Here is a 457,451-nt window from a genome sequence, read left to right on the forward strand (position 1 = left end):
GTGTCACTTTCGCTTTGGCAGCAGTGTCTTGCCCGATTGCAGGATGAGTTACCAGCCACAGAATTCAGTATGTGGATCCGCCCGTTGCAGGCGGAGCTGAGCGATAACACGCTGGCTTTGTATGCGCCAAACCGTTTTGTGCTCGATTGGGTAAGAGACAAGTACCTTAATAACATCAATGGCCTGCTGAACGATTTTTGCGGGTCAGATGTCCCACAGCTGCGTTTTGAAGTGGGCACAAAGCCGGTCACCCAAACCGTTCGTGAAACCGTGAATGTGGCAGCGCCTGCTCAGGCCGCTCCTGCTCCGGCCCCTCGCGTCGCACCCGCTCGTCAGGGCTGGGATAATGTCCCTGCACCGGCTGAGCCAACCTACCGCTCTAACGTAAACGTCAAACACACGTTCGATAACTTCGTTGAAGGTAAGTCGAACCAGCTGGCGCGCGCGGCGGCCCGTCAGGTTGCCGATAACCCCGGCGGTGCTTACAACCCGCTGTTCCTGTATGGCGGCACGGGTCTCGGTAAAACGCACCTGCTGCACGCGGTGGGCAACGGCATTATGGCGCGCAAGCCCAACGCGAAAGTGGTGTATATGCACTCCGAGCGCTTCGTTCAGGACATGGTAAAAGCCCTGCAAAACAATGCGATCGAAGAGTTTAAACGCTACTACCGTTCCGTTGACGCGCTGCTGATCGATGACATCCAGTTCTTTGCCAATAAAGAACGATCGCAGGAAGAATTTTTCCACACCTTCAACGCCCTGCTGGAAGGCAATCAGCAGATCATTTTGACCTCGGATCGTTATCCTAAAGAGATCAACGGCGTTGAAGATCGTCTGAAATCCCGCTTCGGCTGGGGCCTGACCGTGGCGATCGAGCCACCGGAGCTGGAAACCCGCGTCGCGATCCTGATGAAGAAAGCCGATGAGAACGACATCCGCCTGCCGGGTGAAGTGGCGTTCTTCATCGCCAAGCGCCTGCGCTCCAACGTGCGTGAGCTGGAAGGGGCGCTGAACCGCGTTATTGCCAATGCCAACTTCACCGGTCGTGCGATCACCATCGATTTTGTGCGCGAAGCACTGCGCGATTTATTGGCATTGCAGGAAAAACTGGTCACCATCGACAATATTCAAAAGACGGTGGCTGAGTACTACAAGATCAAAGTGGCAGATTTACTGTCTAAACGTCGTTCCCGCTCGGTGGCGCGTCCGCGTCAGATGGCGATGGCGCTGGCAAAGGAGTTAACCAACCACAGTCTGCCGGAAATCGGCGATGCGTTTGGTGGCCGTGACCATACGACCGTGCTGCACGCTTGTCGCAAGATTGAGCAGTTACGCGAAGAAAGCCACGACATAAAAGAAGATTTTTCCAATCTAATCAGAACATTATCATCGTGACGCTATGAAATTTACCGTTGAACGTGAACATTTATTAAAACCGCTGCAACAGGTGAGTGGCCCATTAGGCGGCCGCCCAACGCTGCCTATTCTCGGAAACCTGCTGCTTCAGGTCGCGGACGGTACGCTGTCGCTGACCGGTACAGATCTGGAAATGGAAATGATCGCGCGCGTTACGTTGACGCAGCCGCACGACGCGGGCGCGACCACGGTTCCGGCACGTAAATTCTTTGATATTTGCCGCGGGTTGCCGGAAGGCGCTGAAATCGCCGTGCAGCTGGAGGGCGACCGCATGCTGGTGCGCTCTGGCCGCAGCCGTTTCTCCCTTTCCACGCTACCCGCTGCGGACTTCCCGAACCTGGACGACTGGCAGAGTGAAGTTGAATTCACTCTTCCGCAGGCGACGATGAAGCGTCTGATTGAAGCCACGCAGTTCTCCATGGCGCATCAGGACGTTCGTTACTACTTAAACGGCATGCTGTTCGAAACCGAAGGTGAAGAGCTGCGTACCGTGGCGACCGACGGCCACCGTCTGGCGGTCTGTTCCATGCCGATTGGCGACTCGCTGCCGAACCATTCGGTGATCGTGCCGCGTAAAGGCGTGATTGAACTGATGCGTATGCTCGACGGCGGTGACACGCCGCTGCGGGTGCAGATTGGCAGCAATAACATCCGTGCCCACGTGGGCGATTTTGTCTTCACTTCGAAGCTGGTTGATGGCCGTTTCCCGGATTATCGCCGCGTATTGCCGAAGAACCCGGACAAAACGCTGGAAGCGGGCTGCGATAGCCTCAAGCAGGCGTTTGCCCGCGCGGCCATTCTCTCGAACGAGAAATTCCGCGGCGTACGCCTGTACGTGAGTGAAAACCAGATCAAAATCACCGCCAACAACCCGGAGCAGGAAGAGGCAGAAGAGATTCTGGACGTCACCTACGCCGGGGCTGAGATGGAAATCGGCTTCAACGTCAGCTACGTGCTGGATGTGCTCAATGCACTGAAATGCGAGAATGTGCGTATTCTGCTGACCGACTCCGTTTCGAGCGTACAGATTGAAGATGCGGCCAGCCAAAGCGCGGCTTATGTTGTCATGCCAATGAGACTGTAATGTCGCTCACCCGTCTGTTGATCCGCGACTTTCGCAATATCGAAAGCGCGGATCTCGCTTTATCCCCCGGCTTTAACTTCCTGGTTGGCGCGAACGGCAGCGGCAAAACCAGCGTGCTGGAAGCCATCTATACGCTCGGCCATGGCCGGGCGTTTCGCAGTTTGCAGATTGGTCGCGTCATTCGCCACGAGCAGGAATCCTTTGTTCTGCACGGGCGTTTGCAGGGCGCAGAGCGGGAAACCGCCATCGGCCTGACCAAAGACAAGCTGGGCGACAGCAAGGTGCGCATCGACGGCACCGATGGCCACAAGGTGGCGGAGCTGGCGCTGCTGATGCCAATGCAGCTGATTACGCCCGAGGGGTTTACTTTACTCAACGGCGGCCCCAAATACAGAAGAGCGTTCCTCGACTGGGGATGCTTTCACAATGAAGCCGGTTTCTTTAACGCCTGGAGCAACCTGAAGCGTCTGCTTAAACAGCGTAACGCCGCGTTGCGCCAGGTCACGCGCTACGCCCAGCTGCGTCCGTGGGACATGGAACTCATCCCTCTTGCGGAACAGATCAGCCGCTGGCGTGCCGAATACAGCGCGGGTATCGCCGAAGATATGGCCGACACCTGCAAACAGTTTTTACCCGAGTTCTCTCTCACCTTCTCCTTCCAGCGTGGCTGGGAGAAAGAGACGGATTATGCCGAGGTGTTAGAGAGAAGCTTCGAGCGCGATCGGATGTTGACCTACACCGCGCACGGCCCGCACAAGGCGGATTTCCGCATTCGTGCCGACGGTGCGCCGGTGGAAGACACGCTGTCGCGCGGGCAGCTCAAGCTCCTGATGTGCGCGCTACGCCTGGCGCAGGGGGAGTTCCTCACCCGCGAGAGCGGACGACGCTGCCTGTACCTGATAGATGATTTTGCCTCGGAACTTGACGACGCGCGGCGCGGGCTGCTTGCCAGCCGCTTAAAAGCCACGCAGTCGCAGGTTTTCGTCAGCGCCATTAGCGCTGAACACGTTATGGACATGTCGGACGAAAATTCGAAGATGTTTACCGTGGAAAAGGGTAAAATAACGGATTAACCCAAGTTGAAATGAGCGAGAAACGTTGATGTCGAATTCTTATGACTCCTCCAGTATCAAAGTCCTGAAAGGGCTGGATGCGGTGCGTAAGCGCCCGGGTATGTATATCGGCGACACGGATGACGGCACCGGTCTGCACCACATGGTATTCGAGGTGGTAGATAACGCTATCGACGAAGCGCTCGCGGGTCACTGTAAAGACATCGTGGTCACCATCCATGCGGACAACTCCGTCTCCGTTACCGATGACGGCCGTGGCATCCCGACCGGTATTCACCCGGAAGAGGGCGTCTCTGCTGCGGAAGTGATCATGACCGTACTGCACGCAGGCGGTAAGTTCGACGATAACTCCTATAAGGTTTCAGGCGGCCTGCACGGCGTAGGCGTTTCCGTAGTAAACGCCCTGTCGCAAAAGCTGGAGCTGGTTATTCAGCGCGAAGGCAAAATTCACCGTCAGATCTATCAGCACGGCGTGCCTGAAGCCCCGCTGGCCGTTACCGGTGATACCGATAAAACCGGTACCATGGTGCGTTTCTGGCCGAGCCTTGAAACCTTCACCAACGTCACTGAATTCGAGTACGACATCCTGGCGAAGCGCCTGCGTGAACTGTCGTTCCTGAACTCCGGCGTCTCTATTCGCCTGCGCGACAAACGCGACAATAAAGAAGACCACTTCCACTACGAAGGCGGTATCAAGGCGTTTGTTGAGTATCTGAACAAGAACAAAACGCCAATTCACCCAAATATCTTCTATTTCTCCACCGAAAAAGACGGTATCGGCGTGGAAGTGGCGCTGCAGTGGAACGACGGTTTCCAGGAAAACATCTACTGCTTTACCAACAACATTCCACAGCGCGACGGCGGTACTCACCTTGCGGGCTTCCGTGCGGCGATGACCCGTACCCTGAACGCCTACATGGACAAAGAAGGCTACAGCAAAAAAGCGAAAGTCAGCGCCACCGGTGACGACGCCCGTGAAGGCCTGATTGCCGTGGTCTCCGTGAAGGTGCCGGATCCGAAGTTCTCCTCACAGACCAAAGACAAGCTGGTTTCTTCTGAGGTGAAATCGGCAGTTGAGCAGCAGATGAACGAACTGCTGAGCGAATACCTGCTGGAAAACCCGAACGATGCGAAAATCGTGGTGGGCAAAATTATCGATGCGGCACGTGCCCGTGAAGCGGCGCGTAAAGCCCGTGAAATGACCCGTCGTAAAGGCGCGCTGGACCTGGCAGGCCTGCCGGGCAAGCTGGCTGACTGTCAGGAACGCGACCCGGCACTGTCTGAACTGTACCTTGTGGAAGGGGACTCCGCGGGCGGTTCTGCGAAGCAGGGCCGTAACCGTAAGAACCAGGCGATCCTGCCGCTGAAGGGTAAAATCCTCAACGTTGAGAAAGCGCGCTTCGACAAGATGCTCTCTTCTCAGGAAGTGGCGACGCTCATCACCGCGCTCGGCTGCGGCATTGGCCGCGACGAGTACAACCCGGACAAGCTGCGCTATCACAGCATCATCATCATGACCGATGCGGACGTCGACGGCTCGCACATCCGTACGCTGCTGTTGACCTTCTTCTATCGTCAGATGCCTGAAATCGTTGAGCGTGGCCACGTCTACATTGCGCAGCCGCCGCTGTACAAAGTGAAGAAAGGCAAGCAGGAACAGTACATTAAAGATGACGACGCGATGGATCAGTACCAAATCGCGATCGCCCTTGATGGCGCGACCCTGCACGCGAACTCCAGCGCGCCAGCGCTGGCAGGCGAGCCGCTGGAGCGTCTGGTCTCCGAGTTCAACGCCACGCAGAAAATGATTGGCCGTATGGAACGCCGCTATCCAAAAGCGCTGCTGAAGGAGCTGGTCTATCAGCCAACCCTGACCGAAGCCGATCTGAGCAACGAGCAGGCCGTGACCCGCTGGGTGAATACCCTGGTGAGCGAGCTGAACGAGAAAGAGCAGCACGGCAGCCAGTGGAAGTTCGACGTTCAACAGAATGCGGCACAGCAGTTTGAGCCGATTGTTCGCGTGCGTACTCACGGCGTCGACACCGACTACCCGCTGGAGCACGAATTCGTGACCGGCCCGGAATACCGCCGTATCTGCACCCTCGGCGAGAAGCTGCGCGGCCTGATCGAAGACGATGCCTTCATCGAACGTGGCGAGCGTCGTCAGCCGGTAGCAAGCTTCGAGCAGGCGCTGGACTGGCTGGTGAAAGAATCCCGTCGCGGTCTGTCTATCCAGCGTTATAAAGGTCTGGGCGAAATGAACCCGGATCAGCTGTGGGAAACCACCATGGATCCGGAAAGCCGTCGCATGCTGCGCGTCACCGTTAAAGACGCGATTGCTGCCGACCAGCTGTTCACGACCCTGATGGGCGATGCGGTAGAACCACGTCGTGCGTTCATTGAAGAGAACGCGCTGAAAGCGGCGAATATCGATATTTAACAGTCGCTATCCCGCATGAAAACTGGCCGCGTTTTTAGCGCGGCTTTTTTATGGGCGCAGGAATGTCCAGCGACATCGCCGCCGGTAAACGGCTCGCCAGCGCATCTATGGCCATTCTTACCCTCAGGGGCAGGTACGGCGTCTGTTGCCAGACGGCATGGACGTCAAAATGGACATCCGGCGCCTGCTTAAAGAGCGGGACAAGCTTTCCCTGATGAATTTCTTTGATGGCCATCCAGCAGGGGAGCCAGGCAATGCCGTGCCCGGTCACCGCCGCGTCGCAGATGGCCTGCAAATCATCCATATTGAGTGATGACCGCGGCGTAAACGTGCGCGGCGTTCCGTCGCTGTCCATAAGCTGCCAGGATAGCACGCGGCCTGCGCGCAGATAGTTAATGGCCGCGTGCCGGGATAAATCATCCACAGCGTCTGGATGAGCTCTTTTTTGCAGATAGTCGGGCGAGGCGCACAGGACCATGCGGTGTTCTCCCAGCTTTCTGGCCACCAGCACGCTGCTGTCCTGCAGCGTGCCGTTACGTACCGCCATATCGAAGCCTTCCTCGACCAGATCCACCACGCGGTCGCTGAACGACATTTCAAGCTCAAGCCCAGGGTGTTCCTGCGCCAGTTCAATCAGCAGCGGCGCGACGCACTGGCGTCCAAACAGCACCGGCATGGCAACACGAAGCCGACCGTTGATCTGATGTTTCCCCGTTTCCAGCAGGGATTCCGCGCTCCTGATCTCCTCCAGCGCGCGCAGGCAGCGCTCGTAGAACAGGGCGCCGTTATCGGTGAGCCTCTGGCTGCGGGTGGTGCGCTGAAACAGCCGCACTCCCAGACGTTCCTCAAGTCGAGCAATGCTTTTACCCACCGCAGAGCGCGACAGGTGCAGGCGAACTGCGGCCTGCGCAAAGCTTCCTGCCTCCACGGCAGCGACAAAAACAGGAATATCTTTCAGTGTATCGGTCACGGTTTGTATCCATTCAGGCGTCAATGAAGAGAAAACTTATCGTCACTGGTGACGAGGAGTCAACGGTAGACTGTCATTACTGAAGCTTATCTGATGGCAGGAGGAAAAAATGACAGAGACAATGCAGCGCTGGTCAATGAACGCCCTCGGGCGCGAGAATCTCAAACTCATTCATGAATCGGTTTCACAGCCAGGCCCCGGTGAGGTTTGCGTGCGGGTAAATGCCGTTGCGCTCAACTATCGCGATAAAATGGTCATCGAAGGCACGATGCCGATTCCGCTTTCCTTCCCGTTCACCCCGGCGTCTGACATGGCGGGCGTGGTGGACAGCGTAGGTGAAGGTGTCACGCGTTTCAAACCCGGCGCTCGCGTCATTTCAACCTTCTTCCCGGAGTGGATCGACGGCAAGCCGCAGGCAGACGCGCGTGATTTGCCCTACAAAACGTCCGGCGGCTATTTCCAGGGCATGCTGGCCGAATATGTGGTTGTAAATGAAAACGCGCTGGTAGCCTCTCCGGAAACTCTGAATGACGCAGAGGCCAGCACGTTACCCTGCGCAGGGCTTACCGCCTGGTTCGCGCTGGTGGAGCGGGGTCAGCTCCGCGCCGGGCAATCGGTGCTGGTACAGGGGACGGGCGGCGTGGCGATTTTCGCCCTGCAAATTGCAAAAGCGCACGGCGCAGAGGTTATTGTCACGTCCGGGAGCGATGAAAAGCTGGCGCTCGCCAAAAAACTGGGCGCCAGTCAGGGCGTCAACCGCCTGAAAAGTGACTGGGCTGAAGAAGCATTGGCGCTGACTCAGGATCGCGGCATCGACCATATTATCGAAACCGTAGGTGGGGAAAACCTGAAGCATTCCCTGCGTGCCGTTGCCGTTCACGGGCGTATCTCAGTGATTGGCGTGCTGGCCGGGACTGACATTTCACTGCCTGCTGGCGAGCTGCTGCTGAAATCCCCCGTCATTCAAGGGATTGGCGTGGGACACCGCCGGGCGCTGGAGGATTTCGTCCGCGCTGTTGACGTCACGGGACTGAAGCCGGTGATTGAGCATCGCTACCGTTTTAACGAGCTTGAACAGGCCCTTGAACATCTGGATCGCGGCGCATTCGGTAAAATCGTTCTCACCCGCGAGTAAGTCGTCGTTCCCCGGTTAAGCGTAAAAGGGGTGTTTCTGTTGCGCAATGTAGCTCTATTTTTGTGTGCTTAATCGCGTTAGCATGAGGTAGCACTCATTTATCCCGGGGAACTCATGGCTATCAAACTCATTGCAATCGATATGGACGGCACGCTGCTGCTGCCAGACCACACTATCTCTCCTGCCGTTAAAAACGCGATCGCCGCCGCACGAGCGAAGGGCGTGAATGTGGTTCTGACCACGGGGCGTCCATATGCGGGCGTACACAGCTACCTGAAAGAGCTGCACATGAATCAGCCGGGCGATTACTGCATCACCTATAACGGCGCGCTGGTGCAGAAAGCCGCAGACGGCAGCACGGTTGCGCAAACTGCGCTGAGCTATGATGACTACCTGTTCCTCGAAAAACTGTCCCGTGAAGTGGGCTCCCACTTCCACGCGCTCGATCGCAATACGCTCTACACCGCCAACCGCGATATCAGCTACTACACGGTGCATGAATCCTACGTTGCGACCATTCCGCTGGTGTTCTGTGAAGCCGAGAAAATGGACCCGGCGACGCAGTTCCTGAAGGTGATGATGATTGACGAGCCGGAGATCCTGGATAAAGCCATCGCGCGCATTCCGGCGGAGGTAAAAGAGAAGTACACCGTGCTGAAAAGTGCGCCGTACTTCCTCGAAATCCTCGATAAACGCGTCAATAAGGGCACCGGCGTGAAATCACTTGCTGATGCGTTAGGGATTAAGCAGGAAGAAATCATGGCGCTCGGCGACCAGGAGAACGACATCGCGATGATTGAATTCGCGGGCGTTGGCGTGGCAATGGATAACGCCATTCCTTCGGTGAAAGAGGTGGCTGATTTCGTCACCAAATCCAACCTGGAAGACGGCGTTGCCTACGCGATCGAGAAGTTTGTGCTGCAGTAACGCTTATTTTCAATCATCAGCCCCGGTTATCAACCGGGGCTTTTTTTGCCCTGAATTTATCGAATTGTTCTTTTTGTGATCTTGATTGTAGTACAACATTAAATGATTGTACTACATTGTCACCACGACAAAGACGAATGGCCTCACGTTTGTACTGCAAAAGTGAGGCGAAATTCAGCGGTCGCGGTAAAGTAGTGATGGACATACAGAGCACAAGGACTCTCCATGACTCTCAATAAAACCGATCGCATCGTTATTACGCTGGGCACCCAGATTGTGGGCGGTAAATACGTTCCCGGTTCGCCGCTCCCCGCAGAGGCTGAACTGTGCGAGGAGTTTGAAACCTCGCGCAACATCATCCGGGAAGTGTTCCGCTCGCTGATGGCGAAGCGGCTGATTGAAATGAAGCGCTATCGCGGCGCGTTTGTTGCTCCGCGCAACCAGTGGAACTACCTCGATACCGACGTGCTGCAGTGGGTGCTGGAAAACGACTACGACCCGCGGCTTATCGGCGCGATGAGTGAAGTTCGAAACCTGGTGGAGCCGGCAATTGCGCGCTGGGCGGCGGAACGCGCGACCTCCGGTGATTTGGCCCAGATTGAATCGGCTTTAAACGACATGATCGCCAATAACCAGAACCGGGAGGCGTTCAACGAGGCGGACATTCGCTACCACGAAGCGGTGCTGCAGTCGGTGCATAACCCGGTATTACAGCAGCTTAGCGTGGCGATCAGCTCGCTACAGCGAGCGGTATTTGAACGTACCTGGATGGGTGATGAGGCCAACATGCCAAAAACGCTCCAGGAACATAAAGCGCTGTTCGATGCGATACGGCATCAGGACGGCGATGCGGCAGAGCAGGCGGCACTTACCATGATTGCCAGCTCGACACGAAGGCTGAAGGAAATCACATGACATCTCGCTACATCGCAATTGACTGGGGATCGACCAATCTGCGCGCCTGGCTTTATCAGGGCGAGCAGTGCCTGGAGAGCAGGCAATCAGAAGCAGGCGTGACGCGCCTGAACGGTAAATCCCCCGAGGCGGTGTTAGCAGAGGTCACACAAAACTGGCGCGACAGCGCCACGCCGGTGGTAATGGCGGGAATGGTGGGCAGTAACGTAGGCTGGAAAATTGCACCTTATCTGCCGGTTCCCGTCCATTTCTCCGCTATTGGCGAGCAGTTAACGTCCGTTGGCGACAATATTTGGATTATTCCCGGTTTGAGCGTCTCTCGCGACGATAACCACAACGTGATGCGCGGCGAAGAGACGCAGCTGCTTGGCGCGCGCGCTCTCTCTCCTTCTTCTGTCTACGTCATGCCCGGCACGCACTGTAAGTGGGTCCAGGCTGACGCTGAGCAAATCCACGATTTTCGCACCGTAATGACCGGCGAGCTGCACCATTTGCTGCTCAACCATTCGCTGGTCGGGGCCGGTTTACCTGAGCAGGAATCCTCGTCAGAGGCGTTTTCCGCCGGGCTTGAACGTGGGATCGCCTCCCCTGATGTGTTGCCGCAGCTTTTTGAGGTTCGCGCCTCGCACGTGCTGGGACTTCTCCCGCGCGAGCAGGTCAGCGAGTTTCTCTCCGGCCTGCTGATTGGCGCAGAGGTCGCCAGCATGCGTGAGTTCATCGCGCACGAGCAGGCCATTACGATTGTCGCAGGCGCATCGCTAATGTCGCGCTACGAACAGGCATTTCGCGCCGTTGGGCGTGATGTTTCGACGGTATCCGGCGACACGGCATTTCAGGCAGGAATAAGGAGCATCGCTCATGCAGTGGCAAACTGATCTTCCCCTTATCGCGATTTTGCGCGGCATCACGCCCGATGAGGCGTTAGACCACGTCGGCGCGGTTATCGACGCCGGATTCGACGCGGTAGAAATCCCGCTCAACTCGCCCGACTGGGAAAAAAGCATTCCGGCCGTGGTCGAGGTTTTCGGCGATAAGGCGCTGATTGGCGCAGGCACCGTGTTACAGCCTGAGCAGGTCGATCGGCTGGCAAAGATGGGCTGCAGGCTTATCGTCACGCCCAATATTCAGCCTGAGGTGATCCGCCGCGCGGTGGGTTACGGCATGACGGTCTGCCCGGGATGCGCCACCGCCACGGAAGCCTTTACTGCCCTTGATGCGGGCGCGCAGTCGCTCAAAATTTTCCCGTCATCGGCTTTTGGACCGGACTACATCAAGGCGTTGAAAGCGGTATTGCCCGCCAGCGTGCCGGTCTTTGCCGTGGGCGGCGTAACGCCAGAAAACCTGGGCCAGTGGATGAGCGCTGGCTGTGTGGGCGCAGGGTTGGGTAGCGATCTTTATCGTGCTGGACAGTCCGTGGAACGTACCGCACAGCAGGCGGCAGCATTTGTGAAAGCGTATCGAGAGGCAGTGAAATGAAAATAACCAAACTCACCACGTACCGTTTACCCCCGCGCTGGATGTTCCTGAAAATCGAAACCGATGAAGGGGTTGTAGGCTGGGGCGAACCGGTGATTGAAGGGCGCGCGCGCACCGTTGAAGCGGCAGTACACGAGCTGGGCGAATACCTGATTGGTCAGGATCCGGCGCGCATTAACGACCTGTGGCAGGTGATGTACCGCGCGGGATTTTACCGTGGCGGTCCGATCCTGATGAGCGCCATCGCCGGTATCGACCAGGCGCTGTGGGATATCAAGGGCAAAGTGCTGAATGCCCCGGTCTGGCAATTAATGGGCGGCCTGGTGCGTGACAAAATCAAAGCCTACAGCTGGGTGGGCGGCGACCGCCCTGCGGAAGTGATCGACGGCATCACGCAGTTGCGCAATATCGGCTTTGACACCTTCAAGCTCAACGGCTGCGAAGAGATGGGCGTTATCGACAATTCGCGTGCGGTAGACCGGGCGGTCAATACCGTGGCGCAAATTCGTGAAGCCTTCGGCAACGAGATTGAGTTTGGCCTGGATTTCCACGGCCGCGTCAGCGCGCCGATGGCCAAAGTGCTGATTAAAGAGCTTGAGCCGTATCGCCCGCTGTTTATCGAAGAGCCGGTGCTGGCCGAGCAGGCGGAGTACTATCCGAAGTTAGCTGAACAGACCCACATTCCTATCGCGGCGGGTGAACGTATGTTCTCGCGCTTCGAGTTTAAACGCGTACTTGAAGCGGGCGGCATAGCGATCCTACAGCCGGACCTTTCTCATGCGGGCGGCATCACCGAATGCTACAAAATTGCCGGGATGGCAGAAGCTTACGATGTGGCGCTGGCGCCGCACTGCCCGCTCGGCCCAATCGCGCTGGCGGCCTGCCTGCACGTCGACTTCGTCTCCCGCAATGCGGTGTTCCAGGAACAGAGCATGGGGATTCACTATAACAAGGGCGCGGAACTGCTCGATTTTGTGAAAAATAAAGAAGACTTCTGCATGGAAGGCGGTTTCTTTAAACCGCTTACGAAGCCGGGCCTTGGCGTGGAAATTGACGAAGCTAAAGTCATTGAGCTGAGTAAGAATGCGCCGGACTGGCGAAACCCGCTGTGGCGTCATGAGGACGGCAGCGTAGCGGAATGGTAATCGCCATCCCGTAGACCCGGTAAGCCTCCGGGCAAAAATCATACATACAAAAATATAACCCTCTGTAAATTACAGGGCATGGTGAGCGGCTTCGCTATGCCCAAAATCTGGAGACAGATTGCGATGGATATTCCAGTTACCGCTACAAAAATCGGGCGTCGCCGCTACCTGACGCTGATGATGATCTTTATTACCGTGGTCATTTGCTATGTCGACCGCGCCAACCTTGCCGTGGCATCGGCCCATATTCAGGAAGAGTTTGGCATCACCAAAGCGGAAATGGGCTACGTCTTCTCGGCGTTTGCCTGGCTGTATACGCTCTGTCAGATCCCCGGCGGCTGGTTTCTTGACCGCGTGGGTTCACGTCTGACCTACTTTATCGCCATATTAGGCTGGTCCGTGGCGACCCTATTCCAGGGCTTCGCCACCGGGCTGATGTCGCTGATTGGCCTGCGTGCCATCACCGGGGTTTTCGAAGCGCCCGCGTTTCCGACCAACAACCGTATGGTGACCAGCTGGTTCCCGGAACACGAGCGCGCGTCCGCCGTTGGTTTTTACACCTCTGGCCAGTTTGTCGGCCTGGCGTTTCTGACGCCGCTGCTGATCTGGATCCAGGAGCTGCTGAGCTGGCACTGGGTGTTCATCGTCACCGGCGGGATTGGCATTATCTGGTCGCTCATCTGGTTCAAGGTCTACCAGCCGCCGCGTCTGACCAAAAGTATCACCAGGGCCGAGCTGGACTACATCCGCGACGGTGGCGGTCTGGTGGATGGTGATGCGCCGGTGAAAAAAGAGGCGCGCCAGCCGCTGACCAAAGCGGACTGGAAGCTGGTCTTCCACCGTAAGCTGGTGGGCGTTTATCTGGGTCAGTTCGCGGTTACTTCTACGCTGTGGTTCTTCCTCACCTGGTTCCCGAACTACCTGACCCAGGAAAAGGGGATCGCGGCGCTGAAGGCGGGCTTTATGACCACCGTGCCGTTCCTCGCCGCATTTTTCGGCGTGCTGCTCTCCGGCTGGCTGGCCGATAAGCTGGTGAAAAAAGGATACTCACTGGGCATGGCGCGTAAAACGCCGATTATCTGCGGCTTGCTGATCTCAACCTGCATAATGGGTGCCAACTACACCAACGATCCGGTGTGGATTATGGCCCTGATGGCGGTGGCGTTCTTTGGTAACGGTTTCGCCTCTATCACCTGGTCGCTGGTGTCGTCCCTTGCGCCGATGCGGCTGATTGGCCTGACCGGCGGTGTGTTCAACTTTGTCGGCGGACTGGGCGGGATCACCGTACCGCTGGTCATCGGCTACCTGGCGCAGGACTACGGCTTCGGCCCGGCGCTGGTCTACATCTCTGCCGTGGCGCTGATCGGGGCACTCTCCTACATCCTGCTGGTGGGCGATGTGAAACGAGTAGGCTAATCCCTGCGGATGTTTTACCCTGATGCACTCACCGTGCATCAGGGTATCCTCATGAAACAAATCACCTTCGCTTCCCGCAACCACCAGCTGACCAACATCAATACCTGGACGCCGGATAGCCAGTGGCTGGTCTACGACGTGCGCCCGTCAGGCGCGTCATTTACCGGCGAAACCATTGAGCAGGTCAACGTCGTTACGGGTGAGGTGGAGGTGGTCTATCGCGCCACTGACGGCGCGCATGTCGGCGTGGTGACCGTTCATCCGGCACAGGACAAATACGTCTTTATCCACGGTCCGAAAAACCCGGATGCTGGCTGGCACTACGATTTTCATCATCGTCAGGGGGTGATTGTGCATCACGGTCAGGTGAGCAACCTGGACGCGATGGATATCACCGCGCCTTATACCGCAGGCGCGCTGCGCGGCGGCAGCCACGTGCACGTCTTCAGCCCGAACGGGCAGTTCGTCAGCTTCACCTATAACGACCATGTTTTACATGAGCGCGATCCGAAGCTCGATTTACGCAACGTCGGCGTGGCGGCACCGTTTGGCCCGGTGAACCCGCAGGGGAATCATCCACGTGAATATTCAGGCACGTTCTGGAGCGTGCTGGTCAGCCGCACAACACCCAACCCGCAGCCGGGCAGCGATGAAATCAACCGCGCCTACGAAGAGGGCTGGGTGGGCAACAACAGGCTGGCGTTTATCGGCGACACCCTCTCCGCGCAGGGCGAAAAAGTGCCTGAACTGTTTATTGTTAACCTGCCAGAAGGCGAGCAGGGCTGGAAACAAGCGGGCGATGCGCCGCTGCAGGGCACCCCAGACACCCTGCCAGCGCCGCCTGCCGGGGTGAAGCAGCGTCGTCTGACCTTTACCCACCAGAGGGCCTACCCGGGTCTGGTGAACGTGCCGCGTCACTGGGTGCGCAGTAACCCCCAGGGGACGCAGATCGCGTTTCTGATGCGGGATGATAACGGCATTGTGCAGCTGTGGCTGATCTCTCCTGAGGGCGGCGAACCGCGCCAGTTGACGCGCACCGGGAGCGGTATTCAGTCTGCGTTTAACTGGCACCCTTCCGGGAACATGCTGGGATTTGTGCTTGAAAACCGAATCGCCTGCTGTGACGCGAAGACTGGAGAAGTGACGTTTTTGACGTCCGATCACGGCAATCCGCCGTCTGCTGATGCGGTCGTGTTTTCCCCGGACGGGCGCTTTATTGCGTGGATGCAAGAGACGGGCGGTTTCCGTCAGCTTTGGGTAACGGAAACCGCGCAGGACTAGCGCGGCGGCATCTCAGCGGGCGGGATAACGGCGTTTGTCGCCAGATTTTCCTGCTCGCTTTTCTCTACCCGTGAGCGCACGGAATCGTCCTTACGGAATACATCCCACGGCAGCAGAAGCGTATCCGCCACTGCTGTAAAGGGCATATCCAGGATAACCAGGGATTTGGTGCCCCAGTTCGTATCGTCATCGGAGATCATCGCCGCGCTGGCGCGCGTCCCCGGATATGTTCCTTCTTTACCGCCGGTGTGAGACATCACGCTCGAACACCCGCAAAGTAAAACCACCCCGCTGAACGTCGTCAGCTTTATCAGAACATTTTTCATCATCACTCAGTCATCGTTAATGGCACTGCATAGACCTGCAACTCAGGGTTATAGCGAGCCTTATCCGAAATGAATAGCCCGATAACCCCGCACTGTGGCAGCCATCGCAATTTAACTCTTTGTGCTGTTGTCCCAGAGTCTATGCGACAACCAGCAAAGTGCAAAAAAATCTCGCCTAAATAGTCTTGAAAAGCCCGGTTCCAGACCCATTTTAAGAATGTGACCCGATAACGAACACGCCTGATGGGTGCTCGGGGGCGCAAAGGCCTGTCCATGGTGGAAGGCTACAATTTCTCGCTGATTTCAGGAGTATTATCTATGCGTAACTTCGATCTTTCTCCGCTATACCGTTCTGCAATTGGTTTTGACCGCCTGTTTAACCATTTAGAAAATAACCAAAGCCAGAGCAACGGCTACCCTCCATACAATGTTGAGCTGGTTGACGAAAACCACTACCGCATCGCCATTGCCGTCGCCGGTTTTGCAGAAAACGAGCTGGAAATCACCGCGCAGGAAAACTTGCTGGTGGTGAAAGGTTCCCATACGGCCGAGCAGAAAGAACGTACCTACCTTTACCAGGGCATCGCCGAGCGCAACTTTGAACGCAAGTTCCAGTTAGCCGAGAACATTCACGTTAAAGGCGCGAACCTGGTTAACGGCCTGCTGTTTATCGAACTGGAACGCGTGATTCCGGAAGAGAAAAAACCGCGCCGTATCGAAATTAACTAATTACGCGGGTCGCGCGAGCGGCCCACCCGGACCTGCTTGCCGTAACGGGAGCATATGCGAATCCATCAGGATTTGCAGGAACAACTGTGCACAAAATTAAACTGTGCCGAACTCGCTTCTCAGAAGGAGATTTAGTATGCGTAACTACGATTTATCCCCCCTGCTGCGTCAGTGGATTGGTTTTGACAAACTGGCTAATGCCCTGCAAAGCACCACCGAGCAACAGACATTTCCGCCGTACAACATTGAAAAAAGCGACGATAACCACTATCGCATCACCCTTGCGCTGGCCGGGTTCCGCCAGGAAGATCTGGATATCCAGCTTGAAGGCGCGCGCCTGACCGTGAAGGGTACGCCGGAAAAACAAGAGACCGAAACCCGGTGGCTGCATCAGGGTCTGGTTAATCAGCCGTTTAGCCTGAGCTTTACCCTGGCAGACCATATGGAAGTGTCCGGTGCGACGTTTACCAACGGGCTGCTGCATATCGATCTTATCCGTAACGTGCCGGAAGCCATCGCGCCGCAGCGTATCGCCATTAGCGAGCGGCCGGCGTTGAACAGCTAATCCGCTTTACTCACAGACTGCACAAAGCCCTGCTCCGGCAGGGCTTTTTTGTGCGCCATCGCCCATACAACCGCATCCGGCTCTGAGAAAATCCTTGTTATAACTAAGGTTATGCCAAGGATGTGGATCATGAGTGATATCGCGTTAACCGTCAGCGTGTTGGCCCTGGCCGCGGTTGTAGGGCTATGGATTGGCAATATCAAAATCCGTGGCGTCGGGTTTGGAATTGGCGGGGTGCTGTTTGGCGGCATTTTTGTCGGGCATTTTGCTGACAAGCTCGGGCTGGTTCTCAGCGCCGATATGCTCCACTTTATTCAGGAGTTCGGCCTGATCCTCTTCGTCTACACCATCGGGATTCAGGTAGGGCCGGGCTTTTTCGCTTCCCTGCGCGTCTCCGGGCTACGGCTCAATCTGTTTGCCCTCGGCATTGTGGTGATGGGCGGGCTGGTCACCGCGATCCTGCACAAAATCTTTGCTATCCCGCTGCCCGTGGTGCTGGGCATTTTTTCCGGGGCGGTTACCAACACGCCAGCGCTCGGAGCCGGGCAGCAAATCCTTCGCGATTTGGGCATTGAACCCGGCATTGTCGACCAAATGGGGATGAGCTACGCCATGGCCTATCCGTTTGGGATTTGCGGCATTCTGCTCTCCATGTGGCTGGTCCGCGTCCTGTTTCGCGTTAACGTCGACAAAGAGGCGAAGGATCACGAAACCACGCTCACCAATGGCCACATGCCGATCAAAACCATCAACATTCGCGTTGATAACCCCAACCTGAACAATATGGCGATTCAGGACGTACCGATCCTGAACAGCGCCAATATTATCTGTTCCCGCCTTAAGCGCGACGACGTGCTGATGGTGCCTGCGCCCGGCACGATGATCCAGCAGGGTGACCTGCTGCACCTGGTCGGCCAGCCGGGGGATTTAAACAACGCGCGGCTGGTGATTGGTCAGGAAGTGGATACCTCGCTTTCGACTCGCGGCACCGATATGCGCGTGGAGCGTGTTGTGGTGACCAACGAGCACGTTCTGGGCAAGAAAATACGCGATCTGCAGGTAAAAGAGCGCTACGACGTGGTCATCTCCCGCCTCAACCGTGCGGGCGTCGAACTGGTTGCCAGCCCGGAGGCCAGCCTGCAGTTCGGGGATATCCTCAACCTGGTCGGACGCCCGTCGTCCATCGATGCCGTGGCGGATATGGTAGGCAACGCCCAGCAAAAACTGCAGCAGGTGCAGATGCTGCCGGTGTTTATCGGCATCGGGCTTGGCGTGCTGCTCGGCTCTATTCCGCTGTACGTGCCGGGCTTCCCGGTGGCGCTCAAGCTCGGCCTGGCGGGCGGGCCGCTGATTATGGCGCTGATCCTCGGGCGTATCGGCTGTATCGGGAAGCTCTATTGGTTTATGCCGCCGAGCGCTAACCTGGCGCTGCGCGAGCTGGGCATCGTGCTGTTCCTGGCGGTTGTCGGGCTGAAGTCCGGCGGGGATTTTGTCGATACCCTGGTCAAGGGCGAAGGGATGAGCTGGGTCGGCTACGGCATCTTTATCACGGCGATCCCGCTGCTGACGGTGGCAATCCTGGCGCGGATGTTCGCCAAAATGAACTACCTGACGCTGTGCGGCATGCTGGCGGGCTCCATGACCGACCCGCCAGCGCTCGCTTTTGCCAACAACCTGCACGCCACCAGCGGCGCGGCCGCGCTCTCCTATGCCACCGTATACCCGCTGGTGATGTTCCTGCGCATCATCACCCCGCAGCTACTGGCGGTGCTGTTCTGGGGGATGGGCTAACAGCTCTTCCGGGTGGATGCGCCGCAGATGGTAGTCCACCTGGTAATCGCTGGTATTTCGGAACATCACGGAATAATTGAGGAACTCGCCGCTGTCGCTGTAGGAGAGAGAGGTAATTCGCAGCAGCGGCGTCTGTTCCGGCAGATTCATATAACCGGCCAGCTGTTTATCTGCCAGCACCGGCGTCAGGCTCTCGTAGTTGCCGCTGATGGTGATCCCGCACTCCTTCTCAATGTAATCAAACTTAGACCCCTCAAGATGCGCCAGCGACAGGTTGCGGAACAGCTTCACCGGCATAAAGCTATCTTCCAGCATCAGCGGCTTTCCGTCCACGTAGCGCACCCGCCGTGAAAAGTAGATCCGCTCATCCACCTGGATCCGCAGCTGGCTGGCGATGGCGGGCGGGGCGGGCATCACTTCGAACTGCAGCACCTTGCTCTGCACCTCTTTTCCCTGCTGACGCAGCACCTCCACCAGCCCGGTCAGGTTAGTGGTTTCGTGGTGAACGTCTTTGCGCGAGACAAACGTTCCGCTGCCGTGCCGGCGCTCAACCAGCCCCCAGCTCACCAGCAGATCCAGCGCCTTGCGGATGGTCATGCGCGCCACGCCAAACTCCTGCGCCAGCGCTTTTTCACCAGGCAGCGGGCTGCCGATGTTGTAGTCCGATGAATTCAGCCGCAGCCGCAACCTGTCAGCAATTGATTTGTAGATCACCAGTAGACCTCTCTGCCCTTATCAGGGCGTGGAATGCGTCCTGACATGTCCATATTTACCGCAAGAAGTAGACCTGACTGGTCAAAATAAAACCATGAATGCGATCACGAATCGCAGCGGCACGCCATGTTCGCGCATCAGTAAGTTCTTATGCTCACCTCAGGCCAGCACAAAACCATAAAGGCCTCTACCCCTACAGGTTGTTACGTGAGGATTTAAAAATGCTCAGTCAAATACAACGTTTTGGCGGTGCCATGTTTACCCCGGTGTTGCTGTTTCCGTTTGCCGGGATCGTGGTGGGAATCGCCATCATGCTTCGCAACCCGCTGTTTGTCGGCGAAGCCTTAACCGCCCCCGATCATCTTTTCGCGCAGATCGTTCACATCATTGAAGAGGGCGGCTGGGCGGTGTTTCGCAATATGCCGCTGATTTTTGCCGTCGGCCTGCCGATTGGGCTGGCGAAGCAGGCCCAGGGCCGCGCCTGCCTGGCGGTGCTGATTAGCTTCCTGACCTGGAACTACTTCATTAACGCGATGGGCATGACCTGGGGGCCTTTCTTTGGCGTCGACTTCTCCGCCGAACCGACGGCGGGAAGCGGGCTGGCGATGATTGCCGGGATCAAAACACTCGATACCAGCATCATCGGCGCCATCGTGATCTCAGGCATCGTCACCGCCATCCACAACCGCTATTTCGACAAGCCGCTGCCGGTCTTTCTGGGGATTTTCCAGGGCAGCTCGTTTGTCGTTATCCTCGCGTTCTTCGTGATGATCCCCTGTGCCTGGCTGACGCTGCTGGGCTGGCCGAAAGTGCAGATGGGCATCGAATCCCTGCAGGCGTTCCTGCGTTCTGCCGGTGCGCTGGGCGTGTGGGTGTATACCTTCCTGGAACGCATTCTGATCCCAACTGGCCTGCATCACTTCGTCTACGGTCCGTTCATCTTCGGCCCGGCGGCGGTGGAGGGCGGTATTCAGGTCTACTGGGCGCAGCATCTGCAGGAATTCAGCCAGAGCACCCTGCCGCTGAAGACCCTCTTCCCGGAAGGTGGCTTTGCACTGCACGGCAACTCAAAAGTGTTTGGCTCGGTCGGGATTGCCTTCGCTATCTGGTACACCGCGTCGCCAGAAAATCGCGTCAAGGTGGCGGGCCTGCTGGTTCCGGCCACGCTCACCGCCGTGCTGGTGGGCATTACCGAACCGCTTGAGTTCACCTTCCTGTTTATCTCGCCGCTGCTGTTCGCCGTGCACGCCGTGCTGGCGGCCACCATGGCGACGGTGATGTACGCCTTCGGCGTCGTGGGGAACATGGGCGGCGGCCTGCTGGACCAGTTCCTGCCGCAAAACTGGATCCCGATGTTCCATAACCACGCCTCGACGGTGTTCACCCAGATCGGCATTGGCGTCTGCTTCACCGGCATCTACTTCGTGATCTTCAAAACGCTGATTGAGCGTCTGAACCTGAAAACGCCGGGCCGGGAAGAGAGCGAAATCAAACTCTACAGCAAGGCCGACTATAAGGCGGCGCGCGGGCAAACCACCGCCCCGGCGGCGGCCAGCCAGCAGGTTGGGCAAGCCGCCGGATTCCTGCAGGCGCTCGGCGGCGCGGCCAACATCGAAAGCATCAACAACTGCGCCACCCGCCTGCGTATCGCGCTGGTGGATATGGCGAAAACCCAAAGCGACGACGTCTTCAAAGCCCTGGGCGCACACGGCGTAGTGCGACGCGGCAACGGCATTCAGGTGATTGTCGGCCTGCACGTTCCTCAGGTGCGCGACCAGCTGGAATCGCTGATGAAAACTCCTTTAACAAATGAACAAACCACCCTGACAGAGGCTATATCATGAAAAAATTCTCAGTTGTCATTGCAGGCGGCGGCAGCACCTTTACGCCTGGTATCGTCCTGATGCTGTTAGCCAACCGTGACCGTTTCCCGCTGCGCGCCCTGAAGTTCTATGACAACGATGGCGCGCGTCAGGAGACCATCGCCGAAGCGTGCAGAATCATCCTTAAGGAGCAGGCCCCGGAGATTGAATTCAGCTACACCACCGATCCAAAAGCGGCGTTTACCGATGTGGATTTCGTGATGGCACACATCCGCGTGGGCAAATACCCGATGCGCGAAAAAGATGAAAAAATCCCGCTGCGCCACGGCGTGCTGGGCCAGGAAACCTGCGGACCGGGCGGTATCTCTTACGGCATGCGCTCTATCGGCGGCGTGCTGGAGCTGGTGGATTATATGGAGCAGTACTCCCCGAACGCGTGGATGCTGAACTACTCCAACCCGGCGGCGATTGTCGCAGAAGCCACGCGCCGCCTGCGTCCGAACGCTAAAATCCTCAACATCTGCGATATGCCGATCGGCATTGAAGGGCGCATGGCGCAGATTGTCGGCCTGAAAGACCGCAAAGAGATGCGCGTGCGCTACTACGGCCTGAACCACTTCGGCTGGTGGACGTCGATTGAAGACCTGAACGGCACCGATCTGATGCCGAAGCTGCGCGAATACGTGGCGAAAAACGGCTATGTTCCGCCTTCGGAAGATGCGCATACCGAAGCGAGCTGGAACGATACCTTTGCCAAAGCTAAAGACGTGCAGGCGCTGGATCCGGACACCATGCCGAACACCTACCTGAAGTATTACCTATTCCCGGACTACGTGGTCGCGCATTCCAACCCGGAACGGACCCGCGCCAATGAAGTTATGGATCACCGTGAGAAGCATGTGTTTAGCGCCTGTCGGGCGATTATCGAAGCCGGCAACTCCGCCGCCGGTGAGCTGGAAATCGACGAACATGCGTCGTACATCGTCGATCTGGCGACTGCGATTGCCTTTAACACCCAGGAGCGGATGCTGCTGATAGTGCCAAACAACGGTGCCATCCATAACTTTGACGCCGACGCGATGGTGGAGATCCCGTGCCTGGTGGGCCATAACGGACCGGAGCCGCTTACGGTGGGCGATATTCCACACTTCCAGAAAGGGCTGATGAGCCAGCAGGTGGCGGTGGAAAAACTGGTGGTGGATGCCTGGGAGCAGCGCTCGTACCAGAAGCTCTGGCAGGCCATTACCCTGTCGAAAACCGTGCCGAGCGCCTCCGTCGCGAAAGCGATTCTGGATGACCTGATCGAGGCCAACAAAGAGTACTGGCCAGAGCTGCATTAATCGTCCTGACCGGCATCGCCCGATGCCGGTCTCCTTGTCCTTGTCGATTTACGCTATGCTGAAGCCTGCCCGTAGCACGACAAGGAACCTCCATGAAAATTTCCCGCCTCGGCGAAGCGCCGGACTACCGCTTCTCTCTGGCTAATGAACGCACGTTTTTAGCGTGGATCCGCACCGCACTGGGCTTTCTGGCCGCAGGTGTTGGCCTTGACCAGCTCGCCCCCGATTTTGCCACGCCGCTGATTCGTGAAGTGCTGGCGCTGCTGCTGTGCCTGTTCGCGGGCGTGCTGGCGATTTACGGCTACCTGCGATGGCTGCGCAATGAGAAGGCGATGCGCCTGAAGCAGGATCTGCCCTATACGCGCGGGTTGCTCATCATCAGCGTGATTCTGCTTGCGGTGGCGGGCGTGGTGATGGGGCTGGTGTTCTATGGCGTATAGCCGCAAAGCGCGGCGCGAAGCGGACCCCGGCCTGCAGCCGGAGCGGACGTCGCTGGCCTGGCTGCGCACGCTGCTGGGGTATGGCGCGCTGATTGCCCTGGCGATTAAGCACAACTGGCACCGAACCGGGGTGCCATTCTGGATCTCTATTATTGTGCTGGCGCTGGTGGCCATCATTTTATGGCGCTATACCCGCAGCCGTAATCTGATGGACGTGGCGCAGAACGACTTTGTCCAGCCGAAGGCGGTGAGGGATAAGTTCCTGATCGCCCTGGCTGTGCTGTCTCTGTCTTTACTCTTCGCAGTGACTCACATTCAGCAAATTGTGAGCTTTTAAAGCCCGGTGGCGGCTACGCCTTACCGGGCCTACGATTAATGGCCTTTTGCTAAATACTTCGCCATCTCGTCTTCCGGCACCATGCCGCCGCCGGTCGCCCACACCAGGTGGGTAACGCTGGCATCTGAAGGCACGCGCAGCGGCCCGGCCATCCCCGCCAGCGCGGACGGTTCCAGCCGAATGCCTTCCTCCTGCGCCAGCCAGCCGAGCATGTCGTACATGCTCTGATCGGAAAGCGTATAGAACCCGTCAAGCAGGCGCTCCATCGCGCGGCCCACGAAGCCGGACGCACGTCCTACCGCCAGCCCGTCCGCTGCCGTCACGTTATCAATGCCAAGGTCCTGTACGGCAATCTCGTCGTGCAGGCCGGTATAGACGCCCAGAAGCATGCACGGGGAGTGCGTGGGCTCCGCGAAGAAGCAATGGACGTTGTCACCAAAGGCCAGCTTCAGGCCAAACGCCACCCCACCGGGGCCGCCGCCGACGCCGCACGGCAGGTAGACGTACAGGGGGTGCTCGGCATCCACCACGCGGCCCTGTTCGGCAAACTGCGCCTTCAGCCGCTCGCCTGCCACCGCGTAGCCCAGGAACAGGGTGCGGGAGTTTTCATCGTCAATGAAGAAGCAGTTCGGATCGCTTTCCGCCGCTTTGCGTCCCTGCTCCACCGCCACGCCGTAATCCTGCTCATATTCCACGACGATGACGCCGTGGCTGCGCAGTTTGGCTTTTTTCCACTCGCGGGCGTCGGCGGACATATGTACCGTCACCTTAAAGCCGATGCGGGCGCTCATGATGCCGATAGACATCCCCAGGTTGCCGGTTGAGCCTACCGCAATGCTGTACTGGCTGAAGAAGTCCTTAAAGCGCGGCTCCAGCAGGATGCTGTAGTCGTCTTCAACGCTCAGCAACCCGGCGTCCAGCGCCAGTTTTTCCGCGTGGGTCAGCACCTCGTAGATGCCGCCGCGCGCTTTAATCGAGCCGGAGATCGGCAGATGGCTGTCTTTTTTCAGCAGCAGACTGCCGGGAATGGGTTTGCCGGACTCTTTCGCCAGCCGCGCCTGCATTGCCGGAATGGCGACCAGTTCGGATTCAATAATCCCGCCCGTTGCCGCCGTTTCCGGGAAGGCTTTCGCCAGATACGGCGCAAAGCGTTTCAGGCGAGCGTGCGCGTCGTCCACGTCGGCTTTGGTCAGCCCGACATGCGGCAATCCTTCCGCCAGCGTTGTGGTACGCGGGTTAATCCATGTGGTTTCTTTCAGGGCAATCAGATCCTCAACCAGAGGAAACTGTGCGGTTAAAGTGGTGATAGTTGCGTTTTCCATAATACGTCTCTTCGCGCTCAGATAATGAAGGAAAGCAGGAATGTGCCGCCAAGTGCAAGCACCGAGGCGATAAACGTCGCCGTCGTATAGAATTTGAAGGTCTCATTCAGGGTCGCGCCGCAGTATTGCTTCACCAGCCAGAAGAGAGAATCGGTCACGATCGTGCAGCCAATGGCGCCGGAACCGATGGCAATCGTGATGATCTCCGGGCTGACGTTCGGGTAGAGCGGCAGCATCGGCGCGACGATGGCCGTGGCGCCCATCATCGCGACCGTGGCGGAGCCTACGGCGGCATGCAGCACCAGCGCCACCAGCCAGGCGAGCAGGATAGGGTGCATGTGCAGGTTCGAGAGAATTTGCGCCAGCGAGTCCGCCAGTCCGCTGGTTTTCAGGATGGCGTTGAACGCGCCGCCCGCGCCGATAATCAGCAAAATGTTGGCGATAGAGCCAAAGCCGTGCTCCGTATGGGTCAGCATTGCGCCCATGCCCATGTGCTGGCGGATGCCCAGCAGGTAGTAAGCGACAAACACGGCGATAAACATCGCGGTGATCGGGTTGCCGATAAACTCCAGCAGCGTATACAGCGTGCCCTCTTTTGCCATATTCAGCTCGGCAATGGTTTTCACCAGCATCAGGGCAATTGGCAGCAGCACCGTGAACAGGGTAGCGCCCAGCGACGGCAGGGTGTGCTCTTCCCGCACCTTCAGGTCTGAAAATTCCGCCGGAACCGGCTTAAACGGCAGACGGTTGCCCAGCAGTTTCAGGAACAGCGGGCCGCCGACCAGCGAGGCCATCAGGCCCACCAGCAGACCGTAGACAATCACCGTCCCGACGTCCGCCCCTAATTTATTGGTCACAAACAGCGCGGCCGGATGCGGAGGCACCACGCAGTGCACCGCCATCAGCGCGGTACAGAGCGGAATGGCCAGCTTGAGCAGCGACGTGTGGGTCTTTTTGGCGATGGAAAACGCCAGCGGGATCAGCAGTACCACGCCCACTTCCACGAACAACGTAATGCCGCAGATCAGGCCCACCAGCACCATAATCACGTCTGCTGACAGCCAGCGGCAGCGCTGCAGCGTAATGCCAATGCGTTCCGCCGCGCCGGAGACTTCCATCATTTTGCCGAGAATGGTGCCCAGACCAATCACCGCCGCCAGGAAGCCCAGCGTACCGCCAATCCCGCTCTCAATGGCGTTCACCATATCCAGCGGGCTCATCCCCATCATCGCGCCAACGAAAAAGCTCGCCAGCAGTAGCGCGAGGAACGGGTGAAACTTCAGTTTTACGATGGTTAAAACAATCAACACAATGCTGACCAGCAGCGTTGCCACAACCCAGACCTGAGATTCCATATCTCACCTCACCCTTATGTCATCTGTGGGTATTGGACGAAAAAACGGCGGGGGCTGACAAACGATATAAATTGGCGTTCAGGTGAGCCAGATTGGATCAACTGAGTGACTACGCTCTAAAAAGTGCACTTAATTCGTATTAGGTTCACATAAATTCACCCTTGAGCGGTATGCTGAGCGCAGAAACCCCGCGTGAGAATTGTGATGACCGATGCAAATGAAGCCAGAAACCGGCTGTTAAACGGCTGGCAGCTGTCGAAAATGTATACCTTTGAAGTGGCTGCCCGGCATGAGTCCTTCGCCCTGGCGGCGGAGGAGCTGTCGCTCAGCCCCAGCGCGGTGAGCCACCGCATCAACCTGCTGGAAGAGGAGTTGGGTATTCAGCTGTTTGTCCGCTCGCACCGTAAAGTCGAGCTGACGCAGGAGGGAAAGCGCGTTTACTGGACGCTAAAATCGTCCCTCGACATCCTGAATCAGGAGATCCTGGATATCAAAAACCAGGCGCTCTCCGGCACGCTGACGGTCTACTCCCGCCCGTCGATTGCCCAGTGCTGGCTGGTACCCATGCTGGGCGACTTTACCCGCCGCTACCCGTCGATTTCACTCACCATCCTGACCGGCAATGATTACGTCAATATGCAGCGAACCGGCGTCGATCTGGCGCTCTATTTTGACGATACGCCGCCAAACCACCTTGCTCATCACTTCCTGATGGACGAGGAGATTCTGCCCGTCTGCTCACCGCAGTATGCCCGCGAGCATGAGCTGCTGAAAAACCCCGATAACCTCAGCCACTGCACGCTGTTGCACGACCGTCAGGCCTGGAGCAATGATTCCGGTACGGATGAGTGGCTGAGCTGGGTGCAGCACTTTGCGGTGAATATGCCGCCATCGTCGGGCATTGGTTTCGATCGTTCCGATTTAGCGGTTATTGCGGCCATCAACCACGTAGGCGTTGCGATGGGCAGAAAGCGGCTGGTGCAGAAACGGCTAGAACGGGGCGAGCTGATCGCCCCGTTTGGTGAAAAGACCCTCAAGTGTCATCAGCACTACTATATCTCGACGCTTTCTGGTCGTCAGTGGCCGAAAATAGATGCCTTTGTCGGCTGGCTGAGAGAGCTGGCAGGTTGAAGAATTATTACGCTTTCGCTCTACACCAAATGTGAAAAAGCGTGCTAAATACAGGTAATGCTTTCGATTTATCCAGGGTAAACCGTGCTAAAGCCTCTCATTGCTACCGCGTTACTGATCTCTTCCGGCTGGGCCATTGCCGCCGAGCCTCCGCTGACGGCTGCCCGTTATGCGCAGCAGCTGGGCGTCGGGATGGATGTGGACTGGGCGCGCACCGAGCGCGGCATACGCGAGTTCGACCCGCTGGTGGTTCGCGATTTTCGCGCAAAAGGCATTACCCACGTGCGCATTCGCGTGGCCGATGAGCCGACGGAAGCGCGGCTGATCCACCTGCGCAAGCTGGTGGAAGCCTGCGAGCAGTATGGCGTGATTCCGATTATTGCTTATCAGGCCGATGAATATAAAAACGACCCCAAAGCCGATAACGAGAAAGAGACGATCAACTGGTGGATTGCCGTGGCGCACTATTTCGGCCAGAGCTATCCGCTGCTGGGTTTTGACCTCATTTATGAGCCAGCCGACAAGCTTAACCACAACCTCGCGTCGTTAAACCGCGTGTATGAAAAAACCATTAAAGCGATCCACGACATCGACCCGCAGCGCATGATTTTCATTGCGCCGCGCCTGCGTGCCGCGCCGGAGGATTTATCCGGCCTGAAGCTGCCTGCGCACAGTCAAAACTACCTGCTGGCGGAGTGGCATATTTTCCCGTGGGGGCCGCTGAAAAATAGCGGTAAATACCCGTGGACGTCCGGCACGGCGGCGGAGAAGGCGGCTATCCGTAACCGCATCAGCACCGCGCTGCGCTGGCAGCAAAAAACCGGGCACGTCAGTTGGGTCGGGGGCTGGGGCGTGGGGGAGTCAAACCACCTCACGCCAACCGCTTCGCAAATGGCCTTCGCCACCTTTATGGCCTGCGAGCTGCAAAAGGCGAAAATCCCGTATGCGCTTAACGCGGATTTCCAGTTTTACGACGGGGAAGAGGGGGCCTGGCGGCCTGCGCCGGAGCCATTATTGCAGGCGATGATTGCGCCCGTCTGTGAAAAGCCCGGCGAGAAGCCGGGCCATCATGCGGTTAAACCGGCTGCTCGTGATGCGGAACGCGCGACGACAGCGGCAGCCAGCACAGTAAAATCAGCAGCCCCATTAGCGTCATCAGCAGGCCCAAACTAGCCTGCCCGGTCTGCGGCATCATGGCGGAGAGCCAGGCCAGCGCGCCGGAACCGATGTTCTGCAAACCGCCCACCAGCGCGCCCGCCGTGCCTGCGAGGAACGGGAACGGCTCCATCGCGCCGCTGGTGGCGAGCGGGAACAGCATTCCCGCGCCGAAGAAGAACAGCGCCGCCGGAATCAGCAGCGTCCAGACGGTCATCACGCCAAACAGCCCCGGGATCCACATCATCAGACCCGCCAGCAGGCAGCTGATCACGGCCTGCCACATCAGAGTTGAAAAGCGCTTGTTCTGACGCCCGGCAAACCAGGCGCCAAAGAACGCCGCCGGGATTGGCAGAATAAACAGAATGCTCACCACCATGCTGCTCAGGCCAAGACCCGCGCCCAGCAGCACGCCGGAGCAGGCTTCGAACACTGCAATACCCGCCAGGCCGCCGATCAGCATCAGCAGGTAGCAGGTAAACGCGCCGTTGCCGAACAGCGTCTTATAGCTTGTGAGAAGCTTCGTGCGCGGCGCGTCTTTTGGACGGGTTTCCGGCATCCAGCGCGCCATGCTGAAGGTGACAATTACGCAGAGCACCAGCAGAAAGGCGTAACAGGCGCGCCAGGACCACATTGTGTCCAGCAGGCCGCCAATCAGCGGAGCGAGAAGCGGGCTGACCAGAATGCCCATATTTAACAGGCTGTTGGCGTGGCGGAGCTGGGTGCCCTGATACATATCGCGCGGTAAGGTTCGCGCCATCACCCCGCCGACACCCGTCCCAACGCCCTGCAGTGCGCTGGCGGCAATCAGTACGGTCAGGCTGTGGGTGGTAATGGCAATCACCGTCGCTACCATGAAAATGCTCATGCCCACCAGGATCACCGGGCGACGCCCGACGCGGTCGGAGAGCGGGCCGTAGAAGAGCTGTGAAACGCCATAGGTCAGCAGGTAGGCTGCCATCACGCTCTGCACCGCGCCTTCACGGACGTTCAGTTCCTTTGCCATGTCGGCAATCGCCGGAATGTAGATGGTTTGCGCCATCTGACCGACGGCCACCAGTAACACCAGCATCAACAATAAGTTAACGTTCCTTTGCTTTTTCATGTCGCTGAATACTTTTGCCAAAAGAGAGAAATGAAGAATAAGTGACTACGCATTCCCATAAATGCGCGAGGAATCTACCACAGACAGATGACAATTTAAGCATTGTTGCGGTGAATGAAAAAAACCGGGAAAGGCAGGATTTGTAAACAAGAACGGCAACTAATGTTGCCAGCGATTTACGCCAGACGCAGCAGAATAGCGCCGACAGCAATACCCAGCGCTGCCGCGATGCGCAGGCCCGCAACCTTCTCTTTTAAAAGGACAAAGGCGATCAGCGCCCCGAAAAGAATCGAGGTTTCACGCAGCGCGGCGACCACCGCCAGCGGCGCCTGCGTCATCGCCCAGAGGGCCAGACCGTAAGAGCCCATGGTCCCCACTCCGCCGAGCAGCCCTTTTTTCCAGTGCAGGCGCAGGTAGCTGGACGCCTCGCGCCGACGCGCCACCATCGCCCAGCCCAGCAGGCAGAAGCCGTTCATAAAGAAGGTCCAGAGCGTGTAGCCCAGCGCGGTGTCCGACAGCCGCACGCCGGTGCCGTCCACCAGCGTATACCCGGCGATAAAACAGGCATTCAGCAGCGCCAGCCAGATCCCCCTGCGTGACTGCATGCGGCCATTCATCGCCATCGCCAGAATCGACAGGCAAATGACTCCGATACCGGACCAGGCGAGCCAGGAGAGATGGTCGCCGAGCGCCAGCACGCTGATCAGCGCCACCAGCAGCGGGGCGGTGCCGCGCATCAGCGGATAGGTCTGGCTCATGTCCGAGACCTGATAGGTTTTCGCCACCAGCACGGTGTAGACCACCTGTAAGGCGCAGGAGACGATCAAAAACGGCCAGCTTGCCGCAGAAGGCTGTGGTGAGAAGGGCAGTAAAATCAGGGCAATAATCGCGGCTGAGCCGCTAACGCCGATCGCAGAGTAGAGTTTATCCGTTCCGGCTTTAACGATAGCGTTCCAGCTGGCATGCAGCAGTGCGGCGAAAAGCAAAATGCAGAAAACGGTGATGGTCATGGCGTATTGGGTGATGAATTGTCACTCAACTGTAACATTCACATCCTGATGCCGCCAGCCGGTTACACCGCACAAAAAAGGCGGTGCGTCACCCGTGGTTCGTCTGAGACCAGCGTAAAACCGGCTCGATTGTAAAATCCGTACGCGCTGTCCGGCGCGTGAGTATTCAGAAAATCAAACCAGATGCTGGCATCCGCCATCACTACGGTTAAAAGCTGTTTTCCAATGCCCAGCCCGCGGCACTTCTCGCTGACGTAGAGATGGCGAATGCGTCCGGCACGCGGCTGCTGGCTGAACGGATCGCGGTTGAGGCCACACACGCCCACCAGCTTGCCGTTAAGAAACGCACCCAGCAGCTTTTCACCCGGCGCGTTAAAGCGGTTCTCACCCCGCAGCCAGTTCTCTTCCAGCCTGCGCAGCATGTTGAAATTCAGCGCGATACTTTCCGCCTTCAGGGCGATATACCCCGGCTCATCCGGTGTGACAGGCTCAATTAACAGACGCGACATAGCATTCCCTCGTTATTAAAGAGGGGCGGTTGCCCGCCCCTCTCAGGTGCGACTTGAACCTGAATTACCGAATGTATTTCAGGACAGCATCAAGCAGTTGCAGTACTGCAACAATGAGTTTGAGGATAAGTATCACCATATCCACTACGCTCATACGCGTCTCCTTTTGGTTAAAAGGAGCACGATGCTGGCGTACCTTTCCGCCGCCTGTTGCCAGCACCTGGATTGACGTAACACAGTGTGCTCACTTCAGGGGTTAAGGCACTGACGGCACCACCCGTTTCAGCCAGGACTTCGTTGCGCCGGTAAACTGCGGCCCCCTCGCTCACTGCGAACACCCTCAGTATAGATAAATACTGTATGCATGAACAGTATTTTTTGGACAAAAATCGAAAGGCGATCCATACTCAAAAACGTCAAAATCCGTGCCGGAATTGCGCGTTCGAGTTCGATCGCGTATACTTTTTCCGTTGACGTAACACAGTGTGTTCTGCGGCAACCAACCGCAAAACCCTGATAAAAACCTCGCTCCGGCGGGGTTTTTTGTTTTCAAATGTTAGTCAGAAAAACGATACGTGTTGACACATTGGCAATGCATGATATTGTTGCCATAATGGCAACGGACGCAGCAGGCATGCAGTATGCATTTAATTTCTATGAAGGCAATTATTGATGCGGTAAAACAGTTCCCGCAGCATAAGGAAGAGCTCCTTTTTTTAGGTCGCACTATCGAAAAGAGCCATTGCCCGACACCTGCTGTGCTGAAACAAATTTTTCCGACGCTGGATAACTTTAAATATCTGGATAAGCATTATGTGATTGATATTGCAAATAACAATCTCAGAGTAGTGGCTCTCATATTCTTTGAAAGCCAAAAGTTCTATGTGCGCCATGTTTTTACTCATAAGGAATATGACCGTTTTACGGAGAAACATCGCACTAAGGGGAAGAAATGATGATCGTCGCTGATGCAATGAAAGCAACGCATGCCCTTGTCGAGGCTGTCCCTTTACTGGGTGAACATCCGAATGAGAAAGATTATCAGGATGCACTTGAGCTGGTTGAGTATCTGCTCATGAATGAACCTGGTAGTCCTTTGCTGGATATCGTATGTGCAAGAATAAGTCGTTATGAAGCGAATCGACCCGAGATTGTCGCCTTGCGTCAGGAGATGGAATCTGTTCCAGTGGGAATTGCGGTTTTAAGAACCCTTATGGATCAGTACAAACTGACCATTTCAGATTTTCAGGATGAAATTGGCAGTAAATCAATGGTTTCAAGGGTATTGAATGGACAGCGTCAGCTGACGTTAAACCATATAAAAAAACTGGCGGTGCGCTTTGGGGTATCGCCTGCACTGTTTATTGAATGAAATAAAACGGTCGACAGCCCTTTATCACTCAACAAACGAAACGTGATCTCTGACGCATTTTTGCGCAGATGAAAATATTTCCATTGTCACGCCCGAAAACCTGTGTTTGTATAAATTCAATCAATGAATCCAAACACAGGTCCCCAATGACTTCATCCATCTTCACTTCGACCCTACTAAAAACTGCGCAACCAGCCGCAGTGGTCGTCGTGCGTGTGGTGGTGGTCGTCGGCAATGCGCCGTAGGGACTGGATCAACACACGAATCCAAAACCCCGCCGGCGCAAACCGGGCGGGGTTTTTCGTTTAGGACCCTCCCCGGAAAGTCGGCCCAGAAGAAAAGGACTGGAGCATGGCAAGTTCGGGCACAACATCCACAAAGACGCGTTTTACAGGCGCGCAGCTGATTGTTCATTTACTGGAACGACAGGGCATCACCACGGTTGCGGGTATCCCGGGTGGAACCGTGCTGCCGCTGTACGATGCGTTGAGCCAAAGCACGCAGATCCGCCACGTGCTGGCGCGTCACGAGCAGGGGGCAGGTTTTATTGCTCAGGGCATGGCGCGTACCCAGGGTAAACCGGCGGTCTGTATGGCCTGTAGCGGGCCGGGCGCCACTAACCTGGTGACCGCCATCGCCGACGCGCGTCTCGACTCCATTCCGCTGATCTGCATTACTGGCCAGGTGCCGTCCTCGATGATCGGTACCGATGCGTTTCAGGAAGTGGATACCTACGGCATCTCTATCCCCATCACCAAACATAACTATTTAGTTCGCGATATCAGCGAGCTGCCTCAGGTTATCAGCGATGCGTTCCGCATTGCGCAGTCTGGCCGCCCGGGCCCGGTGTGGATAGACATTCCTAAGGATGTCCAGACCGCAGAGATCGAGATCGACATCCTGCCGGAGCCGGGCGAGCGCGCCCCCGCGCCGGAATTCAGCGCTGAAAGCGTGCGCGACGCCGCCGCCATGATTAATGCAGCGAAACGCCCGGTGCTCTATCTGGGCGGCGGGGCGATTAACGCTGCGGATGAAATCCGCCAGTTTGCGGAAAAGGCCAACCTGCCGACCACCATGACCCTGATGGCGCTGGGTATGCTGCCTAAAGCGCATCCGTTGTCATTAGGTATGCTGGGCATGCACGGTGCGCGCAGCACCAACTACATCCTGCAAGAGGCGGATTTGCTGATTGTTATGGGCGCACGTTTTGATGACCGGGCGATTGGCAAAACCGAGGAGTTCTGCCCGAACGCCAAAATCATTCACGTGGATATCGACCGCGCCGAGCTGGGTAAAATCAAACAGCCGCACGTGGCGATTCAGGGCGACGTGGCCGAAGTGCTGGCGCAGCTGATCCCGCAGACGGACGCAACTGACCGGGCCGACTGGCGTCAGCTGGTGGCCGATCTGCAGCGCGAGTTCCCGGGCGCTATCCCAGCTGAGGGCGACCCACTGAGCCACTACGGGCTGATCAACGCCGTGGCCGCCTGCGTGGACGACAGCGCGATTATCACCACTGACGTGGGCCAGCACCAGATGTGGACCGCGCAGGCGTATCCGCTGAACCGTCCGCGCCAGTGGCTGACCTCCGGCGGCCTCGGCACCATGGGCTTCGGCCTGCCGGCGGCAGTAGGCGCGGCGCTCGCCAACCCGGACCGCAAGGTTATCTGCTTCTCCGGCGACGGCAGCCTGATGATGAACATTCAGGAGATGGCCACCGCGGCCGAAAACCAGTTAGACGTGAAAATTATTCTGATGAACAACGAGGCGCTGGGCCTGGTACACCAGCAGCAGAGCCTGTTCTACAAGCAGGGCGTGTTTGCGGCGACCTATCCGGGGATGATTAATTTTATGCAGATTGCCGCCGGCTTTGGCCTGCACACCTGCGATCTGAACGCGGAAGAAGACGCCCACGCGGCGCTGCAGGCGGCGATTTCTCGTCCCGGCCCGGCGCTGATCCACGTGCGTATCGACCCTGAACAAAAAGTGTATCCGATGGTGCCGCCGGGTGCGGCCAATACTGAGATGGTGGGGGAATAAACCATGCAGAAACAACATGATAACGTCATTCTGGAACTCACCGTCCGCAACCACCCTGGCGTTATGACCCACGTCTGCGGGCTGTTTGCCCGCCGGGCGTTTAACGTGGAAGGCATTCTCTGCCTGCCGATTCAGGGCAGCGAGCACAGCCGCATCTGGCTACTGGTCAACGACGATCAGCGTCTGGAGCAGATGATGGCGCAGATCGACAAGCTGGAAGACGTCACCAAAGTGGCGCGCAACCAGTCCGATCCCACCATGTTTAACAAAATTGCGGTGTTTTTCGAGTAAATCGCTTAAGGTAAGCGTCTTTCGCTCTTGTAGGCCGGATAAGCGCAGCGTCATCCGGCTTTTTCAGATCGCAGGAACACACATGACCACCATCGCTCTCATCGACGACCACCTTATCGTCCGCTCCGGCTTTGCCCAGCTTCTTAACCTCGAACCGGATTTTCAGGTCGTGGCCGAGTTTGGCTCCGGTCACGAGGCGCTGGCGGGCCTGCCGGGGCGCGGGGTGCAGGTCTGTATCTGTGACATCTCGATGCCGGATCTCTCCGGGCTGGAGCTGTTGAGCCAGCTGCCGAAAGGGATGGCGACGATCATGCTCTCGGTTCACGACAGCCCGGCGCTGGTCGAGCAGGCGCTCAACGCGGGGGCGCGCGGCTTCCTCTCCAAACGCTGTAGCCCGGACGAGCTGATCGCTGCCGTGCGCACCGTCTCCACCGGCGGCTGCTACCTGACGCCGGATATCGCTATCAAGCTGGCGGCCGGACGTCAGGATCCGCTCACCAGACGCGAGCGCCAGGTGGCGGAGAAGCTTGCCCAGGGCATGTCGGTGAAAGAGATTGCCGCCGAGCTGGATCTGTCGCCGAAAACCGTGCACGTCCACCGCGCCAACCTGATGGAAAAACTCAACGTCAGCAACGACGTCGAGCTGGCGCGCCGCATGTTCGACAGCTGGCAATGAGTCCCGTGTTTTCGCGGCTGATCGCCGTCGTCGCCAGCTTTTTTATCTTCTCCGCCGCGTGGTTTTGCCTGTGGAGCATCAGCCTGCACCTGGTGGAGCGCCCGGAGCTGGCGGTGCTGCTGTTTCCCTTCGGCCTGCGTCTGGGGCTAATGCTCCAGTGCCCGCGCGGCTACTGGCCCGTTTTGCTCGGCGCGGAGTGGCTGATGCTGATCTGGCTGGCGCAGGAGGTGGCCCTCGCGCATCTTCCCTTATTGATGACCGGAAGCCTGCTCACGCTTCTCCCCGTTGCCCTGATTTCCCGCTACCGCCACCAGCGCGACTGGCGCACGCTGCTGCGTCAGGGGGCGGCGCTGATTGCCGCCGCGCTGTTACAATCCCTGCCGTGGATCGGCGAGAAGGAGATGCTTAACGCCCTGCTTCTGACCCTGACCGGTGGTCTGACCCTCGCGCCGACCTGTCTGGTTTTCTGGCACTACCTCACAAGCACCGTCTGGCAGCCGCTCGGCCCCGCGCTGGTCTCCCAACCGGTGAACTGGCGCGCCCGACACCTCATCTGGTATTTGCTGCTGTTTATGGTGAGCCTGTGGCTGCAGCTTGGTCTGCCCGCCGAGCTTTCGCGCTTCACGCCGTTTTGCCTGGCGCTGCCGATCATCGCTCTGGCCTGGCACTACGGCTGGCAGGGGGCGCTGATCGCCACGCTGATGAACGCCATCGCGCTGATCGCCAGCCAGACCTGGCACGATCATCCGGTGGATCTGCTGCTCTCGCTGCTGGCCCAGAGCCTGACCGGACTGCTGCTCGGCGCGGGCATTCAGCGTTTGCGCGAGCTGAACCAGTCCCTGCAAGCCGAGCTGGCGCGCAACCGTCGTCTGGCGGAGCGTCTGCTGGAGACCGAGGAGAGCGTGCGTCAGGAGGTGGCTCGCGAGCTGCACGACGATATCGGCCAGACCATTACCGCCATCCGCACGCAGGCGGGCATTGTTCAGCGCCTGGCGGCGGATAACGCGGGCGTGAAGCAGGGCGGGGCGCATATCGAACAGCTTTCGCTGGGTGTCTATGACGCCGTTCGCCGCTTGCTGGGACGGCTACGTCCGCGCCAGCTTGATGACCTGTCGCTGGAGCAGGCGATACGCTCCCTGATGCGCGAGATGGAGCTGGAAAGCCGCGGCATTGTCAGCCATCTCGACTGGCGCATTGATGAATCATTGCTCAGCGAAGGCCAGCGCGTGACGCTGTTCCGCGTCTGTCAGGAGGGGCTGAACAACATCGTTAAACATGCCAATGCCAGCGCGGTGACGATCCATGGCTGGCAGCAGGACGAGCGCCTGATGCTGGTGATTGAAGACGACGGCTGCGGCCTGCCGCCGGGCTCCGGCCAGCAGGGCTTTGGCCTGGCGGGCATGCGCGAGCGCGTCAAGGCGCTGGGCGGCACGCTGACCCTCTCCTGCACCCACGGGACGCGCGTCAGCGTCAGTTTGCCGTTAAGGACGTATCATGTTTAAAACCCCAACCAGCGCGGCTCCGTTGCGCGACAAGGCGGAAATCGACGCCCGCTACCGCTACTGGCGTCGCCATATCCTGATCACCATCTGGCTCGGCTACGCGCTGTTCTACTTCACCCGCAAAAGCTTCAACGCCGCCGCGCCGGAAATCCTCGCCAGCGGCGTGATGACGCGCACCGATATCGGCCTGCTGGCGACGCTGTTTTACATCAGCTACGGGCTGTCGAAGTTCTTCTCCGGCATCGTCAGCGACCGCTCCAACGCGCGCTATTTCATGGGCGTTGGGCTGATCGCCACCGGCGTGGTGAACATCCTGTTTGGCTTTTCCACCTCGCTGTGGGCCTTTGCCCTGCTGTGGGCGCTGAACGCCTTTTTCCAGGGCTGGGGTGCGCCGGTCTGCGCCCGCCTGCTCACCGCCTGGTACTCGCGCAACGAGCGCGGCGGATGGTGGGCAATCTGGAACACCGCGCATAACGTCGGCGGGGCACTGATCCCGATGGTGGTGGGGGCTGCCGCGCTGCACTACGGCTGGCGCACGGGGATGATGATTGCCGGTGCCCTCGCGATTGTCGCCGGGCTGTTCCTCTGCTGGCGCTTGCGCGACAGGCCGCAAACCGTCGGCCTACCGGCGGTGGGCGACTGGCGGCACGACGAGATGGAGATCGCCCAGCAGCAGGAGGGCGCCGGGCTGTCCCGCCAGGAAATCCTCACCAAATACGTGCTGAAAAATCCGTACATCTGGCTGCTGTCCCTCTGCTACGTGCTGGTCTACGTGGTGCGCGCGGCGATCAACGACTGGGGTAACCTGTACATGTCCGAGACGCTCGGCGTGGACCTGGTGACCGCTAACTCTGCGGTGACGATGTTTGAGCTGGGCGGGTTTATCGGCGCGCTGGTGGCGGGCTGGGGCTCGGACAAGCTGTTCAACGGCAACCGCGGCCCGATGAATCTGATTTTTGCCGCCGGGATTTTACTCTCCGTCGGCTCGCTGTGGCTGATGCCGTTCGCCAGCTACGTGATGCAGGCGGCGTGCTTCTTCACCATCGGCTTTTTTGTCTTTGGCCCGCAGATGCTGATCGGCATGGCGGCGGCGGAGTGCTCGCACAAGGAGGCGGCAGGCGCGGCAACGGGCTTTGTCGGGCTGTTTGCCTACCTCGGCGCGTCGCTCTCCGGCTGGCCGCTGGCGCGGGTCATCGACGTCTGGCACTGGAGCGGGTTCTTCGCGGCGATCGCCATCGCGGCGGGCATCTCGGCCTTGCTGCTGCTGCCGTTTTTGCACGCCCAGGCGCCGCGCGAAGCGTGACGTGCCTCACCTTTTGTTGCCGAATGGCGCAAAACTAGGAAATTTTCCCGGTTTCACCTGGACGCTGTCTCAGGCATCTCTCCCGGCTGATTTTTACAATGCTGCAAAAATCAGCTCAGGAGTAAACCAACCATGCTGGCCTTCTTAAACCAGGTGCGCAAGCCGACCCTGGATCTGCCGCTCGACGTGCGGCGCAAGATGTGGTTCAAACCGTTCATGCAGTCTTATCTGGTGGTCTTCATCGGCTACCTGACCATGTACCTGATCCGCAAAAACTTTAACATCGCGCAGAACGACATGATCTCCACCTACGGGCTGAGCATGACGCAGCTGGGGATGATTGGCCTGGGCTTCTCCATCACCTACGGGGTGGGGAAAACGGTTGTGTCCTACTACGCGGACGGTAAAAACACCAAGCAGTTCCTGCCGTTTATGCTGATCCTCTCCGCCATCTGTATGCTCGGCTTCAGCGCCAGCATGGGCGCGGGCTCCGTCAGCCTGTTCCTGATGATTGCCTTCTACGCCCTGAGCGGTTTCTTCCAGAGCACCGGCGGGTCGTGCAGCTACTCCACCATCACCAAATGGACGCCGCGCCGCAAGCGGGGTTCGTACCTCGGCATGTGGAACATCTCCCACAACCTCGGCGGGGCGGGTGCGGCAGGCGTGGCGCTGTTTGGCGCGAACTATCTGTTCGACGGCCACGTGATCGGCATGTTTATCTTCCCGTCGATTATCGCCCTGATCGTCGGCTTTATCGGCCTGCGTTTCGGCAGCGACTCCCCGGAATCGTACGGCCTCGGCAAAGCCGAAGAGCTGTTCGGGGAGGAGATCAGCGAAGAGGACAAAGAGACCGAAGGGAACGAGATGTCCAAATGGCAGATCTTTGTTGAGTATGTGCTGAAAAACAAAGTGATCTGGCTGCTGTGCTTCTCAAACATCTTCCTGTACGTGGTGCGCATCGGCATCGACCAGTGGTCAACGGTGTACGCCTTCCAGGAGTTGAAGCTGTCGAAAGAGGTGGCGATTCAGGGCTTCACCCTGTTCGAAGTGGGCGCGCTGGTCGGCACGCTGCTGTGGGGCTGGCTCTCCGACCTCGCCAACGGCCGTCGCGCGCTGGTGGCCTGCGTCGCGCTGGCGCTGATTATCGCTACGCTCGGCATCTACCAGCACGCCAGCAACCAGTACGTTTACCTGGCGTCCCTGTTCGCGCTTGGCTTCCTGGTGTTTGGCCCTCAGTTGCTGATTGGCGTGGCGGCCGTAGGGTTCGTGCCGAAAAAAGCGATCGGCGCCGCCGATGGGATTAAAGGCACCTTCGCCTACCTGATCGGCGACAGCTTCGCCAAGCTGGGCCTGGGGATGATCGCCGACGGCACACCGATTTTCGGCCTCACCGGCTGGGCGGGCACCTTCGCGGCGCTGGATGCGGCAGCGATTGGCTGTATCGTCCTGATGGCGATGGTCGCGGTGCTGGAAGAACGTAAAATTCGCCGCGAGAATCGCGCGCAGAAATTAAAAGCGGCCTGAGTGTGCAGGTAACTTCTTTGCCCGGTGTGTGATGCCGGGCTTTTTTTATTTGCTCGTCCTACCTTTACCCCGCTTTACACACCCGATCCTCTCCATGCTCTACAGTGTTTTTTGCTGCCGCCATTCGTGCAGCCTTAGCCCCTTTTGCTAACGGAGAGCTTGCATGTTGACCCGACGATTGTCCTGCCTGGCGCTGCTGATGGCGCTGGCCTCCCCCGCAATGGCCGCGAATGCCCCCACCTACGGCGAGAAGCTGGAAGGTTTTGACTACGGCTGGCCGGTAAAACACTTTACCTTTACCTCGCAAAACCAGTCTCTGGATATGGCTTACCTGGACGTGAAGCCGGAACAACCCAATGGCCGCACCGCGGTGCTGATGCACGGTAAAAACTTCTGCGCCGGCACCTGGGACGGCACGATCCGCGCGCTGTCGGCCAGCGGGTATCGCGTGATCGCACCCGACCAGATCGGCTTCTGTAAATCCACCAAGCCAGAGCATTATCAGTACACCTTCCAGCAACTGGCGGATAACACCCACGCGCTGCTGAAAACGCTGGGCGTCGATCGCGTCACGGTTATTGGCCATTCGACCGGCGGCATGCTGGCGACCCGCTACGCGCTGATGTGGCCGCAGCAGGTAGAGCAACTGGTGATGGTGAACCCAATAGGGCTTGAAGACTGGAAAGCGCGCGGCGTGCCGCATATTACCGTCGACCAGTGGTACCAGCGCGAGCTGAAGGTCAGCGCCGACGGCATTCGCCAGTACGAGAAAAACACCTACTACGCCGGGGAGTGGAAGCCGGAATACGAGCGCTGGGTGACCATGCTTGCCGGGCTGAACAACGGGCCGGGCAAAGCGCGCGTGGCGTGGAACTCGGCGCTGCTCTACGACATGATCTACACCCAGCCGGTCATCTATGAATTTAGCGACCTGAAGATGCCGGTATTATTGATGATCGGCACGAAGGACAACACCGCCATCGGGAAAGACCTCGCCCCGCCGGAGGTCCGCAAGACGCTCGGGAACTATGCGGTGCTGGGGAAAGAGACGGCGAAGCGTATCCCGCACGCGACGCTGGTGGAGTTTAACGACATGGGCCACGCGCCGCAGATGCAGGATCCCGCACGCTTTCACGAGGCGCTGTTGAAGGGGCTTCAGGCGCGCTGACGGGTCTCCAGCAACAGCCCGCGCAGCCACGCCTGCGCGGGATTGCTTTCATCGCATTTATCCAGCTTTTTTCGGTTCACTATTCTGGCCGTACCCGCTGTCGACACGCTGCGTTTCCCGCTATGATGAGCGGCTAGTCTAAGGAGAACGCATGGTCTGGATAATGCTGGCAACGCTTGCCGTGGTGTTTGTGGTGGGATTTCGTGTCCTGACCTCAGACTCCCGCCGCGCCATCAAACGTTTAAGCGAACGGCTGGGGATTACCCCGATGCCGATCGAGTCGATGATTGACCAGTTCGGTAAAACACCGGGCAATGAATTTATCCGCTACCTTGAGCGGCCTGACGAGGCGCATCTGCAAAACGCCGCGCAGGTGCTGCTCATCTGGCAGGTCTGTATTGTCGACGGTAGCGAAGAGAATCTGCATACCTGGCACCGTATGCTGCGTAAAGCCCGCCTTGCTGCACCCATTACCGATGCGCAAATTCGTCTGGCACTTGGCTTTATGCGCGAAATGGAGCCCGATCCGCAGGAGCTGAACGCCTTCCAGCTACGCTATAACCAGCTATTTCTGCCGGAAGAAGGTGTGTTTTATCTGCATTAAGCCTTTTTGCCGCACAAGATATTCTGAGCGTTCAGGATCTCCTCTCTGTTTTCATTGAGGCGGGTTGCGGCATAGATATCAATATTTAATCTCTTTGCCTCATCGTCCGTTAGTTCGCGATAGCATAGCCCCTCCTGATTGAAGGTGCATTTTGACTGAGGCAGCAGCGCAAACCCTTTCCCTCTTGCGATACGGCTTAGCATCACGAGGGAATCATCCGGCTCTTTAATACGCTTCAGCGGCGTTTTCAGCGTGTCAAAGTAGCTTTCGCATTTGTCATAGAATGACGGATTAGCGCTTCTCGAAAACCAAAAAAGTGGAAGATCGCTAATGTCTTCCAGCGAGACTTTCTCTTTCAAACTGGCAGGATGTAAAGAAGGCATTGCGATGAGTAACGGTTCCTGGCAGACCCAGCGGTATTGAACAATGTCTTCATGACCCGTTCCTTTTTCCCCGGTCAGCACCAGATCCAGCATATTTTTAGACAAGCTTTGCAGCAGCTGTGCTGACGTCAGGTCGGGCGTTTCAACGTCATCTCCGGCGTTCATTTTTTGAAGCTGGGTATTTACAGGTTCAATATATTCAAAATTAAGCGTGCGCGTGAGACCGATGCGCAGATTCGTTTCTGAAGAGTGAGGGTCTTCTTTTAAGCTGCTGATGTCTTTGAGTATTTTTTCTGCCTGAACGACCAGCGCTCGGCCTGCTTCAGTGAGGCTAACGTCATGCGTACTGCGACTGAACAACTGACGTTTCAACACCGCTTCAAGGCATTTTATCTGACGCGTCAGAGGCGGTTGAGTCATGCGTAGACGTTCGGCAGCCTTACGAAAGTTCAGTTCATGTGCAACAGCGAGAAAGCATTGTAATTGTTTGATACTGGGCAGGTTATTGCTGATTAAATGTTCTGCTGTAGCCATACGTGGGTCCTAAATGCGAAAAGGTATTTCGTCTTTTTTCCATTTCGATATTACACGCTAAATGCTGGCAGCAAAACCCGTTTTAACAGTAATACAAAAAATATATTACAAATTTAACAATTCCAATAGTTTCCTGTATTGATAAATTTCTATCCGAATCCTCACTTAATCAATACTCGGAGTAATTATGTCGTCTAAATACGTACTGGTATCACGCTTCCCATTAAAAAACACTTTTTCTGAAAAAGAATTTACTTCCTTAAAAAGCAATGAAAACGTTCGCTACTATACCTGTGAAGAAAACGGCGTTAATGAATTGCTGGAATTACGCGCATTCAACGATATTAAAGAAATTGCATGGGTTGAAAGTGAAATGGAATCCATGTTCCATCGTTTCTCTGAAGTTCTTTCTGCCGATATCCGTCGCGAACTGCTTAAGTTTGTTGAATCCCCAATTGATAATAAAAATAGCTTGCCACAATCAAATTATATTCAACTCCGACACGTCGAAGTGCCTGCGCATAACTATCAGCAGTACCGTCAGTGGCGCGATGAAACCATTTTTAATGTTGTAAGAGATAACAAAGATAAGATTGAAAGTTTCGAAGCATTTCATTCACTGATCAGTGGCGTTCCGGGTGTAATGTTTATCTCCTCATTCAACGGTGATAAAGCAGAATATAAAGAAGCATTTACCAATGCGCGTTATCAGGAAATTATTCAACAGGCCGGCGATAACTTTATTACTGGCGGTAATGACGGCCTTTATACTCGTATCTATCGTGCTTGCTGTTGTTGAGGGACAATGAATGAACTGTAAAAAGTTGGTAGTTGTTGGCGATAAATTTAATGAATTTGCCAATGGTAAAGATGTACTGACTATATCTCAGCTAGAATTATTGACTCAAATCCCTGCGAATATCATTGATAAAGAACATGAAATTATTGTTGGGCAGGGCGTGCGCAAGGATTTTGCCGGAAAGGTAATTTCAAACCAGGCAAGAAATGCGATTCATGGTAATAAATTAAAAATGTGCTCTCTGGAAAAACTGGTTAGCGACAAAAAAAATGCTTATTGCCATAAAAGACTGGAACAGAATGTACTTATAGGACCTGCGGAACAAGCTGAGCATAACCACGATCTTTATGCGATGCCGCTGTTAATCGATGAGCGTTGCGAATTGATGGCGGATCATCAGACGGGGCAGCATATTCAGGGAATGCTCCTGGTTGAAGCCAGCCGACAGGCCTTTATCGGTGTCACCGAAGAATTTATTTACCAGCAGGAAAGTGGACGCTATTACGTCATTAATAGCATGGCAATCAATTTCGCCAGTTTCCTGTTCCCTTTACCGGCACTGGTCCACTTTGAATTTCTTGAAAAAGATATTAACGACCGCCGGGGGCGTTTCAAGGCTCAGGTTCGCGTCACTCAGCACCAAACGCTTTGCGCGACAATGGATGTCTCGTTCACCGTTTATCCTTCCGCCCTGATTACAGAGAAAGAGAAATCTCTGGCTGAGGTTGCCATGCAGGCGACCATTGTTGAGCAGCAAGGGGTGACTCAGGGGGTAACGCATGCCTGAATTACGTAGCCAGAAATACCGTCTGGCTGCGACCACGCAGGGGCCGCTTTACCCCCCTGCGGAGGTCATGGACGGGAAGGGTAATTTTGTCGTGGTGGGCATGGTGCCAGGGGATAACGGACTGCAGTGGCGAAGCGTCATTGTCTCTCCGGACAGCCCGCTTCCGGCATTTGGGGAAGTCGCACCCTATAACATTCTGTGCGATCTGGACAAGATGCCTCAGGACGCGTTGAAGGACATCATTCTTCATACTCTTCCTTTACCCATTCCGATGAACAACTATCGGATGGTTTTCGCACCAGAACAGCGGCCGCAGGCCAATAATGAAATAAGGCCTGGCCTGCCACTTCATGAAGGCTATATCGCGGATTATCGCAGCAGCGATGGAAAGCGAGAGATCGAGCCAGTGACCCTCGCTGCCTGGCTCGAGGCAGAGGGCACCTTTGAGGTCACATTGTCCGAAGATAAGAAACGAGCCCGGTTCACGTTTTCGTTCCGGAGCCTTGTTCCGGATAGCGTTTACACCGTGATGAGTCTCAGGGAAAACGATCTAGCCTCGGAGGATCCGAGCAGGCCAGGTCCGCTGGGAATACCCAACGTATTTATAACCGATAGCGAAGGTAATGCCGAATATTGGGCAGAGTTAACCGATCCTTTCCCGGCTCCGGCGAGGAAAGGAAACAGAATTATTAACGTAGTCGTACTTTATATGAGCTCGCGTCAGAGCTATGGCGGTGCAATTGGCTTTTATGGTCTTGGAGGCGATATCCATGCCCATTTAAAACTCAAAGGCCGTTCCTTCGATGAATTTACAACTATAGAGTGAGAAAAATATGCCATTTGTTCATGTTATGACCTGGCCTGCGAAAGATGAAAATCAAATCATCAGACTCCAGGAAGATATTACATTTGCCGTTCACAAAAACACGGGTGCGCCGCTGGATAAAATTTCCGTGGTGGTTTCTGAAATTGCGCCTTCCCGCTGGGCGGATGCAGGCGTGTCTGGTACGGATAGAGATTTTCCGGTTAAGAGTCGAAGAAAAAACTACGAGGAATAAAATTTGCGTAAACATGCCGCTTTTTTTGATGTTGATGAAACGCTTATAAATATTAAAAGCATGTTTGATTTCTATGATTTCTGGTGCAGGGAAAATAATCAAAACGATCGTCTTCAACGCTATATGTCTCGTTTTCTCACCGACGTGAAAAACGGCGTGCCAAGGGAAGCCCTGAACAGAGATTATTATCGTCAGTTTAAAGGTGTGTCTTGTCGTTATCTGGAAGAAATGGGTGAGAAGTGGTTCAGGCGTAAGCTGGAAAGCGAGTTTTTTATTGAGAGTGCTGTTTCAGCCCTTAAAAAACATCAGAACCAGAACATGTATACCGTATTTATATCGGGCTCTATGCTTCCGATTCTTTCACCCATTGCAAAATATCTTGGAGTAATGGAAGTACTCTGTGCGCCGGTGATAATAAATGACGCAGGTGAGTTGACGGGTGAAATCGGCCTGCCTCAAACAATTGGAACAGGTAAAAAAGACGCGCTTATCGCCTTTTGCGATGATAAAGAGATTAACCCCGTGGATTGTTATGCCTACGGCGACGATCTTTCGGATATTCCAATGCTGGAAGCCACTGGCCATCCCGTCTGTGTGGGAGAGCATTCCGCGCTTACCAGATATGCAACTGAAAAAAATTGGCACATTATTTAAATCCTTATTGAGGTAAGTAGTATGACTTCAGAACTCACTCCGCAGAATATGACGTTAAGGTCATGGCTTGCTTTATTCATTCTGGCAATTTCAACCTTTACTATTGTCACCACCGAACTGGCGCCAGTCGGATTATTAACGCCAATCGCAGAGGGGCTACAGTCTTCGGAATCTGCGGTGGGCATGACCGTGTCGCTTTATGCCTGGGTGGGGGCGTTGAGTGCGCTGTTTGCCTCCGTCTTTTTAGGGAATGTGGCCAAGAAGCGGCTTTTACTTGTGCTTACCGTGGTACTTCTGGTCTCTAACGTTATGGCTGCGACGGTAAACGTCTATAGCATGCTGCTTAGCGCCCGCGTACTGGGAGCGCTTGCTCACGGCGCATTCTGGGCGATGATCGGCGCAACGGCGGTGGCTATGGTCCCTGCCAGATATATAGGGGCGGCGACGTCAATCGTATTTGGTGGTGTTTCCGCAGCAAGCGTTTTTGGCGTACCGGTATCCAACTATATTGGTATTCACTTCGGCTGGCGGCAGGCATTTTGGCTGATGGCCGCGCTGAGCGTAATTGCCTTTGTGGGTATTAGCGTTCTTGTTCCCAGGATTACCAGCAAAAGCGCGCTCGGGCTGGATGCGCTTAAAGGCGTGCTGAAATCGTCAACATTATGGAAAATTTACTCAGCAACTTTGCTGGCTGTGACGGCTCACTTTGCTGCCTTTACGTACATTGAACCCTGGCTACACACGCAGAGTTTACTGTCCACCACCATTATTCCTGCTGTGCTTTTTGTTTACGGCATCGCGGGTCTGGCAGGTAATTTCCTGACCGGCGTGTTGATTGATAAGTATCTCAAGCTGACGGTCTCTTTGTCTGTACTGCTGATCTGTGCAGTGCTGCTGTTCCTGGGCCTGTCTGGTTCCTCGCTCTCTGCTGCGTTGATATTTACCAGTATGGTTGTCTGGGGTGTCGCCGTATCAGGAATATTTGTCGGTTTCCAGACGTGGGTTTTACGTATGGCAGAGGATAAAGCCTTCCCGGCCTCCGCAATCTACGTTTCATTTTTCAATACCGCCATTGGTATCGGTGCGTCAGTCGGTGCCTGGATGGTTTCATCATTTTCAATGCCGCTCCTGTATATCGTCGCCGGTACGGCCATCGGTCTGTCCGTTCTGCTTGTCGCGGTTATTCCGGCAACGTTAACCGCAAAACAATCCCGTATGGAGAAATCTTATGAGTCAAATTAATGACCGCACGCGCTATGGCAGAGAGATTATGGACCGTCTTGAAGCGGGGCTCGCGGATAAAGTCACCCGCCGCCTGAGCGAGCTGGACCCGGGGCTGCCCGCCCTGATTACCGACTATGCGTTCGGGGATGTGGTGGGTCGTCCGGGACTGGATCTCAAAACGCGCGAAATGTTGACCGTCGCCTCGCTTGTGACGCTGGGTAATGCCATGCCGCAGCTAGAACTGCATATGCGAGGCGCGCTCAATACCGGCGTGACGCCGGAAGAGCTGCTTGAAATTGTGATACAGATGGCGGTATATGCTGGCGTTCCCGCCTGCATGAATGGTCTTACTGCATACCGCGCGGCAATGGCCTCGACGGGCCATACTTTGCCAGGACTGAAGGGAAGTGACGCATGAGCGAGATTGTTATTATTGCAGCCCGCCGCACGGCGACGGGCGCATTTCAGGGCGCGCTTGCGGAGCATTCAGCCTCTGACCTGGGAAGCCGCATTATTCAGGCGCTCCTGAAAGAATCTGGCGTAGAAGCCAGTGATATCTCTCAGGTCATTATGGGTCAGGTACTTACTGCGGGATGCGGCCAGAACCCGGCCCGACAGTCGGCACTGAATGCTGGGTTGCCCGTAGATACGCAATGTCTGACGGTAAACAAAGTGTGCGGGTCCGGGCTTAAGGCGGTCCATCTTGGCATGCAGGCGCTGCAGACGGGGGAGGCTGAGTTTGTTATCGCCGGTGGTCAGGAGAGTATGTCCAACGCGCCGCATATCGCCACGACGTCGCGTAGCGGAACGCGGCTGGGTGATATTACTCTCAAAGATAGCCTGGTTTCTGACGGGCTCTGGGATGCCTTCAACGATTATCACATGGGTATCACTGCAGAGAATGTTGCGACGGAGTTTGGTATCAGCCGCGAAATGCAGGATGAATATGCCCTTGTCTCTCACCACAATGCGCTTGAAGCGCAGGCGCGTGGCATTTTTGAGCGTGAAATTGTCCCGGTTGAGTGGCAGACGCGAAAAGGTGAAACGATCAGCGTGGAGAGGGATGAAGGACCCCGTGCAACCAGTATCGAAAAATTGACGAAACTGAAGCCTGTCTTCCGAAAAGAGGGTACGGTGACGGCGGGAAATGCTTCATCGTTGAATGACGGTGCTGCGGCGGTCCTGCTTTGTACGCGTGAGACTGCCGAAGCACGTGGTTTGCCGGTTCTGGCATCGCTGGGCGTATTTTCCAATTCCGGTATCCAGCCGGCATTAATGGGTGCAGCCCCGATTCAGGCCATTGCCGACTGTCTTTCCCGCTCGGGATGGAAGCCTGAGGATGTCGATCATCTCGAATCCAACGAAGCGTTTGCCGCCCAGGCGCTGGCCGTGATTCAGCGGGCCGGGATTTCCCCGGATCGTATCAATCCATACGGCGGGGCAATCGCGCTTGGGCATGCGATAGGTGCATCCGGCTGCCGAATTTTGGTGACGCTGGTTCATTCCCTGATCCGTAATGATGCCAGGCGTGGCGTTGCCGCACTGTGCGTTGGCGGCGGGGAAGGCGTCGCGTTGAGCGTTTATCGCTAACGGCGTATCTGTAGATATAAAAAAAACCGGGGAAACCCGGTTTTTTATTTTCAAGATGCTGTATCAGGCATTCACGCCCTTCATACCCTCGGCAGAATAACGATCGCCTTTAATCGCTACCCGGCGATGAAGGTTGTTCAACGATTCGATATCGCTCTTCTCAAGCACAATATCGGCAGCGCGCGCGTTCTCGGCCAGATAGCTGACGTGCTTAGTACCCGGAATGGGAACCAGCCGATCGTATTGTGCTAACAGCCAGGCAAGTGCAATCTGACCTGCGGTACAGCCGTATTTTGTCGCCAGCGGGGTAATGGTATCGAGCAACTGGCGATTATGATCGAGACTGGACTGAACAAATCGTTCGTTATTCTTGCGGAAATCACCTTCTGCAAAATCGTTGTTGTTCAGATATTTTCCCGTCAGGAAGCCCCTGCCAAGAGGTGAGTAGGGCACCAGGCCGATACCTAGCGCTTTCACGACCGGCAAAATGTTTTCCTCGATGTCTCGTGTCCACAGAGAATATTCTGTTTGCAATGCGGTGACCGGATGCACCGCATGCGCCCGTTGCAGCGTTGAAGCCGACACTTCGCAAAGGCCGATGTGGTTGATCTTACCCTCTTTAACAAGGGTGCGCAGGCAATCCATACTCTCTTCGATCGGGGTTGCGTTACTCACCCTGTGAAGGTAGAAGAGGTCGATTCGCTCCACGCCAAGCCGCTTAAGGGATTCGTTACAGCAGCGGATGATATAGTCCGGCGTATTGTTGATGGTGCGGGCGTAGGAGTCGTCAGGAGAGCGATCGATGCCGCACTTCGTGGCGATTTTGAACTGGTCGCGAGTGTTTTTATCCAGCCCGGCAAGAAAGTGACCGATTAGCCTTTCATTATGGCCACGGCCATATAAATTTGCGGTATCAATAAACGTCACGTTCAGATCGATGAGGTTATGCAATACCTGCAGTGAGCCTTTGTCATCAGTCTGGCCATAAAATTCACTCAGACCCATGGCACCGTAGCCGATGGCACTGACGGTAAGATTTTGAGATAAAGTACGTGTTTTCATAGTTTCTCCTTTTCAGACGCTATGATTGTTTCACCTCAATTGTGGTTACTGAATTTTCATTTTCGTTATGCTGAAAAGGTATCAGTCACCGCCGATCTGCCTTCCGAATCATTAAAAACGACAAAAGTTGTCTAAACGTTAAATTCGTCACACTTTTGATGATAAACTGCGCGACTTTTCCGCACGTTTTTATCTTCAGGTGACGCCATGACAGAACATATCCAGCCCACAACCAGACCGCAGACCAAAGAGGTGTCGCGCCCCAACTGGTCGGCGGTTTTCTCCGTGGCGTTCTGCGTCGCCTGCCTGATTACCGTTGAGTTTCTACCGGTGAGCCTGCTGACGCCGATGGCGCAGGATCTGGGCATTTCCGAAGGCGTGGCGGGGCAGTCCGTTACCGTCACCGCCTTTGTGGCGATGTTCGCCAGCCTGTTTATCACCCAGGTCATTGGTACTATCGACCGCCGCAAAGTGGTCATTCTGTTCAGCGTGCTGCTGACGCTCTCCTGCCTGCTGGTCTCTTTCGCGGAAAGCTTCACCCTGCTGCTGCTCGGTCGCGCCTGTTTGGGGCTGGGATTAGGCGGCTTCTGGGCGATGTCGGCCTCGCTGACCATGCGCCTTGTGCCCGCGCGCACCGTGCCAAAAGCGCTGTCCGTTATCTTCGGCGCGGTCTCTATTGCGCTGGTGATTGCCGCGCCGCTGGGCAGCTTCCTCGGTGGGATTATCGGCTGGCGTAACGTCTTTAACGCGGCGGCGGTGATGGGTTTGCTCTGCATCATTTGGGTGTGGAAAGCGCTGCCGTCCCTGCCGGGTGAAGCGGCGCACCACAAACAGAACATGTTCGCGCTGCTCAAGCGCCCCGGCGTGCTGGCGGGGATGACTGCCATCTTTATGTCGTTTGCCGGGCAGTTTGCCTTTTTCACCTATATCCGCCCGGTGTATATGACCATGGCGGGCTTTGACGTGGACGGCCTGACGCTGGTGCTGCTGAGCTTCGGTATCGCCAGCTTTGTCGGCACGTCGCTGTCGTCGCAGTTCCTGAAACGCTCCCTGAAGGTGGCGCTGGCGGGGGCGCCGCTGGTGTTGGCGCTGAGCGCGGCGGTGCTGGTGCTGTGGGGCAGCGATAAGTGGGTCGCGTCGGCGATTGCGATTATCTGGGGCTTTGCCTTTGCGCTGGTGCCGGTGGGCTGGTCGACGTGGATCACCCGAACGCTGGCCGATCAGGCGGAAAAAGCCGGGTCGATTCAGGTGGCGGTGATCCAGCTGGCGAACACCTGCGGCGCGGCCATTGGCGGCGTGGCGCTCGACCATCTGGGGCTGACGTCACCACTGGTGATTTCCGGTACGCTGATGCTGCTGACGGCACTGCTGGTGGCAGGGAAGGTGAAGGCGCGTTGATTGATAAACAGTCACTACATCGATATACTTGTACCGTAACTTGTACAGGAGGAAATATGCAGGTTGTGACGTTTACCGAAGCACGAAGCCGACTCAAAGATGTGTTGGACGACGTGAATGACAATGTGGAGACAACCATCATCAGCCGCCGAAACGGGGGGGATGCGGTGGTTATGTCTCTGCAGCACTACAACTCAATGATGGAAACCATCCATCTGATGAGTTCGCCTGCCAACGCCAGTCGACTGATGGAGTCAATCGCACAGGCAAATACCGGAAAAACCACGCAGAGGGATCTGATAGATGACCAGGCTACTGATTTGGACTGATAACGGCTGGGATGATTACCTGTGGTGGCAGGAGCAGGATAAGAAAACGCTTCGCAGAATCAATAAATTGATTGAAGATGCGAAGCGTCAACCCTTCGATGGCCTGGGTAAGCCGGAACCGCTTAAAGGTAACCTTTCCGGATACTGGTCCCGCCGAATCAATGATACTGACCGTCTGGTTTACGGGGTGTCGGATAGCGCTCTTACTATTTTAATGTGCCGCTACCACTATTATTCGTAGATCACGCCGATGTCCTCATCCGTCTTCTCGAATCCATCGAGATCAACACCACCGACGACACAATCAATAGCGTTCCCAGCCAGTCCGGCAGGGTGAAGGCCACCCCCAGCAGGATCACCGACAGTAACGCGCTGCTCAACGGCTCGGCGCAGCTCAGAATGCTCGCCTTCGGCCCGCCGATCATCTGTGCGCCTTTCAGGTACAGGCTGAACGTCAGCGCGGTGCCAATCACCACCAGGTAGAAAAACGCCAGCAGCAGGCCGCCGTCAATCACGAAAGTGGTGCCGCGTCCGGCGTAGAACGGCGTCAGCATTAATCCGGCAATCAACATGCTCCAGCCGACAATCGGCAATGTGCCGTAGCGGGCAATCAGCGTTGACGGATAGGTGGTGTAAAACGCGGCGGCAAACGCCGAGGCGATGCCGAAGAACAGCGCGGCAGGGGAGATGGAGAGCGAGGTTGGGTCGCCGTGGGTCACCAGCAGGAAGGTGCCGATCAACGACGTAAAAATCGCTGACAGGACAAACACGCCGGGACGCGTTTTCCGCGCCAGGGCGAACCACGCCACAATGATGGTCGGCGACAGGAACTGGAGCACGGTCGCCGTAGCGGCGTTGGATTTTTCAATCGTCAGCAGGAAGGTGAGCTGCACGGTGAGCGCGCCGACCAGCGAGAAAAACAGCAGACTGAGGGCGTCTTTACGATGCTTGATGATCGAGAAAATCTTGTCGCCGTGAACGAAGGAGAGCGTCAGCAGGATCACGCCGGTAAACAGCAGGCGAACCATGGTCAGGTAAGGCGAAGAAATGTGGCTTTTCTCCATGATGTACTGCGCGCAAACTCCGGAACTGCCCCATAAAACGGCGGCGATCAGGACGTTCAGCATCCCTTTACGTGTGGAACCCATTTTCTCCCCTGCTATGTTGTCGTTAATTGGCCAACAGCATAGCATGGTTGTGTGCGGCCTGATGCCCTCACCCCGGCCCTCTCCCACGGGGAGAGGGGGAAAACCGTAGGCCGGGTAAGCGTAGCGCCACCCGGCATGTTGTTCACCTTAGAACCACGCCTCCCACATCGCGCCGACGTTGAAGTCGTCGAGCGTCTCGTCTTTGGTATTGTTCACGCGCGCGGTGCGTTCATTATCCACCTTGCCGCCGGTGACGTAGAAGCGCAGCATCGGACGGAACTCCGGCCCCATGGCGATAGACATGTTCTGCGACAGGGTCAGCTTCCAGCCCTTGTTATCGCCGCCGTTATCGTAGTCAACGTGCTGCCAGCCTGCTTCCAGCCAGGTGGAGTGAACGTCGTTCCACCAGTGCATCGGGCGCACGATGGCGTTGTAGTTCTTGCGGTTGTCGGTCTTATCGCGGCTGTTGTCGTAGTCGTGGAAGGCGAGGATGTACTCCACCTGCGTGGCCTGAGTGAATTTATACAGCCCTTCGAAGCTGGCGTAGACCGTGGTCAGATCTTCGGTTTTGTTGAACACGCTGTTATCCGCGTTATCGGAGTAGCGGGCGATCACCTTGTTCACACCGCTGTCGTTGGTGTGGCTCAGCACCACGCCGCCCTGCCAGGCGTTCAGGCGTTCGTCGCTTTCAACCGCTTTCGAATCAAAGCCGTAGTTGGCGTACAGCTCCATGTCGATCGGTCCGAGCTTCATGCCGTGGATTTTGGAGGTCGCGGCGTAGTTGCCCTTGTCGCCCGTGCCGGAACCGCCGGTACAGGTGATGCGCGACGGGTTCGCTTCATCTTCCATCACTTCCGGGCTACAGGATTCGACTGCCGCCACGGCAGCCACGTCAAACTGCACGCCGCCGATGTCAAAGTTCTTCACGCCCGCGCCCTGGCCGTCGTGGTTCATCCAGAAGTAATCGTTAATGCCCTGCTGCGGACGCTGGTGGAAGTCACGACCGGCCCAGAAGTAGGCATTTGGGTTGGAGGCCATAATGTTGGTCACCCCCGCGTAGGCTTTTTTCAGGTTAACCTCGTCGCCCCAGTGGTCGATCATCACGTTGATGTCCCAGATGGCGCCGTTGTCCCCTTTGAAGGCCTTGGAAAGCTGGAATTCCCCGCCGTTACCTTCGTTACCCAGACGACCAATCGCGGACGCGCCGTTGTAGGAGCCGTCCACCGCCACGTATTTCTGATCGGCGGCCTGGAAGTGCGCGCCGTAGCGGGCGTAGCCGGTGAATTTAATGCCGAACGGGATCGCCATATCCGGGGATTGCGCCGCGCTTTGCGGCTCGGTCACCACGTCCGCTTTTTTCGCAACCGCCGCATCCATTTTGGCCTGACGCTCGGCCAGAGCTTTATCTACCGCTTTCGCCACAATGGCGTCGATTTGCTCCTGGGTAAATTCTTGTGCGAGTACGGAAATTGGGCAAAGCGCGGCGATAACCGCCATGGTTAATGGAAGTTTTTTAATCGTATTCATGGTTATCTCAATATAGTTTAATTTTATTCAGACAATAACCATCCCGCTCCGATCTGACAGAGTATGTCGCTATCATCAGAACAAGTGGATCTCTATTTAGGGTACAGAGGTATTACATTAACTTTATTTCGCCATAGACTATCTCTGATATAAATGAATAATTTCTTCAGACAGTTCACGCGCTAATAAGGAATTCATTAAATGATCCTGCGCGTGCACCATGATTAACGTCATCGGCTGGCGGCCTTCGCCCGCATCCTGCTCGATCAGTTTGGTCTGCATCTTGTGCGCCTGGCGCGCGTAGCCGTCGGCTTCGTGCAGCAGGCTTTTGGCCTCGTCAAAGTTGCCCTGACGCGCCGCGTGCAGCGCTTCAAAGCACAGGCTGCGGGACTGTCCGGCGTTGACGATAATTTCCATTACGGCTTCTTCTAGTGCGATCATCATTATTACTCTTTTTCAAAACTATTATTTAAGGCGGTGGCGGCAAACCACTCTCCGCTTTTCTTAATGGTGCGCTGCTGCGTCTCTAAATCAAGCTGGATAAATCCGTAGCGGTTTTTATAGGCATTACACCACGACCAGTTATCAATAAATGTCCACATATGGTAGCCAAGGCAATTGCACCCTTCGCTAATACCTTTGTGCAGCCACGTTAAATGCTCAGAAATAAACTCGATGCGGTATTGATCGTTAATCTGGCCATTTTCAATAAAGCGCTGTTCATTTTCGACGCCCATGCCGTTTTCAGAAATAAAGCAGCGAGGGTTGCCGTAATTGTCGCGCAGGTTAACCAGAATATCGTAAATACCCGGCGCGTAGATTTCCCAGCCGCGGTAGGGATTCATCTTGCGGCCCGGCATTTCGTAGTTATCAAAGAACCACTCCGGCATAAACGGCGCCTGCGGGTTCACCGCGCTGTCGCGACACTTCACGCGACGCGGCTGATAGTAGTTCACGCCGAGCAGGTCGATTTTCCCTTCCGCAATCAGGAAGCCGTCTTCCGGCTTGCAGGCGGGCAACTGATCGTAGGATTTCAGCAACGCCACCAGGTCGGCCGGATACTCCCCGCGCAGTACCGGGTCAAGGAAGCTGCGGTTAAACATCAGGTCCGCGATGTGCGCCGCCTTCACGTCCGCCGGGTTCTGCGAGCGCGGGTAGGACGGCGTCAGGTTCAGCACGATGCCGATCTCACCCGCGTAATGTCCGGCGCGGTAAGCCTGAACCGCCTTCGCGTGGGCCAATACGGTGTGATACGCCACGGTGGCGGCCCGGCGGAAATCCACCACGTTGGGATAGTGGAAGTCGTACAGATAACCGCCCTCCACCGGGACGATGGGCTCGTTGAAGGTAAACCAGTGCAGCACGCGGTCGCCAAACAGCTCGAAGCAGATCTGCGCATAGCGGGCGTAAGCGTCCACCACGTCACGGTTTTCCCAGCCGCCGATTTCCTGCATTGCCATCGGCATGTCGAAATGGAACAGGGTGATAAACGGCGTGATGCCCTGTTCATTCAGCTCATCAATGACCTGATTGTAAAAATCGACCGCTTCCGGGTTCACTTCACCGATACCGTCGGGGATCAGGCGTGCCCAGCTAATCGAGGTACGAAAGCTGTTGTGGTTCAGCTGCTTTAACAGCTGAATGTCCGTTTTCCAGTTTTGATAAAACGTGGAGGTCTGCTGCGGCCCCACGCCGTTGTGAAAACGGTTCGGCTCGCGGGCAAACCAGTAATCCCATGTGGTTTCCCCCTCTCTTGCCCCTTCGGTCTGGAGAGCGGAGCTTGCGCTGCCCCACCAGAAGTTATCGGGAAATGCGTATTTCATGTCCTTTCCTCTTTGACTTAATTGCTTGCGGCTTCAGCGGTACCGACGGTTGCCTGGGCTTTCTGCTCTTCGTTTTTCATCAGCGTACGCTCATAGGCGCGCAGGAACGGCAGGTACATCAGCGCGGACATCACCATACAGACCAGGCACATTATCACCGGACTGAGCGCCCAGTTTGCCGCCCATGAGGCACCAATCGGCGCGGGGGTGGTCCACGGGGTTAATGACACCACCTGAGCCAGCCAGCCGAGCTTCGTTGCGCCGTACGCCAGGCAGGCATTGACCAGCGGAACAAACACGAACGGGATAAACAGCATCGGATTCATGATGATCGGCGCGCCGAACAGAATCGGCTCATTGATGTTAAAGAAGCTCGGCACAATGCCCATTTTGCCGATGGTGCGCAGGTGCGTGGCGCGGCTGCGCAGCAGCAGGAACGCCAGCGGCAGCGTGGAGCCTACGCCGCCAATCAGCAGGTAGTGATCCCAGAAGCCCTGCAGGTAAACGTGCGGCAGCGCCGCGCCTGCGGCGAGCGCCGCCTGGTTTGCGGAGAGGTTCGCCATCCAGAACGGGTTCATGATGCCGGTGACGATCAGCGAGCCGTGAATACCGGCAAACCAGAAGATCTGGCACAGCAGCACGGAGAGCAGTATCGCGGGCAGGGAGTCAGATGCGGATACCAGCGGCTCCAGCAGGTGCATGATCGCCTGCGGGATGATCATTCCGGTCTGCGCTTCAATGAACAGGTTCAGCGGGTGCAGCGTACCGATCACCACCATCACCGGGATCAGGATCTCAAACGAACGCGCCACGCCGGTGGGCACTTCCTTCGGCAGGCGGATGGTCACGTTGTTCTGCTTCAGCCACGCATAGACACGTGTGGCGTAAATCGCGGTGATAAGCGCGGTAAAGATGCCCTGACCGGAGAGATACTGAGTCGAGATTTTACCGTCGGCATACGGCGCGGCGACCAGCAGGAAGGCCATAAAGGCCAGCAGGCCGGACATCACCGGGTCGAGGTTAAACTGACGCCCCAGGCTCGCCCCGATCCCCACCGAAATGAAGAAGGTCATCACGCCCATGCTGAGGTTAAACGGCAGCATCAGCTGGTCGCGGTAGGTCTGGGAGAAATCCAGCCAGCCGCGGGCGAAGCTGTTGGTGGTATCAGCCGAGAACGGCGGGAAGATGAACACCAGCATAAACGAGCCGATGATCATAAACGGTAGCGCGGCGGTAAAGCCGTCGCGGATGGCAATCACATACTTTTGCTGACCCAGCTTTGCGGCCAGCGGGGTAATTGACTGCTCAATCACCGCGACCATGGATTGATATAACGAACTCATGTGAACACCTTTTAGTGTGCCGCTTCGATGAGCGACAGAGCATAGTCCAGTACTTTATCGCCACGCTGCATGCCGTAGTCCATCATGTCGATGGGCTGCACCGGAATGCCTTTCGTAGCCGCCTTGTCTGAGAGTGTCTGTAACATGTATTTCACTTGCGGTCCGAGAAGTACCACCTGGTATTGCGGAAACTGCGTATCAAATTCGGAAACACCGTACGCATCAATCTTCACCGGCAAACCACGTTCTTTCGCGACATCGACCATTTTGCTGACCAGCAGGCTGGTGGACATCCCGGCAGAGCAACACAGCATAATCTTGAACATCGACAACCATCCTCTAAATGTAAATAGTTATTGCGAGGATGATTGGACATGATACGGAAACCGGTTTCCATTTATAAAAGGCAGAACTGTGATAACCATCAAGATCCAATACTTATGAGGCTAATTAACCGGATGTGTGTCACATAATTTGGCTGTTTTGACATCATTTTGAGTGGAAACGGAAAATCGGTTTCCATGAAAAACGGAAACGGATATACTCCGTTCTGGCTATAATGTGAGCCGTAGCGGTTATGGAATTTGCAGGCGCGAGGTTAGCCTGCCAGGGGAAAGAGATGTCGACAATCAATGATGTATCACGTCTGGCCGGGGTGTCTAAAGCCACGGTATCGCGAGTGTTGAGTGGGTCACGTGGCGTTAAGGAAGCCAGCCGTCAGGCCGTGCTGAAGGCGGTGGATGAGCTGAACTACCGGCCTAACGTGATTGCCCAGTCGCTGCTGAGCCAGTCGACGGGCTGCATTGGGGTGATTTGCGCGCAGGAAAACATTAACCAGACCACCGGGTATCTTTACGCGCTGGAAAAACAGCTCAGCCAGCACCAAAAACACCTGCTGCTGCGCTTCGCCCATAGCAAAGCGGAAGTGATGAATGCTCTCGAAGAACTCTCCTGCGGCCTGTGTGACGACATTCTGGTGATTGGCGCCCGTTTCCCGCTGGACGTGGATATGGACAACGTCATTCTGGTGGACTGCATGGAGGCTGATAACTCCAACAGCATCCAGTTCGATCACGCCTTTGCCGCCGAAACCGCCTGTAACTATCTGACCAGCCAGGGGCGTCGCCAGATTGCGCTGATCCATCCCCACGGCAGCGGGTTTGCCGACCAGGTGCTGCTTGGCTATAAGCACGCGCTGGAGAAAAATTTCCTGCCCTTTAATCGCAACCTCGTCTTTATGGACGCAACTTCCTCGTCCGTTGCGCTTCAGGAATTACTCAACAACGCGTCCACGCTGAACTTCAACGCGCTGCTGGTGGCGGACGAGCAGGAAGCCCAGCGGGTGATCCCGCAGCTGCAGGCGTTTAATAAATCCGTACCGGACGACATTATGGTCTTTAGCCTGGCCGGATCGCTGCACCTGCCGGGTATTCCGGTGATCCCGGCGATTGAATATTCAATGGATGCCATGGCGGCGCGTATCGTAAGCTGGCTGACGGAGAAAACGCAGATGCTCGGGTCCTATGTTCTGCGCGGGGATCTCATCATTCCGGACGTGCGGAAGCGTTAAAACATTTTCCAGGCCGGGCAAGCGCAGCGCCACCCGGCGAGAACTCAATAATCTTCCAGACAATCCACCTGACCAACCGCAGCCCAGTAGGCGTCCAGGTTGTCGCGCTTCACGGCGGTGATGGCGTTTTTGATCAGCAGCTGATTGGCCTCGGACGACAAAATCATCTCCTGCCAGGCCTTATCGCTCTGCTTTTTCTGTGGCGTACAGGTTTTCTTAATATCTTTCAGGACCTGCTGCTTAATCTGCGCCTCTTTCGCCGGATCGTCCTTTTCCTGAGCATGGACAAACGCGGCGAAGAGCAGACAAACCAGCAGGCAGACCAGGTGCGCAGCTTTCATCAACAACCCCCTTTAGACGTCACAGGCTTCCCATGAAATATATCGTTACATTCAGTGTAGCGATTCCAGTCGAAAGTATGATTTTCTCTTTTCTGCGCATGAGAATCGCCCACCGATAAGGTTACTGGATCCCCCCGCCCAGCGACTGCCACAGCGTGATGCGGTTCTCCAGGTCGGTTTGCTGCAGCGCAATCAGCGATTCCTGCGCCGACCACAGCGACCGCTGTGCGGTCAGTACCGTCAGATAATCCCCCGCGCCCGCCTTATAGCTGCGCGTTGCCACATCCAGCGTTTTTTGCTCGGCCGCCACGTATTCTCGCTGGGCATCAAGCTGCTCGCTGAGCGTTTCACGGCGCGCCAGCGCGTCGGCCACGTCTTTAAACGCGCTCTGGATGGCTTTTTCGTAGGTCGCAATTAACCCTTTTTTCTCGGCTTCTGCATAACGCAGCTGCGCCAGATTGTTGCCACCGCTGAACAGCGGCAGGGTGATGGACGGCGCGAATGACCAGACCTTCATCCCGTGGCTGAACAGGGAGGAGAGCGAGTCGCTGCCGACGCCCGCGCTGGCGGTCAGTGAAATGGTCGGGAAGAAGTTGGCGCGCGCCGCGCCGATATTGGCGTTGGCGCTCAGCAGGTTATGCTCGGCTTCCTGAATGTCCGGGCGACGCAGCAGCGCGCTGGAGCTGACGCCCGCCGGGATCAGCGTGATGGCGTTATCGCTCAGGCTCTCCAGCGTGCCCGGAAGCAGGTTGTCCGGCACCGTGTCGCCCGCAAGCAGATTGAGGGCGTTTTTGTCCTGCATTACCTGCGTCTGGTAGCTCGCCACGCTGGCGCGCGCCTGCTGGTAAACCGCCATCGCTTCACTGACGTCCGTAGCCGCCGCGACGCCCACTTCCTGCTGGCGCTTCACAATCTTCAGCGAGTTTGCCGCGCTCTCCATTGTGGATTTCGCCAGCGCCAGGTTGCTGTTATCCGCCGCCAGCGTCACCCAGGCCGTGGTCAGCTCGCTAACCATCGTCAGGCGCGTGTTCTGCGCGGTGAACTCGCTGGCAAGCCAGGTTTCACGCGCTGCGCGGGAGAGGCTCTGGTTGCGGCCAAACAGATCCAGCTCGAAGCTGGAGACCGCGCCGTTGGCTTCGTCGCTTGTCGCAACACCGCTTGCCAGCGTGCGGCTGCGGGTGTGGCTCAGCTCGGCGTCCGCCGTCGGAAACAGGGACGAGCGCGTTTCACCGTACTGTGCGCGGGCGGCGTCGATATCCGCGATCGCTTTTTGCACGTCGCGGTTGCTGTTCAGCGCCATCGTCACCACGCTTTTCAGCCTCGCGTCGTTCATCACCTGCTGCCACTGGCTCACCACGGCGGTGGCTTCGCCGTGCGCGCCGGGCAGGGTCGCCGGGACGGGAGCGTCCGGGCGTTGATAGGTAGGGTCTAACGACACACACCCTGCGCTCAGCAGGGCTAACGCTAAAACAGTGACACGAAACATTATGACCTCCGGTTCGCGTGTTTACCGGAGAACAGACGTTTCACCAGTACAAAGAATAAAGGGACGAAGAAGATCGCCAGCAGCGTCGCGGCCAGCGTTCCGCCGATAATGCCAGTACCAATTGCCACGCGGCTGTTGGCACCGGCACCGGTTGCAACGGCCAGCGGCGTCACCCCTGCGATAAACGCCAGCGACGTCATGATGATGGGACGCAGACGCGTCTGGGCGGCACGCAGGGCGGCGCGCGTCAGGGAGTAACCTTCTGCAACTTTGGCTTCGGCAAACTCGACAATCAGGATGGCGTTCTTCGACGACAGGCCGATAGTGGTGAGCAGCGCCACCTGGAAGTAGACGTCATTGCTCAGGCCGCGCAGGGAGGCGGCAAGCGCCGCACCCAGCACCCCAAGCGGGATCACCAGGATGACCGAAATCGGCACCGACCAGCTTTCATACAGCGCCGCCAGACAAAGGAACACAACCAGGATCGAGAGGGCATAAAGGCTCATTGCCTGACCGCTCGCCAGTTTTTCCTGTAAGGACAAACCGCTCCACGCCCAGGTGCTGCCGGACGGCAGGCTGTTTGCCAGCTGCTCCATTTTGCTCATCGCCGTGCCGGAGCTCGCGCCGCTGGCGTTTTCGCCCTGTATCTCATACGCCGCCGAGCCGTTGTAGCGCACCAGGCTTTCCGGGCCATACTCCCAGCGCGTGGTGGCGAAGGCGGAGAACGGGGTCATGGTGCTGTCGCTGCCGCGCACATACCATTTGTTGAGATCGGACGGCACGGCGCGATAGTCGCTGTCGCCCTGGATGTAGACCTTTTTCACGCGGCCGCGATCGATAAAGTCGTTCACGTAGGTCCCGCCCCAGGCGCTGGAGAGGGTGTCGGTGACGTCGCTCAGGGACAGCCCCAGCGACACGGCCTTGTTGTTGTCGATATCCACCTGAAGCTGCGGCATCTGCGGCAGATCGTTGGCGCGCACGGCGTGCAGCGAGCTGTCCTGGTTGGCTTCGCCAATCAGCTGGTTACGCAGTTTCAGCAGCGCATCGCGGTCGGTGCCGCCGCTGGCCATCAGCTCAAAGGTAAAGCCGTTGCTCTGGCCTAAACCATCCACCGCCGGGGGCGTCATGGCGAAAATGGTGGCATCCCGAATGGTGCTCAGCTCCTGCGTGGCGCGCAGGGCAATGGCCTGAGCGGTGTTTTCCTCGCCTTTACGCTCTGACCAGTTTTTCAGGGAGACGAACGCCATCCCGGCGTTCTGACCGCTGCCGCTGAAGCTAAAGCCTTCAATGGTAAAGATCACGTTGGTATTGGCTTTCTCTTTGGTGAGGAACCACTCGCGCACCTGGCGGCTGACTTCGGCGGTACGTACCGTCGTCGCGCCGGCTGGCAGGGTGTACTGCACCATGATTTCGCCCTGGTCTTCCGTCGGCAGGAAGCTGCCCGGCAGCTTAAGCATGGCGAAGCCCATCGCGCCGCAGAGCAGGGCGTAGATCGCCAGCATGCCGCCGGAACGGCGCAGAGCGCGCAGCACCTTGTTCTGATAGCCGTGCTCGGTCCTGCTGTAGAAGCGGTTGAACGCGCCGAAGAAGCCCTTTTTGTGCGGCGCAGTGTGGCTCAGAATCGAGCCGCAGAGCGCGGGCGTCAGGGTCAACGCCACCACCACGGAGAGGAACATCGCCGAAATGATGGTGACCGAGAACTGACGGTAAATGACCCCGGTAGAGCCGCCGAAGAAGGCCATCGGCAGGAATACCGCAGAGAGCACCAGCGCAATGGCGATCAGCGCGCCGGAGATTTCGCCCATCGATTTCTCGGTGGCTTCCCGGGCGGGCAGCCCCTCGTCGCGCATAATACGCTCGACGTTTTCCACCACCACGATGGCGTCATCCACCAAAAGCCCAATCGCCAGCACCATCGCAAACAGCGTCAGGGTATTGATGGAGTAGCCGAACAGCGCCAGCACGCCGAAGGTACCCAGCAGAACGACAGGTACCGCCAACGCGGGGATCAGCGTCGCGCGGATGTTTTGCAGGAACAGGTACATCACCACCACCACGAGGACAATGGCTTCGAACAGGGTCTGAATCACGTCCTCAACGGAGATCTTGATGAACTCGGTGCTGTCCTTCGGGTAGGCCACGTCGTAGCCTTCCGGCATCGACTTTTTGAACTCGGCAATCTTGTCTTTCACCGCCGTCGCAGTGTTGAGCGCGTTCGCACCCGGTGAGAGCATGACTGCCATACCCGCCGCCGGGTGGCCGTTGAGCTTCGCAGTGGCGGTATAATCTTCGCTGCCCATCTCCACGCGGGCGACATCGCTGATGCGCACCACCGCGCCGTTGGACTGGCTCTTCACAATGATGTTTTTAAACTGATCCACCGTCTGCAGGCGCGACTGGGCGCGGACGGTGGCGGTCAGCTGCTGGGCGTTCGACGAGGGCAGCGCGCCGATTTTACCGGCGGAGACCTGCACGTTCTGCGCTTCAATCGCGCTCTGCACGTCGGACGGCATCAGCGAGTAGGACGCCAGCTTCGCCGGATCGAGCCAGATGCGCATCGCGTATTCCGCCCCGAACACCTGCAGGCTCCCGACGCCTTCCACGCGCGCCAGCGGATCCTGCATATTACTCACCAGCCAGTCGGCAATATCCGAGCTGCTGGCGGTGTCGGTTTTATCGTACACGCCCATGATCAGCAGGAAGTTGCTCTGGGATTTTTCGACGGTGATCCCGGACTGCTGCACCTCGGTGGGCAGGCGCGATTCCGCCTGCTGGACTTTGTTCTGCACCTGCACCTGAGCGGTGTCCGGGTCAGTGCCCTGCTCGAAGGTGACGGTAATGCTCACCGATCCGTCCGAGCTGCTGGTGGAGGTGAAGTAGAGCAGGTTATCCAGCCCGGTCAGCTGCTGCTCGATCACCTGCGTCACGCTGTTTTCCAGCGTTTGCGCGGAGGCACCGGTATAGGTGGCGGAGATTTTGATCGACGGCGGCGCAACGTCCGGGTACTGCGCGACCGGCAGCGTGCGGATGGCCAGCATCCCGGCGAGCATGATAAGAATAGCGATAACCCAGGCAAAGACCGGGCGACGCACGAAGAAACGGGAAAACATCAGGCGTTTCCTCCGTTGGCTTTCATCTCTTCGGCCTTCACTTCCTGCCCGGCGGTGACTTTGTCAGTACCTTCCACAATCAGCCTGTCGCCCGCCTTCAGCCCGCTCAGCACCAGCCATTTGTCGCCGTAGGTGTCCCCCGTTTCCAGCTGACGCTGCTCGACCTTGTTGCTGGCATTGACCACCAGAGCGGTAGCGGTGCCTTTGGCGTCACGGGTGATGCCCTGCTGCGGCGCGAGGATCGCGTCGCTCATGACGCCTTCATCCACCCTGGCGCGGACAAACATGCCCGGCAGGAGCTGATGCTGCGGGTTCGGGAAGACGGCGCGCAGCGTGACCGAGCCGGTTGATTCATCCACCGCCACTTCGGTTAACGCCAGGCGGCCTTTCTCGCTGTAGGTGCTGCCGTCTTCGAGGATTAACGACACGCTTAGCGTATCGCTATTGGTGGCAAGGGTTTGCTTGCGTAAACGCAGCAGATCGGCGCTGGAACGGGTTAAGTCGACGTACATGCTGTCCAGCCCGCGAATGGTGGCGAGCGCGGTATCCTGCTGGGCGGTGACCAGCGCGCCGGGGGTGACGGAGGAGATGCCGATGCGTCCGGCAATCGGCGCGGTGACGGTGGTCCAGTTGAGGTTAATGCGCGCGCTCTCCTGCGCGGCCTTCTTTGATTCAACGCTGGCCTTGTCCTGCCCGCAGGTGGACTTCGCGTCTTCTGCGTCCTGACGCGACACGCCGTCGTCTTTCACCAGCTGCGCATAGCGCTGGGCTTTCTGGCAGTCGGCCTGCACCAGCGCCTGGGCCTGTTTCAGCGCCGCGGCGGCTTCATCAAACGCCGCGCGGTAGCTGGAAGGGTCAATTTGATACAGCGCCTGTCCGGCCTTCACGGTATCGCCTTCGGTAAACAACCTCTTCTGAATAATGCCGCCCACCTGCGGGCGCACTTCGGCGCTCATGGCGGCGGTGGTGCGGCCCGTGAGCTCGCTGACGACGGAGACCGGCTGGCTCATGAGGGTGACAATCCCCACATCCGGAAGAGGATGCTGGGGAGCAGATGTTTGCGCATTATCGCACCCGGTCAGGAGGAGTAATGCCGCGATGGAGGTTGTTATGGTTTTCATAATCTTTTTCCAGGGTGAACGATGCCTGCCCTGTTAAAGGATCAACAGGGAGGGGGGCTATTTAAAGGCACAGCGATACCGCATCTCCGGCGTGGCCGGAAATGTTAAATTGGGAAATTACTTATTCCCGCTAATTATTCACATGCGATTACTTCGCAGAGAAAAGCATATTTAAAATATTCTGATAGATAGGCTCTAATTGTTCTGACGGTACTTTTAAAGGCGCGAGTCGACGGTAAATCGTGCCTTCGATCATCACCGCGGTAATTTCCACGCAGCAGCGAATATGTTCATCGCTCAGATGGGGAAATTGTTTTTTCAGGTGCGCACAGGCGTTGGTAAACATCCGGGCATCGGCTGCGATCATCATGGCCGCCACCTGCGGGTTACGGGTCGCCTCGGCAGACATTTCGAGCATCAACGCATCGTCGTCTTCGTTGAGCGTCTGACGCCAGGCGAGCGCCTGCGGCATCCCTTCCACCACCGTTTTGTCCTGCATCCCTTCGATGCGTGAGTCGATAATGCGGCGGATCATCTCTTCAATAATCGCGTCTTTGTTACTGAAATAACGGTAAATTTGCCCGACACTAAGCTTCGCCTCACTGGCAATTTGCGACATGCTGGCGGCGTGAAATCCGCTGGCGCGAAAGCAGCGACGCGCGGCGGTGATGATTTCGTCCTGACGTTGTTTTTGTCGTTCTTCCAGCTTTGTGCTCATCGTCGTCTACCGTGTAAAAGTGAGAATGATCGTTCTCAGTATACGTTTTGGGTGCGTATTGGAAAGGCTTTTTTTATTTAGTTATTGAATGAATGTTTCTGTATTAAAAAAATGGAGGAAATTAGGAGTTTTTATGAAGGTTAAGCTGTGAGATATTCAAATTGCGCGGAAAATAAGGAGAGAAATATGCACCTGAGCATTACTTATAATGTAACACCCGCAGAAAAAGAAGAGCTATTTGTGGGGTTAAGAGCCTATAACGGACAGTTTATCGATCTGACAAACTTTAGCGGCGACATTGGCGTTTATGTACGAGACGATAAAGGCGTCATGCTCGGCGGGCTCATTGGAGTGCGTAAAGGCGACTGGCTGAATATCGACTTTCTCTGGGTCAGCGACACCGTGCGGGGTACCGGCGTGGGCAGCCAGCTTATCAAAACGGCGGAAGAGGAAGCCAGACGCAAAGGCTGCAAGCATGCGCTGGTGGATACCGTCAGCTTCCAGGCGCGCCCGTTCTATGAAAAACAGGGGTACCAGCTGCAGATGTCTTTGCAGGATTATCCGTACCCGGGCATGCAGCGACATTACCTGGCGAAAGCCCTTTAAGCTCTGAATCCGTAGGCCGGGTAAGCGCAGCGTCACCCGGCCATACCCGCATATAACTTATCCTTCTTATTGATTCTTTTTCGTTTTTTATTTCACCGTCTCGTTGTCGATATAGTCACTACAACATTCAGCAAAAGGAACTTTCTCGTGAAACGTCGATTGGGTGCTCTGGTTCTCGCTGGCCTGCTGCTGGCAGGGTGCGATCAAAGTGGCAGCGATGCCAAACACATAAAAGTGGGCGTCATCAACGGCGCTGAACAGGACGTGGCGGAAGTCGCCAAAAAGGTGGCAAAAGAAAAATATGGCCTGGACGTGGAGCTGGTCGGATTCAGCGGCTCGCTGTTGCCTAACGATGCCACTAACCAGGGAGAGCTGGATGCCAACGTTTTCCAGCATCGCCCGTTCCTTGCAGAAGATAACAAGGCGCATGGCTACAAGCTGGTGGCCGTGGCGAACACCTTTGTTTTCCCGATGGCTGGCTATTCCCGCAAAATCAAATCCGTCTCTGACCTGAAGGACGGGGCGACTATCGCCATTCCAAACGATCCGACCAACCTTGGCCGCGCGCTGCTGCTGCTGCAAAAAGAGAAGCTCATCACCCTGAAGCCGGACACCGGGCTGCTGCCGACGGCGCTGGATATTACCGCCAACCCTAAGCAGCTGAAAATCATGGAACTGGAAGGGGCACAGCTGCCGCGCGTGCTGGATGACCCGAAAGTGGATGTCGCCATCATCAGCACTACCTATATTCAGCAAACAGGGCTATCGCCGGTGCATGACAGCGTCTTTATTGAAGATAAAAACTCGCCGTACGTGAACATCGTGGTGACGCGCGAAGACAACAAAGACGCGGAGAACGTGAAGGCGTTTATCCAGTCGTATCAGTCACCGGAAGTGGCGAAAGCGGCAGAGACGATCTTTAACGGCGGGGCGGTGCCAGGCTGGTAAAGGTGCCGGCAGAAAACGCGGTGATGAAAATGGCCCGATTCCATCGGTAATCGCCCTTTAACCCACAGCGCCAATTGTGACGGCTGGCTATCCTCCTTATCACACCAACCGGAGGATAGCCCATGAACATTACCCAAATTCGCAATGCCACCCTGCTGATTACCTACGCCGGAAAACGTCTTTTAATCGACCCGATGCTGGCCCCGAAAGGCGCTTATCCGGGCTTTCCCGGTACGGCGCATGCCGAACGCCGTAACCCGACGGTCGAACTCCCCGTCGACGTCAATACGCTGCTGGACGCTGACGCGGTGATCGTCACCCATACCCATGACGATCACTGGGATCGCACCGCGGCAGAGCTGATCGCCAAAGACAAACCGATCTACGTGCAAAACGATCGTGACGCCGCGCTGCTGCGCAGCCAGGGATTTACCAACCTGACGATCATGACCGACGAGACCACCTTCGGGAAGGTTCGGATTGCGAAAACGTACGGCGGCCAGCACGGGACCGACCGCGCTTACGCCGTGCCAGAACTGGCGGAGCGGCTGGGCGAGGCCTGTGGCGTGGTGCTGCGTCATCCTGATGAGAAGACGCTCTATCTTGCCGGGGATACCATCTGGCGCGAAGAGGTGGCAGCCGATCTGCAAAAACACCAGCCAGATGTTGTGGTACTGAACGCCGGTTATGCCCACGTCATCGGCTTTGGGCCCATTATTATGGGGCAGGAGGACGTGCTCAACGTTCATTTCCTGCTGCCGCAGGCTAAAATCGTCGCGAGCCACATGGAGGCGATTAACCACTGCCTGTTGACCCGCAGCGCGCTGCGTGAGTACGTCGAAGCCAACCAGGTGAGCGATGTGGTGAGCATTCCCCAGGATGGCGAAACCGTTATATTCTGAGTGCGTTAACGGGAAAGGAGAGACAGATGTCGCTAATCAACGTCGCGATTGTCGCGGTAGACGGGTTCAGCCCGTTCCACTACTCCGTTCCCTGCATTCTGTTTGGTGATTCGGTCTCCGGCGAAAAGCGCTTTAACGTGACGATCTGCGCCGAAACGCCGGGGTTTCTTACCTCAAAAGACGGGTTTGCCCTCAACGCCACGCAGGATTACACCGCCATCGGGCAGGCCGACATTGTTGTCGTTCCCTACTGGCAGCACGTCCTTGAACGGCCGCCTCAGGCGCTGCTCGACAGCCTGGTGTTGGCGAGAGACAACGGCGCGGAAATTGTCGGCCTGTGTCTGGGGTCGTTTGTGCTGGCCTGGGCGGGGATCCTCGACGGTAAACGGGCCGCCACCCACTGGGAGTTTGAACATCACTTCCAGTCGCTCTTTCCGAACGTCCAGCTGGATATCAATGCCCTCTACGTGGATGACGGCAATATCATCACCTCTGCCGGTACCGCGGCTGCGCTGGACTGCTGCCTGTACATCATTCGCCAGCGTTTTGGCAGCGTCGTCGCCAACCAGATTGCCCGTCGGATGATTGTACCGCCCCATCGCGAGGGCGGGCAGGCGCAGTTCATCGCCCAGCCGGTTCCGAAAGATACCCGTGACGCACGTATTAACTGCCTCATCGACTACCTGCAGCAGCACATCACCGAACCGCATAGCCTGGACTCGCTGGCGGAGGTGGTTTCGATGAGCCGCCGCACGCTGACCCGCCATTTTATTAAAGCCACGGGGATGAGCGTCGCCGACTGGCTTACCGCCGAACGCCTGCGGCGCAGCCAGATTTTGCTTGAAGCCGGAAATATGCCCGTTGAGAGCGTGGCGGAGCTGGTGGGATTTAATTCCGCCGTCACCTGGCGACAGCAGTTTAAGGCGCGCTTTGGGGTGAGCCCAGCGGAGTGGCGAAAGACGTTCCGTGTTCATCCGTCTTTATAATTCTGTCGCGATTGAATAAAAAGGCGTGGGGGACATTTTCGGGGTGACGGCTACGAACGCCCCTAACGAGCGCGCTTTAAACACCGTAATCTATTATTTTCTACTTTAGCGCCAGTGTCTTTTTAGCGTGGTCCTGTTTTTTTGCTGAAAATGCTGATGTATCAGACGGGTTACAAGACGCATCTCTTCCGGTTAAGATATTGCACGTTACTTTCCAGAAGAAAAGGTAGTGGCATGAACAATATTGAAACGCAGTTACTTGAATCAGGTTTCACCGTAAAAGAGTTAGCGTATCTGAACCGAAACATCAGTCGTTATGGTTCATCCTTGCTCGAGGTCGTGCTTGAGTTAGGTAAGCGATTTATCATGGTTCTGTGTATTACTGCGGCTGTGGCTCTGATTTTCCTGGCGCTTATTTTTTTCGCTGAACATTACAATCTTGTTTCCGGGGGCATCTCTCTTTTCATCGTGTTGGCGATTGTCTGGTTTTTTCAACCCCCGGTCATTACCTACAAAGCCTGGCGCTACAGAAAGAAATACATTAGTTCTGGCCAGACGCATTAGAAATTAAATCAAACGAGACTTTTGCAGAGACACCCCAGCCGACAATTTTCATAGTGAGCGCTGCGCGATTCATACCGTCGACCTTGCGGTAGAAATCCAGCGGGAGATACCGAAACAGACGCCATGATTCGGGTTTTCGGATGGCGCCAAATACCGTATAGACGCTTGCTGCCAGGCTTACGCTGTTGAAGACTCCCAGTGCTGATTCACGTTTAAATCCCATAAACTGAGCGATATCCATGACGCCATCTGCCAGCATACCTTCAGAATTTGGTTGATGTTGAAGCGTTCTGTTAATTTCTTTTGAAATAGCATTTGCACCATCCATAACCAGAATCGCTCCTGCAAGCGCACCCACTGGATTCATTGTCATCATTGCACCAACGCCTGCAACAATCTGTAACCCGGAAAGTACAACCTTTATCGACGAGATAAAGTAACCGATGACTTTGTTATTTTCTTTAACCAGTTCAATCTGAGCAAAAAGCTGAGCTGTACGTGAGCGAAGCATTCTGCTTTGATCAAGAAGACTTTCGTTCTCAGCCCGGATGTTTTTCAGGCATTCCATGCACTCATCATGACTTCTGGCCGCCCGGGTAGCGCTAAACTGTTGCATTACAAATTGCCGAATATCATCCATAAATTTAATTCGTGCGAGTCCGTCGCTGAGATGTTGCCCTCCGACAATATTCGCAGTATTGATAAGCTTTCGGGCTTCAAGGTTAATCATTGTTTCAGCCCATGCACGGGTGTTCTGACCAGGGAAAAGTGCAATATCCATTTTAATTTTATCATCTGATAACCAATGTTTACAGATTATCCAGCCAGCAGAAACTGACAACAATAAATTGGATAATGTATCGCGAGCCCTGAATTCGCTGAAGCATATACCTGCGGAAATCATCATCGTCGTTGATGGCGACCATGAGAGGGATGACTGGAGAAAAGTAATTAAGGAAACAAACACTTACCTTAGCCTCTCCACCCTCGTCTCCCCCTCCGCCATCGATAGCTGATACAGCGAAAACGATCTGTGCTTCTCAATCAGCTTCGCCAGCTCCGGCGAGTGGCTGGTGAGCCAGATCTGCGAGTAGCGGCTGGCCTCGGCGATTAAGCTCGCCAGGGCGGGCAGCATCTGTGGGTGCAGGCTGTTTTCCGGTTCGTTCAATGCGATAAATGCTGGCGGGCGCGGGCTTAACAGCGCCACCGCCAGGCACAGAAAGCGCAGGGTGCCGTCGGAGAACTCCGCCGGTTCCAGCGGCCTGCTCAGCCCCTCGCGCTGCATCATCATGCGAAAACGCCCACCGCTGTTGTCGCTGTAAAACACGCAGCCGGGGAAGGCCTGATCGAGAATGCGCATCAGCAGCAGCTCGTCGCCAATCTCCACGATAGTCTGAAACGCCGCCGCCAGGTTGGCGCCGTCGCTGGCCAGCACCGGGGAGCGAAAACCGACCTGCGGAGCGCGCATCGCCGAGCCGATTGATACAGAAAACTCATGATAAAAGCGCCAGTTACGCAGGGACTCGCGCATCTGCGACACTTCCGGGTAAAGGTGCGGTTCGCCAAGCTGCCCGAATACCGATTCGTTCTCGTACAGCGTGCCGCTGTGGGTCACTTTTTCATGATGCACGTTGTTCAGAAATACGGCCTGATTCCTGCGCTTCATCAGCTGTGACGACGGTCGACGGTGCTGGCCGCTCAGCCAGATGGACTCCTCCTTGATCACCGGGTCGAGCTGAAACTGTGAGGGATACGGCAGCTTCTCCACAAACCCGACCTGCAGTTCGTATTCGTAGGTCTCTGTTTCCACGGCCAGATTCATCCGCCGCAGTTGGTCGCTGCGGGTTTTGCCTGCCCAGAACACCTTCAGAATGCCGCCCTCGTTCGCCAGCGCCTGGGAAAACTGCCCTTGCGCGGCGCTGTGCATCAGGTGTATCGCCTTGTAAATATTGGATTTCCCGGTACCGTTCGGCCCGAAGACGATATTGAGCTGCTCCAGCTCCAGCGACATCTCGCGGATGGAGCGGTAGTTTTGAATGTGCAGGGTGTTGATCACAGGCAGGCCCCTTTTGCAGAATAAGCCTGTATATAATCACAGCCTTTAAGATGAAATGCAAAAAAGAGACGACAGTGAGGATGTCGTCTAAACGGGGTACTGCTTTGGGCCTCTATGGGTCAATGGGGCCTTCGCATTTTTTTCATCACTTGACTGCCAGACGCAGACCCAAATCATCAGGATAGGGATCAAAGTAGTTTTGCGTCATCAGATACCGGTCGGGGTATTCGGCCAGGTAGTGCTTCAGCAGTGTGATCGGCGCGAGGATAGGCAACTGTCCGTTGCGATAATGCAGGATCACATCGCGCAGCTCGCCGCGCTGGCGGGTGTTGAGCTGGTTACGAAAATAGCCCTGAATATGCATCAGCACGTTGGTGTGATTCTTCCGCGAGGCGGGTTTTTTCAGGATGGTCATCAGCTTTTCCCGGTACGCCACGAAGAAGGCGTCCAGATCTTCCCACTCGTGCAGCGAGGCAACGAACGGGCCAATCTCACGGTAGCCCGCCTGATGGTGGGCCAGCAGCTGAAGCTTATAGCGGCTGTGGAAGTCCAGCAGCGCGCGGCGCGTCAGGCCATTTTTACGCAGCGTGTTAAGTTCGTGCAGCGCAAAAACGCGCTCGACGAAGTTTTCCCGCAGCACCGGGTCGTGCAGGCGTCCGTCCTCTTCAACGGGCAGCCACGGCAAGGTTTCAAGGAGGGCGGCGGTGAACAGCCCGACCCCCTCCTTGCGGCCCCGGTTGCCGTTTTCATCGTACAGCCGCACGCGTTCCATTCCGCAGCTTGGGGATTTTGCACAGACAACAAAGCCTGCGAGGTCGCCGATTTTCGGCAAATAATCTGCCGCAAAGTCGGCCATTTTCTGCGTAACGTCTTCGTGAGGCGCGTGGCTGAAGCGCATCTGCGTTTCTCCGTCTGTCGTGACGATCAGACGCAGCGCCGGGCGAGGCGTCGGCAGGCCGATGGCCATCTCCGGGCAGACGGGCCTGAAATTCACCCACTGGGCCAGCTCATCCATGATGAAGCCCATGCGCTTATGTCCGCCGTCAAAGCGAACGGCGGATCCGGTCAAACATCCGCTAATACCGAGCACAGGTTTCGTTGTCATGGTGTAGTCCTCCCGTTCATATAACTAAAACTTACACAACATGACTAATTTGTCCAAGTATTCGCGGAACTATTTTTTATAATCCTTTAAAATCAATGCCTCTTAACTGCCCTTGTAGGTTGAGTAGCCGTACTGGCTAAGCAGAAGCGGGATGTGCAGCTTCTCGTTGGTGCGGGTCACGGTAAACAGCACCGGGATCTCCGGGAAGAAGGTGTCCAGCTTTTTGCCGTGGAAGTACTCTGCGGTTTTGAAGGTCACTTTATAGACGCCAGGCTGCATGTCCTGATCCTGCGGATAGAGCGATTTGATACGGCCATCCTGGTCGGTTTTGCCGCTGGCAACCTGAGTCCATTTGTCCTGCTGCTGCTTCTCCAGCGTAACGGTAACGTCTGATGGCGGCATTCCGGTTTGCTGGTCAAGAATGTGGACGCTTAGCGTGCCGGCAGGGGCGCTAAAGGCGGCAGGGGCAAAGGCCATCGAGGCCAGGATCAGCAGAGGGGCAGTTTTTTTCATGGTGTTTTCCTGTTGAGTTATTCGTCACAGGAAAACGTTAGCATCTGCGGCGTGGGAAAATATTCAACTTTTCGTGAAGATTCCCGCAGGAGAAAATTATCAGAGGATAATTACTTCAAGCGATACCTGCTGCTGCCACTGCTCCACCTGCTTTTTCCGCCCGGCGGTGAGCTTGCCGCTGGTGACCAGCAGCCATTTCCGCTCCGGGAAAATCTCCGGCGCCAGCGCGTCAGGGGGAACCGGCAGGATGTCGATGCGGTGGCCCTGCCCGGTGCGCGTTAGGGCTTCGAGCCAGATCTCGCACGGGTCGTTCAGGTGCCAGCCGCTGAGCAGAATATTGTCGCCCGGCGCTTTTTTATCGCCTTCGAGGCAAAACGAGGTGTAGGCGATGATGATGCCGTCGAGGATCGCGCGCAGGGTCATGGCGGCGGCGACGTTAGCCGAGACCTGGCTGCGCAGCGGACGCAGTACGTTCGCGACCAGTTCCGGCCTTGGGTACTCGCGTCCGGCGTCGTAAATCATCTGGCGCAGGGACTCGACTTTGCCGTCCTGCAGGCGTTGCAGCATGCTCTGCTGCAGCGTTTGCCAGTTGTTGGTCCGCCCCGGCGTCGGGCGCTCCAGCAGCGGTTTGACCTGGCCGATCGGGACGCCTTTTTTTACCCAGTCGAGGATTTTGAGCGCCTGCTGGACGTCCTCATCGCTGTACTGGCGGTGGCCGCCTTCCGTGCGCTGTGGCTTGAGTAAACCGTAGCGACGCTGCCACGCCCGCAGGGTGGTGGCGGTGATGCCGCTGAGTCTGGCGAATTCGCCGATTGAGTAAGCCATGTCCGTGTCCAGGGTGGAGGAATACTCTCAATATACTACGAATTTTCCCGAACGGGATGAAGCGCCGAAATGGTGCACTACACTTAACTTCCAACCGTGCAAATGAAAGGAATTCTCATGAAGCTATGGCCTGTTGTGACCGGTGTTGCGATTGCCCTGACGCTGGTCGCCTGTAAATCCCCCACGCCGCCGAAAGGCGTGCAGCCTATTACCCACTTTGACGCCAGCCGCTATCTCGGCAAATGGTACGAAGTCGCCCGTCTGGAAAACCGCTTTGAACGCGGTCTGGAACAGGTGACGGCGACCTACGGCGAGCGCAGCGACGGCGGCATCAGCGTGCTTAACCGGGGTTACGATCCGGTGAAAAACAAGTGGAATGAAAGTGAGGGGAAAGCGTACTTCACCGGCGAGCCGACCACCGCCGCGCTGAAGGTGTCGTTCTTCGGTCCGTTCTACGGCGGGTATAACGTAATCAAACTGGACGATAAGTACCAGTACGCGCTGGTCAGCGGCCCGAACCGCGACTACCTGTGGATCCTGTCACGCACGCCGACCATCCCGGATGCGGTAAAGCAGGATTACCTGAACACCGCGCGCAGTCTGGGCTTCAGGGTTGACCAGTTGGTATGGGTGAAGCAGTAAAAATCGTGCTTTCTTCCTGGGGCATTACTGGCTCGCCTGGATAGACTTCCGTTAAAAGCCCAACGGAGAAAGACGACATGAACGGGCGAGCGGAGCTGCCATCCCTGCGGGGAGCGTTACAGCAGCTACAGGATATTCACCTTGCGGCAGGCGTGCCGATGGAAAACGTCACCGTGGTGGTACCGAGGGATGGGGTGATGGTGAAAAGATCGCAAAGAGTGGATTGAAATAGTTCGGTTTTCTAATCATGATCCCCCCATGAAAATAGAAACCGCACTCCCCATACACTTTGAACGTCTGGTCGCGATCTGGGAATCTTCCGTCCGCGCCACCCATCACTTTTTACAAGAAAGCGATATTGCGGCGCTGCGCCCGTTATTGCTTAACGCCTATCTGCCTAACCTCAAGGTCGTGATTGCTCGCGATGACGCAGGCGTTATTCACGGCTTTTTGGGCGTGGAGGAAAACCGCATTGAAATGCTGTTTGTTGACGATGCGAGCCGGGGTAAGGGCGTTGGGAAATTGCTGCTAAAACACGCCATCGCCGAGTTTGGCGTAAACGAAGTGGACGTGAATGAGCAGAACCCGCAGGGCGTCGCGTTTTATCGCCATATGGGGTTTGAGCAGATCGGACGCTCGGAACTGGACGGGCAGGGGAATCCGTTTCCGTTGTTGCATATGAGGTTGGGTGGACAGGCTTAACTCCCCGTTCCTGTGGAAGAGGGAGTCTGCGAACTAGTTGCTGGTAATTTGCCCGATGATTACACCACGCACTTTTTCGTCATCGAAGGAATAAGAGACGGTATTACTCTGGATGAATCCATCCTGTACTGGCGTCTCATGATATAAAAGCATCGCTTTCTTTGTGGCGATCTCCTTATGACCGAACAGTTTAACTAAATTCCCGTGAGTAGCATTCAACAACGGAACATTAGCGACTGAGACTCTGACTGGTTCCGTTGTTTTTGCACACTCTTTATGAATCCCATCCCTGGCTATGGCTAGTGCCGTTAACAATCCTGCACCCATTTCGTTATCCGAGATGAACCAGTAATTCGTGCCATCGTCGTCATGGAGGCAGATCCAGCGCGCGGAACGGTCTTTCTCAACGGGTGAACCGGTGATGTCTGACAGGTGAGTAACCTCCATTTGTACGGTTTTCTTACCGATGGTAATAATGGGATAGAGGGGCACTTCTGTGGGTTCTTCTGGTGTTGTTCCATCATCCTGATAATACCTGGCTGCGAAGCCGGACATTTGGGCTGATGCTGCATTTTGAACAAGGAAAAGGAGTGCAGCCAAAATTAGCAGTACTTTCATTTTAGATACCCTAATACGTAGCACGGTTATTCCATTCGTCAGTGTAGAGAACGTTCCCGTCGCAATGCTTCCATGTAATCTTCTCGTACCTGAGTTGAATCTCTTCTAGATGCGTGCTCGTCAAGCCGGTGGGATGCAGCAGGGGTGATATTGAGGTGATCTTTACGTTCTCCATTATCATATTGAAATACTCACTCTCGATACCATGGTCAAGAATTCGATACATTTTCAAAACTGCTTTTTGGAATGTTCTTCCTTCACACATAGCACGGTACAAAACAGGCGTTGCAGCATCAAATTCCTTATGCAAGGTTAAGGGGGAATGAACTCTCGTGCCTGTCAAGCGACCAGTATTCGCGCTCTCAGGGATCCATACCTGATGGTTAACTGAACGGATTTCAAACGATCCTAATCTCGCTGGCAGTAATGATGGACCAACGATGGGCGAACCATTTTCATCAAACAACCACAGATGTGCGGGAATTGACATAATTTACTCCTGTTAAATAGTAATTATCTCTTTTTACGTAAAAGGATATAGAGGCCTACAATAACTACAATTGACCATATGGCATTCATTGCGATTTTTTCGGGTAGCCAGGTTACGGCAAATAGTGCAAATATTACGACGAATAAAAGGGGAGTTGCGCCTCTCAGGAAAAATATGAGTTGGCCTTTTAGCCAGTCTTTAATAGCTTTAATCATCCCTTTATCATCCTTGAAATCGCGTATGCAATGTCGCTGTCTGAAGCATAGGCTTGGTTAAGTATGGGGGACCTCATTATTATGGGCTCAATCAAGAAAAACATCATTTCAAGCTCTTCCTGATAAAGGAGATTGTAGTAATAAGCATTATAATTTTTTAGCTGGTTGGCGCTTCTGGATGCTTGCTCAACGATGCCATAAACTTTTAAACCAAGGACAGCATAAGTAGAAAACGATGTGATCTTTTCTTTCATCCAAATGTTGGTATGAACACTACTACAAATTGCAATAGTTGCTGAATATATAAAAGCCTGGCTGGAGAGCATCGATGATGAAATTGATAAACCTAAACGCATAAGATTTATTTGTATGTTATGTATTCTTTTTTCACTCTTGTTACTTAATAGGCTTTTAATATAAATATAAAGCATCTTATAGATAATGTCTCTGTGTTTTATTAACTGGACGATACCTGTCAAAAATCTTGAGTCTTCTTTGCGTAATCGTAAACATACATCCTGATAGTTTTCAGTAAAGCACGATAGCTGATAGCTTAATCGCGTTGCCCCATCATCTAACAGTTGCGCTTGCTTTAATACTTCATCTTTTACGCCTGTTAAGGCGTGATCTAACTTTAGTGCCAATATTTTATTCGCATCCATTGATGTTATTAATGAGTCGCTATAATACATATTGCACCTTTTAACAGTAAACATAGGTACAAGTTTCTATTAATATTATATTTCTGCTGTGATGCATATCGCAATAATTTATACGTAATGAAAAATTCAGATATTTTAATCTTCGCATTATATTTGTCGTGAATAATTGTTGGCTATTAATTTAGATATTATATGAGCGTGAGAATGAGGGCGTTAGATCCGTTGCATATTAGTTTAATAGCCGTATGGCCGCTAAAGGCGAAACTGGGAGCCATGAGCTGAGCGTAACTACGAGTGTAGCTTTGAGATTGTAGTGATCACTCAGTGGAAATCTGATGTCACCTTTCCGGGCCAACTATCCGGAATTTCCGGATAGTTGAATGCTGATCAATGTCGCCATCAGAAATTCTATTTATGAGATATTAGTTGATGGTTCGAACAGGGAGCTTAGATCGCTGCAAGCGCGTCCTCTATCTCAATGAGCGTTTATCCTGCAACCGCTTCCTGCTCGTTATACGCCACCAGAATGATACATCCTTTCATGACCTTTACAGTGACATGCTGTCCGGTATCAAACCCCGCCGCGCGCAGCTACTTGCCAGAAAGGATGATTTTCAGCGTCGATTTGTCGAAAACATTTGGGCAGTATCCCATAATCAACGAAGGCTCGGTTCCGGATTGGCCGGTGTCTGGATAGAATGTGAATCAGTTATAATCAACTCATTGATAGTTGGTATGGTAGACGCCCTTTAGTGCTCCAACACTGCTGGGCGTTGTCAGGAATTTATAATCCATGTGGTAGGTACCACATGCGGAAAAACTAACCGAAGTGGTACCTACCATGCAAGAGAAAAAGAAACCAAATTTTGACCGCACAAAGAGCACGATGAAAAACATCCGGTTCGAGGATGAGCTTTTGGGGCAGATTGAGAAGGCTGCGGGGAAAGGGAATTTTAGTAAGTGGGTTAAAGAAGCTTGTAGGCTTAGGCTTATGAATAAGTAGCTATCATGGTTTTTAATTTGGTGATGGTAATAAGGGAATAAATGATAAGTTATAGAACTATAATAAAAAACTTATCATTTATGATTATCCTGAAGTTTGCGATTAAAAAATGCTTAAAAAACTTTTAACCAAATCTACTCTTAAATTTTTGCGAACTAACTCGACGCTGCATTTTACCATTGCAGTTGGGGCATAGATGTTGTTTCTTTCCCTGGATTTTCCATGTGTAATATTTTTTCTTGAAATAAGTTTGGCAGATATCACACCGTCTGGGCTTGAATATGGTACAAATAATAGCCATTAGAATCACCGCACCAATAATCCATTCCATTACAGCTTCCCTTAAATATTTTTTGAATAAGTAAAAGGATAACACTCAATATTCAAATGAATAATTGATCAAGCTCACATAAGGTGGTTGCAATAAGCGGTTCTATTTACGAGTGACGTTTTTTATTATCGAGGTGAATGGCATTTTTGGCGGAAGATCACAGGAGTCGAACCTGCCCGGGAACGCTGGCGCCCCCAACTGGATTTGAAGTCCAGCCACCTCACCGGAGATGACGATCTTCCGCGCCTGCATTGCTACATGGAGGCGGGGCGCATTATAGCTACTTTCAGGCATTTACCACATACCCCACACCACTTTTTTCACCTCTCTTTTGACCTGCACCCCCCTGTTTCAGTTAATTCTTAAGAAAATCCTCAGGTTAGCCTTTCGTGCTCTCCAGTATTTACCGCGATCACAAAAAACAAGAAACGTAATCTGCTAACCAGAAAACGCAATACCCGCCGTTGAAACAATGGTTTAAAACCAATGCAACCGGTCTCAGCGCCCCCTACAGCGTGAAGGATAAAAAATATGAGCGAAGCATTGTCAGTAAAAGAGAAGATTGGCTATGGCATGGGTGACGCCGCCAGCCACATCATTTTTGATAACGTCATGCTTTATATGATGTTTTTCTACACCGATATTTTCGGCATTCCCGCCGGGTTTGTCGGCACCATGTTCCTGCTGGCCCGCGCGCTGGATGCAATCTCTGACCCGTGCATGGGGCTGATTGCCGACCGCACCCGCAGCCGCTGGGGCAAGTTCCGTCCGTGGATTTTGTTCGGTGCCATCCCGTTCGGCATCGTCTGCGTGCTGGCCTACACCACGCCGGACCTCAGCCTCAACGGCAAAATGGTTTACGCCGCCGTGACTTACACCCTGCTGACCCTGCTCTATACCGTGGTCAACATCCCGTACTGCGCGCTGGGCGGGGTAATCACCAGCGACCCGACGCAGCGTATCTCCCTTCAGTCCTGGCGCTTCGTGCTGGCGACGGCGGGTGGCATGCTCTCCACGGTGCTGATGATGCCGCTGGTGAAGCTGATTGGCGGAGAAGATAAGGCGTTCGGCTTCCAGGGCGGGATCGCCGTGCTGTCGGTGGTCGCGTTCCTGATGCTGGCATTCTGCTTCTTCACCACCAAAGAACGCATCCAGGTGCCGCCGAGCACCACCTCCATGCGGGAAGACCTGCGAGATATCTGGCAAAACGACCAGTGGCGCATCGTCGGCGTGCTGACCATCCTCAATATCCTCGCCGTCTGCGTGCGCGGCGGGGCGATGATGTACTACTGCACCTGGATCATGGGCTCGCCGGAGGTGTTCGTCGCATTTCTCACCACCTACTGCGTCGGCAATCTGATCGGCTCCGCGCTGGCGAAACCGCTCACCGACTGGAAGTGCAAGGTCAGCATCTTCTGGTGGACCAACGCCGCGCTGGCGGTGGTCAGCGTGGCGATGTTCTTCGTCCCGATGCACGCCACCGTGCTGATGTTCGTCTTTATCTTCGTTATCGGCGTGCTGCACCAACTGGTGACGCCAATCCAGTGGGTAATGATGTCCGATACCGTCGACTACGGCGAATGGACCAACGGCAAACGCCTGACCGGCATCAGCTTTGCGGGCACGCTGTTCGTGCTGAAGCTTGGTCTGGCGCTGGGCGGGGCGATGATCGGCTGGATGCTGGCAGGTGGCGGCTACGACGCGGCGGCCAAAACCCAGAACAGCGCGACCATCAGCATCATTATCGGCCTGTTTACCCTGGCCCCGGCGGTCTGCTACGTGCTGAGCGCCATTATCGCCAAACGCTACTACACGCTGAAAACCCCCTTCCTGACCAAAATCCTGGGCGAGCTGGCGCAGGGCGCGCGCCGCAATCAGCAGGATTTTGAAAACCTGCCGGTCAGTAAAGAATTGCAGAACTAAGAGGACGAAAGCATGAAAATCAGTGATGGAAACTGGCTTATTCAACCGGGTCTGAACGTGACGTATCCGGTTCAGGTGTTCGACGTGGAGCAGCAGGGCAATGACCTGGTGGTGTATGTTGCGCCGCGCGACGTGCGTGAGCGCACCTGGCAGCTCGACACGTTGATGTTCACGGTGCGTCTGTTTTCCCCGCAGGAAGGGATTGTCGGGGTGCGCATCGAGCACTTCCAGGGCGCGCTGAACAACGGCCCGCACTATCCGCTGAACGTTCTGAAAGACGTGAAGGTCGAGACTGAAAACAACGCCGAATTTGCCGAGCTGAAAAGCGGCAGCGTCTGCGTGCGCGTCACCAAAGGCGAGTTCTGGGCGCTGGATTTCCTGCGCAACGGCCAGCGCATTACCGGCAGCCAGCTGAAAAACAACGGCTACGTGCAGGACACTAACATCGACCGTAATTACGTGTTCGAGCGTCTGGATCTGGGCGTGGGGGAAACAGTCTACGGCCTGGGCGAGCGCTTTACCGCGCTGGTGCGCAACGGCCAGACGGTCGAAACCTGGAACCGCGACGGCGGCACCAGCACCGAGCAGTCCTACAAAAATATCCCGTTCTACCTGACCAACCGCGGCTACGGCGTGCTGGTGAATCACCCCGAGAACGTCTCGTTTGAAGTCGGCTCCGAAAAAGTCTCCAAAGTGCAGTTCAGCGTGGAAGGGGAGTATCTCGAGTACTTTGTGATCGACGGCCCGACGCCGAAAGAAGTGCTGAACCGCTATACCCGCTTCACCGGGCGTCCGGCGCTGCCGCCTGCATGGTCGTTCGGCCTGTGGCTCACCACCTCGTTCACCACTAACTACGACGAAGCGACGGTTAACAGCTTTATCGACGGCATGGCCGAACGCGACCTGCCGCTGCACGTCTTCCACTTCGACTGCTTCTGGATGAAGGCCTTCCAGTGGTGTGATTTTGAGTGGGACCCGGTGACCTTCCCGGACCCTGAGGGGATGATCCGCCGCCTGAAGGAGAAAGGGCTGAAGGTCTGCGTGTGGATCAACCCGTATATCGGCCAGAAATCCCCGATCTTCCGTGAGCTGAAAGAGAAGGGCTACCTGCTCAAGCGCCCGGACGGCTCTCTGTGGCAGTGGGACAAATGGCAGCCGGGGCTGGCGATTTACGACTTCACCAATCCGGACGCATGCCGGTGGTATGCCGACAAGCTTAAAGGCCTGGTGGATATCGGCGTTGACTGCTTCAAGACCGACTTCGGCGAGCGTATCCCGACGGACGTGCAGTGGTTCGACGGGTCCGATCCGCAGAAGATGCACAACCACTACGCCTACATTTATAACGAACTGGTGTGGAACGTGCTGAAAGAGACCGTCGGCGAAGAGGAGGCGGTGCTGTTTGCTCGCTCGGCGTCCGTCGGGGCGCAACAGTTCCCGGTACACTGGGGCGGCGACTGCTACGCCAACTACGAGTCGATGGCGGAAAGCCTGCGCGGTGGGCTGTCGATTGGCCTGTCCGGCTTCGGGTTCTGGAGCCACGATATCGGCGGGTTCGAAAACACCGCTCCGGCGCACGTCTATAAACGCTGGTGCGCGTTCGGGCTGTTCTCCAGCCACAGCCGTCTGCACGGCAGCAAATCCTACCGCGTGCCGTGGGCGTACGATGACGAGTCCTGCGACGTGGTGCGCCACTTCACGCAGCTGAAGTGTCAGCTGATGCCGTACCTGTACCGTCAGGCGGCGCTGGCCCGCGAGTTCGGCACGCCGATGCTGCGCGCGATGATGCTGGAGTTCCCGGACGATCCGGCGTGCGATTACCTCGACCGTCAGTACATGCTGGGGGATTCCATGATGGTGGCGCCGGTGTTCTCCGAGGCGGGGGATGTGCAGTTCTATCTGCCGGAAGGCCGCTGGACGCACCTGTGGCACAACGACGAAATCCATGGCAGCTGCTGGCATAAGCAGCAGCACGACTTTATGAGCCTGCCGGTCTACGTGCGCGACAACACCCTGCTGGCGCTGGGTAACAATAACCAGAAGCCGGACTACGCGTGGAACGAGGGGACGGCCTTCCAGCTGTTTAACCTGGAGGATGGCGCAGCGGCGGTGAGCGAAGTGCCTGCGCCGGACGGGTCTGTGGCATTTACGCTGAAGGCGTCACGTCGGGGCGACATTGTGACCTTTACCGGCGCGGGTGACGCGAAAAACTGGTCGGTGTGCTTGCGCAACGTGCAGAAGGTGAGTGGCGTGAAAGGCGGCTCGCACGCGGGCAGCGAGTGGGGTGTGGTGGTGAAAGCGGAGGGGGATGAGGTGGTGGTTCAGCTCTGAGGTGGAAAATGCCCGGTGGCTTCGCTTACCGGGCCTAAGGTAATTATGCGCTCTGATGCCCTCACCCTGACCCTCTCCCACAGGGAGAGGGAACAAACATCAAAAACTTTATTGCACAGGCGTTGCAACCACGCCGCCCGTCATCGTCTGCTCAACCTGCTGCTTATCCATATTTACCGCGCTCAGCTTCCCATTCACCGTCGGCTTCAGTGGGGCATTCGCCTGCACGCTGCCGCTGGCGGTCATCTGAATATTGCCGTCACCCGTAATCGGTAACGCAGGCCAGCCCCACTGCTGCAGCACGTTGAGCGGTACGCCGCGCCCGTTCAGGCTCACCGTGGTCTGCCGCTGCGGGAGTTGTGAAACGGTCGCCGTGGCTTCCAGAATACCTTTCTCGGTAAAGGCACTCAGGTCGCTAATGTTCACCGTGGCGGCGTTGGCATTCAGCGCCAGCGACGGACGGCGCACGTCGACGCGGTTAAAGGTCGCCGCCGCGCCGTTTAATGTTGCGCTGCCGCCCCAGAAGCCCCACTGGCGATCTTTCGCCAGCTGCAGGTTTGCGCCGTAGCCGTCCAGGGAGGTGATCTGCCACGGGAAGGCGGGATCGATGTCGATCACCAGGTTGCGGCTCAGGCCGAATTTTTGCAGCGTGACGCTGTTCATCCATTCCGGCAGCGGCTCCATCCACAGCGTTTTCCAGTTTTCAGGAAGGGTGTACTCCAGCCCGGCGATGGCAACATCGTCCAGAACCAGCGCTTTACCGTCGCGCAGCCAGTTGCCGGACGTGCGCACCATACCGCCCTCCCAGCGCGAGGTGAACTGACGCAGCGCTATGCCCTGCGGGGAAAACTCCGCATTCAGGATCGGGTCAAACAGATGCAGCGAGCCGAAGATAAACTCGCTGGCGTTCATGGACAGGCGACCTTCCTGGCTCTGCCAGTCGCCTTTGCTGAGAGTCAGGTTGCGCAGGCTTAAGTCGAGATCGGTCACCGCCCAGTCCGGGCCCTGCAGGCGGGCATCGGTGACCTCCAGACGGCCAATTTGCAGGGAGGGGATGGTAGCCAGCGGCGCGAAGAACGCTTTCAGCGTTTTGTCGCTCTGCAGGCGGATCTCGTTCAGGCGCATGGTGTCGATTATCCAGCTTCCGTCAGCGTTACGCAGGGCGGAGCCGGTGAGCGAGCCACGGGCCATATCGGCACCAATGGTGTTCAGCACCACCTCCTTGCCGTTCAACTGGCCGTCGATTAGCACGTTGGTGGCCGGTACGCCGTTCAGGGTCAGCGAGCCGGCGCTCATCTGAATCTTCGCGTTTTTACCCAGCACGTTCCCGGCTTCTGGCTGCCATGGGCTGACGCCGCCCGTGATCTTCTGTGCGCTCAGATCCCATTCAGTATTCGGGCTGTTAAAGGCCATGTTGTTCAGCTGCAGACGATCGGCCTGGAAGGGCAGCGGCGCTGTTTGAGGCGAGAGATTCAGCGTGCCGTCGAACAGGGTGATAGTGCCCATGTGCAGCGGAGCGGTGATCTGACGGCTGCTCAGGCCAATATCGACTTTTTTGGCAACTAATGTGGCGGGTTTACCGTCCCGCCCAAAGGTGACATTTTCCAGAATGAGGTGGGAAGGCGATGAAAAGCGGTGATTCATCTTGTCGAAACTGAGTTCGTAGTCGGTATTCACCGTAATCCAGCTGCTGACCTGTGCCGCGCCCCAGCGGGTCTGGAGCAAAATATAGAACGCCAGCAGCACAATAAGCAGGGCTACCAGAAGATAGACGAGTAGCTTTCCAATAAATTTCATGGTCTTCCATCCCGCGAAACGAACATAAGGGAGTTATGCACGATTTATGCGCAATGCTCAAGGCGGGAATGATGTAATTAGATGTCACGGCAGGCATTGACTGCCTGCCGTGAGGGAGATCAATTCTTCTCAGGCGGGAAAACGAGGTTCAGCACGATAGCGGTGATACCGCCCGCGGCAATGCCGGAAGAGAGCAGGTTTTTAACCCAGTCCGGCGCAAACTGCAGGATCAGCGGCTGCTGGGAAACACCCAGACCAACGGCCAGCGACAGCGCGATAATCATGATTGCGCGGCGGTTCAGCGGCTCGCGGGAGACGATACGCACGCCGGAGGCCGCGATAGTCCCAAACATCACCAGCGTTGCGCCGCCCAGCACCGGCTCAGGAATGTGCTGCACAAAGCCGCTCACCGCCGGGAACAGGCCGAGGACGATCAGCATCAGCGCCACCACGAAACCAACGTAGCGGCTGGCCACGCCGGTCAGCTGGATCACACCGTTGTTCTGGCCGAAGCAGGAGTTCGGGAAGGTGTTGAATACCGCAGAGACAAACGAGTTCAGGCCGTTCGCCAGCACGCCGCCTTTCAGACGCTTCATGTACAGCGGGCCGGAAACCGGCTGCTCAGAGACGTCGGAGGTAGCGGTGATATCACCGATGGTCTCCAGAGAAGTAATCATAAAGACCAGCATCAGCGGCAGGAGCAGACCCCAGTCTATGCCCAGGCCGTAATAAAGCGGCGTTGGGACGGTGATCAGCGCGCTGTTGGTCGGCGCGGTGTTCTCCGGCAGCATCCCCAGCGCCCACGCCAGCAGATAGCCCGCTGCCATGGCGATCACCAGCGAGGCCACGCGCAGGTAAGGGTTACGCTGACGGTTAAGCAAAATAATGATCGCCAGCACCACGCCCGCCAGCAGTAGGTTTTTCGGCGCGCCGAAGGTGTGGTCGCTCATTGCCGCGTAGCCGCCACCGATGGAGGTGAGGCCCACCTGAATCAGCGACAGGCCGATAATCATCACTACCACGCCGGAAACCAGCGGGGTGATCACACGGCGAGCCAGGTGCAGGACGCGGGAGATGACCATCTCCGTGCAGCTTGCCAGCATCAGGGTGCCGAACAGCGCCGCCATCATGGTCGGAACATCCGCACCGCCGGTTTTCAGCGCCGTACCGCCCATGATCAGCGGCGCCACGAAGTTAAAGCTGGTGCCCTGAATCGACAGTAGCCCAGACCCCACCGGGCCCCAGGCTTTAATTTGAATAATGGAGGCCACGCCGGAGGCGAACAGAGACATACTGATAATGTGCTGCGTGTCCTGCGCCGGTAAACCGAGCGCCTGGCAAATCAGCAGCGCCGGGGTGATCACCGCAACAAACATCGCCAGAAGATGCTGGCAGGCGGCAAAAAGCGTCTGCGGCAGCGGCGGTCGGTCTTCAAGGCGGTAAATCAGTTCGCTATTTTGCTTCTGCGCAATCGGTTGCGCATCTGGCGATTCTATGGTGTTAACGGACATCGGCGGCAATCCCACGGTGGAAAAGCGGGCATTTTATCTGACCACCTGGTTAAAGCAAACGATTGCCAGCAAAAAAAAGGAAGAAAATCTGCCGCTGTGAGCAGGTTTTTTACAACCTATCGGAAAAAAAAATTACACTTTTTGCGCCGGGGGCTCATGACGAGCGCAAACCGGCCCAGGATAACGCCGCGTGTGTATGGAATACGCGCATAACAGGAGCCTTTTATGATTCATCTCGATACGTTGTCGACCCTTGTTGCCGCAACGCTGGTTCTTCTGCTTGGTCGCAAGCTGGTCCACAGCGTTTCCTTTCTGAAAAAATACACTATCCCTGAACCCGTCGCCGGCGGTCTGCTGGTGGCGCTGGCCTTGCTGATACTGAAAAAAAGCATGGGCTGGGAAATTGATTTTGATATGTCCCTGAAAGACCCGCTAATGCTGGCTTTCTTTGCCACCATCGGCCTGAACGCTAATCTGGCAAGCCTGCGCTCGGGCGGTAAGGTGCTCGGCGTGTTTCTGATTGTGGTGGTGGGGCTGTTGCTGATGCAAAACGCGATTGGCATCGGTATGGCAACGCTGCTGGGGCTGGATCCGCTGATGGGGCTGCTGGCGGGGTCGATTACCCTTTCGGGCGGTCACGGCACCGGCGCGGCGTGGAGCAAGCTGTTCATCGAACGCTACGGTTTTGAAAACGCGACGGAAGTGGCGATGGCCTGCGCGACCTTTGGCCTGGTACTGGGTGGCCTGATTGGCGGCCCGGTAGCGCGTTATCTGGTGAAGCACTCCACCACGCCGAATGGCAGACCGGACGATGAAATGGTGCCGACCGCGTTTGAAAAACCGGACGTTGGCCGCAGCATCACCTCGCTGGTGATGATTGAAACCATCGCGATGATTGCCATCTGCCTGACCGTGGGCAAAGTGGTTGCGCAATGGCTGGCGGGTACCGCGTTTGAACTGCCGACGTTTGTCTGCGTGCTGTTTATCGGGGTGATCCTGAGCAACGGTCTGGCGCTGATGGGCTTCTATCGCGTGTTTGACCGTGCGGTATCGGTGCTTGGCAACGTCTGTCTGTCGCTGTTCCTGGCGATGGCGCTGATGAGCCTGAAGCTGTGGGAGCTGGCCTCGCTGGCGCTGCCGATGGTGGCGATTCTGGCGGTGCAGGCGCTGTTTATGGCGCTGTATGCCATGTTCGTGACCTGGCGCATGATGGGGAAAAACTATGATGCGGCGGTGCTGGCGGCCGGTCACTGCGGGTTTGGTCTGGGGGCTACCCCAACGGCTATCGCCAACATGCAGGCGATCACCGAACGGTTCGGGCCATCGCATATGGCGTTTCTGGTGGTCCCGATGGTCGGCGCATTCTTTATTGATATCGTCAACGCGCTGGTGATCAAGCTGTACCTGATGCTGCCGATATTTGCCTGAGATCAGGCGTTGGAATACCGTTCGGTTTCCGGCATCCAGCGCTCAATTAACGCTGCCGCCTGTTCGGGGTAGCGTTCATGAATATGGCGCGCAAGGCGCTGAACTTCGGGGATCATGGCCTGATCGCGCAGTAAATCCGCCACTTTGAATTCAGCATTTCCCGTCTGGCGCGTGCCCAGTAGTTCGCCCGGGCCGCGTATCTCCAGGTCTTTTTGCGCAATCACAAAGCCGTCGTTGCTGTCGCGCAGCACCTGCAGTCGCATCTGGGCGGTTTTTGAAAGCGGAGCTTTGTAAAGCAGCACGCAGTGAGACGCTACCGCGCCGCGGCCAACGCGCCCGCGCAGCTGGTGGAGCTGGGCAAGCCCCAGACGTTCCGGGTTTTCGATGATCATCAAACTGGAGTTGGGGACGTCAACGCCCACTTCGATGACCGTCGTCGCGACCAGCAAATGCAGTTCCCCCTGTTTGAAGGATTGCATCACCGCCTGCTTCTCGGCAGGCTTCATGCGGCCGTGAACCAGGCCAACGTTCAGCTCGGGCAGTGCCAGCCTGAGCTCTTCCCACGTCGCTTCGGCGGCCTGGGCTTCCAGCAGTTCCGACTCTTCAATCAGGGTACAGACCCAGTAGGCCTGGCGCCCTTCATGGGTGCAGGCGTTGCGCACGCGGTCAATGATGTCGCTGCGGCGCGTATCCGGTATGGCGACCGTCGTCACCGGCGTTCGGCCCGGCGGCAGTTCGTCGATGGTAGAGGTATCCAGATCGGCGTAGGCGGTCATCGCCAGGGTACGCGGGATCGGCGTGGCGGTCATGATCAGCTGGTGCGGGTGGAAGCCCTGCTGCAGCCCTTTTTCCCACAGCGCCAGACGCTGATGCACGCCGAAGCGGTGCTGCTCGTCGATAATCACCAGCGCGAGGCCGTTAAACTGCACCTGCTCCTGAAAGATAGCGTGTGTGCCGACAATCATCTGCACCTGGCCGCTGGCGATGGCTTCCTGCTGCGCAAGACGCGCTTTGCCTTTTTGCTTTCCGGCAAGCCAGCCCACTTCAATCCCGAGCGGTGCGAACCAGGCCCGGAAATTGTTGGCGTGCTGTTCAGCCAGCAGTTCGGTTGGTGCCATCAGCGCGACCTGTTTGCCGTGGGCAATCGCGCGTAACGCGGCCAGGGCGGCAACCAGCGTTTTACCTGAACCTACGTCGCCCTGCACCAGGCGCATCATCGGCACGTCGAGCGCCATGTCGCGCTCAATCTCGGCGGTGACGCGCGCCTGCGCGCCGGTGGGCTTAAAGGGCAGCGAGGCCAGCAGCTTATCTTTGAGCACATCATTCGGGCTTAACGGCTGAGCGTGGAAACGCTGCGCGCCGGCGCGCAGCGCCAGCATGCTCAGGTTATGCGCCAGTAATTCCTCAAGGATAAGACGCCGTTGGGCGGGGTGTTTACCGCTTTCTAAATCGCTGAGCTGCAGGGTTGGCGGCGGGCGGTGCAGGGTGCGCAGCGCCTCGGGCAGGCTCATCATCCCCTGAGCCAGTTCTGGCGGCAGCAGTTCGGTAATGGCACAGGTGTCCAGCAGTTCCAGCGCCTGATCGGTGAGCTTACGCAGCGTCGCCTGCTTGATGCCTTCGGTCGTCGGGTAAACCGGGGTGAGCGTCTCCTGCAGCTCCGGCGTGCTGAGATCGCCCTGCACGCGGTACTCCGGGTGGATCATCTCTGCGCCGTATTTCCCGCGTTTGGCTTCGCCATAGGCCAGCACTCTGCGGCCTGTCGCCAGGCTGTTTTTCATTGCAGCGCTGAAGTTGAAGAAACGCATGGTGAGGATGCCGGTGCCGTCGCTGATCTGACAGGTCATCATCCGGCGTCCGCCGAAAGTGATATTGCAGTTCAGGACTTCGCCTTCAACGGTGGCGTAAATGGCGGGAAGCAGATCGCCAATCTTGTAGAGCTGAGTGCGGTCTTCGTAACGCAGGGGGAGATGAAGCAGGAGATCCTGCACGGTGTGCAGGCCAATTTTTGCCAGCTTATTGCTTTGCGCCGCGCCCACGCCCGTCAGGCTGTTGAGCGGGATAGCATCCAGCAGGCGGCCTTTCATCGGTTACCCGGCGTACTGCATAGTGGCCCACCATTCGGCATCGGCTTCAATTTCGCCCTGCGCGTTGACGTGGGGGTAAGGCAATTTTTTCTGCTTCGCAACGCGTGCCAGCACCGGATAGCCACCTTCAAACAGCAGGCGCTGCTGTTCTTCTTCCGGCAGCATACTGTTGCTGCGCTCGTACATCCCGGCGTTCTGACGCTGGCGCTGCGCTTCATACAGAATGAGCGCGGACGCCACGGAGACGTTAAGGGACTGGACCATGCCGATCATCGGAATGATGATGTCCCGATCCGCCAGATCCAGCGCTTCCTGGGAGATCCCGGTTTTCTCCTGACCCATCAAAATGCAGGTCGGGCGGGTATAGTCGATTTCGCGGAAATCCACGGCCTTATCGGACAGGTTTGTCGCCAGGATCTGCATCCCGCGTCCTTTCAGATGCGATACGGCATCGCCAATCGTCTGGTGAGATTTGACGGATACCCAGCTGTTACTGCCTGCCGCAGCAGAGACCATGGTTCGCATCCGGTGACCCGGCCAGACGGCGTGCACTTCATGCACGCCGACGGCATCTGCGGTACGGACGATGGCAGAGACGTTATGAGGTTTATGCACCTGCTCCATGCAGACCGTCAGGTCAGGCTGGCGTCTGGCAAGCATTTCGCAGATACGGGCATAACGTTGTGAATTCATAAACCTAGTTTCGGTTTCGGGTGACTTTAATCACGTCCGGCATGACGCGGATCTTGCGCATAATGTTCGCCAGATGCACGCGGTCGCGAGCGGTCAGACGAATAAAGGCGCTATAGACGCGGCCGTCTTTTTCTTCCGTATTCAGGCTCTGAATGTTGGACGAGGCCGTGTTGATGGCTGCCGTCAGGTTCGCCAGGGCACCCTGGTGATTGAACATATCCACCTTAATTTCGGTGATAAATTCCTGCGCCGTCTCTTTATCCCACTCGACCGCCATAAACTTCTCGGCTTCTTTCTGGTAGCCGCGAATGTTACGACAGGATTCATGGTGGATAACCAGCCCTTTGCCCGGACTGACGTGCGCAATAATCGGGTCGCCAGGGATTGGACGGCAACATTTTGCGAAGGTGATCAGCACCCCGTCCGCGCCTTTGATCGGCAGATGAGCATGGCCGGATGCGCCTGGAGCAGATGGCGTCGCTTCGCCCTGCTGCAGGTTTTTCGCCACCACGACGCTCATCGCGTTACCCAGACCAATTTCCGCCAGCAGATCGTCCAGAGACGTGAGCTTCATACGGTCGAGTTCACGCTGAATATGCTCCGGTGGGATCTCAGCCAGCTTGCGGCTGCCGCCCAACGCGTGGTTGAGCAGACGACGCCCCAGGCTGACGGAGTCATCGCGCTTGAGGTTTTTCAACAGCTGACGAATTTTGGCACGCGCTTTGGAACTCACGACAAAGTTCAGCCAGGCCGCGTTCGGACGTGCGCCCGGCGCGGTAATAATTTCGACCGTCTGTCCGCTGGAGAGCGGCTGAGACAGCGGGTAAGGCTGTCTGTCGACGCGCGCGCCCACGCAGGCGTGCCCGATATCGGTATGCACGGCGTAGGCGAAGTCGACCGGCGTTGCGCCCGCAGGCAGTTCGACAATGCGGCCTTCTGGGGTGAAAACGTAAATCTCATCCGGGAAGAGATCGGATTTAACGCTCTCAATAAATTCGAACGAGCTACCCGCACTCTGCTGAAGCTCCAGCAGGCTCTGCATCCAGCGCTGGGCGCGGATTTGCGCGGTGGTGCTGCTTTCGCCACCGTGCTCTTTGTAAGCCCAGTGTGCGGCTACACCCATCTCTGCCATCTGGTCCATGTCTTCGGTGCGGATCTGCACTTCAACAGGCACGCCGTGCGGACCGATCATCGAGGTATGCAAAGATTGATAGCCGTTCGCTTTCGGAATGGCGATGTAATCTTTCATGCGCCCCGGGCGCGGTTTATAGAGGCTGTGCATCTGCCCCAGCACGCGGTAGCAGGTGTCAGAGTCGTGGACGATTACGCGGAACGCGTAGATATCCATGATCGAGTGAAAACGCTGCTCTTTGAGCACCATTTTGCAGTAGATGGAGTAAAGATGTTTTTCGCGACCGCTGACGCGGCACGGGATTCCCGCTTCCTGCAAACGCCCTTCAATTTCAGAGAGGATCTTTTGAATCATCTCTTTACGGTTACCGCGTGCGGCTTTCACCACCTCTTTAATCACGCGATAACGGTTCGGGTACAACGCTTCAAAGCCCAGCTCTTCCAGCTCGGTTTTGATGTGGTGGATACCTAAACGGTGCGCCAGCGGACTGTAAATTTCGAGGGTTTCACGGGCAATGCGGCGACGTTTATCCGGGCGAAGTGAGCCCAGCGTGCGCATGTTGTGGGTACGGTCAGCGAGTTTGATGAGAATGACGCGGATATCCTGCACCATCGCCATAATCATCTTGCGGAAGTTTTCGGCTTGCGCCTCTTTCTTGTCGCGGAATTTCAGCTTATCAAGCTTAGAGACCCCTTCCACCAGCTCGGCAACGCTTTTGCCAAACAGCTGTTCCATATCCTGGTAGGTGGCAGGGGTATCTTCGATCACGTCGTGCAGCAGGGCAGCCATCAGCGTTTCGTAGTCGAGTTTCATCTCGGCCAGAATACAGGCTACCGCAACCGGGTGCGTGATGTAGGGTTCACCGCTTGAACGTGTCTGGCCCTCGTGAGCGTCACGTGCAACGAGATACGCCTGCTGAAGACGCTTAATCTGGTCTTCAGGCAGGTAGATTTGAATCAGTTGATTCAGGCTTTCAAACAGATACAAGGGCGACCCGCAGGTTTAATTAACGACGACCTTCAGCAATGGCGGTTACGGCCTGCAGTTCTGCGGCTTCCTGCTCTTGCTGCTCCTGGCGCTCACGCACGTCGAGGATCTGGTTGTTGATCAGACCTTCTTCGATTTCGCGAAGTGCAATAACGGTGGTTTTATCGTTTTCTTCCGGTACCAGCGGATCTTTACCGCCCACCTGCATCTGACGAGCGCGACGCGCGGCGACCAGCACCAGGTCAAAACGGTTACCAATTTTCTCTACAGCGTCCTGAACAGTTACGCGTGCCATACTTAAAATGCTCCACAGGTGAAGAAATGACTGGGCATGATACTGAAAGTGGGTTCAGTCTGCCAACAGTTTGGTGATTAATGCGTCATGTCGCTGCTTCTGGCGGCTCATACGCAGTCGTTCTGCGCGAAGAATGGTTTTGAGATCGCTCAGCGCGGCATCAAAATCATCATTCACAATAAGGTAATCATATTCCGCGTAATGGCTCATTTCTGCAACTGCCTGTTCCATACGCTTTGCGATGACTTCTTCACTGTCCTGACCGCGGCCACGCAGGCGGCGATCCAGCTCATCCTTCGACGGCGGTAAAATAAAGATACTGCGCGAGTCAGGCATTTTCTTGCGAATTTGCTGTGCGCCCTGCCAGTCGATGTCGAGGAACACATTCACGCCCGTCGCCAGAACCTGCTCAATGGTTTCACGCGAGGTGCCGTAGTAGTTACCAAACACTTCTGCGTGTTCAAGAAACGCATCTCTGCCGATCATCGCTCTGAACTCGTCGTGATCCACAAAGAAATAGTGTTCACCGTGCACTTCACCCGGACGCGGCGCTCGCGTGGTGTGAGAAACAGAAACCTGTGTGTCGTACAACGGTTGGGTTTTTAACAGTGCCTGAATAAGGCTGGATTTACCCGCGCCGCTAGGGGCAGAAACAATATAAAGCGTGCCTTGAGCCATGAGAGTCTTTTGTATGTGTTAACGAAGAAGTCCTACATACGGGCTTATTATACACGTCGCCGCTGTGTGACGTAGCCTTTGTCACACTTTTTCCCCTGGATTATTGAATTTTGCGTACCGTTTTCAGGTTTTACCTGCGGTTTGCAGCAATAAAAATTAACGCTGGATAGCGCATCGCAACGTGAAAGGTTGCTATTAGCGTCGTTTCTCACGTCAGGTTATACCTCCTGCATTGCAAAGGAGGGATAGCGATGTGGCGGTGGATAAGCGGGTTAATGCTGTTGTGGTGTGGTTACGGGGCGGCGGTGTGCCCGGTGTGGTCACAGGCAAAAGCCGAAAAAGAGATTGCGTCATTAAGTGCACAAATCAAACGCTGGGATGAAGCTTACTGGAAGCTGGGGGTGAGCGAGGTCAGTGACGAAGTGTATGACCAGCTCAACGGCCGTTTAACCCAGTGGCAGCGCTGTTTCGGCAACGATTTTGCTGAGAGCGCCCTTCCTGCGCTGGAGGGAAACGTAAAACATCCTGTTGCCCATACGGGGGTACGTAAAGCAGCCAGCAAAGAAGCGCTGGGTCACTGGATGCACGGCCGGAAAAATCTCTGGATGCAGCCAAAAGTTGATGGCGTGGCGGTGACGCTGGTGTATCGCAACGGAAAGCTAGCGCGGGCCATCAGCCGTGGTAATGGGCTAAAAGGCGAGGACTGGACGGCCCGCGTGCGTTTGATCCCGTCCGTGCCCAAGGAGGTATCCGGCGCGCTTGCAAACAGCGTCTTACAGGGGGAGCTTTTCTGGCTACGCGAAAACCACGTCCAGCGGCAGATGGGCGGAATGAATGCTCGCGCAAAAGTGGCGGGCGCGATGATGCGACAAAAGGACAACGCGCTTTTGAGCCAGACAGGAATATTTATCTGGGCCTGGCCGGATGGACCGAAGGGAATGGAAAACAGGCTGTCTGAGCTGTCCAGCGCAGGCTTTTCCCTGACGGCGCGCTATACGTTGCCCGTACAAGCGGTTGATTCTGTTGAAAAACAGCGTTTGGCCTGGCAAAACACGGCATTGCCCTTTGCCACGGATGGCATAGTGGTTCGGTCTGCGGAGCCACCTACAGGGGAGAGTTGGCTGCCCGGCGAAGGCAACTGGATTATCGCGTGGAAATATTCGCCTGCGGCACAGGTGGCAGAGGTCAGGAATATTCTTTTTTCCGTGGGGCGCACGGGCAAAATTTCTGTCGTGGCGGCACTTGAGCCTGTGCAGTTGGACGATAAACGGGTGCAGCGCGTGAGTCTCGGTTCGGTTGGACGCTGGCAGAGGCTGGATATTGTCCCGGGCGATCAGATCCAGGTCAGCCTGGCAGGGCAGGGTATCCCCCGGTTTGATAAGGTGGTCTGGCGAGGGGCGGACAGACAAAAACCAGAGCCTCCGGCCTCGCGTTATCACTCCCTGAGTTGCTTTTATGCCTCGCCGGAGTGTATGGAACAGTTCTTTGCCCGGCTGACGTGGCTCAGTTCAAAGCAGGTATTCAACATTGAAGGATTAGGTGAGTCAGGCTGGCGCACACTCTGGCAGGCGCATCATTTTGAACATCTCTTTTCGTGGCTGCTATTAACGCAGGAGCAACTGCAGTCGACGCCGGGATTCTCTGCCGCACGCGGGCTGGCGCTCTGGCATCGCTTTAATCAGGTGCATGAGCAGCCTTTTATCCGCTGGATTATGGCGCTGGGTGTTCCGCTGCCACAGGCCTCGCTGAAGGCGTTGGAAGATGTGTCGTGGCAGAAGATGAGCGAACGCAGTGAAAAGGCCTGGCAGGCCTTGCCGGGTACGGGAGCGGAGACGGCGCGGCAAATCGTTGCCTGGCTGCACGCGCCAGAGATCGATGTGCTGGTCAGGTGGCTTGCTCAGCAGCACATCAATGGGTTCTGAGATCAGTGGGCGCTGTGCTTATAGTGAAACACGGGCAATCCGAGCTTCAGACGCAGCGCCAGCATGCGGGCCGTAAAGCCAAACAGCAGCGTGGAGATGACCACCACGTCGTGGTTTGAAACGTAATGCTGCAGGGCAATGTAGAGCACCGCTGCGGCGAAGGAGATGCCGGCATACAGCTCTTTTTGGAAGACCAGAGGAATGCGTTTGCAGAACATATCGCGCAGCACGCCGCCGAAAACGCCCGTCACCACGGCAGCAATGGTGGCGATAACCGGGCCTTCCCCCATATCGAGCGCGATTTGCGCGCCGATGATAGAAAAGACGATCAGCCCCAGTGCATCAAGCACTAGGAACAGGCGGCGCAGATGGGGCATAACGGGTGCCACTATGGTGGTTAATACGGCAGCCGTTGCGACAATAATCACATACTCAGGATGTTTCACCCAGCCGAGCGGGTAATGGCCAAGCAGGATATCGCGCACGGAACCGCCGCCCAGCGCGGTTGCAGTGGCAATAATGATCACGCCGAAGGTGTCCATCCGGCGACGCCCGGCGGCGAGAGCGCCAGTCATGGCTTCAGCGGTGATACCAATAAGATAAAGAATGTGAAGCAGCATATACCCTCCGGTGTGAACGCGGAAAGGTTAGCGATTTGTGCGCAAGATCACGATTGAGATTTTCTAAGGCGATTGGGTTTCACCTATAAAATTTAATCAATACATGTTGAATATCTTTGATACTTGGCTGCTGAATTTGAAAAGAGGCGGGAATTCGGATTAGAAATAATAATGGATGGCATCAGCCGACACCATCCAAAAAGCGATTACTCAATATTCTGGATCTGCTCGCGCATCTGCTCAATCAGAACCTTGAGTTCAATCGCTGAGTTGGTCACTTCAGCGTTGATAGACTTAGACGCCAAAGTGTTCGACTCGCGGTTGAACTCCTGCATCATAAAGTCCAGACGGCGGCCTACAGCTTCCTTCTTCTTCAGGATGTTGTAGGTCTCTTTAACGTGTGCTTCCAGACGGTCCAGCTCTTCAGCAACATCGATACGCTGCGCCATCAGCACCAGCTCTTGTTCCAGACGGGTGTTTTCCAGCTGAACTTCCGCTTCTTCCAGCTTGGCGACCAGACGCTCGCGCTGCCACTGCAGCACTTCCGGCATATGGGCGCGAACCTTCGCCACTTCAGCGCTGACACCTTCAAGGCGCTGCTCAATCATCGCTTTCAGCGCCTGACCTTCGGTTTCGCGGGCAACGATAAAGTCATCCAGCGTGCCGTCGAGGGCTGCCAGAATTTCTGCGGCAATCGCGTCCAGATCCTGCTCGCCGGCGGCCATGACGCCAGGCCAGCGCAGAATATCAACGGGGTTGATTTCGCCTTCATCGCTCTGCATTTTGACCCAGTTCGCCGCATTAACGAGCTGTTTCGCCAGTTTTTCGTTGAGGATCAGCTCGCCCTGTGCGCTGGCATCGGGCTCAAAGCGCAGGTTGCATTCCACTTTCCCGCGGGTCAGACGCGTACGGATACGCTCGCGCACTACAGGTTCAAGGCTGCGGAACTGTTCCGGCATACGGAAATATGTTTCCAGATAGCGCTGGTTTACCGAACGCATTTCCCAGGTAGCGCTACCCCAGCTACCCTTGATTTCACGCCGGGCGTAGGCGGTCATACTGCGGATCATAGACATTCCCGTTTTTAAAGGAGAGATGGGGGGATTATAGCTTTCGGGGGCTTCTCAGGATAGGAATAAGCGTCCTTTATCCGTATAATGCGCAGCCACATTCGTTTCAAGCCGGAGAATCCATCATGCGTCCATCAGGTCGTAGCGCCAATCAGGTGCGTCCCGTCACCCTGACCCGTAACTATACAAAACACGCTGAAGGCTCCGTGCTGGTTGAGTTTGGTGACACCAAAGTGCTTTGCACCGCGTCCATCGAAGAAGGTGTTCCGCGCTTTCTGAAAGGTCAGGGCCAGGGTTGGATCACCGCCGAGTACGGCATGCTGCCGCGCGCGACCCATACCCGTAACGCCCGTGAAGCGGCAAAGGGTAAGCAGGGTGGACGTACCATGGAAATCCAGCGCCTGATCGCACGTGCGCTGCGCGCCGCCGTTGACCTGAAAATCCTCGGTGAATTCACTATTACCCTGGACTGCGACGTGATTCAGGCAGATGGCGGCACGCGTACCGCGTCCATTACCGGTGCCTGTGTGGCGCTGGCCGATGCCCTGAACAAGCTGGTTGCAGCTGGTAAGCTGAAAACCAACCCTATGAAAGGGATGGTCGCGGCGGTTTCCGTGGGGATCGTTAATGGTGAAGCGCTTTGCGATCTGGAATATGTTGAAGATTCTGCCGCCGAGACGGACATGAACGTGGTGATGACCGAAGATGGTCGCATCATTGAGGTGCAGGGGACGGCGGAAGGTGAGCCGTTCACCCATGAAGAACTTCTCTCCCTGCTGGCGTTGGCCCGAGGGGGAATCGAATCCATTGTAACGACGCAAAAAGCGGCGTTAGAAAATTGATTTTAAAGGCGACCAATGAGTCGCTTTTTTTTTGCCTGTAAGACAGAAAAAACCAAAGGAGCGAATCCATGAAATCGTATCAGCGCCAGTTTATTGAGTTTGCGATTAATAAACAGGTACTTAAGTTTGGCGAATTTACGCTGAAATCCGGGCGTAAGAGCCCGTATTTCTTCAACGCCGGGCTGTTTAATACCGGGCGCGATCTGGCACTGTTAGGCCGCTTCTATGCCGAAGCGCTGGTGGATTCCGGGATTGATTTCGACCTGCTGTTTGGCCCGGCGTACAAGGGCATTCCGATTGCAACCACCACGGCGGTGGCGCTGGCGGAGCACCATGACCGTGATGTGCCGTACTGCTTTAACCGCAAAGAGGCCAAAACCCACGGTGAAGGCGGTAATCTTGTGGGCAGCGCGCTGCAGGGCCGCGTGATGCTGGTCGACGACGTGATTACCGCAGGCACCGCGATCCGTGAATCTATGGAGATTATCCAGGCCAACGGTGCGACGCTGGCTGGCGTGCTGATTTCTCTTGATCGTCAGGAGCGCGGTCGCGGCGATATCTCTGCTATCCAGGAAGTAGAGCGTGATTACAGCTGCAAAGTGACCTCTATCATTACTCTGAAAGACCTGATTGCGTATCTGGAAGAGAAGCCAGAGATGGCGGATCACCTGGCGGCGGTGCGGGCGTATCGCGAAGAGTTTGGCGTGTAATTAAAATGCCCGGCGGCGCTACGCTTACCGGGCCTGCGGTGCTACTGCAGCTGCGCTGCCACTAACGGCCAGCGGGCGTCAAAATCGTCCGTTGGTCGGTATTTGAATTCGCTGCGCACAAAGCGGGAGAGCATGCCTTCACAAAACGCCAGTATCTGGCTTGCCAGCAATGTCTCATCCGTATTGTATCCTTCGCCTTCACGCATTTTCTTCTCGCGCAGCACCTGGCGCAGCTGTGCTTCAATACGCTCAAAAAGCTGATTGATGCGGCCCTGCAGCCTGTCCTGCTCAAACATCAGCGCGTGGCCGGTCAGGATACGGGTTAAACCCGGATTGCGCTCCCCAAAGCCCAGAATTAACAGCATAATCAGACGAAGACGCGCGGTGGTATCTTTCTCATCTTTCAGAATCAGGTTAATGCGCGTGATCAGACTGTCTTCAATAAACTCGATCAGGCTGTCGAACATTTTTGTTTTGCTGGGGAAATGACGATACAGCGCCGCCTCAGACACGCCCACAGAGGCGGCCAGTTTGGCGGTAGTGATGCGTTGACTGCCATCGCTGGATTCAAGCATCAGAGCCAGAGATTGAAGTATTTCTTCGCGACGATTCCTTTTCGCGGTTTGTTTTTCTGCCATGTTACAAAATACCCCTGAAAATAAGCACTTGCCAGGCTGGCATCCACACAGCGACCGCAAACTGACGTTTGCGGTTTGTTATTGCGTTATGGCGCTGCGAGATACGTGTGTCGGGCGGTTATTTGCGCCCGGAATGGCCGAAGCCGCCTTCGCCACGGTCGGTGGCATCAAAGTCTGCCACCAGGTTAAATTCTGCCTGTACCACCGGTACAAAAACCATCTGCGCGATACGCTCGCCCGGTTCAATGGTGAAGCTGTCCTGACCACGGTTCCAGACGGACACCATCAGCTGACCCTGGTAGTCGGAGTCGATCAGGCCGACCAGGTTACCCAGCACTACGCCGTGCTTATGGCCCAGACCCGAGCGCGGCAGGATCACTGCCGCCAGAGACGGGTCTGCAATGTGGATCGCCAGGCCAGTCGGGATCAGGGTAGTGGCACCGGGAGCCAGTTCTACGGCGTCATCGAGACAGGCGCGCAGGTCAAGTCCGGCAGAGCCGGAGGTGGCATAGGTTGGCAGCGGGAATTGCTCGCCAACACGCGGGTCCAGAATCTTAACGTCGATTTTTTTCATCATAACGGGTAACGATCTCGTCCAGTAATTGTTGGCCCAGGAGTTCCTTGCGCTCAAGCGGTAAGATTTTATCTCCATCCTGCCAGAAAAGGTGCAGTGCGTTGCTGTCGCTATTAAATCCTTGCGTTGCCAGCGATACGTCGTTCGCGCAAATTAAATCGAGGTTTTTGCGGGTACGTTTTTGCCGGGCATATTCTTCCACATTATTCGTTTCTGCGGCAAATCCAACAACGTAAGGACGATGGCTTTTTAATGCGGCGACACCGGCAACAATGTCCGGGTTTTTCACCATTTTCAGTGTTAATTCATCGCCTTGCTTTTTGATTTTAGACTCGGCGATGGTCTCGGCGCGATAGTCTGCCACGGCCGCACAGCCGATAAAAATCTGCTGGCGTTGCGCATGAGCCTGCACGGCGGCTTCCATCTCCAGCGCGGTGGTAACATTAATACGCTGTACAAAAGGTGGCGTAGGTAGCGAGACCGGGCCGCTGACCAGCGTGACGTTAGCACCGCGTTTTGCCGCTGCGGCAGCAATCGCAAAGCCCATTTTACCGGAGCTGTGGTTGGTGATGTAACGCACCGGGTCCAGCGGTTCGCGCGTCGGGCCCGCGGTAATCATGATGTTGAGATGTTGCAGGTCGTTGACAGGTGAAAAATGGGCGGCGGCCATATCCACAATCGTCAACGGGTCGAGCATACGCCCCGGGCCAACGTCGCCGCAGGCCTGGCTGCCGCTGTCCGGGCCCCAGACAAGCAGGCCGCGCGAAGCCAGCGTCTCCAGATTATGCTGGGTGGCGGCATTGCGGTACATCTGCTGGTTCATGGCGGGCACAACGGCGACGCGCGCAGGCGTCGCGAGGCAAATGGTCGAAACCAGATCGTTCGCCATACCGGCCGCCACGCGGGCAATTAAATCTGCCGTGGCAGGGGCAAGAATCACCAGATCGGCCCATTTCCCAAGCTCAATATGCCCCATCGCGGCTTCGGCGGCCGGATCGAGCAGGCTGTCAGATACCGGGTATCCTGAAACCGCCTGCAGGCTCAGAGGGGTGATAAAGGCTTTACCGCCTTCGGTTATCGCGACCCGCACGTCCGCCCCGCGCTCGCGCAGACGACGCACCAGCTCCGGCGCTTTATAGGCAGCAATGCCGCCGCTCACGCCAAGAACGATTTTTTTACCGGCCAGGCTCATCATGATTCTTTCCTGTTGGGTTTCACCAGAGAGCGGGCATTTTACCACAATCCCAAATAGGGGGTGATGAAGTCCTTTATGCACTTTGCGAGGCGCTACGCAAGAACGAAACCTCAGCGTCGAGCCCCGGATTTGCCTGTGGCAGCATAATGGCAAACAGAAGGAGGCCGGGCATGGAAGAGACTGAACTGCTGCTACCGCGCGAAAAAATGCTGCGTCATGGCGTCGCGTTATTAAAAGACGAGGAGCTGCTGGCGCTCTTTTTACGTACAGGTACGAAGGGAAAAACGGTATTTACGCTGGCGAAAAATCTGATAGACCATTTTGGTTCACTACATGGTTTGCTGACAGCCGAACTGGAGGCGTTTACGCACGTAGAAGGCATTGGCGTCGCGAAGTATGCCCAGTTACGGGGTATTGCTGAACTTGCCCGGCGATTTTATAACGTACAGATGGAGGAGCAAGATCCGATCCTTACCCCTGACATGACCCGCGAATTTTTGCAAAGCCAGCTATCCGGTCTGGAGCGGGAGATCTTTATGGTGATCTTTCTCGACAACAGGAACCGGGTACTGAAGCACAGCCGCCTGTTTTCGGGTACACTGAGCCACGTTGAGGTACATCCGCGTGAAATTGTGCGTGAAGCGATAAAAGTGAATGCAGCGGGGGTGATCCTCGCGCATAATCACCCCTCTGGCTGTGCAGAACCGAGCAGAGCTGACAAAGAAATCACCGAACGCATTATCAAATGCTGTCAATTCATGGACATTCGTGTTCTGGACCATCTGATAATTGGCCGCGGAGAGTACATTTCTTTTGCAGAACATGGCTGGATTTAGGCTATTTCTCGCGATCCATCGGGATCTTTGTCTGTTCGGGACTTGAGCACACCGCCGAGTCAGCGTATACTACGCCACCTTTGAGAATCTCGGGTTTGGCATTTGGGCCTGGCAATCGAGAGTTCACTTAGAACTACGCGATGACCGGGCTGTAAAGCCTGACGAGGCGCCGATACCCCATACGAAGCTCGAGCTAATTTGATTTTTGGAGAATAGACATGTCCCGAGTCTGCCAAGTTACTGGCAAGCGTCCGGTGACCGGTAACAACCGTTCCCACGCACTGAACGCGACTAAACGCCGTTTCCTGCCGAACCTGCACTCTCACCGTTTCTGGGTTGAGAGCGAGAAGCGTTTTGTCACCCTGCGTGTATCTGCTAAAGGTATGCGTGTAATCGATAAGAAAGGCATCGATACAGTTCTGTCTGAACTGCGTGCCCGTGGCGAAAAGTACTAAGTACTTAAAGAGGAAATAAATCATGGCTAAAGGTATTCGCGAGAAAATCAAGCTGGTTTCTTCTGCTGGTACAGGTCACTTCTACACCACCACGAAGAACAAACGTACTAAGCCGGAAAAACTGGAACTGAAAAAATTCGATCCAGTTGTACGCCAGCACGTACTGTACAAAGAAGCTAAAATCAAATAATTTTAGCCTCCTTGTATTGAAAAACCCCGCAACTGCGGGGTTTTTTGCATTCTGCATCTCAACGGAGGAACCATGCCTGAATTACCTGAGGTAGAGACCAGCCGTCGCGGCATTGAGCCCCATCTGGTCGGCGCGACTATTCTTCATGCCGTCGTTCGCAATGGACGACTGCGCTGGCCGGTGTCCGATGAGATCCACGCGTTAAGCGACAAACCCGTCCTTAGCGTGCAGCGCCGCGCGAAATACCTGCTGCTGGAGCTGCCTGACGGCTGGATCATTATCCATCTTGGGATGTCCGGGAGCCTGCGCATCCTGACCGAAGAATTGCCTGCGGAAAAACACGATCACGTTGACCTGGTAATGAGCAACGGCAAAGTGCTCCGCTACACCGATCCGCGGCGCTTTGGCGCGTGGCTGTGGACGAAGGAGCTGGAAGGACACAACGTGCTGGCGCATTTGGGCCCTGAGCCGCTTTCAGACGCGTTTAATGCGGACTACCTGAAAGAGAAGTGCGCGAAGAAAAAGACCCCGATCAAGCCCTGGCTGATGGATAATAAGCTGGTGGTCGGCGTGGGGAATATTTACGCCAGTGAATCGCTGTTCGCGGCCGGGATCCATCCCGATCGGCTGGCCTCGTCGCTGTCCGCGCAGGAGTGTGAGCTGCTGGTTCGGGTCATTAAAGCAGTGCTGCTGCGCTCGATTGAGCAAGGCGGGACCACCCTGAAGGATTTTCTGCAGAGCGACGGTAAACCAGGCTATTTTGCCCAGGAGCTGCAGGTGTATGGCCGTAAGGGCGAGCCATGCAGGGCATGCGGGACGCCGATTATTGCCACGAAGCACGCCCAGCGCGCCACGTTCTACTGCCGCCAGTGTCAGAAATAGAACTACTTTAGCTTTTCCATCAGCGCCTGGTGGACGTTATCCGGCAGGAAATGGGTAACGTCCCCGTGATGGCGCGCCACCTCTTTTACCAGCGTTGACGAGATAAACGACCACTCTTTTGACGGCATCAGGAATACGCTTTCCAGTTCCGGCATCAGGTGGCGGTTCATGTGCGCCAGCTGCATCTCATACTCGAAGTCTGCCACCGCGCGCAGGCCACGAATCAGAATATTGGCCTGCTGGGCGCGGGCGAAGTTAGCCATCAGATCGCTGAACCCGACAACTTCAACATTCGGCAGGTGCGCAATCGCATCGGTGGCAAGCGCCACGCGCTCGTTGAGATCAAACATCGGTTTTTTGCTGGGGCTGGCGGCAATCGCCAGAATCACCTTGTCGAACATGCACGCTGCACGGGTAATGATATCAAGATGACCGTTAGTGATCGGATCGAAGGTACCCGGATAAATCGCTTTTGTGCTCATGGCTCACGTTTTCTCTGAGTAGCCGCGGCAGAGCGCCCACAGCTCGGTGTATTTGTTGAAAGTATACTGGGCATTCACTACCGCCAGTAACCAGCCCTGCTTACCATCCAGCACGCCGCCGCGCAGCAGCAGCGTTTTCAGAAACGCGCCCAGCGTGTGGGTGAAGATTCCTGTCAGCGAGGCCTTCTTGCCGCGCTGGTGGCGTTCCTGCGCCCATGCGGTGGCATAGTTGAGCTGCTTTTGCTGGAAGCTGGCGAAATCACGGCAGGTCAGATGCAGCAAATCACCCGTCAGGGGGATGACCTGGGCGCCGTCGCAGGCCAGTGACTCATGGACAAGGTTGTCGTTGTACTGAAAGCGCCCGCGCTCGTAGAGGCGCATTACGCGATCCGGATACCAGCCGCTGTGGCGCATGAAGCGGCCAAGGAAGTAGTTGCGACGCGCGATGCTGTATACGGCGCCAGGCTGGGGTGAGGAAAGCACCGCCTGAATGGCCTGCTGGAGTTCCGGGGTGACGCGCTCGTCGGTGTCGATCATCAGCACATAATCGCCCGTGGCGTGACCCTGCGCGCGCTGGCGCTGAATGCCGTAGCCCTGCCAGTCGGTATCGGTAAAGACTTTTGCGCCCGCAGCCCGGGCGATGTCCACCGTGTTGTCCGTGCTTCCGGAGTCGAGGATAACAATTTCGTCAGCCCAGGCGACGGAGGCCAGGCAGTCCGGAAGCAGGTCGGCGGCGTTTTTGGCGATCATGACGACCGACAGACGCGTAGACATTAGTGGCTCCGCTGAGGCAGATAAGGTTGCAGAAGCTGCAGCAGACGGGTGAGTGCGCCCTGGTTCTGGTGCAGCACTTCGACGGCGTGGCGACCGTACCACAGGCGGTAATCTTCGTCCGTCAGAAGGGTTGAAACCTCTTTGACCACCGAGTCCGCATCGGTCACGGTAATTAAACCATCGGCCTGCTGCAATTTAGCGCAGATATCTTTGAAGTTAAACGTGTGTGGACCCATCAACACAGGAATGGCGTGGGCTGCCGGCTCCAGCGGGTTATGGCCTCCGCGCTCCACCAGGCTGCCGCCAACAAAGGCGAGGTCAGCAATGCCGTAGAGCAGCATCAGTTCGCCCATCGTATCGCCAATCACCACCTGGGTACTGCCGGAAGGGATCTCTCCGCTGCTGCGCAGGGTGAAGCTGAAGCCGCCTTTCTGCACCATTTCGCGGGCATCTTTAAAACGTTCGGGGTGACGAGGCACCAGAATCAGCAGTAGGTCCGGGAAGGTTTCCAGCAGCTTACGGTGCGCCTGCAGGATAATCGCCTCTTCGCCCTCATGAGTACTGGTCGCTATCCAGACCTGGCGACGCGGAGCCCACTGGCGGCGCAGCGTGATGGCGCGGGCGGCCAGTTCAGGGGTAACGGAAATATCGAATTTCAGGCTGCCGGTCACGGCAAGCTGGTTGCGCTTCAGGCCCAGGGAGATAAAGCGCGCCGCGTCTTCTTCGTTCTGCGCGGCAATCAGCGTGATTTTGCTTAGCAGGCGGCGCATAAATTTGCCCAGCTTGCCGTAGCCTTTCGCCGAGCGCTCTGAAAGGCGCGCGTTGGCAATCACCAGCGGAATTTTACGGGCATGCAGAGCGGAAATCATGTTCGGCCACAGCTCGGTTTCCATCACGATCACCAGCTTCGGGCGAACGGTGTTCAGGAAACGATTCATAGCGCAGGGCAGATCGTAAGGGAGGTAGACGTGATGAACGTCTTTGCCAAACGCGGATAACGCGCGCTCTGAGCCGGTTGGCGTCATGGTGGTGACGGTAATCGGCAGAGACGGGTAGCGGTGGCGCAGAGCGCGAACCAGCGGGATCGCCGCCAGCGTTTCACCGACAGAAACGGAATGCAGCAAAATACCGTCCGGGGCGACTTTATTGCGGCAAAAGCCATAGCGTTCAGCCCAGCGTTTACGATACGCAGGCGCTTTACGGCTACGAAGCAACAGTCTCAGCCACACCAGTGGCTGAATGATATAGAGCAGGGCGGTATACAACAATTCCAAGCGATTATCCGTCTTTTTAGTTTCGGCGGGCAAATTCTAAGCATTTAAGCCAGGTAAAGCTATCTCTTATGCCAGATACCGTTTTAAACGGAAGTAGCGTCGGCCCAGGCGCCAGCGCAAACGCGGGCTTTTGGCACTTTTCCAGATAAGCTTCCAGATCCCGGTGTCGAAGAACTCTTTGATAATCATTGTTTTCTTTGTCTCATCCTTCATGTTGTCGAAGGTATGAATGATCCCCAGCCCCTCTTTGGCGATTTGCCAGTGGCAGGCGGGGATATTTTTCACTTTATCCGGGTAACGCTGGTTAATGGCATCAAGCATCTGCAGGATTTTCATGTAGTGGCGCGCGGAGCGGATCAGCGTGTCGTCATTATCCGGCGTATGCGATACCGAGGCAGAGTGAATGTAGTAGTCATAAAAGCGTTCACTGGTGTACTGAACGCGCTCTGCGGCAAGCAGCACCTCGGTAGTCCACGGGATATCCTGATGGCGCAGGCCGGGTTCGAAATGGAAACTGTGTTTACGAATAAAATCGTGGCGATAGATATTAAGCCAGGTCACGTGCAGGAACTTACGTGAATCCAGCGCCATCTTTAACCATGCCGGGCCCGTCATAACGCCCGTTGAGGCGAGTTTATCCTCGGGGAAGATAGGTCGAGACGGTTTCTTATCATTTTCCCAGACGTAGTTGCCGTTGCAGGTGGCGACATCCAGATCCTGCGTGACGGCCATATCCAGCAGACGCTGGTACATGCCAGGTTTGAAGACGTCATCAATATCCGGGAAAGAGAGATACTGACCGGTTGCAACGGCCAGGCCGGTATTCCGCGCAATGGAAACGCCCTGGTTTTGCTGTTCAATCACCTGCATCTGCGGCAGTTTTTCACGCCAGCTTTCGACGATCTGCATCGAGCGGTCAGTCGAGCCATCATTGACAATAATGACTTCCATGCTGTCGATGCGTTGATTCACAAGGCAGGTAAAGAACTGATCCAGAAAAGCTTCGCCGTTATAAACGGCAACCACCACGCTTAACAATGGCGCTGAATTTTGCATAAGAAACCTGATTATTTTTGATTGTCGACCAAAGCAATGTACTGCTGGCAAATGGCATTGATACCGAACGACGCAATCGTTGCATCGCCAACGACCGGCGGGGCGGTATAAATATCTACCAGGGTTTTTGCCAGTGACGCGTCATTTAGCTCTGCCAGCCCGCGCGCTAAGGCGCCGGTGAGAATTTCTGCGGGACCACCCGGACAATTGGTACTGACCGGTGGCGTCTGGCAGATAATGGATTCCACCAGCACATTACCAAAACCTTCGCAGTCAGAACTTAACACTAAGAGGCGTGCCCCTTTAATCCAGGGGTAGGGATTGGAGTCGAAGGGACGGAAAACCGTCTTGTCTTCAATACCCAGGTCGCGGGCAAGCTGTTTGAGCTTTTGAATTTTGGCTTCGGAACCATTGCCCATCATGACAAGCGTAGTGTCGAGCTGGCTCTGTGCGAACGCGCGTAAAAGACGGTCGTGGCGTTTGTGTTCATGGAAGCGGCCGACATGGATGATGTAATCCTTCCCTTGCATCTCGAAGGGGGCATCCGCCAGACGCTGAATTTCAGGGATATCAAAAGGATTGTGGATAACCGCTTTACGCCGGAGTTTCAGAGCCAGGGTCTCGGAAAGGTCTTTCAGCACGGCGCCTGAGACGGCGACAACGTTTCGGTTTTCGTAGGTATGACGAATTTTAAGATGCTTAAACCAGCGCGAAAGCCCGCTGCGATGGCGAAGATAGGAGAAAGAGAACATGCCATGCACGCAGAACCAGACTTTTTCACGCTCCAGCGCGCGGCAGTGCGCCACAATGCGGTCAGTTTTGTGCAGATGAGAGAACACAACGTCAAATTTTCCGCTGCGCTCAGCCCGCTCAATTGCCTGATCCAGCAGGCGGGCTCGGCGTGGGATCTCCGTCAACTTGCGCCACGGTTTTTTGCAGGTATCCTGGACCACCTGATAATCAATGCCTTCCGGGATGGCGTAATCACACACTTTCCGCAGAGAGAAAAGGGAGACCTGATGCCCCATTTCCGTTAATCCGCTGGAAAGTGTAAGAACTGTTTTTTCAGCTCCCCCACCGGGTAAACCATCAATAATCATTAGGATGCGCATTTTTAATCCAGTAATTTTTGATAAAGCGAAATAAGCTGACTTGACAGTTTTTCGGGGGTGGCGTCTTTTACCCGTTCACGTGCCGCTTGCCCCATCGTGTTATTTTTTCCCAGAGAAGGAGTGGCTGCAATTGCCTCCTTCAATGTGTTGATATCCAGGGCGTCACAATAAAATCCGTTCTGGCCTTGCTGAATAAATTCAGCGCCTCCGCAACTCTCTGAAGTAATGACGGGCAAGCCGCAGGCCATCGCTTCAAGAATGACGTTTGGAAAGGGATCATACAGCGTTGGCAACAGTAAACCATCGGATAGCTGATAAAAAGGCAGCGTTTCTTTCTGCATCCCCAGGAAACGGATTTGCCCTTCGCAGCCCAATGAACGGGCGAGGTCACGATAACGATGTTCTGCTTTATCCTGTCCAACCACAATCAGCCAGGCTGAAGTTCCTGCGATAGCGCGTATGGCGCTGGCCAATCCTTTTCGTTCAAAACCCGATCCTACAAAACAGAACACCACGGCATCGGCTGGCAAACCAAATTGCTGACGCAGCGCGGCACGCTGTGCTTCCTGGGCTGGAACGAAGCGGCTGGAATCAATTGAATTATAAATCACATGTATCTTTTTTGCGTCAATATCAAAGTCTTCAACGATTTCGCGTTTGATCATTTCCGCATTACAGATAACCGCTTTCAGCTCTGGCGCCTGGTACATTTCACGCTCGGCGTGCATCACGTAGCGGTGATAGCGGTCGACCATCAGCATTTTCGCGCGCCAGGCGGGCAGGATGCGCGCACGCTGTAGCAGCCAGCGGCGATGAACGCCATCGCCAGCGCGGTAGATATCACAGCCCGGAATCCGCTCGTGGCTTTGCACAATATCAAACTGCTGTTGCTGCCACAGCGCGCGGGCAGCATGGGCAAACCCGCGTTCGCGGCTAATTCGGCCCCATTTGCGCGGGTCGCAAATATGGATATGCCAGTCGTCCTGTCTCTCGCCCTGCCATTCACGCGTAATGACGTTGAGTTCAAGATTCTGATTGCTCAGCGCGGTGAGCGCACGTGAAACGAAGCGCTCCGCTCCGCCATCAGGGCGATACTTTTGGCGAACAATCGCCAGACGATGGTGTTTCATGACAAATATCTCCTTGCAGCGGAGACGACAGCATCAACAGGAATGGCGTCGAGATAGCGTTCTTTCGTTTTGGTATCAATAGCGTCGGGATCGGGAAGGGGACCGTAGTCGCCAGCCCAGATGACTTCACCGTTGACTTGCCATGGAGACCAAAACGTCAGTTTGGAAGGGCCAAACAGCGCCACGCAGGGCGTCTGCAGCGCGGCGGCCATATGCATCGGAACGGAGTCAACGCCAATAAAAAGACACGCGTGGTCGATGAGTGAGGCCAGCTGGCGCAACGTTAGCTGTCCCGCCAGCGAGACGACCCCCGTTTTCGGTGAGGCGGCGAGTATGCGATCTATCATCGCCAGCTCTTTTTTATCCGGCCCGGCCGTGAGTACAACGGTATGCCCATCCTGCTGCAGCGCGGTGATGGTTTGCGCCATTTTGCTTTCATCCCAGCATTTGAAGAACCAGCGTGATGTCGGCTGAATGACGATGTAGTTATCGCCCACTCCTTTTTGCACCAGCTGCTGGTGGGCGTGGTGCCAGTCTTCTGCACTGTAGGCCATGGTAACAGCTGGCTCAGGCGCGACCTGTAATGGTGACAGAATGGAGAGATTTTGTTCGACAGTGTGCAGGGATTTGTGATTTGCAACAGAGACTAAATCGCTATGACAGAAACGCCAGAATGGATTGTTGCGTTTGTTAAAGGCGAATCCGAGGCGAACCGGCGCACCGGTGAAACGGGTGACGATAGCGCTACGCCACTGATCGGCAAGATTTATCACCAGATTATAATGTTGCTTTCGTAACTCGCAGAGCAGCTGCCACTCCTTTTGAAGGTGCTTTAGCGTGCCCAGTTGCTTCCATTTACGATCGATTCCATAAATAGTGCCAATCGTCGGGTGCGCGGCGAGCATATCGCGCGTTTCTTCATACAACAGCACGTCAATTTGCGCTTGTGGCCATTTTTGACGTAATGAATCAATGACGGGGGTGGTCAATAACATATCGCCATGATGGCGGAGTTTGATCAGTAGAATGCGCAAATCAGGCGTGTCAGGTAAGTTATTCATCATCATCTTATCGGCGTTGTACTGTTGGCAATTCTAATAGACCTGGTAGCGACTTGCACTCTTTCTCCATAATCTCAGGAATTTCCCAGGGAGGCTTTACTCAGGCTTTGGTGAGTGCGTAACATAGCGCTAACTTCCCTGTCATGCGGACTCATTATGAAAAAACCAGCGTTTATCATCACGATTGATACTGAGGGCGATAATCTCTGGCAGAATCACCGCGTCATTAAAACGGAAAATGCGCGCTATCTGGCCCGGTTCCAGGCCCTTTGTGAGCGTTTTGGTTTTAAGCCCGTATGGCTGACAAACTACGAGATGGCAATCGAGCCCGTTTTCATTGAATTCGCCAGGGACGCGATCGCTCGCGGTCAGGGGGAGGTGGGAATGCACCTTCACGCATGGAATAGCCCACCTGAGCACGATCTCACGGGAGATGACTGGCGCTGGCAACCGTATCTGATTGAATTTTCAGACGAGGTGATGCGTGAGAAAGTGCTGTTCATGACCCGTCTGCTGGAAGAGACATTCCAGACCAAAATGCTGAGCCACCGCGCCGGGCGTTGGGCATTTGATAGCCGCTATGCAAAATTGCTCGTTGAACTGGGCTACCAGGTTGATTGCTCCGTGACGCCACGCGTGAACTGGCGCAATGCGAAAGGTGCTCCGCAGGGCAATGGTGGAACGGATTATCAGCATTTCCCCGACCACGCCTATTTTATGGATTTAGATACTATTTCCCGGGCGGGAAATAGCCCCTTACTCGAAGTGCCGATGAGCATTCAGTATAAACATCCGACCTGGTTGAACACGATCAAACAGGGATACGATCGGCTTCGCGGTAAATATCGCTCGCCTTCCGTGAACTGGCTACGACCGACCGGTGGCAATGCGTCGCAGATGATTCAGGTCGCGCAGCAATGCCTGTCGCAGGGACAGGATTATGTGGAGTTTATGCTTCACTCGTCTGAATTTATGCCAGGCGGAAGTCCGACCTTTAAAGATGAGGCGGCGATTGAAGGGTTATATCAGGATTTAGAAGCGCTTTTTAGCTGGCTATCCGATAAGACGGTGGGGATGACGCTGGCGGAGTTTTATCAATACAAGAAAAAATAATGCCCGGCTGGCGGGCATTATCTCTTAGTGATGTTGTCTGGTTTGCGAGAAGGGAGTACTCAATGCAAACAGAGTAACAAAGAATATTAGGGCTTCTGAGCTCAATAAAATGACGTCCGTCAGGCCATAGAGTAATAAGAGAAGCATCGTTGTCAGCAGCAGGCCATTTCGGTTTTTAAGCGCGTAAGCGATCATCGAAACGAAGAAAAAGAGTAATATCGCCAGACCCGGAAGCCCCTGCAGAGAGTATTTTTCGATAAATTCATTGTGCAGATGTATCCTGATATACTCGAGTGCGGATACGAGGTGCGGGTGCCCCTCTTGAACATAATGCTGTGACCATACCTCGCGATCTTCGATTGACTGTCCCAGTGGGTGGGCCAGACCGTTCTGAAGACCCACTGTCCACATGGAAAAACGCGCCCCGAGTGACGTGGCGTCGATGCCTTGTTGGTAGATTGCAAATTCCCTCTGCGTTTGATCTATCTTAGGCGAGATCAACGGTTTGTAGCTAACGATAATAATGCCCGCCACAACACATAAGAAAATCAGCATTGATTTAAGGTGAATTCTTCTGAAATGGTAAAGGGTCAGCACAATCGCCATAAGCAAATACAGCCCCATGGCAGCACGCGTCCCTGTCAAAAGAATAACGAACCAGGAAATTAATACGGTGAGACCCGCTACAACATACAATTTTCTGTTTTTCTGAAGATAAAGACTGTATATCAGCGCCAGCGACAGTACAGAGTATACATAGGCTGACACGGTCGCACGATTTATGGCCATCTCGATACGCCCCATTCCCTGGCAGGCCTGCCATAAGCCATATCCCGTGGCGAGGACAAACCCTGTACCTGCCGCGTACAGGAAGTACTTCTGGAAAGCGCTTTTATCGACGTAAGTTTTAAACCGATCAAGATAAAAAACGAGAATGCTCGCTAATATCAGTTTCTTACTGGCACCCAGATAATCGCTGTAAGCGTTTAAACCTTCGCTATGGTATTCGTACACCATATACCAGACAAGATTGAGTAGCCCAATCAGCAATATGGGGAGCGCGATTGAAAAGGGGCGCAGGGTGATTTTTTTATATTCGCAAGCTAAGCCGATAATGCTGGCATAAACCGCAATATAGAAAAATTCGCGTTGTTTACCTGAGCTCAGCAGCGCCAGTGCAAACGAAATGAGGCTCAAAATCAGCGTCAGCTGATAGAGCCGCAGTTTTACTTTTTCCATAATGCCTCAATGACCCTTTTTTTGTAGCTGAAACGTACATCTCTGGAGAAGAAAAAAGAGAAAGAATAAAGTGCGTTTACCCGCGCCTTAACCTGTTTGAGCTGCAGGTCGGTCAGATATTGTCGGTGATTACTGTAAATATCAAACCAGTGGCAATTAATAAGCTGCTTAAATGATTGCGGGAATGTATTTTCCATCTGTAGTGTACATTCAATCAGCGTGGCGATTTTGCTGGCGTCAAGACGGCTCGACAAACTGTCGCTGCGTTTGATGTAATAGTAGTGTCCCTGGCGCTGATAGAATATTTTGTGCGATTGCATCAGCATGCCGGGAAATACCGCGAAATCTTCATAGCAGACCATAGACGGGATCGGGTTGCTTGCATACAGCTTGCGGTGGATGAATTGCCCGATCAGATGCGCCTGAAAATCTTTGTGCTGCAGGAAACGCTTTATTGCATCATTTTGCGATAATGAGACGGGCGTGAATCCCTGCCAGGCGGAGGTGATTTTCCGCATATCGCGTATTTCCAGCAGGCGCGTCAGCAACATATCAGGACGCTCTGCTTTCAGGAAGGCGATGGCATCCCGGATGCTACCCGGCTTTAACAGATCGTCGCTATCAAGCATCGTGATGTAATCGCCTGACGCCAGCGAGACTGCGCTGTTTCGAACATGCCCTACGTTACGGTACTCAACGTATTGGCATTGCGCATGCGGAAGCTTTGGCAACCACGCCTCAATAATATCCTGCGTGGAATCGTTGGAACTGTCATTAATGATAATAACTTCTACATCATCGCCTGCATTCTCAATCGCGTTTTGCAGACTTTCCAGCGTGGCGTGAAGCGTGTTTTCGGCATTATGTGCGGCAATAATGATGCTGAGAAAAGCCATAGTAATTAGTTCCCCTGAGCATCAAAGGCAGATTTCGCTGTTGGTAGCCCGCAAATGAAATGTTTGAGTTCGTCCAGCGATTCATCTGTTACCGCGAAGAGTTCTTCCCGGCCTTGCGGGAAATAATAGCGAGTTTCAAAAACATACGAGCAAATATTATCATCGTTGCCAATCAGCAACACGTTGCCAAGCGGGCGCTGCTCGTAGTGACAGCACGGACCGAACAGTAAGACGACCGGCACGCCAACCGCATCGGCGATGTAGACATTCCCCGAGTCGGAGGCGATATAACAATCCATTTTAGAAATTGCCCACGGAAGCTCTTCAAGCGAGATCTTGCCAATCAGATTAATAAAGTTGGGCAGTTCACCGTAAGCGCGGGTGATGTCATCCATCCAGGACTGTTCATTTGGGGCGCCAAAGACATAAAACTCGCAGGGCAGGTCGGCGAGACGATCGGCAATTTGCTTCCAGATGACAGGCGGAACGGTTTTGGCTTTATTCCCGGCGGCGATACTGATGCCAATGCGGACCGCGCCGGGTTTATCAAGGATCGCCGGATAAGTCGCGGGTTTAAACAGTGGCTTTGTGGCGTGCTTTGGAGAGTCTTGCCAGGTCAGAGCGCGGTCGGCCAGCTTAAGATAGTCAGTGACTGTTAACGTTTTTCTACCGTGGTCAACCGTACCATCGGCCGTTGAATAGAAAATCCCGTGATACCACCTGCGCGTGTAAGTGCTTAAAAATTGCTTGTTTTTGGCGTTACAAACGGAGGCGAAAAAAAGATTCACGCTGTTAGGCTGCAGAAGGTAGACGTTGTCATAGCGGTTCATGATCCTGCAGGCGAAACAGAGCTTACGCCACAGGTTACGCTTATGCTGCTCAATAAAATAAATCTCTTCGACCGTCTCGTCGTGCTTCGCCAGCGCACCCACGCTGCGGCTGATGAGTACGTCGCTTTTTTGCAGCCAGGCCAGAAGAGGCGTTGCATTAACAAAATCACCGATTTTGGCTGTCTGAATGACCAGGTTTTTCCCTGTCTCTTTGCGCAACAGCTTCCGGATAAGCTTCACCGGAAAGAGTAAAATCAGCAGAAATACGTAACTCATGGGTTAAATATCCCTGTTGGAAAGCCAACGGCTGCCCTGTAAAAATGAAAAAATCGCATCTGCGCTGATATCCTTCGTTTGCTGAGTCGGGCTGACCATCTGATGCTGGTTTTTGCCATAGCCCCCGATCAGGCCGGGATCGGTCGGGCCAAAAAGGGTGATATTTGGGCGATCCAGCGCCGCGGTTAAATGGCTTAAACCCGTATCCACGGAAACAACGGCGTTAGCGCCTGCCAGCTCTGCGGCAACCTGCGCCAGCGTGAGTTTGGGTAACACCTCGACGTGGGAAAAGCCTGCTGCCAGACGCGCCGCACGCTGCCGCTCATGCTCAGCGCCCCACGGGAGTTTAATATGGATACCGGAGGGTTGCATTAGTTCAATCAGCCTTCGCCAGTGCGTTTCCGGCCAGTGCTTATCGTCGCGCGTTGTGGCATGCAGAAAGACAAGATAAGGCTGAGCACAGGGATCTGTATTGCGCAAAAAGTGCTGCGCAATGGCGTAGTCGCCCTGCGCTTCCGGTTTCGCATAGCCGAGGCTTTTCGCAAACAGCTCGCGGGTGCGTTCTACGGCGTGCTGCTGCTTTGCGATGTGGTGGCGGCGGTTATAGAACAGACTCGCCAGCGGTTCGCGGGCGGTGTGCCAGTCCATGCCGTGCTTTACGCCGTGCGCCAGACGCGTGACCAGCGCCGCGCTTTTCACCAGCCCTTGCGCGTCGATAATCGCGTCGTAACGCTGCGCCTGCACCGTTTCACGGAAGGCTTTACGCTCGGCTTTAATCGGCGCGGAGAACCACGCTTTGCGCCAGCGGCGAATCGCGACCGGGATCACGCGGTCAACCGCTTCATGCCAGGTGGGGATCTGCGCGAAGCCTTCTTCTACCACCCAGTCAAAACGGATGCCGGGGATGGCCCGCATCGCGTCCGTCAGCGACGGTAGCGTATGCAGCACATCGCCCATTGAGGAGGTTTTAACGATCAATACCCGCATCCGTTATCCTTCTTCGCTCAACAGCAGTTCGTTGAGCTCTTCGAGAACGCGCTCTGGGGTAATGTCGATCAGGCTCTGATGGTAACCTTCAGCGGCATCGCCTTTGCGTACCTTGTGGTAGCCGGTGATCAAACGGATTACGCGCGCTTTGTGCGACAGCGGCGGCGTGAAGTCCGGGCTGCTTGGGCCATACAGCGCAACCAGCGGACGATCCAGCGCGGCGGCGACGTGCATCAGGCCAGAGTCATTGCTGACCACGGCCTTACAGGCGGCAATCAGGATAACGGCCTGCTCAAGCTGCGTTTCTCCAGCCAGGTTGCGGCACCAGGCCTGCTGTTCATTACTGAGTGTGGCGAGAATTTCGTTGCCCGCCTCGTGATCCTTCGCCGAGCCAAACAGCACAATCTGGTAGCCTTCGTCGATCAGCTGTTTCGCCAGTTCGGCGTAGTGGTAGTGCGGCCAGCGTTTTGCCGGGCCAAATTCTGCGCCGGGGCAGAAGCCAATCAACGGGCGTTCAGACGAAAGACCAAACGCGCTGCAGGTCTGGGACTTCTCGCCGTCGTGCACCTGAAGCTGCGGCCACAGCAGCGGCTGCGGCAGGTCTTTCGCGCTGCGCATCACCCCTTTGTCGTAGGCCAGCGCCACGTAGCGCTCCACCATCAGCGGCCAGGCCGCTTTATCCAGCACCCGCGCGTCGTTCAGCAGACCGTAGCGCATTTCGCCGCGCCAGCCGGTACGGTGCGGAATGCCCGCAAAGAAAGGTACGAGGGCGGATTTAAAGGAGTTTGGCAGCACGTACGCACGGTCATAGCGCTTCTCGCGCAGGCTATGACCGAGCTTGCGGCGTTCGCCGATTTCCAGCGCCCCGTGGCCGAGCGGCATCGGGATCGCCTCGTTTACTTCCGGCATACGCGATAACAGCGGACGGCACCATGCGGGTGCCATCACGTCGATTATCGCCTGGGGATAACGCGCCTTGAGCGTGCGATAGAGACTTTGCGACATCATCATGTCGCCCACCCATGACGGGCCGATCACCAGAATCTTCATACTTATGCGTCGCGGTTCAGCCAGGCCATATATTCCGTTACGCCTTCGGCAACGGTCTTGAACGGCTTGTCATAACCCGCTGCGCGCAGGTTGGTCAGGTCGGCCTGCGTGAACGCCTGGTAACGGCCCTTCAGCTTGTCCGGGAACGGAATGTACTCGATGCTGCCTTTCTTATGATATGCCAGCGTCGCGTCTGCCACCGCCTGGAAGGATTCCGCGCGGCCCGTGCCCAGGTTGAAAATGCCGGAGACGCCGTTTTCCAGGAACCACAGGTTAACGGCCGCCACGTCGCCTACGTAGACGAAGTCACGCTTGAAGCCGTCGCTGCCTTCGAACAGTTTTGGACTTTCACCGTTATTCAGCTGGGTGTTCAGGTGGAACGCCACGCTCGCCATGCTGCCTTTGTGGCCTTCGCGCGGCCCGTAAACGTTGAAGTAGCGGAAGCCGACAATCTGCGAGTTCGCTTCCGGCAGGATCTGACGCACGTACTCGTCAAACAGGAACTTGGAGTAGCCGTAGACGTTCAGCGGCTGCTCGTATTCGCGGGATTCAATGAAGTCCGAGGTGCGCCCGCCGTAGGTTGCCGCGGAAGAGGCATACAGGAACGGAATTTCACGCTCCAGGCAGTAGTGCAGGATCTCTTTAGAGTACTGATAGTTGTTATCCATCATGTACTTGCCGTCCCACTCGGTGGTGGAAGAGCACGCACCTTCGTGGAAGATGGCTTCGATCTCGCCGAACTCTTCACCCGCCATAATCTGGATAAGGAAGTCTTCTTTATCCATGTAGTCAGCGATGTTCAGATCCACCAGGTTAACGAACTTGGTGCCGTCTTTCAGGTTGTCCACCACCAGAATGTCGGTGATGCCCTTATCATTGAGGGCCTTGATAATGTTGCTGCCGATAAAGCCCGCGCCGCCGGTAACGATGATCATAACTGTAACCTTTGAAGTGTTGAGCCCGGGGACAATCCCGGACGCTAATATTCATATCATATCATCACAATGCCCGGTCTTCAGCCATTCACCGATATGCAGCAGGGGTACACGTGATTTATGCTGCAAAAACGAGAAGAGATACGGCGTCATCTCGTCATGAACTATAGGTTTGGGTAATATGTGCCAAAATTTGCCGAGTCTGGAGAATTGCAATGCGTGGTGATTTTTACAAACAGTTAAACAGCGACCTCGACACCGCACGTGCGGAAGGGTTGTTCAAAGAAGAGCGTATTATCACGTCTGCCCAGCAGGCGGATATCACCGTTGCCGACGGCAGCCATGTGATCAACTTTTGCGCGAACAACTACTTAGGTCTTGCGAATCACCCTGAGCTGATTGCCGCCGCGAAAAACGGCATGGACACCCACGGCTTCGGCATGGCCTCCGTGCGCTTCATCTGCGGTACCCAGGATAGCCACAAGCAGCTTGAGCAAAAGCTGGCAAACTTCCTCGGAATGGAAGACGCGATTCTGTACTCCTCCTGCTTCGACGCCAACGGCGGTCTGTTTGAAACCCTGCTCGGCGCAGAAGATGCGATTATCTCCGACGCCCTGAACCACGCCTCCATCATCGACGGTGTTCGCCTGTGTAAAGCGAAGCGTTTCCGCTACGCCAACAACGACATGGTTGAGCTGGAAGCGCGGCTGAAAGAGGCCCGTGAAGCGGGGGCTCGCCACGTGCTGATCGCCACCGACGGCGTGTTCTCCATGGACGGCGTGATCGCCAACCTGAAGGGCGTGTGCGACCTGGCGGATAAATACGACGCGCTGGTGATGGTCGATGACTCCCACGCGGTCGGTTTTGTCGGTGAAAACGGCCGCGGCTCCCATGAATACTGTGACGTGATGGGCCGCGTGGACATCATCACCGGTACCCTGGGCAAAGCGCTCGGCGGCGCGTCCGGCGGTTATACCGCTGCGCGTAAAGAGGTGGTTGAGTGGCTGCGTCAGCGCTCCCGTCCGTACCTGTTCTCCAACTCCCTGGCACCGGCCATTGTGGCCGCCTCCATCAAAGTGCTGGAGATGGTTGAGTCCGGCGCCGAGCTGCGCGACCGCCTGTGGGCAAACGCCCGTCTGTTCCGCGAAAAAATGAGCGCCGCAGGGTTCACCCTGGCCGGCGCTGACCACGCGATCATTCCGGTGATGCTGGGCGACGCAGTTGTGGCGCAGCAGTTTGCCCGTGAGCTGCAGAAAGAAGGGATTTACGTCACCGGGTTCTTCTTCCCGGTGGTACCAAAAGGTCAGGCGCGTATCCGCACCCAGATGTCTGCGGCGCATTCGCCTGAACAAATTGAGCGTGCGGTGGAAGCCTTTACCCGCATCGGCAAACAGCTGGGCGTAATTGCCTGAGGACGTGTGATGAAAGCGTTATCCAAACTGAAAGCGGAAGAAGGGATTTGGATGACCGACGTGCCGGAGCCGGAAGTCGGTCATAACGATCTGCTGATCAAAATTCGTAAAACCGCCATCTGCGGTACTGACGTTCACATCTACAACTGGGATCAGTGGTCGCAAAAAACCATTCCTGTCCCAATGGTTGTCGGTCACGAATATGTTGGTGAAGTGGTCGGCATCGGCCAGGAAGTCAAAGGCTTTAGCATTGGCGATCGCGTCTCTGGTGAAGGCCATATTACCTGCGGTCACTGCCGTAACTGTCGCGGTGGCCGTACGCACCTGTGCCGCAACACCGTCGGCGTGGGCGTAAACCGTCCGGGCTGCTTCGCGGAATACCTGGTGATCCCGGCGTTTAACGCCTTCAAAATCCCGGACAATATCTCTGACGATTTGGCCTCTATCTTCGACCCGTTCGGCAACGCGGTACACACCGCGCTCTCCTTCGACCTGGTAGGTGAAGACGTGCTGGTTTCCGGCGCCGGCCCAATCGGCATTATGGCCGCAGCCGTGGCGAAGCACGTGGGCGCGCGTAACGTGGTGATCACCGACGTGAACGAATACCGTCTGTCGCTGGCGCGCAAAATGGGCGTCACCCGCGCAGTGGATGTCTCGAAAGAGAGCCTGACCGACGTGATGGAAGAGTTGGGTATGACCGAAGGCTTTGACGTAGGCCTGGAGATGTCCGGCGCGCCGCCGGCGTTCCGCACCATGCTGGACACCATGAACCACGGTGGCCGTATCGCGATGCTGGGCATTCCGCCGTCAGATATGTCCATCGACTGGAACAAAGTCATCTTCAAAGGGCTGTTCATCAAAGGCATCTATGGCCGCGAGATGTTCGAAACCTGGTACAAGATGGCAGCGCTGATCCAGTCCGGCCTGGATCTGTCCCCGATTATCACTCACCGTTTCTCCATCGATGAGTTCCAGCAGGGCTTCGACGCGATGCGTTCCGGCCAGTCAGGGAAAGTGATCCTGAGCTGGGATAAGTAAACAAAAAGGGGCCTCAGGCCCCTTTTTTACTGATTCTTTTTCTCTTCGTCCGTCAGGTAGCGCACCTTGCGGGTATAGTCCTGCCCTTTGAACAGCAATTTGTTATCCGGCGATTCCAGATACTTCTGCCATTCGGAAAGCGGGAAACCCCCGTGCGCGCCAATCACCTCTTTCGGCACAACGGCTTCCTGACCGCCGATCTTCTTGGAGACCGGCCAGTTCATCCAGTCGCCCAGGTTAACCGTTTTAACATCCAGCATGTCCAGCAGCGCAGCGAGCGGCAGCTGATCGGTCGGCGGCTGCGTGTCGTCCATCAGCTCCCAGGTATCCTGGAACAGCGTCAGCCACAGCGGGCAAATGCGACGCCAGGTCTTTTTGGTTGCGGCAAGAAACGCGCCGTTAACGTGATCGACCAGATACGGGCGCACCGTTTCTTTGTAATAGGCCGGCACTTTTTCTGCGGGGGCGCCGTCCAGCTTGGCAATCATTTTGCCCTGACGGAAGCTGGAGTAGATGTGCATATCGGCCATGTTGATCTGGGGCATCTTGAGCAGGTTGAGATCGGAGTCGATCATCAATACGCCTTCTCCGCGCGCCTGAAGCGGAGCGTTAAGCTTCACCAGACGGCTGAGGTAGATTTGCTTATAGCGGTACCCCTCTTCACGTTTTGGCAGCGTGAGGGTCACAACGCGGGTTTTTGGCGGCAGCTCGCCGAAAGCGGATTCAGGCTGATCGCTGACGATAACAATCTCGCTGACGTCGGTGGCGTAACGCTCTGCAAAGGTCGCTGATAATAACGCCTCTTCGACGAAATCCGCGCCCGTACAAGGGATCACGATGGAATCAACCGCAACGAGATCGCGCGTGACCGGAAGGGAAGCGTACGGAATGTTATGACGCCCGGTAATGTGGCGGTAGCGAGCATTCAGGAATTTAAACATGTTCTTCTCGTTTGGTTATTGCGCGCCAAGAACGGCCTCGACACCGTTAACATAGCTTTCAATGGCATACACGTTGCAGACATTCTGGTGCGCGGCTGCGGCGAGCCGGGCGCGCAGAGCAGGATCCTGCCAGATATTATCCAGATGTTGAGCAAGTTGCGACACATCGCTCCACGGGAACAGCAGCCCGGTCGACTCATGGTCGATCAATTCTGCCGTGCCGGTTACCTTTGAGCCAATCACCGGAATATTCAGCAGCATTGCCTCCAGCACGACGCGGGGCAAACCTTCGCTCTTCGAAGCCAGAATAAACGCGTCAAAGGTGGCGAGATAGTCAAAAGGCGTGTTCTGGAAACCGGTAAAAATGATGTGCTCAGCAATCCCCAGCGCGTCAGCCTGCGCCGTCAGCGCGCCGCGTTCAGCCCCTTCACCGACCAGCACCATCTTCCATTTTGCCTGCGGGTGCTTCTGGTTGAACTGGGCCAGCGCCTCCAGAGTATGGTGGTTGGACTTGCGAGGGATAAGCGACCCAATGCTGCCGAACACAAAGGTGTCGTCATCAATGTTCAGACGCTGGCGCATGGCGCGTCGGTCGGGTAAAGGCTGGTGGATGTCGATGGCGTTGTTGACCGTGGTACACAGCTCGGGCCGGACGCCATGCTGAAGAAGCACGCGTTCAACGCCGTGCGAGACGGCGATGATTTTTGTGGCGTGGGCATTCACCAGCTTCACCAGCGGCGGGGTCAGCACCGGTTCAATCCGGCAATGCTGAATTATCCGCGCATGCAGGTTCGCGCCCGCCAGATAACCCTCTTCGTTAGAGCCCGGCTGATTGTTCATGTACAGCGTATCGAAACCGCCTTCCCTGAAAATTGTCTCGATCTTGCTGACGTTGGGCCGGATGCGCCAGAGCGTATCAATATGTCGGGTAAATGCCTTGCGGGCGCTGCGCGAGAAAAATAGCAGGCTGCGGCCCAGCTCTTTCGCAACCTTCGCCCATCCGGGCTGCTTTTGCTGCGGAATGACAATTAACGGGATGCCAATGCCGTTCAACACCTGGCCGATGGTTTGTCCTTCGGCCCGGCTGTAATCACTGTAAAAACAACAGGTAATATCGAACTTCTCGCGGTTAATCCGCTTCAGAAGCTCGAGCATGCTGTTGGTGCCTCCTCCCCACTCTTTACCGGTATCGAGGAGCAGAATTTTGTGTCGCTGTGGCATCTTTCTACCTTAATCGCCTGTCACTGGGATTGGTTCGCTGAGACTTTTTTACCCCATCCCTGCCACTGGTGCTGGAAGTACTGCACCAGCGTACTCTGGCCCACGCTTTCGCTGATGACCGCAAAGAAGCGGGTTGCATGCACCGGCTCGAGCGGCTTTTTCAGCGCGCAGTTCTTCACGCCGCGGAACGGATTACGCGGCTGCGTTGCCGGAGGTTGAGCGCTTTCCGGACGAGACGTGTCAACCTGCGGTTCATTGAGCAGATCGCTCGGGCGTACCAGCGTGATATCGGCGGGTAAGGTCGGCAGCATTTGCTGCAAAACGCGAACGGTAGACGGATGCGGGTGCCCGATGGCAATCGCCGAACCGTTACGGCGCGCAAGCGCTACCGCGCGGTTGAACTGCACGCGGATATCCGCTTCGTTCTGGGAGTCGTCCAGGAAGACTTTGCGCTTGATGACCTTCACCCCCGTACCCTGAGCGGCACGCATCGCCTGGCTGTTGCCAATGGTCATGCTGTCGAGGAAATAGAGATTGTAACGCTCCAGCGCCTGCATCACTTTCAGCATACCGTACAGGCTGGAGGTCATCGCGCTACCCATATGGTTGTTCAGACCCACGGCATACGGCACCTTGTTGTAGGCGTCGCGGATGATGCGTTCGATCTCATCGCTGCTCATATCCGGGCGCAGGGTGTCTTTTTCCAGCGGCTGCTTGCTGAGCGGTGCCATCGGAAGATGGATGAGGACCTGGTGGCCGCTATTGTGCGCTTTGGTCGCCATTTCATGCGCGTGAGGCGCATTCGGCAGGACGGCGACGGAGATGGCTGATGGCATCGCCAGCACCTGATTTTCATAGTGTGGTCGATAACCGAAGTCATCAATCACGATGGCGAGTTTACCTGCATATACCGGTGCAGCCAGCGCCAGTGCGCTGACGACGGAGAGAACCATTCGACGAAATTGAAGCAAAACTTATCTTCCCAACCACGGCTGTGGATTGACCGCCTGACCCTGACGACGAATTTCGAAATAGAGTGACGGGCGGCCCTGACCGCCACTGCTGCCCACAAGGGCGATGGGTTGGCCGGCGCGCACCTGGGTGCCGACGCTGACCAGCGCGCTCTGGTTGTAGCCGTAAAGACTCATGTCGCCTTTACCATGCTCGACCACCACCACCAGCCCGTAACCCTGCAGCCAGTCGGCCAGGATCACGCGGCCATCGGCGATAGCTTTCACTTCGCTACCTTCAGACGCACCGATAACGATCCCTTTCCAACGTAGCTCACCCTGCAGCTGTTCGCCATAGCGATGCAGAATAGTGCCGCGAACGGGCCAGTAGGCCTGACCGCGCGGGGAACCCAGACCGCCGGTACGCGACATCAGGGAGCGTTCGCTTTCGCTTGGCTTGTAGGTGGTCCCTTTGCGGGAGGCTTCCTGCTGCTTGTCGCGAACCGCCTGCGCCTCGCGGGCCTCTTTTTCGGCGCGCGCCTTCGCTGCGGCTTCCGCACGGGCAATGCTGTTACGCAGTTTTGATTCGTTGGCGCGCATTTCGCTCAGCTGGCTCTGTCCTGCCTGAATGGAGGACTCAAGACCCGACAGCGTTTTCTTGCGTTCGTTACGGGCCTGCTCAAGTTTCGCCTGCTGCGCTTTTTGTTCGTAGAGCAACGTCTGCTGCTGGCTCTGCTTCTCTTCCAGCTCCGCTTTTTGGGTGGAAACCTCTTCACGCGTCTGCTTCAGCTGTGCAATGGTCTCCTGACGCGCCTGGTTCAGATATCCGAAATAGGCCTGCAGACGCTGGCCGCGCTGGCTCTCTTCACCGCTGAGGATCAGCTGGAGTCCGGTATGTTCACCCTGGCGGAATGCGGCATCCAGCTGTGCTGCGAGGTTGCGCTCCTGCGCATCACGCTGGCGCTCCAGTTTGGCAATCGACGCATTCATCTCGTCGATCTGTTTGTTCAACTGGGTGAGGGTGTTTTGCGTTTCACGGAGTTTACGTGCGGCAGCGGAGATGGCCTCTTCCTGCTGCTTAAGCTGGGCGAGAAGGGTGGCGCGCTGCTGTTGCTGCTGGCGTACCGCACGCTCTTTGGCGGCGATATCGGCCTGAATGGATTTCAGCTGGTCGCGGTCATCCGCGTGGGCGGATGCGGCGCACAGCAATACGCCAGCGCTGAGTGCGCTGGCGCAAAGCAGAGGTCTGACTGATAGCCTAAGCGGCTTCACGACCCATGTGATTGAAAAAATCGCCTTTCCCCTCATGGGGAGCGATTATTCCACGATGAACAGCGGCTTACCAGTCATCTCTTCAGGGATCGGCATACCCATCAGCGACAACATGGTTGGCGCGATGTCGGAAAGCTTACCGCCTTCTACTGCTTTCACTGATTTATCACCCACATAAATCAGCGGAACAGGGAGGTTGGTATGGGCGGTATGCGCCTGACCGGTTGCCGGGTCACGCATCTGCTCGGCGTTACCGTGGTCAGCGGTGATCAGCAGCTGGCCGCCAACGGACTCAACCGCTTTCGCAACCTGCTCAACGCAGTGGTCCAGCGCTTCAACCGCCTTCACTGCCGCTTCCATTACGCCGGTATGGCCGACCATGTCGCCGTTCGGGTAGTTACAGATGATGGTGTCGTACTTGCCGCTTTCGATGGCCGCGACCAGTTTTTCAGTCAATTCCGCAGAGCTCATCTCTGGCTGCAGATCGTAAGTCGCAACTTTCGGCGAGTTGATCAGAATGCGCTCTTCGCCTTTGAACGGCTCTTCAACGCCGCCGTTAAAGAAGAAGGTCACGTGCGCATACTTCTCAGTTTCGGAGATACGCAGCTGGGTTTTGTCGTTCTTCGCCATCCACTCACCGAAGGTGTTAGCCAGCGAGGCTGGTGGGTAAGCGCAAGGGGCGTTGATATCTGCCGCGTATTCGGTCAGCTGGATGAAGTCGATGTTCACCACTTTTTTACGGGCGAAACCGTCGAAGTCGCTGTTGACGAACGCACGGGTGATTTCGCGCGCGCGGTCAGCGCGGAAGTTCATGAAGATCAGCGCGTCGCCATCTTCCATTGCGGCATCGGCCTGGCCTTCGGCGCGAATCACGGACGCTTTTACGAATTCATCGTTTTCATCACGCGCATAAGCGGCTTCCAGCGCTTCAACCGCAGTCGGGAAATGGAATTCCCCTTTTGCCAGAGTCATCAGGTCATAGGCCTGTTCAACGCGATCCCAGCGGTTGTCGCGGTCCATAGCGTAGTAACGGCCAATGATGGAGGCCACGCGGCCTTTGCCCAGCGCAGCGAATTTGTCTTCGAAAGCTTTCAGGGACCCTTCTGCGCTGCGCGGTGGCGTGTCTCGACCGTCCAGGAAGGCGTGCAGGTAGATTTTTTCCGCACCGCGTTCAGCGGCCAGTTCAACCATCGCCATGATGTGATCTTCGTGGCTGTGCACGCCGCCTGCGGAGAGCAGACCCATGATGTGCACCGCTTTACCTGCCGCAACAGCTTTATCTACCGCACCGCAGAGAACCGGGTTAGCGAAGAAGGTGCGCTCTTTGATTTCGACGTCCAGACGGGTCAGATCCTGATACACGATACGACCCGCGCCGAGGTTAACGTGGCCAACTTCGGAGTTGCCCATCTGGCGATCCGGCAGGCCCACTTCCAGACCGGATGCGTCAATCAGGGTATGCGGACGTTTTGCCCACAGTGCATCCATGACCGGGGTTTTTGCGTTGAAAATAGCGTTATCCTGGCTATCTTCACGGTAGCCATAGCCATCCAGAATCACCAGTACCATAGGTTTTTTAGAAACCGACATTGCAACAACCTCATGCTCAAGAGTCAAAATTTGCGTAATTTTACTACAGCTGAATCGATCAAATAGCCGCAGAAGATCAAAGAAAACGCGGGGGCAAGATGCTGACCGGACCATTTTGAGGCATTTTTTTAGGTGGCATGCCGCAGAAAATGGATTAGGTTATGGTCGCTGGCTGTATTTGCCAGAACGCACAGGTATACTCCTGTCCTGGTTTTTTTATCACTTAGTCGGGAGTAGTTACCCTCCATGCAAGAAATTATGCAATTCGTTAGCCGCCATCCGGTACTGAGCATCGCGTGGATTGGCCTGCTGGCTGCTGTGCTGTTCACCACATTTAAGAGCCTGACGTCTAAGATTAAGGTTATCACCCGTGGTGAAGCGACGCGTCTGATTAACAAAGAAGATGCCGTCGTTGTCGATCTGCGTCAGCGTGACGATTTCCGTAAAGGTCACATTGCCGGCGCAATCAACCTGTTGCCAGCTGAAATCAAAGCCAACAACGTTGGTGAGCTTGAGAAACACAAAGCCCAGCCCATTATCGTTGTGGATGCGACCGGTATGCAGGCGCAGGAATCTGCCAGCGCGCTTTACAAAGCGGGCTTCGAAAACGTAACGGTACTGAAAGAAGGGATTTCCGGCTGGAGCGGGGAAAATCTTCCTTTGGTTCGCGGTAAATAAGGAGTTCAGTCATGGCCCATATTGAGATCTACACCAAAGCGACGTGCCCGTTCTGCCACCGTGCGAAAGCGCTGCTGAACAGCAAAGGCGTCACGTTCCAGGAACTGCCGATTGACGGTGACGCGATTAAACGCGAAGAGATGATCCAACGTAGTGGTCGTACGACGGTTCCACAGATTTTTATTGATGCGCAGCACATTGGCGGCTGTGATGACTTGTATGCGCTCGACGCCCGTAGTGGACTCGATCCGCTGCTGAGCTAAGAGACGTTAGGACAATTAAAAAGGGTATTTCCATGTCAGAACAAAACAACACCGAAATGACTTTCCAGATCCAGCGTATCTACACCAAGGATGTCTCTTTCGAAGCGCCAAATGCGCCGCACGTTTTCCAGAAAGACTGGCAGCCAGAGGTTAAACTTGATCTGGATACCGCATCCACCCAGCTGGCGGATGACGTGTATGAAGTCGTACTGCGTGTGACCGTGACCGCCTCTCTGGGCGAAGAAACTGCATTCCTGTGCGAAGTACAGCAGGGCGGTATCTTCTCCATCGGCGGCATCGAAGGCAACCAGATGGCGCATTGCCTGGGTGCATACTGCCCGAACATCCTGTTCCCGTATGCCCGTGAATGCATCACCAGCCTGGTTTCTCGCGGTACATTCCCGCAACTGAACCTTGCGCCAGTGAACTTTGATGCGCTGTTCATGAACTATCTGCAGCAGCAGGCTGGCGAAGGTGCCGAACAACATCAGGATGCCTGATGAGCACTGTTAATGCGTCAATGACTGTGATCGGTGCCGGCTCATACGGCACCGCTCTTGCCATCACGCTGGCAAGAAATGGTCACGACGTGGTCCTGTGGGGCCACGATCCAAAACATATCGCCACGCTGCAGCGCGACCGTTGCAATGTGGCGTTTCTCCCGGACGTTCCGTTCCCTGACACCCTGCACCTGGAAAGCGATCTTGCAACCGCGCTGGCGGCCAGCCGCAACATTTTGATTGTGGTGCCAAGCCATGTCTTTGGCGACGTGCTGAATCAGATCAAGCCGCTGATGCGCCCGGATGCGCGTATCGTCTGGGCGACCAAAGGGCTGGAAGCGGAAACCGGACGTCTGCTGCAGGACGTTGCCCGCGAAGCGCTGGGGGATGAGATCCCGCTGGCGGTCATCTCCGGGCCGACCTTTGCCAAAGAGCTGGCTGCGGGCCTGCCGACGGCGATCTCGCTGGCATCCACCGATCAGGCCTTCTCCGACGATCTCCAGCAATTGCTGCACTGCGGCAAGAGCTTCCGCGTCTACAGCAACCCCGATTTTATCGGCGTGCAGTTGGGTGGCGCGGTGAAGAACGTGATTGCCATCGGGGCCGGGATGTCTGACGGTATTGGCTTTGGCGCCAACGCGCGTACGGCGTTGATTACCCGCGGCTTAACCGAGATGTCCCGTCTGGGCGAAGCGCTGGGTGCCGATCCGGCCACCTTTATGGGGATGGCGGGTCTGGGGGATCTGGTGCTGACCTGTACCGATAACCAGTCGCGTAACCGCCGCTTTGGCATGATGCTCGGACAGGGCAGCGATGTAAAAAGCGCGCAAGAGAAGATTGGACAGGTGGTGGAAGGCTACCGCAATACCAAAGAAGTCCGCGAATTGGCGCACCGGTTTGGTGTCGAAATGCCAATAACCGAGGAAATTTATCAGGTATTGTATTGCGGAAAAAATGCGCGCGAGGCAGCATTGACCCTATTAGGTCGTGCGCGCAAGGACGAGCGCAGCAGTAACTAGTCGGAACCGTTGTCACCTGAATGACCCAGCCAGCGCAGAACTGGCTGGTCATTAACTATCGTCTGGAGTTAGCAATGCCGTGTGAAGAACTGGATATCGTCTGGAATAATATTAAAGCCGAAGCCCGCGCTTTGGCCGACTGTGAGCCTATGCTGGCCAGTTTCTATCACGCGACGCTACTCAAGCACGAAAACCTCGGCAGCGCCCTGAGCTATATGCTCGCCAATAAGCTGGCTTCCTCCATTATGCCTGCTATCGCCATTCGTGAGGTAGTGGAAGAGGCCTACGCCGCCGACCCGGAAATGATCGCCTCTGCCGCCTGTGATATCCAGGCCGTGCGCACCCGTGACCCGGCGGTCGATAAATACTCCACGCCGCTGCTGTACCTGAAAGGCTTCCACGCGCTGCAGGCGTACCGCATTGGCCACTGGCTGTGGAATGAAGGCCGCCGCGCGCTGGCGATCTTCCTGCAAAACCAGGTTTCCGTGACGTTTCAGGTTGATATTCACCCGGCTGCAAAGATTGGCCGCGGGATCATGCTCGACCACGCCACCGGGATCGTTGTCGGGGAAACGGCGGTGATTGAAGACGACGTCTCGATCCTGCAGTCGGTTACCCTGGGCGGTACCGGGAAAACCAGCGGCGATCGCCACCCGAAAATTCGTGAAGGGGTGATGATTGGCGCAGGCGCCAAAATCCTCGGCAATATCGAAGTCGGGCGCGGCGCGAAGATTGGCGCGGGGTCGGTTGTGCTCCAGCCCGTGCCGCCGCACACCACCGCCGCTGGCGTACCGGCGCGCATCGTTGGTAAGCCAGACAGCGATAAGCCGTCGATGGATATGGATCAGCACTTCAACGGCATTCACCATACCTTCGAGTATGGTGACGGCATTTAACTTCTGAGAATGGCGCCCGGGTAACCCAACTGGCGCCAGGCTTCATACACCACCACCGACACCGCGTTCGACAGATTCATGCTGCGGCTGTCCGGCATCATCGGAATACGGATTTTCTGCTCAGCGGGCAGGGCATCCAGGATCGTGGCCGGTAGACCGCGGGTTTCCGGGCCAAACATCAGATAGTCACCCTCCTGATAGCTTACGGCGCTGTGCGCTGGCGTGCCTTTGGTGGTAAGGGCGAACATGCGCTGCGGCTTCTCTGCTTCCAGAAACGCGGCGTAATCGTGATGGCGAACCACGGCGGTAAATTCATGGTAATCCAGCCCCGCGCGGCGCAGGCGTTTGTCGTCCCACGTAAAGCCCATCGGCTCGATGATGTGCAGACGAAAACCGGTGTTGGCGCACAGGCGGATGATATTGCCGGTGTTCGGCGGAATTTCTGGTTCGAATAAAACGATGTTAAGCATGCTGCCCCCTTAATTGCGGGGGCAGAATAGCAGAAAAGAGAGGAACTACGCGACGCCGGGTTCCTGCGAGCGGCTGTACAGCATTTTGTAGACGGTTGCCGCCGCGGCCACCAGAGCGGGCACGCTGAGGATCATTAAAATACTGTCTGCCTGCCACTGCATGGAAAGAAGCTGGGCGCTGGTCATGGTTCCCGCCACGCCGCCAAAGCGGCCGATGCCCTGCATCCAGGCGATGCCCGTCGCGCGGCACTCGGTAGGGTAAAAGGTGGCCGCGAGGGTTTGCATGCCCGACTGCGCGCCGTTCATCGCGATCCCCATCAGGAAAATCAGCCCGCCAAACAGGGCGATATGGTTATGCTCAAGGCCAAGCAAAAGAATCAGGCCCATCGTCAGCACAAAACCACCTGCGACCACCTTGTGCGCTTCCCAGCGGTCCATCATCCAGCCCGCGAGCAGAATGCCTGCGGTGCCGCCAAAGGTAAACAGCGAGGTGAGCCAGGCGGATTCCGCCAGGGCATAACCCATCCCCTGCATCAGCGTCGGCATCCAGCTAAGCAGGACGTAGTAAATCACCAGCCCCATAAAATAAGTCACCCACAGCATCAGGGTGCCGGGTAGCCAGGGCATGGAAAACAGCTGCCCCACGCTTCCTTTTTTAGACGCGGCTTTCTCTTCCGCCAGGAAAAAGCCCGTAACGCTCTCCAGCGTGCTGCGGCTGAACCGGCTGGCAATGCGGCGAACCTGCGCGACGTCTTTCCCGCGCTGCACCAGAAACTTCACCGATTCCGGCAGCAGCAGCGCCAGCAGCACGGTTAAAATCAGCGGCGCAATCGCGCCGGTCAGCAGCACGCTTCGCCAACCGTGGTGGGGAATAAGCCAGGAAGAGATCGCCCCGCCGCCCGCTGCACCCAGAGGGAAGCCGCAGTACATGGTATTAATCGCCATGGCGCGGCAGCGCTGGGGGGCGAACTCTGAGATCAGCGTGATGGCGTTTGGCATGGCGGCGCCGAGCCCGAGACCCGTCAGAAAGCGCCAGAGCGTCAGGGTATTCAGGCTTTGCGCCCAGGCCGTACCCAGGCTCGCCAGGCCGAAGAACAGGCACGAGAAGACCAGCACGCGCTTGCGTCCCATCCGGTCCGATACCGGACCTGCAATAAGGGCTCCCAGCGACAGCCCCAGCAGCGCCGCACTCAGCACCGGCCCCAAATCCTGCTTATGGATCCCCCATTCTGCCGACAGCGTAGGCGCGATGTAGCCCATCGCTGCCGTATCAAAACCATCGATCGCCAGAACCAGAAAGCCCAGCACGATAAGAAGCCAGTGAAACCCTGAAAAAGGACTCTCGTCGATCACCTGCTGAATATCCACCTTACCTGAATAGGTCATACGCTCCCCTCCGATGTGATGTTGTTTTTGTGTTCTTGTATTTGCTTGTCTATACAATTGCGAACGGGAGGGATGTGTCAAATTTTCTTATCCAGAATGTTACGCAGGTGTTATTTTCGACAAAAAAAAGCGCCCGAGGGGGAAATCGGACGCATGGAAAAGGTGGGGTAACGGGAGAGGATCAGGCCGCGTCGCCATGTGACAGCGGAGCCAGCGCCGCCGGCAGTTTACTCAGCTCCTGAACCAGCGAATCCTTGCTGATTTCACTGATCGACTTCGCGCCGGTCAGGGTCATCGCCACCTTCATCTCTTTCTCGATCAGGTTCAGCAGGTTTGCCACACCTGCCTGACCGGCCGTCGCCAGGGCGTAAAGATATGCGCGTCCCAGCAGCACGCTGTCGGCACCCAGCGCAATCATGCGCACTACGTCCAGCCCGTTGCGGATCCCGCTGTCGGCCAGTATCGCGATATCCCCTTTTACCGCATCGGCAATGGCCGGCAGGGCGCGGGCGGAAGAGAGCACGCCGTCGAGCTGACGTCCGCCGTGGTTAGAGACCACAATCCCGTCTGCACCAAAGCGTACCGCATCGCGGGCATCTTCCGGGTCGAGGATCCCTTTGATCACCATCGGGCCGTCCCAGAATTCGCGGATCCACTCCAGGTCTTTCCACGAGATCGACGGATCGAAGTTGTTCGCCAGCCAGCCGATGTAATCCTCCAGCCCGGTCGGTTTGCCAAGGTAGGCCGAGATATTCCCCAGATCGTGCGGACGGCCGTTCAGACCCACATCCCACGCCCACTGCGGATGCGTAACCGCCTGCCAGTAGCGGCGCATCGCGGCGTTCGGGCCGCTCATGCCGGAGTGGGCATCACGGTAGCGCGCGCCGGGGGTCGGCATATCAACGGTAAAGACCAGCGTGGAGCAGCCCGCCGCTTTAGCGCGCTCCAGGGCGTTACGCATAAAGCCGCGATCGCGCAGGACGTACAGCTGGAACCACATCGGGCGCTTGATGGTCGGGGCGACCTCTTCAATCGGACAGACCGAGACGGTAGACAGGGTAAACGGAATGCCTTTAGCATCTGCCGCGGCGGCGGCCTGCACTTCGCCCCGGCGGGCATACATGCCGCATAAGCCGACAGGTGCGAGCGCGACGGGCATGGAGAGCGTTTCGTTAAACAGCTTCGTCTCAAGGCTCAGGTCAGACATATTCTTCAGCACGCGCTGGCGCAGGGCCACTTCTGACAGATCCTCCACGTTGCGGCGCAGGGTGTATTCGGCATACGCCCCACCGTCGATGTAGTGGAACAGGAACGGCGGCAAAATGCGCTGCGCCGCGGCGCGGTAGTCACTGGCTGCTGAAATAATCATGCTTTGTTCTCCCTGGAAATATCACTTTCGCCAGGCAGACGGGTAATACGCGCCTGTCGGGCCTGGTCTTCATCAAATCGTTTAATGGTGGTGTGCACGAAGCCGAGATGCGCCATCATCGCCTTGCGCGCGGTTTCGGCATCGCCGGCCAGAATGGCGTTGAGCACCGCCTCGTGCTGTTCGGTCAGCTGGGCAAAGACCGGCGGGACCAGATACATGCGCTGGCGGCTCTGCTTCACGGAGGATTGCAGCAGGTCGAAGAATCCGCGCATGGTCTGGAGCAGCACCACGTTGTGCGACGCCTCGGCGATTGCCAGATGGAAACGCACGTCCGCCTGGGAGGCGATGTCCGGGTCGCTGCTTTGCGTGGCTTCGAAGCAGGCTTTGAGCTTCTCTTTGTCGGCTTCGGTTGCCCGCATCGCTGCGTGCCATGCGGTACTGGTTTCGATGGCGTGACGCGCTTCAAGGATGTCGAAGCTGTAGTCCGGGTCGTTTTCCAGCAGCGTCTTCAGCGGCTGAACGATGTTTTGCTCGGACCAGTCATCATGCTGCCAGCGCACAAAGGTGCCGCCGCCGCGACGGCTCACCAGTACGCCTTCGCTGACCAGCGTCGCCAGCGCCTCGCGCAATGAGTTACGCGATACGCCAAGCCGGGCGGCAAGCTGGCGCTCGGCGGGCAATTTCATGCCCGCTTCCAGTTGTTGTTCTTCAATCAGCGCCCGCACGCGAGAGGCAATCTCGTCGGACAGGCGTCTGGGCATCACTATCATGGGATCATCCAGGTTAAGACATAGGCCTGCAGGGTGGTGATCACGCCCACCATGCAGGTGAATATCAGGCTGTGTTTAACGGTAAAGCGGAACAGGTCCGACTCTTTGCCTACCAGTCCCACCGCGGCACAGGCAATGGCGATGGACTGCGGGGAGATCATTTTGCCGGTCACGCCGCCGGTGGTGTTCGCGGCGACCAGCAGCACGTCCGACACGCCAATCTGCTGCGCAGCCGTCGCCTGCAGGGCGGCAAACAGGGCGTTAGACGAGGTATCTGAACCCGTCAGGAACACCCCCAGCCAGCCGAGGAACGGCGAGAAGAAGGTGAACGCGTGTCCGGTGTGGGCCAGCGCTAACGCCAGCGTCGACGACAGGCCGGAGTAGTTCGAGATAAACGCGAACGCCAGCACCATGCCGATGGAGTAGATCGGCAGCAACAGCTCTTTAATCGTTGCCGCAAAAGTCTGTACCGCGGCGGCAGGCTTCATGCGCAGCCACACCACGGAAAGGAGTGCCGCAAACAGGATGGCCGTACCGGTGGCGGAGAACCAGTCAAACTTAAACACTGCCGCATACGGGGTGGCGGCGTGCACGACCGGCGGCATACGGGCAACCATCTTGTCGAGGAACGGCACGGAGATGTTAATCACCATGTCGTACAGCGCGCCGCCCGGGGCGAACAGCGCCTTAAACGGCGGTATGCTCCACAGCGTCACGGTAGCGGTCAGGAACAGGAACGGCGACCAGGCGCGGACGATCTGTCCTGCGGTATAGCCGGTGCGGGCGAGGGTCTGATCTACGTGTGATGCGCCCATGTCGGCAAAGCGGAAGATACGCACCGGCTGCCAGCGTTTCAGGAACAGCGTCAGACAGACCAGCGACACCAGGGAAGAGATGATGTCCGGCAGTTCCGGGCCAAGGAAGTTTGAGCTGAGATACTGGGCAATCGCGAACGAACCGCCCGCCACCATCACCGCAGGCCAGGTCTCCTTCACGCCGCGCCAGCCGTCCATAATCGCCATGATCCAGAACAGCACGATAATGGTCAGGAACGGCAGCTGGCGGCCCACCATCTGGCCGATCTCAAAGCTGTCCAGACCGGTCACCTGGCCCGCGACCAGAATCGGAATCCCCATCGCGCCAAACGCCACCGGTGCGGTGTTCACAATCAGGCACAGGCCAGCGGCGTACAGCGGGTTAAAGCCCAACCCGACCAGCAGCGCGGCGGTGATCGCCACCGGTGCGCCGAATCCTGCCGCGCCTTCAAGGAACGCCCCGAAGGAGAAGCCGACAATCAGCATCTGCAGACGCTGGTCAGGGGTGATGGAGAGAATCGACGAACGAATGATGTCGAACTGCCCGGTCTTTACCGAGATTTTATAGACAAAGACCGCGGCGATGATGATCCACGCAATCGGCCACAGGCCGTAGAAGAAACCGTAGACGACGGAGGCCAGCGCGCGGTCGACCGGCATTTTGTAGAAGAACAGCGCCACCAGCAGGGCGATGGCGACGGTGTACGTCGCGGCAAGGTAGCCCTTCAGCTTGAGCTTAATCAGCGCAAAGAAGAAGAACAGGATCGGTAGCGATGCGATCAGGCTCGACAGCCAGATATTGCCGGCCGGGTCGTAGTTTTGTTGCCAGAGGCTCATGCAGGTCTCCTGGGGACCAGACAGCCTGTGCTGCGGGTGAGTCTCCGCTCAACTCTGCGTCACAAACTGTGTAAGAGTGGTCCTGCCAATATTGTGTTGTAGGGTTAATGACAATGAATGGTTAACCAGATGTTATGGAGTGGCAATGGTTTTGTGAGCGCAAATAATGGAATTGTGAACCGGGGGAGGATTGATTGCGCTATTGGTTGGACCAATTCACGCGAAGGGGAAAAGAACAGGCCGGGTAAGCGCAGCGCCACCCGGCATGAAATCAGAATGCGGTCTTACAAAAACCCGTCATCTCTTTGAGGCCCATTTCGCGGCCAAGCTCGGTCATCGGGTGCACCACCACCAGACCACGGACGCTTTTCTTCAGCTTGCCCATGTCAGCCTGCTCTTTTTTGGTGATCGCGCGGCGGTGCGGCATGTTCATCAGCTTCTGCGCTTCTTTGCTCAACTTCTGGCCTTTCACTTCGCGCAGGCGCTCAATCTCCGCTTCCAGCTTCACGGACTCTTTTTCCAGTTCGGCATATTTCTCGGCGGAATCAACCAGAGACAGGCCAGCCATCTGGTGACGGATCAGATCCAGACGGTCGCTCAGGCGTTTAATTTCGTTCTTTTCGACTTCTTTCATGACAATTGACTCTAAATCGGGGGAATTACAGGGAAGGATACACCAATGTGAACGGGCTTACTTCTGAAACGCTTTTTTTAAGCTGATTTTAGAAATCAGCTCAGTCAGGGAGAGGACCATAGTGGAACGGACAACCTGTTGATAACGCAGCTTTTGCATAGCGTACAGCTCAGGGTCGCTGTTATCAAAATGAGGAGCAGGGGGCAGGGCGGCCACGCAGTGCAACTCGCCGAAGGGCCCCAGGATCTCATCATCGGTAAAAGTGTACTCATTACCGTCATGATTGAGCTCTTCGCGCAGCGCCATTAACAGTTCAGCGTCTTCATACTCCTGGCGGTTGAGCACGCCAAGACCATAAATCAGCTTCAGACGCACCGACAGATCGCCCAGCGGTCCGTCTCCGTCCAGTAACGGTTCTACAGCGTACTTTACCGCGTAGTCGTCTTTGCGAAACACCTGAAGCACCAGAATGTTCACCGCCTCGGTTAACAGCTCGACGGCGGCAATCAGGAAACTTCGTACGGTTTTGCCAGCATTCAGACGCTCAAGCACACGATTTTCAAAGGCCTGGGTTTGTTCCATTATTGCCTGCATATCTGACAATCTGTTATTCGGGCGCAGGCTTACCTGCGCCGGATTCTGAATCATTTGGTTGCGTTGTATGCGTTAACCGCCTCCGCAACCACGTCGCTGCTGGCGTCCAGACCGGAAATCTGCGCCAGCGCAGCCTGCGCGCCTTTGTCATCAATCAGCTGAGCCAGCTCAATCGCCTGCGGGTCCTGCTCGCTGCGGTAGTGCATCGCGGCAGCAATTCCTTTCACCAGGTTGGCGTGCGGCAGACCGTATTCCAGCGTGCCCAGCAGCGGCTTAATCAGGCGGTCGCCCGCGCTCAGCTTACGCAGAGGCTGACGGCCCACGCGCTCAACGTCATCTTTCAGATACGGGTTTTCAAAACGACCGAGGATTTTCTGGATGTATGCTGCGTGTTTATCAGCATCAAAACCGTAGCGTTTGATCAGCACCGCGCCGCTCTCTTCCATTGCCCCTTTCACCACCGCGCGGATCTGCTCATCGAGGATCGCGTCGCGAATGGTCTGATGACCGGCCAACTTTCCGAGGTACGCGGTTATAGCATGCCCGGTGTTCAGCGTGAAGAGTTTGCGTTCGACAAATGCCATCAGGTTATCAGTGAGTTCCATTCCCGGAATGGTCGGCAGCGCGCCCTTGAACTGAGTTTTATCGACGATCCACTCGCTGAAGGTTTCAACAGTGACTTCCAGCGGATCGTTGGTGGCGGATTCGGACGGCGGAACGATACGGTCTACAGCGGAATCCACAAACCCGACGTGCGCTTCAACCCAGGCTTTATCTTCCTCAGCCACGGCCGCCATAACGTGACCTTTCAGCTGCGTGGTGCCGCGCACCATGTTTTCACAGGCGATGATGTTCAGCGGTGTTTCAATGCCCTGTGCTTTACGCTTCTTCAGGCCTTTCGCGACCGCAGGAGCAATACGTTCAAGCACCACCGGACCCACGGCGGTGGTCACCAGATCAACGCTGGCGATCAGGTCAATCACGTCGTCGCCGATGCTGCTGACCGCGTTGACGCCAGAGACGGTTTCAACCTGTTCGTTTTCACCCACCACATGAACCTGATAGCTATGACGGGCATTCAGGGCATCCAGAACCACCTGATTCACATCGGCGAATGTCAGGGTAATGCCCGCGTCTGCCAGCAGTTTACCGATAAAGCCACGACCGATATTACCTGCGCCAAAATGTAATGCTTTCATAGTGTTAACCTTCATCAATGTTTTTACCCGAGAGGGCTGGGGTGAGGAACGTTTCCCCCTCACCCTAGCCCTCTCCCCGAAGGGGAGAGGGAAGAGGCGCTGCTATTTGTTGAGCAGGGCCAGAACTTCTTCAACGCTTTCAGTTTGTGCCAGGCGCTCGATGACGGACTCATCATCCAGCGCGTTGGTCAGGCTGGTAATCACCTGAATATGCTCGTTGTTGCGAGCGGCGATACCAATCACCAGACGGGCGATGTCGTCCTCTTCTTCACCGAAGCGCACGCCGTCAGGATACTGACAGAACACCACGCCGGTTTTCAGCACGCGGTCTTTCGCTTCAACCGTACCGTGCGGAACCGCGATGGATTCACCCAGGTAGGTTGGCGTCAGTTTTTCACGTTCCAGCATCGCGTCAACGTATTCTGGCTGAACGTAGCCGCCCTTCACCAGCTGTTCACCGGCAAAGCGAATCGCCTCTTCTTTGGTGCTCGCGGTACGGCCGAGGAAGATGTTCTCCGCGCCCAGCTTAAACAGGTGAGCGTTGCTCTCGTCAAAGCTGTCCTGCAGGCTGGTGCGCACTTTCACTTCGTTGTCTTCGTGGCGCTGCGCGGCAACCAGACGTTCGGTCAGGCTGGTGTACAGGCCGCTGTCCAGGAAGTTGGTCAGCGAGATGTGCTGTGCCTGCGGTACCTGACGCATAGCGCGCTCGGTCAGATCGCGGTGCGTGATGACCAGGTCAACGTCCGGCGGCAGGTTGTTAATCGCGCTGTTGGTTACGGAGATGTTGGTCAGGCCCGCATCCTGCACTTTCTTACGCAGCACGCCGGCACCCATTGCGCTGGAACCCATACCGGCGTCGCAGGCAACGATGATTTTACGCACGTGGCTCAGGTCGTTAGAAACATCGCCAGCCGCCAGTGGGGTCGCACCTTTGGATTCGGCTTTCATGTCGTGCATACGACGGGTTGCCGCTTCGATATCGTCGTCTTCTTTCACCTTGCTGGTTTTCAGCAGGATAGAAGAGACCACGAAGGAGACCGCCATCGCCGCACAGATCGCCGCGATGTTCGCGAAGTACGCGCCTTTCGGCGTCATCGCCAGCACCGCCAGGATAGAGCCTGGAGAAGCAGGGGAGACCAGACCGCCGCCCAGCACGCTCAGGGTGAACACACCAGTCATACCGCCGAGGATAACGGCCAGGATCAGACGTGGGTTCATCAGCACGTACGGGAAGTAAATTTCGTGGATACCGCCCAGGAAGTGGATGATAGCCGCGCCGCCAGCAGACTGCTTCGCGCTGCCGCGACCAAAGAACATGTACGCCAGCAGAACGCCCATACCCGGACCCGGGTTCGCTTCAATCAGGAAGAAGATGGACTTGCCGAGATCGTGAGACTGCTGAATACCCAGCGGCGAGAAGATACCGTGGTTAATGGCGTTGTTCAGGAACAGGATTTTCGCCGGTTCAACGAAGATAGACGCCAGCGGCAGCATGTCGTGCGCCACCATGAAGTTAACGCCCGCCGCCAGCAGTTTGGACAGCACTTCAACAGCCGGACCAATGCCGAGGAACGCCAGAATCGCGAGGATCATCCCGATGATGCCCGCAGAGAAGTTGTTCACCAGCATTTCGAAGCCGGACTTGATCTTGCCATCAACCCAGACGTCGAATTTCTTAATCGCCCAGCCGCCCAGAGGACCGGCAATCATCGCACCGAGGAACATCGGCATATCCGCACCGACGATCACGCCCATGGTTGTGATGGCACCCACGACGCCACCACGGTCACCGCCCACCAGACGACCACCGGTATAACCGATGAGCAGCGGCAGGAGATAGGTAATCATTGGGCCAACAAGTTTCGCCAGCGTTTCGTTAGGCAACCACCCTGTCGGAATGAACAATGCGGTGATAATACCCCACGCGATAAACGCGCCGATATTTGGCATCACCATGTTGCTGAGGAAACGACCAAAGCTTTGAACTTTGATCTTGAAATCGGATGACATAAAACACCCCTTCTTCTGTTTACGCTTAGGCTTGCGGCCCGAGGTTTATTGTTAATGAGGCGGCAGAGGTAGCCGGACCCTGTTCTGATGCTGTGAAATCTGGCACTGAATCGTTCAACTGTCCAGATAGCGGAATTTTGTGTGATGTATGTCACGTAAATGTAGGGGGTATGGCGTTGAATGAAGTGATCTGAGTCACAAAACAGGTGAGTGAAAAAAATACGATGGCGAAAAATAGAGCAAAAACCACCTCTTTATGTGATTGATATCACATTTTGTTTTTGCGGGTTTGTTTCTGGATTGTGACTGGTTTCACAAAATATTTTTATGCGGATTTCTCCGACTGCGATCGGCGTCAGGACGGCCTCGAGTAACACGGAAAGCTAATAAAACAGTTTTCATATGTAGTATGGCGGAAAGTTGAAACCTGAATGACGCTCATAATGTAAGGTTGAGTATATTATTATTCAGGATATATTTTGACACGCTTATAAACTTGCGTGGAGATATTATAAAAACCGATACTCCCCGGCTCTGAAATAATCAGTGTGCCTTTTAAATTTAAAAATAAATTAATTAGGCTGCGTGCTGTTTTATTAATGTAATGAGTTGACGTTGTTTAAGTGAGGAGACTATGTTTCTCAACTATTTCGCGCTGGGCGTGTTGATTTTTGTATTTCTGGTTCTTTTTTACGGAATCATCGCCATCCATGACATCCCCTATAATATGGCTAAAAAGCGTAATCATCCCCATGCCGATGCTATTCATACGGCAGGCTGGATCAGCCTGTTTACGCTCCATGCCATCTGGCCGTTCCTGTGGATTTGGGCCACGCTGTACCGCGAAGATCGCGGCTGGGGCATGCAGAACCACATTACTAAGCCTGATGAGGTTCCGGGGATGGATGCGCTGGCCAAACGCGTGGCCGAGTTAGAACACAAGCTGGCAGCGGTTCAGCCCTCTGATGATAAAAACACGCTGGAGCGCTAATCATGGATCTGTTGATTATTCTGACCTATGTGGCATTTGCCTGGGCAATCTTTAAAATATTCCGTATTCCGGTAAATCAGTGGACGCTTGCTACCGCGACGTTAGGCGGAGTGTTTATTGTTGCCGGACTCATTCTGCTAATGAACTATAACCATCCGTATACCTTTACGGCGCAAAAAGCGGTAATTTCCATTCCGATTACGCCGCAGGTCACGGGGGTGGTTACTGAAGTGACCGATAAAAATAACCAGCTCATTAAAAAAGGCGAAGTGTTATTTAAACTGGATCCGGGCCGCTATCAGGCGCGCGTCGACAGACTGAAGGCGGACCTGGTGACAGCGACGCACAATATCGACACTCTGAAAGCGCAGCTTTCGGAAGCGGTTGCCAATACGACACGCGTCTCCGCTGAGCGCGATCGACTATATAAAGATTATCAGCGCTACCTCAAAGGCAGCCAGGCGAAGGTGAATCCGTTCTCTGAAAGCGATATTGATAACGCGCGGCAGAACTATCTGGCGCAGGATGCCATGGTGAAAGGCTCCGTTGCTGAGCAGACGCAGATTCAAAGCCAGCTGGACAGCATGGTGAACGGCGAGCAGTCGCAGATTGCCTCGTTACGCGCCCAGCTTGCTGAAGCAAAATACAACCTCGATCAGACCGTGGTGCGCGCGCCGAGCAATGGCTATATCACCCAGGTGCTGATTCGTCCGGGAACCTATGCCGCCGCGCTGCCGCTGCGCCCGGTGATGGTCTTCATTCCTGAACAGAAGCGCCAGATTGTGGCCCAGTTCCGTCAGAACTCGCTGCTGCGTCTGAAGCCGGGCGATGAAGCGGAAGTGGTATTTAACGCGCTGCCGGGCCAGGTGTTCACCGGTAAGCTCACCAGCGTTCTGCCTGTGGTGCCGGGCGGGTCGTATCAGGCGCAGGGTGCCTTGCAGGCACTGACCGTTGCGCCGGGTACGGATGGGGTACAGGCGCTGATTGAACTGGAGCCTAACGCCGACGTCGATGCTTTGCCGGACGGTATTTATGCCCAGGTGGCGGTCTATTCGGATCATTTCGCCCACGTCTCGGTGATGCGTAAAGTGCTGCTGCGTATGACCAGCTGGATGCACTACCTCTATCTCGATCACTAATCCTTCCGGGGCGGGAATGCGACACGCATATCTGCCCTTTTTTCATCGCTTGATCCATACTGACTTTTTCCCGGCATCAAGGATCAGGCAATGAAACTCATCGGTAGCTACACCAGTCCCTTCGTGCGAAAAATCTCGATTCTCCTGCTGGAGAAAGGGATTGAATTTGAATTCGTTAATGAACAGCCCTACAACGCCAAAAACGGCGTCGCGCAGTATAACCCGCTGGGGAAAGTTCCGGCGCTGGTGACGGACGAGGGCGAATACTGGTTCGATTCCCCCATTATTGCGGAGTATATCGAGCTGCTGGGCATTGCCCCGGCAATGCTGCCGTCTGACCCTAAAGCGGCGCTGGCGGTGAAGCAAATTGAAGCCCTGGCCGACGGCATTATGGATGCAGCACTCACCTCCGTTCGCGAGCAGGCAAGGCCCGCCGCCCAGCAGTCAGAAAGCGAGCTGCTGCGCCAGCGGGAAAAAATCAGCCGCAGTCTGGATATGTGTGAAAAGCTTATCCGGGAGGGCAAGATCCACACCGACAGCCTGGACCTGGCAACCATCGCCATCGCCTGCGCCATCGGCTATCTCAACTTCCGCCGGGTGTCCCCTGGCTGGTGCGTTGACCGTCCGCTGCTGGTGAAACTCGCAGAAACGCTCTTTAGCCGCGAGAGCTTTGCCCGCACCGAACCGCCAAAGGCTTGACGCGGGTTATAACACTTCGGCGTCGGAGGCGGTACAATCCCTCCACATGTTAACTCCCTCTCCCGTCGGGAGGGGGGAAGATATTTACTCGCCAGGCGCTTTCATGACTACTCATCATTCGCTGTACAGCCAGATCCCCGCGACCGACCGACTTCTTCGCGAGCCCCGCATTCACGCTGCCGTTGAGCGCTTCGGCCATACCGCGACGGTGGAGATGTTACGTCTGCTTCAGGATGAAGCCCGAGGCCATATCCAGGCCGAAAACGCCTTGCCCGACTGGTGTGCTGCGTGGGAGCAGGAAGTTGAGTATCGGCTGGGTGAGAAGGCGCAAAGCGCGTTACGCCCGGTGGTCAACCTGACGGGGACCGTGTTGCACACCAACCTGGGACGCGCCCAGCAGGCGGAAGAGGCGGTGGCTGCGGTCGTGCAGGCCATGCGCTCGCCGGTGACGCTGGAGTACGATCTGGACGGCGCCGGGCGCGGGCATCGCGATCGCGCGCTGGCGGATCTGCTCTGCCAGCTAACCGGTGCGGAAGATGCCTGCATTGTGAATAACAACGCGGCGGCGGTGCTGCTGATGCTGGCGGCGACCGCGAGCGGCAGAGAGGTGGTGGTGTCCCGCGGCGAGCTGGTGGAGATTGGCGGGGCGTTTCGCATCCCGGACGTGATGCGCCAGGCGGGCTGCACGCTGCATGAAGTGGGTACGACTAACCGTACCCATGCGAAAGATTATCGCGCGGCGGTGAATGAAAACACCGCCCTGCTGATGAAGGTCCACACCAGCAATTATCATATTGAAGGCTTCACCAAAACGGTTGAAGAGGCCGAGCTGGCGGCGATTGGGCGCGAGCTGAATATTCCGGTGATTGCCGATCTCGGCAGCGGTTCGCTGGTGGATCTCAGCCAGTACGGGCTGCCTGAAGAGCCGATGCCGCAACAGATGATTGCCGCGGGCGTGAGCCTGGTCAGCTTTTCCGGCGACAAACTACTGGGCGGGCCGCAGGCCGGAATTATCGTCGGCAAGCGCGAGCTGATTGCGCAGCTGCAGCTGCACCCGCTCAAACGCGCCCTGCGCGCCGATAAAATGACGCTTGCCGCGCTGGAGGCGACGCTGCGGCTCTATCTCCATCCGGAAAAACTGGCTGACCGCCTGCCCACGCTGCGTCTGTTAAGCCGGGATGCCGCCTCGATTCGCGCTCAGGCCGAACTGCTGCTGCCGCGCGTTGCCCCGCACTACCCCGATTTTGACGTTCGCATTGAGCCCTGCCAGTCGCAAATTGGCAGCGGTTCGCTGCCGGTGGACAGGCTGCCGAGTCAAGCGCTCACTTTCACCCCGCGTGACGGGCGCGGTAGCCGCCTTGAGGCTCTGTCGTTGCGCTGGCGTGGCCTGCCGACGCCGGTTATCGGACGGATTTACGACGGCCGCATGTGGCTGGATCTGCGCTGCCTTGAAGATGAAGAGCGATTTCTGGAGATGTTGTTGAAATGATTATTGCCACCGCCGGTCACGTCGACCACGGAAAAACCACGTTACTGCAGGCAATTACCGGCATAAACGCCGATCGTCTGCCGGAAGAGAAAAAGCGCGGCATGACCATCGATCTTGGCTATGCCTACTGGCCCCAGCCCGATGGCCGCGTGCTGGGCTTTATTGATGTTCCGGGGCATGAAAAATTTCTTTCCAACATGCTGGCGGGCGTGGGGGGCATCGATCATGCCCTGCTTGTGGTGGCCTGCGATGACGGCGTGATGGCGCAAACCCGTGAGCATCTGGCGATCCTCCAGCTGACAGGCAACCCGCAGCTGACCGTGGCGCTGACGAAAGCCGATCGCGTTGACGACGCGCGCGTCAGCGAGGTGCGCGAAGCGGTGCAGGCGACCTTACGGGAATATGGTTTTGCCGATGCACCGCTTTTTGTCACCGTAGCGACAGAAGGGCGCGGTATCGGCGAACTTCGCTACCATTTGCAGCAGCTTTCGTCGCGAGACCACGCCAGCCATCACCGCTTCCGTCTGGCGATTGACCGGGCGTTTACCGTCAAAGGCGCGGGGCTGGTGGTCACCGGTACGGCGTTAAGCGGTGAAGTGAAGGTGGGCGATAGCCTCTGGCTGACGGGCGTTAATAAACCGATGCGCGTGCGCGGCTTACATGCGCAAAATCAGCCTGCGGAGCACGCCCACGCCGGGCAGCGGATCGCGCTCAACATTGCCGGGGATGCGGAAAAAGAGCAGCTTAACCGCGGCGACTGGCTGCTGGCCGACGCCCCGCCCGAGCCGTCTGAACGCGTCATCGTCTCCCTGCAGACAAACGTCCCGCTGACTCAATGGCAGCCGCTGCATATTCACCACGCGGCCAGCCATATCACCGGGCGCGTGTCCCTGCTGGAAAACGATCTTGCCGAACTGGTTTTTGATTCGCCGCTCTGGCTGGCGGATGACGACCGTCTGGTACTGCGGGACATTTCCGCACGGGAAACGCTGGCCGGGGCGCGGGTGGTGACGCTGAACCCGCCGCGACGCGGCAAGCGTAAGCCTGAATACCTGCAATGGCTGGCTGCGCTTGCGCAGGCTCAGGATGATAACGCCGCGCTGCGGGTGCATCTTGAGCGCGGGGCCGTGAGCCTGAGTGATTTTGCATGGGCACGCCAGCTGAGCGGCGAAGGGTTGCATCAGCTGACCCAACAGCCGGGCTTTATTCAGGCCGGCAACAGCCTGCTCGATGCGCCAGTTGCGGCAAACTGGCAGCGTAAGATCCTGAACACGCTCGCCACTTACCATGAACAGCATCAGGATGAACCCGGTCCTGGTCGTGAGCGCTTGCGACGCATGGCGCTGCCGATGGAAGACGATGCGCTGGTGCTGCTGCTGATTGAAAACATGCGCGAAAGCGGGGTGATTAAAAGCCATCACGGCTGGCTGCACCTGCCGGATCACAAAGCCGGGTTCACCGCAGAGCAGGAGGCAATCTGGCAAAAAGTGGCCTCGCTGTTTGGCGATGAACCCTGGTGGGTTCGCGATCTGGCGCGTGAAACGAATACCGACGAGCAGATGATGCGCCAGGTATTGCGCCATGCGGCGCAGCAGGGGCTGATAGTCGCGATCGTGAAAGATCGTTATTACCGTAACGATCGCATTGTGGCGTTTGCTAACCTGATCCGCGAACTGGATCAGGCGCGCGGCTCCACCTGCGCAGCCGATTTCCGCGACCGGCTGAACGTTGGCCGCAAGCTGGCGATCCAGATCCTGGAATATTTCAACCGCATCGGTTTTACGCGTCGCCGGGGTAATGACCATCTGCTTCGCGACGCGCAGCTGTTCCCCTGAGCGCTACGTGCGGCGGGAGAGTTTTTGTTTTGCCAGCCATACCGCGCCCAGCCTCCCCGCCTGGTTACCCAGCTCGCAGGGCAGAATGGGCACCTTGAGCGCCTCCCACTCTTCGAATCGCTGCAGGTTCTTATCGAGCAGGAGATAGATTTTCTCCTGCTCGCTTACCCCGCCGCCAATCAGCACTGCCTGTGGATCGAACATCGAGATTACGCTGTAAACGCCGCGCGAGAGGCAATGGGCCCACTCCTCAATGGCCTCACGCAGATGCACGTCGCTCTCCATGCGTTTAAACAGCTCCTCGCCGTCAGGCATCTCTTCTTCTGATACGGCCAGCGCGCGGCGGCAGGCTTTCATCAGGCCGCTGGCCGACGCCACGTCATGCATGGGTTCGCCGTTATTACCCACGGGCAGCACGCCAAATTCGCCGGCGCGGTAATGCGACCCGCGATAAAGATCGCCTTCCATTACAATCCCGCCACCGATGCCCGTGCCGATGGTGATGCAGACGAAATGCTCGTAGTCCTTACCCGCGCCCTGCCAGCGCTCGCCCAGCGCCGCACAGTTGGCGTCGTTTTCCACGGTGACGGGAAGGTCGGTCAGCCCGGCGAAGAGTTCGCACAGGTTTTCACCATCGAGATAATCGAGCGCGCCCGCTTTTGCCGCTTCGCCGCTGTGGTGGTTAATATGGCCGGGAAAGCTCACGCCGATACCGACGATGTCGTGTTCGTCCTGATACGCTTCAACTACCGCTTTCCACTTCTTTTTGAAGGTGTTTTTATCCTCAGGAGTATCGTACTCGTCCGTCGTCAGCTCCTTGCCATTTTCATCAATCACGCCGTGTTTGATGTGGGTTCCGCCTACGTCAAAACCGATAAACAGCTGCATCGCATTGTTCCTCATGAGCCCTTGAGCTGTTAAGTATGGCTCAGTGGCAGGAACGAAACGTAAAGTACGGTAATCCGTGATACGGCTCGTAAACCCGTCACCCACTGGCGAGAAAACCGCCAGCCGGGACTACCCTTGTTGTACACCAACAGCAAGGAGACGGTCATGACAAACAATCCTCCCTCTTCGCGAATCCAGCCCGGCGAGTATGGTTTTCCCCTCAAGCTGAAGCCCCGTTATGACAATTTTATCGGCGGCGACTGGGTGGCCCCCGTCGACGGCGAATACTATTCCAACCTGACGCCCGTTACCGGCCAGCCGCTGTGCGAGATTGCCAGCTCCGGCAAGCGGGATATCGATCTGGCGCTGGATGCGGCACACAAAGCGAAAGATAAATGGGGCCATACCTCCGTTCAGGAGCGCGCGGCCATTTTGTTCAAAATCGCCGACCGGATGGAGCAGAACCTGGAGCTGCTGGCGACGGCGGAAACCTGGGATAACGGCAAGCCGATCCGGGAAACGATGGCGGCAGACGTGCCGCTGGCTATCGACCACTTCCGCTATTTTGCCTCCTGTATTCGCGCGCAGGAGGGCGGAATAAGCGAGGTAGATAGCGACACCGTGGCGTACCACTTCCACGAGCCGCTGGGGGTCGTCGGGCAAATTATTCCGTGGAACTTCCCGCTGCTGATGGCGAGCTGGAAAATGGCACCCGCGCTGGCCGCCGGGAACTGCATTGTGCTTAAACCGGCGCGTTTAACCCCGCTCTCTGTCCTGCTGCTGATGGAAATTGTTGCCGATCTTCTGCCGCCGGGGGTGATTAACGTGGTGAACGGCGCGGGCGGTGAGATAGGGGAATATCTGGCCACTTCAAAACGGATCGCTAAAGTGGCGTTTACCGGGTCGACGGAAGTGGGCCAGCAGATTATGCAGTACGCCACGCAAAACATTATTCCGGTGACCCTGGAGCTGGGCGGGAAGTCCCCGAACATCTTCTTCGCGGACGTGATGGAGGAAGAGGACGCTTTCTTCGACAAGGCGCTGGAAGGGTTTGCGCTGTTTGCCTTTAACCAGGGCGAAGTCTGCACCTGCCCAAGCCGCGCGCTGGTGCAGGAGTCCATCTACGAGCGCTTTATGGAGCGGGCCATTCGCCGCGTCGAGTCTATCCGCAGCGGTAACCCGCTCGATAACGTTACGCAGATGGGGGCGCAGGTCTCGCATGGCCAGCTGGAGACTATCCTCAACTACATCGATATCGGCAAGAAGGAAGGGGCGGATATCCTGACCGGCGGTCGCCGTAAGGTGCTCGGCGGAGATCTGCAGGAAGGGTATTACCTTGAGCCGACGATCCTGTTCGGGCAGAACAACATGCGCGTCTTCCAGGAGGAGATCTTCGGACCGGTGCTGGCGGTGACTACCTTCAAAACGATGGAGGAGGCGCTGGAGATTGCCAACGACACGCCGTATGGCCTGGGGGCGGGAGTCTGGAGCCGTAACGGTAATCTGGCCTATAAAATGGGCAGGGGTATACAGGCGGGACGCGTATGGACCAACTGCTACCACGCCTATCCGGCTCACGCGGCATTTGGCGGGTATAAGCAGTCGGGCATCGGGCGTGAAACGCACAAGATGATGCTGGAGCATTACCAGCAGACGAAATGTCTGCTTGTCAGTTACTCCGATAAACCGCTGGGGCTATTCTAACCACCCAGTTCAGGCCGTCCATGGACGGCCTGAGCAATTTGCTGGCGCAGGCAGTTGAGGACACCATCCAGAACATATTGTACGCGCCAGGGCTGATATTCGCGCTTGCGGAAGATGGCGGTCAGATCGAGCCACCACTCTTCCTGATGCGGGAAACAGGGGACCAGCGTGCCTTGCGTTAATTCTTTCTTCAGGCTTTCTTTCGGCGCGAACACAATGCCAAGATTATTTCTTGCCAGCTCCAGGGCCGTCTGGGTATTGTCGCAAATATAGTTTCCGGTTACCCGATAATCATGCACATCATCACTGCCATGCATGCGAAAACGCCAGATGTTGGCGTCATCGACCAGCATGGAGTCGATCAGAATACAGGAGTGATTAATTAAATCTTCAGGTCCGGTTAAAGGATGTTTATTTAAATATTCCTGGGTTGCGAATGCAGTGACGGAATATTTTGTTAATACGCTGGCGACCAGACTTTCATCTTTTGGCTGAGCATAGGTAATTAAAATATCACAGTCATCCGGGAAGGACACACCTTCTGAATATTCGTTGCGGTCCAGGTTGTAGGTTTTCAGGGAAATACGAATGTCCCCGATGTCCTTTATCTGGTGGATCACGTGGCGCGCGAGATAGGTCACAATGCCCGTTGGGGCGTAAATTGTGACTTTTCCACGCTTTTCATGCTTATAATCGGCAATGAAATTAATGAGTTGTGTGTTTTTGTCCAGCGTGGCGTCGACATAAGGGAGTAATGCTTCACCGAACTGCGTCAGAGCGAGCTGGCGGGTCGTGCGCTCAAAAACCTTAAGCCCAACCCGCGTTTCAAAATCCGAGAGATATTTACTGACGTTGGCCTGCGCCATGCCCAGCAGGGCGGCGGCATCACCAATGCTGTGGGTGGCTGCGATGACGGAGATTATTTTTAACTCGCGTGGCTTTAGCTGTAATTTATTCATCATGCGCACCCATCTATATGGTTTTATATATAATATTATATAAACTGCAGCGTTGCACCGGCAAATTTGTAACCATTATTATTCGTCCCGCTTATTTGGCGTATAAATGGATTACTTCACATGACTATTAAATACAATTTACTGATTGCTGCCACGTTATTTGCAACCTCTTCTGCAATGGCCGGTGATTTTTCACTTGGCGCGGGGGCCGTATTTAATGAGTCTTCTTATAAAGGCTATAACGAAAATACCACCGCGGTGCCGTTAATTAGCTATGAGGGCGATCGTTTCTATGTTCGCCAGACCACGGGCGGATGGATCCTGTGGAAAGACGCAAAAAATGAACTCAGCCTGACCGCATCCTGGATGCCGCTGCATTTTGATCCGGATGATAACGACGACCACCAGATGAAGCAGCTTGATGAGCGTAAAGCCTCTGCGTTCCTCGGCGGTGCGTACTACCGCCACGAAAGCTGGGGTTCTCTGAAAGTGGCGGTCTCAGGCGATGCCACGGATGAAAGCGGCGGCGTGGTGGGCGAGATATCCTACTTCCGTCCAATCAGGATGGAGCGTTTGACCCTGACGCCTTCTGTCGGTGTTTTTTACAGCGACGAGAGCTATAACGACTACTACTACGGCGTATCCGGCAGCGAGTCACGCCGCTCAGGGCTGGATCAATACACCGCCGGCGACAGCTGGACGCCCTACGTTGGTCTGGCAGCTAAATATCAGTTAACCCAGAAGCTGTACCTCAACGCCAGCGCGGTCTACACCGTGTTGCCTGATGACGTGAAGAACAGCCCGATGATCGACCGCGATGATAGCTTCGCGCTAATGACCGGCCTGACCTGGCGCTTCTGATGCGGTAAAGCCGGGCGACGGCGTTGCCTTGCCCGGCCTACGATCTTGCCTGCATTTTTATCTGCAATACAACATATTCCTTTTTCATTTTTCGATGCTTCTTCCTGTTCCGCCAAAACACGGCTGCACTGATGTTCCTTATGCGCTAATGTGATTCGACCCGATAGTAATGGTGTGTATCATGTGTATAATCATGGAAGGACTGGGATGTGAAAAGTGCGGATGTCATTACCGTTCTGATCGGCCACGGCTGGAAATGTGTCAGAACGAAAGGAAGCCATCATCAGTTTCGCCATCCCGAACAGAAAGGGCTGGTTACTGTCCCACATCCTAAGAAGGATATTAAACCGGGCACGCTCGCGCAGATATGGCGGCAGGCGGGAATTAAACACTGATATCAGGAGTAGTTATGTTTTATCCGGCTTACATTCATTCTGACACCGACGGTAGCGCCAGCGGCTTTTTTCCTGACGTTCCAGGCTGTTTTTTTGCAGGTGATTCCCTGGACGACGCTTTTCAGGATGCACGTGAGGCGCTCACCGCGCACTTCGAAGCGCTGTTTAAAATGGATGAAGCATTGCCTCTTCCGGGGAATGTCGAAGTGCACCTTGAAAATCACCCTGACGACTTCACGGGCGGGCAATGGTTGCTGGTGGATATTAATATGAAGCAGTTTGACGGCAGAGCCGAGCGTATCAACATCACGATGCCTCGACGTTTGTTGGTAAAGATTGATTCCTTTGTTAGCGAGCATCCTCAGTTCGGTAATCGAAGCGCATTTCTGGCTGAGGCAGCACGTCGCGTGCTGCCATAGCGTTCAACCTCTCCCGTGGGTGAGGGCAACAGACCGCCGCTATTCAGCCTTCATCCACCCATACCCGCATTTCCCCTTCTCCCCGGTTAGCCCAGCTAAACCACGGAATAAAGGTCAACGTACGGGGCTGGCGCAGTACCGGCGAGCGGTCGTACTGCCACAGCGCATCCGTTTCCTTCATGTGACACCCAATCCCTTCTGTCTGTATCAGCATCTTATGCGCGAAAATGCCTTTGCCTTCATACACCCGGAACTCGCTATCTCGGGGCAGGGAGAGGTTATGCAGGTTGGCGCCGTTATCAGCTTCTTCCAGGCAGTAAACCAGCGGCCCGCGCTGTAGCGCGACTTTACCCGCCTGCTGGCGCACCTGGGGGTTACCGTACACGCGGCGGACCGGCATCGGTAGCGTCAGGGTCAGGGTGTCGCCTTCCTGCCAGCGGCGGTTGAGGTAGAGGTATCCGCGTGACGCTTCACCGGTCATGGCTTCGCCATTCAGCGAAACGGCAGGCTCCGCGCACCAGTCCGGCAGCCTGAGTGCCAGCGTGTGGGTGACCGGAACCGGCGAGGTGATTTCGATCTTCACCTGCTCCTGCCACGGATAGTTACCGCTAATGCGCAGCTGTAGGGTGTTATCGCCCACCGGAATGGCGACGTCGTTCCCCACGTACAGGTTTATCAGCAGCGCATCCGGGCGAACGGTATAAATGTAGTGCCCCAGCGAGGTCAGCACGCGGGCGATATTCGGCGGGCAGCAGGCGCAGCCGAACCAGCGCTGACGCACCGGCTTCACGTGGTCATAGATATGGTTAAAGGCCAGCGTTTTCGGATGCACTTCCAGTGGATTGACATAAAAGAAATGCTTACCGTCCAGCGCCATCCCGCCCAGCACCGTGTTGTACAGCGCGCGCTCCATCACGTCGGCGTAGTGGCCGTCTGCCTCCATCTCCAGCATCCGGCGGGCGAACATCATCAGGCCGATTGAGGCGCAGCTTTCGGCGTACACCGTATCGTTGGGCAGATCGTAATCGCTGCTGAACGCCTCGCCGCTGCTCTGCGAGCCAATCCCGCCGGTAATGTACAGCTGGCGCTGCGCCATGTTGTTCCACAGCCGCAGACAGTCCCGGCGTTTCCCCTCGTCGTTGCTCAGGCGCGCCAGATGCGCCATGCCCGCCATCAGGTAGACGAAACGCACGGCGTGGCCGATGGCCGTTTGCTGCTCGGCAAGCGGCTGATGCGCCTGGCTGTAGGCTTTGTCCTTGACCATCCACGCCGGGCCATAGGTATTCCAGTAAGATGTTTTGCCGCGCTTCTCGTATTCGCTATCGTAGAAGTGAGGCTGCGCGCCGCGTTCTTCGATAAAGTATTTCACCAGATTGAGATAGCGTGGCTCCTGCGTGACGTCGTACAGCCTCATCAGCGCCAGCTCGATTTCCGGGTGACCAGGGTAACCGTGTAGCTGTGTTTCTCCCGGGCCAAACACGCTGTCGATATGGTCCGCCAGCCTGCACACCACGTCCAGCAGGCGACGTTTTCCGGTTCCCTGGAAATACGCCACGCCCGCTTCAATCATATGCCCGGCGCAGTACAGCTCGTGGCATTCGGCCAGATTCGTCCAGCGTTCCTCGGGGGCTTTTACCGTGAAGTAGGTGTTGAGGTAGCCATCTTCACACTGCGCCGCCGCGACCAGCTCAATCACCTCGTCGGCGGTTTTTTCCAGTGCTGCATCCGGCTTCTGGCACAGCGACCACGCCACGGCTTCGAGCCATTTCGCCACGTCGCTGTCCTGAAATACCATCCCGTAAAACTCCCCCTGTTCCAGCCCGGCCGCGATGCGGAAGTTGGCGATGGCGTGGCTGGGTTCGGCCTCCGCCACGCGGTCGTTAAGCGCATCCCACTGGTAAGGGATCACCACGTCACGGACCAGCCGTTGATATTGCCCGAGAAACGGATCGTTGATTTTCAGCTGGTGCAGGTCGGGTTCCATTATGGACATAGCGTTCTCCTCAGGACGGTACGTGACGCTGGCGCAGGTCGGTGGAAATGCGCGACATCATTGGGTTATTAAGCCTGCACCAGCGGATAGCGACCGCCAGCAGCAGGTGGAAAAGGGCAGGCAGCAGCGTCTCCATGGCGGTGATGCCCTGCAGTGAGGCTGGCGTCTGGTTGCCCGCGCCTGGCTGATAGGCCACGGCAATAAACACCAGGCTGATAATCCCGGCGCTGGACGCCCACGCAAGCTTGATGAAAAACAGGTTGAAGGCGAAGTTCATGCCCGACGAACGCACGCCGGTTTTCCACTCGCCGTAGTCATCGGCAAAGGCCATTAGCGAGAAGTGCAGCGGCAGGGTGAAGCCCAGGATCACGCCGTTGCTTAAAATGACGATCAGCCATAGCGTCTGGTGCGCCGGACCACCCGGCAGAAACCACATGCCCACCGCAAGCGCAGCGAGCACCAGGTTGGTGTAGTAGTAGAGTTTGACGGTATCAATACGGCGCGACAGCGGGCTGACGATCACCGCGCCCAGAATAGCGGCAAAGGTCACCATGGTGAAAAACAGCGAGGTGTACGCCGTGCTGCCCTGAAGCACGTAGGTGATAAAGTACATATATCCACCGCCGCGAATGTTGAAGACGTTGATCAGCAGAAACGACATCAACAACATCAGCAGCAGCTGATCGTTTTTACGCAGGCCCGCCAGGTGCTCGCGCAGGGTGAATTTACCCATCAGCGCCAGCGGAACGCGTTCGCGAACCCAGAAGAAGCAGCACAAGAACATCACCACGGCGATAGCGCACAGCACGCCAACGCCCAGTTGATAACCCTTCGCGGTATCGCCCTGACCCAGCTCCGCTACCAGCCACGGCAGGCCAACGGAGACCAGAAAGCCCGCCACGCCGCACAGCACAAAGCGCCAGGACTGGCAGGCGATCACCTCGTTGTGGCGGGTGGTCATGGTGTTAATCAGCGCGCAGTAGGGCACGTTGATGGCGGTATAGCCCACGGATAACAACAAATAGGTGCCGAACGCCCAGGCGATTTTCACGCCCATGCTGGCTTCCGGAACGGTGAAGGTCATTACGCCGATAATGCCTATCGGGACGGCGACCCACAGCTGCCAGGGACGAAATCGGCCCCAGCGGCTCTGCGTGCGGTCAGCAATGACGCCCATCACCGGATCGGAAATGGCGTCAAACACGCGAAGGGCAATAAACAGCGTGCCCACCAGCGCAGGGGTGAGGCCAAATACATCGGTATAGAAAAAGGTCAGAAAGTTCATGATGAGGCAGGTAATCACCGTGCCGCCCGCATCGCCCAGGCCGTAGCCCATTTTCTCGCGGACGGACAGCCGGTCATCGACTTTCTGTTTTGCAGCGTCTGCGTCTGTAATCGGTGTGGAAGTCATGAAGTAACTCCTCGGAGATCGAATTTACTATCGTATTTATGCTGGGTACCTCTTTATTCTGCATCGAACGGGAAGGCCAACAAGGGAAGGGAAAAGTATAAAAAGGTGACGATTCCGACCTGATGATAAAAATGTGATTCCGATCGGACAGATATTTTAATATTGATTAATAATCAACGGGTAAGTCGAATATTAACGACAATAAAAGCGGAATGGTGAATATCCATGCTCGAATTATCCATAGCGCTTCCGGTTAAGGTTCAAAACGGCGGGCTATTTATCTCCCGCGGAGTGGGCCGGCACCCTGCGCGAAAATTAACATCGTGGGAGATTATTTTTGTCGAAAAAGGGACTTTAACGATCCAGGAAGAAAATCATGTTTTTGATGTCAATGCGGGAGAGAGTTTGTTGCTCTGGCCGCAGCGTCGGCATGTGGGCGTGGAGCATTTCCCGGCGGACCTGCGCTTTTACTGGCTGCATTTTGAGGTGGAGCCGCAAGATCCAACGTTACCCAACGCTGCTCCTCTGGCAATAGAACAACACTGCCGCGTAAGGGATGCGGAATATGTGATTGCGCTCTTTCGTCAATTCCTCAGCGAGCAGGAGAAATTACGGCGTAGCCTGGCGCTGGAGATGATTTTATTATTGATTTTACAGCAGGTGTCGAACTCTTCAGGATATGAAGACAGCGCAGATCAGGCCGGCGCGGCGATGGCATGGAAGGCAAAACAGCTTATTCGCACGCAGTTTCATTTACCGATATCCACCTCGCAGCTGGCAAAAGCGTTGCACTGTAATGCAGATTATCTCGGGCGCGTCTTTCGCCGGACTTTCCATTTAACCCTGACGGAGGCGATACATCGCCAGCGCGTCAGGGCGGCGGAAAAACTCCTGCTCAACGACGCTGCGTCATTAACCGAGGTCGCAGCGCGCTGCGGCTTTAACGACGTGGGATATTTCCGGCAGATATTCTCGAAGCATACCGGGTTAACCCCCGCCGTCTGGAAACGGCGGTACTGTAAGGAGCATATTAATTCCGGTTGATTACTGCCCGTAATAGGCGTTCGCCCCGTGCTTGCGCAGATAATGCTTGTCCAGCAGCGCCTGCTGCATAGCCGGTAACTGTGGTGCGAGCTGGCGTGAGAACAGGCCCATATAGGCGCACTCTTCCAGCACGACGGCATTGTGGACCGCATCGGCAGCGTCTTTGCCCCAGGCGAACGGGCCGTGGGAGTGAACCAGTACCGCCGGGACCTGCATTGGGCTGAGATCGCGCTCCTCGAAGGTTTTAATGATCACTTCGCCCGTCTGGTATTCGTATTCCCCGGCAATTTCTGCCGTGGTCATCAGCCGCGTGCAGGGGATCGCTCCGTAGAAATAGTCTGCGTGCGTCGTGCCCCAGGCGGGTAAATCCTGTCCCGCCTGCGACCAGATGGTGGCGTGGCGGGAATGGGTATGTACGATGCCGCCAATCTCCGGATAACGGCGATACAGTGCCAGATGGGTTGGTGTGTCAGAGGAGGGTTTTTTACTGCCTTCGACCACCAGGCCGGTGGCAATGTTCACCACCACCATATCCTCTGCCGTCATCACGTCGTACTCCACGCCGGACGGCTTGATGACCATCATGCCGCTTTCGCGATCTATTGCGCTGACGTTGCCCCAGGTAAAGGTCACCAGCTGGTGGGCTGGCAGCGCCAGGTTTGCCGCCAGTACCTCGGTTTTGAGTTGTTCTAACATGTCATGCCTCCTTCCTGCATACGGGCTTCAATCCAGCGGCGTGCCTGGATAATCTCCAGCACCGGCTCTTTGGCTTTTTCGGTCCACATTTCAATCAGAAACGCGCCGCGATAGTTCAGCTTATTCAACGTGTTAAACACGCCGACAAAATCGACGCAGCCATCGCCAAACGATACATCGCGGAACTGTCCGGGGCTTTGCGCGGTAACGGGTTGGGTATCTTTCAGGTGAATAGCCGCAATGCGGTCAATGCCCAGCGTCAGTTCGGCGGTAACGTCGTTACCCCACGCGCTCAGGTTGCCAACGTCCGGGTAAACGCTGAACCACGGCGAGGCGAGCATGCTGTCCCACTTTTTCCACTTGCTGATGGAATTCATAAATGCGGTATCCATGATCTCGACCGCCAGCATCACCTGTGCGGCGGCGGCCTGCTCGACGGCCCATGCCAGTCCTTCGGCAAAACGTTGTTGAGTACCTTCATCGTGCTCTTCGTAATAGACGTCATAACCCGCAAGCTGAATGGTGCGAATACCTAAGTCGCGTGCCAGCCTGATGGCTTTGGTCATGATCTCACGGGCGCGCTGGCGCACCGTTTCGTCGCGGCTGCCGAACGGGAAGCGACGGTGGGCAGACAAGCACATAGAAGGGATAGACACCCCGGTTTCCAGCATCGCTTCAACCAGAGAGGCGCGCTGCGTGGTACTCCACTCAAGGCGCGATAAACGCTCGTCGGTTTCATCAACCGACATCTCAACGAAATCGAATCCGCAGCTCTTCGCCAGGACCAGGCGTTCCGGCCAGGAGAGATCTTTCGGCAGCGCTTTTTCATAAATACCTAACGGATGCTGACGCATGGTTACGCTCCCCAGATATCGCGGATTTGCGAATGGAATGCCTGTGCCACCTGTGGCGGATTATCCGCGCCCGCCAGCGCGCGCCCGGCGATAAACGCTTTGACGTTGATTTGCTTAAACAGGGGGAGATCGGCAGGCGTGATGCCGCCGGTAATCGAAAGCTGTAAACCGATATCTGAGAGGGCTTTCATTCTGGCGAGATCCGCCTCGCCCCACTGCTGACCGCTGGCCTGCGCGTCTCTTCCCCGGTGGTATATCGCCTGTTTTACGCCGATACGTTGCCATGCGCGCGCGTCGTCCAGCGTCCAGTTACCAAAGAGCTCTATCTGGATTTCTCCCCCGCAGCGCAGTGCCACCTCGTGGCCTCGCTCAACGGTGGCCAGCGGAGCGGCGCAGATAATGGTCATCCAGTTCGCGCCCGCGCCAAACGCCTGTTCTGCCAGCGTCTCCCCGGCATCGGCCACTTTCCAGTCCGCCACGATAATTTTCTCCGGGCACTGTTTGCGCAGCGCGCGGACGGCGCTTAGTCCTTCGGTCAGACATAAAAGGGTACCGGCTTCGACGATATCGACGTGATCCACAAGCAGGGCAACATCGCGCTGCGCGGCCTGAAGTGAGGTGTGATCGAGCGCCAGCTGCAGTAATGGTCGGCTCATAGGTCGTGCTCCTTAACCTGGGCGTGATAGCCCTGTAATGCTGAAATCAGTAACTGATAGCGGTGATATTTGCGTTGATAGGCCGCATGGGCGTCCATGTCGGGTTCAATCACCCGGATGTCATGTTTAAGGGCGCGTTGCGCCGTGTGGAAATCTGGATAGATGCCTGTACCGACCAGTGCGGCCAGTGCGGCACCGGAACAGCCAGTCTCTTCTACCTGGGGTAATTGAATTGTCAGACCGCTGACGTCCGCAAGCATCTGCATCCACACGTCCGAATGGGCCGGGCCACCCGTGACGCGCAGTGCCTTCACCTCGGTAAAGCGCTCAAGCATGCGGTTAAGATGGGTCATGTGGCTGAATACCACGCCTTCGTAAACCGCCTGCAGCAGGTGCGCGCGGGCGTGTAGCGCCTGCATGCCGTAGAAACCGCTGGTCATCTCCAGACCCGCGTTGCTGCCGTAGAGGAAGGGCAGGAAAATCAGATCGCTTCCGGCTTTTGGCAGACCGGCGACGGCATGGTTGATTTCATCGAATGACATATCGCCCCACTGCGCGGTGAGCCACTCAAGATTGCCGGAGGAAGTCGGGCTGGCTTCGTGAACGATGTACTGTTGCGGATGAACGTAGCGGCCATAGACGTAGGGGAACGGCTCGCTGTCGCGGATGCCATGCGCAATCCCGCTGGTGACGGCCCAGGTGCCCATTACGGCATTCAACGTGTGTTCGTCGTGTAGCCCGGCGCAGATCGCGGTGGAAACCACGTCAAACAGTCCACCAACGACGGGCGTACCCGCCGCGAGACCGGTCAGGGCGGCTGCCTGAGCGGTGATTTCCCCGCAAATTTCTGCTGAACCGACAATCGGCGGCAGGGCGCCGTCAATTTCGCTGATACCGAGCCAGCGTGTGAGCTGTGGATCGTACTGGCCGGTATTCATATTGTAGAGATTGGACTCCGAAATGTTGCTCTCTTCGCAGGCTTTGGTGCCGGTGAGGCACCAGCGAAGATAATCGTGCGCCATCATCACGCAGCCAATTTTCTCGAAGCGCTGAGGCTCATTCTCTTTTACCCAGCGCAGAAGCGAGGCCGGATGCCCGGTCCACAGCGTCTGGCGCGTATGCGGATAGAGTTTTTCTGGAATGCCGTCCTGCTGCCAGCGTTGCACAATCTCCAGCGCCCGCCGGTCAGAAGAGAGCATGGCGTTGCCCAGGGGCCGATCCTGCTTATCGAGTAGAAACAGTCCTTTGCCCTGAGCAGAAATGCCGACGCCTTTGATCTGCTCTCCGTCTACGCCTGAACGTTTGAGCAGCGTGGCGACTGTAGCGTGGCAGTGCTGCCAGAGCTGGTGCATATCCCGCTCCGCATAGCCTGCGCGTGGGCTGAGCGTGGCCACTGAGCGACGTTCGATACACATTTCCTTTCCCTGGCGGTTGTATAACCCGGCTTTCAGATAAGTACCGCCACAATCGATACCCAGCCAGAAGGGCTCTTTTTCACTCATCTTCATCTCACTTATTCGCCGGGTGGCGCTTCGCTTACCCGGCCTACGGTTCGGTTTAGTGGGTTGGGTGAGGGCATCAGGCCGCACGTTTATGCGGATTCACCGTGGGATTGGGTTCTGCTCCGGCATCACATTTCGCTGGTAACAGCAGGGCCAGCAGCGCAGCCAGTGCCAGAGAAATCGCCAGGCAGTAAACTCCCGCGTCTTTGCTGTACAGCGTTATCAGTACGCCTACCGCATAAGGGCCGCAGAATCCGCCGAGGTTACCAAGCGCATTGATCACACCGCGCGCACCGCCTGCCATTTCGGCGCTAAACAGACGTGCAGGAATCGTCCAGAACACCCCAGCGGCGGACTGCAGGAAGAATCCACAGCCGACCAACGCGGCATAGGCCAGCCAGGTGTTTGCCTTCAGCGCCACGGAGAGGAACATGCAAAGTGCGAAGCCAATCAGCGGCAGGGAGACAAACAGCTTGCGCTTGCCGGTGCGGTCAGAAAGCGTAGAGAACAGGAACATCCCCGCAATGGCACCGATGTAAGGCAGAATGGCGAGCACCCCGACCTGGCCGATGCTGGTGTGCGTCAGCTCTTTCAGGATGGTGGGCAGCCAAAGGGTATAACCGTAAATCCCGGTCTGGTAGAAGAAGTTCAGGGCGATTAATTGCCACATGGTTTTATCGGAAAGCACGGCGCTCAATGAGGCATTTTTCACCTCTTTTCCGGCGATGGCCTGCTGTTCAGCGGCCAGCGTTTGCACCAGATAGTTTTTCTCGGCCTCTGAGATCCAGCGGGCTTCCTGCGGACGGTCGTAAACGGTGAACGCCCACAGCACCAGCACCACTATGGACATCAAACCTTCAATGATAAAAAGCCAGCGCCAGTCGAGCGCGGTGATAATCCAGCCAGAAAGTGGCGCGGTGATGATCCCGGCAATCGGCACGAACATGATCACAATCGCGTTGGCGCGGCCACGTTCGGCATCCGGGAACCAGTTGCTTATCATCGTTAGCACAACGGGCAGCATCCCGCCTTCCGCCACGCCGAGTAAGAAGCGCAGCACCAGCAACTGATACTGGTTGGTGACAATACCGGTCAGGACTGAGATGACTGCCCAGGCGACCAGGGACCAACCGATAAACTTCTTGCCGCTACCATGAACAGCAATCTTGCCGCCCGGAACCTGCAGGAACAGATAGCCGATAAAGAAGATCCCGCCTGCCAGGCCTGCCATGGTGGCGGAAATACCCAGTTCTTCATCCATACCTCCGGGCATCGCAAAGGCGATATTTACGCGGTCCATGTAAGAAATAATGCAGGCGATAAGAATAGGTGGAATGATTCTTAGCCAGCGCTGGCGCGGAATATCCGCATGTAGAGCATTCGTTGAAATATTCATAGTTAATGTCTCTGTGAATGTAATCGGAATATGTTTTTATTTTTATTGTGTCGCTTTATTCATAGCGCTAATGCCGTCACGCAAAATGGCGATGCGATGGCTGACATCAGCATTAGCATTTATTTCCAGTAATTTAATACCGGAGAATTTCAATGTTGCGGCGCTCGCCGCAGTAAAGAGTGATGTAGCCTGTTCAGTCGTCATTAAACTGTCGGCACAGAACGAAGAAAACGGCGCGTGCAGATCCTGCCACTCGCCATATTCGCCGCGTGTGGTGGTGCCAGAGAACATCAGCGCGCCCAATTTTCCGGCTTTACATGCGGCCTGAACGTGTTCAAGCGGAACGGTGGAATTACGGCCTTCAATGGCCGACCGTGCCCAGTTGATGCAGACGCTGATGTCGGTTCCGTTTACCACCTTCAGCACCTGTTCTAAGGGTAAAAACCCTTTACGCGGTGCAGGTCCGGTCATGGCATCGCAGTGTTCCAGCACCAGATCGCAGGACCAGTTCCAGCTCACAATTTCGCGGATTGAGCGGGAGAATGCCTCGGTGGCCTGTTCGACGGATGCATTCCCGGCCTGCGGCGCCGCCTGCATCTCCAGGGCTATGACTTTTCCCGGAAAACGCACATTTACAGCGTCAATTTTCTGGTGCAGATGCCGGTAAAATTCAACGCATGCTTTACGTTGTTCTTCGTCTGCTGATGCCAGACCAAATGCGCCGTTCGTGCCACGACGGCGCATGGTTTCCATCACCGCCGTGACCACGATTTGCCACTCGTCCGGCGTATGACGGAACAGCCACTCGTCACCGAAAGGATGAAGGTTTTCCAGGCAAGGTTGTTCCAGCCCGCGTATGTACGGTGTGTCGGAAAGTTCCCGCCAGAAGGATTGTTCTTCTTGTTCCCCTTTCTGGTGAAACGAGGGTGCGCAGGGGTACGCACCAATAATAAAACCGGTGTTGGTCATTTCGCGTTCCTGTATTCGTCAGAAAATTACAATAATTCGCTGATTGCCACTTTCACCACAATTTTACGAATTACCGTTTCCTTGTTTTTAATACAGGCAGGACGATGAACATCCTGCGGGAAAAATATGGCATAACTGCCAGGTACCATTTCTATAAACGACTCATTTTCGCTGTCGTGATAAAAAATAATATCTCGCTGTTCCAGTAATGATTCGCTTATTTTGTTATTGCCGGTATCAATAGCGATACCGATTTTCTCTTCACCCCAGGCCAGAAACTGAATATCCAGATAGCGGCGGTGCACTTCAGGACGGTTTTCGTGTTGATCCTTTGTGGTGAGGTCGAGCACCTGGGCAAAAATAGTGCGGCCTTCAATTTCCACCACGCCTGGCTCCAGGGTAGTGAAATCCGTGGTGCGCAGAAAATGAAGCGCTTTTTCAATCGCCAGCGGCAGGCGACACGGATTGGGCTGCGAAATATGTCCGAATATCATCATCCCCTCCCTACAGAGACTGGATTTTCGCCCATACGCTGTCGTCAATGGTTATGCCGTTGCGACGGTTCTCTTCCTGCAGACGCGTGAATTCATGTCCCGGCAAACGAACGGCAACATTCTCATCAGCGCGTTCGGCGGTAGTGATGAAGTCCATGATGCGTTGCAGTTTGGCATCGCGGGTTGGCCCGTCGATCAGGCGATCCACTTCAATAGCGATAAAGATCTGCGATACGCCATATTCGTCGCTGTTGTCCTGGGTCACTTCTGCGACGGAAGAGCCGTTAGAGAGCAGGGTAGCGATCATGTCGAGCACGATGGATAAGCCTGAACCTTTCCAGTAGCCCATCGGCAGAATACGGCGGTTTTTCTCAATCACGCCAGGCTCCCGGGTGAGATTGCCCTCGTCGTCAAAGCCGCCATCTACAGGCAACTCGCGCCCGGCCAGGCGGTTCACTTCCAGCATGCCGTAGGAGAACATCGACATCGACATGTCGACCATGGTGATGGGATTCGACGGGATGGCGACGATCAGTGGGTTTGTGCCGATGCAGCATTCTTTTGATCCCCACGCAGGCATTACTGCAATTGAGTTGGTCCAGCAAATTCCAATGTAACCTTTCTCAGCCGCCTGCCAGCCGTAACTGCCGCCGCGCATCCAGTGGTTGGCGTTACGCAGCGCCACCAGGCCGATACCGTGGTCGGATGCCAGTTCGGTGGCGCGATCCATCATCTTTTTCGCCGTCAGGTTGCCGATGGAGCGTCGGGCATCCCACTGTTCGATAGCACCCAATGAGGTCACCCGTTGTGGCTGGGCATCAGGGATGATGTCACCCGCATCCAGTTGCTGAATAAAACGCGGGAAGCGGTTTACGCCATGCGAGTAGACACCGGACTCGGTGGTGCGGGCAAACATCTCTGCGCAGGCATCGGCAGTCTCCACTTTTATGCCGCGATCGAGCAGAACCCGATTGAACGCCGCTTTCAACTCTTCGAAGGTCACTTTCATCCCTGTTCTCCTGTTTTTTAGGGGCAAGTGCGAACGCTTTTTTAGCGTTAAATTTCACTATGCGAAATCTGATTTCAAATATAGCGATCAATTTTTATCAGATCAACGACATTCACGTTTTTCAAAAAGCATTAAAATCAACTGGTTGTGTTTTTTCTGTTGAGATCGTGAACTAAACCACACTTTGCGCTACCATCAGGAGCGCGATAAAAAGGAGCGATTTGATGAGCATTAAAGAGAGCGAAATAACGCAGGAAAAAGAGAGGCCAGCGGGCAGCCAGAGCCTGTTTCGCGGCCTGATGCTGATTGAGATCCTCAGCAACTACCCGAACGGGTGTCCGCTTGCGCATTTATCGGAACTGGCAGGTTTGAATAAGAGCACCGTCCACCGGTTACTCCAGGGACTGCAGTCGTGCGGGTACGTTACACCGGCGCCAGCGGCGGGCAGCTATCGTTTGACCACTAAATTCATTGCTGTCGGGCAAAAGGCGCTTTCATCGCTCAACATTATTCACGTGGCGGCCCCGCATCTTGAGGCGCTGAATATTGCCACTGGCGAAACGGTGAACTTTTCCAGTCGGGAAGATGACCACGCGATCCTAATTTATAAGCTCGAGCCGACAACCGGCATGCTGCGTACGCGTGCTTACATTGGCCAGCATATGCCGCTCTATTGTTCTGCAATGGGCAAGATCTATATGGCCTTTGGTCATCAGGATTACGTGGCCAGCTACTGGCAAAGCCATCAGGAACAGATTCAACCGCTGACGCGCAATACCATCACTGAACTGAGTGCTATGTACGATGAGCTGGCGGAAATTCGCGATCGCAGCATGGCAATGGATAAAGAAGAGAACGAGCTGGGTGTCTCCTGTATCGCCGTGCCGGTGTTTGATATTCATGGTCGCGTGCCGTATGCGATCTCCATTTCGCTGTCGACGTCCCGCATGAAGCAGGTTGGCGAGAAAAACCTGCTCAAGCCTCTGCGCGAAACGGCAGAGGCGATATCAAAAGAGCTGGGTTTTAACGTGCGTGAGGGGTAGCGTGTTACTGGCTGCCTTCGTGCCACGCTTTTTCAATTTCTTCGGCGAGAATTTTGACGCCCGCTTCGATTTTTGCCGGATCGGGCACGTAGTTCATGCGCATGCACTGGTGCGTGTGCGGCCACGGCTTATCCAGACCCGGGAAGAAGTAATCGCCCGGCACCATCAGCACGCCACGCTTTTTCAGTCGCTGATAGAGCAGTTCTGTAGTGATCGGCAAATCCTTAAACCACAGCCACAGGAAAATCGCTCCTTCTGGTTTGTGGATCAGGCAGCGTTCTTCCGGTAAGTAGCGGCGAAGCGTCGCAATCGTCTCCTGAACGCGCTGGTAATAGAACGGTTTGATGACTTCATTAGACAGACGCAGCAGGTCGTTGCGCTTGATCATTTCGCACATCATCGCCGGGCCGATACCGCCTGGTGAAAGGCTGATAATGCCGTTCATATTGGTAATGGCGGTGATGATTTTCTCGTTGGCGATGATGATGCCGCAGCGGCTGCCCGGCAGACCCAGCTTGGAGAGGCTCATGCACAGGACAATGTTCGGGTTCCACAGCGGACGAGCTTCGCTGAAGATAATGCCCGGGAACGGCACGCCGTAGGCATTGTCGATCACCAGCGGGATGCCGTGCTGGTTCGCCAGGACATCCAGCTTCATCAGTTCGTCGTCGGTAATCACGTTGCCCGTTGGGTTCGTCGGGCGCGATACGCAGATCATCCCCGTCTCTTCACCAATATGCAGGTGTTCAAAATCGACGTGATATTTGAACTGGCCTTCCGGCAGCAGCTCGATGTTCGGGCGCGTGGAGACGAACAGATCCTCTTCCAGGCCGGAATCAGCATAGCCGATATACTCCGGTGCCAGCGGGAACAGCACCTTTTTGGTGGTGCCGTCGGCACGACGCCCTGCGAAGAGGTTAAACAAGTAGAAAAACGCGCTCTGGCTGCCGTTTGTTAGTGCAATATTCTGTGGTTCGATATCCCAGCCCAGCTCTTCACGCAGCATTTTGGCAAGGAGAGTCAGTAGCTCGGTTTTACCCTGCGGACCGTCGTAATTGCAGAGCGCATCGGTCGCTTTGCCGTTTTCCAGCATCTGCGCGAGCAGCGTCTGGAAATAGGTTGTCATCTCCGGAATTTGCGCCGGGTTTCCGCCGCCGAGCATGATGGCGCCCGGTGTGCGCAGCCCGTCGTTGAGGTCCTCCATCAGGCGAGTAATGCCTGAATGGCGGGTGAATTTGTCGCCAAAAAGTGAAAACGTCATAGCAGGTGTTCTATCGAGCTTATTTTGAAAGTGGGTAACCATAACGCTAGCACTGTGCTGGTGCAAATCGGGAGATGTGGTCGGATTTGTTGTTTTGTATGGCCGAGAGGGATTTGTGTAGTGAATAGTTCTGGTGGGTTTCACCCCTCACCCCCGGCTCACTCCCCATGCGGGGAGAGGGCCAGGGTGAGGGGGGGTATAATTATTGATTACCCGCCCATACCACCATCACCTTATCGTCCTTGTGCTCGCGTACGAAGCCGTACCCCTCTTTCAGCGACAGCGTGGTTTGCTTGCCTTCACCGATCGCCGGATGGCGGGCGCGGAACTGGCCCAGCGTTTGCCAGTGGGCGACGGTTAAGGCCTGCTTGCCCGTCACGTCCTGCCAGTTCATATCCGAGCGGGTACCCTGCAGCGGGTCAGACCCCGTCGGGCCAAACGGACGCTCGGATTCATCACCGTAATAGATTTGTACGCTGCCCGGTGCCAGCAGGAGCAGCTCCGCAGCGCGCTGGCCTCCTTCGAGGAACAGGCGTGTGTCATGGGAGGAGAGATAGCTCAGCACGTTGAAGCTTTGCAGCTTTTCCGCCATCTGCTGCCAGGTGAGATCCATATCGGCCAGGCAATCCACCGCTTTTGCCGCCTGCTCCTGATAATCAAAGTTGATCATCGCGTCGAAACCGTGGCGGTAATAGTCGCTTTGCATCACTCCGTGACCCCAGGACTCGCCGGTCATCCAGAACGGTGCGTTATCGAGCTTTTTGGCCGGGTTGGCCCCTTTCCACGCGGCCAGCGCCTGACTAGCCTGGTCCTTTAACTGTTGCCAAGCCGCAAGCTCGACGTGCTTCGCGGTATCCACCCGGAAACCGTCAATGCCGTAGTCGCGCACCCACTGGCTGAGCCAGTGGGTGAGATAGTCGCGCGGGGTATATCCCGGGATGGCTTTCGCGTGGGTATCGGGCTTGTGCTGATAAAAGTTGGGTAATCCGGAAGGGACGGTGGATTCCGTTTTCAGATCCGGTAGGAACGCCAGCGACATGGTTAAATCGTCGAAGCCGGGGTTGTCGTAATCACCAATGTCGGTGCGGATCCATTTCTTGCCCCACCATTTTTCCCATGCGGCTTTGTCGCTAAAGTTGATGTAATCGTTGAAGCTATGCCAGCTTTGGCCCGCGCCCGGCTTCCAGTCCGTCCAGCGGTCGCCCAGGGTCTTTTTCAGCTCATCACCCTGCAGATACAGCGCGCCAAACTGGTACTCCTGCATGTCCGCAAGCGTCGCGTAGCCCGCGTGGTTCATGACGATATCGAACAGGATGCGAATGCCGCGCCTGTGCGCTTCATCAACAAGATGGCGCAGATCATCCTCGGTGCCCATGTTGGCATCGAGCTTCGTCCAGTCCTGGGTGTAGTAGCCGTGATAGGCATAGTGTGGGAAGTCCCCTTTGGTGCCACCGCCTACCCAGCCGTGAATCTGCTCAAGCGGGGAACTTATCCAGAGCGCGTTCACCCCCAGCTGCTGTAAATAGTCGAGCCTGCTGGCGAGCCCTTTGAGATCGCCACCGTGGAAGGTGCCAATCTCCTGCATGCCGTCTTTGTGACGACCGTAGCTGTTGTCGTTGCCCGGGTCGCCATTCACAAAGCGGTCGGTTAGCACAAAATAGACGGTGGCGTTCTGCCAGCTAAACGGCGCTGGTTTGTCGGTTTCGGCGCGCTCAAGCAGCAGCAGGCCACCACTGCTGGCGGCTGGCTGCAGGGTTATGTTTCCGTTCTGCACCGTCGCGGTCTGTTTGCTGTAGAAATCACGCACCACGGTGCCTTCCGGGAAGGTATGGCTGACGTCCAGCGTCAGCGGTTTACCGTCCCACTTCGGGCACTGGCGGATAACGCTTGCAACCGGCTGTTCTGCGGTGCTCTGAATTGTAAGCAGCAGAGTTGGCGTGCCGGATCGGGTATCAATCCGCATCTGGTATTCACCGTCGCGGAAAAGGCGCCACTGCGGCGGAGACCCGTCGCAGGGCTTGAGCGACAGCATCTCATTGAGTTTTATCGCCTCCGAAGGCTGCCAGCACGTCTTGTCAAAACCCAGCGTCAGAGGACGCGTACCCTTCGTAAGCTTTGCCTGGCTGGTGAAAACACCGGTGCCTTCGGCGCGAAATGTGTTAAACCCCGGCGATGACCAGTCGGCATGTGCCAGAGCGGGTAACATCAGAAAAGCTAATGCGGTGCGTTTCATTCCATTTTCCTGTCGCGGCATTTTTGACCAGTGTGCCATCAGGTTGTGGTTAAAAACTCATCCCCCATCGCTTTCTGTCGGGAGGATCTGTGAGGATGAGTGATCCCGCGCGAAATGAGACAGTTATCTGCGATATCGCACACATTTTTTCAGGAATGATGTTTTTTATGAGCAAGTTTCAGGTGACATAGTTTCGGATTTGGACTATTTCTATACGTGCTCTTGAAGTCTATTTTTGATATGATTTGAGATTCCGCTCTCAAATTTGTGAAAAAAATAAGGTGTTGGGATGATTACATCCGACCAGGAGACCTAATGATATCGACTCCCATTCGACGATATGGGGCCGCGATACTCATGTTACTCACCACGACATTTTCGGGTGGGGTGCTTGCGAAGACGCACACGGATACAACGAGTAAGAAAGCCCACGTAATAAAGACGACAAGTAGTAAGGTTAGCAGTAAACAAGAGTATTCTCGCAATAGTGCAAAGAGTAGTTCACTTCCTGATTTGCGAAAATACCCTTCCGGAACACCAAGAAAAAAAGCGTTTCTCCGGACGGTAATGCCTTATATAACAAGTCAAAATGCCGCGATTACGGCGGATCGTAACTGGTTAATTTCAAAACAGTACGATAGCCGCTGGTCGCCGTCTGAACGCGCGCGTCTGAAAGACATCACGAAGCGCTACAAACTGAGCTGGAACGGTAACACGCGTCGCGTACCGTGGAATGCTCTCCTTGAGCGTGTGGACATTATCCCAGGCAGCATGGTAGCGACCATGGCAGCAGCCGAAAGCGGCTGGGGAACGTCTAAGCTTGCGCGTAATAACAACAACCTGTTCGGCATGAAATGTGCGAAAGGGCGTTGTAATAATGCGCCCGGCAAAGTGAAGGGCTATTCTCAGTTTGAATCAGTAAAAGATTCCGTGAATGCTTACGCGGTGAATCTTAATACGCACCCGGCCTACTCATCGTTCCGTAAATCACGCGCTCAGTTGCGTAAAGCGGATCAGGAAGTAACGGCCAGCGCAATGATTCACAAGCTAAAAGGGTATTCGACGAAGGGAAATAGCTATAACAACTATCTGTTCGCTATGTACCAGGATAACCAGCGCTTAATTGCCGCCCATATGTAATCTCAAAAAACGCCTTCCACTGGAAGGCGTTTCCTTTTCTATATCAGCACCTCGCTGTGGCGATCCCGGTACTCTTTCGGCGTGGTGTCATACTCTTTGCGAAACACCGAATAGAAATACTGCAGCGACGGATAGCCGCACATCTGCGAGATTTCGTTGATCGACAGTGACGTAGAGACAAGCAGGCTGCGGGCTTTCTCCAGCTTCTCCGCATGAATGACGGCATGAATGGTTTCGCCCACCTCTTCTTTGAACCGCTTCTCCAGATTCGAGCGGGAAATGCCCACCGAGTCCAGGACCTGATCGACCTTAATCCCTTTGCAGGCGTGGTTGCGGATATAGTGCATGGCCTGAATGACGGCCGGGTCGCTTAGGGAGCGATAATCGGTTGAGCGACGCTCAACGACGCGGACGGGGGGAACCAGCAGGCGCTGAAGCGGCAGAGCCTCTTTATCCAGCAGACGGTGCAACAGCTTTGCCGCCTGATAGCCCATCTGACGTGTGCCCTGAGCTACGGAGGAGAGCGCCACGCGGGACAGGTAGCGGGTCAGTTCTTCGTTATCAATGCCAATTACGCACAGTTTTTCGGGCACCGGGATATGCAAATGTTCGCAGACCTGCAGCACGTGTCGGGCCCGGGCGTCCGTCACGGCAATAATGCCGGTTTGCGGTGGCAGCGTTTGCAGCCAGTCCGCCAGGCGGTTTTGCGCGTGCTGCCAGTTTTCCGGTGCGGTTTCCAGCCCCTGATAGACCACGCCGCGGTACTTCTCCTGTGCGACCAGCTGGCAAAACGCATGTTCACGCTCCACGGCCCAGCGCTTGCCGCTGGTGGCGGGTAAACCATAAAACGCGAAGCGATGGACGCCTTTCTCCTTTAAATGGAGAAAGGCGGCCTCGACCAGGGCATGATTATCGGTGGCGATGTAGTGGACCGGCGGGTAGTGTTCGGGTGAATGATACGAGCCGCCGACGCCCACAATCGGCACGTCGACGTCGGTTAGCAGCTGCTCGATGATAGGATCGTCATAGTCGGCGATAACGCCATCACCCAGCCAGTCTTTGATGTTCTCCAGACGGGTGCGGAAATCTTCTTCAATAAAAATATCCCATTCGGATTGCGACGCCTGCAAATATTCACCCACGCCTTCTACCACCTGACGGTCGTAGGCTTTGTTGGCATTGAATAACAACGTAATGCGGTGACGCTTTTCAAACATGGCTCGCTTCCCAGTTAAGTCACAATGCGGTTATCAGGCTCGTCGCTTGGTGGCAGAGTCCATCCAGACTGCCAGTAAAAGAATGGCCCCCTTGACGATATACTGCCAAAACGTCGGGACGTCCATCATACTCATCCCGTTATCCAACGACGCCATGATAAATGCCCCCATGACCGCGCCCGCCACGCTACCGATACCGCCTGCGAGGCTGGTGCCACCGATGACGCAGGCAGCGATAGCATCCAGCTCGGCGATGTTACCGGCGGAAGGAGAGCCTGCCCCCAGACGCGAGCTGAGGATCAACCCGGCGATAGCGACCATCAGGCCGTTAATGGCGAAAACCGCCAGCTTGGTACGTTCGACGTTAATACCCGACAGGCGAGCAGCTTCAAGGTTGCCGCCGATGGCATAAATACGACGGCCAAACGCGGTGCGCGTCGCCATAAACATGCCGCCGAGCAGTAACAGCGCCAGCAGCAGTACCGGCGTCGGAACGCCGCGATAGTCGTTAAGAAGCCAGATGGCGCCCAGCACAATGACCGCCGTCAGCGCCTGACGTCCTACCACGGACGTTGACGCTGGCGACGCAAGACCCAGCGCCTGACGGCGCATACGTCCACGCCACTGCCACGCGACAAACGCCAGCAGTCCCACCACGCCGATAGTAAAGCCTATGCTGTCCGAGAGGTAACTCTGGCCAATTTGCGACATCGCCGCGCTGGTCGGGGAGACGGTCGTGCCGTTGGTGATACCGATCAAGATCCCGCGGAAGGCCAGCATTCCCGCCAGGGTGACGATAAACGATGGCACCTTCCGATAGGCAACCCACCAGCCGTTCCAGGCCCCTAAAACCAGCCCCAGTACCAGCGTCACCGCGACGGTTAGCGGCAGCGGCCAGCCGAGCCAGACGTCAAAAATGGCCGCCACGCCGCCGAGAAGACCCATCATCGACCCGACCGACAGGTCGATTTCCGCAGAGATGATCACGAACACCATGCCCACGGCCAGGATGCCGGTGATGGCGGTCTGGCGGAGCAGGTTTGAGACGTTACGCGCGCTTAAGTACGAGCCATCCGTCATCCACGTGAAGAACAGCATGATGACGATAATCGCCGCGATCATCACGAAAACCTGCAGGTTCAGCGCTTTTAGCCCCGCGAACGCGCCGGGCGTCGGAACAGCGACTTTGATATCAGACGGATTGCTTTTCGACATGACGTTCGCTCCTTAAAGCGGCTTCCATCACCTGCTCCTGCGTCAGGTTCTGGTTAATCAGGTTGGCTTTCAGTTTCCCCTCGTGCATGACCAGCACGCGGTCGCTCAGGCCGAGCACTTCGGGTAACTCAGACGAGATGACAATGACGGCAATCCCTTGCTGTACAAGCTGATTAATCAGTTTGTAGATTTCGTATTTGGCACCGATATCGATCCCGCGCGTCGGCTCATCAAGGATTAATATGCGTGGATTGAGGAGCAGACAGCGCGCCAGAATCGCCTTCTGCTGGTTACCGCCGCTCAGTCGGCCAATCGCCAGTTCCGGCGAGGAGGTTTTGACCTTCAGCCGGGCAAGTGACTGAAGGATGCACTGCTGCTCGGCGGCATCATCCAGGCTGCTCAGCGCGCCGGAGAACCGATCGAGTGCCGCAAGGGTGATGTTTTTACCCACCGCCATGACCGGTACGATGCCGTCTTTTTTGCGGTCTTCCGGCACCATGGCAATGCCGCGGGCAATCGCCTGCTGGCAGTTGTCGATTCTCACGGGCTGGCCGTCTATATATATCGTGCCCTCCCAGCGCCCTGGCCACACGCCAAACAGGCACTGCACGGCTTCGGTGCGCCCGGCACCGACGAGCCCAGCAATCCCAAGAATTTCGCCGCTGTGAAGGGAAAACGAAACGTTATTGACCCGCTTAATGTGGCGGTTAACGGGGTGCCACGCGGTCAGGTTTTCCACGCGCAGCACTTCATCGCCCTGACTGTGGGGCTCATTCGGGTAGAGCGCGGTCAGCTCGCGGCCCACCATCATGGTGATGATGTCATCTTCACTCATGCCCGCAGCTTCACGCGTGCCGATGTGTTGCCCGTCGCGGATCACACAGATGGTGTCCGAAATGGCTTTTACCTCGTTCAGCTTGTGCGAAATGTAGATGCAGGCGATACCGTGGTTTTGCAGATCGCGGATGATATTGAGCAGAACCGCAGTTTCCTGTTCGGTGAGCGACGCCGTTGGCTCATCGAGGATCAGCAACCTGACCTGTTTATTCAGCGCCTTCGCAATTTCGACCAGCTGCTGTTGCCCCAGCCCCAGATCGCCCACGCGGGTATCCGGTGAAATGTTGAGGCTCACCTGCGCCAGCAGCTTTTCACAGCGGAGCGTCATGGTGTCGTAATCCAGCACGCCGTGGCGGGAAATCTCGGCTCCGAGGAAGATGTTCTCCAGCACGGTGAGATGTTTCACCAGCGCCAGCTCCTGGTGGATGATGGCGATGCCTTTACGTTCGGTGTCGCGAATGTGCGTCGCCTGGATGACTTCACCGGCAAAGACAATTTCGCCTTCGTAACTGCCGTGCGGGTAGATCCCACACAGGACTTTCATCAGCGTTGATTTGCCCGAACCGTTCTCGCCACACAGCGAAACCACTTCGCCAGGGTTCAACCGGAGACTGACGTTGTCGACGGCTTTCACCGCGCCGAAGCGCTTGGTGATGCTTTTCATTTCAAGTAAATAAGGCATAACTGCTCCACATAACCCGAGGGAAGAACAGTACAACGTGATGCGCCCCCGCAGAGCAGGGGCAGCGCCGGATTACAGTTCGCTCTTCTTGTGGAAACCGTCTTTAATAACGGTGGCGTCAATGTTCTCTTTATTGACTTCAATTGGCGTGAGCAGGCGAGCCGGAACGTCTTTCAGGCCGTTATTCAGCGTTGCATCTGCTTTAGGTTGCTTACCGTTGCCCAGCTCAACGGCAATTTCCGCCGCCGTATTGGCAAGTTCGGTAATCGGTTTGTAGACCGTCATGGTCTGAGTACCTGCGATAATGCGTTTTACGCCCGCCAGGTCGGCATCCTGACCAGAAATCGCGACTTTACCGGCCAGTCCCTGGGCACTCAGAGCCTGAATAGCCCCGCCTGCTGTGGCATCGTTGGAGGCCACGACAGCATCAATTTTGTTGTTATTGGCCGTCAGCGCATTTTCCATAATCTTCAGGGCATTTTCTGGTAACCATCCGTCGGCCCACTGATCGCCGACCACCTTAATTTTGCCGCTGTCGATGTACGGCTTAAGGACCTTCATTTGCCCTTCGCGGAACAGTTTGGCGTTGTTATCCACCGGCGAACCGCCCATCAGGAAATAATTGCCTTGAGGCACTTTGTCGATCAGGCTTTGCGCCTGTAATTCGCCCACTTTTTCATTGTCGAAGGAAATATAATAATCAATATCGGCGTTATTAATCATGCGGTCATAAGCGAGAACTTTTATGCCTTCCTGCTTCGCTTCTTTCACCACGTTACTTAATACCTGGCCGTTATAAGGGATAATGACCAGAACATCGACTCCCCGGTTGATCATATTCTCGATCTGCGACATTTGCGTTTCTTCATTGCCGTTAGCCGACTGAACAAACACATTCGCACCGAGTGATTCCGCTTTTTTCACAAAAATATCGCGATCTTTTTGCCAGCGCTCCAGACGCAGGTCATCAATCGCCATACCAATTTTGACCTCCTTGGCATGTCCTGCAAAGCTTACAAGGAGGAGCGTAGTGCAGAGCGTTAGGGTCAGGTTCTTTATCTTCATAATTATTAGGCCTTTTTGTAGGGGTATGTGTTGCTGAGATAAAAGAAACATTCACTGCTGGGTCGCAGCAAATTTTTAACGCGGAAAGGCGGGCTGGCAATTACAGATTTTTATCTTCTCATTACGATATTTGGTTTATTTCTGAATTTATGACCGCGATCGGATTTTAAAATTCGTAACGCCTTAATTACATTTGATTCTGGAATGTGCGCCGAAAAATAGTTTGTCTGCGCATTATTTTGCGAGCCAGCGCACAGTTGTGCATTCTCTCAATAGCAGTGTGAAATAACGTAATTGAGCAACCCAAAATGTCTATTCACTATTACTCCTGAATCAACGACTCGCCGCATACCCTGATTATGGAGCTCAATATGCAAGCTTATTTCGACCAACTCGATCGCGTTCGTTACGAAGGCCCAAAAACGACCAATCCTTTAGCATTTCGTCACTACAATCCGGATGAGCTGGTGCTGGGTAAGCGCATGGAAGATCATCTGCGCTTTGCCGCCTGTTACTGGCATACCTTCTGCTGGAACGGCGCCGATATGTTCGGCGTGGGTTCCTTTGACCGTCCGTGGCAACAGCCGGGTGAGGCCATCGAGCTGGCGAAACGCAAAGCCGACGTGGCGTTTGAGTTCTTCCACAAGCTGAACGTACCGTACTACTGCTTCCATGATGTTGACGTATCGCCAGAAGGGGCGTCGCTGAAAGAGTACCTGAACAATTTTGCGCAGATGGTGGACGTGCTGGCAGAAAAACAGCAGCAAAGCGGCGTGAAGCTGCTCTGGGGTACGGCAAACTGCTTCACCAACCCACGCTACGGTGCGGGTGCGGCCACCAACCCGGATCCGGAAGTGTTTAGCTGGGCGGCTACGCAGGTGGTGACGGCAATGAACGCTACGCATCAGCTGGGCGGCGAAAACTATGTGCTGTGGGGCGGCCGTGAAGGCTATGAAACCCTGCTCAATACCGACCTGCGCCAGGAGCGCGAGCAGATTGGCCGCTTTATGCAGATGGTTGTCGACCATAAGCACAAAATCGGCTTCCGCGGCACGCTGCTGATCGAGCCTAAACCGCAGGAACCAACCAAGCATCAGTACGACTACGATGTCGCCACCGTGTATGGCTTCCTGAAGCAGTTTGGTCTGGAAAAAGAGATCAAAGTGAATATTGAGGCTAACCACGCTACCCTGGCGGGCCACTCATTCCACCACGAAATTGCCTCTGCGATTGCGCTGGGCATCTTCGGATCGGTAGATGCGAACCGCGGCGATCCGCAGCTGGGCTGGGATACCGACCAGTTCCCGAACAGCGTGGAAGAGAATGCGCTGGTGATGTACGAGATCGTCAAAGCGGGCGGTTTCACCACCGGCGGCCTCAACTTTGACGCCAAGGTGCGTCGCCAGAGCACCGACAAATACGATCTGTTCTACGGCCACATTGGCGCGATGGACACCATGGCGCTGGCGCTGAAAGTGGCGGCGCGTATGATTGAAGACGGCGAGCTGGATAAGCGCGTGGCGAAGCGCTACAGCGGCTGGAACAGTGAGCTGGGCCAGCAAATTTTGAAGGGTCAGTTATCGCTTGCGGACATCGCGAAGTACGCTGAACAACAGCAGCTGGCGCCGCAGCACCAGAGCGGGCATCAGGAATTGCTGGAAAACCTGGTTAATCACTACCTGTTCGATAAATAACAGCATCCAGGCCCGGTAAGCGGAAGCGCCACCGGGCATTTCTGTCAAAGGAGTCACCACAATGTATATCGGGATCGATCTTGGCACATCGGGTGTGAAAGCCATCCTGTTAAGCGAGCAGGGCGACGTGTTAGCAACGCAGACTGAAAAGCTGCAGGTTTCACGCCCGCATCCGCTGTGGTCGGAGCAGGACCCGGAGCAGTGGTGGCAGGCGACGGATCGCGCGATGAAAGCCTTAGGCGAGCAGCACAGCCTGCGCGACGTGAAAGCGCTGGGCATTGCCGGACAAATGCATGGTGCAACGTTGCTGGATAGCCAGCATCGCGTTCTGCGCCCGGCTATTCTCTGGAACGATGGCCGCTGTGCGGAAGAGTGCGCAATCCTTGAAGCGCGTGTGCCCACGTCCCGCGAGATTACGGGCAACCTGATGATGCCGGGCTTCACCGCACCAAAACTTTTGTGGGTACAGCGCCACGAGCCGGAGATTTTCCGTCAGGTGGCGAAAGTCCTGCTGCCAAAAGACTATCTGCGCTTTCGTATGACGGGCGATTTCGCCAGCGACATGTCCGATGCCGCCGGCACGATGTGGCTCGACGTGGCGAAACGCGACTGGAGCGAGGCGATGCTGGATGCCTGCCATCTGACCCGGGAACATATGCCCGCGCTGTTCGAAGGCTGTGAGGTGACGGGTACGCTGCTGCCAGACGTTGCGGAACGCTGGAATATGCCTGCCGTACCGGTGGTGGCCGGGGGCGGTGATAACGCGGCGGGTGCCGTGGGTGTCGGGATGGTTGAGGCGGGGCAGGCGATGCTGTCGCTGGGAACCTCTGGGGTCTATTTTGCCGTCAGCGACGGCTATCGCAGCAATCCCGAAAGCGCTGTGCACAGTTTCTGTCATGCGCTTCCGGGAAAATGGCATTTGATGTCGGTGATGCTGAGCGCGGCATCCTGCCTGGACTGGGCGGCGAAGCTTACCGGCATGGCGGACGTTCCGGCACTCATTGCGGCAGCGCAGCAAGCGGATGACGCGGCGAGTACCGTCTGGTTTTTACCCTATCTTTCTGGCGAGCGTACGCCGCACAACAACCCGGAAGCGAAAGGGGTATTCTTTGGCCTAACCCATCAGCACGGCCCGGCAGAGCTGGCGCGTGCGGTTCTGGAAGGTGTGGGGTATGCGCTGGCCGACGGAATGGATGTGGTGCACGACTGCGGCCTGAAACCGGCGAGCGTCACCCTGATTGGCGGCGGCGCGCGAAGCCCTTACTGGCGACAGATGCTGGCGGATATCAGCGGGTTGCAGCTGGATTTCCGCACGGGAGGGGATGTTGGCCCCGCGCTCGGCGCCGCGCGTCTGGCGCAGATCGCTATGAACCCGGACAAGCCGCTTTCGCAGCTGCTGTCGCAGCTTACGCTTGAACAGGCGCATGTGCCTGACGCGGCAGGACATGCTCGTTATGCAGAAAGGCGCGAGGTGTTCCGCAAAATCTATCAGCAGCTGCTGCCGCTGATGTCATAAACTCGCTTGTCCGACAGAGGCACGAGGATGTCCTTTTTTGGTCTGTGCGTGCCTCTCTTTCCTTGCCAGTATGGTGACACACCCACTGGCGAGGAGATTTATCATGTCACGCATTGCACTCATCAATATTGATACTCAGCAGTCCTTCCATCATCGCCCTTACTGGCAGGAGGGCGACATTCCTGCCTTTCAGCAGGCGATGCTGGGGCTGATTGAAGGCTGCCAGGCGCGCGGTATTCCAGTCGTTGATATTTTTCATGTGGATGAAGACGGCCCCTTCACGCTGCAAAGCGGCTATGTCAAACCGATGGCCTTTTTGCGTCATCAGCCGGATGTGGTTTTCCAGAAACACGTCCATAATGCCTTCACGGATACCGGGCTTGACCGCTGGCTGCGCGAGCGTGATATCAACCAGCTGATCATCTGCGGCATTCGCACGGAACAATGCTGTGAAACCACCGCTCGGGTAGCATCCGATCTGGGTTATGCTGTGACGTTTGTGAGCGAGGCAACGCTGACGTTTCCCATGACGTACAGGGGCATTACCCTGAGCGCAGCGGAAATTCGCCACCGTACCGAGACGGTACTGGCCGGGCGTTTTGCCGACATTAAAACGGTAGCGGAGACGCTGGAGTCACTGTAATGCGCATCGACGTCTGGTTCGTGATGTTACCCGGGGTACTGGCACTGGATATGTCAGGCCCGGCGGAGACCTTTGTGCTGGCTGGCGACGCGTTTCGTCTGCATTACATTGGGCCGCAACCGGACGTGCCGACGTCGATAGGCCTGACGATGGGCGGCATCCAGCCGTTGCCGGAAAGTCTGCCTCCAGGGAGTCTGCTGGTCCTGCCGGGGGTGAGCGACTCCCGCGCTCAGTTCTCAACGCCGCAGGCGCAGCAGATCCAGCACTGGCTAATGCGCCTGCAGCCGGTCATTCAGCGCCGGGATATCACGGTGATGTGCGTCTGTTCTGGTGCGCTGCTGGCGGCGAAATCGGGCCTGCTGAATAACAAACAGTGCACAACCCACCATGACGTTATCAGCCGTTTACGCACTGTGGCTCCCACGGCGACGATTAAAGAAAACCGCATCTTTGTACAGGACGAGAATATCTGGACCAGCGCGGGGATCACGTCGGGCATCGATCTGGCGCTGCATATGATTAACCGCCTGTGCGGTCCCGAAAAGGCGCTGGCCGTGGCGCGCGAGATGGTGGTCTGGTTCCGCCGTTCCGGTGACGATCCCCAGCTTTCACCGTGGCTGCGCTACCGCAATCATCTTCATCCGGCGATCCATCGGGCGCAGGATGCGCTCACCGCCGAGCCGCAAAAAACGTGGAGTTTGCCTGACATTGCCGCACTGGCGCACGTCAGCCCGCGCCATCTCACCCGGCTTTTCCAGACGCATTTAGGGATTAGCGTCCGCGATTATCTGGAGCAGCTGCGTCTGGCGGTGGCGGAGCAGTGGCTGATGCAGGGGCGCGGCGTGGAACAGGCCTCGCTGGCGGCAGGCTTCTCCTCCCCGCGCCAGTACCACCGCGCCCGGCAGCGCAGCGTTAGCTGACGAAGCGGCGAGTGTCGATTTTTTGCAGCAGCATCGACAGCAGCAGGCTGATAACCAGCGTAGCGGCAAAAATCCAGACGATATCCAGCACCGGCCAGTTTTTGAGCTCAACGCCCCTCGTTCGCAGGGCGTGGATCACCAGCGCGTGAAAACCGTAAATTCCCAGCGAGTGCCGCGAGATAAAGCCCAGCACGGGAAGGGGACGCGCATTCAGGGTGTTTTTAACGAGCGTGAGCAGCGATACGGCACAGATAAAGACCATCGGCCCGCAATACAGATACCAGGTATCGGCAAAATTGCCGCGCCACTGAAGCTCATGTAGCGTCCCGCGTGAAATCACCGCCACGCCGGCGATAAACAGCGCTCCGCAGAGCCAGTTCAGACCGCGCTTTTGCGTATCCATCATCCCGATGGCGCGCCCCAGCATGCCGTAAAGCACGTAGTAGAAGGTGTCGCCGTTGATATAGAGGTTTACCGGCAACCATTCGAAACCGTCGATTTTCTGCGAAACCGTGTTCGGGTTGGCGACGATGCCAATCACCACCATCAGGGCCAGAAGGATTTTCCCGCTGACGTTTTTCACCTGAATGAGCGGAGAGACCAGATAGATAACGATGATGGCGAAGAAGAACCACAGGTGGTAGAAAACCGGTTTTTGCAGCAAATATTTGAGGGATAACCCGGCGTTAATGGAGGTAAACAGGGTGATATAGAGCAGGGCAACGGCGCTGTAGAACCCCAGACAGGCCGCGATGCGGATGAAGTGCCTCGGCTGCGCGCTACGCTCGCCAAAAAAGAGAAAGCCGGAAATCATAAAAAACAGCGGCACGCTGACGCGCGACGCGGAGTTGAGGATATTGGCAATATCCCAGTTAACGGGGCTGATGCTGTGGGCATTCGTGACATACCAGGTCGTCGTGTGGATCATGACCACCATCAGACACGCTATTCCGCGCAGGTTATCAATCCAGTTAATTTTTGACGGCATCAGTTCCTCTTATTCCCTGTAAAGTGAGTGGGACTCCCATTGTCCAAAAGTCTTCGTTTGGAAAATTCTGAGTTTTATGCGCAGGCTTGCCGGGAGACCGCGAGATTCGCAGAATGGCAGACCTTAATCTATAAAAGTGTTGATACTAAAAATAACAGCCGCTGACCAGGACGGTAATAAAAATGATGATGAAGCGTGTGGCATCACTCTTTCTGCTATTCATGCTGGCAGGATGCAGTACGCCACAGGAAGTCCCCGTGCAAAAAGCGCAGCAGGGAAAAATAAGCCCGGAGCGTTCGCTGAATATGGAAGCGCTCTGTAAAGAGCGGGCCGCTCGGCGCTATAACTCGGACGTTCAGAAAATTAACGTTATCGGATTCGAGCGCTTTCAGGGCAGCTATGAGCTTAGAGGGTATACTGCGCGTAAAGAGGGCTTTGTCTGCTCGTTTGATGCGGACGGTCAGTTTTTACATCTCTCCATGCGCTAGCCTGCTCGCATAATCAACAACCAGACGCCGCCAGCGTTCTGGCCGGAAGGCTTATTTCCCAATTTTCCCTAAACAACCCCGTTTCGTACTGTATATCTTGCAGCCAGCGGGTATACTGGTCCCTTCCATTTAAAACCACACGTATCCAGCACGAAATACTATGCAAAAGTTTGATACCAAGACCTTCCAGGGCCTGATCCTGACCTTACAGGATTACTGGGCTCGTCAGGGCTGTACCATTGTTCAACCTTTGGACATGGAAGTCGGCGCCGGCACTTCACACCCGATGACCAGCCTGCGCGCGTTGGGGCCAGAGCCAATGGCGACCGCGTATGTGCAGCCTTCCCGTCGTCCGACCGATGGTCGTTACGGTGAAAACCCGAACCGTCTGCAGCATTACTATCAGTTCCAGGTGGTGATTAAGCCATCACCCGACAACATTCAGGAACTGTATCTCGGGTCGCTGAAAGAGCTGGGTATGGATCCAACCATCCACGACATCCGTTTCGTGGAAGACAACTGGGAAAACCCAACGCTGGGTGCCTGGGGTCTCGGTTGGGAAGTGTGGCTGAACGGCATGGAAGTGACCCAGTTCACCTACTTCCAGCAGGTCGGTGGTCTGGAATGTAAGCCGATCACCGGTGAAATCACCTACGGTCTGGAACGTCTGGCCATGTACATTCAGGGCGTAGACAGCGTTTACGACCTGGTCTGGAGCGACGGCCCGCTGGGTAAAACCACCTACGGTGACGTGTTCCATCAGAACGAAGTGGAGCAATCCACCTATAACTTCGAATACGCGGACGTGGATTTCCTGTTCACCTGCTTCGAGCAGTACGAGAAAGAGGCTCAGCAGCTGCTGGCGCTGGAAACTCCGCTGCCGCTGCCTGCCTACGAGCGTATTCTGAAGGCCGCCCACAGCTTCAACCTGCTGGACGCCCGCAAAGCCATCTCCGTGACTGAACGTCAGCGCTACATTCTGCGTATTCGTACCCTGACCAAAGCCGTTGCAGAAGCTTACTACGCGTCCCGTGAAGCCCTTGGCTTCCCGATGTGCAACCGAAACAAATAAGAGGCGGTCATGTCTGAGAAAACTTTCCTGGTGGAAATCGGCACCGAAGAGCTGCCACCAAAAGCCCTGCGCAGCCTGGCTGAATCTTTTGCTGCGAACGTGACCGCCGAGCTGGATAACGCTGGCCTGGCGCACGGTAAAATTGAGTGGTTTGCCGCGCCGCGTCGTCTGGCGCTGAAAGTGGCAAATCTGGCGGCGTCTCAGCCGGATCGTGAAGTCGAAAAACGTGGCCCGGCGATTGCCCAGGCGTTTGACGCGGAAGGCAAGCCAAGCAAGGCTGCCGAAGGCTGGGCGCGCGGCTGCGGCATCACCGTCGATCAGGCCGAGCGTCTGACCACCGATAAAGGCGAATGGCTGCTGTATCGTGCCCACGTGAAAGGCGAAAGCGCGGAAGCGCTGCTGCCAAACATGATCGCCACTTCTCTGGCGAAGCTGCCGATTCCTAAGCTGATGCGCTGGGGCGCGTCTGACGTACACTTCGTGCGTCCGGTACACACCGTGACCCTGCTGCTGGGCGACACCGTTATCCCGGCGACCATTCTGGGCGTGGCGTCCGATCGCGTGATCCGCGGCCACCGCTTTATGGGCGAGCCAGAGTTCACCATCGACAATGCCGACCAGTACCCGCAGATCCTGCTGGAACGCGGTAAAGTGATTGCCGACTACGAACAGCGTAAAGCCAAAATTAAAGCGGACGCGGAAGAAGCGGCGCGTAAGATTGGCGGTAATGCCGACCTGAGCGACAGCCTGCTGGAAGAGGTCACTTCTCTGGTGGAATGGCCGGTTGTGCTGACCGCAAAATTCGAAGAGAAATTCCTGGCCGTTCCGGCAGAAGCGCTGGTTTATACCATGAAGGGTGACCAGAAGTACTTCCCGGTTTACGCCAACGACGGCAAGCTGCTGCCAAACTTCATCTTCGTGGCGAACATCGAATCGAAAGATCCGAGCCAGATTATCTCCGGTAACGAGAAAGTGGTGCGCCCGCGTCTGGCGGATGCCGAGTTCTTCTTCAATACCGACCGTAAAAAGCGTCTGGAAGATAACCTGCCGCGCCTGCAGACCGTGCTGTTCCAGCAGCAGCTGGGTACGCTGCGCGACAAAACCGACCGTATCGCGGAGCTGTCCGGCTGGATCGCCCGTGAAATCGGTGCCGACGTTAACCACGCGACCCGCGCGGGCCTGCTCTCCAAATGCGACCTGATGACCAACATGGTGTTCGAATTCACCGACACCCAGGGCGTAATGGGCATGCACTACGCGCGTCACGATGGCGAAGCGGAAGACGTGGCCGTAGCTCTGAACGAGCAGTATCAGCCGCGCTTTGCGGGCGACGATCTGCCGTCCAACCCGGTTGCCTGCGCCGTGGCGATTGCCGATAAGATGGACACTCTGGCGGGTATCTTCGGCATCGGCCAGCATCCGAAAGGCGATAAAGACCCGTTTGCGCTGCGTCGTGCCGCGCTGGGCGTGCTGCGCATCATCGTTGAGAAGAACCTGAACCTTGATCTGCAGACCCTGACCGAAGAAGCGGTGCGTCTGTACGGCGACAAGCTGACCAACGCGAACGTTGTGGATGACGTGATCGACTTTATGCTCGGCCGTTTCCGCGCGTGGTATCAGGACGAAGGTTACACCGTCGACACCATTCAGGCGGTGCTGGCGCGTCGTCCAACCCGTCCGGCTGATTTCGATGCGCGTATGAAGGCGGTTTCCCACTTCCGTACGCTGGAAGCGGCATCTGCTCTGGCGGCGGCCAACAAGCGTGTATCCAACATCCTGGCGAAATCCGACGAGACGCTGAACGAGCGTGTAAACGCCGCGACGCTGAAAGAGCCGGAAGAGATCGCTCTGGCGATGCAGGTTGTGGTGCTGCGCGACAAGCTCGAGCCGTACTTCGCGGAAGGTCGTTACCAGGAAGCGCTGGTTGAGCTGGCGGAGCTGCGTGACGTGATCGACGCCTTCTTCGAGAAAGTGATGGTGAACGTAGAAGATAAAGAACTGCGTATTAACCGTCTCTCCATGCTCGAAAAACTGCGCGAGCTGTTCCTGCGCGTGGCGGATATTTCGCTGCTGCAGTAATGTGCCCGTTGTAACACATGCTAAAAACCCGCTTCGGCGGGTTTTTTTATGGGTCTTTTGTAGACCGGATAAGCGCAGCGCCATCCGGCAGGTTTAGCCGATCGCGATTGTGCCTTCGTCTGTCTGCAGCCAGCGCGGTGCCTTCAGCGTATCAGCAAAGTAGCTGACCAGCTCGCACAGCAAATCTTCCATCACGATTTCAGATTGTCGCGGCAGTGAGCCGTTCATCAGCATCTGCGTAAGCTCCTGACAGTAGCGCCCCAGCTGATCGCATTCGGGTTCGAAAGCCGGAACGCGTGACGGGAGTTCCTTCACGGTCAGGCTGGCTTTTAAAGCGTCCGGAACAGGTTCCAGAAGCGTGGGTTGCAGAAGATTCAGACAGGCATAAAGTCTGCCGTAAAGCGCCATTTTTGGGGCGGGTTCTTCGCAATCTACCAGTGCGTCGGTAAAACGTTCGCAGTTATCCGCCAGTTTGGTGAAGTCGGTGGCGTGGTTGAAGGGCAGGGTGAATAAAGAATGAGCTTGGGTTGGGGTAGTAGCCATATTGGCAGCCTCCGATAAGTGATAAAGCTTCCACCACCGGAAATGCTAACTTCGCTGGTGGTGGACTGAACAGAGTTAGCATTACCGGCCTTATCGGATACCGGCGCATCTTTCGATGCCCCTGCTCAGCCCACCATTGAGATGTAGCAAAGCATGCTGCACATAATGTGCCGCCGATAAGATAAGCCAGGATGCTAAACCCGGCACCTGATTTTGCAGGTGCAAAGAGAACTTACTGCTCATCAAAACAGGCGGCAATAGATTTGAGCTATGCCACTGAGGATATTACCATTTCTGGAAAGAGACTCGCAAAATTACCGCAATGAAAAGCATACTGCGGGCAGAGGTCTTACAGCGACGCTATGGTCCGGCTGTAAATCGCCGGGAGCCCGGGTAGCCAGGGTGGTGGCGATTGAGCCACCCTGGCACGTTCACGGGTATTGTCGTTACAGAGTAGCAAGGAACATAAAGTGAACGGAATGACCACCAGAGTCGTATGCTTCCCCTCACCTCAGCCCTCTCCCTCAAGGGAGAGGGGGCCGTCTGTGCAGGCAATATTTGGTGGGGATCCCTCAGCCCAAAGGAAGAGGGAGTATAAGTCGCCCAAAATTTAACCTTGAAATGGTCAACCCATTACCGCTATCCTTATCTCCGTTAAATTTCTCGCTCTGGAGCGCCCCCCAAAAATGAACAAACACGACTGATGAATTTCGATCCTTGCTAAACGCCACCGCGTGGGCAGGGGATGTTTTGATTTCATTCAGGAGTGCTTATGGCTCATTTTGCGCAGTCCCCTTCTTTTATTTTGCATCAGGTCACCTGTCAGTTTGCGACGGGCGATACCCTTTTTGGTCCGCTGAGTTTTTCTCTGGAGCCGTCTCTGTGCGCTCTGGTTGGCCGTAACGGTAGCGGGAAAACGCGTCTGCTGCGTCTGCTGGCGGGGCTTGATGAGCCTGCAAGCGGGCATATTGAACGTACCGGAACACATGTCTATGTGGCTCAGCAGCAGGACATTTTGCCGCACACGACGCTGGCTGAGCTGCTCGGGTACAAGGCCATCTTCGCGGCGCGAGCGCGTATCGACAGCGGCGATTACCAGCCTGACGATCTGGAAATGCTTGATGGATTCTGGGATTTAGCTGAACGTCTTGGCGAGGCGTTTGTCCGGGCGAAACTTCCGCCGTTTGATCCAGATAAGCCAGCCGGTGAGCTCAGCGGCGGCGAGCGTATTCGCGCGCTGCTGTGCGGGGCATTTACGGCTGAAGCGGATTTCCTGCTGCTGGACGAACCGACTAACCATCTGGATCGACAAGGACGGGCGTGGTTCTACGACCAGCTTGCCCGTTATCAGGGCGGCGTGCTCGTCGCCTCCCATGACCGTGAGCTGCTGGCGCAGGTGCCGCGTATTCTTGAGCTAAGCAGCGGCGGGCTGCGCAGCTACGGCGGGAATTATGCGGATTATCAAACCCAGCGCGATGCCGAACAGCAGGCGGCCCGCGCGGCGCTGGAACATGCGGCCACGGAGCGCAAACGCACCCGCGCACGTATGCAAAAAGAGCATGACGACAGCCAGCGGCGCTCGGCAAAAACATTACGCACCGTCGATACCCTGAATATCGCGTCGTTTGAACGCGTCAAATACAAAGGCGCGGCAAAGGAACGTATCGGCGCCTGGAAAAAACAGCACAGCGAGCATAATGAAGCCCTGAATGCCGCGGTAAACAAGGCGCGTGAGCGGGTTGAAGAAGATAACCCGGTGATGTTTACCCTGCCGGGGAGTCAGATCCCGGAAGGTAAACAGGTGCTGGTGCTGGAAGATCTGGTGCTGCCGCATGTGCCTGTTCCTCCGCTTAGCTGGCGGATGGACGGGCCAATGCGCGTGGCGCTAAAAGGTCCGAACGGCTGCGGGAAATCGACGCTGTTGAAAGCCATCCTCGGCGACATTAGTCCACGCTCAGGAACCTGCAAGGTGTCGGTCAGCTGTGCTTATCTCGATCAGCATCTTTCCCGGCTCGATCTGTCGCAGTCGGTCATGACGCACCTCAACCTGGGCAATACGCCCCTGGAAGAGGGTATGTTACGCACCCGTTTAGCCCAGCTTCAACTGGGGGCCGACAAAGTCTCGCTCCCGCTGGCGGAACTGAGCGGCGGTGAGCGTCTGAAGGCTGCGCTGGCCTGCGTGCTTTGGCGCGGGGAGGCCACGCAGCTCCTGTTGCTGGATGAACCGACCAACCATCTGGATCTGGCCTCAGTGCAGGCTATTGAAGCGGCGCTGGCTGGTTTCCCCGGCGCGCTGCTGGTGGTGTCACACGATGATGCGTTTTTAAAAGGGTTAACGCTGACGCACGAGATGGTGTGGGAAGAGACGGGCTGGCGTTTCGAGAGCCTTTAAACACAAGCCCCCGCAACGGCGGGGGCATTCAATCTTCACTACGCTATCTGTTTGCTGAGTGCAGGGTTGGCCTGAATCAGGCGCATCAGCTTTAACTCGGTTGGGGTGGGTTTCTCTCGTTTTGACTCCCACTCCAGCACCATAGCCACGCTGACACCCATCGCTCTGGCGAATTCTTCAGTTTTCAGTCCTGTCCCTTTGCGCAATTGCTCATATTCTGTAAAGGGATTGGATTTTTGTTGCAGGGTAATGGCCTGCGGTACATCTTTAAAAACGATCTGTTCCAGACTGCTCAGCAGCTCAAACTCAGGATCTTTATATTCCATTGAGAACTCCTCTTAAATCTCACATCGTGATCAAGAACATCAGAGAGCCAATTAAGAATAGTCCCTAATACAAACCAAGGATCGTCACGGCTGAGATTAATCGTGCGGTAACGATCGCTTTACGCGATTCAGCTATCTGGATAATTATGCTAATTCCCTGATTAACCATATGTCGGCTTCGCCAGGTATTTTTTTGTAAATAGTAAGAAATAAATCGGCAATAGTCGTTTTACATGAAAAGAGTATCTTGCAAGGCTGACCTGGACTATCCTTGTCAGCGTCGGGCACGCGTGTGCCGGTGTGCGCTTTTTTGGGTGAAAGGAGTAATAAAATGGCGACAGGAAAGTCCTGCTCTCGCTGGTTTGCGCCTATTGCGGCGTTGTTGATGGTTGTTAGCCTGAGTGGGTGTTTTGATAAAGAAGGCGATCAGCGCAAAGCGTTTATCGATTTTCTGCAGAATACAGTGATGCGCAGCGGCGAGCGGTTGCCGACGCTGACTGCGGATCAGAAAAAACAGTTTGGCCCCTTTGTGTCCGATTACGCCATTCTTTATGGGTATTCACAGCAGGTGAGCCAGGCGATGGACTCCGGTATCCGCCCGGTAGTGGATAGCGTGAACGCCATTCGTGTTCCCCAGGATTATATGACTCAGCGCGAGCCGCTGCGACAGTCCAACGGTGCGCTCGGCGTGCTGAGCCAGCAGCTGCAAAATGCGAAAATGCAGGCTGACGCGTCACGTTCTGCGCTGAAGCAGGGCGAGGATCTCAAACCGGTCTTCGATAAAGTGTATGAGAAAGTAGTGACGAAACCGTCTGAAGCGATACAACCGCTGATTCCGGCCGCGCAGGTCTTCACTCAGCAGCTGGTTCAGGTCGGGGATTTCATCTCGCAGCAGGGGACACAGGTGAGCTTTGTTGCCAACGGCATTCAGTTCCCAACCTCGCAGCAGGCAAGTCAGTACAATACGCTGATTGGGCCGCTGGCCGCCCAGCACCAGGCCTTTAGCCAGGCGTGGGGCGCAGCAGTCGCTGCTACAGAATAAACCGAAAAACCCCGCCTCAGGCGGGGTTTTTTTTCGGCATTCAGAAAATAACGCTTGTCATTCCTCTACCACATCGGTATAACTGTTCGCGTCGGTTTGTTACACAGACCTAAAGCAGTTTAGTAAAGCAGTCCAGATTGTTATCCATAGATACCCTTCGTAGTGACCCTTCCTTCATCGCTTAAAAATCTGTAACGCAATCCATCAAGCCGGAAGGCACAATATATTTGTTAATAAGGTAATTTCTATGTCTGCTAAAATGACTGGTCTGGTTAAATGGTTCAACGCTGATAAAGGTTTCGGCTTCATCACTCCTGACGATGGCTCTAAAGACGTGTTCGTACACTTCTCTGCTATCCAGAACGATGGCTACAAATCTCTGGACGAAGGTCAGAAAGTTTCCTTCACCATCGAAAGCGGCGCTAAAGGCCCAGCAGCTGGTAACGTTGTAAGCCTGTAAGCTTCCAACCCAGTAGCACAAAATTCAAAAACCCGCCTTCTGGCGGGTTTTTTCGTTTCTACTGTTGGATCTGCGGGTTAACGCAGTTCCTGTCTACTTTTCCGGCAAGCGCGGCTATCAGGTTATCTACTGCCGTCGCCGCCATATTGTAGCGCGTCTCGTGGGTAGCAGAGCCGATGTGTGGCAGGGCGACGACGTTTGGCATGCTCAGCAGCGGGGAATCCACCGGAAGCGGCTCCTGCTCAAACACGTCCAGACCCGCGGCGTGGATCTCGCCGCTTTGCAGCGCTTCAATCAGCGCCTGCTCATCCACCACCGGGCCGCGACCCGCGTTGATGAAGATGGCGGACTTCTTCATTTTTTCAAACGCGGATTTGCCAATCAGATGGCGCGTTTCATCCGTCAGCGGCAGGATCAGGCAAACAAAATCGGCTTCCTGCAGCAGCGTATCCAGCTCGCAGTAACGCGCGTTGAAGCGTTCTTCTGCTTCACTGTGATGACGGCGCGCGTTATACAGAATCGGCATGTTGAAGCCGAAATGCGCGCGCTGCGCCAGCGCCAGCCCGATACGCCCCATACCCACGATGCCCAGCGTTTTGCCATGCACATCCACGCCGAACCAGTCCGGCCCAATGCTTTTAGTCCATTCGCCGGCTTTCACACGCTCGGCCACTTCCACCACGCGACGGGCCGTGCTGAGCACCAGCGCCATCAGCGTATCTGCCACGGTTTCCGTCAGGGCATGCGGCGTGTGCATCAGCAGGATTTTACGGGCGTTCAGGGCATCCACGTCGAAATTGTCATAACCCACGGAAACGGTTGAGGTAGCACGAAGCTTCGGCATTTTCTCCAGCAGGGCGATATCCACTTTTTCGCTTGAACCCAGCAGGCCTTCGGCGTTGGCGAACGCATCGGCGTGCTGCGCCACGGTCTCCGGGCCCAGGTTCTTCACCTGCGTAACGGTGAAGTGTTCTTCCAGGCGTTTCTGCAGATCTTCCGGCAGAGCTTTATACAAAATGACGGACGGCTTCATGCTAATCTCCGTTGATTTTTAAGGATTCAGGCGTGGCGTGCGCCGACGAGGTGCTGTTGATTATTAGCAGGCTTAACAATCAGAGTAAGCCACACGGAGGCGAAAAGCGCTACCCCCATAAAGATGTACGACGCGGATGGGCTGCCGGTCACACCGTTCAGGTAGCCGACGAACCAGGATCCGCAGAACGACCCCAGCGCGCCCATACTGTTAATCAATGCCATTGCACCACCCGCAACGTTACGCGGCAGCATTTCCGGGATGATGGCAAAAAACGGACCGTACGGGGCGTACATGGCGGCACCGGCAATCACCAGCAGGGTATAAGAGGCCCAGAAGTGATTCGCGCCCACTGCCCACGAGCCGATGAAAGCGAAAGCGGCAATCAGCAGCAGCGGCCAGACGAACAGCTTGCGGTTTTGCAGCTTGTCCGACGCCCAGGAGACAACGATCATCGCGATGGTCGCGGCGAGATACGGTACGGAAGAGAGCCAGCCCACTTCCACCATGCCGAGGTTCTCGCCGCCGCTGCGGATAATCGACGGCAGCCACAGCACAAACCCGTACACGCCGATACTCCAGGTAAAGTACTGCGCGCAGAGCAGGATAACGTTGCGGGAGCGGAACGCTTCGCCGTAGTTGCGTACCGCCTTCAGCCCCTGCTGCTCTTTATCCAGCTGCGCCTGCAGCGCGGCTTTTTCATCTTCGGAAAGCCACTTCGCCTGGGCAGGCTTATCTTTTACCAGCACCCACCAGCAGAATGCCCAGATAATTGCGGGTACCCCTTCGATGATAAACATCTCGCGCCAGCCGAAGGACTGAATCAGGTAGCCGGAAACTACCGACATCCACAGTACGGTGACCGGGTTACCGAGGATCAGGAAGGTGTTCGCGCGTGAACGTTCAGATTTGGTAAACCAGTTGCTGATGTAAATCAGCATCGCCGGCATGACCGCTGCCTCAACGACGCCGAGAATAAAGCGAATGGCCGCCAGGGCAGGGATATTGTTCACCACGCCGGTCAGTGACGCGCAGGCGCCCCACAGGATCAGACAGATGAAGATCAGCTTACGCACGCTGCGGCGTTCCGCGTAAATTGCGCCGGGGATCTGGAAGAAGAAGTAGCCCAGGAAGAAAAGGGCACCCAGCAGGGATGAAATACCTTTGGTGATGCCGAGGTCTTCGGTGATCCCCGCTGCGGATGCGAAGCTGAAGTTGGCACGATCGAGGTACGCCAGGCTGTACGTGATAAACACGATTGGCATGATGTACCACCAGCGTTTTACTGCATTGGTCGAACTGTTCATAGGCTTGCCTCTGTTGTTGAGGTTGTTACCGCCGTTGTCTGTAGGGTACACGGTGGCTTAATTATTTGGTGTGGCATGCTGCCCTCACCCTGGCCCTCTCCCACAGGGAGAGGGAATTTAAACGCCGAGCTCTGCTCGCGTTGGCAATCCTTCGCTGTCGCCCTGCACCTGAATCGCCAGCGAGCCAATCTTATTGCCCCGCGCGACGGCCTGCTGCAGCGGTTTGCCTTCCAGCAGGGCGCTAATGACGCCTACGGCAAAGCCATCGCCCGCGCCGACGGTGTCGACAACGTTCTCAACCTTCACCGCCGCGACCGCGCCCTGTTCGCCGTCTGCCGTTTTGAACCATGCACCATCGGCACCGGTCTTCAGCACCACCGCTTTTACCCCTTGATTCAGATAGAAATCAGCAATGCCTTCCGGCGTATTTTCACCCGTCAAAATCATCCCCTCTTTCAGGCCCGGCAGAACCCAGTCCGCCTGGAACGCAAGGCGGTTCAGCTTCTCGACCATTTCCGCTTCGCTTTTCCACAGCACCGGGCGCAAATTCGGATCGAAAGAGATCGTTTTGCCCAGCGACTTCATGGTGGTTGCCGCATGGTCCAGCAGTTCATAGGAACTGTCAGAGAGCGCCGCCGCCACGCCGCTCAGGTGCAGATGGCGCGCGGAGGCAAAATAGCCGGCGTGGTAATCTTCCGTTGAGAGATGGCTTGCCGCCGAACCTTTGCGGAAATACTCCACGATGGGATCGGTTCCATTTTCGACCTTCGATTTAAGCTGAAAGCCGGTAGGAAAGCGTCCGTCCAGGGTGACGCCTGCGGCATCAATATTCTCTTTTTTCAGCGAGTCGAGAACGAAATGGCCAAAGCTGTCATCCCCCACGCGGCTGACCCAGCCGACGTTCAGACCGAGACGCGCCAGGCCAGTCGCGACGTTCAGCTCTGCGCCCGCTACGCGTTTGATAAAGTGCTCAACCGCGCTCAGTTCGCCCGTTTCGGTCGCGACAAACATCGCCATAGCCTCGCCGATCGTGATGGCATCCAGCGTTTTGTGCATGATTTACTCCTCGCGCAGCAGGTTGACGTAATGACGGGTAACGGCGGTTAAATCCGCCCCTTCCAGCGGGAACTCAATACCGCGCGGAGCATCTGCAGGCAGCTGGCCGAGCAGATCCAGCCAGCGCGCGTCTGCGCGGTCCGGCGCCACGGCGCGGAAGTTATCTTTATGCGGAACGGCGGCTTTAACGTGGATATAGCTCACCGCAGGGGCCAGGTGACGTGCGGCCTCTTCTGGGGAATCGCCGACCCACAGCCAGTTGCCCATGTCGAAGGTCAGCGTGACGGGCAACGCCATTTCCCGACAGGAGGCCTGGAAGCGCCGCATGGGCGCGAGCTGCCCGCAGTCGGTCTGATCGTTCTCCACAACAAGCGCCATACCGCTGGCATTCAGCAGGGCGCGCAGGGCGTCGAGAGGCTGTGTGTCGCTGAAATGGCCGAGGGAAACCTTCAGCCACAGGGCGTTAAGGGTGTTGGCCTCAGAGAGATAGCGGGGCAGGTCCGGGTTAAGGGTGCCGTCGGCCATCAACAGGGCGGCGGGCGCGGAGTAGCACGCCAGCAGACCCATTAGCTCGATGGATTCGCTCAGTGCAGGCAGCGCCAGCAGCTCTTCGCTGTTAAACAGTTCGCGGCGGATCTCCACGCCGTCTGCCCCTGCGCCTGCAATAACGGGGAGCATCGCCCGCTGACCGCCTGCCTGTCGCACCTGTTCCGCGCCATACGCGGCGGTGACCACCATGATTTTCCTGCCCATCTTCGGACTCCATCGCAACATATCAATACTATTACGCTAGATGGAACCGGTTCCAAAGAAAAGATCAGGATGTCGAATTTATGATCGCTATCACAAGGGGGAATTAACGGGCGGTGGAGCCGCGAACGATCAGCTCGCCGGAGAAGACCTGCTCGCGTACGGCATCGCGGGTGCCTTCAATACGACGAATCACTTGTTCTACAGCGGCATAGCCAATCTGCCAGGTGGGTTGTTTAAGGGTCGTAATACCTACGCCAGCCAGCTCCGCCCACTCCAGCTCATCAAAGCCCAGCAGACCGATATCGCTGCCCCAGTGCAGGCCAATGCGCTTGAGCGAGCGGGCGACCTGAAGCGTCAGCGCCCCGTTGGCGGAAATAACGGCTTTGCGCATCCCGCGATGGCGGGTATGGAACTGGCGCAGGGTGTTGTCGATCTGGTCGGCTTCGTGAAGCGGCGTTTCGGCATTTTCGGCGATCGCACCGGGATAACGCGCAAGCGTGGCGCGAAATGCCGCCAGGCGGTCGCGTCGGGTATTTACCATGCCCAGCGGTTCGCTCAGAAAAAGAATCGCTTCGAAGCCCTGTTCGATCAGGTGCTCGGTCGCGGTTGTGGCTGCCTGGGTGTTATCCAGCCCGACGACATCGCAGGCGAATTCCGGGATTTTACGGTCGATGAGGACCATTGGCAGGGAGGACTGCTGCAGGCGGTTCAGGCCCTCTTCACGCATGCCTACTGCGTTAACCACTATCCCTTCCACCTGGTAGCTGCGCAGCAGATCGAGGTAGTGCAGCTCCTGGTCGACTTCGTTGTTGGTATTACAGACCAGCGGCGTGAAGCCCTTCTCGCGGCAGGCGGCCTCGATACCGCTGAGGACGTTGACGGAGTAGGGGTTGGTGATATCGGCGATAATAAGGCCGATCAAGCGGGTGCGACCGCGTTTGAGCCCGCGCGCCATCAGGCTGGGACGATAGTCGAGATCGGCAATGGCCTGTTCAATACGCGCCAGCAATGCGTCGGACAGCAGGTGTTTCTCGCCGTTAAGGTAGCGCGAAATGCTGGTTTTACCGGTTTTGGCGGCTTTCGCCACGTCGCTGATGGTGGCCCGGGCTGGTTTGCTCATCGCTGATTTCCCTGAATTTAGTGAGAATACCTTAGCGGGAAAATCAACGATGGCAAGTGGTTCATGCCGGGGTGTGCGGTCTGTTGCCCTCACCCCGGCCCTCTCCCTCGGGGATTACTGAATCGGGCTCAACGTAATCTCTACGCGACGGTTTTGCGCTTTACCTTCCGCCGTGCTGTTGCTGGCGATAGGGTTGGCAGGGCCCATGCCGCTGGTGCGGATGCGGTTTGCTTCAACGCCCTGGGTTATCAGGGAGCTGGCCACGGAATCGGCACGCTGCTGAGACAGACGCATGTTCAGATCCTGGCTGCCGGTGCTGTCGGTGTAGCCAATCACATTCACGGCGGTCTTGTTGTACTCTTTCAGCACCATCGCCACGCCGGTCAGGGTGTTCGCGCCCGCGGGTTTCAGCGTGGCGCTGCTGCTGTCAAAGGTCACGTTGTTCGGCATGTTCAGGATGATGTTATCGCCGCTGCGGGTGACGCTCACGCCGGTTCCCTTCATTTTGTCGCGCAGTTTCGCTTCCTGCACGTCCATGTAATAACCGACGCCGCCGCCCAGCGCCGCGCCTGCCGCTGCGCCAATCAGCGCACCTTTGCCGCGGTCTTTCTTGGAGGAGGAGAGCGCCCCAACGCCTGCGCCGACCAGCGAGCCGATACCTGCACCGATGCCGGATTTACCCGCTTCGCGCTCACCGGTGTAAGGGTTGGTTGTGCAGCCAGAAACAGCCAGTGCACCGCTCACCAGAGCGGCAATAACGAGTACGCGTTTTTTCATCTTCTTTCCTTAATCCTTTTTATTCTTTGCCACGGCGAGCGTGGCAGTTGATTATGACGTCCAGATACGGAGAAAATTCCGGGTATAACTCTGAAATTTGTGACAAACCATAAACGGCCTCAACGAGAAGGCCGTAAACCTGCACGCAACCAGGAGCGCACGCTTGAGCACCTCAACAAAAACCATTCTGACCGCCGCCCACTGGGGGCCGATGCTGGTCGAAACCGATGGCGAAAATGTTCTGTCGTCCCGTGGGGCACTGCCAACACAACATCCCAATTCGTTACAGACCGTCGTACGCGATCAGGTGCACAGCAAAACGCGCGTGCGCTGGCCGATGGTGCGCAAAGGTTTTCTGGCCTCGCCGGATAAGCCGCAGGGGATCCGTGGTCAGGATGAGTTTGTTCGCGTGAGCTGGGACGATGCGCTGGCGCTGATCCATACGCAGCATAAGCGCATTCGCGACAGCTATGGCCCATCGTCCATTTTTGCCGGCTCCTATGGCTGGCGCTCGAACGGCGTGCTGCATAAGGCCTCGACCCTGCTGCAGCGCTACATGAGCCTGGCCGGGGGCTATACCGGTCATCTGGGAGACTATTCGACCGGCGCGGCGCAGGCGATCATGCCGTACGTCGTGGGAGGAAACGAAGTGTACCAGCAGCAGACCAGCTGGCCGCTGGTGCTGCAGCACACCGACGTGGTGGTGCTGTGGAGCGCCAACCCGCTGAACACGCTGAAAATTGCCTGGAATGCCAGCGACGAGCAGGGGATGGGGTATTTCGACGCGCTGCGCAAAAGCGGCAAACGCATCATCTGCATTGATCCGATGCGTTCTGAAACCATGGACTTCTTCGGCGACAGCGCCGAGTGGATTGCTCCGCATATGGGCACCGACGTGGCGATGATGCTGGGTATCGCCCATACGCTGGTGGAGAACGGCTGGCACGACCGCGATTTCCTCGCCCGGTGCACCTCCGGCTTCGACAAATTCGCCGACTACCTGACGGGCCAATCTGATGGGGTAGTGAAAACGGCAGAGTGGGCCGCGGAAATTTGTGGCGTTCCAGCCGCTAAAATCCGCGAACTGGCGGCACTGTTCCATAAAAATACCACGATGTTAATGTCCGGCTGGGGGATGCAGCGCCAGCAGTTCGGCGAGCAGAAACACTGGATGCTGGTGACGCTTGCCGCGATGCTAGGACAGATTGGTACGCCGGGCGGCGGTTTTGGTCTTTCCTATCACTTTGCGAACGGCGGTAACCCAACGCGTAAAGCGGCGGTGCTGGCGTCCCTGCAAGGCTCGGTGCAGGGCGGCGTGGATGCCGTGGATAAAATCCCGGTGGCGCGAATCGTTGAAGCCCTGGAAAACCCGGGCGGTTTTTATCAGCATAACGGTCTCGACCGCCACTTCCCGGACATTAAGTTTGTCTGGTGGGCGGGCGGGGCAAACTTCACGCACCATCAGGATACCAATCGCCTGATCCGCGCCTGGCAAAAGCCGGAGCTGGTAGTGATTTCCGAGTGCTTCTGGACCGCCTCGGCCAAACATGCCGATATCGTGCTGCCGGCGACCACGTCGTTTGAGCGTAACGATCTCACCATGACCGGCGATTACAGCAACCAGCATATGGTGCCGATGAAGCGCGTGGTGGCCCCGCGTGATGAAGCGCGTGATGATTTTGACGTGTTTGCTGAACTGAGCGAGCTCTGGGAAGCGGGCGGTCGCGAACGCTTTACCGAAGGGAAAAATGACCTGCAGTGGCTGGAGAGTTTCTACCAGATCGCCGGACAGCGCGGTGCGGCGCAGGGCGTGACGCTTCCGCCATTTGCTGAATTCTGGGAGGCGAACCAGATTCTCGAAATGCCGGAAAGCGAACAGAACGCCCGATTTGTCCGTTTCGCCGATTTCCGTCGCGACCCGGAAAACCATCCGCTGAAAACCGAGAGCGGCAAGATTGTGATCTACAGCGAGCGCATCGCCAGCTTTGGATATGTCGATTGTCCGCCACACCCTTCGTGGCTGGAGCCGGACGAGTGGCACGGCAACGCTCAGCCGGAGCAGCTGCAGGTGCTGTCTGCCCATCCGGCGCATCGTCTGCACAGTCAGCTTAACTACACCTCTCTGCGCGAGCAGTATGCGGTCGCCGGGCGGGAGCCAATTACGCTGAATACTTTAGACGCCAAAGCGCGTGGGATTGCGGACGGTGACGTGGTGCGCGTCTGGAACCAGCGTGGACAGGTGCTGGCAGGGGCGGTGGTCAGCGACGGGATTAAGCCAGGCGTGATCTGTATTCATCAGGGAGCCTGGCCCGACCTTGAGCCCACCGAAGGTGGGATCTGTAAAAACGGGGCGGTTAACGTGCTGACCAAAGATCTCCCCAGCTCGAAGCTGGGGAATGGTTGCGCAGGGAACACGGCGCTGGCCTGGGTCGAGAAATATGAGGGGCCCGAGCTTACCTTAACGGCGTTTGATCCGCCTGCCAGCTCATGATCCACGTCGGGTGCTGGGTATCATCCTGCCAGGCGCTGTCTTCAATGCGAAAGCCCTGAGCATGATAGAAATTCACCGCCCGGACGTTTTTCTGATACACCTCCAGGGTTAAGTGCGGGAAGCGCAGTTGAACATGGTTCAGCAGTGCGCGCCCGATGCCTTTTCCGATATACGCTGGCGTAACGAACAGCGCCCCCACAAACTGCGACTGTATGACGCTGATAAAACCGCGCGGCGTGCCGTTCTCCTCCCAGACCCAGGTTTCGGCGGCGGGAAGGTATTCATCCCGCACCAGCGCTTCGTTCGCTTTCCAGTAGGCGGCGTCGATAAACGGATGCGCCTCGGTGGTGCTCTCAAGCCACAGTCTCAGGAGCTGAGCGGTATTCTCACTGTGCCATTTGCGGATCATGGTTGCCCTCCGGGTGGCAGATGCAGCCCGTAATATGGTCATTGACCAGCCCGCAGGCTTGCATAAAGGAGTAACAGATGGTGGTGCCCACAAACTTGAAGCCGCGTTTTTTCAGCGCTTTCGACAGGGCATCCGAGGCAGGGGTCGAGGTTGGGATCTCTGCAAGCGTGGCGGCCCGCGTCACCTGCGGCTCGTTATCCACAAACGACCAGACAAATGCTGAGAAGGGTTCGCCGTTTTGCTCCATCGCCAGATAAGCCCGCGCGTTACCGATAATGGCCTGAATTTTACCGCGATGGCGGATGATACCGGGATTCAGAACCAGCCTTTCCACGTCGTCGTCGGTCATGGCGGCCACCGCAGCCGGATTGAACCGGTGGAAGGCATTGCGGTAGTTCTCACGCTTTTTCAGAACGGTGATCCACGACAGACCGGCCTGCTGGCCTTCAAGGCAAATCATTTCAAACAGTTTTTCACCGTCGGTTTCCGGTACGCCCCATTCCTTGTCGTGATAATCGATATAAAGCTGATCCTGGCTTACCCAACCGCAACGTTGCATAGGTCATCTCCCTTCCTGATACGATAAACGCAAAAATTTCAATCTGCCCGGCTTGACGAGTCTGCTAAAGAGACAATAGTTAATACAGGGCTATATGCCCCAATACCTCTTCGAACAATGACATATATCGCCGAACTCGGCTCTTTCTGGAGTCGCTTTGATGATGATAAAAAAAATCAGTGGTCGCCATGCTGCTTCTGGCCTGGTGGGCGTTTCAGCCTGCCTGCTTATATGTAACACCGCTTTTGCGTGGCAACAGGAATATATCGTTTCAGATGCACAAAGTAATACGACAGAACGCTATACATGGGACGCCGATCACCAACCTCGTTATGAAGATATTCTCGCGGAGCGTATTAACCATTCGCAGAATGCTGCGGGCTTTGCGCTGAACGACCCATCCGGTTCGGATGCGGAAACCGTTCTGAGCGTTGGCTGGAATTTTCCCGTGGCGGGGCATATTACAACCGGGCCGGTCATGGCGTGGCGCACAGAGGGCACTCCACCCTCAACGTTAAATACGTTTAGTGATACAACCACCGCGCAGTCGCTTACCGAACCCCTCTGGCATGCCAGCGTGAACTCGCTGGGGTGGCGTGTTGATACCCAGTACGGCGATTTACACCCCTGGGCGAAGATCAGCTACAACCAGCAGTCGGAAGAAGAATATTTGTATACCCTGGGCTTAAGCGCCAAATTTTAGGGTTGTTACTTTTTTAAACGCTGCGGTAACATATTTAATACAATAACGGCGAGGGTTGTGGTGATAGTGGTCACTCACCTTTAAACGTTTTCTTCTCCGGCAAGGTCGTTCATTCCCGCTTCCAGGCATTTCATTCCGTTTCTCCTGCATTTCATGCCGTTTTACCCCTGGCGTTTTGGGGTTTTGTTTATCGTGTCCTCAGCGAATTTCCTTAATTTCTCTTGCAGGATACTGCCATGAACACCTCAACCTATAACCGCACGCGTTGGCTGACGCTATTCGGCACCATCATTACCCAGTTCGCACTGGGTTCGGTTTATACCTGGAGTCTGTTTAACAGCGCCTTGTCTGATAAGCTCGGCGCGCCGATAAGCCAGGTGGCATTCTCCTTCGGCTTGCTGAGTCTTGGATTAGCGATTTCCTCTTCCGTGGCGGGCAAACTTCAGGAACGCTTCGGCGTGAAGCGCGTGACCATGGCCTCCGGCATTCTGCTGGGCCTGGGCTTTTTCCTGACGGCGCATTCCAGCAACCTGATGATGCTGTGGCTGAGCGCCGGCGTGCTGGTGGGGCTGGCGGACGGCGCAGGTTACCTGCTGACGCTGTCGAACTGCGTGAAGTGGTTCCCGGAGCGTAAAGGCTTAATCTCCGCGTTTGCTATCGGCTCCTATGGCCTGGGCAGCCTTGGCTTTAAATTTATCGACTCTCAACTGCTGGCGTCCGTTGGCCTCGAAAAAACGTTCATGATCTGGGGGGCTATTGTCCTGGTGATGATTCTGTTTGGCGCCACGCTGATGAAAGATGCCCCGCAGCAGGAAGTGAAAACCGTTAACGGCGTGGTGGAGAATGATTTCACCCTCGCGCAGTCCATGCGTAAACCGCAGTACTGGATGCTGGCGGTGATGTTCCTGACGGCCTGCATGAGCGGTCTGTATGTCATCGGTGTGGCGAAAGATATCGCGCAGGGGATGGTAAAACTGGATGCCGCGACGGCGGCGAATGCGGTGACGGTCATCTCCATTGCTAACCTCTCGGGTCGTCTGGTGCTCGGTATCCTGTCTGACAAAATCGCCCGCATCCGCGTGATTACGCTGGGGCAGGTCATCTCTCTGGTAGGCATGGCGGCGCTGCTGTTTGCACCGCTGAACGAGGCGACTTTCTTTGCGGCGATTGCCTGCGTCGCCTTTAACTTCGGCGGCACCATTACCGTTTTCCCGTCGCTGGTAAGCGAGTTCTTCGGCCTCAACAATCTGGCGAAAAACTACGGCGTCATTTATCTCGGCTTCGGTATCGGCAGTATCTGCGGGTCGCTGATTGCCTCGCTGTTCGGTGGCTTCTACGTGACCTTCTGCGTGATATTTGCCTTGCTGATTATCTCGCTGGCGCTGTCCACAACGATTCGTCAGCCACAGCGCGAAGTGTATAAAGAAGCGCATGCATGATTCGATGAAAAGGGGCCTCAGGGCCTCTTTTTTTATCTCAACATCACTTCCGGACTTGTTATTTTGTAAAAAATTTCCTCGATCACACTCTCTGCTGCCACTTTTCTTTCCCGCTGTGGTCTACTTATCGCGCTTGTAGACGTTTCTGATAACGGTTTCGCTCGCATCTACTTACTCTGTCAGCTTTCTCACTGAGATTCGGCGGGTCTTTATACCCCTTCCCCCAGGGTTGTTTGCATGAAATATATTAGGTCTCTTACCCAGCAAAGATTGTGTCTGATGCTGGCTGTCTATATCGGTTTGTTTCTGAATGGCGCGGTACTGTTCAGACGTGTGGAAGGTTATTTCGAACACCTCAGCGTAAGAAATGGAATTTTTGCCGTCATTGAAGTGTTTGGCTCTATCCTGGCAACCTTCTTCCTGTTACGCCTGCTCTCGCTTTTTGGCCGACGTACATGGCAAATTCTGGCCTCGCTGGTGGTGATTATCTCTGCCGCCGCAAGCTATTACATGACCTTCATGAACGTGGTCATTGGCTACGGTATCGTTGCCTCAGTGATGACCACGGACATCGACCTCTCGAAAGAGGTGGTGGGTCAAGGGTTCATCATATGGACGATTTTGACCTGCCTGATCCCGCTCTTCTTTATCTGGAGTAATACCTGCCGTTATACCCTGTTACGCCAGCTGCGTACCCGGGGACAGCGCATCCGCAACGTCGCCGTCGTTCTGCTGGCGGGCCTGCTGGTGTGGGCGCCGATTCGCCTGATGGAAAAACAGCAAAAACGGATCGAAAAAGCGACGGGCGTGGATATGCCGAGCTATGGCGGCGTGGTGGCTAACTCGTATCTGCCGTCCAACTGGCTGTCCGCGTTAGGTCTTTACGCCTGGGCACAGGCGGACGAATCCAGCGATGTAAAATCGCTGATTAACCCGACCAAAAAGTTCACCTACCAGGCGCCGGCTGACGGGCTGGATGATACTTACGTAGTCTTTGTCATCGGTGAAACGACGCGCTGGGATCATATGGGTATCCTCGGTTATGACCGCGATACCACGCCGAAACTGGCGCAGGAGAAGAATCTGGTGGCTTACCGCGGCTATTCCTGCGATACCGCCACGAAGCTCTCGTTGCGCTGTATGTTTGTGCGTGAAGGCGGGGCGAGCGATAACCCGCAGCGTACACTCAAAGAGCAAAACGTCTTTGCCGTGCTGAAGCAGCTTGGATTTAGCTCCGATCTGTTCGCCATGCAAAGTGAGATGTGGTTCTACACCAACACGCTGGCAGATAACATCGCGTATCGTGAGCAGATTGGTGCCGAGCCTCGCAACCGCGGGAAAAATGTGGACGACATGCTGCTGCTTGAGGAGATGTCCCAGTCTCTGAAGAATCACCCGCAGGGCAAACATCTCGTCATTCTGCATACCAAAGGGTCGCATTACAGTTATTACCAGCGTTACACGCGTGATTTCGCGAAATGGCAGCCTGAATGCGTAGGCATTAATAAAGACTGCAGCAAGCAGGAGCTGATCAACGCCTACGATAACTCCATTCTGTATGTGGATACCTTCCTGAGCCGCGTGATTGACCAGCTGCGTGATAAAAAAGCGATTGTTATCTACGCCGCAGACCACGGTGAGTCCATTAATGAGAAAGAGCACCTGCACGGTACGCCGCGCAAGCTGGCACCGCCGGAGCAGTTCCGCGTGCCGATGATCATGTGGATGTCGGATAAGTATCTTGAAAATCCGGAGAAAGCGAAGATGTTTGCTCAGCTTAAGAAAGAGGCGGAAATGAAGGTGCCGCGTCGTCACGTTGAGCTGTACGATACCATTATGGGTTGCCTCGGCTATACCTCACCGAATGGTGGGATTAACGAAAACAACAACTGGTGTAAACTCCCTGATAACACCGCAAAAGCCGCGCAGTAGCTGCTCTGGCGAGAATATCGCCAGTTGAATGGCTTTTTGAAAATAAGGGATTGACGGGGGCGCACCTCAGCAGTAAGATGCGCTCCGCATTCGGCGAGTAGCGCAGCTTGGTAGCGCAACTGGTTTGGGACCAGTGGGTCGGAGGTTCGAATCCTCTCTCGCCGACCACATTCTGAAAAGGGCTAACCGCAAGGTTAGCCCTTTTTGCATTAACGGCTTACTCATCCTGATTCAGTAAAATGCCCCTTATCCCCGCTTCTTACTGCCTGTTAACGATTTTGTGACATAATCCATTGTATTTTTTTATATATAGATTGATCTTTTTTCGCGTTGCTTATGGATAACCTCAGCATTTTTCGCTGTGCGTTTTAACGTTCGCGGTATTTAGTGCTCAGATAATCACCATTCTGCAAGAAAATTTACCCATTATGAATAAAAGTTAATCACTGATTGTTGCGAAATATGAAGATATTTGTGCTGCAAGTTGGCGAGTAGCATAAATTTCCCTGCTGAAAACTGGCGTTCAGGGTTTTTTTAATCTTTGTTTGCGGTTTCTCACACTCGGCGCAAATCCCCGTCACCTGTATTGACGTTTTCACATTCTGTTGACAGATTGTAGGGCATGAGGGGCATTTCAGGGACGATCTGCGCTGCAACTCAAACGCTCTTCTGAAAGGATTCTCCATCCCTTTAACGCCTTCGGGCACCTCCGACCGGACCGGGTAAAAAATAAATAAAGGTCTGGCGGCGTAACACAACAAAGCAAAACATCACATTGGAGCAGAATAATGAGTATTTCCTTGAAGAAGTCAGGGATGCTGAAGCTTGGTCTGAGCCTGGTGGCTATGACCGTGGCAGCAAGCGTACAGGCAAAAACCCTGGTTTACTGTTCTGAAGGCTCGCCGGAAGGCTTTAACCCACAGCTCTTTACCTCTGGTACGACTTACGACGCAAGCTCTGTACCGATCTATAACCGTCTGGTTGAATTCAAAACCGGCACCACGGAAGTGATTCCGGGTCTGGCCGAGAAGTGGGACATCAGCGAAGACGGCAAAACCTATACCTTCCACCTGCGCCAGGGCGTGAAGTGGCAGGACAGCAAAGAATTCAAACCAACGCGCGACTTTAACGCCGACGACGTTGTGTTCTCCTTCGACCGTCAGAAAAACGCCCAGAACCCGTACCACAAAGTGTCTGGCGGCAGCTACGAATACTTCGAAGGGATGGGTCTGCCTGACCTGATCGCCGAAGTGAAAAAAGTAGACGATAAAACCGTTCAGTTCGTGCTGACCCGTCCTGAAGCGCCATTCCTGGCTGACCTGGCCATGGACTTCGCCTCTATTCTCTCTAAAGAGTATGCGGACAATATGCTGAAAGCCGGCACGCCGGAAAAAGTGGACCTGAACCCAATCGGTACCGGCCCGTTCCAGCTGCTGCAGTACCAGAAAGACTCCCGTATTCTGTATAAAGCCTTCCCGGGCTACTGGGGCACCAAGCCGCAGATCGACCGTCTGGTCTTCTCCATCACGCCTGATGCATCCGTGCGTTACGCTAAACTGCAGAAAAACGAATGCCAGGTGATGCCGTACCCGAATCCGGCAGATATCGCGCGCATGAAGCAGGACAAAAACATCAACCTGATGGAGCAGGCGGGCCTGAACGTGGGCTATCTCTCCTTCAATACCGAGAAGAAACCGTTTGATGACGTGAAAGTACGTCAGGCGCTGACCTACGCGGTGAACAAAGAAGCGATCATCAAGGCCGTTTACCAGGGCGCGGGCGTTGCTGCCAAGAACCTGATCCCACCAACCATGTGGGGCTATAACGACGACGTTAAGGACTACAGTTACGATCCTGAGAAAGCGAAAGCGCTGCTGAAAGAAGCGGGCCAGGATAAAGGCTTTACCGTCGAGCTGTGGGCGATGCCGGTACAGCGTCCGTACAACCCGAACGCACGCCGTATGGCGGAAATGGTCCAGGCTGACTGGGCGAAAATTGGCGTTCAGGCCAAGATTGTGACCTACGAGTGGGGCGAGTATCTGAAGCGTGCCAAAGCGGGTGAGCACCAGGCGGTAATGATGGGCTGGACCGGTGACAACGGGGATCCGGACAACTTCTTCGCCACCCTGTTCAGCTGTGCGGCAGCGAAAGACGGCTCTAACTACTCTCGCTGGTGCTACAAGCCGTTTGAAGATCTGATCCAACCGGCGCGTGCGACCGACGATCACAACAAACGTATTGAACTGTACAAGCAAGCGCAGGTTGTAATGCACGATCAGGCCCCGGCGCTGATTGTTGCTCACTCCACCGTGTACGAGCCAGTGCGTAAAGAAGTGAAGGGCTACGTGGTTGATCCACTGGGCAAACACCACTTCGAAAACGTGTCGGTTGAATAATAAGTAGGGTGTTCTCCCTCTCCCTTTGGGAGAGGGCAGGGGTGAGGGTCGTGCATGCATCCCCTCACCCTAACCCTCTCCCAAAGGGAGAGGGAATTTACATTTGTGAGCAATACAGACGTCACGCCACTGGCCGTGCGTCATCAGAGAGAATACGGGTTATGTTGCAGTTCATCCTCCGACGTCTGGGACTTGTTATCCCGACGTTTATCGGTATCACCCTTCTCACTTTTGCCTTCGTCCATATGATCCCCGGCGACCCGGTAATGATTATGGCGGGCGAGCGTGGTATTTCCCCTGAACGTCATGCGCAGCTGCTGGCTGAACTCGGCCTCGATAAGCCGATGTGGCAGCAGTACCTCCACTATATCTGGGGCGTGATGCACGGTGACTTAGGGATTTCGTTAAAAAGCCGTCTTCCGGTGTGGGACGAGTTCGTGCCGCGTTTTAAAGCGACGCTGGAGCTTGGCATCTGCGCCATGATTTTCGCCACTGCGGTGGGTATTCCTGTTGGGGTACTGGCTGCCGTTAAGCGTGGCTCTATTTTCGACCATACCGCCGTGGGGCTGGCGCTGACCGGTTACTCCATGCCTATCTTCTGGTGGGGCATGATGCTGATCATGCTGGTCTCGGTGCAATTGAACCTGACGCCGGTCTCCGGACGCGTCAGCGATATGGTCTTCCTTGATGATACCAATCCGTTAACCGGCTTTATGCTGATCGACACGGCCATCTGGGGCGAGGAGGGCAACTTCATTGATGCCGTTGCGCACATGATCCTGCCTGCCATGGTGCTGGGCACCATTCCTCTGGCGGTGATCGTGCGTATGACCCGTTCCTCCATGCTGGAAGTGCTGGGTGAAGATTACATCCGTACCGCGCGCGCCAAAGGTTTAACCCGCATGCGCGTCATCATCGTCCACGCGCTGCGTAACGCCATGCTGCCGGTGGTGACCGTTATCGGCCTCCAGGTGGGTACGCTGCTGGCGGGGGCGATCCTGACGGAAACCATCTTCTCCTGGCCGGGCCTCGGACGCTGGCTGATTGATGCGCTGCAACGCCGTGACTATCCGGTGGTGCAGGGTGGGGTGCTGCTGGTCGCGACGATGATTATCCTCGTCAACCTGCTGGTCGATTTGCTGTACGGCGTGGTGAACCCGCGTATTCGTCATAAGAAGTAAGGGGCCATCATGTCACAGGTTTCTGAAAACAAAGCTGTTGCTGCACCGGTTCCAATGACGCCGCTGCAGGAGTTCTGGCACTACTTCAAGCGCAATAAAGGCGCGGTAGTCGGGCTGGTGTATGTCGCTATCATGATCCTGATTGCGGTGTTTGCGAACTTTCTGGCGCCGTATAACCCGGCGGATCAGTTCCGCGATGCGCTGCTGGCACCTCCTGCCTGGCAGGACGGCGGTAGTCTGGCGCACCTGCTGGGTACCGATGATGTGGGCCGCGATGTGCTGTCGCGTCTGATGTACGGCGCGCGTTTGTCGCTGCTGGTTGGCTGTCTGGTGGTGGTGCTCTCCCTGATTATGGGGATCATCCTCGGCCTGGTTGCCGGTTACTTCGGCGGCATCGTTGATAACATCATTATGCGTATCGTCGACATCATGCTGGCGCTGCCAAGCCTGCTGCTGGCTCTGGTGCTGGTGGCGATCTTCGGTCCGTCGATCGGTAACGCCGCCCTGGCGCTGACCTTCGTGGCGCTTCCTCACTATGTGCGATTAACACGCGCGGCGGTGCTGGTGGAGGTGAACCGCGACTACGTGACCGCCTCTCGCGTGGCGGGTGCCGGTGCGATGCGCCAGATGTTCGTTAATATCTTCCCTAACTGCCTTGCGCCGCTGATCGTTCAGGCGTCGCTCGGTTTCTCTAACGCCATTCTTGATATGGCCGCTCTTGGCTTCCTGGGCATGGGTGCGCAGCCGCCAACACCGGAGTGGGGCACTATGCTCTCCGACGTGTTGCAGTTCGCACAAAGCGCCTGGTGGGTTGTCACCTTCCCGGGTCTGGCAATCCTGCTGACGGTGCTGGCATTTAACCTGATGGGTGATGGCCTGCGTGATGCGCTTGATCCCAAACTGAAGCAGTAAGAGGCACGAGATGGCGTTATTAAATGTAGATAAATTATCGGTGCACTTCGGCGACGAAGGCACCCCGTTTCGCGCCGTGGACCGCATCAGCTACAGCGTCAATCAGGGCGAAGTGGTTGGTATCGTCGGGGAGTCCGGTTCCGGTAAGTCGGTGAGTTCACTGGCAATCATGGGGCTGATTGATTACCCGGGCCGCGTGATGGCGGAAAACCTGCAGTTCAACGGTCAGGACCTGAAGCGCATTTCTGAGAAACAGCGCCGCCAGCTGGTGGGCGCCGAAGTGGCGATGATCTTCCAGGACCCGATGACCAGCCTGAACCCGTGCTACACGGTCGGCTTCCAGATTATGGAAGCGATTAAGGTGCACCAGGGTGGTAACAAGAAAACCCGTCGCCAGCGCGCGATCGACCTGCTGAACCAGGTGGGTATTCCTGACCCGGCATCGCGGCTGGACGTATACCCGCACCAGCTTTCCGGTGGGATGAGCCAGCGCGTGATGATCGCCATGGCGATTGCCTGTCGACCAAAGCTGCTGATTGCGGATGAACCGACAACGGCGCTGGATGTGACCATCCAGGCGCAAATCATCGAGCTGCTGCTGGAGTTGCAGCAGAAAGAGAACATGGCGCTGGTGCTGATTACGCACGATCTGGCGCTGGTGGCCGAAGCGGCACACAAGATCATCGTGATGTACGCGGGCCAGGTGGTTGAGACCGGAAATTCGCACGATATCTTCCGCGCGCCGCGTCATCCGTATACGCAGGCACTGCTGCGCGCGCTGCCGGAGTTTGCTCAGGACAAAGCGCGTCTGGCGTCGCTGCCGGGCGTGGTTCCGGGTAAATATGACCGTCCGCAGGGCTGTCTGCTGAACCCGCGCTGCCCGTATGCCACGGACAAATGCCGCGTTGAGGAGCCTGAGCTGAATCTGCTGGCCGACGGTCGACAGTCAAAATGCCACTACCCACTCGATGATGCCGGGAGGCCAACACTATGAGTACGCAACAGGCCACCACGCAACAACCGCTGTTGCAGGCCATCGACCTGAAAAAACACTACCCGGTGAAAAAGGGGATTTTTGCCCCTGAGCGCCTGGTGAAAGCGCTGGACGGCGTGTCATTTACCCTCGAACGCGGTAAAACGCTGGCGGTGGTGGGGGAGTCAGGCTGCGGGAAATCGACGCTGGGCCGTCTGCTGACGATGATTGAAGTCCCGACCGGCGGTGAGCTTTATTATCAGGGCCAGGATCTGCTCAAGCACGACCCGCAGGCGCAGAAGCTGCGCCGCCAGAAAATCCAGATTGTGTTCCAGAACCCGTACGGTTCTTTGAACCCGCGTAAAAAAGTGGGACAGATCCTGGAAGAGCCCCTGCTGATTAACAGCAATCTGAGCAAAGAGCAGCGCCGTGAAAAAGCGCTGGCGATGATGGCGAAGGTCGGCCTCAAAACCGAGCATTACGACCGCTACCCGCATATGTTCTCCGGCGGCCAGCGTCAGCGTATCGCTATCGCCCGCGGGCTGATGCTCGATCCGGACGTAGTGATTGCCGATGAGCCGGTTTCGGCGCTCGACGTGTCCGTGCGCGCGCAGGTGCTGAACCTGATGATGGATCTCCAACAGGATCTGGGGCTGTCTTATGTGTTCATCTCTCACGACCTGTCGGTGGTGGAGCATATTGCCGATGAAGTGATGGTGATGTATCTGGGGCGCTGCGTGGAGAAGGGGACCAAAGAGCAGATCTTTAGTAATCCTCGTCATCCGTACACCCAGGCGCTGTTGTCTGCGACGCCGCGTCTGAACCCGGACGATCGTCGCGAGCGCATTAAGCTGACGGGTGAACTGCCAAGTCCGCTGAATCCGCCGCCGGGGTGTGCCTTCAACGCGCGCTGCAGCCGCCGCTTTGGCCCGTGCACCCAGCTTCAGCCGCAGCTGAAGGAGTATGGCGGTCAGCTGGTCGCCTGCTTTGCGGTCGATCAGGATGAAAATGGCGAGAAGCCGCACGCATAACGAAAAAAAACCGGCGCTAAGCCGGTTTTTTTATGTCTGCCTGACTATTTTCGCAGGCGAATCTGGTCGACGGCGTGCTTCTCGCTCTTGGTGAGGATCAGGCTCGCACGCTCGCGCGTCGGGAGGATGTTCTCTTTGAGGTTCACGTAGTTGATCTCATTCCACAGCCCCCTGGCCACATTAATCGCCTCTTCTTCAGAAAGCTGGGCGTAGTGGTGGAAATAGGAGTCCGGGTCGGTGAATGCCCCTTCGCGGAACTTCAGGAAGCGGTTGATATACCAGTTCTGCAGCAGATCTTCCGGCGCATCAACATAGATAGAGAAATCGACGAAATCCGAAACGAACACATGATGCGGGTCATGAGGATAGTCCATGCCGCTTTGCAGCACGTTCAAACCTTCAAGGATCAGGATATCCGGCTGGACTACCGTTTTATCCCCATCCGGGATGCGGTCGTAAATCAGGTGTGAATAGACCGGCGCCGTGACGTGCGGCACGCCAGATTTCAGGTCAGAGACAAATTTTACCAGACGGTGCATATCATAAGAGAGCGGGAAGCCTTTCTTCTTCATCAGCCCGCGTTCTTTTAAGACTTCGTTTGGATGCAGGAAGCCGTCGGTCGTGATCAGCTCCACGCTGCGGTGTTCCGGCCAGCGGCTCAGCAGCGCCTGCAGCACGCGTGCGGTAGTGCTTTTACCCACGGCCACGCTGCCCGCAATACTAATGATATAAGGAATGCGCTGACCATTGGTTCCGAGGAACTGCTCCAGCACCGCCTGACGGCGCAGGTTGGAGCTGATATAGAAGTTAAGCAAGCGAGAGAGGGGGAGATAAATTTCTGCCACCTCTTCCAGGGACAGATCTTCGTTTATCCCTTTTAACCGTGCGATTTCACCTTCCGTCAGCGTCATAGGGACGGAATCACGCAGGGCAGCCCACTGGCTGCGGTTAAAGTGAAGATAAGGCGTCATTAACGTTTGCTCTTTTTTGCTCATAAGCATGCTTCAGTGAGCCAGCGCTATGCTGCCGGGACGTGGCTCATCACACAGTTAATTTTGGACAATGGGCAGGAGGTTAACACCAGATGGCGGGAATAATAAGAAAAAAGATGGAAAGCGCTGCGTTACGCGGAAGCCGTCACGCTACGGTGTATGCGATGTAAATCATGCCTGTATGTTGATTATTTGACCCGGAATGACTACTTTTACATCGCTTAGCGCTGCGTTCGCATAAAATGTGAGCGAAAGAACGTTTTATGCAAATTTTTAGTTGCATGACCGCGCAGGTATCCATAGAATGCGCGCTACTTGATGCCGACTTAGCTCAGTAGGTAGAGCAACTGACTTGTAATCAGTAGGTCACCAGTTCGATTCCGGTAGTCGGCACCATCAAGTCCGGTGGGGTTCCCGAGCGGCCAAAGGGAGCAGACTGTAAATCTGCCGTCACAGACTTCGAAGGTTCGAATCCTTCCCCCACCACCACTTTCTGGCAGCGTAAATGCCGCCGGAGCTGGTTGGAAAAATTAGCCAGCTCAAACTGAAAAAGAGAGAAATCTCTTTTTTTGTTACAGAAAGAACTGGGTAGCCGAGTTTCAGGATGCGGGCATCGTATAATGGCTATTACCTCAGCCTTCCAAGCTGATGATGCGGGTTCGATTCCCGCTGCCCGCTCCAATACGTGCTGATATGGCTCAGTTGGTAGAGCGCACCCTTGGTAAGGGTGAGGTCCCCAGTTCGACTCTGGGTATCAGCACCACTTCACTTCTCCTTCCCGTTTCTCTCTGTTTCAATTTTACTGTATTCAACAATTCAGGCATTTCGCCTGGTTGATGTGGTGATATCACCGATTTATCCGTGTCTTAGAGGGACAATCGATGTCTAAAGAAAAGTTTGAACGTACAAAACCGCACGTTAACGTCGGTACTATCGGCCACGTTGACCATGGTAAAACAACGCTGACCGCTGCAATTACTACCGTTCTGGCTAAAACCTACGGTGGTTCTGCTCGTGCATTCGACCAGATCGATAACGCACCAGAAGAAAAAGCTCGTGGTATCACCATCAACACCTCTCACGTTGAGTACGACACCCCGACTCGCCACTACGCACACGTAGACTGCCCAGGCCACGCCGACTATGTTAAAAACATGATCACCGGTGCTGCGCAGATGGACGGTGCGATCCTGGTTGTTGCTGCGACTGACGGCCCAATGCCTCAGACTCGTGAGCACATCCTGCTGGGTCGTCAGGTAGGCGTTCCTTACATCATCGTGTTCCTGAACAAATGCGACATGGTTGATGACGAAGAGCTGCTGGAACTGGTAGAGATGGAAGTTCGTGAACTGCTGTCTCAGTACGATTTCCCGGGCGACGATACCCCAATCGTTCGTGGTTCTGCTCTGAAAGCGCTGGAAGGCGACGCAGAGTGGGAAGCGAAAATCATCGAACTGGCTGGCTTCCTGGATTCTTACATCCCAGAACCAGAGCGTGCGATTGACAAGCCATTCCTGCTGCCAATCGAAGACGTATTCTCCATCTCCGGTCGTGGTACCGTTGTTACCGGTCGTGTAGAGCGCGGTATCATCAAAGTTGGTGAAGAAGTTGAAATCGTTGGTATCAAAGAGACTGCGAAGTCTACCTGTACTGGCGTTGAAATGTTCCGCAAACTGCTGGACGAAGGCCGTGCTGGTGAGAACGTTGGTGTTCTGCTGCGTGGTATCAAACGTGAAGAAATCGAACGTGGTCAGGTTCTGGCGAAGCCAGGCTCAATCAAGCCACACACCAAGTTCGAATCTGAAGTGTACATTCTGTCCAAAGACGAAGGCGGCCGTCATACTCCGTTCTTCAAAGGCTACCGTCCACAGTTCTACTTCCGTACTACTGACGTGACCGGTACCATCGAACTGCCAGAAGGCGTTGAGATGGTAATGCCAGGCGACAACATCAAGATGGTTGTGACTCTGATCCACCCAATCGCGATGGACGACGGTCTGCGTTTCGCAATCCGTGAAGGCGGCCGTACCGTTGGCGCGGGCGTTGTTGCTAAAGTTCTCGGCTAATCGCTGATAACATTTGACGCAATGCGCAATAAAAGGGCATCATTTGATGCCCTTTTTGCACGCTTTCACATCAGAACCTGGCTCATCAGTGATTAATTTTGTCATAATCATTGCTGAGACAGGCTCTGCGGAGAGCGTATAATACGAAAAGCGAATAGCATTTCGATTGGTTTGCCTCGCACTCGCGGGGTGAAAATGTTTGTAGAATACTTCTGACAGGTTGGTTTATGAGTGCGAATACCGAAGCTCAAGGGAGCGGGCGCGGCCTGGAAGCGATGAAATGGGTAGTTGTAGCCGTGCTGCTGATTGTGGCGATTGTCGGCAACTATCTTTATCGTGACATGATGCTGCCGCTACGCGCGCTTGCAGTGGTAATTCTGATTGCTGCGGCGGGTGGTGTCGCGCTGTTGACGACAAAAGGCAAAGCGACCGTTGCGTTTGCCCGCGAAGCGCGTACCGAAGTCCGCAAGGTCATTTGGCCGACTCGCCAGGAAACATTGCACACCACGCTGATCGTAGCGGCGGTAACCGCTGTAATGTCACTGATCCTGTGGGGACTGGATGGTATTCTGGTTCGCCTGGTATCCTTTATCACTGGCCTGAGGTTCTGAGATGTCTGAAGCCCCTAAAAAGCGCTGGTACGTCGTTCAGGCGTTTTCCGGTTTTGAAGGCCGCGTAGCAACGTCGCTGCGTGAGCATATCAAATTACACAACATGGAAGAGTTGTTTGGCGAAGTTATGGTTCCGACCGAAGAAGTGGTTGAGATCCGTGGCGGCCAGCGTCGCAAAAGCGAGCGCAAATTCTTCCCGGGTTACGTGCTGGTTCAGATGGTTATGAACGACGCGAGCTGGCACCTGGTGCGCAGCGTGCCGCGTGTGATGGGCTTTATCGGCGGCACGTCTGACCGTCCGGCGCCAATCAGCGACAAAGAAGTTGATGCGATTATGAACCGCCTGCAGCAGGTGGGTGATAAGCCGCGTCCGAAAACGCTGTTTGAACCGGGTGAAATGGTTCGTGTTAATGACGGTCCGTTTGCTGACTTTAATGGCGTGGTTGAAGAAGTGGACTATGAGAAGTCCCGCCTGAAAGTTTCTGTTTCTATCTTCGGTCGTGCGACCCCGGTAGAGCTGGACTTTGCCCAGGTAGAAAAAGCCTAAGCAGCGATCAAAAAAGCGACGATTTAATCGTTGCACAAGGCGCGGGATTGGAATACAATTTCGCGCCTTTTGTTTTTATGGGTCCCGGCCCGTAAAACGAATTTTATTCACGGGGAGCCTCCCTGAGGCGCTATTACCCAATCAGAGGATTTTAGAATGGCTAAGAAAGTACAAGCCTACGTCAAGCTGCAGGTTGCAGCTGGTATGGCGAACCCAAGTCCACCAGTTGGTCCAGCTCTGGGTCAGCAGGGTGTGAACATCATGGAATTCTGTAAAGCGTTCAACGCAAAAACTGAATCCCTGGAAAAAGGTCTGCCAATCCCAGTCGTAATCACTGTTTACGCTGACCGTTCTTTCACTTTCGTTACCAAAACCCCTCCAGCAGCAGTTCTGCTGAAGAAAGCGGCTGGTATCAAGTCTGGTTCCGGTAAACCGAACAAAGACAAAGTGGGTAAAATTTCCCGCGCTCAGCTGCAGGAAATCGCGCAGACCAAAGCTGCCGACATGACTGGTGCCGACATTGAAGCGATGACTCGCTCCATCGAAGGTACTGCACGTTCCATGGGCCTGGTAGTGGAGGACTAAGAAATGGCTAAACTGACCAAGCGCATGTCCGTGATCCGTGACAAAGTTGATGCGACCAAACAGTACGACATCAACGAAGCTATTGCTCTGCTGAAAGAACTGGCGACTGCTAAGTTCGTTGAAAGCGTTGACGTTGCCGTTAACCTGGGCATCGATGCTCGTAAATCCGATCAGAACGTTCGTGGCGCAACTGTACTGCCACACGGTACTGGCCGTTCCGTTCGCGTAGCTGTATTTGCTCAGGGTGCAAACGCTGAAGCTGCTAAAGCTGCCGGCGCTGAACTGGTAGGTATGGAAGATCTGGCTGATCAGATCAAGAAAGGCGAAATGAACTTTGACGTTGTTATTGCTTCTCCAGATGCAATGCGCGTTGTTGGCCAGCTGGGCCAGGTTCTGGGTCCACGCGGCCTGATGCCAAACCCGAAAGTGGGTACTGTAACCCCTAACGTTGCTGAAGCGGTTAAGAACGCTAAAGCAGGTCAGGTTCGTTACCGTAACGACAAAAACGGCATCATCCACACCACCATCGGTAAAGTGGACTTTGACGCTGACAAACTGAAAGAAAACCTGGAAGCTCTGCTGGTTGCGCTGAAAAAAGCTAAACCAACTCAGGCGAAAGGCGTGTACATCAAGAAAGTTAGCATCTCCACCACCATGGGTGCAGGTGTTGCAGTTGACCAGGCTGGCCTGAGCGCTGCTGCAAACTAATGCCTTTACGTGGGCGGTGATTTTGTCTACAATCTTACCCCCACGTTTGCTAACGAAAGTTAGCGGCTAAAAGATTTGTTCGTTGGAGCCTGGCCTATCCAGGCCTCCGTCGAAGACCGCAGGTGTTTCGCAAGAAACTTAATCCCCTGCGTAGACGGTGACAGAACGCTAAGATTATTTTTAATACTCTGGCTTGTTTCTGCTCACCGTATTAAGACGCTCTTCCCGTTGGGTTGAGTGAAGTGAGTTCCGGAACATGAGTTTCGGCAAACATCCAGGAGCAAAGCTAATGGCTTTAAATCTTCAAGACAAACAAGCGATTGTTGCTGAAGTCAGCGAAGTAGCCAAAGGCGCGCTGTCTGCAGTAGTTGCGGATTCCCGTGGCGTTACTGTAGACAAAATGACTGAACTGCGTAAAGCAGGTCGTGAAGCTGGCGTATACATGCGTGTTGTTCGTAACACCCTGCTGCGTCGCGTAGTTGAAGGTACTCAGTTCGAGTGCCTGAAAGACACGTTTGTTGGTCCGACCCTGATTGCATACTCTATGGAACACCCGGGCGCTGCTGCTCGTCTGTTCAAAGAGTTCGCGAAAGCGAATGCAAAATTTGAGGTCAAAGCTGCAGCCTTTGAAGGTGAGTTGATCCCGGCATCGCAAATCGATCGCCTGGCAACCCTGCCGACCTACGAAGAAGCAATTGCACGCCTGATGGCAACCATGAAAGAAGCTGCGGCTGGCAAACTGGTTCGCACTCTGGCTGCTGTACGCGATGCGAAAGAAGCTGCTTAATCGCAGTTATCTTTATAAAGCATTTGCTTACGTATAAACTTATTCTGATTTTCAGGAACAATTTAAATGTCTATCACTAAAGATCAAATCATTGAAGCAGTTGCAGCTATGTCCGTAATGGACGTTGTAGAGCTGGTATCTGCAATGGAAGAAAAATTCGGTGTTTCTGCTGCTGCTGCTGTAGCTGTAGCTGCTGGCCCGGCTGAAGCTGCTGAAGAAAAAACTGAATTCGACGTAATTCTGAAAGCTGCTGGCGCGAACAAAGTTGCTGTTATCAAAGCAGTACGTGGCGCAACTGGCCTGGGTCTGAAAGAAGCTAAAGACCTGGTAGAATCTGCTCCAGCTGCGCTGAAAGAAGGCGTGAGCAAAGACGACGCAGAAGCACTGAAAAAATCTCTGGAAGAAGCTGGCGCTGAAGTTGAAGTTAAATAAGCCAACTTTTCTGGTTGCAGCCTAAGCAATTAGGCTGATGGCTGGTGACTTTTTAGTCACCAGCCTTTTTGCGCTGTAAGGCATCAGTAGCATTTCACACTGTTTGACTGCTGATTGTCCTGACAATGCTTGTTTCTATCGACGACTTAATATACTGCGACAGGGTGCTCGCTCTGTGTAAATCGCAATGAAATGGTTTAAGCGTGATAGCAACAGGTATTGCGGAAAGTATTCAATTTTCCGGTCCACAAAATGGTGTTGCACAAACTGTCCCTTCGTCGGACAGATGGGTCGACTTGTCAGCGAGCTGAGGAACCCTATGGTTTACTCCTATACCGAGAAAAAACGTATTCGTAAGGATTTTGGTAAACGTCCACAAGTTCTGGACATTCCATATCTCCTTTCTATCCAGCTTGACTCGTTCCAGAAGTTTATCGAGCAAGATCCTGAAGGGCAGTACGGTCTGGAAGCAGCCTTCCGTTCCGTGTTCCCGATTCAGAGCTACAGCGGTAACTCCGAGCTGCAGTACGTCAGCTACCGCCTTGGCGAACCGGTGTTTGACGTTCAGGAATGTCAGATCCGTGGCGTGACCTATTCCGCACCGCTGCGCGTAAAACTGCGTCTGGTGATCTACGAGCGCGAAGCGCCGGAAGGCACCGTAAAAGACATTAAAGAACAAGAAGTCTACATGGGTGAGATTCCACTCATGACGGACAACGGTACTTTCGTTATCAACGGTACTGAGCGTGTTATCGTTTCCCAGCTGCATCGTAGCCCGGGCGTCTTCTTCGACAGCGATAAAGGTAAAACACACTCTTCCGGTAAAGTACTGTATAACGCACGCATCATTCCTTACCGTGGTTCATGGCTGGACTTCGAGTTCGATCCAAAAGACAACCTGTTTGTCCGTATCGACCGTCGTCGTAAACTGCCTGCAACCATCATTCTGCGTGCACTGAACTATACCACTGAGCAGATCCTGGACCTGTTCTTTGAGAAAGTGATCTTTGAAATCCGCGACAACAAGCTGCAGATGGAGCTGGTGCCGGAACGTCTGCGTGGTGAGACCGCGTCGTTCGACATCGAAGCCGACGGCAAAGTGTATGTGGAAAAAGGTCGCCGTATCACCGCGCGCCACATCCGCCAGCTGGAAAAAGATGATATCAAACACATCGAAGTTCCGGTTGAATACATTGCAGGAAAAGTAGCCGCGAAAGATTACGTTGATGAATCAACTGGCGAGCTGATCTGCCCGGCGAACATGGAGCTGAGCCTGGATCTGCTGGCTAAGCTGAGCCAGTCTGGCCACAAACGTATCGAAACGCTGTTCACCAACGATCTGGACCACGGTCCGTACATCTCTGAGACTGTACGCGTCGACCCAACCAACGATCGTCTGAGCGCGCTGGTAGAAATCTACCGCATGATGCGTCCTGGTGAGCCACCAACTCGCGAAGCGGCTGAAAGCCTGTTCGAGAACCTGTTCTTCTCCGAAGACCGCTACGATCTGTCCGCGGTAGGTCGTATGAAGTTCAACCGTTCTCTGCTGCGCGACGAAATCGAAGGTTCCGGTATCCTGAGCAAAGACGACATCATCGAAGTGATGAAGAAGCTCATCGATATCCGTAACGGTAAAGGCGAAGTGGACGATATCGACCACCTCGGCAACCGTCGTATCCGTTCCGTTGGCGAAATGGCGGAAAACCAGTTCCGCGTTGGCCTGGTACGTGTAGAGCGTGCTGTGAAAGAGCGTCTGTCTCTGGGCGATCTGGATACCCTGATGCCTCAGGATATGATCAACGCCAAGCCGATTTCTGCAGCAGTGAAAGAGTTCTTTGGTTCCAGCCAGCTGTCTCAGTTCATGGACCAGAACAACCCGCTGTCTGAGATCACGCACAAACGTCGTATCTCTGCACTCGGCCCAGGCGGTCTGACCCGTGAACGTGCAGGCTTTGAAGTTCGAGACGTACACCCGACTCACTACGGTCGTGTATGTCCAATCGAAACGCCTGAAGGTCCAAACATCGGTCTGATCAACTCCCTGTCCGTGTACGCACAGACGAACGAATACGGTTTCCTTGAGACCCCGTATCGTAAAGTGACCGACGGTGTGGTTACCGACGAAATTCATTACCTGTCTGCTATCGAAGAAGGCAACTACGTTATCGCTCAGGCGAACTCCAACCTGGATGACGAAGGCCACTTTGTAGAAGATCTGGTTACCTGCCGTAGCAAAGGCGAATCCAGCTTGTTCAGCCGCGACCAGGTTGACTACATGGACGTATCCACCCAGCAGGTGGTATCCGTCGGTGCGTCCCTGATCCCGTTCCTGGAACACGATGACGCCAACCGTGCATTGATGGGTGCGAACATGCAACGTCAGGCCGTTCCAACTCTGCGTGCTGATAAGCCGCTGGTTGGTACCGGTATGGAACGTGCTGTTGCCGTTGACTCCGGTGTTACTGCAGTTGCTAAGCGTGGCGGTACCGTTCAGTACGTTGACGCATCCCGTATCGTTATCAAAGTTAACGAAGACGAGATGTATCCGGGCGAAGCGGGTATCGACATCTACAACCTGACCAAATACACCCGTTCTAACCAGAACACCTGTATCAACCAGATGCCTTGCGTATCTCTGGGTGAGCCAGTTGAGCGCGGCGACGTGCTGGCAGACGGTCCGTCCACCGACCTCGGTGAACTGGCGCTCGGTCAGAACATGCGCGTAGCGTTCATGCCGTGGAACGGTTACAACTTCGAAGACTCCATCCTCGTCTCCGAGCGTGTGGTTCAGGAAGATCGTTTCACCACCATCCACATTCAGGAACTGGCCTGTGTGTCCCGTGACACCAAGCTGGGGCCAGAAGAGATCACTGCCGACATCCCTAACGTGGGTGAAGCTGCGCTCTCCAAGCTGGATGAATCCGGTATTGTTTACATCGGTGCGGAAGTGACCGGCGGCGACATTCTGGTAGGTAAGGTGACGCCGAAAGGTGAAACCCAGCTGACCCCAGAAGAGAAACTGCTGCGTGCTATCTTCGGTGAGAAAGCGTCTGACGTTAAAGACTCTTCTCTGCGCGTACCAAACGGTGTTTCCGGTACGGTTATCGACGTTCAGGTCTTCACTCGTGATGGCGTTGAGAAAGATAAGCGTGCGCTGGAAATCGAAGAGATGCAGCTCAAACAGGCTAAGAAAGACCTGTCTGAAGAACTGCAGATCCTCGAAGCAGGTCTGTTCAGCCGTATCTATGCGGTGCTGGTTGCCGGTGGCGTTGAAGCTGAGAAGCTCGACAAACTGCCACGCGATCGCTGGCTGGAACTCGGCCTGACCGACGAAGAGAAACAAAATCAGCTGGAACAGCTGGCTGAGCAGTATGACGAACTGAAACACGAGTTCGAGAAAAAACTCGAAGCGAAACGCCGCAAAATCACTCAGGGCGACGATCTGGCACCAGGCGTGCTGAAGATTGTTAAGGTGTATCTGGCTGTTAAACGTCAGATCCAGCCTGGTGATAAGATGGCAGGTCGTCACGGTAACAAGGGTGTTATCTCTAAGATCAACCCGATCGAAGATATGCCGCACGATGCTAACGGTACGCCGGTAGATATCGTACTGAACCCACTGGGCGTACCGTCTCGTATGAACATTGGTCAGATCCTGGAAACTCACCTGGGTATGGCTGCGAAAGGTATTGGCGACAAGATTAACGCCATGCTGAAACAGCAGCAGGAAGTCGCGAAACTGCGCGAATTCATCCAGCGTGCCTACGATCTGGGTACCGACGTGCGTCAGAAAGTCGACCTGAACACCTTCAGCGATGAAGAAGTGCTGCGTCTGGCAGAGAACCTGCGCAAAGGTATGCCAATTGCAACGCCGGTATTCGACGGTGCAAAAGAAGCTGAAATTAAAGAGCTGCTGCAACTGGGTGGTCTGCCAACGTCTGGTCAGATTACGCTGTTTGACGGCCGTACCGGTGAACAGTTCGAACGTCCGGTAACCGTAGGTTACATGTACATGCTGAAACTGAACCACCTGGTCGACGACAAGATGCACGCTCGTTCTACCGGTTCTTACAGCCTGGTTACTCAGCAGCCGCTGGGTGGTAAGGCACAGTTCGGTGGTCAGCGCTTCGGGGAGATGGAAGTGTGGGCGCTGGAAGCATACGGCGCGGCATACACCCTGCAGGAAATGCTCACCGTTAAGTCTGATGACGTGAACGGTCGTACCAAGATGTATAAAAACATCGTGGACGGCAACCATCAGATGGAACCAGGCATGCCAGAGTCCTTCAACGTACTGTTGAAAGAGATTCGTTCGCTGGGTATCAACATCGAACTGGAAGACGAGTAATTCTCGCTCAAACAGGTCACTGGTGCCGGGTTAACCCCCGGCACCGGATTGTGCTAACTCCGACGGGAGCAAATCCGTGAAAGATTTATTAAAGTTTCTGAAAGCGCAGACTAAAACCGAAGAGTTTGATGCGATCAAAATTGCTCTGGCTTCGCCAGACATGATCCGTTCATGGTCTTTCGGTGAAGTTAAAAAGCCGGAAACCATCAACTACCGTACGTTCAAACCTGAGCGTGACGGCCTTTTCTGTGCGCGTATTTTCGGGCCAGTAAAAGATTACGAGTGCCTGTGCGGTAAGTACAAGCGCCTGAAACACCGCGGTGTGATCTGTGAGAAGTGCGGCGTTGAAGTGACCCAGACCAAAGTACGCCGTGAGCGTATGGGCCACATCGAGCTGGCGTCTCCGACTGCTCACATCTGGTTCCTGAAATCTCTGCCGTCCCGTATCGGTCTGCTGCTGGATATGCCGCTGCGCGATATCGAACGTGTTCTGTACTTCGAATCTTATGTAGTTATCGAAGGCGGGATGACGAACCTGGAACGTCACCAGATCCTGACTGAAGAGCAGTATCTGGACGCGCTGGAAGAGTTCGGTGACGAATTCGACGCGAAGATGGGTGCGGAAGCTATTCAGGCCCTGCTGAAGAGCATGGATCTGGAGCAGGAGTGCGAGCAGCTGCGTGAAGAGCTGAACGAAACCAACTCCGAAACCAAGCGTAAAAAGCTGACCAAGCGTATCAAACTGCTGGAAGCGTTCGTTCAGTCTGGTAACAAACCAGAGTGGATGATCCTGACCGTTCTGCCGGTTCTGCCGCCAGATCTGCGTCCGCTGGTTCCGCTGGATGGTGGTCGTTTCGCAACGTCCGATCTGAACGATCTGTATCGTCGCGTTATCAACCGTAACAACCGTCTGAAACGTCTGCTGGATCTGGCTGCGCCGGACATCATCGTACGCAACGAAAAACGTATGCTGCAGGAAGCGGTAGATGCCCTGCTGGATAACGGTCGTCGCGGTCGTGCGATCACCGGTTCTAACAAGCGTCCTCTGAAATCTTTGGCCGACATGATCAAAGGTAAGCAGGGTCGTTTCCGTCAGAACCTGCTCGGTAAGCGTGTTGACTACTCCGGTCGTTCTGTAATCACCGTAGGTCCATACCTGCGTCTGCATCAGTGCGGTCTGCCGAAGAAAATGGCACTGGAGCTGTTCAAACCGTTCATCTACGGCAAGCTGGAGCTGCGTGGCCTGGCCACCACCATCAAAGCCGCTAAGAAAATGGTTGAGCGTGAAGAAGCTGTCGTTTGGGATATCCTGGACGAAGTTATCCGCGAACACCCGGTACTGCTGAACCGTGCACCAACCCTGCACCGTCTGGGTATCCAGGCATTTGAGCCAGTCCTGATCGAAGGTAAAGCTATCCAGCTGCACCCGCTGGTTTGTGCGGCCTATAACGCCGACTTCGATGGTGACCAGATGGCTGTTCACGTACCGCTGACGCTGGAAGCCCAGCTTGAAGCGCGTGCGCTGATGATGTCTACCAACAACATCCTGTCTCCAGCGAACGGTGAACCAATTATCGTTCCTTCTCAGGACGTTGTATTGGGTCTGTACTACATGACCCGTGACTGTGTTAACGCCAAAGGCGAAGGCATGGTGCTGACTGGCCCGAAAGAAGCTGAGCGTATTTATCGCGCTGGCCTGGCCTCTCTGCATGCGCGCGTTAAAGTGCGTATCACCGAATACGAAAAAGATGCAAACGGCGAATTCGTTGCTAAGACCAGCCTGAAAGACACGACCATTGGCCGTGCCATTCTGTGGATGATCGTACCGAAAGGTCTGCCTTTCTCCATCGTCAACCAGGCGCTGGGCAAGAAAGCGATCTCCAAAATGCTGAACACCTGTTACCGCATTCTGGGTCTGAAGCCGACCGTTATCTTCGCTGACCAGACAATGTATACCGGCTTTGCTTATGCAGCGCGTTCAGGTGCATCTGTTGGTATCGATGACATGGTCATCCCAGAGAAGAAACACGAGATCATCTCTGAAGCGGAAGCTGAAGTTGCTGAGATCCAGGAGCAGTTCCAGTCTGGTCTGGTAACCGCGGGCGAACGCTACAACAAAGTTATCGATATCTGGGCAGCGGCAAACGATCGTGTATCCAAAGCGATGATGGATAACCTGCAAACCGAAACCGTGATTAACCGTGACGGCGTCGAAGAGCAGCAGGTTTCCTTCAACAGCATCTACATGATGGCCGACTCCGGTGCGCGTGGTTCTGCAGCACAGATTCGTCAGCTGGCAGGTATGCGTGGTCTGATGGCGAAGCCAGATGGCTCCATCATCGAAACGCCAATCACCGCGAACTTCCGTGAAGGTCTGAACGTACTCCAGTACTTCATCTCCACGCACGGTGCGCGTAAAGGTCTGGCGGATACCGCACTGAAGACAGCGAACTCCGGTTATCTGACGCGTCGTCTGGTTGACGTTGCGCAGGACCTGGTTGTGACCGAAGACGATTGTGGCACCCTCGAAGGTATCACCATGACCCCGGTTATCGAGGGTGGTGATGTTAAAGAGCCACTGCGCGATCGCGTACTGGGTCGTGTGACCGCGGAAGACATCCTGAAGCCGGGCACCGCAGACATTCTGGTTCCACGCAACACCCTGCTGCACGAACAGTGGTGTGACCTGCTGGAAGCGAACTCTGTTGACTCCGTGAAGGTGCGTTCCGTTGTATCCTGTGACACCGACTTTGGTGTATGTGCGCACTGCTACGGTCGTGACCTGGCGCGTGGCCACATCATCAACAAAGGTGAAGCCATCGGCGTTATCGCGGCACAGTCCATCGGTGAGCCGGGTACACAGCTGACGATGCGTACGTTCCACATCGGTGGTGCGGCATCTCGTGCGGCTGCTGAATCCAGCATCCAGGTGAAAAACAAAGGTAGCATCAAGCTCAGCAACGCGAAATCGGTTGTGAACTCCAGCGGTAAACTGGTTATCACTTCACGTAACACCGAGCTGAAGCTGATCGACGAATTCGGTCGTACCAAAGAGAGCTATAAAGTGCCTTACGGTGCGGTTATGGCGAAAGGTGATGGCGAGCAGGTTGCCGGCGGTGAAACCGTTGCAAACTGGGATCCACACACCATGCCGGTTATCACCGAAGTAAGTGGTTTCATCCGCTTCACTGACATGATCGACGGCCAGACCATTACTCGTCAGACCGACGAGCTGACCGGTCTGTCTTCTCTGGTGGTTCTGGATTCTGCTGAACGTACTACCGGCGGTAAAGATCTGCGTCCTGCACTGAAAATCGTTGATGCTCAGGGTAATGACGTTCTGATCCCAGGTACCGATATGCCTGCGCAGTACTTCCTGCCGGGTAAAGCGATTGTACAGCTGGAAGATGGCGTACAGATCAGCTCTGGTGACACCCTGGCGCGTATTCCTCAGGAATCCGGCGGTACCAAGGACATCACCGGTGGTCTGCCACGCGTTGCGGACCTGTTCGAAGCACGTCGTCCGAAAGAGCCTGCAATCCTGGCTGAAATCAGCGGGATCATCTCCTTCGGTAAAGAGACTAAAGGTAAGCGCCGTCTGGTTATCACACCAGTAGATGGCAGCGAGCCGTACGAAGAGATGATTCCTAAGTGGCGTCAGCTCAACGTGTTCGAAGGCGAACGTGTAGAACGTGGTGACGTGGTTTCCGACGGTCCAGAAGCGCCGCACGACATCCTGCGTCTGCGTGGTGTGCATGCTGTTACTCGTTACATTGTTAACGAAGTACAGGACGTATACCGCCTGCAGGGCGTTAAGATTAACGATAAGCACATCGAAGTTATCGTTCGTCAGATGCTGCGTAAAGCAACCATCGAAAACGCGGGCAGCTCCGACTTCCTGGAAGGCGAGCAAGTTGAATACTCACGCGTTAAGATCGCTAACCGCGATCTGGAAGCGAACGGCAAAATCGGTGCGACTTTCGCACGCGATCTGCTGGGTATCACCAAAGCGTCTCTGGCAACCGAGTCCTTCATCTCTGCAGCATCGTTCCAGGAAACGACTCGTGTCCTGACCGAAGCCGCTGTTGCAGGTAAACGTGATGAACTGCGCGGTCTGAAAGAGAACGTCATCGTGGGTCGTCTGATCCCTGCCGGTACCGGTTATGCGTACCATCAGGATCGTATGCGTCGTCGCGCTGCGGGCGAACTGCCAGCAGCACCGCAGGTTACTGCTGAAGATGCATCCGCGAGCCTGGCAGAACTGCTGAACGCAGGTCTGGGCGGTTCCGACAACGAGTAATCGTTGATGCCGTAAATAAAAAACCCGCCTCGGCGGGTTTTTTTATATCTGCGTTTCTTCAATTCACTAACGGGATGCGTCGATAAAGCTCAATCATATCGCCCGCCAGATCCTGAATAACCATCGCGTTCATCAGGTGGTCCTGAGAATGAACGGTGATTAGGTTAACCGGCAGTTTCCCGGTCCCTTCGTCAAGTCCAATAAGCTGCGTCTGGATCGTATGCGCGTGCTTCACATATTCGCGGGATTCTTCCATCGCTTTTTCAGCTTCGTCAAACTCACCTTTACGCGCCATCTGCAGAGCCGTCAGGGCCGCACTGCGGGCCGCACCGGCGTTGACCAGCAGTTCCATGATTGTGGTTTCTAAGTCTTCCATTATGACTCCAGCAGTTTAAGCGCTTTTTCCAGTACGGCATCGCCTTTCATCATGCCGTAATCCATCATGTCGATCACCGCGACCTTTTTGCCCAGCGGGTCGGCCTGTGCCTGCAGTTTAGCCTGCTCGTATTTGACCTGTGGCCCCAGCAATACGATGTCGGCCGTCGCGATATTGTCTTTAAACTCCGCAACCGGAACGGCTTTAATGGTGACTTCAACCCCTTTTTTCTGCGCGGCATCTTTCATACGTTGAACCAGCATGCTGGTTGACATTCCCGCTGCACAGCATAAAACGATGTTCTTCATAATCAGCCTCGATCTACATGTGTTTATTGATAATTATCCTGCGCAGAGAGCTTCAACAACCGCTTTACCGCGATTGTGTGTCAGGCATCACAAAGAAAGCAGCATTTTTCTGAAACCGGTTACAATTCTTCGAGTAAGAGAGAAAGTCAGCCGACGGCAGTGCGAACAATACGGTTTTTTCCCTGCTTTTTAGCACTGTAGAGCGCGTTATCAACGCTACCTACAAATTGTTCCAGCGGTTCGAAATGCCATTCACCCAGACCCGCGCTGAACGTGACGTGCAGATTTTCTTCCCGCCATGCGCGTCTTGCAACGGCGGTGCGCCATGCGTCAAGCAATGAAAATGCGGCAGCGATCTGCTCGGCCTGGAAAATTACCGCGAACTCTTCACCACCGTAGCGATAGACCGAGACGTGGTGGGGCTGCATTATCTGGATCCCCTCGCGCGCCACGTTACGCAGGACAATGTCGCCGCTCAGGTGTCCCCACGTGTCGTTAATTGACTTGAAGTTATCAATATCAACCAGCGCCATCGCGAAAGGCTGGTGGGCATTTAATAATTCCTCCACATCGTTATCGAACGCACGGCGGTTTTTGCAGCCGGTCAGCGCATCGTGAGTGGCCTGACGAACATACGCCATCTCACGCTCTTTATTGGACTGAATGGTGCGGCTCAGCATCGCTTCCAGACGCGGCGCCTGGCTGACATCGCCCGTTTTGATCGCATTGATAATAGTCATTAATACGGTACGCGAGGCATGACGCAGATAAAGGCCGAAGAGAATGATGATGATGGCTGCCAGCGCAAAGCCCCAGCCAACGATAGTGGTTTCGTGGCGGGTGATATCGGTAAGCGTTGCGCCAGATACCCGATAGATAACAAACCAGTCCGGGTTCGTGAAAGAGTAGTAGTAATACCAGGCATTGGTTTTCCGGTCGTAAAGATGGCCTTCGCCGCTGGTCATTTTGTCCATCAGCGCTTCGCTCACGTACTTTTTGAACAGGGCGCCTGTATCTGGGTGCAGCACGACGGTCCCGTCGCGTTCGACGACGAAGAATTCCCCTTGTACGGGGGCCACCATTTGTCGAAGGGTATACCCCATCGACGTCAAGTCAAGATGAAAAGCGAGGGTACCCTTGAGTCTGCCTTCTGTTGAAATCAATGGCTTATAAAGCGTAACTGTCGGATGCCCGGTAAAGTAGTCCGTATAATGGTGGGTATAATGGCTGAAAATACTGGCTTCTGCGTGCGCGACAAACCACGGGCGCGTCCGCGGATCGACGTTTTTACTCTTTTCCGTGGGAGGCGCTTCTGGAGCGTGTAAATAATGTCCCTCTGTGTCAGCCAGCGAGATGGATGACACGGTCGGCATCAGGTTTTGCAAATGCATCAACATCTGCAGCCCTTGCGTCGGGTTGACGTTGAGCGTCTCATTCAGTATCTCGCTGCGGGCAAAGTACATCGCAGAGCGACCAAGGATATAGTCGTTTTCACGCAGGATTGATTCGGTATAGTTAACCGCCAGGTTATGCGTGAAGTTGCTGTTAATCTTGTGATAATCCTCAAGGAAATCCTTTCTTTGCGAAAGAGAGACCACGACCGCGATCAGCGCAAAACTGCACAGAATCCCCGCGAAGCTGAGCATAATGGGTCGGGTGAAAGAGAGCTTTTTGCTGTGAAGTGCCATGAGTTGTACATCGATCCTGATGGTGAATATTTTTCGTCTGCCGATATCCTCTCAGCATAGTCGCTGTCCTGCGGTTAGCGGTGAATTATACGGAACACGATTTCAGGCGAGATGATTTATCTTAAGAATCACTAAGAAATTCCTTATCCATACTTTTGCGCCCCTCTTATGCACGGAATCGGAGGCAGGGCGAAACGAGGAAGAAGCTTTTCGCCCTGGTCAGCATCCGTTGCTGACCTGATGACAATAAAAAACCGGACGATCGCTGACAATCATCCGGTTTTACCTTTCCGTAACGCCTCGATAATTTTCTACCGTGTTGCAGTGCGTTACATCGTCATTGCGAGGCTCTTCCCAGCCAGCTGTCCCAGTCTTTCCAGACAGGCTGTAAACCCTGTGCCGTCAGGGCGGCGGCAACGGCTTCCGGACGCCGTCCGTCATGCGGTGCAAACTGCTCCAGCTCCGGATGATCGTCTGCATACCCGCCCGGCTGCGTTTTGGAAAACGCGCTGACGTTGTTAATCGCCAGCGGGATGACGCGATCGCGAAACGCCGGGGATTCACGCGTTGAGAGCGATAACTCCACTTCCGGGGCGAGCAGGCGAAACGCGCAGATGGTCTGCACCAGCTGGCGTTCATCCATCAGCGAAGCCGGTTCAATGCCGCCTGCGCAGGGGCGCAGGCGTGGGAAGGAGATGGAGTATCGGGTCTGCCAGTAGTGCTGTTGCAGCCACAGCAGATGTTCTGCCACCATGTAGCAATCTACCCGCCAGCTGTCGGAAAGCCCAATTAGCGCACCCAGCCCGATTTTGTCGATCCCGGCGCGGCCCAACCTGTCCGGCGTTTCCAGCCGGAAGAAAAAATCCTGCTTCTTCCCTTTCAGGTGATGCCGCGCGTACGTCGCCTCCTGGTAGGTTTCCTGATAGACCATAACGCCGTCCAGCCCGAGCGTTTTTAACTCCGCATACTCGTCCTGCGACAGGGGCTGAACCTCCATCTGCAACGACGCAAACTCCCGACGTATCGCAGGCAGATGCTGGCGGAAATAGTCCATTCCCACTTTCCCCTGATGCTCGCCCGTGACCAGCAGAAGATGTTCGAACCCCATTTCACGAATAGCAGCACACTCGCGTGCGATCTCCTCTTCATCGAGCGTTTTCCGCTTGATGCGGTTGCTCATGGAAAAACCACAGTAGGTACAGTCGTTGGCGCACAGGTTCGAAAGATAGAGCGGGACGTAGAAGCTCACCGTGTTGCCAAACCGCTGCCGGGTGAGGCGCTGGGCGCGCTGCGCCATTGGTTCAAGATAGGCGCTGGCCGCCGGGGAGAGCAGGGCCATCAGATCCTCGCGGGTCAGTTGACGGGCGTGCAGCGCGCGCTCCACGTCAGCCGCCGTTTTGCTGTTGATGCGCAGGGCAATATCGTCCCAGTTAAGCTCGCGCCAGCGCTCGGTAAACGTGCTCATGAGAGCGCCTCCAGAAAGCCGGTAAGCGGGCTGGTGGCCTGTGCCTGAAAACTGCGCGAGCCGGGGCCGGACTCTCTGGCCAGCACGCCAGCCTCCACGGCGAGACGAAACGCACGCGCCATCATGACCGGGTCGTCGGCCACCGCAATGGCGGTATTCACAAGCACCGCGTCGGCCCCCATTTCCAGCGCCTGCGCGGCATGGCTGGGCACGCCGATCCCCGCATCCACCACCACCGGCACGGTCGCCTGCTCGATGATGATCTCCAGCATCGCGCGGGTTTCCAGCCCCTGATTGGAGCCAATGGGCGCCCCCAGCGGCATGACGGCGGCGCAGCCGACCTCTTCCAGACGCTTACACAGCACGGGATCCGCGCCGCAGTAAGGCAGAACGGTAAACCCCTGCTGCACCAGCTTTTCTGCGGCTTTCAGGGTCTCGATCGGGTCGGGCAGCAGCCAGCGGGCATCCGGGTGAATTTCCAGCTTCAGCCAGCGGGTACCGAGCGCTTCCCGCGCCAGCTGTGCGGCGAACATCGCCTCCTCGGCAGTTTTCGCGCCGGAGGTGTTGGGCAGCAGCGTCACGCCTGCCTCCAGGAGCGGCGCAAGTATGGCATCGTTGTGCTGGCGCAGATCCACGCGCTTCATCGCCAGCGTCACCAGCTGGCTGCCGCTTTCACGAATAGCATCCACCATCAGCTGCGGCGAGGCGAATTTGCCGGTTCCGGTAAACAGATGTGAATTAAAGACTTTATCAGCAATACGTAACATCTCAGCCCCCTGCGATAACCTGAAACAGCAGGATCTGGTCGCCTTCATTGACCTGCTGAAGTTCCCACTGCTCGCGCGGCAGGATCTGTTGATTGAGCGCCAGCGCCGTTCCCGGCTTGAGCTGGCGCAATTTGTCGAGCAGGGCGGCAACGGTGAGACCGTCGTCGCACGTCATCGGCTCATCGTTAAACAGAATGCGCATCGTGGCCTCCGCATACCGGGCAGTGGCTGGCGCGGTGTAGTGCCAGATGGCGCCAGCCGCTGGAGCGGGCGTCGAACAGCCGGAGCGTGTTGCGTTCCGTCTCCATGCCGCTGAGCAGCTTGATAGCCTCCAGTGCCTGAAGGGTACCCATCACGCCCACCACCGGGCCAAGAATGCCTGCCGTGCGGCAGTTACGCTCCGGTTCAGCCTCGTCCGGCCACAGGCAGCGGTAACAGCCCTGCGCCCACGGCGGGGTCAGGACCATTATCTGCCCGCCGAACCCCACCGCGCTGGCGGTGATAAGCGGCGTGTTCTGTGCAACACAGGCCGCGTTGATGGCCTGGCGCGTCGCCATGTTGTCCGTGCAGTCCAGCACCGCGTCGGCAAGGGCAACTTCACGTTGCAGCTCGTCTCCGCTAAGCCGCGTCTGGAGCGCAATCAGTTCGATATCCGGATTAAGCTGGTTAAGCCGCTGCCGGGTGATCTGCGCTTTAGGCTGGTTAACATCTTCAGTCGTGAAGAGGATTTGCCGTTGCAGGTTGCTGAGGTGCACTTCGTCGTCATCGGCCAGCACCAGCATGCCCACGCCCGCACCGGCCAGATACAGCGCGGCGGGGGCGCCTAATCCGCCCAGGCCGACAATCAGTACCCGGCTGGCGAGCAGCTTTTGCTGCCCGTCAATGGCAATATCCTCCAGCAGGATCTGGCGGCTATAGCGCATAAAATCGCGGTCATTCATCGCCTGCTCCTGCCAGCTGTAAAAGCTGCGCGGTGGCGGACCGCCAGTCTGCCGCCTGGGTGATAGCGCTGACGACGGCGATACTGCCGACGCCGGTCTCCAGCACCGCCGGGGCGCGTTCAAGGCTGATTCCACCGATGGCGACGGTCGGGTAATCGGCAAGGCGCTTAACGTGGCTCGCCAGCTGCGTCAGACCCTGCGGGGCAGAAGGCATCTGCTTGGTTTGCGTCGGAAAAACGTGACCGAGGGCGATGTAGGAGGGACGGGCCGCCAGGGCCACGTCGATCTCCATGTCATCGTGCGTTGACACGCCAAGACGCAGCCCGGCTTCACGGATTGCGCTCAGATCCGTTGTTTCCAGGTCCTCCTGACCCAGATGCACGCCGTACGCCCGGTGCTTAACGGCCAGCCGCCAGTAGTCGTTGATAAACAGGCGAGCAGTGTAGCGATGCCCCAGCGCGATGGCGGCGGCGACGTCGGCCTCCACCTCTTCATCACGCTTATCTTTGATGCGTAGCTGGAGGGTGCGAACGCCGGCCTCCAGCAGGCGTTCGATCCACTCCACGCTGTCCACCACCGGGTAAAGTCCTAAGCGAAAGGGCACGGAGGGGAAATCGGGCTTGTACATTACGCCTCCTCTTTTTTGAGGTAAATTTCGCCGCCTCTGGCGCGGAAGGTTTCCGACATGTCCGCCATACCGACTTCAATGGTCTGCGCGGCGGCGTAATCCCGCACCTCCTGGCTGATTTTCATCGAGCAGAATTTTGGCCCGCACATGGAGCAGAAGTGCGCCACCTTGCCCGACTCCTGCGGCAGGGTCTCGTCGTGGTAGGCGCGGGCGGTGAACGGATCCAGCGCCAGGTTAAACTGGTCTTCCCAGCGGAATTCAAAGCGCGCTTTGGACATGGCGTTGTCGCGGATTTGCGCGCCCGGGTGGCCTTTCGCCAGATCCGCCGCGTGGGCGGCAATTTTATAGGTAATCAGTCCCTGCTTTACGTCCTCTTTGTTGGGCAGGCCGAGGTGCTCTTTCGGCGTCACGTAGCAGAGCATGGCGCAGCCAAACCAGCCGATCATCGCCGCGCCAATCCCGGAGGTGAAGTGGTCGTAGCCCGGTGCGATATCTGTGGTCAACGGCCCCAGGGTGTAGAACGGCGCTTCGTGGCAGTGCTCCAGCTCCTCGGTCATGTTGCGGCGGATCATCTGCATCGGCACGTGGCCCGGGCCTTCAATCATCACCTGCACGTCGTACTCCCAGGCGATTTTAGTCAGCTCGCCCAGGGTGTGCAGCTCGGCAAACTGCGCTTCGTCGTTGGCATCGCGGATGGAGCCAGGACGCAGGCCGTCGCCCAGCGACAGGGAGACGTCGTACGCGGCGCAGATTTCGCAGATCTCGCGGAAGTGCTCGTAGAGGAAGTTTTCCTGATGATGGGACAGGCACCATTTCGCCATGATGGAGCCACCCCGCGAGACGATGCCGGTCAGACGTTTCGCCGTCATCGGCACGTAGCGCAGCAGCACGCCCGCGTGGATGGTGAAGTAGTCCACGCCCTGTTCCGCCTGCTCCAGCAGCGTGTCGCGGAACGCTTCCCAGGTGAGGTTTTCAGCAATGCCGTTGACCTTCTCCAGCGCCTGGTAAATCGGGACGGTGCCAATCGGCACCGGGCTGTTACGCAGGATCCACTCGCGGGTTTCGTGGATGTAGCGGCCAGTGGAGAGGTCCATCACCGTGTCCGCCCCCCAGCGCGTGGACCAGACCAGCTTTTCCACCTCTTCTTCGATGGACGAGGTGACGGCAGAGTTGCCGATGTTGGCGTTGACCTTCACCAGGAAGTTGCGGCCGATAATCATCGGCTCCGATTCCGGGTGGTTGATGTTGGCGGGGATAATGGCGCGGCCGGCGGCCACTTCGTCACGTACAAACTCCGGCGTGATGTTCTCCGGCAGGCGAGCGCCAAAGCCTTCACCCGGATGCTGGTGGCGCAATATTTCGCTGCGGATGCGCTCGCGGCCCATGTTTTCGCGGATGGCGATGAACTCCATCTCCGGCGTGACGATACCCTGGCGCGCGTAGTGCAGCTGGGTTACGCACTTGCCCGCTCTGGCGCGTTTTGGCGTCAGCAGGCCGGTAAAGCGCAACTCGTCCAGGCCGTCGTCGGCCAGGCGTTCTTTGGTGTACGCAGAACTGCGTACGCTCAGTTCTTCGCAGTCGTTACGCGCCTCAATCCACGGCTGGCGCAGCTTTGCCAGACCTTGCTGCACGTTGATAGCAACATCAGGATCGCCGTATGGGCCGGAGGTGTCATACACCGGCACGGCTTCGTTGTCTTCATACTGCGGATTCTCTTTGCTGCCGCCGATAAGCGTCGGGCTGAGCTGGATTTCGCGCATCGGCACGCGGATATCGGCCTGTGAACCGGTGATGTAGATGCGTTTCGAGTTCGGGAAAGCGGTGCCTTCCAGGGTGTCGATGAAGTGTTGGGCCTGTGCACGCTGTTCGCGGCGGGTCAGTTTTGTTGTAGACATAGCTCATTCCAGAAGTGAAGGACATGGCTTGTCAGACGACGGATGAAGCAAGAGGAGATCGCCCCAGGGGCGATACAACAGCAGCGTGACTCTTGTTCCCTTCGCAGGTATTAACCTGATCAGGTTCCGCGGATCCCGAATTAACGGTCTCAGCCCGTGCTTACACACTGGGCACTCCGACAAGAAAAATCCCCCTCCGCAGAGGGGCGACTGGTTGTAAATTACTCGTTAACGGTTAAGAACTCAAGCAGGGCGCGCAACGTTATCGCTGCTGCTGATATTCAGGTTGTTATCCAGTACGAGGGCGATGAGCTTATCTTCCAGCGTGAATCGCTCTTCCAGCGCTTCGCCCAGGTCGGACAGCGCCTGCTGGAACTCAAGATAGTTATCGTGATCGATGGCGTTCTCGAGCGTGGAATCGTAATAGTCCATGATCTGCTGGGTATTGGCTTCCAGCTGCGGACAGAGTTTGCTGGCCGCTAAATACGGCGTTGTCCCTTCCATTTCGCGGATAATGCGTTCATAAATGTTGAAATGGCCGTCGGAGAGGTAGTCGACAAGGCTCTGACAAAAATCATCCAGCGCTTTTTCGTTCAGCCGCATAAAGGATTCTTTGCCAGGCTTAAGACCGACCAGATTGTAATACGCCACAAGGAGATGCTTGCGCACATGTAGCCAGCGATCCACCAGGGTGTTACTTCCTCCAACGCGCTCAGTCAGGCTTTCCAGCTGGTTTAACATGGTCGACTCCATAAGGTTTAGAATGGGATCTGCTTATCCAAAATGTAACCACAATGCTAACAACATGTCAGTGAAGCGAAGGTAGTGCAATAGATATGGATCGTATTATTGAAAAATCAGATCTGGGTTGGTGGATCGTCAGCCACGAACAAAAATTATGGCTGCCCTCAGGAGAGTTGCCCTACGGTACCGCGGAAACGTTCGATCTGGTGGGCCAGCCCGCGCTGAAGATCGGCGAGTGGCAGGGCGATCCCGTGTGGTTGATCCAACAGGCGCGCCGTCAGGATATGGGATCCGTACGTCAGGTGTTAGATCTGGACGTCGGCCTGTTCCAGCTGGCGGGGCGGGGCGTGCAGCTGGCGGAGTTTTACCGTTCGCACAAATATTGCGGTTACTGCGGCCACACCATGCATCCAAGCAAAACCGAATGGGCGCTGCTCTGCGGCCACTGCCGTGAACGCTACTATCCGCAAATCGCGCCGTGCATCATCGTCGCCATCCGCCGTGATGATTCCATCCTGCTGGCGCAACATACCCGTCATCGCAACGGCATTCATACCGTCCTCGCCGGGTTCGTCGAAGTAGGCGAAACGCTGGAGCAGGCGGTGGCGCGCGAGGTGATGGAGGAGAGCAGCATCAAGGTGAAGAACCTGCGCTACGTGACCTCCCAGCCGTGGCCGTTCCCGATGTCTCTGATGACCGCGTTTATGGCGGAATATGACAGCGGTGAGATTGTTATCGACCAGAAAGAGCTGCTGGAGGCGAACTGGTACCGCTACGACAATTTACCGCTGTTACCCCCTCCGGGAACGGTGGCGCGTCGCCTGATAGAAGATACCGTGGCAATGTGTCGGGCCGAGTATGAGTAGTGTTACACTGACGGACTGACGCAATAAGGAACTGCAAAATGACCGAACTGAAGAACGATCGTTATCTGCGTGCGCTGCTGCGCCAGCCCGTTGATGTCACCCCGGTGTGGATGATGCGCCAGGCGGGACGCTATCTGCCAGAGTACAAAGCCACGCGCGCGCAGGCGGGCGATTTTATGTCGCTGTGCAAAAACGCCGAGTTGGCCTGTGAAGTGACGCTCCAGCCGCTGCGCCGCTTCCCGCTGGATGCCGCCATTCTCTTTTCGGACATTCTTACCATTCCGGACGCTATGGGCCTGGGGCTCTATTTCGAAACCGGCGAGGGCCCGCGCTTTACCTCGCCGATCAAAAGCAAAGCCGACGTCGATAAGCTGCCGATCCCCGATCCGGAAGGCGAGCTGGGCTACGTGATGAACGCCGTGCGCACCATTCGTCGCGAACTGAAAGGCGAAGTGCCGCTGATTGGGTTCTCCGGCAGCCCGTGGACGCTGGCCACCTACATGGTTGAAGGCGGCAGCAGCAAAGCCTTCACCATGATTAAAAAGATGATGTACGCCGAACCGCTGGCGCTGCATGCGCTGCTCGATAAGCTGGCGAAGAGCGTTACGCTCTACCTCAACGCGCAGATTAAAGCGGGTGCGCAGTCTGTGATGATTTTCGACACCTGGGGCGGCGTGCTGACCGGACGTGATTATCAGCAGTTCTCCCTGTACTACATGCACAAAATCGTTGACGGCCTGCTGCGTGAAAACGACGGTCGCCGCGTGCCGGTAACGCTGTTCACTAAAGGCGGTGGTCAATGGCTGGAAGCGATGGCGGCCACCGGCTGCGACGCGCTGGGCCTCGACTGGACCACCGATATTGCCGATGCGCGCCGTCGCGTGGGCGACAAAGTGGCGCTACAGGGCAACATGGACCCGTCCATGCTCTATGCTCAGCCTGCCCGCATCGAAGAGGAAGTGTCGACTATACTGTCTGGTTTCGGCCAGGGTGAAGGCCACGTCTTTAACCTCGGCCACGGCATTCATCAGGATGTGCCGCCTGAACACGCAGGCGTATTTGTGGAGGCGGTGCATCGGCTTTCTGCCCAGTATCACAAGTAAGGAGTGGTTATGGATCTCGCGTCGCTACGCGCTCAGCAAATCGAACTGGCTTCATCGGTGATCCGCGAGGATCGTCTGGATAAGGATCCCCCGCAGTACATTGGCGGGGCGGACGTCGGGTTCGAGCAGGGCGGTGAAGTGACGCGGGCGGCGATGGTGGTGCTGAAATACCCGTCGCTGGAGCTGGTGGAGTACAAGGTGGCGCGTATCGCCACCACCATGCCCTATATTCCCGGCTTTCTCTCCTTCCGCGAATACCCCGCGCTGCTGGCCGCGTGGGAGCAACTCTCGCAAAAACCTGACCTCCTGTTTGTTGACGGGCACGGTATCTCCCATCCGCGTCGCTTAGGCGTCGCCAGCCACTTTGGTCTGCTGGTGGACGTGCCGACCATCGGCGTGGCGAAAAAACGCCTGTGCGGCGCGTTTGAGCCGCTTTCTGCCGAACCGGGCGCGCTGGCGCCGCTTATCCATAAAGGCGAGCAGCTGGCGTGGGTCTGGCGCAGTAAAGCGCGCTGTAATCCGCTGTTTATCGCCACCGGACATCGGGTGAGCATGGACAGCGCGCTGGCGTGGGTGCAGCGCTGCATGAAGGGCTACCGGTTACCGGAGCCAACCCGCTGGGCTGACGCCGTTGCCTCTTCACGTCCGGCATTCATTCGTTGGCAGGAAATTCAGCCGTGATTCAGGTAAACTGCGGCTAATTTTCGATTCGAGACATCATCATGTTACAAAACCCGATTCATCTGCGCCTTGAGAAGCTGGAAAGCTGGCAGCACGTGACGTTTATGGCTTGCCTGTGCGAGCGCATGTATCCCAACTATGCCGCGTTCTGTAAGCAAACGGAGTTTGGCGAAGGCCAGATTTATCGACGTATCCTGGATTTGATCTGGGAGACGCTGACGGTGAAAGACGCAAAGGTGAACTTCGATTCACAGCTCGAAAAGCTGGAAGAGGCGATCCCGGTGGCGGACGATTACGACCTGTACGGCGTTTATCCGGCAATCGACGCCTGCGTGGCGTTGAGCGAGCTGATCCACTCCCGTCTGAGCGGTGAAACCCTGGAACACGCCATTGAAGTCAGCAAGGCATCCATTACCACCGTTGCGATGCTTGAAATGACCCAGGAAGGCCGTGAAATGACCGACGAGGAGCTGCGTGCTAACCCGGCGGTTGAACAGGAATGGGATATTCAGTGGGAAATTTTCCGTCTGCTGGCGGAGTGTGAAGAACGTGATATTGAGCTGATCAAAGGGCTTCGCGCGGACCTTCGCGAGGCCGGTGAGAGCAATATTGGTATAATTTTTAACCAATGAGACAACAAAACGTGATTTAACGCCTGTTTTGTCACTCCTCGACTCTTCCCTTTCGCCCCCCGTCTGGTCTACATTTGGGGGGCGAAAAAAAGTGGCTATCGGTGCGTGTATGCAGGAGAGTGCTTTTTTGGCATTTTCGTCGCACTCGATGCTTAGCAAGCGATAAACACATTGAAAGGATAACTTATGAACAAGACTCAACTGATTGATGTAATTGCGGACAAGGCTGATCTGTCTAAAGTGCAGGCTAAAGCTGCTCTGGAATCTACCCTGGCTGCTATTACTGAGTCTCTGAAAGAAGGCGATGCTGTACAACTGGTTGGTTTCGGTACCTTCAAAGTGAACCACCGCGCTGAGCGTACTGGCCGCAACCCGCAGACCGGTAAAGAAATCAAAATCGCCGCAGCTAACGTGCCGGCATTTGTTTCTGGTAAAGCACTGAAAGACGCAGTTAAGTAAGACGCGTGGCAGTGAACAGTTTTAACGAAGGGGCGGCAACGCCCCTTTTGTCATTCTGGCGTGGCACGCTCGCGCTGGCAGGCGTACTGTTGCTGTCTGCCTGTAGCCATGACTCCTCACTCCCCCCGTTTACCGCCAGCGGCTACGCTGACAACCAGGGTGCGGTCAGGATCTGGCGCAAAGATTCCAGCGATGAAGTCCATATGCTCACCGCATTCAGCCCGTGGCATAACGGCAACACCTCGACCGCAGAATACCGCTGGCAGGGCGATGCGCTGTCGCTCATTGAACTGAATATCTACAGTAAGACTCCCGAACACGTGAAGGTGCGTTTCGACGACCACGGCGAGCTGAGCTTTATGCAGCATGAAGTCAGCGGGTTGAAACAGCAGCTTTCCAGCGATCAGGTCGCCCTTTACCGCTACCGCGCCGAACAGCTCCGTCAGACCAGCGACGCGCTGCGTCAGGGCCGCGTGGTGCTGCGCCAGGGGCGCTGGCATGCCGATGGCACGGTGACCACCTGCGAAGGGCAGACCGTAAAGCCTGAACTTGAATCCTGGGCAACCGAACACATTCAGCGCCGTCAGCGGCATTCGTCTATGGAAGTGAGCGTGGCGTGGCTTGAGGCGCCGGAAGGCTCTCAGCTGCTGCTGGTGGCGAACGAAGACTTCTGCACCTGGCAGCCGACAGAGAAAAGTTTTTGATTTAAGTTCCCTCTCCCTTGAGGGAGAGGGTCAGGGTGAGGGGGAAATTACTCCCCCTGCTCCCGCGCAATAGCACGATAACCGATATCCTGACGGCTGAAGCTGCCGTTCCAGTGAATATCCGCCATCAGCGCATAGGCGCGTTTCTGCGCTTCTGCCACGGTCTGGCCCAGCGCGGTCGCACACAGCACGCGGCCGCCGTTGGTGAGCACGCGGTCATCGTCAGCCAGCTTCGTACCGGCGTGGAACACCTTCGCGCCGTCAATCTCTTCCAGCGGCAGGCCGTGGATCTCATCTCCGGTGCTGTAGTTCCCCGGATAGCCACCCGCAGCAATCACCACGCCCAGAGACGCACGCTCGTCCCACTCTGAGGTTTTCTCGTCCAGCTTGCCTTCGCAGGCCGCCAGGCACAGATCCACCAGGTCGGATTTCATGCGCAGCATGATCGGCTGGGTTTCCGGATCGCCGAAGCGGCAGTTGAATTCAATCACCTTCGGGTTACCCTGCTTGTCGATCATCAGGCCTGCGTAAAGGAAACCGGTGTAGGTATTGCCTTCCGCCGCCATGCCCTTCACGGTAGGCCAGATGATGCGGTCCATGGTGCGCTGATGCACCTCATCGGTAACAACGGGAGCAGGGGAGTAAGCACCCATCCCGCCGGTGTTGGGGCCGGTATCGCCATTGCCCACGCGCTTGTGATCCTGGCTGGTGGCCATCGGCAGAACGTGCTCGCCGTCGACCATTACGATAAAGCTCGCCTCTTCGCCGTCGAGGAACTCTTCGATCACGATGCGGTGGCCCGCGTCGCCAAAGGCGTTGCCTGCCAGCATATCCTGAACGGCCGCTTCGGCTTCTTCGAGCGTCATCGCCACGATAACGCCTTTCCCGGCGGCCAGACCGTCGGCTTTGATGACAATCGGCGCGCCTTTTTCACGTAACCAGGCCAGAGCAGGCTCCACTTCGGTGAAGTTCTGATATTCCGCCGTTGGGATATTATGACGCGCAAGGAAATCTTTGGTGAAGGCTTTGGAGCCTTCCAGCTGTGCGGCACCTTCCGTTGGACCGAAGATTTTCAGGCCCGCTGCGCGGAACGCATCCACCACGCCAATTACCAGCGGCGCTTCCGGGCCGACGATGGTCAGGTCGATTTTTTCGCTCTGGGCAAAGCTCAGCAGCGCCGGGATATCGGTCACGCCGATAGCCACGTTCTGCAGCGCGGGTTCCAGTGCGGTACCGGCGTTACCCGGTGCCACGAAGACGGTTTTAACCTGCGGAGACTGCGCCGCTTTCCACGCCAGCGCGTGCTCGCGCCCGCCGTTACCAATCACTAATACTTTCATTTTCTGCTCCGGGAATTAATGGCGGAAGTGGCGCATGTCGGTGAAGATCATTGCGATGCCATGCTCGTCGGCAGCGGCAATCACTTCGTCATCACGGATTGAACCGCCAGGCTGGATCACACAGGTGATGCCCACAGCAGCGGCCGCATCGATGCCGTCGCGGAACGGGAAGAAGGCGTCAGAGGCCATGGCGGAGCCTTTCACTTCCAGGCCTTCGTCACCGGCTTTGATACCCGCGATTTTCGCCGAGTAAACGCGGCTCATCTGGCCTGCGCCTATTCCGATGGTCATGTTCTCTTTGGCGTAGACGATGGCGTTGGATTTCACGAACTTCGCCACTTTCCAGCAGAACAGTGCGTCACGCAGTTCCTGTTCGGTTGGCTGACGTTTGGTGACGACACGCAGATCGGCTTCGCCCACCATACCCAGATCGCGGTCCTGAACCAGCAGGCCGCCGTTCACGCGCTTGAAGTCCAGGCCTGGAACGCGCTCTGCCCACTGGCCGCAAACCAGTACGCGCACGTTCTGTTTCGCCGAGGTGATTTTCAGCGCTTCTTCGGACGCGGATGGCGCGATGATCACTTCGACAAACTGGCGAGAGATAATGGCCTGCGCGGTCTCAGCATCCAGCTCGCGGTTGAAGGCAATAATGCCGCCGAATGCGGAGGTCGGGTCGGTTTTGTAGGCGCGATCGTAGGCATCCAGAATAGAGGTGCTTACCGCAACGCCGCACGGGTTGGCATGCTTGACGATAACGCAGGCCGGCTCGCTGAACTCTTTCACGCATTCCAGCGCGGCGTCGGTGTCGGCAATGTTGTTATAGGAAAGGGCTTTGCCCTGAACCTGCTGGGCGGTCGCAACGGAGGCTTCTTTTACCTCTTCTTCTATATAGAAGGCAGCCTGCTGGTGGCTGTTCTCACCGTAACGCATATCCTGCTTCTTAATGAAGTTCAGGTTCAGGGTGCGCGGGAAGCGGCCAGAAGGATCTTTGCTTTCACCGTGGTAGGCAGGAACCAGGCTACCGAAGTAGTTGGCAATCATGCTGTCGTACGCGGCGGTGTGTTCGAACGCCTTAATCGCAAGGTCGAAGCGGGTTTCGAGAGTGAGGGAGCCGTCGTTAGCATCCATCTCATTAATAATGGCGCTGTAGTCGCTGCTCTTCACCACGATGGCCACATCTTTATGGTTCTTCGCCGCGGAGCGCACCATGGTTGGGCCGCCGATATCAATATTCTCAACCGCATCTTCCAGAGAGCAGCCTTCGCGGGCGACGGTCTGGGCGAACGGGTAGAGGTTAACAACGACCATATCGATAGGCGCGATATCATGCTGTTCCATAATACCGTCGTCCTGACCGCGACGGCCCAGAATGCCGCCGTGCACTTTCGGATGCAGGGTTTTGACGCGTCCATCCATCATTTCCGGGAAACCGGTGTAGTCGGACACTTCGGTTACCGGCAGACCTTTATCTGCTAACAGGCGAGCGGTACCGCCTGTAGAAAGCAGCTCCACACCGCGTGCGGAAAGTGCCTGAGCGAATTCGACGATACCGGCTTTATCAGAAACACTGAGCAGAGCGCGGCGGACTGGACGACGTTGTTGCATGGTAAATCCCCTGGATTTCACGATTACAGAGAGCGTTAGATGAATTTTCCAGCGAAAAACTCATCTAACACACCTGACGAGGCCTCCTTGTTAAGCGCGAGCATTTTAACGAAAACGTTTGCGCAACGCTCGCATATTTTCACTTTTTCGAAGCGCTGTGGATAACTCTGTGTGTAAAAGGGTATAAGGCGGGGTTTTGCTGGGGAATGCAGCAGTCAGTCATTTTTCTGTCATTTAGCGGTTGCGGCCCGCGGAGAACTCCCTATAATGCGCCTCCATCGACACGGCGGATGTGAATCACTTCACAGTTAACCCGGTCGGTTGAAGAGAAAAAATCCTGAAATAACGGGTTGACTCTGAAAGAGGAAAGCGTAATATACGCCACCTCGCAACGGTGAGCGAAAGCCGCGTTGCACTGCTCTTTAACAATTTATCAGACAATCTGTGTGGGCACTCAAAGTGACATGGATTCTTAACGTCCTCGGACGAAAAATGAATACCAAGTCTCTGAGTGAACATACGTAATTCATTACGAAGTTTAATTCACGAGCATCAAACTTAAATTGAAGAGTTTGATCATGGCTCAGATTGAACGCTGGCGGCAGGCCTAACACATGCAAGTCGAACGGTAGCACAGAGAGCTTGCTCTCGGGTGACGAGTGGCGGACGGGTGAGTAATGTCTGGGAAACTGCCTGATGGAGGGGGATAACTACTGGAAACGGTAGCTAATACCGCATAACGTCGCAAGACCAAAGAGGGGGACCTTCGGGCCTCTTGCCATCAGATGTGCCCAGATGGGATTAGCTAGTAGGTGGGGTAACGGCTCACCTAGGCGACGATCCCTAGCTGGTCTGAGAGGATGACCAGCCACACTGGAACTGAGACACGGTCCAGACTCCTACGGGAGGCAGCAGTGGGGAATATTGCACAATGGGCGCAAGCCTGATGCAGCCATGCCGCGTGTATGAAGAAGGCCTTCGGGTTGTAAAGTACTTTCAGCGGGGAGGAAGGCGGTGAGGTTAATAACCTCATCGATTGACGTTACCCGCAGAAGAAGCACCGGCTAACTCCGTGCCAGCAGCCGCGGTAATACGGAGGGTGCAAGCGTTAATCGGAATTACTGGGCGTAAAGCGCACGCAGGCGGTCTGTCAAGTCGGATGTGAAATCCCCGGGCTCAACCTGGGAACTGCATTCGAAACTGGCAGGCTAGAGTCTTGTAGAGGGGGGTAGAATTCCAGGTGTAGCGGTGAAATGCGTAGAGATCTGGAGGAATACCGGTGGCGAAGGCGGCCCCCTGGACAAAGACTGACGCTCAGGTGCGAAAGCGTGGGGAGCAAACAGGATTAGATACCCTGGTAGTCCACGCCGTAAACGATGTCGACTTGGAGGTTGTGCCCTTGAGGCGTGGCTTCCGGAGCTAACGCGTTAAGTCGACCGCCTGGGGAGTACGGCCGCAAGGTTAAAACTCAAATGAATTGACGGGGGCCCGCACAAGCGGTGGAGCATGTGGTTTAATTCGATGCAACGCGAAGAACCTTACCTACTCTTGACATCCAGAGAACTTAGCAGAGATGCTTTGGTGCCTTCGGGAACTCTGAGACAGGTGCTGCATGGCTGTCGTCAGCTCGTGTTGTGAAATGTTGGGTTAAGTCCCGCAACGAGCGCAACCCTTATCCTTTGTTGCCAGCGGTTAGGCCGGGAACTCAAAGGAGACTGCCAGTGATAAACTGGAGGAAGGTGGGGATGACGTCAAGTCATCATGGCCCTTACGAGTAGGGCTACACACGTGCTACAATGGCGCATACAAAGAGAAGCGACCTCGCGAGAGCAAGCGGACCTCATAAAGTGCGTCGTAGTCCGGATTGGAGTCTGCAACTCGACTCCATGAAGTCGGAATCGCTAGTAATCGTGGATCAGAATGCCACGGTGAATACGTTCCCGGGCCTTGTACACACCGCCCGTCACACCATGGGAGTGGGTTGCAAAAGAAGTAGGTAGCTTAACCTTCGGGAGGGCGCTTACCACTTTGTGATTCATGACTGGGGTGAAGTCGTAACAAGGTAACCGTAGGGGAACCTGCGGTTGGATCACCTCCTTACCTTAAAGAACCTGCCTTTGCAGTGCTCACACAGATTGTCTGATGAATGATGAACTTCTGAATGTACTTTTGAGTGCATTAAGAAGTTTTGCTCTTTAAAAATCTGGATCAAGCTGAAAATTGAAACGACACATCTTAATGGTGTGTTCGAGTCTCTCAAATTTTCGCAATCATGAAGTGAAACATCTTCGGGTTGTGAGGTTAAGCGACTAAGCGTACACGGTGGATGCCCTGGCAGTCAGAGGCGATGAAGGACGTGCTAATCTGCGAAAAGCGACGGCGAGGTGATATGAACCTTTGACCCGTCGATGTCCGAATGGGGAAACCCAGTGCAATTCGTTGCACTATCGTTAACTGAATACATAGGTTAACGAGGCGAACCGGGGGAACTGAAACATCTAAGTACCCCGAGGAAAAGAAATCAACCGAGATTCCCCCAGTAGCGGCGAGCGAACGGGGAGCAGCCCGGAGTCTGAATCAGCTTGTGTGTTAGTGGAAGCGTCTGGAAAGTCGCACGGTACAGGGTGACAGTCCCGTACACGAAAATGCACAGGTTGTGAACTCGAAGAGTAGGGCGGGACACGTGGTATCCTGTCTGAATATGGGGGGACCATCCTCCAAGGCTAAATACTCCTGACTGACCGATAGTGAACCAGTACCGTGAGGGAAAGGCGAAAAGAACCCCGGCGAGGGGAGTGAAAAAGAACCTGAAACCGTGTACGTACAAGCAGTGGGAGCACCTTCGGGTGTGACTGCGTACCTTTTGTATAATGGGTCAGCGACTTATATTCTGTAGCAAGGTTAACCGTATAGGGGAGCCGCAGGGAAACCGAGTCTTAACTGGGCGTTAAGTTGCAGGGTATAGACCCGAAACCCGGTGATCTAGCCATGGGCAGGTTGAAGGTTGGGTAACACTAACTGGAGGACCGAACCGACTAATGTTGAAAAATTAGCGGATGACCTGTGGCTGGGGGTGAAAGGCCAATCAAACCGGGAGATAGCTGGTTCTCCCCGAAAGCTATTTAGGTAGCGCCTCGTGAACTCATCTTCGGGGGTAGAGCACTGTTTCGGCTAGGGGGCCATCCCGGCTTACCAACCCGATGCAAACTACGAATACCGAAGAATGTTATCACGGGAGACACACGGCGGGTGCTAACGTCCGTCGTGAAGAGGGAAACAACCCAGACCGCCAGCTAAGGTCCCAAAGTCATGGTTAAGTGGGAAACGATGTGGGAAGGCACAGACAGCCAGGATGTTGGCTTAGAAGCAGCCATCATTTAAAGAAAGCGTAATAGCTCACTGGTCGAGTCGGCCTGCGCGGAAGATGTAACGGGGCTAAACCATGCACCGAAGCTGCGGCAGCGACACTATGTGTTGTTGGGTAGGGGAGCGTTCTGTAAGCCGTTGAAGGTGTGCTGTGAGGCATGCTGGAGGTATCAGAAGTGCGAATGCTGACATAAGTAACGATAAAGCGGGTGAAAAGCCCGCTCGCCGGAAGACCAAGGGTTCCTGTCCAACGTTAATCGGGGCAGGGTGAGTCGACCCCTAAGGCGAGGCCGAAAGGCGTAGTCGATGGGAAACAGGTTAATATTCCTGTACTTGGTGTTACTGCGAAGGGGGGACGGAGAAGGCTATGTCAGCCGGGCGACGGTTGTCCCGGTTTAAGCGTGTAGGTGTGTGTTCCAGGCAAATCCGGTTCACTTTAACACTGAGGCGTGATGACGAGGCACTACGGTGCTGAAGTGATAAATGCCCTGCTTCCAGGAAAAGCCTCTAAGCATCAGGTAACACGAAATCGTACCCCAAACCGACACAGGTGGTCAGGTAGAGAATACCAAGGCGCTTGAGAGAACTCGGGTGAAGGAACTAGGCAAAATGGTGCCGTAACTTCGGGAGAAGGCACGCTGATATGTAGGTGAAGTCCCTGCGGACGGAGCTGAAATCAGTCGAAGATACCAGCTGGCTGCAACTGTTTATTAAAAACACAGCACTGTGCAAACACGAAAGTGGACGTATACGGTGTGACGCCTGCCCGGTGCCGGAAGGTTAATTGATGGGGTTAGCGGCAACGCGAAGCTCTTGATCGAAGCCCCGGTAAACGGCGGCCGTAACTATAACGGTCCTAAGGTAGCGAAATTCCTTGTCGGGTAAGTTCCGACCTGCACGAATGGCGTAATGATGGCCAGGCTGTCTCCACCCGAGACTCAGTGAAATTGAACTCGCTGTGAAGATGCAGTGTACCCGCGGCAAGACGGAAAGACCCCGTGAACCTTTACTATAGCTTGACACTGAACACTGGTCCTTGATGTGTAGGATAGGTGGGAGGCTTTGAAGCGTGGACGCCAGTCTGCGTGGAGCCGTCCTTGAAATACCACCCTTTAATGGCTGGTGTTCTAACGTGGACCCGTAATCCGGGTTGCGGACAGTGTCTGGTGGGTAGTTTGACTGGGGCGGTCTCCTCCCAAAGAGTAACGGAGGAGCACGAAGGTTAGCTAATCCTGGTCGGACATCAGGAGGTTAGTGCAATGGCATAAGCTAGCTTGACTGCGAGAGTGACGGCTCGAGCAGGTGCGAAAGCAGGTCATAGTGATCCGGTGGTTCTGAATGGAAGGGCCATCGCTCAACGGATAAAAGGTACTCCGGGGATAACAGGCTGATACCGCCCAAGAGTTCATATCGACGGCGGTGTTTGGCACCTCGATGTCGGCTCATCACATCCTGGGGCTGAAGTAGGTCCCAAGGGTATGGCTGTTCGCCATTTAAAGTGGTACGCGAGCTGGGTTTAGAACGTCGTGAGACAGTTCGGTCCCTATCTGCCGTGGGCGCTGGAGAATTGAGGGGGGCTGCTCCTAGTACGAGAGGACCGGAGTGGACGCATCACTGGTGTTCGGGTTGTCATGCCAATGGCACTGCCCGGTAGCTAAATGCGGAAGAGATAAGTGCTGAAAGCATCTAAGCACGAAACTTGCCCCGAGATGAGTTCTCCCTGAGACTATAAGTCTCCTGAAGGAACGTTGAAGACGACGACGTTGATAGGCCGGGTGTGTAAGCGCAGCGATGCGTTGAGCTAACCGGTACTAATGAACCGTGAGGCTTAACCTTACAACGCCGAAGGTGTTTTGGCGGTGAGAGACAGATTTTCAGCCTGATACAGATTAACAGAATTTGCCTGGCGGCTTTAGCGCGGTGGTCCCACCTGACCCCATGCCGAACTCAGAAGTGAAACGCCGTAGCGCCGATGGTAGTGTGGGGTCTCCCCATGTGAGAGTAGGGAACTGCCAGGCATCAATTAAGAAGAACCCCGTACCGTAAGGTGCGGGGTTTTTTGCTTTTGTTTTTCTCCCTCTCCCTGAAACTTTCTCACCTTCGACTTGCAGGCTCGACATTCATACCATTTCTGGGTATCGTTAGCTGTCTGGATGTCTAAACGTTTATACGTATATTGTGAGGAAGTAAGGTTATGCCGATTCGGGTGCAGGACGAGCTACCAGCCGTCAATTTCTTACGTGAAGAGAACGTCTTCGTGATGACGGCTTCACGCGCGACAGGTCAGGAAATTCGCCCGCTGAAGGTTCTCATCCTCAACCTGATGCCGAAAAAGATTGAGACGGAGAATCAGTTTCTGCGTCTGCTGTCGAACTCCCCGCTGCAGGTCGATATTCAACTGCTGCGTATTGATGCCCGCGAGTCACGTAACACGCCCTCTGAGCATCTGAATAACTTCTACTGTAACTTCGAAGATATTCGGGGGGAAAACTTCGACGGACTGATTGTGACAGGCGCGCCGCTCGGTCTGGTTGAATTTAACGATGTTGCTTACTGGCCGCAGATCAAACAGGTGCTGGAGTGGGCAAAAGATCACGTCACGTCAACGCTGTTTGTCTGCTGGGCGGTACAGGCCGCACTCAACATTCTCTACGGTATTCCCAAGCAAACCCGCACTCAAAAGCTCTCCGGCGTATACGAACACCACATTCTTCATCCACACGCGCTGCTGACGCGTGGTTTTGATGACACCTTCCTGGCCCCGCATTCTCGCTACGCCGATTTTCCGGCCCAGCTGATTCGTGATTACACCGATCTGGAGATCCTGGCCGAAACGGAAGACGGGGATGCCTACCTGTTTGCCAGTAAAGACAAACGTATCGCGTTCGTTACCGGCCATCCTGAGTATGATCCCGATACTCTCGCATCAGAGTATTTCCGTGATGTCGAAGCGGGTCTTAATCCGGATATCCCGTACAACTATTTCCCGAAAAACGATCCGCAGAACAAGCCGAGGGCAACCTGGCGCAGCCACGGAAACCTGTTGTTCACTAACTGGCTCAACTATTACGTCTACCAGATTACGCCGTACGATCTTCGCCACATGAATCCTACGCTGGAGTAATCGTCTGCATTAAACGATCCTAAAGCGTTTCAGCTATTCAGATCAGGCACCTTCGGGTGCCTTTTTTATTTCCGAAATCCCGTTCAACATGCCAGCAAACTTTAACTCCATATTAATCATCATGTTGCGTTGTAATTAAAATTAAAATGGAAATTGTTTTTGATTTTGGAAAAATTATAGATAGTCTTAATTCTGCTGAGCGAAAACTACACAACGATCTTTCGTTCGCATTGGGGGCGTGATTTTGGATCTTTGATGAGGAGCAGAACGATGACTCAACAGGCAACCACGGTCGATGAATTGACCTTTACCCAGCCGAATGGTGAGCAAGAACAGCAGGTTTTGACGGCCGAAGCGGTAGAGTTTCTGACTGAGCTGGTAACCCGCTTTACGCCGCAGCGCAATAAGCTGCTGGCGGCACGCATTCACCAACAGCAGGAAATCGATAACGGCAAGTTGCCAGGATTTATTTCGGAAACTGCTTCCATTCGTCGTGATGAGTGGAAAATCCGCGGCATTCCTGAAGATTTACAGGATCGTCGCGTTGAGATCACTGGTCCGGTAGAGCGCAAAATGGTGATCAACGCCATGAACGCTAACGTTAAAGTCTTTATGGCCGATTTTGAAGACTCGCTGGCCCCGGACTGGAACAAAGTTATCGACGGGCAGATCAACCTGCGCGATGCCGTCAACGGCACCATCAGCTACACCAACGAAGCCGGGAAAATCTACCAGCTCAAACCGAATCCGGCGGTGCTGATCTGTCGTGTACGAGGTCTGCACCTGCCTGAAAAACATGTCACATGGCGTGGAGAAGCCATTCCGGGCAGCCTGTTTGATTTCGCACTCTATTTTTTCCATAACTACAAAAACCTGCTGGCAAAAGGTAGCGGTCCCTATTTCTATCTGCCAAAAACGCAGGCATGGCAGGAAGCCGCCTGGTGGAGCGAAGTATTTAGCTACGCGGAAGATCGCTTCAACCTGCCGCGCGGCACGATCAAGGCCACGCTGCTGATTGAAACGCTGCCCGCCGTGTTCCAGATGAATGAAATTCTGCATGCCCTGCGCGACCACATTGTCGGCCTGAACTGCGGACGCTGGGACTATATTTTCAGCTACATCAAAACCCTGAAAAATTATCCCGACCGCGTGCTGCCGGACCGCCAGGTCGTGACCATGGATAAACCCTTCCTGAGCGCCTATTCGCGTCTGCTGATTAAAACCTGCCACAAGCGCGGTGCCTTTGCGATGGGCGGCATGGCGGCCTTTATTCCGAGCAAAGACGCGGAGCGCAATAATCAGGTGCTCAACAAGGTGAAAGCCGATAAAGAGCTGGAAGCCCGTAACGGTCACGACGGCACGTGGATTGCCCATCCGGGCCTGGCCGATACGGCGATGGAGGTCTTCAATCGCGTACTCGGCGATAACAAAAATCAGCTGTTTGTCACGCGCGAAGAAGATGCCCCAACGGCTGAAGAACAGCTGCTGGCACCGTGTGCGGGCGAGCGAACGGAAGAGGGGATGCGTGCCAATATTCGCGTCGCGGTCCAGTACATCGAAGCGTGGATCTCCGGCAACGGCTGCGTGCCTATCTACGGCCTGATGGAAGATGCTGCCACGGCGGAAATTTCGCGCACCTCTATCTGGCAGTGGATCCACCATCAAAAAACGCTCAGCAACGGCAAGCCGGTCACCAAAGCCCTGTTCCGTCAGATGCTGGCCGAAGAGATGCGGGTCATCCAGGACGAGCTGGGCGAACACCGCTTCAGCAGCGGACGCTTTGACGACGCAGCGCGCCTGATGGAGCAAATCACCACATCAGATGACTTAATCGACTTCCTGACCCTGCCGGGCTACCGCTTCCTGGCGTAACTCACCACATAACAATATGGAGCATCTGCACATGAAAACCCGTACCCAACAAATCGAAGAATTAAAGAAAGAGTGGACTCAACCGCGCTGGGAAGGCATCCGCCGTCCTTACAGCGCGGAGGATGTGGTGAAATTACGCGGCTCGGTCAACCCGGAATGCACGCTGGCACAGAACGGTGCGGCGAAAATGTGGAAGCTGCTGCACGGTGGTTCCAAAAAGGGTTATATCAACAGCCTCGGTGCGCTGACCGGCGGTCAGGCATTGCAGCAGGCGAAGGCCGGCATAGAAGCCATTTACCTTTCCGGCTGGCAGGTCGCGGCGGACGCCAACCTGGCCTCCAGCATGTATCCGGATCAATCTCTTTATCCGGCCAACTCGGTACCGTCGGTGGTGGATCGGATCAACAATACCTTCCGCCGCGCGGATCAGATCCAGTGGGCTGCAGGCATTGAGCCCAACGATCCGCGTTTTATTGATTACTTCCTGCCGATCGTCGCGGATGCGGAAGCGGGCTTCGGCGGCGTGCTGAACGCCTTCGAACTGATGAAATCGATGATTGAGGCCGGTGCAGCGGCCGTTCACTTCGAAGACCAGCTGGCGTCGGTGAAGAAGTGCGGGCATATGGGCGGAAAAGTTCTCGTCCCGACCCAGGAAGCGATTCAGAAGCTGGTAGCCGCGCGTCTGGCTGCTGACGTGCTCGGCGTGCCGACGCTGGTGATTGCCCGTACCGATGCGGATGCGGCAGACCTGATCACCTCTGACTGCGATCCGTACGATAGCGAATTTATTACCGGCGAGCGCACCAGCGAGGGGTTCTATCGCACGCATGCCGGTATCGAACAGGCCATCAGCCGCGGCCTGGCCTATGCCCCTTACGCCGACCTGGTCTGGTGTGAAACGTCCACGCCGGATCTGGCGCTGGCGAAGCGCTTTGCCGATGCGATTCATGCGAAATATCCGGGCAAGCTGCTGGCCTACAACTGTTCGCCGTCCTTCAACTGGCAGAAAAAGCTGGATGACAAAACCATCGCCAGCTTCCAGCAGCAGCTGTCGGATATGGGCTACAAGTACCAGTTCATCACCCTGGCAGGCATCCACAGCATGTGGTTCAACATGTTCGACCTGGCGCACGCTTACGCGCAGGGGGAGGGCATGAAGCACTACGTTGAGAAAGTGCAGCAGCCGGAGTTTGCGGCGGGCAAAGATGGTTATACCTTCGTCTCTCACCAGCAGGAAGTGGGCACCGGCTACTTTGATAATGTGACCACGATTATTCAGGGCGGCACCTCCTCCGTCACCGCCTTGACGGGTTCAACGGAAGAAGCACAGTTCTAATCTTTTCCCCCTCTCCCCCCTGGGGAGAGGGTTGGTGGTGAGGGGGAATATATGTCGCGTGGCCTGGAATTACTGATTGCCCAAACCATTCTGCAGGGCTTCGATGCCCAGTATGGTCGTTTTCTTGAAGTGACCTCCGGCGCGCAGCAGCGCTTCGAACACGCAGACTGGCATGCGGTTCAGCAGGCCATGAAGCAGCGTATCCATCTCTATGATCACCACGTGGGTCTGGTGGTGGAGCAGCTGCGCTGTATTACCGACGGTAAAAGCCCGGACGCGGCATTTTTACTGCGCGTGAAAGAGCATTACACCCATCTGTTACCCGACTACCCTCGCTTCGAGATTGCGGAGAGCTTTTTCAACTCCGTCTATTGCCGGTTATTTGACCACCGCTCATTATCTCCTGAGCGGTTATTTATCTTCAGCTCCCAGCCTGAGCGCCGCTTCCGTACCATTCCGCGTCCGCTGGCGAAAGATTTTTTCCCCGATCGCGGATGGGAAAAGCTCCTGCATCGCATCTTAACGGATTTGCCGCTGCGCCTTCCGTGGGAGAACAAGCTCCGGGATATCGGCTATATTCATGCGCATCTTCGTGAAACCTACGGCGAGGAGGTGCTCAGCCGCAGCCATTTGCAGGTGGCCAACGAGCTGTTCTACCGGAATAAGGCCGCCTGGCTGGTGGGCAAACTGGTTACGCCAACGGCCATTGTGCCGTTTCTGTTGCCCATTCACCGTACCGACGACGGCGAACTGTTTGTCGATACCTGCCTGACCACCAGCGCCGAGGCCAGCATCGTGTTTGGCTTCGCCCGCTCCTATTTCATGGTGTACGCCCCGCTGCCTGCCGCCCTGGTGGAGTGGCTGCGCGAGATCCTGCCGGGCAAAACCACCGCCGAGCTGTATATGGCGATTGGCTGTCAGAAGCATGCCAAAACGGAAAGTTATCGGGAGTATCTGCGCTATGTCACCGCGGCGGATGAGCAGTTTATCGAAGCGCCAGGTATCCGCGGCATGGTGATGCTGGTCTTCACGCTGCCGGGCTTCGACCGGGTCTTTAAGGTGATAAAAGACAGATTCGCCCCGCAGAAAGAGATGACCGCCGCCCACGTCCGCGCCTGCTATCAGCTGGTAAAAGAGCACGATCGCGTCGGGCGAATGGCCGATACCCAGGAGTTTGAAAACTTTGTGCTGGATAAGCAGCAGATCGATCCGGCGCTCATGTCGCTGTTAATGCAGGAAGCGCCAACGAAAATCACCGATCTGGGCGATAAAATAGCGATTAGCCATCTCTACATTGAGCGCCGTATGGTGCCGCTCAATATCTGGCTGGAACAGTCAGAGGGCCAGGCTTTGCGTGATGCCATCGAAGAGTACGGCAACGCCATCCGCCAGCTCGCCGCCGCCAATATCTTCCCTGGCGATATGCTGTTTAAAAACTTCGGCGTCACCCGGCACGGGCGGGTGGTGTTCTACGATTACGATGAAATTTGCTACATGACCGAGGTGAACTTTCGCGATATCCCGCCGCCCCGTTACCCTGAGGATGAGCTCTCCAGCGAGCCGTGGTACAGCGTTTCGCCGGGCGATGTGTTTCCCGAGGAGTTTCGCCACTGGCTGTGTGCGGACCCACGCATCGGGCCGTTATTTGAAGAAATGCATGAAGATCTGTTCCACGCCAGCTACTGGCGCGGGCTACAAACGCGGATCAAAAATGGGCACGTGGAGGATGTGTACGCTTACCGCCGCAAGCAGCGGTTTTGTGTGCGGTTTAACGAATCCCACCATACGCCAGCGTCACCTCTTTCGCGGCCTTAATCACCAGCGCGCCCAGCTCGGTCACCCGGTCGTCGGTTATACGTGAGATGGGGCCAGAGATGGAGATCGCAGCAAACGGCTCGCGATGTTCGTCGAAAATACAGGACGCGAGGCAGCGCAGCCCCAGCGCATGTTCTTCGTCATCAAACGAATAGCCGCGCTTGCGGGTCAACGCCAGATCTTCTTTCAGATGCACCGGCGACACCAGCGTGGCGTGGGTGTAGGCGTGCAGCCCTTTTCGGTGCAGCAGCCCCGTCACCTGCTCTTCGCTCAGCTGCGAGAGAAACGCTTTCCCCGCTCCGGAGGCGTGCATCGGCAGCTTGCCGCCAATCGGCGCGGACATGCGCATCAGCTGCGTGCACTGCACCTGGTCGATGATAATCGCCTGGTGGTCGCTCTGGTCGAGCACCGCAAGGTTCACCGTCTCGCCGGACTCCTCCATCAGCTTGCGCAGGATCGGGTGAACAATCGCCAGCAGGTTACGGCTCTGAAGGAAGCTGCTGCCCACGATAAACGCATGCGCGCCCACCGCCCAGTGCCCCAGCTCGCCGACCTGGCGGACAAAGCCCAGCTGCTGCATGGTGGTCAGCAGGCGGTGCGTGGTGGAGTTCGGCAGGCCAGCCTGCTGGGCCAGCTCCGTCAGGGCCACGCTGCCGTGCGACTCGGCTATCCACTCCAGCAGCTTCAGACCGCGCGTCAGGGATTGAACCTGTCCGCCGGGTTGTGCAGCGGCGGTGGCGGCAGGTTTTCTGCCGCGTTTGGCGGGAACGGTCGCGACCATGACGATCTCCTTTTTCTGTATCGTGGAAATCATTTTCGTTTTATTTGGTGAATTTGCAACCGCTTTCCTGACTGATCGGAGGAGTGATGGTGAACATGTCTCATGTTACCGCGGCGTGACTTTTCCACCCTGCGAGATTGTGCCAGTATGGAACGCAGCCTTTTGGCCTTGTTGAGCGTTGTCGGGAGCAAGTGTGAGCAGCAAAGTAGAGCAACTGCGTGCGCAGTTAAATGAACGAATTCTGGTGCTGGACGGCGGCATGGGCACCATGATCCAGAGCTATCGTCTGAGCGAAGACGATTTCCGCGGCGAGCGCTTCGCCGACTGGCCCTGCGACCTGAAAGGAAACAATGACCTGCTGGTGTTGAGCAAACCGTCCGTCATCCGGGATATCCACAACGCCTACTTCGAAGCAGGTGCGGATATTGTAGAAACCAACACCTTCAACTCGACAACCATCGCCATGGCGGATTACCAGATGGAATCCCTGTCGGCGGAGATCAACTATGAGGCGGCCAGGCTCGCCCGCGCCTGTGCCGACGAGTGGACGGCCCGCACGCCGGACAAGCCGCGCTACGTTGCCGGGGTGCTTGGCCCGACCAACCGCACCGCGTCGATTTCACCGGACGTCAACGATCCGGCGTTTCGTAATATCACCTTTGACCAGCTGGTTACGGCGTATCGTGAATCGACCAAAGCGCTGGTGGAAGGTGGCTCCGACCTGATCCTGATTGAAACGGTGTTCGATACCCTCAACGCCAAAGCCGCGATATACGCGGTGAAAGAGGAGTTTGAGGCGCTGGGCGTTGACCTGCCGATCATGATCTCCGGCACCATCACCGACGCCTCCGGCCGCACCCTGTCCGGCCAGACAACCGAAGCGTTTTATAACTCCCTGCGCCACGCCGACGCGCTCTCCTTCGGCCTGAACTGCGCGCTGGGACCAGACGAACTGCGCCAGTACGTGCAGGAGCTTTCGCGCATCGCCGAATGCTACGTTACCGCGCATCCGAACGCCGGTCTGCCGAACGCGTTTGGCGAGTACGATCTGGATGCTGACACCATGGCGGCGCAAATCCGCGAGTGGGCCGAGTCAGGCTTCCTGAACATCGTCGGCGGCTGCTGCGGCACCACGCCGGAGCACATTGCCGCCATGAGCCGCGCCGTGGACGGGCTGCCGCCGCGCAAGCTGCCAGAGCTGCCGGTTGCCTGTCGCCTTTCCGGCCTGGAGCCGTTGACCATCGGCGACGACAGCCTGTTTGTGAACGTGGGTGAACGTACCAACGTTACCGGTTCCGCTAAATTCAAGCGTCTGATCAAAGAAGAGAAGTACAGCGAAGCGCTGGACGTCGCCCGCCAGCAGGTGGAAAGCGGGGCGCAGATTATCGATATCAACATGGACGAGGGAATGCTTGACGCCGAAGCGGCGATGGTGCGTTTCCTCAACCTGATTGCCGGTGAGCCGGATATCGCCCGCGTGCCGATCATGATTGACTCCTCCAAGTGGGAGGTCATCGAAAAGGGGCTGAAGTGCATTCAGGGCAAAGGCATCGTTAACTCCATCTCGATGAAAGAGGGCGTGGATATCTTTATCCACCATGCGAAGATGGTGCGCCGCTACGGTGCGGCCGTGGTGGTGATGGCCTTCGATGAAGTGGGCCAGGCCGACACCCGCGAGCGCAAAATTGAGATATGCCGCCGCGCGTACAAAATTCTGACCGAAGAGGTGGGCTTCCCGCCGGAAGACATTATTTTCGACCCGAACATCTTTGCCGTCGCGACCGGCATCGAAGAGCACAACAACTACGCCCAGGACTTTATCGGCGCGTGTGAAGACATCAAGCGCGAGCTGCCGCATGCGCTGATCTCCGGCGGCGTGTCGAACGTCTCGTTCTCGTTCCGCGGCAACGACCCGGTGCGTGAAGCGATCCACGCCGTGTTCCTCTACTACGCCATCCGCAATGGGATGGACATGGGCATCGTCAACGCCGGACAGCTGGCGATTTACGACGATCTGCCTGCCGAACTGCGCGATGCCGTAGAGGACGTGATCCTCAACCGTCGCGACGACGCCACCGAGCGCATGCTCGACCTGGCGGAAAAATACCGCGGCAGTAAATCGGATGAATCGGCCAATGTTCAGCAGGCCGAGTGGCGTTCCTGGGACGTGAAAAAGCGTCTGGAATACTCGCTGGTGAAAGGGATTACCGAGTTCATCGAGCAGGACACCGAGGAAGCGCGTCAGCAGGCAGCCCGCCCGATTGAGGTGATCGAAGGGCCGCTGATGGACGGCATGAACGTGGTCGGCGATCTGTTCGGCGAGGGCAAGATGTTCCTGCCGCAGGTGGTGAAATCCGCTCGCGTCATGAAGCAGGCAGTGGCTTATCTTGAACCCTTCATCGAAGCCAGCAAAGAGAAGGGCTCCAGCAACGGTAAAATGGTTATCGCCACCGTGAAGGGCGACGTGCACGACATCGGCAAAAACATTGTTGGCGTGGTGCTGCAGTGCAATAACTACGAAATTATCGACCTTGGCGTGATGGTTCCGGCGGATAAAATCCTCAAGACCGCGCGCGAAGTGAACGCCGATCTGATTGGCCTCTCCGGCCTGATTACGCCGTCGCTCGACGAAATGGTCAACGTGGCAAAAGAGATGGAGCGTCAGGGCTTCACCATTCCGCTGCTGATTGGCGGGGCGACCACCTCGAAAGCGCACACGGCAGTGAAGATCGAGCAGAACTACAGCGGACCGACGGTTTACGTGCAGAACGCCTCGCGCACGGTGGGCGTGGTTTCCGCACTGCTCTCCGAGACTCAGCGCGACGATTTTGTGGCGCGCACTCGCCAGGAGTACGAAACCGTTCGCGTACAGCACGGGCGCAAAAAACCGCGCACGCCGCCGGTGACGCTCGCTGCCGCACGCGATAACGACCTGGCCTTTGACTGGGCAAGCTATACGCCGCCTGTCGCGCATCGTCTGGGCGTGCAGGACGTGACGGCCAGCATCGAGACGCTGCGCAACTACATTGACTGGACGCCGTTCTTTATGACCTGGTCGCTGGCGGGCAAATATCCGCGCATCCTCGAAGATGAAGTCGTAGGCGAAGAGGCGAAGCGCCTGTTTAAAGACGCCAACGATATGCTGGACACGCTGAGCGCAGAGAAAACCCTCAACCCGCGCGGCGTGGTGGGGCTGTTCCCGGCGAACCGCGTGGGTGACGACGTGGAAATCTACCGCGATGAAACCCGCACCCATGTGCTGGCCGTGAGCCATCACCTGCGGCAGCAAACCGAAAAAGTGGGCTTTGCCAACTACTGCCTGGCAGATTTCGTTGCGCCGAAGCTGAGCGGGAAAGCTGACTATATCGGCGCCTTTGCGGTAACCGGCGGTCTGGAAGAAGACGCCCTGGCGGACGCGTTTGAAGCGCAACACGATGATTACAATAAGATCATGGTGAAAGCGATTGCCGACCGCCTGGCGGAAGCCTTTGCTGAATACCTGCACGAACGCGTACGTAAGGTGTACTGGGGTTACGCGGCGAATGAGAACCTCAGCAACGAGGAGCTGATCCGCGAAAACTACCAGGGGATTCGTCCGGCGCCGGGCTATCCGGCCTGTCCGGAACACACCGAAAAAGGCACTATCTGGAAACTGCTGGACGTAGAAGCGCATACCGGCATGAAGCTCACCGAGTCGTTCGCTATGTGGCCGGGCGCGTCCGTGTCGGGCTGGTACTTCAGTCATCCGGACAGCAAGTACTTCGCCGTGGCGCAGCTGCAGCGCGATCAGATCGAAGATTACGCCCTGCGCAAAGGCATGAGCGTGTCTGAGGTAGAGCGCTGGCTGGCGCCGAATTTAGGCTACGACGCGGACTAACGTCACTTTTCCTTACAACAAACAGGGCACCTCAACGGTGCCCTGTCTCTTTCTTACGTTTAAACCCTTATACTTAATCATAAAATCTATAACGATAAGGAGAACCCACTTCCGTGCTGACGTTGTTACATCTGCTTTCGGCAGTCGCACTGCTCGTATGGGGCACCCATATTGTCCGCACCGGCGTGATGCGCGTGTTCGGCGCGCGCTTACGTACCGTCCTCAGCGGCAGCGTTGAGAAGAAGCCGCTCGCCTTCTGCGCGGGGATTGGCGTCACGGCGCTGGTGCAAAGCAGCAATGCCACCACCATGCTCGTCACCTCGTTCGTGGCGCAGGATCTGGTCGCGCTCGCCCCGGCGCTGGTGATCGTGCTGGGTGCTGACGTCGGTACCGCGCTGATGGCGCGTATCCTGACGTTCGATCTCTCCTGGCTGTCGCCGCTGCTGATTTTCATCGGTGTGATCTTTTTCCTTGGCCGCAAGCAGACCCGGGCCGGGCAGCTTGGCCGCGTGGGCATTGGCCTCGGGCTGATTCTGCTGGCGCTGGAACTGATTGTGCAGGCGGTGACGCCTATCACCCAGGCGAACGGCGTGCAGGTCATCTTCGCCTCGCTGACCGGTGACATCATGCTGGATGCGCTGATCGGGGCAGTGTTTGCCATCATCAGCTACTCCAGCCTGGCCGCCGTGCTGCTGACGGCCACGCTCACCGCCGCGGGCGCGATCTCCTTCCCGGTGGCGCTGTGTCTGGTGATCGGCGCTAACCTCGGCTCTGGCCTGCTGGCGATGCTTAACAACAGCGCGGCCAATGCTGCCGCCCGTCGCGTGGCGCTGGGGAGTTTGCTGTTTAAGCTGGTGGGCAGCCTGATTATTCTGCCGTTTGTCCATCCGCTGGCAAACCTGATGGACAACCTCCCGCTGCCGAAAGCGGAGCTGGTGATCTACTTCCACGTCTTCTATAACCTGGTGCGCTGCCTGGCGATGGTGCCGTTTGCCGCGCCGATGGCCCGCTTCTGCGAGCGTCTTATCCGTGATGAACCGGAGCTGGATGCGCGCCTTAAGCCGAAGCATCTGGATACCTCCGTGCTGGACACCCCCGCACTGGCCATCGCCAACGCCGCCCGCGAAACGCTGCGCATGGGCGACGCGATGGAAACCATGCTCGAAGGGTTGAAAAAGGTTATGCACGGCGAGCCGCGCGAGGAAAAAGAGCTGCGCAGGCTGGCGGACGACATCAACGTGCTGTATACCGCCATCAAGCTCTATCTGGCGCGTATCCCGCAGGACGAACTGGCGGAAGAGGAGTCCCGCCGCTGGGCGGAAATCATTGAGATGTCGCTTAACCTTGAGCAGGCCTCGGACATCGTTGAGCGTATGGGCAGCGAAATCGCGGACAAATCCCTGGCCGCGCGTCGGGCGTTCTCCGTGGAAGGGCTGAAGGAGCTGGAAGCGCTGCACGAAAAGCTGGTGAGCAACCTGAAGCTGGCGATGTCGGTCTTCTTCTCCAGCGACGTACCGAGCGCGCGCCGCCTGCGCCGCAACAAGCATCGTTTCCGCATTCTCAACCGTCGCTACTCGCACGCCCACGTTGAACGTCTGCACCAGCAGAACGTGCAGAGCATCGAGACCAGCTCCCTGCACCTGGGGCTGCTGGGGGATATGAAGCGTCTTAACTCGCTGTTCTGCGCAGTGGCGTATAGCGTGATGGAACAGCCGGATGAAGACGACGAGCGGGATGAGTATTAATCCCCGGCGTGTTTGAGTGTTAACCCAAAACCCAATGCTTTCATGACCGCGAGCGTGGTTTTGAGCGTTGGGTTTCCTTTATCACTAAATGAACGATAAAGCTGCTCACGTGATAAGCCGGTTTGCTGTGAAATGGTCGACATTCCTTTGGCTCGCGCGACAACACCAAGGGCTTTAGCGATATACGTCGAGTCGCCTGTTTCTAGTGCATCAGCGATAAACACGGCGATTTCCTCGTCATCCACCAACGCGTTGGCGGGATCGTAAGGTGTTAATTTATGCATGCTCATTCACTCCTGCCATTGGGATACATTGCCCAGCATTTTTGCCATCAGTATGTCTCTGTCCTGGCTGCTTTTGTCACCGCCACATAACAGCACAATGATGCAATTGCTTTGGTATTTAAAATAGATTCTGTAGCCCGGACCAAAGTGGATCCTTAGCTCACTTATACCTTCTCCCACGGGTTTAACGTCGCCCGCTAAGCCATTTGCCAACCGAAAGAGGCGGGAAGCGATAATGGTCTTCGCTCGTCGATCTTTTAAGTTTTGCTCCCAGCGTCGGAAGGATTCTGTCTGAACAATCTCCTTCATATTACTCCCTGTGATTTATAAACTACAAACACTTCTACATGGAGAGCAAAACTAAAAGGCTTGAACACATGGGTAAATGACAGGATGCTAAATCCTGAAAGCATCTCGCAAACTAAAAAACCCGTCTCAGTTACCGTCGGCTAATCTTTTTTTTCGGCCCAAACCTAAGGTATATTTCGCCCTTCACAGGAGAAACTATGCTGCCAACTCAATCAACCCGATTAAACAAGTACATTAGCGAGAGCGGTATCTGCTCACGTCGCGAGGCTGACCGTTACATTGAACAAGGTAACGTGTTTCTTAACGGCAAGCGCGCCACTATCGGCGACCAGGTGGTGCCTGGCGATGTGGTTAAAGTGAATGGTCAGGTCATCGAACCGCGTGATGCTGAAGACCTGGTGTTTATCGCGTTGAACAAACCGGTTGGGATTGTCAGCACCACGGAAGACGGCGAGCGGGACAACATCGTTGATTTCGTGAACCACAGCAGCCGTATCTTCCCGATTGGCCGTCTGGATAAAGACTCTCAGGGGCTGATTTTCCTTACCAACCACGGCGACCTGGTGAACAAAATTCTGCGTGCCGGTAACGACCACGAGAAAGAGTACATCGTGACGGTGAACAAGCCGGTGACGGACGAGTTCATTCGCGGGATGGGCGCAGGCGTGCCGATTCTGGGCACCGTCACGAAGAAGTGCAAGGTCAAAAAAGAAGCGCCGTTTGCCTTCCGTATTACCCTGGTGCAGGGCTTAAACCGCCAGATCCGCCGCATGTGCGAGTATTTTGGTTATGAAGTGACGAAGCTGGAACGCACGCGCATCATGAACGTCAGCCTTTCCGGGATCCCGCTGGGCGAGTGGCGTGACCTAACGGACGACGAGCTGATCGAGCTGTTCAAGCTTATCGAAAACTCGTCGTCCGAAGCGAAGCCGAAAGCCAAAGCCAAACCGAAAACGCAGGCGATTAAACGTCCGGTGGTGAAGGCACCGCAGGCGGAAGAGAAAGGGCGGGGCAAGCCGGGTAACGGAAAACGCTTTACCCAGCCGGGTCGCAAAAAGAAAGGGCGCTGATTAGCGCCTTCCACGGGTTGATGTATTGGCGGACCAGGAAAAGGTCGCCTCTGCATCCGGCTTATAAGCCTGCTCTTTTTTCAGCTTGCGGGCTTTTTTCGCCGCAGCCTCACGTTGCGCCATCAGCTTGTCGATGTACTCTTTTTTAACCTGATTGGTTTCGGCGTTCGTCAGCGTGCGGCCATGGGCGATGCGGGCGCGGTCGAGAAGCGTTTTCAGTTCGCGCTGCTCGGCTTCCGTCATGTCTTTCTGGGTCAATCGTGGTGTAGCCATTGCTGAAGCCTCCTGATGGGGAGGCTCCAGTGTAAAGCAAGCCGCGTCAATTAACCCTGCTTCAGCGCATCTTTTTTCGGTTGTTCATCAATCGGTTTACCGGACCAGTAGCCCGCCAGCAGCGAGCCGGACAGGTTGTGCCAGACGGAGAACAGCGCGCCCGGCAGGGCCGCCAGCGGTGAGAAGTAAATTTTTCCGAGCGCCGCCGCCAGGCCGGAATTCTGCATTCCCACTTCGATCGCCAGCGTGCGGCAGGTGGATTCGTCGAAGCCAAACAGCTTCCCGCCCCAGTAGCCGCCCAGCAGGCCGATGGTGTTGTGCAGCACCACCGCGACGATCACCACAAAGCCCACCGAGGCAATGTGCGACGCGGAACCGGCCACCACGGCGCTGATGATCGCCAGAATGCATACCATCGAAAACGCGGGCAGGTACGGCTCAACCGCTTTCACCACGCGTGGGAACAGATGGTGAATGACCAGCCCCAGCGCAATCGGGATAACCACGATTTGCAGAATGCTGAGCAGCATGCCCATCACGTCCACCTGAATATGCGCGTCCACGTACAGGCGGGTTAACAGCGGTGTGGCAATCACGCCCACCAGCGTGGATACCGAAGAGATGGTCACGGAGAGCGCCACGTCACCTTTCGCCAGATAGATCATTACGTTAGATGCCGTACCGCTGGCGACGCTGCCCACCAGCACCATCCCGGCGGAGAGATCGGGCGGCATCTTAAAGGCCATCGCCAGCAGCCAGGCCGCGAGCGGCATCACCAGGTAGTGCAGGAAGATCCCTGCAGCCACCGGCGCCGGGCGCGACAGCACGCGTTTAAAATCGTCGATTTTAAGGTGCACGCCCATGCCGAACATAATCAGCATCAGCAGCGTGGTGACCCACGGACCAATGCCCGTGAACGTGGTAGGGGTGTAATACGCGAGTACGGAGAGCAGCAGCGCCCATAGCGGGAACAGCCGGGTGGTAGCGGATAACATATTGAATTCCTTGCAGTATTGTCGTGTTGTTTAGTTATGAAAAAGCCGGGTCTGTGCCCGGCTTATAGGTATTGTTTATCGTGCTAACGAATTTTATTCAAACAAATTCTGATGAAGTTTCTGCACCACCTGCTCGGCCTGATCGGCAGGGACCAGGAAGCAAAGGTTATAGCTGGAGGCACCGTAGCAGATCATGCGGATGTTGAACGGGTCAAGCACGCCGAACACCTCTTTGCCCACGCCGCAGGCGCGAGACAGCTTGTTACCGATGATGGCCACCAGCGCCAGGTCTTCTTCGACCTCCACGCGGCACAGCTCAGACAGCTCAATCAGCAGCGACTGCGTCAGCAGGGTGTCGCCGGTGGAGGTGGAGCCGGTGGTGTCCAGCGTCAGCGCAATGCTCACCTCGGAGGTGGTAATCAAATCTACAGAGATGTTATGGCGCGCGAGGATGCCAAACACTTCCGCCAGGAAGCCGCGGGAGTGCAGCATATTGTGGCTGTGCAGCGTGACCAGCGTTTGGCGGCGGCGCAGGGCCAGCGCGCGGAACAGTGGCGGGTTCTCGGTTTTCTTGCAGACCAGCGTCCCGCCCGCTTTTGGATCTTTACTGGAGCCAACGAAGACCGGAATATCGCTGCGCACGGCGGGCAGCAGCGTTGCCGGATGCAGCACTTTTGCACCGAAGGTGGCCATTTCCGCCGCTTCTTCAAAGGCAATCACATCAATACGTTTTGCCGCGGAAACGACGCGCGGATCGGTGGTGTAAATACCCGGCACATCCGTCCAGATATCCACGCGCGTTGCGTGCAGGGCTTCGCCCAGCAGCGCGGCGGTGTAATCGCTGCCGCCACGGCCAAGCGTGGTCGTGCGTCCTTTCGCTTCGCTGCCGATAAAGCCCTGGGTGATCACCATGCCTTCTGCCAGGCGCGGCGCCAGCTGCTGGTTGGTGAGCTCGGCCAGCATCTCAACGTCCGGTTCAGCGCGCCCAAAACGATCGCTGGTGCGCATCACTTTACGCACGTCAAACCACTGCGCCTGAACGTTACGCTCGCGCATAATTTCAACGAACAGCAGGGTAGACATCAATTCACCGTGGCTGACCAGTTCATCGGTCAGGGCGGTGGAGGTTGCCAGTGACGCCGCTTCTGCCAGGGTGGTGATATTTTCCAGCAGACGCTCCACTTCTTCGCGGATCACGTTCGGGTTTTGCAGACGTTCAAGAATGTCGAACTGAATTTTGCGCAGTGCATCCAGCTTCACGAAACGTTCTGTCGCTTCCAGTCCTTCAGACAGAGAAACCAGCAGGTTCGTCACGCCGGCGGATGCAGAGAGCACCACCAGGCGGGTATTCGGATCGGCCAGCACCACATCGGCGCTGCGGTTCATGGCATCGTAATCGGCCACACTGGTGCCGCCAAACTTGGCGACCACAAAACTCGTCATAACAACCTCGTGTCAGGGAATGAATAAGCGACCTTGGCACAAGAATGAAACGAAAACAGGTGCAGGCGCAAAATACGGCCCTATAAATAAAATGCGGGGGAGGTCCTGTCAATGCTGGGATTATGCGGATTTTTTATGGGGGGGTACCCCTGAGAAACAGGACTTATAACAGGCCCATATTTTATGCTCCTTTTTACCCCCTTTTGACCGACATTTCGCCACGCCGGAAGGGCGCGACAGCAGCTATACTTTTCGGGTCTTTTCACCTGCGTTTGATGCAGACCAGGGCAATGGCATAAAAACCATCACAATTTTTATTTGCAGGCGCTACAATCGACCGCAGTCACAATTCTCAAATCAGAAGAGTATTGCTAATGAAAAACATCAACCCAACGCAGACCGCTGCCTGGCAGGCACTCCAGAAACATTATGATGAAATGAAAGACGTCACCATCGCGGATCTGTTCGCGAAAGATGCCGATCGTTTCACTAAGTTCTCCGCGACCTTCGATGACCTCATGCTGGTGGATTTCTCTAAAAACCGCATTACCGAAGAGACGCTGGCAAAACTGCAGGATCTGGCGAAAGAGACCGAGCTGGCCGACGCCATCAAATCCATGTTCTCCGGCGAGAAGATCAACCGCACCGAAGACCGTGCCGTGCTTCACGTGGCGCTGCGCAACCGTAGCAATACGCCAATCATCGTTGACGGCAAAGATGTGATGCCGGAAGTAAACGCGGTGCTGGAAAAGATGAAAACCTTCTCTGAAGCGATCATCTCCGGCAGTTGGAAAGGCTACACCGGCAAAGCAATCACCGACGTGGTGAACATCGGTATCGGCGGCTCTGACCTCGGCCCGTTCATGGTGACCGAAGCGCTGCGCCCGTACAAAAACCACCTCAACATGCACTTTGTCTCTAACGTCGATGGTACCCACATCGCCGAAGTGCTGAAAAACGTGAACCCGGAAACCACCCTGTTCCTGGTGGCGTCTAAAACCTTTACCACCCAGGAAACCATGACCAACGCCCACAGCGCGCGCGACTGGTTCCTGAAAACCGCGGGCGACGAAAAGCACGTGGCGAAACACTTCGCGGCGCTGTCTACCAACGGTAAAGCGGTAGGCGAGTTCGGTATCGACACCGCGAACATGTTCGAGTTCTGGGACTGGGTTGGCGGCCGCTACTCTCTGTGGTCTGCAATCGGTCTGTCCATCATCCTGTCCGTGGGCTTTGACAACTTCGTTGAGCTGCTCTCCGGCGCGCATGCGATGGACAAACACTTCTCCACCACCGCGCCTGAGAAAAACCTGCCGGTGCTGCTGGCGCTGATCGGTATCTGGTACAACAACTTCTTCGGCGCTGAAACTGAAGCGATCCTGCCGTACGACCAGTACATGCACCGTTTTGCGGCTTACTTCCAGCAGGGCAACATGGAATCCAACGGTAAGTACGTTGACCGTAACGGCAACGCGGTGGATTACCAGACTGGCCCGATCATCTGGGGCGAGCCGGGCACCAACGGCCAGCATGCGTTCTACCAGCTGATTCACCAGGGTACCAAAATGGTACCGTGCGATTTCATCGCCCCGGCGATCACGCACAACCCGCTGTCCGACCACCATCCGAAGCTGCTGTCTAACTTCTTCGCACAGACCGAAGCGCTGGCGTTCGGTAAATCCCGCGAAGTGGTTGAGCAGGAATACCGTGACCAGGGTAAAGATCCGGCCACGCTGGACCACGTTGTGCCGTTCAAAGTGTTCGAAGGCAACCGTCCAACCAACTCCATCCTGCTGCGCGAAATCACCCCGTTCAGCCTGGGCGCGCTGATTGCGCTGTACGAGCACAAGATCTTCACTCAGGGCGCGATCCTGAACATCTTCACCTTTGACCAGTGGGGCGTTGAGCTGGGCAAACAGCTGGCAAACCGCATTCTGCCAGAGCTGGGTGACGATAAAGCCATCGACAGCCACGACAGCTCCACCAATGGTTTGATTAACCGTTATAAAGCATGGCGTGCGTAATTAATATGTCATGAAAAATGCCGGCGATATGCCGGCATTTTTTTATCGGATAATTCCTGATGTCTGTTAGTTAACTCAAATTCTGACTCTGAGTTTAATCTGAAAAAGGCGGTTAACCTGCTAATTGCTGCGGTTTATTTTAAGAAAATACGTAGAGCTAAGATAATAAGGCTATATTATAATTTATTGATTTTTATCGATTATTTATTTCAAATATTTGTTTTTTGTTTCTGTTTTATCCATTAGTCCGAAAACCATCCCCCTATTTCCCCCCACGGTAAACCCTCTGCTGTAGTTGTGTATACTCGATTCCGCCTGAATTTCTTTTCGGGCAAATCTCCATTCATTCATTGAAGGGAAATTGTTATGAAGAAAGTACTGTATGGCATTTTTGCCATATCTGCACTTGCGGCGACGTCTGTCTATGCAGCTCCGGTCCAGGTCGGGGAAGCAGCAGGGTCGGCAGCGACGTCTGCGTCTGCGGGAAGTTCTACCGCAGCCAGCACCAGCACCGTAAGTTCAGCCGTGGGTGTCGCGCTGGCGGCAACCGGTGGCGGTGATGGCTCCAATACCGGAACCACGACCACTACGACAACCAGCACCCAGTAATACCGGGTGTTTTAATCATAACCACACTTCGGTGTGGTTATTTCGCCCCTTCGGAGAAGAGTCGTGAAGCGACCTGCAATCATTCTGATTTGCCTGCTGTTGCAGGCGTGCTCAGCCACCACCAAAGGGCTGGGACATTCACTGTGGGAAAGCCTGTTCGGCACGCCGGGCGTTCATCTGACCGATGACGAACTTCAGAACATGCCGTACGCCAGCCAGTACATGCAGCTAAACGATGGCCCGCAGCTGTTTGTGGTGCTCGCTTTCGATGAAAACGGGCAGCAGAAATGGGTGACGCAGGATCAGGCCACCATCGTCACGCAGCATGCCCGAATCGTGAAAACGCTGCTCGGCGGCGACAACTTGCTCGAGGTGAATAATCTCGCCGAAGACCCGCTCATCAAGCCAAATCAGATCGTCGACGGCGCAAGCTGGACGCGCACGATGGGCTGGACCGAGCACAAGCAGGTGCGCTACGCCACGGCCCGCTCCACCTTCCGCTGGGACGGTACGGACAACGTGAAAGTCGGCAGCGACGAAACGCAGGTTCGCGTGCTGGATGAAGAGGTCACCACCGACCAGGCCACCTGGCATAACCGCTTCTGGATCGACGAGGATGGGCAGATCCGTCAGTCCTTGCAGTATCTCGGTGCCGGTTTCTTCCCGGTGAAAACCACCCTGATCAAGGCGGCGAAATCATGAAAACGCTCATCCACGCTGCGCTTCTCGCCAGCCTTGCCGCGCCGCTGGCGTGGTCTGCAGGAACGGTAAAGGTCTACACGCCGGACAGTGAAAAACCCAAAACCTTAACCAACGCCGAGCATCTGCTCGATCTCGTCGGGCAGCCAAGGCTTGCCAACAGCTGGTGGCCGGGAGCGGTGATCGGCGAGCGTCAGGCGACGGTTAAGGCGGAGCAGGAACACCGTGCCCTGCTGGCCCGCCTGACGAGCCTGGCGGAGCAGGAAGACGGCGACGATGCCGCGGCCATTAACAGCGTTCGCCAGCAGCTTCAGGCGCTGAAAGTGACAGGCCGCCAGAAAGTTAATCTTGATCCAGATGAAGTGCGCGTCACGGAAAAGGGCAACCCCACGCTTGAAGGGGAGTACACCCTCTGGCTTCCGGTGAAGCCGACGACGGTGACCGTGATGGGGCTTATCAGCAGCCCCGGTAAAAAGCCCTTTACGCCCGGCCGCGACGTGGCGAGCTATCTCGACGAACAAAGCCTGCTGAGCGGCGCGGATAACAGCTACGCATGGATTATTTATCCAGACGGGCATACGCAAAAAGCGCCGGTGGCGTACTGGAATAAACGCCATATCGAACCCATGCCGGGCAGCATCATTTTTGTCGGTTTTGCCGACCATTTCTGGACGAAGGCATATGACGGGCTTAACGCCGATATCCTTCACTCCCTGACACAGCGGATACCGGAAGAATGAAAAGAACCTATCTCTACAGCATGCTGGCGCTCTGCGTAAGCGCCGCCTGCCATGCAGAAACGTATCCGGCACCTGTTGGCCCGTCTCAGTCAGACTTCGGCGGCGTCGGTTTACTGCAAACGCCTACCGCGCGCATGGCGCGTGAAGGGGAAATTAGCCTGAACTACCGCGATAACGACCAGTATCGCTACTATTCCGCCTCCGTACAGCTTTTCCCGTGGCTTGAAACCACGCTGCGCTACACCGACGTGCGTACGAAACAGTACAGCAGCGTCGACGCCTTCTCCGGCGATCAGACCTACAAAGATAAAGCCTTCGACGTCAAACTGCGCCTGTGGGAAGAGAGCTACTGGATGCCGCAGGTCTCAGTGGGTGCAAAAGATATCGGCGGGACCGGCCTGTTCGACGCGGAATACATCGTGGCCAGCAAGGCCTGGGGACCGTTTGATTTTTCTCTCGGTCTTGGCTGGGGCTATCTCGGCACCAGCGGCAACGTCAAAAACCCGTTCTGTACCTACAGCGATAAATACTGCTACCGCGATAACAGCTACAAGAAAGCCGGTTCCATCAACGGCGACCAGATGTTCCACGGCCCGGCCTCGCTGTTCGGTGGCGTGGAATACCAGACGCCGTGGCAGCCGCTGCGCCTGAAGCTGGAGTACGAAGGGAACGACTACTCGCAGGACTTCGCCGGGAAGATTGAGCAGAAGAGCAAGTTTAACGTCGGCGCCATTTATCGCGTCACCGACTGGGCCGACGTTAACCTCAGCTACGAGCGCGGCAACACGGTGATGTTTGGCTTCACGCTGCGCACCAACTTCAACGACATGCGGCCGCACTACAACGATAACGCGCGGCCTGCCTACCGGCCGGAGCCGCAGGATGCGATTCTGCAGCACTCCGTGGTGGCAAACCAGCTGACGCTGTTGAAATACAACGCCGGTCTGGCCGATCCGAAAATTCAGGTGAAAGGCGATACGCTGTACGTCACCGGCGAGCAGGTGAAATACCGCGACTCGCGGGAAGGGATCGAACGCGCCAACCGGATCGTGATGAACGATCTCCCGGACGGGATCCGCACGATCCGCGTGACGGAGAATCGCCTGAATCTGCCGCAGGTCACCACCGAAACCGATGTCGCCAGCCTCAAGCGCCATCTTGAAGGCGAACCGCTCGGGCATGAAACCGAGCTGGTGCAAAAACGCGTAGAGCCGATCGTGCCGGAAACCACCGAGCAGGGCTGGTATATCGATAAATCGCGCTTTGATTTCCATATCGATCCGGTACTGAACCAGTCCGTCGGCGGGCCGGAAAACTTCTACATGTATCAGCTGGGTGCGATGGCGACGGCGGATCTGTGGGTCACCGACCACCTGCTGACCACCGGCAGCCTGTTCGGCAACATTGCGAACAACTACGACAAGTTTAACTACACGAACCCGCCGAACGACTCGAAGCTGCCGCGCGTGCGTACCCGCGTGCGTGAATACGTGCAGAACGATGTCTACGTGAATAACCTGCAGGCCAACTACTTCCAGTACTTCGGCAACGGCTTCTACGGCCAGGTTTACGGAGGCTACCTGGAGACTATGTTCGGCGGCGCGGGGGCGGAGGTGTTGTATCGTCCCGTCGACAGCAATTGGGCCTTCGGGATTGATGCCAACTACGTTAAGCAGCGTGACTGGCGCAGCGCGCAGGACATGATGAAGTTCACCGACTACAGCGTCAAAACCGGCCACCTGACCGCCTACTGGACGCCTTCGTTCGCGCAGGACGTGCTGGTGAAAGCCAGCGTCGGCCAGTATCTGGCGGGCGACAAGGGCGGCACGCTGGATATCTCCAAACACTTCGACAGCGGCGTCGTGGTGGGCGGCTACGCCACTATTACCAACGTCTCGCCGGACGAGTACGGGGAAGGGGACTTCACCAAAGGGGTTTACGTGTCGATTCCGCTGGATCTCTTCTCATCCGGTCCGACCCGCAGCCGTGCGGCAGTAGGCTGGACGCCGCTGACGCGTGACGGTGGTCAGCAGCTTGGGCGTAAGTTCCAGCTGTACGACATGACCAGCGATAAGAACATTAACTTCCGCTGATGCTTCACGCCGGGCGGCACTGCGTTTGCCCGGCCTACGGTTTTTGTAGGCCCGGTAAGCGCAGCGCCAGCGGGCGAATGCGCCAAACATAAACAAAAAATATAGATCCCCGTCACATTTTTGCGTTATACAGGAACCTCGCCCTGGAGAATGAGGTGCTGTATGACATCCCTGACTCGCCCGCGCGTTGAGTTCATCTCAACGATACTCCAGACCGTGCTGAACCTCGGTCTGCTAAGCCTTGGCCTGATCCTGGTCGTCTTTCTCGGCAAAGAGACGGTGCATCTGGCGGATGTGCTGTTCGCCCCTGAGCAAACCAGCAAATATGCGCTGGTGGAAGGCCTGGTGGTCTACTTTCTCTACTTTGAATTTATCGCCCTGATTGTGAAGTACTTCCAGTCCGGCTTTCACTTCCCGCTACGCTATTTTGTTTACATTGGCATCACCGCCATTGTGCGGCTGATCATCGTCGATCATAAATCCCCGCTCGACGTGCTGATCTACTCGGCGGCGATCCTGCTGCTGGTGATCACCCTCTGGCTGTGTAACTCGAAGCGGCTGAAACGGGAATAAAAAAATGGCGGCCCGGAGGCCGCCTAACAACAGTCACAAGTTGGGTCAATACAATACGTCTAAAGTTGAGGGTTGCAGTGGCATAACAAATGAAACTTAACCTTTCACGCCGCCCGCCGTCAGGCCATTCACCAGCCAGCGCTGGGCCAGCAGGAACACCACGGTAATCGGGATGGCAGACAGTACGGCCGCCGCGGCAAAGTCGCCCCACAGGTAGTTTTGCGGGTTGAGGTATTGCTGCATACCTACGGCCAGGGTGTAGCTGTTCACATCGCGCAGTAACAGTGAGGCGACCGGTACTTCGGTGATCGCCGCGATAAACGACAGAATAAAGACCACCGCCAGAATCGGCACGGACAGCGGCAGCAGCACCAGACGGAACGCCTGCCACGGGGTAGCACCATCCAGCGACGCCGCCTCTTCCAGCGAGCCGTCGATGGTTTCGAAATAGCCTTTAATGGTCCACACATGCAGGGCAATACCGCCAAGATAGGCGAAGATCACCCCGCCGTGGGTATTCAGGCCGATAAACGGCACGTACTGGCCCAGACGGTCAAACAGGGCGTACAGCGCCACCAGCGACAGCACCGCCGGGAACATCTGGAAAATCAGCATGCCTTTCAGCATCGTTGCTTTGCCCGGGAAACGCATGCGGGCGAAGGCATAAGCACAGGTGGTGGAGAGCGTCACGATGCCGATCGCGGTGATGGTTGCTACCTTCACCGAGTTCCACAGCCACAGCAGCACCGGGAACGGCGGCGGGGTGACGCGTCCATCGGCGTGCTCCACGCTGAAGCCCAGCGCGAGCTTCCAGTGCTCCCAGGAGATTTCATCCGGGATCAGGCTCCCGGTCGCAAAGTTACCCGAGCGCAGGGAGATGGCGATAACCATCAGCAGCGGGAACATGATGGCCGCGATGAAAATCAGCAGGCCTAAGTGCGTCGCGAGGAGGCGCAGCTTCTGAGATTTGGGTTGTACCATTGCCATGTTCAGTGCCCTCCTTAGTCAAATTTCATACGTGTGGCTTTCAGGTTCACAATCGCCAGTGCGCCAACCAGCAGGAAGATCAGGGTGGCAATCGCCGCCGCCAGACCAAAGTCCTGGCCGCCGCCGCCTTCAAAGGCGATACGGTAGGTGTAGCTCACGAGCAGGTCGGTATAGCCTGCCGGCGTGGTGGTGCCGAGACGGTCCGGGCCGCCGTTGGTCAACAGCTGAATCAGCACGAAGTTGTTAAAGTTAAAGGCGAAGCTGGCAATCATCAGCGGCGTCAGCGGCTTAATAAGCAGCGGCAGCGTAATTTTAAAGAAGTTCTGGAACGGACCCGCGCCGTCCATCGCCGAGGCTTCATACAGATCGTCCGGAATCGCCTTCAGCAGCCCCATGCACAGGATCATCATGTACGGATAGCCCAGCCAGGTGTTGACGATGATAATCATCGAGCGGGCGGTGGTCGGGTCGCTGAACCATGCCGGTTTGATACCGAACAGCGCGCTCAGCATCATGTTGATTTCACCGAAGCTCTGGTTAAACAGCCCTTTGAAAATCAGAATCGAGATAAACGACGGTACGGCGTAAGGCAGAATCAGCAGCACGCGGTAAATCGCTTTGCCTTTCAGGGACTCCCACTGCACGAGGCAGGCCAGTACCATGCCTACGGCAACGGTCAGGATCACCGTCAGCACCGAGAAGACCACCGTCCAGACGAAGATGGCGAAGAACGGTTTCTGGATACCTTCGTCGGTAAACACGCGGGTAAAGTTGTCCCAGCCGATGGTGACGGTATAGCCAGGGCTGAGCTTGTCATCACCCCATTTGCCATCGGCATTTACAGACTGATAAAAACCAATGTCGTTATTCGGACGGTACTTCACGCCGCTCTGGTTGTTGGTCAGTGTGCCGTCGTCCGCCAGGGTATATAGCGGCTGCGTGCCGGAGAACTGGCGCAGCGAGCTCATGGACACTTTGCTGTCATCGGGCAGCACGGCGGTGAGCTGGGTCAGCGCCTGGCGATTCTGGGTAATGATACGCAGGTTCGCACGTTCACCCTCCGGCAGGGCCGCGGCCTCTTTTAAGACCAGCTTCTGCTCGCCGCCAAATTTGAACGCGTCGGAAAGATAGTTTTTGCCGCTCTCACCGTCAGTGAGCGCTAACTTCCACTCGTTACCTGCAGGATACAGGCCGAAGTTGAAGGTTTTACCCGCCTGATAAGAGCGATCCAGAAGCACCTGAGTGGCGCGCTCCTGCGCGAGCTGGTTGGTGCTGCTGTAGTTGGTGAACGCAATGGCGATGGTGCAGATCAGCGGGAACAGGACAAACAGCCCCATCCCGGCCACGCCCGGGTAGACATAGCGCCAGGCATAGGCTTTACGGTTGGCGAAAATATACAGGCCAGCAGAGCTTAAGATCAGCGTCATGATGGCGAACAGATATTCCCCTTGTACGTACATTAAAACAACAAGGTAACCCACCAGCAGACACAGCAGACCGATCGCTGACCACTTCAGCGCGTCGCTTTGCCACCAGTGCTTCTTTTTAATGACATCCATGGGGTTCTTCCTCTACAACGGTGGAAACTTTTCGTCAGGTGGCGCTGCGCTTACCTGACCTACGGATCGTGCCGTAGTCGTAGGGCGGGTAAGCGCACGCGCCACCCGCCGTTTTTCTTCTTACTTAGTAATACGACCCTGAGCATCCTTCAGCGCGGCATCGACAGTCTGGCGACCGCTTGCAGCGTTGATGACGGCGGTACGGGTGGCGTACCAGAACGCGGCCATCTGTGGGATGTTCGGCATGATTTCGCCTTTCTGAGCGTTATCCATGGTTGCCGCGATGCGTGGATCTTTTGCCAGCTGATCCTGGAAGGATTTCAGCGCCACGGCGCCCAGCGGTTTGTCCTTGTTCACTTCACCCAGACCCTGATCGGTCAGCAGGTAGTTTTCCAGGAACTCTTTCGCCAGCTCTTTGTTCGGGCTGGCGGCGTTGATGCCCGCGCTCAGCACGCCCACGAACGGTTTAGACGGCTTGCCGTTGAAGGTTGGCAGCAGGGTCACGCCGTAGTTGATTTTGCTCTTGTCGATATTGGCCCAGGCCCACGGACCGTTGATGGTCATCGCGGTTTCGCCTTTGTTGAACGCCGCTTCCGCGATGGAGTAGTCGGTATCCGCGTTCATGTGTTTGTTCTTAATCAGGTCAACCAGGAAGGTCAGGCCTTTTTTCGCGCCCGCGTTGTCCACGCCCACGTCTTTCACGTCATATTTGCCGTTTTCAAACTTGAACGCGTAGCCGCCGTCGGCAGCAATCAGCGGCCAGGTGAAGTACGGCTCTTGCAGGTTGAACATCAGGGCGGATTTACCTTTCGCCTTCAGCTCTTTATCCAGTTTCGGGATCTCTTCCCAGGTTTTTGGTGGGTTTGGCACCAGGTCTTTGTTGTAAATCAGTGACAGGGCTTCAACCGCGATTGGGTAGGCGATCAGCTTGCCGTTATAGCGAACGGCGTCCCAGGTGAACGGGAACAGTTTGTCCTGGAAAGCTTTGTCTGGCGTGACTTCAGCCAGCAGGCCAGACTGCGCGTAACCGCCGAAACGGTCGTGTGCCCAGAAGATGATGTCAGGGCCGTCGCCGGTTGCTGCAACCTGTGGGAATTTCTCTTCCAGTTTGTCCGGGTGCTCTACGGTGACTTTGATACCGGTGTCTTTCTCGAATTTTTTGCCCACTTCGGCCAGGCCGTTATAGCCCTTGTCGCCGTTAATCCAGATAACCAGCTTGCCTTCTTCAATTTTGGCGAGCGCTGGGGCGGAAACCATCATTGCTGCAAGGGCGGACAATGCGAAAACGCGTGCGCCAGTCTTGATATTCATATCTGCCATCCTTTTTGGTGATGTGCTCGTGGATACATAAGGTGGTTCAACGTGACTCAGTCTCCTTATTTGACATCCTCTTTCCATCCTCCCAACCCCTACGCCCCACCCCCCGTTTGTGTGATCTCCGTTGCATAAATTTAAGTTATGAGTGCTGGCGCACATAAAAACCCACCGAATTTTGCAGGCGGCTTCACGAATTTCGCCTCAGCCCCCCGGCTGCGGTCGCAGAGCCTGTTCTCTCATCCTCCCGCCTCCTCCCCCATAAAAAAGGCGGGGGGTGGAGGATTCACGAAAGTAATGGATACCCCATAGTGAACTTATCTTGAATGTTTCTGTCGGTGACAGGTTGTAACGAAGGGAGAAGGGCATGGCGAGCGTACAGCTGCGTAATGTAACGAAAGCCTGGGGCGACGTAGTGGTGTCGAAAGACATCAATCTGGACATCACTGAAGGCGAGTTTGTGGTGTTTGTCGGCCCATCAGGCTGTGGTAAATCAACTCTGCTGCGTATGATTGCCGGTCTTGAAACTATCACCAGCGGCGACCTGTTGATCGGTGATACCCGAATGAATGACGTCCCGCCAGCCGAACGCGGCGTAGGCATGGTGTTCCAGTCTTATGCGCTTTATCCCCATCTTTCCGTTGCCGAGAACATGTCCTTTGGCCTGAAGCTGGCCGGGGCGAAAAAAGAGGTCATTAACCAGCGCGTCACGCAGGTGGCTGAAGTGTTGCAGCTGGCGCACCTGCTGGAGCGTAAACCGAAAGCGCTTTCCGGCGGTCAGCGTCAGCGTGTGGCGATTGGCCGTACGCTGGTGGCCGAGCCGCGCGTGTTCCTGCTTGATGAACCTCTCTCTAACCTGGATGCCGCCCTGCGCGTCCAGATGCGTATTGAAATCTCCCGTCTGCATAAGCGCCTTGGCCGCACGATGATTTACGTCACCCACGATCAGGTCGAAGCGATGACCCTCGCCGACAAAATCGTGGTGCTGGACGCCGGTCGCGTGGCGCAGGTGGGCAAACCGCTGAAGCTGTATCACTACCCGGCAGACCGCTTTGTTGCGGGCTTCATTGGCTCGCCAAAGATGAACTTCCTGCCCGTCAAAGTGACGGCGACAGCCATTGAACAGGTACAGGTGGAGCTGCCAAACCGCCAGCAGGTCTGGCTGCCGGTCGACAGCGCCAACGTACAGGTTGGGGCAAATATGTCCCTCGGTATCCGTCCTGAGCATCTACTGCCAAGCCACATTGCGGATGTGACGCTGGAAGGTGAAGTTCAGGTCGTCGAACAGCTTGGTCACGAAACACAGATTCATATCCAGATCCCCGCCATCCGTCAGAACCTGGTCTACCGCCAGAATGACGTGGTGTTGGTAGAAGAGGGTGCCACATTCGCTATCGGCTTGCCGCCAGAGCGTTGCCATCTGTTCCGTGAGGATGGCACCGCATGTCGTCGGCTGCACAAAGAGCCAGGCGTTTAAGCAATCCCAAAAGAAGACACGAAACCGACAGGTGAAGTGTTCAAAGAAAAGCAATGATCTCAGGAGATAGAATGATGATTACTCTGCGCAAACAAGTCCCTCTGGCAATCGCCGTTGCGGCAGGCATCCTGTCTGCCCAGGCAGGCGCCGTGGACTTTAAAGGTTATGCTCGTTCCGGCATTGGCTGGACCGGGAGTGGCGGTGAACAACAATGTTTCCAGGCAACAGGTGCACAAAGTAAATACCGTCTCGGTAACGAATGTGAAACCTATGCCGAGCTGAAACTTGGCCAGGAAGTGTGGAAAGAAGGCGATAAGAGCTTCTATTTCGACACTAACGTAGCGTATTCCGTTTCTCAGCAGAACGACTGGGAATCCACCAGCCCGGCCTTCCGTGAAGCTAACGTGCAGGGTAAAAACCTGATTGAATGGCTGCCAGGCTCCACCATCTGGGCCGGTAAGCGCTTCTATCAACGTCATGACGTCCACATGATCGACTTCTACTACTGGGATATCTCTGGTCCTGGTGCGGGTATCGAAAACATCGATCTGGGCTTCGGCAAACTGTCTCTGGCTGCAACCCGTTCTTCTGAATCCGGCGGTTCTGCAACCTTCGCCGATCGTGATGCGAACGGCGACCGTATTTACGACAACGTCGTGCCAAACGATGTCTTCGATGTCCGTTTAGCGGGTCTGGAAACCAACCCAGGCGGTACGCTGGAGCTGGGTGTTGATTACGGTCACACCAACATTCCTGATGACTACTACCTGCAGCCTGGCGCCTCTAAAGATGGCTGGCTGTTCACTGCTGAACATACCCAGAGCATGTTGAAAGGCTTCAACAAGTTTGTACTGCAGTACGGTACGGACTCCATGACCTCTAACGGCAAAGGTATTCCGCAGGGCGGTAGCATTGATAACGACGGTTCTATGTGGCGCGTGCTGGACCACGGTGCAATCACCCTGGCAGACCGTTGGGACCTGATGTATGTCGGTATGTACCAGAACATCGATCGTGACAACAACAACGGTACCGAGTGGTGGACCGTGGGCGTTCGTCCAATGTTCAAATGGACGCCGATCATGAGTACCTTACTGGAAGTCGGCTACGACAACGTCAAATCTCAGAAAACTGACGAGAAAAACAGCCAATACAAAATCACCCTGGCGCAACAGTGGCAGGCTGGCGACAGCATCTGGTCTCGTCCGGCTATCCGTGTCTTCGCAACCTACGCGAAGTGGGATGAAAAATGGGGCTACGCAAATAACGGCGACACTGGCTACACCTCTGGCGTGGCTTACAGTGACACCTCTGCGAAGACCTTCAGCCGCGGCGACAACGATGAGTGGACCTTCGGTGCCCAGATGGAAATCTGGTGGTAATTCGCAAGACCTGACGTAATGACCTAAAAAGAGGGGCGCAAGCCCCTCTCTCCTTAGGGTGCTGCGCGCTATTGCCTGGCCACCGCAGTGCTCACGCTATCAGAGGTAATAACAATGAAAATGAAGAAAAGTCTCGTCGCGCTGTGCCTCTCTGCGGGGCTGCTGGCCTGTGCTCCGGCCGTCACCTTTGCAGACGTCAATTTCGTTCCGCAAAATACCAGTGCTGCGCCAGCGATTCCGGCGGCGGCACTCCAGCAACTGGTGTGGACGCCAGTTGATCAATCAAAAGTACAAACCACTCAGCTTTCTGCCGGTGGTCAATCCCTGAACGTGCCTGGTATCAGCGGTCCGGTTGCGGCTTTTAGCGTGCCCGCCAATATTGGCGAACTGACCCTGACGCTGACCAGCGAAGTGAACAAGCAAACCAGCGTATTCGCGCCTAACGTGCTGATCCTCGATCAAAACATGACGCCATCAGCCTACTTCCCGAGCGACTATTTTAGCTATCAGGAACCGGGTGTAATGAGCGCTGACCGACTGGAAGGCGTGATGCGCCTGACGCCAGCGCTGGGACAGCAGAAGATTTACGTCCTGGTATTCACGACAGAAAAAGATTTGCAGCAGACAACCAAGCTGGTTGACCCGGCGAAAGCCTACGCAAAAGGTACCGGCAACTCTGTTCCTGATATCCCTGATCCGCTTGCCCGTCATACCACGGATGGCCTGGTCAAACTGAAAGTCTCTACCAACAGTGCTTCAAGCGTACTCGTCGGCCCTCTGTTCGGCTCATCCGGCCCGGGACCTGTGACGGTAGGAAACACCGCAGCACCAGTCTATGCCGCACCTGCTGCTGCCACGGCAGCCGCACCGGTCGCCGCAGCAGCGCCAGCCCCGGCGAAGAAAGCCGAGCCCGTACTGAACGACACCGAAGAGTACTTCAACAACGCCATTAAGCAGGCGGTGAAGCGCGGCGATGTCGATAAAGCGCTGAAACTGCTTGATGAAGCCGAACGTTTAGGTTCAACCACTGCCCGTTCCACCTTTATCAGCAGTGTAAAAGGCAAGGGGTAACTGTTCCCCACAGTGCTGATTTGTTAGTAGTTTAGTGCGCCTGAGTGGGCGCACTTTTTTTCGTATTCGCCAGGCTGTTGCGCCCATGTTGCGATAGTGATCGTTAAATAACGTTTGGCCCCCCCTCATTGCCCGTTTCTGCGATACAATGCCATTACGTTATGTATCGGAGAGTCTGGCATGTCACACCCCGCGCTAACGCAACTGCGTGCGCTGCGCTATTTCGACCAAATACCTGCGCTTGATCCGCAGCAGCTGGACTGGTTGCTGCTGGAAGATTCCATGACAAAACGTTTTGAGCAACAGGGTAAAACGGTCACGGTAACCCTGATACTGGAAGGGTTTGTCTCCGGCGATGAGATCGCCAGCGAGCTGCCGCTGTTGCCGCAAGAGGAACGCTACTGGCTGCGTGAAATTTTACTCTGTGCCGATGGCGAACCCTGGCTTGCCGGGCGGACGGTGGTGCCCGAATCTACCCTATCCGGGCCTGAGCTGGCGCTGCAGCGGCTGGGGAAAACGCCGCTGGGACGTTATCTTTTCACCTCATCTGAGCTGACCAGGGATTTCATTGAAATTGGGCGTGATGCCGAACTGTGGGGGCGCCGTTCCCGCCTTCGCCTGAGCGGTAAGCCGTTAATCCTGACGGAGCTATTTTTACCGGCATCACCGTTGTACTAAGAGGAAGAAAAAATGGAGTGGACCCTGACGCAGAATAAGCTGTTGGCGTATCACCGCTTAATGCGTACCGATAAACCCATTGGCGCGTTGCTGCTGCTGTGGCCGACCTTATGGGCGCTGTGGGTGGCCACGCCGGGCATGCCGCCACTGTGGATCCTGGGCGTATTCGTTGCCGGCGTCTGGCTGATGCGCGCGGCGGGCTGCGTGGTGAATGACTATGCCGATCGTAAATTTGACGGCCACGTAAAGCGCACAGCCAACCGCCCGCTACCCAGCGGCCAGGTGACCGGGAAAGAAGCCCGCGTACTGTTCATCGTTCTGGTGCTGCTCTCTTTCCTGCTGGTATTAACCCTGAACACCATGACGATTCTGCTGTCCGTCGCGGCGCTCGCACTGGCCTGGGTTTATCCCTTTATGAAGCGCTACACCCATCTGCCTCAGGTGGTGCTGGGGGCGGCGTTTGGCTGGTCGATTCCGATGGCGTTTGCGGCAGTTAGTGAGTCCTTACCGCTTAGCTGCTGGCTGATGTTCCTGGCGAACATCCTCTGGGCCGTAGCGTATGACACGCAATATGCGATGGTTGACCGCGACGATGACCTGAAAATTGGCATTAAATCCACCGCCATTCTCTTTGGACGCCAGGACAAACTTATCATTGGCATTCTGCAGGTTGCGGTACTGGCGCTGATGGTCGCGATTGCGCGCCTGAACGGACTGAACTGGGAATTTTACTGGTCGATACTGGTAGCAGGGCTGCTGTTTGCCTACCAGCAGAAGCTGATTGCAAAACGCGAACGTGAAGCCTGCTTTAAAGCGTTTATGAACAATAACTATGTCGGTCTGGTGCTGTTTTTAGGCCTGGTCATGAGCTATTTTTCCTGATTGACGCGCGGTCATGCCCCGCCGGGTATGGCCGCATCGTTACCCGGCATTACCGCCCTCACAAATTTAAACCATCGTTTCATAAATTCGCGCTTTTGTGAGGCGCTTCACCTACGCTTCTCCCGGGCTAGTCTATTTTCTAAGCGTAAAAAAATAAAACACTGTTTTAACGCTGACATCGCTACCCTGGAGCTGACTCAATGAAAACGACCCTCAAGCCGTTACTGGCTGCGCTGTGCCTGTCTGCTTTTGCCTGCACCGTTTCTGCCCAAACCATCAAAGCCGCCGATGTGCATCCTGAAGGCTACCCGAACGTGGTCGCGGTTCAGCACATGGGTGAAAAACTCAAACAACAAACCGACGGCAAGCTGGAGATTAAGGTCTTCCCCGGCGGCGTGCTGGGGGATGAAAAGCAGATGATTGAGCAGGCGCAGATGGGGGCGATTGACATGATCCGCGTCTCCATGGCGCCGGTTGCCGCCATCCTGCCGGATATCGAAGTCTTCACCCTGCCGTACGTTTTCCGCGATGAGGATCATATGCATAAAGTGATCGACGGGGATATCGGCAAGCAGATCGGCGACAAGCTGACCGCGAACCCGAAATCCCGCCTGGTGTTCCTCGGCTGGATGGATTCCGGCACCCGCAACCTGATCACCAAAGAGCCGATCGTCAAACCTGAAGATCTGAAAGGGAAGAAAATCCGCGTGCAGGGCAGCCCGGTGGCACTCGCCACGCTGAAGGACATGGGGGCGAACTCGGTGGCGATGGGCGTAAGCGAGGTATACAGCGGCATGCAGACCGGCGTGATCGACGGCGCGGAGAATAACCCGCCCACCTTTATCGCCCACAACTACATGCCGGTTGCTAAAAACTACACCCTCAGCGGCCACTTTATCACCCCGGAAATGCTGCTCTATTCAAAAGTGAAATGGGACAAGCTGAGCGCTGATGAACAGCAAAAAATCCTGACCCTGGCCCGTGAAGCGCAGTTCGAACAGCGCAAGCTGTGGAATGCGTATAACGACCAGGCGCTGGCGAAAATGAAGGCGGGCGGCGTGCAGTTCCACGATATCGATAAGACGGTATTCATCAAGGCCACAGAGCCGGTGCGCGCCCAGTATGGCGACAAGCATCAGGATCTGATGAAAGCCATCGCTGACGTCCAGTAATACGGAGCACGTATGTCCGAACTCTACCTGAAGTGGATGGACCGTCTGTACCTGCTCGCCATGGCGGTGGCGGGTGTCTCGCTGCTGGTGATGACGATTGTCATCCCCATCGGCATCTTTTCACGCTACGTGCTCAACCGCGGCGAATCCTGGCCGGAGCCCGTCGCCATTATCTGCATGGTGACGTTCACCTTCATCGGCGCGGCGGTGAGCTACCGCGCCGGATCGCATATTGCGGTCAATATGCTCACCGACCGTCTGCCCGCGTCGCTGCAAAAGCTGTGTGCACGTGTGGTTGATCTGCTGATGCTGCTGATTTCCGGTCTGATGTTCTGGTACAGCTACTGGCTGTGCGTCGAGCTGTGGGAGCAGCCGGTGGCGGAGTTCCCGATCCTGACTTCCGGCGAAAGCTACCTGCCGCTGCCGATCGGGTCGGCGATTTTGATTCTGTTCGTGCTTGAACGCCTGCTGTTTGGCGCGCAGGAAAACCGTCCGGTCGTGCTGATCGGCAATCACAGTTAAGGGGTGAACAATGGATGCTTTTGTTTTGTTATTCACCCTCGCCATTTTGCTGGCGCTGGGGATGCCGGTGGCCTTCGCCGTGGGGCTGAGCGCCGTGGCAGGTGCGCTGTGGATTGATTTACCGCTGGAGGCGCTGATGATCCAGATCACCAGTGGGGTGAACAAATTTACCCTGCTGGCGATCCCGTTCTTCATCCTTGCCGGAGCGATTATGGCGGAAGGGGGCATTGCCCGACGGCTGGTTAACTTCGCCTATGTGTTTGTCGGCTTTATCCGCGGCGGGCTGTCGCTGGTGAACATCGTCGCCTCGACGTTCTTCGGCGCGATTTCTGGCTCGTCGGTGGCGGATACAGCGTCCATCGGCAGCGTGATGATCCCGGAGATGGAGAAGAAGGGCTACCCGCGCGAATACGCGGCGGCGGTCACGGCGAGCGGGTCGGTGCAGGCGATTCTGATCCCGCCCAGCCACAACTCGGTGATTTATTCCCTGGCGGCGGGGGGAACGGTCTCCATCGCCACGCTGTTTATCGCGGGCGTATTGCCGGGCCTGCTGCTGGGCGCGAGCCTGATGGTGCTCTGCCTGTGCTTCGCCCGCAAACGCGGCTACCCGAAGGGGGATAAAATCCCGTTCAGACAGGCGCTGAAAATCATGCTCGATGCCCTGTGGGGGCTGATGACGGTGGTGATTATCCTCGGCGGGATCTTGTCCGGGATTTTTACCGCCACTGAATCTGCCGCCGTGGCCTGCCTGTGGGCGTTTTTCGTCACCATGTTTATCTACCGCGACTACAAATGGAGCGAACTGCCGAAGCTGATGTGCCGCACGGTGAAAACCGTCACCATCGTGATGATTTTAATCGGCTTTGCCGCGGCGTTTGGCGCGGTGATGACTTACATGCAGCTGCCGATGCGCATCACCGAGTTCTTCACGTCGCTCTCTGATAATAAGTACGTGATCCTGATGTATCTCAACATCATGCTGCTGCTGATCGGCACGCTGATGGACATGGCGCCGATCATCCTGATCCTGACGCCGGTGCTGCTGCCGGTGACCAACGCGCTGGGGATCGACCCGGTGCACTTCGGGATGATCATGATGGTTAACCTGGGGATCGGGCTGATCACCCCGCCGGTCGGATCGGTGCTGTTTGTGGCGAGCGCGGTGAGTAAGCAGAAGATTGAAACCGTGGTGCGGGCGATGCTGCCATTTTACGGCATCCTGCTGGTAGTGCTGGGAATGGTGACGTATATCCCGGCGATATCATTGTGGCTGCCGAGGATGTTAGGGATGCAGTAACGCCGTTTTTTGCCGGGTGGCGGCTGCGCCTTACCCGGCCTACGGTTCAGAGTTGTTATCGGCCCGGTAAGGCGCAGCCGCTACCGGGCGTTTTTATTTCCGCCGTAATAATCTCAACGCGTTCGCCGTGACCAGCACTGTCGCCCCGGTGTCCGCCAGCACCGCCAGCCACAGTCCGGTCATGCCGAGCAGCGTGGTGACGAGAAATATCCCCTTCAGCCCCAGCGCAATGCCGATGTTCTGGCGAATATTGGCGCGCGTCGCCCGCGCAAGATCTATCATCTGCGCCAGCCCGGTCAGACGGTTATGCGTCAGCGCCGCATCCGCCGTCTCCAGCGCTACGTCGGTGCCGCTGCCCATCGCAATACCAAGGGTGGCGGCCTTCATCGCCGGGGCATCGTTAATTCCGTCACCGACCATCGCCAGCGGCGCGCGCCTGTTCAGTTCGGTTACCGCGCTGACCTTGTCCGCAGGCAGTAATCCGGCCTTAAACGCCAGCCCAAGCTCGCCTGCAATCGCGGCCGCCGCGCGCGGGTTATCGCCGGTGAGGATCACGCCCTGTACGCCCAACTGATGCAGCGCCGCCACGGCGTCTTTGGCGTCATCGCGCAGAGTGTCGCGTAGTGCCAGCATGCCCTTCGACACGCCGTCCTGCATCACGGCAACGACCGTCTGCCCGGCCTGCTCTAACGCCTCAACCTGTGGATGAGAGAACGCGCCCGCCGCAACAATTAGCACTTTTTTGCCGTCGACGACGGCCTCAATCCCTGACCCGACCAGCGCCCGTTGGGCGGTTGCCGAAGGGATAGCCAGCCCGCGTCTCTGCGCTTCACGCACTATCGCCTGCGCCAGTGGGTGAGTGGAGCCCTGCTCAACGGCGGCGGCTATTATCAGCAGTTCGTCTTCACTGATGCCCTGCGGATAGATGCCGGTGACCTGCGGCCTGCCAACCGTCAGCGTGCCGGTTTTATCGAAGGCGATGTGCTGAACCTGGCTCAGCTGTTCCAGCGCCGCGCCGCCCTTAATCAGCGCCCCGCGACGTGCCGCCGCCGCCAGCCCCGAGGTAATCGCCGCGGGCGTAGAGATCACCAGCGCGCACGGGCAGCCGATCAGCAGCAGGGTCAGCCCTTTATAAATCCAGCCCTCCCACGGCGCGCCGAAGAACAGCGGTGGAACGACGGTGACTAGCAGCGCCACCAGCATGATGGCGGGTGTGTAAATCCGGCTGAAGCGGTCAATAAAGCGTTCGACCGGCGCGCGGCGCTCCTCGGCTTCTTCAATCAGCTTCAGGATACGGTCGATGGCGCTGTCGCCCGGCTCGGACAGGACTTTGAGCTGCACCAGGCGGTCGACGCTGGTGGTACCGGCTGGGACTTTTTCTCCTGCCGCACGCTCCACCGGAATGGATTCCCCGGTCAGGGCGCTTTCGTCAAAGCTCGCGGTGGCGGTAACGAGAGCCCCATCGGCAGGCAGACGCCCACCCGCGGCGACTTCAATCACGTCGCCCGGGCGCAGCGTGTTGATGGCGACCGTTTCACGTTTGCCTTCATTAACCCGCGTGGCGGTTTCTGGCTTCAGCGCCATCAGCGCGCTCACCCCTTTGCGCGCCCGGCTCGCTGCCCAGCCTTCAAGGCGTTCGCCGATCAGGAACAGCAGCAGCACCATCGCCGCTTCCGCCGTCGCGCCAATGAACAGCGCGCCAATGGCCGCCACGCTCATCAACGTTTCAATGGCAAACCAGCTGCCGCTTCTCATCAGGCGCAGTGCCTGACGGGCAATCGGGAACAGCCCGACCAGGGTAGTGGCAATAAACGCCAGATTACCGAACGGGTGGTTAACCTGTTCCAGCCCCCAGCTCAGGGCCATCATGATGATGAGGGTAATGAGCGGCAGGTTTTCTTTTAGCGGAGACGTTTTTTCAGCGGAGACTGCTTCGCTGCGCAGAGCGTAGCCCGCCTTGCTGACGGCGGCTTCAACCTGCTTGCTGACGTCTTTTTCGGCGCTGACCAGCAGCTTTTCGGTGGCGAACAGGACCTGAACGTGGTTCACGCCCGGTACCTGCCTCACCGCGTTTTCTACTTTGCGGGCGCAGGCCGCGCAGTCCATACCGTTGACGACCCAGCTGTAGCGGTTGCCGCTTTCAGGAAGCGTTTGGATTGGTGTTTCGCACGTCCCTTCGCAGCAGCAGTCGTCTTTTGCCGGAACCGGGCTGAGCTTAAGTGCCGAGAACTGTGGAACTTTTTTAGGTGTTTCTGGAGTCGACATGGCAGTCTCCGGTAATGATAATTTTCTCATTAACCGCAGCATACACTCTGGAGTCGACTCCAGAGTCAAGCGTTATTTAGATATACAATGAACGCACGATCAGGAAGTGCCCGGCAAAGTAGCAGGCGGACGAAATCGCGTTATCCGCGCGGAAGCGGCGGCGATAGTGGCTGCCCAGCCAGACGATATTGCCGATTAACAGCAGCGCCGCGCCGAAGAACGCGGACATCGCCTGAGATGTCGGACGGAAGAACCACAGTTCACCGGCCAGCCACACCATCACCAGCGTCATGGCGATAAACGTGCATACCGGCAGACGCATCTCTTCCAGACGCGACCAGATCACCGCAATCAGCAGCGCGCCAATCACCAGCAGCACCAGCGGCAGCGGCCAGAAGAAGGAGAGCGTCATCTGGCTGGCAAAGTAGATGGTATACAGCAGATGGGAGAGGAAAAATGCCCCCACGGCATACAGCAGGCGCTGACGCGGCAGCAGGGTTAAGGCATCACCAATCAGGGAGGCACACAGCCCGGCGAGGACCAGATAGCTGATGGCGTTAAACATCGGAGCCTGCCAGGCGAGCAGCAGAAGCAACAGCAGCGTGACGGGTTTAAACAACCAGCGCTGCCAGGCTGGACCGCGATAGGACGCATCGACATAAAGCCATGCGGAAAAACAGACAGCGATAAATGACCAAAGCATATTAACTCCCTGTAACTGTTGAGGCTGAATAATCAGTTTCTGATCCAGTGTAGTGACGCGAGCGGGCGTTTGGCAATGCCGGGGCAGGCGAGGTATCCTGAATTCCGCATAATCTGATGGGATGTTTCAATGAGCAAGATGCCGCTGTTTTTCATTATTGTGGTGGCGATTATCGTCATTGCCGCCTCGTTTCGCTTCGTGCAGCAGCGCCGCGAAAAGGCGGACAACGACGCCGCGCCGCTGATGCAAAAGCGCGTAGTGGTGGCGAACAAACGCGAGAAACCGCTTAACGACCGCCGCTCTCGCCAGCAGCAGGTGACGCCTGCGGGCACCGGCATGCGCTATGAAGCCAGCTTTAAGCCGGAAACCGGCGGTCTGGAGATGACCTTCCGCCTGGAGGCGCAGCAGTACCATCAGCTGACGGTGGGAGAGAAAGGCACGCTGAGCTATAAAGGGTCGCGTTTTGTAGGTTTTAGGGCTGAATAATGCGCGATCGGTCCCCTCTCCCGTGGGTGTACAGTCCGGGGACATGGTAGACAGGTGTTCGGGGACATGGTGAACACTTTTTAACATCCTTTACCCATGGTGATCGACTTTTTCTTCAGGTCGATCACCCCCACTTTCGTGCTGTACCACCACACTTCATAGCAGCCGTCATCCTGCGTCTCCCTCAGCCCGACCCGTTCTCCCCTGAACGCCTTGCCTGCGCTCAGACTGACACCCTGTATGCTCAGCTTTCCGCTGACATCCACTTTCCTGACCTTCACCCCTTCATCGTATTCAGGTGGCGTTACGCTGCCGCTGTACTGCCGGGCAGACGGCTGATAACGCGAGGCCGGTACCGCCATATCCAGCGCCTCGTGCGGGCGTTCAAGGTTGTACACCGTGCGCCAGTGGTCGAAGGCGCGCTGCAGCTCTCCGCTGTCCGCGAACCATTTTCCCTGCAGCATTTCCGCCTTCAGGCTGCGGTGAAAACGCTCCAGCTTGCCCTGCGTCTGCGGATGATAAGGCCGGGAGTGCCCCACCCGGATACCGTGGCGCATCAGCCACAGCTCCAGCGCCGTCCAGGTGCCGGTGGTGTCGCCCCACGGTGAGCCGTTGTCCATCGTCATCCTGTCCGGCAGGCCGTAGCGTTCAAACACGCTGACCAGCTGCTGCTGCACGGTCTCGCGCCGTTCATCGGTACAGTGCGCCAGGCACAGGGAAAAACGGGAGTGGTCATCCAGCAGGGTGAGCGGATGGCAGCGGCCACCGCCAAAGGGAAAGTGGCCCTTAAAATCCATCTGCCAGAGGCGATTCGGCGCGTCGTGTTCGAACCGTCCCGTAGCCGGAACGCCCGGTGATGCGCCCGGCAGCAGACCGTGACGGGCCATCAGATTATGGACGGTGCTGAAGGCGGGCATACGGTGCCCCTGGTCTTCGAGCCAGCGCTTAATCTTGCGTGCGCCCCAGCGTTCATGGCGCTCATGGGCCATGCGCAGCAGGGCGGTGATGTCGTCAGATGAGCGGTTCGGGGAATGATGAGGTGCGCGGGAGCGGTCCCGAAGACCGGAGGCACCTTCCTCAGCCCAGCGCTGAAGCCACTTGTAGCCGGTGGCAGGAGAAATGCCGAACTGACGGCAGAGGAAACGGATGTTCGCCCCGTCCTGCGAGGCGAACAGCACAAACTCGGTACGTAATGACATGGTATCTCTCGCATCCCAGGGCATAAGCGACTCCATAAACGGGTTCTTATGCCTCAGTTGTAAGTGTCTACCATGTCCCCGAACAAGTGTTCACTATGTCCCCGGACCGTACATGGGAGAGGGTTAGGGTGAGGGCATCACACCGCACCTTACTTCTTCACCTGCGCCTTAAACTTCTTCATCCACACCAGCAGTTCAAACACGCCGAAAATAAACACCCGCAGCTGCTGCCAGCCGGTCATCGGCGGGCCATCTTTCGGCAGGCCGTTTTTCAGCATCACCATCTGCAGGGCGTGCATGAACGAGGTGAAAATCAGCGCCACGTTAACAAAGATGTTCAACGGGCGCGGGAACGGGTGCACCAGATTCAAAATCAAAAATGCCCAGACGCCCAGCATCAGCAAGCGTCCCAGGTTAATCAGTACCGGCATCGGATCCTCCTTGTGCCTGACGGTGATACAAACGATAAGCCACCTGGCCTGCGACCTTTTCGCGGTGCAGATCCCAGTGAACGGGAACGGGTGGCAGGCCGTTTTCCACTTCGCTTTCTACATAAATCAGCGCGTCATCCGCCAGCCAGCCATTGTGCTCCAGCAGGGATAACGTCTCTTCCAGCAACCCCTTGCGGAACGGCGGGTCGACAAAGACCACGTTATGCGGCGTACCCTGCTGCGCGAGGAAGCTCAGCGTATTGGTGTTGACCACTTTCGCGTTCGACGCCTTCAGCGTCGCCAGATTTTGCTGCAGCGTCTGCGCAACGCCGCGCTCCATTTCCAGCAGCGTGGCGCTGGCGGCATAGCGAGACAGCGCTTCCAGCCCCAAGGCACCGCTTCCGGCGAAGCAGTCCAGGCAGTTGGCGTCTACCATTGACGGGGCAAGCCAGTTAAACAGCGTCTCGCGTACGCGGTCCGTGGTAGGGCGTAAACCGGGGCTGTCCGGCACCGGTAATTTCCGGCCTCGCCACTGACCGCCGATAATGCGAATTTGACCGGCCGGGGCGCGGGTGGGTTTCTTCATCTCTGGAAAGCTCTGTTAACCATAGCCCTGCGATTGCGGGCGGTGATGTCAATTAAGTAAAGTGTTAGACTATTTCATCATTTTTTTAGCTTCCCTGTATATAGCGCCGCGAGGAGTGTAGTCGCAGATGGCAAAACAAAAAAAACGTGGCTTCTTTTCCTGGTTGGGTTTCGGTGAAAAAGAGCAAGAAACAGAACAGAAAACCGAAGAGCAACAGGTTGTAGAAGAGCAGTCACAGCCTGAAACGCCTGTCGAAACCGCTGCGATTGTCGAAGCGGAAGAACCAGCGCACAGCAAAGAAGAGATTGAATCCTTTGCTGAAGAGGTGGTTGAGGTCACTGAGCAGGTTCAGGAGAGCGAGAAGCCAGAGCCGGTTATCGTAGAAACCCTTACCGAAGCGCCGCAGGCCGCTATCGAACACGAAGCGCTGCCGCTGCCCGAAGAGGTTAAAGCTGAAGAGGTTTCTGCCGAAGAGTGGCAGGCTGAAGCGGAAACCGTTGAAATCGTTGAGGCGGTGGAAGAAGAGGCGGCACTTGAGCCAGAGCTGACCGACGAAGAGCTGGAAGCTCAGGCGCTGGCGGCGGAAGCGGCTGAAGAAGCGGTAATCGTCGTGCCGGTGGAAGAGCAGGCCGAAGAAGAGATCGTTCAGGAGCAGGAAAAACCGACCAAAGAAGGTTTCTTCGCGCGCCTGAAGCGCAGCCTGCTCAAAACCAAAGAAAACTTAGGTTCCGGATTTATCAGTCTTTTCCGCGGCAAGAAGATCGACGACGATCTGTTTGAAGAGCTGGAAGAGCAACTGCTGATTGCGGACGTGGGCGTGGAAACTACCCGTAAGATCATCGCCAACCTGACCGAAGGGGCGAGCCGCAAACAGCTGCGCGACGCCGAGGCGCTGTACGGCCTGCTGAAAGACGAGATGGGTGAAATTCTCGCAAAAGTTGACGAACCGCTTAATATTGAAGGCAAAACGCCATTTGTTATTCTGATGGTTGGCGTTAACGGCGTGGGTAAAACCACCACCATCGGCAAGCTGGCGCGCCAGTTTGAGCAGCAGGGCAAATCGGTGATGCTGGCGGCTGGCGATACCTTCCGTGCGGCAGCGGTTGAGCAGCTCCAGGTGTGGGGCCAGCGCAACAACATTCCGGTGATTGCCCAGCACACCGGCGCGGATTCCGCATCCGTGATTTTCGACGCCATCCAGGCGGCGAAGTCGCGCAACGTGGACGTGCTGATTGCCGACACCGCAGGGCGTTTGCAAAACAAATCGCACCTGATGGAAGAGCTGAAGAAAATCGTTCGCGTCATGAAGAAGCTGGACGAAGATGCACCGCATGAAATTATGCTGACTATCGACGCCAGCACCGGGCAGAACGCCATTAGCCAGGCGAAGCTGTTCCATGAAGCGGTAGGGCTGACGGGGATCACGCTGACCAAACTGGACGGCACCGCGAAAGGCGGGGTGATCTTCTCCGTGGCCGACCAGTTCGGCATTCCTATCCGCTACATCGGTGTGGGCGAGCGTATTGAGGATTTGCGTCCGTTTAAGGCGGACGACTTTATTGAGGCATTATTTGCCCGAGAGGACTAACAATGATTCGCTTTGAACACGTCAGCAAGGCCTATCTCGGTGGGAGACAAGCGCTGCAGGGGGTGACGTTCCACCTGCAGCCAGGCGAGATGGCATTCCTGACCGGCCATTCCGGCGCGGGGAAAAGTACCCTGCTCAAGCTTATCTGTGGGATCGAACGGCCAAGCGCCGGGAAAATCTGGTTCAGCGGCCACGAAATTAGCCGTCTGAAAAACCGTGAAGTGCCGTTTCTGCGTCGTCAGATCGGCATGATTTTCCAGGATCACCACCTGCTGATGGATCGCACCGTTTTCGATAACGTGGCGATCCCGCTGATTATTGCCGGCGCCAGCTATGACGATATCCGCCGTCGCGTCTCTGCGGCGCTGGACAAGGTCGGGCTGCTGGACAAAGCGAAGAACTTCCCGATCCAGCTTTCTGGCGGTGAACAGCAGCGCGTGGGCATCGCCCGCGCGGTGGTGAACAAGCCTGCCGTACTGCTGGCGGATGAACCGACCGGTAACCTGGACGATGCCCTGTCCGAAGGGATTTTGCGTCTGTTTGAGGAATTCAACCGCGTAGGGGTAACGGTACTGATGGCGACGCACGACATGGGGCTGATTTCCCGTCGTTCGTACCGCATGCTGACCCTGAGCGACGGGCATTTGCACGGAGGCCACGGTGAACAAGCGTGATGCAATGAACCAGATTCGGCAGTTCGGGAACCGGTTCGACCGTTTCCGTAAGCCGCAGGGCGGCGGTGACGGCAATCGTAATGCGCCTAAGCGCCAGAAAGCGGCGCCGAAACCGGCCTCCCGCAAGACCAACGTGTTTAACGAACAGGTGCGCTACGCCTTCCACGGCGCGCTGCAGGACCTGAAAAGCAAACCGCTGGCGACGTTCCTGACGGTGATGGTGATCGCCATCTCCCTGACGCTGCCAAGCGTCTGCTACATGGTCTATAAGAACGTCAACCAGGCGGCGTCGCAGTATTACCCGTCACCGCAGATCACCGTTTATCTGGATAAAGCGCTCGACGATAACGCGGCGGCGCAGGTGGTCGGGCAAATCCAGGCCGAGCAGGGCGTGGAGAAGGTGAATTATCTCTCCCGTGAAGAAGCGTTGGGCGAGTTCCGTAACTGGTCAGGCTTTGGCGGCGCGCTGGACATGCTGGAAGAGAACCCGCTGCCCGCCGTGGCGGTGGTGATCCCGAAGCTGGATTTCCAGGGTACCGATTCGCTGAATACCCTGCGCGACCGGATCACACGCATCAACGGGATTGATGAAGTGCGCATGGACGACAGCTGGTTTGCCCGTCTTGCGGCGCTGACCGGGCTGGTGGGGCGCGTGTCGGCGATGATCGGCGTGCTGATGGTGGCGGCGGTGTTCCTCGTCATCGGTAACAGCGTGCGTCTGAGCATCTTTGCGCGTCGCGATACCATCAACGTGCAAAAACTGATTGGCGCAACGGATGGTTTCATCCTGCGTCCGTTCCTCTACGGTGGCGCACTGCTCGGTTTCTCCGGCGCATTTCTTTCACTGATATTGTCAGAAATTTTGGTGATGCGGCTTTCGTCTGCCGTCACAGAAGTGGCGCAGGTTTTCGGAACTAAGTTTGATATCAGTGGCTTAGGCTTCGATGAATGCCTTCTGTTGCTGCTGGTGTGCTCCATGATCGGCTGGATTGCCGCATGGCTGGCAACGGTTCAACATTTACGCCACTTTACTCCCGACTAATAAAAGCGTGATATAATCTTTCCCTGCACCGAGATGTTCGCTCTGCAGGGAAAGCGTCCCTGTTGTCTCTTCCCCTGTTATCATCTCCATGTCACATTTTGTGCGTAATTTATTCACTGTTGCACCTGGAACTTGTGGATAAAATCACTGTCTGATAAAAGAGTGAATGCTAATCTCGTTGCTCAAACGCTTTGGCATGGTTGTTGCCTGACGGGGACAGCCTGGACCAGAAGAAACATTGAGAGGAATGAATGACCAAAGAAATGCAAACTTTAGCTTTAGCCCCTGTTGGTAACCTGGAATCTTACATCCGGGCTGCGAACACCTGGCCGATGTTAACGGCCGAGGAAGAAAAGGAGCTTGCTGAAAAGCTGCATTACCAGGGCGATCTGGAAGCAGCGAAAAAGCTGATCCTGTCTCACCTGCGCTTTGTTGTTCACATTGCTCGTAACTATGCGGGCTATGGCCTGCCGCAGGCGGACTTGATTCAGGAAGGTAACATCGGCCTGATGAAGGCTGTACGTCGCTTTAACCCGGAAGTGGGCGTGCGACTGGTCTCCTTCGCCGTACACTGGATCAAAGCAGAAATTCATGAATACGTGCTGCGCAACTGGCGTATCGTGAAAGTCGCCACGACAAAAGCGCAACGTAAGCTGTTCTTCAACCTGCGTAAAACCAAGCAGCGTTTGGGCTGGTTCAATCAGGATGAAGTGGAAATGGTGGCGCGCGAGCTGGGTGTATCCAGCAAAGACGTCCGTGAGATGGAATCCCGTATGGCCGCGCAGGACATGACCTTTGATATGTCCTCCGACGACGACGCATCTGACAGCCAGCCGATGGCACCGGTTCTGTATCTGCAGGATAAAACCTCTAACTTTGCCGACGGCATTGAAGAGGACAACTGGGAAGATCAGGCCGCGAACAAGCTGACCCATGCGATGGAAGGCCTCGACGAGCGTAGCCAGGACATTATCCGCGCCCGCTGGCTGGACGAAGACAACAAGTCCACGCTGCAGGAGCTGGCCGACCGCTACGGCGTTTCTGCGGAACGTGTCCGTCAGCTTGAAAAGAACGCCATGAAAAAACTTCGCGCCGCTATCGAAGCGTAATTACCGCGAAGTACACCTTTAGCCGAAATAGTTCAGGCTGCGGGAAGGCGGCAAACGAGTGAATCCCGATGAGCTTACATCAGTAAGTGATTCGGGTGAACGAGAGCAGCCAACGCACCTGCGGCTTGAAATATGAAGGATAAAAACCCTCGAATGCAAATTCGGGGGTTCTGTTTTTTTAGCGCCCGCTCTGGCGAATTTCTCACCCCTGGCAAACACTTACTGATGCGCTAAGCAGGCGATTTTCTCAGGGGGTCAGGGTGAAAAATAACGAACTGAACGACCGGCGTTTACAGGCAACGCCGCGCGGCATCGGGGTGATGTGTAGCTTCTATGCTGATAAAGCCGAAAACGCCACGGTGTGGGACGTGGAAGGCAATGAGTACATCGACTTCGCCGCCGGGATCGCGGTGCTGAATACCGGCCATCGCCATCCCAAAGTTATCTCCGCTATCGAAAAACAACTCCACGCTTTTACCCACACGGCCTACCAGATTGTGCCGTATGAGGGCTATGTGGCGCTTGCCGAGCGCATCAACCAGCGCGTGCCGATTAATGGCCCGGCCAAAACCGCCTTCTTCTCGACGGGTGCTGAAGCGGTCGAAAACGCGGTCAAAATTGCCCGCGCGTATACCAGACGCCCCGGCCTTATCACCTTCGGCGGCGCGTTCCACGGGCGCACCTTTATGACCATGGCGCTGACCGGTAAGGTCGCGCCGTACAAGCTGGGTTTCGGCCCGTTCCCCGGTTCGGTATACCACGCTCAATTCCCTGACGATCTGCACGGCATCAGCACGGCGGAAGCATTAAAAAGCCTGGAGCGCATCTTTAAGGCGGATATCGCCCCAGACCAGGTGGCGGCCATTATTCTCGAACCGGTTCAGGGAGAGGGCGGGTTCAACATTGCGCCCGCTGATTTTATGCAGGCGCTGCGCGCCCTGTGCGATACCCACGGAATTTTGCTGATTGCCGACGAGGTGCAAAGCGGCTTCGCCCGCACCGGCAAGCTGTTCGCGATGGAACACCACTGCGTGAAGCCGGACCTGATCACCATGGCAAAAAGCCTCGCGGGCGGGATGCCGCTCTCAGCAGTATCGGGCCGCGCCGAGGTGATGGACGCGCCTGCACCTGGCGGACTGGGCGGTACCTACGCAGGTAACCCGCTGGCGATTGCCGCGGCCCACGCGGTGCTGGACGTGATTGATGAGGAAGATCTCTGCACGCGCTCGGCGCATCTCGGCCATCATCTGGTAGAAGTGCTCAACAAAGCGAAGGAAAACTGCCCGTTCATCGCCGACATCCGTGCCCAGGGCTCGATGGTCGCGGTAGAGTTTAACGATCCGCAATCCGGGCAACCGTCGCCGGAATTTACCCGTCAGGTGCAGGAGCGCGCGTTGAACGAAGGGCTGCTGCTCCTGAGCTGCGGCGTTTACGGCAACGTGATCCGCTTCCTTTATCCGCTTACCATCCCCGAAGCGCAGTTCCGTAAAGCGCTGGACATTATCTCCGCGTCGCTGACACGTTAAAGCCACCAGCCCGGCGGTAAATCCTGTCGGGCTTATCATATATTCATTTCAAATTAGCTATTCCAAAATCATAAAAATGGGGTATGTTTTAGCAGAGTATGCTGAAAAAGCGCGAACAGCACACCAATAACTGAAATAAAGCGCTGCACAACAACATCACAACAATCGTAATAACCATAATAATGGGGAATCTCAGGATGAACATGAAGGGTAAAGCGTTACTGGCAGGATGTATCGCGTTGGCATTCAGCACCATGGCGCAGGCAGATATTAAAGTGGCCGTGGTGGGCGCAATGTCCGGTCCGGTAGCACAGTACGGCGACCAGGAATTTACGGGCGCAGAACAGGCAGTTGCAGACATTAATGCTAAGGGCGGCATCAAGGGCGAAAAACTGCAGATCGTAAAATACGACGATGCCTGTGACCCGAAGCAAGCGGTCGCGGTGGCGAACAAAGTGGTCAACGACGGGATCAAATACGTTATCGGTCACCTGTGCTCCTCTTCTACTCAGCCCGCGTCTGACATCTACGAAGACGAAGGTATTCTGATGATCACCCCGGCTGCGACCGCACCGGAGCTGACCGCGCGCGGCTACAAGCTGACCCTGCGTACCACCGGTCTGGACTCCGATCAGGGCCCAACGGCGGCTAAGTACATTCTGGAAAAAGTGAAGCCGCAGCGTATCGCGATTGTTCATGACAAACAGCAGTATGGTGAAGGTCTGGCCCGTGCGGTGCAGGACGGTCTGAAAAAAGGCAATGCCAACGTGGTCTTCTTTGATGGGATCACCGCTGGCGAGAAAGACTTCTCCACCCTGGTGGCGCGTCTGAAGAAAGAGAATATCGACTTCGTTTACTACGGCGGCTACCACCCGGAAATGGGCCAGATCCTGCGCCAGGCGCGCGCGGCGGGTCTGAAAACCCAGTTCATGGGCCCGGAAGGCGTGGCGAACGTTTCCCTGTCTAACATCGCGGGTGAATCTGCCGAAGGTCTGCTGGTGACCAAGCCTAAGAACTACGACCAGGTGCCAGCGAACAAACCTATCGTAGATGCCATCAAGGCGAAGAAGCAGGATCCAAGCGGCGCGTTCGTCTGGACCACCTATGCAGCGCTGCAGTCTCTGCAGGCAGGTCTGAATCATTCAGCCGATCCGGCTGAGATTGCCACCTGGCTGAAAGCCAACACGGTGGAAACCGTGATGGGGCCGCTCTCCTGGGACGCGAAGGGCGATCTGAAAGGCTTTGAGTTCGGCGTGTTTGACTGGCATGCTAACGGAACGGCGACAGACGCCAAATAAAAGCAAAAAGGCAACTTAAGTTGCCTTTTTTAATGTTTTCTCCCTCTCCCCGTGGGAGAGGGCCGGGGTGAGGGCATCATGCCGCACCGCACAATTCATCCCAAACGCTTCTCCCACCCGCTCTCCTGCGCCGTAAACCCTAACGCCTGCATAAACGCTGCCATCACGCCGCGGTCTTCCACGCCCACGTCGGCCATCCACCATGAGTTTACGTTCGGGTTTTCGCGGATCACTTCTTCAATTAAATACTGTCCCACACCGCGACGACGGGTTACGTCACGCACGCGCAGCGAGTCCAGAGCTCCCTCCGTGCCGCTCAGGGTCACGCGAACCGCGGCCAGCAGGCGCTCGTTGAAGCGCGCGGCATAAATGCGATGGTTCTCGTCGACATGCAGCGACGAAGGGGAATATTCCGGCCAGATCTTGCCCAGGTCGATATGATCCTGGTCGCTAAAGGTCACCAGACGCACGATAGTCAGTTTCATTAGCAGCTTGTCCAAATCAAATTGAGTAGAGGCAGTGTACTCAATTTATTCACTCAGCGGCTTCCTCTTTTTATTCTCATTAACCAGGTGATTAGTTTTTTAGCAATGCAATGGGCAGTGTGAAAACACATGGATCGAAAAATAAGCAGAATTTTAACCTGAATGGCAGCGATTTATTCGGCGCTTTGTACCGTTATTTTATGCTGCAAACTGCACTTTTATTTGTTTATCTCTGCCTGATTTCAGAATATTATCTTTCCTTAATCGCCTGAAAAATAGAGATTTTAGTCTGGTTTTTGACAAAAAACTGCGCTAAACCATTAAAGGCACTGGTAAAAATAGCGTTGTTCATTAAAAGTACAGAATGCTTTTTAACCATAATAAAACAAAATATAAACACGACATCACGAATGGGGATTCTGAGATGAAAAGGAACGCGAAGACATTTATCGCGGGAATGGTTGCACTGGCGATCTCGCATGCGGCCATGGCGGAAGAGATTAAAGTTGCGGTAGTCGGTGCGATGTCCGGCCCTGTTGCCCAGTGGGGTGACATGGAGTTTAACGGCGCGCGTCAGGCCATCAAAGACATCAACGCCAAAGGCGGCATCAAGGGCGACAAGCTGGTAGGCGTGGAGTATGACGACGCCTGCGATCCGAAACAGGCCGTTGCGGTCGCCAACAAAATCGTCAACGACGGGATTCAGTACGTCATCGGCCACCTGTGCTCATCCTCCACCCAGCCCGCGTCCGATATTTACGAAGACGAAGGTATTTTGATGATCACTCCGGGCGCCACCAACCCAGAGCTGACCCAGCGCGGTTACCAGCACATCATGCGTACCGCCGGGCTGGACTCCTCCCAGGGGCCAACCGCGGCCAAATACATCCTCGAGACCGTTAAGCCACAGCGTATCGCCATCATTCATGACAAGCAGCAGTACGGCGAAGGCCTGGCGCGCTCCGTGCAGGACGGCCTGAAAAAAGGCGGCGCGAACATCGTCTTCTTCGACGGCATTACCGCAGGCGAAAAAGACTTCTCCGCGCTGATCGCCCGTTTGCAAAAAGAGAACATCGACTTCGTCTACTACGGCGGCTACTACCCGGAAATGGGCCAGATGCTGCGCCAGGCGCGCGCCACCGGTCTGAAAACCCAGTTTATGGGGCCAGAGGGCGTGGGCAACGCCTCCCTGTCAAACATCGCAGGGGATTCTGCCGAAGGCATGCTGGTGACGATGCCAAAACGCTATGACCAGGATCCGGCCAACAAGGCTATCGTGGATGCGCTCAAGGCGCAGAAGAAAGATCCGAGTGGTCCATACGTCTGGATCACCTACGCTGCCGTGCAGTCTCTGGCAACCGCATTGGAGCGTACCGGCAGCAAAGAGCCGCTGGATCTGGTGAAAGATTTAAAAGCACACGGGGCGAACACCGTGATTGGGCCGCTGAACTGGGATGAGAAAGGCGATCTGAAGGGATTTGAGTTTGGTGTCTTTAAGTGGCACGCCGACGGTTCGTCCTCGGTCGCCAAATAATTATCCCACCGCCCGGCTCACCGGGCGGGTATAAAAAGGTTTGCATATGTCCGAGCAGTTTCTCTACTTTTTGCAGCAGATGTTTAACGGCGTCACGCTGGGAAGCACCTACGCGCTGATCGCCATCGGCTATACGATGGTTTACGGCATTATCGGCATGATCAACTTCGCCCACGGCGAGGTGTACATGATCGGTAGCTACGTCTCCTTTATGATTATCGCCGCGCTGATGATGATGGGCATCGACAGCAGCTGGCTGCTGGTCGCCGCCGGGTTTGTTGGCGCGATCGTGATCGCCAGCGCCTACGGCTGGAGCATCGAACGCGTGGCCTACCGGCCGGTGCGCAGCTCCAAGCGTCTTATTGCGCTGATTTCCGCGATCGGGATGTCGATCTTCCTGCAAAACTACGTCAGCCTGACCGAAGGTTCGCGCGACGTGGCGTTGCCAAGCCTGTTTAACGGCCAGTGGATTGTGGGGGCCAGCGAAAACTTCTCTGCCTCTATTACCACGATGCAGCTGGTGATCTGGGTCGTGACCTTTGTCGCCATGCTCGCCCTGACCCTGTTCATCCGCTACTCCCGCATGGGACGCGCCTGCCGCGCGTGCGCGGAAGACCTGAAGATGGCGAGCCTGCTCGGCATCAACACCGACCGCGTAATCGCCCTGACCTTCGTGATTGGCGCGGCGATGGCGGCGGTAGCTGGCGTGCTGCTCGGCCAGTTCTACGGCGTAATTAACCCGTACATCGGCTTTATGGCCGGGATGAAAGCCTTCACCGCGGCGGTGCTGGGCGGCATCGGCAGCATTCCGGGCGCGATGATCGGCGGCCTGATCCTGGGCGTGGCGGAAGCGCTCTCCTCGGCGTACCTGAGCACCGAATATAAAGACGTGGTGTCGTTTGCCCTGCTGATTCTGGTTCTGCTGGTGATGCCTACCGGTATTCTGGGCCGTCCGGAGGTAGAGAAAGTATGAAACCGATGCATTTTGCAATGGCGCTGCTCTCTGCCGCCATGTTCTTCGTGCTGGCCAGCGTCTTCATGGGCGTCCAGCTTGAGCTGAATGGCACCAAACTCGTTGTCGATACTGCAGCTGATATTCGCTGGCAGTGGGTCTTTATCGGCACCGCCGTGGTGTTCCTGTTCCAACTGCTGCGCCCGCTGTTCCAGAAAACGCTGAAAAATGTCTCCGGACCGAAATTCGTCCTGCCGGCTATCGACGGTTCTACCGTTAAGCAGAAGCTGTTCCTCGTGGCGCTGCTGGTGGCTGCCGTGGCGTGGCCGTTTATGGTGTCGCGCGGCACGGTGGACATCGCCACCCTGACCATGATTTACGTGATCCTCGGCCTCGGTCTGAACGTGGTGGTGGGACTGTCCGGCCTGCTGGTGCTGGGCTACGGCGGTTTCTACGCTATCGGCGCGTACACCTTCGCGCTGCTGAACCACTATTACGGCCTGGGCTTCTGGACCTGCCTGCCGCTGGCGGGGCTGGTCTCTGCCGCCGCGGGCTTCCTGCTCGGCTTCCCGGTGCTGCGTCTGCGCGGCGACTATCTGGCGATTGTGACCTTAGGCTTCGGCGAAATCGTCCGTATCCTGCTGCTCAACAACACCGAAGTGACCGGCGGACCGAACGGCATCAGCCAGATCCCAAAACCGACCTTCTTTGGCCTGGAGTTCAGCCGTACCGCCCGCGAAGGCGGCTGGGATACCTTCAGCAACTTCTTCGGCATCAAATATGATCCCTCTGACCGCGTGATCTGGCTCTACCTGGTGGCGCTGCTGCTGGTGGTCATCACCCTGTTCGTGATCAACCGCCTGCTGCGTATGCCGCTGGGCCGAGCGTGGGAAGCGCTGCGCGAAGATGAGATCGCCTGCCGCTCTCTGGGCCTGAACCCGACCCGCATCAAGCTGACCGCGTTCACCATCAGCGCCGCGTTTGCCGGTTTCGCCGGCACGCTGTTCGCCGCGCGTCAGGGCTTCGTCAGCCCCGAGTCGTTCACCTTTGCCGAATCGGCCTTTGTGCTGGCGATTGTGGTACTCGGCGGGATGGGCTCGCAGTTCGCCGTTATCCTCGCGGCCATCCTGCTGGTGGTCTCTCGCGAGCTAATGCGCGACTTTAACGAATACAGCATGCTGATGCTGGGTGGTTTGATGGTGCTGATGATGATCTGGCGTCCGCAGGGTCTGCTGCCGATGACGCGTCCACAGCTGAAGCTTAAGAATGTGGAAGCGAAAGGAGAGCAGGCATGAGTCAGCCATTATTATCCGTAAACGGTCTGATGATGCGTTTTGGCGGCCTGCTGGCGGTCAACAACGTGAACCTGGACCTGCATAAAAAAGAGATCGTCTCCCTGATTGGCCCGAACGGCGCGGGGAAAACCACGGTCTTTAACTGCCTGACCGGTTTCTACAAGCCGACGGGCGGCACCATCATGCTGCGCGACCAGCACCTGGAAGGGCTGCCGGGCCAGCAGATTGCCCGCATGGGCGTGGTACGTACCTTCCAGCACGTGCGCCTGTTCCGCGAGATGACGGTGATTGAGAACCTGCTGGTGGCACAGCATCAGCAGCTGAAAACCGGCCTGTTCTCCGGCCTGCTGAAAACCCCGGCCTTCCGCCGCGCGCAGGAGGAGGCGCTCGATCGTGCTGCCACCTGGCTCGACCGTATCGGCCTGCTCCAGCACGCCAACCGTCAGGCGAGCAACCTGGCCTATGGCGACCAGCGTCGACTGGAGATTGTGCGCTGCATGGTGACCCAGCCGGAGATCCTGATGCTCGACGAACCGGCGGCGGGCCTCAACCCGAAAGAGACTAAAGAGCTGGACGAGCTGATTGCCGAGCTGCGCGATCATCACGACACCACTATCCTGCTGATTGAGCACGACATGAAGCTGGTGATGGGCATTTCGGACCGTATCTACGTGGTAAACCAGGGCACGCCGCTGGCAAACGGCACGCCGGAAGAGATCCGCAACAACCCGGACGTGATCCGCGCATACCTTGGTGAGGCATAAGATGGAAAAAGCGATGTTAACGTTCGACAAGGTCAATGCGCACTACGGCAAGATCCAGGCGCTGCACGACGTCAGCCTGCACATCAATCAGGGTGAAATCGTCACCCTGATTGGCGCCAACGGCGCGGGCAAAACCACGCTGCTCGGCACCCTGTGCGGCGACCCGCGCGCCACCAGCGGGCGGATTGTGTTCGATGGTAAAGACATTACCGACTGGCAGACCGCCAGAATCATGCGTGAGGCGGTGGCTATTGTCCCGGAAGGGCGCCGCGTCTTCTCCCGCATGACGGTGGAAGAGAACCTGGCGATGGGCGGGTTCTTCGCTCACCGCGATGAATACCAGACCCGCATCAAGTGGGTGTACGAACTCTTCCCGCGTCTGTGGGAGCGCCGCATTCAGCGTGCGGGCACCATGTCCGGCGGTGAACAGCAGATGCTGGCGATTGGCCGCGCGCTGATGAGCCAGCCGCGCCTGCTGCTGCTGGACGAGCCGTCGCTCGGCCTGGCACCAATCATTATCCAGCAGATATTCGACACCATCGAGCAGCTGCGCAAAGAGGGGATGACCATCTTCCTCGTCGAGCAGAACGCCAACCAGGCGCTGAAGCTCGCTGACCGTGGCTACGTGCTGGAGAACGGCCGCGTGGTGCTGGAAGACACCGGCGACGCGCTGCTGGCGAACGAAGCGGTGCGGAGCGCGTATCTGGGCGGCTGAGCCGTCTGTATTGCCCGGTGGCGCTACGCTTACCGGGCCTACGGATACCATGTAGGCCGGGTAAGGCGCAGCCGCCACCCGGCTTTTTTTGCATTAACCCCTTCACACAACCATCATCCCCCTGACCCTTTCCTGTCACTTATCTGTAAACAAATAGTTATTTTTCTGTCATTCGAGCATGTCATGTTACCTCGCGAGCATAAAACGCGTGATATCGCGCATCCGGCACAATAAGAGAGATGACAATGACATCGTTACGACACACAGCTTTGGGTCTGGCACTGGGTCTGGCTTTTGCGACGAACGCAATGGCTGTGACCACCATTCCGTTCTGGCATTCCATGGAAGGGGAGTTGGGTAAAGAGGTTGACTCCCTGGCGCAGCGTTTCAACGACACCCATCCGGATTACAAAATTGTGCCGGTGTACAAAGGTAACTACGAGCAGAGCCTGAGCGCGGGCATCGCCGCCTTCCGTACCGGCAACGCGCCTGCACTGTTACAGGTTTATGAAGTGGGCACCGCCACCATGATGGCCTCGAAAGCTATCAAGCCGGTGTATGAAGTGTTCAAAGAGGCGGGTATCAACTTCGATGAATCCCGGTTCGTACCGACCGTAGCGGGTTACTATACCGATTCCAAAACCGGTCACCTGCTGTCCCAGCCGTTTAACAGCTCCACGCCGGTGCTGTACTACAACAAAGACGCCTTCAAAAAAGCCGGTTTAGATCCGGAGCAGCCGCCAAAAACCTGGCAGGACCTGGCCGAATACACCGCGAAGCTGAAAGCGGCGGGCATGAAGTGCGGCTACGCCAGCGGCTGGCAGGGCTGGATCCAGATTGAAAACTTTAGCGCCTGGCACGGCCTGCCGGTGGCGACCAAAAATAACGGCTTCGACGGCACTGACGCGGTACTCGAGTTCAACAAGCCGGAGCAGGTGAAGCACATTGCGCTGCTTGCCGATCTGAACAAGAAGGGCGATTTCAGCTACTTCGGGCGGAAAGACGAATCCACCGAGAAGTTCTACAACGGCGACTGCGCCATTACCACCGCCTCGTCCGGCTCGCTGGCGGATATCCGTCACTACGCCAAATTTAACTATGGCGTGGGCATGATGCCGTACGACGCCGACGTGAAGGGGGCGCCGCAGAACGCCATCATCGGCGGGGCGAGCCTGTGGGTGATGCAGGGCAAAGACAAGGGCACCTACAAAGGGGTGGCCGAGTTCCTCGACTTCCTGGCGAAGCCGGAAAATGCCGCCGAATGGCACCAGAAGACCGGCTACCTGCCGATCACCAAAGCTGCGTACGACCTGACCCGCGAGCAGGGCTTCTACAGCAAAAACCCGGGCGCGGACATCGCGACGCGCCAGATGCTGAACAAGCCGCCGTTGCCGTTTACCAAAGGCCTGCGTCTGGGCAACATGCCGCAGATCCGCACCATCGTAGATGAAGAGCTGGAAAGCGTCTGGACCGGGAAGAAAACGCCACAGCAGGCGCTGGATTCCGCAGTAGAGCGCGGGAATCAGCTGCTGCGCCGCTTTGAGCAGTCGACGAAATCGTAATTTGTGATTCGCCCGGTGGCGCTGCGCTTACCGGGCCTACGACGTGCCCCATCCAGGCCGGGTAAGGCGCAGCCGCCACCCGGCATTGTTCAGGAACCCAATCTCCATGTCCTCATCCCGTCCGGTGTTTCGCTCCCGCTGGCTGCCGTACCTGTTGGTCGCGCCTCAGCTGGTCATCACCGTTATCTTCTTTATCTGGCCTGCGGGCGAAGCGCTGTGGTACTCGGTACAAAGCGTCGATCCGTTCGGGCTCTCCAGCCAGTTCGTCGGGCTGGACAACTTTACCGCGCTATTCCATGACAGCTACTACCTGGACTCCTTCTGGACGACGATGAAATTCAGCGCGCTGGTGACCGTGAGCGGTCTTGTTGCCTCGCTGTTTTTCGCCGCGCTGGTGGATTACGTGGTGCGCGGCAGCCGCCTGTATCAGACCCTGATGCTGCTGCCTTACGCCGTGGCCCCCGCCGTTGCCGCTGTGCTGTGGATCTTCCTGTTTAACCCCGGACGCGGGCTGATTACTCACTTCCTGGCAGAGTTCGGCTACGACTGGAACCACGCCCAGAACAGCGGTCAGGCAATGTTCCTGGTGGTGTTCGCCTCGGTGTGGAAGCAGATCAGCTATAACTTCCTGTTTTTCTTTGCCGCGCTGCAGTCCATTCCGCGCTCGCTGGTGGAGGCCGCGGCAATTGACGGCGCAGGCCCGATCCGCCGCTTCTTCAGGCTGTCGCTGCCGCTGATCGCCCCGGTGAGCTTCTTCCTGCTGGTGGTTAACCTCGTCTACGCCTTCTTCGACACCTTCCCGGTGATTGACGCCGCCACTGCAGGCGGCCCGGTCCAGGCAACCACCACGCTTATCTATAAGATCTACCGCGAAGGTTTCGCTGGGCTGGATCTCTCGGCCTCCGCCGCGCAGTCGGTGGTGCTGATGTTCCTCGTCATCATCCTCACGGTGGTGCAGTTCCGCTATGTTGAAAGTAAGGTGCGCTACCAATGATTGAGAACCGTCGCGGGCTGACGATTTTCAGCCATACCATGCTGATTTTAGGGATTATCGTCATCCTGTTCCCGCTTTACGTGGCCTTTGTCGCCGCCACGCTGGACACCAAAGCGGTGTTCGACACGCCGATGACGCTGATCCCGGGCGGGCATCTTTTCGAGAACACGAAAACCATCTGGACCCAGGGCGTGGGTGCCAACAGCGCGCCGTTCTGGCTGATGATGCTCAACAGCTTCATCATGGCGTTCGGCATTACGGTGGGCAAAATTACGGTGTCGATGCTCTCGGCCTTCGCCATCGTCTGGTTTCGCTTTCCGCTGCGTAACCTCTTCTTCTGGATGATTTTCATCACCCTGATGCTGCCGGTGGAGGTGCGTATCTTCCCGACGGTGGAGGTGATCGCCAACCTGAAGATGCTGGACAGCTACGCGGGCTTAACCCTGCCGCTGATGGCCTCGGCGACAGCCACCTTCCTGTTCCGCCAGTTCTTTATGACCCTGCCGGACGAGCTGATTGAGGCCGCGCGCATCGACGGCGCCTCCCCGATGCGCTTCTTCCGCGACATCGTGCTGCCGCTGTCGAAAACCAACCTTGCGGCGCTGTTTGTGATCACCTTTATCTACGGCTGGAACCAGTACCTGTGGCCGCTGCTGATTATTCAGGACGTCAACCTCGGCACCGCCGTGGCGGGCATCAAAGGCATGATTGCCACCGGCGAAGGCACCACCCTCTGGAACCAGGTGATGGCGGCGATGCTGCTCACCCTAATCCCACCCGTAGTCATTGTTTTAGCCATGCAGCGCGCGTTTGTCCGCGGCCTGGTCGATAGCGAGAAATAAGATGGCAGGTTTAAAACTTCAGGCAGTTACCAAAAGCTGGGACGGTAAAACCCAGGTCATTCAGCCGCTGACGCTTGACGTGGCGGACGGCGAATTTATCGTGATGGTCGGCCCGTCCGGCTGCGGGAAGTCCACGCTGCTGCGCATGGTGGCGGGGCTGGAGCGCGTCACGTCCGGGGATATCTGGATTGACCGCCAGCGCGTCACCGAGATGGAGCCGAAAGACAGGGGCATCGCGATGGTGTTCCAGAACTACGCCCTCTATCCGCACATGAGCGTGGAAGAGAACATGGCCTGGGGGCTGAAAATTCGCGGCATGGGCAAAGGCCATATAGACGAGCGCGTGAAAGAGGCCGCGCGCATTCTGGAACTGGATGGCCTGCTGAAGCGCCGTCCGCGCGAGCTCTCCGGCGGCCAGCGCCAGCGCGTGGCAATGGGGCGCGCTATCGTGCGTGACCCGGCGGTATTCCTGTTCGACGAGCCGCTGTCTAACCTCGACGCCAAGCTGCGCGTACAGATGCGCCTTGAGCTGCAGCAGCTGCACCGTCGTCTGAAAACCACGTCACTGTACGTGACCCACGATCAGGTCGAAGCCATGACCCTCGCCCAGCGCGTAATGGTGATGAACAAAGGCGTTGCCGAGCAGATTGGCACCCCGGTGGAAGTGTACGAAAAACCGGCCACCCGCTTTGTGGCGAGCTTTATCGGCAGCCCGGCGATGAACCTGCTGGAAGGGCGCATCAGCAGCGCGGGCACCCACTTTGAACTGGAAAGCGGGATGGCGCTGCCGATCAACTGGTACTATCGTGGCTACGCCGGGCGTAAGATGACGCTCGGTATCCGCCCCGAGCATATTGGTTTAACCTCTCAGGCGGACGGCGGCGTGCCGCTGGTGATGGACACGCTGGAGATGTTGGGTGCAGATAACCTGGCGCACGGGCGCTGGGGCGAGCAAAAAATGGTGGTGCGCCTGGCGCATCAGGAGCGCCCGAAAGCGGGCAGCACGCTGTGGCTCCACCTGCCGGAAAACCATCTGCACCTTTTTGACGGTGAAACAGGACAACGAGTATGAGCAACTGGCCTTACCCCCACATCGTCGCCCACCGTGGCGGCGGTAAGCTGGCCCCGGAAAACACCCTGGCGGCGATCGATGTCGGCGCGCGCTACGGCCACACGATGATCGAGTTCGACGCCAAGCTGTCGAAGGACGGCGAAATTTTCCTGCTGCATGACGACAATCTTGAACGCACCAGCAACGGTTGGGGCGTGGCGGGTGAACTGCCGTGGCGCGATCTGCTGAAGGTGGACGCCGGAAGCTGGTATAGCGGCGAATTCAAAGGCGAACCGCTGCCCCTGCTGGCGGAAGTGGCCGATCGCTGTCGTCAACATGGCATGATGGCGAACATCGAAATCAAACCGACCACCGGCACCGGGCCGCTGACGGGCAAAGTGATTGCCCTTGCCGCGCGCGAGCTGTGGGAAGGCATGACCGCGCCGCTGCTGTCGTCGTTTGACACCGACGCGCTGGAGGCCGCACAGGCAGCTGTACCTGAGCTGCCGCGCGGGCTGCTGCTGGACGAGTGGCGTGAGGACTGGCGTGAACTGACGGGTCGCTTAGGCTGCGTCTCTATCCATCTGAACCACAAGTTGCTGGATGAGGCGCGGGTGAAAATGCTGAAAGACGCGGGTCTGCATATTCTGGTCTACACCGTTAACAAACCCCAGCGCGCAGCCGAGCTGCTGCGCTGGGGCGTGGACAGTATCTGTACCGATGCGATTGACCAGATCGGCCCGAAATTTATTTATTGAGCATACTGCCGTTCTGCTGGGTCGGCAGCATATGCTGCTGACCGCTGCTTTGCGACATCCCGCCCCCTAACATCCCGCCGTTTTTATTTGGCAGCGGCTGCTCGCGCACCTGTCCCTGCTGCACGCGCTGGGTGTTGGCGTTCATCTGGTTTTGCAGGCTCTGCTGCTGCATCTGGGTCTGCGTTCTCAGCTGCTGATTGAGCATCCCTTTCTGCTGCTGTTGCTGGCTCATCATCTCGGTCTGCATACGCTGCTGGCTCGGGATGACATAACCCTGCTGGTTCGGGTTGTTCATGGTGTTGAGTGGCTGTGCGAGCGCGGCAAGCGGGATCAGCGCCGTAAGAATCATCAAGCGTTTCATTGTCATTTCCTCCTCTTGAGGCCTCTCTTAAGTTTACCCTGATTTCACCATGACGATGATTTTTTAGGAGTTGTGAACCAGGCTTAAGCGGGGAATATGGATCCCTTCACCTGGAGAACAATAATCATGAAACCAACCTTCTTGCGCTGGGTCGCCATCGCCGCGCTGATGGCAGGCGGCACATTTACCGTGGCGGCCAACCCGCCCGCCGCTCCTCCCGTCTCTTACGGCGTGGAGGAGGATGTTTTTCACCCCGTGCGGGCCACGCACGGCATGGTGGCCTCGGTTGACGCGCTGGCGACCCAAGTGGGCGTCGATATTCTTAAGCAGGGCGGTAACGCGGTGGATGCGGCGGTCGCGGTCGGCTACGCGCTGGCGGTAACGCATCCGCAGGCGGGGAATCTGGGCGGCGGCGGCTTTATGATGCTGCGCACCAAAGACGGCAAAACCACGGCAATCGACTTCCGCGAAATGGCGCCTTCTCAGGCGTCCCGCGATATGTTCCTCGACGACCAGGGTAACCCTGACAGTAAAAAATCTCTGACCTCGCACCTCGCCTCCGGCACGCCGGGCACCGTTGCGGGCTTCTCGCTGGCGCTGGAAAAATACGGCACGATGCCGCTGAACAAGGTGGTGCAGCCTGCCATCAGGCTGGCGCGGGAGGGCTTTGTGGTCAATGATGCCCTGGCGGACGACCTCAAGACCTACGGCAGTGAAGTCATTCCCAATCACGAAAACAGCAAGGCGATATTCTGGAAGGACGGCGAGCCGCTGAAGAAGGGCGATAAGCTGGTGCAGAAGAACCTCGCCAAAAGCCTGGAGCTGATTGCGGAGCACGGCCCGGACGCGTTCTACAAAGGGGCGATTGCCGACCAGATTGCGGAAGAGATGCAGAAGAACGGCGGGCTTATCACCAAAGCTGACCTGGCGGAATACAGGGCGGTCGAGCGCGAGCCGATTAGCGGCACCTACCGCGGCTACGAGGTCTTCTCCATGCCGCCGCCGTCTTCCGGGGGCATTCACATCGTGCAGATCCTCAATATTCTTGAAAACTTTGATATGCACAAGTTCGGCTTCGGCAGCGCGGATGCCATGCAGGTGATGGCGGAGGCGGAAAAACGCGCCTATGCCGACCGCTCGGAATATCTCGGCGATCCGGACTTCGTGAAGGTGCCGTGGCAGGCGCTGACCAACAAGGCGTACGCCAAATCGATTGCCGATGAGATCGACATCAACAAGGCTAAGCCGTCGAGCGAGATCCGCCCCGGCAAGCTGGCGCCGTATGAAAGCAACCAGACGACGCACTTCTCGGTGGTGGATAAAGACGGCAATGCGGTGGCGGTGACCTACACGCTCAACACTACCTTTGGTACCGGGATCGTAGCGGGCAACAGCGGCATTCTGCTGAACAACGAGATGGATGACTTCTCCGCCAAGCCGGGCGTGCCGAACGTCTACGGGCTGGTCGGCGGCGATGCGAATGCGGTGGGGCCGAAGAAGCGTCCGCTGTCGTCCATGTCGCCAACCATCGTGGTGAAAGACGGGAAAACCTGGCTGGTGACCGGCAGCCCTGGCGGGAGCCGCATCATAACTACCGTGCTACAGATGGTGGTGAACAGCATCGACTTTGGCATGAACATCGCCGAGGCGACCAATGCGCCGCGTTTCCATCATCAGTGGCTGCCGGATGAACTGCGCGTGGAGAAGGGCTTTAGCCCGGACACCATCAAGCTTCTGGAGCAGCGCGGACAGAAGGTTGCGGTGAAAGAGGCGATGGGCAGCACCCAGAGCATTATGGTGGGGCCAGACGGCGCGCTGTTTGGCGCGTCGGATCCGCGTTCGGTGGATGATTTGACGGCGGGGTATTGATACGTTGCCCGGTGGCGCTGCGCTTACCGGGCCTACAACTGCACGAACGTAGGCCGGGTAAGGCGAAGCCGCCACCCGGCAAATAACTACTTCATCCGCGCCATATAATACGCATCCACATATTCGCCGTTGCGCAGGGCAAATTTCCTGCCGGTCCCTTCGATTTCAAAACCAAATTTCCGGTACAGCGCCAGTGCAGCAGGGTTATCGGCAAACACCGTCAATTCAATCCGTTCAACGCGCATCCAGTTATCGCACAGGTTGATCATCTCGCGCATCAGCGCACTGCCCACACCGCGTCCCTGTGCATGCGCTGCCACGCTAATACCGAACGTTGCCACGTGGCTGCGTCGCGGGCTGGGTTCCACATGGAACGCAAGGTCACCGACAATGTTCTCGTCAATGCAGGCAACCAGCCGTTTTAGGCCGGGTTTAGGCGTAAGCCGTTCCTGCCACATTTCAAGGGATGGATGAGGTAGCTGTAGCGTGTCGTGATACACCCCCGGATGCATATAGTTCTGGCGTAAGGCTTCAGCATCTTTCGGTTCAGCGTGGCGTATCACTATCTCACTCATTCCTTGTTCCTCAGTCGGTTAAAAGACCCCTCCAACATCAATGAGTTTAAAATTTGAGTCAACCGCTATTTTTTGCAAAAAGTATTGGACAAGTGCGAATGAGAATGATTATTATTGCTTTGCGTTCAGGAGGACCCCTACGGGAACCTGAAAGCACGACATTGCTCACATTGCTTCCAGTATTACTTTAGCCAGCTTCTCGCTGGCTTTTTTTTTGTTATGGTTAGATTCAGTAACCTTCCAAAAGGACTGAGCCATGACACTACATTGCGCATTTATTGGATTTGGCAAAAGCACCACGCGTTACCACCTTCCGTATGTCCTCCACCGTAAAGACACCTGGCATGTGGCCCATATCTACCGCCGCCGCGCGAAGCCGGAAGAGCAATCCCCGCAGTACTCCCAGATTCACTTCACCAGCGATCTCGATGAAGTATTGAATGACCCGCAGGTAAAGCTGGTGGTTGTCTGCACCCATGCCGACAGCCATTTTGACTATGCGAAACGCTCGCTCGAAGCGGGCAAGAACGTGCTGGTGGAAAAGCCGTTCACCCCGACCATTGCCGAAGCAAAAGCGCTGTTTACGCTGGCGAAGAGCAAAGGGCTGACCGTCACACCGTATCAGAACCGTCGCTTTGACAGCTGTTTTCTGACGGCGAAAAAGGCGATTGAGAGCGGCAAGCTTGGCGACATTGTGGAAATCGAAAGCCACTTCGATTACTACCGCCCGGTGGCGGAAACCCAGCCCGGCCTGCCGCAGGACGGCTCGTTCTATGGTCTGGGCGTACACACCATGGACCAGATCATCTCCCTGTTTGGCCGCCCGGACCACGTGGCTTACGACATCCGCAGCCTGCGCAATAAAGCCAACCCGGACGACACCTTCGAGGCGCAGCTGTTCTACGGCGACCTTAAGGCTATCGTTAAAACCAGTCACCTGGTGAAAATCGACTACCCGAAATTTATCGTTCACGGTACCAAAGGTTCGTTCATTAAGTACGGCATTGACCAGCAGGAGACCAGCCTGAAGGCCAACATCATGCCAGGCGAACCGGGCTTTGCGGCGGACGATTCCGTGGGCGTGCTGGAGTATGTGAACGATGAGGGCGTAACGGTCAAAGAAGAGCTGAAACCGGAAACCGGCGACTATGGCCGCGTCTACGATGCACTGTATGAAACTCTCACCAGCGGCGCGCCGAATTACGTCAAGGAATCTGACGTTCTGACCAACCTTGAAATGCTTGAACGGGCCTTCGAGCAGGCTTCTCCTGCCACGGTAACCCTCGCGAAATAAGCAAAAACGGCTCCTCTGGGCTTGTTCATAATTTTTGAACAGAGGAGTCAATTTTCACCCTCTATGATCCCCGACCGTTTGAGTCCACACTTACTCCATCGAAACGAACTGAGGGTGAAAACAATGATCTACTTACGCAAAGCAAACGAACGCGGTCACGCAAATCATGGCTGGCTGGACTCATGGCATTCATTCTCGTTTGCCGACTACTACGACCCGAACTTCATGGGCTTCTCCGCGCTGCGCGTGATTAACGACGACGTGATTGATGCAGGCCAGGGCTTCGGTACCCACCCGCACAAAGACATGGAAATCCTGACCTACGTGCTGGAAGGGGCGGTTGAGCACCAGGACAGCATGGGCAACAAAGAGCAGGTGCCGGCGGGCGAGTTCCAGATTATGAGCGCGGGTACCGGGGTGCGTCACTCTGAGTACAACCCGAGCAAAACGGAAAAACTGCACCTGTATCAAATCTGGATCATTCCAGAAGAGACCGGCATCACGCCACGCTACGAGCAGCGCCGCTTCGACGCGAAACAGGGCAAACAGCTGGTGCTGTCCCCGGACGCGCGTGAAGGTTCCCTGAAAGTGCATCAGGATATGGAGTTGTACCGCTGGGCGTTGGCGAAAGACGAACAGTCCGTGCACCAGATTGCCGCCAACCGCCGCGTCTGGATCCAGGTGGTGAAAGGGGAAGTGTCTATCAACGGCACCAAAGCCACCACCGCCGATGGTCTGGCCGTCTGGGATGAGCAGGCGCTCTCCGTGCACGCCGACAGCGAAAGCGAAATCCTGCTGTTTGACCTGCCTCCGGTCTAAATAATTTCTCAACCTTCCCTTTAAACGGGGAAGGTTGAGCTTTGTCCGTGATAAACTGAGCAAATCTCTCACTTCAAGATTTCTCAGGACGATGAAAAAGAAACGCCCCGTACTTCAGGATGTCGCCGATCGCGTCGGTGTGACCAAAATGACGGTCAGCCGTTTTTTACGTAACCCGGAACAGGTTTCCGTGGCGTTGCGTGGCAAGATTGCCGCCGCCCTTGATGAACTGGGTTATATTCCCAACCGCGCACCCGATATTCTCTCCAATGCGACCAGCCGTGCGGTGGGCGTTCTGCTTCCTTCCCTGACCAACCAGGTTTTCGCTGAAGTTCTGCGCGGCATTGAAAGCGTTACCGATGCGTTTGGTTACCAGACCATGCTTGCTCACTATGGGTACAAGCCGGAACTGGAAGAGGAACGTCTTGAATCAATGCTTTCCTGGAACATTGACGGCCTGATTTTAACCGAACGTACCCACACGCCGCGCACGCTCAAAATGATTGAAGTCGCCGGTATTCCGGTGGTGGAGCTCATGGACAGCCAGTCGCCATGCCTCGACATCGCCGTTGGGTTCGATAACTTTGAAGCGGCTCGTCAGATGACAGCGGCGATCATCGCCCGCGGTCATCGTCATATTGCCTATCTGGGTGCGCGTCTTGATGAACGTACTATCATCAAACAGAAGGGATACGAGCAGGCGATGCTCGACGCAAATTTAACCCCGTACAGCGTGATGGTGGAGCAGTCCTCATCTTACACCTCGGGTATTGAGCTGATGCGTCAGGCACGACGCGAGTATCCGCAACTGGACGGTATTTTCTGTACCAACGATGACCTTGCGGTCGGTGCAGCGTTCGAATGCCAGCGTCTGGGGTTGAAGATCCCTGAGGATATGGCGATTGCCGGCTTCCACGGCCACGATATTGGTCAGGTGATGGAGCCGCGTCTGGCGAGCGTTCTGACACCGCGTGAACGCATGGGCCGCATTGGCGCAGAACGCCTGCTGGCGCGCATTCGTGGAGAGACGGTTACCCCTAAAATGTTAGATTTAGGTTTCACCTTGTCACCGGGTGGATCTATTTGAACTGACAAATTTGAAGTAGCTCACACTTATTCACTTCGCGCACGTTTGGATATTGCTTCTCTTTTGCCCCGGCAGGACAATGTTACCGATAACTGTTACCCGTAACAATTGACTGAGGGACACCCTTTGAGCACGACTAATCACGATCACCACGTTTACGTCCTGATGGGCGTGTCCGGTAGCGGTAAATCTGCCGTGGCGAGCGAAGTGGCGCATCAACTTCAGGCTGCGTTTCTTGATGGTGACTTCCTCCATCCGCGCAGCAACATCATGAAAATGGCCTCCGGCGAACCGCTGAACGATGACGACCGCAAACCGTGGTTGCAGGCGCTGAATGACGCCGCGTTCGCGATGCAGCGCACCAACAAAGTTTCCCTGATCGTCTGCTCCGCGCTGAAAAAAAACTACCGCGACCTGCTGCGCGACGGCAATCCGAACCTCTCGTTCATCTACCTGAAAGGCGATTTCGGGGTGATTGAAAGCCGTCTGAAAGCGCGTAAAGGCCACTTCTTTAAAACCCAGATGCTGGTGACGCAGTTCGAAGCGCTTCAGGAGCCGGGTGAAGATGAAAAAGACGTCTTAGTGGTTGATATCGATCAGCCGCTGGAAGGTGTTGTAGCCAGCACCATCGAGGTCATTAACAAAAGGCAGTAAGTTTTGAGTACATTAACGCTAGTTTTGACAGCAGTGGGTTCGGTATTGCTGCTGCTGTTTTTAGTGATGAAGGCGCGTATGCACGCCTTCGTTGCTTTGATGGTGGTTTCTATTGGTGCAGGTCTCTTTTCCGGTATGCCGCTCGACAAGATCGCCGCGACGATGGAAAAAGGGATGGGAGGCACGCTGGGCTTCCTGGCGATTGTGGTCGCGCTGGGCGCGATGTTTGGCAAGATTCTGCATGAGACGGGCGCGGTCGACCAGATTGCCGTCAAAATGCTCAAATCCTTCGGGCACAGCCGCGCGCACTACGCGATTGGCCTGGCCGGTCTGATTTGCGCACTGCCGCTGTTCTTCGAAGTGGCGGTGGTGCTGCTCATCAGCGTCGCCTTCTCCATGGCGCGCCATACCGGCACTAACCTCGTGAAGCTGGTCATTCCGCTGTTTGCGGGCGTGGCGGCGGCTGCGGCGTTTCTGCTGCCAGGGCCGGCGCCGATGCTGCTGGCCTCCCAGATGCACGCCGATTTTGGCTGGATGATCCTGATTGGCCTGTGCGCGGCCATCCCGGGGATGATTATCGCCGGTCCGCTGTGGGGCAACTTCATCAGCCGTTACGTTGAACTGCACATTCCGGACGACATCACCGAGCCACACCTGGGCGAAGGCAAAATGCCGTCATTCGGCTTTAGCCTTTCTTTGATCCTGCTCCCGCTGGTGCTGGTGGGCCTGAAAACCATCGCCGCGCGCTTTGTGCCGGTCGGTTCTACCGCCTACGAATGGTTTGAGTTCATTGGTCATCCGTTCACGGCGATCCTGGTGGCGTGCCTGGTGGCGATTTACGGCCTGGCGATGCGTCAAGGGATGCCAAAAGACCGGGTGATGGAGATCTGCGGTGCGGCGCTGCAGCCTGCGGGGATTATCCTGCTGGTTATCGGTGCAGGCGGCGTGTTCAAGCAGGTGCTGGTGGATTCCGGCGTGGGCCCGGCTCTGGGTGAAGCCCTGACCGGGATGGGTCTGCCGATTGCGGTCACCTGCTTTGTGCTGGCTGCGGCGGTACGTATCATTCAGGGTTCCGCCACCGTGGCGTGTTTAACCGCCGTGGGTCTGGTGATGCCGGTGATTGAACAGCTGAACTACTCCGGTGCGCAGATGGCCGCGCTGTCTATCTGCATCGCGGGCGGGTCAATTGTGGTCTCGCACGTTAACGACGCCGGCTTCTGGCTGTTCGGCAAGTTTACTGGCGCCACCGAAGCGCAAACGCTGAAAACCTGGACGCTGATGGAAACCATCCTCGGCACCACCGGGGCCATTGTCGGGATGATTGCCTTTACGCTGCTGAGCTGAATGCGGTGATTTAACAAGGCTCAAAACTAAGGCCCGGTAGCGTTAGCGCTTACCGGGCCTTTTTTATTATCCAGGGCATCAGGCCGGGCCATAACCCGGCATTGTGTTACTCGCCCTGCGTGGCGCTCTCAATCGTCAAGCGCACATCCGAGGTAATCAGTTCAGCCAGCATCTGGTAAACCTTCAGCGTCTCTTCCGGCTCGGCATCGCCCGTATCACTGATGAAGCCTTCGTCACGCAGCGTCAGCACCAGCGAGCTGAAGACCGCTTTGTCGAAGAATTCCGGGGCGTTAATGCCGTGCAGAACGGACAGGCGCTGCGCCAGCGTCCGGCTCTCTTTCTCCAGCGTGCCGCGGTTGATGGACGGGTTCGCGCTCAGCAGCCAGAACGTAATGGCGTAGCGCTGCAGCGTTTCGCGCGCACCGGCCGCCAGCAGTTGCAGGGTACGGGAGCGTGACGGATTGATGTGCAGCTCGTAGTTCGCAACGGTGATCAGCCCCTGACGGCGCAGCTCTTCCGTCAGTTTATCCAGCTCAACGGCCAGCTCTTCCTTGCTCCAGCGCAGGAATAGCTCCGCTTTAAGCATCGGGTAGAGCGTCTCAACGTAGCGCAACAGCTCCTGACGTGAAATACGGCGATGCTGGGTGATAATGGCCGCCATGAGCGACGGCAGCATTAGCATATGAGCGATGTTGTTGCGGTAGTACGTCATCAGTACGGCCTGCTCGCGCGGCAGAATGATGATATCGCCGATCGTATCTTTCTCGACTTCGAACTTATTCATCTGCAGCGCGTGATCGATAAGCTCGCTGGCGGTAGCAGAAGGAGCTGTCGAATCAACCGAGTATGGCACGTTGCGCATCATGTCCAGATAGCAGTCCAGCTGCTCCGTGAGCTGTTCACGGGTCAGGGAACGCTGACGTGAAGCCAGCAGCGCCGTACAGCACAGGTTCATCGCATTGGCCGCACCGGCGTTGTTAATGCGCACCATCAGCTCGGACGCGATACCGTTCACCGTTGGCGTCAGCCAGGCCGGACGCACCGCTTCGATAGGATCGATAGACTCGCGCCAATCCGGAACATGATGGTTCAGATACGTCATCAGCGGCATCGGCTCGCCAAAGTTTACGTAGCCCTGACCCAGGTTGCGTAACTTGCTCAGGCCACGCAGCATCTGCGGCAGGCTCTCTTTCTCTTTGGTCGCGCCGCGCAGCTCTTTCGCGTAGGTGCCCACTTCCATCACGTGCTCATAGCCAATGTAAATTGGCACGAGCGTGATTGGACGCGTACCGCCGCGCAGCATCGCCTGAATGGTCATCGACAGCGTGCCGGTCTTCGGATCGAGCAGACGACCGGTACGGGAGCGCCCGCCCTCCACGAAGTACTCTACGGAGTAGCCGCGGCTGAACAGCTCGCCGAGATACTCGCGGAACACGGTGGAGTAGAGCTTGTTGCCCTTGAAGGTACGACGAATAAAGAACGCACCCAGGCGGCGGAAAATCGGGCCTGCTGGCCAGAAGTTCAGGTTAATACCGGCGGCAATGTGCGGCGGTACCAGTCCCTGGTGATAGAGCACGTAGGAGAGAAGCAGGTAGTCCATGTGGCTGCGGTGGCAGGGGACATAGACAATCTCATGACCATCGTGGGCCAGCTGACGTACACGCTCAGCGTTATGCACGTTGATGCCCTGATACAGGCGGTTCCAGGTAAAGCCGAGAATACGATCGGACAGGCGAATCATCTCGTAGGAGAAGTTCGCGGCAATCTCTTCCATCAGCGCAATGGCGTTCTGCTGGGCTTTCTCATGGGAAATTTTCTTGCTGCGCGCTTCGTCTTCAACGGCGCGGGCGATCGCTTTGGAGGCCAGCAGCTTGTTGAACAGGTCCTGACGCGCCGGAAGACGTGGCCCTACGGCCGCCAGGCGCTGACGGGCGAAGTGCATACGCGCCACGCGCGCCAATTTTTGCGCGATGATCTTGTCAGTGCCGTGCTCGTCCGCCATTCGGCGAAGGGAGACGGAAGGGGAGAAGCGCACAAAGCTGTCGCGTCCCAGCCAGGAGACCGCGAAGAATTTCTGGATGCCGTTAAGCATGCGCAGCGGCGGGTTCTCTTCGCCTTTTTCGCGGCCCGGACGGCGACCAAACATCACCGATACCGGCACCATCTGCACATCCAGGTCAGGATTGCTGCGGTGCAGGTCGAGATAGTCGTGGAACAGCTTGATGGACTCTTCTTTCGGTGTGTAATAGGTAAACACGCGCGGCCCGCCGTGAATGAACACGTAGCGCGGCAGCAAAGTGCCGTCAACTTCCAGTGGTTCAAGCGGATCGGGTAAATCATGCGCCAGACACTGGGCACGAAGCGTTAGCAGGTCTGCCTTAGAGTTATAAGGCAAAACGTACATAATAGGGCGCGACGTATCGAGCCCCAGTTCCAGCGCGGGTTCTGCTGGGATAGACTTGCTTTTTACCAGTATGCTTAATGGTAAATTAAGTAATTTGTAGTAAATTCGTGGCCAGCCGGACATAAACGATGTAAAGCCTCTGGTTAATAATGCAATTGCGGCGCAAGGATAACAGAAAGCGCGCAAAATTTCTGTTGTTACCCGTCATACTTCAGGCGGCAGCGAAACGCGCTGCAGCTCCTGTTACTGACGCTCTTCTTTAAAAAAGGTTCTTTTAATGGCCAATAATACCACTGGGTTGACGCGTATCATCAAAGCCGCCGGCTATTCATGGAAAGGTTTCCGTGCCGCGTGGGTCAATGAAGCTGCTTTTCGCCAGGAAGGTGTCGCCGCTATCGTCGCGGTTATCATCGCCTGTTTCCTTGATGTAGATGCCATTACCCGCGTGCTTCTCATCGGTTCCGTACTTCTGGTGATGATAGTGGAAATTCTCAATAGCGCTATTGAGGCCGTGGTCGATCGAATCGGCTCTGATTTTCACGAGCTCTCTGGCCGCGCGAAAGATATGGGCTCCGCCGCTGTCCTGCTGGCGATTATCACCGCAGCCATTACCTGGGTCACGCTGCTTTGGTCACATTTCCGATGATGCTCGAGGAATAATTAAGTCCCTGGTTTTTTGTGCAGTTTTTGGTTCCAAAATCGCCTTTGACTGTATATACTCACAGCATAACTGTATATACACCCAGGGGGCGGAATGAAAGCATTAACGACCAGGCAGCAAGAGGTGTTTGATCTCATTCGGGATCATATCGGCCAGACGGGTATGCCACCCACGCGTGCGGAAATCGCGCAGCGTCTGGGTTTCCGTTCTCCGAATGCTGCCGAGGAACACCTGAAAGCGCTGGCGCGTAAGGGTGTGATTGAGATTGTGTCAGGCGCGTCGCGTGGTATCCGCCTGCTGGTGGAAGAAGAGACGGGCATTCCGCTGATAGGCCGCGTTGCCGCAGGTGAACCGCTGCTGGCACAACAGCATATTGAAGGTCACTACCAGGTCGATCCTGGTATGTTCAAGCCGAGCGCTGATTTTCTGCTGCGCGTTAGCGGGATGTCGATGAAAGACATCGGCATTCTTGATGGCGACCTTCTGGCCGTTCACAAAACGCAGGATGTGCGAAACGGCCAGGTGGTGGTTGCGCGCATTGATGACGAAGTGACCGTTAAGCGCCTGAAAAAACAGGGTAACACTGTTCAGCTGTTGCCCGAAAACAACGAGTTCACCCCGATTGTGGTCGACCTCCGCGAACAGAGCTTCTCTATTGAAGGTCTGGCTGTTGGCGTGATTCGTAACGGCGAATGGCTGTAATCTCTTCCTGACAGGCTACGCTTCCGCTGTAGCCTGCTTCATTTACCCTTCCCGGTATCTCTCATGTCACTGCTGACGGCATCTGATAAGGCATTGTGGCGTCTTGCCCTGCCGATGATTTTCTCCAATATCACCGTGCCCTTGCTGGGTCTGGTCGATACGGCCGTTATTGGTCATCTCGATTCCCCTGTTTATCTTGGCGGCGTGGCGATTGGCGCGACGGCAACCAGCTTCCTGTTTATGCTGCTGCTCTTTTTGCGTATGAGTACTACCGGGCTCACGGCACAGGCGTATGGTGCGAAAGATCCGTTACGTCTGGCGCGTGCACTGGTGCAGCCGCTGATCCTGGCGCTTGGCGCGGGGGGGCTCATTCTTTTACTGCGCACGCCCCTGATAGACCTTGCGCTCCATGTTGTTGGCGGCAGCGAGGCGGTACTGGAGCAGGCGCGTCGCTTCCTGGAAATCCGCTGGCTCAGCGCGCCCGCTTCGCTGGCAAACCTGGTTCTGCTGGGTTGGTTACTGGGTGTGCAATACGCCCGTGCGCCAGTGATTTTGCTGGTTGTGGGAAACCTTCTCAACATTGTGCTCGATCTCTGGCTGGTGATGGGCCTGCATATGGACGTGCGCGGGGCGGCACTGGCAACGGCGATTGCCGAATACGGAACCTTACTCATTGGGCTGTGGATGGTCTGGCGCGTGCTGGCCCTGCGCGGGATATCCCTTGTAATGCTGAAAACCGCATGGCGCGGCAATATCCGTAAACTGCTGGCGCTCAACCGTGACATCATGCTGCGCTCGCTTCTGCTACAACTCTGTTTTGGCGCATTGACGGTTTTTGGTGCCCGTCTTGGGCCTGAGATCGTCGCGGTGAATGCGGTCCTGATGACATTGCTGACGTTTACCGCCTACGCGCTGGACGGCTTCGCCTACGCCGTTGAGGCGCATTCCGGGCAGGCGTACGGCGCGCGGGAAAGTGGCCAGCTTAGGGATGTCTGGCGGGCAGCCTGTCGACAAGCGGGACTGGTCGCGCTGACGTTTGCACTGATTTATGCCTGTTTTGGCCGTAACATTATTGCATTACTCACTTCGATCCCGGCTTTACGCGAACTGGCGGACCACTACATCGTCTGGCAGGTGATCTTGCCGGTGGTGGGAGTGTGGTGTTATCTGCTGGACGGCATGTTTATCGGTGCGACGCGCGGAGCGGAAATGCGCAACAGTATGGCGGTTGCGGCGGCGGGGTTTGGTTTGACGCTGCTGACGCTTCCGTGGCTGGGTAATCACGGTTTGTGGCTGGCGCTTGCGGTCTTTCTCTCCCTGCGCGGCCTCTCGCTTGCCTTTATCTGGCATCGCCACTGGCAAAATAATACCTGGCTTCCTTCCCGTCACGATATATCGTGACGGTTAAAGATTCCGAATATGAAATCAACTGCCGAATCCTTAGCTACAGTTATTATCACGTCCAGCAGAAAAGAACGTAACGGACGTTACGACCCGACGCTTAACTAAGAGGACACGATGATGAATAAAGACGAAATCGGCGGCAACTGGAAGCAGTTCAAAGGTAAAGCGAAAGAACAGTGGGGTAAGCTGACTGATGACGATATGACCGTCATTGAAGGCAAGCGCGATCAGCTTGTCGGTAAAATTCAGGAACGTTACGGCTACGCGAAAGATCAGGCGGAAAACGAAGTCAAAGACTGGGAAACCCGTAACGATTACCGCTGGTAACGCTGAATAACCCACAGAGGCGGCTTAAGAGCCGCCTTTCTTTTGCTGCTAACGCGGCTTTTTCTTTATCAGAATTGAGTGGTCGTGCTGACACGCATCCTGATGTCGACAGGCTTCCACCTCAACGCATGCAGAACACAGCCCGTGCGCTTCAATCACGTTATGACGCAGGGCAAAACCCATTTTTGCCGCCAGCAAGTGCATAATGTCCTCTACGCCTTCCGCTCCCTCTTCTTTCACTACGCCGCAACGATCGCAGATAAACATGGCCGATGTATGCGTTGGCTGATCGAAAAGATGGCACAGGACATAGCTGTTTGTGGATTCGACTTTATGCACAAACCCTTGTTCCAGCAGGAAATCCAGCGCGCGATACACCGTGGGCGGTTTAGCCTGCGGCTCGCTTTCGCGGAGCAGGTCGAGCAGATCGTAGGCGCTGATCGCCCCCTGTTGCAGGCTCATCAGGCGCAAGACTTCAAGGCGCTGCGGGGTCAGGCGCACATTGCGTTGCGCGCACAGCTTTTCGGCCTGCGCTAACAGCTCTTTTGTGGACTTATCCATTTAGCACCTCGGATGTTCGGGGAAATAAAACCATCACTTTATCATGTTCTGGCAAAAACACCGATATCCGCCAGGCTGTGCTATACCTGACGCATCGCAAACCGGGAATGTAACAATGAAAAAACCAGACTGTATCAAGCACTGGCGCGACGTAGAAGGGCCAGATGACGCCACCTACCCCGACAGTAACGAGCTTTTTTCCATCGGATCGCCGCTGGCGCGCAGCCTGGGCCTCAGGCGTATAGGCATTCATCATGAACGTTTACCGCCGGGTCGTCGGACGTCCTATCCCCATGCGGAAAGGGACGAAGAAGAGTTTATCTACGTGCTTGAAGGCTATCCTGAAGCCTGGATTAATGGTTATTTGTGGAAACTCGAACCCGGAGACAGCGTGGGCTTTCCCGCCGGAACGGGGGTGTGCCACACCTTTATCAACAACACCGAGGAAGAGGTTCGGCTACTGGTGGTGGGGGAGAGCAACAAGAAGCACAACCGCATCTACTATCCGCTTAATCCGGTTTATGCCGCCACGCGGGAAGATCGCTGGGTAGACCATCCGCCACAGTTTTTTGGGCCGCACGATGGAAAACCTGGGAAAAAATAATTTCCTCTTCTATAAATATTGAGGGCCGTCACAAATTACAACAGGCCGTAAGGAAGTTTTACTTAGGGAATGAATTAGCGGGTCTTTTTATCTTTATTCACAGCAATAGTTCGCGCCTGTTTGGGGGATAACAGACAGGGGTTATTTCATAACAGACTATAAGACGGGCATACTGTGAAAAAACATTTTAAATTTTCGGTGGTTAGCATCGCTGTCTCCTTGTTTATGGCAAATCAGGCGGGAGCAGCCAATACCTGGACAGAATCACGTAGCGACGCGATGGGGGGCACCGGCGTTGCTTCGGGCAACTATGGTAGCGGGGCGTTAATTAACCCCGCATTGCTGGCAAAGGCAAAACCGGACGATGACGTGACGGTCATTTTGCCGTCCGTTGGGGTGCAGGTAACGGATGAGGACAATCTTCAGGATGAGATTGATACCATCAACGACAAAATCAATCACTATAAGGATGTGGTTGATAATCTTACACCAATCGAAGTTATTACTAATCCGTTAGGCTCCATAAATCAGTTCCAGGGCGCGGCCAAAGATCTGGCCGATGAACTGGACTATCTCAAGGGCAAAACCGCTCGCGCGACGGCAGGAGCAGGCCTTGCCGTGAGTATCCCTAACGATGTGCTTTCCGTGGCCTTTATGGCGAAAGGGTACGCCCATGGCCGGGTAAGTTCGTCTATCGACCAGCAGGATATTGATTATCTGCGCGGTATTCAAAGAAGCAATCTGGTGGCTGCCGGCGTTGCCCTGGACGCTGCGCTGAACGGCACGGACCAGATCACTAAAAACCTCAACTCAACGGCGTCCGGTCGGGCGGCGATTATCTCCGACTACGGTATTGCCGTTGCCCGCCAGTTTGACCTTGGCGGCGTTCCGGTTTCCGTGGGCGTGACGCCAAAACTGCAAAAAAGCTGGATCTATAACTACACCACCTCGATCTACGATTACGACAGTAATAAGTGGAACGATAGCCGCTACCGTACAGACGATACCGGCTTTAACGTCGATGCCGGTATTGCCGCTGATTTTGGCGAAAACTGGACGGTCGGCGTGAGCGGGCAAAACCTGATGTCGCGCGATATCGACACCAAAGATATCCGCATCCGCAACGGGCGTACGGGGGAAGTGGTGAGCTATAAAGACACCTACCAGATCCGTCCGCTGGTGACCGCGGGCGCTGCCTGGCACAACGATCTAGTGACCCTGACCGCCGATGGCGATCTGACCGAAACCAAAGGCTTTAAGAGCGAAGATACGTCGCAGTATGTTGGGGTCGGTGCTGAAGTGACTCCGCTGAGCTGGCTGGCGGTGCGTGCCGGTTATCGTGCGGATATGAAAGGGAACGACAGCAACGTCTTTACCGGCGGTGTCGGTTTCGCGCCGTTCAATACCGTTCATGTTGACCTGATGGGCCTGTATGGCGAGGACGAAACCTGGGGCGCAGGGGCTCAGCTGAGCATGACGTTCTAAAGTACACCGGAGGCGCTGCGCCTCCGGCTTTTCTTTGTGCTATAGTAGCGCCCCTTTTCCACCAGATGCTTAAAACTTCGCCATGTCGTCAGAACACCAGACCGCTTTTCCTGCACACCGTTTCTCTATTGCGCCGATGCTCGACTGGACGGACAGACACTGCCGCTATTTCCTGCGCCAGCTCTCCCGCCATACGCTGCTGTACACCGAAATGGTGACCACGGGCGCAATTATTCACGGTAAGGGCGACTACATGGCATACAGTGAAGAAGAGCATCCGGTTGCGCTGCAGTTGGGGGGCAGCGATCCGGTCGCGCTGGCCCAGTGTGCAAAGCTGGCGGAAGAACGCGGCTACGACGAGATCAACCTGAACGTTGGCTGCCCTTCCGACCGCGTGCAAAACGGCATGTTCGGCGCCTGTCTGATGGGCAACGCACAGCTGGTGGCGGACTGCATCAAAGCGATGCGCGATGTGGTCTCCATTCCGGTGACGGTCAAAACCCGTATCGGCATCGACGACCAGGACAGCTACGAATTCCTGTGTGATTTCATCAATACGGTGTCAGGGAAAGGCGAGTGTGAGATGTTTATCATCCACGCCCGCAAAGCCTGGCTTTCAGGCCTTAGCCCGAAAGAGAACCGTGAGATCCCGCCGCTGGACTACCCGCGCGTGTACCAGCTGAAACGTGATTTCCCGCACCTGACGATGTCAATCAACGGCGGTATTACGTCGCTGGAAGAGGCGAAAGCGCACCTTGAGCATATGGATGGCGTGATGGTCGGGCGCGAGGCGTATCAAAATCCGGGCATTCTGGCGACCGTCGACCGCGAAATCTTTGGCGTTGCAGGCGCAGACACCGATCCTGTTGCCGTCGTGCGTGCCATGTACCCTTACATTGAGCGCGAGTTGAGCAATGGCACCTATCTTGGCCACATCACCCGCCATATGCTTGGCCTGTTCCAGGGTATTCCGGGCGCGCGCCAGTGGCGTCGCTACCTCAGTGAGAACGCGCATAAAGCTGGTGCCGATATTGAGGTGCTGGAACATGCGCTGCGGCTGGTGGCGGATAAGCGATAATTTCGCTAAAAGATCGTCAAATTCACCACGCCCTGCGGATCCTCGCGGGGCGTTTTGCTTTAAGAACAATAGGTTAGCTTTGGCATGATTCTTGTAATGATTGCAGCATCATTCGGGAACTCGTGGGAGAGCACCATGCTTGAACTACTTTTTGTGATTGGCTTTTTTGTCATGCTGATGGTCACGGGCGTGTCGCTGCTCGGCATTCTGGCCGCGCTCGTTGTGGCCACGGTAATTATGTTTATCGGCGGATTATTTGCCCTGACGATCAAACTGCTGCCGTGGCTGCTGCTGGCTATCGCCGTGGTGTGGGTAATACGGGCGATTAAAGCGCCAAAACTGCCGACTTATCAGCGCAATAACCGCTTCCGTTACTAAGGTATTGAGGGGCTCGTCACATACTTGTAACTTTTCCGGCAGCATGGCTTAGAACAGAATAGGATTTACTTATCGAATCTGTCACTATGACTGCCGTTAAAGAATTCATCGCGCTGTACCCTACATACAGCCGAACTAAAAAAAGAAAGGGCTTCCCACGGGAAGCCCAATTTCTTTTTGGGGCTCATGGAATCAACAAACTCGACCCCTGCGTTGCCCGGCTCTCCAGCACCTCATGCGCACGCTGCGCATCGGCTAGCGGGTATTTCTGCGCTTCTGCCACATCCACCTTAATGACGCCGCTGGCGATCAGCGAGAACAGCTCGTTGCTGGCTTCCTCAAGTTCTTCCCGGTTGGTGATGTAACCCTGCAAAGAAGGGCGCGTCACGTACAGCGACCCTTTCTGATTCAGAATGCCGAGATTGACGCCGGTGACAGCGCCTGAGGCGTTACCAAAGCTCACCATCAGTCCGCGACGCTGCAGGCAGTCCAGCGACGCTTCCCAGGTGTCTTTCCCCACCGAGTCATACACGACGCGTACTTTTTTGCCGCCGGTGATCTCTTTTAGCCGTTCGACGATGCTCTCTTCCCGGTAGTTGATCACCTGCCACGCGCCCGCGTCCAGCGCACGCTGGGCTTTTTGTGCACTGCCTGTGGTGCCGATCAGCTTCGCGCCTAAGGCTTTCGCCCACTGGCAGGCAATCAGCCCCACGCCACCGGCGGCAGCATGGAACAGGAACTGCTCATCGGGCTTAATTTCGTAGGTTTTACGCAGCAGGTAGTAAACGGTTAAGCCTTTCAGGAAGGAGGCCGCCGCCTGCTCAAAGGAGATGGCGTTAGGCAGCAGGGCGGCTTTATCCGCCGGGACGTTGTGGACGGAGCTATAAGCGCCCAGGGCAGACTGTGCATATACCACACGATCGCCTTCTTTGATGTGCTTAACCGCACTGCCCACTTTGCTGACGATGCCGGCCGCTTCAGTGCCCAGGCCGCTCGGCATTGACGGAGGTGGGTAGAGACCGCCGCGAATATAGGTATCAATGTAGTTAATGCCGATAGCTTTGTTTTCAACCTGAATTTCGTTCTCGCCAGGCGCAGCGGGGGTAAACTCCACCGCTTTCAGCACTTCAGGACCGCCGTGTTTCTGGAACTCAATGCGCGTTGCCATGCTCCCTCCGTAAGAAAAATATGGTAATCTTTCGACCCACTCTTTATCTCGGTAACTCCATTCACTATGGCAGGAAACAAACCCTTCAACAAACAGACTGAACCTCGCGAGCGTGATTTCCAGGTCGCAGGGTTAAAAGTCCCGCCGCACTCGATTGAAGCGGAACAGTCGGTGTTGGGCGGTTTAATGCTGGATAACGAACGCTGGGACGACGTCGCCGAGCGCGTGGTGTCTGAGGATTTCTACACCCGTCCGCACCGTCATATCTTTACCGAAATGGCGCGCCTGCAGGAGTCGGGTAGCCCGATTGACCTGATCACACTCGCGGAATCGCTGGAGCGTCAGGGACAGCTGGACAGCGTCGGCGGGTTTGCCTATCTGGCAGAACTGTCAAAAAACACGCCAAGTGCGGCGAACATCAGCGCTTATGCTGACATCGTGCGTGAACGCGCCGTTGTCCGAGAGATGATCTCGGTGGCGAATGAGATCGCCGAAGCCGGTTTTGATCCGCAGGGTCGAACCAGTGAAGACCTGCTCGATCTTGCCGAGTCCCGCGTCTTCAAAATCGCCGAAAGCCGCGCCAACAAAGACGAAGGCCCCAAAAACATCGCCGACGTGCTCGACGCCACCGTTGCGCGTATAGAGCAGCTTTTCCAGCAGCCGCACGACGGTGTGACCGGGGTGAACACAGGCTATGACGATCTGAACAAAAAAACTGCCGGTTTACAGCCGTCGGATTTAATTATCGTCGCGGCGCGTCCGTCGATGGGTAAAACGACATTTGCGATGAACCTCGTCGAAAACGCGGCGATGTTGCAGGATAAGCCGGTGCTTATTTTCAGTCTCGAGATGCCCTCGGAGCAGATTATGATGCGTTCTCTGGCATCCCTGTCGCGCGTGGATCAGACCCGCATCCGTACCGGCCAGCTCGACGACGAGGACTGGGCACGCATCTCCGGCACCATGGGTATTCTGCTGGAAAAACGGAACATCTACATCGATGACTCCTCCGGCCTGACGCCGACGGAAGTGCGCTCCCGCGCGCGCCGCATCGCCCGTGAACACGGCGGCATCGGCCTTATCATGATCGACTACCTTCAGCTGATGCGCGTCCCGTCGCTCTCAGACAACCGTACGCTGGAAATTGCAGAGATTTCCCGCTCGCTCAAGGCGTTAGCTAAAGAGCTGCACGTGCCGGTAGTGGCGCTGTCGCAGCTTAACCGCTCCCTGGAACAGCGTGCAGACAAACGCCCGGTCAACTCCGACCTGCGTGAATCCGGCTCCATTGAGCAGGATGCCGACTTAATCATGTTCATCTACCGTGATGAGGTCTATCACGAGAACAGCGACCTGAAAGGGATCGCCGAAATTATTATTGGTAAGCAACGTAACGGCCCCATCGGTACGGTACGTCTGACCTTTAACGGACAGTGGTCGCGTTTCGACAACTATGCCGGTCCTCAATATGATGATGAGTAATTTCTAAGGAATTCAAATGCAAGCGGCAACTGTTGTGATTAACCGCCGCGCTCTGCGACACAACCTGCAACGTCTGCGTGAACTGGCGCCCGCCAGCAGGCTCGTTGCAGTCGTGAAAGCGAACGCTTACGGACACGGTCTTCTCGAGACCGCGCGAACGCTCCCCGATGCCGACGCCTTTGGCGTCGCCCGTCTCGAAGAAGCTCTCCGCCTGCGCGCAGGCGGCATTACGCAACCGATTCTGCTCCTCGAAGGCTTTTTTGAAGCCTCGGATCTGCCGACCATTGCAGACCAGCAGCTGCACACGGCGGTACACAACGAAGAACAACTGGCCGCGCTGGAAACGGCTGAACTGAGCGAGCCGGTCACCGTCTGGATGAAGCTCGACACGGGCATGCACAGGCTGGGCGTGCGCCCGGAAAACGCGGAGGCGTTTTATCAGCGTTTGTGCCAGTGCAAAAATGTGCGTCAGCCGGTCAATATCGTCAGCCACTTTGCCCGTGCCGATGAGCCCGAATGCGGCGCAACCGAGCAGCAGCTTGATATCTTCAACACCTTCTGCGAAGGCAAGCCGGGAATGCGCTCCATTGCGGCATCCGGCGGCATTCTGCTGTGGCCGCAGTCCCACTTCGACTGGGCGCGTCCGGGGATTATCCTGTATGGCGTTTCCCCACTAGAGAATAAACCCTGGGGGCCGGACTTAGGCTTTAAGCCGGTGATGTCGCTGGTATCAAAGCTGATTGCCGTGCGGGAGCACAAAGCGGGCGAGCCGGTGGGTTACGGCGGTACCTGGACCAGCGAGCGCGACACGCGGCTTGGCGTGGTGGCGATGGGCTACGGCGACGGCTATCCGCGCGCGGCACCAACGGGCACGCCGGTGCTGGTCAATGGTCGTGAAGTGAAAATTGTCGGCCGCGTGGCGATGGACATGATTTGCGTGGATCTTGGGCCCGGCGCGCAGGATAAAGCGGGCGACGATGCGGTGATGTGGGGTGAAGGTCTGCCCGTTGAACGCATTGCTGAGATTACAAAAGTAAGTGCTTACGAACTTATTACGCGTCTGACGTCACGGGTGGCGATGAAATACATCGACTGAGCTTTAACGGGATGCGATGCATCCCGCTTCTGTTAACATCCCCTCGATCTTATTCCGCTTCCGGTTTATTGTTGAAAACCCTGCCTCATAATAATCCGGAGAACATCGCGTGTTTCAGAAAGTAGACGCCTACGCCGGCGACCCTATTCTCTCCTTGATGGAGCGTTTCAAAGAAGATCCTCGCAGCGATAAAGTGAACCTCAGCATTGGTCTTTATTACAACGAGGACGGCATCATTCCTCAACTGAAAGCCGTTGCCGAAGCCGAAGCGCGTCTTAACGCAACCCCGCACGGTGCTTCGCTTTATTTGCCGATGGAAGGGTTAAACACCTACCGTAATACGATTGCGCCGCTGCTGTTTGGTGCGGACCACGCGGTGCTCGCGCAAAAGCGCGTGGCGACTATCCAGACGCTGGGCGGCTCGGGTGCGCTGAAGGTAGGCGCAGATTTCCTGAAAAAATATTTCCCGGATTCCGGCGTGTGGGTCAGCGACCCGACGTGGGAAAACCACGTGGCCATCTTTGAAGGCGCGGGCTTTAAGGTCGAGATCTATCCGTGGTTCGACAGCGAAACCAACGGCGTGCGCGTCGAAGCGCTGCTGGAAAAACTGAACACCCTGCCGGCGCGCAGCATCGTGCTGCTGCACCCATGCTGCCATAACCCGACCGGGGCGGACCTCACCAATGCCCAGTGGGATGCGGTGATCGAGGTGCTGAAGGCACGTAACCTGATCCCGTTCCTCGACATCGCCTATCAGGGCTTTGGCGCGGGCATGGAAGAAGATGCTTACGCCATCCGCGCCGTTGCCAGCGCCGGGCTGCCAGCGCTGGTCAGCAACTCCTTCTCAAAAATCTTCTCTCTCTACGGTGAGCGTGTTGGCGGTCTGTCCGTGGTGTGTGAAGACGCCGAAGCCGCGGGGCGCGTTCTCGGCCAACTGAAAGCGACGGTCCGCCGTATTTACTCCAGCCCGCCGAACTTTGGTGCGCAGGTGGTGGCGACCGTTCTGGGCGACGAACAGCTGAAAGCCACCTGGCTTGCGGAAGTGGAAGCGATGCGCAAGCGCATTCTGTCGATGCGTCAGGAACTTGTTAACGTGCTGAAAGAGGCGGTGCCGGGGCATAACTTCGACTATCTGCTCAAGCAGCGCGGGATGTTCAGCTATACCGGACTGAGCGCGGCACAGGTCGATCGCCTGCGTGACGAGTTCGGTGTCTACCTGATCGCCAGCGGCCGTATGTGCGTGGCGGGCCTGAATGCCGGCAACGTCCAGCGCGTGGCGCAGGCGTTTGCTGCTGTAATGTAAATGCTCACTAACCCAGCCCTCTCCCACCGGGAGAGGGCTGGGGTGAGGGCATCAGACCGCATAAACACGTCCCCCGGCACTTTGTGATCGTCTTCTTTTTATTCATCTTTATAAGTAAAAACTCCTTTCCTTCCCCTCCCGCCGGGGTTATGGTCGGATAGATTTTTGACCATCCACTCAAAATATAAAGATAACAAACTGAATATACAGGGGAAAATATGCGCAAGATCACACTGGCGCTCAGCGCCGCCTGCTTATTGTTCTCGCTTAATAGCGCCGTCGTCGCGCGAGCTTCCGCACCGACGCCGCTTTACACCGGTACCACCGCCGCCATCCTTGCCGAGCAGGCACCCATTCACTGGGTTTCCGTGGCCCAAATCGAAAACAGCCTGATGGGCCGCCCGCCAATGGCCGTGGGCTTCGACATTGACGATACCGTGCTGTTCTCAAGCCCTGGCTTCTGGCGTGGCAAGAAAACGTATTCTCCGGACAGCGAAGCGTATCTGAAGAACCCGGAGTTCTGGGAAAAAATGAATAACGGCTGGGATGAGTTCAGCATTCCGAAAGAGGTGGCCCGCGCGCTGATCGCCATGCACGTTAAGCGCGGCGACAGCATTTACTTTGTCACCGGCCGTAGCCAGACCAAAACGGAGACCGTCTCCAAAACCCTGCAGGACGATTTTCAGATCCCGGCAGCCAGCATGAATCCGGTCATTTTTGCCGGTGATAAAGAGGGACAAAACACCAAAACCCAGTGGCTGGAGCAGAAAAACATCAAAGTGTTCTACGGTGATTCGGATAACGACATTACCGCGGCGCAGGATGTGGGAGCCAGAGCGATCCGGGTGCTGCGTGCCTCTAACTCGACCTATCGACCGCTGCCGATGGCAGGAAAGTTTGGCGAGGAGGTGATTGTTAACTCCGAGTATTAGTTCTTGAGCGGCGGGTTTGATTCTTTTTTGAACAAATCCGCCGCTGCGGGTTTTACCTTTCGCCTTCTTGCTGCACACTTAGAAAGATTCATCTTTCAGAACGGAGCAGCTCATGTGGTATCAACAGACCCTGACCTTAAGCGCTAAACCCCGCGGGTTTCACCTTGTGACGGACGAAGTCATCGGGCAACTCCGCGACCTGTCGCGCGTCAAAACGGGTTTACTGCATCTGCTGCTTCAGCACACGTCAGCCTCCCTCACGCTTAATGAAAATTGCGACCCTACCGTCCGGTCTGATATGGAACACCATTTCCTGAAGACGGTTCCGGACAACGCCCCCTACGAGCACGATTATGAAGGCGCAGATGACATGCCTTCGCATATCAAATCTTCTCTGCTGGGCGTATCGCTGATGCTACCGGTTCATAACGGGCGGCTAATGCTGGGAACGTGGCAAGGGATCTGGCTGGGAGAACATCGCATTCACGGTGGTTCGCGTAAAATTATCGCAACGCTACAAGGGGAATAAAGATGACAATTTCGGATATACTTCAGTACTGCATGAGCAAGCCTGGCGCGGAACAAAGCGTTCACAGCGACTGGAAAGCCACGCAGATCAAAGTGGGAGACGTGCTGTTTGCGATGGTGAAAGAGGTTGAAGGGCGCCCGGCGGCGTCGCTGAAAACCAGCCCGGAACTGGCGGATCTATTACGTCAGCAGCATGATGATGTGAGGCCGAGCCAGCACCTCAATAAGGCGCACTGGAGTACCGTTTATCTGGACGGCTCGCTGCCCGGCTCGCAAATTTACTATCTGGTGGATGCGTCCTATAAGCAGGCGGTTGAGCTGCTGCCGGAAGCGACCCGACAGCAGCTCTCCGTGTAACAATTACAGCAACGGTTTAAGGAAGCGCGCGGTGTGCGAGGCTTCGCACTCTGCAACGGTCTCTGGCGTACCGGAGACGAGGATTTCACCCCCGCCGCTGCCGCCTTCCGGGCCGAGATCGACAATCCAGTCCGCGGTTTTAATCACGTCCAGATTATGTTCGATGACCACAATCGTGTTGCCCTGATCGCGCAGCTGGTGCAGCACCTCAAGCAACTGCTGGATATCCGCAAAGTGCAGGCCGGTGGTCGGTTCATCCAGAATGTAGAGCGTCTGGCCGGTACCACGCTTGGACAGCTCGCGCGCCAGCTTCACGCGCTGCGCCTCACCGCCGGACAGGGTTGTTGCTGACTGCCCCAGGCGAATGTAGGTCAGGCCTACGTCCATCAGCGTCTGCAGCTTACGCGCCAGCGCAGGGACGGCGTCAAAGAACTCGCGCGCCTCTTCGATGGTCATGTCCAGCACTTCGTGGATGGTCTTGCCTTTGTATTTAATCTCCAGCGTTTCGCGGTTATAGCGCTTGCCTTTGCACTGGTCGCACGGCACGTAGATATCCGGCAGGAAGTGCATCTCAACCTTGATCACGCCGTCGCCCTGACACGCTTCACAGCGGCCGCCGCGCACGTTAAAGCTGAAACGTCCTGGTGTATACCCGCGCGAACGCGCTTCCGGTACGCCGGCGAAGAGTTCACGTACGGGCGTGAAGACGCCGGTATAGGTCGCCGGGTTGGAACGCGGCGTACGGCCAATCGGGCTCTGGTCGATGTCGATAACCTTGTCGAAATGCTCCAGCCCCTGAATATCGCGGTACGGTGCAGGCTCGGCCAGCGTCGCGCCGTTCAGCGCCGTCTGCGCAATCGGGAACAGCGTATCGTTGATCAGCGTCGATTTACCGGAACCGGACACGCCGGTAATGCAGGTAAACAGGCCAACCGGCAGCGTCAGGGTGACGTCCTTCAGGTTGTTGCCGCGCGCTCCTGTGAGCTTCAGCACTTTTTCCGGGTTCGCCGCGACGCGCTGTTTTGGCACTTCAATTTTGCGCTTGCCGCTCATGTACTGGCCGGTCAGCGACTCGGGCACCGCCATAATGTCCTTCAGCGTACCTTCCGCCACCACTTGGCCGCCGTGCACGCCCGCGCCCGGGCCGATGTCGATCACGTGGTCTGCGGCGCGAATTGCGTCTTCGTCGTGCTCCACCACGATTACCGTGTTGCCGAGATTGCGCAGGTGGATCAGTGTGCCGAGCAGACGCTCGTTGTCGCGCTGGTGCAGGCCGATGGACGGTTCATCCAGCACGTACATCACGCCGACTAAGCCCGCGCCAATCTGGCTCGCCAGACGGATACGCTGGGCTTCACCGCCGGAGAGCGTTTCCGCCGAGCGGGAAAGCGTCAGGTAGTTCAGGCCAACGTTCACGAGGAACTTGAGGCGATCGCCGATCTCTTTCAGCACTTTTTCGGCGATTTTCGCACGCTGGCCGGAAAGCTTCAGGTTATTGAAGAAGTCCATTGCGTGGCCGATGCTCATGTCTGAGATGGTCGGCAGCGCCGTGTTTTCCACAAACACGTGGCGCGCTTCGCGACGCAGACGCGTGCCCTCGCAGGTGGCGCAGGAGCGGTTGCTGATGAACTTCGCCAGCTCCTCGCGCACCGCGCTGGATTCGGTCTCTTTGTAGCGGCGCTCCATATTGTGCAGCACCCCTTCGAACGGGTGGCGACGCACGGAGGTATCGCCGCGATCGTTCATGTATTTGAACTCGATGTTCTCTTTGCCGGAACCGAACAGGATCACTTTGTGCACGTTCGGGCTCAGGCTCGCCCACGGCGCTTCAACGTCGAATTTGTAGTGCTCCGCCAGCGACTTCAGCATCTGGAAGTAGTAGAAGTTACGCTTATCCCAGCCGCGAATCGCACCGCCCGCGAGCGACAGCTCGGGGTTCTGGATCACGCGATCCGGATCGAAATACTGCTGCACGCCCAGACCGTCACAGGTCGGGCACGCACCCGCCGGGTTGTTGAACGAGAACAGGCGCGGTTCCAGCTCGCGCATGCTGTAGCCGCAAATCGGGCAGGCGAAGTTGGCGGAGAAGAGCAGCTCTTCCGCTTTCGGGTCGTCCATGTCGGAGACCACGGCCGTGCCGCCAGAGAGTTCCAGCGCGGTTTCAAAGGATTCAGCCAGACGCGTGGCGAGATCGTCACGCACCTTAAAGCGGTCAATCACCACTTCGATGGTGTGCTTCTTTTGCAGCTCAAGCTTTGGCGGATCGGACAGGTCACACACTTCGCCGTCGATACGGGCGCGGATATAGCCCTGGCTTGCCAGGTTCTCCAGCGTTTTGGTGTGCTCGCCTTTACGCTCTTTGATGATCGGTGCCAGCAGCATCAGGCGTTTGCCTTCCGGCTGCGATAGCACGTTATCCACCATCTGGCTCACGGTCTGTGCCGCCAGCGGGACATCGTGGTCCGGGCAGCGCGGCTCACCCACGCGGGCATACAGCAGACGCAGATAGTCATGAATTTCGGTAATGGTACCGACCGTTGAACGCGGGTTATGCGAGGTAGACTTCTGCTCAATAGAGATAGCAGGCGATAACCCTTCAATATGATCGACATCCGGTTTTTCCATCAGCGACAGGAACTGACGTGCGTACGCCGAGAGCGATTCAACGTAACGACGCTGTCCTTCGGCATACAAAGTGTCGAAAGCCAGTGAGGATTTGCCAGACCCCGAAAGCCCGGTCACGACGATGAGTTTGTCGCGAGGGATTATGAGGTTGATATTCTTGAGATTATGGGTGCGGGCGCCCCGAACTTCGATCTTATCCATTCACCTTTCCCGGTTGGAACACGGATTGCCTGGTTTGTTTGAAGGACAAACGGCTGTCAGAAACGGCTAATTATGACACAAAATGACCTGTTTGAATATACAGTATTGGAATGCATTTTCTGATTCACTGTGTAACAATGTTGAGTTCGCGGGAGAACTCTGGAACGTGCTACGCAACTATCAAAGTGCAGCATGGAAATGGTACACTCGCGCGTTTACACTATTAAGAAACGTATTCAGGAGACACGAACATGGCCAGCAGAGGCGTAAACAAGGTGATTCTCGTCGGTAATCTGGGCCAGGACCCGGAAGTACGCTACATGCCGAGTGGTGGCGCAGTTGCCAACATTACGCTGGCTACTTCCGAATCCTGGCGTGATAAAGCGACCGGTGAAATGAAAGAGCAGACCGAATGGCACCGCGTTGTGCTGTTTGGCAAACTGGCAGAAGTAGCCGGTGAGTATCTGCGTAAAGGTTCTCAGGTCTATATCGAAGGCCAGCTGCGTACCCGCAAATGGACCGACCAATCCGGTCAGGAAAAATACACCACGGAAGTGGTGGTGAACGTGGGCGGCACCATGCAAATGCTGGGTGGCCGTCAGGGCGGTGGCGCACCGGCAGGTGGCGGTCAGAACCAGCAGCAGGGTGGTTGGGGTCAGCCTCAGCAGCCGCAGGGCGGCAACCAGTTCAGTGGCGGCGCGCAGTCTCGTCCGCAGCAGCAGTCTGCTCCTGCTCCGTCTAACGAACCGCCAATGGACTTCGACGACGATATCCCGTTCTGATCAACGGATGCTAAAACAAAAAACCCAGACATCGTCTGGGTTTTTTTATTGCTGAAGGGATCAGGTAATCACCATCGGCCAGTCTGGTGGGGTATGGTTCATCGCCTCAACCATCACCACTTTTATATTTTCCCAGACCGCGGCCATATCCAGCAGGGTGATGCCCAGCAGGCCCGTTGCGAACCAGCAAGCCGCGCCAAGCCCTAGCAGGGTACTGATGACGGCAAGACCCGCGTAGTCGGATTTACGAAACTGAATGTTCAGCGTGCTGGCTAAAAACATCAAAAACGCACTCAACAAGGGCCAGCGCAGGAGAACCATGCTGGTAGTAATGGTTGCCATAAAACCCATCCTCTACAAAACAGACGAACTGAATGAAACAGTGTTTCTCGTTACACAATATGTGTGAACTATATCACATTTGTTGATTTATTCGCCAGTGTCTGCGTAGCCAAAAAGGGGATTTTATTAGCCGGAAAAAGAGTGTGCGGTACGGGACTGCCTTCGTACAAAGGGATGCGGACCCACAACGTGCGGGGTAATGCCCGCCGGGCAAGCGGGGAAGAGCATCTGGAGGCAAAGAGACGTCCAGCCGTGCCGTTTTTAGGAGAAGCATTATTTTCTGATAATATTGTGATGATGTCTGATTATTTATAAATCAACGAACAAAATACACCCGCATAAATAGGATAAAACGTCACGTTGGCGTTGTGCTTTTTTCATGCCGCCAGAAGTTTGGCTTAATCAGCGATCCTCTGTGGTGTTCTCTCAAAACCACCCAGGCGTGGTGGATAATTATTTTCCTTAATTAAAACGGAACGAATACTTACAGTTTAGCTTACGGGAAAATATTATCGTCATAACGAAATTTAAGATTTTTAATACTAAAAGTCAGTTGCTAACTTCGCATGATTCATGCAACGTAATCACCTGTTTAACAAAGCATCCGGCCTTCATTACTACAGGCGTACAACATGCAGGGATATAGGGCGGGAAATGAATCGTAGCGCGCGGCGCAAAATGCTCAGAGTGGTAGGGATCATCATGGTAGTTATGCTGCCGGTGATGCTTGCTTTATGGTTTGCCCAGCTACGAGCCGAGTCGGAAACGAGCGCTCAGCTACGGACATTTGCTGAACTGGCTTTAGACAAAACAGAACTGGTAATTCAACAAGTTGAACTGGCCAGGGGCGAGGCAGAAAAATATCAGGGTGAACGTTGTACGCCGGAACATCGTCAATATATGTTGAACGTTGTTCGTGGCCGCCTGTTTGTCGCCGATTTAATTTATGCTGAAGGTCAGAATTTTCTTTGTTCGACCGTTTTTACACCGGATCAACCCTACGTCATTCCGGTCGCTAATTACACGCGTAAACCTGACGTTGCTATCTATTATTTTCGCGATACGCCATTTTATACTGGCTATAAAATGACATATATGCAGCGCGGAAATTATGTCGTGGTTGTCAATCCGCTTTCTTACAGTGAAGTGATGTCTACCGATCATTCCCTCGCATGGGGGGTATACGACACGGTAACTAATGCCTTCTTTTCCGTCAGCCAGAAAGCCAATGCGACTTTATTAAATTCGATGATTCGGGATAAGGAATCGGTATTTCAAAAAGATAACCGTTTCTATACCGTCGTGAAATCGACAAATCGGCCTATTGCCGCCATCGTGTCGACGTCAGATAAACGTTTTTATGAAACGCTCTATCACCAGGCGACGTTGACGCTACCGCTGGGAATGATCTGCAGCATTATTATTTTGCTGGTGTGGTCCCGCACCCATCGTGAGCTTAATTCGCCGGGGCGCTTACTGCACCGGGCGCTGAACAAGCGCCAGCTTTGTGTGCACTATCAGCCGATTATTGATATCAAGAACAACCAGTGTGTGGGGGCAGAGGCGCTGTTGCGCTGGCCTGGTTTCAATGGGCAGGTAATGAGCCCGGCTGACTTTATTCCGCTTGCGGAAAAAGAGGGAATGAGCGAGCGGATCACGGATTATGTCGTTGAGGAGGTGTTCAGCGATCTGGGCCATTTCCTGGCGGCGCATCCGCATCTCTATATTTCGATCAACCTGTCGGCCACGGACTTCCACTCCTCGCGGCTGATCGCCATGATTTCTGACAAGGCCCGGCACTACGCCGTACGCGCCCAGCAAATTAAAATTGAAGTGACGGAACGCGGCTTTATCGATGTGCCAAAAACCACGCCGGTGATTCAGGCCTTCCGTCAGGCGGGCTATGAAGTGGCGATCGATGATTTCGGGACCGGTTATTCCAACCTGCACAACCTCTACTCGTTGAACGTGGATATTCTGAAAATCGATAAATCGTTTATCGACACCTTAACCACCAACAGTACCAGCCACCTGATCGCCGAGCATATTATCGAGATGGCGCAAAGCCTGCGGCTTAAAACCATTGCGGAAGGGGTTGAGACGGCTGAGCAGGTGAGCTGGCTGTTGAAGCGCGGCGTTGAGTTCTGTCAGGGATGGCACTTCGCGAAAGCGATGCCGCCCCAGGAGTTTATGACCTGGCAGCAGCAACCTTTGCACTGATATGCATTAATTCAACTGGTGGCGATAATCGCTCGGCGTACGGTCAAACTCGCGGCGAAACACGCGGGAAAAGGTTTGTTGCGAGACATAGCCAAGATCCATCGCGATATCAAAAATCGGCCGCTGCGTTGAGCGTAACGCCTGCGCCGCCAGCAGGAGCCTGCGCTGACGAATGTATTCCCCCAGCGTCTGGTGCATGACCGTGCGGAACATTCTCTGTAAATACCATTTCGAATAGCCCGATTTTTTTGCGACCACATCAATGTTCAACGGTTGGTCGATATGATCGTCAATCCATTCAATAAGTGTCTGAATAATTTGCTGATGCGACATAAGGTTGCCCCTCTGTAGATACAACTTTCTCGGTTGATTCGTCGTTTTCTCTGCGGGGGAGTATAATTCCTCAAGTTAACTTGAGGTAAAGAGGTTTTATGGAAAAGAGATTGCCGCGCATTAAAGCGCTGTTAACCCCCGGCGAAGTGGCAAAGCGAAGCGGTGTAGCGGTATCGGCGCTCCACTTTTATGAAAGCAAAGGGTTAATTAAAAGCATCCGTAACGGTGGAAACCAGCGCCGCTATACCCGTGACGTGCTCCGCTACGTGGCGATTATCAAAATTGCGCAACGCATCGGCATTCCCCTGGCGACGATCGGTGAGGCATTCGGCGTGTTGCCGGAAGGGCACACGCTTAGCCCGAAAGAGTGGAAAGAGCTTTCGTCCCAGTGGCGTGAAGAGCTGGACAGGCGTATCCACACGCTGGTGGCGCTGCGTGACGAGCTGGACGGCTGTATCGGCTGCGGCTGCCTGTCCCGTAGCGACTGCCCGCTACGTAACCCTGGCGACAGGCTGGGCGAGCAGGGGACCGGGGCGCGGCTGCTGGAGGAGGATTAAGTTCTTGCGGCAAAAGCATAATAAAGAACTAAAGCGCCACTAAGGGCGCTTTAGTTTTTCCCGGTCTTTGTCTTTCTCTCTATCCCGCTGGTTCACGGGAGGGTTTCCCCCGACATCAGCACCCCTCGTGTCGAGCTGGTTGGGGAGGTTCCGGATTGTGCTGACACTTTAATTCTATGCAAGACCCGTATTTTCGCCAGCCGCGCTAGCCGTTTTTTAGACGAAATTTTTTCGCGGTGTTGTTCGATTTTCTATAGTTAAAAAGTATGAATAACAGGAGAAAATCATGCTCACGGTACATCACCTTAACCAGTCGCGCTCGCACCGCGTGATCTGGGCGCTGGAAGAGCTCGCCCTGCCTTATGAGATTGTTCACTACCAGCGCGAAAAGAACATGCTGGCACCCGAGTCCCTCAAAAAGGTGCATCCGTTGGGCAAATCGCCGGTCATTGAAGATAACGGGCTGATCCTTGCGGAGTCAGGTGCCATTCTGGAATATCTGCAGGAAACCTATGATGCCGAATCGCGGCTGAAGCCTTTAGACCCCGCGCATAAGGTGCAATACCGCTTCTGGCTGCATTACGCAGAAGGGTCGCTGATGCCGCTGCTGCTCATGAAGCTGGTCTTCAGCAGCCTGGGCAAGCCGCCCGTGCCGTTTGGCATCCGAACGCTGGGTAAGGCGCTGGGGCAGGGGGTACAGAAAGCGTATCTCAACCCCCAGCTGGAGACCCATGCGCGTTTTATTGACTCACATCTTGCTAAAAACAGCTGGTTTGCCGGAGAGACGTTAAGCATGGCCGACATTCAGATGAGCTTCCCCCTCTTTGCCCTGCTGGCGCGCGGCGGCATTGCTAATCTGCCGCATATTCAGGCATGGAAGCAAAAAGTGGAAACTAGTCCTGGCTGGCAAAGAACCCTGCAACAAGGTGGCCCGTTAACGATCCCGGGCGAGGATTGAAATGTAAACAAATTGCGCATAGACGATAACGTTTGCGCATCCTCTGTTTATTTCTTCATCGTCATAAGTGAATTTTGGCGAAAAACGACAAAGTTCAGTTGAAAAGGGCGGGTATTAGGCTGGATAATCGTTTGCCTTAATTTGACCACCCGTTTTATAAGCGCGGAGCTAAACGTTTGCTTTTTTTGTGACGCCCTTTCGTCGCAAACGCAACACACGGATTTGACGTTTTAGCTGGCAGCGGTGTCTCCACCACGCTTATGGACGTTCTATAAAAACTCTCAGGGGATGTTTTCTATGTCTACGCCATCTGCGCGTACCGGCGGTTCAGTTGACGCCATGTTTAAAATTTCGGCTCGTGGCAGCACCGTGCGCCAGGAAGTCGTTGCCGGTCTGACCACGTTTCTGGCGATGGTTTACTCCGTCATCGTGGTGCCGGGCATGCTGGGCAAGGCGGGCTTCCCGCCTGCGGCTGTCTTTGTCGCCACCTGCCTGGTGGCCGGCGTGGGCTCCATCGTAATGGGCCTGTGGGCGAACCTGCCGCTGGCGATTGGTTGCGCCATCTCTTTGACCGCCTTTACCGCGTTCAGTCTGGTGCTGGGCCAGCAGATCAGCGTACCGGTTGCCCTCGGAGCCGTGTTCCTGATGGGCGTACTGTTTACCGTTATTTCTGCCACCGGCATCCGTAGCTGGATTTTGCGCAACCTGCCGCAGGGCGTGGCGCACGGCACCGGTATCGGTATCGGCCTGTTCCTGCTGCTGATCGCTGCCAACGGCGTGGGTCTGGTCATCAAGAACCCGCTGGACGGCCTGCCGGTAGCGCTCGGTCATTTCGCGAGCTTCCCGGTCATTATGTCGCTCATCGGTCTGGCGGTGATTATCGGCCTGGAAAAACTGAAGGTGCCGGGCGGCATTTTGCTGACCATTATTGGCATTTCCATTGTCGGCCTGATTTTCGATCCGACCGTTCACTTCTCCGGTATTTTCGCCATGCCGTCGCTGAGCGATGACAAAGGCAACTCCCTGATCGGCAGCCTGGATATCGTCGGCGCGCTGAACCCGGTGATCCTGCCAAGCGTGCTGGCGCTGGTGATGACCGCGGTATTTGACGCCACCGGTACCATTCGCGCGGTGGCCGGTCAGGCCAACCTGCTGGATAAAGACGGTCAGATTATTGATGGCGGCAAAGCGCTGACCACCGACTCCCTGAGCAGCGTCTTCTCTGGTCTGGTGGGTGCGGCGCCTGCGGCGGTGTATATCGAATCTGCAGCGGGTACGGCGGCAGGCGGTAAAACCGGCCTGACGGCCATCACCGTCGGCGTGCTGTTCCTGCTGATCCTGTTCCTCTCTCCGCTCTCCTACCTGGTGCCTGCGTATGCGACCGCGCCAGCGCTGATGTACGTCGGCCTGCTGATGCTGAGCAACGTGGCGAAAATCGATTTTGCGGACTTCGTGGATGCGATGTCCGGCCTGACTACCGCAGTGTTTATCGTCCTGACCTGTAACATCGTGACTGGCATCATGATCGGCTTTGCCTCGCTGGTGATTGGCCGCCTGGTCTCCGGTGAGTGGCGCAAGCTGAACATCGGCACCGTGGTGATCGCCGTTGCGTTGGTCGCCTTCTACGCGGGCGGCTGGGCAATCTAAATTATCCATTGATGCGAAAACGGGTGGCTCAGGCCGCCCGTTTTTATTTTCAGGACTCATCCCGTTGCCTTTTGCGTTACTCTGGAGAGGATAGAATAAGAGGCACGACGCCTCAGGTTTGGCTTAAAAAGAAACACAGCAAACAGGGAACGCATGGAAATTTTCTTCACAATACTCATCATGACCCTTGTGGTCTCGTTATCCGGGGTGGTTACACGCGTACTGCCCTTCCAGGTCCCCCTGCCTTTAATGCAAATAGCCATCGGCGCGCTGCTGGCGTGGCCGACGTTCGGTCTGCACGTGGAGTTCGATCCGGAACTGTTCCTCGTGCTGTTTATCCCGCCGCTGCTGTTTGCCGATGGGTGGAAAACGCCGACGCGCGAATTTCTTGAGCACGGGCGAGAGATCTTCGGCCTGGCGCTGGCGCTGGTGGTCGTTACCGTGGTCGGGATTGGTTTCCTGATCTACTGGGCCGTACCGGGTATCCCGTTAATTCCCGCCTTTGCGCTGGCCGCCGTGCTATCGCCGACCGACGCCGTGGCCCTTTCCGGCATTGTGGGTGAAGGGCGCATTCCGAAGAAAATAATGGGCATTTTGCAGGGCGAGGCGTTGATGAACGACGCTTCCGGCCTGGTGGCCCTGAAGTTTGCCGTGGCGGTAGCCATGGGCACCATGGTCTTTACCATTGGTGGCGCGACCCTGGAATTCTTCAAGGTGGCGATTGGTGGTATTCTCGCGGGCTTCGTGGTGAGCTGGCTGTACGGTCGTTCCCTGCGCTTCCTCAGCCGCTGGGGCGGCGATGAACCGGCGACGCAAATCGTTCTGCTGTTCCTGCTGCCGTTTGCCTCTTACCTTATCGCTGAACATATCGGCGTCTCGGGCATTCTGGCGGCGGTAGCGGCGGGGATGACCATCACCCGCTCCGGCGTGATGCGCCGCGCGCCGCTGGCGATGCGCCTGCGCGCCAACAGCACCTGGGCGATGCTGGAGTTTGTCTTTAACGGCATGGTCTTCCTGCTGCTGGGCCTGCAGCTGCCGGGCATCATGGAATCCTCGCTGATCGCGGCGGAGGCGGATCCAAACGTTGAAGTCTGGATGCTGTTTACCGATATCGTGCTGATCTACATGGCATTAATGCTGGTGCGTTTCGGCTGGCTGTGGACGATGAAAAAATTCAGCATGCGCTTCCTGACCAAAAAACCGATGGAGTTCGGCTCCTGGACCACGCGCGAGCTGCTGATTGCCTCCTTCGCGGGCGTACGCGGGGCGATAACCCTCGCCGGTGTGCTCTCTATTCCGCTGCTGCTGCCGACGGGCGACGTCTTCCCGGCGCGCTACGAGCTGGTGTTCCTGGCGGCGGGCGTGATCCTCTTCTCGCTGTTTGTCGGCGTGATTATGCTGCCGATTTTACTCCAGCACATTGATGCCGGTGACTCGACCCAACAGCACAAAGAGGAGCGGATAGCCCGCGCGGCGACGGCGGAAGTGGCGATAGTGGCCATTGAGAAGATGGAGGAGCGTCTGGCTGCCGATGCCGAAGAGAACATTGATAACCAGCTGCTGAAGGAAGTCAGTTCACGCGTAATTGGTAATTTGCGCCGTCGTGCTGACGGACGTAACGACGTGGAAAGCTCGCTGCAGGAAGAAAACCTCGAGCGTCGTTTCCGCCTGGCGGCGCTGCGCTCCGAGCGTGCCGAGCTGTATCACCTGCGCGCGACGCGTCAGATCAGCAACGAGACGCTGCAAAAGCTGCTGCACGATCTGGACCTGTTAGAAGCGCTGCTGATAGAGAATCAGTAGCGCGCTTTTGCCCGGTGGCGCTGCGCTTACCGGGCCTACATTTGAACCGTAGGCCGGGTAAGGCGAAGCCGCCACCCGGCACTATTCAGACCGCACCCAAAACCCCTCACAACATTGCAGCCACGCCTGTGCGCTGTGCGAAAGATACACCCCTTCACGCCAAATCATCCCCAACTGCCAGTGCAGGTCACTCTCCAGCGGGATCCAGCGCAGCGTGTTTTTATCCAGCCGCTCGCAGATCGGCTGCGGCAGAATGGCAATTCCCACGCCCGCCTGCACCATTGCCGCGAGGAAATCCCACTGGCCGCTGCGCACCGCAATGCGCGGCTTCACGTTATGGTGATTAAACAGGGTCATCAGCTGGCGGCTTAAGGCGAAGTCTTCGTTGTAGATCAGCAGCGGGTGTTCGCCGAGCAGATCGGGCTTCACTGAGTCTATCTTCAGCCAGTCGCCGGAGCGGGGCACCAGCACGCACAGTGGATGGCTGAACAGCGGCAGCGTTGCCAGCCCGCTCTCTTCCTCCACGGGAAGGGCCGTCATCGCCACGTCCAGCTCGCCGTTGATCACCGCCTGCTGCACGGTCAGGCCGCCAAACTCAGATATTTTAAGCTCAACGCCGGGGTAGCGCTGGCGGAACAGGCTTATCGGCCCGGCCATCATCATGCCAACCATCGGCGGAATGCCGAGCCGCAGCAGACCTTTCGTCAGGTGGTTGATGTCCGCAAGCTCGGCCTCAAGCTGGCGAAACTCCGCCAGGATCGCCAGCCCGCGCTCGAACACCACGCGTCCGGTATCGGTCAGCAGCAGCTTGCGTCCGTCGCGGATCAGCAGGGTGCAGTTCAGCTCGTCTTCGAGGTTTTTCAGCATTTTGCTGATGGTTGGCTGGGTAACGAACAACTTCTCCGCTGCGCGGGTAAAACTTTGCTGGCGAACCACCTCGACAAAATAGCGCAGCGTTCTTATGTCCATGATTATTCCTCGAAACTATACCTTCGATGATTTTAATTCATTTCAGTCGATGACGTACGCTCACTATACTGGCGCCTCGTCTCATTTCTGAGGAAATCCCCCATGGCCGTGGCGTTAAGCCGTGTTACGCCTGCCGTTGTGCAACGACTCCAGGTCCCGGTTCAGGTACTGCTCTACGCGGGACTGTTTATTTTTGCGGAATACCTTGTCGACTGGCTGCACCTGCCTTTACCCGCCAACCTGGTGGGAATGGTGCTGATGCTGGTGCTGATCCTCTGCCGCGCGTTGCCCCTCAGCTGGGTGCGCGCCGGCGCGCGCTGGCTGCTAGCGGAGATGCTGCTGTTCTTCGTTCCGGCCGTGGTGGCGGTGGTGAACTATGCGCAGCTGCTGATGGTCGACGGCTGGCGCATCTTCGCGGTTATTGCCCTGAGCACGCTGATGGTGCTGGGTGCCACCGCCTGGGTGGTGGATAAGGTGTACCGGTTCGAAATCAGCAGGCAAAAGCATGACTAACTTTCAGATAAGCGTGTTGTGCCTGATCGTGACGGTCGCCATCTACTTTGCCAACAAGCGCCTGTATCGCCGCTTTCGCACGCTGCCGCTGATGCCGCTGGTCTTCACGCCCATCCTGCTGGTGCTGATGCTGATCTTCGGCCATATCTCCTGGCAGAACTACATTGGTGAATCCCACTGGCTGCTGTGGCTGCTCGGCCCGGCGACTATCGCCTTTGCGGTGCCGGTGTATGACAACCTGGCCATTATCAAACGCCACTGGATGTCGCTCAGCGCGGGCGTCGTCACCGCGACGGTGGTGGCGGTCTGTAGCTCCGTCTGGCTGGCGCGGCTGTTTACCCTCTCCGATGAAATTCAGCGCAGCCTGGCCGTGCGCTCGGTGACCACGCCGTTTGCGCTGGCGGCCGCCAAACCGCTCGGCGGGCAGCCGGATCTGGTGGCGCTGTTTGTGGTCGTCACCGGCGTATTCGGCATGGCGGTGGGGGATGTGCTGTTTCTGCGGCTGTCCATTCGGGAAGGGATGGCGAAAGGAGCAGGGTTTGGCGCGGCATCTCACGGGGCAGGCACGGCGCGTTCGTATGAGCTGGGTCAGCAGGAAGGGGTCGTTGCAAGCCTGGTGATGATGCTCTCGGGCGTGACGATGGTGTTAATCGCGCCGCTGGTGGCGTGGGTGATGTTTTAAGCTCCCCGGCCAGAGCAACCGGGGAGAAAGGCTTAGTGTGCGCGGCCCTGCTCAACGCCGAGGCCGGTTTGTGAGCGGATAAACTGGGCGCGGAATTTCTCACGCTCCAGGTTACCCTCCGGCGAGTTGTCGGTAGCCGAGAAGACCCAGATACCGATAAACGCCACGGCAATGGAGAACAGCGCCGGGTACTCGTACGGGAAGATAGCGCTTTCGTGACCGAGGATCTGCACCCAGATGGTCGGGCCGAGGATCATCAGAATTACCGCCGTCAGCAGGCCGAGCCAGCCGCCTATCATCGCCCCACGGGTGGTCAGTTTGGACCAGTACATGGAGAGCAGAATGATTGGGAAGTTACAGCTTGCCGCAATTGAGAAGGCCAGTCCCACCATAAAGGCGATGTTCTGCTTCTCAAACAGGATCCCCAGCAGAATAGCGACCACGCCCAGCACCAGCACGGTGATTTTGGAAACCTTCAGCTCGTCGCGCTCGCTCGCGCCTTTACGGAAGACGTTGGCGTAGAGGTCGTGCGATACCGCAGACGCGCCCGCCAGCGTCAGCCCGGCGACCACCGCAAGGATGGTGGCGAAGGCCACGGCGGAGATAAAGCCGAGGAACAGGTTGCCGCCCACCGCGTCGGCCAGGTGCACCGCCGCCATGTTGTTACCGCCAATCAGCGCGCCCGCCGCGTCTTTAAACGCCGGGTTCGCGCCCACCAGCATGATCGCGCCGAAGCCGATGATAAAGGTCAGGATGTAGAAGTAACCCATAAAGCCGGTGGCGTAGAAGACACTCTTACGCGCTTCACGCGCGTCTGACACAGTGAAGAAACGCATCAGAATGTGCGGCAGGCCAGCGGTACCAAACATCAGGCCGAGACCGAGAGAGAGCGCGGAGATCGGATCTTTCACCAGCCCGCCAGGGCTCATGATCGCTTCTCCTTTCGGGTGGACAGCCATCGCTTCGGTGAACAGGTTATTGAAGCTGAAGCCGACGTGTTTCATCACCATAAAGGCCATAAAGCTCGCGCCGAACAGCAGCAGTACGGCTTTGATGATCTGCACCCAGGTGGTGGCCAGCATGCCGCCGAACAGAACGTACATCACCATCAGCACGCCCACCAGCACCACCGCGACGTGGTAGTTCAGGCCAAACAGCAGTTCGATAAGCTTGCCCGCGCCCACCATCTGGGCGATCAGATACAGCGCCACCACCACCAGCGAGCCGCAGGCGGAGAGGGTACGAATCGGCCCCTGCTTCAGGCGATAGGATGCCACGTCAGCGAAGGTGTAACGTCCCAGGTTGCGCAAGCGTTCGGCAATCAGGAACAGAATGATCGGCCAGCCGACGAGGAAGCCGAGGGAGTAAATCAGGCCGTCATAGCCGGAGGTGTAGACCAGCGCGGAGATCCCGAGGAACGAGGCGGCGGACATAAAGTCACCCGCAATCGCCAGCCCGTTCTGGAAGCCGGTAATGTTGCCACCCGCGGTGTAGTAATCGTTACGGGAGCGCACGCGTTTCGACGCCCAGTAAGTGATATACAGCGTCAGCACCACGAAAATCAGGAACATCACAATCGCCTGCCAGTTGGTTGGCTGGCGCTGTACCTCGCCGGTAATCGCATCCGCCGCGTGGGCGGCAAAGGGAAGCGTGGCGGCGAGCGCCGTCAGAATTCTCTTCATGATGCTTTTACCTCTTGCAGTACCGCTTTATTAAGGCGATCGAATTCACCGTTCGCGCGCCAGACGTAAACGCCGGTCAGCACAAACGAAATCACAATTACGCCAATGCCAATGGGAATACCGCGCGTCACGCTGGTGCCCTCGTGCAGCGGGGTGCCCAGCCAGTGCGGCGCAAAGGCGATCAGCAGAATAAAGCCGACGTAGATAATCAGCATGATGATGGAAAGGGTGAAGGCAAACCGTTGCCGCTTATCGACGAGCTCCCTGTAGTGCGCACTATTCTCTATCTGCTGACAAATATCGTTATTCATCACAGAAATCTCCAGAGGTAAGGTTGGTTTGTTTTAGTTCCCTCTCCCCTATGGGGAGAGGGTTAGGGTGAGGGGAGGAAGGTGCGGTCTGATGCCCTCACCCCGGCCCTCTCCCACGGGGAGAGGGAGAAAACATTACGATGGCATCGCGATGGCCTGCTTCTCTTCGAGCAGTTTGTCCACCACGCCAGGATCCGCAAGCGTTGAGGTATCGCCGAGGTTGCTGGTATCGCCTGCCGCGATTTTGCGCAGGATACGGCGCATAATCTTGCCGGAACGGGTTTTCGGCAGCGAGTCTGTCCAGTGCAGTACGTCCGGCGTGGCAAGCGGGCCAATCTCTTTACGTACCCAGTTGCGCACCTCGGTATACAGCTCCGGCGACGGCTCTTCACCGTGGTTTAGAGTGACGTAGGCGTAAATCGCCTGGCCCTTGATGTTGTGAGGAATGCCGACCACCGCCGCTTCGGCAATCTTCGGATGCGACACCAGCGCGGACTCAATCTCTGCCGTACCCAGACGGTGGCCGGAAACGTTCAGCACGTCGTCCACGCGTCCGGTGATCCAGTAATAACCGTCTTCATCCCGGCGCGCGCCGTCGCCGCTGAAGTACATGTTTTTAAATGTCGAGAAGTAGGTCTGCTCGAAGCGCTCGTGATCGCCAAACAGCGTGCGCGCCTGGCCCGGCCAGGAGTCTGTGATCACCAGGTTACCCTCGGTAGCGCCTTCCTGCGGATTACCTTCGTTATCCACCAGCGCAGGCTGCACGCCGAAGAACGGACGGGTTGCCGAGCCGGCCTTCAGCTGCGTGGCGCCCGGCATTGGGGTGATCATGAAGCCGCCGGTTTCGGTCTGCCACCAGGTGTCCATCACCGGGCACTTCTCGTTACCGATTTTCTTCCAGTACCACTCCCAGGCTTCCGGGTTGATGGGCTCGCCCACGGAGCCGAGGATGCGCAATGAGGAGCGGTCGGTGCCCTCGATGGCCTTATCACCTTCCGCCATTAACGCGCGGATCGCCGTTGGCGCGGTGTAAAGAATGTTGACCTGGTGCTTATCGACCACCTGACACATGCGCGCCGGGGTCGGCCAGTTCGGTACGCCCTCAAACATCAGCGTCGTTGCGCCGCAGGCCAGCGGTCCGTAAAGCAGGTAGCTGTGGCCGGTGACCCAGCCCACGTCGGCGGTACACCAGTAGATGTCGCCCGGATGGTAGTCGAAGACGTATTTGAAGGTGGTGGCCGCATAGACCAGATAGCCGCCGGTGGTGTGCAGTACGCCTTTCGGTTTACCGGTTGAGCCGGAGGTGTAAAGAATAAACAGCGGATCTTCCGCGTTCATCTCTTCCGGCTGATGCTGGTCGCTCGCTTTTTCAATCAGGTCGCTCCACCACAGGTCACGCCCCTCGTGCCAGTCGATCTTGCCGCCGGTACGCTTGAGGACAATGACGTTATTGATGGATTTGACGTTCGGGTTTTTCAGCGCTTCATCGACGTTTTTCTTCAGCGGAATACCGCGCCCGGCGCGTACGCCCTCGTCGGCGGTGATCACCAGCTTCGAGTTCGAGTCAACGATGCGCCCGGCAACCGCTTCAGGGGAGAAGCCGCCGAAGATGACGGAGTGGATCGCGCCGATACGCGCGCAGGCGAGCATAGCTACCGCCGCTTCCGGCACCATCGGCATGTAGATCGCCACCACGTCGCCTTTTTTAATCCCCTGGTCCAGCAGCACGTTAGCGAAGCGGCAGACGTCGCGGTGCAGCTCTTTATAAGAGATGTGTTTGCTCTGAGAGGCATCGTCGCCTTCCCAGATAATGGCCGTTTCGTTGCCGCGTTCGGCAAGATGGCGGTCCAGGCAGTTCGCCGCCAGGTTCAGCGTGCCGTCTTCATACCATTTGATGGAGACGTTGCCTGGCGCGAAAGAGGTATTCTTCACCTTCTGATAAGGTTTGATCCAGTCAAGGATGTGACCCTGCTCGCCCCAGAAGGCGTCCGGGTTGGTAACAGATTGCTGATATTTCTCGTGGTACTGCTCCGGGGTGATCAGGCAACGGTCCGCAATGTTTGCGGGAATGTCGTGTTTGTGTATTTGGCTCATGGCTTTTTTTCTCCTTGTAAGATGTTAATAATATGTCGCAAAAACGTTAATAGTAGGGGCTTTACAAGCTTTGTTTAGTATTTGGGCGACAGATCACGCATTGTTTGAACAGGTTGAAAATTGAGCGAATGAAACTTTGAAGGGAAATAATTCACGATGCCGATTATTCACAATTCTTTATAAAAAAGCGTTTTTATAACAAAAGGTTATTTATCAGATTTATGACAAACTCGCGTCATAACCGCTTTTGATAGTGAAATGCGTCGTTCTTTAAGGCTTGCGCAACAGGTCGTGCAAATGATACTCATACGCCGCGTTAAAAAATCCCATAAACCAACGCAACACAATTCATACCCTTTCAGTATGTCTCCATATTCATGCAGTTTTGCTGGTGCGGAGATTTCATTGAGGAAGTCAGTTTCTATGAAAAATTTGAAAGTCAGCCTGGCCTGGCAGATCCTGCTGGCCCTTGTGCTGGGCATCTTGCTGGGCAGTTATCTTCATTATCATAGCGACAGCCGCGAGTGGCTGATTGCGAACCTGCTCTCTCCGGCAGGCGATATTTTTATTCATCTGATTAAGATGATTGTGGTGCCCATTGTGATCTCGACGCTGGTGGTCGGTATCGCGGGCGTCGGCGATGCGAAGCAGTTAGGTCGCATTGGCGCGAAAACTATTCTCTATTTCGAAGTGATCACCACGGTTGCGATTATCCTCGGCATAACGCTGGCGAACGTATTCCAGCCAGGCTCCGGGATCGATATGTCGCAGCTGGCGACGGTGGATATTTCGAAATACCAAAGTACCACCGCTGACGTGCAGAGCCATTCCCACGGTCTGATGGGGACTATTCTGTCGTTGGTGCCGACCAACATCATTGCTTCCATGGCAAAAGGCGAGATGCTGCCGATCATCTTCTTCTCGGTGCTGTTTGGTCTGGGGCTCTCCTCCCTGCCAGCGACGCACCGCGAGCCGCTGGTGACCGTGTTCCGCTCTATCTCCGAAACCATGTTCAAAGTGACCCACATGGTGATGCGCTACGCGCCGGTTGGGGTGTTCGCGCTTATCGCCGTGACCGTGGCGAACTTTGGTTTTGCCTCCCTGTGGCCGCTGGCGAAGCTGGTGATTCTGGTGCACTTCGCGATTCTGTTCTTCGCGCTGGTGGTGCTGGGCATTGTGGCGCGCTTGTGCGGGCTCAGCATCTGGATCCTGATCCGCATCCTGAAGGATGAGCTGATTCTGGCCTACTCCACGGCAAGCTCCGAGAGCGTACTGCCGCGTATCATTGAGAAGATGGAGGCCTACGGTGCGCCGGCGTCCATTACCAGCTTCGTGGTGCCAACGGGTTACTCCTTTAACCTGGATGGTTCGACGCTGTATCAGAGTATTGCGGCAATCTTTATCGCGCAGCTGTACGGCATTGACCTGTCGCTGTGGCAGGAGATCGTGCTGGTTCTGACGCTGATGGTGACTTCAAAAGGCATCGCAGGCGTGCCGGGCGTCTCCTTCGTGGTGCTGCTGGCGACGCTGGGCAGCGTGGGCATTCCGCTGGAAGGCCTGGCGTTTATTGCGGGCGTGGACCGTATCCTCGACATGGCGCGTACCGCGCTGAACGTGGTGGGTAATGCGCTGGCGGTGCTGGTGATCGCCAAGTGGGAACACAAATTCGACCGTAAAAAAGCGCTGGCGTATGAACGCGAAGTGCTGGGTCGTTTTGATAAGACGGCTGACCAGTAACATCCTAAGCCCGGTGGCGCTGCGCTTACCGGGCCTACGGGTTTTGTAGGCCGGGTAAGGCGAAGCCGCCACCCGGCACGTTATTCTCCGCTCAACGCATCAAACTCCTCACACCCCGTATCAAACCCTTCGGTACAGCTCAGGTTTAGCCAGTAGAGCGCTTTCTGCTTATTCGGCGTGATAAAGCCTTTCTCACCCTGCTGGAACAGCATCCCTGCCCAGTACTCCGCATAGCCCGTACGTGACAGGGACGAGCTGCGCTTAAACCATGATGCCGCCTGTACGTCATCCTGCGGCACCTCTACACCGTTGGCATAAATCAGCCCCAGCAGCAGTTGCGCATCGACCGCCGAGTCGTTGTCGATATCTTCGGCCGCCGTTTGCAGGAGCTTGATGGCCTGAGGATAGTCGGTTTTACCCGCCTGCGTGTTCACCATAATACGCGCCAGCATAATCGTGCCGCGCTTGCTGCCGGCGATGGTGGCCTGCTGCGCCAGCGCTTTAGCCTGAGCGTAATCCCCCTGCGTAAAGAGGATCTGCGAGAGTAACCCCATGGCGTCGACATCACCGCCTTTCGCGGCTTTCTCGGCCCACAACGCTGCCTGCTTTCTGTCACCGGAGCTGAACCAGGTATCGGCGAGATAATACTGGGCGCGGGCATCGCCGGCTTCCGCCTGCTTCTGATACTGGCTGCCTATCTCATCCGCGCGGGCGAACGACGTAAAAAATAACAACAACAGAAAAATGGCTTTCATGGATTCTTATCATCTGGGTACACGCCGCGCAGTATAATCGCGGTAGCAAAAGAAAAAAATGGGTGCATTAAGACCTCAGCATCCCACAAGCCGGGCGAAACCGTGGTTTCGCCCGTAGAGGTTAGCCTGCCACGCAGGCTAATTTCGCCGCCACCTCCTGATGTTCACTCTTTATTGAAAACTCGCACAGTCTACCGCGAGTAATAAAGGTAAATATCACTATCGTCAGGCAGATAATAAAGACGATGCCTAACGCAGTTTTTAATGGCGTCATGCCTTTTACTCCTTGTCAAAAAAAGAATAAGAGGCTACTCTCAACCTGTTGGTAGTTGAGGGGTAGCCTCGGGTGAATGAAAATTTCCCGGGGCTTTCCACTTTCTGTCCCTCAACAATGCTCAAGACAGAAAGTCTTAAGCACCCGCCGCATATCTTATCCCGCTGAATTAAAATGCAAAGATGTAATTCTTTTTCGCACGAATTACATTATTTCTGCGAGCCGCTTTCCAGAATAACAATTGATATTTTTAATGTGTTAAGCGGAAATAAAAAGGGAGTGAATATCTCACTCCCTTTATTCATCGATTAATTAACGGCATCAACCCATTGCGCTTTCACGCAGTCGGGCTTTCAGCTTGTTATATTCGTCGATCACATACTGTTCCGCCGCGTGCTGATCCGCAATTGGCTCCACGTTGACGGCGCAGTATTTGTACTCCGGCGTTTTGGTTATCGGGCTGAGGTTCTCCGTCACCAGCTCGTTACAGGCACCAATCCACCACTGGTAGGTCATATAGACCGCCCCTTTGTTGGGACGGTCGCTGACCTGCGCGCGGGTAATGATGCGGCCTTTGCGCGAATTCACCCACACCAGCGCTTCATCCTCAATGCCGAGGCGCTCCGCATCGGCGGTGTTGATCTGCGCGTAGCCCGGTTCGTCCGCCAGCGCCGCCAGCGCGGCGCAGTTGCCGGTCATTGAACGGCAGGAGTAGTGGCCTACTTCACGCACGGTAGAGAGCACCATCGGGTACTCCTCGGTGAGTTTATCGATCGGCGCAACCCAGTCGCAGGTGAAGAACTGCGCCAGCCCGTTCGGCGTGTCAAATTTCTCTTTAAAGAGATACGACGTCCCCTGGTCTGCCTCCGACTCGTCCCGGCACGGCCACTGGATGTAGCCCAGCTCACCCATTTTTTCATAGGTTGCCCCATAAAAGTCCGGGCACAGATGCCGCAGCTCGTCCCAGATCTCCTGGGTGTTGTTGTAGTGCATCGGGTAGCCCATGCGGGTGGCGATTTCGCTGATGATCTGCCAGTCCGTTTTCAAATCCCACTTCGGCTCGACCGCCTTAAAGAAGCGCTGGAAGCCGCGGTCCGCCGCCGTATAGACGCCTTCATGCTCGCCCCAGGAGGTCGACGGGAGAATCACATCCGCCGCCGCCGCGGTTTTGGTCATGAAGATATCCTGGACAATCACCAGCTCCAGATCCTCAAAGCCTTTGCGCACCGCAGACAGCTCGGCGTCGGTCTGGAGCGGATCTTCACCCATGATGTAGGCCGCCCGCACTTCACCGTGCGCCGCGCGGTGCGGCAGTTCGCTGATGCGATAGCCGGTGTGTGCCGGCAGGCTCTCCACGCCCCAGGCCTTCGCGAACTTCTCGCGGTTTTCCGGGTACTTCACGTACTGGTAGCCCGGATAGGTGTCCGGCAGCGCGCCCATGTCGCAGGCACCCTGGACGTTATTCTGGCCGCGAACCGGGTTAACGCCGACGTGCGCTTTGCCCAGATTCCCGGTCAGCATCGCGAGGCTGGTCAGGGAGCGCACGGTTTCCACGCCCTGGTAGAACTGGGTCACGCCCATGCCCCACAGGATGGCGGCGGTTTTCGCTCCGGCATACATCCGTGCCGCCTGGCGGATCTCCTGCGCGCTGACACCGGTTATCGCCTCTACCGACTCCGGCGTGTAGCCTTCGACAATTTTCCGGTACTCTTCAAACCCTTCCGTACGCGTGGCGACAAACGCCTGGTCGTACAGGTTTTCCTCGATAATGACGTGCCCCATCGCATTCAACAGCGCGATATTCGAGCCGTTTTTCAGCGCAATGTGCATATCCGCAATGCGCGCGGTTTCGATTTTGCGCGGATCGCAGACGATAATTTTCGCCCCGTTCTGTTTAGCGCGAATCACGTGGTTCGCGACGATAGGGTGAGAATCCGCCGGGTTATAACCGAAGATAAACACCAGATCGGTGTTATCTATCTCGTTGATAGCATTACTCATTGCGCCGTTACCGACCGACTGGTGCAGACCTGCAACCGATGGGCCGTGTCAGACGCGAGCGCAGCAGTCGACGTTATTGGTACCAATAACGGCGCGCGCGAATTTTTGCATCACGTAGTTGGTTTCATTCCCGGTCCCGCGTGAGGAGCCGGTGGTCTGAATGGCATCCGGGCCATACTTGGCCTTAATGGCACTCAGGCGCGTGGCGACGTAATCCAGCGCCTCGTTCCAGGAGACGGCTTCCAGCTTGCCGCCGCGCTCGCGGCGGATCATAGGGTTTTTCAGGCGTGGGGTGAGGATTTGTGTATCGTTAATAAAATCCCAGCCGTAATACCCCTTCAGGCACAGCGTGCCCTGGTTGGTTTTCCCCTGAGCGGCCTCCGCCCGGACGATTTTGCCGTTATCGACCACCAGGTGGATCTTGCAACCTGAGGCACAATAAGGGCAAACCGTGACGACTTTTTTCATCAGTCTGCTCCAGTTAATCAAATCTTTCGCACCGACTAATGCAGCTTCTATGCCATGTTTTTAGTGGGGTTACTCACCGGCTTTACGGTGCATTCCCGGCGAAATCCCTGACGAAAAGCAGACAATCGTCAAAATTGACGTGTCGAATGAGCGGCGGATGTGACATGGGTTGAATTTCCGTCACGGAAAAATTCATTTCACTGGAGCCGACGGCAGAATGGTTCAGACTTAACATGATCCCCTGACGGAAGCATATGATGAAACCGGCGATTCTGGTGGTTGATGACGATATGGCAGTGTGTGAACTGCTGCAGGATGTGCTGAGCGAGCATGTCTTTAGCGTACTTGTCTGCCACAACGGCCAGGATGCGCTGCGGCAGGTCCAACAGGAGCCGGCTATCGCCCTTGTTCTGCTGGATATGATGCTGCCGGACATCAACGGCCTGCAGGTTTTGCTGCAACTGCAAAAGCAGCGCCCGGCGCTACCGGTGATCATGTTAACCGGGCTGGGCAGTGAATCAGACGTGGTGGTGGGGCTGGAGATGGGGGCTGACGATTATATTGGCAAACCGTTTAATCCACGCGTGGTGGTGGCTCGCGTTAAGGCCGTGCTGCGTCGTACCGGAGCGCTGGCAGCCGAAGCGCCGATGCCACGTGCAGCGGGGATAACCTTCAACGACTGGACGCTGGACACCGCCCGCTGTGAGCTGATTGATCCGCAGCGTAATACCGTGCCCTTAACCCAGGGCGAGTACGGCCTGCTGCTGGCGCTCACGCAAAATGCCCGCCGGGTGCTGAGCCGCGATCGGCTGCTTGAGCTGACCCACAGCGAAAGCGCCGACGTGTTCGACCGCACGATTGACGTGCTGATCATGCGCCTGCGCCGGAAAATAGAGGCTAACCCGCATCAGCCTGCGCTCATCAAAACCATCCGCGGGTTGGGTTACGTGTTTGCCACTGACGTGAGCCGGCCCGAACAAGCGGCATAAGGCTTACGTTATTGCCGGAACAATGATGGCGGCAAAAATCGCGATGATGCACAAATACTTGAGGGCGTAATAGGCCTTACGGTTCCTTTTTTTCAGACGCTGCCCCCGTTCGCGGCCCGCATGAACGTATTTAAAAATGCGGTTAATGCCGCCGGTGCTGTCATTCTCGTCATTCGGTGACCTGGCCGCAGACAGCAGCGTGGTTCCCACCCAATGGTTAACCGCCTGCGCCCAGCGCCATTTCATCGGACGCTCGATATCGCAGAAGAGAATAATGCGCGTTTGATCCGATTTATTTTCTGCCCAGGGGACGTAGGTCTCATCAAAAATAACGGCTTCACCATCCCGCCAGCTGTGGCGCTGCCCGTCGACTTCAATAAAGCAGCGATCGTCATTCGGGGTGAATAAGCCCAGATGGTAACGAACCGAGCCCGCATACGGATCCCGGTGCTTGCCAAGCTTTGCACCCGCCGGCAGCTCGGCAAACATGGCCGCCTTCACCGAAGGGATTTCACTCACCAGCCGGGTCGTCACCGGGCATAAAGACTGCGCGGAGGGATGGGCATCGGCATACCACTTCAGATAAAAACGTTTCCAGCCGCGTTTAAAAAAGGTGTTAAAGCCGGCGTCGTTATTATTTTCCGCTGCCTTAATATGATGCTGCAAACGCAGCGCCTCTTCGCGAATAACCAGCCAGTTTTCCGTCAGCTTATTTAATTCCGGGAAGCGCTCTGTTTCAAAGAAAGGCTGCCTGGCGGGCAGGGAAGAAAACGCCGTCATAAACATATTGATGGGCGCCATAAACGTCGAATGGTCGAAGAGCTGACGGGAAAGCGTCTGTTTTTCTTTGCCGCGGGAATGCGCATAAATAACGCTGATAATGAAAATACCGATGATGATGACTGCGAACATTTTTCCCTTGTCCTCTTTCTATCTCATTTCGGAAAAGCGTGCGGACAGAGTGCTGCCCACGCCGAATATGCCAGATGGAGAGAGTGTAGTTCGGGAATATAAAATTCATAGAACTGTAATGAAAAATCGCAATTATTGTTAAATTAAATACTCTCGCGAATAAACGCCTGCAGCTCGGCCAGCGTTTTTGCGCCGTCAATCGCATTGGCGGCCAGCAGGCTTGCCCGCGCGCAGGCGTGCGCCAGATAAATACTTTCTGTCAGCGGCAGCGATTCATGGCAGCCGTATAAAAAGCCCGCGCAAAAGGCATCGCCCGCGCCGACGCTGCCGATAATCTCTTCCTGCTCCAGCATCCATGACGGGATCCAGCGACCCGCTTCACCGCGAGCTTCTCCCCATGCGCCTTCCGGACAGTGGATCACCACCCGCTGGCGTACGCCGGCCGCCAGCAGCTGCGCCGCGGCGTCCGCGATATGGGCAATGTGCGGGGCATCGTTTTCGTCACGCATTGTCAGGCCGCTAAACTCACCGGCCTCCAGCTCGTTAATTACCAGATAGTCGAGATGGCGAAGGGCAGGGAGCACCAGCGGCTGATAGCGCGGGTCGCCCTTGCGGGAAACCAGATCGAGCGAGGTTTCATACCCCTGGTCACGCATCTGCGCCAGCAGTCGCGCGCTGCGGGTGCCAAATTCGTCATCGGGCATATCCAGGCTGTCGAGCAGCAGGAGATAGCCGAGATGGAAGATCTTCATCGATCCGTCTAAGCGATCGAAGGCGGGAAGATCCAGCAGGCGGTTGGCTCCGGGCGAGTGGAAAAAGGTGCGCTGTCCGCTGGGATCGGTCATCACCTGCGACATGGAGGTTGGCGCAAAGGTGGTGCGCTGTACGCGCTGGCGGTTGACGTGGTACTGGTCGAGCATTGCCAGAATGTAGTCCCCGTCGCCGTCTTCGCCAATCAGCCCCACCGCCTGCAGCGGCAGGCCAACGTGCATTTTTGCCAGCGTCAGCAGGACGTTGAGCGGCGCGCCGCCGGTTGAGCGTTCGCTGTGGGTGATTTCCGCCAGCCAGCCGCGCTCCGGCCACTGCACGATCTGGTGGACGTGGTCCACCAGCATGTTGCCTGCGGCGATGATACCTTTGCGTTCCATCATGCCTGCCCCGCGCTGCCGAAGATGCGCATCTGTTCGGCGACCGTATCGGTAATCGCCTCTTCTATCCCCAGCAGCAGTTCGGCAAATTCATCGTACAGCGGCTGGCGGTTCGCCATGCGCTGCTCAACGGCGGCGAGCGCGGCCTGCGACATGCCGGTGTAGAAGTTGATTTTATGAATGCCCAGCTCGATGGAGCGGCGGAAGTCGGCATCGCTAATCCCGGAGCCGCCGTGCAGCACCAGCGGCAGCCCCGTCTGCTGACGAATGGCGTCCAGGCGCGGGAAATCGAGCTTCGGCTCGCCTTTGTATTTGCCGTGCGCGTTGCCGATGGCGACCGCCAGCGCGTCGATGCCGGTCTTATCGACAAACTCCCGCGCCAGCTGCGGGTCGGTAAAGAACGCTTCATCCGCATGTCCGTACAGCGCGCCGCCTTCATCCCCGCCGACCGCGCCCAGTTCCGCCTCCACCGAGATGCCCACCGCGTGGCACATCTTCACCACTTCCCGGGTCTGACGAATGTTCTCCTCGTAGCTCAGCGTCGAGCCGTCGAACATCACCGAGCTAAACCCCAGGCGCAGGGCGCGCACGACGGCCTCGAAATGCAGACCGTGGTCGAGATTCAGCACCACGGGAATATCGTGGCGGGCGGCTTCGAACTTAACCGCTTCGACCAGCGAATCCAGGGACACATACTTAAAGTGCACTTCGGCGATGTTGATGATAAACGGCGAGCGTTCCTGCTTTGCGGCGGCAAACAGCGCGCGCAGGAAATGGGAGTCGAGCACGTTGAACGCGCCCAGCGCGTAGCGGTGTTTCCTGGCGTGCTCAAGACCGTCGGCAAGAGAAATCAGTGGCATCATTCACTCCTTATCTCCGAAACAGGTTGTACTCGTTGCACAGCACCAGCACCGCCGGTTCGTCTTCTTCGATGTTGTTATAGCGGGCAACGGGCTGCAAAAAGTGGTTGTCGTGCTCGTCGTCATTCACCGACGACACTTCGCCCACCAGCACGTCGCCAAAGCCGCGTTCGCCCCAGAAGCTGTGATACAGACCGGGCGTGAGACAGATGCTTTCCCCTGGTGTGAGGCGCAGCTGGCTGCCGGGAGCATGGGTTTGCCGACAGCCGTCAATCGTGACGGTCACGTCGGTGTTTTCTGTCTCTTCATGCGCTCCCGCATTCCATAACTCAATAATCAGGTTCCCGCCGCCCCGGTTAATGATGTCCTCCCGCTTGCGCCAGTGAAAATGCATCGGCGTCACCTGGCCGTCGCGCACGTGCATGATTTTTTCGGCGTAGCACTTCTCATAGGGCACGCCGTTGGGGGAGCCGTTGCGCAGGGTAAACAGGGTCAGACCCTGCGCGGCAAAGCTGTTGCCGCCGAAAGCGGTCACGTCCCAGCCGAGCTTGAGGTCAAACACTTCCTGCCATGCGGCCCGATCAAGCTGCTGCCATTTTGTGGGTGGAAAGCTGGCAAACGGCGGGAGATGCACGTCGTGCATGGAAAAGAACTGCCGCGTGTGGCCGAGGATTTCGTTAATGTCGGAGCGTTTCATGGGGACTCCTTGAAAACAGTTCCCTCTCCCTGTGGGAGAGGGAAAAGGATCATTTAACCGTCCACCCCTTATACGTGCCGACGTTCTTTTTATCGATCATCGTCACCGGGATCAGCACAGGCTCTTTCGGCGCAGGTTTGCCCTGCAGAATGTCATAGCCGATCTCCACCGCCTTCGCCGCCATCACCTGCGGATCCTGCGCCGGGGTCGCCACAAACAGGGAGTTTTCGCGCTTCAGCGCCTCTTCACCGTCCGGGGAACCGTCCACGCCGACGATAAAGAACTCGTTGCGCTGGGCCTGTTTCGCCGCCAGATCGGCGCCGATCGCGGTCGGATCGTTAATCGCGAATACGCCGTCGATCTTCGGATTGGCCGCCAGCAGAGAGGTCATCACTTCCAGCCCGCCTTCACGACTGCCTTTGGCATTCTGGTTGTCCGAGAGCACCTTGATGCCCGGATGTTTTTTGAATTCCGTCTGGCAGCCTTCCACGCGGTTCTGCACCGCGGAGACCGGCGGTCCGTTGATGATCACCACGTTGCCTTTGCCTTTCAGGCGGTCGGTAATGTACTTACAGGCCATTTCCCCCGCCTGGGTATTATCGGAGGTGATGGTCGCATCGGCCCCTTCCGCCGCCACGTCCACCGCCACGACCACGATCCCCGCTTCTTTGGCTCGCTTCACCGCCGGGCCGATCCCTTTGGAATCCGCAGCGTTGAGGATGATCATGTCCACCTTCGCGGCGATGAAGTTATCGATCTGCGACACCTGCTGGCCCAGATCGTACCCGCTGGAAACCAGCGTCACCTTGACGTTATCGCCAGCCAGCTTGCGCGCTTCCAGCTCGGCACCTTTGGTGATCTGCACGAAGAACGGGTTAGCCAGGTCGCCCACCGTCACGCCGATGGACTTCAGATCTTTTGCCTGCGCAAACGGCGTTGCGGCCAGCAGGGCGCCAGCACAGAGCGCGGTCACTAAGGGTTTCAAACGCATCTTGTCTTCCTCGCTTGTAGGGTATTGTTGTTATGCACTTTGATGATGTCGGGTACGGTATTTGTCGATCAGCACCGCTATGATGATCACCGCCCCTTTGATCACCAGCTGCCAGAAGTAGGAGACGCCCATCAGCGTCATGCCGTTGTTGAGGGTGGCGATGATCAGCGCCCCTACCAGCGTGCCGGTGATCGTGCCGATCCCGCCGACGAAGCTGGTGCCGCCGAGGATCACCGCCGCAATCGCATCCAACTCGTAACCCGTGCCGAGGTTGCCGTTGGCGCTGTAGAGGCGCGAGGCGCTCATCACCCCGCCGAGGCCGGAGAGCAGGCCGCTCATGCCGTAGACAAAAAGCAGCACCAGCCAGACTTTGATGCCGGTTAAGCGCGCCGCCTGCATGTTGCCGCCGACCGCGTAGATATGAACGCCGAGCGTGGTGCGGCGCAGGATGAACCAGCAGATAGCGATGACCGCCAGGGCAATGACTACGAGCCACGGAATCGGGCCGAGGTAGTTATTGCCGATCCACTCGAAGCTGATGTTGGAGTTAATCACCGTGGTGCCGTCCGCCAGCAGATACGCTGCGCCTCGCAGCGCCGTATAGGTGCCGAGCGTGACGATAAACGGCGGCAGCCCGGCGAAGGCCACCAGCGCGCCGTTGAACAGCCCCAGCACCATGCCGAGCATCAGCGCCGCCGGAATGGAGAGCATCGCGAATTCAGGAATAAGCGAGACCACCATCGCCGCCACCGCCGTGGTGCCGAGAATCGAGCCCACGGAGAGGTCAATCCCGCCGGTCAGAATGATGAAGGTCATTCCCGCCGCCAGCACGATGTTGATCGACGCCTGACGGGTAATGTTGAGCAGGTTACTTTCGGTAAAGAAGTTCGGGGCGATAAAGCCAAACACCGCCACAATCAGGATTAAAATCGGCAAAATGCCGACCGTTTGCATCAGATCGCTCATCAGCATTTTTTTGGCGGAGGCGGATTTCGCCACCTGCTGCGGATGGGTTGGAGTTGTCATGATTGCACCGCCTGATGATGTGTGTCGTTCACGCCGGTTGCCAGCGTCATAATATTTTCCTGAGAGATGTCGCGCCCGTGCAGTTCACCCGCAATGCTGCCTTCCCGCATTACGTACACCCGGTCGCTCATGCCTACCACTTCCGGCAGCTCGCTGGAGATCATCAGAATCGCCACCCCCTTGCGCGCCATCTGGTTCATGATGCGGTAGATCTCGCTTTTGGCACCGACGTCCACCCCGCGCGTGGGTTCGTCGAGAATCAGAATGCGCGGACCAATCGCCACCCAGCGGGAGATCAGCAGCTTTTGCTGGTTGCCGCCGGAGAGCCCGCCCGCGCGCACCTGAGAATGGGGCACGCGGATGTTAAGCAGGGCGATAGCATCATCGGAAATGGACTGGGCTTTTTTGCGGTTAAGCATGCCGAAGGTGGCGTCGCGCTCCAGCGTCGCCATGGTGATGTTCTCCTGCGCCGCCAGCTCCAGAAACAGCCCCTGCTCCTTGCGGTTCTCGGTGAGAAAACCAATCCCGTTTTCAATGGCCGCGCGCGGGGAGTGGATCACCACCGGCTCGCCGTCCACCTCAATCATCCCGCCGGTGGCCTTGCGCACGCCGAAAATCAACTGCGCCAGCTCGGAGCGTCCGGCCCCGACCAGCCCCGCCAGCCCGACGATTTCACCGGAGCGCACCTGCAGGCTGCATGGCTGCACTTTTTTACCGTCGGTGAGGTGGTGCACGTTGAGACGCGGGCTGCCGAGAGGGATATCGCGCTCTTTGTTGAACAGATCGCTGAGCGGGCGGCCCACCATCATTTTTACCAGCTCGGAGGCGTTGAGCTTGTCACGCGTCAGGCTGCCGACGTACTGCCCGTCGCGCAGAACGCTCACGCGGTCAGAGAGTTCATACACTTCCGCCATGCGGTGGCTGATATAGATGACCGCCATCCCTTCATCGCGCAGGCGCAAAATCAGTTCAAACAGGCGATGGGTTTCGTGGGAGGAGAGGGCGGCGGTGGGTTCGTCCATCACCAGGATGCGGCTGTTGCGGTGCAGCGCGCGGGCGATTTCCACCTGCTGCTGCTCGGCGATGGTCAGCTTCATCACCAGGTCGGTGGCGCTGAACTGCGCGCCGAGACGGTCAATCACCGCCTGCGCCTGGGCGGCCATCTCCTTGCGCTGCACCAGCCCGCCGCGCGACAGCTCGCTGCCGAGGAAGATATTTTCCGCGACGGTCAGATTGGGGGCGAGCTGCATCTCCTGGTAAATCAGGGTAATGCCTGCGGCCAGCGCGTCCTTCGGCCCTTTGATGTGAAACGGCTGGCCGTCGATCAGGATCTCGCCGCCGGTGGCGGTATAGGCCCCCGCGAGGATCTTCATCAGCGTGCTTTTTCCCGCGCCGTTTTCCCCCATCAGCGCGTGGATCTCACCGGGGAAGACCGTCAAATCCACGCCCTTGAGCGCGTGGAAATTGCCAAAGGTTTTGGCAATGTGGCGCATCTCTAAAACCGGGGTTCTGCTCATGGCGGATCTCCTGTGAATGTCGATATCTGCACTTCATCACAGGTGCGTAAATGCAAAATGTCAGAAGCTGTTCATATTTGTCATAGTTATGAATAGCGAATGTGGATCACAGTTACGGAGTCAACATGTCTTCACGCCCCCCGTTCTTCTCCAGCGCCCGCGGTCGCCTGCTGATATTTAACCTGCTGGTGGTCGCCGTCACGCTGATGGTGAGCGGCGTGGCGGTGCTCGGCTTTCGTCATGCCAGCCAGATCCAGGAGCAGGTCCAACAGCAAACGCTGGACGACATGACCGGGAGCATGAACCTCGCGCGCGACACGGCCAACGTGGCAACGGCGGCAGTGCGGCTTTCGCAGGTAGTGGGGGCGCTGGAGTACAAAGGCGAGGCCGAGCGGCTGAAGCAGATGCAAACGGCGCTGCGCCGCTCGCTGGAACAGCTGGCGGATGCCCCGCTGGCGCAGCAGGAGCCGGCGCTGGTGGCGCGGATTATTCGCAGAAGCAATGAATTACAGCAAAGCGTAACGGGGATGCTGGAGCGCGGGCAAAAGCGGCATCTTGAGCGTAACGCGCTGCTGAGCTCGCTCTATCAAAGCCAGAGCTATTTACGCCATCTTCAGGACATCAACCGCCGCTTCGGCAGCAACGTGCCGGACGCGCGGCAGCTGATGGAGATGGATCGGCTGATCGCGGCCGCGATTGATACACCTTCGCCGCGTGCTACCGTTCAGCAGCTGGACGCCGTGACCGCCACGCTGCCCCGAAGCGCCATACAGCCGGTCGTGGAGGGCGTTCTGCCCGATTTTAACGCCGAGCTGCGCAAGCTTGCCCCGCTGTCGAAGCAGCTGGAGGAGAGCGATCTGTCCATCAGTTGGTATATGTTCCACATTAAGGCGCTGGTGGCGATCCTTAATAGCGATATTAATCAGTACGTTGAACAGGTGGCGCAGGCTTCCCGGCTTCGCACGGCCCAGAGCCATCACGAGTTGCAATCCATCAGCGTGTTTATCAGCATCTTCGCCGTGCTGGCGCTGATCATCACCGGCTGCGCCTGCTGGTATATCTACCGCAATCTGGGCTCCAACCTGACGGCCATCTCCCGGGCGATGTCGCGACTTGCCCACGGTGAACAGGATGTTTCTGTTCCTGCGCTGCAGCGGCGCGACGAGCTGGGCGAGCTGGCGCGCGCGTTTAACGTTTTTGCCCGCAACACCGCCTCGCTTGAGCACACCACACGTCTGCTGAAAGAGAAAACCACGCAGATGGAGATCGACCGCATCGAGCGTCAGGGGCTGGAAGAGGCGCTGCTGCACAGCCAGAAGATGAAGGCCGTCGGACAGCTGACCGGCGGGCTGGCGCATGATTTTAACAACCTGCTGGCGGTAATTATCGGCAGCCTTGAGCTGACAGACCCCGAATCAAACGACGCGCCGCGCATTACCCGTGCGCTGAAGGCAGCCGAACGCGGCGCGCTGCTGACCCAGCGGCTGCTGGCGTTTTCCCGCAAACAGTCCCTGACGCCGCATGCAGTAGAGATGCTGCCCCTGCTGGAAAACCTTCGGGAACTGATGCGCCACTCGCTGCCCGCCACGCTTACCCTGGAGATTGAAGCGCAAACCCCGGCATGGCCCGCGTGGATTGACGTCAGCCAGCTGGAAAACGCCATTATCAACCTGGTGATGAACGCCCGGGATGCGATGGAAGGCCAGAGCGGGGCGATCAAAATTCGCACCTGGAACCAGCGCGTGACCCGCAGCGACGGACGCAGGCAGGATATGGTAGCGCTGGAGGTCATCGATCGCGGCAGCGGGATGTCGCAGGAGGTGAAATCCCGGGTTTTTGAACCGTTCTTCACCACCAAGCAGACCGGAAGCGGAAGCGGGCTGGGCCTGTCGATGGTGTACGGTTTTGTGCGTCAGTCCGGGGGGCGGGTAGAGATCGAAAGCGCGCCGGGGCAGGGAACGACCGTGCGGCTCCACCTCCCGCGCTCGACGCTGCCCGCCGTTTCGGAGGATGAAGCGCTGGCTGCCACAACGTCCGTGGATAACGAGCGGCTTGTACTGGTGCTGGAAGATGAGGCGGACGTTCGCCAGACCCTGTGCGAACAGCTGCATCAGCTTGGCTACCTGACGCTCGAAGCGGACAGCGGCGAACAGGCCCTGAACATGCTGGCGGCGTCGCCGGATATTGGCATGTTTATCAGCGATCTGATGCTGCCCGGAAGCCTGAGCGGGGCCGAGGTGATTAACCATGTGCGCAGCCATTATCCGCAGCTTCCGGTGCTGCTGATCAGCGGGCAGGATTTGCGCCCGGCGCATAACCCGCAACTGCCGGACGTTCCGTTACTTCGTAAGCCGTTTACCCGCCAGCAGCTGGCGCAGGCGCTGCGGAAGGTGATGGTAATTTGAGAATCCTCCGCTACCCCGGTTCCCAGCCATTCATTACCGTAAGGCCAGTTCCCCTGCGAGTCTGGCCTTATGAAACGTTACTCTACCGTCCTGTTATTTGGTCTGCTGACTTTAACCAGCCAACTGGCGCATGCCGATGTGATTGATGACGCCATTGGCAACATTCAGCAGGCGATCAACGATGCCTACAACCCCAGCAGCAGCCGTAATGACGATGACGACGATCGTTACGACCGCAGCCGTCAAATCGACAGCCGACAGTACGACGATCGTCGTCGGCAGCTCGAAGACAGACGCCGCCGCTTAGACGAGCGTCAGCGCCAGCTGGACGACGACAGGCGTCGGTTAGAAGAGGACGAGCGCAGGTTGGAAGACGATTACGATCGCGGCTAAGTGCGGCCTGTTGCCCTCACCCCAACCCTCTCCGACGGGAGAGGGATAAAACCTAATCCAGCACAAGTACCATCCCGTCATATCCCGCTTCAATGCCGTCCGGCAGCGGGTTATCCATCATCCATGCGTCAAACTGATGGCTAATGTGCGTCAGGATCACCTGCGGACAGCCAATCACCTCGTTCAGGGCCATCACCGTATTTAAATCACTGTGGTTGCGCGGTGTCTCCGGACGCGGTTCATGGCTGCAGTCGATGATTATCGCCTGTGGCTGATTGTTGAGCAGAAACGTCACCGTTTTATCCGGCAGCCCGGCGGTATCAGAAAGCCACGCCACGCGGCTATGGGCCGATTCCAGCAGATACCCGAAGGTCAGTTTTGAATGGTTGAGCGGCAGCGGCGTGACCCGCAGTCCCTGCAGCTCAAACATCACGAACGGCTCGACCGTGTGGCTGAAATCCAGAATGCCGGGATGTTTAAACAGGTCGTCACAGCCCGCTTCATCCGGCGGGCCGTAGACCGGGATGGTTGCGCCCACGCCCCAGCGCAGGGGGAACAGCCCCTGGACGTGATCCATATGATAGTGCGTGAGCAAAAACTGCTGGAAGCTTCCCGCCGGCCAGTCGTCCATCAGGTGCGGAATGCCCGCATCCAGCAGGGTGACTGCATCGTTGAATTTGACCACCGCGCTACAGGGGCGACGGCGATAGTTGTCCTGCAAACGCGCCCTGCGACACGCAGCGCAGTCGCAGCCAAAGACCGGGACCAGCTGTGCGCTTCCGGTTCCCGTTAACGTGATGGTCAGACTCATAACGCACCTCTACAGCGGTTTGGTGAAGCGAAAATGGCTCTGCGTATATCCCTCACGAACGTAAAAGCGGTGGGCGTCCGTGCGCTTCACGCTGGTGGAGAGCTCCGTTAGCTCGGCACCGGCCTGCCTCGCAACGTCTTCTGCCCATGCCAGTAACTGGCTGCCAATCTTTAACCCGCGCGCCTGCGGCATCACCACAAGTTCCTGGATCTCGCCGATCCAGCGGGCGTGATGGAGGTGAAACTGCATGTGCAGGCCGATCATGCCGACAGCTTTTCCGTCCAGCTCGGCAAGCTGGTAGCGCATGTTGTGATCCTGCAGATTGGCCAGAAATCCGGCGTGAAACGCCTGATGGTCAAATTCACACTGCTTAAGCTCGCAGATCAGAGCGTAAACGATTTGCGCGTCGTCGGCGGTGGCGGGGCGAAGCTGGCAGTCAGGCATGCTGTCTCTCCTTCTGGCGAATAAGCGATAAAAAGGTCTCGACTGACTGTAGCAAACTTCCGTCGTTATTGAGGACGTGACAGCCCGACGGAGTGTAGCGCGCCGCACGTTCCAGCCGCTGGTCGATCTCACGTGCATTTTCGCGCCCCCGGCTTTGCAGGCGGCTGCGCAGAATATCCGGAGAAACCTGCAAACAGACCGGCAGCAGCGCCGCTTCGTACCGGGCTTTGGCCTGCGGCAGATGCGCGCGCGAGCCGTTAACCAGCACGTCGAAGCCCGCGTGCAGCCAGAGGTCGATCTCGATGCCGACGCCGTAATAAAAGCCGTTCGCGTGCCAGCTCAGCGCCAGCAGATTTTGCCCGGCGCGGGTAAAAAACTCCTGCTCGCTCAGGGCGATATGGTTTTCACTGCCAGCGTTCGCCGCGCGGGTAATGTAGCGGTGCGCCACCAGCAGCTGTGAATGTTCCCGCTGCCGTAACGCCGACAGCAGGCTGTCTTTTCCCGAGCCGGACGGGCCCATTAACCAGATGAGTCTTCCCATCAGAACACCCTTTTTCCCTGACGCCAGACGTGGTCGATATGAACGTGCTCGCCCTTGCGGTGCGCCAGCACCAGGTCTGCCCGTTTGCCTTCGGCAATCTCACCGCGGTCGTGAAGGTTGAGCGCGCTGGCCGGGTTTTTCGTCACCAGTCGAATCGCCTGCGGCAGCGTAAAGCGGTTGTCCTCGTCGTCTGCAACGCGGAAGGCCGCGTCCAGCAGGCTGGCGGGGTAGTAGTCAGACGAGAGGATATCCAGCAGGCCGAGGGAAGCGAGTTTGCTTGCCGCCACGTTGCCGGAGTGCGATCCGCCGCGCACGATGTTCGGCGCGCCCATCAGCACGTTCATGCCGTGTTTGCGCGATGCCTCTGCCGCCTCGAACGTGGTGGGAAATTCGGCGATCACGCTGCCAAGCTGGTGGGATTCGCGTACGTGATCGTGAGTGGCATCGTCATGGCTGGCCAGCGCAATGTTGCGGTCCCGACACATCGCGGCAATGGAGAGACGGTTCGGCTGCGACCATTGTGCCGCAAGCGCCAGTTGCTCTTCTTCATAGCGCGCCATCTCCGCATCGCTGAGTGAATACTTGCCCTGATAGTATTCACGGTACTTTTCAATGTTGGCGAACTGGCGCTGTCCCGGGGAGTGATCCATCAGGGAGACCAGCGAGACCGGCTCGCGCCCGACCAGCTTTTCAAACAGCGGCAGGGTGGTGTGGTGCGGCAGCTCGCAGCGCAGGTGCAGGCGGTGCTCGGCGCGGTTGAGGCCGCGCTTTTGCGTCTCCTCCACGGCGTTGATCATCTTTTCAAGATTTTCCAGACGATCGCCGCCGTCGCGCACGTCGCCGATCGCCACCGCGTCCAGCACCGTGGTGATGCCGCTGGCGACCATCAGCGCGTCGTGGCTGCTCATTGCCGAATGGGCGGGCCAGTCCACCTTCGGGCGCGGGGTGAAGAATTTATCCAGATTATCGGTATGCAGCTCAATCAGCCCCGGCAGCAGCCAGCCGCCGTCGCCGTCCATCGCTTCAGGAGAACGGCTTTGGGTTTCGGCAAAGGCGCGGATGACGCCGTCCTGGATTTCAACCGAACCCTTCACGACCTCATTTTCCAGCACCAGCCTGACATTATTGATAATCATGCGTTTGTCCCCATCGGGTGCAGCCTGTCCGCCACGCGGGTGCGGACGGCGTCGTCGTGGAAGATCCCGACGATCGCCGCCCCGCGCGCTTTGGCCTGTTCGATCAGCGCTATCACCGCTGCGCTGTTTTTAGCATCGAGCGAGGCGGTGGGTTCATCCAGCAGTAAAATCGGATAGTCGACGATAAACCCGCGCGCGATATTCACGCGCTGCTGCTCGCCGCCGGAAAAGGTCGACGGGGCGAGGTGCCACAGGCGCTCCGGCACGTTGAGGCGCGTCAGCAGGCTGGCGGCCCTGGCGGCGCAGGTTTCGCGCGGCACGCCGCGATCCAGCAGGGGCTGCATCACCACGTCCAGGGCGGAGATCCGCGGGATCACCCGCAGGAACTGACTAACCCAGCCGATCGTTGAGCGGCGCACTTCCAGCACCTTGCGCGCCGGGGCCTGAACCAGATCGACCCACTCTTCGTTATGGCGAATATGGATGTGGCCTTCGTCCGGTAAATAGTTGGCGTACAGGGAGCGCAGCAGGGTCGATTTACCGCTGCCGGAGTGGCCGTGCAGCACCACGCATTCACCCTGACTCACCTCTAGCGAGGCGTTTTGCAGCACCGGCAGGCGCACGCCATTTTGCTGGTGGAGCACAAAGGTCTTACTGACATTTTCAACGTGGATCATGTTGGCCTCTTAATTCTGTAATACCGAGGACACCAGCAGCTGGGTGTATGGATGATGCGGGTCGTCGAGCACGCGGTCGGTCAGCCCACTTTCCACCACCTGACCCTGCTTCATCACCAGCAGGCGATCCGCCAGCAGGCGCGCAACGCCCAGATCGTGGGTGACAATCACCACCGCCAGGTTCAGCTCTACCACCAGGCTGCGCAGCAGGTCGAGCAGGCGGGCCTGCACGGAGACGTCCAGCCCGCCGGTGGGTTCATCCATAAACACCAGCTTTGGATGGGTGACCAGATTGCGGGCAATTTGCAAACGCTGCTGCATACCGCCGGAAAAGGTGGTTGGCAGGTCGTCAATGCGCGAGGCGGGGATCTCCACCTCCTCCAGCCAGTGCTGTGCGGTGGCGCGGATGTTGCCGTAGTGGCGCGCGCCGGTGGCCATCAGCCGTTCGCCGATATTGCCTCCCGCCGACACCTGACGGCGCAGGCCGTCCATCGGGTGCTGATGCACCACGCCCCACTCGGTGCGCAGCAGGCGACGGCGCTCGGCCTCGCTTATGTCGTAGAGGGAGCGTCCCTGATACAGGATCTCGCCGTGTTGCGGCGTCAGACGCGCGGAGATGGACTTCAGCAGGGTGGTTTTGCCGGAGCCGGACTCGCCGACAATGCCCAGCACTTCGCCCGGCCACAGCTCGAACGATACGTCGCTGAAGCCTTTTCCCGGCGCATAAAGGTGGGTCAGGTTATTAACCGAAAGCAGCGGTTTCATTGGCCGTTCGCCTCGCTCTGTTGGCGGCAGTAATCGGTGTCGGAGCAGACAAACATCCGTTTGCCCGTATCGTCCAGCACCACTTCATCGAGATAGCTGTGTTTGGATCCGCAGATGGCGCACGGCTCGTCCCACTCCTGCACCGTAAACGGGTGATCGTCAAAATCCAGGCTTTCGACACGCGTATACGGCGGTACCGCGTAGATGCGTTTTTCACGTCCGGCACCAAAGAGTTGCAGGGCAGGCATCATGTCCATCTTCGGGTTATCGAATTTTGGGATCGGCGACGGGTCCATGACGTAGCGCCCGTTGACCTTCACCGGGTAGGCGTAGGTGGTGGCGATATGGCCGAAGCGGGCGATGTCTTCATACAGTTTGACCTGCATGATCCCGTACTCTTCCAGCGCGTGCATGGTGCGGGTCTCGGTTTCGCGCGGCTCGATAAAGCGCAGCGGCTCCGGGATCGGCACCTGGAAAATCAGAATCTGATCTTCCGTCAGCGGAGTCTCCGGAATGCGGTGGCGGGTCTGGATCAGCGTCGCGTCTTCGGTTTTTTCGGTGGTGTTGACGCCCGTCACGCGCTTAAAGAAGTTGCGGATCGACACGGCGTTGGTGGTATCGTCCGCGCCCTGGTCGATAACCTTCAGCACGTCCGCTTCGCCAATCACGCTGGCGGTGATCTGAATGCCGCCCGTGCCCCAGCCGTACGGCATCGGCATTTCACGGCCACCAAACGGCACCTGATAGCCCGGAATAGCCACCGCTTTTAAAATGGCGCGGCGGATCATGCGTTTAGTTTGCTCATCCAGATAGGCAAAGTTGTAGCCGCTTAAGTTAGCCATTAGCGCGCTCCCGTTGCAGGCGTTTCAGCAGTTCCAGTTCGGCCTGGAAATCGACGTAGTGCGGCAGCTTGAGGTGCGAGACAAAGCCGGCGGCCTCGACGTTGTCCGCGTGGGCCAGCACGAACTCTTCGTCCTGCGCCGGGCCGGCAATGTGCTCGCCGTAGTCCGGCGCCTGCAGGGCGCGGTCAACCAGCGCCATCGCCATCGCCTTGCGCTCGCCGAGGCCAAACACCAGCCCGTAGCCGCGGGTAAAATGCGGGTCTTCATTCTCTGGCGCGACGAAACCGTTGACCATTTCGCACTCGGTCATCAGCAGTTCGCCGACGTTCACCGCAAAACCCAGCTCTTCCGGCACGATTTCGACGTCGAGATAGCCGCTGCGGATCTCTGCCGCGAACGGGTGGTTGCGCCCGTAGCCGCGCTGTGTGGAGTAGGCCAGCGCCAGCAGATACCCTTCGTCGCCGCGCATCAGCTGTTGCAGGCGGGACGAGCGTGAGCACGGGTAGACCGGCGGCGTGCGGGTGACGTCGCCCGGCGTGGCGCCAGTGTCTTCTTCCGCTTTCGCCAGCCCCTGGTTTGCCAGCAGGCTGAAGACGTGCGGAGACGGTTCCTGTTCGACGTCTGAAGTGCTGAGTGTTGGGGCTTCGCCGTTCGCCAGCAGCGTGAAGTCCAGCAGACGATGGGTGTAGTCGTAAGTCGGGCCAAGCAGCTGGCCGCCGGGAATGTCTTTGTACACCGCTGAAATACGGCGCTCTAAACGCATTTCCGCCGTGTTCACCGGCTCGCTGACTGCCAGACGGGGAACGGTGGTGCGCCAGGCGCGCAGCAGGAAGATGGCTTCCACGTTATCGCCGCTGGCCTGCTTCAGCGCCAGCGCTGCAAGCTCGCGGTCAGCAACGCCGCCCTCGGTCATCACGCGGTCAACCGCGAGGTTAAGCTGTTGCTCAATCTGGGCGACGCTCAGCTCGGGAAGCTGTTCATCGCCCCGGCGTCTGTGCTCCTGTAAGGCATGAGCGGCGGCGATCGCCTTTTCGCCTCCTTTGACGGCTACGTACATCAGCACACCTCCACGTGAGTGGTCCGCGGGATTGCCAGCAGGCGCTCGCCGCAGGTCAGGAGCAGGTCAATGCCGAGCGGGAACGGGTGCGGGCGCTCGGTCAGCTCATGGATAATGCACTCCGGCAGCTGGGGCGCGACCATCCGCTCGTCGGCGATGCCTGCGCCCGTCAGGCGAAGCATGCGGCCACCGCTCAGGCTGGAGACCTGCAAAATCAGCGTGGCGCTGGTTTCCGGTGCGACGGCGCTGCCTTCGCTCAGGGCGTTAAGCTGTTCATGGCTGATTTGCTCGTCGGCCACGGCAAAGACCGCCTGCTGGGGCTGATCGACCAGCGGCGCGCTGGTGTGAAAGCGCAGGTTCTGGCTGGCGATATCGTTCAGCAATGCGCCTGACAGCCATACCGGGGTGTCGTTGTCCGCCAGCGTCAGCAGCACGCTGGTGGAGGCGAGGTTCAGCGGCAGCCAGCCCTGCGAGAGCTGGTGCAAGGAGACAATCACCCCCGGCTCGCTCATGGCCTTCAGCAGGCGACGGAAACTCTGTTGGGCATCCTGGACGGCCAGGGTAAAAGCAGGTTGAAGCGTCATGCGTTGTCTCCGCGAACGAGCGTAAAGAAGTCGACCCGGCTGGTGTTCACTTCGGCCTGACGCGCGGCAAGGCGTGCGGCGCGGTCGGCTTCCAGCGGGGCAATAAGGGTTTCCATTAACGTCTGGAAATGCGGGTGTTCCTGTAAAAGCGCGTCGATCATCGCGCAGCGCTCGGCGTGCGTTTTGTCTCGCCCAAGTACGTAGCTATAACCCAGCGTGCCGCTGTTAAGGCGGATAGCCGCGCGGGTGAGGGTGGCATCGCCGGCGAAGAAGCGCTCGCCGGTGCCGCCCATGCGTGCCTGGATCTGCACCAGGCCGATCTCCGGCGCGCGGATCGTGTCGTAGTCCGGCGTCAGGCCGAGTGCGTTCATGCGGGCGGCCAGCGCAGCAGGCTGGCTATGGGCCAGCACGCGCATCCAGCGCTGTCGGGTGGAGGTGTCGAAGTGCATTCAGTGCTCCATGGTGAATTCAATCATGTCGGCGCGGGTCAGGCTGACGGAGTATTCCGTCGCGTTGATCTCGCCGTCACGGTGGTTGAGGGTGCGCACGCAGAGCAGCGGGGCCATGTTGGGGATCTCCAGCACCTTGCTCTCTTTCGCCTGTGCACGGCGGGCGCTGATGCGCGTCTGGGTGCGTTTGAGCGCGATACCCGTCGCGTCCTGAAGGAAATCATGCAGGGAACCGCTGGCGAAATGTTGCAGCACTGGCCAGAGGGTGAGGTCCGCGAAGTAGTGGTCGATCTGGCAGACCGCCACGCCGTTGACCCGGCGCAACGTGCGCAGGTGTACGACGTTGTCACCCTCCTGAATCCCGAGCGCATCCGCCACGTGGCGGGAGGCCGGGCGCAGTACCGAGAGCAGCTTTTCGCTGGTTGGATGGCTACCCTGATCAAGCAGATTCTGGCTAAAACGCGCCTGGGCGTTGAGCGGGTAGTCAAACGGGCGCATCAGCACCAGCACGCCGACGCCCTGACGGCGCTGGACCCAGCCGCGCTCCACCAGCTGGTCAATGGCGCGGCGCAGAGTGTGGCGGTTCACCTCGTAGCGGTCGGCAAGCTGCTGCTCGGCGGGCAGGTAGTCTCCGCAACGGTAATGTGTACGCAGCTCCACTTCGAGCCTGGCCGCAATCTCTTGCCAGCGGGTAGGGTAACTGGTCGGATGTCTGGATAAGTGCATACCAATCAAAGCCTCGCTAATCAGATGAAGTGCTTACGCAAGCGTTGAGAGAGGAAATCCAGCAGGCTGACGGTGACGATGATGAGCACCATCAGAGCGCAGGTTTGCTGGAACTGGAAACCGCGAATCGCTTCCCACAGGGTGACGCCAATCCCGCCTGCGCCCACCATACCGACCACGGTGGCGGAGCGAACGTTGGACTCGAAGCGGTACAGGGAGTAGGAGATCAGCAGCGGCATCACCTGCGGCAGGACGCCGTAGAGGATCTCTTCGATTTTGTTGGCGCCGGTTGCGCGAATACCTTCCACCGGGCCGGGCTCGATGGCTTCGACCGCTTCCGAGAGCAGCTTGGAGAGCACGCCGGTGGTGTGGATGAACAGCGCCATCACGCCGGCGAACGGACCCAGGCCAACGGCGACCACGAACAGCATCGCAAAGACCATTTCGTTGATGGCGCGACAGGCGTCCATCAGGCGACGCATCGGCTGGTAAACCCACCACGGTACGATGTTTTCGGCGCTCATCAGGCCGAACGGAATGGAGAGAACGACGGCGAGGGCGGTGCCCCAGACGGCGATTTGCAGGGTGATGGCCATTTCGCTGAGGTAGTCCTGCCACTGGCTGAAATCCGGCGGGAAGAAGTCGGCGGCGAAGGTCGCCATGTTGCCGGAATCTTTGAAGAGCAGCAGCGGATCCATCTCCGCGCCCTTCCAGGAGATAACGAGTACCGCCAGCAGGATGGCCCAGCTTATGAGCGAGAACCAGCTGCGCTTCGGCGGCGGGAGGGTGATGGTTTGCATGTTGGCTCCTTAATCTGTTCTCCCTCTCCCTCAAGGGAGAGGGGACTTGTGTTACTGCACCGCTTTATTCACGCTCGTCATCGCACCCAGCGCGGCGGTCAGGCGGTCGAGGTCTTCCAGCTGGGCCTGGATTTCAGAGACTTTGCTGGTCTTCTCCTCTTCCTTCAGCCCTTTGTTGTCCTTCACGGCCTGCATCTGCTTAAACAGCGCCAGCTGGCGAATCGGGACCAGCTGCAGATCGCTGGACGCGCGGAACGGTGCCCAGCCCAGACGTTCCAGAACCGCTTTCTCTTCCGGCGTTTTGCCGTAGTTCATAAAGAAGTCGTAGACCTTGTCCTTGGTGCTTTCGGAGAGGTTTTTGCGCCAGACGATCGGGTCGCCGGGGATCAGCGGGGATTTCCAGATGACCTTCAGCTCTTTCAGCTTGTCCGGCGCGGAGGTTTTCAGCTTGTCGAGGTTTTCGGTGTTATTGGTGGCAACGTCCACCTGCTTGTTCGCCACGGCCAGCGCGTTGGTTTCGTGGCTGGCGTTGACGGTGCGCTTAAAGTCGCTGGCGGAGATGTTGTTTTTCGCGAAGACGTAGTAGCCAGGGACGAGGAAGCCGGAGGTGGAGTTCGGATCGCCGTTGCCAAAGGTCAGATCTTTGCGTTTGGCGATCATGTCGTTGAGGTTGTTGATCGGGCTGTCTTTGTTGACGATCAGCACGCTCCAGTATCCTGGAGAACCATCTGCCGCAACGGTCTGGGCAAAGACCTGACCGTTGGCGCGGTCCACCGCTTCCATGGCGGAAAGGTTGCCGTACCAGGCGATGTCCACTTTATTAAAGCGCATCCCCTGGATGATGCCCGCGTAGTCCGGGGCGAAGAAGGCGTTCACTTTGATCCCCAGCTTGGTTTCCATATCTTTCAGGAACGGTTCCCACTGAGGTTTCAGGTTCTGCTGTGATTCCGTCGAAATAATGCCGAAGTTCAGCGCTTTTTCCTGCTCTTCGGCGTACGCCGGGCTTAACAGGGTGCTGATGCTGAACATGCTGGTGAAGGCCAGCGCGGCAACGGCTTTGTAGTTCATTTCCATTCCTCGTTATCGGGGCGTTAAGCAGCCTGCGCGCGTTCTTCGACGCGGTTTACGCTGCGGTAGAGATGGTCAAAACGTTCGTTATCAAACTGGTGGCTGGCGCCATCGAAGAACACGTGGCCCTGACGCAGGGCGACGATGCGCTCGCAGTAGCGCAGGGCGTAATCCACCTGATGCAGCGTCACCACCACGGTGATGCCGTCGTTCTGGTTGATGTCGCGCAGGGTTTCCATCACGATGCGGGCCGACTCCGGATCCAACGAGGCGATGGGCTCATCGGCCAGAATGATTTTGGCTTTCTGCATCAGAGCGCGGGCGATAGCGACGCGCTGCTGCTGCCCGCCGGACAGCGTGGACACGCGCTGGTGGGCGAAGTGCGCCATGCCGACGCGGGTCAGTGCCTGTAACGCTTCCTGCTTCTGTGATGGGGAGAACCAGCGCAGGCAGGTGCGCCAGAACGGGGTGCTGCCGAGCGCGCCAATCAGCACGTTCTCCAGCACCGTCAGGCGGTTCACCAGGTTGAACTGCTGAAAGATGTAGCCCGTCCGGGCGCGGCTTTTGCGAATATCGCTCGCCAGACGGCCCGCATGCTGCACGGTGTTACCCAGCAGCTCGACGCGGCTTTCCGGCGTTTTATCGCAGGTAATAAGGCCGCTTAAGTGACGCAGAAGGGTGGATTTTCCTGAACCGGACGGCCCCAGCAGCGCCACCATTTCGCCCTGCTGGACGGTCAGATCAACGGCATGCAGCGCCTTGTTGTGATTGAAGGTCTTGCTCAGTTTCTCGACGCGGATGACAGTGTGCATGTGCTGGGCCTCACGATAAATGTGGCCTCATGCTGGCGCATCAATATGACATTTGGGTTAAGTGCAGGTTGCGGGAGTTTGAAGAGTTGAGGGGAGTTTGATGACAGGCGGAGGCAGACCGCCCACCGCCCGAAAATTAGTGCTGCTGCTTAACGACGTTAATCATCCACGGCACGCCGTACTTGTCGGTGACCTTACCGAAGCCGTGCGCCCAGAAGGTTTCCTGCCAGGCCATGTCGATATTCCCGCCATCGGCAAGGTTGTCGAACCAGCGCTTGCCTTCTGACACATCCTGCGTGTCGAGCAGCAGCGTGAAGCCCGCGTATTGTGCGCTGCTGCCCGGCGGCAGCCCGTCGCTCATCATGATATCGCTACCCGCAATGCGAACGTTGGAGTGAGCGATAGCCGAATCCGGAAACTGCATGCCGGACGGACAGCCTTCTTCGCTGTTATCGCTTTTTGGCATTTCGCCGAAGGTGATTTTATAGAGGAGTTCTGCGCCGACGGCCTGCTGATAGAAGGCGGTAGCCTCTGCACAGTTGCCGGCAAAAGAGATGTAGGGACTTAACGGCATAATCTTTACCTCACGTAAGAAAAGCCCGTTAAGTGTAGTTCCCGAAAGCCCGGTAAGCGAAGCGCTACCGGGCGGGTAAATCAGTTCTTTTTCACGAACTCGGATTTCAGTTTCATCGGACCGAAGCCGTCAATTTTACAATCGATATTATGATCGCCTTCCACCAGACGGATATTCTTCACTTTGGTGCCGATCTTCAGCATGGAAGAGCTACCTTTCACCTTAAGATCTTTCACCACGGTGACGCTGTCGCCATCCGCCAGCAGATTACCGTTGGCATCTTTGACGACCAGCGCATCAGCGTCCTGCGCTGGCTCGGCATCATTCCATTCGTGTGCACATTCCGGGCAGATGAACATGCCATTATCTTCGTATGTGTATTCAGAATTGCATTTTGGGCAGTGTGGGAGTTGCATGTCGGTATCCTCAAAAGTGTTAACGCGCTGGAAAGTGCCAGCTAAATGACGGCAGAGTGCCGAAAAAGGCGGCAAGTATAACGCAAATCCACACTTTTGTCGGTGCTATTGTGAATTTAAAAAACGCAGAAAATGTGTTGCGAGTGACACTTACTGTCAGTCAGCTAAGCGATGCTAACGTCATTAACACGGTGGAAAGAGAAGTCGCTAAATATAGCGAATATTTTATTGCGGCAAATTGCTACGCACCTTCATTTCGGATAAGGTGAAGCAACGCATTGTTATTTATCTTCGAACTTTACTGCCATGCATTTCTTATGTTGGCGGCCTATCCCTCTCTTTTTAGGTGGGTAAATAATGATGATATATCCTGAAGCTTCTTAAAATGGGCCAGGCTTTTTATCTTTTGGCTTTCAGGCCTTGAGGAGAGCTTTACACGCCATGCAGGGATAGCCATTTATTTCTGATTATCTTCAATTAGTTATATTTTGGTGAACATGTTTTCCACACGTGATCATATAAGCCTGAACATCATAATTAATACAAGTGGCTTAATAAAAGTAATAAATTTGCGTTAAGGAAAGGCTTTTATCATGCACACACAGACCATTTTTGAATTAAGTCAGGAAGCTGAGCGTTTGTTACAGCTTGCCCTGCAAAATCTCGATACCCTGAAATCAATGCCGACAGCGAAGCTGGAGAGCACGACGGCTGCTATTACAGGTGAAAAGAACAACGTGCTGCCTTTGCATTTTAGTGCGCGAGGCGTCGAAGCGCAGCAGGCAACGCTGAATAATGAATTACGCAAAATAACACGTCTGGAAATGGTTCTGGCTATCGTTGGCACGATGAAAGCGGGGAAATCGACCACCATTAATGCCATTGTGGGTACCGAAGTGTTGCCGAACCGCAACCGCCCAATGACGGCGCTGCCTACGCTGATCCGTCATACGCCAGGCCAGAAAGAGCCGGTGCTCCACTTCTCACATGTCTCTCCTATTGATGATTTGATTCACCTGCTGCAGAAAAAGCTTGGCGATTACGATCGCGGCAAGCTGGCTCTGCAACTGGAAATTGATAAGGACATGAATACGCTGCTGGAGCGTATTGAGAAAGGCGAGGCCTTTGAAAAGCATCATCTCGGGGCGCAGCCAATATTTCATTGCCTGAAAAGTCTCAATGACCTGGTGAGGCTCTCCCAGGCGCTGGGCGTGGCGTTTCCGTTCTCCGAATACGCGGCCATCGAACATATTCCGGTGATTGAAGTGGAGTTCGTGCATCTTGCGGGTTTGGATGCGCACCTCGGGCAGCTGACGCTGCTCGATACCCCCGGCCCCAATGAGGCCGGACAACCGCATCTGCAAAAAATGCTTAGCGAACAGCTAGCCCGCGCGTCGGCGGTGCTGGCGGTGATGGATTATACCCAGCTTAAATCTATTTCTGATGAAGAGGTCCGTCAGGCTATTTCGGTTGCGGGGAAATCAGTGCCTCTGTATGCGCTGGTGAATAAATTCGACCAGAAGGATCGCAATAGCGACGATGAAGAGCAGGTCAGGGCGATGATCTCCGGTACCTTAATGAAAGGCACTATTTCGCCTGGCCAGATCTACCCTGTTTCCTCTATGTGGGCGTATCTGGCAAACCGCGCCCGCAACGAGATGAATGCCCGTGGACGCCTGCCGGATCATCAGGAGCAGCCCTGGGTGCAGGATTTTGCCGAAGCCGCACTCGGACGCCGCTGGCGTTCGGCGGACCTGGACGATATAAACCATATCCGTCACGCAGCCGATTCGCTGTTTGAACAGCCGATACGCAAACTGATTTACGCCGCCTATGCCAATGCCTCGCTATTCGCGCTGCGCTCGGCCTCGCATAAGCTGCTCAACTACGCGCAAAATGCCCGGGAGTATCTCGACTTCCGCTATCATGGGCTGACGGTGGCCTTTGAGGAGCTGGAACTGAACATCGCGCGTCTTGAAGAGGATATGGCGCTGCTGCAGACGCGCCAGAGCGCGGTGAGCGATGAGGTGAAACATGAAGTTGACCAGGCGCTGAACGCGACCGCGGACTTTATGGAGGCCGAAAAATCGGCGCTTCATCAGGCAGTGGGCCATGTGTTCAGCCCTCAAAATATTCTTGATTTGGCAGGCATTGAGCGGCTGAATCGCCGCAGTGACAAACTGCAAGAGCGGGAACCGCTGGTTCTGGATGATGAAGGTCAGGCGCAGATCGTCCTGAGTAAAATTCGCTCCTCCTGTGAACTCATCATGCTGGATGCGCAGGCAAAAATCGCCCGGGAGCTGGCGTTACGCTTCGATCAGCTGGAATCTACGCTGGCGCGCTCGCTGAATGACGCTATCCGCCCCATTGAAACGCGTATAAAAGAGCATCTGAGCCATGCCGGCTTCCGGGCGCGGATCAGCTTCCCCGCTTTTCAGGCAAACCAGCTTGACTTCAATACGCGGGCACTGTTTAACGATGCCATTGCACAGGATAACCGCCCGGCAGGTCAACTTTCCGCCGGGAGCAGTATGCGTGAAACCGTTTCGCGTTGGCTCAATAATCCGGGCTGGGGCTGGGATGAGTACGTGGTCACGCGCACGCACTATGTTATCGACATTGCGCAACTGCATGACAAATTTAAGCAACATATTGATCAGTTTTGTGAACAAATACGTAAAGCTTTGTCCGCGCAGGTCGATGTCTCTGTTACGGCCGGAATGGCGACGTTCTTTGCAGAATTTTCGTTATGCCTGACCGGGTTACAGGAAAGCTTGCGTGATAGCCTCGCAGTGCGTCAACAAAATGAGCATTCAACCCGAGCGCTCAGCCAGCTGTTGAAGCAAAGCATTACGACTGCGACATGGATTCAGGAAGATACCCGACTGTTACGCGATGACATTCAAACTCTATTCGCAGCAGAGCAACCATGACAACACAGCTACTGGACGGTCCCGGGCGGACGCTGGAGTGTATTCATCCCAGGTTTATGGTCGATCTTGTGCAGGGCGTGGACGCGGCGCGCCATCCCCATCTGGGGCCGCAGCAGCTGCAGTTTCGTGAACGTTTGACTCAGGAGATCATGACGCATACCCGGCTACGGCCCTGGGCGATGGCGGGAATGCTTAACGAGAACGCGGCCCTGCGCCTGGGGCTGGCGGAAAAACTCGCCGGCATGTTGGATCCAGGCCATCTTGCGCTGACGCTGATGGCCGATAAACTGACTGCACTGTGCCAGCAGGCTCACCTGCGCGCTCAGCCATCTCCCGGCCTGCTTGAACAGTATGCGGAGCTCTCCTCTCATTTTACCCAACGTGCCGCCTATAAAGAAAAGGCGCTGACCCAGCGTGGACTGACGGTACAGGCGGGCGAGCACAGTGAACAAATTTTCACCCGCTGGCGAGCCGGTCACTATGATGGCTGGTCTTTGGCCGGGCGCTGCTTCATTGTTCTGGAAGAGCTGCGCTGGGGAGCATTTGGCGATGCCTGCCGTCTGGCGAACAATGATGTGTCGGCAATGCTCAAGGATAATTTACGCAGCATGGCCGCCAACTACCTCGCACAGGGCATCAATGCGTCTCCCACAACGCGCCATTTCTATCATCAATGGCTGACCACACCCGCTTCGGCGGGTTTAATCGATCACAAAGACATGCTGGGCTGGCTGGGCGACTGGTGTCAGGCGGATATACACCCGGTGAGTTGGTCAGTGACGCAAAACTGGCAGACCGTCGCGCTGGGTATGCCGAGGCTGTGTTCGGCAAAACGGCTGGTGGATGCAATGGTGGAAGAGATTTTTGGTTGAACCCCTCATCCTGACCCTCTCCCCCAGGGGAGAGAGGATGGCTGGCGCGGTGTGTTAGTGATTCATTTCTATCGGTTTCGGTTCAGGCGGGATCTCTTGCACATTTCCGTAGCGTTTCGCGTATAGCGCCGTGATGATGGGCACCAGGATTGCGGTGACAATCACGCTGGCGGCAACCAGTGCCGTCGCGGACGCGGCCACCGGTTCGAAGGCCGGGTTAATCTGGGCGATAATCACCGGGTTTGCAACGGCAGCGCCTGCGGCTGAAGAGGCGGCGACGCCCGCCGTGCCGTTTCCTCCCCCGATTACGCGGTCAGCAATGATCAGCGGAATACCGGTGATGATGATAACCGCGACACCCAGCACAATCCCCAGCAGTCCCGTATCCAGAATCACGTTCAGGTTGATGGTGTTACCCAGCGCAAAGCCAAAGAATGGGATCAGCACCGGCGTGGCTTTGCTGAAGAAATCACGCAGATCGTGATCCAGATTGCCCAGCGCGAAGCCGATCAGGAATGGCAGGATCGCGCCGACAAAATGATGGGGCTCAAAAGAAGCCAGGCCAGCGGACCCCAGGATCAGCATCGTCATGAGCGGGCCGGACTCCAGAGACATCAAAACAAACGCGCCGGACTCCTCTTTGGTTCCGTACTGGTTCATCAGGCTGGCATACAGCCCGCCGTTGGTCATGTCCATCGCCGAGACAATCGCCAGGACGGATAACCCGGCGAAGAAACCGGTCTGAATTCCATTTTCAGGAATGAACATCGCGCATATCATTGCGACCACCCAGGCAACCGCTATTTTGGTTATCACCAGCGTTCCGGATTTGCGTAATACGGTACCGGTTGCCCGCAAATTAATGGATGCGCCGATACAAAAGAACCAGACCGCCAGGATGGGAACGGTACCCGTAATCATCCCCTTTGTGAAACCACCAAAATAAGCCCCGGTTTCAGGTGCTAATGTATTCAGAATAGCACCGAGTACCAGCGGCACCAGCATCATACCCCCCGGTATGCGTTCTATCGTGGCTTTAATCTTCATCTCTAACCCTCACTATTTCGCCTCTCATGGTGAGCGGCAGGTGCGAATAAAAAAATCAATAAATTCAATTTGATGAAGGGTGCTCTTGATGATTGGTTTGTGATAACCCTGCACCGAAATTCAGTTAGCGCTCTCGTTTCCTCTCGTCAGAAAACATGCGTCGCTATGTTTCAGGAATTATCATGCGATCGATGGAATATTGATTCAATGAAAATAAAACGGTGTTTTAGTTATCTTCATCACATATTGAATGTAAACTTTACGGCGCGTTGTGAGAGCTGAAAATTTATGTAAATCTCTTGTAAAAAATATGGCTTTTTATTCTGTTGGGAAAAGAAAAAAGATGAGGGCGAAAATGGGGGCTCTGGAAGGTTGAGAAAGTACTTATTTGCGGTAGTTGACAAAAACTGTCTTCACCTGACGCAGTATAAATATATGTGTGAAGTTGATTACAAATATAAACGCTGGTAGGGTAAAAAGGTCATTAACTGCCCAGACAGGCGTCAACAGGTTCGGTTGTATCGACGGAAAACGTCAATGTAAGTAAACCTGCTACGCTTGAAGATGGAGGTTCGCACGGAGCGGATCTCGGGTTCACAGAGTGCGAGTTGGCTGTGGAACGGACAGGGCTAAGTCTACGAGGAAAGCTATGCTAAGAAGGAAAAAGGTTAAACCCATTACGCTTCGCGACGTCACCATTATTGATGACGCTAAACTGCGTAAAGCGATCACCGCCGCCTCGCTCGGTAATGCGATGGAATGGTTCGATTTCGGTGTTTACGGCTTTGTTGCCTATGCATTAGGTAAAGTGTTCTTCCCCGGTGCTGACCCAAGCCTGCAGATGATTGCCGCGCTGGGTACATTCTCCGTTCCTTTCCTGATCCGCCCGCTGGGTGGTCTGTTCTTCGGTATGCTCGGTGACAAATACGGTCGCCAGAAAATACTCGCTATCACCATTGTCATTATGTCGATCAGTACGTTCTGTATCGGCCTAATACCGTCCTATGCCACGATCGGCATCTGGGCACCTATTCTGCTGTTGCTCTGTAAGATGGCGCAGGGCTTCTCCGTCGGGGGCGAGTATACCGGGGCGTCGATCTTCGTCGCGGAGTATTCCCCTGACCGTAAGCGCGGCTTCATGGGCAGCTGGCTGGACTTCGGTTCGATTGCCGGGTTTGTGATGGGTGCGGGCGTCGTGGTTCTGATTTCAACCGTGGTCGGTGAGGAGAACTTCCTCGACTGGGGCTGGCGTATCCCGTTCTTTATCGCGCTCCCGCTGGGTATTATCGGTCTTTACCTGCGACATGCGCTGGAAGAGACACCTGCGTTCCAGCAGCACGTTGAGAAACTGGAGCAGGGCGACCGCGAAGGGTTGCAGGACGGCCCGAAAGTGTCCTTTAAAGAGATTGCGACAAAGCACTGGCGCAGCCTGCTGACCTGTATTGGTCTGGTGATTTCCACCAACGTCACTTACTACATGCTGCTGACCTACATGCCGAGCTATCTGTCGCATAACCTGCACTACTCGGAAGATCACGGCGTACTGATTATTATCGCCATCATGGTGGGTATGCTGTTTGTACAGCCGATTATGGGTCTGCTGAGCGACCGCTTTGGCCGTCGACCGTTTATCATCCTGGGTAGCGTAGCGCTGTTCGCGCTGGCGATCCCGGCGTTTATTCTGATCAACAGTAACGTGCTGGGTCTGATTTTCGCGGGTCTGCTGATGCTGGCGGTGATCCTGAACTGCTTTATCGGGGTGATGGCATCCACATTACCTGCGATGTTCCCGACGCACATTCGTTATAGTGCGCTGGCGGCGGCGTTCAACATCTCCGTCCTGATTGCCGGCCTGACGCCTACGCTTGCCGCCTCTCTGGTGGAAAGCACGCAGAACCTGATGATGCCTGCCTACTACCTGATGGTTATTGCGGTAGTCGGCCTGGCGACCGGCCTGACCATGAAGGAGACGGCGAACCGTCCTCTGAAAGGGGCGACGCCTGCGGCATCTGATATTCAGGAAGCGAAAGAAATCCTGCGCGAGCATTACGATAACGTTGAGCAGAAAATTGAGGATATCGACGCAGAGATTGAAGAGCTGCAGAAGAAACGCTCCCGTCTTGTTGATCAACATCCACGCATTAACGAGTAATAAAAAACCCGCCGTTGGCGGGTTTTCTTTTATTAGCATCCGGCGGCGATGTAGTCGCCGTTGGCGCTAACGGGGATGACGGTCAGGAACAGGACGGTCGCGAACAGGATCAGGATGATACCTCCGGCAATTTTAACTGCCGGCACCAGCCATCTGAACGCGCTATCTCCCCCGAACCAGGCCACCGTGCGTTCACGGGCATAACGAACCGCCAGTGATAGCCCCATAATAGCGAGTGCCGTGCCTAAAGACATGGTCATAACGGCCGCCATTCCCCAGGTGACAATGCCCAGCGCGTTCGAAAACATCAGAATCATGATCGCACCGCTGCACGGACGTGCGCCAATCGCCAGAATAACGCCCAGACGCGTTTTCCAGTCACCTTGTGTCAGATCTGCGCCCACGCCGTGATGACCACAGCCACAGTGTTCATCGTGCTGATGAAGGGGAGTGATGGCTGAGATCCTCATTCTTTGAGGCCGCAGGCTTTTCAGCGCCTGGTAAATGATGAAAGCACCAAACGCGCCAATCAGCACGGCGCTTATCTTCTCGACATACCAGCGGCTGGTGCTGATATCCCCTGACGCGAGGTTAAATCCTACTGCCAGAATAAAGACAAACAGAATGGCGCTGACGCCCTGCATCAGGCTGCCAAGAAAGGGAACGGTGCGTGCGGCCAGTTCGCTCTCCTTATTTGTGCTCAGGTAGGTTGTCACGATGAACTTCCCGTGCCCCGGCCCGATGGCGTGAAGGACGCCATAAAAGAAAGCGCCTGTTAAGAGCCATAATCCACCGCTGTACTGGTTGTTATTAAGCTGCAGTAGATACATCACCAGATAACGGTGCAGCGTAATCTGCGTGGCAAGGCACCACTGGATAAAGGCGTTCCAGTGCATATGCAGCGTAAAAGCGGCGAAGAGGATGGTCAGCAGCATCAATCCGGCCTTAGGGAGGCGCCAGTCGCGAGGCAGGCGTTGTGTATTCATCAGGGGGAGCTCTGCGGAGAAGAATATTTGCCGCTAGTATAGTTGATCTTCTCTTTCAGTTCGCAGGATCGCATCAGGATCTTGCTGTAATTGTGGATAAGTCTGTGTGTAAAAGGGTATAAGGCGGGGTTTTGCTGGGGAATACAGCAGTCAGTCATTTTTTTGCAACTTTTCTGTTGCGGGCTGCGGAGAACTCCCTATAATGCGCCTCCATCGACACGGCGGATGTGAATCACTTCACAGTTAACCCGGTCGGTTGAAGAGAAAAAATCCTGAAATAACGGGTTGACTCTGAAAGAGGAAAGCGTAATATACGCCACCTCGCAACGGTGAGCGAAAGCCGCGTTGCAACTGCTCTTTAACAATTTATCAGACAATCTGTGTGGGCACTCAAAGTGACATGGATTCTTAATGTCTTCGGACAATAAATGAATACCAAGTCTCTGAGTGAACATACGTAATTCATTACGAAGTTTAATTCACGAGCATCAAACTTAAATTGAAGAGTTTGATCATGGCTCAGATTGAACGCTGGCGGCAGGCCTAACACATGCAAGTCGAACGGTAGCACAGAGAGCTTGCTCTCGGGTGACGAGTGGCGGACGGGTGAGTAATGTCTGGGAAACTGCCTGATGGAGGGGGATAACTACTGGAAACGGTAGCTAATACCGCATAACGTCGCAAGACCAAAGAGGGGGACCTTCGGGCCTCTTGCCATCAGATGTGCCCAGATGGGATTAGCTAGTAGGTGGGGTAACGGCTCACCTAGGCGACGATCCCTAGCTGGTCTGAGAGGATGACCAGCCACACTGGAACTGAGACACGGTCCAGACTCCTACGGGAGGCAGCAGTGGGGAATATTGCACAATGGGCGCAAGCCTGATGCAGCCATGCCGCGTGTATGAAGAAGGCCTTCGGGTTGTAAAGTACTTTCAGCGGGGAGGAAGGTGTTGAGGTTAATAACCTCAGCAATTGACGTTACCCGCAGAAGAAGCACCGGCTAACTCCGTGCCAGCAGCCGCGGTAATACGGAGGGTGCAAGCGTTAATCGGAATTACTGGGCGTAAAGCGCACGCAGGCGGTCTGTCAAGTCGGATGTGAAATCCCCGGGCTCAACCTGGGAACTGCATTCGAAACTGGCAGGCTAGAGTCTTGTAGAGGGGGGTAGAATTCCAGGTGTAGCGGTGAAATGCGTAGAGATCTGGAGGAATACCGGTGGCGAAGGCGGCCCCCTGGACAAAGACTGACGCTCAGGTGCGAAAGCGTGGGGAGCAAACAGGATTAGATACCCTGGTAGTCCACGCCGTAAACGATGTCGACTTGGAGGTTGTGCCCTTGAGGCGTGGCTTCCGGAGCTAACGCGTTAAGTCGACCGCCTGGGGAGTACGGCCGCAAGGTTAAAACTCAAATGAATTGACGGGGGCCCGCACAAGCGGTGGAGCATGTGGTTTAATTCGATGCAACGCGAAGAACCTTACCTACTCTTGACATCCAGAGAACTTAGCAGAGATGCTTTGGTGCCTTCGGGAACTCTGAGACAGGTGCTGCATGGCTGTCGTCAGCTCGTGTTGTGAAATGTTGGGTTAAGTCCCGCAACGAGCGCAACCCTTATCCTTTGTTGCCAGCGGTTAGGCCGGGAACTCAAAGGAGACTGCCAGTGATAAACTGGAGGAAGGTGGGGATGACGTCAAGTCATCATGGCCCTTACGAGTAGGGCTACACACGTGCTACAATGGCGCATACAAAGAGAAGCGACCTCGCGAGAGCAAGCGGACCTCATAAAGTGCGTCGTAGTCCGGATTGGAGTCTGCAACTCGACTCCATGAAGTCGGAATCGCTAGTAATCGTGGATCAGAATGCCACGGTGAATACGTTCCCGGGCCTTGTACACACCGCCCGTCACACCATGGGAGTGGGTTGCAAAAGAAGTAGGTAGCTTAACCTTCGGGAGGGCGCTTACCACTTTGTGATTCATGACTGGGGTGAAGTCGTAACAAGGTAACCGTAGGGGAACCTGCGGTTGGATCACCTCCTTACCTTAAAGAACCTGCCTTTGCAGTGCTCACACAGATTGTCTGATGAAAAGTAAACAGCAAGGCGTCTTGCGATTGAGACTTCAGTGTCCCCTTCGTCTAGAGGCCCAGGACACCGCCCTTTCACGGCGGTAACAGGGGTTCGAATCCCCTAGGGGACGCCACTTGCTGGTTCGTGAGTGAAAGTCACCTGCCGTCATATCTCAAAACTGACTTGCGAGTCATGTTTGAGATATTTGCTCTTTAAAAATCTGGATCAAGCTGAAAATTGAAACGACACATCTTAAATGGTGTGTTCGAGTCTCTCAAATTTTCGCAATCATGAAGTGAAACATCTTCGGGTTGTGAGGTTAAGCGACTAAGCGTACACGGTGGATGCCCTGGCAGTCAGAGGCGATGAAGGACGTGCTAATCTGCGAAAAGCGACGGCGAGGTGATATGAACCTTTGACCCGTCGATGTCCGAATGGGGAAACCCAGTGTGATCCGTCACACTATCGTTAACTGAATACATAGGTTAACGAGGCGAACCGGGGGAACTGAAACATCTAAGTACCCCGAGGAAAAGAAATCAACCGAGATTCCCCCAGTAGCGGCGAGCGAACGGGGAGCAGCCCGGAGTCTGAATCAGCTTGTGTGTTAGTGGAAGCGTCTGGAAAGTCGCACGGTACAGGGTGACAGTCCCGTACACGAAAATGCACAGGTTGTGAACTCGAAGAGTAGGGCGGGACACGTGGTATCCTGTCTGAATATGGGGGGACCATCCTCCAAGGCTAAATACTCCTGACTGACCGATAGTGAACCAGTACCGTGAGGGAAAGGCGAAAAGAACCCCGGCGAGGGGAGTGAAAAAGAACCTGAAACCGTGTACGTACAAGCAGTGGGAGCACCTTCGTGGTGTGACTGCGTACCTTTTGTATAATGGGTCAGCGACTTATATTCTGTAGCAAGGTTAACCGTATAGGGGAGCCGCAGGGAAACCGAGTCTTAACTGGGCGTTAAGTTGCAGGGTATAGACCCGAAACCCGGTGATCTAGCCATGGGCAGGTTGAAGGTTGGGTAACACTAACTGGAGGACCGAACCGACTAATGTTGAAAAATTAGCGGATGACCTGTGGCTGGGGGTGAAAGGCCAATCAAACCGGGAGATAGCTGGTTCTCCCCGAAAGCTATTTAGGTAGCGCCTCGTGAACTCATCTTCGGGGGTAGAGCACTGTTTCGGCTAGGGGGCCATCCCGGCTTACCAACCCGATGCAAACTACGAATACCGAAGAATGTTATCACGGGAGACACACGGCGGGTGCTAACGTCCGTCGTGAAGAGGGAAACAACCCAGACCGCCAGCTAAGGTCCCAAAGTCATGGTTAAGTGGGAAACGATGTGGGAAGGCACAGACAGCCAGGATGTTGGCTTAGAAGCAGCCATCATTTAAAGAAAGCGTAATAGCTCACTGGTCGAGTCGGCCTGCGCGGAAGATGTAACGGGGCTAAACCATGCACCGAAGCTGCGGCAGCGACACTATGTGTTGTTGGGTAGGGGAGCGTTCTGTAAGCCGTTGAAGGTGTGCTGTGAGGCATGCTGGAGGTATCAGAAGTGCGAATGCTGACATAAGTAACGATAAAGCGGGTGAAAAGCCCGCTCGCCGGAAGACCAAGGGTTCCTGTCCAACGTTAATCGGGGCAGGGTGAGTCGACCCCTAAGGCGAGGCCGAAAGGCGTAGTCGATGGGAAACAGGTTAATATTCCTGTACTTGGTGTTACTGCGAAGGGGGGACGGAGAAGGCTATGTCAGCCGGGCGACGGTTGTCCCGGTTTAAGCGTGTAGGTGTGTGTTCCAGGCAAATCCGGTTCACTTTAACACTGAGGCGTGATGACGAGGCACTACGGTGCTGAAGTGATAAATGCCCTGCTTCCAGGAAAAGCCTCTAAGCATCAGGTAACACGAAATCGTACCCCAAACCGACACAGGTGGTCAGGTAGAGAATACCAAGGCGCTTGAGAGAACTCGGGTGAAGGAACTAGGCAAAATGGTGCCGTAACTTCGGGAGAAGGCACGCTGATATGTAGGTGAAGTCCCTGCGGACGGAGCTGAAATCAGTCGAAGATACCAGCTGGCTGCAACTGTTTATTAAAAACACAGCACTGTGCAAACACGAAAGTGGACGTATACGGTGTGACGCCTGCCCGGTGCCGGAAGGTTAATTGATGGGGTTAGCGGCAACGCGAAGCTCTTGATCGAAGCCCCGGTAAACGGCGGCCGTAACTATAACGGTCCTAAGGTAGCGAAATTCCTTGTCGGGTAAGTTCCGACCTGCACGAATGGCGTAATGATGGCCAGGCTGTCTCCACCCGAGACTCAGTGAAATTGAACTCGCTGTGAAGATGCAGTGTACCCGCGGCAAGACGGAAAGACCCCGTGAACCTTTACTATAGCTTGACACTGAACACTGGTCCTTGATGTGTAGGATAGGTGGGAGGCTTTGAAGCGTGGACGCCAGTCTGCGTGGAGCCGTCCTTGAAATACCACCCTTTAATGGCTGGTGTTCTAACGTGGACCCGTGATCCGGGTTGCGGACAGTGTCTGGTGGGTAGTTTGACTGGGGCGGTCTCCTCCCAAAGAGTAACGGAGGAGCACGAAGGTTAGCTAATCCTGGTCGGACATCAGGAGGTTAGTGCAATGGCATAAGCTAGCTTGACTGCGAGAGTGACGGCTCGAGCAGGTGCGAAAGCAGGTCATAGTGATCCGGTGGTTCTGAATGGAAGGGCCATCGCTCAACGGATAAAAGGTACTCCGGGGATAACAGGCTGATACCGCCCAAGAGTTCATATCGACGGCGGTGTTTGGCACCTCGATGTCGGCTCATCACATCCTGGGGCTGAAGTAGGTCCCAAGGGTATGGCTGTTCGCCATTTAAAGTGGTACGCGAGCTGGGTTTAGAACGTCGTGAGACAGTTCGGTCCCTATCTGCCGTGGGCGCTGGAGAATTGAGGGGGGCTGCTCCTAGTACGAGAGGACCGGAGTGGACGCATCACTGGTGTTCGGGTTGTCATGCCAATGGCACTGCCCGGTAGCTAAATGCGGAAGAGATAAGTGCTGAAAGCATCTAAGCACGAAACTTGCCCCGAGATGAGTTCTCCCTGAGACTTTAAGTCTCCTGAAGGAACGTTGAAGACGACGACGTTGATAGGCCGGGTGTGTAAGCGCAGCGATGCGTTGAGCTAACCGGTACTAATGAACCGTGAGGCTTAACCTTACAACGCCGAAGGTGTTTTGGCGGTGAGAGAGACGATTTTCAGCCTGATACAGATTAAACAGAATTTGCCTGGCGGCTTTAGCGCGGTGGTCCCACCTGACCCCATGCCGAACTCAGAAGTGAAACGCCGTAGCGCCGATGGTAGTGTGGGGTCTCCCCATGTGAGAGTAGGGAACTGCCAGGCATCAATCAAGAAGAACCCCGTACCGAAAGGTGCGGGGTTTTTTGCTTTGTGCGCCGGAAAATACCGGGTGGCGGCTTCGCCTTATCCGGCTATAGGTTTTGCAGGCCCGGTAAGCGCAGCGCCACCGGGAAATGCTAACCGCATGATCTTACCGGGAAGAGATACAGGAGTAAAAATAAGGTAAGGTTTTGATAAACGCAGAAAAGCAAAAACCCAGCCATAGGCTGGGTTCTTTAAATAGTGGTGCCCGGACTCGGAATCGAACCAAGGACACGGGGATTTTCAATCCCCTGCTCTACCGACTGAGCTATCCGGGCAACGGAGCGCATTAAACCGCAATCGCGCCTTATCGTCAACATTATTTCAGGAAAAGCTGTTCAACTGCTTAAGTTTGCGGCAATCTGTACGTTTTCACCGTGAAAATGCACAAATCTTCCAGACAATACCGGGCCGTGCGGCAATGCTGATGACAACAGGAGGGCAGTATGGCAAACGACTGGCTTGAGCTCCGTCAGCATGCGGATACCGGCATTGAAACGATTAAAGCGCACTTCGAAGGCCATGCCTTCGATCCCCACTGGCACGATAGTTATCTGGTCGGGATTACCCTTTCAGGCACCCAGCAGTTCCACTGTCGTCGCGAACGCCACCGCAGCCATCCTGGTGATGCGTTCTTACTGGAGCCGGGCGAAATTCACGACGGCGACGCGCCTGTGGAAGGAGGCTTTACCTATCTCACCTTCTATCTTGACGAGCAGTGGCTGACGCGTACCCTCCGTGGATTATATGAAGCCACGCCGGATCGCTACTCGCTTCACTTTGCTCAAACGCTAACGCGAGAACCTCAGCTGGTCCGTTCTATCGGCTAGACGTTTAACGCGTTGCATAGCGATGAGATGAAAATTGTTCAGCAGAGCACAATGGATAAGCTGCTCTCTCAGATCACCTCCCATTGCCACTGGCGTAAGAAACTCCCGTCGCAGCTACAGAGCGCTGCCGTGGCGCACCGCGCACGCGACTATCTTTATGCGCATATCGGCGAGAACGTGGGGTTGTCAGACCTTGCGCGCGAGACGGGCACGGATCGCTTTACACTGACGCGCTGTTTTAAGCGCGAGTTCAACCTGGCACCGCACGCCTGGCTTATTCAGCTGCGTCTGGCAAAGGCGCGACAGCTGCTGGCGCACGGCGAACAGCCTGTTAATGTGGCTACAGCGCTCGGTTTTGCCGACCAAAGCCATCTGGGACGCTGGTTCCAGCGTGCATACCGCATTTCCCCTGCCCACTACCGCCGGTTGTGCACAAACCTTCCAGACGTTTCCAGAAAATAGCGGCACAGTAATGGCTCTAACAAAAAAGGAGCCATCTGTGAGTCTGATGCCTTATCTGCTGTTTGCCTTTGTCGCGTCGATAACGCCCGGCCCGACGAATATCCTCGTTCTCACTAACAGCCAGTACTTTGGTGTGAAAAATACCATTCCCGCCATTTTGGGGGGATGTATTACGGCGAGTCTGATTGTGCTGATATCGGGTGCCGGCGCCGGGGAGGTGCTGCGTCAGTTTCCTCTGATACGCCAGGCAATGAGTTGGGCGGGCGTGCTGTGGCTAACCTGGATGAGCTGGCAACTGTATTGGGCGCCTGCGGCGAATCTTTCTGAGAAGACGCCTCATCGCTTCACCGCGCAAGCCGCAGCGCTGCTGCAGATGGTGAATCCGAAAACGTGGATGATGGCGCTGGCAGTAGTGAGTCTTTTTGCTCCCGCGAGCATTCATCCGTTAAGAGATATTGCGCTGATGGCGCTATGGTTCTTACTGATTTCTGTGATGTGCCTGATGTGCTGGGCGTGGCTGGGGAAGGCGGTAAACCGGGTGTTTCGCACCACCGTGGCGATGGTGCGGTTTCAGCGCCTGATGGCGCTATGTTTGCTCGTCTCCGCCTGGGCGGGCATGCTGGTCTAGGTTAACGCCCCGCCCATACGACACTGGGCAAAGCGCAGAATGTCTTCCGCCAGGCGGTGCGCCGTATCCACATCGGCCTGGCTACGGTTCACCAGCATGCGGCTCAGGCAACCCTCCAGTACGAGCTCCATCTGCTTAGCGACCATTGCCGGGTCATCCACTTCAAGCGTTGTCAGCAGTTCGTGGGTGAAGTCATGCGCCGCACGTTTTTGCTGATCCGCCAGCTGGTGTATTGGATGGCCAGGATCGGGATAAAACGTACAGGCAGCAATAAACAGGCAGCCTGGATAACGATTGTTGCTGACGCACTCTGTCAGGGCGGTGTAGCGCGCTAACAGTTTTTGCTCGGCGGTCAGCTCTTCATTCAACATTAGCTGCCTGCGCCAGATATCCACCTGCTGGCTAAGATAGCGTAGGGCATCATAAAGCAGCGCCTCTTTATCCGGCCAGAAGCGCTTAAGCTCATCCAGAGGGTAATCGATACGGTCGGCTACCATCTCAAGCGTGGTGCTGGCGATCCCTTGAATCTCAAGTAGTTGCAGGGCTTGTCCCAGTACGTCTTCGCGTTGCACGGTTATCTCCTCCGCTATTCCCAACGGTATGTCCCGTCTAAAGTGTTGTTTACGGTTGGCGATTGCGCAAATGCGCGCTGAATGCCGGTGCGTCCATAAACCCGGTTACACGCTGTTCTGGCAGCTCTTCCCCCTGCTCATTGAAGAACAGAATGGTTGGTAGCCCGAGTACGGTAAGGTGTTTAAGCAGGGCCTTATCCTGCGCATTGTTGGCTGTGACGTTTGCCTGAAGGAGTACCGTCTCTTTCAGGGCATTTTGCACCAGAGGATCGCTAAAGGTGTATTTTTCAAACTCTTTGCAGGCAACACACCAGTCGGCATAGAGGTCGAGCATCACCGGTTTGCCTTTTGCCTGCGCCAGCGCGCTGTTGAGCTCATCGACGTTCTTAACGTGTATAAAGTTTAAATGTGCCTGCGTCTGGCCCACAGGCAAGCCGAACGCCCAATCCTGAAGCGGGCGCACGCTCACCAACGCGGCGGCGAGCAGGAGAATTTGCACCAGACGCATCCACGCTTTTTTTGCCCCCAGGCTGACGATAAACGCCCAGGAGAAGAACGCCACGCCGAGCATGGCCCACAGGCGCAAACCCCACGCGTCACCCATGATGCGCTCCAGCAGGAACACCGGGAGCGCCAGGATGACAAAGCCGAACGCGGTTTTCACCGTCTCCATCCACGGGCCGCTCTTCGGCAGCAGGCGGTTGCCAAACACCGTCACCAGAATCAGCGGCAGGCCCATCCCCAGCGCGTAAAGATACAGCGTACCCCCGCCGAGCCACATATTACCGCTCTGGGCGATGTACAGCAGGATAGCGCTCAGCGGTGCTGTAGTGCAGGGGGAACAAATCAACCCGGCGATGGCGCCCATTGCGAACACGCCGCCCGCAGAGCCACCCTGCTGGCGATTGCTCATCAGCGTTAAGCGGGTTTGCAGCGAAGAGGGCAGCTGAAGCGTGAACAGGCCAAACATCGACAGCGCCAGCAGAATAAATACGGCTGACAGGCCGATTAGCACGTAAGGGTGCTGAAGCGCTGCCTGGAACTGCAGTCCGGCCGCGGCGACCACGAGGCCGAGGGCGGTATAGGTGAGCGCCATGCCCTGCACATAAATAAAGGCCAGGAGCAGCGCCCGGGCGGTAGAAAGACGCTGTTTGCCGCCCAGTACAATCCCGGAGATAAGCGGGTACATCGGCAGGACACAAGGGGTAAAGGCAATGCCGATACCAATCAGTAAGGCCCAAAGTGCTGAGAACGGCAGATCGGAAGCAGCTTTGGCTTCGCCTTCATCCCTCACCCTGTCCCTCTCGCCTGAGGGGAGAGGGGAGGCAGCCGCTTTAACTTCAGTAAGCGGAACGATCTTCGTTTCAGGAGGGTAGCAGAAGCCCGCGTCGGCACAGCCCTGATACGTAACCGTCAGCGTGGCATCTTTATCCGCCTGATTCACCGTGACGGGCACGCTTAAGCGCTGGCGATAAATTTCACTTTTACCGTAGAACTCGTCCTCATGCCATTCGCCAGCGGGCATTTGCAATGCGCCAACGTTAGCCTTTGCCGGCATGATGCTGACCTGCTTGCGGTAGAGGTAGTAACCCTCTTTCACCTGCCAGGTCAGATTGAGATCGTGCTGGTTTTGCTGAAAGTCGAAAATGAACGCCTGGTCGGCGGGAATAAAGTTCGAACGGCCGGGCGCGTCAAACAACCCGGCAAATACTGACGTGCTGCACAGCAGCAGGATCAGCGTAAAGAAGCGTTGAGCCATGAGAGATAGTCGTTATCGCCGTGGACCACTGGCAGCACCAGCAGCTCCGGGGTTTGATAAGGATGATGAGACTTGAGGCAGTCAAGGAGCGCCTGCTGATTCGCCAGATTGGTTTTGAGCAACATCTGGACTTCATACTCCTGCTCCAGCTTGCCTTCCCAGTAATAGAGGGAGGTCGCGCCGGGGAGCAGCGTGACGCAGGCTGCCAGTTTTTCGGCCAGCGCTTTGGCGGCGAGATCCTGGGCAGAGGCTTCATCAGGGGCGGTACACAGTACGACAACAGCATCAGGCGTGTTCACAAGTCGACCTCCTCATCACGAAAGTCTTCACTATATCACGCCATGCGATTGGTCATTAATGAAACGGGCCGCAGAGCGGCCCGATTTTAACTATTTTTACAACGGCTAACCGTTTACAGCACAATGCCACCGATGATAAAGCCGAGGACGACGCAAAGCGTAATCGCCACCACGCCCGGGATCAGGAACGCGTGGTTAAACACGTACTTACCGATGCGGGTTGAGCCGGTGTCATCCATCTCAACCGCGGCCAGCAGGGTTGGGTAGGTTGGTAGCACGAACAGGGCGGAAACGGCCGCAAAAGAGGCAATCGCCGTCAGCGGCGTTACGCCCAGCATCAGTGCCGCAGGCATCAGCGCTTTGGTGGTGGCAGCCTGAGAGTAAAGCAGCGTCGCGGCAAAGAACAGTACCACCGCCAGCAGCCACGGGTAGTTGTGCAGCAGGTCGCCGGCAACGGTCTGGATGTCGCTGATGTGTGCTTTCACGAAGGTGTCACCGAGCCACGCAACGCCCAGTACGCACACGCAGGCGCTCATACCGGATTTGAAGGTGCTGGCGTTCAGCACTTCGCTGGTGTCGATTTTACAGGTGATGCTAATCAGCGTGGCGATGGTCAGCATGAATACCACAATCGCTTCGTTACGCGGCAGCACCGGGTTCTGGATCAGCCCCACGGTGTCGCTGATGGCGGTCGCGTAGAACATCACGGCGACGATACCGATCAGGAACAGCAGCACGGAGCGTTTCGCGTGCGGCTTCAGCTCGAAGACCTGGCTACCGCGCAGGCTCACTTCACCTTTTGCCAGACGCTCCTGGTAAACCGGATCGTCTTTCAGCTCGGCACCGAGGAAGTTACACAGCACGGCGGTAATCATCACCGCAATCAGCGTGACTGGAATACAGATCGCCAGCAGCGTCAGGTAGCTCACGCCCATCGGCTCAAGGATACCCGCGAAGAAGACTACGGCGGCTGAGATTGGCGACGCGGTGATCGCAATCTGCGACGCAACCACGGCAATAGAAAGCGGACGAGACGGGCGAATCCCCTGTTCTTTTGCCACCTCGGTGATCACCGGCAGCGTGGAGAACGCCGTGTGGCCGGTTCCCGCGAGAATGGTCATAAACCAGGTCACCAGCGGGGCAAGGAAGGTGATGTATTTCGGATGGCGGCGCAGCATGCGCTCCGCCAGGCTCACCAGGTAGTCCATACCGCCTGCCACCTGCATGGCCGCAATAGCGGCAATAACCGCCATGATGATTTCGATAACGTCAAAAGGGATTGCGCCGGGTTTAATCTGAAAGATAAGGGTAAGTACGAGCACCCCGAGACCGCCGGCAAAACCAATGCCGATACCCCCGAGCCGCGCGCCCAAATAAATCGCCAACAGGACGATGACGAGTTCTGCTCCAAACATAAAGACCTGCCTTGCTTATTAACAAGTTGATATTGAATTGTTGTATTTAGGTAACGCCTAAAAAGAAAAAAGGCACGTCACAAGTGACGTGCCTTTCGGAAGCCTAGCCTGAACTGTTACTGTTCGCTTTCATCGGTATATCGTTTCGCTTTATATGCCGGATGCATCAGGTTCTGGGCCGAGAAGATATCGTCCAGCTCGGCTTCGGTCAACAGTCCACGCTCCAGCACGACTTCACGCACGCTCTTACCGGTTTCGGCGCAAATCTTACCAACGATGTCACCGTTGTGGTGGCCGATGAACGGGTTGAGGTAAGTAACGATCCCGATGGAGTTATAAACATAGCCTTCACAGACTTCTTTATTCGCGGTGATGCCGTTAATGCATTTTTCCAGCAGGTTGTAGCAGGCATTAGTCAGGATGTGAATGGATTCAAACATCGCCTGGCCAATCACCGGCTCCATCACGTTCAGCTGCAGCTGACCGGCTTCGGAGGCCATGGTCACGGTGGTGTCGTTACCAATCACCTTGAAGCAAACCTGGTTCACCACTTCTGGCACTACCGGGTTAACTTTGGCTGGCATAATGGAAGAACCCGCCTGCAACTCTGGCAGGTTGATTTCGTTCAGGCCAGCGCGCGGGCCGGAGGAGAGCAGGCGCAGGTCATTACAGATTTTGGACAGTTTCACCGCCAGACGTTTCAGGGCGCTGTGTACCATTACGTACGCGCCGCAGTCGGATGTGGCTTCAATCAGGTCTTCCGCAGGCACCACAGGCAGGTTAGACACTTCCGCCAGCTTCTGAACTGCCAGCTGCTGATAGCCATCCGGGGTGTTCAGACGCGTGCCGATGGCGGTGGCGCCCAGGTTCACTTCCAGCAGCAGCTCGGAGGTGCGCAGCAGGTTTTTGGTCTCTTCGTTTAGCAGCACGTTAAACGCGTGGAATTCCTGACCCAGCGTCATTGGCACCGCGTCCTGCAGCTGGGTACGGCCCATTTTCAGAATGTCCTGGAACTCAACGGCCTTACGCTGGAAGCCATCGCCCAGTTGGTTGATCGCGTCGACCAGTTTGACCACGGAGGCATACACCGCGATACGGAAGCCGGTTGGGTAGGCGTCGTTGGTGGACTGGCATTTGTTAACGTGGTCGTTCGGGTTGAGGTACTGGTATTCACCTTTCTGGTGGCCCATCAGCTCAAGGCCGATGTTTGCCAGTACTTCGTTGGTATTCATGTTGACGGAGGTACCCGCGCCGCCCTGATAGACGTCAACCGGAAACTGGTCCATGCATTTGCCGTTGTTCAGCACTTCATCGCAGGCAGCGATAATCGCATTTGCCGCGCTTTTAGGAATGGTTTGCAGCTCTTTGTTCGCCAGCGCTGCGGCTTTCTTCACCATCACCATGCCACGGACAAACTCAGGGATATCGCTGATTTTGCTGTTGCTGATGTAGAAGTTTTCAATCGCTCTCAGAGTGTGAACACCATAGTAGGCATCCGCTGGAACTTCCCTGGTACCCAACAAGTCTTCTTCGATACGAATGTTGTTTAACATGTGAACCTTCTTTTCAAGCTGCCGATGGATTGTACTAAACACACAACATATATGTGGTTTTGAATATTTTCTGACCGACGATTATTCCCTCAATCGGCCAGATGTTCGAGATCATATGCTGATGATAGCGAATTGCCGTAAGCTGGATCACTTATTATCGACCCGATTCCATGATAATTATTAATCTGTGAAATGTGTCACCGCTTTAATATTTCCGAAAAAAATATCCGTGCAAACCGATTGAATTTTGGCTAACCGTCTCCATCTCTTACAGACGCGTGACGCGAACACATTCAGACAGGGGCCAGATGGCACCTGCCACACAGGAGATGCCAGTGCGCTGGATACCGTTTATTGCTTTCTTTCTCTATGTTTACATTGAGATTTCTATTTTCATTCAGGTAGCTCACGTGCTGGGCGTCCTGCTGACGCTGATTCTGGTGATCTTCACCTCCGTCATCGGCATGTCGCTGGTGCGTAATCAGGGTTTCAAAAATTTCCTGATAATGCAGCAGAAGATGGCCGCAGGCGAAAGCCCGGCAGAAGAGATGATCAAAAGCGTGTCGCTGATTATTGCTGGCCTGCTGCTGATCCTGCCGGGGTTCTTCACCGACTTCCTCGGCTTGCTGTTGCTGTTGCCGCCGGTGCAGAAGCACCTGACCATGAAGCTGCTGCCGCACCTGCGCTTCAGCCGCATGCCGGGCGGCGGGTTCAGCACAGGGCCAGGCGATACCTTCGAAGGGGAGTATCAGCGCAAGGATGAACAGCGCGACCGTTTAGACCATAAAGACGATCGATAATTTTATTGCCCGGTGGCTTCGCTTACCGGGCCTACGGATTTTTCCGCTTCGGTAAAAACGCCCACAGCCCCGCCAGCATGACTATGGCGTACACACTCTTCCATCCCACCATCGCCAGCAACAGCAGGCACAGCACGCCCCCGACGACCGCCAGTGCTTTATAGCGACCTTTCAGCAGACGACAGCCCGCCAGCATGCACAGCAGGTAGATCATGATGAAAATACCGTTGGCGTAGATAATTAGAGCATCGAGGTTGATGTCGAGAAGATAAATACCCAGCGAGCTCAGGACGCAGCAGCCCAGCACGGCATTCAGCGCATTCATAGGGAGTTGACGTTTAGACAACCGTGCGAGGCGGCTCTCAGGTTTGTAGCGCGCCTGTGACCACACCAGACGGGCGAAGCTCTGTATATAAATGTTGAGGCTGGCAAAGCAGGCGAGATAGCCAATCACACAGGCCACCCATAGCGCCTTCACGCCGAAAAGTTTAACCACGATACCCGGTAGCGATGCGGCGGCGGCTTTATCTTCGCCGAACGCGTTGAAGTGCAGCACCAGCACGGTACAGGCCCAATATACGGTGCCCGCCAGCAGTAAACCAATCATCAGAGCGCGGGGAAAATCACGCTCGGGCTGTTTAAACTCGGATGCCAGGTGAGCGAACGCTTCAAGGCCAACAAAACACCAGAACATGACGGATAACGCAGCGAAAAGCTGTGAATGGTCGATATTGTTTATCGCAGGGAAGGGGATATCCGCTACGGTAATGTTACCCGCAAACCAGATGGCGACGATCAGCACGACGATCAACGCTGCAACCAGCGTTTGCAGATTCGCGCTTGAACTGGCCCCGCGCGAGCCCACCCACCAGACGATCGCCAGCGTACCCAGCTCAGCCAGCAGCAGTTGCTCGTCGTGCCAGCCAAACAGCGCCTGTCCAAAGCCGGTGGCGATATGCAGGGCTGCCGGAAGGCCAACGGGTATTACCGACAAAAACAGCCAGCCGGTTACACGCTCCATACGCGGACCAAACGCCATGCCGACAAAATGCGCCACGCCGCCCGCGCTGGGGAAGTGCCGCCCGAGTATGGCAAACACAATCGCCACCGGGAACACCAGCAGGATCAGCACCGGCCATGCCCAAAGACTGTTATTTCCTGCGACCAGCGCCGCCAGTGCCGGTACGGCAAACACGCCGGTACCTAACAAGGAGGTTGAAAGCAGGCCAATGCCCTGCGCCAGCCCCAACTCCTGCCTGAGTCCACTCATTTACCTTGCCCTACCACCATCAAAAGAGAGTGGATGGTAACACTTTCGCAAATTTTTTTTCGATTCCCCCTTGAAGGGGTAAAAAGCTATCCCCATCTCTCAGGGCACTAGTCGGAAAACCGCATGCGGGCCGGCGTCATCCATAACTGATAATGACTTTCTCAAAGGAGAGCTATCAATGAGTATTCGTCCGTTACATGATCGTGTGATCGTCAAACGTAAAGAAGTTGAAACCAAGTCTGCTGGCGGCATCGTTCTGACCGGTTCTGCAGCAGCCAAATCAACGCGTGGCGAAATCATCGCTGTCGGTAAGGGCCGCATCCTGGAAAACGGAACTGTGCAGCCGCTGGACGTTAAAGTTGGTGACATCGTAATTTTCAACGATGGCTACGGCGTGAAATCCGAGAAGATCGACAATGAAGAAGTGTTGATCATGTCCGAGAGCGACATTCTGGCAATTGTTGAAGCGTAATTTACGCACGAGAATTTGAGGAAATAAGAACATGGCAGCTAAAGACGTAAAATTCGGTAACGACGCTCGTGTAAAAATGCTCCGCGGCGTAAACGTACTGGCAGATGCAGTTAAAGTAACCCTGGGCCCGAAAGGCCGTAACGTAGTGCTGGATAAATCCTTCGGCGCGCCAACCATCACCAAAGATGGTGTTTCCGTTGCACGTGAAATCGAGCTGGAAGACAAGTTCGAAAACATGGGCGCGCAGATGGTGAAAGAAGTTGCCTCTAAAGCGAACGACGCTGCAGGCGACGGTACCACCACCGCGACCGTACTGGCGCAGGCTATCATCACTGAAGGCCTGAAAGCCGTTGCTGCGGGCATGAACCCAATGGATCTGAAACGTGGTATCGACAAAGCTGTCGCATCCGCTGTTGAAGAACTGAAAGCGCTGTCCGTACCGTGCTCTGACTCTAAAGCCATTGCTCAGGTTGGTACTATCTCCGCTAACTCCGACGAAACCGTAGGTAAACTGATCGCTGAAGCGATGGATAAAGTCGGTAAAGAAGGCGTGATCACCGTTGAAGACGGTACCGGTCTGGAAGACGAACTGGACGTGGTTGAAGGTATGCAGTTCGACCGCGGTTACCTGTCCCCATACTTCATCAACAAGCCAGAAACTGGCGCTGTTGAGCTGGAAAGCCCGTTCATCCTGCTGGCTGACAAGAAAATCTCCAACATCCGCGAAATGCTGCCAGTGCTGGAAGCCGTTGCGAAAGCAGGCAAGCCGCTGGTTATCATCGCTGAAGATGTTGAAGGCGAAGCGCTGGCGACCCTGGTGGTTAACACCATGCGCGGCATCGTGAAAGTGGCTGCGGTTAAAGCACCTGGCTTCGGCGATCGCCGTAAAGCAATGCTGCAGGATATCGCTACCCTGACCGGTGGTACCGTGATCTCCGAAGAGATCGGTATGGAGCTGGAAAAAGCGACCCTGGAAGACCTGGGCCAGGCGAAACGCGTTGTGATCAACAAAGACACTACCACCATCATCGACGGTGTGGGTGAAGAAGCCGCTATTCAGGGCCGTGTTGGTCAGATCCGTAAGCAGATCGAAGAAGCCACTTCCGATTACGACCGTGAAAAACTGCAGGAGCGCGTAGCGAAACTGGCTGGCGGCGTTGCGGTAATCAAAGTTGGTGCGGCGACCGAAGTTGAAATGAAAGAGAAGAAAGCACGCGTTGACGATGCCCTGCACGCGACCCGTGCTGCGGTAGAAGAAGGCGTAGTTGCTGGTGGTGGTGTCGCGCTGGTGCGTGTAGCCGCTAAGCTGGCTGGCCTGACCGCTCAGAACGAAGACCAGAACGTGGGTATCAAAGTTGCGCTGCGCGCAATGGAAGCTCCTCTGCGTCAGATCGTTTCCAACGCCGGTGAAGAGCCGTCTGTGGTTGCGAACAACGTGAAAGCGGGTGAAGGTAACTACGGTTACAACGCGGCAACTGAAGAATACGGCAACATGATCGACTTCGGTATCCTGGACCCAACTAAAGTGACCCGTTCTGCTCTGCAGTACGCGGCATCTGTAGCTGGCCTGATGATCACGACCGAGTGCATGGTAACCGACCTGCCAAAAGGCGACGCACCTGACTTAGGTGCTGCTGGTATGGGCGGCATGGGTGGAATGGGCGGCATGATGTAATCATGTTGTTCTGAACCTCTCAGAACGAACCCCGGGCAGAAATGTCCGGGGTTTTTTATTGCCGCTACTCAAATGTTCCCTTCACGCATGCTACGCCTTCGCGCACCATCTGGCGGCCTTTCGCCCAGACCTCGCGGATCTTCAGATCATCCGTCAGCACCAGGAAATCGGCATCGCATCCGGGCGCGAGCCGCCCCTTATGCCCCAGCCCGAGAAACTCCGCTACGTTACGCGTAAACGGCAGAAGCGCCTCCTCCAGCGGCAGGTGATACCGGCTGACCAGTTGCTGCAGCGTCTGAGGCAGATATTCGAACCCGGCTACGCCAATGCCCACCAGATTACCGTTCGCGTCAAAATTCGGTTGGCTGCCGTTACCGTCCGAGCTGAGCGTAAGCCGGTTAAACGGCACCTGCGATTCACGGGCCGTCGCGATGGCGGTGGCGGCATCAATGGGCTCACTGATGCTGGTGGTGATGTCGATATAGCCCCCGTCGCGGGCATAATCCAGCGCGGCGAGGAACAGCGCCTGGTCGCGGTTAACGTGGGTTGGCAGCAGCTTCGTGCGGGGCACGTCGGCGTTTTTCAGAATGTTAAGCAGCGGCTCCAGCAGCTTCGGGCTGTTGCCGAGGTGAAACACGGATATGCCCGCTTTAGCGCCCAGCAGCCCGCCGACGCGCGACTGGGCGGCCATATTCGCGAGCTGGTCATCCGCTGGTGCGGAAGAGCGATGGTCTGAAATCGCGCATTTCACGCCGATGATTTTATCAATCAGCGCCACATCCTTTTCGATGCTGCCGGTAATCGTCGGAGAAGGCAGCCCGTATGCGCCTGTCAGCATCCACGCGCTGATCCCTTCATGCTCAAGCGCCCGCGTTTTTGCCAGCAGCGATTCGGGGTGGCGGGTCACGCCGTCGGTACCCAGCAGGCCAACAACGGAGGTGATGCCCGCCGCCACCAGCGCGGACAACCGTACCTCCGGCGTCCGGGTGTGCGGACCGGCTTCACCGCCGCCGCCGATCAGGTGTACGTGCTGATCGATAAAGCCCGGGCAAACCACCGCCCCGGCGAGATCGGTTTCAGGACAGCTAAGCTGCATTGCTGCGCGATCCGTTTTTTCAATCGCGACGATTTTTCCCCCGGCGATCAGCAGATCGCAACGTCCCTGATCCTCCGGCGCGTAAAGGTGCACATTGCGGAAAAGATGGGGTTCCAGCACTGAAAAATCCATTTTTATCTCCTCAGAAGAGTAGCTGCATTACCCACATTGAGAGCAGGGCGTTAATGACGCAGACGGTAATGATGTGCGGATAATACTTCGGGTTAACGCCTGCGGTGCCCAGGCAGCGGCCGGTGTTTTGCACCGGATTGCCCATCAGATAGATGGCGGGCAGCAGAACGGTGGCATCGTGGCCGTTGAGCGTGCCGGCAGCCACCAGGCTGGCGCAAACCCCCACGCCACCGCCCATACTCATCACCGAGGCCAGCAGGACCGTTGCCGCCGCGCCCGGAAGCCCCCACAGTGCCATAATCGGCTCGCAAATATTGCCAACAATATCCAGCAGGCCGGTCACCTTGAGCGCCTGAATGATGACAAACGCCATAACCACGTTCGGCAGCAGGCTGGTGGTGGCGATGGTAAAGCCCCGGCGGGCGCCATCGATAAACATGTCCATGATATTTTTACGCGGCTGGGCGATCATTTTTTTCCTCCTGAATACGACGATCTTCCATGCGAGCGATCCACAGACGCAGGAGGTTCGCGCCAACAAATTTAAACATCAGTATGACGGCCAGCGGCGTGATTACCGGGACGGTAATAAACGTGAAGAGTGCGGCGCCGGAAGAAAAATAGTTGGTAATGATGGCGCTACCGCTGGTCTGGAAGGTGGCGAAAATGGCGCGCTCGCGATCGGTAATAGCCCCTTCGTCTGTCAACTCTTTGGTCATCCCTGCTGCGGCATCGGTATTTTGCAGGTTGGCGATGAGGGCCAGAGAGCAGACGCCCGGTACGCCAAGCAGCGGGCGCAAAATGGGCGTCATCAGCTGTTGCGCGGCACGCAGCCCGCCCAGCCCCTCGGTGACGGCAATGATCCCGAGCGATAAAATGACCGAAGGCGCCAATTCAAGGGCAAACAAGAAACCGTCTTTCGCCCCCGTGCCGCCCTCACCGCGAAACGTGAGCGTGCCGTTCACCGGACCGAAGCTGCCGTTTAGGACGGTAAAATCCAGCACGTGCCACCATTCGGTACTTTTGGCGAAAAAGCCTGAGAAAAATACGATGGTGAGCACAAACGCCAGATAGCCCACCCATGTTACCTTTTCCTCTCCTGAGGATGATGCACTCATGAAACCCCCTGTTTTAATCGCGTACAAAAGTTGTACGTCGCAACACTAAAAACGATCGAGGGCTAAAACACGATATCCCAAAGGGCATTATCAGAATTCATTTAAGATGTCGGAGGAGTGATGTACGGAATCCGGCTCGCAGAAATGCGCGGGGATTTTTCTTTTAGTCATCTTTTAGGTATAAGATTTACACACGGACAATTACTGTCCAGCTTATTGAAAACGAGGAATAACATGCGCGTAAAAGTCTGTGCAGGGATCGTAGGAGCAGCGTTGCTGCTGGCGGGTTGTAGCTCCAGCAATGAACTGTCGGCAGCGGGCCAGGGCGTTCGCTTTGTGGAAGATAAGCCAGGCAGCGAATGCCAGCTGTTAGGCACGGCCACCGGTGAACAAAGTAACTGGATGTCGGGTCAGCACGGTGAAGAGGGCGGCTCTATGCGCGGCGCGGCGAATGCCCTGCGTAACCAGGCTGCTGCAATGGGGGGGAACGTGATTTACGGCGTGAGCAGCCCGACGCAAGGAATGCTCTCCAGCTTCGTGCCAACGGCCAGCCAGATGAGCGGCCAGGTCTATAAGTGCCCGAACTGAGTTTACTTGCTGATGGCGCTGCGCCCCACCTCGTAGGGCAGGTAAGCGTAGCGCCACCTGCCTTTTAGCGCTGCCGCAGTTGCAAATCCAGCGGCGTCTTACTCGGCTCTCCGCCAATCTCGCGTGCCAGCTTCGGCACCATATAACCTGAAACCAGCGTTAACAGCTCGCGCATAATTTGTCGGGCTTCCTCATCCGTCACCATGAAATGCGCCGCGCCCTGCACGCGATCCAGCACGTGCAGGTAATAGGGCATCACGCCTGCGTCAAACAAGGCATTGCTGAGATCGGCCAGCACCCGGGCGCTGTCGTTCACGCCGCGCAACAATACGCTCTGGTTGAGCAGCGTCACGCCCGCCTTACGCAGACGCGCCATCGCCGCGCGAAATTCATCGTCGATCTCGTTCGCGTGGTTGATATGGTTTACCAGCAGCACCTGTAGACGGGACTGCTCCAGGCGCGTGACCAGGGCGTCGGTAATACGCGCCGGGATGACAATCGGTAAACGGCTGTGAATGCGCAGACGTTTGATGTGCGGGATGGCTTCAAGCTGCGTCAAAAGCCAGTCCAGTTCATGATCTTTTGCCATCAGTGGGTCACCGCCGGAAAAAATAATCTCATCCAGCTCTGGATGGGCGGCGATATAGTCCAGCGCAACCTGCCAGTTGCGCTTATTTCCCTGGTTTTCGGCATACGGGAAGTGCCGACGGAAGCAGTAACGACAATTTACCGCACAGCCGCCTTTTACCAGCAGCAGGGCGCGATTGAGATATTTGTGCAGTAAACCCGGCACCACGCTGTTTTGCTCTTCCAGCGGATCGGTGCTGTAGCCCGGCGCTGTAATAAACTCATCCTGCGACGTAAGGGTTTGTTTTAATAAAGGATCGTCAGGGTTGCCTTTTTCCATGCGCGCAACAAACGCGCGGGGAACACGCAGGGCGAAAAGTCGCTTTGCCTCACGGCCAGCAAGCAACTCCGGATGCTGATCGAGGTCTAAAAGACGCAGCAATTCATCAGGACTGGTGATTACATCGGCAAGTTGCGATAACCAATCTTCTCTGGATGGGGTGTTTAGGGTTACAATATGCGCCATTTTGTGGCTTAGCTACCAGTTAACAAATTTAGAGGGCCTTATGGCAACGTACTATAGCAACGATTTTCGTGCTGGTCTTAAAATCATGATGGACGGCGAACCGTACGCGGTTGAAGCCAGCGAATTCGTTAAACCAGGTAAAGGCCAGGCATTCGCACGCGTTAAGCTGCGCCGCCTGCTGACCGGTACCCGTGTTGAGAAAACCTTCAAATCTACTGACTCCGCTGAAGGCGCTGATGTTGTCGATATGAACCTGACTTACCTGTACAACGACGGTGAGTTCTGGCACTTCATGAACAACGAAACCTTCGAGCAGCTGTCTGCTGACGCGAAAGCCATTGGCGATAACGCGAAGTGGCTGCTGGATCAGGCTGAGTGCATCGTGACCCTGTGGAACGGCCAGCCTATCGCCGTTACCCCACCAAACTTTGTTGAGCTGGAAATCGTTGAAACCGATCCAGGTCTGAAAGGTGACACCGCGGGTACTGGCGGCAAGCCAGCAACGCTCTCCACCGGCGCTGTGGTGAAAGTACCGCTGTTCGTACAGATCGGTGAAGTGATCAAAGTGGATACTCGCTCCGGCGAATACGTATCCCGCGTGAAGTAATTTACGTCATGATTCGAGGCGCAGCGCCCGCTGCGCCTGATTTTTGCAGGCAGGGATGATGAAACGTACCGTTAAAATTCTGCTTCTGTTAGCGCTCTCCAGCGTACTGCTTTCCGGCTGTAACACCGCCCGTGGCATGGGGGAAGATATCCAGGACCTCGGTCATATCATTTCTCACGCAGCCAGCTAAGTCCGTCTAATTTTCCTAAAATTGCTTCCTTTTCCGTCAATCGGCGGGATCTTGTCTATTCTTAAGTTGCTATACACAAAACAACTTTGGCTATAAAAGGAAGATATTATGGTTAAGAAAACAATTGCAGCGATCTTTTCTGTCCTCGTGCTTTCCTCCGTGTTGACTGCATGTAATACCACCCGCGGCGTAGGGGAAGATATCTCCGACGGTGGTAACGCGATTTCTGGTGCAGCAACTAAAGCTCAGAACTAATGAAGCATGGACGGTACGGCACGTGAGTTTCACCGTACCGTCAATTCTCTGCTTCCTGCAGGGATAAAAACGGTGAAAAGCGTGTATCCATATGCAGCTTCATGCGGATATTGCGTTTATAGGTATAAACCGTTTTTCCGTTAATGCTCAGGTGAGCGGCTATCTTTTGGTTGCTCGCGCCGTCCATCCATAACGTCAACACTTTCTCCTCCTGTCGTGTCAGCAAGGGGGCGGCCACCGTCGGGCGGTACGTGCTTGCGCGCGAAATTAACGCGTCATTGATAACCGTCGCGATTTCCTCAAGAGGGGCATTTTTCATTAGCGAAGACCAGACCGGGAAGTTCCCGAGCCAGGTCGCCAGGTCCTTGTCCTCTCCCGATTGCAGCATAATAAAAGGTAATTTTTCGCTGGCGTTCAGCAAAGAAGAGAGTTGCTGGAAATGGTGAATATCCTGCCTGAAACCATGCAGGTCAGCGATGACCAGCTCAGGTTTCCATTGCAGAATGTGCTCCCTGGCGAGGAATAGATTGTTCAGCCCGGTCACAACGTAGTGCCCCGGGAATAAACCGGAATGATTGAGCCATGCTTCAAACCCGGTGCGGGTGAAGTGACAACGGTCAATCAAAAGAATCTTGAACATATTTTATTCGCAGTCGGCTAGTGGTTTGGCTTCCTGCCATCAGAAAGCACATCATCATAGAGAAGTCCGATGAGCTATAAATGCCTGAACTCCGTGCCATACTGCGGCTATTTCTGGGCTTAACGCGTTCATCAGAAAATGATTGAAAAAAAATCACACGCTAACCAAAATATGGGGTGTTATCTGCCTTGCGGGACGACCCGTAAGCGCTTCCTTCATCGGGGACGGCCCCAACTGTTTTTAAGTTAAGGAGCCCGAGATGTCCTGGATTATTCTCTTTATTGCTGGTCTGCTCGAAGTGGTATGGGCGATTGGTCTCAAGTACACCCACGGATTTACCCGCCTGACGCCCAGCGTTATTACCGTTACGGCGATGATCGTGAGCATTGTTCTGCTATCGTGGGCAATGCGTTCTCTGCCCGTGGGAACGGCCTATGCCGTCTGGACGGGGATCGGTGCCGTAGGCGCGGCGATTACCGGCATTCTGCTGCTGGGTGAGTCAGCGAGCCTGGCGCGCATTGCCAGCCTCGCTCTGATTGTTGCCGGTATCATTGGGCTGAAGCTCAGTACCCATTAACGGGGCTGTTTTACCCAAATAAGTTTCGACACATCAAACCCCTGTCGGGTCGCGACGTCCAGCATCTGCTGTTTCATTTCTGACGAAATAGTTGGCGTGCGGGAAAGTATCCACAGATAGTCGCGATCCGGCCCGCAGACCAGCGCGTGACGGTACTCTCTGTCGAGTGCTATCACGTTATAGCCGCCATAAAACGGGCCGAAGAAAGAGACTTTGAGCGCGGCCCGTCGCGGGTCGCCAGTGAAGTAGGCTTTCCCGACCGACTGCTGCCACATCTCCCGATCGGGATTATAGCCCCTGTTGATCACCTGAATACCGCCATCATCCATTGGGCTGTAATTTGCAGTAACCTTCTCTAAGCCCTGCTCAAACCGATGGTCGAGGCGCGCGATTTCATACCATGTTCCGAGGAAGCGTTGAGCATCAAAAGGCGTGACGACGGTAACGCCAGGAGGTGGGGTAGGGGAACTGCAGGCCACCACTAAAAACGCGGCTGTCACCGCGGCGATAACAGGCAAAATGCGCATAGGAGTTTCCTTACTGTTTTTTGTTAAGTGTAGATGACGGCAAGGAAAATGTGGTTTTTGTGCGGTGTGTTTCGCCGGGTAAGCGCAGCGCTACCCGGCAATGTTTTACTGCAGCGCGTCGAGGATACGGTATGCCGCCTCAACTCGCGCCGGGTTCGGATAGCTTTTATTCGCCAGCATCACAATGCCGAGCTGCTTTTCAGGAATAAAGGCCACGTAGCTGCCAAACCCGCCGGTGGAGCCCGTTTTGTGCACCCATGAGGCCTTAACCGGGGGAACGGGTGGATTCACTTCTCTCGCAGGCGACGGTGCCAGCGCCACCTTGTTATCACTGCCTCCGATGACGGTTTTGGCATCGACCGGCCAGTTAAGCATCTCCCAACCTAACCCCTGATACATGGCACCCACGCGCCAGTAGCGAGACTGCGCCAGCGTAATGCCTTGCTTCAGGGACGTATCCTGCAGCGCGTCAGGGGCCATATTGGCCATCACCCAACTCGCCATATCCTGCACGTTGGTTTTCACGCCATATGCCTCTGCGTCCAGCATGCCCGGTGAAACGTGGACCGCTTTACCGTCACGATATCCCCAGGCGTAATGCGTCTCCTCCGCTTTCGGGACGTTAATCCAGGTATGATCCAGCTTGAGCGGCTTAAAGACCCGCGTCGTCATGGCCTGCTCATAGCTCATGCCGGAAGGTTTGACCGCCAGCGCGCCAAAAAGACCGATGCTGGTGTTGGCGTAAAGACGCGTTGTGCCCGGCTTCCACTGAGGCTGCCAGTTTTGATAGAAGCGCAGCAGGGAAGCGTTATCTGTAACCTCATCGGGCACCTGTAAAGGCAGGCCACCGGCGGTGTAGGTTGCCAGATCCAGCATGCGAATCCCTTGCCACTGCTTGCCGGTCAGATCAGGCCAATATTTGGTTACCGGATCGCCCAGCGAAATTTCGCCGCGGGCAATAGCATCGCCCCCCAGCACGCCGGTGAAGGTTTTACTTATAGAGCCCAGCTCGAACAGGGTTTGCGGGGTGACGGATTTGTTCGCCGCGATATCGGCCTTTCCAAAGGTAAAGTAGTGTGGCTGGCCCTGATAAATCACGGCCACCGCCATGCCTGGAATACCCTGCGCTTTCATCAGGGGCGTAACGTTGCGTTCTACCACGTCAGCCAGCTGTTTTTCCGACATCGGCGCGGCGAGTACAGAGCAGGATGTGCTGAGCAGCAGGGCGCAGCAAAGGAATTTTTTCATCATCAATTATCTTCCATAATAGCAGGTCAAGTGAGTGTCCGGGCCCGGCAGACCGCTGTAGTCTGTTGGATTTGACTATGGCTGACAAACGGTTAAATTTAGCATGAGCTGTTAATTTTTCTAACGGATGGAACAATGACCCGCAGCTATCTTCCGCTTAATTCGCTTCGCGCCTTCGAAGCGGCCGCCCGGCACCTCAGTTTTACGCATGCAGCGATAGAGCTGAACGTTACCCATTCCGCCATCAGCCAGCACGTTAAGGCGCTGGAGCAGCATCTGAATTGCCAGCTGTTTGTCCGCGTCTCGCGCGGCCTGATGCTGACCACGGAGGGGGAAAATCTGCTGCCGGTGCTGAATGATTCATTCGATCGTATCGCCGGAATGCTGGATCGCTTTGCCAGCCAGCGCGCTCAGGAGAAGCTAAAAATTGGCGTAGTAGGAACTTTCGCCACGGGTATCCTGTTCTCTCAGCTCGCGGACTTTCGCCGCTGTTATCCGCATATCGATCTTCACCTTTCCACCCATAACAACCGCGTCGATCCGGCTGCTGAAGGGCTTGATTATACGATCCGCTACGGCGGTGGGGCGTGGCACGGCACCGAGGCGCAATTCCTGTGCCCTGCGCCGCTGGCGCCACTTTGCTCGCCCGAAATCGCCGCCGTGCTCCAGTCTCCGGCCGACATCCTGAAGTTTACCCTGCTGCGCTCTTACCGACGCGACGAATGGTCGGCGTGGATGCAGGCGGCAGGCGAGCATCCTCCGTCGCCAACGCACCGGGTGATGGTGTTTGATTCGTCTGTCACCATGCTGGAAGCCGCACAGGCAGGTATGGGCATTGCCATTGCGCCTGTCGATATGTTTACCCATTTGCTGAACAGCGAGCGCATCGTGCAGCCGTTTACAACGCAAATTGATCTGGGCAGTTACTGGTTAACGAGACTGCAGTCGCGGGCTGAAACGTCCGCAATGCGTGAATTTGCCCAGTGGCTGGTGGGAAAGATGCAGAGATAAAAGGCCCGCCGGATGGCGGGCCAGAAGCGTCAGATAGTGACAACGGCAATCAGCGTCACCACGGTCAGGATGGTTGCCAGCCCGTAGAACACCCATTTACCGCTCGGCACATGGATTTTCAGGTCATGCATCGCATGGTGAATGCGGTGCAGGCCGCACCACAGCGGCAGGACGATCATCAGGAAGATGAACACGCGGCCAATAAAGCTGCTCGCAAACGCCAGCACGCGCTCGTAGCTCAGCGCATCGCCCGGAAACAGCCCCAGCGGCAGCATAATGCCGACCAGCAAGATGATCACCGGGGCGATGATGGCACTCCACATGCCGCCTGCGCCAAACAGGCCCCAGAAGACCGGCTCGTCTGAACGTTTTGGATTTGGATTGATCACAGTAGTCTCCTTACCAGAACAGTGCGACAAATAGAATGACAACCGTGACCAGGATCGTCACTGCCCATAGCCCTTTAATGACTGGCTCCGGCCCCATTTTTTCGTCTTTAATGATGATGTTTGCCGCTTTTGGCGCCAGTTCAAACCAGGTTTTGGTATGAAGTAGCGCCGCCGCGAGCGCGATCAGGTTCAGAACCACGATGATTGGGTTTTGCAGGAAACCGACAAAGTTCGCCCAGGTTTCTGGCCCGTGTTTAAGGGCAAAAACGCCATACATTAACTCAAGGCTGAACCAGACCGCCGGTACCGCCGTGCCTTCACGCAGCATATAGAAGCGATAAAACGGCAGGTTTTTCCACCAGGTGGACGGCACAGGCCGCACGTAGGCTTTGCGTTTAGTCGTCATCATGCACTCCTTAGCGTGGTTTCAGGGTAGCGATAAGAAAGTCTTTCGAGCTTTCCACTTTACCCTGCTGAATTGCGGCGGCCGGGTCGACGTGCTTCGGACAGACTTCAGAGCAGTAGCCCACAAACGTACAGGTCCAGACGCCGTTCTGGCCGTTTAGCTGCGCCATACGTTCTTTTTTGCCGTGGTCGCGGCTGTCTTCGTTATAGCGGTGCGCCAGGGTAATGGCGGCCGGGCCGATGAACTCCGGGTTCAGGCCAAACTGAGGACAGGCGGCGTAACACAGGCCGCAGTTGATGCAGCCGGAGAACTGATGGTATTTCGCCATCTGCGCCGGCGTCTGGGTGTTCGGACCCTGGTCCGGCGTGCGCGGGTTGCCGATGATGTACGGCTTAATCGCTTCCAGGCTTTCGATAAAGTGGGTCATATCGACCACCAGATCGCGCTCAATCGGGAAGTTGCCCAGCGCTTCAACCTTAATGCCTTTGGTGTAATCACGCAGGAAGGTTTTACAGGCCAACTTCGGCACCTTGTTGACCATCATGCCGCAGGAGCCGCAGATCGCCATGCGGCAGGACCAGCGGTAGCTCAGGTCCGGCGCCAGGTTGTCTTTGATATAGCCGAGCGCATCCAGGAGGGAGGTTTGCTCGTCATAAGGCACTTCGTAGAAAGCGCTGTGGGGGGCGGTATTCACTTCCGGGTTGTAGCGCACCACTTCAACTTTCAATTTTTGCATCTCAGCCATTCGCCTTCTCCTTCTTCTCGGCGGCTTCTGCTTCTGCGCCATACACGCGTTTAGCCGGTGGCAGCGTGGTGATTTTCACGTCGCTGTAGTCCAGACGCGTGGTGCCATCCGCATCGCGCCAGGCGAGAGTGTGTTTCAGGAAATTGACGTCGTCACGTTCGGTGCAGCCTTCGTCCAGACGCTGGTGGGCGCCGCGAGACTCTTTACGCGCCAGCGCAGAGTGCGCCATACATTCCGCGACGTTCAGGCCGTGGCCAAGCTCAATGGTATAGAGCAGGTCGGTGTTGAAGACGCTGGAGGTATCGGTGATGCGCACGCGCTTGAAGCGCTCCTGCAGTTCCGCCAGCTTGTCGACGGTTTTCTGCATCAGTTCCGGCGTACGGTAGATACCGCAGCCTTCTTCCATCGACAGGCCCATCTCGTCGCGGATCTTCGACCAGTTCTCGTTGCCTTCCTGGTTCACCAGATCCTTCAGGCGTTTTTCAACGTCTGTGACCTGCGCATCCAGCGCCGCACCGTTTGCTTTGCCTGCGGTCGCCGCACGCTCCATGGCGCGCTCGCCCGCCATGCGGCCAAAGACGACCAGCTCTGCCAGCGAGTTAGAGCCCAGACGGTTGGCGCCGTGCAGGCCGACGGAGGAACACTCGCCCACGGCGAACAGACCTTTAATGCGGGTTTCACACTGCTGGTCGGTTTCAATCCCGCCCATGGTGTAGTGCGCGGTTGGGCGTACCGGTATCGGCTCTTTCACCGGGTCGACGCCCACGTAGGCTTTTGCCAGTTCGCAGATAAACGGCAGACGCTCCAGCAGTTTCTTCTCGCCCAGGTGACGCAGGTCGAGATAGACCACGTCGCCGCGCGGCGTTGAGATGGTGTTGCCCTTGCGCCACTCGTGCCAGAAGGCCTGAGAAACTTTGTCGCGCGGGCCGAGCTCCATGTATTTGTTCTTCGGCTCGCCGAGCGGGGTTTCCGGGCCCATGCCGTAATCCTGCAGATAACGGTAGCCGTTTTTGTTGACCAGAATACCGCCTTCACCGCGGCAGCCTTCCGTCATCAGAATACCGGAGCCCGGCAGGCCGGTTGGGTGATACTGCACAAACTCCATATCGCGCAGCGGCACGCCGTGGCTCAGCGCCATGCCCATCCCGTCGCCGGTGACGATGCCGCCGTTGGTGTTGTAGCGATATACGCGACCCGCACCGCCCGTTGCCATCACCACCGCATTGGCGCGGATCTGGACGAGCGTGCCTTCCATCATATTCATCGCCACCAGGCCACGTGCATGACCGTCGTCGACCAGAATGTCGAGGACAAAATGTTCATCGAAGCGCTGAATTTGTGGGAACTGAAGGGAGGTCTGGAAGAGGGTGTGCAGCATGTGGAAGCCGGTCTTATCGGCGGCGAACCAGGTACGTTCGATCTTCATGCCACCGAAGCGGCGGACGTTGACGCTGCCGTCCGGACGGCGGCTCCACGGACATCCCCACTGCTCGAGCTGGGTCATCTCCGTTGGGCAATGGTGCACGAAGTAGTCAACGACATCCTGTTCGCAAAGCCAGTCGCCCCCTGCAACCGTGTCGTGGAAATGGTATTCGAAGCTGTCATGATCCTGCGCGACGGCGGCGGATCCTCCTTCTGCTGCCACCGTGTGGCTGCGCATCGGATAGACTTTTGAAATCAATGCGATTTTAGCGTTCGGGTTGGCTTGTGCCGCAGCAATTGCAGCGCGTAATCCAGCCCCGCCAGCGCCTATTACGGCAAGATCGGCTTGAAAAGTTTGCACGACATTCCTCCAGATTTTTGTTTTCCCGCAATGCGATGAACTAAAGGAAGTTCACCTGCCCGAACGGGCGATTGCGGAAGCGATTCCACTGCTCCTTTATGGGTATAACAGTATAACCGCGTAGTTGTGAGGGAAATTTGACGTGTTCGATTTTTTTGCTGTTCTGTGCGGTGATTTATCATCGTGATTGATGAATTGCATCACAGAATAATCCACATAAATGAAATACGCGTTTTTACTGCGCAAAATTTGTCTCTGCCACTGCTAACGAGTAGACTTCGTGCCCTTGTCTGAAATCGGAGAAAAACTCATGAGCGAAACGGCCACCTGGCAGCCGAGCGCATCCATCCCAAATCTGTTAAAACGCGCCGCAATTATGACGGAGATCCGCCGTTTCTTTGCCGACCGCGGCGTCCTGGAGGTGGAAACCCCGTGCATGAGTCAGGCAACGGTAACGGATATTCATCTGGTCCCGTTTGAAACCCGTTTTGTTGGCCCAGGCCACTCCCAGGGCATGAATCTGTATCTGATGACCAGCCCGGAATATCACATGAAGCGCCTGCTGGCGGCGGGGTGTGGTCCGGTGTATCAGCTGTGCCGCAGCTTCCGTAATGAAGAAATGGGGCGTCACCACAACCCGGAATTCACCATGCTGGAGTGGTACCGCCCGCACTATGATATGTACCGCCTGATGAATGAGGTGGACGATCTGCTGCAGCAGGTACTGGACTGCTCAGAAGCCGAAACGCTCTCCTATCAGCAGGCCTTCCAGCGCCATCTGGAAATCGATCCGCTGTCGGCGGACAAAGCCCAGCTGCGTGAAGTGGCGGCAAAACTGGATCTGAGCAACGTGGCGGATACCGAAGAGGATCGCGACACGCTGCTGCAGCTGCTGTTCACCTTCGGCGTGGAACCGCAGATTGGCAAAGATCGCCCGACGTTTGTCTATCACTTCCCGGCAAGCCAGGCGTCTCTGGCGCAGATCAGCACCGAAGATCACCGTGTGGCAGAGCGTTTTGAGGTTTACTACAAAGGCATCGAGCTGGCTAACGGCTTCCACGAGCTGACCGACGCGCGCGAACAGCAGCAGCGTTTCGAGCAGGACAATCGTAAGCGCGCCGCGCGCGGTCTGCCGCAGCAGCCGATTGATGTTAACTTGCTGGAAGCATTAAAAGCCGGTCTGCCGGATTGCTCCGGCGTGGCGCTGGGCGTGGATCGTCTGGTCATGCTGGCGCTGGGCGCCGAGCAGCTGGGCGATGTGATTGCCTTTACGGTCGATCGCGCCTAAAGCATGGCCGGGTGGCGCTGTCGCTTACCCGGCATATAGTATCTGTGGCAATATTCCTTTCCATTTCTTCTCCGCAACATTAAAAACTGCCATTTTCTCTGTACACGGGTCTTTTTCTTAAATTGCCTCGTATAGCCACAATATTAGTCTGGTCATCTGCTACCATCCGCGCAGTTTAATTCCTCTTCGGATGGTTATATGTCCCAGTCACTCAAAAAGATGACCCTCACCGGGCTCATTCTGATGATTTTTACGTCAGTTTTTGGCTTTGCCAACAGCCCGTCGGCTTTCTATCTGATGGGCTACAGCGCGACGCCGTTTTATATCGTTTCTGCTCTGTTCTTCTTTATCCCGTTTGCGCTGATGATGGCGGAGATGGGCTCGGCTTACCGGAAAGAAGAGGGCGGTATCTATTCATGGATGAACAACAGCATCGGCCCGCGCTACGCGTTTATCGGCACGTTTATGTGGTTCTCCTCCTACGTCGTCTGGATGGTCAGCACGGCGGCCAAAGTCTGGGTGCCGTTCTCCACGTTTCTTTTCGGTGCGGATAAAACGCAGGTCTGGTCTTTAGCCGGGCTGAGCTCCACGCAGGTGGTCGGAATTCTGGCGGTGTGCTGGATGGTGGTGGTGACGCTGGTGGCGTCAAAAGGCATCAACAAAATTGCCCGTATCACCGCCGTTGGCGGTATTTCCGTGATGTGCCTGAACCTGGTGCTGCTGCTGGTGAGTATCGCCATTCTGTGCCTGAACGGCGGACACTTCGCGCAGGAGGTGAACTTCGTTTCATCGCCTAATCCGGGCTATCAGTCCGGGCTGGCCATGCTCTCCTTCGTGGTATTTGCCATTTTTGCCTACGGCGGTATTGAAGCGGTAGGTGGGCTGGTCGATAAGACCGAGAACCCGGAAAAAAACTTTGCCAAAGGGATTATTTTTGCCGCCATCGTGATTTCCATCGGCTATTCGCTGGCGATTTTCCTCTGGGGCGTTAGCACCAACTGGCAGCAGGTATTGAGTAACAATACCACTAACCTCGGGAACATCACCTACGTGCTGATGAAAAGCCTGGGAATGACGCTGGGTAACGCCATGCACCTGACGCTGGAAGCATCGGCCACCCTGGGGATCTGGTTTGCGCGCATTACCGGCCTGTCGATGTTCCTAGCCTATACCGGCGCGTTCTTCACGCTAATCTACTCGCCGCTGAAAGCAATCATCCAGGGTACGCCAAAGGCGCTGTGGCTGGCACGCATGACGCAGCTCAATACCGCAGGCATGCCTGCCAACGCCATGTGGATGCAGTGTCTGCTGGTGTGCGTGTTCATTCTGCTGGTGTCATTTGGCGGTGATACCGCGTCTGCGTTCTATAACAAGCTGACCCTGATGGCGAACGTGTCGATGACGCTGCCGTACCTGTTCCTGACGCTGGCGTTCCCGTTCTTTAAGGCGAAGCGGGATCTTGAGCGTCCGTTTGTGATCTTCAAAACTCGCGCGGCAACGCTGCTGGCGACCACGGTGGTGGTGCTGGTCGTGGCGTTTGCCAACATCTTTACCGTTATTCAGCCCGTGGTTGAGGCGAACGACTGGAACAGCGCGCTGTGGATGGTCGGTGGGCCAGTCTTCTTCTCGCTGCTGGCGATGGGGATTTATGAGAATTACCGCCGGCGCTCAATGGCGTACGTCACGGAAGTGGCGTAGCGGTAAAATGCCCCTCCCGAAAGGGAGGGGAGAACGATTACAGACTTCCCGCCGGGCGCGATCTTGCCGCCGACGTGAGCGTTTTACCCATCTTGCGTCCGTCCATGCTTTCCAGACGCATCTGGAACGGTGGGAACGGCATATCAATACCATGCTCGCGGAAGCCCGCCAGAATCAGCTGGTGGATCTCATGGCGCAGCGGCATGCGGTGCCCCATTTCGGCGGCGTAGATACGCAGTTCGAAAATCTGGATCCCCTGCTGTAAATCAACCAGGAATACTTCCGGCGCAGGGTTATCGAGCACCAGCGTACAGCGTTCAGCGGCGGTGTAGAGGATCTGCGTGACCTCTTCACTGTTGGCATCCGACGGCGCCGGTACCGTCAGCACCACACGCGTGACGGAGTCCGACAGGGACCAGTTGATAAACTGCTCGGTAATAAATGCCTTGTTCGGCACGATGATCTCTTTACGGTCCCAGTCGCTGATCGTGGTAGCGCGGGTGTTGATCTTCGTTACGCTCCCGGTCAGATCGCGGATCGTCACCGTATCGCCAATGCGAATCGGCTTTTCAAACAGGATGATCAGGCCGGATACAAAGTTAGCGAAAATCTCCTGCATGCCAAAGCCAAGGCCAAACGTCAGCGCGGCCACCAGCCACTGCAGTTTAGACCACTCAATACCAATCATTGAGAACCCGACCATTCCGCCAAACAGCAGTATCAGGTATTTCGTAATGGTCGTAATGGCGTATCCCGTGCCGGGGGTTAAATCCAGATGCTGCAGCAGCGCCAGCTCCAGCAGAGCCGGGAAGTTACGCACCAGTTGGGTGGTGATGATCAGCACCAGAATGGCAATCAGCACCGCGCCTAAGGTGATCGGCTCCAGGCTTTCAACGCCCTGCACCGTGGACGTCACGTCCCACAGAGAGATGTTCTCCAGGAAGCCAAACGCGGAGTGAATTTCCGACCACAGGTAGATCACCGACAGAAGGGCAATCAGCATCAGGAGGGAGCGCACCAGGCGCAGAGACTGGGTACTGATGGCATCCAGATCCAGTTCGACCTCGTCCGCATCCATCGTGCCTTCCGTGCTGTTGACATGGGTTGGCTCTTCCTCGCCACGGGCACGCTGAGCGAGGATCTCTGCCCGGCGATGCTTGGCGCGGTCAAAGGCCAGACGGCGGCGCTGGATCAGCATCCCGCGACGGATCACGTGATACACCACCAGCAGCAGGAACCAGATCGCCACCGACGTTTCCAGTCGCGCCAGCAGCGCCTGCGAGGTTGCCAGGTAACCTACCGCCGCTGCCAGCATCGCAATCAGAGGAGCGCTCAGCAGCAGGTTCCAGAGCAGCCGGTTGAACATGTTGTCGCCGCTGCCGGATTTATCCAGATAGAGCGGTATCCCCGCGCGTTTCAGGCTGAGCGTGACGATGGCCAGCGCGCCGCAGATTAGCATAAAGCAGAGGCGGCCCAGCGAGCCTGAGAATTCCCGGTCGTTGAGATTATCAAACATGATCAGCGCCATAATCAGCGGCACAATCAGCCCGATGCTCATCAGGTAATAGCGCATGGCGCGCGCCACGCGGTTACGAGGCCAGCCAAAGTGGGCGATGAACAGGCCGTTAGGCCGCGCGAACGTCGCGCAAATCATCACCACCCACAGCAACGGTACCGTGGCGGTGACGCCATCGCCAATGGCGACCGCGAGCGGATAGGGCCAGGCTTCCCGCAGGCCATAGCCAAGCGTCATCCACAGCACCGGTAGCGGAGACGCGACGAGAATCGACCAGAACACGGTGCGCAGCGTCAGCCAGAAGTGATCCTGAGTGACTTTCCCCACCCGCGCGCTGGAACGCTCCAGGAAGCGGGTGAAATGTCTGCGCGAATAAATGCTGAAGCCCACCAGAACCAACGCGCCCAGCAGCGGGAAAATCGTCTCTTTACTGGTCAGCATCATCACGCTGGCCTGTCCGAGCTGGCTAAAGGTGTCGAGCGAAATCAGGCGGCGCAGATCCTGAACGATCTCAATTGGCCACGAGAAGGTCATTGGACGTACGTCGGATGTCCAGAAGAGATAACGGTGCGTAGCCTCGTTCACCTCTTTCAGCGCGTCTTCCAGCTGGCTGTTAGAGACCTTGAGCTTAGTCAGTTCCAGAATCAGCGTATCCCCGCCCTGCAGCAGGGAGTTCAGCAGTTCGCGCTGGGTGCGCAGCTGGGCTTCCAGAATACGGTTTTGCTCGCTGGTCAGAGGTTGTCCGTCAGCCTGACGGATCTGGCGTATTTGCGGCTGCTTATTGAGAAGATCTTCAAAGTGCAGTCGCTGCACGCGCAGCTGGGCCATCTCGGTATCCAGCTGCTGCGGTTTCGGCATTTCCGGCAGGCGCGCGACCTGGGCGCGTAACGCTTCGCCCAGCAGGTTTGATGACCCGAGCCACTGGGACTGCTCGCGCAGGGTGTTGAGCGCCTGGCGCACCTGCAGGGTTTGATTCGTCGCCTGACGCTGCTGGGAGGCAACCAGATCCATACGCTGCGCCTGCTGATTCAGGGCGGCAGAAAGCTCGCGGTTGACCTTAAACTGATCGACGATACCTTCCGGCAGATTGGCGCTGTTTTCCGCCAGCAGCTCGGTGCTTTCAAGCGCTCGCTCGGCTTCGCGCTGGCGCTGGCTGTTAAGCAAATTGCGCAGGGCCTGAAGGTACGCATCCAGCTGCTCGCTCTGCTTCTGAGCGAGTTCAGAGCGCATCCGCGCCAGCTCCTGGCGGTTGTTGGCGGAAAGCTGCGCCAGCTCCAGCTCATCCACAAGGGCCTTCAGACGGGCAGATTCCGCCTGCAGACCCAGATTTTGCGCCTGAGCCTGCGGCGTGTTGCCGCTTTGCGTACCCACGCGGCGCTCAACGTCGTTAAGCTGGCGGCGGGCGTCGGTTTGCTGCTGCGGAAGCTGGCTGAGGGAGTCGGCAATTTCACGCGCTCGCTCCTGCTCCTGCTGAGCCTGGCGGCTCTTTTCCAGGAGCTGGCTGCTGACCTGCAGGATTTCCTGATTCAGGGCGTCGGTGGTCATGCCTTCCGGCACTTCGCGCGGCTCATCGCGCAGATTAGCGAGTTGCGCGCGCAGCGTTTGCGAGAGTTTAGGGAAGTTGTCGATAACCTGCTGATACTGCTGAGCGCGCTCAAGCGAGCCTTTCCGCTCTTCAAGCGCGTTCAGTGCGGACTGGAGTGACTCAACGGTCTCTGGCTGAGCGGGTTTAGCCGCTTTCGCCTGCTCCAGCTCCTGGGTTATCTGTTTGGCGTCGGGGGCTGTCGCTGCGTACGCCCCCATGCTGAGGCACCAGGCCATCAGTAGAACGATAATCGGGCGCACGTCAGCGATCCTTCTTTTGTTAGCCTTCGTCTTTTTTGTCGTCAACCAGCGGGCTGGCGTCGTGCTCGGCGTCGATCTCTTCTTGCGGCAGCGGAGCAGGTTCTGCATCCGGCGTCACGAAGGTTTCGGTAGAGACCGCCAGCGGCTGACCCAGTTTGGTGACCGACAGGCTTTCGAGCTGCTCAGCCAGCTTCACTTTGCCCGGCGCAAACAGGTTGATGACGGTAGAGCCCAGCTTGAAGCGACCCATTTCCTGGCCTTTCAGCAGGGCGACTGAACCTTCTTCTTCACCGGCAGGCCACGTCCAGCGCTTGATCACGCCTTCACGCGGCGGGGTAATGGTGCCAGCCCAGACGGTTTCGATGCTGCCGACAATGGTCGCGCCCACCAGAATCTGCGCCATAGGGCCGAATTCAGTATCGAACAGGCAGATGACGCGTTCGTTACGGGCAAACAGGTTCGGTACGTTTTGCGCGGTCAGGTGGTTCACGGAGAACAGATCGCCCGGCACGTAGATCATCTCACGCAGGATACCGTTACACGGCATGTGTACGCGGTGGTAGTCGCGCGGTGACAGATAGGTGGTGGCAAAGGTGCCGTTGCGGAACAGGTCCGCCATCAGGTAATTGCCCGCCAGCAGCGCTTCCAGGCTGTAGTTGTGGCCCTTCGCCTGCAGAATTTTGTCGTCTTCGATGTTACCCAACTGGCTGATCACGCCGTCTGCTGGCATCACCAGGACGTTAGGGTCGGTGTTCAGCGGGCGCACTTCGTCGCGCAGCGGGCGCACGAAAAACTCGTTGAACGTGCGGTAGCTGGCGGTGTCCGGCTTCTGCGCTTCTTTCATGTCGACCTTGTAATACTTAACGAAAAGGTCGATGACCAGTTTGGTCAGCCAGCCCGCGCGTTTGCTTGCGCCCCAGCCCGCCAGGCGAGTGAGCCACAGTTTTGGCAGAATGTATTGAAGCGAAAGTTTAAATGCGTTTAACAAGGTAGCCTCCAGGCCATTGTTTTGTCGTTCCTGATCCGGCAGTAAGCCGCCGGAACCTGAAAAAAGGGGACGATTTTAGCGATGCTTAGCTTAGTTGTCAGTTATCAGAATCAGAAAAGTTTTTACGCGTTTTTACCTGATCCATGCTCTCAAGAATGCGGTGGTAATTCTCGAAGCGGGTCTCCGCGATTTCACCTTTCTCAACCGCTTCGCGGATAGCGCAGCCTGGATCGTTATCGTGTTTGCAGTCGCGGTATTTGCAAGCGCCTAAATAATCATGGAATTCGACAAATCCATTAAAGATTTGTTCCGGCTCAAGATGCCATAAACCGAATTCACGCACGCCCGGTGAGTCGATCACATCGCCGCCGTGAGGGAAATGATAGAGACGTGAGGCGGTGGTGGTGTGCTGGCCCAGACCCGAGACGTCAGACACATCGTTAGTGAGGATCTCCTGCTGGAGGCCGAGAAGGTTGTTTAGCAGGCTCGATTTCCCCACGCCGGACTGACCCGCAAAGATGCTGATGCGATCGGTAAGCGCCTCTTCCAGCGGTTTCAGTCCGTCTTTGGTGTAGCTGGACACCATCAGAACGCGGTAGCCAATCTTGCGGTAGATATCCATCTGCTCATTAACGAAAGCCATGCCTTCGTCATCCAGCAGATCGATTTTGTTCAGCACGATAATCGGTTCAACCTGCAGCGTTTCACAGGCGACAAGGTATCGGTCGATAATATTGAGCGAAAGTTCGGGCAAAATCGCCGATACGATGACAATCTGGTTAATGTTGGCGGCAATCGGCTTCACCCCGTCGTAAAAATCGGGACGGGTTAACACGGACGTACGCTCATGGACCGCTTCAACGATACCTTTTACCGTAACGCCCTCTGCCGCCTCTTTACCCGGTCGCCAGACGACGCGGTCGCCGGTCACCAGAGAACGAATGGTCCGGCGAATGTTACAGCGGTGGATTTCGCCATCGGCGGATTCCACGTCGGCGTGCATACCGAAACGGCTGATAACTACGCCTTCCGTTGGTTCGCCAAACAGGTTGTCGTCGTAATCGACCTTCTCCGAAGTGGTTTTAAGACGGCGCTGATGATTGGCATTCACGCGGCGCTGCTGCCCTTTGGAGAGTTTATTTTTACTCAATCGCACTGGCTCCTGGTCGCCCGTAAGGGGCAAAACCTCTATGATACACTCTAATTAATACTAGTTAACCTGCTACTGCCGGTTATGCGAGAAGGGTGGAAAATAACATGAGCGCGGATGAAAACAACCTGATTTGGATCGATCTCGAAATGACCGGGCTGGATCCCGAGCGCGATCGCATTATTGAGATTGCAACCCTGGTGACCGATGCCAACCTGAATATCCTTGCCGAAGGGCCAACGATTGCGGTGCATCAGTCCGACGACCAGCTTGCGCTGATGGATGAGTGGAACGTGCGTACCCACACCGGCAGCGGTCTTGTCGAGCGCGTGAAGGCGAGCACGCTGGGCGATCGCGAGGCGGAACTGGCGACGCTCGAATTTCTGAAGCAGTGGGTACCAGCGGGTAAATCGCCGATCTGCGGGAACAGCATCGGTCAGGATCGCCGTTTCCTCTTCAAGTACATGCCGGAGCTGGAGTCTTACTTCCATTACCGCTATCTGGACGTGAGCACCCTGAAAGAGCTGGCGCGCCGCTGGAAACCTGAAATTCTGGACGGCTTTAAAAAACAGGGTACGCACCAGGCGATGGACGATATCCGCGAGTCCGTGGCGGAACTCGCGTACTACCGCGAAAACTTTATTAAGCTGTGATTTTGAGATCCGGCACCTTGCGCGGCCGGGTTTTTGTCGTTAAATTGTTCAGCTTGCCGATTAAATAAGCACTTGAACTGAATTTCGAAAAAATCACTTTAAGGGGGGTTGCAGCTAAAAGGATTTCTCGTATAATGCGCCTCCCGTAACGACAGAGAATTACACGTTACGACAGCAACAAAAGCAGTACAGATTTGCGGGAATAGCTCAGTTGGTAGAGCACGACCTTGCCAAGGTCGGGGTCGCGAGTTCGAGTCTCGTTTCCCGCTCCAAAATTTGAAGGTGCTTCCACAGCACAGACTGCCCAAGCGGGAATAGCTCAGTTGGTAGAGCACGACCTTGCCAAGGTCGGGGTCGCGAGTTCGAGTCTCGTTTCCCGCTCCAAAATTTGAAAGTGCTTCTAAAGCACGGACCACCCAAGCGGGAATAGCTCAGTTGGTAGAGCACGACCTTGCCAAGGTCGGGGTCGCGAGTTCGAGTCTCGTTTCCCGCTCCAAATTCTTCTTCATCTCTAAAATATCCACAGCGAAAAGACGCGCTGGGGACGTTTTCTATTGCATCTGAAATACTCTTGTAAACAGAGTTATCCACAGAATTCGCGCTTTACCCAAACCGTACAGAAAGTTAGCAGGGTGAATAATATCTTCCCAAGCCACTGTATTAATTGGATAAAATTTCATTTCAAAATGTTATTGAGATCACTTGACCTCTTCTCAAGTCCAGATGGCGCTTGAGTTTTTATTTTTATTCACAGGCTGTGAATATATCACGCATCCCGCGTAAGCCCTTTTTCAATCACCCTAACCAGCCGCTGTTTCTTAGGAAGCTGCACCTCGACCACGCAGGCATTTCGCTTCTCGATTTGCTGCGCAATCGCCCATTCTATGTGTTCATCAAGAAGTGGGTGCTCACCTCTACGGCTTTCGAGCGCCTGAATATTCGCTTCATCCCACGGGGCATTGCCCAGCGCGACGGCCACGTTTCGCAGCCAGCGCAGGTGGCCGATACGCCGAATAGCGGAACCTTCCGTCACCTTCAGAAACCAGGCTTCGGTCCAGGCGAACAGCTCAATAAGCTGTGGCGCATGCAGCGCTTTACGCGGGCTGAAGTCCTCTTCGTCCGTCAGCTGTGAATAGCGGTTCCACGGGCAAATCAACTGACAGTCGTCGCAGCCGTAGATCCGGTTGCCGATAAGCGGTCGGAATTCTTCCGGGATCGCCCCTTCAAGCTCTATCGTGAGATAGGAGATACAGCGGCGGGCATCAACGGTGTAAGGCTCAACGATGGCGCCCGTCGGGCAGATGGTCATGCAGGCCACGCAGCGGCCACAGCCTTCCTCCACCGGGCCATCTACAGGCAGGGGTAAATCTATCAGCAGCTCACCGAGGAAGAAGAACGATCCGGCGTCGCGGCTCAGGATAAGTGAGTGCTTACCTGTCCAGCCAAGTCCGGCTTTTTCGGCGATCGGGCGCTCAAGAACAGGCGCGGAATCAACAAAGGGTCTAAAATTCAGCGAATCACAGTGCTGCTGAATGGTTTCCCCGAGTTTTTTTAAGCGGTTACGCAGAAGCTTATGGTAATCACGCCCCAGAGCGTACCGGCTGACGTAACCCAGGGAGGGATTTTTTAGCGTGCGCGCAAAGGCCGCGTTGGCAGGCAGGTAGTTCATGCGCACGCTGATGACGCGTAGTGTACCCGGTAAAAGTTCATGTGGACGGGCGCGCATCATGCCGTGACGCGCCATCCACTCCATTTCGCCGTGGTATTGTTTGTCCAGCCAGGCCTGCAGTTTTGGCTCGCTGGCAGAGAGGTCGGTATCGGTAATGCCTACCTTCTGGAAGCCAAGCTCAGCACCCCACTGTTTTATTTTTTGCGCTAATTCATTGAGATCGAGGGGCTGTGACATGACGGACCATACGGTGAAGAAAAACCCCGCAAGTATACCACATTCCATCTGGCATGCGGATGACCTCCGGCGCGCCGAAAAAGAGGCCGCAGACAGTCTCGGCATTACCCTTTATGAACTGATGCAGCGCGCGGGAGAGGCGGCGTTTAACGTTGCCCGCAGCGCGTACCCGCAGTCCACTCACTGGCTGATTTTGTGCGGGCACGGCAATAACGGCGGCGACGGCTACGTCGTTGCGCGTCTTGCCGTTGCAGCCGGTCTCCGCGTTACCCTGCTGGCGCTGGAGAGTGATAAGCCCCTGCCGGAAGAGGCCTGCGCGGCGCGGGAGGCATGGCTGAACGCAGGCGGCGTGATTCATGCTCCTGATATCGTCTGGCCGGAAGATGTTGATCTGATTGTTGATGGTCTGCTGGGGACCGGGCTACGCAGCGCGCCTCGCGAAAACATTGCCGCGCTTATTGAACACGCTAACGGGTACTCTGCGCCGGTCGTCGCGTTGGATATTCCGTCGGGCCTGATCGCGCAGACCGGCGCGACGCCTGGCGCCGTTATTCAGGCTGCGCACACCGTGACCTTTATCGCTCTGAAGCCGGGCCTGTTAACCGGAAAAGCGCGGGATGTGGTCGGCGTATTGCACCATAACGCGCTGGGGCTGGAGAGCTGGCTCGTTGGACAGGAAACGCTCCTGTCGCGCTTTGATTCCTCGCAGCTAAAAGAGTGGCTTCCGCCGCGCCGCCCAACGTCTCACAAGGGCGACAACGGCAGGCTGGTGATTATTGGTGGCGATCGCGGTACGGCAGGCGCGGTTCGCATGACCGGTGAGGCGGCACTTCGCAGCGGTGCCGGGTTAGTGCGAGTACTCACTCGCATTGAAAATATTGCGCCAATCATCACAGCCCGACCGGAACTGATGGTCCATGAGCTTACGCCCCAGACGCTGGAAGAAAGCCTCGAATGGGCGGATGTGGTGGTTATTGGTCCCGGGCTTGGGCAACAGACATGGGGTAAACAGGCCCTGCAAAAGGTCGAGAATTTTCGTAAACCGATGCTGTGGGATGCCGACGCGCTTAACCTTCTGGCAATAAATCCGGATAAGCGTCACAATCGCATTCTGACGCCACACCCCGGCGAAGCCGCACGCCTGCTTAACTGCAGCGTGGCAGAAATTGAAAGCGATCGCTTACTTTCTGCTCAGCGTCTGGTAAAACGTTACGGAGGTGTTGCCGTTTTGAAAGGGGCAGGCACCGTTGTCGCCAGTGACGAGACGCAGGGCATTATTGATGCCGGAAATGCGGGCATGGCGAGCGGCGGTATGGGCGATGTGCTTTCAGGCATTATCGGCGCATTGCTTGGACAGAAACTTCCCCTTTATGATGCAGCCTGTGCGGGCTGCGTGGCCCACGGCGCGGCAGCTGACAGGCTTGCTGAGCGGGAGGGGACACGCGGTATGCTGGCCACCGATCTCTTTTGCACGCTGCGGCGTGTTGTTAACCCGGATGTGATTGACGTAGAAAATGACTAATCGAGCGATTCCTTTACCTGATGAACAAGCCACTTTAGATCTCGGCAAGCGCGTGGCGCAGGCCTGTCAGGGGGCAACCGTCATTTATCTGTATGGCGATTTAGGTGCGGGTAAAACCACCTTCAGCCGGGGTTTTTTGCAGGCGTTAGGGCATAACGGGAACGTGAAAAGCCCTACCTACACGCTGGTCGAGCCGTACACCCTCGACAATCTTATGGTGTACCACTTTGATTTATACCGCCTTGCGGATCCTGAGGAGCTGGAATTTATGGGGATCCGTGATTATTTTGCCAACGACGCCATCTGCCTGGTGGAGTGGCCGCAACAAGGTGCGGGTGTGCTGCCTGACCCGGATGTCGAAATTCACTTAGATTACCAGGCTCAAGGGCGTGAGGCTCGCATCAGTGCGGTTTCCTCATCAGGGTGTTCCTTACTGGCGCGTCTCGCCGGTTAAGAGTAGGGATGACGGGATGATTAGTCGCGTTAAAGGTTGGGTGTTGGCTGCGACGGTGCTGCTGTGCGCGCAGGCCGGGGCGGCAAGCCTTTCGGATATTCAGGTGTCAAACGGCGAAAGCCAGGCCCGGATTACGTTCAGCTTTAAGGGCGACCCTGAATACGCGTTTTCACAGCCAGACAGCCACAGCGTGGCGCTGGATATCAAACAGACAGGCGTGATCCAGGGGTTACCGCTGCGGTTCAGCGGTAACAACCTGGTGAAAAGTATCCGCTCGGGTACCCCTCAGGACAGCCAGTCGCTGCGCCTGGTGGTCGATCTGACCGAAAAGGGCAAAACGAAGGCGGTGAAGCAGCAAAACGGGGCGAACTATACGGTGGTCTTCACCATCAATGCCGATGTTCCGCCGCCTCCGCCGCCACCGGTTGTCGCGAAACGCGTGGAAGAGCCGGTGTATACGCCTCGCCCATCGGAACCTGCGCGTAATCCGTTTAAATCGCAGAACGATCGCATCACCGCGGCAACCAGCAGTAACACGGTAACGCGTCCGGCGGTCAGCGCACGGCGTACGGTCAGCGGTGACAAAGTGATAATCGCCATTGATGCCGGGCACGGTGGACAGGATCCTGGAGCGATTGGCCCGGGCGGCACGCGAGAGAAAAATGTCACTATTGCGGTGGCCCGCAAGCTGCGGACGCTGTTAAACGATGATCCGATGTTTAAAGGCGTACTAACCCGCGACGGCGACTATTTTATCTCTGTGATGGGCCGCTCAGACGTGGCGCGTAAGCAAAACGCCAATTTCCTGGTCTCCATTCACGCGGATGCCGCGCCGAACCGTAACGCGACGGGCGCCTCGGTATGGGTTCTGTCGAACCGCCGGGCAAACAGCGAAATGGCCAACTGGCTGGAAGAGCATGAGAAACAGTCTGAACTGTTAGGCGGCGCGGGTGATGTGCTGGCAAACAGCCAGTCTGACCCATACCTCAGCCAGGCGGTGCTGGATTTACAGTTCGGTCATTCTCAGCGCGTCGGGTATGATGTCGCCACTAACGTATTGAACCAGTTGCAGGGCATCGGGGCATTGCATAAGCGCCGCCCTGAACATGCGAGCCTGGGCGTTCTGCGCTCGCCGGATATTCCGTCAATTCTGGTAGAGACGGGCTTTATCAGCAATAACAGTGAAGAGCGCCTGCTGGGCAGCGACAGCTATCAGCAGCAAATTGCCGAAGCGATTTATAACGGTTTACGTAAATATTTTGAGGCGCATCCTCTGCAGTCCGCGCCGCAGGGCGGAGCAGCCCAGACGGCCAGCGCCGCGCAGCCGGGTGGGTTGACCGCCACAAATTAAGGAGAATTCATGCCGATTCAGGTTCTGCCGCCGCAGCTCGCGAACCAAATCGCCGCCGGTGAGGTGGTGGAACGCCCTGCGTCGGTGGTGAAGGAGCTGGTTGAAAATAGCCTCGATGCGGGCGCCACCCGCATTGATATTGATATCGAACGCGGCGGCGCAAAGCTTATCCGCATTCGCGACAACGGCTGGGGCATCAAAAAAGAGGAGCTGGCGCTGGCGCTGGCGCGTCATGCCACCAGTAAAATTGCCTCTCTGGATGACCTGGAAGCGATTATCAGCCTCGGTTTTCGCGGCGAAGCGCTGGCCAGTATCAGCTCGGTTTCTCGTTTAACGCTGATCTCCCGCACCGCTGAACAGCAGGAAGCCTGGCAGGCCTACGCTGAAGGGCGGGATATGGACGTCACGGTCAAACCCGCGGCGCACCCTGTCGGTACTACGCTGGAAGTTCTGGACCTGTTCTACAATACTCCCGCCCGCCGCAAGTTTATGCGTACCGAAAAAACCGAGTTCGGCCATATCGACGAGATCATCCGCCGAATTGCGCTCGCCCGTTTCGACGTCACCATCAACCTCAGCCATAACGGCAAGGTGATGCGCCAGTACCGCGCGGTGGCTGAAGGTGGTCAGAAAGAGCGACGGTTAGGCGCTATCTGCGGGACGCCGTTCCTGGAGCAGGCGTTGGCTATCGAGTGGCAGCACGGCGATCTGGCTTTACGCGGCTGGGTGGCCGATCCGAACGCCAGTAGCGCGGCGTATTCTGAAATTCAGTATTGCTACGTGAATGGCCGCATGATGCGCGACCGCCTCATTAATCACGCCATTCGCCAGGCCTGCGAAGACAAGCTCGGGGCCGATCAGCAACCGGCCTTTGTGCTTTATCTGGAGATCGACCCGCATCAGGTGGATGTCAACGTCCATCCTGCCAAGCATGAAGTACGGTTCCATCAGTCGCGTCTGGTGCATGATTTTATCTACCAGGGCGTGCTGAGCGTGCTGCAACAGCAGCTTGAACCCACGCTGCCGCTGGAAAAAGAAGACTCCGCACCGCGCCCAATTCCTGAAAACCGTGTCGCGGCGGGCCGCAACCATTTTGCGGAGCCTGCCGTTGCGCGTGAACCGGAAGCGCCGCGCTTTTCCTCCGCAGGGGCCGCACCGCGTCCAACGGGCGCCAACTACCCGAATGCCCAGCCCGGCTATCAAAAGCAGCAGGGCGCGTTGTACCGCAAACTGCTGGAGACGCCAGCCGTAGAGCGTAAAGAACCCATTCCGACACCTCAGTCTTCTCTGGACGGCCATAGCCAGAGTTTTGGCCGGGTGCTGACGATTATCGCGCCGGATATGGCACTGCTGGAACGTGACGGGAAATTGATGCTTCTGGCACTGCCGGTTGCCGAACGCTGGCTTAAACAGGTGCAGCTCACGCCGGGCGAAAATGCCGCCTGTGCGCAGCCGTTATTGATCCCGGTTCGCCTGAAAATATCCGCTGAAGAAACAAGGGTATTGCAGCGTGCAGAGGCCCAGCTGGCGCAAATGGGCATTGAAATTGTGCTCGAACCACAACATGTGACAATTCGCGCAGTGCCTTTACCCTTACGCCAACAAAATTTACAAAACTTGATTCCTGAACTGATAGGCTACCTGGCGCAGCAAACATCGTTGGAGGCTGCCAACACCGCGCAGTGGATCGCCCGTCATCTGGCCAGCGAACATTCACCGTGGAGTATGGCGCAGGCGATTACCGTGCTGGCGGAGGTGGAACGCCTCTGCCCACAGCTGGTGAAAGCGCCGCCGGGTGGGTTATTACAACCTGTTGATTTAAAAACGGCGATGACCGCCCTGAAACATGACTGACGTAAGCAAGGCGAGCCTGCCAAAGGCAATTTTTTTAATGGGCCCAACGGCCTCTGGCAAAACAGCGTTAGCCATTGAGTTACGTAAAGTTTTGCCTGTAGAGTTGATTAGCGTTGATTCCGCCCTCATCTATCGAGGGATGGACATCGGCACGGCGAAGCCCGGCGCAGACGAACTGCGTGCGGCACCGCACCGTTTGCTGGATATTCTCGATCCGGCAGAGGCTTACTCCGCAGCGGATTTCCGCCGGGATGCCTTAGCTGAGATGGCCGAGATCACCGCCACGGGGCGTATACCGCTGTTGGTTGGCGGAACCATGCTCTACTTCAAGGCGCTGCTCGAAGGTTTGTCACCCTTACCTTCTGCAGATCCTGAAATCAGAGCAAAGATTGAGCAGCAGGCGGCAGAGCAGGGGTGGGACGCATTGCATAAGCAACTGGCAGAGATTGACCCGGTTGCGGCGGCGCGAATCCATCCAAACGATCCGCAAAGGCTTTCCCGGGCACTGGAAGTTTTTTTCATTTCGGGTAAAACTTTAACGGAACTGACGCAAACGTCAGGAGACGCTCTGCCGTATCAGGTGCATCAGTTCGCCATCGCCCCGGCGAGCCGTGAACTGCTCCATCAACGAATTGAGCAGCGTTTTCATCAGATGTTGGCTTCAGATTTTGAAGCAGAAGTGCGGGCGCTATTTGCCCGTGGAGATTTGCATACGGATATGCCTTCCGTTCGTTGTGTGGGATACCGCCAGATGTGGTCGTATCTTGAAGGTGAGATTTCATACGATGAAATGGTTTATCGAGGTGTTTGCGCCACGAGACAGTTAGCGAAGCGCCAGATCACCTGGTTGCGCGGTTGGGAGGGGGTTCACTGGTTAGACAGTGAAAAACCGCAACAGGCGTTAAACGATGTGATTGAGGTTGTTGGTGATATCGCCCACTGAATGTGTACAATTGAGACGTATCGTGCGCAATTTTTCAGAATCGCAAGGTTCTAAGTACAAAACAAGCATATAAGGAAAAGATAGAATGGCTAAGGGGCAATCTTTACAAGATCCGTTCCTGAACGCATTGCGTCGGGAACGTGTTCCAGTTTCTATTTATTTGGTGAATGGTATTAAGCTGCAAGGTCAGATTGAGTCTTTCGATCAGTTCGTGATCCTGTTGAAAAACACGGTCAGCCAGATGGTCTACAAGCACGCTATCTCTACTGTTGTTCCGTCCCGTCCGGTCTCTCATCACAGCAATAACGCTGGCGGCGGCACAGGCAGTAACTACCATCATGGCAGCAACGCGCAGGGTTCTTCTGCTCCTGCGCAGGACAGCGACGAGACCGAATAAGGTTTTAGCTGTTATCCACACGGGGAGCCAGGGATCCTGCGTTCCCCGCTGATCTTTTTAGAGAGGTTTACGCTTGTTTGACCGTTATGATGCCGGTGAGCAGGCGGTGCTGGTACACATCTATTTTTCGCAAGACAAAGATATGGAAGACCTCCAGGAGTTTGAATCTCTGGTCTCTTCCGCCGGTGTCGAAGCAATGCAGGTGATTACCGGTAGCCGTAAAGCGCCGCACCCAAAGTATTTTGTTGGTGAAGGTAAAGCAGTAGAAATTGCGGATGCCGTAAAAGCAACCGGCGCGTCAGTCGTGTTGTTTGATCATGCGCTGTCTCCAGCCCAGGAGCGCAACCTGGAAGCTCTCTGCGAGTGCCGTGTTATCGATCGCACGGGATTGATTTTAGATATTTTTGCTCAGCGTGCCCGTACCCATGAGGGGAAACTGCAGGTTGAGCTGGCGCAGTTGCGCCATCTGGCGACGCGTCTGGTGCGTGGCTGGACCCACCTTGAAAGACAAAAAGGCGGGATTGGTTTGCGCGGTCCGGGTGAAACCCAGCTCGAAACCGACCGCCGTTTGCTGCGTGGCCGTATTACCCAGATCCTCTCACGTCTGGAACGTGTCGAGAAACAGCGTGAACAGGGGCGTCGGGCGCGAACCAAAGCCGACATCCCCACGGTGTCGCTGGTGGGCTATACCAACGCCGGTAAATCCACCCTGTTTAACCAGATAACCGAGGCCCAGGTGTATGCCGCAGACCAGCTGTTTGCGACCCTGGACCCGACGCTGCGCCGCATTGACGTTGCTGACGTGGGTGAAACAGTGCTGGCGGATACCGTAGGGTTTATCCGCCATCTGCCGCACGATCTGGTGGCGGCGTTTAAGGCGACGTTGCAGGAGACGCGTCAGGCGACTCTGCTGCTGCACGTGATTGATGCGGCTGACGTACGCGTGCAGGAGAACATCGACGCGGTGAACGTGGTGCTGGAAGAAATTGACGCCCACGAAATTCCCACCCTGTTGGTGATGAATAAGATCGATATGCTGGAGGATTTCGAACCGCGTATCGACCGTGATGAAGAGAACAAACCGATTCGGGTCTGGCTTTCTGCTCAGGCCGGAATCGGTGTGCCACTGCTTTTCCAGGCTTTGACAGAACGTCTTTCCGGTGAGGTAGCTCAGCACACGCTGCGACTGCCGCCACAGGAAGGCAGGCTGCGCAGCCGGTTTTATCAGCTTCAGGCGATAGAAAAAGAGTGGATGGAGGATGACGGCAGCGTGGGGATGCAGGTGCGTATGCCGATCGTTGACTGGCGTCGCCTCTGTAAACAAGAACCTGCGCTGGCGGACTATATCGTCTGATCAGAAAGGGGAAGCCTGAAAAATTCGCCCTTGCATAACAAATATGGAGCATATACATGGCGTGGAATCAGCCCGGTAATAACGGACAAGACCGCGACCCGTGGGGAAGCAGCAATAATCAAGGCGGCAACTCTGGGGGAAATGGCAACAAAGGTGGTCGCGAGCAGGGGCCGCCGGATCTGGATGATATCTTCCGCAAGCTGAGCAAAAAGCTTGGTGGCCTTGGCGGAGGAAAAGGTTCTGGCTCGGGTGGCAGTTCCAGCCAGGGACCGCGCCCGCAATTAGGTGGCCGCCTGGTGGGCATCGTTGCTGCCGGGCTGGTGATCGTCTGGGCAGCCAGCGGGTTCTACACCATTAAAGAAGCAGAACGCGGCGTGGTCACCCGTTTCGGTAAGTTCAGCCACCTGGTTGAGCCGGGCCTGAACTGGAAACCGACCTTCATTGACGATGTGACTGCGGTAAACGTGGAATCCGTCCGTGAACTGGCCGCTTCTGGCGTGATGCTGACCTCGGACGAAAACGTGGTGCGCGTTGAGATGAACGTGCAGTACCGCGTGACCGATCCTGAGCGTTATCTGTTTAGCGTGACCAGCGCCGATGACAGCCTGCGTCAGGCGACCGACAGCGCCCTGCGTGGTGTGATCGGCAAATACACCATGGACCGCATCCTGACCGAAGGTCGTACCGTTATTCGTAGCGATACCCAGCGCGAGCTGGAAGAGACGATTCGTCCGTACAACATGGGTATCACCCTGCTGGACGTCAACTTCCAGGCTGCGCGTCCGCCGGAAGAGGTGAAGGCCGCGTTTGACGATGCGATTGCTGCCCGTGAAAACGAACAGCAGTACATCCGCGAAGCAGAAGCGTACACCAACGAAGTTCAGCCGCGTGCTAACGGCCAGGCGCAGCGTATTCTGGAAGAGGCGCGTGCGTATAAGACCCAGACCATCCTGGAAGCTCAGGGTGAAGTGGCTCGCTTCGCGCGCATCCTGCCGGAATACAAAGCCGCGCCGGAAATTACCCGCGAGCGTCTGTATATCGAGACTATGGAAAAAGTGCTGAGCCACACCCGCAAAGTGCTGGTTAACGACAGCAAAGGCGGAAACCTGATGGTTCTGCCGCTGGATCAGATGCTGAAAGGCGGTTCTGCACCGGCAGCGAAAGACACCAGCGGAGCGAACAACCTCCTGCGTCTGCCGCCAGCCTCATCAGGCAGCTCCAGCGCGAACACAACGCCTTCTTCGAACGATGGTGACATTATGGACCAACGCCGTGCTAACGCGCAGCGTAACGACTACCAGCGTCAGGGGGAATAAGGATGCGTAAGTCAGTTATTGCGATCATCGTCATCGTACTGGTCGTGCTGTATACCTCGATCTTTGTGGTGAAAGAGGGCGAGCGCGGGATCAAGTTCCAGTTCAGCAGCGTCGTGCGTGATGGCGACAAACGTCCGGTGATTTACGAGCCGGGCCTGCACTTCAAGGTGCCGTTCATTCAGTCTGTGAAAACGCTTGATGCGCGTATCCAGACCATGGATAACCAGGCCGACCGTTTCGTGACCAAAGAGAAGAAAGACCTGATCGTTGATTCTTACATCAAATGGCGCATCAGCGATTTCAGCCGTTACTTCCTGGCAACGGGCGGCGGTGACGTGTCTCAGGCAGAAGTGCTGCTGAAACGTAAGTTCTCTGACCGTCTGCGTTCTGAAATTGGTCGTCTTGATGTGAAAGACATCGTGACCGACTCCCGCGGTCGTCTGACCCTGGAAGTGCGCGATGCGCTGAACTCCGGTACAGCGGGCACCGAAGACGAAGTGGCGACGCCAGCAGCGGATGACGCGATTGCTAAAGCGGCCGAACGCGTTCAGGCTGAAACCAACGGTAAAGTGCCGGTGATCAACCCGAACAGTATGGCGGCACTGGGTATCGAAGTGGTTGACGTGCGTATCAAGCAGATCAACCTGCCAGCGGAAGTGTCCGAGGCGATCTACAACCGTATGCGCGCCGAGCGTGAAGCGGTAGCCCGTCGTCACCGTTCACAGGGTCAGGAAGAGGCTGAAAAACTGCGTGCGGCAGCGGACTATGAAGTGACCAAGACGCTGGCGGAATCTGAACGTCAGGGCCGTATCCTGCGCGGTGAAGGCGATGCGGAAGCGGCGAAGCTGTTTGCCGATGCATTCAGCCAGGATCCAGACTTCTACGCCTTTATCCGTAGCCTGCGCGCTTACGAGAATAGCTTTAAGAGCAACCAGGATGTGATGGTGCTCAGCCCGGACAGCGATTTCTTCCGTTATATGAAGACGCCGACCAACGCAACGCGATAAACTCAGGCTCGTTTGAGTATTCAAACCACCGCTCCCAACGGAGCGGTGGTTTTCTTTTATAAGGATGAAAAATGAATTCAACGATCTGGCTCGCGCTGGCCCTGGTTCTGGTGCTGGAAGGTCTCGGCCCGATGCTCTATCCGCGCGCGTGGCGTCGTATGATCGCGACCATGAGCCAGCTACCGGATAATATTTTGCGTCGTTTCGGCGGTGGTCTTGTGGTTGCCGGTATCGTTATCTACTACATGTTGAGGAAAACGATTGGCTGATCAAAAACTAGCCGCAATTGGCGTATTTTAAGGTCAAAAAGTGCTGTATATCTGAAAAAGCGATGGTAGAATCCATTTTTAAGCAAACGGTGATTTTGAAAAAAATGGGTAACAACGTCGTCGTACTGGGCACCCAATGGGGTGACGAAGGTAAAGGGAAGATTGTCGATCTTCTGACTGAACGGGCTAAATATGTTGTACGCTACCAGGGCGGTCACAACGCAGGCCATACTCTCGTAATCAACGGTGAAAAAACCGTCCTCCATCTTATTCCATCAGGCATTCTTCGCGAAAACGTCACCAGCATCATCGGTAACGGCGTTGTGCTGTCTCCTGCTGCGCTGATGAAAGAGATGAAAGGTCTGGAAGACCGTGGTATCCCTGTTCGTGAGCGTCTGCTGCTCTCCGAAGCCTGCCCGCTGATCCTGGACTATCACGTGGCGCTGGACGTGGCGCGTGAAAAAGCGCGTGGCGCGAAAGCGATCGGCACCACCGGTCGTGGTATCGGCCCGGCTTACGAAGATAAAGTTGCACGTCGCGGTCTGCGCGTCGGTGACCTCTTCGACAAAGCGACCTTCGCTGAAAAACTGAAAGAAGTGATGGAATATCACAACTTCCAGCTGGTGAACTTCTACAAAGCTGACGCTGTTGACTACCAGAAAGTGCTGGATGACGTCATGGCGATTGCAGACATTCTGACCGGTATGGTTGTTGATGTGTCCGATCTGCTGGACCAGGCGCGCAAGCGTGGCGATTTCGTCATGTTCGAAGGTGCGCAGGGTACGCTGCTGGACATCGACCACGGTACCTATCCGTACGTTACTTCTTCTAACACCACCGCGGGTGGCGTGGCGACCGGCTCTGGCCTGGGTCCACGTTATGTGGATTACGTTCTGGGTATCATCAAAGCGTACTCTACTCGCGTAGGTGCGGGTCCATTCCCGACCGAACTGTTTGATGAAACCGGCGAGTTCCTGTGCAAGCAGGGTAACGAGTTTGGCGCGACCACCGGTCGTCGTCGTCGTACCGGCTGGCTGGATGCGGTTGCCGTGCGTCGCGCAGTGCAGATCAACTCCCTGTCTGGCTTCTGCCTGACCAAGCTGGACGTACTGGACGGCCTGAAAGAAGTGAAAATCTGCGTAGGCTACCGTATGCCAGATGGCCGCGAAGTGACCACCACTCCGCTGGCTGCTGACGACTGGGAAGGCATTGAGCCAATCTACGAAACTATGCCGGGCTGGTCTGAGACCACCTTTGGTGTGAAAGAGCGTAGCGGCCTGCCGCAGGCTGCGCTGGATTACATCAAGCGCATTGAAGAACTGACCGAAGTGCCGATCGATATTATTTCTACCGGCCCGGATCGTACTGAAACGATGATCCTGCGCGACCCGTTCGACGCATAATCTTCGTGACTGCTGGCCTGCGGGGAGACCCGTAGGCCGGATAAGCGTAGCGCCAACCGGCGACCGCTCCTGGATCTCCGCTTTTTCGCCCCGTCTGTCAAATAAATTAGCCGCTAACTATCTGGCTGGTTTATCATCATTAATGAATATCTCTGCGGTTTGACCGCGTTTTCCCTTTTTCCTGAGGTTGATGTGCAGTTAACAAGTTTCACCGATTACGGCTTACGCGCGCTGATTTACATGGCGTCGTTACCCGAAGGGAAGATGACCAGTATCTCTGAAGTCACAGAGGTATACGGTGTGTCCCGTAATCATATGGTCAAAATAATCAATCAACTTAGCCGTGCCGGATACGTTGCTGCCGTCCGCGGGAAGAATGGAGGGATCCGTCTTGGTAAACCGGCACAGAGTATTCGTATCGGGGATGTGGTACGCGAGCTGGAGCCCTTGTCTCTGGTGAACTGCAGCAGCGCGTTCTGCCACATTACGCCCGCTTGCCGCCTGAAACAGGCGCTTTCTAAGGCCGTGCAAAGTTTTCTCAAGGAACTGGATAACTACACGCTGGCCGATTTGGTTGAAGAGAATCAACCGCTTTATAAATTATTGCTGGTGGAATGAAGAAAATTTCCACCGGAGCTGACAACGGAGGAACCGACATGTCACAAGATCCTTTCCAGGAACGCGAAGCCGAAAAATACGCGAATCCTATCCCCAGCCGCGAGTTCATCATTGAACACTTAACAAAACGCGAAAAACCCGCCAATCGTGAAGAACTTGCCGTTGAATTAAATATTGAAGGTGAAGAGCAGATTGAAGCCCTTCGCCGCCGCCTGCGCGCGATGGAGCGTGACGGGCAACTGGTCTTTACCCGCCGCCAGTGCTACGCGCTGCCGGAACGCCTCGATCTGCTGAAAGGGACCGTCATTGGTCACCGCGATGGCTTTGGCTTCCTGCGCGTGGAAGGCCGTAAGGACGACCTTTACCTCTCATCCGAACAGATGAAAATGTGCATCCACGGCGACCAGATCCTGGCGCAGCCGCTGGGTGCAGACCGTAAAGGCCGCCGCGAAGCACGCGTGGTTCGCGTGCTGGTGCCAAAAACCAGCCAGATTGTGGGCCGCTACTTTACCGATGCGGGCGTAGGCTTCGTGGTGCCGGACGACAGCCGTCTGAGCTTCGATATTCTGATCCCACCTGAAGAGGTGATGGGCGCGCGTATGGGCTTTGTGGTGGTGGTTGAACTCACCCAGCGTCCGACCCGTCGCACCAAAGCGGTGGGTAAAATCGTCGAAGTACTGGGCGATAACATGGGCACCGGCATGGCCGTCGATATGGCGCTGCGTACCCATGAAATTCCGTACGTCTGGCCGAAAGCGGTCGAAGAGCAGATCGAAAACCTGCGCGAAGAAGTACCGGAAGAGTCCAAAGCGGGCCGTGTGGATCTCCGCAGTCTGCCGCTGGTCACCATTGATGGTGAAGACGCCCGCGACTTCGATGATGCCGTGTACTGCGAGAAAAAACGCGGCGGCGGCTGGCGTCTGTGGGTTGCTATCGCTGATGTAAGCTATTACGTTCGTCCGCACACGCCGCTGGATAACGAAGCGCGCAGCCGTGGTACGTCGGTCTACTTCCCGTCGCAGGTGGTACCGATGCTGCCGGAAGTGCTCTCCAACGGCCTGTGCTCCCTGAACCCGCAGGTTGACCGTCTCTGTATGGTATGTGAGATGACCATCTCCACCAAAGGGCGCTTAACGGGCTACAAATTCTACGAAGCGGTAATGAGCTCGCACGCGCGTCTGACCTATACCAAGGTCTGGCATATGCTGCAGGGCGACCAGGACCTTCGCGAGCAGTACGCGCCGCTGGTTAAACACATTGAAGAGCTGCATAACCTCTACAAAACGCTGGAGCAGGCGCGCGAAGAGCGCGGCGGGATCTCCTTTGAGAGCGAAGAAGCGAAGTTTATCTTCAACGCCGAGCGCCGCATTGAGCGTATCGAACAGACCCAGCGTAACGATGCGCACAAGCTGATCGAAGAGTGTATGATTCTGGCGAATATCTCGGCGGCACGCTTCGTTGAGAAAGCCAAAGAACCTGCGCTGTTCCGTATTCACGATAAGCCGACCACGGAAGCCATTACGTCGTTCCGCTCCGTGCTGGCTGAGCTCGGCCTGGAGCTGCCGGGCGGTAACAAGCCTGAGCCGCGCGATTACGCCGAACTGCTGGAATCCATTAGCGACCGTCCTGACGCAGAAATGCTTCAGACGATGCTGCTGCGCTCCATGAAACAGGCGATTTACGATCCGGAAAACCGGGGGCACTTCGGCCTGGCGCTGCAGTCTTACGCGCACTTTACCTCGCCGATCCGCCGTTATCCGGATCTGTCACTGCACCGTGCGATCAAGTATCTGCTGGCGCACGAGCAGGGCCATAAAGGCAACACGACCGAAACCGGCGGCTATCACTACTCCATGGACGAAGTGCTGCAATTGGGTCAGCACTGTTCCATGACCGAGCGCCGTGCGGATGAAGCGACGCGCGACGTGGCGGACTGGCTGAAGTGTGACTTTATGCTGGATCAGGTGGGCAACGTCTTTAAGGGCGTGATTGCCAGCGTGACCGGCTTTGGTTTCTTCGTTCGTCTGGATGAGCTGTTTATCGACGGTCTGGTGCACGTCTCCAGCCTGGATAACGACTACTACCGCTTCGACCAGGTCGGCCAGCGTCTGATTGGCGAATCAGGCGGCCAGACCTACCGTCTGGGCGATCGCGTGGAAGTGAAGGTCGAAGCCGTGAATATGGACGACCGTAAAATCGACTTCAGCCTGATCTCCAGCGAGCGCGCGCCGCGTAACGTCGGTAAAACCGAGCGTGAAAGGGCGAAAAAAGGCGGAAACGGCAAAGCGAGCGGTAAACGTCGCCAGGCGGGCAAAAAGGTAAACTTCGAGCCGGACAGCGCGTTCCGCGGCGAGAAGAAACTGAAGCCAAAGGCGGCGAAGAAAGAGGCTCGCTCAGCGAAAAAGCCTTCCGCGAAGACGCAGAAAATCGCTGCCGCGACAAAAGCGAAGCGCGCAGCCAAGAAAAAGCAGGCGGAGTAATTCTCCCCTCACCCTGACCCTCTCCCCAACCGGGAGAGGGGAAATATTTATTACGAGAACCATCAATGAGTGAAATGATTTACGGCATCCACGCGGTGCAGGCCCTTCTCGAGCGCGCACCGGAGCGTTTTCAGGAAGTGTTTATTCTGAAAGGTCGTGAAGACAAACGTCTGATGCCGCTGATCCACGCGCTGGAAGCGCAGGGCGTGGTGATCCAGCTGGCGAACCGCCAGTTCCTGGATGAGAAAAGCGAAGGCGCGGTGCACCAGGGGATCATTGCCCGCGTGAAGCCGGGCCGTCAGTATCAGGAAAACGATCTGCCGGATCTGATTGCCGCGCTGGAAAACCCGTTTTTCCTGATTCTGGATGGCGTCACCGATCCACATAACCTCGGCGCGTGCCTGCGCAGCGCGGATGCGGCGGGCGTGCACGCGGTGATCGTACCGAAAGATCGCTCTGCCCAACTGAACGCGACGGCGAAGAAAGTGGCCTGCGGCGCGGCGGAAAACGTTCCGCTGATCCGCGTGACCAACCTGGCGCGCACCATGCGTCTGCTGCAGGAAGAGAATATCTGGATCGTCGGTACCGCGGGCGAAGCGGATCATACTCTGTATCAGAGCAAAATGACCGGCCGTCTGGCGCTGGTGATGGGAGCGGAAGGTGAAGGCATGCGTCGTCTGACGCGCGAGCACTGCGACGAGCTGATCAGCATCCCGATGGCGGGCAGCGTGTCGTCTCTGAACGTTTCCGTTGCAACGGGTATCTGCCTGTTTGAAGCGGTGCGCCAGCGCGGAGAATAAACAGCAAGGCCGTCCAAAGGACGGCCTTTAGTGTTTTCTCCCTCTCCCCGTGGGTGTACAGTCCGGGGACATAGTGAACACTTGTTCGGGGACATGGTAGACACTTACAACTAAGGCATAAGAACCCGTCTATGGAGTCGCTTATGCCCTGGGATGCGAGAGATACCATGTCATTACGTACCGAGTTTGTTTTGTTCGCCTCGCAGGACGGGGCGAACATCCGTTCCCTCTGCCGTCGCTTCGGCATTTCACCTGCCACCGGCTACAAGTGGCTTCGTCGCTGGATGGAGGAAGGTGCCTCCGGCCTTCAGGACCGCCCGCGCATACCGCACCATTCCCCGAACCGCTCATCTGACGACATCACCGCCCTGCTGCGCATGGCCCATGAGCGCCATGAACGCTGGGGCGCACGCAAGATTAAGCGCTGGCTCGAAGACCAGGGGCACCGTATGCCCGCCTTCAGCACTGTCCATAGCCTGATGGCCCGTCACGGCCTGCTGCCGGGCGCAACACCGGGCATTCCCGCTACGGGACGGTTCGAACACGACGCGCCGAACCGGCTCTGGCAGATGGATTTTAAGGGCCACTTTCCCTTTGGCGGTGGCCGCTGCCATCCGCTCACCCTGCTGGACGACCACTCCCGTTTTTCCCTGTGCCTGGCGCACTGTACCGATGAACGGCGCGAGACCGTGCAGCAGCAGCTGGTCAGCGTGTTTGAACGCTACGGCCTGCCGGACCGGATGACGATGGACAACGGCTCACCGTGGGGAGACACCACCGGCACCTGGACGGCGCTGGAGCTGTGGCTGATGCGCCACGGTATCCGGGTGGGGCACTCCCGGCCTTATCATCCGCAGACGCAGGGCAAGCTGGAGCGTTTTCACCGCAGCCTGAAGTCGGAAGTGCTGCAGGGAAAATGGTTCGCGGACAGCGGTGAGCTGCAGCGCGCCTTCGACCACTGGCGCACGGTGTACAACCTTGAACGCCCGCACGAGGCGCTGGATATGGCGGTACCGGCCTCGCGGTATCAGCCGTCAGCGCGACAGTACAGCGGCAGCGTAACGCCACCTGAATACGATGAAGGGGTGAAGGTCAGGAAAGTGGATGTCAGCGGAAAGCTGAGCATACAGGGTGTCAGTCTGAGCGCAGGCAAGGCGTTCAGGGGAGAACGGGTCGGGCTGAGGGAGACACAGGATGACGGCTGCTATGAAGTGTGGTGGTACAGCACGAAAGTGGGGGTGATCGACCTGAAGAAAAAGTCGATCACCATGGGTAAAGGATGTTAAAAAGTGTTCACCATGTCCCCGAACACCTGTCTACCATGTCCCCGGACTGTACAGTGGGAGAGGGCCGGGGTGAGGGCACCAGACGGTGACAACCTCACTCCTCTAACGACCGTAAATGGTCATCCTTCCTGAGCGTCATCAGCGCGAAAATACTCACCACCGCCGTTGCCATCACGTAATAGGCCGGAATGTCCAGGTTGCCCGTCTGCTTAATCAGCCCGGTAATGATTAACCCCGCACAGCCCGAAAAAATCGCGTTCGATAACGAATAGGCCAGCCCCAGTCCCGTATAGCGCACGCGCGTCGGGAACATCTCAGACAGCATCGCCGGGCCCGGCCCCGCCAGCATGCCCACCAGACCGCCCGCAATCAGCACCACAATCGCTTTGACCGCCATCGTACTGGACTCCGCCTGCAAAATTTTCAGCAGCGGCAGGGCGAGGATCAGCAGGAGCACGGTGGCGATAATCATCACCGTTCGCCGCCCGATCCTGTCGCTCAGCATTCCCGACGGAATGATGGTGAGCGCAAACCCAATGTTAGAAATCACCGCTATCAGCAGCGCCTGATTAAACCCGGTGTGCAGCGCAGACTGCAGATAGGTCGGCATGATCACGAGGTAGGTATACCCCGCCGCGGACCAGACCATCACGCGGCCAATGCCCATCAGGATGGTTTTGAGCGTGGCGGAAGTACTGGCCTGAGCAATGACCGCTTTTTCCTTCTGTTGCACAAAGCTCGGCGTCTCTTCCATGCTCGCCCGCAGCCACAGCGCGACCGCGCCCATCGGCAGCGCCAGGAAGAAAGGAATGCGCCAGCCCCAGTCGTGCAGGGCTTCAGGCGTGAGGAGGACAGAGAGCAGCGCGACAATACCTGCGCCCGCTAACAGCCCGAGCGCGACGGTAAAGGACTGCCACGCGCCGTACAGACCGCGCTTGCCACGCGGGGCGAACTCCGTCATCAGTGAGACCGCACCGCCGTACTCGCCGCCCGCGAACAGGCCCTGCAGGATGCGCAGCAGCGTAACGATCAGCGGTGCAGCAATGCCGATGCTGGCGTAGACGGGCACGATGCCGATGGCCGTGGTGGCGAGCGTCATTAGCACCAGCACAATAATCAGCGTCGGTTTTCGGCCTATCCTGTCACCAATGCGGCCAAATACCACCGCACCCAGCGGACGGAAGAAGAAGGCAATGGCAAACGAGGCCCAGGTGAGGATCAGACTGGTCAGTCCCGCCTCTCCCTCAAGCTGGAAGAAGTTCTTCGCAATCACGGTCGCCAGAAAACCGTAGACCGCAAACTCATACCACTCGATAAAGTTACCAATGGAGCCTGCAATTAATGCTCGCTTGTGCGCATCCTGTTGCATAACGGTCCTCACAAAGACGGGTTAAGAATAAATTATTCAACATAAGCTGAGTAATGAAATAGTTTATTCTTATGTTCTGTGAGCTATTTCACGAATGATATCAGCGGGATCGCCATCGTGTGACCTCACTCCCATGCAGCGTTCATACGGTCTGTCCATACTTACCTTCATTGCCACTGAAGGAGGGAGACAGCATGCACTGGCAGACCCATACCGTTTTTAATCAACCAGCCCCACTCTCTAACAGCAACCTTTTCCTCTCTGACTGCGCCCTGCGCGACGCGGTTGCGCGCGAGGGTGCCGAGTGGGATATGGATCTTCTTGCCAGCATTGGACAGCAGTTAGGCACGGCGGAGTCGCTGGAGCTGGGCAGGCTGGCGAACGTGAATCCGCCGGAGCTATTACGCTACGACCCCACGGGAGAGCGGCTGGATGACGTCCGCTTTCATCCGGCATGGCACCTGCTGATGCAGGGGCTCTGCGCTAACCGGGTACATAATCTGGCATGGGAGGAAGAGGCACGAAAAGGTTCTTTCGTCGCCAGGGCCGCGCGCTTCGTGCTCCATGCTCAGGTAGAAGCGGGGACGTTATGCCCGGTGACCATGACCTTCGCCGCCACGCCGCTGTTGCAGCAGTCGCTGCCCAAACCGTTTCATGAATGGTTAACGCCGCTGATGAGCGACCGTTACGATCCCCATCTCGCGCCGGGTGGGCAAAAGCGCGGCCTGCTGATCGGCATGGGAATGACGGAAAAGCAGGGCGGCTCGGACGTGCTCAGCAATACCACCAGAGCAGAAAAATGCAGCGACGGCAGCTACCGACTGGTGGGCCACAAGTGGTTTTTCTCCGTGCCACAGAGCGATGCGCATCTGGTGCTGGCGCAGGCGAAAGGCGGTTTGTCCTGCTTCTTTGTCCCGCGTTTCTTACCCGACGGACAGCGCAATGCCGTACGGCTGGAACGTCTGAAAGACAAGCTCGGCAACCGCTCGAACGCCAGCAGCGAGGCGGAGTTCCTCGATGCCTCTGGCTGGCTGCTGGGTGAAGAGGGAGAAGGCGTGCGGCAAATCCTGAAGATGGGCGGGCTGACGCGCTTCGACTGCGCGCTGGGCAGCCACGGGCTAATGCGCCGGGCGCTTTCCGTGGCGCTGTACCACGCCCATCAGCGTCAGACCTTCGGCAAAAATCTTATCGATCAGCCGCTAATGCGTGAAGTGCTAAGCCGTATGGCGCTGGTGCTGGAGGGGCACACGGCGCTGCTGTTCCGTCTGGCCCGGGCGTGGGATAACCGCACCGACCCGCAGGAGGCCGCCTGGGCGCGGCTTTTTACCCCGGCCGCAAAATTCAGCGTGTGCAAAGCGGGCATTCCGTTCGTGGCGGAGGCGATGGAGGCACTCGGCGGCGTCGGGTACTGCGAGGAGAATGAACTTCCACGCCTGTATCGTGAGATGCCGGTGAACAGCATCTGGGAAGGATCGGGCAATATCATGTGCCTGGACGTGCTGCGTGTGCTGGCGAAGCAGTCAGGTATCCACGACCTGCTTGCCGACGAGTTTGCCCAGGTCAAAGGACAGGACAGACACTTTGACCGCAGCTGGCGGCAGCTTCAGCAAAAGCTGCGTAAACCGCAGGAGGCGCAGGGGAGGGAGATCGCTCAGCAGCTCTTTTTGCTGGGGGCCGGCAGCCAGATGCTGCGGCACGCATCGCCGCCCGTGGCGCAGGCGTGGTGCCGCATGATGCTGGATACCCGTGGCGGTACGCTCATGAATGAGCAGGTGCAAAGCGATCTGCTGCTGCGCGCCACGGGCAGGGTTGGCTAGCGTTTAAGCTGGAACAGGCTGACCAGTTGGGTAAGGTGTGACCCTTTCTCGCGCAGCGTGCGTGCGGTTTGCTCGCTGCGTGAGATGCGATCGGCATTGATATGCGACGCTTCGCCAATGTGGGTCATGGCAAGATTGACCTGGCCGATCCCCGCGGACTGCTCGCGTGACGCGTGGTTAATCTCCGTGACCAGCTGGCTGATGTTGTCGATATGAACGATGATGGAATCCATCGCCAGACGCGTCTGTTCAGACAGCGCGTGGCCTTCGCCCACTTTTCGCAGGGTATCGCCAATCAGATGTTCAATCTCCTTCACCGCGTTGGCGCTTCGACCTGCCAGGGCGCGAACTTCCTGCGCGACCACAGCAAAACCTTTTCCATGCTCGCCTGCGCGTGCCGCTTCTACCGCCGCATTCAGCGCCAGAATATTAGTCTGGAACGCGATGGACTCGATCACGCGGGTGATGTCTTCGATACGTTTTGACGCTTCGCGAATGTCGTCCATGGTGGCAACCGCATGGGTCACCGTTTCACCACCCTGATGAACCGCGCGCGAGGTTTCACCTACCAGCTGCTGCGTTTGCTCCATGTTGGCGGCATTTTGCTGCACGGTCGCGGCCAGTTGCTCCATGCTGGCGGAGGTCTCTTCAACGCTGCTGGCCTGCTTGTTGATCTGCTCGGAGATGTCTCCGGTATCGGAGGCCAGCGCATTGGTGCCCAGATGGATCTCGCCCGCGGCCTCGCGGACCTGCAGGACAATTTTTTGTAGCCCATCGCCGATACCGTTAATGGCTTCAACCAGCTGGCCAACCTCATCCTGGCGGGTCACGGGCAGGCTAGAGCGTAAATCGCCCGCGGCATACTGGCGGGCAAGGTCAATCACGTTACGCAGCGGACGGGTCAGCATCCGGCGAATAAGCACCACAAACAGGCCCGCGAAGAGGACAGACAACGCTACGCCGGCCAGCAGGAAACGGTCGCGCATGGCGTTAACGCTTGAGAGCAGGACTGATTTATCCACTTCACCGACGATGGTCCAGTTCCAGCCGGGCAGCGGCGTATAGGCCATTTTCAGCGTGCGACCGTCGTCGCTTACGCGTTCCAGCGTGCCTGAGGAATCGCTCAACAGCTGCTGTTGGGTGGCGCTATCCCACTTCGGCAGTTTTCCCTCTTCGCTGGCGTGGAACAGATACTGACCGCGCGTTTTGCCGTTGCTGCGGTCCAGCACGAAGAAGTGCCCGCTCTCGCCCAGGCGGCGGTTGAGGATTTTCTCGCGCATGACATTCCAGGAGTGAGTGATATCCACCCCAACGAAGATGATCCCGATAACCTGACCTTCACTGTTCTTCACGGGCTGGTACTGGGTTATGTAGCGCTTGCCAAACAGGAGCGCCAGGCCGCGGTACACCTCGCCTTTCTTGACGGAGGCAAACGCCGGGCTGCTCGTGTCCAGAACCGTCCCCATAGCGCGATCGCCATTCTCTTTGCGCAGGGAGGTGGCAACGCGAATGAAGTCGTTACCGCTGCGAACAAACAGCGTTGAGATCGCTCCCGTACGGCTCAGAAAATCATCAGAAAACGTTGTATTTTCATGGAGTTCAGCGTCGCCCCCTTTCAGCAGGGGAACGGCGAGCCCGTTTATGGTCCGGGTCTGCTGAGTATCGACGCTAAACGGCTGAGGCAGAAATGTCGTAAACAGTCTGGTGTAGCTTTCGACTTCTTCGCTCAGGCTGGTATTAAACATCTGCACCATGTCGACCATACCGGTGGACTGATTATGCAGATCTTCTACCGCGAGGGCTTCAAGCTGCTGGCTGGCTTTTTGGCTGAGCAGGAAAGTGAAAAGCAGAAACAGCGTGGCGACACTGACGCCCGTCAGCAGCGACAGCTTTGTTCCAAGGCCCGCACGGCGGAAAACATTGATCATAAATTGCTCATCATTGAAAAGGTATGGTTCTTCAACGGCAGAGCGGAGATTACGTTTACTAAATTAATGTAACAAAATGTTATTTTATTGTTTTATGGTGGTTTTAAATTAGATAAAAAATTTGCAAAAACGAAAAGCCACTAAAAATAAGTGGCTTTTATCAGGAAGGATTTATACGTAGAGAATGGCCTGTACCCGCCACTGGTCGATATGGTTATCTTCCTGCATCTGGATGATGCGATACCATGACGCGCCCTGTTCATCGGCCTTTAATGCCACGATACGTTCAACGTCTTGCGGGCTCCCCGGAATGTTATTGACGGAGATCTGGCCTATTTCATTCAGACCTGTTACGCAATCCGCACTGGCGAATTCTGCTGACTGCGCGGTGGTGCTCACCAGGCCTGCAGAGAGCAACAGAGAGGTCAAAGCAAGAGTTCGTTTCATCGTCAGCTCCATTTCACATATTTCCGGTATCCGCCGGGCAATCCTTCGCGAATAAACTCCCATTCCTTGTCGCTGGCATGGAGTTTATTGTGGACAGGAAAATGTCTATGGACGCAAAGCAGTGTAAATGTCGTTCAAAGGTAAACCATTATTTCCGGTACAAAATGGCTTGTGAATACCACTGTCCCGTTATGATGGTTTCGTCGATCATAATAATGACGTAATAATCTGCTTTGGCAGCGACGGCTTGTGCCTTTATTGCGTCTTCTGCGTCATCCGGCGAACCGCGAACGAGCGCGGAGACGGTGCCCATTCGCTGTAATCCTTCCGTCTGATTACGACGAATCTCCTGCGGATGATCGGCAACCGGGGGAGTGGGTTGCGGTGTACCCTGCAGTGCGCTACAGCCGCTGAGCAGAAACACCAGCAATAAAGCAGCAAACCTGTGCATAACCATATCTCGTTTCCTGTTAGCCATAGTGTAGTTGTCTGCGAATTTAGTTTTGGGGGAATGTTCCCGAAGTGTTATCTGGGACGTAATTTTCGAATGAAAATAGCGTCAAACCGTAATCCAGTTCTCAACATTATGAATCATTCATTCGTACAGGGTCGACAATGATTGAAATTGAAATACGCCATCTCGGCGACCATGAAATTTTACACGCTGTGCCGGCAGGGAAACGTGATAAATCGCTGCCTGTTGTGGTTTTTTATCATGGGTTTACCTCATCGAAACTGGTTTACAGTTATTTTGCAGTGGCGCTGGCTCAGGCAGGTTTTCGCGTGGTAATGCCGGATGCGCCTGACCACGGCGCGCGCTTTACGGGCAATGAGCGGGCGCGACTGGGGCAGTTCTGGCACATTCTGCACGGCAGTCTGACCGAGTTTGCCGGGTTGCGCGATGCGCTCTATGAGGCAGGGCTGGTGGCCGATAATCGGCTGGCGGTGGCCGGGGCGTCGATGGGCGGCATGACGGCGCTGGGAATTATGACGCATCATCCTGACGTGCGGTCTGTCGCCTGTCTGATGGGCTCGGGCTATTTTACCTCGCTGGCGAAGACGCTTTTCCCCCCTCAGGATTTAACGGAAATTACGCCGATGCTGGCAGAGTGGGAAGTGACCCGGGCATTGCCGCGCCTGGCCGATCGCCCGCTGCTGCTATGGCATGGTGATGCGGACGATGTTGTCCCGCCCGATGGAACCTTCCGCCTGCAGCAGGCGTTAAAGAATGAAGGACTGGACGCTAATCTGACCTGTTTATGGGAGTCAGGCGTCCGCCACCGCATCACGCCAGCGGCGCTTGACGCCACGGTGGCGTTTTTCCGCAAGCATCTTTAAACGTGCAGGACTTTCACTCCTTGATCTTCCAGCTTCTGGAGGATCTCGGGGTTCGCCCCTTTGCCGGTGATCACCATGTCGATCTGTTCTGCGCGGCTGAACAGCATGCCTGCGCGTTCACCGACTTTGCTGCTGTCGACCAGCACAACGAGCTTGCCCACCACGTTGAGCATGTTTTGTTCCGCCATCGCGGTCAGCATATCGGTTTTATACAGGCCGTCAGCGGTCAGGCCTTTGCCGCTGGTAAACATCCAGTGCCCGGCGTAGAGACTGTTTTCGCTGTCCTGCGGGCTGAGCGTGATGGACTGGCTTTTGTTGTACTGGCCGCCCATGATCACCACGCTTTCATGTTCCTGATCGATCAGGTAGTTAGCCAGCGGCAAATAGTTGGTAATGATTTGCACCGGCTTGCCGCACATTTCACGGCCCAGCAAAAACGCCGTGGAGCCGCAGTTGATAACGACGCTCTCACCGGGGTTCACCAGCTGCGACGCCGCTCTGGCAATCCGTACTTTTTCATCGTGATTCTGCGCCTGATGAATATTCATCGGCGACCAGCGTGGACGCTGCTGGCTGATGGCTTCTGCGCCGTTGCGGACTTTTTTCAGCTTGCCGCTCTCATCCAGCTTGTTGATGTCTCGCCGCGCGGTGGCGGGGGAGATCCCTAAACGTTCGATCACTTTCTCGACGGTGATAAACCCTGTTTGCGCCAGGAGTTCCAGTAAAATTTGATGCCGTTGCGCTTCCGTCATGAGCTATTCCGATAAGAATTGATTTGAAAAGATGATATTTGAAATAGCGTGAAATTACTAAAATAAATATGAAATCGCCAGACACAGGGTCTGGCGATGTGGCCTCACAATCAGAGGAAGGATTTAAACGGGAGATCCGGCTCAATGGTGAAGCAATCATCGAAGCCGCGCGGGTAGTGATACTCGAGATTGTCTTTGTCCAGCGGCCAGGTGAACTTGCCGCCTACCTGCCAGATAAAGGGCTTGAAGCCGTACTTCAGGCGGTCTTTTTTCATCTCCCACAGCACGCGGATTTCCTGCGGGTCGGCCTGGAAGTTTGACCAGATATCGTGGTGGAACGGGATCACTACTTTGGTGTTGAGCGCTTCCGCCATGCGCAGCATATCGGCGCTGGTCATTTTGTCCGTAATACCGCGCGGGTTTTCCCCGTACGAGCCCAGCGCCACGTCAATCTGATGTTCGTTGCCGTGCTTCGCGTAATAGTTGGAGTAGTGGGAATCACCGCTGTGATACAGGGAGCCGCCCGGCGTCTTGAACAGGTAATTCACCGCACGCTCGTCCATGCCATCTGGCAGTACCCCAGCAGCCTTCTGGTCGGCCGGCAGGGTAATCAGCGCGGTACGGTCAAAGGCATCCAGCGCGTGGATTTCAATGTCTTTAATTTTCACCACGTCGCCAGGCTTCATCACGATGCAGCGCTCTTTAGGCACGCCCCAGCCAATCCAGAGATCTACGCAGGTTTGCGGCCCGATAAACGGTACGTCGTCCGCGCAGTTTTGCATCACCGCTGCCGCCACGTTCACGTCGATATGGTCGTTGTGATCGTGAGTAGAAAGCACGGCATCGATCTGGCGAATGGCAAAAGGATCAAGCACAAACGGCGTGGTGCGCAGGTTCGGCTGGAGCTTTTCCACGCCGGCCATGCGCTGCATCTGGTGGCCTTTTTTCATCAGCGGGTTACCGTGGCTCTGTTTGCCGGTGCCGCACCAGAAATCGACGCAGATATTGGCGCCGCCTTCAGATTTCAGCCAGATACCGGTGCAGCCCAGCCACCACATTGCAAACGTGCCAGGAGCAACCTGTTCCTGCTCGATCTCTTCGTTCAGCCAGCTACCCCACTCCGGAAAGGTGCTCAGAATCCATGATTCACGGGTAATGGTTTTCACTTTACTCATCGTTTTGACTCCTGGTTTAATCAAAAGTAATCACATTGTGATTCGTTATGATTTATGCTGGCACTATTTGACGTGCTTTGCAATGGTGAAAATGCGGAATTTTATCTGCGCGACTTCACGGACTCTCCACTCTTTACTTGTTAGACTATCCTGCATTAAACATTAATTTGATGAATTATAAGGATTAATTTATTTTTGTGATGCGGTAGTGAAAATCATTACTAACAGCATGGAAATAAATTGCGTGATGCGTCACAAATAATCAAATGCAATCTTGTGGTGATTATTTGTGATTAATAGAGTGATGGCACCAACCGCACAGGGATTGCCCCTCGTGTTCTCATTTCTGGAGAGAGTTATGGAGATCCTCTACAACGTCTTTACCGTTTTCTTTAATCAGGTAATGACCAACGCCCCGCTGTTGCTGGGTATCGTGACGTGCCTGGGGTACATCCTGCTGCGCAAAAGCGTCAGCGTGATTATTAAAGGCACCATCAAAACCATTATCGGTTTCATGCTGTTGCAGGCGGGGTCAGGCATTCTGACCAGCACGTTTAAGCCGGTCGTCGCCAAAATGTCGGAAGTGTATGGCATCAACGGCGCTATCTCTGATACCTACGCCTCAATGATGGCGACCATCGATCGCATGGGTGATGCCTATAGCTGGGTGGGGTATGCGGTGCTGCTCGCGCTGGCGCTGAACATCATTTACGTGCTCCTGCGCCGCATTACCGGCATTCGCACCATCATGCTCACCGGGCACATCATGTTCCAGCAGGCGGGGCTGATCGCGGTTTCTCTCTATATCTTCGGTTACTCCATGTGGACCACGATTATCTGCACCGCGGTGCTGGTCTCGCTCTACTGGGGTATCACCTCCAACATGATGTACAAGCCAACCCAGGAAGTGACTGACGGCTGTGGCTTCTCCATCGGCCACCAACAGCAGTTCGCCTCCTGGATTGCCTATAAAGTTGCGCCGTACCTGGGCAAAAAAGAGGAGAGTGTCGAAGACCTTAAGCTGCCTGGCTGGTTGAATATCTTCCACGATAACATCGTCTCTACCGCGATCGTGATGACCATCTTCTTCGGCGCCATTCTGCTCTCTTTCGGCATTGACGTCGTGCAGGCGATGGCGGGTAAAACCCACTGGACGGTCTATATCCTGCAGACCGGTTTCTCCTTCGCGGTAGCGATTTTCATCATCACTCAGGGCGTGCGTATGTTCGTCGCCGAGCTGTCGGAAGCCTTTAACGGCATCTCTCAGCGCCTGATCCCTGGTGCGGTACTGGCGATTGACTGTGCGGCTATCTATAGCTTTGCGCCAAACGCCGTCGTCTGGGGCTTTATGTGGGGCACCATCGGCCAGCTGATTGCGGTGGGCATCCTGGTGGGCTGCGGCTCCTCAATCCTGATCATTCCTGGCTTTATCCCGATGTTCTTCTCCAACGCCACCATTGGTGTGTTTGCTAACCACTTCGGCGGCTGGCGCGCGGCGCTCAAGATCTGCCTGGTGATGGGCATGGTGGAAATCTTCGGTTGCGTGTGGGCGGTCAAGCTCACCGGTATGAGCGCCTGGATGGGCATGGCGGACTGGTCAATTCTGGCCCCACCGATGATGCAGGGCTTTGCCTCCGTCGGTCTGGCCTTTATGGCCGTCATCATCCTGATTGCTCTGGCTTATATGTTCTTCGCTGGCCGTTCGCTGCGAGCTGAAGAAGATGCGGAAAAACAAACAGCAGAAGTGTCTGCTCATTAAGGAGTTTCGATTATGACCGTACGTATCCTGGCTGTGTGTGGCAATGGGCAAGGTAGCTCCATGATCATGAAGATGAAAGTGGACCAGTTTTTGACCCAGTCAAACATCGACCACACGGTGAACAGCTGCGCAGTGGGTGAATACAAAAGTGAACTGAACGGCGCGGACATCATCATCGCCTCCACGCACATTGCCGGCGAGATTAGCGTGTCGGGCAATAAATACGTGGTAGGCGTACGTAACATGCTGTCGCCTGCGGATTTCGGGCCAAAGCTGCTGGAAGTGATCAAAGAACACTTCCCACAAGACGTGAAGTAAGGATGCCACATGAAACTACGTGATTCGCTGGCAGAGAATAACTCCATCCTTTTACAGGCCGAAGCCAGCACCTGGCAGGAAGCGGTGAAGCTCAGTGTGGATCTGCTGGTTAAAGCGGACGTTGTCGAGCCGCGCTATTACCAGGCCATTCTGGATGGCGTGGCGCAGCACGGCCCCTATTTCGTGATTGCGCCGGGCCTGGCCATGCCGCACGGCCGCCCGGAAGAGGGCGTCAAGAAAACCGGTTTTGCGCTGGTGACCCTGAAAACGCCGCTGGTGTTCAACCACGAAGATAACGACCCGGTCGACATTCTCATCACCATGGCGGCCGTTGATGCCAACACCCACCAGGAGGTGGGCATCATGCAGATCGTCAATCTGTTTGATGACGAAGCCAATTTTGACCGTTTACGCGCCTGCCGCACCGCGCAGGAAGTGCTGGATTTAATTGATAACGCCACTGCGGCGGCCGTTTAAGAGGAATTGAACATGTCATTACCAATGTTGCAAGTTGCGCTGGATAACCAGACGCTGTCTCACGCTTACGAAACCACCCGCCTGATTGCGGAAGAGGTGGATATCATCGAAGTGGGGACCATTCTGTGCGTGGGCGAAGGCGTGCGCGCCGTTCGTGACCTGAAAGCGCTCTATCCGCACAAAATCGTGCTGGCGGATGCCAAGATTGCTGACGCAGGCAAAATCCTTTCCCGCATGTGCTTTGAAGCCAACGCCGACTGGGTCACCGTGATCTGCTGTGCGGATATCAACACCGCCAAAGGCGCGCTGGACGTGGCAAAAGAGTTTAACGGCGACGTGCAGATTGAACTGACCGGCTTCTGGACCTGGGAACAGGCGCAGGAGTGGCGCGATGCGGGCATCCAGCAGGTGGTGTATCACCGCAGCCGCGATGCGCAAGCCGCAGGCGTGGCGTGGGGCGAAGCGGATATCAGCGCGATTAAGCGTCTGGCGGATATGGGCTTCAAAGTCACCGTCACCGGTGGCCTGGCGCTGGAAGATCTGCCGCTGTTCCAGGGCATCCCTATTCACGTCTTTATCGCTGGCCGCAGCATTCGCGACGCGGCATCTCCGGTGGAAGCGGCGCGTCAGTTCAAACGCTCAATCGCTCAGCTTTGGGGTTAAGGAGCGGGTATGTTGTCAAAACTGGTCCCGCTTGGCATCTATGAAAAGGCACTCCCTGCAGGGGAGTGCTGGCTGGAGCGGTTACGGCTGGCAAAACAGCTGGGTTTCGATTTTGTCGAAATGTCCGTGGATGAGACGGATGAGCGCCTTTCTCGCCTGGACTGGCGTCGCGAGCAGCGCCTGGCGCTGGTGAGCGCCATTGCCGAAACCGGCGTACGCGTGCCGTCCATGTGTCTGAGCGCCCACCGCCGTTTCCCGCTCGGCAGTGAAGACGATGCCGTGCGCGCTGAAGGGCTGGAGATCATGCGCAAAGCCATTCGTTTTGCGCAGGATGTCGGCATCCGTGTGATCCAGCTGGCGGGTTACGACGTTTACTATCAGGAAGCCAACGACGAAACGCGCCGTCGTTTCCGTGACGGCCTGAAAGAGAGCGTTGAGATGGCAAGCCGCGCGCAGGTCACGCTGGCGATGGAGATCATGGACTACCCGTTGATGAACTCCATCAGCAAGGCGCTGGGCTATGCACACTATCTGAATAACCCCTGGTTCCAGCTTTATCCGGATATTGGCAATCTGTCGGCCTGGGATAACGACGTGCAGATGGAGCTGCAGGCGGGCATCGGGCATATCGTGGCGGTGCACGTCAAAGATACCCGCCCTGGCGTGTTTAAAAACGTACCGTTCGGCACCGGGGTGGTGGATTTCGAACGGTGCTTCGAGACGCTCAAACAGACAGGGTATTGCGGCCCTTATCTGATTGAGATGTGGAGCGAAACGTCAGACGATCCGGCTGCGGAAGTGGCAAAAGCGCGGGACTGGGTGCGCGAGCGTATGGCGCGCGCGGGGTTACTGGAGGCTGAACATGCTTAAGCTGAAACAGCAGGTCTTTGAGGCCAATATGGATCTGCCGCGCTATGGCCTGGTAACGTTCACCTGGGGCAACGTGAGCGCCATCGACCGTGAACAAGGTCTGGTGGTGATCAAGCCGAGCGGCGTGGCGTATGAAACCATGAAAGCGGACGATATGGTGGTGGTCGACCTCGAAGGAAACGTCGTTGAGGGCAAATGGCGTCCTTCTTCTGATACGGCGACCCATCTGGCGCTGTACCAGCGTTATCCATCGCTGGGTGGCGTTGTGCATACCCACTCCACGCACGCCACCGCCTGGGCACAGGCGGGGCTGGCGATTCCGGCGCTGGGAACAACGCATGCGGACTACTTCTTTGGCGACATCCCCTGCACGCGCGCATTAACGCAGGCTGAAGTGGAAGGCGAATACGAGCTCAACACCGGGAAGGTCATCATCGAAACGTTGGGTGAAAGCGAACCGCTGCATACGCCGGGGATTGTGGTGTATCAGCACGGTCCGTTCTCCTGGGGTAAAGATGCTCACGACGCGGTACATAATGCTGTCGTGATGGAGGAGGTAGCTAAAATGGCGTGGATTGCCCGCGACATTAATCCACAGCTTCAGGGCATTGACGATTACCTGATGAACAAGCATTTCATGCGCAAGCACGGCCCGAATGCCTACTACGGGCAGAAGTGAATAAGTGCTCTGGAATACCGAAAAACAGTTGTAACCGGTGGTATTCCGGAGCCATTCACAAAAAAAGCCCCCGGACAGGGGGCAACGTCAACTATGGCTATGTTCTCGTTGTTGGCTTTCCTGGTGCTAGCGTTAAGGGTTACCGGTAGATATCTGCACTGGCGTGCATATTGCCGTTGCTGCCGGGCTCACGGGTTAACATCACGTGGTAATAGGTTGCGCCCTGGGCATCGGTCTCTTCATTTAGTGCCCGATCTGCTTCGCTTTCAGTGGCGAAATTATGATTGATATAGATTACGCCTAAGCTATGCACATCATCCATGTTTCTGGCCTGCCGGCCGTCTATTTTGATGGCTGCCATCGCGTTTGCACTGAGCAAAAGCGCCGCCATTATGGCTACTGCGATTTTTTTCATGATATGCGCTCCACGACTGCGTGCTGTGTGAGGGGAATACTCCTTCTTTAATTCAGCTGATCTCTGATTAAAGTGTAATCATTCCTCCGGCGGGGATGCGTGACCATTTCTGATGCAGTTGTTCAAAAAAACAACGCTTCCTGATGCGATTAATTTTAAATCACCCACTTAGACCAGCTTTACGCTTTGTGCGAATTATTTGTTCAATCAGCTTGAGTTTCCTGGGGGGGGCAAGTATTATGACGCGTCAATTTTTCAGCCGACCTTTAACACGTTCCTTGCCTCCCCGGGCCTCGGCTGACCCAGACAGGAGGCTGAATAATCCGTAAGGAGCAATTCGATGCGTCATTACGAAATCGTTTTTATGGTCCATCCTGACCAGAGCGAACAGGTTCCGGGTATGATCGAGCGTTACTCTGCTGCCATCACTGGTGCAGAAGGTACGATCCACCGTCTGGAAGACTGGGGCCGCCGTCAGCTGGCTTACCCGATCAACAAACTGCACAAAGCACACTACGTTCTGATGAACGTTGAAGCGCCGCAGGAAGTGATCGATGAGCTGGAAACTACCTTCCGCTTCAACGATGCCGTTATCCGCAGCATGGTTATGCGTACCAAAAACGCAGTTACCGAAGCATCTCCGATGGTTAAAGCGAAAGACGAGCGCCGTGAGCGTCGCGATGATTTCGCAAACGAAACCGCAGATGATTCTGATGCTGGGGATTCTGAAGAGTAATTTCTGATGACCAACCGTCTGGCGTTGTCCGGCATCGTATGCAGGGCTCCCCTTCGAAAGGTCAGTCCATCAGGAATTCCGCATTGCCAGTTCGTGCTTGAGCATCGTTCTGTGCAAGAGGAAGCCGGGTTTCACCGGCAGGCGTGGTGCCAAATGCCCGTTATTATTAGCGGACACGAAAACCAGGCCATTACTCACAGTTTAACGGTCGGTAGCGCAGTAATCGTTCAGGGGTTCATCTCTTGCCACAAGGCAAAGAACGGCCTGAGCAAAATGGTTCTGCATGCCGAGCAGATTGATTTGATAGATACTGGAGACTAGCCATATGGCACGTTATTTCCGTCGTCGCAAGTTCTGCCGTTTCACCGCGGAAGGCGTTCAAGAGATCGACTATAAAGATATCGCAACGCTGAAAAACTACATCACCGAAAGCGGTAAGATTGTCCCAAGCCGTATCACCGGTACTCGTGCAAAATATCAGCGTCAGCTGGCTCGCGCTATCAAACGCGCTCGCTACCTGTCCCTGCTGCCGTACACTGATCGTCATCAGTAATCGGGCACGGTCCATTAATACGACTTTAAGAGGATAAGGTAATGCAAGTTATTCTGCTTGATAAAGTAGCAAACCTGGGCAGCCTGGGTGATCAGGTTAACGTTAAAGCGGGCTACGCTCGTAACTTCCTGGTTCCACAGGGTAAAGCTGTTCCAGCTACTAAGAAAAACGTAGAGTTTTTCGAAGCACGTCGCGCTGAACTGGAAGCCAAACTGGCTGACGTTCTGGCGGCTGCTAACGCTCGCGCTGAAGCAATCAACGCACTGGGCACTGTTACCATCGCTTCCAAAGCTGGCGACGAAGGTAAACTGTTCGGTTCCATCGGTACCCGCGATATCGCTGATGCAGTTACTGCAGCAGGCGTTAAAGTGGCTAAGAGCGAAGTTCGCATGCCGAACGGCGTTCTGCGTACCACTGGTGAGCACGAAGTTGACTTCCAGGTTCACAGCGAAGTGTTCGCTAAACTGGTTGTTAACGTAGTAGCTGAGTAATTTTTTACTCTGCTCGCGTCGAAGCGCCGGCCTTGTGCCGGCGTTTTGCTATTTAAAGCTACCGGAAATTCTCTTTTTATCTCGTATGGTAGCTATTCCTGACGCATTCTCTGATAATAAATTGAAACGCAATTTTATTTATGAGATTTGTCATGGATACCGCTCTGCCCACGCCCGTCTTTGCCCGTCGACATGTGGCCTACGCCTGCGCCACGCTCTGCTGCCTGCTTTGGGGGAGCTCGTACCCGGCCATTAAAAATGGCTACGAACTCTTTCAGATCGCGACCGATGATATTCCGTCCAAAGTCGTTTTTGCCGGATACCGTTTTCTGTTTGCCGGTGCCTTGCTGCTGCTGTTTGCGCTGGCCCAGCGCAAACCGATTGGCAGGCTCACACCCGCGCAGTTTGGCCAGCTCACGATCCTCGGGCTGACCCAGACCACCATTCAGTACACATTCTTCTATATAGGACTGGCCTACACGACGGGGGTAAACGGCTCAATCATGAACGCCACCGGGACTTTCTTCAGCGTACTGCTGGCGCACTTTATCTACCACAATGACAAACTCAGCTATAACAAAACGCTGGGCTGTATTCTTGGGTTTGCCGGGGTGATGCTGGTGAATTTTCACAGTGGGTTGAGCGATTTCCAGTTTATCTGGAAAGGCGACGGCTTTGTGGTGCTGGCGGCTTTTATTCTCTCTGCCGCCACGCTTTACGGGAAACGTATTTCCCAGACCGTCGACCCAACGGTGATGACCGGCTGGCAGCTGGCGATAGGCGGGACTGCGCTGGTTGCGGGAGGTTATGCCACGGGCGGAACGCTGGAAGTGCACAGCATGAAGGCCGTTGCGGTGCTGGGGTATCTGACGCTGCTCTCATCGGTGGCGTTCGCCCTGTGGAGCGCGCTGCTGAAAGTGAACCGGGTAAGCATGATTGCTCCGTTCAACTTTGTCATTCCTGTTGCAGGGACGGTGCTTTCCGCCATTTTCCTCGGCGAAAACATTCTGGATATCAAATACGCGATTGCGCTGGTGCTGGTCTGCTCGGGGATCTGGTGGGTGAATAAACGGAGTGCCTGAGAACAAAAGTGCCGGGTGGCGGCTTCGCCTTACCCGGCATACGCCATTAACGTGCTCTGATGAAACTGCCGTCCGGCTGGCGGGTAAACAGCACCTGCTGCCCATTTCCGGTATCAATGGTCAGCCCGGTGACCACCCCGCTGGCGTTCTGGCGAATCTGCACCATCTGGCCGTTCTGTAAGTTACTCAGCGG

The 457,451-nt window shown here is 56.3% G+C and carries 426 protein-coding genes, 11 tRNA genes, 6 rRNA genes, 4 pseudogenes, 1 riboswitch and 1 other annotated feature (1 of these 449 running past the window's edge); of the genes and pseudogenes, 248 read left to right on the forward strand and 199 right to left on the reverse strand.

The genetic code is table 11. The features are described 5' to 3' along the window. From dnaA to gyrB, 4 genes are read left to right on the forward strand one after another with little or no spacing between them, the layout of a single operon-like run. A complete protein-coding gene (gene dnaA, locus IB212_RS00005) occupies positions 1-1,395 on the forward strand; it encodes a chromosomal replication initiator protein DnaA (protein WP_045630887.1) in 1,395 nt (464 codons plus the stop codon). A 4-nt stretch (positions 1,396-1,399) separates the two neighbouring features. Beyond that, the gene (gene dnaN, locus IB212_RS00010) at positions 1,400-2,500 is read left to right on the forward strand and encodes a DNA polymerase III subunit beta (protein ID WP_008500170.1); all 1,101 of its coding nucleotides are present in this window, start codon (positions 1,400-1,402) and stop codon (positions 2,498-2,500) included. Further along, a complete protein-coding gene (gene recF / locus IB212_RS00015; RefSeq protein WP_041911734.1) occupies positions 2,500-3,573 on the forward strand; it encodes a DNA replication/repair protein RecF in 1,074 nt (357 codons plus the stop codon). The genes dnaN and recF overlap by 1 nt, the downstream gene beginning before the upstream one ends. Positions 3,574-3,601: 28 nt before the next feature. Next, on the forward strand, positions 3,602-6,013 hold the full coding sequence (gyrB, locus tag IB212_RS00020; protein ID WP_028014934.1) for a DNA topoisomerase (ATP-hydrolyzing) subunit B: 2,412 nt from the start codon (positions 3,602-3,604) through the stop codon (positions 6,011-6,013). Between the two features lie 34 nt (positions 6,014-6,047). Here gyrB and IB212_RS00025 read toward each other — a convergent pair whose 3' ends face one another. Beyond that, positions 6,048-6,983, reverse strand: coding sequence for a LysR family transcriptional regulator (locus IB212_RS00025; RefSeq protein ID WP_041911733.1), 936 nt, complete (start codon positions 6,981-6,983; stop codon positions 6,048-6,050). 109 nt (positions 6,984-7,092) lie between these two features. Between IB212_RS00025 and IB212_RS00030 the strand changes: the two genes are divergently transcribed. From IB212_RS00030 to IB212_RS00065, 8 genes are all read left to right on the forward strand, one after another. Next, positions 7,093-8,118 carry an NAD(P)-dependent alcohol dehydrogenase gene (locus tag IB212_RS00030; RefSeq protein WP_041911732.1) on the forward strand — a complete coding sequence of 342 codons (1,026 nt, stop codon included), beginning with the start codon at positions 7,093-7,095 and terminating at the stop codon, positions 8,116-8,118. A 114-nt stretch (positions 8,119-8,232) separates the two neighbouring features. Next, positions 8,233-9,045: a sugar-phosphatase gene (gene yidA, locus IB212_RS00035; RefSeq protein ID WP_047363227.1), complete on the forward strand. Its 813-nt coding sequence runs from the start codon at positions 8,233-8,235 to the stop codon at positions 9,043-9,045. A 225-nt stretch (positions 9,046-9,270) separates the two neighbouring features. Then, positions 9,271-9,960: a D-galactonate utilization transcriptional regulator DgoR gene (gene dgoR, locus IB212_RS00040; RefSeq protein WP_003861109.1), complete on the forward strand. Its 690-nt coding sequence runs from the start codon at positions 9,271-9,273 to the stop codon at positions 9,958-9,960. Then, the gene (locus IB212_RS00045) at positions 9,957-10,835 is read left to right on the forward strand and encodes a 2-dehydro-3-deoxygalactonokinase (RefSeq protein ID WP_041911730.1); all 879 of its coding nucleotides are present in this window, start codon (positions 9,957-9,959) and stop codon (positions 10,833-10,835) included. The genes dgoR and IB212_RS00045 overlap by 4 nt, the downstream gene beginning before the upstream one ends. Next, a complete protein-coding gene (locus tag IB212_RS00050; protein WP_041911729.1) occupies positions 10,819-11,436 on the forward strand; it encodes a 2-dehydro-3-deoxy-6-phosphogalactonate aldolase in 618 nt (205 codons plus the stop codon). Before IB212_RS00045 ends, IB212_RS00050 begins: the two co-directional genes overlap by 17 nt. Then, positions 11,433-12,581, forward strand: a complete 1,149-nt coding sequence (dgoD, locus tag IB212_RS00055) for a galactonate dehydratase (RefSeq protein ID WP_028014940.1) — start codon at positions 11,433-11,435, stop codon at positions 12,579-12,581. The genes IB212_RS00050 and dgoD overlap by 4 nt, the downstream gene beginning before the upstream one ends. A gap of 78 nt (positions 12,582-12,659) precedes the next feature. After that, the gene (locus IB212_RS00060) at positions 12,660-13,997 is read left to right on the forward strand and encodes an MFS transporter (RefSeq protein WP_041911728.1); all 1,338 of its coding nucleotides are present in this window, start codon (positions 12,660-12,662) and stop codon (positions 13,995-13,997) included. 51 nt (positions 13,998-14,048) lie between these two features. Further along, the gene (locus IB212_RS00065) at positions 14,049-15,278 is read left to right on the forward strand and encodes a DUF3748 domain-containing protein (RefSeq protein WP_041911727.1); all 1,230 of its coding nucleotides are present in this window, start codon (positions 14,049-14,051) and stop codon (positions 15,276-15,278) included. Here the strand turns inward: IB212_RS00065 and IB212_RS00070 are convergent. After that, entirely contained in the window at positions 15,275-15,607 is a 333-nt protein-coding gene (locus IB212_RS00070; RefSeq protein ID WP_014881914.1) for a YceK/YidQ family lipoprotein, read from the reverse strand. The genes IB212_RS00065 and IB212_RS00070 overlap by 4 nt on opposite strands. 250 nt (positions 15,608-15,857) lie before the next feature. Beyond that, positions 15,858-15,929, forward strand: a sequence feature (ROSE (Repression Of Heat Shock gene Expression) occurs in the 5'-region of heat shock genes and acts as an RNA thermometer to modulate expression.). Between IB212_RS00070 and ibpA the strand changes: the two genes are divergently transcribed. The 3 genes from ibpA (at position 15,923) to IB212_RS00085 (ending at position 18,689) form a co-directional block, all read left to right on the forward strand. After that, complete coding sequence (gene ibpA / locus IB212_RS00075) at positions 15,923-16,333, forward strand: small heat shock chaperone IbpA (RefSeq protein WP_041911726.1); 411 nt, start codon at positions 15,923-15,925, stop codon at positions 16,331-16,333. Its footprint overlaps the feature before it by 7 nt. Positions 16,334-16,469: 136 nt before the next feature. Next, entirely contained in the window at positions 16,470-16,898 is a 429-nt protein-coding gene (gene ibpB, locus IB212_RS00080) for a small heat shock chaperone IbpB (protein WP_028014943.1), read from the forward strand. Between the two features lie 129 nt (positions 16,899-17,027). After that, complete coding sequence (locus tag IB212_RS00085) at positions 17,028-18,689, forward strand: putative transporter (protein WP_028014944.1); 1,662 nt, start codon at positions 17,028-17,030, stop codon at positions 18,687-18,689. Here the strand turns inward: IB212_RS00085 and IB212_RS00090 are convergent. Next, entirely contained in the window at positions 18,657-19,403 is a 747-nt protein-coding gene (locus IB212_RS00090) for a GntR family transcriptional regulator (RefSeq protein WP_028014945.1), read from the reverse strand. The genes IB212_RS00085 and IB212_RS00090 overlap by 33 nt on opposite strands. Before the next feature lie 221 nt (positions 19,404-19,624). Here IB212_RS00090 and IB212_RS00095 point away from each other — a divergent pair, with 221 nt between their 5' ends. From IB212_RS00095 to IB212_RS00110, 4 genes are all read left to right on the forward strand, one after another. Continuing rightward, positions 19,625-21,247, forward strand: a complete 1,623-nt coding sequence (locus IB212_RS00095; RefSeq protein WP_041911725.1) for an alpha-glucoside-specific PTS transporter subunit IIBC — start codon at positions 19,625-19,627, stop codon at positions 21,245-21,247. After that, positions 21,244-22,566 carry a 6-phospho-alpha-glucosidase gene (locus IB212_RS00100; protein WP_041911724.1) on the forward strand — a complete coding sequence of 441 codons (1,323 nt, stop codon included), beginning with the start codon at positions 21,244-21,246 and terminating at the stop codon, positions 22,564-22,566. The genes IB212_RS00095 and IB212_RS00100 overlap by 4 nt, the downstream gene beginning before the upstream one ends. A gap of 92 nt (positions 22,567-22,658) precedes the next feature. Then, positions 22,659-23,006, forward strand: a complete 348-nt coding sequence (locus tag IB212_RS00105) for a YidH family protein (RefSeq protein ID WP_041911723.1) — start codon at positions 22,659-22,661, stop codon at positions 23,004-23,006. After that, a complete protein-coding gene (locus IB212_RS00110) occupies positions 22,996-23,343 on the forward strand; it encodes a DUF202 domain-containing protein (protein WP_041911722.1) in 348 nt (115 codons plus the stop codon). The genes IB212_RS00105 and IB212_RS00110 overlap by 11 nt, the downstream gene beginning before the upstream one ends. Positions 23,344-23,378: 35 nt before the next feature. Here the strand turns inward: IB212_RS00110 and dsdA are convergent, their stop codons facing one another. Both dsdA and dsdX read right to left on the reverse strand, forming a co-directional pair. Further along, complete coding sequence (gene dsdA / locus IB212_RS00115) at positions 23,379-24,665, reverse strand: D-serine ammonia-lyase (protein ID WP_041911721.1); 1,287 nt, start codon at positions 24,663-24,665, stop codon at positions 23,379-23,381. A gap of 17 nt (positions 24,666-24,682) precedes the next feature. Then, positions 24,683-26,020: a D-serine transporter DsdX gene (dsdX, locus tag IB212_RS00120; protein ID WP_041911720.1), complete on the reverse strand. Its 1,338-nt coding sequence runs from the start codon at positions 26,018-26,020 to the stop codon at positions 24,683-24,685. A gap of 204 nt (positions 26,021-26,224) precedes the next feature. On the opposite strand from dsdX, the gene dsdC reads away from it, so the two are divergent. After that, positions 26,225-27,151 (forward strand): DNA-binding transcriptional regulator DsdC, encoded by a 927-nt coding sequence (dsdC, locus tag IB212_RS00125; protein WP_041911719.1) that lies wholly within the window; start codon positions 26,225-26,227, stop codon positions 27,149-27,151. Positions 27,152-27,235: 84 nt separating this feature from the next. Continuing rightward, positions 27,236-28,324: a glycoside hydrolase family 5 protein gene (locus IB212_RS00130; protein ID WP_041911718.1), complete on the forward strand. Its 1,089-nt coding sequence runs from the start codon at positions 27,236-27,238 to the stop codon at positions 28,322-28,324. Here IB212_RS00130 and emrD read toward each other — a convergent pair. From emrD to tisB, 4 genes are all read right to left on the reverse strand, one after another. Next, positions 28,227-29,411, reverse strand: a complete 1,185-nt coding sequence (gene emrD / locus IB212_RS00135) for a multidrug efflux MFS transporter EmrD (protein WP_039024559.1) — start codon at positions 29,409-29,411, stop codon at positions 28,227-28,229. The genes IB212_RS00130 and emrD overlap by 98 nt on opposite strands. Positions 29,412-29,587: 176 nt before the next feature. Continuing rightward, on the reverse strand, positions 29,588-30,421 hold the full coding sequence (locus tag IB212_RS00140) for an EamA family transporter (RefSeq protein WP_028014955.1): 834 nt from the start codon (positions 30,419-30,421) through the stop codon (positions 29,588-29,590). A 62-nt stretch (positions 30,422-30,483) separates the two neighbouring features. Continuing rightward, positions 30,484-30,930 carry a GNAT family N-acetyltransferase gene (locus IB212_RS00145; protein ID WP_028014956.1) on the reverse strand — a complete coding sequence of 149 codons (447 nt, stop codon included), beginning with the start codon at positions 30,928-30,930 and terminating at the stop codon, positions 30,484-30,486. A 64-nt stretch (positions 30,931-30,994) separates the two neighbouring features. Beyond that, positions 30,995-31,084, reverse strand: a complete 90-nt coding sequence (gene tisB / locus IB212_RS00150; RefSeq protein ID WP_041911717.1) for a type I toxin-antitoxin system toxin TisB — start codon at positions 31,082-31,084, stop codon at positions 30,995-30,997. Positions 31,085-31,571: 487 nt separating this feature from the next. Here tisB and IB212_RS00155 point away from each other — a divergent pair, with 487 nt between their 5' ends. The 11 genes from IB212_RS00155 to IB212_RS00205 all read left to right on the forward strand — a co-directional run bounded on the left by IB212_RS00155 (position 31,572) and on the right by IB212_RS00205 (position 41,410). Then, a complete protein-coding gene (locus tag IB212_RS00155; RefSeq protein ID WP_041911716.1) occupies positions 31,572-31,886 on the forward strand; it encodes a type II toxin-antitoxin system HigB family toxin in 315 nt (104 codons plus the stop codon). Then, positions 31,883-32,302, forward strand: coding sequence for a type II toxin-antitoxin system HigA family antitoxin (locus tag IB212_RS00160; RefSeq protein WP_127334638.1), 420 nt, complete (start codon positions 31,883-31,885; stop codon positions 32,300-32,302). Before IB212_RS00155 ends, IB212_RS00160 begins: the two co-directional genes overlap by 4 nt. 146 nt (positions 32,303-32,448) lie before the next feature. Then, entirely contained in the window at positions 32,449-32,547 is a 99-nt protein-coding gene (ivbL, locus tag IB212_RS00165) for an ilvB operon leader peptide IvbL (protein WP_057979964.1), read from the forward strand. Between the two features lie 106 nt (positions 32,548-32,653). Beyond that, complete coding sequence (ilvB, locus tag IB212_RS00170; protein WP_041911715.1) at positions 32,654-34,342, forward strand: acetolactate synthase large subunit; 1,689 nt, start codon at positions 32,654-32,656, stop codon at positions 34,340-34,342. A gap of 3 nt (positions 34,343-34,345) precedes the next feature. Continuing rightward, positions 34,346-34,633, forward strand: a complete 288-nt coding sequence (ilvN, locus tag IB212_RS00175; protein WP_010426528.1) for an acetolactate synthase small subunit — start codon at positions 34,346-34,348, stop codon at positions 34,631-34,633. 82 nt (positions 34,634-34,715) lie between these two features. Next, a complete protein-coding gene (gene uhpA, locus IB212_RS00180; protein ID WP_041911714.1) occupies positions 34,716-35,309 on the forward strand; it encodes a transcriptional regulator UhpA in 594 nt (197 codons plus the stop codon). Next, a complete protein-coding gene (gene uhpB / locus IB212_RS00185) occupies positions 35,306-36,811 on the forward strand; it encodes a signal transduction histidine-protein kinase/phosphatase UhpB (RefSeq protein WP_041911713.1) in 1,506 nt (501 codons plus the stop codon). Before uhpA ends, uhpB begins: the two co-directional genes overlap by 4 nt. Further along, positions 36,804-38,114 (forward strand): MFS transporter, encoded by a 1,311-nt coding sequence (locus IB212_RS00190; RefSeq protein WP_041911712.1) that lies wholly within the window; start codon positions 36,804-36,806, stop codon positions 38,112-38,114. Before uhpB ends, IB212_RS00190 begins: the two co-directional genes overlap by 8 nt. A 132-nt stretch (positions 38,115-38,246) precedes the next feature. Continuing rightward, positions 38,247-39,638, forward strand: coding sequence for a hexose-6-phosphate:phosphate antiporter (gene uhpT, locus IB212_RS00195; RefSeq protein WP_041911711.1), 1,392 nt, complete (start codon positions 38,247-38,249; stop codon positions 39,636-39,638). Between the two features lie 163 nt (positions 39,639-39,801). Beyond that, entirely contained in the window at positions 39,802-40,806 is a 1,005-nt protein-coding gene (locus IB212_RS00200; protein ID WP_041911710.1) for an alpha/beta fold hydrolase, read from the forward strand. A gap of 151 nt (positions 40,807-40,957) precedes the next feature. Further along, positions 40,958-41,410: a DUF1198 domain-containing protein gene (locus IB212_RS00205; protein ID WP_028014965.1), complete on the forward strand. Its 453-nt coding sequence runs from the start codon at positions 40,958-40,960 to the stop codon at positions 41,408-41,410. Here the strand turns inward: IB212_RS00205 and IB212_RS00210 are convergent. Beyond that, on the reverse strand, positions 41,407-42,327 hold the full coding sequence (locus tag IB212_RS00210) for a LysR family transcriptional regulator (protein WP_028014966.1): 921 nt from the start codon (positions 42,325-42,327) through the stop codon (positions 41,407-41,409). The two genes, IB212_RS00205 and IB212_RS00210, sit on opposite strands and share 4 nt — an antisense overlap. A 187-nt stretch (positions 42,328-42,514) precedes the next feature. Here IB212_RS00210 and IB212_RS00215 point away from each other — a divergent pair, with 187 nt between their 5' ends. Genes IB212_RS00215 through IB212_RS00250 form a run of 8 tightly spaced genes read left to right on the forward strand, consistent with a single transcriptional unit; the run spans position 42,515 to position 48,439 of the window. Then, on the forward strand, positions 42,515-43,126 hold the full coding sequence (locus tag IB212_RS00215; RefSeq protein WP_041911709.1) for a hypothetical protein: 612 nt from the start codon (positions 42,515-42,517) through the stop codon (positions 43,124-43,126). 10 nt (positions 43,127-43,136) lie between these two features. Continuing rightward, positions 43,137-43,913: an AfsA-related hotdog domain-containing protein gene (locus IB212_RS00220; protein ID WP_028014968.1), complete on the forward strand. Its 777-nt coding sequence runs from the start codon at positions 43,137-43,139 to the stop codon at positions 43,911-43,913. Further along, a complete protein-coding gene (locus IB212_RS00225; protein ID WP_028014969.1) occupies positions 43,906-44,739 on the forward strand; it encodes a hypothetical protein in 834 nt (277 codons plus the stop codon). The genes IB212_RS00220 and IB212_RS00225 overlap by 8 nt, the downstream gene beginning before the upstream one ends. Positions 44,740-44,746: 7 nt before the next feature. Next, positions 44,747-44,971: a 2-hydroxymuconate tautomerase gene (locus IB212_RS00230; RefSeq protein ID WP_041911708.1), complete on the forward strand. Its 225-nt coding sequence runs from the start codon at positions 44,747-44,749 to the stop codon at positions 44,969-44,971. A gap of 3 nt (positions 44,972-44,974) precedes the next feature. Further along, positions 44,975-45,625: an HAD family phosphatase gene (locus IB212_RS00235; protein WP_188245836.1), complete on the forward strand. Its 651-nt coding sequence runs from the start codon at positions 44,975-44,977 to the stop codon at positions 45,623-45,625. Between the two features lie 21 nt (positions 45,626-45,646). Beyond that, the gene (locus IB212_RS00240) at positions 45,647-46,867 is read left to right on the forward strand and encodes an MFS transporter (protein ID WP_041911706.1); all 1,221 of its coding nucleotides are present in this window, start codon (positions 45,647-45,649) and stop codon (positions 46,865-46,867) included. Beyond that, complete coding sequence (locus IB212_RS00245) at positions 46,854-47,267, forward strand: carboxymuconolactone decarboxylase family protein (protein ID WP_041911705.1); 414 nt, start codon at positions 46,854-46,856, stop codon at positions 47,265-47,267. Before IB212_RS00240 ends, IB212_RS00245 begins: the two co-directional genes overlap by 14 nt. Next, on the forward strand, positions 47,264-48,439 hold the full coding sequence (locus tag IB212_RS00250; RefSeq protein WP_188245835.1) for an acetyl-CoA C-acetyltransferase: 1,176 nt from the start codon (positions 47,264-47,266) through the stop codon (positions 48,437-48,439). Before IB212_RS00245 ends, IB212_RS00250 begins: the two co-directional genes overlap by 4 nt. 63 nt (positions 48,440-48,502) lie before the next feature. Here IB212_RS00250 and IB212_RS00255 read toward each other — a convergent pair whose 3' ends face one another. Continuing rightward, positions 48,503-49,501, reverse strand: a complete 999-nt coding sequence (locus IB212_RS00255; protein WP_041911704.1) for an aldo/keto reductase — start codon at positions 49,499-49,501, stop codon at positions 48,503-48,505. A gap of 207 nt (positions 49,502-49,708) precedes the next feature. Here IB212_RS00255 and nepI point away from each other — a divergent pair, with 207 nt between their 5' ends. The 3 genes from nepI to IB212_RS00270 are packed head-to-tail and all read left to right on the forward strand — an operon-like array spanning position 49,709 to position 51,469. Further along, a complete protein-coding gene (nepI, locus tag IB212_RS00260; protein ID WP_041911703.1) occupies positions 49,709-50,899 on the forward strand; it encodes a purine ribonucleoside efflux pump NepI in 1,191 nt (396 codons plus the stop codon). 56 nt (positions 50,900-50,955) lie between these two features. Further along, positions 50,956-51,228, forward strand: coding sequence for a type II toxin-antitoxin system Phd/YefM family antitoxin (locus IB212_RS00265; protein WP_041911702.1), 273 nt, complete (start codon positions 50,956-50,958; stop codon positions 51,226-51,228). Continuing rightward, the gene (locus tag IB212_RS00270) at positions 51,203-51,469 is read left to right on the forward strand and encodes a Txe/YoeB family addiction module toxin (protein ID WP_041911701.1); all 267 of its coding nucleotides are present in this window, start codon (positions 51,203-51,205) and stop codon (positions 51,467-51,469) included. The genes IB212_RS00265 and IB212_RS00270 overlap by 26 nt, the downstream gene beginning before the upstream one ends. Before the next feature lies 1 nt (position 51,470). Here the strand turns inward: IB212_RS00270 and IB212_RS00275 are convergent, their stop codons facing one another. From IB212_RS00275 to IB212_RS00300, 6 genes are all read right to left on the reverse strand, one after another. Next, positions 51,471-52,376, reverse strand: coding sequence for an EamA family transporter (locus tag IB212_RS00275; RefSeq protein WP_041911700.1), 906 nt, complete (start codon positions 52,374-52,376; stop codon positions 51,471-51,473). Between the two features lie 147 nt (positions 52,377-52,523). Continuing rightward, positions 52,524-53,903 (reverse strand): carbohydrate porin, encoded by a 1,380-nt coding sequence (locus tag IB212_RS00280; RefSeq protein ID WP_041911699.1) that lies wholly within the window; start codon positions 53,901-53,903, stop codon positions 52,524-52,526. A gap of 138 nt (positions 53,904-54,041) precedes the next feature. Next, positions 54,042-54,344 carry a PTS lactose/cellobiose transporter subunit IIA gene (locus IB212_RS00285; RefSeq protein ID WP_028014979.1) on the reverse strand — a complete coding sequence of 101 codons (303 nt, stop codon included), beginning with the start codon at positions 54,342-54,344 and terminating at the stop codon, positions 54,042-54,044. A 5-nt stretch (positions 54,345-54,349) separates the two neighbouring features. Continuing rightward, the gene (locus tag IB212_RS00290; RefSeq protein ID WP_041911698.1) at positions 54,350-55,726 is read right to left on the reverse strand and encodes a glycoside hydrolase family 1 protein; all 1,377 of its coding nucleotides are present in this window, start codon (positions 55,724-55,726) and stop codon (positions 54,350-54,352) included. Between the two features lie 17 nt (positions 55,727-55,743). Then, a complete protein-coding gene (locus tag IB212_RS00295) occupies positions 55,744-57,069 on the reverse strand; it encodes a PTS sugar transporter subunit IIC (protein ID WP_041911697.1) in 1,326 nt (441 codons plus the stop codon). Between the two features lie 11 nt (positions 57,070-57,080). Then, positions 57,081-57,395, reverse strand: coding sequence for a PTS sugar transporter subunit IIB (locus IB212_RS00300; protein ID WP_014830072.1), 315 nt, complete (start codon positions 57,393-57,395; stop codon positions 57,081-57,083). Positions 57,396-57,688: 293 nt separating this feature from the next. Between IB212_RS00300 and IB212_RS00305 the strand changes: the two genes are divergently transcribed. After that, positions 57,689-58,639, forward strand: a complete 951-nt coding sequence (locus IB212_RS00305) for a LacI family DNA-binding transcriptional regulator (RefSeq protein WP_041911696.1) — start codon at positions 57,689-57,691, stop codon at positions 58,637-58,639. Between the two features lie 44 nt (positions 58,640-58,683). On the opposite strand, the gene IB212_RS00310 is transcribed toward IB212_RS00305, so the two are convergent. From IB212_RS00310 to IB212_RS00330, 5 genes are all read right to left on the reverse strand, one after another. Beyond that, positions 58,684-58,980, reverse strand: a complete 297-nt coding sequence (locus tag IB212_RS00310; RefSeq protein WP_028014983.1) for a YicS family protein — start codon at positions 58,978-58,980, stop codon at positions 58,684-58,686. Positions 58,981-59,101: 121 nt separating this feature from the next. Then, positions 59,102-60,466, reverse strand: a complete 1,365-nt coding sequence (locus tag IB212_RS00315; protein ID WP_188245834.1) for an efflux transporter outer membrane subunit — start codon at positions 60,464-60,466, stop codon at positions 59,102-59,104. After that, positions 60,466-63,576: an efflux RND transporter permease subunit gene (locus tag IB212_RS00320; RefSeq protein ID WP_041911694.1), complete on the reverse strand. Its 3,111-nt coding sequence runs from the start codon at positions 63,574-63,576 to the stop codon at positions 60,466-60,468. The genes IB212_RS00315 and IB212_RS00320 overlap by 1 nt, the downstream gene beginning before the upstream one ends. Continuing rightward, entirely contained in the window at positions 63,576-64,697 is a 1,122-nt protein-coding gene (locus IB212_RS00325; RefSeq protein WP_041911693.1) for an efflux RND transporter periplasmic adaptor subunit, read from the reverse strand. Before IB212_RS00325 ends, IB212_RS00320 begins: the two co-directional genes overlap by 1 nt. A 148-nt stretch (positions 64,698-64,845) precedes the next feature. Next, positions 64,846-65,415 carry a TetR/AcrR family transcriptional regulator gene (locus IB212_RS00330; protein ID WP_041911692.1) on the reverse strand — a complete coding sequence of 190 codons (570 nt, stop codon included), beginning with the start codon at positions 65,413-65,415 and terminating at the stop codon, positions 64,846-64,848. Positions 65,416-65,601: 186 nt separating this feature from the next. On the opposite strand from IB212_RS00330, the gene IB212_RS00335 reads away from it, so the two are divergent. From IB212_RS00335 to IB212_RS00355, 5 genes are all read left to right on the forward strand, one after another. After that, complete coding sequence (locus IB212_RS00335; RefSeq protein WP_041911691.1) at positions 65,602-66,021, forward strand: GNAT family N-acetyltransferase; 420 nt, start codon at positions 65,602-65,604, stop codon at positions 66,019-66,021. Positions 66,022-66,168: 147 nt separating this feature from the next. Continuing rightward, positions 66,169-66,969, forward strand: a complete 801-nt coding sequence (nlpA, locus tag IB212_RS00340) for a lipoprotein NlpA (protein ID WP_028014989.1) — start codon at positions 66,169-66,171, stop codon at positions 66,967-66,969. A 122-nt stretch (positions 66,970-67,091) separates the two neighbouring features. Continuing rightward, positions 67,092-67,871, forward strand: coding sequence for an MBL fold metallo-hydrolase (locus IB212_RS00345; RefSeq protein ID WP_188245833.1), 780 nt, complete (start codon positions 67,092-67,094; stop codon positions 67,869-67,871). A gap of 26 nt (positions 67,872-67,897) precedes the next feature. Beyond that, complete coding sequence (locus tag IB212_RS00350) at positions 67,898-68,857, forward strand: GlxA family transcriptional regulator (protein WP_041911689.1); 960 nt, start codon at positions 67,898-67,900, stop codon at positions 68,855-68,857. A 234-nt stretch (positions 68,858-69,091) separates the two neighbouring features. Further along, a complete protein-coding gene (locus IB212_RS00355; protein ID WP_041911688.1) occupies positions 69,092-69,421 on the forward strand; it encodes a hypothetical protein in 330 nt (109 codons plus the stop codon). Here IB212_RS00355 and IB212_RS00360 read toward each other — a convergent pair. From IB212_RS00360 to IB212_RS00380, 5 genes are all read right to left on the reverse strand, one after another. Then, a complete protein-coding gene (locus IB212_RS00360) occupies positions 69,399-70,388 on the reverse strand; it encodes a DUF4225 domain-containing protein (protein WP_317616877.1) in 990 nt (329 codons plus the stop codon). The genes IB212_RS00355 and IB212_RS00360 overlap by 23 nt on opposite strands. Next, entirely contained in the window at positions 70,389-71,477 is a 1,089-nt protein-coding gene (locus IB212_RS00365; protein WP_041911686.1) for an AAA family ATPase, read from the reverse strand. Between the two features lie 145 nt (positions 71,478-71,622). Further along, complete coding sequence (locus IB212_RS00370; RefSeq protein ID WP_041911685.1) at positions 71,623-72,582, reverse strand: DUF523 and DUF1722 domain-containing protein; 960 nt, start codon at positions 72,580-72,582, stop codon at positions 71,623-71,625. 102 nt (positions 72,583-72,684) lie between these two features. After that, entirely contained in the window at positions 72,685-73,095 is a 411-nt protein-coding gene (uraH, locus tag IB212_RS00375) for a hydroxyisourate hydrolase (protein WP_028014995.1), read from the reverse strand. Positions 73,096-73,194: 99 nt separating this feature from the next. Beyond that, on the reverse strand, positions 73,195-73,920 hold the full coding sequence (locus IB212_RS00380; protein ID WP_028014996.1) for a MerR family transcriptional regulator: 726 nt from the start codon (positions 73,918-73,920) through the stop codon (positions 73,195-73,197). Between the two features lie 117 nt (positions 73,921-74,037). On the opposite strand from IB212_RS00380, the gene IB212_RS00385 reads away from it, so the two are divergent. From IB212_RS00385 to IB212_RS00395, 3 genes and pseudogenes are all read left to right on the forward strand, one after another. Then, entirely contained in the window at positions 74,038-74,562 is a 525-nt protein-coding gene (locus IB212_RS00385) for a lipocalin family protein (RefSeq protein WP_188245832.1), read from the forward strand. A 113-nt stretch (positions 74,563-74,675) separates the two neighbouring features. After that, positions 74,676-74,789, forward strand: a pseudogene (locus tag IB212_RS00390) (class I SAM-dependent methyltransferase); the annotation flags it as partial. Between the two features lie 31 nt (positions 74,790-74,820). After that, the gene (locus IB212_RS00395; protein ID WP_041911683.1) at positions 74,821-75,264 is read left to right on the forward strand and encodes an acetyltransferase; all 444 of its coding nucleotides are present in this window, start codon (positions 74,821-74,823) and stop codon (positions 75,262-75,264) included. 33 nt (positions 75,265-75,297) lie between these two features. Here IB212_RS00395 and IB212_RS00400 read toward each other — a convergent pair whose 3' ends face one another. The 4 genes and pseudogenes from IB212_RS00400 to IB212_RS00415 form a co-directional block, all read right to left on the reverse strand. Then, positions 75,298-75,882 (reverse strand): hypothetical protein, encoded by a 585-nt coding sequence (locus tag IB212_RS00400; RefSeq protein WP_223239642.1) that lies wholly within the window; start codon positions 75,880-75,882, stop codon positions 75,298-75,300. 10 nt (positions 75,883-75,892) lie between these two features. After that, entirely contained in the window at positions 75,893-76,372 is a 480-nt protein-coding gene (locus tag IB212_RS00405; RefSeq protein ID WP_041911682.1) for a type VI secretion system tube protein Hcp, read from the reverse strand. Between the two features lie 211 nt (positions 76,373-76,583). Beyond that, the gene (locus IB212_RS00410) at positions 76,584-77,279 is read right to left on the reverse strand and encodes a hypothetical protein (RefSeq protein WP_041911680.1); all 696 of its coding nucleotides are present in this window, start codon (positions 77,277-77,279) and stop codon (positions 76,584-76,586) included. Positions 77,280-77,696: 417 nt separating this feature from the next. After that, positions 77,697-77,962: pseudogene (locus tag IB212_RS00415) on the reverse strand (SymE family type I addiction module toxin). A gap of 128 nt (positions 77,963-78,090) precedes the next feature. Between IB212_RS00415 and IB212_RS00420 the strand changes: the two are divergent. After that, a complete protein-coding gene (locus IB212_RS00420) occupies positions 78,091-78,252 on the forward strand; it encodes a YlcI/YnfO family protein (protein ID WP_065421064.1) in 162 nt (53 codons plus the stop codon). Between the two features lie 478 nt (positions 78,253-78,730). Here the strand turns inward: IB212_RS00420 and IB212_RS00425 are convergent. Continuing rightward, positions 78,731-78,825, reverse strand: a tRNA-Sec gene (locus tag IB212_RS00425). A 289-nt stretch (positions 78,826-79,114) separates the two neighbouring features. Between IB212_RS00425 and IB212_RS00430 the strand changes: the two genes are divergently transcribed. After that, the gene (locus IB212_RS00430) at positions 79,115-80,506 is read left to right on the forward strand and encodes a glycoside-pentoside-hexuronide family transporter (protein WP_041911679.1); all 1,392 of its coding nucleotides are present in this window, start codon (positions 79,115-79,117) and stop codon (positions 80,504-80,506) included. A 12-nt stretch (positions 80,507-80,518) separates the two neighbouring features. After that, positions 80,519-82,837: an alpha-xylosidase gene (gene yicI, locus IB212_RS00435; protein ID WP_041911678.1), complete on the forward strand. Its 2,319-nt coding sequence runs from the start codon at positions 80,519-80,521 to the stop codon at positions 82,835-82,837. A gap of 108 nt (positions 82,838-82,945) precedes the next feature. Here the strand turns inward: yicI and IB212_RS00440 are convergent, their stop codons facing one another. Beyond that, a complete protein-coding gene (locus IB212_RS00440; protein WP_041911677.1) occupies positions 82,946-84,634 on the reverse strand; it encodes an AsmA family protein in 1,689 nt (562 codons plus the stop codon). 119 nt (positions 84,635-84,753) lie between these two features. Continuing rightward, entirely contained in the window at positions 84,754-86,145 is a 1,392-nt protein-coding gene (gene xanP / locus IB212_RS00445; protein WP_014881972.1) for a xanthine/proton symporter XanP, read from the reverse strand. Between the two features lie 225 nt (positions 86,146-86,370). On the opposite strand from xanP, the gene gltS reads away from it, so the two are divergent. Then, complete coding sequence (gltS, locus tag IB212_RS00450; RefSeq protein ID WP_028015008.1) at positions 86,371-87,573, forward strand: sodium/glutamate symporter; 1,203 nt, start codon at positions 86,371-86,373, stop codon at positions 87,571-87,573. A gap of 2 nt (positions 87,574-87,575) precedes the next feature. Here gltS and recG read toward each other — a convergent pair whose 3' ends face one another. From recG to gmk, 5 genes are read right to left on the reverse strand one after another with little or no spacing between them, the layout of a single operon-like run. Then, on the reverse strand, positions 87,576-89,657 hold the full coding sequence (recG, locus tag IB212_RS00455; RefSeq protein WP_041911676.1) for an ATP-dependent DNA helicase RecG: 2,082 nt from the start codon (positions 89,655-89,657) through the stop codon (positions 87,576-87,578). A gap of 3 nt (positions 89,658-89,660) precedes the next feature. Next, the gene (gene trmH, locus IB212_RS00460; RefSeq protein WP_028015010.1) at positions 89,661-90,350 is read right to left on the reverse strand and encodes a tRNA (guanosine(18)-2'-O)-methyltransferase TrmH; all 690 of its coding nucleotides are present in this window, start codon (positions 90,348-90,350) and stop codon (positions 89,661-89,663) included. 4 nt (positions 90,351-90,354) lie between these two features. Further along, complete coding sequence (gene spoT, locus IB212_RS00465; protein WP_045630233.1) at positions 90,355-92,469, reverse strand: bifunctional GTP diphosphokinase/guanosine-3',5'-bis pyrophosphate 3'-pyrophosphohydrolase; 2,115 nt, start codon at positions 92,467-92,469, stop codon at positions 90,355-90,357. Between the two features lie 19 nt (positions 92,470-92,488). Then, a complete protein-coding gene (gene rpoZ, locus IB212_RS00470) occupies positions 92,489-92,764 on the reverse strand; it encodes a DNA-directed RNA polymerase subunit omega (RefSeq protein ID WP_000135058.1) in 276 nt (91 codons plus the stop codon). Between the two features lie 54 nt (positions 92,765-92,818). After that, positions 92,819-93,442 (reverse strand): guanylate kinase, encoded by a 624-nt coding sequence (gmk, locus tag IB212_RS00475; RefSeq protein ID WP_010426438.1) that lies wholly within the window; start codon positions 93,440-93,442, stop codon positions 92,819-92,821. A 251-nt stretch (positions 93,443-93,693) separates the two neighbouring features. On the opposite strand from gmk, the gene ligB reads away from it, so the two are divergent. Next, positions 93,694-95,364, forward strand: coding sequence for an NAD-dependent DNA ligase LigB (gene ligB / locus IB212_RS00480; protein ID WP_188245831.1), 1,671 nt, complete (start codon positions 93,694-93,696; stop codon positions 95,362-95,364). 2 nt (positions 95,365-95,366) lie between these two features. On the opposite strand, the gene IB212_RS00485 is transcribed toward ligB, so the two are convergent. Further along, entirely contained in the window at positions 95,367-95,984 is a 618-nt protein-coding gene (locus IB212_RS00485) for a trimeric intracellular cation channel family protein (RefSeq protein WP_023334014.1), read from the reverse strand. 206 nt (positions 95,985-96,190) lie between these two features. Continuing rightward, entirely contained in the window at positions 96,191-97,054 is an 864-nt protein-coding gene (locus IB212_RS00490; RefSeq protein WP_028015013.1) for a YicC/YloC family endoribonuclease, read from the reverse strand. 125 nt (positions 97,055-97,179) lie between these two features. Between IB212_RS00490 and rph the strand changes: the two genes are divergently transcribed. Then, on the forward strand, positions 97,180-97,896 hold the full coding sequence (rph, locus tag IB212_RS00495; protein ID WP_010426431.1) for a ribonuclease PH: 717 nt from the start codon (positions 97,180-97,182) through the stop codon (positions 97,894-97,896). Between the two features lie 68 nt (positions 97,897-97,964). Continuing rightward, positions 97,965-98,606, forward strand: a complete 642-nt coding sequence (gene pyrE, locus IB212_RS00500; protein WP_041911672.1) for an orotate phosphoribosyltransferase — start codon at positions 97,965-97,967, stop codon at positions 98,604-98,606. Positions 98,607-98,647: 41 nt separating this feature from the next. Here the strand turns inward: pyrE and slmA are convergent, their stop codons facing one another. From slmA to coaBC, 3 genes are all read right to left on the reverse strand, one after another. Further along, positions 98,648-99,244 carry a nucleoid occlusion factor SlmA gene (slmA, locus tag IB212_RS00505; protein ID WP_041911671.1) on the reverse strand — a complete coding sequence of 199 codons (597 nt, stop codon included), beginning with the start codon at positions 99,242-99,244 and terminating at the stop codon, positions 98,648-98,650. Between the two features lie 118 nt (positions 99,245-99,362). Continuing rightward, positions 99,363-99,821: a dUTP diphosphatase gene (gene dut / locus IB212_RS00510; RefSeq protein WP_015570042.1), complete on the reverse strand. Its 459-nt coding sequence runs from the start codon at positions 99,819-99,821 to the stop codon at positions 99,363-99,365. After that, a complete protein-coding gene (gene coaBC / locus IB212_RS00515) occupies positions 99,799-101,010 on the reverse strand; it encodes a bifunctional phosphopantothenoylcysteine decarboxylase/phosphopantothenate--cysteine ligase CoaBC (protein ID WP_155963383.1) in 1,212 nt (403 codons plus the stop codon). Before coaBC ends, dut begins: the two co-directional genes overlap by 23 nt. Before the next feature lie 173 nt (positions 101,011-101,183). Here coaBC and radC point away from each other — a divergent pair, with 173 nt between their 5' ends. The 4 genes from radC to mutM all read left to right on the forward strand — a co-directional run bounded on the left by radC (position 101,184) and on the right by mutM (position 103,376). Next, positions 101,184-101,849, forward strand: coding sequence for a RadC family protein (gene radC, locus IB212_RS00520; RefSeq protein ID WP_028015017.1), 666 nt, complete (start codon positions 101,184-101,186; stop codon positions 101,847-101,849). 218 nt (positions 101,850-102,067) lie between these two features. Continuing rightward, the gene (rpmB, locus tag IB212_RS00525; protein ID WP_002436699.1) at positions 102,068-102,304 is read left to right on the forward strand and encodes a 50S ribosomal protein L28; all 237 of its coding nucleotides are present in this window, start codon (positions 102,068-102,070) and stop codon (positions 102,302-102,304) included. A 22-nt stretch (positions 102,305-102,326) separates the two neighbouring features. After that, positions 102,327-102,494: a 50S ribosomal protein L33 gene (gene rpmG / locus IB212_RS00530; protein ID WP_003024094.1), complete on the forward strand. Its 168-nt coding sequence runs from the start codon at positions 102,327-102,329 to the stop codon at positions 102,492-102,494. Between the two features lie 72 nt (positions 102,495-102,566). Next, positions 102,567-103,376: a bifunctional DNA-formamidopyrimidine glycosylase/DNA-(apurinic or apyrimidinic site) lyase gene (gene mutM, locus IB212_RS00535; protein ID WP_028015018.1), complete on the forward strand. Its 810-nt coding sequence runs from the start codon at positions 102,567-102,569 to the stop codon at positions 103,374-103,376. 2 nt (positions 103,377-103,378) lie between these two features. Here the strand turns inward: mutM and coaD are convergent, their stop codons facing one another. The 7 genes from coaD to rfaQ form a co-directional block, all read right to left on the reverse strand. Beyond that, a complete protein-coding gene (gene coaD / locus IB212_RS00540) occupies positions 103,379-103,858 on the reverse strand; it encodes a pantetheine-phosphate adenylyltransferase (protein ID WP_041911669.1) in 480 nt (159 codons plus the stop codon). 3 nt (positions 103,859-103,861) lie between these two features. Beyond that, on the reverse strand, positions 103,862-104,632 hold the full coding sequence (locus IB212_RS00545) for a glycosyltransferase family 2 protein (RefSeq protein WP_041911668.1): 771 nt from the start codon (positions 104,630-104,632) through the stop codon (positions 103,862-103,864). Continuing rightward, positions 104,632-105,906 carry a lipid IV(A) 3-deoxy-D-manno-octulosonic acid transferase gene (gene waaA / locus IB212_RS00550; RefSeq protein ID WP_028015020.1) on the reverse strand — a complete coding sequence of 425 codons (1,275 nt, stop codon included), beginning with the start codon at positions 105,904-105,906 and terminating at the stop codon, positions 104,632-104,634. The genes IB212_RS00545 and waaA overlap by 1 nt, the downstream gene beginning before the upstream one ends. A gap of 66 nt (positions 105,907-105,972) precedes the next feature. Then, complete coding sequence (locus IB212_RS00555; RefSeq protein ID WP_028015021.1) at positions 105,973-106,962, reverse strand: glycosyltransferase; 990 nt, start codon at positions 106,960-106,962, stop codon at positions 105,973-105,975. A gap of 11 nt (positions 106,963-106,973) precedes the next feature. Further along, on the reverse strand, positions 106,974-108,074 hold the full coding sequence (locus tag IB212_RS00560; protein WP_041911667.1) for a glycosyltransferase: 1,101 nt from the start codon (positions 108,072-108,074) through the stop codon (positions 106,974-106,976). A 2-nt stretch (positions 108,075-108,076) separates the two neighbouring features. Continuing rightward, on the reverse strand, positions 108,077-109,204 hold the full coding sequence (locus IB212_RS00565) for a glycosyltransferase family 4 protein (RefSeq protein ID WP_041911666.1): 1,128 nt from the start codon (positions 109,202-109,204) through the stop codon (positions 108,077-108,079). Next, on the reverse strand, positions 109,201-110,271 hold the full coding sequence (rfaQ, locus tag IB212_RS00570; protein ID WP_188245830.1) for a putative lipopolysaccharide heptosyltransferase III: 1,071 nt from the start codon (positions 110,269-110,271) through the stop codon (positions 109,201-109,203). Before rfaQ ends, IB212_RS00565 begins: the two co-directional genes overlap by 4 nt. A 150-nt stretch (positions 110,272-110,421) precedes the next feature. Here rfaQ and IB212_RS00575 point away from each other — a divergent pair, with 150 nt between their 5' ends. Next, complete coding sequence (locus IB212_RS00575) at positions 110,422-111,378, forward strand: polysaccharide deacetylase family protein (RefSeq protein ID WP_041911664.1); 957 nt, start codon at positions 110,422-110,424, stop codon at positions 111,376-111,378. A gap of 24 nt (positions 111,379-111,402) precedes the next feature. On the opposite strand, the gene IB212_RS00580 is transcribed toward IB212_RS00575, so the two are convergent. From IB212_RS00580 to rfaD, 6 genes are read right to left on the reverse strand one after another with little or no spacing between them, the layout of a single operon-like run. Next, the gene (locus IB212_RS00580) at positions 111,403-112,617 is read right to left on the reverse strand and encodes an O-antigen ligase (protein WP_041911663.1); all 1,215 of its coding nucleotides are present in this window, start codon (positions 112,615-112,617) and stop codon (positions 111,403-111,405) included. After that, positions 112,605-113,513 carry a glycosyltransferase family 2 protein gene (locus IB212_RS00585; protein WP_041911662.1) on the reverse strand — a complete coding sequence of 303 codons (909 nt, stop codon included), beginning with the start codon at positions 113,511-113,513 and terminating at the stop codon, positions 112,605-112,607. Before IB212_RS00585 ends, IB212_RS00580 begins: the two co-directional genes overlap by 13 nt. 5 nt (positions 113,514-113,518) lie before the next feature. Beyond that, positions 113,519-114,619 (reverse strand): glycosyltransferase family 9 protein, encoded by a 1,101-nt coding sequence (locus tag IB212_RS00590; protein WP_041911661.1) that lies wholly within the window; start codon positions 114,617-114,619, stop codon positions 113,519-113,521. Positions 114,620-114,622: 3 nt separating this feature from the next. Beyond that, entirely contained in the window at positions 114,623-115,606 is a 984-nt protein-coding gene (gene rfaC / locus IB212_RS00595; protein WP_047366919.1) for a lipopolysaccharide heptosyltransferase RfaC, read from the reverse strand. Between the two features lie 3 nt (positions 115,607-115,609). Continuing rightward, entirely contained in the window at positions 115,610-116,656 is a 1,047-nt protein-coding gene (rfaF, locus tag IB212_RS00600) for an ADP-heptose--LPS heptosyltransferase RfaF (RefSeq protein ID WP_048958489.1), read from the reverse strand. A gap of 2 nt (positions 116,657-116,658) precedes the next feature. Continuing rightward, positions 116,659-117,591, reverse strand: a complete 933-nt coding sequence (gene rfaD / locus IB212_RS00605) for an ADP-glyceromanno-heptose 6-epimerase (RefSeq protein ID WP_041911658.1) — start codon at positions 117,589-117,591, stop codon at positions 116,659-116,661. A 215-nt stretch (positions 117,592-117,806) separates the two neighbouring features. Here rfaD and kbl point away from each other — a divergent pair, with 215 nt between their 5' ends. Next, the gene (gene kbl, locus IB212_RS00610; protein ID WP_045260056.1) at positions 117,807-119,003 is read left to right on the forward strand and encodes a glycine C-acetyltransferase; all 1,197 of its coding nucleotides are present in this window, start codon (positions 117,807-117,809) and stop codon (positions 119,001-119,003) included. A gap of 9 nt (positions 119,004-119,012) precedes the next feature. Next, entirely contained in the window at positions 119,013-120,041 is a 1,029-nt protein-coding gene (gene tdh, locus IB212_RS00615) for an L-threonine 3-dehydrogenase (RefSeq protein ID WP_006812404.1), read from the forward strand. Between the two features lie 26 nt (positions 120,042-120,067). Here the strand turns inward: tdh and IB212_RS00620 are convergent, their stop codons facing one another. The 5 genes from IB212_RS00620 to gpmM are packed head-to-tail and all read right to left on the reverse strand — an operon-like array spanning position 120,068 to position 126,015. Next, entirely contained in the window at positions 120,068-120,982 is a 915-nt protein-coding gene (locus IB212_RS00620) for a hypothetical protein (protein WP_045260055.1), read from the reverse strand. A 15-nt stretch (positions 120,983-120,997) separates the two neighbouring features. Continuing rightward, positions 120,998-122,203, reverse strand: a complete 1,206-nt coding sequence (locus tag IB212_RS00625; RefSeq protein WP_041911655.1) for a glycosyltransferase — start codon at positions 122,201-122,203, stop codon at positions 120,998-121,000. A 20-nt stretch (positions 122,204-122,223) separates the two neighbouring features. Continuing rightward, positions 122,224-123,174: a divergent polysaccharide deacetylase family protein gene (locus IB212_RS00630; RefSeq protein WP_047363321.1), complete on the reverse strand. Its 951-nt coding sequence runs from the start codon at positions 123,172-123,174 to the stop codon at positions 122,224-122,226. Between the two features lie 3 nt (positions 123,175-123,177). After that, a complete protein-coding gene (gene envC / locus IB212_RS00635; RefSeq protein WP_231940812.1) occupies positions 123,178-124,437 on the reverse strand; it encodes a murein hydrolase activator EnvC in 1,260 nt (419 codons plus the stop codon). 33 nt (positions 124,438-124,470) lie between these two features. Continuing rightward, positions 124,471-126,015 (reverse strand): 2,3-bisphosphoglycerate-independent phosphoglycerate mutase, encoded by a 1,545-nt coding sequence (gene gpmM, locus IB212_RS00640; RefSeq protein WP_188245829.1) that lies wholly within the window; start codon positions 126,013-126,015, stop codon positions 124,471-124,473. Between the two features lie 246 nt (positions 126,016-126,261). On the opposite strand from gpmM, the gene IB212_RS00645 reads away from it, so the two are divergent. The 5 genes from IB212_RS00645 (at position 126,262) to cysE (ending at position 129,371) form a co-directional block, all read left to right on the forward strand. Next, entirely contained in the window at positions 126,262-126,693 is a 432-nt protein-coding gene (locus IB212_RS00645; protein ID WP_014882007.1) for a rhodanese-like domain-containing protein, read from the forward strand. Positions 126,694-126,704: 11 nt separating this feature from the next. Continuing rightward, a complete protein-coding gene (gene grxC / locus IB212_RS00650; RefSeq protein ID WP_188245828.1) occupies positions 126,705-126,956 on the forward strand; it encodes a glutaredoxin 3 in 252 nt (83 codons plus the stop codon). Between the two features lie 32 nt (positions 126,957-126,988). Next, complete coding sequence (gene secB, locus IB212_RS00655; protein ID WP_003860835.1) at positions 126,989-127,456, forward strand: protein-export chaperone SecB; 468 nt, start codon at positions 126,989-126,991, stop codon at positions 127,454-127,456. Then, on the forward strand, positions 127,456-128,475 hold the full coding sequence (gene gpsA / locus IB212_RS00660; protein ID WP_045630251.1) for an NAD(P)H-dependent glycerol-3-phosphate dehydrogenase: 1,020 nt from the start codon (positions 127,456-127,458) through the stop codon (positions 128,473-128,475). The genes secB and gpsA overlap by 1 nt, the downstream gene beginning before the upstream one ends. 74 nt (positions 128,476-128,549) lie before the next feature. Next, a complete protein-coding gene (gene cysE / locus IB212_RS00665) occupies positions 128,550-129,371 on the forward strand; it encodes a serine O-acetyltransferase (protein WP_008502718.1) in 822 nt (273 codons plus the stop codon). Here the strand turns inward: cysE and trmL are convergent. The 9 genes from trmL to IB212_RS00710 form a co-directional block, all read right to left on the reverse strand. Beyond that, positions 129,368-129,841 (reverse strand): tRNA (uridine(34)/cytosine(34)/5-carboxymethylaminomethyluridine(34)-2'-O)-methyltransferase TrmL, encoded by a 474-nt coding sequence (trmL, locus tag IB212_RS00670; RefSeq protein ID WP_028015039.1) that lies wholly within the window; start codon positions 129,839-129,841, stop codon positions 129,368-129,370. The two genes, cysE and trmL, sit on opposite strands and share 4 nt — an antisense overlap. Positions 129,842-129,886: 45 nt before the next feature. After that, positions 129,887-131,227, reverse strand: coding sequence for an aromatic acid/H+ symport family MFS transporter (locus IB212_RS00675; RefSeq protein WP_028015040.1), 1,341 nt, complete (start codon positions 131,225-131,227; stop codon positions 129,887-129,889). A gap of 181 nt (positions 131,228-131,408) precedes the next feature. After that, complete coding sequence (lldD, locus tag IB212_RS00680) at positions 131,409-132,596, reverse strand: quinone-dependent L-lactate dehydrogenase (protein WP_041911648.1); 1,188 nt, start codon at positions 132,594-132,596, stop codon at positions 131,409-131,411. Further along, positions 132,593-133,366 carry a transcriptional regulator LldR gene (lldR, locus tag IB212_RS00685; RefSeq protein WP_041911647.1) on the reverse strand — a complete coding sequence of 258 codons (774 nt, stop codon included), beginning with the start codon at positions 133,364-133,366 and terminating at the stop codon, positions 132,593-132,595. The genes lldD and lldR overlap by 4 nt, the downstream gene beginning before the upstream one ends. Further along, complete coding sequence (lldP, locus tag IB212_RS00690) at positions 133,363-135,018, reverse strand: L-lactate permease (protein ID WP_041911646.1); 1,656 nt, start codon at positions 135,016-135,018, stop codon at positions 133,363-133,365. The genes lldR and lldP overlap by 4 nt, the downstream gene beginning before the upstream one ends. A gap of 271 nt (positions 135,019-135,289) precedes the next feature. Then, positions 135,290-135,652, reverse strand: a complete 363-nt coding sequence (locus tag IB212_RS00695; RefSeq protein WP_015572767.1) for a YibL family ribosome-associated protein — start codon at positions 135,650-135,652, stop codon at positions 135,290-135,292. Positions 135,653-135,709: 57 nt separating this feature from the next. Next, positions 135,710-136,300: a mannitol operon repressor MtlR gene (gene mtlR / locus IB212_RS00700; RefSeq protein WP_041911645.1), complete on the reverse strand. Its 591-nt coding sequence runs from the start codon at positions 136,298-136,300 to the stop codon at positions 135,710-135,712. Further along, entirely contained in the window at positions 136,297-137,445 is a 1,149-nt protein-coding gene (mtlD, locus tag IB212_RS00705; protein ID WP_045630257.1) for a mannitol-1-phosphate 5-dehydrogenase, read from the reverse strand. The genes mtlR and mtlD overlap by 4 nt, the downstream gene beginning before the upstream one ends. A gap of 102 nt (positions 137,446-137,547) precedes the next feature. Beyond that, positions 137,548-139,455 (reverse strand): PTS mannitol transporter subunit IICBA, encoded by a 1,908-nt coding sequence (locus IB212_RS00710; RefSeq protein ID WP_028015047.1) that lies wholly within the window; start codon positions 139,453-139,455, stop codon positions 137,548-137,550. A 634-nt stretch (positions 139,456-140,089) separates the two neighbouring features. Between IB212_RS00710 and IB212_RS00715 the strand changes: the two genes are divergently transcribed. From IB212_RS00715 to selB, 5 genes are all read left to right on the forward strand, one after another. Next, positions 140,090-140,446 carry a DUF3302 domain-containing protein gene (locus IB212_RS00715; protein ID WP_028015048.1) on the forward strand — a complete coding sequence of 119 codons (357 nt, stop codon included), beginning with the start codon at positions 140,090-140,092 and terminating at the stop codon, positions 140,444-140,446. A gap of 2 nt (positions 140,447-140,448) precedes the next feature. Continuing rightward, positions 140,449-141,585, forward strand: a complete 1,137-nt coding sequence (locus tag IB212_RS00720) for an HlyD family secretion protein (RefSeq protein ID WP_028015049.1) — start codon at positions 140,449-140,451, stop codon at positions 141,583-141,585. A 90-nt stretch (positions 141,586-141,675) separates the two neighbouring features. Beyond that, the gene (locus IB212_RS00725; protein WP_041911643.1) at positions 141,676-142,284 is read left to right on the forward strand and encodes a glutathione S-transferase; all 609 of its coding nucleotides are present in this window, start codon (positions 141,676-141,678) and stop codon (positions 142,282-142,284) included. Positions 142,285-142,387: 103 nt separating this feature from the next. Next, positions 142,388-143,773 carry an L-seryl-tRNA(Sec) selenium transferase gene (gene selA, locus IB212_RS00730; RefSeq protein ID WP_041911642.1) on the forward strand — a complete coding sequence of 462 codons (1,386 nt, stop codon included), beginning with the start codon at positions 142,388-142,390 and terminating at the stop codon, positions 143,771-143,773. Then, positions 143,770-145,608 (forward strand): selenocysteine-specific translation elongation factor, encoded by a 1,839-nt coding sequence (gene selB, locus IB212_RS00735; RefSeq protein ID WP_041911641.1) that lies wholly within the window; start codon positions 143,770-143,772, stop codon positions 145,606-145,608. The genes selA and selB overlap by 4 nt, the downstream gene beginning before the upstream one ends. Before the next feature lie 3 nt (positions 145,609-145,611). Here the strand turns inward: selB and IB212_RS00740 are convergent, their stop codons facing one another. After that, positions 145,612-146,496: an ROK family protein gene (locus tag IB212_RS00740; RefSeq protein WP_041911640.1), complete on the reverse strand. Its 885-nt coding sequence runs from the start codon at positions 146,494-146,496 to the stop codon at positions 145,612-145,614. 165 nt (positions 146,497-146,661) lie between these two features. On the opposite strand from IB212_RS00740, the gene aldB reads away from it, so the two are divergent. Further along, positions 146,662-148,200, forward strand: coding sequence for an aldehyde dehydrogenase AldB (aldB, locus tag IB212_RS00745; RefSeq protein WP_041911639.1), 1,539 nt, complete (start codon positions 146,662-146,664; stop codon positions 148,198-148,200). On the opposite strand, the gene IB212_RS00750 is transcribed toward aldB, so the two are convergent. Beyond that, on the reverse strand, positions 148,197-149,162 hold the full coding sequence (locus IB212_RS00750; protein WP_188245827.1) for a LysR family transcriptional regulator: 966 nt from the start codon (positions 149,160-149,162) through the stop codon (positions 148,197-148,199). The genes aldB and IB212_RS00750 overlap by 4 nt on opposite strands. A 117-nt stretch (positions 149,163-149,279) precedes the next feature. On the opposite strand from IB212_RS00750, the gene IB212_RS00755 reads away from it, so the two are divergent. The 3 genes from IB212_RS00755 to IB212_RS00765 all read left to right on the forward strand — a co-directional run bounded on the left by IB212_RS00755 (position 149,280) and on the right by IB212_RS00765 (position 150,834). Further along, on the forward strand, positions 149,280-150,020 hold the full coding sequence (locus tag IB212_RS00755; RefSeq protein WP_188245826.1) for a MipA/OmpV family protein: 741 nt from the start codon (positions 149,280-149,282) through the stop codon (positions 150,018-150,020). 209 nt (positions 150,021-150,229) lie between these two features. Beyond that, positions 150,230-150,415 carry a type II toxin-antitoxin system HicA family toxin gene (locus IB212_RS00760; RefSeq protein WP_041911637.1) on the forward strand — a complete coding sequence of 62 codons (186 nt, stop codon included), beginning with the start codon at positions 150,230-150,232 and terminating at the stop codon, positions 150,413-150,415. Between the two features lie 14 nt (positions 150,416-150,429). Further along, the gene (locus IB212_RS00765) at positions 150,430-150,834 is read left to right on the forward strand and encodes a type II toxin-antitoxin system HicB family antitoxin (protein ID WP_188245825.1); all 405 of its coding nucleotides are present in this window, start codon (positions 150,430-150,432) and stop codon (positions 150,832-150,834) included. Positions 150,835-150,877: 43 nt separating this feature from the next. Here the strand turns inward: IB212_RS00765 and IB212_RS00770 are convergent, their stop codons facing one another. Both IB212_RS00770 and IB212_RS00775 read right to left on the reverse strand, forming a co-directional pair. After that, on the reverse strand, positions 150,878-152,827 hold the full coding sequence (locus tag IB212_RS00770; RefSeq protein ID WP_188245824.1) for a glycoside hydrolase family 127 protein: 1,950 nt from the start codon (positions 152,825-152,827) through the stop codon (positions 150,878-150,880). 10 nt (positions 152,828-152,837) lie between these two features. After that, a complete protein-coding gene (locus IB212_RS00775) occupies positions 152,838-154,238 on the reverse strand; it encodes an MFS transporter (RefSeq protein WP_069733338.1) in 1,401 nt (466 codons plus the stop codon). Positions 154,239-154,463: 225 nt separating this feature from the next. Here IB212_RS00775 and IB212_RS00780 point away from each other — a divergent pair, with 225 nt between their 5' ends. Then, positions 154,464-155,282, forward strand: coding sequence for an AraC family transcriptional regulator (locus IB212_RS00780; RefSeq protein WP_188245823.1), 819 nt, complete (start codon positions 154,464-154,466; stop codon positions 155,280-155,282). Here IB212_RS00780 and araD read toward each other — a convergent pair whose 3' ends face one another. The 8 genes from araD to yiaK form a co-directional block, all read right to left on the reverse strand. Continuing rightward, the gene (araD, locus tag IB212_RS00785; protein ID WP_041911632.1) at positions 155,283-155,978 is read right to left on the reverse strand and encodes an L-ribulose-5-phosphate 4-epimerase; all 696 of its coding nucleotides are present in this window, start codon (positions 155,976-155,978) and stop codon (positions 155,283-155,285) included. Beyond that, a complete protein-coding gene (locus IB212_RS00790) occupies positions 155,972-156,832 on the reverse strand; it encodes an L-ribulose-5-phosphate 3-epimerase (RefSeq protein ID WP_060572011.1) in 861 nt (286 codons plus the stop codon). Before IB212_RS00790 ends, araD begins: the two co-directional genes overlap by 7 nt. Before the next feature lie 2 nt (positions 156,833-156,834). Then, positions 156,835-157,488, reverse strand: coding sequence for a 3-keto-L-gulonate-6-phosphate decarboxylase UlaD (ulaD, locus tag IB212_RS00795; protein WP_063437280.1), 654 nt, complete (start codon positions 157,486-157,488; stop codon positions 156,835-156,837). Then, a complete protein-coding gene (locus IB212_RS00800) occupies positions 157,485-158,990 on the reverse strand; it encodes an FGGY-family carbohydrate kinase (RefSeq protein ID WP_188245822.1) in 1,506 nt (501 codons plus the stop codon). Before IB212_RS00800 ends, ulaD (IB212_RS00795) begins: the two co-directional genes overlap by 4 nt. A 76-nt stretch (positions 158,991-159,066) precedes the next feature. After that, the gene (locus IB212_RS00805; protein ID WP_041911629.1) at positions 159,067-160,386 is read right to left on the reverse strand and encodes an MFS transporter; all 1,320 of its coding nucleotides are present in this window, start codon (positions 160,384-160,386) and stop codon (positions 159,067-159,069) included. A 42-nt stretch (positions 160,387-160,428) separates the two neighbouring features. After that, positions 160,429-161,355: a DUF4862 family protein gene (locus tag IB212_RS00810; protein ID WP_188245821.1), complete on the reverse strand. Its 927-nt coding sequence runs from the start codon at positions 161,353-161,355 to the stop codon at positions 160,429-160,431. A gap of 26 nt (positions 161,356-161,381) precedes the next feature. After that, positions 161,382-161,849: a YhcH/YjgK/YiaL family protein gene (locus tag IB212_RS00815; RefSeq protein ID WP_041911627.1), complete on the reverse strand. Its 468-nt coding sequence runs from the start codon at positions 161,847-161,849 to the stop codon at positions 161,382-161,384. A 10-nt stretch (positions 161,850-161,859) separates the two neighbouring features. Continuing rightward, a complete protein-coding gene (gene yiaK / locus IB212_RS00820; RefSeq protein WP_041911626.1) occupies positions 161,860-162,858 on the reverse strand; it encodes a 3-dehydro-L-gulonate 2-dehydrogenase in 999 nt (332 codons plus the stop codon). A 224-nt stretch (positions 162,859-163,082) separates the two neighbouring features. Here yiaK and yiaJ point away from each other — a divergent pair, with 224 nt between their 5' ends. Next, the gene (gene yiaJ, locus IB212_RS00825; protein WP_188245820.1) at positions 163,083-163,901 is read left to right on the forward strand and encodes an IclR family transcriptional regulator YiaJ; all 819 of its coding nucleotides are present in this window, start codon (positions 163,083-163,085) and stop codon (positions 163,899-163,901) included. A 4-nt stretch (positions 163,902-163,905) separates the two neighbouring features. Here the strand turns inward: yiaJ and avtA are convergent, their stop codons facing one another. Further along, a complete protein-coding gene (gene avtA, locus IB212_RS00830) occupies positions 163,906-165,162 on the reverse strand; it encodes a valine--pyruvate transaminase (RefSeq protein ID WP_047363353.1) in 1,257 nt (418 codons plus the stop codon). A gap of 202 nt (positions 165,163-165,364) precedes the next feature. Then, the gene (locus IB212_RS00835; protein WP_188245819.1) at positions 165,365-167,395 is read right to left on the reverse strand and encodes an alpha-amylase; all 2,031 of its coding nucleotides are present in this window, start codon (positions 167,393-167,395) and stop codon (positions 165,365-165,367) included. Positions 167,396-167,710: 315 nt separating this feature from the next. Between IB212_RS00835 and IB212_RS00840 the strand changes: the two genes are divergently transcribed. Continuing rightward, on the forward strand, positions 167,711-168,535 hold the full coding sequence (locus tag IB212_RS00840) for a protein bax (protein ID WP_045630274.1): 825 nt from the start codon (positions 167,711-167,713) through the stop codon (positions 168,533-168,535). Positions 168,536-168,573: 38 nt separating this feature from the next. Here IB212_RS00840 and xylR read toward each other — a convergent pair whose 3' ends face one another. From xylR to xylF, 4 genes are all read right to left on the reverse strand, one after another. Then, a complete protein-coding gene (gene xylR, locus IB212_RS00845) occupies positions 168,574-169,752 on the reverse strand; it encodes a D-xylose utilization transcriptional activator XylR (RefSeq protein ID WP_041911622.1) in 1,179 nt (392 codons plus the stop codon). A gap of 33 nt (positions 169,753-169,785) precedes the next feature. Next, complete coding sequence (xylH, locus tag IB212_RS00850; RefSeq protein ID WP_041911621.1) at positions 169,786-170,967, reverse strand: xylose ABC transporter permease XylH; 1,182 nt, start codon at positions 170,965-170,967, stop codon at positions 169,786-169,788. Continuing rightward, positions 170,945-172,486 carry a xylose ABC transporter ATP-binding protein gene (locus tag IB212_RS00855; protein WP_041911620.1) on the reverse strand — a complete coding sequence of 514 codons (1,542 nt, stop codon included), beginning with the start codon at positions 172,484-172,486 and terminating at the stop codon, positions 170,945-170,947. Before IB212_RS00855 ends, xylH begins: the two co-directional genes overlap by 23 nt. Before the next feature lie 72 nt (positions 172,487-172,558). Continuing rightward, on the reverse strand, positions 172,559-173,551 hold the full coding sequence (gene xylF / locus IB212_RS00860; protein WP_041911619.1) for a D-xylose ABC transporter substrate-binding protein: 993 nt from the start codon (positions 173,549-173,551) through the stop codon (positions 172,559-172,561). 371 nt (positions 173,552-173,922) lie between these two features. On the opposite strand from xylF, the gene xylA reads away from it, so the two are divergent. From xylA to IB212_RS00880, 4 genes are all read left to right on the forward strand, one after another. Then, complete coding sequence (xylA, locus tag IB212_RS00865; RefSeq protein ID WP_088204493.1) at positions 173,923-175,245, forward strand: xylose isomerase; 1,323 nt, start codon at positions 173,923-173,925, stop codon at positions 175,243-175,245. 61 nt (positions 175,246-175,306) lie between these two features. Further along, positions 175,307-176,761: a xylulokinase gene (gene xylB, locus IB212_RS00870; protein WP_188245818.1), complete on the forward strand. Its 1,455-nt coding sequence runs from the start codon at positions 175,307-175,309 to the stop codon at positions 176,759-176,761. Between the two features lie 103 nt (positions 176,762-176,864). After that, positions 176,865-177,404, forward strand: coding sequence for an isochorismatase family protein (locus IB212_RS00875; protein WP_045630278.1), 540 nt, complete (start codon positions 176,865-176,867; stop codon positions 177,402-177,404). Further along, complete coding sequence (locus IB212_RS00880) at positions 177,404-178,324, forward strand: GlxA family transcriptional regulator (protein WP_060572018.1); 921 nt, start codon at positions 177,404-177,406, stop codon at positions 178,322-178,324. Before IB212_RS00875 ends, IB212_RS00880 begins: the two co-directional genes overlap by 1 nt. Here IB212_RS00880 and IB212_RS00885 read toward each other — a convergent pair. After that, on the reverse strand, positions 178,317-179,312 hold the full coding sequence (locus IB212_RS00885) for an acyltransferase (protein ID WP_188245817.1): 996 nt from the start codon (positions 179,310-179,312) through the stop codon (positions 178,317-178,319). The genes IB212_RS00880 and IB212_RS00885 overlap by 8 nt on opposite strands. A gap of 182 nt (positions 179,313-179,494) precedes the next feature. Here IB212_RS00885 and IB212_RS00890 point away from each other — a divergent pair, with 182 nt between their 5' ends. From IB212_RS00890 to glyS, 3 genes are all read left to right on the forward strand, one after another. Further along, positions 179,495-179,800, forward strand: coding sequence for a YsaB family lipoprotein (locus tag IB212_RS00890; RefSeq protein WP_047363363.1), 306 nt, complete (start codon positions 179,495-179,497; stop codon positions 179,798-179,800). 160 nt (positions 179,801-179,960) lie between these two features. Continuing rightward, positions 179,961-180,872: a glycine--tRNA ligase subunit alpha gene (gene glyQ, locus IB212_RS00895; RefSeq protein WP_003860141.1), complete on the forward strand. Its 912-nt coding sequence runs from the start codon at positions 179,961-179,963 to the stop codon at positions 180,870-180,872. A 9-nt stretch (positions 180,873-180,881) separates the two neighbouring features. Further along, on the forward strand, positions 180,882-182,951 hold the full coding sequence (gene glyS, locus IB212_RS00900; RefSeq protein ID WP_028015075.1) for a glycine--tRNA ligase subunit beta: 2,070 nt from the start codon (positions 180,882-180,884) through the stop codon (positions 182,949-182,951). Between the two features lie 93 nt (positions 182,952-183,044). Here glyS and IB212_RS00905 read toward each other — a convergent pair whose 3' ends face one another. Both IB212_RS00905 and IB212_RS00910 read right to left on the reverse strand, forming a co-directional pair. After that, on the reverse strand, positions 183,045-183,455 hold the full coding sequence (locus tag IB212_RS00905; RefSeq protein WP_409033788.1) for a hypothetical protein: 411 nt from the start codon (positions 183,453-183,455) through the stop codon (positions 183,045-183,047). Next, positions 183,383-183,562: pseudogene (locus tag IB212_RS00910) on the reverse strand (hypothetical protein); the annotation flags it as partial. The pseudogene IB212_RS00910 and the gene IB212_RS00905, both read right to left, overlap by 73 nt. 704 nt (positions 183,563-184,266) lie before the next feature. Here IB212_RS00910 and IB212_RS00915 point away from each other — a divergent pair. Beyond that, positions 184,267-185,886 (forward strand): ABC-F family ATP-binding cassette domain-containing protein, encoded by a 1,620-nt coding sequence (locus IB212_RS00915; protein ID WP_188245815.1) that lies wholly within the window; start codon positions 184,267-184,269, stop codon positions 185,884-185,886. Between the two features lie 38 nt (positions 185,887-185,924). On the opposite strand, the gene IB212_RS00920 is transcribed toward IB212_RS00915, so the two are convergent. Continuing rightward, entirely contained in the window at positions 185,925-186,212 is a 288-nt protein-coding gene (locus IB212_RS00920; RefSeq protein WP_028015078.1) for an HTH-type transcriptional regulator, read from the reverse strand. Between the two features lie 331 nt (positions 186,213-186,543). Here IB212_RS00920 and IB212_RS00925 point away from each other — a divergent pair, with 331 nt between their 5' ends. Together IB212_RS00925 and cspA are read left to right on the forward strand one after the other, a co-directional pair. Then, positions 186,544-187,254 (forward strand): DUF3053 domain-containing protein, encoded by a 711-nt coding sequence (locus IB212_RS00925; protein WP_045260020.1) that lies wholly within the window; start codon positions 186,544-186,546, stop codon positions 187,252-187,254. A 247-nt stretch (positions 187,255-187,501) separates the two neighbouring features. Continuing rightward, the gene (cspA, locus tag IB212_RS00930; protein WP_003860775.1) at positions 187,502-187,714 is read left to right on the forward strand and encodes an RNA chaperone/antiterminator CspA; all 213 of its coding nucleotides are present in this window, start codon (positions 187,502-187,504) and stop codon (positions 187,712-187,714) included. 58 nt (positions 187,715-187,772) lie between these two features. Here the strand turns inward: cspA and ghrB are convergent, their stop codons facing one another. The 6 genes from ghrB to IB212_RS00960 all read right to left on the reverse strand — a co-directional run bounded on the left by ghrB (position 187,773) and on the right by IB212_RS00960 (position 193,760). Continuing rightward, the gene (gene ghrB / locus IB212_RS00935; protein WP_047363372.1) at positions 187,773-188,747 is read right to left on the reverse strand and encodes a glyoxylate/hydroxypyruvate reductase GhrB; all 975 of its coding nucleotides are present in this window, start codon (positions 188,745-188,747) and stop codon (positions 187,773-187,775) included. Positions 188,748-188,773: 26 nt separating this feature from the next. Beyond that, positions 188,774-190,054, reverse strand: a complete 1,281-nt coding sequence (locus IB212_RS00940) for an MFS transporter (RefSeq protein WP_028015081.1) — start codon at positions 190,052-190,054, stop codon at positions 188,774-188,776. A 117-nt stretch (positions 190,055-190,171) separates the two neighbouring features. Next, positions 190,172-191,110, reverse strand: coding sequence for a sugar kinase (locus IB212_RS00945; RefSeq protein ID WP_028015082.1), 939 nt, complete (start codon positions 191,108-191,110; stop codon positions 190,172-190,174). Positions 191,111-191,113: 3 nt separating this feature from the next. Then, positions 191,114-191,863 carry a sugar phosphate isomerase/epimerase gene (locus IB212_RS00950; RefSeq protein ID WP_188245814.1) on the reverse strand — a complete coding sequence of 250 codons (750 nt, stop codon included), beginning with the start codon at positions 191,861-191,863 and terminating at the stop codon, positions 191,114-191,116. Positions 191,864-191,966: 103 nt separating this feature from the next. Next, the gene (locus IB212_RS00955) at positions 191,967-192,983 is read right to left on the reverse strand and encodes a LacI family DNA-binding transcriptional regulator (RefSeq protein ID WP_028015084.1); all 1,017 of its coding nucleotides are present in this window, start codon (positions 192,981-192,983) and stop codon (positions 191,967-191,969) included. 114 nt (positions 192,984-193,097) lie between these two features. After that, the gene (locus IB212_RS00960; RefSeq protein ID WP_008502762.1) at positions 193,098-193,760 is read right to left on the reverse strand and encodes an OmpA family lipoprotein; all 663 of its coding nucleotides are present in this window, start codon (positions 193,758-193,760) and stop codon (positions 193,098-193,100) included. 211 nt (positions 193,761-193,971) lie between these two features. Between IB212_RS00960 and IB212_RS00965 the strand changes: the two genes are divergently transcribed. Further along, positions 193,972-196,251, forward strand: a complete 2,280-nt coding sequence (locus IB212_RS00965; RefSeq protein WP_060572559.1) for a molybdopterin guanine dinucleotide-containing S/N-oxide reductase — start codon at positions 193,972-193,974, stop codon at positions 196,249-196,251. Here IB212_RS00965 and IB212_RS00970 read toward each other — a convergent pair. Continuing rightward, positions 196,214-196,660 carry an N-acetyltransferase gene (locus tag IB212_RS00970; RefSeq protein WP_188245813.1) on the reverse strand — a complete coding sequence of 149 codons (447 nt, stop codon included), beginning with the start codon at positions 196,658-196,660 and terminating at the stop codon, positions 196,214-196,216. The two genes, IB212_RS00965 and IB212_RS00970, sit on opposite strands and share 38 nt — an antisense overlap. Continuing rightward, complete coding sequence (tag, locus tag IB212_RS00975; RefSeq protein WP_047363377.1) at positions 196,638-197,219, reverse strand: DNA-3-methyladenine glycosylase I; 582 nt, start codon at positions 197,217-197,219, stop codon at positions 196,638-196,640. Before tag ends, IB212_RS00970 begins: the two co-directional genes overlap by 23 nt. 160 nt (positions 197,220-197,379) lie before the next feature. On the opposite strand from tag, the gene IB212_RS00980 reads away from it, so the two are divergent. The 9 genes from IB212_RS00980 (at position 197,380) to dppF (ending at position 207,786) form a co-directional block, all read left to right on the forward strand. After that, the gene (locus IB212_RS00980) at positions 197,380-197,922 is read left to right on the forward strand and encodes a lipase (protein ID WP_153656935.1); all 543 of its coding nucleotides are present in this window, start codon (positions 197,380-197,382) and stop codon (positions 197,920-197,922) included. Positions 197,923-198,158: 236 nt separating this feature from the next. Next, positions 198,159-199,361 (forward strand): MFS transporter, encoded by a 1,203-nt coding sequence (locus IB212_RS00985; RefSeq protein WP_041911599.1) that lies wholly within the window; start codon positions 198,159-198,161, stop codon positions 199,359-199,361. Between the two features lie 237 nt (positions 199,362-199,598). Then, complete coding sequence (gene eptB / locus IB212_RS00990; protein ID WP_041911598.1) at positions 199,599-201,293, forward strand: kdo(2)-lipid A phosphoethanolamine 7''-transferase; 1,695 nt, start codon at positions 199,599-199,601, stop codon at positions 201,291-201,293. Between the two features lie 91 nt (positions 201,294-201,384). Further along, a tRNA-Pro gene (locus tag IB212_RS00995) sits at positions 201,385-201,461 on the forward strand. A 620-nt stretch (positions 201,462-202,081) separates the two neighbouring features. Then, entirely contained in the window at positions 202,082-203,689 is a 1,608-nt protein-coding gene (dppA, locus tag IB212_RS01000; protein WP_028015091.1) for a dipeptide ABC transporter periplasmic-binding protein DppA, read from the forward strand. Positions 203,690-203,850: 161 nt separating this feature from the next. Further along, positions 203,851-204,870, forward strand: coding sequence for a dipeptide ABC transporter permease DppB (dppB, locus tag IB212_RS01005; RefSeq protein ID WP_028015092.1), 1,020 nt, complete (start codon positions 203,851-203,853; stop codon positions 204,868-204,870). 9 nt (positions 204,871-204,879) lie between these two features. Next, positions 204,880-205,782, forward strand: a complete 903-nt coding sequence (dppC, locus tag IB212_RS01010) for a dipeptide ABC transporter permease DppC (RefSeq protein ID WP_028015093.1) — start codon at positions 204,880-204,882, stop codon at positions 205,780-205,782. 10 nt (positions 205,783-205,792) lie between these two features. Next, positions 205,793-206,776 carry a dipeptide ABC transporter ATP-binding protein gene (gene dppD, locus IB212_RS01015; protein WP_041911597.1) on the forward strand — a complete coding sequence of 328 codons (984 nt, stop codon included), beginning with the start codon at positions 205,793-205,795 and terminating at the stop codon, positions 206,774-206,776. Beyond that, positions 206,773-207,786 carry a dipeptide ABC transporter ATP-binding subunit DppF gene (dppF, locus tag IB212_RS01020; RefSeq protein WP_041911596.1) on the forward strand — a complete coding sequence of 338 codons (1,014 nt, stop codon included), beginning with the start codon at positions 206,773-206,775 and terminating at the stop codon, positions 207,784-207,786. Before dppD ends, dppF begins: the two co-directional genes overlap by 4 nt. 44 nt (positions 207,787-207,830) lie before the next feature. Here dppF and coaA read toward each other — a convergent pair whose 3' ends face one another. Then, a complete protein-coding gene (gene coaA, locus IB212_RS01025) occupies positions 207,831-208,781 on the reverse strand; it encodes a type I pantothenate kinase (protein ID WP_032644951.1) in 951 nt (316 codons plus the stop codon). Positions 208,782-209,098: 317 nt separating this feature from the next. Between coaA and IB212_RS01030 the strand changes: the two genes are divergently transcribed. From IB212_RS01030 to rpoC, 13 genes are all read left to right on the forward strand, one after another. Beyond that, a tRNA-Thr gene (locus IB212_RS01030) sits at positions 209,099-209,174 on the forward strand. Positions 209,175-209,182: 8 nt separating this feature from the next. Beyond that, positions 209,183-209,267: transfer RNA gene (locus tag IB212_RS01035), tRNA-Tyr, on the forward strand. Positions 209,268-209,384: 117 nt separating this feature from the next. Further along, a tRNA-Gly gene (locus tag IB212_RS01040) sits at positions 209,385-209,459 on the forward strand. Positions 209,460-209,465: 6 nt separating this feature from the next. Further along, positions 209,466-209,541: transfer RNA gene (locus tag IB212_RS01045), tRNA-Thr, on the forward strand. 118 nt (positions 209,542-209,659) lie between these two features. Beyond that, complete coding sequence (gene tuf, locus IB212_RS01050) at positions 209,660-210,844, forward strand: elongation factor Tu (protein WP_014830236.1); 1,185 nt, start codon at positions 209,660-209,662, stop codon at positions 210,842-210,844. Positions 210,845-211,071: 227 nt separating this feature from the next. After that, the gene (secE, locus tag IB212_RS01055; RefSeq protein ID WP_003862342.1) at positions 211,072-211,455 is read left to right on the forward strand and encodes a preprotein translocase subunit SecE; all 384 of its coding nucleotides are present in this window, start codon (positions 211,072-211,074) and stop codon (positions 211,453-211,455) included. Between the two features lies 1 nt (position 211,456). Beyond that, positions 211,457-212,002 (forward strand): transcription termination/antitermination protein NusG, encoded by a 546-nt coding sequence (gene nusG / locus IB212_RS01060; protein ID WP_003862341.1) that lies wholly within the window; start codon positions 211,457-211,459, stop codon positions 212,000-212,002. A 156-nt stretch (positions 212,003-212,158) separates the two neighbouring features. Further along, positions 212,159-212,587, forward strand: coding sequence for a 50S ribosomal protein L11 (gene rplK, locus IB212_RS01065; RefSeq protein WP_008503452.1), 429 nt, complete (start codon positions 212,159-212,161; stop codon positions 212,585-212,587). Between the two features lie 3 nt (positions 212,588-212,590). Beyond that, positions 212,591-213,295 carry a 50S ribosomal protein L1 gene (gene rplA / locus IB212_RS01070; RefSeq protein WP_006810530.1) on the forward strand — a complete coding sequence of 235 codons (705 nt, stop codon included), beginning with the start codon at positions 212,591-212,593 and terminating at the stop codon, positions 213,293-213,295. 289 nt (positions 213,296-213,584) lie between these two features. Further along, positions 213,585-214,082: a 50S ribosomal protein L10 gene (rplJ, locus tag IB212_RS01075; protein ID WP_003862338.1), complete on the forward strand. Its 498-nt coding sequence runs from the start codon at positions 213,585-213,587 to the stop codon at positions 214,080-214,082. A gap of 66 nt (positions 214,083-214,148) precedes the next feature. Next, positions 214,149-214,514, forward strand: a complete 366-nt coding sequence (rplL, locus tag IB212_RS01080) for a 50S ribosomal protein L7/L12 (protein WP_002445276.1) — start codon at positions 214,149-214,151, stop codon at positions 214,512-214,514. Positions 214,515-214,833: 319 nt separating this feature from the next. Further along, positions 214,834-218,862 carry a DNA-directed RNA polymerase subunit beta gene (gene rpoB, locus IB212_RS01085; protein WP_015569976.1) on the forward strand — a complete coding sequence of 1,343 codons (4,029 nt, stop codon included), beginning with the start codon at positions 214,834-214,836 and terminating at the stop codon, positions 218,860-218,862. A 76-nt stretch (positions 218,863-218,938) separates the two neighbouring features. After that, positions 218,939-223,162, forward strand: a complete 4,224-nt coding sequence (gene rpoC / locus IB212_RS01090; protein ID WP_188246094.1) for a DNA-directed RNA polymerase subunit beta' — start codon at positions 218,939-218,941, stop codon at positions 223,160-223,162. A gap of 58 nt (positions 223,163-223,220) precedes the next feature. Here rpoC and IB212_RS01095 read toward each other — a convergent pair whose 3' ends face one another. The 10 genes from IB212_RS01095 to IB212_RS01140 all read right to left on the reverse strand — a co-directional run bounded on the left by IB212_RS01095 (position 223,221) and on the right by IB212_RS01140 (position 231,971). After that, on the reverse strand, positions 223,221-223,538 hold the full coding sequence (locus IB212_RS01095; RefSeq protein ID WP_008503455.1) for a PTS lactose/cellobiose transporter subunit IIA: 318 nt from the start codon (positions 223,536-223,538) through the stop codon (positions 223,221-223,223). After that, a complete protein-coding gene (locus IB212_RS01100) occupies positions 223,538-223,846 on the reverse strand; it encodes a PTS sugar transporter subunit IIB (protein WP_010425948.1) in 309 nt (102 codons plus the stop codon). Before IB212_RS01100 ends, IB212_RS01095 begins: the two co-directional genes overlap by 1 nt. Before the next feature lie 146 nt (positions 223,847-223,992). Continuing rightward, on the reverse strand, positions 223,993-225,534 hold the full coding sequence (locus tag IB212_RS01105; RefSeq protein ID WP_047363710.1) for a sensor domain-containing diguanylate cyclase: 1,542 nt from the start codon (positions 225,532-225,534) through the stop codon (positions 223,993-223,995). 337 nt (positions 225,535-225,871) lie between these two features. Further along, positions 225,872-226,999, reverse strand: coding sequence for a 2-iminoacetate synthase ThiH (thiH, locus tag IB212_RS01110; RefSeq protein WP_041911594.1), 1,128 nt, complete (start codon positions 226,997-226,999; stop codon positions 225,872-225,874). Beyond that, the gene (thiG, locus tag IB212_RS01115) at positions 226,996-227,766 is read right to left on the reverse strand and encodes a thiazole synthase (protein ID WP_041911593.1); all 771 of its coding nucleotides are present in this window, start codon (positions 227,764-227,766) and stop codon (positions 226,996-226,998) included. Before thiG ends, thiH begins: the two co-directional genes overlap by 4 nt. A 1-nt stretch (position 227,767) precedes the next feature. Then, on the reverse strand, positions 227,768-227,968 hold the full coding sequence (thiS, locus tag IB212_RS01120; protein WP_028015101.1) for a sulfur carrier protein ThiS: 201 nt from the start codon (positions 227,966-227,968) through the stop codon (positions 227,768-227,770). Next, complete coding sequence (locus IB212_RS01125) at positions 227,952-228,707, reverse strand: HesA/MoeB/ThiF family protein (protein ID WP_041911592.1); 756 nt, start codon at positions 228,705-228,707, stop codon at positions 227,952-227,954. The genes thiS and IB212_RS01125 overlap by 17 nt, the downstream gene beginning before the upstream one ends. Continuing rightward, positions 228,700-229,335, reverse strand: a complete 636-nt coding sequence (thiE, locus tag IB212_RS01130) for a thiamine phosphate synthase (RefSeq protein ID WP_047363707.1) — start codon at positions 229,333-229,335, stop codon at positions 228,700-228,702. Before thiE ends, IB212_RS01125 begins: the two co-directional genes overlap by 8 nt. Then, positions 229,335-231,230 (reverse strand): phosphomethylpyrimidine synthase ThiC, encoded by a 1,896-nt coding sequence (gene thiC, locus IB212_RS01135; RefSeq protein ID WP_041911590.1) that lies wholly within the window; start codon positions 231,228-231,230, stop codon positions 229,335-229,337. Before thiC ends, thiE begins: the two co-directional genes overlap by 1 nt. A gap of 79 nt (positions 231,231-231,309) precedes the next feature. Next, positions 231,310-231,419: riboswitch (TPP riboswitch) on the reverse strand. 54 nt (positions 231,420-231,473) lie between these two features. Further along, on the reverse strand, positions 231,474-231,971 hold the full coding sequence (locus IB212_RS01140; protein WP_028015105.1) for an Rsd/AlgQ family anti-sigma factor: 498 nt from the start codon (positions 231,969-231,971) through the stop codon (positions 231,474-231,476). 95 nt (positions 231,972-232,066) lie between these two features. Here IB212_RS01140 and nudC point away from each other — a divergent pair, with 95 nt between their 5' ends. The 6 genes from nudC to IB212_RS01170 all read left to right on the forward strand — a co-directional run bounded on the left by nudC (position 232,067) and on the right by IB212_RS01170 (position 236,419). Continuing rightward, positions 232,067-232,840: an NAD(+) diphosphatase gene (gene nudC, locus IB212_RS01145; protein ID WP_047363705.1), complete on the forward strand. Its 774-nt coding sequence runs from the start codon at positions 232,067-232,069 to the stop codon at positions 232,838-232,840. A gap of 38 nt (positions 232,841-232,878) precedes the next feature. After that, positions 232,879-233,943: a uroporphyrinogen decarboxylase gene (hemE, locus tag IB212_RS01150; protein ID WP_028015107.1), complete on the forward strand. Its 1,065-nt coding sequence runs from the start codon at positions 232,879-232,881 to the stop codon at positions 233,941-233,943. 9 nt (positions 233,944-233,952) lie between these two features. Then, a complete protein-coding gene (gene nfi, locus IB212_RS01155; RefSeq protein WP_010425928.1) occupies positions 233,953-234,624 on the forward strand; it encodes a deoxyribonuclease V in 672 nt (223 codons plus the stop codon). A gap of 41 nt (positions 234,625-234,665) precedes the next feature. Next, entirely contained in the window at positions 234,666-235,256 is a 591-nt protein-coding gene (locus IB212_RS01160) for a YjaG family protein (RefSeq protein WP_045630298.1), read from the forward strand. Between the two features lie 186 nt (positions 235,257-235,442). Next, positions 235,443-235,715 carry a nucleoid-associated protein HU-alpha gene (hupA, locus tag IB212_RS01165; protein ID WP_002445246.1) on the forward strand — a complete coding sequence of 91 codons (273 nt, stop codon included), beginning with the start codon at positions 235,443-235,445 and terminating at the stop codon, positions 235,713-235,715. 11 nt (positions 235,716-235,726) lie between these two features. After that, the gene (locus tag IB212_RS01170) at positions 235,727-236,419 is read left to right on the forward strand and encodes a DUF1481 domain-containing protein (protein WP_028015109.1); all 693 of its coding nucleotides are present in this window, start codon (positions 235,727-235,729) and stop codon (positions 236,417-236,419) included. 47 nt (positions 236,420-236,466) lie between these two features. Here the strand turns inward: IB212_RS01170 and purD are convergent, their stop codons facing one another. Then, positions 236,467-237,759: a phosphoribosylamine--glycine ligase gene (purD, locus tag IB212_RS01175; RefSeq protein WP_059357734.1), complete on the reverse strand. Its 1,293-nt coding sequence runs from the start codon at positions 237,757-237,759 to the stop codon at positions 236,467-236,469. Positions 237,760-237,774: 15 nt separating this feature from the next. Continuing rightward, positions 237,775-239,364, reverse strand: a complete 1,590-nt coding sequence (gene purH, locus IB212_RS01180) for a bifunctional phosphoribosylaminoimidazolecarboxamide formyltransferase/IMP cyclohydrolase (protein WP_041911585.1) — start codon at positions 239,362-239,364, stop codon at positions 237,775-237,777. Between the two features lie 560 nt (positions 239,365-239,924). Here purH and IB212_RS01185 point away from each other — a divergent pair. The 7 genes from IB212_RS01185 (at position 239,925) to aceK (ending at position 250,877) form a co-directional block, all read left to right on the forward strand. Continuing rightward, a 16S ribosomal RNA gene (locus tag IB212_RS01185) occupies positions 239,925-241,464 on the forward strand. A gap of 199 nt (positions 241,465-241,663) precedes the next feature. Beyond that, positions 241,664-244,566: ribosomal RNA gene (locus IB212_RS01190) — 23S ribosomal RNA — on the forward strand. Positions 244,567-244,632: 66 nt separating this feature from the next. Further along, positions 244,633-244,748, forward strand: a 5S ribosomal RNA gene (gene rrf, locus IB212_RS01195). The 16S, 23S and 5S rRNA genes sit together here, the layout of an rRNA operon. Before the next feature lie 176 nt (positions 244,749-244,924). After that, positions 244,925-245,854 (forward strand): homoserine O-succinyltransferase, encoded by a 930-nt coding sequence (gene metA, locus IB212_RS01200; RefSeq protein ID WP_045631510.1) that lies wholly within the window; start codon positions 244,925-244,927, stop codon positions 245,852-245,854. Between the two features lie 270 nt (positions 245,855-246,124). Then, positions 246,125-247,726: a malate synthase A gene (gene aceB / locus IB212_RS01205; RefSeq protein WP_045631509.1), complete on the forward strand. Its 1,602-nt coding sequence runs from the start codon at positions 246,125-246,127 to the stop codon at positions 247,724-247,726. A gap of 31 nt (positions 247,727-247,757) precedes the next feature. After that, positions 247,758-249,062, forward strand: a complete 1,305-nt coding sequence (gene aceA / locus IB212_RS01210; protein WP_041911582.1) for an isocitrate lyase — start codon at positions 247,758-247,760, stop codon at positions 249,060-249,062. 51 nt (positions 249,063-249,113) lie between these two features. Beyond that, positions 249,114-250,877, forward strand: a complete 1,764-nt coding sequence (gene aceK, locus IB212_RS01215; RefSeq protein ID WP_041911581.1) for a bifunctional isocitrate dehydrogenase kinase/phosphatase — start codon at positions 249,114-249,116, stop codon at positions 250,875-250,877. On the opposite strand, the gene iclR is transcribed toward aceK, so the two are convergent. Continuing rightward, the gene (iclR, locus tag IB212_RS01220) at positions 250,831-251,658 is read right to left on the reverse strand and encodes a glyoxylate bypass operon transcriptional repressor IclR (RefSeq protein ID WP_155963375.1); all 828 of its coding nucleotides are present in this window, start codon (positions 251,656-251,658) and stop codon (positions 250,831-250,833) included. The genes aceK and iclR overlap by 47 nt on opposite strands. A 193-nt stretch (positions 251,659-251,851) precedes the next feature. On the opposite strand from iclR, the gene metH reads away from it, so the two are divergent. Both metH and IB212_RS01230 read left to right on the forward strand, forming a co-directional pair. Then, positions 251,852-255,535, forward strand: a complete 3,684-nt coding sequence (metH, locus tag IB212_RS01225) for a methionine synthase (protein ID WP_047366836.1) — start codon at positions 251,852-251,854, stop codon at positions 255,533-255,535. A 113-nt stretch (positions 255,536-255,648) separates the two neighbouring features. Beyond that, positions 255,649-257,280, forward strand: coding sequence for a Na/Pi cotransporter family protein (locus tag IB212_RS01230; protein WP_041911578.1), 1,632 nt, complete (start codon positions 255,649-255,651; stop codon positions 257,278-257,280). Here IB212_RS01230 and IB212_RS01235 read toward each other — a convergent pair. Together IB212_RS01235 and IB212_RS01240 are read right to left on the reverse strand one after the other, a co-directional pair. Further along, entirely contained in the window at positions 257,277-257,564 is a 288-nt protein-coding gene (locus IB212_RS01235; protein ID WP_041912091.1) for an addiction module antidote protein, read from the reverse strand. The two genes, IB212_RS01230 and IB212_RS01235, sit on opposite strands and share 4 nt — an antisense overlap. Positions 257,565-257,570: 6 nt before the next feature. After that, positions 257,571-257,873, reverse strand: a complete 303-nt coding sequence (locus IB212_RS01240) for a type II toxin-antitoxin system RelE/ParE family toxin (protein ID WP_041911577.1) — start codon at positions 257,871-257,873, stop codon at positions 257,571-257,573. 197 nt (positions 257,874-258,070) lie between these two features. Between IB212_RS01240 and rluF the strand changes: the two genes are divergently transcribed. Further along, on the forward strand, positions 258,071-258,943 hold the full coding sequence (gene rluF / locus IB212_RS01245) for a 23S rRNA pseudouridine(2604) synthase RluF (RefSeq protein WP_022646725.1): 873 nt from the start codon (positions 258,071-258,073) through the stop codon (positions 258,941-258,943). On the opposite strand, the gene IB212_RS01250 is transcribed toward rluF, so the two are convergent. The 3 genes from IB212_RS01250 to lysC form a co-directional block, all read right to left on the reverse strand. Then, positions 258,944-259,216, reverse strand: a complete 273-nt coding sequence (locus IB212_RS01250; RefSeq protein WP_003860346.1) for a DUF3811 domain-containing protein — start codon at positions 259,214-259,216, stop codon at positions 258,944-258,946. Between the two features lie 50 nt (positions 259,217-259,266). Beyond that, positions 259,267-260,211, reverse strand: a complete 945-nt coding sequence (gene panS / locus IB212_RS01255) for a ketopantoate/pantoate/pantothenate transporter PanS (protein WP_041911576.1) — start codon at positions 260,209-260,211, stop codon at positions 259,267-259,269. 93 nt (positions 260,212-260,304) lie between these two features. Further along, a complete protein-coding gene (gene lysC, locus IB212_RS01260) occupies positions 260,305-261,654 on the reverse strand; it encodes a lysine-sensitive aspartokinase 3 (protein WP_041911575.1) in 1,350 nt (449 codons plus the stop codon). 374 nt (positions 261,655-262,028) lie between these two features. Here lysC and pgi point away from each other — a divergent pair, with 374 nt between their 5' ends. The 6 genes from pgi to psiE all read left to right on the forward strand — a co-directional run bounded on the left by pgi (position 262,029) and on the right by psiE (position 268,392). Then, positions 262,029-263,678, forward strand: coding sequence for a glucose-6-phosphate isomerase (pgi, locus tag IB212_RS01265; protein WP_041911574.1), 1,650 nt, complete (start codon positions 262,029-262,031; stop codon positions 263,676-263,678). Between the two features lie 366 nt (positions 263,679-264,044). Next, a complete protein-coding gene (gene yjbE, locus IB212_RS01270; RefSeq protein ID WP_013095034.1) occupies positions 264,045-264,287 on the forward strand; it encodes an exopolysaccharide production protein YjbE in 243 nt (80 codons plus the stop codon). A gap of 63 nt (positions 264,288-264,350) precedes the next feature. Then, positions 264,351-264,989: a YjbF family lipoprotein gene (locus IB212_RS01275; RefSeq protein WP_041911573.1), complete on the forward strand. Its 639-nt coding sequence runs from the start codon at positions 264,351-264,353 to the stop codon at positions 264,987-264,989. After that, positions 264,986-265,726 carry a capsule biosynthesis GfcC D2 domain-containing protein gene (locus IB212_RS01280; RefSeq protein WP_072201787.1) on the forward strand — a complete coding sequence of 247 codons (741 nt, stop codon included), beginning with the start codon at positions 264,986-264,988 and terminating at the stop codon, positions 265,724-265,726. The genes IB212_RS01275 and IB212_RS01280 overlap by 4 nt, the downstream gene beginning before the upstream one ends. After that, a complete protein-coding gene (locus IB212_RS01285) occupies positions 265,723-267,819 on the forward strand; it encodes a YjbH domain-containing protein (protein ID WP_028015126.1) in 2,097 nt (698 codons plus the stop codon). The genes IB212_RS01280 and IB212_RS01285 overlap by 4 nt, the downstream gene beginning before the upstream one ends. A 162-nt stretch (positions 267,820-267,981) precedes the next feature. Continuing rightward, positions 267,982-268,392 (forward strand): phosphate-starvation-inducible protein PsiE, encoded by a 411-nt coding sequence (gene psiE / locus IB212_RS01290; RefSeq protein WP_000202963.1) that lies wholly within the window; start codon positions 267,982-267,984, stop codon positions 268,390-268,392. Positions 268,393-268,488: 96 nt separating this feature from the next. Here the strand turns inward: psiE and malG are convergent, their stop codons facing one another. From malG to malE, 3 genes are all read right to left on the reverse strand, one after another. Next, complete coding sequence (malG, locus tag IB212_RS01295) at positions 268,489-269,379, reverse strand: maltose ABC transporter permease MalG (protein ID WP_041911571.1); 891 nt, start codon at positions 269,377-269,379, stop codon at positions 268,489-268,491. Positions 269,380-269,393: 14 nt separating this feature from the next. Continuing rightward, positions 269,394-270,938 carry a maltose ABC transporter permease MalF gene (gene malF / locus IB212_RS01300; RefSeq protein ID WP_041911570.1) on the reverse strand — a complete coding sequence of 515 codons (1,545 nt, stop codon included), beginning with the start codon at positions 270,936-270,938 and terminating at the stop codon, positions 269,394-269,396. A gap of 120 nt (positions 270,939-271,058) precedes the next feature. Then, a complete protein-coding gene (gene malE, locus IB212_RS01305; protein WP_041911569.1) occupies positions 271,059-272,249 on the reverse strand; it encodes a maltose/maltodextrin ABC transporter substrate-binding protein MalE in 1,191 nt (396 codons plus the stop codon). A 370-nt stretch (positions 272,250-272,619) separates the two neighbouring features. Between malE and malK the strand changes: the two genes are divergently transcribed. From malK to IB212_RS01345, 8 genes are all read left to right on the forward strand, one after another. Next, complete coding sequence (gene malK / locus IB212_RS01310; protein ID WP_041911568.1) at positions 272,620-273,729, forward strand: maltose/maltodextrin ABC transporter ATP-binding protein MalK; 1,110 nt, start codon at positions 272,620-272,622, stop codon at positions 273,727-273,729. 71 nt (positions 273,730-273,800) lie between these two features. Beyond that, complete coding sequence (locus tag IB212_RS01315) at positions 273,801-275,111, forward strand: maltoporin (protein ID WP_041911567.1); 1,311 nt, start codon at positions 273,801-273,803, stop codon at positions 275,109-275,111. Between the two features lie 114 nt (positions 275,112-275,225). Further along, a complete protein-coding gene (gene malM, locus IB212_RS01320; RefSeq protein WP_041911566.1) occupies positions 275,226-276,182 on the forward strand; it encodes a maltose operon protein MalM in 957 nt (318 codons plus the stop codon). A gap of 180 nt (positions 276,183-276,362) precedes the next feature. Continuing rightward, a complete protein-coding gene (ubiC, locus tag IB212_RS01325) occupies positions 276,363-276,860 on the forward strand; it encodes a chorismate lyase (RefSeq protein ID WP_041911565.1) in 498 nt (165 codons plus the stop codon). A gap of 12 nt (positions 276,861-276,872) precedes the next feature. Continuing rightward, on the forward strand, positions 276,873-277,742 hold the full coding sequence (ubiA, locus tag IB212_RS01330) for a 4-hydroxybenzoate octaprenyltransferase (RefSeq protein ID WP_028015133.1): 870 nt from the start codon (positions 276,873-276,875) through the stop codon (positions 277,740-277,742). Positions 277,743-277,942: 200 nt separating this feature from the next. Further along, positions 277,943-278,914, forward strand: coding sequence for a TRAP transporter substrate-binding protein (locus tag IB212_RS01335; protein WP_041911564.1), 972 nt, complete (start codon positions 277,943-277,945; stop codon positions 278,912-278,914). A 12-nt stretch (positions 278,915-278,926) separates the two neighbouring features. Continuing rightward, on the forward strand, positions 278,927-279,436 hold the full coding sequence (locus IB212_RS01340; protein WP_041911563.1) for a TRAP transporter small permease: 510 nt from the start codon (positions 278,927-278,929) through the stop codon (positions 279,434-279,436). A 10-nt stretch (positions 279,437-279,446) separates the two neighbouring features. Continuing rightward, positions 279,447-280,733 carry a TRAP transporter large permease gene (locus IB212_RS01345; RefSeq protein ID WP_041911562.1) on the forward strand — a complete coding sequence of 429 codons (1,287 nt, stop codon included), beginning with the start codon at positions 279,447-279,449 and terminating at the stop codon, positions 280,731-280,733. Positions 280,734-280,826: 93 nt separating this feature from the next. Here IB212_RS01345 and zntA read toward each other — a convergent pair whose 3' ends face one another. Continuing rightward, positions 280,827-282,998: a Zn(II)/Cd(II)/Pb(II) translocating P-type ATPase ZntA gene (gene zntA / locus IB212_RS01350; protein ID WP_041911561.1), complete on the reverse strand. Its 2,172-nt coding sequence runs from the start codon at positions 282,996-282,998 to the stop codon at positions 280,827-280,829. A 76-nt stretch (positions 282,999-283,074) separates the two neighbouring features. Beyond that, positions 283,075-283,701 carry a lysoplasmalogenase gene (locus IB212_RS01355; RefSeq protein ID WP_028015138.1) on the reverse strand — a complete coding sequence of 209 codons (627 nt, stop codon included), beginning with the start codon at positions 283,699-283,701 and terminating at the stop codon, positions 283,075-283,077. Positions 283,702-283,830: 129 nt separating this feature from the next. On the opposite strand from IB212_RS01355, the gene IB212_RS01360 reads away from it, so the two are divergent. Further along, positions 283,831-284,187: a DUF2500 domain-containing protein gene (locus IB212_RS01360; protein ID WP_028015139.1), complete on the forward strand. Its 357-nt coding sequence runs from the start codon at positions 283,831-283,833 to the stop codon at positions 284,185-284,187. Between the two features lie 80 nt (positions 284,188-284,267). Here the strand turns inward: IB212_RS01360 and IB212_RS01365 are convergent, their stop codons facing one another. The 3 genes from IB212_RS01365 to rsmD all read right to left on the reverse strand — a co-directional run bounded on the left by IB212_RS01365 (position 284,268) and on the right by rsmD (position 286,403). Next, a complete protein-coding gene (locus IB212_RS01365) occupies positions 284,268-285,422 on the reverse strand; it encodes an IS481 family transposase (RefSeq protein ID WP_081752978.1) in 1,155 nt (384 codons plus the stop codon). 113 nt (positions 285,423-285,535) lie between these two features. Further along, positions 285,536-285,817 (reverse strand): DUF1145 family protein, encoded by a 282-nt coding sequence (locus IB212_RS01370; RefSeq protein WP_014882110.1) that lies wholly within the window; start codon positions 285,815-285,817, stop codon positions 285,536-285,538. Continuing rightward, a complete protein-coding gene (gene rsmD, locus IB212_RS01375; protein ID WP_041911557.1) occupies positions 285,801-286,403 on the reverse strand; it encodes a 16S rRNA (guanine(966)-N(2))-methyltransferase in 603 nt (200 codons plus the stop codon). The genes IB212_RS01370 and rsmD overlap by 17 nt, the downstream gene beginning before the upstream one ends. Positions 286,404-286,530: 127 nt before the next feature. Here rsmD and ftsY point away from each other — a divergent pair, with 127 nt between their 5' ends. The 6 genes from ftsY (at position 286,531) to livJ (ending at position 293,640) form a co-directional block, all read left to right on the forward strand. Beyond that, positions 286,531-287,991, forward strand: coding sequence for a signal recognition particle-docking protein FtsY (gene ftsY, locus IB212_RS01380; protein WP_041911558.1), 1,461 nt, complete (start codon positions 286,531-286,533; stop codon positions 287,989-287,991). Between the two features lie 2 nt (positions 287,992-287,993). After that, entirely contained in the window at positions 287,994-288,665 is a 672-nt protein-coding gene (ftsE, locus tag IB212_RS01385) for a cell division ATP-binding protein FtsE (protein ID WP_003861525.1), read from the forward strand. Beyond that, entirely contained in the window at positions 288,652-289,707 is a 1,056-nt protein-coding gene (ftsX, locus tag IB212_RS01390; RefSeq protein WP_028015142.1) for a permease-like cell division protein FtsX, read from the forward strand. Before ftsE ends, ftsX begins: the two co-directional genes overlap by 14 nt. A gap of 251 nt (positions 289,708-289,958) precedes the next feature. Beyond that, a complete protein-coding gene (gene rpoH, locus IB212_RS01395) occupies positions 289,959-290,816 on the forward strand; it encodes an RNA polymerase sigma factor RpoH (RefSeq protein WP_028015143.1) in 858 nt (285 codons plus the stop codon). Positions 290,817-291,076: 260 nt separating this feature from the next. Continuing rightward, positions 291,077-292,342, forward strand: a complete 1,266-nt coding sequence (locus IB212_RS01400; protein ID WP_041911559.1) for a 4-aminobutyrate--2-oxoglutarate transaminase — start codon at positions 291,077-291,079, stop codon at positions 292,340-292,342. Positions 292,343-292,539: 197 nt separating this feature from the next. Then, the gene (livJ, locus tag IB212_RS01405) at positions 292,540-293,640 is read left to right on the forward strand and encodes a branched chain amino acid ABC transporter substrate-binding protein LivJ (RefSeq protein ID WP_155963374.1); all 1,101 of its coding nucleotides are present in this window, start codon (positions 292,540-292,542) and stop codon (positions 293,638-293,640) included. A gap of 95 nt (positions 293,641-293,735) precedes the next feature. Here livJ and panM read toward each other — a convergent pair whose 3' ends face one another. Then, positions 293,736-294,125 (reverse strand): aspartate 1-decarboxylase autocleavage activator PanM, encoded by a 390-nt coding sequence (panM, locus tag IB212_RS01410; RefSeq protein WP_028015145.1) that lies wholly within the window; start codon positions 294,123-294,125, stop codon positions 293,736-293,738. A gap of 424 nt (positions 294,126-294,549) precedes the next feature. Between panM and livK the strand changes: the two genes are divergently transcribed. The 10 genes from livK to ugpQ all read left to right on the forward strand — a co-directional run bounded on the left by livK (position 294,550) and on the right by ugpQ (position 304,592). Continuing rightward, complete coding sequence (livK, locus tag IB212_RS01415) at positions 294,550-295,659, forward strand: high-affinity branched-chain amino acid ABC transporter substrate-binding protein LivK (RefSeq protein ID WP_028015146.1); 1,110 nt, start codon at positions 294,550-294,552, stop codon at positions 295,657-295,659. Positions 295,660-295,705: 46 nt separating this feature from the next. Beyond that, the gene (gene livH / locus IB212_RS01420; protein ID WP_028015147.1) at positions 295,706-296,632 is read left to right on the forward strand and encodes a high-affinity branched-chain amino acid ABC transporter permease LivH; all 927 of its coding nucleotides are present in this window, start codon (positions 295,706-295,708) and stop codon (positions 296,630-296,632) included. Further along, entirely contained in the window at positions 296,629-297,906 is a 1,278-nt protein-coding gene (gene livM, locus IB212_RS01425) for a branched chain amino acid ABC transporter permease LivM (RefSeq protein WP_041911555.1), read from the forward strand. Before livH ends, livM begins: the two co-directional genes overlap by 4 nt. After that, on the forward strand, positions 297,903-298,670 hold the full coding sequence (gene livG / locus IB212_RS01430) for a high-affinity branched-chain amino acid ABC transporter ATP-binding protein LivG (protein WP_028015149.1): 768 nt from the start codon (positions 297,903-297,905) through the stop codon (positions 298,668-298,670). Before livM ends, livG begins: the two co-directional genes overlap by 4 nt. A gap of 1 nt (position 298,671) precedes the next feature. Further along, on the forward strand, positions 298,672-299,385 hold the full coding sequence (livF, locus tag IB212_RS01435) for a high-affinity branched-chain amino acid ABC transporter ATP-binding protein LivF (RefSeq protein ID WP_008500102.1): 714 nt from the start codon (positions 298,672-298,674) through the stop codon (positions 299,383-299,385). A gap of 245 nt (positions 299,386-299,630) precedes the next feature. Further along, entirely contained in the window at positions 299,631-300,947 is a 1,317-nt protein-coding gene (gene ugpB, locus IB212_RS01440) for a sn-glycerol-3-phosphate ABC transporter substrate-binding protein UgpB (RefSeq protein WP_041911554.1), read from the forward strand. Between the two features lie 106 nt (positions 300,948-301,053). Continuing rightward, the gene (gene ugpA, locus IB212_RS01445; RefSeq protein ID WP_023618241.1) at positions 301,054-301,941 is read left to right on the forward strand and encodes a sn-glycerol-3-phosphate ABC transporter permease UgpA; all 888 of its coding nucleotides are present in this window, start codon (positions 301,054-301,056) and stop codon (positions 301,939-301,941) included. Next, positions 301,938-302,783 carry a sn-glycerol-3-phosphate ABC transporter permease UgpE gene (gene ugpE, locus IB212_RS01450; RefSeq protein ID WP_188246069.1) on the forward strand — a complete coding sequence of 282 codons (846 nt, stop codon included), beginning with the start codon at positions 301,938-301,940 and terminating at the stop codon, positions 302,781-302,783. Before ugpA ends, ugpE begins: the two co-directional genes overlap by 4 nt. A 1-nt stretch (position 302,784) precedes the next feature. Further along, positions 302,785-303,855 (forward strand): sn-glycerol-3-phosphate import ATP-binding protein UgpC, encoded by a 1,071-nt coding sequence (locus tag IB212_RS01455; RefSeq protein WP_047362620.1) that lies wholly within the window; start codon positions 302,785-302,787, stop codon positions 303,853-303,855. Then, positions 303,852-304,592, forward strand: coding sequence for a glycerophosphodiester phosphodiesterase (gene ugpQ / locus IB212_RS01460; RefSeq protein ID WP_028015155.1), 741 nt, complete (start codon positions 303,852-303,854; stop codon positions 304,590-304,592). The genes IB212_RS01455 and ugpQ overlap by 4 nt, the downstream gene beginning before the upstream one ends. On the opposite strand, the gene IB212_RS01465 is transcribed toward ugpQ, so the two are convergent. Then, positions 304,582-304,953, reverse strand: coding sequence for a DUF2756 family protein (locus IB212_RS01465; protein ID WP_045631379.1), 372 nt, complete (start codon positions 304,951-304,953; stop codon positions 304,582-304,584). The two genes, ugpQ and IB212_RS01465, sit on opposite strands and share 11 nt — an antisense overlap. A 126-nt stretch (positions 304,954-305,079) precedes the next feature. Between IB212_RS01465 and ggt the strand changes: the two genes are divergently transcribed. Next, on the forward strand, positions 305,080-306,822 hold the full coding sequence (ggt, locus tag IB212_RS01470) for a gamma-glutamyltransferase (RefSeq protein ID WP_188246070.1): 1,743 nt from the start codon (positions 305,080-305,082) through the stop codon (positions 306,820-306,822). An 86-nt stretch (positions 306,823-306,908) separates the two neighbouring features. Here the strand turns inward: ggt and yhhY are convergent, their stop codons facing one another. Continuing rightward, entirely contained in the window at positions 306,909-307,397 is a 489-nt protein-coding gene (gene yhhY / locus IB212_RS01475; RefSeq protein WP_041911548.1) for an N-acetyltransferase, read from the reverse strand. Positions 307,398-307,653: 256 nt separating this feature from the next. Between yhhY and IB212_RS01480 the strand changes: the two genes are divergently transcribed. The 5 genes from IB212_RS01480 (at position 307,654) to gntU (ending at position 312,595) form a co-directional block, all read left to right on the forward strand. Beyond that, positions 307,654-308,691 (forward strand): oxidoreductase, encoded by a 1,038-nt coding sequence (locus IB212_RS01480; RefSeq protein WP_188246071.1) that lies wholly within the window; start codon positions 307,654-307,656, stop codon positions 308,689-308,691. A 123-nt stretch (positions 308,692-308,814) separates the two neighbouring features. Further along, positions 308,815-309,510: a pirin family protein gene (locus IB212_RS01485; protein ID WP_003861565.1), complete on the forward strand. Its 696-nt coding sequence runs from the start codon at positions 308,815-308,817 to the stop codon at positions 309,508-309,510. A 91-nt stretch (positions 309,511-309,601) separates the two neighbouring features. Next, positions 309,602-310,597 carry a gluconate operon transcriptional repressor GntR gene (gene gntR, locus IB212_RS01490; RefSeq protein ID WP_041911546.1) on the forward strand — a complete coding sequence of 332 codons (996 nt, stop codon included), beginning with the start codon at positions 309,602-309,604 and terminating at the stop codon, positions 310,595-310,597. 126 nt (positions 310,598-310,723) lie between these two features. Then, positions 310,724-311,251 carry a gluconokinase gene (gntK, locus tag IB212_RS01495; protein ID WP_028015160.1) on the forward strand — a complete coding sequence of 176 codons (528 nt, stop codon included), beginning with the start codon at positions 310,724-310,726 and terminating at the stop codon, positions 311,249-311,251. Positions 311,252-311,254: 3 nt separating this feature from the next. Continuing rightward, positions 311,255-312,595, forward strand: coding sequence for a gluconate transporter (gene gntU / locus IB212_RS01500; RefSeq protein WP_014833577.1), 1,341 nt, complete (start codon positions 311,255-311,257; stop codon positions 312,593-312,595). 106 nt (positions 312,596-312,701) lie between these two features. On the opposite strand, the gene plsB is transcribed toward gntU, so the two are convergent. Then, the gene (gene plsB / locus IB212_RS01505) at positions 312,702-315,122 is read right to left on the reverse strand and encodes a glycerol-3-phosphate 1-O-acyltransferase PlsB (protein WP_188246072.1); all 2,421 of its coding nucleotides are present in this window, start codon (positions 315,120-315,122) and stop codon (positions 312,702-312,704) included. Between the two features lie 154 nt (positions 315,123-315,276). On the opposite strand from plsB, the gene IB212_RS01510 reads away from it, so the two are divergent. The 4 genes from IB212_RS01510 to IB212_RS01525 all read left to right on the forward strand — a co-directional run bounded on the left by IB212_RS01510 (position 315,277) and on the right by IB212_RS01525 (position 318,093). Beyond that, positions 315,277-315,645, forward strand: coding sequence for a diacylglycerol kinase (locus IB212_RS01510; protein ID WP_014830281.1), 369 nt, complete (start codon positions 315,277-315,279; stop codon positions 315,643-315,645). Between the two features lie 108 nt (positions 315,646-315,753). Beyond that, entirely contained in the window at positions 315,754-316,362 is a 609-nt protein-coding gene (gene lexA / locus IB212_RS01515; RefSeq protein ID WP_028015162.1) for a transcriptional repressor LexA, read from the forward strand. Between the two features lie 63 nt (positions 316,363-316,425). After that, positions 316,426-317,763 carry an MATE family efflux transporter DinF gene (gene dinF, locus IB212_RS01520; RefSeq protein ID WP_041911544.1) on the forward strand — a complete coding sequence of 446 codons (1,338 nt, stop codon included), beginning with the start codon at positions 316,426-316,428 and terminating at the stop codon, positions 317,761-317,763. A gap of 120 nt (positions 317,764-317,883) precedes the next feature. Further along, positions 317,884-318,093 carry a CsbD family protein gene (locus IB212_RS01525; protein ID WP_014882139.1) on the forward strand — a complete coding sequence of 70 codons (210 nt, stop codon included), beginning with the start codon at positions 317,884-317,886 and terminating at the stop codon, positions 318,091-318,093. A gap of 48 nt (positions 318,094-318,141) precedes the next feature. Here the strand turns inward: IB212_RS01525 and zur are convergent, their stop codons facing one another. Further along, positions 318,142-318,654 carry a zinc uptake transcriptional repressor Zur gene (gene zur, locus IB212_RS01530; protein ID WP_041911543.1) on the reverse strand — a complete coding sequence of 171 codons (513 nt, stop codon included), beginning with the start codon at positions 318,652-318,654 and terminating at the stop codon, positions 318,142-318,144. Positions 318,655-318,769: 115 nt separating this feature from the next. On the opposite strand from zur, the gene IB212_RS01535 reads away from it, so the two are divergent. From IB212_RS01535 to pspG, 4 genes are all read left to right on the forward strand, one after another. Next, on the forward strand, positions 318,770-319,258 hold the full coding sequence (locus IB212_RS01535) for a cupin domain-containing protein (RefSeq protein ID WP_041911542.1): 489 nt from the start codon (positions 318,770-318,772) through the stop codon (positions 319,256-319,258). A gap of 225 nt (positions 319,259-319,483) precedes the next feature. Next, positions 319,484-320,743, forward strand: a complete 1,260-nt coding sequence (gene traF, locus IB212_RS01540) for a conjugal transfer protein TraF (protein WP_153657273.1) — start codon at positions 319,484-319,486, stop codon at positions 320,741-320,743. Between the two features lie 82 nt (positions 320,744-320,825). Then, entirely contained in the window at positions 320,826-321,821 is a 996-nt protein-coding gene (gene dusA / locus IB212_RS01545) for a tRNA dihydrouridine(20/20a) synthase DusA (protein WP_041911540.1), read from the forward strand. A 135-nt stretch (positions 321,822-321,956) separates the two neighbouring features. Beyond that, positions 321,957-322,199: an envelope stress response protein PspG gene (gene pspG, locus IB212_RS01550; protein WP_041912090.1), complete on the forward strand. Its 243-nt coding sequence runs from the start codon at positions 321,957-321,959 to the stop codon at positions 322,197-322,199. 184 nt (positions 322,200-322,383) lie between these two features. On the opposite strand, the gene IB212_RS01555 is transcribed toward pspG, so the two are convergent. After that, on the reverse strand, positions 322,384-323,367 hold the full coding sequence (locus IB212_RS01555) for a quinone oxidoreductase (protein ID WP_041911539.1): 984 nt from the start codon (positions 323,365-323,367) through the stop codon (positions 322,384-322,386). A gap of 66 nt (positions 323,368-323,433) precedes the next feature. On the opposite strand from IB212_RS01555, the gene dnaB reads away from it, so the two are divergent. The 6 genes from dnaB (at position 323,434) to IB212_RS01585 (ending at position 329,062) form a co-directional block, all read left to right on the forward strand. Beyond that, positions 323,434-324,846 carry a replicative DNA helicase gene (gene dnaB, locus IB212_RS01560; protein WP_008503375.1) on the forward strand — a complete coding sequence of 471 codons (1,413 nt, stop codon included), beginning with the start codon at positions 323,434-323,436 and terminating at the stop codon, positions 324,844-324,846. A 16-nt stretch (positions 324,847-324,862) separates the two neighbouring features. Next, positions 324,863-325,942: an alanine racemase gene (gene alr / locus IB212_RS01565; protein WP_028015170.1), complete on the forward strand. Its 1,080-nt coding sequence runs from the start codon at positions 324,863-324,865 to the stop codon at positions 325,940-325,942. Between the two features lie 109 nt (positions 325,943-326,051). After that, positions 326,052-327,245 (forward strand): aromatic amino acid transaminase, encoded by a 1,194-nt coding sequence (gene tyrB / locus IB212_RS01570; protein WP_041911538.1) that lies wholly within the window; start codon positions 326,052-326,054, stop codon positions 327,243-327,245. Between the two features lie 218 nt (positions 327,246-327,463). After that, positions 327,464-328,177 carry an acid phosphatase AphA gene (gene aphA, locus IB212_RS01575; RefSeq protein ID WP_041911537.1) on the forward strand — a complete coding sequence of 238 codons (714 nt, stop codon included), beginning with the start codon at positions 327,464-327,466 and terminating at the stop codon, positions 328,175-328,177. Between the two features lie 112 nt (positions 328,178-328,289). Continuing rightward, positions 328,290-328,706, forward strand: a complete 417-nt coding sequence (locus tag IB212_RS01580; protein ID WP_041911536.1) for a secondary thiamine-phosphate synthase enzyme YjbQ — start codon at positions 328,290-328,292, stop codon at positions 328,704-328,706. A 2-nt stretch (positions 328,707-328,708) separates the two neighbouring features. After that, the gene (locus IB212_RS01585; RefSeq protein ID WP_041911535.1) at positions 328,709-329,062 is read left to right on the forward strand and encodes an MmcQ/YjbR family DNA-binding protein; all 354 of its coding nucleotides are present in this window, start codon (positions 328,709-328,711) and stop codon (positions 329,060-329,062) included. Between the two features lie 3 nt (positions 329,063-329,065). Here IB212_RS01585 and uvrA read toward each other — a convergent pair whose 3' ends face one another. After that, complete coding sequence (uvrA, locus tag IB212_RS01590; RefSeq protein WP_041911534.1) at positions 329,066-331,888, reverse strand: excinuclease ABC subunit UvrA; 2,823 nt, start codon at positions 331,886-331,888, stop codon at positions 329,066-329,068. 251 nt (positions 331,889-332,139) lie between these two features. On the opposite strand from uvrA, the gene ssb1 reads away from it, so the two are divergent. Continuing rightward, a complete protein-coding gene (ssb1, locus tag IB212_RS01595; protein ID WP_006810470.1) occupies positions 332,140-332,670 on the forward strand; it encodes a single-stranded DNA-binding protein SSB1 in 531 nt (176 codons plus the stop codon). A gap of 60 nt (positions 332,671-332,730) precedes the next feature. Here ssb1 and IB212_RS01600 read toward each other — a convergent pair whose 3' ends face one another. Next, entirely contained in the window at positions 332,731-333,012 is a 282-nt protein-coding gene (locus tag IB212_RS01600; RefSeq protein WP_041911533.1) for a YjcB family protein, read from the reverse strand. 63 nt (positions 333,013-333,075) lie between these two features. Here IB212_RS01600 and IB212_RS01605 point away from each other — a divergent pair, with 63 nt between their 5' ends. Together IB212_RS01605 and IB212_RS01610 are read left to right on the forward strand one after the other, a co-directional pair. Then, positions 333,076-333,327 (forward strand): hypothetical protein, encoded by a 252-nt coding sequence (locus tag IB212_RS01605; RefSeq protein WP_131728597.1) that lies wholly within the window; start codon positions 333,076-333,078, stop codon positions 333,325-333,327. Between the two features lie 339 nt (positions 333,328-333,666). After that, positions 333,667-335,232, forward strand: a complete 1,566-nt coding sequence (locus IB212_RS01610) for an EAL domain-containing protein (protein ID WP_041911532.1) — start codon at positions 333,667-333,669, stop codon at positions 335,230-335,232. 6 nt (positions 335,233-335,238) lie between these two features. On the opposite strand, the gene soxS is transcribed toward IB212_RS01610, so the two are convergent. Further along, positions 335,239-335,565, reverse strand: coding sequence for a superoxide response transcriptional regulator SoxS (soxS, locus tag IB212_RS01615; RefSeq protein WP_008503387.1), 327 nt, complete (start codon positions 335,563-335,565; stop codon positions 335,239-335,241). Positions 335,566-335,663: 98 nt separating this feature from the next. On the opposite strand from soxS, the gene soxR reads away from it, so the two are divergent. The 4 genes from soxR (at position 335,664) to IB212_RS01635 (ending at position 340,527) form a co-directional block, all read left to right on the forward strand. Beyond that, on the forward strand, positions 335,664-336,122 hold the full coding sequence (gene soxR / locus IB212_RS01620) for a redox-sensitive transcriptional activator SoxR (protein WP_023331806.1): 459 nt from the start codon (positions 335,664-335,666) through the stop codon (positions 336,120-336,122). A gap of 286 nt (positions 336,123-336,408) precedes the next feature. After that, complete coding sequence (locus IB212_RS01625) at positions 336,409-337,080, forward strand: glutathione S-transferase family protein (RefSeq protein ID WP_028015178.1); 672 nt, start codon at positions 336,409-336,411, stop codon at positions 337,078-337,080. 297 nt (positions 337,081-337,377) lie between these two features. Next, positions 337,378-338,727, forward strand: a complete 1,350-nt coding sequence (gene ghxP, locus IB212_RS01630) for a guanine/hypoxanthine transporter GhxP (protein ID WP_041911531.1) — start codon at positions 337,378-337,380, stop codon at positions 338,725-338,727. Positions 338,728-338,880: 153 nt separating this feature from the next. Further along, positions 338,881-340,527: a Na+/H+ antiporter gene (locus tag IB212_RS01635; RefSeq protein ID WP_041911530.1), complete on the forward strand. Its 1,647-nt coding sequence runs from the start codon at positions 338,881-338,883 to the stop codon at positions 340,525-340,527. Positions 340,528-340,608: 81 nt separating this feature from the next. Here the strand turns inward: IB212_RS01635 and IB212_RS01640 are convergent, their stop codons facing one another. After that, entirely contained in the window at positions 340,609-341,496 is an 888-nt protein-coding gene (locus tag IB212_RS01640) for a LysR family transcriptional regulator (protein WP_041911529.1), read from the reverse strand. Between the two features lie 102 nt (positions 341,497-341,598). Between IB212_RS01640 and IB212_RS01645 the strand changes: the two genes are divergently transcribed. Both IB212_RS01645 and IB212_RS01650 read left to right on the forward strand, forming a co-directional pair. Then, the gene (locus IB212_RS01645; RefSeq protein ID WP_028015182.1) at positions 341,599-342,009 is read left to right on the forward strand and encodes a CidA/LrgA family protein; all 411 of its coding nucleotides are present in this window, start codon (positions 341,599-341,601) and stop codon (positions 342,007-342,009) included. Continuing rightward, positions 342,002-342,691 carry an LrgB family protein gene (locus IB212_RS01650; RefSeq protein WP_041911528.1) on the forward strand — a complete coding sequence of 230 codons (690 nt, stop codon included), beginning with the start codon at positions 342,002-342,004 and terminating at the stop codon, positions 342,689-342,691. The genes IB212_RS01645 and IB212_RS01650 overlap by 8 nt, the downstream gene beginning before the upstream one ends. A gap of 32 nt (positions 342,692-342,723) precedes the next feature. On the opposite strand, the gene actP is transcribed toward IB212_RS01650, so the two are convergent. The 3 genes from actP to acs all read right to left on the reverse strand — a co-directional run bounded on the left by actP (position 342,724) and on the right by acs (position 346,778). Continuing rightward, a complete protein-coding gene (actP, locus tag IB212_RS01655; RefSeq protein WP_041911527.1) occupies positions 342,724-344,373 on the reverse strand; it encodes a cation/acetate symporter ActP in 1,650 nt (549 codons plus the stop codon). Continuing rightward, the gene (locus IB212_RS01660) at positions 344,370-344,684 is read right to left on the reverse strand and encodes a DUF485 domain-containing protein (RefSeq protein ID WP_028015185.1); all 315 of its coding nucleotides are present in this window, start codon (positions 344,682-344,684) and stop codon (positions 344,370-344,372) included. The genes actP and IB212_RS01660 overlap by 4 nt, the downstream gene beginning before the upstream one ends. 135 nt (positions 344,685-344,819) lie before the next feature. Beyond that, positions 344,820-346,778 (reverse strand): acetate--CoA ligase, encoded by a 1,959-nt coding sequence (acs, locus tag IB212_RS01665; protein ID WP_041911526.1) that lies wholly within the window; start codon positions 346,776-346,778, stop codon positions 344,820-344,822. Positions 346,779-347,201: 423 nt separating this feature from the next. Here acs and gltP point away from each other — a divergent pair, with 423 nt between their 5' ends. Next, positions 347,202-348,515 carry a glutamate/aspartate:proton symporter GltP gene (gene gltP, locus IB212_RS01670; protein WP_028015187.1) on the forward strand — a complete coding sequence of 438 codons (1,314 nt, stop codon included), beginning with the start codon at positions 347,202-347,204 and terminating at the stop codon, positions 348,513-348,515. 80 nt (positions 348,516-348,595) lie between these two features. On the opposite strand, the gene IB212_RS01675 is transcribed toward gltP, so the two are convergent. The 3 genes from IB212_RS01675 to fdhF all read right to left on the reverse strand — a co-directional run bounded on the left by IB212_RS01675 (position 348,596) and on the right by fdhF (position 352,013). Next, positions 348,596-349,270, reverse strand: coding sequence for a tetratricopeptide repeat protein (locus IB212_RS01675; protein ID WP_028015188.1), 675 nt, complete (start codon positions 349,268-349,270; stop codon positions 348,596-348,598). A gap of 121 nt (positions 349,271-349,391) precedes the next feature. Beyond that, positions 349,392-349,544 (reverse strand): Hok/Gef family protein, encoded by a 153-nt coding sequence (locus tag IB212_RS01680; RefSeq protein WP_028015189.1) that lies wholly within the window; start codon positions 349,542-349,544, stop codon positions 349,392-349,394. 321 nt (positions 349,545-349,865) lie between these two features. Further along, on the reverse strand, positions 349,866-352,013 hold the full coding sequence (gene fdhF / locus IB212_RS01685; protein WP_080350604.1) for a formate dehydrogenase subunit alpha: 2,148 nt from the start codon (positions 352,011-352,013) through the stop codon (positions 349,866-349,868). Positions 352,014-352,270: 257 nt separating this feature from the next. Here fdhF and IB212_RS01690 point away from each other — a divergent pair, with 257 nt between their 5' ends. Next, positions 352,271-353,002: a response regulator gene (locus IB212_RS01690; protein WP_041911524.1), complete on the forward strand. Its 732-nt coding sequence runs from the start codon at positions 352,271-352,273 to the stop codon at positions 353,000-353,002. 3 nt (positions 353,003-353,005) lie between these two features. Here IB212_RS01690 and lpxO read toward each other — a convergent pair whose 3' ends face one another. From lpxO to IB212_RS01725, 7 genes are all read right to left on the reverse strand, one after another. Next, the gene (gene lpxO, locus IB212_RS01695; RefSeq protein WP_188246073.1) at positions 353,006-353,914 is read right to left on the reverse strand and encodes a lipid A hydroxylase LpxO; all 909 of its coding nucleotides are present in this window, start codon (positions 353,912-353,914) and stop codon (positions 353,006-353,008) included. Between the two features lie 143 nt (positions 353,915-354,057). Further along, a complete protein-coding gene (locus IB212_RS01700) occupies positions 354,058-355,062 on the reverse strand; it encodes a carbohydrate kinase family protein (protein ID WP_032655361.1) in 1,005 nt (334 codons plus the stop codon). After that, positions 355,062-355,922 carry a ketose 1,6-bisphosphate aldolase gene (locus IB212_RS01705; RefSeq protein ID WP_041911522.1) on the reverse strand — a complete coding sequence of 287 codons (861 nt, stop codon included), beginning with the start codon at positions 355,920-355,922 and terminating at the stop codon, positions 355,062-355,064. The genes IB212_RS01700 and IB212_RS01705 overlap by 1 nt, the downstream gene beginning before the upstream one ends. A 10-nt stretch (positions 355,923-355,932) precedes the next feature. Next, positions 355,933-356,619 carry a D-lyxose/D-mannose family sugar isomerase gene (locus tag IB212_RS01710; protein WP_041911521.1) on the reverse strand — a complete coding sequence of 229 codons (687 nt, stop codon included), beginning with the start codon at positions 356,617-356,619 and terminating at the stop codon, positions 355,933-355,935. Positions 356,620-356,668: 49 nt separating this feature from the next. Then, positions 356,669-357,610: an ABC transporter substrate-binding protein gene (locus IB212_RS01715; protein WP_041911520.1), complete on the reverse strand. Its 942-nt coding sequence runs from the start codon at positions 357,608-357,610 to the stop codon at positions 356,669-356,671. Between the two features lie 30 nt (positions 357,611-357,640). Next, on the reverse strand, positions 357,641-358,636 hold the full coding sequence (locus tag IB212_RS01720) for an ABC transporter permease subunit (protein WP_032662554.1): 996 nt from the start codon (positions 358,634-358,636) through the stop codon (positions 357,641-357,643). Further along, positions 358,633-360,153 (reverse strand): sugar ABC transporter ATP-binding protein, encoded by a 1,521-nt coding sequence (locus tag IB212_RS01725; protein ID WP_041911519.1) that lies wholly within the window; start codon positions 360,151-360,153, stop codon positions 358,633-358,635. The genes IB212_RS01720 and IB212_RS01725 overlap by 4 nt, the downstream gene beginning before the upstream one ends. Before the next feature lie 125 nt (positions 360,154-360,278). On the opposite strand from IB212_RS01725, the gene IB212_RS01730 reads away from it, so the two are divergent. Both IB212_RS01730 and yjdP read left to right on the forward strand, forming a co-directional pair. After that, the gene (locus IB212_RS01730) at positions 360,279-362,558 is read left to right on the forward strand and encodes an ATP-binding protein (RefSeq protein WP_041911518.1); all 2,280 of its coding nucleotides are present in this window, start codon (positions 360,279-360,281) and stop codon (positions 362,556-362,558) included. A gap of 69 nt (positions 362,559-362,627) precedes the next feature. Then, on the forward strand, positions 362,628-362,951 hold the full coding sequence (yjdP, locus tag IB212_RS01735) for a DDRRRQL repeat protein YjdP (RefSeq protein WP_028015201.1): 324 nt from the start codon (positions 362,628-362,630) through the stop codon (positions 362,949-362,951). Positions 362,952-363,003: 52 nt separating this feature from the next. On the opposite strand, the gene phnP is transcribed toward yjdP, so the two are convergent. The 16 genes from phnP to IB212_RS01815 all read right to left on the reverse strand — a co-directional run bounded on the left by phnP (position 363,004) and on the right by IB212_RS01815 (position 374,653). Further along, positions 363,004-363,762, reverse strand: coding sequence for a phosphonate metabolism protein PhnP (gene phnP, locus IB212_RS01740; RefSeq protein WP_041911517.1), 759 nt, complete (start codon positions 363,760-363,762; stop codon positions 363,004-363,006). A 9-nt stretch (positions 363,763-363,771) separates the two neighbouring features. Beyond that, positions 363,772-364,206, reverse strand: coding sequence for an aminoalkylphosphonate N-acetyltransferase (gene phnO, locus IB212_RS01745; RefSeq protein ID WP_041911516.1), 435 nt, complete (start codon positions 364,204-364,206; stop codon positions 363,772-363,774). Beyond that, positions 364,199-364,750: a ribose 1,5-bisphosphokinase gene (gene phnN / locus IB212_RS01750; protein WP_028015204.1), complete on the reverse strand. Its 552-nt coding sequence runs from the start codon at positions 364,748-364,750 to the stop codon at positions 364,199-364,201. The genes phnO and phnN overlap by 8 nt, the downstream gene beginning before the upstream one ends. Beyond that, positions 364,747-365,883 (reverse strand): alpha-D-ribose 1-methylphosphonate 5-triphosphate diphosphatase, encoded by a 1,137-nt coding sequence (phnM, locus tag IB212_RS01755; protein ID WP_041911515.1) that lies wholly within the window; start codon positions 365,881-365,883, stop codon positions 364,747-364,749. The genes phnN and phnM overlap by 4 nt, the downstream gene beginning before the upstream one ends. Beyond that, positions 365,880-366,560: a phosphonate C-P lyase system protein PhnL gene (gene phnL, locus IB212_RS01760; RefSeq protein WP_041911514.1), complete on the reverse strand. Its 681-nt coding sequence runs from the start codon at positions 366,558-366,560 to the stop codon at positions 365,880-365,882. The genes phnM and phnL overlap by 4 nt, the downstream gene beginning before the upstream one ends. A gap of 9 nt (positions 366,561-366,569) precedes the next feature. Next, positions 366,570-367,325 carry a phosphonate C-P lyase system protein PhnK gene (gene phnK, locus IB212_RS01765; RefSeq protein ID WP_041911513.1) on the reverse strand — a complete coding sequence of 252 codons (756 nt, stop codon included), beginning with the start codon at positions 367,323-367,325 and terminating at the stop codon, positions 366,570-366,572. Beyond that, complete coding sequence (gene phnJ / locus IB212_RS01770) at positions 367,322-368,167, reverse strand: alpha-D-ribose 1-methylphosphonate 5-phosphate C-P-lyase PhnJ (RefSeq protein ID WP_041911512.1); 846 nt, start codon at positions 368,165-368,167, stop codon at positions 367,322-367,324. Before phnJ ends, phnK begins: the two co-directional genes overlap by 4 nt. Further along, the gene (locus tag IB212_RS01775; RefSeq protein ID WP_041911511.1) at positions 368,160-369,224 is read right to left on the reverse strand and encodes a carbon-phosphorus lyase complex subunit PhnI; all 1,065 of its coding nucleotides are present in this window, start codon (positions 369,222-369,224) and stop codon (positions 368,160-368,162) included. The genes phnJ and IB212_RS01775 overlap by 8 nt, the downstream gene beginning before the upstream one ends. Further along, positions 369,224-369,808 carry a phosphonate C-P lyase system protein PhnH gene (phnH, locus tag IB212_RS01780; RefSeq protein WP_041911510.1) on the reverse strand — a complete coding sequence of 195 codons (585 nt, stop codon included), beginning with the start codon at positions 369,806-369,808 and terminating at the stop codon, positions 369,224-369,226. Before phnH ends, IB212_RS01775 begins: the two co-directional genes overlap by 1 nt. Next, positions 369,805-370,257, reverse strand: coding sequence for a phosphonate C-P lyase system protein PhnG (gene phnG, locus IB212_RS01785; protein ID WP_041911509.1), 453 nt, complete (start codon positions 370,255-370,257; stop codon positions 369,805-369,807). The genes phnH and phnG overlap by 4 nt, the downstream gene beginning before the upstream one ends. Continuing rightward, a complete protein-coding gene (phnF, locus tag IB212_RS01790; RefSeq protein WP_041911508.1) occupies positions 370,258-370,983 on the reverse strand; it encodes a phosphonate metabolism transcriptional regulator PhnF in 726 nt (241 codons plus the stop codon). It lies immediately after the preceding gene. A gap of 20 nt (positions 370,984-371,003) precedes the next feature. Continuing rightward, on the reverse strand, positions 371,004-371,783 hold the full coding sequence (gene phnE / locus IB212_RS01795) for a phosphonate ABC transporter, permease protein PhnE (protein WP_028015213.1): 780 nt from the start codon (positions 371,781-371,783) through the stop codon (positions 371,004-371,006). Positions 371,784-371,834: 51 nt separating this feature from the next. Next, positions 371,835-372,851, reverse strand: a complete 1,017-nt coding sequence (gene phnD / locus IB212_RS01800) for a phosphonate ABC transporter substrate-binding protein (protein WP_028015214.1) — start codon at positions 372,849-372,851, stop codon at positions 371,835-371,837. 23 nt (positions 372,852-372,874) lie between these two features. Further along, positions 372,875-373,663, reverse strand: a complete 789-nt coding sequence (phnC, locus tag IB212_RS01805) for a phosphonate ABC transporter ATP-binding protein (protein WP_041911507.1) — start codon at positions 373,661-373,663, stop codon at positions 372,875-372,877. A gap of 136 nt (positions 373,664-373,799) precedes the next feature. After that, positions 373,800-374,237 (reverse strand): VOC family metalloprotein YjdN, encoded by a 438-nt coding sequence (gene yjdN / locus IB212_RS01810; RefSeq protein ID WP_188246074.1) that lies wholly within the window; start codon positions 374,235-374,237, stop codon positions 373,800-373,802. A gap of 80 nt (positions 374,238-374,317) precedes the next feature. Beyond that, on the reverse strand, positions 374,318-374,653 hold the full coding sequence (locus IB212_RS01815) for a zinc ribbon domain-containing protein YjdM (RefSeq protein ID WP_028015217.1): 336 nt from the start codon (positions 374,651-374,653) through the stop codon (positions 374,318-374,320). A 593-nt stretch (positions 374,654-375,246) separates the two neighbouring features. Here IB212_RS01815 and crfC point away from each other — a divergent pair. After that, complete coding sequence (gene crfC / locus IB212_RS01820; RefSeq protein ID WP_188246075.1) at positions 375,247-377,586, forward strand: clamp-binding protein CrfC; 2,340 nt, start codon at positions 375,247-375,249, stop codon at positions 377,584-377,586. Next, a complete protein-coding gene (locus tag IB212_RS01825; RefSeq protein WP_028015219.1) occupies positions 377,583-378,458 on the forward strand; it encodes a diguanylate cyclase regulator RdcB family protein in 876 nt (291 codons plus the stop codon). The genes crfC and IB212_RS01825 overlap by 4 nt, the downstream gene beginning before the upstream one ends. A 54-nt stretch (positions 378,459-378,512) precedes the next feature. Here the strand turns inward: IB212_RS01825 and kdgT are convergent, their stop codons facing one another. Next, positions 378,513-379,505 carry a 2-keto-3-deoxygluconate transporter gene (gene kdgT, locus IB212_RS01830; RefSeq protein ID WP_028015220.1) on the reverse strand — a complete coding sequence of 331 codons (993 nt, stop codon included), beginning with the start codon at positions 379,503-379,505 and terminating at the stop codon, positions 378,513-378,515. A 649-nt stretch (positions 379,506-380,154) separates the two neighbouring features. On the opposite strand from kdgT, the gene proP reads away from it, so the two are divergent. Further along, positions 380,155-381,657, forward strand: a complete 1,503-nt coding sequence (proP, locus tag IB212_RS01835; RefSeq protein WP_041911505.1) for a glycine betaine/L-proline transporter ProP — start codon at positions 380,155-380,157, stop codon at positions 381,655-381,657. Between the two features lie 32 nt (positions 381,658-381,689). On the opposite strand, the gene IB212_RS01840 is transcribed toward proP, so the two are convergent. Next, positions 381,690-382,643 (reverse strand): nickel/cobalt transporter, encoded by a 954-nt coding sequence (locus IB212_RS01840; RefSeq protein WP_041911504.1) that lies wholly within the window; start codon positions 382,641-382,643, stop codon positions 381,690-381,692. Between the two features lie 496 nt (positions 382,644-383,139). On the opposite strand from IB212_RS01840, the gene IB212_RS01845 reads away from it, so the two are divergent. From IB212_RS01845 to rrf (IB212_RS01860), 4 genes are all read left to right on the forward strand, one after another. Continuing rightward, positions 383,140-384,679 (forward strand): 16S ribosomal RNA (locus IB212_RS01845). Between the two features lie 85 nt (positions 384,680-384,764). Next, positions 384,765-384,840 (forward strand) — tRNA-Glu (locus tag IB212_RS01850). A gap of 184 nt (positions 384,841-385,024) precedes the next feature. Further along, a 23S ribosomal RNA gene (locus IB212_RS01855) occupies positions 385,025-387,928 on the forward strand. A 68-nt stretch (positions 387,929-387,996) separates the two neighbouring features. After that, a 5S ribosomal RNA gene (rrf, locus tag IB212_RS01860) occupies positions 387,997-388,112 on the forward strand. A 241-nt stretch (positions 388,113-388,353) separates the two neighbouring features. Here the strand turns inward: rrf (IB212_RS01860) and IB212_RS01865 are convergent. Beyond that, positions 388,354-388,429 (reverse strand) — tRNA-Phe (locus tag IB212_RS01865). Positions 388,430-388,597: 168 nt separating this feature from the next. On the opposite strand from IB212_RS01865, the pseudogene IB212_RS01870 reads away from it, so the two are divergent. After that, positions 388,598-389,443 (forward strand): annotated as a pseudogene (locus IB212_RS01870) (AraC family ligand binding domain-containing protein). A gap of 37 nt (positions 389,444-389,480) precedes the next feature. Further along, on the forward strand, positions 389,481-390,071 hold the full coding sequence (locus tag IB212_RS01875) for a LysE family translocator (RefSeq protein ID WP_041911502.1): 591 nt from the start codon (positions 389,481-389,483) through the stop codon (positions 390,069-390,071). Here the strand turns inward: IB212_RS01875 and IB212_RS01880 are convergent. The 5 genes from IB212_RS01880 to aspA all read right to left on the reverse strand — a co-directional run bounded on the left by IB212_RS01880 (position 390,068) and on the right by aspA (position 395,669). Then, positions 390,068-390,643 carry a transcriptional regulator gene (locus IB212_RS01880; protein ID WP_028015225.1) on the reverse strand — a complete coding sequence of 192 codons (576 nt, stop codon included), beginning with the start codon at positions 390,641-390,643 and terminating at the stop codon, positions 390,068-390,070. The two genes, IB212_RS01875 and IB212_RS01880, sit on opposite strands and share 4 nt — an antisense overlap. Before the next feature lie 49 nt (positions 390,644-390,692). Next, the gene (locus IB212_RS01885) at positions 390,693-392,402 is read right to left on the reverse strand and encodes a protein-disulfide reductase DsbD (protein WP_041911501.1); all 1,710 of its coding nucleotides are present in this window, start codon (positions 392,400-392,402) and stop codon (positions 390,693-390,695) included. Further along, complete coding sequence (gene cutA / locus IB212_RS01890) at positions 392,378-392,701, reverse strand: divalent cation tolerance protein CutA (protein WP_028015227.1); 324 nt, start codon at positions 392,699-392,701, stop codon at positions 392,378-392,380. The genes IB212_RS01885 and cutA overlap by 25 nt, the downstream gene beginning before the upstream one ends. A 113-nt stretch (positions 392,702-392,814) precedes the next feature. Further along, positions 392,815-394,116, reverse strand: coding sequence for an anaerobic C4-dicarboxylate transporter (locus IB212_RS01895; RefSeq protein ID WP_008502949.1), 1,302 nt, complete (start codon positions 394,114-394,116; stop codon positions 392,815-392,817). A 116-nt stretch (positions 394,117-394,232) separates the two neighbouring features. Then, positions 394,233-395,669, reverse strand: a complete 1,437-nt coding sequence (aspA, locus tag IB212_RS01900) for an aspartate ammonia-lyase (RefSeq protein ID WP_003855923.1) — start codon at positions 395,667-395,669, stop codon at positions 394,233-394,235. Positions 395,670-396,004: 335 nt separating this feature from the next. Here aspA and IB212_RS01905 point away from each other — a divergent pair, with 335 nt between their 5' ends. Next, the gene (locus tag IB212_RS01905; protein ID WP_028015228.1) at positions 396,005-396,469 is read left to right on the forward strand and encodes an FxsA family protein; all 465 of its coding nucleotides are present in this window, start codon (positions 396,005-396,007) and stop codon (positions 396,467-396,469) included. Between the two features lie 31 nt (positions 396,470-396,500). Here IB212_RS01905 and yjeH read toward each other — a convergent pair whose 3' ends face one another. Then, positions 396,501-397,739 carry an L-methionine/branched-chain amino acid transporter gene (gene yjeH, locus IB212_RS01910; RefSeq protein WP_041911500.1) on the reverse strand — a complete coding sequence of 413 codons (1,239 nt, stop codon included), beginning with the start codon at positions 397,737-397,739 and terminating at the stop codon, positions 396,501-396,503. A 178-nt stretch (positions 397,740-397,917) separates the two neighbouring features. Between yjeH and IB212_RS01915 the strand changes: the two genes are divergently transcribed. Continuing rightward, positions 397,918-398,211, forward strand: a complete 294-nt coding sequence (locus IB212_RS01915; RefSeq protein WP_003855929.1) for a co-chaperone GroES — start codon at positions 397,918-397,920, stop codon at positions 398,209-398,211. 31 nt (positions 398,212-398,242) lie between these two features. After that, positions 398,243-399,886 (forward strand): chaperonin GroEL, encoded by a 1,644-nt coding sequence (gene groL / locus IB212_RS01920; RefSeq protein ID WP_023310114.1) that lies wholly within the window; start codon positions 398,243-398,245, stop codon positions 399,884-399,886. Positions 399,887-399,950: 64 nt separating this feature from the next. Here groL and iadA read toward each other — a convergent pair whose 3' ends face one another. The 3 genes from iadA to IB212_RS01935 are packed head-to-tail and all read right to left on the reverse strand — an operon-like array spanning position 399,951 to position 402,232. Continuing rightward, complete coding sequence (iadA, locus tag IB212_RS01925; RefSeq protein ID WP_041911499.1) at positions 399,951-401,114, reverse strand: beta-aspartyl-peptidase; 1,164 nt, start codon at positions 401,112-401,114, stop codon at positions 399,951-399,953. A gap of 10 nt (positions 401,115-401,124) precedes the next feature. Continuing rightward, the gene (locus IB212_RS01930; RefSeq protein WP_028015231.1) at positions 401,125-401,586 is read right to left on the reverse strand and encodes a YjiG family protein; all 462 of its coding nucleotides are present in this window, start codon (positions 401,584-401,586) and stop codon (positions 401,125-401,127) included. After that, positions 401,567-402,232: a nucleoside recognition domain-containing protein gene (locus IB212_RS01935; protein ID WP_188246089.1), complete on the reverse strand. Its 666-nt coding sequence runs from the start codon at positions 402,230-402,232 to the stop codon at positions 401,567-401,569. The genes IB212_RS01930 and IB212_RS01935 overlap by 20 nt, the downstream gene beginning before the upstream one ends. 234 nt (positions 402,233-402,466) lie before the next feature. Here IB212_RS01935 and IB212_RS01940 point away from each other — a divergent pair, with 234 nt between their 5' ends. Then, positions 402,467-402,820: a DUF4156 domain-containing protein gene (locus IB212_RS01940; protein WP_014882205.1), complete on the forward strand. Its 354-nt coding sequence runs from the start codon at positions 402,467-402,469 to the stop codon at positions 402,818-402,820. 64 nt (positions 402,821-402,884) lie between these two features. Here the strand turns inward: IB212_RS01940 and epmB are convergent, their stop codons facing one another. Continuing rightward, the gene (gene epmB, locus IB212_RS01945; protein WP_028015233.1) at positions 402,885-403,913 is read right to left on the reverse strand and encodes an EF-P beta-lysylation protein EpmB; all 1,029 of its coding nucleotides are present in this window, start codon (positions 403,911-403,913) and stop codon (positions 402,885-402,887) included. A gap of 40 nt (positions 403,914-403,953) precedes the next feature. Between epmB and efp the strand changes: the two genes are divergently transcribed. The 3 genes from efp (at position 403,954) to ecnB (ending at position 404,965) form a co-directional block, all read left to right on the forward strand. Beyond that, positions 403,954-404,520 carry an elongation factor P gene (gene efp, locus IB212_RS01950; protein WP_003855940.1) on the forward strand — a complete coding sequence of 189 codons (567 nt, stop codon included), beginning with the start codon at positions 403,954-403,956 and terminating at the stop codon, positions 404,518-404,520. A gap of 58 nt (positions 404,521-404,578) precedes the next feature. Beyond that, positions 404,579-404,710, forward strand: a complete 132-nt coding sequence (locus tag IB212_RS01955; RefSeq protein WP_028015234.1) for an entericidin A/B family lipoprotein — start codon at positions 404,579-404,581, stop codon at positions 404,708-404,710. 108 nt (positions 404,711-404,818) lie between these two features. Continuing rightward, the gene (gene ecnB / locus IB212_RS01960; protein WP_003855942.1) at positions 404,819-404,965 is read left to right on the forward strand and encodes a lipoprotein toxin entericidin B; all 147 of its coding nucleotides are present in this window, start codon (positions 404,819-404,821) and stop codon (positions 404,963-404,965) included. 40 nt (positions 404,966-405,005) lie between these two features. Here the strand turns inward: ecnB and IB212_RS01965 are convergent, their stop codons facing one another. Beyond that, positions 405,006-405,605: a LuxR C-terminal-related transcriptional regulator gene (locus IB212_RS01965; protein ID WP_041911497.1), complete on the reverse strand. Its 600-nt coding sequence runs from the start codon at positions 405,603-405,605 to the stop codon at positions 405,006-405,008. A 259-nt stretch (positions 405,606-405,864) separates the two neighbouring features. On the opposite strand from IB212_RS01965, the gene sugE reads away from it, so the two are divergent. Next, positions 405,865-406,182: a quaternary ammonium compound efflux SMR transporter SugE gene (sugE, locus tag IB212_RS01970; protein WP_006178944.1), complete on the forward strand. Its 318-nt coding sequence runs from the start codon at positions 405,865-405,867 to the stop codon at positions 406,180-406,182. Here the strand turns inward: sugE and IB212_RS01975 are convergent. Beyond that, entirely contained in the window at positions 406,179-406,709 is a 531-nt protein-coding gene (locus IB212_RS01975) for a lipocalin family protein (protein WP_028015236.1), read from the reverse strand. The genes sugE and IB212_RS01975 overlap by 4 nt on opposite strands. A 105-nt stretch (positions 406,710-406,814) precedes the next feature. After that, positions 406,815-407,960: an ACT family cephalosporin-hydrolyzing class C beta-lactamase gene (gene blaACT / locus IB212_RS01980; RefSeq protein ID WP_041911496.1), complete on the reverse strand. Its 1,146-nt coding sequence runs from the start codon at positions 407,958-407,960 to the stop codon at positions 406,815-406,817. Between the two features lie 132 nt (positions 407,961-408,092). Here blaACT and ampR point away from each other — a divergent pair, with 132 nt between their 5' ends. Next, the gene (gene ampR / locus IB212_RS01985; protein ID WP_041911495.1) at positions 408,093-408,968 is read left to right on the forward strand and encodes a LysR family transcriptional regulator AmpR; all 876 of its coding nucleotides are present in this window, start codon (positions 408,093-408,095) and stop codon (positions 408,966-408,968) included. Positions 408,969-408,997: 29 nt separating this feature from the next. Here ampR and frdD read toward each other — a convergent pair whose 3' ends face one another. The 4 genes from frdD to frdA are packed head-to-tail and all read right to left on the reverse strand — an operon-like array spanning position 408,998 to position 412,291. Next, positions 408,998-409,357: a fumarate reductase subunit FrdD gene (frdD, locus tag IB212_RS01990; RefSeq protein WP_000609653.1), complete on the reverse strand. Its 360-nt coding sequence runs from the start codon at positions 409,355-409,357 to the stop codon at positions 408,998-409,000. Between the two features lie 10 nt (positions 409,358-409,367). Continuing rightward, positions 409,368-409,763: a fumarate reductase subunit FrdC gene (frdC, locus tag IB212_RS01995; protein ID WP_028015239.1), complete on the reverse strand. Its 396-nt coding sequence runs from the start codon at positions 409,761-409,763 to the stop codon at positions 409,368-409,370. A 10-nt stretch (positions 409,764-409,773) separates the two neighbouring features. Continuing rightward, entirely contained in the window at positions 409,774-410,508 is a 735-nt protein-coding gene (locus tag IB212_RS02000) for a succinate dehydrogenase/fumarate reductase iron-sulfur subunit (protein WP_188246090.1), read from the reverse strand. Then, a complete protein-coding gene (gene frdA / locus IB212_RS02005) occupies positions 410,501-412,291 on the reverse strand; it encodes a fumarate reductase (quinol) flavoprotein subunit (protein WP_188246091.1) in 1,791 nt (596 codons plus the stop codon). The genes IB212_RS02000 and frdA overlap by 8 nt, the downstream gene beginning before the upstream one ends. A gap of 310 nt (positions 412,292-412,601) precedes the next feature. Between frdA and epmA the strand changes: the two genes are divergently transcribed. Together epmA and yjeM are read left to right on the forward strand one after the other, a co-directional pair. Next, a complete protein-coding gene (epmA, locus tag IB212_RS02010; RefSeq protein WP_041911493.1) occupies positions 412,602-413,579 on the forward strand; it encodes an elongation factor P--(R)-beta-lysine ligase in 978 nt (325 codons plus the stop codon). A gap of 198 nt (positions 413,580-413,777) precedes the next feature. After that, positions 413,778-415,277, forward strand: coding sequence for a glutamate/gamma-aminobutyrate family transporter YjeM (gene yjeM / locus IB212_RS02015; RefSeq protein ID WP_041911492.1), 1,500 nt, complete (start codon positions 413,778-413,780; stop codon positions 415,275-415,277). A 37-nt stretch (positions 415,278-415,314) separates the two neighbouring features. Here the strand turns inward: yjeM and mscM are convergent, their stop codons facing one another. From mscM to rsgA, 3 genes are all read right to left on the reverse strand, one after another. Beyond that, positions 415,315-418,638 (reverse strand): miniconductance mechanosensitive channel MscM, encoded by a 3,324-nt coding sequence (mscM, locus tag IB212_RS02020; RefSeq protein WP_188246092.1) that lies wholly within the window; start codon positions 418,636-418,638, stop codon positions 415,315-415,317. Between the two features lie 19 nt (positions 418,639-418,657). Next, positions 418,658-419,626, reverse strand: a complete 969-nt coding sequence (asd, locus tag IB212_RS02025) for an archaetidylserine decarboxylase (protein WP_028015245.1) — start codon at positions 419,624-419,626, stop codon at positions 418,658-418,660. A 97-nt stretch (positions 419,627-419,723) separates the two neighbouring features. Next, on the reverse strand, positions 419,724-420,776 hold the full coding sequence (rsgA, locus tag IB212_RS02030; protein WP_032644955.1) for a small ribosomal subunit biogenesis GTPase RsgA: 1,053 nt from the start codon (positions 420,774-420,776) through the stop codon (positions 419,724-419,726). 107 nt (positions 420,777-420,883) lie between these two features. Here rsgA and orn point away from each other — a divergent pair, with 107 nt between their 5' ends. The 4 genes from orn (at position 420,884) to IB212_RS02050 (ending at position 421,925) form a co-directional block, all read left to right on the forward strand. Next, positions 420,884-421,429 (forward strand): oligoribonuclease, encoded by a 546-nt coding sequence (orn, locus tag IB212_RS02035; protein WP_028015247.1) that lies wholly within the window; start codon positions 420,884-420,886, stop codon positions 421,427-421,429. Positions 421,430-421,625: 196 nt separating this feature from the next. After that, positions 421,626-421,701 (forward strand) — tRNA-Gly (locus IB212_RS02040). 36 nt (positions 421,702-421,737) lie between these two features. Beyond that, positions 421,738-421,813, forward strand: a tRNA-Gly gene (locus IB212_RS02045). Between the two features lie 36 nt (positions 421,814-421,849). Further along, positions 421,850-421,925: transfer RNA gene (locus IB212_RS02050), tRNA-Gly, on the forward strand. A gap of 270 nt (positions 421,926-422,195) precedes the next feature. Here IB212_RS02050 and queG read toward each other — a convergent pair. Beyond that, the gene (gene queG, locus IB212_RS02055; protein ID WP_028015248.1) at positions 422,196-423,335 is read right to left on the reverse strand and encodes a tRNA epoxyqueuosine(34) reductase QueG; all 1,140 of its coding nucleotides are present in this window, start codon (positions 423,333-423,335) and stop codon (positions 422,196-422,198) included. On the opposite strand from queG, the gene nnr reads away from it, so the two are divergent. The 15 genes from nnr (at position 423,334) to IB212_RS02130 (ending at position 440,389) form a co-directional block, all read left to right on the forward strand. Continuing rightward, entirely contained in the window at positions 423,334-424,857 is a 1,524-nt protein-coding gene (gene nnr, locus IB212_RS02060; protein ID WP_041911491.1) for a bifunctional ADP-dependent NAD(P)H-hydrate dehydratase/NAD(P)H-hydrate epimerase, read from the forward strand. The genes queG and nnr overlap by 2 nt on opposite strands. Then, entirely contained in the window at positions 424,850-425,311 is a 462-nt protein-coding gene (gene tsaE, locus IB212_RS02065; RefSeq protein ID WP_028015250.1) for a tRNA (adenosine(37)-N6)-threonylcarbamoyltransferase complex ATPase subunit type 1 TsaE, read from the forward strand. Before nnr ends, tsaE begins: the two co-directional genes overlap by 8 nt. 16 nt (positions 425,312-425,327) lie before the next feature. Next, positions 425,328-426,662, forward strand: a complete 1,335-nt coding sequence (amiB, locus tag IB212_RS02070; protein ID WP_188246115.1) for an N-acetylmuramoyl-L-alanine amidase AmiB — start codon at positions 425,328-425,330, stop codon at positions 426,660-426,662. A gap of 9 nt (positions 426,663-426,671) precedes the next feature. After that, complete coding sequence (gene mutL, locus IB212_RS02075) at positions 426,672-428,516, forward strand: DNA mismatch repair endonuclease MutL (RefSeq protein ID WP_041911489.1); 1,845 nt, start codon at positions 426,672-426,674, stop codon at positions 428,514-428,516. Then, the gene (gene miaA, locus IB212_RS02080; protein WP_041911488.1) at positions 428,509-429,459 is read left to right on the forward strand and encodes a tRNA (adenosine(37)-N6)-dimethylallyltransferase MiaA; all 951 of its coding nucleotides are present in this window, start codon (positions 428,509-428,511) and stop codon (positions 429,457-429,459) included. The genes mutL and miaA overlap by 8 nt, the downstream gene beginning before the upstream one ends. Before the next feature lie 85 nt (positions 429,460-429,544). Then, positions 429,545-429,856, forward strand: a complete 312-nt coding sequence (gene hfq / locus IB212_RS02085) for an RNA chaperone Hfq (RefSeq protein WP_013095287.1) — start codon at positions 429,545-429,547, stop codon at positions 429,854-429,856. 73 nt (positions 429,857-429,929) lie between these two features. Beyond that, positions 429,930-431,210, forward strand: coding sequence for a ribosome rescue GTPase HflX (hflX, locus tag IB212_RS02090; RefSeq protein WP_023331851.1), 1,281 nt, complete (start codon positions 429,930-429,932; stop codon positions 431,208-431,210). A 56-nt stretch (positions 431,211-431,266) separates the two neighbouring features. Continuing rightward, positions 431,267-432,526 (forward strand): FtsH protease activity modulator HflK, encoded by a 1,260-nt coding sequence (gene hflK / locus IB212_RS02095; RefSeq protein ID WP_028015254.1) that lies wholly within the window; start codon positions 431,267-431,269, stop codon positions 432,524-432,526. A gap of 2 nt (positions 432,527-432,528) precedes the next feature. Next, positions 432,529-433,533: a protease modulator HflC gene (hflC, locus tag IB212_RS02100; RefSeq protein WP_028015255.1), complete on the forward strand. Its 1,005-nt coding sequence runs from the start codon at positions 432,529-432,531 to the stop codon at positions 433,531-433,533. Between the two features lie 71 nt (positions 433,534-433,604). Then, positions 433,605-433,802, forward strand: coding sequence for a DUF2065 domain-containing protein (locus IB212_RS02105; protein WP_003855996.1), 198 nt, complete (start codon positions 433,605-433,607; stop codon positions 433,800-433,802). 104 nt (positions 433,803-433,906) lie between these two features. Beyond that, positions 433,907-435,205, forward strand: a complete 1,299-nt coding sequence (locus IB212_RS02110; RefSeq protein ID WP_006178975.1) for an adenylosuccinate synthase — start codon at positions 433,907-433,909, stop codon at positions 435,203-435,205. Between the two features lie 192 nt (positions 435,206-435,397). Further along, positions 435,398-435,823 (forward strand): nitric oxide-sensing transcriptional repressor NsrR, encoded by a 426-nt coding sequence (nsrR, locus tag IB212_RS02115; RefSeq protein WP_028015256.1) that lies wholly within the window; start codon positions 435,398-435,400, stop codon positions 435,821-435,823. 38 nt (positions 435,824-435,861) lie between these two features. Beyond that, positions 435,862-438,303 carry a ribonuclease R gene (gene rnr / locus IB212_RS02120; RefSeq protein ID WP_188246114.1) on the forward strand — a complete coding sequence of 814 codons (2,442 nt, stop codon included), beginning with the start codon at positions 435,862-435,864 and terminating at the stop codon, positions 438,301-438,303. 65 nt (positions 438,304-438,368) lie between these two features. After that, complete coding sequence (gene rlmB, locus IB212_RS02125; RefSeq protein WP_041911487.1) at positions 438,369-439,103, forward strand: 23S rRNA (guanosine(2251)-2'-O)-methyltransferase RlmB; 735 nt, start codon at positions 438,369-438,371, stop codon at positions 439,101-439,103. Between the two features lie 131 nt (positions 439,104-439,234). Next, on the forward strand, positions 439,235-440,389 hold the full coding sequence (locus IB212_RS02130; protein WP_081753002.1) for an IS481 family transposase: 1,155 nt from the start codon (positions 439,235-439,237) through the stop codon (positions 440,387-440,389). A gap of 94 nt (positions 440,390-440,483) precedes the next feature. On the opposite strand, the gene IB212_RS02135 is transcribed toward IB212_RS02130, so the two are convergent. Beyond that, on the reverse strand, positions 440,484-441,758 hold the full coding sequence (locus IB212_RS02135) for an MFS transporter (protein ID WP_041911486.1): 1,275 nt from the start codon (positions 441,756-441,758) through the stop codon (positions 440,484-440,486). Positions 441,759-441,952: 194 nt separating this feature from the next. Between IB212_RS02135 and IB212_RS02140 the strand changes: the two genes are divergently transcribed. Beyond that, the gene (locus IB212_RS02140; RefSeq protein WP_041911485.1) at positions 441,953-443,575 is read left to right on the forward strand and encodes an isovaleryl-CoA dehydrogenase; all 1,623 of its coding nucleotides are present in this window, start codon (positions 441,953-441,955) and stop codon (positions 443,573-443,575) included. Here the strand turns inward: IB212_RS02140 and IB212_RS02145 are convergent. The 3 genes from IB212_RS02145 to bsmA all read right to left on the reverse strand — a co-directional run bounded on the left by IB212_RS02145 (position 443,572) and on the right by bsmA (position 446,428). Then, positions 443,572-445,503, reverse strand: coding sequence for a methyl-accepting chemotaxis protein (locus tag IB212_RS02145; RefSeq protein ID WP_041911484.1), 1,932 nt, complete (start codon positions 445,501-445,503; stop codon positions 443,572-443,574). The two genes, IB212_RS02140 and IB212_RS02145, sit on opposite strands and share 4 nt — an antisense overlap. A gap of 171 nt (positions 445,504-445,674) precedes the next feature. Then, positions 445,675-445,962, reverse strand: a complete 288-nt coding sequence (yjfN, locus tag IB212_RS02150; RefSeq protein ID WP_032644956.1) for a DUF1471 family protease activator YjfN — start codon at positions 445,960-445,962, stop codon at positions 445,675-445,677. A 136-nt stretch (positions 445,963-446,098) separates the two neighbouring features. Then, complete coding sequence (bsmA, locus tag IB212_RS02155; protein WP_071993758.1) at positions 446,099-446,428, reverse strand: biofilm peroxide resistance protein BsmA; 330 nt, start codon at positions 446,426-446,428, stop codon at positions 446,099-446,101. Between the two features lie 137 nt (positions 446,429-446,565). Here bsmA and yjfP point away from each other — a divergent pair, with 137 nt between their 5' ends. After that, on the forward strand, positions 446,566-447,288 hold the full coding sequence (yjfP, locus tag IB212_RS02160) for an esterase (protein WP_041911482.1): 723 nt from the start codon (positions 446,566-446,568) through the stop codon (positions 447,286-447,288). On the opposite strand, the gene ulaR is transcribed toward yjfP, so the two are convergent. Beyond that, positions 447,285-448,040: an HTH-type transcriptional regulator UlaR gene (gene ulaR / locus IB212_RS02165; protein ID WP_041911481.1), complete on the reverse strand. Its 756-nt coding sequence runs from the start codon at positions 448,038-448,040 to the stop codon at positions 447,285-447,287. The genes yjfP and ulaR overlap by 4 nt on opposite strands. A 110-nt stretch (positions 448,041-448,150) precedes the next feature. Further along, positions 448,151-449,215 (reverse strand): L-ascorbate 6-phosphate lactonase, encoded by a 1,065-nt coding sequence (gene ulaG / locus IB212_RS02170; RefSeq protein WP_006810379.1) that lies wholly within the window; start codon positions 449,213-449,215, stop codon positions 448,151-448,153. A gap of 358 nt (positions 449,216-449,573) precedes the next feature. Between ulaG and ulaA the strand changes: the two genes are divergently transcribed. The 6 genes from ulaA to IB212_RS02200 are packed head-to-tail and all read left to right on the forward strand — an operon-like array spanning position 449,574 to position 453,981. Beyond that, positions 449,574-450,974 carry a PTS ascorbate transporter subunit IIC gene (gene ulaA / locus IB212_RS02175; RefSeq protein WP_041911480.1) on the forward strand — a complete coding sequence of 467 codons (1,401 nt, stop codon included), beginning with the start codon at positions 449,574-449,576 and terminating at the stop codon, positions 450,972-450,974. Positions 450,975-450,986: 12 nt separating this feature from the next. After that, the gene (gene ulaB / locus IB212_RS02180; RefSeq protein WP_003856022.1) at positions 450,987-451,292 is read left to right on the forward strand and encodes a PTS ascorbate transporter subunit IIB; all 306 of its coding nucleotides are present in this window, start codon (positions 450,987-450,989) and stop codon (positions 451,290-451,292) included. Between the two features lie 9 nt (positions 451,293-451,301). After that, positions 451,302-451,769, forward strand: coding sequence for a PTS ascorbate transporter subunit IIA (gene ulaC, locus IB212_RS02185; RefSeq protein WP_041911479.1), 468 nt, complete (start codon positions 451,302-451,304; stop codon positions 451,767-451,769). A gap of 12 nt (positions 451,770-451,781) precedes the next feature. Beyond that, the gene (ulaD, locus tag IB212_RS02190; protein ID WP_023334265.1) at positions 451,782-452,432 is read left to right on the forward strand and encodes a 3-keto-L-gulonate-6-phosphate decarboxylase UlaD; all 651 of its coding nucleotides are present in this window, start codon (positions 451,782-451,784) and stop codon (positions 452,430-452,432) included. 9 nt (positions 452,433-452,441) lie between these two features. Then, entirely contained in the window at positions 452,442-453,302 is an 861-nt protein-coding gene (locus IB212_RS02195) for an L-ribulose-5-phosphate 3-epimerase (RefSeq protein ID WP_041911478.1), read from the forward strand. Beyond that, positions 453,295-453,981: an L-ribulose-5-phosphate 4-epimerase gene (locus IB212_RS02200; RefSeq protein WP_041911477.1), complete on the forward strand. Its 687-nt coding sequence runs from the start codon at positions 453,295-453,297 to the stop codon at positions 453,979-453,981. Before IB212_RS02195 ends, IB212_RS02200 begins: the two co-directional genes overlap by 8 nt. A gap of 139 nt (positions 453,982-454,120) precedes the next feature. Here IB212_RS02200 and yjfY read toward each other — a convergent pair whose 3' ends face one another. Continuing rightward, on the reverse strand, positions 454,121-454,396 hold the full coding sequence (yjfY, locus tag IB212_RS02205; protein ID WP_041911476.1) for a DUF1471 family protein YjfY: 276 nt from the start codon (positions 454,394-454,396) through the stop codon (positions 454,121-454,123). A 340-nt stretch (positions 454,397-454,736) separates the two neighbouring features. On the opposite strand from yjfY, the gene rpsF reads away from it, so the two are divergent. From rpsF to IB212_RS02230, 5 genes are all read left to right on the forward strand, one after another. After that, on the forward strand, positions 454,737-455,132 hold the full coding sequence (rpsF, locus tag IB212_RS02210) for a 30S ribosomal protein S6 (protein WP_014068637.1): 396 nt from the start codon (positions 454,737-454,739) through the stop codon (positions 455,130-455,132). Between the two features lie 6 nt (positions 455,133-455,138). After that, entirely contained in the window at positions 455,139-455,453 is a 315-nt protein-coding gene (priB, locus tag IB212_RS02215; protein ID WP_028015270.1) for a primosomal replication protein N, read from the forward strand. Positions 455,454-455,457: 4 nt separating this feature from the next. Then, entirely contained in the window at positions 455,458-455,685 is a 228-nt protein-coding gene (rpsR, locus tag IB212_RS02220) for a 30S ribosomal protein S18 (protein WP_000135199.1), read from the forward strand. Between the two features lie 41 nt (positions 455,686-455,726). Next, entirely contained in the window at positions 455,727-456,176 is a 450-nt protein-coding gene (rplI, locus tag IB212_RS02225; RefSeq protein ID WP_006810372.1) for a 50S ribosomal protein L9, read from the forward strand. A 152-nt stretch (positions 456,177-456,328) separates the two neighbouring features. After that, complete coding sequence (locus IB212_RS02230) at positions 456,329-457,258, forward strand: DMT family transporter (protein WP_041911475.1); 930 nt, start codon at positions 456,329-456,331, stop codon at positions 457,256-457,258. A 46-nt stretch (positions 457,259-457,304) separates the two neighbouring features. On the opposite strand, the gene IB212_RS02235 is transcribed toward IB212_RS02230, so the two are convergent. After that, positions 457,305-457,451 carry the end of an OapA family protein gene (locus IB212_RS02235; RefSeq protein WP_028015272.1) on the reverse strand. Its footprint extends 492 nt past the window's final position, so the window shows 147 of its 639 coding nt (coding positions 493-639); its start codon lies off the right edge, out of view — the gene reads right to left on this strand; it ends in the stop codon at positions 457,305-457,307.

The organism is Enterobacter sp. E12, from assembly GCF_014596715.2.
Taxonomy (GTDB): domain Bacteria; phylum Pseudomonadota; class Gammaproteobacteria; order Enterobacterales; family Enterobacteriaceae; genus Enterobacter; species Enterobacter bugandensis.

What these genes read in the sequence shown, in the direction of transcription:
- dnaN (WP_008500170.1), top strand. Translation starts at nt 1,400, where the DNA reads ATGAAATTTACCGTTGAACGTGAACATTTATTAAAACCGCTGCAACAG.
- recF (WP_041911734.1), top strand. Translation starts at nt 2,500, where the DNA reads ATGTCGCTCACCCGTCTGTTGATCCGCGACTTTCGCAATATCGAAAGC.
- gyrB (WP_028014934.1), top strand. Translation starts at nt 3,602, where the DNA reads ATGTCGAATTCTTATGACTCCTCCAGTATCAAAGTCCTGAAAGGGCTG.
- IB212_RS00030 (WP_041911732.1), top strand. Translation starts at nt 7,093, where the DNA reads ATGACAGAGACAATGCAGCGCTGGTCAATGAACGCCCTCGGGCGCGAG.
- yidA (WP_047363227.1), top strand. Translation starts at nt 8,233, where the DNA reads ATGGCTATCAAACTCATTGCAATCGATATGGACGGCACGCTGCTGCTG.
- dgoR (WP_003861109.1), top strand. Translation starts at nt 9,271, where the DNA reads ATGACTCTCAATAAAACCGATCGCATCGTTATTACGCTGGGCACCCAG.
- IB212_RS00045 (WP_041911730.1), top strand. Translation starts at nt 9,957, where the DNA reads ATGACATCTCGCTACATCGCAATTGACTGGGGATCGACCAATCTGCGC.
- IB212_RS00050 (WP_041911729.1), top strand. Translation starts at nt 10,819, where the DNA reads ATGCAGTGGCAAACTGATCTTCCCCTTATCGCGATTTTGCGCGGCATC.
- dgoD (WP_028014940.1), top strand. Translation starts at nt 11,433, where the DNA reads ATGAAAATAACCAAACTCACCACGTACCGTTTACCCCCGCGCTGGATG.
- IB212_RS00060 (WP_041911728.1), top strand. Translation starts at nt 12,660, where the DNA reads ATGGTGAGCGGCTTCGCTATGCCCAAAATCTGGAGACAGATTGCGATG.
- IB212_RS00065 (WP_041911727.1), top strand. Translation starts at nt 14,049, where the DNA reads ATGAAACAAATCACCTTCGCTTCCCGCAACCACCAGCTGACCAACATC.
- IB212_RS00070 (WP_014881914.1), bottom strand. Translation starts at nt 15,607, where the DNA reads ATGATGAAAAATGTTCTGATAAAGCTGACGACGTTCAGCGGGGTGGTT.
- ibpA (WP_041911726.1), top strand. Translation starts at nt 15,923, where the DNA reads ATGCGTAACTTCGATCTTTCTCCGCTATACCGTTCTGCAATTGGTTTT.
- ibpB (WP_028014943.1), top strand. Translation starts at nt 16,470, where the DNA reads ATGCGTAACTACGATTTATCCCCCCTGCTGCGTCAGTGGATTGGTTTT.
- IB212_RS00085 (WP_028014944.1), top strand. Translation starts at nt 17,028, where the DNA reads ATGAGTGATATCGCGTTAACCGTCAGCGTGTTGGCCCTGGCCGCGGTT.
- IB212_RS00095 (WP_041911725.1), top strand. Translation starts at nt 19,625, where the DNA reads ATGCTCAGTCAAATACAACGTTTTGGCGGTGCCATGTTTACCCCGGTG.
- IB212_RS00100 (WP_041911724.1), top strand. Translation starts at nt 21,244, where the DNA reads ATGAAAAAATTCTCAGTTGTCATTGCAGGCGGCGGCAGCACCTTTACG.
- IB212_RS00105 (WP_041911723.1), top strand. Translation starts at nt 22,659, where the DNA reads ATGAAAATTTCCCGCCTCGGCGAAGCGCCGGACTACCGCTTCTCTCTG.
- IB212_RS00110 (WP_041911722.1), top strand. Translation starts at nt 22,996, where the DNA reads ATGGCGTATAGCCGCAAAGCGCGGCGCGAAGCGGACCCCGGCCTGCAG.
- dsdA (WP_041911721.1), bottom strand. Translation starts at nt 24,665, where the DNA reads ATGGAAAACGCAACTATCACCACTTTAACCGCACAGTTTCCTCTGGTT.
- dsdX (WP_041911720.1), bottom strand. Translation starts at nt 26,020, where the DNA reads ATGGAATCTCAGGTCTGGGTTGTGGCAACGCTGCTGGTCAGCATTGTG.
- dsdC (WP_041911719.1), top strand. Translation starts at nt 26,225, where the DNA reads ATGACCGATGCAAATGAAGCCAGAAACCGGCTGTTAAACGGCTGGCAG.
- emrD (WP_039024559.1), bottom strand. Translation starts at nt 29,411, where the DNA reads ATGAAAAAGCAAAGGAACGTTAACTTATTGTTGATGCTGGTGTTACTG.
- IB212_RS00140 (WP_028014955.1), bottom strand. Translation starts at nt 30,421, where the DNA reads ATGACCATCACCGTTTTCTGCATTTTGCTTTTCGCCGCACTGCTGCAT.
- IB212_RS00145 (WP_028014956.1), bottom strand. Translation starts at nt 30,930, where the DNA reads ATGTCGCGTCTGTTAATTGAGCCTGTCACACCGGATGAGCCGGGGTAT.
- tisB (WP_041911717.1), bottom strand. Translation starts at nt 31,084, where the DNA reads ATGAGCGTAGTGGATATGGTGATACTTATCCTCAAACTCATTGTTGCA.
- IB212_RS00155 (WP_041911716.1), top strand. Translation starts at nt 31,572, where the DNA reads ATGCATTTAATTTCTATGAAGGCAATTATTGATGCGGTAAAACAGTTC.
- IB212_RS00160 (WP_127334638.1), top strand. Translation starts at nt 31,883, where the DNA reads ATGATGATCGTCGCTGATGCAATGAAAGCAACGCATGCCCTTGTCGAG.
- ivbL (WP_057979964.1), top strand. Translation starts at nt 32,449, where the DNA reads ATGACTTCATCCATCTTCACTTCGACCCTACTAAAAACTGCGCAACCA.
- ilvB (WP_041911715.1), top strand. Translation starts at nt 32,654, where the DNA reads ATGGCAAGTTCGGGCACAACATCCACAAAGACGCGTTTTACAGGCGCG.
- ilvN (WP_010426528.1), top strand. Translation starts at nt 34,346, where the DNA reads ATGCAGAAACAACATGATAACGTCATTCTGGAACTCACCGTCCGCAAC.
- uhpA (WP_041911714.1), top strand. Translation starts at nt 34,716, where the DNA reads ATGACCACCATCGCTCTCATCGACGACCACCTTATCGTCCGCTCCGGC.
- uhpB (WP_041911713.1), top strand. Translation starts at nt 35,306, where the DNA reads ATGAGTCCCGTGTTTTCGCGGCTGATCGCCGTCGTCGCCAGCTTTTTT.
- IB212_RS00190 (WP_041911712.1), top strand. Translation starts at nt 36,804, where the DNA reads ATGTTTAAAACCCCAACCAGCGCGGCTCCGTTGCGCGACAAGGCGGAA.
- uhpT (WP_041911711.1), top strand. Translation starts at nt 38,247, where the DNA reads ATGCTGGCCTTCTTAAACCAGGTGCGCAAGCCGACCCTGGATCTGCCG.
- IB212_RS00200 (WP_041911710.1), top strand. Translation starts at nt 39,802, where the DNA reads ATGTTGACCCGACGATTGTCCTGCCTGGCGCTGCTGATGGCGCTGGCC.
- IB212_RS00205 (WP_028014965.1), top strand. Translation starts at nt 40,958, where the DNA reads ATGGTCTGGATAATGCTGGCAACGCTTGCCGTGGTGTTTGTGGTGGGA.
- IB212_RS00210 (WP_028014966.1), bottom strand. Translation starts at nt 42,327, where the DNA reads ATGGCTACAGCAGAACATTTAATCAGCAATAACCTGCCCAGTATCAAA.
- IB212_RS00215 (WP_041911709.1), top strand. Translation starts at nt 42,515, where the DNA reads ATGTCGTCTAAATACGTACTGGTATCACGCTTCCCATTAAAAAACACT.
- IB212_RS00220 (WP_028014968.1), top strand. Translation starts at nt 43,137, where the DNA reads ATGAACTGTAAAAAGTTGGTAGTTGTTGGCGATAAATTTAATGAATTT.
- IB212_RS00225 (WP_028014969.1), top strand. Translation starts at nt 43,906, where the DNA reads ATGCCTGAATTACGTAGCCAGAAATACCGTCTGGCTGCGACCACGCAG.
- IB212_RS00230 (WP_041911708.1), top strand. Translation starts at nt 44,747, where the DNA reads ATGCCATTTGTTCATGTTATGACCTGGCCTGCGAAAGATGAAAATCAA.
- IB212_RS00240 (WP_041911706.1), top strand. Translation starts at nt 45,647, where the DNA reads ATGACTTCAGAACTCACTCCGCAGAATATGACGTTAAGGTCATGGCTT.
- IB212_RS00245 (WP_041911705.1), top strand. Translation starts at nt 46,854, where the DNA reads ATGAGTCAAATTAATGACCGCACGCGCTATGGCAGAGAGATTATGGAC.
- IB212_RS00250 (WP_188245835.1), top strand. Translation starts at nt 47,264, where the DNA reads ATGAGCGAGATTGTTATTATTGCAGCCCGCCGCACGGCGACGGGCGCA.
- IB212_RS00255 (WP_041911704.1), bottom strand. Translation starts at nt 49,501, where the DNA reads ATGAAAACACGTACTTTATCTCAAAATCTTACCGTCAGTGCCATCGGC.
- nepI (WP_041911703.1), top strand. Translation starts at nt 49,709, where the DNA reads ATGACAGAACATATCCAGCCCACAACCAGACCGCAGACCAAAGAGGTG.
- IB212_RS00265 (WP_041911702.1), top strand. Translation starts at nt 50,956, where the DNA reads ATGCAGGTTGTGACGTTTACCGAAGCACGAAGCCGACTCAAAGATGTG.
- IB212_RS00270 (WP_041911701.1), top strand. Translation starts at nt 51,203, where the DNA reads ATGACCAGGCTACTGATTTGGACTGATAACGGCTGGGATGATTACCTG.
- IB212_RS00275 (WP_041911700.1), bottom strand. Translation starts at nt 52,376, where the DNA reads ATGGGTTCCACACGTAAAGGGATGCTGAACGTCCTGATCGCCGCCGTT.
- IB212_RS00280 (WP_041911699.1), bottom strand. Translation starts at nt 53,903, where the DNA reads ATGAATACGATTAAAAAACTTCCATTAACCATGGCGGTTATCGCCGCG.
- IB212_RS00285 (WP_028014979.1), bottom strand. Translation starts at nt 54,344, where the DNA reads ATGATCGCACTAGAAGAAGCCGTAATGGAAATTATCGTCAACGCCGGA.
- IB212_RS00290 (WP_041911698.1), bottom strand. Translation starts at nt 55,726, where the DNA reads ATGAAATACGCATTTCCCGATAACTTCTGGTGGGGCAGCGCAAGCTCC.
- IB212_RS00295 (WP_041911697.1), bottom strand. Translation starts at nt 57,069, where the DNA reads ATGAGTTCGTTATATCAATCCATGGTCGCGGTGATTGAGCAGTCAATT.
- IB212_RS00300 (WP_014830072.1), bottom strand. Translation starts at nt 57,395, where the DNA reads ATGTTCAAGATTATGCTGTGTTGCTCTGCCGGGATGTCCACCAGCCTG.
- IB212_RS00305 (WP_041911696.1), top strand. Translation starts at nt 57,689, where the DNA reads ATGTCGACAATCAATGATGTATCACGTCTGGCCGGGGTGTCTAAAGCC.
- IB212_RS00310 (WP_028014983.1), bottom strand. Translation starts at nt 58,980, where the DNA reads ATGAAAGCTGCGCACCTGGTCTGCCTGCTGGTTTGTCTGCTCTTCGCC.
- IB212_RS00315 (WP_188245834.1), bottom strand. Translation starts at nt 60,466, where the DNA reads ATGTTTCGTGTCACTGTTTTAGCGTTAGCCCTGCTGAGCGCAGGGTGT.
- IB212_RS00320 (WP_041911694.1), bottom strand. Translation starts at nt 63,576, where the DNA reads ATGTTTTCCCGTTTCTTCGTGCGTCGCCCGGTCTTTGCCTGGGTTATC.
- IB212_RS00325 (WP_041911693.1), bottom strand. Translation starts at nt 64,697, where the DNA reads ATGAAAACCATAACAACCTCCATCGCGGCATTACTCCTCCTGACCGGG.
- IB212_RS00330 (WP_041911692.1), bottom strand. Translation starts at nt 65,415, where the DNA reads ATGAGCACAAAGCTGGAAGAACGACAAAAACAACGTCAGGACGAAATC.
- IB212_RS00335 (WP_041911691.1), top strand. Translation starts at nt 65,602, where the DNA reads ATGCACCTGAGCATTACTTATAATGTAACACCCGCAGAAAAAGAAGAG.
- IB212_RS00345 (WP_188245833.1), top strand. Translation starts at nt 67,092, where the DNA reads ATGAACATTACCCAAATTCGCAATGCCACCCTGCTGATTACCTACGCC.
- IB212_RS00350 (WP_041911689.1), top strand. Translation starts at nt 67,898, where the DNA reads ATGTCGCTAATCAACGTCGCGATTGTCGCGGTAGACGGGTTCAGCCCG.
- IB212_RS00355 (WP_041911688.1), top strand. Translation starts at nt 69,092, where the DNA reads ATGAACAATATTGAAACGCAGTTACTTGAATCAGGTTTCACCGTAAAA.
- IB212_RS00370 (WP_041911685.1), bottom strand. Translation starts at nt 72,582, where the DNA reads ATGACAACGAAACCTGTGCTCGGTATTAGCGGATGTTTGACCGGATCC.
- uraH (WP_028014995.1), bottom strand. Translation starts at nt 73,095, where the DNA reads ATGAAAAAAACTGCCCCTCTGCTGATCCTGGCCTCGATGGCCTTTGCC.
- IB212_RS00380 (WP_028014996.1), bottom strand. Translation starts at nt 73,920, where the DNA reads ATGGCTTACTCAATCGGCGAATTCGCCAGACTCAGCGGCATCACCGCC.
- IB212_RS00385 (WP_188245832.1), top strand. Translation starts at nt 74,038, where the DNA reads ATGAAGCTATGGCCTGTTGTGACCGGTGTTGCGATTGCCCTGACGCTG.
- IB212_RS00395 (WP_041911683.1), top strand. Translation starts at nt 74,821, where the DNA reads ATGAAAATAGAAACCGCACTCCCCATACACTTTGAACGTCTGGTCGCG.
- IB212_RS00400 (WP_223239642.1), bottom strand. Translation starts at nt 75,882, where the DNA reads ATGAAAGTACTGCTAATTTTGGCTGCACTCCTTTTCCTTGTTCAAAAT.
- IB212_RS00405 (WP_041911682.1), bottom strand. Translation starts at nt 76,372, where the DNA reads ATGTCAATTCCCGCACATCTGTGGTTGTTTGATGAAAATGGTTCGCCC.
- IB212_RS00410 (WP_041911680.1), bottom strand. Translation starts at nt 77,279, where the DNA reads ATGTATTATAGCGACTCATTAATAACATCAATGGATGCGAATAAAATA.
- IB212_RS00420 (WP_065421064.1), top strand. Translation starts at nt 78,091, where the DNA reads ATGCAAGAGAAAAAGAAACCAAATTTTGACCGCACAAAGAGCACGATG.
- IB212_RS00430 (WP_041911679.1), top strand. Translation starts at nt 79,115, where the DNA reads ATGAGCGAAGCATTGTCAGTAAAAGAGAAGATTGGCTATGGCATGGGT.
- yicI (WP_041911678.1), top strand. Translation starts at nt 80,519, where the DNA reads ATGAAAATCAGTGATGGAAACTGGCTTATTCAACCGGGTCTGAACGTG.
- IB212_RS00440 (WP_041911677.1), bottom strand. Translation starts at nt 84,634, where the DNA reads ATGAAATTTATTGGAAAGCTACTCGTCTATCTTCTGGTAGCCCTGCTT.
- xanP (WP_014881972.1), bottom strand. Translation starts at nt 86,145, where the DNA reads ATGTCCGTTAACACCATAGAATCGCCAGATGCGCAACCGATTGCGCAG.
- gltS (WP_028015008.1), top strand. Translation starts at nt 86,371, where the DNA reads ATGATTCATCTCGATACGTTGTCGACCCTTGTTGCCGCAACGCTGGTT.
- recG (WP_041911676.1), bottom strand. Translation starts at nt 89,657, where the DNA reads ATGAAAGGCCGCCTGCTGGATGCTATCCCGCTCAACAGCCTGACGGGC.
- trmH (WP_028015010.1), bottom strand. Translation starts at nt 90,350, where the DNA reads ATGAATTCACAACGTTATGCCCGTATCTGCGAAATGCTTGCCAGACGC.
- rpoZ (WP_000135058.1), bottom strand. Translation starts at nt 92,764, where the DNA reads ATGGCACGCGTAACTGTTCAGGACGCTGTAGAGAAAATTGGTAACCGT.
- gmk (WP_010426438.1), bottom strand. Translation starts at nt 93,442, where the DNA reads ATGGCTCAAGGCACGCTTTATATTGTTTCTGCCCCTAGCGGCGCGGGT.
- ligB (WP_188245831.1), top strand. Translation starts at nt 93,694, where the DNA reads ATGTGGCGGTGGATAAGCGGGTTAATGCTGTTGTGGTGTGGTTACGGG.
- IB212_RS00485 (WP_023334014.1), bottom strand. Translation starts at nt 95,984, where the DNA reads ATGCTGCTTCACATTCTTTATCTTATTGGTATCACCGCTGAAGCCATG.
- IB212_RS00490 (WP_028015013.1), bottom strand. Translation starts at nt 97,054, where the DNA reads ATGATCCGCAGTATGACCGCCTACGCCCGGCGTGAAATCAAGGGTAGC.
- rph (WP_010426431.1), top strand. Translation starts at nt 97,180, where the DNA reads ATGCGTCCATCAGGTCGTAGCGCCAATCAGGTGCGTCCCGTCACCCTG.
- pyrE (WP_041911672.1), top strand. Translation starts at nt 97,965, where the DNA reads ATGAAATCGTATCAGCGCCAGTTTATTGAGTTTGCGATTAATAAACAG.
- slmA (WP_041911671.1), bottom strand. Translation starts at nt 99,244, where the DNA reads ATGGCAGAAAAACAAACCGCGAAAAGGAATCGTCGCGAAGAAATACTT.
- dut (WP_015570042.1), bottom strand. Translation starts at nt 99,821, where the DNA reads ATGATGAAAAAAATCGACGTTAAGATTCTGGACCCGCGTGTTGGCGAG.
- coaBC (WP_155963383.1), bottom strand. Translation starts at nt 101,010, where the DNA reads ATGAGCCTGGCCGGTAAAAAAATCGTTCTTGGCGTGAGCGGCGGCATT.
- radC (WP_028015017.1), top strand. Translation starts at nt 101,184, where the DNA reads ATGGAAGAGACTGAACTGCTGCTACCGCGCGAAAAAATGCTGCGTCAT.
- rpmB (WP_002436699.1), top strand. Translation starts at nt 102,068, where the DNA reads ATGTCCCGAGTCTGCCAAGTTACTGGCAAGCGTCCGGTGACCGGTAAC.
- rpmG (WP_003024094.1), top strand. Translation starts at nt 102,327, where the DNA reads ATGGCTAAAGGTATTCGCGAGAAAATCAAGCTGGTTTCTTCTGCTGGT.
- mutM (WP_028015018.1), top strand. Translation starts at nt 102,567, where the DNA reads ATGCCTGAATTACCTGAGGTAGAGACCAGCCGTCGCGGCATTGAGCCC.
- coaD (WP_041911669.1), bottom strand. Translation starts at nt 103,858, where the DNA reads ATGAGCACAAAAGCGATTTATCCGGGTACCTTCGATCCGATCACTAAC.
- IB212_RS00545 (WP_041911668.1), bottom strand. Translation starts at nt 104,632, where the DNA reads ATGTCTACGCGTCTGTCGGTCGTCATGATCGCCAAAAACGCCGCCGAC.
- IB212_RS00555 (WP_028015021.1), bottom strand. Translation starts at nt 106,962, where the DNA reads ATGCAAAATTCAGCGCCATTGTTAAGCGTGGTGGTTGCCGTTTATAAC.
- IB212_RS00560 (WP_041911667.1), bottom strand. Translation starts at nt 108,074, where the DNA reads ATGCGCATCCTAATGATTATTGATGGTTTACCCGGTGGGGGAGCTGAA.
- IB212_RS00565 (WP_041911666.1), bottom strand. Translation starts at nt 109,204, where the DNA reads ATGAAACACCATCGTCTGGCGATTGTTCGCCAAAAGTATCGCCCTGAT.
- rfaQ (WP_188245830.1), bottom strand. Translation starts at nt 110,271, where the DNA reads ATGATGATGAATAACTTACCTGACACGCCTGATTTGCGCATTCTACTG.
- IB212_RS00575 (WP_041911664.1), top strand. Translation starts at nt 110,422, where the DNA reads ATGAAAAAACCAGCGTTTATCATCACGATTGATACTGAGGGCGATAAT.
- IB212_RS00580 (WP_041911663.1), bottom strand. Translation starts at nt 112,617, where the DNA reads ATGGAAAAAGTAAAACTGCGGCTCTATCAGCTGACGCTGATTTTGAGC.
- IB212_RS00585 (WP_041911662.1), bottom strand. Translation starts at nt 113,513, where the DNA reads ATGGCTTTTCTCAGCATCATTATTGCCGCACATAATGCCGAAAACACG.
- IB212_RS00590 (WP_041911661.1), bottom strand. Translation starts at nt 114,619, where the DNA reads ATGAGTTACGTATTTCTGCTGATTTTACTCTTTCCGGTGAAGCTTATC.
- rfaC (WP_047366919.1), bottom strand. Translation starts at nt 115,606, where the DNA reads ATGCGGGTATTGATCGTTAAAACCTCCTCAATGGGCGATGTGCTGCAT.
- rfaF (WP_048958489.1), bottom strand. Translation starts at nt 116,656, where the DNA reads ATGAAGATTCTGGTGATCGGCCCGTCATGGGTGGGCGACATGATGATG.
- rfaD (WP_041911658.1), bottom strand. Translation starts at nt 117,591, where the DNA reads ATGATCATCGTTACCGGCGGCGCGGGCTTTATCGGCAGCAACATTATC.
- kbl (WP_045260056.1), top strand. Translation starts at nt 117,807, where the DNA reads ATGCGTGGTGATTTTTACAAACAGTTAAACAGCGACCTCGACACCGCA.
- tdh (WP_006812404.1), top strand. Translation starts at nt 119,013, where the DNA reads ATGAAAGCGTTATCCAAACTGAAAGCGGAAGAAGGGATTTGGATGACC.
- IB212_RS00620 (WP_045260055.1), bottom strand. Translation starts at nt 120,982, where the DNA reads ATGTTTAAATTCCTGAATGCTCGCTACCGCCACATTACCGGGCGTCAT.
- IB212_RS00625 (WP_041911655.1), bottom strand. Translation starts at nt 122,203, where the DNA reads ATGCCACAGCGACACAAAATTCTGCTCCTCGATACCGGTAAAGAGTGG.
- gpmM (WP_188245829.1), bottom strand. Translation starts at nt 126,015, where the DNA reads ATGTCGGTTTCTAAAAAACCTATGGTACTGGTGATTCTGGATGGCTAT.
- IB212_RS00645 (WP_014882007.1), top strand. Translation starts at nt 126,262, where the DNA reads ATGCAAGAAATTATGCAATTCGTTAGCCGCCATCCGGTACTGAGCATC.
- grxC (WP_188245828.1), top strand. Translation starts at nt 126,705, where the DNA reads ATGGCCCATATTGAGATCTACACCAAAGCGACGTGCCCGTTCTGCCAC.
- secB (WP_003860835.1), top strand. Translation starts at nt 126,989, where the DNA reads ATGTCAGAACAAAACAACACCGAAATGACTTTCCAGATCCAGCGTATC.
- gpsA (WP_045630251.1), top strand. Translation starts at nt 127,456, where the DNA reads ATGAGCACTGTTAATGCGTCAATGACTGTGATCGGTGCCGGCTCATAC.
- cysE (WP_008502718.1), top strand. Translation starts at nt 128,550, where the DNA reads ATGCCGTGTGAAGAACTGGATATCGTCTGGAATAATATTAAAGCCGAA.
- trmL (WP_028015039.1), bottom strand. Translation starts at nt 129,841, where the DNA reads ATGCTTAACATCGTTTTATTCGAACCAGAAATTCCGCCGAACACCGGC.
- IB212_RS00675 (WP_028015040.1), bottom strand. Translation starts at nt 131,227, where the DNA reads ATGACCTATTCAGGTAAGGTGGATATTCAGCAGGTGATCGACGAGAGT.
- lldD (WP_041911648.1), bottom strand. Translation starts at nt 132,596, where the DNA reads ATGATTATTTCAGCAGCCAGTGACTACCGCGCCGCGGCGCAGCGCATT.
- lldR (WP_041911647.1), bottom strand. Translation starts at nt 133,366, where the DNA reads ATGATAGTGATGCCCAGACGCCTGTCCGACGAGATTGCCTCTCGCGTG.
- lldP (WP_041911646.1), bottom strand. Translation starts at nt 135,018, where the DNA reads ATGAGCCTCTGGCAACAAAACTACGACCCGGCCGGCAATATCTGGCTG.
- IB212_RS00695 (WP_015572767.1), bottom strand. Translation starts at nt 135,652, where the DNA reads ATGAAAGAAGTCGAAAAGAACGAAATTAAACGCCTGAGCGACCGTCTG.
- mtlR (WP_041911645.1), bottom strand. Translation starts at nt 136,300, where the DNA reads ATGATTCAGAATCCGGCGCAGGTAAGCCTGCGCCCGAATAACAGATTG.
- mtlD (WP_045630257.1), bottom strand. Translation starts at nt 137,445, where the DNA reads ATGAAAGCATTACATTTTGGCGCAGGTAATATCGGTCGTGGCTTTATC.
- IB212_RS00710 (WP_028015047.1), bottom strand. Translation starts at nt 139,455, where the DNA reads ATGTCATCCGATTTCAAGATCAAAGTTCAAAGCTTTGGTCGTTTCCTC.
- IB212_RS00715 (WP_028015048.1), top strand. Translation starts at nt 140,090, where the DNA reads ATGTTTCTCAACTATTTCGCGCTGGGCGTGTTGATTTTTGTATTTCTG.
- IB212_RS00720 (WP_028015049.1), top strand. Translation starts at nt 140,449, where the DNA reads ATGGATCTGTTGATTATTCTGACCTATGTGGCATTTGCCTGGGCAATC.
- IB212_RS00725 (WP_041911643.1), top strand. Translation starts at nt 141,676, where the DNA reads ATGAAACTCATCGGTAGCTACACCAGTCCCTTCGTGCGAAAAATCTCG.
- selA (WP_041911642.1), top strand. Translation starts at nt 142,388, where the DNA reads ATGACTACTCATCATTCGCTGTACAGCCAGATCCCCGCGACCGACCGA.
- selB (WP_041911641.1), top strand. Translation starts at nt 143,770, where the DNA reads ATGATTATTGCCACCGCCGGTCACGTCGACCACGGAAAAACCACGTTA.
- IB212_RS00740 (WP_041911640.1), bottom strand. Translation starts at nt 146,496, where the DNA reads ATGCAGCTGTTTATCGGTTTTGACGTAGGCGGAACCCACATCAAACAC.
- aldB (WP_041911639.1), top strand. Translation starts at nt 146,662, where the DNA reads ATGACAAACAATCCTCCCTCTTCGCGAATCCAGCCCGGCGAGTATGGT.
- IB212_RS00750 (WP_188245827.1), bottom strand. Translation starts at nt 149,162, where the DNA reads ATGATGAATAAATTACAGCTAAAGCCACGCGAGTTAAAAATAATCTCC.
- IB212_RS00755 (WP_188245826.1), top strand. Translation starts at nt 149,280, where the DNA reads ATGACTATTAAATACAATTTACTGATTGCTGCCACGTTATTTGCAACC.
- IB212_RS00765 (WP_188245825.1), top strand. Translation starts at nt 150,430, where the DNA reads ATGTTTTATCCGGCTTACATTCATTCTGACACCGACGGTAGCGCCAGC.
- IB212_RS00770 (WP_188245824.1), bottom strand. Translation starts at nt 152,827, where the DNA reads ATGTCCATAATGGAACCCGACCTGCACCAGCTGAAAATCAACGATCCG.
- IB212_RS00775 (WP_069733338.1), bottom strand. Translation starts at nt 154,238, where the DNA reads ATGACTTCCACACCGATTACAGACGCAGACGCTGCAAAACAGAAAGTC.
- IB212_RS00780 (WP_188245823.1), top strand. Translation starts at nt 154,464, where the DNA reads ATGCTCGAATTATCCATAGCGCTTCCGGTTAAGGTTCAAAACGGCGGG.
- araD (WP_041911632.1), bottom strand. Translation starts at nt 155,978, where the DNA reads ATGTTAGAACAACTCAAAACCGAGGTACTGGCGGCAAACCTGGCGCTG.
- IB212_RS00790 (WP_060572011.1), bottom strand. Translation starts at nt 156,832, where the DNA reads ATGCGTCAGCATCCGTTAGGTATTTATGAAAAAGCGCTGCCGAAAGAT.
- ulaD (WP_063437280.1), bottom strand. Translation starts at nt 157,488, where the DNA reads ATGAGCCGACCATTACTGCAGCTGGCGCTCGATCACACCTCACTTCAG.
- IB212_RS00800 (WP_188245822.1), bottom strand. Translation starts at nt 158,990, where the DNA reads ATGAGTGAAAAAGAGCCCTTCTGGCTGGGTATCGATTGTGGCGGTACT.
- IB212_RS00805 (WP_041911629.1), bottom strand. Translation starts at nt 160,386, where the DNA reads ATGAATATTTCAACGAATGCTCTACATGCGGATATTCCGCGCCAGCGC.
- IB212_RS00810 (WP_188245821.1), bottom strand. Translation starts at nt 161,355, where the DNA reads ATGACCAACACCGGTTTTATTATTGGTGCGTACCCCTGCGCACCCTCG.
- IB212_RS00815 (WP_041911627.1), bottom strand. Translation starts at nt 161,849, where the DNA reads ATGATATTCGGACATATTTCGCAGCCCAATCCGTGTCGCCTGCCGCTG.
- yiaK (WP_041911626.1), bottom strand. Translation starts at nt 162,858, where the DNA reads ATGAAAGTGACCTTCGAAGAGTTGAAAGCGGCGTTCAATCGGGTTCTG.
- yiaJ (WP_188245820.1), top strand. Translation starts at nt 163,083, where the DNA reads ATGAGCATTAAAGAGAGCGAAATAACGCAGGAAAAAGAGAGGCCAGCG.
- avtA (WP_047363353.1), bottom strand. Translation starts at nt 165,162, where the DNA reads ATGACGTTTTCACTTTTTGGCGACAAATTCACCCGCCATTCAGGCATT.
- IB212_RS00835 (WP_188245819.1), bottom strand. Translation starts at nt 167,395, where the DNA reads ATGAAACGCACCGCATTAGCTTTTCTGATGTTACCCGCTCTGGCACAT.
- IB212_RS00840 (WP_045630274.1), top strand. Translation starts at nt 167,711, where the DNA reads ATGATATCGACTCCCATTCGACGATATGGGGCCGCGATACTCATGTTA.
- xylR (WP_041911622.1), bottom strand. Translation starts at nt 169,752, where the DNA reads ATGTTTGAAAAGCGTCACCGCATTACGTTGTTATTCAATGCCAACAAA.
- xylH (WP_041911621.1), bottom strand. Translation starts at nt 170,967, where the DNA reads ATGTCGAAAAGCAATCCGTCTGATATCAAAGTCGCTGTTCCGACGCCC.
- IB212_RS00855 (WP_041911620.1), bottom strand. Translation starts at nt 172,486, where the DNA reads ATGCCTTATTTACTTGAAATGAAAAGCATCACCAAGCGCTTCGGCGCG.
- xylF (WP_041911619.1), bottom strand. Translation starts at nt 173,551, where the DNA reads ATGAAGATAAAGAACCTGACCCTAACGCTCTGCACTACGCTCCTCCTT.
- xylA (WP_088204493.1), top strand. Translation starts at nt 173,923, where the DNA reads ATGCAAGCTTATTTCGACCAACTCGATCGCGTTCGTTACGAAGGCCCA.
- xylB (WP_188245818.1), top strand. Translation starts at nt 175,307, where the DNA reads ATGTATATCGGGATCGATCTTGGCACATCGGGTGTGAAAGCCATCCTG.
- IB212_RS00875 (WP_045630278.1), top strand. Translation starts at nt 176,865, where the DNA reads ATGTCACGCATTGCACTCATCAATATTGATACTCAGCAGTCCTTCCAT.
- IB212_RS00880 (WP_060572018.1), top strand. Translation starts at nt 177,404, where the DNA reads ATGCGCATCGACGTCTGGTTCGTGATGTTACCCGGGGTACTGGCACTG.
- IB212_RS00885 (WP_188245817.1), bottom strand. Translation starts at nt 179,312, where the DNA reads ATGCCGTCAAAAATTAACTGGATTGATAACCTGCGCGGAATAGCGTGT.
- IB212_RS00890 (WP_047363363.1), top strand. Translation starts at nt 179,495, where the DNA reads ATGATGATGAAGCGTGTGGCATCACTCTTTCTGCTATTCATGCTGGCA.
- glyQ (WP_003860141.1), top strand. Translation starts at nt 179,961, where the DNA reads ATGCAAAAGTTTGATACCAAGACCTTCCAGGGCCTGATCCTGACCTTA.
- glyS (WP_028015075.1), top strand. Translation starts at nt 180,882, where the DNA reads ATGTCTGAGAAAACTTTCCTGGTGGAAATCGGCACCGAAGAGCTGCCA.
- IB212_RS00915 (WP_188245815.1), top strand. Translation starts at nt 184,267, where the DNA reads ATGGCTCATTTTGCGCAGTCCCCTTCTTTTATTTTGCATCAGGTCACC.
- IB212_RS00920 (WP_028015078.1), bottom strand. Translation starts at nt 186,212, where the DNA reads ATGGAATATAAAGATCCTGAGTTTGAGCTGCTGAGCAGTCTGGAACAG.
- IB212_RS00925 (WP_045260020.1), top strand. Translation starts at nt 186,544, where the DNA reads ATGGCGACAGGAAAGTCCTGCTCTCGCTGGTTTGCGCCTATTGCGGCG.
- cspA (WP_003860775.1), top strand. Translation starts at nt 187,502, where the DNA reads ATGTCTGCTAAAATGACTGGTCTGGTTAAATGGTTCAACGCTGATAAA.
- ghrB (WP_047363372.1), bottom strand. Translation starts at nt 188,747, where the DNA reads ATGAAGCCGTCCGTCATTTTGTATAAAGCTCTGCCGGAAGATCTGCAG.
- IB212_RS00940 (WP_028015081.1), bottom strand. Translation starts at nt 190,054, where the DNA reads ATGAACAGTTCGACCAATGCAGTAAAACGCTGGTGGTACATCATGCCA.
- IB212_RS00945 (WP_028015082.1), bottom strand. Translation starts at nt 191,110, where the DNA reads ATGCACAAAACGCTGGATGCCATCACGATCGGCGAGGCTATGGCGATG.
- IB212_RS00950 (WP_188245814.1), bottom strand. Translation starts at nt 191,863, where the DNA reads ATGGGCAGGAAAATCATGGTGGTCACCGCCGCGTATGGCGCGGAACAG.
- IB212_RS00955 (WP_028015084.1), bottom strand. Translation starts at nt 192,983, where the DNA reads ATGAGCAAACCAGCCCGGGCCACCATCAGCGACGTGGCGAAAGCCGCC.
- IB212_RS00960 (WP_008502762.1), bottom strand. Translation starts at nt 193,760, where the DNA reads ATGAAAAAACGCGTACTCGTTATTGCCGCTCTGGTGAGCGGTGCACTG.
- IB212_RS00965 (WP_060572559.1), top strand. Translation starts at nt 193,972, where the DNA reads ATGCTGGTCGAAACCGATGGCGAAAATGTTCTGTCGTCCCGTGGGGCA.
- IB212_RS00970 (WP_188245813.1), bottom strand. Translation starts at nt 196,660, where the DNA reads ATGATCCGCAAATGGCACAGTGAGAATACCGCTCAGCTCCTGAGACTG.
- tag (WP_047363377.1), bottom strand. Translation starts at nt 197,219, where the DNA reads ATGCAACGTTGCGGTTGGGTAAGCCAGGATCAGCTTTATATCGATTAT.
- IB212_RS00980 (WP_153656935.1), top strand. Translation starts at nt 197,380, where the DNA reads ATGATGATAAAAAAAATCAGTGGTCGCCATGCTGCTTCTGGCCTGGTG.
- IB212_RS00985 (WP_041911599.1), top strand. Translation starts at nt 198,159, where the DNA reads ATGAACACCTCAACCTATAACCGCACGCGTTGGCTGACGCTATTCGGC.
- eptB (WP_041911598.1), top strand. Translation starts at nt 199,599, where the DNA reads ATGAAATATATTAGGTCTCTTACCCAGCAAAGATTGTGTCTGATGCTG.
- dppA (WP_028015091.1), top strand. Translation starts at nt 202,082, where the DNA reads ATGAGTATTTCCTTGAAGAAGTCAGGGATGCTGAAGCTTGGTCTGAGC.
- dppB (WP_028015092.1), top strand. Translation starts at nt 203,851, where the DNA reads ATGTTGCAGTTCATCCTCCGACGTCTGGGACTTGTTATCCCGACGTTT.
- dppC (WP_028015093.1), top strand. Translation starts at nt 204,880, where the DNA reads ATGTCACAGGTTTCTGAAAACAAAGCTGTTGCTGCACCGGTTCCAATG.
- dppD (WP_041911597.1), top strand. Translation starts at nt 205,793, where the DNA reads ATGGCGTTATTAAATGTAGATAAATTATCGGTGCACTTCGGCGACGAA.
- dppF (WP_041911596.1), top strand. Translation starts at nt 206,773, where the DNA reads ATGAGTACGCAACAGGCCACCACGCAACAACCGCTGTTGCAGGCCATC.
- coaA (WP_032644951.1), bottom strand. Translation starts at nt 208,781, where the DNA reads ATGAGCAAAAAAGAGCAAACGTTAATGACGCCTTATCTTCACTTTAAC.
- tuf (WP_014830236.1), top strand. Translation starts at nt 209,660, where the DNA reads ATGTCTAAAGAAAAGTTTGAACGTACAAAACCGCACGTTAACGTCGGT.
- secE (WP_003862342.1), top strand. Translation starts at nt 211,072, where the DNA reads ATGAGTGCGAATACCGAAGCTCAAGGGAGCGGGCGCGGCCTGGAAGCG.
- nusG (WP_003862341.1), top strand. Translation starts at nt 211,457, where the DNA reads ATGTCTGAAGCCCCTAAAAAGCGCTGGTACGTCGTTCAGGCGTTTTCC.
- rplK (WP_008503452.1), top strand. Translation starts at nt 212,159, where the DNA reads ATGGCTAAGAAAGTACAAGCCTACGTCAAGCTGCAGGTTGCAGCTGGT.
- rplA (WP_006810530.1), top strand. Translation starts at nt 212,591, where the DNA reads ATGGCTAAACTGACCAAGCGCATGTCCGTGATCCGTGACAAAGTTGAT.
- rplJ (WP_003862338.1), top strand. Translation starts at nt 213,585, where the DNA reads ATGGCTTTAAATCTTCAAGACAAACAAGCGATTGTTGCTGAAGTCAGC.
- rplL (WP_002445276.1), top strand. Translation starts at nt 214,149, where the DNA reads ATGTCTATCACTAAAGATCAAATCATTGAAGCAGTTGCAGCTATGTCC.
- rpoB (WP_015569976.1), top strand. Translation starts at nt 214,834, where the DNA reads ATGGTTTACTCCTATACCGAGAAAAAACGTATTCGTAAGGATTTTGGT.
- IB212_RS01095 (WP_008503455.1), bottom strand. Translation starts at nt 223,538, where the DNA reads ATGGAAGACTTAGAAACCACAATCATGGAACTGCTGGTCAACGCCGGT.
- IB212_RS01100 (WP_010425948.1), bottom strand. Translation starts at nt 223,846, where the DNA reads ATGAAGAACATCGTTTTATGCTGTGCAGCGGGAATGTCAACCAGCATG.
- IB212_RS01105 (WP_047363710.1), bottom strand. Translation starts at nt 225,534, where the DNA reads ATGGCACTTCACAGCAAAAAGCTCTCTTTCACCCGACCCATTATGCTC.
- thiH (WP_041911594.1), bottom strand. Translation starts at nt 226,999, where the DNA reads ATGAGCACGTTTACCGAGCGCTGGCGCGAGCTTAACTGGGACGATATT.
- thiG (WP_041911593.1), bottom strand. Translation starts at nt 227,766, where the DNA reads ATGTTACGTATTGCTGATAAAGTCTTTAATTCACATCTGTTTACCGGA.
- thiS (WP_028015101.1), bottom strand. Translation starts at nt 227,968, where the DNA reads ATGCGCATTCTGTTTAACGATGAGCCGATGACGTGCGACGACGGTCTC.
- IB212_RS01125 (WP_041911592.1), bottom strand. Translation starts at nt 228,707, where the DNA reads ATGAATGACCGCGATTTTATGCGCTATAGCCGCCAGATCCTGCTGGAG.
- thiE (WP_047363707.1), bottom strand. Translation starts at nt 229,335, where the DNA reads ATGTACAAGCCCGATTTCCCCTCCGTGCCCTTTCGCTTAGGACTTTAC.
- thiC (WP_041911590.1), bottom strand. Translation starts at nt 231,230, where the DNA reads ATGTCTACAACAAAACTGACCCGCCGCGAACAGCGTGCACAGGCCCAA.
- IB212_RS01140 (WP_028015105.1), bottom strand. Translation starts at nt 231,971, where the DNA reads ATGTTAAACCAGCTGGAAAGCCTGACTGAGCGCGTTGGAGGAAGTAAC.
- nudC (WP_047363705.1), top strand. Translation starts at nt 232,067, where the DNA reads ATGGATCGTATTATTGAAAAATCAGATCTGGGTTGGTGGATCGTCAGC.
- hemE (WP_028015107.1), top strand. Translation starts at nt 232,879, where the DNA reads ATGACCGAACTGAAGAACGATCGTTATCTGCGTGCGCTGCTGCGCCAG.
- nfi (WP_010425928.1), top strand. Translation starts at nt 233,953, where the DNA reads ATGGATCTCGCGTCGCTACGCGCTCAGCAAATCGAACTGGCTTCATCG.
- IB212_RS01160 (WP_045630298.1), top strand. Translation starts at nt 234,666, where the DNA reads ATGTTACAAAACCCGATTCATCTGCGCCTTGAGAAGCTGGAAAGCTGG.
- hupA (WP_002445246.1), top strand. Translation starts at nt 235,443, where the DNA reads ATGAACAAGACTCAACTGATTGATGTAATTGCGGACAAGGCTGATCTG.
- purD (WP_059357734.1), bottom strand. Translation starts at nt 237,759, where the DNA reads ATGAAAGTATTAGTGATTGGTAACGGCGGGCGCGAGCACGCGCTGGCG.
- purH (WP_041911585.1), bottom strand. Translation starts at nt 239,364, where the DNA reads ATGCAACAACGTCGTCCAGTCCGCCGCGCTCTGCTCAGTGTTTCTGAT.
- metA (WP_045631510.1), top strand. Translation starts at nt 244,925, where the DNA reads ATGCCGATTCGGGTGCAGGACGAGCTACCAGCCGTCAATTTCTTACGT.
- aceB (WP_045631509.1), top strand. Translation starts at nt 246,125, where the DNA reads ATGACTCAACAGGCAACCACGGTCGATGAATTGACCTTTACCCAGCCG.
- aceA (WP_041911582.1), top strand. Translation starts at nt 247,758, where the DNA reads ATGAAAACCCGTACCCAACAAATCGAAGAATTAAAGAAAGAGTGGACT.
- aceK (WP_041911581.1), top strand. Translation starts at nt 249,114, where the DNA reads ATGTCGCGTGGCCTGGAATTACTGATTGCCCAAACCATTCTGCAGGGC.
- iclR (WP_155963375.1), bottom strand. Translation starts at nt 251,658, where the DNA reads ATGGTCGCGACCGTTCCCGCCAAACGCGGCAGAAAACCTGCCGCCACC.
- IB212_RS01235 (WP_041912091.1), bottom strand. Translation starts at nt 257,564, where the DNA reads ATGCATAAATTAACACCTTACGATCCCGCCAACGCGTTGGTGGATGAC.
- IB212_RS01240 (WP_041911577.1), bottom strand. Translation starts at nt 257,873, where the DNA reads ATGAAGGAGATTGTTCAGACAGAATCCTTCCGACGCTGGGAGCAAAAC.
- rluF (WP_022646725.1), top strand. Translation starts at nt 258,071, where the DNA reads ATGCTGCCAACTCAATCAACCCGATTAAACAAGTACATTAGCGAGAGC.
- IB212_RS01250 (WP_003860346.1), bottom strand. Translation starts at nt 259,216, where the DNA reads ATGGCTACACCACGATTGACCCAGAAAGACATGACGGAAGCCGAGCAG.
- panS (WP_041911576.1), bottom strand. Translation starts at nt 260,211, where the DNA reads ATGTTATCCGCTACCACCCGGCTGTTCCCGCTATGGGCGCTGCTGCTC.
- lysC (WP_041911575.1), bottom strand. Translation starts at nt 261,654, where the DNA reads ATGACGAGTTTTGTGGTCGCCAAGTTTGGCGGCACCAGTGTGGCCGAT.
- pgi (WP_041911574.1), top strand. Translation starts at nt 262,029, where the DNA reads ATGAAAAACATCAACCCAACGCAGACCGCTGCCTGGCAGGCACTCCAG.
- yjbE (WP_013095034.1), top strand. Translation starts at nt 264,045, where the DNA reads ATGAAGAAAGTACTGTATGGCATTTTTGCCATATCTGCACTTGCGGCG.
- IB212_RS01280 (WP_072201787.1), top strand. Translation starts at nt 264,986, where the DNA reads ATGAAAACGCTCATCCACGCTGCGCTTCTCGCCAGCCTTGCCGCGCCG.
- IB212_RS01285 (WP_028015126.1), top strand. Translation starts at nt 265,723, where the DNA reads ATGAAAAGAACCTATCTCTACAGCATGCTGGCGCTCTGCGTAAGCGCC.
- psiE (WP_000202963.1), top strand. Translation starts at nt 267,982, where the DNA reads ATGACATCCCTGACTCGCCCGCGCGTTGAGTTCATCTCAACGATACTC.
- malG (WP_041911571.1), bottom strand. Translation starts at nt 269,379, where the DNA reads ATGGCAATGGTACAACCCAAATCTCAGAAGCTGCGCCTCCTCGCGACG.
- malF (WP_041911570.1), bottom strand. Translation starts at nt 270,938, where the DNA reads ATGGATGTCATTAAAAAGAAGCACTGGTGGCAAAGCGACGCGCTGAAG.
- malE (WP_041911569.1), bottom strand. Translation starts at nt 272,249, where the DNA reads ATGAATATCAAGACTGGCGCACGCGTTTTCGCATTGTCCGCCCTTGCA.
- malK (WP_041911568.1), top strand. Translation starts at nt 272,620, where the DNA reads ATGGCGAGCGTACAGCTGCGTAATGTAACGAAAGCCTGGGGCGACGTA.
- IB212_RS01315 (WP_041911567.1), top strand. Translation starts at nt 273,801, where the DNA reads ATGATGATTACTCTGCGCAAACAAGTCCCTCTGGCAATCGCCGTTGCG.
- malM (WP_041911566.1), top strand. Translation starts at nt 275,226, where the DNA reads ATGAAAATGAAGAAAAGTCTCGTCGCGCTGTGCCTCTCTGCGGGGCTG.
- ubiC (WP_041911565.1), top strand. Translation starts at nt 276,363, where the DNA reads ATGTCACACCCCGCGCTAACGCAACTGCGTGCGCTGCGCTATTTCGAC.
- ubiA (WP_028015133.1), top strand. Translation starts at nt 276,873, where the DNA reads ATGGAGTGGACCCTGACGCAGAATAAGCTGTTGGCGTATCACCGCTTA.
- IB212_RS01335 (WP_041911564.1), top strand. Translation starts at nt 277,943, where the DNA reads ATGAAAACGACCCTCAAGCCGTTACTGGCTGCGCTGTGCCTGTCTGCT.
- IB212_RS01340 (WP_041911563.1), top strand. Translation starts at nt 278,927, where the DNA reads ATGTCCGAACTCTACCTGAAGTGGATGGACCGTCTGTACCTGCTCGCC.
- IB212_RS01345 (WP_041911562.1), top strand. Translation starts at nt 279,447, where the DNA reads ATGGATGCTTTTGTTTTGTTATTCACCCTCGCCATTTTGCTGGCGCTG.
- zntA (WP_041911561.1), bottom strand. Translation starts at nt 282,998, where the DNA reads ATGTCGACTCCAGAAACACCTAAAAAAGTTCCACAGTTCTCGGCACTT.
- IB212_RS01355 (WP_028015138.1), bottom strand. Translation starts at nt 283,701, where the DNA reads ATGCTTTGGTCATTTATCGCTGTCTGTTTTTCCGCATGGCTTTATGTC.
- IB212_RS01360 (WP_028015139.1), top strand. Translation starts at nt 283,831, where the DNA reads ATGAGCAAGATGCCGCTGTTTTTCATTATTGTGGTGGCGATTATCGTC.
- IB212_RS01365 (WP_081752978.1), bottom strand. Translation starts at nt 285,422, where the DNA reads ATGGAGTCGCTTATGCCCTGGGATGCGAGAGATACCATGTCATTACGT.
- IB212_RS01370 (WP_014882110.1), bottom strand. Translation starts at nt 285,817, where the DNA reads ATGCCGGTACTGATTAACCTGGGACGCTTGCTGATGCTGGGCGTCTGG.
- rsmD (WP_041911557.1), bottom strand. Translation starts at nt 286,403, where the DNA reads ATGAAGAAACCCACCCGCGCCCCGGCCGGTCAAATTCGCATTATCGGC.
- ftsY (WP_041911558.1), top strand. Translation starts at nt 286,531, where the DNA reads ATGGCAAAACAAAAAAAACGTGGCTTCTTTTCCTGGTTGGGTTTCGGT.
- ftsE (WP_003861525.1), top strand. Translation starts at nt 287,994, where the DNA reads ATGATTCGCTTTGAACACGTCAGCAAGGCCTATCTCGGTGGGAGACAA.
- rpoH (WP_028015143.1), top strand. Translation starts at nt 289,959, where the DNA reads ATGACCAAAGAAATGCAAACTTTAGCTTTAGCCCCTGTTGGTAACCTG.
- livJ (WP_155963374.1), top strand. Translation starts at nt 292,540, where the DNA reads ATGAACATGAAGGGTAAAGCGTTACTGGCAGGATGTATCGCGTTGGCA.
- panM (WP_028015145.1), bottom strand. Translation starts at nt 294,125, where the DNA reads ATGAAACTGACTATCGTGCGTCTGGTGACCTTTAGCGACCAGGATCAT.
- livK (WP_028015146.1), top strand. Translation starts at nt 294,550, where the DNA reads ATGAAAAGGAACGCGAAGACATTTATCGCGGGAATGGTTGCACTGGCG.
- livH (WP_028015147.1), top strand. Translation starts at nt 295,706, where the DNA reads ATGTCCGAGCAGTTTCTCTACTTTTTGCAGCAGATGTTTAACGGCGTC.
- livM (WP_041911555.1), top strand. Translation starts at nt 296,629, where the DNA reads ATGAAACCGATGCATTTTGCAATGGCGCTGCTCTCTGCCGCCATGTTC.
- livG (WP_028015149.1), top strand. Translation starts at nt 297,903, where the DNA reads ATGAGTCAGCCATTATTATCCGTAAACGGTCTGATGATGCGTTTTGGC.
- livF (WP_008500102.1), top strand. Translation starts at nt 298,672, where the DNA reads ATGGAAAAAGCGATGTTAACGTTCGACAAGGTCAATGCGCACTACGGC.
- ugpB (WP_041911554.1), top strand. Translation starts at nt 299,631, where the DNA reads ATGACATCGTTACGACACACAGCTTTGGGTCTGGCACTGGGTCTGGCT.
- ugpA (WP_023618241.1), top strand. Translation starts at nt 301,054, where the DNA reads ATGTCCTCATCCCGTCCGGTGTTTCGCTCCCGCTGGCTGCCGTACCTG.
- ugpE (WP_188246069.1), top strand. Translation starts at nt 301,938, where the DNA reads ATGATTGAGAACCGTCGCGGGCTGACGATTTTCAGCCATACCATGCTG.
- IB212_RS01455 (WP_047362620.1), top strand. Translation starts at nt 302,785, where the DNA reads ATGGCAGGTTTAAAACTTCAGGCAGTTACCAAAAGCTGGGACGGTAAA.
- ugpQ (WP_028015155.1), top strand. Translation starts at nt 303,852, where the DNA reads ATGAGCAACTGGCCTTACCCCCACATCGTCGCCCACCGTGGCGGCGGT.
- IB212_RS01465 (WP_045631379.1), bottom strand. Translation starts at nt 304,953, where the DNA reads ATGAAACGCTTGATGATTCTTACGGCGCTGATCCCGCTTGCCGCGCTC.
- ggt (WP_188246070.1), top strand. Translation starts at nt 305,080, where the DNA reads ATGAAACCAACCTTCTTGCGCTGGGTCGCCATCGCCGCGCTGATGGCA.
- yhhY (WP_041911548.1), bottom strand. Translation starts at nt 307,397, where the DNA reads ATGAGTGAGATAGTGATACGCCACGCTGAACCGAAAGATGCTGAAGCC.
- IB212_RS01480 (WP_188246071.1), top strand. Translation starts at nt 307,654, where the DNA reads ATGACACTACATTGCGCATTTATTGGATTTGGCAAAAGCACCACGCGT.
- IB212_RS01485 (WP_003861565.1), top strand. Translation starts at nt 308,815, where the DNA reads ATGATCTACTTACGCAAAGCAAACGAACGCGGTCACGCAAATCATGGC.
- gntR (WP_041911546.1), top strand. Translation starts at nt 309,602, where the DNA reads ATGAAAAAGAAACGCCCCGTACTTCAGGATGTCGCCGATCGCGTCGGT.
- plsB (WP_188246072.1), bottom strand. Translation starts at nt 315,122, where the DNA reads ATGTCCGGCTGGCCACGAATTTACTACAAATTACTTAATTTACCATTA.
- IB212_RS01510 (WP_014830281.1), top strand. Translation starts at nt 315,277, where the DNA reads ATGGCCAATAATACCACTGGGTTGACGCGTATCATCAAAGCCGCCGGC.
- lexA (WP_028015162.1), top strand. Translation starts at nt 315,754, where the DNA reads ATGAAAGCATTAACGACCAGGCAGCAAGAGGTGTTTGATCTCATTCGG.
- dinF (WP_041911544.1), top strand. Translation starts at nt 316,426, where the DNA reads ATGTCACTGCTGACGGCATCTGATAAGGCATTGTGGCGTCTTGCCCTG.
- IB212_RS01525 (WP_014882139.1), top strand. Translation starts at nt 317,884, where the DNA reads ATGAATAAAGACGAAATCGGCGGCAACTGGAAGCAGTTCAAAGGTAAA.
- zur (WP_041911543.1), bottom strand. Translation starts at nt 318,654, where the DNA reads ATGGATAAGTCCACAAAAGAGCTGTTAGCGCAGGCCGAAAAGCTGTGC.
- IB212_RS01535 (WP_041911542.1), top strand. Translation starts at nt 318,770, where the DNA reads ATGAAAAAACCAGACTGTATCAAGCACTGGCGCGACGTAGAAGGGCCA.
- traF (WP_153657273.1), top strand. Translation starts at nt 319,484, where the DNA reads ATGGCAAATCAGGCGGGAGCAGCCAATACCTGGACAGAATCACGTAGC.
- dusA (WP_041911540.1), top strand. Translation starts at nt 320,826, where the DNA reads ATGTCGTCAGAACACCAGACCGCTTTTCCTGCACACCGTTTCTCTATT.
- pspG (WP_041912090.1), top strand. Translation starts at nt 321,957, where the DNA reads ATGCTTGAACTACTTTTTGTGATTGGCTTTTTTGTCATGCTGATGGTC.
- IB212_RS01555 (WP_041911539.1), bottom strand. Translation starts at nt 323,367, where the DNA reads ATGGCAACGCGCATTGAGTTCCAGAAACACGGCGGTCCTGAAGTGCTG.
- dnaB (WP_008503375.1), top strand. Translation starts at nt 323,434, where the DNA reads ATGGCAGGAAACAAACCCTTCAACAAACAGACTGAACCTCGCGAGCGT.
- alr (WP_028015170.1), top strand. Translation starts at nt 324,863, where the DNA reads ATGCAAGCGGCAACTGTTGTGATTAACCGCCGCGCTCTGCGACACAAC.
- aphA (WP_041911537.1), top strand. Translation starts at nt 327,464, where the DNA reads ATGCGCAAGATCACACTGGCGCTCAGCGCCGCCTGCTTATTGTTCTCG.
- IB212_RS01580 (WP_041911536.1), top strand. Translation starts at nt 328,290, where the DNA reads ATGTGGTATCAACAGACCCTGACCTTAAGCGCTAAACCCCGCGGGTTT.
- IB212_RS01585 (WP_041911535.1), top strand. Translation starts at nt 328,709, where the DNA reads ATGACAATTTCGGATATACTTCAGTACTGCATGAGCAAGCCTGGCGCG.
- uvrA (WP_041911534.1), bottom strand. Translation starts at nt 331,888, where the DNA reads ATGGATAAGATCGAAGTTCGGGGCGCCCGCACCCATAATCTCAAGAAT.
- ssb1 (WP_006810470.1), top strand. Translation starts at nt 332,140, where the DNA reads ATGGCCAGCAGAGGCGTAAACAAGGTGATTCTCGTCGGTAATCTGGGC.
- IB212_RS01600 (WP_041911533.1), bottom strand. Translation starts at nt 333,012, where the DNA reads ATGGCAACCATTACTACCAGCATGGTTCTCCTGCGCTGGCCCTTGTTG.
- IB212_RS01610 (WP_041911532.1), top strand. Translation starts at nt 333,667, where the DNA reads ATGAATCGTAGCGCGCGGCGCAAAATGCTCAGAGTGGTAGGGATCATC.
- soxS (WP_008503387.1), bottom strand. Translation starts at nt 335,565, where the DNA reads ATGTCGCATCAGCAAATTATTCAGACACTTATTGAATGGATTGACGAT.
- soxR (WP_023331806.1), top strand. Translation starts at nt 335,664, where the DNA reads ATGGAAAAGAGATTGCCGCGCATTAAAGCGCTGTTAACCCCCGGCGAA.
- IB212_RS01625 (WP_028015178.1), top strand. Translation starts at nt 336,409, where the DNA reads ATGCTCACGGTACATCACCTTAACCAGTCGCGCTCGCACCGCGTGATC.
- ghxP (WP_041911531.1), top strand. Translation starts at nt 337,378, where the DNA reads ATGTCTACGCCATCTGCGCGTACCGGCGGTTCAGTTGACGCCATGTTT.
- IB212_RS01635 (WP_041911530.1), top strand. Translation starts at nt 338,881, where the DNA reads ATGGAAATTTTCTTCACAATACTCATCATGACCCTTGTGGTCTCGTTA.
- IB212_RS01640 (WP_041911529.1), bottom strand. Translation starts at nt 341,496, where the DNA reads ATGGACATAAGAACGCTGCGCTATTTTGTCGAGGTGGTTCGCCAGCAA.
- IB212_RS01645 (WP_028015182.1), top strand. Translation starts at nt 341,599, where the DNA reads ATGGCCGTGGCGTTAAGCCGTGTTACGCCTGCCGTTGTGCAACGACTC.
- IB212_RS01650 (WP_041911528.1), top strand. Translation starts at nt 342,002, where the DNA reads ATGACTAACTTTCAGATAAGCGTGTTGTGCCTGATCGTGACGGTCGCC.
- actP (WP_041911527.1), bottom strand. Translation starts at nt 344,373, where the DNA reads ATGAAGAGAATTCTGACGGCGCTCGCCGCCACGCTTCCCTTTGCCGCC.
- IB212_RS01660 (WP_028015185.1), bottom strand. Translation starts at nt 344,684, where the DNA reads ATGAATAACGATATTTGTCAGCAGATAGAGAATAGTGCGCACTACAGG.
- acs (WP_041911526.1), bottom strand. Translation starts at nt 346,778, where the DNA reads ATGAGCCAAATACACAAACACGACATTCCCGCAAACATTGCGGACCGT.
- gltP (WP_028015187.1), top strand. Translation starts at nt 347,202, where the DNA reads ATGAAAAATTTGAAAGTCAGCCTGGCCTGGCAGATCCTGCTGGCCCTT.
- IB212_RS01675 (WP_028015188.1), bottom strand. Translation starts at nt 349,270, where the DNA reads ATGAAAGCCATTTTTCTGTTGTTGTTATTTTTTACGTCGTTCGCCCGC.
- IB212_RS01680 (WP_028015189.1), bottom strand. Translation starts at nt 349,544, where the DNA reads ATGACGCCATTAAAAACTGCGTTAGGCATCGTCTTTATTATCTGCCTG.
- IB212_RS01690 (WP_041911524.1), top strand. Translation starts at nt 352,271, where the DNA reads ATGAAACCGGCGATTCTGGTGGTTGATGACGATATGGCAGTGTGTGAA.
- lpxO (WP_188246073.1), bottom strand. Translation starts at nt 353,914, where the DNA reads ATGTTCGCAGTCATCATCATCGGTATTTTCATTATCAGCGTTATTTAT.
- IB212_RS01700 (WP_032655361.1), bottom strand. Translation starts at nt 355,062, where the DNA reads ATGGAACGCAAAGGTATCATCGCCGCAGGCAACATGCTGGTGGACCAC.
- IB212_RS01705 (WP_041911522.1), bottom strand. Translation starts at nt 355,922, where the DNA reads ATGCCACTGATTTCTCTTGCCGACGGTCTTGAGCACGCCAGGAAACAC.
- IB212_RS01710 (WP_041911521.1), bottom strand. Translation starts at nt 356,619, where the DNA reads ATGAAACGCTCCGACATTAACGAAATCCTCGGCCACACGCGGCAGTTC.
- IB212_RS01715 (WP_041911520.1), bottom strand. Translation starts at nt 357,610, where the DNA reads ATGCGTTTGAAACCCTTAGTGACCGCGCTCTGTGCTGGCGCCCTGCTG.
- IB212_RS01720 (WP_032662554.1), bottom strand. Translation starts at nt 358,636, where the DNA reads ATGACAACTCCAACCCATCCGCAGCAGGTGGCGAAATCCGCCTCCGCC.
- IB212_RS01725 (WP_041911519.1), bottom strand. Translation starts at nt 360,153, where the DNA reads ATGAGCAGAACCCCGGTTTTAGAGATGCGCCACATTGCCAAAACCTTT.
- IB212_RS01730 (WP_041911518.1), top strand. Translation starts at nt 360,279, where the DNA reads ATGTCTTCACGCCCCCCGTTCTTCTCCAGCGCCCGCGGTCGCCTGCTG.
- yjdP (WP_028015201.1), top strand. Translation starts at nt 362,628, where the DNA reads ATGAAACGTTACTCTACCGTCCTGTTATTTGGTCTGCTGACTTTAACC.
- phnP (WP_041911517.1), bottom strand. Translation starts at nt 363,762, where the DNA reads ATGAGTCTGACCATCACGTTAACGGGAACCGGAAGCGCACAGCTGGTC.
- phnO (WP_041911516.1), bottom strand. Translation starts at nt 364,206, where the DNA reads ATGCCTGACTGCCAGCTTCGCCCCGCCACCGCCGACGACGCGCAAATC.
- phnM (WP_041911515.1), bottom strand. Translation starts at nt 365,883, where the DNA reads ATGATTATCAATAATGTCAGGCTGGTGCTGGAAAATGAGGTCGTGAAG.
- phnL (WP_041911514.1), bottom strand. Translation starts at nt 366,560, where the DNA reads ATGATCCACGTTGAAAATGTCAGTAAGACCTTTGTGCTCCACCAGCAA.
- phnK (WP_041911513.1), bottom strand. Translation starts at nt 367,325, where the DNA reads ATGAAACCGCTGCTTTCGGTTAATAACCTGACCCACCTTTATGCGCCG.
- phnJ (WP_041911512.1), bottom strand. Translation starts at nt 368,167, where the DNA reads ATGGCTAACTTAAGCGGCTACAACTTTGCCTATCTGGATGAGCAAACT.
- IB212_RS01775 (WP_041911511.1), bottom strand. Translation starts at nt 369,224, where the DNA reads ATGTACGTAGCCGTCAAAGGAGGCGAAAAGGCGATCGCCGCCGCTCAT.
- phnH (WP_041911510.1), bottom strand. Translation starts at nt 369,808, where the DNA reads ATGACGCTTCAACCTGCTTTTACCCTGGCCGTCCAGGATGCCCAACAG.
- phnG (WP_041911509.1), bottom strand. Translation starts at nt 370,257, where the DNA reads ATGCACTTCGACACCTCCACCCGACAGCGCTGGATGCGCGTGCTGGCC.
- phnF (WP_041911508.1), bottom strand. Translation starts at nt 370,983, where the DNA reads ATGCACTTATCCAGACATCCGACCAGTTACCCTACCCGCTGGCAAGAG.
- phnE (WP_028015213.1), bottom strand. Translation starts at nt 371,783, where the DNA reads ATGCAAACCATCACCCTCCCGCCGCCGAAGCGCAGCTGGTTCTCGCTC.
- phnD (WP_028015214.1), bottom strand. Translation starts at nt 372,851, where the DNA reads ATGAACTACAAAGCCGTTGCCGCGCTGGCCTTCACCAGCATGTTCAGC.
- phnC (WP_041911507.1), bottom strand. Translation starts at nt 373,663, where the DNA reads ATGCACACTGTCATCCGCGTCGAGAAACTGAGCAAGACCTTCAATCAC.
- yjdN (WP_188246074.1), bottom strand. Translation starts at nt 374,237, where the DNA reads ATGCCGTTAAGTCCCTACATCTCTTTTGCCGGCAACTGTGCAGAGGCT.
- IB212_RS01815 (WP_028015217.1), bottom strand. Translation starts at nt 374,653, where the DNA reads ATGCAACTCCCACACTGCCCAAAATGCAATTCTGAATACACATACGAA.
- crfC (WP_188246075.1), top strand. Translation starts at nt 375,247, where the DNA reads ATGCACACACAGACCATTTTTGAATTAAGTCAGGAAGCTGAGCGTTTG.
- IB212_RS01825 (WP_028015219.1), top strand. Translation starts at nt 377,583, where the DNA reads ATGACAACACAGCTACTGGACGGTCCCGGGCGGACGCTGGAGTGTATT.
- kdgT (WP_028015220.1), bottom strand. Translation starts at nt 379,505, where the DNA reads ATGAAGATTAAAGCCACGATAGAACGCATACCGGGGGGTATGATGCTG.
- proP (WP_041911505.1), top strand. Translation starts at nt 380,155, where the DNA reads ATGCTAAGAAGGAAAAAGGTTAAACCCATTACGCTTCGCGACGTCACC.
- IB212_RS01840 (WP_041911504.1), bottom strand. Translation starts at nt 382,643, where the DNA reads ATGAATACACAACGCCTGCCTCGCGACTGGCGCCTCCCTAAGGCCGGA.
- IB212_RS01885 (WP_041911501.1), bottom strand. Translation starts at nt 392,402, where the DNA reads ATGGCTCAACGCTTCTTTACGCTGATCCTGCTGCTGTGCAGCACGTCA.
- IB212_RS01895 (WP_008502949.1), bottom strand. Translation starts at nt 394,116, where the DNA reads ATGTTTGGAGCAGAACTCGTCATCGTCCTGTTGGCGATTTATTTGGGC.
- aspA (WP_003855923.1), bottom strand. Translation starts at nt 395,669, where the DNA reads ATGTTAAACAACATTCGTATCGAAGAAGACTTGTTGGGTACCAGGGAA.
- yjeH (WP_041911500.1), bottom strand. Translation starts at nt 397,739, where the DNA reads ATGAGTGGACTCAGGCAGGAGTTGGGGCTGGCGCAGGGCATTGGCCTG.
- IB212_RS01915 (WP_003855929.1), top strand. Translation starts at nt 397,918, where the DNA reads ATGAGTATTCGTCCGTTACATGATCGTGTGATCGTCAAACGTAAAGAA.
- groL (WP_023310114.1), top strand. Translation starts at nt 398,243, where the DNA reads ATGGCAGCTAAAGACGTAAAATTCGGTAACGACGCTCGTGTAAAAATG.
- iadA (WP_041911499.1), bottom strand. Translation starts at nt 401,114, where the DNA reads ATGGATTTTTCAGTGCTGGAACCCCATCTTTTCCGCAATGTGCACCTT.
- IB212_RS01930 (WP_028015231.1), bottom strand. Translation starts at nt 401,586, where the DNA reads ATGATCGCCCAGCCGCGTAAAAATATCATGGACATGTTTATCGATGGC.
- IB212_RS01935 (WP_188246089.1), bottom strand. Translation starts at nt 402,232, where the DNA reads ATGAGTGCATCATCCTCAGGAGAGGAAAAGGTAACATGGGTGGGCTAT.
- IB212_RS01940 (WP_014882205.1), top strand. Translation starts at nt 402,467, where the DNA reads ATGCGCGTAAAAGTCTGTGCAGGGATCGTAGGAGCAGCGTTGCTGCTG.
- epmB (WP_028015233.1), bottom strand. Translation starts at nt 403,913, where the DNA reads ATGGCGCATATTGTAACCCTAAACACCCCATCCAGAGAAGATTGGTTA.
- efp (WP_003855940.1), top strand. Translation starts at nt 403,954, where the DNA reads ATGGCAACGTACTATAGCAACGATTTTCGTGCTGGTCTTAAAATCATG.
- IB212_RS01955 (WP_028015234.1), top strand. Translation starts at nt 404,579, where the DNA reads ATGAAACGTACCGTTAAAATTCTGCTTCTGTTAGCGCTCTCCAGCGTA.
- ecnB (WP_003855942.1), top strand. Translation starts at nt 404,819, where the DNA reads ATGGTTAAGAAAACAATTGCAGCGATCTTTTCTGTCCTCGTGCTTTCC.
- IB212_RS01965 (WP_041911497.1), bottom strand. Translation starts at nt 405,605, where the DNA reads ATGTTCAAGATTCTTTTGATTGACCGTTGTCACTTCACCCGCACCGGG.
- sugE (WP_006178944.1), top strand. Translation starts at nt 405,865, where the DNA reads ATGTCCTGGATTATTCTCTTTATTGCTGGTCTGCTCGAAGTGGTATGG.
- IB212_RS01975 (WP_028015236.1), bottom strand. Translation starts at nt 406,709, where the DNA reads ATGCGCATTTTGCCTGTTATCGCCGCGGTGACAGCCGCGTTTTTAGTG.
- blaACT (WP_041911496.1), bottom strand. Translation starts at nt 407,960, where the DNA reads ATGATGAAAAAATTCCTTTGCTGCGCCCTGCTGCTCAGCACATCCTGC.
- ampR (WP_041911495.1), top strand. Translation starts at nt 408,093, where the DNA reads ATGACCCGCAGCTATCTTCCGCTTAATTCGCTTCGCGCCTTCGAAGCG.
- frdC (WP_028015239.1), bottom strand. Translation starts at nt 409,763, where the DNA reads ATGACGACTAAACGCAAAGCCTACGTGCGGCCTGTGCCGTCCACCTGG.
- IB212_RS02000 (WP_188246090.1), bottom strand. Translation starts at nt 410,508, where the DNA reads ATGGCTGAGATGCAAAAATTGAAAGTTGAAGTGGTGCGCTACAACCCG.
- epmA (WP_041911493.1), top strand. Translation starts at nt 412,602, where the DNA reads ATGAGCGAAACGGCCACCTGGCAGCCGAGCGCATCCATCCCAAATCTG.
- yjeM (WP_041911492.1), top strand. Translation starts at nt 413,778, where the DNA reads ATGTCCCAGTCACTCAAAAAGATGACCCTCACCGGGCTCATTCTGATG.
- orn (WP_028015247.1), top strand. Translation starts at nt 420,884, where the DNA reads ATGAGCGCGGATGAAAACAACCTGATTTGGATCGATCTCGAAATGACC.
- nnr (WP_041911491.1), top strand. Translation starts at nt 423,334, where the DNA reads ATGACGGACCATACGGTGAAGAAAAACCCCGCAAGTATACCACATTCC.
- queG (WP_028015248.1), bottom strand. Translation starts at nt 423,335, where the DNA reads ATGTCACAGCCCCTCGATCTCAATGAATTAGCGCAAAAAATAAAACAG.
- tsaE (WP_028015250.1), top strand. Translation starts at nt 424,850, where the DNA reads ATGACTAATCGAGCGATTCCTTTACCTGATGAACAAGCCACTTTAGAT.
- amiB (WP_188246115.1), top strand. Translation starts at nt 425,328, where the DNA reads ATGATTAGTCGCGTTAAAGGTTGGGTGTTGGCTGCGACGGTGCTGCTG.
- mutL (WP_041911489.1), top strand. Translation starts at nt 426,672, where the DNA reads ATGCCGATTCAGGTTCTGCCGCCGCAGCTCGCGAACCAAATCGCCGCC.
- miaA (WP_041911488.1), top strand. Translation starts at nt 428,509, where the DNA reads ATGACTGACGTAAGCAAGGCGAGCCTGCCAAAGGCAATTTTTTTAATG.
- hfq (WP_013095287.1), top strand. Translation starts at nt 429,545, where the DNA reads ATGGCTAAGGGGCAATCTTTACAAGATCCGTTCCTGAACGCATTGCGT.
- hflK (WP_028015254.1), top strand. Translation starts at nt 431,267, where the DNA reads ATGGCGTGGAATCAGCCCGGTAATAACGGACAAGACCGCGACCCGTGG.
- hflC (WP_028015255.1), top strand. Translation starts at nt 432,529, where the DNA reads ATGCGTAAGTCAGTTATTGCGATCATCGTCATCGTACTGGTCGTGCTG.
- IB212_RS02105 (WP_003855996.1), top strand. Translation starts at nt 433,605, where the DNA reads ATGAATTCAACGATCTGGCTCGCGCTGGCCCTGGTTCTGGTGCTGGAA.
- IB212_RS02110 (WP_006178975.1), top strand. Translation starts at nt 433,907, where the DNA reads ATGGGTAACAACGTCGTCGTACTGGGCACCCAATGGGGTGACGAAGGT.
- rnr (WP_188246114.1), top strand. Translation starts at nt 435,862, where the DNA reads ATGTCACAAGATCCTTTCCAGGAACGCGAAGCCGAAAAATACGCGAAT.
- rlmB (WP_041911487.1), top strand. Translation starts at nt 438,369, where the DNA reads ATGAGTGAAATGATTTACGGCATCCACGCGGTGCAGGCCCTTCTCGAG.
- IB212_RS02130 (WP_081753002.1), top strand. Translation starts at nt 439,235, where the DNA reads ATGGAGTCGCTTATGCCCTGGGATGCGAGAGATACCATGTCATTACGT.
- IB212_RS02135 (WP_041911486.1), bottom strand. Translation starts at nt 441,758, where the DNA reads ATGCAACAGGATGCGCACAAGCGAGCATTAATTGCAGGCTCCATTGGT.
- IB212_RS02140 (WP_041911485.1), top strand. Translation starts at nt 441,953, where the DNA reads ATGCACTGGCAGACCCATACCGTTTTTAATCAACCAGCCCCACTCTCT.
- IB212_RS02145 (WP_041911484.1), bottom strand. Translation starts at nt 445,503, where the DNA reads ATGATCAATGTTTTCCGCCGTGCGGGCCTTGGAACAAAGCTGTCGCTG.
- yjfN (WP_032644956.1), bottom strand. Translation starts at nt 445,962, where the DNA reads ATGGAGCTGACGATGAAACGAACTCTTGCTTTGACCTCTCTGTTGCTC.
- bsmA (WP_071993758.1), bottom strand. Translation starts at nt 446,428, where the DNA reads ATGGCTAACAGGAAACGAGATATGGTTATGCACAGGTTTGCTGCTTTA.
- yjfP (WP_041911482.1), top strand. Translation starts at nt 446,566, where the DNA reads ATGATTGAAATTGAAATACGCCATCTCGGCGACCATGAAATTTTACAC.
- ulaR (WP_041911481.1), bottom strand. Translation starts at nt 448,040, where the DNA reads ATGACGGAAGCGCAACGGCATCAAATTTTACTGGAACTCCTGGCGCAA.
- ulaG (WP_006810379.1), bottom strand. Translation starts at nt 449,215, where the DNA reads ATGAGTAAAGTGAAAACCATTACCCGTGAATCATGGATTCTGAGCACC.
- ulaA (WP_041911480.1), top strand. Translation starts at nt 449,574, where the DNA reads ATGGAGATCCTCTACAACGTCTTTACCGTTTTCTTTAATCAGGTAATG.
- ulaB (WP_003856022.1), top strand. Translation starts at nt 450,987, where the DNA reads ATGACCGTACGTATCCTGGCTGTGTGTGGCAATGGGCAAGGTAGCTCC.
- ulaC (WP_041911479.1), top strand. Translation starts at nt 451,302, where the DNA reads ATGAAACTACGTGATTCGCTGGCAGAGAATAACTCCATCCTTTTACAG.
- ulaD (WP_023334265.1), top strand. Translation starts at nt 451,782, where the DNA reads ATGTCATTACCAATGTTGCAAGTTGCGCTGGATAACCAGACGCTGTCT.
- IB212_RS02195 (WP_041911478.1), top strand. Translation starts at nt 452,442, where the DNA reads ATGTTGTCAAAACTGGTCCCGCTTGGCATCTATGAAAAGGCACTCCCT.
- IB212_RS02200 (WP_041911477.1), top strand. Translation starts at nt 453,295, where the DNA reads ATGCTTAAGCTGAAACAGCAGGTCTTTGAGGCCAATATGGATCTGCCG.
- yjfY (WP_041911476.1), bottom strand. Translation starts at nt 454,396, where the DNA reads ATGAAAAAAATCGCAGTAGCCATAATGGCGGCGCTTTTGCTCAGTGCA.
- rpsF (WP_014068637.1), top strand. Translation starts at nt 454,737, where the DNA reads ATGCGTCATTACGAAATCGTTTTTATGGTCCATCCTGACCAGAGCGAA.
- priB (WP_028015270.1), top strand. Translation starts at nt 455,139, where the DNA reads ATGACCAACCGTCTGGCGTTGTCCGGCATCGTATGCAGGGCTCCCCTT.
- rpsR (WP_000135199.1), top strand. Translation starts at nt 455,458, where the DNA reads ATGGCACGTTATTTCCGTCGTCGCAAGTTCTGCCGTTTCACCGCGGAA.
- rplI (WP_006810372.1), top strand. Translation starts at nt 455,727, where the DNA reads ATGCAAGTTATTCTGCTTGATAAAGTAGCAAACCTGGGCAGCCTGGGT.
- IB212_RS02230 (WP_041911475.1), top strand. Translation starts at nt 456,329, where the DNA reads ATGGATACCGCTCTGCCCACGCCCGTCTTTGCCCGTCGACATGTGGCC.